Annotated in this window: 411 protein-coding genes, 18 tRNA genes, 3 rRNA genes, 1 other RNA gene, 6 pseudogenes and 1 other annotated feature (1 of these 440 only partly in view); of the genes and pseudogenes, 62 read left to right on the forward strand and 377 right to left on the reverse strand. The window is 30.7% G+C overall.

The genetic code is table 11. The annotated features are described in order from the left end of the window. Positions 1 to 23: 23 nt before the first annotated feature. From BIV18_RS00880 to BIV18_RS00910, 7 genes are all read left to right on the forward strand, one after another. On the forward strand, positions 24 to 320 hold the full coding sequence (locus BIV18_RS00880) for a LysM peptidoglycan-binding domain-containing protein (protein WP_075658799.1): 297 nt from the start codon (positions 24 to 26) through the stop codon (positions 318 to 320). A gap of 127 nt (positions 321 to 447) precedes the next feature. Beyond that, positions 448 to 1980: a ribonuclease Y gene (gene rny / locus BIV18_RS00885; protein ID WP_075658801.1), complete on the forward strand. Its 1533-nt coding sequence runs from the start codon at positions 448 to 450 to the stop codon at positions 1978 to 1980. 49 nt (positions 1981 to 2029) lie between these two features. After that, positions 2030 to 2992: a tyrosine recombinase XerC gene (locus BIV18_RS00890; protein WP_075658803.1), complete on the forward strand. Its 963-nt coding sequence runs from the start codon at positions 2030 to 2032 to the stop codon at positions 2990 to 2992. Positions 2993 to 3015: 23 nt separating this feature from the next. Then, positions 3016 to 3657: a copper amine oxidase N-terminal domain-containing protein gene (locus BIV18_RS00895; protein ID WP_075658805.1), complete on the forward strand. Its 642-nt coding sequence runs from the start codon at positions 3016 to 3018 to the stop codon at positions 3655 to 3657. Between the two features lie 123 nt (positions 3658 to 3780). After that, positions 3781 to 4980 (forward strand): M20 metallopeptidase family protein, encoded by a 1200-nt coding sequence (locus BIV18_RS00900; protein WP_075658807.1) that lies wholly within the window; start codon positions 3781 to 3783, stop codon positions 4978 to 4980. A 555-nt stretch (positions 4981 to 5535) separates the two neighbouring features. After that, a complete protein-coding gene (locus tag BIV18_RS00905; RefSeq protein ID WP_075658809.1) occupies positions 5536 to 7257 on the forward strand; it encodes an Rqc2 family fibronectin-binding protein in 1722 nt (573 codons plus the stop codon). A gap of 343 nt (positions 7258 to 7600) precedes the next feature. Then, a complete protein-coding gene (locus tag BIV18_RS00910; protein ID WP_083635510.1) occupies positions 7601 to 8761 on the forward strand; it encodes an ISL3 family transposase in 1161 nt (386 codons plus the stop codon). Between the two features lie 185 nt (positions 8762 to 8946). Here the strand turns inward: BIV18_RS00910 and BIV18_RS00915 are convergent, their stop codons facing one another. The 15 genes from BIV18_RS00915 to der all read right to left on the reverse strand — a co-directional run bounded on the left by BIV18_RS00915 (position 8947) and on the right by der (position 26051). Further along, positions 8947 to 10233 (reverse strand): methionine gamma-lyase family protein, encoded by a 1287-nt coding sequence (locus BIV18_RS00915; RefSeq protein WP_075658813.1) that lies wholly within the window; start codon positions 10231 to 10233, stop codon positions 8947 to 8949. 8 nt (positions 10234 to 10241) lie between these two features. After that, a complete protein-coding gene (miaA, locus tag BIV18_RS00920; RefSeq protein WP_075658815.1) occupies positions 10242 to 11150 on the reverse strand; it encodes a tRNA (adenosine(37)-N6)-dimethylallyltransferase MiaA in 909 nt (302 codons plus the stop codon). Then, positions 11151 to 13040, reverse strand: coding sequence for a DNA mismatch repair endonuclease MutL (gene mutL, locus BIV18_RS00925; protein WP_083635511.1), 1890 nt, complete (start codon positions 13038 to 13040; stop codon positions 11151 to 11153). Then, entirely contained in the window at positions 13040 to 15658 is a 2619-nt protein-coding gene (gene mutS / locus BIV18_RS00930) for a DNA mismatch repair protein MutS (RefSeq protein ID WP_472924268.1), read from the reverse strand. Before mutS ends, mutL begins: the two co-directional genes overlap by 1 nt. Next, a complete protein-coding gene (gene miaB, locus BIV18_RS00935; RefSeq protein ID WP_075658820.1) occupies positions 15639 to 17036 on the reverse strand; it encodes a tRNA (N6-isopentenyl adenosine(37)-C2)-methylthiotransferase MiaB in 1398 nt (465 codons plus the stop codon). The genes mutS and miaB overlap by 20 nt, the downstream gene beginning before the upstream one ends. Before the next feature lie 80 nt (positions 17037 to 17116). Next, complete coding sequence (locus BIV18_RS00940; RefSeq protein ID WP_075658822.1) at positions 17117 to 18493, reverse strand: NAD(P)/FAD-dependent oxidoreductase; 1377 nt, start codon at positions 18491 to 18493, stop codon at positions 17117 to 17119. Between the two features lies 1 nt (position 18494). Further along, on the reverse strand, positions 18495 to 19397 hold the full coding sequence (locus BIV18_RS00945; protein ID WP_075658824.1) for an RluA family pseudouridine synthase: 903 nt from the start codon (positions 19395 to 19397) through the stop codon (positions 18495 to 18497). Between the two features lie 3 nt (positions 19398 to 19400). After that, positions 19401 to 19856 carry a signal peptidase II gene (gene lspA, locus BIV18_RS00950; RefSeq protein ID WP_075658826.1) on the reverse strand — a complete coding sequence of 152 codons (456 nt, stop codon included), beginning with the start codon at positions 19854 to 19856 and terminating at the stop codon, positions 19401 to 19403. Positions 19857 to 19865: 9 nt separating this feature from the next. Further along, complete coding sequence (locus tag BIV18_RS00955) at positions 19866 to 20648, reverse strand: YlmH family RNA-binding protein (protein ID WP_075658828.1); 783 nt, start codon at positions 20646 to 20648, stop codon at positions 19866 to 19868. After that, entirely contained in the window at positions 20642 to 21091 is a 450-nt protein-coding gene (locus BIV18_RS00960) for a cell division protein SepF (protein ID WP_075658830.1), read from the reverse strand. Before BIV18_RS00960 ends, BIV18_RS00955 begins: the two co-directional genes overlap by 7 nt. A 9-nt stretch (positions 21092 to 21100) precedes the next feature. After that, entirely contained in the window at positions 21101 to 21811 is a 711-nt protein-coding gene (locus tag BIV18_RS00965) for a YggS family pyridoxal phosphate-dependent enzyme (RefSeq protein WP_075658832.1), read from the reverse strand. A gap of 9 nt (positions 21812 to 21820) precedes the next feature. Continuing rightward, on the reverse strand, positions 21821 to 23068 hold the full coding sequence (locus BIV18_RS00970; RefSeq protein ID WP_075658834.1) for a biotin/lipoyl attachment domain-containing protein: 1248 nt from the start codon (positions 23066 to 23068) through the stop codon (positions 21821 to 21823). Between the two features lie 51 nt (positions 23069 to 23119). Continuing rightward, on the reverse strand, positions 23120 to 24127 hold the full coding sequence (locus BIV18_RS00975) for an NAD(P)H-dependent glycerol-3-phosphate dehydrogenase (protein WP_075658836.1): 1008 nt from the start codon (positions 24125 to 24127) through the stop codon (positions 23120 to 23122). Beyond that, entirely contained in the window at positions 24124 to 24714 is a 591-nt protein-coding gene (gene plsY, locus BIV18_RS00980; protein WP_075658838.1) for a glycerol-3-phosphate 1-O-acyltransferase PlsY, read from the reverse strand. Before plsY ends, BIV18_RS00975 begins: the two co-directional genes overlap by 4 nt. Further along, entirely contained in the window at positions 24711 to 26051 is a 1341-nt protein-coding gene (gene der / locus BIV18_RS00985) for a ribosome biogenesis GTPase Der (protein ID WP_075658840.1), read from the reverse strand. Before der ends, plsY begins: the two co-directional genes overlap by 4 nt. Positions 26052 to 26357: 306 nt before the next feature. On the opposite strand from der, the gene BIV18_RS00990 reads away from it, so the two are divergent. Continuing rightward, entirely contained in the window at positions 26358 to 27224 is an 867-nt protein-coding gene (locus BIV18_RS00990; protein ID WP_075658842.1) for an NAD(P)/FAD-dependent oxidoreductase, read from the forward strand. A gap of 188 nt (positions 27225 to 27412) precedes the next feature. Here the strand turns inward: BIV18_RS00990 and BIV18_RS00995 are convergent, their stop codons facing one another. The 23 genes from BIV18_RS00995 to crcB all read right to left on the reverse strand — a co-directional run bounded on the left by BIV18_RS00995 (position 27413) and on the right by crcB (position 52527). Continuing rightward, positions 27413 to 28660: a hypothetical protein gene (locus tag BIV18_RS00995; protein WP_083635512.1), complete on the reverse strand. Its 1248-nt coding sequence runs from the start codon at positions 28658 to 28660 to the stop codon at positions 27413 to 27415. A 14-nt stretch (positions 28661 to 28674) separates the two neighbouring features. Beyond that, on the reverse strand, positions 28675 to 28950 hold the full coding sequence (locus tag BIV18_RS01000) for a GNAT family N-acetyltransferase (protein WP_075658846.1): 276 nt from the start codon (positions 28948 to 28950) through the stop codon (positions 28675 to 28677). 95 nt (positions 28951 to 29045) lie between these two features. After that, positions 29046 to 29894 (reverse strand): pirin family protein, encoded by an 849-nt coding sequence (locus BIV18_RS01005; RefSeq protein WP_075658848.1) that lies wholly within the window; start codon positions 29892 to 29894, stop codon positions 29046 to 29048. Further along, the gene (locus BIV18_RS01010) at positions 29875 to 30306 is read right to left on the reverse strand and encodes a MarR family winged helix-turn-helix transcriptional regulator (protein WP_075658850.1); all 432 of its coding nucleotides are present in this window, start codon (positions 30304 to 30306) and stop codon (positions 29875 to 29877) included. Before BIV18_RS01010 ends, BIV18_RS01005 begins: the two co-directional genes overlap by 20 nt. A gap of 96 nt (positions 30307 to 30402) precedes the next feature. After that, entirely contained in the window at positions 30403 to 31002 is a 600-nt protein-coding gene (locus BIV18_RS01015) for a hydrolase (RefSeq protein ID WP_075658852.1), read from the reverse strand. Between the two features lie 122 nt (positions 31003 to 31124). Then, a complete protein-coding gene (locus BIV18_RS11190) occupies positions 31125 to 31496 on the reverse strand; it encodes an NADPH-dependent FMN reductase (RefSeq protein WP_328585302.1) in 372 nt (123 codons plus the stop codon). Then, positions 31493 to 31672, reverse strand: a complete 180-nt coding sequence (locus tag BIV18_RS11195) for an NADPH-dependent FMN reductase (protein ID WP_268875138.1) — start codon at positions 31670 to 31672, stop codon at positions 31493 to 31495. The genes BIV18_RS11190 and BIV18_RS11195 overlap by 4 nt, the downstream gene beginning before the upstream one ends. A gap of 122 nt (positions 31673 to 31794) precedes the next feature. Then, positions 31795 to 32412 (reverse strand): glutathione S-transferase family protein, encoded by a 618-nt coding sequence (locus BIV18_RS01025; protein WP_075658854.1) that lies wholly within the window; start codon positions 32410 to 32412, stop codon positions 31795 to 31797. A 169-nt stretch (positions 32413 to 32581) separates the two neighbouring features. Next, positions 32582 to 35014 (reverse strand): ABC transporter permease, encoded by a 2433-nt coding sequence (locus BIV18_RS01030; protein WP_075658856.1) that lies wholly within the window; start codon positions 35012 to 35014, stop codon positions 32582 to 32584. After that, positions 35007 to 35687, reverse strand: a complete 681-nt coding sequence (locus BIV18_RS01035; protein ID WP_075658858.1) for an ABC transporter ATP-binding protein — start codon at positions 35685 to 35687, stop codon at positions 35007 to 35009. The genes BIV18_RS01030 and BIV18_RS01035 overlap by 8 nt, the downstream gene beginning before the upstream one ends. A gap of 50 nt (positions 35688 to 35737) precedes the next feature. After that, on the reverse strand, positions 35738 to 36598 hold the full coding sequence (locus BIV18_RS01040; protein ID WP_075658860.1) for a sensor histidine kinase: 861 nt from the start codon (positions 36596 to 36598) through the stop codon (positions 35738 to 35740). A gap of 197 nt (positions 36599 to 36795) precedes the next feature. Next, a complete protein-coding gene (locus BIV18_RS01045) occupies positions 36796 to 37446 on the reverse strand; it encodes a response regulator transcription factor (RefSeq protein ID WP_075658862.1) in 651 nt (216 codons plus the stop codon). Positions 37447 to 37807: 361 nt separating this feature from the next. After that, on the reverse strand, positions 37808 to 41341 hold the full coding sequence (nifJ, locus tag BIV18_RS01050) for a pyruvate:ferredoxin (flavodoxin) oxidoreductase (protein ID WP_075658864.1): 3534 nt from the start codon (positions 41339 to 41341) through the stop codon (positions 37808 to 37810). A 221-nt stretch (positions 41342 to 41562) separates the two neighbouring features. Next, complete coding sequence (gene hprK, locus BIV18_RS01055; protein ID WP_075658866.1) at positions 41563 to 42474, reverse strand: HPr(Ser) kinase/phosphatase; 912 nt, start codon at positions 42472 to 42474, stop codon at positions 41563 to 41565. After that, the gene (uvrC, locus tag BIV18_RS01060; RefSeq protein ID WP_075658868.1) at positions 42464 to 44326 is read right to left on the reverse strand and encodes an excinuclease ABC subunit UvrC; all 1863 of its coding nucleotides are present in this window, start codon (positions 44324 to 44326) and stop codon (positions 42464 to 42466) included. Before uvrC ends, hprK begins: the two co-directional genes overlap by 11 nt. Then, a complete protein-coding gene (locus BIV18_RS01065; RefSeq protein WP_075658870.1) occupies positions 44327 to 46084 on the reverse strand; it encodes an aminopeptidase P family protein in 1758 nt (585 codons plus the stop codon). Positions 46085 to 46188: 104 nt separating this feature from the next. After that, positions 46189 to 46581 carry a hypothetical protein gene (locus tag BIV18_RS01070; protein ID WP_075658872.1) on the reverse strand — a complete coding sequence of 131 codons (393 nt, stop codon included), beginning with the start codon at positions 46579 to 46581 and terminating at the stop codon, positions 46189 to 46191. Between the two features lie 43 nt (positions 46582 to 46624). Beyond that, the gene (locus tag BIV18_RS01075) at positions 46625 to 47251 is read right to left on the reverse strand and encodes a hypothetical protein (protein WP_075658874.1); all 627 of its coding nucleotides are present in this window, start codon (positions 47249 to 47251) and stop codon (positions 46625 to 46627) included. A gap of 116 nt (positions 47252 to 47367) precedes the next feature. Continuing rightward, entirely contained in the window at positions 47368 to 48741 is a 1374-nt protein-coding gene (locus BIV18_RS01080; protein WP_075658876.1) for a M56 family metallopeptidase, read from the reverse strand. Further along, entirely contained in the window at positions 48738 to 49121 is a 384-nt protein-coding gene (locus tag BIV18_RS01085) for a BlaI/MecI/CopY family transcriptional regulator (protein ID WP_075658878.1), read from the reverse strand. Before BIV18_RS01085 ends, BIV18_RS01080 begins: the two co-directional genes overlap by 4 nt. Before the next feature lie 189 nt (positions 49122 to 49310). Continuing rightward, the gene (locus tag BIV18_RS01090; protein ID WP_075658880.1) at positions 49311 to 51380 is read right to left on the reverse strand and encodes a sensor histidine kinase; all 2070 of its coding nucleotides are present in this window, start codon (positions 51378 to 51380) and stop codon (positions 49311 to 49313) included. Then, the gene (locus BIV18_RS01095; protein WP_075658882.1) at positions 51380 to 52078 is read right to left on the reverse strand and encodes a response regulator transcription factor; all 699 of its coding nucleotides are present in this window, start codon (positions 52076 to 52078) and stop codon (positions 51380 to 51382) included. The genes BIV18_RS01090 and BIV18_RS01095 overlap by 1 nt, the downstream gene beginning before the upstream one ends. An 86-nt stretch (positions 52079 to 52164) precedes the next feature. Further along, positions 52165 to 52527 carry a fluoride efflux transporter CrcB gene (gene crcB, locus BIV18_RS01100; RefSeq protein WP_075658884.1) on the reverse strand — a complete coding sequence of 121 codons (363 nt, stop codon included), beginning with the start codon at positions 52525 to 52527 and terminating at the stop codon, positions 52165 to 52167. Between the two features lie 86 nt (positions 52528 to 52613). Here crcB and BIV18_RS01105 point away from each other — a divergent pair, with 86 nt between their 5' ends. Further along, positions 52614 to 53933 (forward strand): uracil-xanthine permease family protein, encoded by a 1320-nt coding sequence (locus BIV18_RS01105; protein WP_235860750.1) that lies wholly within the window; start codon positions 52614 to 52616, stop codon positions 53931 to 53933. A gap of 100 nt (positions 53934 to 54033) precedes the next feature. Continuing rightward, positions 54034 to 55191: an alanine racemase gene (gene alr, locus BIV18_RS01110; protein ID WP_075658886.1), complete on the forward strand. Its 1158-nt coding sequence runs from the start codon at positions 54034 to 54036 to the stop codon at positions 55189 to 55191. A gap of 155 nt (positions 55192 to 55346) precedes the next feature. Here the strand turns inward: alr and BIV18_RS01115 are convergent. From BIV18_RS01115 to BIV18_RS01135, 5 genes and pseudogenes are all read right to left on the reverse strand, one after another. Next, positions 55347 to 57843: pseudogene (locus BIV18_RS01115) on the reverse strand (FtsX-like permease family protein). Continuing rightward, positions 57830 to 58519, reverse strand: coding sequence for an ABC transporter ATP-binding protein (locus tag BIV18_RS01120; protein ID WP_075658888.1), 690 nt, complete (start codon positions 58517 to 58519; stop codon positions 57830 to 57832). Before BIV18_RS01120 ends, BIV18_RS01115 begins: the two are co-directional and overlap by 14 nt. 100 nt (positions 58520 to 58619) lie before the next feature. Further along, complete coding sequence (locus BIV18_RS01125) at positions 58620 to 59597, reverse strand: sensor histidine kinase (RefSeq protein ID WP_075658890.1); 978 nt, start codon at positions 59595 to 59597, stop codon at positions 58620 to 58622. Then, a complete protein-coding gene (locus tag BIV18_RS01130; RefSeq protein WP_075658892.1) occupies positions 59584 to 60249 on the reverse strand; it encodes a response regulator transcription factor in 666 nt (221 codons plus the stop codon). Before BIV18_RS01130 ends, BIV18_RS01125 begins: the two co-directional genes overlap by 14 nt. Next, the gene (locus tag BIV18_RS01135) at positions 60230 to 60445 is read right to left on the reverse strand and encodes a helix-turn-helix domain-containing protein (protein WP_075658894.1); all 216 of its coding nucleotides are present in this window, start codon (positions 60443 to 60445) and stop codon (positions 60230 to 60232) included. The genes BIV18_RS01130 and BIV18_RS01135 overlap by 20 nt, the downstream gene beginning before the upstream one ends. Before the next feature lie 273 nt (positions 60446 to 60718). Here BIV18_RS01135 and BIV18_RS11200 point away from each other — a divergent pair. Both BIV18_RS11200 and BIV18_RS01140 read left to right on the forward strand, forming a co-directional pair. Next, positions 60719 to 60811: pseudogene (locus tag BIV18_RS11200) on the forward strand (recombinase family protein); the annotation flags it as partial. Positions 60812 to 60865: 54 nt separating this feature from the next. Further along, positions 60866 to 61435, forward strand: coding sequence for a DUF4368 domain-containing protein (locus BIV18_RS01140; protein ID WP_235860753.1), 570 nt, complete (start codon positions 60866 to 60868; stop codon positions 61433 to 61435). A 171-nt stretch (positions 61436 to 61606) separates the two neighbouring features. On the opposite strand, the gene spoVG is transcribed toward BIV18_RS01140, so the two are convergent. Then, a complete protein-coding gene (gene spoVG / locus BIV18_RS01145; RefSeq protein ID WP_075658896.1) occupies positions 61607 to 61945 on the reverse strand; it encodes a septation regulator SpoVG in 339 nt (112 codons plus the stop codon). Positions 61946 to 62105: 160 nt separating this feature from the next. Between spoVG and murC the strand changes: the two genes are divergently transcribed. Next, entirely contained in the window at positions 62106 to 63491 is a 1386-nt protein-coding gene (gene murC / locus BIV18_RS01150) for a UDP-N-acetylmuramate--L-alanine ligase (RefSeq protein WP_075658898.1), read from the forward strand. 267 nt (positions 63492 to 63758) lie between these two features. Here murC and BIV18_RS01155 read toward each other — a convergent pair whose 3' ends face one another. From BIV18_RS01155 to BIV18_RS01215, 13 genes are all read right to left on the reverse strand, one after another. Beyond that, positions 63759 to 66029, reverse strand: a complete 2271-nt coding sequence (locus BIV18_RS01155) for a stalk domain-containing protein (RefSeq protein WP_075658900.1) — start codon at positions 66027 to 66029, stop codon at positions 63759 to 63761. 205 nt (positions 66030 to 66234) lie between these two features. Next, entirely contained in the window at positions 66235 to 66777 is a 543-nt protein-coding gene (locus BIV18_RS01160; protein ID WP_075658902.1) for a rubrerythrin family protein, read from the reverse strand. 108 nt (positions 66778 to 66885) lie between these two features. Continuing rightward, positions 66886 to 67953, reverse strand: coding sequence for a peptide chain release factor 1 (gene prfA, locus BIV18_RS01165; RefSeq protein WP_075658904.1), 1068 nt, complete (start codon positions 67951 to 67953; stop codon positions 66886 to 66888). 8 nt (positions 67954 to 67961) lie between these two features. Further along, a complete protein-coding gene (prmC, locus tag BIV18_RS01170) occupies positions 67962 to 68798 on the reverse strand; it encodes a peptide chain release factor N(5)-glutamine methyltransferase (protein WP_075658906.1) in 837 nt (278 codons plus the stop codon). 42 nt (positions 68799 to 68840) lie between these two features. Continuing rightward, the gene (rpmE, locus tag BIV18_RS01175; protein WP_075658908.1) at positions 68841 to 69044 is read right to left on the reverse strand and encodes a 50S ribosomal protein L31; all 204 of its coding nucleotides are present in this window, start codon (positions 69042 to 69044) and stop codon (positions 68841 to 68843) included. 143 nt (positions 69045 to 69187) lie between these two features. Next, the gene (gene rho, locus BIV18_RS01180; protein ID WP_075658910.1) at positions 69188 to 70618 is read right to left on the reverse strand and encodes a transcription termination factor Rho; all 1431 of its coding nucleotides are present in this window, start codon (positions 70616 to 70618) and stop codon (positions 69188 to 69190) included. A gap of 5 nt (positions 70619 to 70623) precedes the next feature. After that, positions 70624 to 71589 carry a class II fructose-bisphosphatase gene (gene glpX, locus BIV18_RS01185; protein WP_075658912.1) on the reverse strand — a complete coding sequence of 322 codons (966 nt, stop codon included), beginning with the start codon at positions 71587 to 71589 and terminating at the stop codon, positions 70624 to 70626. Position 71590: 1 nt separating this feature from the next. Further along, a complete protein-coding gene (gene fsa / locus BIV18_RS01190) occupies positions 71591 to 72244 on the reverse strand; it encodes a fructose-6-phosphate aldolase (RefSeq protein WP_075658914.1) in 654 nt (217 codons plus the stop codon). A gap of 4 nt (positions 72245 to 72248) precedes the next feature. After that, entirely contained in the window at positions 72249 to 72725 is a 477-nt protein-coding gene (gene ispF / locus BIV18_RS01195; protein ID WP_075658915.1) for a 2-C-methyl-D-erythritol 2,4-cyclodiphosphate synthase, read from the reverse strand. After that, positions 72722 to 73423 carry a 2-C-methyl-D-erythritol 4-phosphate cytidylyltransferase gene (gene ispD, locus BIV18_RS01200; RefSeq protein WP_075658916.1) on the reverse strand — a complete coding sequence of 234 codons (702 nt, stop codon included), beginning with the start codon at positions 73421 to 73423 and terminating at the stop codon, positions 72722 to 72724. The genes ispF and ispD overlap by 4 nt, the downstream gene beginning before the upstream one ends. Before the next feature lie 4 nt (positions 73424 to 73427). After that, positions 73428 to 74870, reverse strand: coding sequence for a peptidoglycan D,D-transpeptidase FtsI family protein (locus BIV18_RS01205; protein WP_075658917.1), 1443 nt, complete (start codon positions 74868 to 74870; stop codon positions 73428 to 73430). Then, complete coding sequence (locus BIV18_RS01210; protein WP_075658918.1) at positions 74863 to 76128, reverse strand: FtsW/RodA/SpoVE family cell cycle protein; 1266 nt, start codon at positions 76126 to 76128, stop codon at positions 74863 to 74865. Before BIV18_RS01210 ends, BIV18_RS01205 begins: the two co-directional genes overlap by 8 nt. 4 nt (positions 76129 to 76132) lie before the next feature. Beyond that, positions 76133 to 76573, reverse strand: coding sequence for an FHA domain-containing protein (locus tag BIV18_RS01215; protein ID WP_075658919.1), 441 nt, complete (start codon positions 76571 to 76573; stop codon positions 76133 to 76135). 124 nt (positions 76574 to 76697) lie between these two features. Here BIV18_RS01215 and BIV18_RS01220 point away from each other — a divergent pair, with 124 nt between their 5' ends. Together BIV18_RS01220 and BIV18_RS01225 are read left to right on the forward strand one after the other, a co-directional pair. Further along, positions 76698 to 77315, forward strand: a complete 618-nt coding sequence (locus BIV18_RS01220) for a regulatory protein RecX (protein ID WP_075658920.1) — start codon at positions 76698 to 76700, stop codon at positions 77313 to 77315. Further along, positions 77308 to 77610 carry a GIY-YIG nuclease family protein gene (locus BIV18_RS01225; protein ID WP_075658921.1) on the forward strand — a complete coding sequence of 101 codons (303 nt, stop codon included), beginning with the start codon at positions 77308 to 77310 and terminating at the stop codon, positions 77608 to 77610. Before BIV18_RS01220 ends, BIV18_RS01225 begins: the two co-directional genes overlap by 8 nt. Positions 77611 to 77823: 213 nt before the next feature. Here the strand turns inward: BIV18_RS01225 and BIV18_RS01230 are convergent, their stop codons facing one another. From BIV18_RS01230 to BIV18_RS01395, 34 genes are all read right to left on the reverse strand, one after another. Next, on the reverse strand, positions 77824 to 78966 hold the full coding sequence (locus tag BIV18_RS01230; RefSeq protein ID WP_075658922.1) for a C40 family peptidase: 1143 nt from the start codon (positions 78964 to 78966) through the stop codon (positions 77824 to 77826). Between the two features lie 200 nt (positions 78967 to 79166). After that, an RNA gene (rnpB, locus tag BIV18_RS01235) (RNase P RNA component class A) lies at positions 79167 to 79491 on the reverse strand. Positions 79492 to 79516: 25 nt separating this feature from the next. Further along, on the reverse strand, positions 79517 to 80293 hold the full coding sequence (locus tag BIV18_RS01240; protein WP_075658923.1) for a Nif3-like dinuclear metal center hexameric protein: 777 nt from the start codon (positions 80291 to 80293) through the stop codon (positions 79517 to 79519). Beyond that, on the reverse strand, positions 80277 to 80966 hold the full coding sequence (locus tag BIV18_RS01245; protein WP_075658924.1) for a tRNA (adenine(22)-N(1))-methyltransferase: 690 nt from the start codon (positions 80964 to 80966) through the stop codon (positions 80277 to 80279). Before BIV18_RS01245 ends, BIV18_RS01240 begins: the two co-directional genes overlap by 17 nt. Next, on the reverse strand, positions 80963 to 82060 hold the full coding sequence (gene rpoD / locus BIV18_RS01250) for an RNA polymerase sigma factor RpoD (RefSeq protein ID WP_075658925.1): 1098 nt from the start codon (positions 82058 to 82060) through the stop codon (positions 80963 to 80965). Before rpoD ends, BIV18_RS01245 begins: the two co-directional genes overlap by 4 nt. Beyond that, positions 82053 to 83843, reverse strand: coding sequence for a DNA primase (gene dnaG, locus BIV18_RS01255; RefSeq protein WP_075658926.1), 1791 nt, complete (start codon positions 83841 to 83843; stop codon positions 82053 to 82055). The genes rpoD and dnaG overlap by 8 nt, the downstream gene beginning before the upstream one ends. Then, complete coding sequence (locus BIV18_RS01260; protein WP_075658927.1) at positions 83844 to 84857, reverse strand: deoxyguanosinetriphosphate triphosphohydrolase; 1014 nt, start codon at positions 84855 to 84857, stop codon at positions 83844 to 83846. A gap of 3 nt (positions 84858 to 84860) precedes the next feature. Beyond that, a complete protein-coding gene (locus BIV18_RS01265; protein ID WP_075658928.1) occupies positions 84861 to 85682 on the reverse strand; it encodes a pyruvate, water dikinase regulatory protein in 822 nt (273 codons plus the stop codon). An 8-nt stretch (positions 85683 to 85690) separates the two neighbouring features. After that, positions 85691 to 86320, reverse strand: coding sequence for a transcriptional regulator CcpN (locus tag BIV18_RS01270; protein ID WP_075658929.1), 630 nt, complete (start codon positions 86318 to 86320; stop codon positions 85691 to 85693). Between the two features lie 12 nt (positions 86321 to 86332). Then, positions 86333 to 88402 carry a glycine--tRNA ligase subunit beta gene (gene glyS, locus BIV18_RS01275; RefSeq protein ID WP_075658930.1) on the reverse strand — a complete coding sequence of 690 codons (2070 nt, stop codon included), beginning with the start codon at positions 88400 to 88402 and terminating at the stop codon, positions 86333 to 86335. Next, positions 88395 to 89279, reverse strand: a complete 885-nt coding sequence (locus BIV18_RS01280) for a glycine--tRNA ligase subunit alpha (protein WP_075658931.1) — start codon at positions 89277 to 89279, stop codon at positions 88395 to 88397. Before BIV18_RS01280 ends, glyS begins: the two co-directional genes overlap by 8 nt. A 10-nt stretch (positions 89280 to 89289) precedes the next feature. Next, complete coding sequence (recO, locus tag BIV18_RS01285) at positions 89290 to 90003, reverse strand: DNA repair protein RecO (protein WP_075658932.1); 714 nt, start codon at positions 90001 to 90003, stop codon at positions 89290 to 89292. Further along, positions 89987 to 90892: a GTPase Era gene (gene era, locus BIV18_RS01290; protein ID WP_075658933.1), complete on the reverse strand. Its 906-nt coding sequence runs from the start codon at positions 90890 to 90892 to the stop codon at positions 89987 to 89989. The genes recO and era overlap by 17 nt, the downstream gene beginning before the upstream one ends. Further along, a complete protein-coding gene (gene cdd / locus BIV18_RS01295) occupies positions 90879 to 91292 on the reverse strand; it encodes a cytidine deaminase (RefSeq protein ID WP_075658934.1) in 414 nt (137 codons plus the stop codon). Before cdd ends, era begins: the two co-directional genes overlap by 14 nt. Beyond that, positions 91293 to 92000, reverse strand: a complete 708-nt coding sequence (locus tag BIV18_RS01300; RefSeq protein ID WP_075658935.1) for a diacylglycerol kinase — start codon at positions 91998 to 92000, stop codon at positions 91293 to 91295. It lies immediately after the preceding gene. A 4-nt stretch (positions 92001 to 92004) separates the two neighbouring features. Beyond that, positions 92005 to 92451: an rRNA maturation RNase YbeY gene (gene ybeY / locus BIV18_RS01305; protein ID WP_075658936.1), complete on the reverse strand. Its 447-nt coding sequence runs from the start codon at positions 92449 to 92451 to the stop codon at positions 92005 to 92007. Continuing rightward, a complete protein-coding gene (locus BIV18_RS01310; protein WP_075658937.1) occupies positions 92451 to 93464 on the reverse strand; it encodes a PhoH family protein in 1014 nt (337 codons plus the stop codon). Before BIV18_RS01310 ends, ybeY begins: the two co-directional genes overlap by 1 nt. A gap of 81 nt (positions 93465 to 93545) precedes the next feature. Next, positions 93546 to 94076: a hypothetical protein gene (locus BIV18_RS01315; RefSeq protein WP_144015189.1), complete on the reverse strand. Its 531-nt coding sequence runs from the start codon at positions 94074 to 94076 to the stop codon at positions 93546 to 93548. A gap of 89 nt (positions 94077 to 94165) precedes the next feature. After that, complete coding sequence (floA, locus tag BIV18_RS01320; RefSeq protein WP_075658939.1) at positions 94166 to 95158, reverse strand: flotillin-like protein FloA; 993 nt, start codon at positions 95156 to 95158, stop codon at positions 94166 to 94168. Positions 95159 to 95166: 8 nt separating this feature from the next. Beyond that, entirely contained in the window at positions 95167 to 95889 is a 723-nt protein-coding gene (locus BIV18_RS01325; RefSeq protein ID WP_075658940.1) for an NfeD family protein, read from the reverse strand. A gap of 213 nt (positions 95890 to 96102) precedes the next feature. After that, positions 96103 to 96189, reverse strand: a tRNA-Leu gene (locus tag BIV18_RS01330). Positions 96190 to 96224: 35 nt separating this feature from the next. Next, positions 96225 to 96301 (reverse strand) — tRNA-His (locus BIV18_RS01335). Positions 96302 to 96351: 50 nt separating this feature from the next. Then, positions 96352 to 96936 (reverse strand): RdgB/HAM1 family non-canonical purine NTP pyrophosphatase, encoded by a 585-nt coding sequence (rdgB, locus tag BIV18_RS01340; RefSeq protein WP_075658941.1) that lies wholly within the window; start codon positions 96934 to 96936, stop codon positions 96352 to 96354. Then, a complete protein-coding gene (gene rph, locus BIV18_RS01345; RefSeq protein ID WP_075658942.1) occupies positions 96933 to 97649 on the reverse strand; it encodes a ribonuclease PH in 717 nt (238 codons plus the stop codon). The genes rdgB and rph overlap by 4 nt, the downstream gene beginning before the upstream one ends. An 11-nt stretch (positions 97650 to 97660) precedes the next feature. After that, entirely contained in the window at positions 97661 to 99001 is a 1341-nt protein-coding gene (locus BIV18_RS01350) for an N-acetylmuramoyl-L-alanine amidase (protein WP_075658943.1), read from the reverse strand. A 68-nt stretch (positions 99002 to 99069) separates the two neighbouring features. Continuing rightward, positions 99070 to 100056: an AIR synthase family protein gene (locus tag BIV18_RS01355; RefSeq protein WP_075658944.1), complete on the reverse strand. Its 987-nt coding sequence runs from the start codon at positions 100054 to 100056 to the stop codon at positions 99070 to 99072. A 26-nt stretch (positions 100057 to 100082) separates the two neighbouring features. After that, positions 100083 to 101366, reverse strand: a complete 1284-nt coding sequence (locus BIV18_RS01360; RefSeq protein ID WP_075658945.1) for a hypothetical protein — start codon at positions 101364 to 101366, stop codon at positions 100083 to 100085. Positions 101367 to 101369: 3 nt separating this feature from the next. Continuing rightward, complete coding sequence (locus BIV18_RS01365) at positions 101370 to 102101, reverse strand: prepilin peptidase (RefSeq protein WP_075658946.1); 732 nt, start codon at positions 102099 to 102101, stop codon at positions 101370 to 101372. Further along, on the reverse strand, positions 102091 to 102471 hold the full coding sequence (locus BIV18_RS01370) for a prepilin-type N-terminal cleavage/methylation domain-containing protein (protein ID WP_075658947.1): 381 nt from the start codon (positions 102469 to 102471) through the stop codon (positions 102091 to 102093). Before BIV18_RS01370 ends, BIV18_RS01365 begins: the two co-directional genes overlap by 11 nt. 9 nt (positions 102472 to 102480) lie before the next feature. Next, positions 102481 to 103650 (reverse strand): type II secretion system F family protein, encoded by a 1170-nt coding sequence (locus tag BIV18_RS01375; protein ID WP_075658948.1) that lies wholly within the window; start codon positions 103648 to 103650, stop codon positions 102481 to 102483. Next, complete coding sequence (locus BIV18_RS01380; protein ID WP_075660355.1) at positions 103647 to 105089, reverse strand: GspE/PulE family protein; 1443 nt, start codon at positions 105087 to 105089, stop codon at positions 103647 to 103649. Before BIV18_RS01380 ends, BIV18_RS01375 begins: the two co-directional genes overlap by 4 nt. Beyond that, positions 105082 to 107163: a type I DNA topoisomerase gene (gene topA / locus BIV18_RS01385; protein WP_075658949.1), complete on the reverse strand. Its 2082-nt coding sequence runs from the start codon at positions 107161 to 107163 to the stop codon at positions 105082 to 105084. The genes BIV18_RS01380 and topA overlap by 8 nt, the downstream gene beginning before the upstream one ends. Positions 107164 to 107188: 25 nt before the next feature. Continuing rightward, on the reverse strand, positions 107189 to 108268 hold the full coding sequence (dprA, locus tag BIV18_RS01390; protein ID WP_075658950.1) for a DNA-processing protein DprA: 1080 nt from the start codon (positions 108266 to 108268) through the stop codon (positions 107189 to 107191). After that, a complete protein-coding gene (locus tag BIV18_RS01395) occupies positions 108269 to 109789 on the reverse strand; it encodes a YifB family Mg chelatase-like AAA ATPase (RefSeq protein WP_075658951.1) in 1521 nt (506 codons plus the stop codon). A 186-nt stretch (positions 109790 to 109975) separates the two neighbouring features. Here BIV18_RS01395 and lepB (BIV18_RS01400) point away from each other — a divergent pair, with 186 nt between their 5' ends. Then, positions 109976 to 110494 carry a signal peptidase I gene (lepB, locus tag BIV18_RS01400; RefSeq protein ID WP_075658952.1) on the forward strand — a complete coding sequence of 173 codons (519 nt, stop codon included), beginning with the start codon at positions 109976 to 109978 and terminating at the stop codon, positions 110492 to 110494. A gap of 207 nt (positions 110495 to 110701) precedes the next feature. On the opposite strand, the gene BIV18_RS01405 is transcribed toward lepB (BIV18_RS01400), so the two are convergent. Continuing rightward, positions 110702 to 111949 carry an aminopeptidase gene (locus BIV18_RS01405; protein ID WP_075658953.1) on the reverse strand — a complete coding sequence of 416 codons (1248 nt, stop codon included), beginning with the start codon at positions 111947 to 111949 and terminating at the stop codon, positions 110702 to 110704. A 116-nt stretch (positions 111950 to 112065) separates the two neighbouring features. Continuing rightward, complete coding sequence (locus BIV18_RS01410) at positions 112066 to 113409, reverse strand: oxaloacetate decarboxylase subunit alpha (RefSeq protein ID WP_075658954.1); 1344 nt, start codon at positions 113407 to 113409, stop codon at positions 112066 to 112068. A 224-nt stretch (positions 113410 to 113633) separates the two neighbouring features. Between BIV18_RS01410 and rpsD the strand changes: the two genes are divergently transcribed. Next, positions 113634 to 114230 carry a 30S ribosomal protein S4 gene (gene rpsD, locus BIV18_RS01415; RefSeq protein WP_075658955.1) on the forward strand — a complete coding sequence of 199 codons (597 nt, stop codon included), beginning with the start codon at positions 113634 to 113636 and terminating at the stop codon, positions 114228 to 114230. Between the two features lie 134 nt (positions 114231 to 114364). On the opposite strand, the gene BIV18_RS01420 is transcribed toward rpsD, so the two are convergent. Further along, positions 114365 to 115669, reverse strand: a complete 1305-nt coding sequence (locus BIV18_RS01420; protein ID WP_075658956.1) for a sodium-dependent transporter — start codon at positions 115667 to 115669, stop codon at positions 114365 to 114367. A 165-nt stretch (positions 115670 to 115834) separates the two neighbouring features. Between BIV18_RS01420 and BIV18_RS01425 the strand changes: the two genes are divergently transcribed. Next, positions 115835 to 116092, forward strand: coding sequence for a putative signal transducing protein (locus BIV18_RS01425; RefSeq protein ID WP_075658957.1), 258 nt, complete (start codon positions 115835 to 115837; stop codon positions 116090 to 116092). 238 nt (positions 116093 to 116330) lie between these two features. On the opposite strand, the gene BIV18_RS01430 is transcribed toward BIV18_RS01425, so the two are convergent. The 23 genes and pseudogenes from BIV18_RS01430 to BIV18_RS01540 all read right to left on the reverse strand — a co-directional run bounded on the left by BIV18_RS01430 (position 116331) and on the right by BIV18_RS01540 (position 139464). Continuing rightward, positions 116331 to 118073, reverse strand: a complete 1743-nt coding sequence (locus tag BIV18_RS01430; RefSeq protein ID WP_075658958.1) for an ABC transporter ATP-binding protein — start codon at positions 118071 to 118073, stop codon at positions 116331 to 116333. Beyond that, positions 118066 to 119784, reverse strand: a complete 1719-nt coding sequence (locus tag BIV18_RS01435; RefSeq protein ID WP_075658959.1) for an ABC transporter ATP-binding protein — start codon at positions 119782 to 119784, stop codon at positions 118066 to 118068. Before BIV18_RS01435 ends, BIV18_RS01430 begins: the two co-directional genes overlap by 8 nt. Further along, complete coding sequence (locus BIV18_RS01440; RefSeq protein WP_144015191.1) at positions 119785 to 120387, reverse strand: TetR/AcrR family transcriptional regulator; 603 nt, start codon at positions 120385 to 120387, stop codon at positions 119785 to 119787. It abuts the gene before it with no gap. An 819-nt stretch (positions 120388 to 121206) separates the two neighbouring features. Further along, positions 121207 to 122469, reverse strand: a complete 1263-nt coding sequence (locus BIV18_RS01445) for a sodium/glutamate symporter (RefSeq protein WP_075658960.1) — start codon at positions 122467 to 122469, stop codon at positions 121207 to 121209. Positions 122470 to 122682: 213 nt separating this feature from the next. Further along, complete coding sequence (locus tag BIV18_RS01450) at positions 122683 to 123042, reverse strand: hypothetical protein (RefSeq protein ID WP_075658961.1); 360 nt, start codon at positions 123040 to 123042, stop codon at positions 122683 to 122685. A 74-nt stretch (positions 123043 to 123116) separates the two neighbouring features. Continuing rightward, complete coding sequence (locus tag BIV18_RS01455) at positions 123117 to 123983, reverse strand: S-layer homology domain-containing protein (RefSeq protein ID WP_075658962.1); 867 nt, start codon at positions 123981 to 123983, stop codon at positions 123117 to 123119. Between the two features lie 102 nt (positions 123984 to 124085). Next, positions 124086 to 124637: a hemerythrin domain-containing protein gene (locus BIV18_RS01460; RefSeq protein ID WP_075658963.1), complete on the reverse strand. Its 552-nt coding sequence runs from the start codon at positions 124635 to 124637 to the stop codon at positions 124086 to 124088. Positions 124638 to 124641: 4 nt separating this feature from the next. Then, entirely contained in the window at positions 124642 to 125223 is a 582-nt protein-coding gene (locus tag BIV18_RS01465) for a hypothetical protein (RefSeq protein WP_075658964.1), read from the reverse strand. 211 nt (positions 125224 to 125434) lie between these two features. Continuing rightward, positions 125435 to 125875: an ATP synthase subunit B family protein gene (locus tag BIV18_RS01470; RefSeq protein ID WP_075658965.1), complete on the reverse strand. Its 441-nt coding sequence runs from the start codon at positions 125873 to 125875 to the stop codon at positions 125435 to 125437. Then, positions 125872 to 126357, reverse strand: coding sequence for a pantetheine-phosphate adenylyltransferase (gene coaD / locus BIV18_RS01475; RefSeq protein ID WP_075658966.1), 486 nt, complete (start codon positions 126355 to 126357; stop codon positions 125872 to 125874). The genes BIV18_RS01470 and coaD overlap by 4 nt, the downstream gene beginning before the upstream one ends. Further along, positions 126335 to 126901, reverse strand: a complete 567-nt coding sequence (rsmD, locus tag BIV18_RS01480) for a 16S rRNA (guanine(966)-N(2))-methyltransferase RsmD (protein WP_075658967.1) — start codon at positions 126899 to 126901, stop codon at positions 126335 to 126337. Before rsmD ends, coaD begins: the two co-directional genes overlap by 23 nt. A gap of 53 nt (positions 126902 to 126954) precedes the next feature. Continuing rightward, positions 126955 to 128988: an ATP-dependent DNA helicase RecG gene (gene recG, locus BIV18_RS01485; protein ID WP_075658968.1), complete on the reverse strand. Its 2034-nt coding sequence runs from the start codon at positions 128986 to 128988 to the stop codon at positions 126955 to 126957. Positions 128989 to 129045: 57 nt separating this feature from the next. Continuing rightward, positions 129046 to 130710 carry a fatty acid kinase ATP-binding subunit FakA gene (locus BIV18_RS01490; protein WP_075658969.1) on the reverse strand — a complete coding sequence of 555 codons (1665 nt, stop codon included), beginning with the start codon at positions 130708 to 130710 and terminating at the stop codon, positions 129046 to 129048. 13 nt (positions 130711 to 130723) lie between these two features. Then, entirely contained in the window at positions 130724 to 131077 is a 354-nt protein-coding gene (locus tag BIV18_RS01495; RefSeq protein ID WP_075658970.1) for an Asp23/Gls24 family envelope stress response protein, read from the reverse strand. A 167-nt stretch (positions 131078 to 131244) separates the two neighbouring features. Next, a complete protein-coding gene (locus tag BIV18_RS01500) occupies positions 131245 to 133077 on the reverse strand; it encodes an ATP-binding protein (RefSeq protein ID WP_075658971.1) in 1833 nt (610 codons plus the stop codon). A gap of 8 nt (positions 133078 to 133085) precedes the next feature. Next, complete coding sequence (locus BIV18_RS01505) at positions 133086 to 134030, reverse strand: DNA double-strand break repair nuclease NurA (RefSeq protein ID WP_075658972.1); 945 nt, start codon at positions 134028 to 134030, stop codon at positions 133086 to 133088. Continuing rightward, a complete protein-coding gene (gene rsmI, locus BIV18_RS01510; protein WP_075658973.1) occupies positions 134027 to 134821 on the reverse strand; it encodes a 16S rRNA (cytidine(1402)-2'-O)-methyltransferase in 795 nt (264 codons plus the stop codon). Before rsmI ends, BIV18_RS01505 begins: the two co-directional genes overlap by 4 nt. Further along, a complete protein-coding gene (locus BIV18_RS01515) occupies positions 134818 to 135507 on the reverse strand; it encodes a tRNA1(Val) (adenine(37)-N6)-methyltransferase (RefSeq protein WP_075658974.1) in 690 nt (229 codons plus the stop codon). The genes rsmI and BIV18_RS01515 overlap by 4 nt, the downstream gene beginning before the upstream one ends. After that, positions 135504 to 136679, reverse strand: coding sequence for a CapA family protein (locus BIV18_RS01520; RefSeq protein ID WP_075658975.1), 1176 nt, complete (start codon positions 136677 to 136679; stop codon positions 135504 to 135506). The genes BIV18_RS01515 and BIV18_RS01520 overlap by 4 nt, the downstream gene beginning before the upstream one ends. Beyond that, a complete protein-coding gene (locus BIV18_RS01525; RefSeq protein WP_075658976.1) occupies positions 136676 to 137287 on the reverse strand; it encodes an epoxyqueuosine reductase QueH in 612 nt (203 codons plus the stop codon). The genes BIV18_RS01520 and BIV18_RS01525 overlap by 4 nt, the downstream gene beginning before the upstream one ends. 38 nt (positions 137288 to 137325) lie before the next feature. Continuing rightward, positions 137326 to 138083 (reverse strand): annotated as a pseudogene (gene lgt, locus BIV18_RS01530) (prolipoprotein diacylglyceryl transferase). After that, complete coding sequence (gene deoC / locus BIV18_RS01535; protein ID WP_075658977.1) at positions 138080 to 138739, reverse strand: deoxyribose-phosphate aldolase; 660 nt, start codon at positions 138737 to 138739, stop codon at positions 138080 to 138082. Before deoC ends, lgt begins: the two are co-directional and overlap by 4 nt. Then, positions 138739 to 139464, reverse strand: coding sequence for a YebC/PmpR family DNA-binding transcriptional regulator (locus tag BIV18_RS01540; protein WP_075658978.1), 726 nt, complete (start codon positions 139462 to 139464; stop codon positions 138739 to 138741). Before BIV18_RS01540 ends, deoC begins: the two co-directional genes overlap by 1 nt. Before the next feature lie 170 nt (positions 139465 to 139634). Continuing rightward, positions 139635 to 139876 (forward strand) — a binding site (T-box leader). Between the two features lie 85 nt (positions 139877 to 139961). On the opposite strand from BIV18_RS01540, the gene BIV18_RS01545 reads away from it, so the two are divergent. Next, on the forward strand, positions 139962 to 141242 hold the full coding sequence (locus BIV18_RS01545) for an O-acetylhomoserine aminocarboxypropyltransferase/cysteine synthase family protein (RefSeq protein ID WP_075658979.1): 1281 nt from the start codon (positions 139962 to 139964) through the stop codon (positions 141240 to 141242). Positions 141243 to 141448: 206 nt separating this feature from the next. Here the strand turns inward: BIV18_RS01545 and BIV18_RS01550 are convergent, their stop codons facing one another. The 16 genes from BIV18_RS01550 to BIV18_RS01625 all read right to left on the reverse strand — a co-directional run bounded on the left by BIV18_RS01550 (position 141449) and on the right by BIV18_RS01625 (position 156727). Then, on the reverse strand, positions 141449 to 142207 hold the full coding sequence (locus BIV18_RS01550) for a TVP38/TMEM64 family protein (RefSeq protein ID WP_235860755.1): 759 nt from the start codon (positions 142205 to 142207) through the stop codon (positions 141449 to 141451). Between the two features lie 4 nt (positions 142208 to 142211). Continuing rightward, the gene (locus tag BIV18_RS01555) at positions 142212 to 143063 is read right to left on the reverse strand and encodes a patatin-like phospholipase family protein (RefSeq protein ID WP_075658980.1); all 852 of its coding nucleotides are present in this window, start codon (positions 143061 to 143063) and stop codon (positions 142212 to 142214) included. Between the two features lie 184 nt (positions 143064 to 143247). Continuing rightward, complete coding sequence (locus BIV18_RS01560; protein ID WP_075658981.1) at positions 143248 to 143586, reverse strand: histidine triad nucleotide-binding protein; 339 nt, start codon at positions 143584 to 143586, stop codon at positions 143248 to 143250. 2 nt (positions 143587 to 143588) lie between these two features. Then, positions 143589 to 143972, reverse strand: coding sequence for a DUF1284 domain-containing protein (locus BIV18_RS01565; protein ID WP_075658982.1), 384 nt, complete (start codon positions 143970 to 143972; stop codon positions 143589 to 143591). Next, on the reverse strand, positions 143973 to 145271 hold the full coding sequence (gene mtaB, locus BIV18_RS01570; protein WP_075658983.1) for a tRNA (N(6)-L-threonylcarbamoyladenosine(37)-C(2))-methylthiotransferase MtaB: 1299 nt from the start codon (positions 145269 to 145271) through the stop codon (positions 143973 to 143975). After that, positions 145271 to 145960: an RsmE family RNA methyltransferase gene (locus BIV18_RS01575; RefSeq protein ID WP_075658984.1), complete on the reverse strand. Its 690-nt coding sequence runs from the start codon at positions 145958 to 145960 to the stop codon at positions 145271 to 145273. Before BIV18_RS01575 ends, mtaB begins: the two co-directional genes overlap by 1 nt. Then, positions 145953 to 146855 (reverse strand): 50S ribosomal protein L11 methyltransferase, encoded by a 903-nt coding sequence (gene prmA / locus BIV18_RS01580; RefSeq protein WP_075658985.1) that lies wholly within the window; start codon positions 146853 to 146855, stop codon positions 145953 to 145955. The genes BIV18_RS01575 and prmA overlap by 8 nt, the downstream gene beginning before the upstream one ends. Before the next feature lie 74 nt (positions 146856 to 146929). After that, on the reverse strand, positions 146930 to 148060 hold the full coding sequence (gene dnaJ / locus BIV18_RS01585) for a molecular chaperone DnaJ (protein ID WP_075658986.1): 1131 nt from the start codon (positions 148058 to 148060) through the stop codon (positions 146930 to 146932). Positions 148061 to 148222: 162 nt separating this feature from the next. After that, on the reverse strand, positions 148223 to 150049 hold the full coding sequence (gene dnaK, locus BIV18_RS01590; protein WP_075658987.1) for a molecular chaperone DnaK: 1827 nt from the start codon (positions 150047 to 150049) through the stop codon (positions 148223 to 148225). 26 nt (positions 150050 to 150075) lie between these two features. Then, positions 150076 to 150621 carry a nucleotide exchange factor GrpE gene (grpE, locus tag BIV18_RS01595; protein WP_075658988.1) on the reverse strand — a complete coding sequence of 182 codons (546 nt, stop codon included), beginning with the start codon at positions 150619 to 150621 and terminating at the stop codon, positions 150076 to 150078. Between the two features lie 37 nt (positions 150622 to 150658). Beyond that, positions 150659 to 151681, reverse strand: coding sequence for a heat-inducible transcriptional repressor HrcA (gene hrcA / locus BIV18_RS01600; RefSeq protein WP_075658989.1), 1023 nt, complete (start codon positions 151679 to 151681; stop codon positions 150659 to 150661). Between the two features lie 583 nt (positions 151682 to 152264). Continuing rightward, positions 152265 to 152930 carry a helix-turn-helix transcriptional regulator gene (locus BIV18_RS01605; protein ID WP_075658990.1) on the reverse strand — a complete coding sequence of 222 codons (666 nt, stop codon included), beginning with the start codon at positions 152928 to 152930 and terminating at the stop codon, positions 152265 to 152267. Positions 152931 to 152953: 23 nt separating this feature from the next. Then, entirely contained in the window at positions 152954 to 154357 is a 1404-nt protein-coding gene (locus tag BIV18_RS01610; RefSeq protein ID WP_075658991.1) for a Na+/H+ antiporter NhaC family protein, read from the reverse strand. Positions 154358 to 154388: 31 nt separating this feature from the next. After that, the gene (locus tag BIV18_RS01615; RefSeq protein WP_075658992.1) at positions 154389 to 155216 is read right to left on the reverse strand and encodes a carbon-nitrogen hydrolase family protein; all 828 of its coding nucleotides are present in this window, start codon (positions 155214 to 155216) and stop codon (positions 154389 to 154391) included. 21 nt (positions 155217 to 155237) lie between these two features. Continuing rightward, positions 155238 to 156344, reverse strand: a complete 1107-nt coding sequence (locus BIV18_RS01620) for an alanine racemase (RefSeq protein WP_075658993.1) — start codon at positions 156342 to 156344, stop codon at positions 155238 to 155240. 5 nt (positions 156345 to 156349) lie between these two features. Continuing rightward, positions 156350 to 156727 (reverse strand): RidA family protein, encoded by a 378-nt coding sequence (locus BIV18_RS01625; RefSeq protein ID WP_075658994.1) that lies wholly within the window; start codon positions 156725 to 156727, stop codon positions 156350 to 156352. A gap of 238 nt (positions 156728 to 156965) precedes the next feature. On the opposite strand from BIV18_RS01625, the gene lepB (BIV18_RS01630) reads away from it, so the two are divergent. From lepB (BIV18_RS01630) to rpmB, 9 genes are all read left to right on the forward strand, one after another. Continuing rightward, positions 156966 to 157490: a signal peptidase I gene (gene lepB / locus BIV18_RS01630; protein WP_075658995.1), complete on the forward strand. Its 525-nt coding sequence runs from the start codon at positions 156966 to 156968 to the stop codon at positions 157488 to 157490. A gap of 30 nt (positions 157491 to 157520) precedes the next feature. Continuing rightward, positions 157521 to 159332, forward strand: coding sequence for a translation elongation factor 4 (gene lepA, locus BIV18_RS01635; RefSeq protein WP_075658996.1), 1812 nt, complete (start codon positions 157521 to 157523; stop codon positions 159330 to 159332). Further along, positions 159319 to 160458: a radical SAM family heme chaperone HemW gene (gene hemW / locus BIV18_RS01640; RefSeq protein WP_075658997.1), complete on the forward strand. Its 1140-nt coding sequence runs from the start codon at positions 159319 to 159321 to the stop codon at positions 160456 to 160458. Before lepA ends, hemW begins: the two co-directional genes overlap by 14 nt. A 371-nt stretch (positions 160459 to 160829) precedes the next feature. After that, entirely contained in the window at positions 160830 to 161492 is a 663-nt protein-coding gene (locus BIV18_RS01645) for an ABC transporter ATP-binding protein (protein WP_075658998.1), read from the forward strand. Next, the gene (locus BIV18_RS01650) at positions 161489 to 162202 is read left to right on the forward strand and encodes a beta-carotene 15,15'-monooxygenase (protein ID WP_075658999.1); all 714 of its coding nucleotides are present in this window, start codon (positions 161489 to 161491) and stop codon (positions 162200 to 162202) included. The genes BIV18_RS01645 and BIV18_RS01650 overlap by 4 nt, the downstream gene beginning before the upstream one ends. Then, positions 162199 to 162837 carry a hypothetical protein gene (locus BIV18_RS01655; RefSeq protein ID WP_075659000.1) on the forward strand — a complete coding sequence of 213 codons (639 nt, stop codon included), beginning with the start codon at positions 162199 to 162201 and terminating at the stop codon, positions 162835 to 162837. Before BIV18_RS01650 ends, BIV18_RS01655 begins: the two co-directional genes overlap by 4 nt. 561 nt (positions 162838 to 163398) lie before the next feature. Next, entirely contained in the window at positions 163399 to 164001 is a 603-nt protein-coding gene (locus tag BIV18_RS10865; RefSeq protein WP_235860756.1) for a sensor histidine kinase, read from the forward strand. After that, the gene (locus tag BIV18_RS01665; RefSeq protein WP_075659001.1) at positions 163979 to 164572 is read left to right on the forward strand and encodes a response regulator transcription factor; all 594 of its coding nucleotides are present in this window, start codon (positions 163979 to 163981) and stop codon (positions 164570 to 164572) included. Before BIV18_RS10865 ends, BIV18_RS01665 begins: the two co-directional genes overlap by 23 nt. Before the next feature lie 370 nt (positions 164573 to 164942). Next, entirely contained in the window at positions 164943 to 165134 is a 192-nt protein-coding gene (rpmB, locus tag BIV18_RS01670) for a 50S ribosomal protein L28 (RefSeq protein WP_075659002.1), read from the forward strand. Between the two features lie 543 nt (positions 165135 to 165677). Here rpmB and BIV18_RS01675 read toward each other — a convergent pair. Both BIV18_RS01675 and BIV18_RS01680 read right to left on the reverse strand, forming a co-directional pair. Beyond that, the gene (locus BIV18_RS01675) at positions 165678 to 167120 is read right to left on the reverse strand and encodes a carbon starvation CstA family protein (protein WP_075659003.1); all 1443 of its coding nucleotides are present in this window, start codon (positions 167118 to 167120) and stop codon (positions 165678 to 165680) included. Between the two features lie 398 nt (positions 167121 to 167518). After that, complete coding sequence (locus tag BIV18_RS01680; RefSeq protein ID WP_075659004.1) at positions 167519 to 168796, reverse strand: bifunctional folylpolyglutamate synthase/dihydrofolate synthase; 1278 nt, start codon at positions 168794 to 168796, stop codon at positions 167519 to 167521. A gap of 115 nt (positions 168797 to 168911) precedes the next feature. Here BIV18_RS01680 and brnQ point away from each other — a divergent pair, with 115 nt between their 5' ends. Next, positions 168912 to 170219 carry a branched-chain amino acid transport system II carrier protein gene (gene brnQ / locus BIV18_RS01685; protein ID WP_075659005.1) on the forward strand — a complete coding sequence of 436 codons (1308 nt, stop codon included), beginning with the start codon at positions 168912 to 168914 and terminating at the stop codon, positions 170217 to 170219. Between the two features lie 52 nt (positions 170220 to 170271). Here the strand turns inward: brnQ and radA are convergent, their stop codons facing one another. The 6 genes from radA to fusA (BIV18_RS01715) form a co-directional block, all read right to left on the reverse strand. Then, entirely contained in the window at positions 170272 to 171639 is a 1368-nt protein-coding gene (gene radA / locus BIV18_RS01690; RefSeq protein WP_075659006.1) for a DNA repair protein RadA, read from the reverse strand. After that, the gene (locus tag BIV18_RS01695; RefSeq protein WP_075659007.1) at positions 171608 to 174073 is read right to left on the reverse strand and encodes an ATP-dependent Clp protease ATP-binding subunit; all 2466 of its coding nucleotides are present in this window, start codon (positions 174071 to 174073) and stop codon (positions 171608 to 171610) included. Before BIV18_RS01695 ends, radA begins: the two co-directional genes overlap by 32 nt. Further along, positions 174070 to 175050: an ATP--guanido phosphotransferase gene (locus tag BIV18_RS01700; protein ID WP_083635513.1), complete on the reverse strand. Its 981-nt coding sequence runs from the start codon at positions 175048 to 175050 to the stop codon at positions 174070 to 174072. Before BIV18_RS01700 ends, BIV18_RS01695 begins: the two co-directional genes overlap by 4 nt. Continuing rightward, positions 175043 to 175552 carry a UvrB/UvrC motif-containing protein gene (locus tag BIV18_RS01705; RefSeq protein WP_075659009.1) on the reverse strand — a complete coding sequence of 170 codons (510 nt, stop codon included), beginning with the start codon at positions 175550 to 175552 and terminating at the stop codon, positions 175043 to 175045. The genes BIV18_RS01700 and BIV18_RS01705 overlap by 8 nt, the downstream gene beginning before the upstream one ends. A 10-nt stretch (positions 175553 to 175562) precedes the next feature. After that, positions 175563 to 176015, reverse strand: coding sequence for a CtsR family transcriptional regulator (locus tag BIV18_RS01710; RefSeq protein ID WP_075659010.1), 453 nt, complete (start codon positions 176013 to 176015; stop codon positions 175563 to 175565). Positions 176016 to 176304: 289 nt separating this feature from the next. Continuing rightward, positions 176305 to 178365: an elongation factor G gene (gene fusA / locus BIV18_RS01715; RefSeq protein WP_075659011.1), complete on the reverse strand. Its 2061-nt coding sequence runs from the start codon at positions 178363 to 178365 to the stop codon at positions 176305 to 176307. A gap of 142 nt (positions 178366 to 178507) precedes the next feature. Between fusA (BIV18_RS01715) and BIV18_RS01720 the strand changes: the two genes are divergently transcribed. Then, positions 178508 to 179155 (forward strand): helix-hairpin-helix domain-containing protein, encoded by a 648-nt coding sequence (locus BIV18_RS01720; RefSeq protein WP_144015192.1) that lies wholly within the window; start codon positions 178508 to 178510, stop codon positions 179153 to 179155. 292 nt (positions 179156 to 179447) lie between these two features. Beyond that, positions 179448 to 179699, forward strand: coding sequence for a transcriptional regulator (locus BIV18_RS01725; protein WP_235860757.1), 252 nt, complete (start codon positions 179448 to 179450; stop codon positions 179697 to 179699). Here BIV18_RS01725 and BIV18_RS01730 read toward each other — a convergent pair. The 4 genes from BIV18_RS01730 to BIV18_RS01745 are packed head-to-tail and all read right to left on the reverse strand — an operon-like array spanning position 179622 to position 185188. Beyond that, the gene (locus tag BIV18_RS01730; protein WP_075659013.1) at positions 179622 to 180200 is read right to left on the reverse strand and encodes a restriction endonuclease subunit S; all 579 of its coding nucleotides are present in this window, start codon (positions 180198 to 180200) and stop codon (positions 179622 to 179624) included. The genes BIV18_RS01725 and BIV18_RS01730 overlap by 78 nt on opposite strands. A 21-nt stretch (positions 180201 to 180221) precedes the next feature. Beyond that, complete coding sequence (gene xerA, locus BIV18_RS01735) at positions 180222 to 181205, reverse strand: site-specific tyrosine recombinase/integron integrase (RefSeq protein WP_075659014.1); 984 nt, start codon at positions 181203 to 181205, stop codon at positions 180222 to 180224. Between the two features lie 51 nt (positions 181206 to 181256). Beyond that, complete coding sequence (locus tag BIV18_RS01740; protein ID WP_075659015.1) at positions 181257 to 184982, reverse strand: N-6 DNA methylase; 3726 nt, start codon at positions 184980 to 184982, stop codon at positions 181257 to 181259. Positions 184983 to 184984: 2 nt separating this feature from the next. Next, positions 184985 to 185188 carry a helix-turn-helix domain-containing protein gene (locus BIV18_RS01745; RefSeq protein ID WP_075659016.1) on the reverse strand — a complete coding sequence of 68 codons (204 nt, stop codon included), beginning with the start codon at positions 185186 to 185188 and terminating at the stop codon, positions 184985 to 184987. 203 nt (positions 185189 to 185391) lie between these two features. Between BIV18_RS01745 and BIV18_RS11205 the strand changes: the two are divergent. The 3 genes and pseudogenes from BIV18_RS11205 to BIV18_RS10880 all read left to right on the forward strand — a co-directional run. Next, positions 185392 to 185529 (forward strand): annotated as a pseudogene (locus tag BIV18_RS11205) (recombinase family protein); the annotation flags it as partial. Positions 185530 to 185583: 54 nt separating this feature from the next. Then, on the forward strand, positions 185584 to 185850 hold the full coding sequence (locus BIV18_RS10875; RefSeq protein WP_235860758.1) for a recombinase zinc ribbon domain-containing protein: 267 nt from the start codon (positions 185584 to 185586) through the stop codon (positions 185848 to 185850). 75 nt (positions 185851 to 185925) lie between these two features. Then, positions 185926 to 186201 (forward strand): DUF4368 domain-containing protein, encoded by a 276-nt coding sequence (locus tag BIV18_RS10880; protein ID WP_235860759.1) that lies wholly within the window; start codon positions 185926 to 185928, stop codon positions 186199 to 186201. A gap of 124 nt (positions 186202 to 186325) precedes the next feature. On the opposite strand, the gene BIV18_RS01755 is transcribed toward BIV18_RS10880, so the two are convergent. The 10 genes from BIV18_RS01755 to BIV18_RS01800 form a co-directional block, all read right to left on the reverse strand. Beyond that, a complete protein-coding gene (locus BIV18_RS01755) occupies positions 186326 to 186664 on the reverse strand; it encodes a cytochrome C biosynthesis protein (protein ID WP_075659017.1) in 339 nt (112 codons plus the stop codon). A gap of 8 nt (positions 186665 to 186672) precedes the next feature. Then, on the reverse strand, positions 186673 to 188097 hold the full coding sequence (locus BIV18_RS01760) for a hypothetical protein (RefSeq protein ID WP_083635514.1): 1425 nt from the start codon (positions 188095 to 188097) through the stop codon (positions 186673 to 186675). Further along, positions 188090 to 189511: a sensor histidine kinase gene (locus BIV18_RS01765; RefSeq protein WP_075659018.1), complete on the reverse strand. Its 1422-nt coding sequence runs from the start codon at positions 189509 to 189511 to the stop codon at positions 188090 to 188092. Before BIV18_RS01765 ends, BIV18_RS01760 begins: the two co-directional genes overlap by 8 nt. Before the next feature lie 13 nt (positions 189512 to 189524). Further along, positions 189525 to 190208 carry a response regulator transcription factor gene (locus tag BIV18_RS01770; protein WP_075659019.1) on the reverse strand — a complete coding sequence of 228 codons (684 nt, stop codon included), beginning with the start codon at positions 190206 to 190208 and terminating at the stop codon, positions 189525 to 189527. A gap of 79 nt (positions 190209 to 190287) precedes the next feature. Next, positions 190288 to 191733 (reverse strand): IMP dehydrogenase, encoded by a 1446-nt coding sequence (guaB, locus tag BIV18_RS01775; RefSeq protein ID WP_075659020.1) that lies wholly within the window; start codon positions 191731 to 191733, stop codon positions 190288 to 190290. Between the two features lie 20 nt (positions 191734 to 191753). Further along, entirely contained in the window at positions 191754 to 192695 is a 942-nt protein-coding gene (locus BIV18_RS01780) for a CdaR family protein (RefSeq protein WP_075659021.1), read from the reverse strand. Further along, positions 192676 to 193506, reverse strand: a complete 831-nt coding sequence (gene cdaA, locus BIV18_RS01785; RefSeq protein WP_075659022.1) for a diadenylate cyclase CdaA — start codon at positions 193504 to 193506, stop codon at positions 192676 to 192678. Before cdaA ends, BIV18_RS01780 begins: the two co-directional genes overlap by 20 nt. Beyond that, positions 193506 to 194111 carry a DUF5317 domain-containing protein gene (locus tag BIV18_RS01790; RefSeq protein WP_235860760.1) on the reverse strand — a complete coding sequence of 202 codons (606 nt, stop codon included), beginning with the start codon at positions 194109 to 194111 and terminating at the stop codon, positions 193506 to 193508. Before BIV18_RS01790 ends, cdaA begins: the two co-directional genes overlap by 1 nt. A gap of 260 nt (positions 194112 to 194371) precedes the next feature. Continuing rightward, positions 194372 to 195613 (reverse strand): FprA family A-type flavoprotein, encoded by a 1242-nt coding sequence (locus tag BIV18_RS01795; protein WP_075659024.1) that lies wholly within the window; start codon positions 195611 to 195613, stop codon positions 194372 to 194374. Positions 195614 to 195624: 11 nt separating this feature from the next. Next, the gene (locus BIV18_RS01800) at positions 195625 to 197562 is read right to left on the reverse strand and encodes an acyl-CoA dehydrogenase family protein (protein ID WP_075659025.1); all 1938 of its coding nucleotides are present in this window, start codon (positions 197560 to 197562) and stop codon (positions 195625 to 195627) included. Positions 197563 to 197870: 308 nt separating this feature from the next. Between BIV18_RS01800 and BIV18_RS01805 the strand changes: the two genes are divergently transcribed. Together BIV18_RS01805 and BIV18_RS01810 are read left to right on the forward strand one after the other, a co-directional pair. After that, the gene (locus BIV18_RS01805; protein WP_075659026.1) at positions 197871 to 198452 is read left to right on the forward strand and encodes a nitroreductase family protein; all 582 of its coding nucleotides are present in this window, start codon (positions 197871 to 197873) and stop codon (positions 198450 to 198452) included. Further along, entirely contained in the window at positions 198452 to 199471 is a 1020-nt protein-coding gene (locus tag BIV18_RS01810) for a PTS sugar transporter subunit IIC (protein WP_075659027.1), read from the forward strand. Before BIV18_RS01805 ends, BIV18_RS01810 begins: the two co-directional genes overlap by 1 nt. Positions 199472 to 199538: 67 nt before the next feature. Here the strand turns inward: BIV18_RS01810 and BIV18_RS01815 are convergent, their stop codons facing one another. The 25 genes from BIV18_RS01815 to BIV18_RS01935 all read right to left on the reverse strand — a co-directional run bounded on the left by BIV18_RS01815 (position 199539) and on the right by BIV18_RS01935 (position 230679). Then, complete coding sequence (locus BIV18_RS01815) at positions 199539 to 199805, reverse strand: GNAT family N-acetyltransferase (protein ID WP_075659028.1); 267 nt, start codon at positions 199803 to 199805, stop codon at positions 199539 to 199541. 58 nt (positions 199806 to 199863) lie between these two features. Next, a complete protein-coding gene (locus tag BIV18_RS01820) occupies positions 199864 to 202293 on the reverse strand; it encodes a methyl-accepting chemotaxis protein (protein ID WP_075659029.1) in 2430 nt (809 codons plus the stop codon). Between the two features lie 11 nt (positions 202294 to 202304). Further along, a complete protein-coding gene (locus BIV18_RS01825; protein WP_075659030.1) occupies positions 202305 to 204359 on the reverse strand; it encodes an efflux RND transporter permease subunit in 2055 nt (684 codons plus the stop codon). Then, entirely contained in the window at positions 204356 to 204997 is a 642-nt protein-coding gene (locus tag BIV18_RS01830; RefSeq protein WP_083635515.1) for a TetR/AcrR family transcriptional regulator, read from the reverse strand. The genes BIV18_RS01825 and BIV18_RS01830 overlap by 4 nt, the downstream gene beginning before the upstream one ends. A 330-nt stretch (positions 204998 to 205327) precedes the next feature. After that, positions 205328 to 206479: an ABC transporter permease subunit gene (locus tag BIV18_RS01835; RefSeq protein ID WP_075659032.1), complete on the reverse strand. Its 1152-nt coding sequence runs from the start codon at positions 206477 to 206479 to the stop codon at positions 205328 to 205330. Then, positions 206472 to 207548 (reverse strand): ABC transporter permease subunit, encoded by a 1077-nt coding sequence (locus BIV18_RS01840; protein ID WP_075659033.1) that lies wholly within the window; start codon positions 207546 to 207548, stop codon positions 206472 to 206474. The genes BIV18_RS01835 and BIV18_RS01840 overlap by 8 nt, the downstream gene beginning before the upstream one ends. Beyond that, entirely contained in the window at positions 207541 to 209136 is a 1596-nt protein-coding gene (locus tag BIV18_RS01845) for a sugar ABC transporter ATP-binding protein (RefSeq protein WP_075659034.1), read from the reverse strand. The genes BIV18_RS01840 and BIV18_RS01845 overlap by 8 nt, the downstream gene beginning before the upstream one ends. A gap of 77 nt (positions 209137 to 209213) precedes the next feature. Then, positions 209214 to 210560 (reverse strand): DUF3798 domain-containing protein, encoded by a 1347-nt coding sequence (locus BIV18_RS01850; protein WP_075659035.1) that lies wholly within the window; start codon positions 210558 to 210560, stop codon positions 209214 to 209216. A gap of 673 nt (positions 210561 to 211233) precedes the next feature. After that, positions 211234 to 212502, reverse strand: coding sequence for a TRAP transporter large permease (locus tag BIV18_RS01855; protein ID WP_075659036.1), 1269 nt, complete (start codon positions 212500 to 212502; stop codon positions 211234 to 211236). Then, entirely contained in the window at positions 212499 to 212969 is a 471-nt protein-coding gene (locus BIV18_RS01860; RefSeq protein ID WP_075659037.1) for a TRAP transporter small permease, read from the reverse strand. The genes BIV18_RS01855 and BIV18_RS01860 overlap by 4 nt, the downstream gene beginning before the upstream one ends. Before the next feature lie 14 nt (positions 212970 to 212983). Next, positions 212984 to 214012, reverse strand: coding sequence for a TRAP transporter substrate-binding protein (locus BIV18_RS01865; protein ID WP_083635516.1), 1029 nt, complete (start codon positions 214010 to 214012; stop codon positions 212984 to 212986). 28 nt (positions 214013 to 214040) lie between these two features. Further along, the gene (locus tag BIV18_RS01870; protein WP_075659038.1) at positions 214041 to 214721 is read right to left on the reverse strand and encodes a DUF2848 family protein; all 681 of its coding nucleotides are present in this window, start codon (positions 214719 to 214721) and stop codon (positions 214041 to 214043) included. A gap of 13 nt (positions 214722 to 214734) precedes the next feature. Then, positions 214735 to 215496, reverse strand: coding sequence for a carbon-nitrogen family hydrolase (locus BIV18_RS01875; protein ID WP_075659039.1), 762 nt, complete (start codon positions 215494 to 215496; stop codon positions 214735 to 214737). Positions 215497 to 215648: 152 nt separating this feature from the next. Next, the gene (locus BIV18_RS01880; RefSeq protein WP_144015193.1) at positions 215649 to 216290 is read right to left on the reverse strand and encodes a GntR family transcriptional regulator; all 642 of its coding nucleotides are present in this window, start codon (positions 216288 to 216290) and stop codon (positions 215649 to 215651) included. A gap of 652 nt (positions 216291 to 216942) precedes the next feature. After that, positions 216943 to 217617, reverse strand: a complete 675-nt coding sequence (locus BIV18_RS01885; RefSeq protein ID WP_235860761.1) for a YoaK family protein — start codon at positions 217615 to 217617, stop codon at positions 216943 to 216945. 101 nt (positions 217618 to 217718) lie between these two features. Then, positions 217719 to 218963, reverse strand: coding sequence for a phosphoribosylamine--glycine ligase (gene purD, locus BIV18_RS01890; protein WP_075659042.1), 1245 nt, complete (start codon positions 218961 to 218963; stop codon positions 217719 to 217721). An 8-nt stretch (positions 218964 to 218971) separates the two neighbouring features. Next, positions 218972 to 220483 (reverse strand): bifunctional phosphoribosylaminoimidazolecarboxamide formyltransferase/IMP cyclohydrolase, encoded by a 1512-nt coding sequence (gene purH, locus BIV18_RS01895; RefSeq protein WP_075659043.1) that lies wholly within the window; start codon positions 220481 to 220483, stop codon positions 218972 to 218974. Between the two features lies 1 nt (position 220484). Then, complete coding sequence (purN, locus tag BIV18_RS01900; RefSeq protein WP_235860762.1) at positions 220485 to 221087, reverse strand: phosphoribosylglycinamide formyltransferase; 603 nt, start codon at positions 221085 to 221087, stop codon at positions 220485 to 220487. After that, on the reverse strand, positions 221071 to 222102 hold the full coding sequence (gene purM, locus BIV18_RS01905) for a phosphoribosylformylglycinamidine cyclo-ligase (protein WP_075659045.1): 1032 nt from the start codon (positions 222100 to 222102) through the stop codon (positions 221071 to 221073). The genes purN and purM overlap by 17 nt, the downstream gene beginning before the upstream one ends. 11 nt (positions 222103 to 222113) lie before the next feature. Next, positions 222114 to 222590, reverse strand: a complete 477-nt coding sequence (purE, locus tag BIV18_RS01910) for a 5-(carboxyamino)imidazole ribonucleotide mutase (RefSeq protein WP_075659046.1) — start codon at positions 222588 to 222590, stop codon at positions 222114 to 222116. A gap of 8 nt (positions 222591 to 222598) precedes the next feature. Further along, a complete protein-coding gene (locus tag BIV18_RS01915) occupies positions 222599 to 223279 on the reverse strand; it encodes a phosphoribosylaminoimidazolesuccinocarboxamide synthase (RefSeq protein ID WP_075659047.1) in 681 nt (226 codons plus the stop codon). Positions 223280 to 223779: 500 nt separating this feature from the next. Further along, the gene (gene ppk1 / locus BIV18_RS01920) at positions 223780 to 225924 is read right to left on the reverse strand and encodes a polyphosphate kinase 1 (protein ID WP_178385765.1); all 2145 of its coding nucleotides are present in this window, start codon (positions 225922 to 225924) and stop codon (positions 223780 to 223782) included. Continuing rightward, complete coding sequence (locus BIV18_RS01925; protein ID WP_075659049.1) at positions 225902 to 226819, reverse strand: Ppx/GppA phosphatase family protein; 918 nt, start codon at positions 226817 to 226819, stop codon at positions 225902 to 225904. Before BIV18_RS01925 ends, ppk1 begins: the two co-directional genes overlap by 23 nt. Positions 226820 to 226996: 177 nt before the next feature. Then, positions 226997 to 227776, reverse strand: coding sequence for an inositol monophosphatase family protein (locus BIV18_RS01930; protein WP_075659050.1), 780 nt, complete (start codon positions 227774 to 227776; stop codon positions 226997 to 226999). 11 nt (positions 227777 to 227787) lie between these two features. Continuing rightward, positions 227788 to 230679 carry an insulinase family protein gene (locus BIV18_RS01935; RefSeq protein ID WP_075659051.1) on the reverse strand — a complete coding sequence of 964 codons (2892 nt, stop codon included), beginning with the start codon at positions 230677 to 230679 and terminating at the stop codon, positions 227788 to 227790. 106 nt (positions 230680 to 230785) lie between these two features. Here BIV18_RS01935 and BIV18_RS01940 point away from each other — a divergent pair, with 106 nt between their 5' ends. Further along, entirely contained in the window at positions 230786 to 232303 is a 1518-nt protein-coding gene (locus BIV18_RS01940; protein ID WP_075659052.1) for an oleate hydratase, read from the forward strand. 65 nt (positions 232304 to 232368) lie between these two features. Here BIV18_RS01940 and tsaD read toward each other — a convergent pair whose 3' ends face one another. From tsaD to BIV18_RS01975, 7 genes are all read right to left on the reverse strand, one after another. Continuing rightward, positions 232369 to 233367 (reverse strand): tRNA (adenosine(37)-N6)-threonylcarbamoyltransferase complex transferase subunit TsaD, encoded by a 999-nt coding sequence (tsaD, locus tag BIV18_RS01945; protein WP_075659053.1) that lies wholly within the window; start codon positions 233365 to 233367, stop codon positions 232369 to 232371. A 4-nt stretch (positions 233368 to 233371) separates the two neighbouring features. Further along, positions 233372 to 233806, reverse strand: a complete 435-nt coding sequence (gene rimI, locus BIV18_RS01950; protein WP_075659054.1) for a ribosomal protein S18-alanine N-acetyltransferase — start codon at positions 233804 to 233806, stop codon at positions 233372 to 233374. Continuing rightward, positions 233778 to 234452: a tRNA (adenosine(37)-N6)-threonylcarbamoyltransferase complex dimerization subunit type 1 TsaB gene (gene tsaB, locus BIV18_RS01955; RefSeq protein WP_075659055.1), complete on the reverse strand. Its 675-nt coding sequence runs from the start codon at positions 234450 to 234452 to the stop codon at positions 233778 to 233780. Before tsaB ends, rimI begins: the two co-directional genes overlap by 29 nt. Beyond that, complete coding sequence (gene tsaE, locus BIV18_RS01960; protein ID WP_075659056.1) at positions 234433 to 234891, reverse strand: tRNA (adenosine(37)-N6)-threonylcarbamoyltransferase complex ATPase subunit type 1 TsaE; 459 nt, start codon at positions 234889 to 234891, stop codon at positions 234433 to 234435. The genes tsaB and tsaE overlap by 20 nt, the downstream gene beginning before the upstream one ends. Beyond that, complete coding sequence (locus BIV18_RS01965) at positions 234875 to 235408, reverse strand: nitroreductase family protein (RefSeq protein WP_075659057.1); 534 nt, start codon at positions 235406 to 235408, stop codon at positions 234875 to 234877. The genes tsaE and BIV18_RS01965 overlap by 17 nt, the downstream gene beginning before the upstream one ends. Positions 235409 to 235501: 93 nt before the next feature. Continuing rightward, positions 235502 to 237697 carry a DUF3160 domain-containing protein gene (locus BIV18_RS01970; protein WP_075659058.1) on the reverse strand — a complete coding sequence of 732 codons (2196 nt, stop codon included), beginning with the start codon at positions 237695 to 237697 and terminating at the stop codon, positions 235502 to 235504. After that, on the reverse strand, positions 237688 to 238287 hold the full coding sequence (locus BIV18_RS01975; RefSeq protein WP_075659059.1) for a hypothetical protein: 600 nt from the start codon (positions 238285 to 238287) through the stop codon (positions 237688 to 237690). Before BIV18_RS01975 ends, BIV18_RS01970 begins: the two co-directional genes overlap by 10 nt. Before the next feature lie 95 nt (positions 238288 to 238382). Between BIV18_RS01975 and BIV18_RS01980 the strand changes: the two genes are divergently transcribed. Next, positions 238383 to 238955 (forward strand): xanthine phosphoribosyltransferase, encoded by a 573-nt coding sequence (locus BIV18_RS01980; protein WP_075659060.1) that lies wholly within the window; start codon positions 238383 to 238385, stop codon positions 238953 to 238955. A gap of 102 nt (positions 238956 to 239057) precedes the next feature. Here the strand turns inward: BIV18_RS01980 and BIV18_RS01985 are convergent, their stop codons facing one another. From BIV18_RS01985 to BIV18_RS10890, 6 genes and pseudogenes are all read right to left on the reverse strand, one after another. Then, complete coding sequence (locus tag BIV18_RS01985; protein WP_075659061.1) at positions 239058 to 240182, reverse strand: toxic anion resistance protein; 1125 nt, start codon at positions 240180 to 240182, stop codon at positions 239058 to 239060. A gap of 1 nt (position 240183) precedes the next feature. Further along, positions 240184 to 241308 (reverse strand): 5-bromo-4-chloroindolyl phosphate hydrolysis family protein, encoded by a 1125-nt coding sequence (locus BIV18_RS01990; RefSeq protein WP_075659062.1) that lies wholly within the window; start codon positions 241306 to 241308, stop codon positions 240184 to 240186. An 8-nt stretch (positions 241309 to 241316) separates the two neighbouring features. Further along, positions 241317 to 242150, reverse strand: a complete 834-nt coding sequence (locus BIV18_RS01995) for a DegV family protein (protein ID WP_075659063.1) — start codon at positions 242148 to 242150, stop codon at positions 241317 to 241319. 9 nt (positions 242151 to 242159) lie between these two features. Further along, entirely contained in the window at positions 242160 to 243503 is a 1344-nt protein-coding gene (gene glmM, locus BIV18_RS02000; RefSeq protein WP_075659064.1) for a phosphoglucosamine mutase, read from the reverse strand. Between the two features lie 4 nt (positions 243504 to 243507). Next, positions 243508 to 244482, reverse strand: a complete 975-nt coding sequence (locus BIV18_RS10885; protein WP_416351109.1) for a CCA tRNA nucleotidyltransferase — start codon at positions 244480 to 244482, stop codon at positions 243508 to 243510. After that, positions 244468 to 244829 (reverse strand): annotated as a pseudogene (locus BIV18_RS10890) (CCA tRNA nucleotidyltransferase); the annotation flags it as partial. The pseudogene BIV18_RS10890 and the gene BIV18_RS10885, both read right to left, overlap by 15 nt. A gap of 99 nt (positions 244830 to 244928) precedes the next feature. Here BIV18_RS10890 and BIV18_RS02010 point away from each other — a divergent pair. Next, positions 244929 to 245426 (forward strand): hypothetical protein, encoded by a 498-nt coding sequence (locus BIV18_RS02010; RefSeq protein WP_075659065.1) that lies wholly within the window; start codon positions 244929 to 244931, stop codon positions 245424 to 245426. A gap of 7 nt (positions 245427 to 245433) precedes the next feature. Continuing rightward, positions 245434 to 246378 carry a copper amine oxidase N-terminal domain-containing protein gene (locus BIV18_RS02015; protein ID WP_075659066.1) on the forward strand — a complete coding sequence of 315 codons (945 nt, stop codon included), beginning with the start codon at positions 245434 to 245436 and terminating at the stop codon, positions 246376 to 246378. A 259-nt stretch (positions 246379 to 246637) separates the two neighbouring features. Here BIV18_RS02015 and BIV18_RS02020 read toward each other — a convergent pair whose 3' ends face one another. From BIV18_RS02020 to BIV18_RS02030, 3 genes are all read right to left on the reverse strand, one after another. Next, entirely contained in the window at positions 246638 to 250915 is a 4278-nt protein-coding gene (locus BIV18_RS02020; protein WP_075659067.1) for a 2-hydroxyacyl-CoA dehydratase, read from the reverse strand. A 283-nt stretch (positions 250916 to 251198) separates the two neighbouring features. Continuing rightward, positions 251199 to 251369: a 4Fe-4S ferredoxin gene (locus BIV18_RS02025; protein WP_075659068.1), complete on the reverse strand. Its 171-nt coding sequence runs from the start codon at positions 251367 to 251369 to the stop codon at positions 251199 to 251201. A 270-nt stretch (positions 251370 to 251639) separates the two neighbouring features. Beyond that, the gene (locus tag BIV18_RS02030) at positions 251640 to 253604 is read right to left on the reverse strand and encodes a heavy metal translocating P-type ATPase (protein ID WP_235860763.1); all 1965 of its coding nucleotides are present in this window, start codon (positions 253602 to 253604) and stop codon (positions 251640 to 251642) included. Positions 253605 to 253918: 314 nt separating this feature from the next. Between BIV18_RS02030 and BIV18_RS02035 the strand changes: the two genes are divergently transcribed. From BIV18_RS02035 to BIV18_RS02045, 3 genes are all read left to right on the forward strand, one after another. Then, positions 253919 to 254010, forward strand: a tRNA-Ser gene (locus tag BIV18_RS02035). Between the two features lie 7 nt (positions 254011 to 254017). Further along, a tRNA-Ile gene (locus BIV18_RS02040) sits at positions 254018 to 254094 on the forward strand. Between the two features lie 7 nt (positions 254095 to 254101). Further along, positions 254102 to 254177 (forward strand) — tRNA-Phe (locus BIV18_RS02045). Positions 254178 to 254334: 157 nt separating this feature from the next. On the opposite strand, the gene BIV18_RS02050 is transcribed toward BIV18_RS02045, so the two are convergent. After that, positions 254335 to 254859: a cysteine hydrolase family protein gene (locus tag BIV18_RS02050; protein WP_075659069.1), complete on the reverse strand. Its 525-nt coding sequence runs from the start codon at positions 254857 to 254859 to the stop codon at positions 254335 to 254337. A gap of 77 nt (positions 254860 to 254936) precedes the next feature. Between BIV18_RS02050 and sfsA the strand changes: the two genes are divergently transcribed. Continuing rightward, positions 254937 to 255653 (forward strand): DNA/RNA nuclease SfsA, encoded by a 717-nt coding sequence (sfsA, locus tag BIV18_RS02055; RefSeq protein ID WP_075659070.1) that lies wholly within the window; start codon positions 254937 to 254939, stop codon positions 255651 to 255653. Further along, positions 255626 to 256129, forward strand: coding sequence for a GNAT family N-acetyltransferase (locus BIV18_RS02060; protein WP_075659071.1), 504 nt, complete (start codon positions 255626 to 255628; stop codon positions 256127 to 256129). The genes sfsA and BIV18_RS02060 overlap by 28 nt, the downstream gene beginning before the upstream one ends. A 14-nt stretch (positions 256130 to 256143) precedes the next feature. On the opposite strand, the gene mgtE is transcribed toward BIV18_RS02060, so the two are convergent. Both mgtE and BIV18_RS02070 read right to left on the reverse strand, forming a co-directional pair. After that, positions 256144 to 257481: a magnesium transporter gene (mgtE, locus tag BIV18_RS02065; RefSeq protein WP_075659072.1), complete on the reverse strand. Its 1338-nt coding sequence runs from the start codon at positions 257479 to 257481 to the stop codon at positions 256144 to 256146. Next, on the reverse strand, positions 257468 to 259324 hold the full coding sequence (locus BIV18_RS02070; protein ID WP_075659073.1) for an ATP-dependent helicase: 1857 nt from the start codon (positions 259322 to 259324) through the stop codon (positions 257468 to 257470). The genes mgtE and BIV18_RS02070 overlap by 14 nt, the downstream gene beginning before the upstream one ends. 110 nt (positions 259325 to 259434) lie before the next feature. Here BIV18_RS02070 and BIV18_RS02075 point away from each other — a divergent pair, with 110 nt between their 5' ends. Beyond that, positions 259435 to 260229 carry a nitroreductase family protein gene (locus tag BIV18_RS02075; protein WP_075659074.1) on the forward strand — a complete coding sequence of 265 codons (795 nt, stop codon included), beginning with the start codon at positions 259435 to 259437 and terminating at the stop codon, positions 260227 to 260229. A 121-nt stretch (positions 260230 to 260350) separates the two neighbouring features. Here BIV18_RS02075 and BIV18_RS02080 read toward each other — a convergent pair whose 3' ends face one another. Then, on the reverse strand, positions 260351 to 260896 hold the full coding sequence (locus BIV18_RS02080; RefSeq protein WP_075659075.1) for a substrate-binding domain-containing protein: 546 nt from the start codon (positions 260894 to 260896) through the stop codon (positions 260351 to 260353). Between the two features lie 170 nt (positions 260897 to 261066). Between BIV18_RS02080 and BIV18_RS11210 the strand changes: the two genes are divergently transcribed. Beyond that, positions 261067 to 261198, forward strand: a complete 132-nt coding sequence (locus tag BIV18_RS11210) for a hypothetical protein (RefSeq protein WP_268875139.1) — start codon at positions 261067 to 261069, stop codon at positions 261196 to 261198. Positions 261199 to 261473: 275 nt separating this feature from the next. Here the strand turns inward: BIV18_RS11210 and BIV18_RS02085 are convergent, their stop codons facing one another. The 16 genes from BIV18_RS02085 to BIV18_RS02160 form a co-directional block, all read right to left on the reverse strand. After that, on the reverse strand, positions 261474 to 262391 hold the full coding sequence (locus BIV18_RS02085; protein WP_075659076.1) for an RnfABCDGE type electron transport complex subunit B: 918 nt from the start codon (positions 262389 to 262391) through the stop codon (positions 261474 to 261476). Positions 262392 to 262400: 9 nt separating this feature from the next. Then, on the reverse strand, positions 262401 to 262979 hold the full coding sequence (gene rsxA, locus BIV18_RS02090) for an electron transport complex subunit RsxA (RefSeq protein ID WP_075659077.1): 579 nt from the start codon (positions 262977 to 262979) through the stop codon (positions 262401 to 262403). After that, positions 262979 to 263575, reverse strand: coding sequence for an electron transport complex subunit RsxE (rsxE, locus tag BIV18_RS02095; protein ID WP_075659078.1), 597 nt, complete (start codon positions 263573 to 263575; stop codon positions 262979 to 262981). The genes rsxA and rsxE overlap by 1 nt, the downstream gene beginning before the upstream one ends. 10 nt (positions 263576 to 263585) lie before the next feature. Beyond that, the gene (locus BIV18_RS02100; protein WP_075659079.1) at positions 263586 to 264170 is read right to left on the reverse strand and encodes an RnfABCDGE type electron transport complex subunit G; all 585 of its coding nucleotides are present in this window, start codon (positions 264168 to 264170) and stop codon (positions 263586 to 263588) included. Then, on the reverse strand, positions 264171 to 265175 hold the full coding sequence (locus tag BIV18_RS02105) for an RnfABCDGE type electron transport complex subunit D (protein ID WP_075659080.1): 1005 nt from the start codon (positions 265173 to 265175) through the stop codon (positions 264171 to 264173). Between the two features lie 11 nt (positions 265176 to 265186). Next, positions 265187 to 266521, reverse strand: a complete 1335-nt coding sequence (gene rsxC, locus BIV18_RS02110) for an electron transport complex subunit RsxC (protein WP_075659081.1) — start codon at positions 266519 to 266521, stop codon at positions 265187 to 265189. A 289-nt stretch (positions 266522 to 266810) separates the two neighbouring features. Continuing rightward, positions 266811 to 267764 carry an ABC transporter permease gene (locus BIV18_RS02115; RefSeq protein WP_075659082.1) on the reverse strand — a complete coding sequence of 318 codons (954 nt, stop codon included), beginning with the start codon at positions 267762 to 267764 and terminating at the stop codon, positions 266811 to 266813. Further along, on the reverse strand, positions 267757 to 268884 hold the full coding sequence (locus BIV18_RS02120) for an ABC transporter permease (protein ID WP_075659083.1): 1128 nt from the start codon (positions 268882 to 268884) through the stop codon (positions 267757 to 267759). The genes BIV18_RS02115 and BIV18_RS02120 overlap by 8 nt, the downstream gene beginning before the upstream one ends. Next, a complete protein-coding gene (locus BIV18_RS02125; RefSeq protein WP_075659084.1) occupies positions 268871 to 270403 on the reverse strand; it encodes an ABC transporter ATP-binding protein in 1533 nt (510 codons plus the stop codon). The genes BIV18_RS02120 and BIV18_RS02125 overlap by 14 nt, the downstream gene beginning before the upstream one ends. Positions 270404 to 270521: 118 nt before the next feature. Then, entirely contained in the window at positions 270522 to 271619 is a 1098-nt protein-coding gene (locus tag BIV18_RS02130) for a BMP family lipoprotein (RefSeq protein WP_075659085.1), read from the reverse strand. 137 nt (positions 271620 to 271756) lie between these two features. Further along, complete coding sequence (locus tag BIV18_RS02135; RefSeq protein WP_075659086.1) at positions 271757 to 272782, reverse strand: hypothetical protein; 1026 nt, start codon at positions 272780 to 272782, stop codon at positions 271757 to 271759. Between the two features lie 81 nt (positions 272783 to 272863). Next, on the reverse strand, positions 272864 to 273910 hold the full coding sequence (locus BIV18_RS02140) for an ABC transporter substrate-binding protein (RefSeq protein ID WP_075659087.1): 1047 nt from the start codon (positions 273908 to 273910) through the stop codon (positions 272864 to 272866). Continuing rightward, a complete protein-coding gene (locus tag BIV18_RS02145; protein WP_075659088.1) occupies positions 273907 to 274692 on the reverse strand; it encodes an ABC transporter permease in 786 nt (261 codons plus the stop codon). The genes BIV18_RS02140 and BIV18_RS02145 overlap by 4 nt, the downstream gene beginning before the upstream one ends. Then, positions 274689 to 275522 carry an ABC transporter permease gene (locus BIV18_RS02150; protein ID WP_075659089.1) on the reverse strand — a complete coding sequence of 278 codons (834 nt, stop codon included), beginning with the start codon at positions 275520 to 275522 and terminating at the stop codon, positions 274689 to 274691. Before BIV18_RS02150 ends, BIV18_RS02145 begins: the two co-directional genes overlap by 4 nt. Further along, complete coding sequence (locus tag BIV18_RS02155) at positions 275519 to 276553, reverse strand: ABC transporter ATP-binding protein (RefSeq protein ID WP_075659090.1); 1035 nt, start codon at positions 276551 to 276553, stop codon at positions 275519 to 275521. The genes BIV18_RS02150 and BIV18_RS02155 overlap by 4 nt, the downstream gene beginning before the upstream one ends. 10 nt (positions 276554 to 276563) lie before the next feature. Then, positions 276564 to 277103, reverse strand: a complete 540-nt coding sequence (locus tag BIV18_RS02160) for a type II toxin-antitoxin system RelB family anti-toxin (RefSeq protein ID WP_075659091.1) — start codon at positions 277101 to 277103, stop codon at positions 276564 to 276566. Between the two features lie 226 nt (positions 277104 to 277329). Here BIV18_RS02160 and BIV18_RS02165 point away from each other — a divergent pair, with 226 nt between their 5' ends. Further along, a complete protein-coding gene (locus BIV18_RS02165) occupies positions 277330 to 278040 on the forward strand; it encodes a heparan-alpha-glucosaminide N-acetyltransferase (protein ID WP_169970363.1) in 711 nt (236 codons plus the stop codon). 6 nt (positions 278041 to 278046) lie between these two features. On the opposite strand, the gene BIV18_RS11215 is transcribed toward BIV18_RS02165, so the two are convergent. The 4 genes from BIV18_RS11215 to BIV18_RS02185 are packed head-to-tail and all read right to left on the reverse strand — an operon-like array spanning position 278047 to position 281798. Continuing rightward, a complete protein-coding gene (locus BIV18_RS11215; protein ID WP_075659092.1) occupies positions 278047 to 278892 on the reverse strand; it encodes a TPM domain-containing protein in 846 nt (281 codons plus the stop codon). A 9-nt stretch (positions 278893 to 278901) separates the two neighbouring features. Beyond that, a complete protein-coding gene (locus tag BIV18_RS02175) occupies positions 278902 to 279474 on the reverse strand; it encodes a LemA family protein (protein ID WP_075659093.1) in 573 nt (190 codons plus the stop codon). Beyond that, the gene (gene thiI / locus BIV18_RS02180; RefSeq protein WP_075659094.1) at positions 279464 to 280645 is read right to left on the reverse strand and encodes a tRNA uracil 4-sulfurtransferase ThiI; all 1182 of its coding nucleotides are present in this window, start codon (positions 280643 to 280645) and stop codon (positions 279464 to 279466) included. Before thiI ends, BIV18_RS02175 begins: the two co-directional genes overlap by 11 nt. A gap of 4 nt (positions 280646 to 280649) precedes the next feature. Continuing rightward, entirely contained in the window at positions 280650 to 281798 is a 1149-nt protein-coding gene (locus BIV18_RS02185) for a cysteine desulfurase family protein (protein WP_075659095.1), read from the reverse strand. Between the two features lie 145 nt (positions 281799 to 281943). On the opposite strand from BIV18_RS02185, the gene BIV18_RS02190 reads away from it, so the two are divergent. After that, positions 281944 to 282951, forward strand: coding sequence for a ribonuclease H-like domain-containing protein (locus BIV18_RS02190; protein ID WP_075659096.1), 1008 nt, complete (start codon positions 281944 to 281946; stop codon positions 282949 to 282951). Positions 282952 to 283147: 196 nt separating this feature from the next. Here the strand turns inward: BIV18_RS02190 and BIV18_RS02195 are convergent, their stop codons facing one another. The 7 genes from BIV18_RS02195 to BIV18_RS02225 form a co-directional block, all read right to left on the reverse strand. Continuing rightward, positions 283148 to 289330: an Ig-like domain-containing protein gene (locus tag BIV18_RS02195; RefSeq protein ID WP_075659097.1), complete on the reverse strand. Its 6183-nt coding sequence runs from the start codon at positions 289328 to 289330 to the stop codon at positions 283148 to 283150. Positions 289331 to 289384: 54 nt separating this feature from the next. Further along, the gene (locus BIV18_RS02200; protein ID WP_075659098.1) at positions 289385 to 294436 is read right to left on the reverse strand and encodes a hypothetical protein; all 5052 of its coding nucleotides are present in this window, start codon (positions 294434 to 294436) and stop codon (positions 289385 to 289387) included. Between the two features lie 524 nt (positions 294437 to 294960). Beyond that, positions 294961 to 296058: a polysaccharide pyruvyl transferase CsaB gene (gene csaB / locus BIV18_RS02205; RefSeq protein WP_075660362.1), complete on the reverse strand. Its 1098-nt coding sequence runs from the start codon at positions 296056 to 296058 to the stop codon at positions 294961 to 294963. 13 nt (positions 296059 to 296071) lie between these two features. After that, complete coding sequence (locus BIV18_RS02210) at positions 296072 to 297451, reverse strand: O-antigen ligase family protein (RefSeq protein ID WP_235860764.1); 1380 nt, start codon at positions 297449 to 297451, stop codon at positions 296072 to 296074. Next, positions 297445 to 297993: a hypothetical protein gene (locus BIV18_RS02215; RefSeq protein WP_075659100.1), complete on the reverse strand. Its 549-nt coding sequence runs from the start codon at positions 297991 to 297993 to the stop codon at positions 297445 to 297447. The genes BIV18_RS02210 and BIV18_RS02215 overlap by 7 nt, the downstream gene beginning before the upstream one ends. Further along, on the reverse strand, positions 297994 to 298482 hold the full coding sequence (locus BIV18_RS02220) for a DUF4330 domain-containing protein (RefSeq protein ID WP_075659101.1): 489 nt from the start codon (positions 298480 to 298482) through the stop codon (positions 297994 to 297996). Then, positions 298469 to 299605: a glycosyltransferase family 4 protein gene (locus BIV18_RS02225; protein WP_075659102.1), complete on the reverse strand. Its 1137-nt coding sequence runs from the start codon at positions 299603 to 299605 to the stop codon at positions 298469 to 298471. The genes BIV18_RS02220 and BIV18_RS02225 overlap by 14 nt, the downstream gene beginning before the upstream one ends. Before the next feature lie 340 nt (positions 299606 to 299945). Between BIV18_RS02225 and carB the strand changes: the two genes are divergently transcribed. Beyond that, the gene (gene carB / locus BIV18_RS02230) at positions 299946 to 303149 is read left to right on the forward strand and encodes a carbamoyl-phosphate synthase large subunit (RefSeq protein ID WP_075659103.1); all 3204 of its coding nucleotides are present in this window, start codon (positions 299946 to 299948) and stop codon (positions 303147 to 303149) included. 115 nt (positions 303150 to 303264) lie between these two features. On the opposite strand, the gene BIV18_RS02235 is transcribed toward carB, so the two are convergent. Both BIV18_RS02235 and BIV18_RS10900 read right to left on the reverse strand, forming a co-directional pair. After that, complete coding sequence (locus tag BIV18_RS02235) at positions 303265 to 303645, reverse strand: DUF3783 domain-containing protein (protein ID WP_235860765.1); 381 nt, start codon at positions 303643 to 303645, stop codon at positions 303265 to 303267. A 2-nt stretch (positions 303646 to 303647) separates the two neighbouring features. Next, positions 303648 to 303785: a hypothetical protein gene (locus BIV18_RS10900; RefSeq protein ID WP_235860766.1), complete on the reverse strand. Its 138-nt coding sequence runs from the start codon at positions 303783 to 303785 to the stop codon at positions 303648 to 303650. A 70-nt stretch (positions 303786 to 303855) separates the two neighbouring features. On the opposite strand from BIV18_RS10900, the gene BIV18_RS02240 reads away from it, so the two are divergent. From BIV18_RS02240 to BIV18_RS02250, 3 genes are all read left to right on the forward strand, one after another. Continuing rightward, positions 303856 to 304233, forward strand: coding sequence for a hotdog family protein (locus BIV18_RS02240; protein WP_075659104.1), 378 nt, complete (start codon positions 303856 to 303858; stop codon positions 304231 to 304233). A gap of 122 nt (positions 304234 to 304355) precedes the next feature. Then, complete coding sequence (locus tag BIV18_RS02245; protein WP_235860767.1) at positions 304356 to 304811, forward strand: LytTR family DNA-binding domain-containing protein; 456 nt, start codon at positions 304356 to 304358, stop codon at positions 304809 to 304811. Positions 304812 to 304820: 9 nt separating this feature from the next. Further along, entirely contained in the window at positions 304821 to 305264 is a 444-nt protein-coding gene (locus BIV18_RS02250; RefSeq protein WP_075659105.1) for a DUF3021 domain-containing protein, read from the forward strand. A gap of 71 nt (positions 305265 to 305335) precedes the next feature. Here BIV18_RS02250 and gloA read toward each other — a convergent pair whose 3' ends face one another. The 15 genes from gloA to BIV18_RS02325 form a co-directional block, all read right to left on the reverse strand. After that, on the reverse strand, positions 305336 to 305710 hold the full coding sequence (gene gloA, locus BIV18_RS02255) for a lactoylglutathione lyase (RefSeq protein WP_075659106.1): 375 nt from the start codon (positions 305708 to 305710) through the stop codon (positions 305336 to 305338). Between the two features lie 100 nt (positions 305711 to 305810). Beyond that, a complete protein-coding gene (locus BIV18_RS02260; RefSeq protein WP_075659107.1) occupies positions 305811 to 306293 on the reverse strand; it encodes a hypothetical protein in 483 nt (160 codons plus the stop codon). A gap of 42 nt (positions 306294 to 306335) precedes the next feature. Further along, entirely contained in the window at positions 306336 to 306827 is a 492-nt protein-coding gene (locus tag BIV18_RS02265) for a hypothetical protein (RefSeq protein WP_075659108.1), read from the reverse strand. Between the two features lie 42 nt (positions 306828 to 306869). Then, on the reverse strand, positions 306870 to 307361 hold the full coding sequence (locus BIV18_RS02270; RefSeq protein ID WP_075659109.1) for a hypothetical protein: 492 nt from the start codon (positions 307359 to 307361) through the stop codon (positions 306870 to 306872). A 116-nt stretch (positions 307362 to 307477) separates the two neighbouring features. Next, complete coding sequence (locus BIV18_RS02275) at positions 307478 to 308161, reverse strand: V-type ATP synthase subunit D (RefSeq protein ID WP_075659110.1); 684 nt, start codon at positions 308159 to 308161, stop codon at positions 307478 to 307480. Continuing rightward, positions 308161 to 309585 carry a V-type ATP synthase subunit B gene (locus tag BIV18_RS02280; protein WP_075659111.1) on the reverse strand — a complete coding sequence of 475 codons (1425 nt, stop codon included), beginning with the start codon at positions 309583 to 309585 and terminating at the stop codon, positions 308161 to 308163. Before BIV18_RS02280 ends, BIV18_RS02275 begins: the two co-directional genes overlap by 1 nt. Then, complete coding sequence (locus BIV18_RS02285) at positions 309578 to 311347, reverse strand: V-type ATP synthase subunit A (RefSeq protein ID WP_075659112.1); 1770 nt, start codon at positions 311345 to 311347, stop codon at positions 309578 to 309580. Before BIV18_RS02285 ends, BIV18_RS02280 begins: the two co-directional genes overlap by 8 nt. A 26-nt stretch (positions 311348 to 311373) precedes the next feature. Beyond that, positions 311374 to 311688, reverse strand: coding sequence for a V-type ATP synthase subunit F (locus BIV18_RS02290; protein ID WP_075659113.1), 315 nt, complete (start codon positions 311686 to 311688; stop codon positions 311374 to 311376). Beyond that, the gene (locus BIV18_RS02295; protein WP_075659114.1) at positions 311681 to 312673 is read right to left on the reverse strand and encodes a V-type ATP synthase subunit C; all 993 of its coding nucleotides are present in this window, start codon (positions 312671 to 312673) and stop codon (positions 311681 to 311683) included. The genes BIV18_RS02290 and BIV18_RS02295 overlap by 8 nt, the downstream gene beginning before the upstream one ends. A gap of 17 nt (positions 312674 to 312690) precedes the next feature. Then, positions 312691 to 313239 (reverse strand): V-type ATP synthase subunit E, encoded by a 549-nt coding sequence (locus tag BIV18_RS02300; protein ID WP_075659115.1) that lies wholly within the window; start codon positions 313237 to 313239, stop codon positions 312691 to 312693. Between the two features lie 8 nt (positions 313240 to 313247). Next, positions 313248 to 313718, reverse strand: a complete 471-nt coding sequence (locus BIV18_RS02305; protein ID WP_075659116.1) for a V-type ATP synthase subunit K — start codon at positions 313716 to 313718, stop codon at positions 313248 to 313250. A gap of 10 nt (positions 313719 to 313728) precedes the next feature. Next, entirely contained in the window at positions 313729 to 315675 is a 1947-nt protein-coding gene (locus BIV18_RS02310) for a V-type ATP synthase subunit I (RefSeq protein ID WP_075659117.1), read from the reverse strand. Beyond that, positions 315662 to 315985, reverse strand: a complete 324-nt coding sequence (locus tag BIV18_RS02315) for a hypothetical protein (RefSeq protein ID WP_075659118.1) — start codon at positions 315983 to 315985, stop codon at positions 315662 to 315664. Before BIV18_RS02315 ends, BIV18_RS02310 begins: the two co-directional genes overlap by 14 nt. 263 nt (positions 315986 to 316248) lie before the next feature. Then, positions 316249 to 316794 carry an ECF transporter S component gene (locus BIV18_RS02320; protein WP_075659119.1) on the reverse strand — a complete coding sequence of 182 codons (546 nt, stop codon included), beginning with the start codon at positions 316792 to 316794 and terminating at the stop codon, positions 316249 to 316251. Next, positions 316791 to 317738, reverse strand: coding sequence for a nucleoside hydrolase (locus BIV18_RS02325; RefSeq protein ID WP_075659120.1), 948 nt, complete (start codon positions 317736 to 317738; stop codon positions 316791 to 316793). Before BIV18_RS02325 ends, BIV18_RS02320 begins: the two co-directional genes overlap by 4 nt. A gap of 157 nt (positions 317739 to 317895) precedes the next feature. Between BIV18_RS02325 and BIV18_RS02330 the strand changes: the two genes are divergently transcribed. Then, the gene (locus BIV18_RS02330; RefSeq protein WP_075659121.1) at positions 317896 to 318483 is read left to right on the forward strand and encodes a TlpA family protein disulfide reductase; all 588 of its coding nucleotides are present in this window, start codon (positions 317896 to 317898) and stop codon (positions 318481 to 318483) included. Positions 318484 to 318569: 86 nt separating this feature from the next. On the opposite strand, the gene BIV18_RS02335 is transcribed toward BIV18_RS02330, so the two are convergent. Further along, complete coding sequence (locus BIV18_RS02335) at positions 318570 to 319037, reverse strand: YbaK/EbsC family protein (RefSeq protein ID WP_075659122.1); 468 nt, start codon at positions 319035 to 319037, stop codon at positions 318570 to 318572. Between the two features lie 326 nt (positions 319038 to 319363). Here BIV18_RS02335 and BIV18_RS02340 point away from each other — a divergent pair, with 326 nt between their 5' ends. Next, on the forward strand, positions 319364 to 319903 hold the full coding sequence (locus tag BIV18_RS02340) for a glutathione peroxidase (RefSeq protein WP_075659123.1): 540 nt from the start codon (positions 319364 to 319366) through the stop codon (positions 319901 to 319903). Between the two features lie 145 nt (positions 319904 to 320048). Here the strand turns inward: BIV18_RS02340 and tuf are convergent, their stop codons facing one another. The 11 genes from tuf to murJ form a co-directional block, all read right to left on the reverse strand. Next, a complete protein-coding gene (gene tuf, locus BIV18_RS02345; RefSeq protein WP_075659124.1) occupies positions 320049 to 321242 on the reverse strand; it encodes an elongation factor Tu in 1194 nt (397 codons plus the stop codon). A gap of 18 nt (positions 321243 to 321260) precedes the next feature. After that, positions 321261 to 323336: an elongation factor G gene (gene fusA / locus BIV18_RS02350; protein WP_075659125.1), complete on the reverse strand. Its 2076-nt coding sequence runs from the start codon at positions 323334 to 323336 to the stop codon at positions 321261 to 321263. A 15-nt stretch (positions 323337 to 323351) separates the two neighbouring features. Beyond that, positions 323352 to 323822 (reverse strand): 30S ribosomal protein S7, encoded by a 471-nt coding sequence (gene rpsG, locus BIV18_RS02355; protein ID WP_075659126.1) that lies wholly within the window; start codon positions 323820 to 323822, stop codon positions 323352 to 323354. Between the two features lie 91 nt (positions 323823 to 323913). After that, positions 323914 to 324327: a 30S ribosomal protein S12 gene (rpsL, locus tag BIV18_RS02360; protein WP_019124174.1), complete on the reverse strand. Its 414-nt coding sequence runs from the start codon at positions 324325 to 324327 to the stop codon at positions 323914 to 323916. A 194-nt stretch (positions 324328 to 324521) separates the two neighbouring features. Further along, complete coding sequence (locus BIV18_RS02365) at positions 324522 to 325127, reverse strand: hypothetical protein (RefSeq protein ID WP_075659127.1); 606 nt, start codon at positions 325125 to 325127, stop codon at positions 324522 to 324524. Further along, positions 325115 to 325759, reverse strand: a complete 645-nt coding sequence (locus tag BIV18_RS02370; protein WP_075659128.1) for a hypothetical protein — start codon at positions 325757 to 325759, stop codon at positions 325115 to 325117. Before BIV18_RS02370 ends, BIV18_RS02365 begins: the two co-directional genes overlap by 13 nt. Before the next feature lie 93 nt (positions 325760 to 325852). Continuing rightward, positions 325853 to 326875, reverse strand: a complete 1023-nt coding sequence (locus BIV18_RS02375; RefSeq protein ID WP_083635517.1) for a P1 family peptidase — start codon at positions 326873 to 326875, stop codon at positions 325853 to 325855. Between the two features lie 131 nt (positions 326876 to 327006). Next, positions 327007 to 330606 carry a DNA-directed RNA polymerase subunit beta' gene (gene rpoC, locus BIV18_RS02380; protein WP_075659130.1) on the reverse strand — a complete coding sequence of 1200 codons (3600 nt, stop codon included), beginning with the start codon at positions 330604 to 330606 and terminating at the stop codon, positions 327007 to 327009. A 37-nt stretch (positions 330607 to 330643) separates the two neighbouring features. Further along, a complete protein-coding gene (gene rpoB, locus BIV18_RS02385; RefSeq protein ID WP_075659131.1) occupies positions 330644 to 334381 on the reverse strand; it encodes a DNA-directed RNA polymerase subunit beta in 3738 nt (1245 codons plus the stop codon). A 154-nt stretch (positions 334382 to 334535) separates the two neighbouring features. After that, complete coding sequence (locus BIV18_RS02390) at positions 334536 to 334859, reverse strand: DsrE family protein (protein ID WP_075659132.1); 324 nt, start codon at positions 334857 to 334859, stop codon at positions 334536 to 334538. Between the two features lie 69 nt (positions 334860 to 334928). Then, positions 334929 to 336428 carry a murein biosynthesis integral membrane protein MurJ gene (murJ, locus tag BIV18_RS02395; protein ID WP_075659133.1) on the reverse strand — a complete coding sequence of 500 codons (1500 nt, stop codon included), beginning with the start codon at positions 336426 to 336428 and terminating at the stop codon, positions 334929 to 334931. 372 nt (positions 336429 to 336800) lie between these two features. Between murJ and BIV18_RS02400 the strand changes: the two genes are divergently transcribed. After that, positions 336801 to 337343, forward strand: a complete 543-nt coding sequence (locus BIV18_RS02400) for a hypothetical protein (RefSeq protein ID WP_075659134.1) — start codon at positions 336801 to 336803, stop codon at positions 337341 to 337343. 389 nt (positions 337344 to 337732) lie between these two features. Beyond that, on the forward strand, positions 337733 to 339043 hold the full coding sequence (locus tag BIV18_RS02410) for an ISL3 family transposase (protein WP_075659136.1): 1311 nt from the start codon (positions 337733 to 337735) through the stop codon (positions 339041 to 339043). Positions 339044 to 339110: 67 nt separating this feature from the next. Here the strand turns inward: BIV18_RS02410 and BIV18_RS02415 are convergent. The 6 genes from BIV18_RS02415 to BIV18_RS02435 all read right to left on the reverse strand — a co-directional run bounded on the left by BIV18_RS02415 (position 339111) and on the right by BIV18_RS02435 (position 343494). Then, positions 339111 to 339197: transfer RNA gene (locus BIV18_RS02415), tRNA-Leu, on the reverse strand. 39 nt (positions 339198 to 339236) lie between these two features. Next, a tRNA-Arg gene (locus BIV18_RS02420) sits at positions 339237 to 339313 on the reverse strand. Between the two features lie 512 nt (positions 339314 to 339825). After that, positions 339826 to 340095 (reverse strand): 30S ribosomal protein S20, encoded by a 270-nt coding sequence (gene rpsT, locus BIV18_RS02425; protein ID WP_075659137.1) that lies wholly within the window; start codon positions 340093 to 340095, stop codon positions 339826 to 339828. Positions 340096 to 340236: 141 nt separating this feature from the next. Beyond that, entirely contained in the window at positions 340237 to 340962 is a 726-nt protein-coding gene (gene holA / locus BIV18_RS10905) for a DNA polymerase III subunit delta (protein ID WP_416351106.1), read from the reverse strand. Next, positions 340938 to 341249 (reverse strand): DNA polymerase III subunit delta, encoded by a 312-nt coding sequence (locus tag BIV18_RS10910; RefSeq protein WP_235860769.1) that lies wholly within the window; start codon positions 341247 to 341249, stop codon positions 340938 to 340940. The genes holA and BIV18_RS10910 overlap by 25 nt, the downstream gene beginning before the upstream one ends. Next, complete coding sequence (locus BIV18_RS02435) at positions 341212 to 343494, reverse strand: DNA internalization-related competence protein ComEC/Rec2 (protein ID WP_075659138.1); 2283 nt, start codon at positions 343492 to 343494, stop codon at positions 341212 to 341214. Before BIV18_RS02435 ends, BIV18_RS10910 begins: the two co-directional genes overlap by 38 nt. 75 nt (positions 343495 to 343569) lie before the next feature. On the opposite strand from BIV18_RS02435, the gene BIV18_RS02440 reads away from it, so the two are divergent. After that, positions 343570 to 345117, forward strand: coding sequence for an alanyl-tRNS synthetase (locus tag BIV18_RS02440; protein WP_075659139.1), 1548 nt, complete (start codon positions 343570 to 343572; stop codon positions 345115 to 345117). Between the two features lie 51 nt (positions 345118 to 345168). Here the strand turns inward: BIV18_RS02440 and BIV18_RS02445 are convergent, their stop codons facing one another. From BIV18_RS02445 to BIV18_RS02480, 8 genes are all read right to left on the reverse strand, one after another. Then, entirely contained in the window at positions 345169 to 345723 is a 555-nt protein-coding gene (locus BIV18_RS02445) for a DUF6648 family protein (RefSeq protein ID WP_075659140.1), read from the reverse strand. A gap of 103 nt (positions 345724 to 345826) precedes the next feature. Then, positions 345827 to 346252: a hypothetical protein gene (locus tag BIV18_RS02450; RefSeq protein ID WP_075659141.1), complete on the reverse strand. Its 426-nt coding sequence runs from the start codon at positions 346250 to 346252 to the stop codon at positions 345827 to 345829. Beyond that, the gene (gene mnmL / locus BIV18_RS02455; RefSeq protein ID WP_075659142.1) at positions 346249 to 347157 is read right to left on the reverse strand and encodes a tRNA modification radical SAM protein MnmL/YtqA; all 909 of its coding nucleotides are present in this window, start codon (positions 347155 to 347157) and stop codon (positions 346249 to 346251) included. Before mnmL ends, BIV18_RS02450 begins: the two co-directional genes overlap by 4 nt. A gap of 8 nt (positions 347158 to 347165) precedes the next feature. After that, on the reverse strand, positions 347166 to 347492 hold the full coding sequence (locus BIV18_RS02460) for a DUF1292 domain-containing protein (protein WP_075659143.1): 327 nt from the start codon (positions 347490 to 347492) through the stop codon (positions 347166 to 347168). Between the two features lie 13 nt (positions 347493 to 347505). Further along, complete coding sequence (locus BIV18_RS02465; RefSeq protein WP_075659144.1) at positions 347506 to 348960, reverse strand: aminoacyl-histidine dipeptidase; 1455 nt, start codon at positions 348958 to 348960, stop codon at positions 347506 to 347508. Positions 348961 to 349008: 48 nt separating this feature from the next. Further along, positions 349009 to 350340: a GTP pyrophosphokinase gene (locus tag BIV18_RS02470; protein WP_075659145.1), complete on the reverse strand. Its 1332-nt coding sequence runs from the start codon at positions 350338 to 350340 to the stop codon at positions 349009 to 349011. Positions 350341 to 350347: 7 nt separating this feature from the next. Beyond that, positions 350348 to 351097: a peptidylprolyl isomerase gene (locus tag BIV18_RS02475; RefSeq protein ID WP_075659146.1), complete on the reverse strand. Its 750-nt coding sequence runs from the start codon at positions 351095 to 351097 to the stop codon at positions 350348 to 350350. A 69-nt stretch (positions 351098 to 351166) separates the two neighbouring features. Then, on the reverse strand, positions 351167 to 351892 hold the full coding sequence (locus BIV18_RS02480; RefSeq protein ID WP_075659147.1) for an acyl-[acyl-carrier-protein] thioesterase: 726 nt from the start codon (positions 351890 to 351892) through the stop codon (positions 351167 to 351169). A 291-nt stretch (positions 351893 to 352183) separates the two neighbouring features. Between BIV18_RS02480 and glmS the strand changes: the two genes are divergently transcribed. The 4 genes from glmS to BIV18_RS02500 all read left to right on the forward strand — a co-directional run bounded on the left by glmS (position 352184) and on the right by BIV18_RS02500 (position 356608). Next, a complete protein-coding gene (gene glmS, locus BIV18_RS02485) occupies positions 352184 to 354010 on the forward strand; it encodes a glutamine--fructose-6-phosphate transaminase (isomerizing) (protein ID WP_075659148.1) in 1827 nt (608 codons plus the stop codon). Positions 354011 to 354091: 81 nt separating this feature from the next. Further along, entirely contained in the window at positions 354092 to 355345 is a 1254-nt protein-coding gene (locus tag BIV18_RS02490; protein ID WP_075659149.1) for a hemolysin family protein, read from the forward strand. 34 nt (positions 355346 to 355379) lie between these two features. After that, positions 355380 to 356159 carry a threonine/serine exporter family protein gene (locus BIV18_RS02495; protein ID WP_075659150.1) on the forward strand — a complete coding sequence of 260 codons (780 nt, stop codon included), beginning with the start codon at positions 355380 to 355382 and terminating at the stop codon, positions 356157 to 356159. After that, complete coding sequence (locus BIV18_RS02500; protein WP_075659151.1) at positions 356156 to 356608, forward strand: threonine/serine exporter family protein; 453 nt, start codon at positions 356156 to 356158, stop codon at positions 356606 to 356608. Before BIV18_RS02495 ends, BIV18_RS02500 begins: the two co-directional genes overlap by 4 nt. Positions 356609 to 356626: 18 nt before the next feature. Here the strand turns inward: BIV18_RS02500 and BIV18_RS02505 are convergent, their stop codons facing one another. From BIV18_RS02505 to BIV18_RS03035, 107 genes and pseudogenes are all read right to left on the reverse strand, one after another. After that, positions 356627 to 357778, reverse strand: a complete 1152-nt coding sequence (locus BIV18_RS02505) for a TraB/GumN family protein (RefSeq protein ID WP_075659152.1) — start codon at positions 357776 to 357778, stop codon at positions 356627 to 356629. Positions 357779 to 357798: 20 nt separating this feature from the next. Beyond that, positions 357799 to 358773, reverse strand: a complete 975-nt coding sequence (locus BIV18_RS02510) for a hypothetical protein (protein ID WP_075659153.1) — start codon at positions 358771 to 358773, stop codon at positions 357799 to 357801. After that, positions 358760 to 359473, reverse strand: coding sequence for a hypothetical protein (locus tag BIV18_RS02515; protein WP_235860770.1), 714 nt, complete (start codon positions 359471 to 359473; stop codon positions 358760 to 358762). The genes BIV18_RS02510 and BIV18_RS02515 overlap by 14 nt, the downstream gene beginning before the upstream one ends. A 117-nt stretch (positions 359474 to 359590) precedes the next feature. Next, positions 359591 to 360013 (reverse strand): SoxR reducing system RseC family protein, encoded by a 423-nt coding sequence (locus tag BIV18_RS02520; RefSeq protein ID WP_075659154.1) that lies wholly within the window; start codon positions 360011 to 360013, stop codon positions 359591 to 359593. Between the two features lie 12 nt (positions 360014 to 360025). Further along, a complete protein-coding gene (gene aspS / locus BIV18_RS02525; protein ID WP_075659155.1) occupies positions 360026 to 361804 on the reverse strand; it encodes an aspartate--tRNA ligase in 1779 nt (592 codons plus the stop codon). Between the two features lie 144 nt (positions 361805 to 361948). Then, positions 361949 to 363484, reverse strand: a complete 1536-nt coding sequence (locus BIV18_RS02530) for a Mur ligase family protein (protein ID WP_075659156.1) — start codon at positions 363482 to 363484, stop codon at positions 361949 to 361951. A gap of 2 nt (positions 363485 to 363486) precedes the next feature. Further along, positions 363487 to 364815, reverse strand: coding sequence for a coproporphyrinogen dehydrogenase HemZ (hemZ, locus tag BIV18_RS02535; protein ID WP_075659157.1), 1329 nt, complete (start codon positions 364813 to 364815; stop codon positions 363487 to 363489). Then, the gene (locus BIV18_RS02540; RefSeq protein WP_075659158.1) at positions 364812 to 365438 is read right to left on the reverse strand and encodes an MBL fold metallo-hydrolase; all 627 of its coding nucleotides are present in this window, start codon (positions 365436 to 365438) and stop codon (positions 364812 to 364814) included. The genes hemZ and BIV18_RS02540 overlap by 4 nt, the downstream gene beginning before the upstream one ends. Positions 365439 to 365445: 7 nt before the next feature. Further along, a complete protein-coding gene (dtd, locus tag BIV18_RS02545; RefSeq protein ID WP_075659159.1) occupies positions 365446 to 365895 on the reverse strand; it encodes a D-aminoacyl-tRNA deacylase in 450 nt (149 codons plus the stop codon). Between the two features lie 4 nt (positions 365896 to 365899). Further along, positions 365900 to 368044, reverse strand: a complete 2145-nt coding sequence (locus tag BIV18_RS02550) for a RelA/SpoT family protein (RefSeq protein ID WP_075659160.1) — start codon at positions 368042 to 368044, stop codon at positions 365900 to 365902. After that, positions 368034 to 369818 carry a single-stranded-DNA-specific exonuclease RecJ gene (gene recJ, locus BIV18_RS02555; protein ID WP_075659161.1) on the reverse strand — a complete coding sequence of 595 codons (1785 nt, stop codon included), beginning with the start codon at positions 369816 to 369818 and terminating at the stop codon, positions 368034 to 368036. Before recJ ends, BIV18_RS02550 begins: the two co-directional genes overlap by 11 nt. 203 nt (positions 369819 to 370021) lie before the next feature. Next, positions 370022 to 371374, reverse strand: a complete 1353-nt coding sequence (gene scfB / locus BIV18_RS02560) for a thioether cross-link-forming SCIFF peptide maturase (RefSeq protein ID WP_075659162.1) — start codon at positions 371372 to 371374, stop codon at positions 370022 to 370024. A gap of 51 nt (positions 371375 to 371425) precedes the next feature. After that, on the reverse strand, positions 371426 to 371572 hold the full coding sequence (scfA, locus tag BIV18_RS02565; protein ID WP_010242317.1) for a six-cysteine ranthipeptide SCIFF: 147 nt from the start codon (positions 371570 to 371572) through the stop codon (positions 371426 to 371428). Positions 371573 to 371580: 8 nt separating this feature from the next. Then, positions 371581 to 371880 carry a preprotein translocase subunit YajC gene (yajC, locus tag BIV18_RS02570; RefSeq protein WP_075659163.1) on the reverse strand — a complete coding sequence of 100 codons (300 nt, stop codon included), beginning with the start codon at positions 371878 to 371880 and terminating at the stop codon, positions 371581 to 371583. A 69-nt stretch (positions 371881 to 371949) separates the two neighbouring features. Further along, positions 371950 to 373062 carry a tRNA guanosine(34) transglycosylase Tgt gene (gene tgt, locus BIV18_RS02575; protein ID WP_075659164.1) on the reverse strand — a complete coding sequence of 371 codons (1113 nt, stop codon included), beginning with the start codon at positions 373060 to 373062 and terminating at the stop codon, positions 371950 to 371952. Positions 373063 to 373067: 5 nt separating this feature from the next. Beyond that, a complete protein-coding gene (gene queA / locus BIV18_RS02580; RefSeq protein WP_075659165.1) occupies positions 373068 to 374087 on the reverse strand; it encodes a tRNA preQ1(34) S-adenosylmethionine ribosyltransferase-isomerase QueA in 1020 nt (339 codons plus the stop codon). 16 nt (positions 374088 to 374103) lie between these two features. Next, on the reverse strand, positions 374104 to 375222 hold the full coding sequence (locus BIV18_RS02585; protein WP_075659166.1) for a SpoIID/LytB domain-containing protein: 1119 nt from the start codon (positions 375220 to 375222) through the stop codon (positions 374104 to 374106). 1 nt (position 375223) lies between these two features. Then, positions 375224 to 376225, reverse strand: coding sequence for a Holliday junction branch migration DNA helicase RuvB (gene ruvB / locus BIV18_RS02590; RefSeq protein ID WP_075659167.1), 1002 nt, complete (start codon positions 376223 to 376225; stop codon positions 375224 to 375226). A 4-nt stretch (positions 376226 to 376229) separates the two neighbouring features. Continuing rightward, positions 376230 to 376814, reverse strand: a complete 585-nt coding sequence (gene ruvA / locus BIV18_RS02595; protein WP_075659168.1) for a Holliday junction branch migration protein RuvA — start codon at positions 376812 to 376814, stop codon at positions 376230 to 376232. Beyond that, complete coding sequence (gene ruvC / locus BIV18_RS02600; protein ID WP_075659169.1) at positions 376814 to 377308, reverse strand: crossover junction endodeoxyribonuclease RuvC; 495 nt, start codon at positions 377306 to 377308, stop codon at positions 376814 to 376816. Before ruvC ends, ruvA begins: the two co-directional genes overlap by 1 nt. Before the next feature lie 38 nt (positions 377309 to 377346). Next, complete coding sequence (locus tag BIV18_RS02605; RefSeq protein ID WP_075659170.1) at positions 377347 to 378105, reverse strand: hypothetical protein; 759 nt, start codon at positions 378103 to 378105, stop codon at positions 377347 to 377349. Between the two features lie 81 nt (positions 378106 to 378186). Continuing rightward, positions 378187 to 379182: an aspartate--ammonia ligase gene (gene asnA, locus BIV18_RS02610; RefSeq protein WP_075659171.1), complete on the reverse strand. Its 996-nt coding sequence runs from the start codon at positions 379180 to 379182 to the stop codon at positions 378187 to 378189. Between the two features lie 59 nt (positions 379183 to 379241). After that, positions 379242 to 379892, reverse strand: a complete 651-nt coding sequence (locus BIV18_RS02615) for a zinc dependent phospholipase C family protein (protein ID WP_075659172.1) — start codon at positions 379890 to 379892, stop codon at positions 379242 to 379244. 67 nt (positions 379893 to 379959) lie between these two features. Next, the gene (locus BIV18_RS02620; protein WP_075659173.1) at positions 379960 to 381594 is read right to left on the reverse strand and encodes a glycosyl hydrolase family 18 protein; all 1635 of its coding nucleotides are present in this window, start codon (positions 381592 to 381594) and stop codon (positions 379960 to 379962) included. A 68-nt stretch (positions 381595 to 381662) separates the two neighbouring features. Next, entirely contained in the window at positions 381663 to 382010 is a 348-nt protein-coding gene (gene rplS / locus BIV18_RS02625) for a 50S ribosomal protein L19 (RefSeq protein WP_075659174.1), read from the reverse strand. Continuing rightward, on the reverse strand, positions 381997 to 382740 hold the full coding sequence (gene trmD / locus BIV18_RS02630) for a tRNA (guanosine(37)-N1)-methyltransferase TrmD (RefSeq protein ID WP_075659175.1): 744 nt from the start codon (positions 382738 to 382740) through the stop codon (positions 381997 to 381999). The genes rplS and trmD overlap by 14 nt, the downstream gene beginning before the upstream one ends. Further along, on the reverse strand, positions 382737 to 383240 hold the full coding sequence (gene rimM, locus BIV18_RS02635) for a ribosome maturation factor RimM (RefSeq protein WP_075659176.1): 504 nt from the start codon (positions 383238 to 383240) through the stop codon (positions 382737 to 382739). Before rimM ends, trmD begins: the two co-directional genes overlap by 4 nt. Next, a complete protein-coding gene (locus BIV18_RS02640; protein WP_075659177.1) occupies positions 383227 to 383460 on the reverse strand; it encodes a KH domain-containing protein in 234 nt (77 codons plus the stop codon). The genes rimM and BIV18_RS02640 overlap by 14 nt, the downstream gene beginning before the upstream one ends. Positions 383461 to 383481: 21 nt before the next feature. After that, positions 383482 to 383781: a 30S ribosomal protein S16 gene (gene rpsP, locus BIV18_RS02645; RefSeq protein WP_075659178.1), complete on the reverse strand. Its 300-nt coding sequence runs from the start codon at positions 383779 to 383781 to the stop codon at positions 383482 to 383484. 49 nt (positions 383782 to 383830) lie between these two features. Next, complete coding sequence (gene ffh / locus BIV18_RS02650; protein WP_075659179.1) at positions 383831 to 385168, reverse strand: signal recognition particle protein; 1338 nt, start codon at positions 385166 to 385168, stop codon at positions 383831 to 383833. Between the two features lie 115 nt (positions 385169 to 385283). Then, positions 385284 to 385535, reverse strand: a complete 252-nt coding sequence (ylxM, locus tag BIV18_RS02655) for a YlxM family DNA-binding protein (protein WP_235860771.1) — start codon at positions 385533 to 385535, stop codon at positions 385284 to 385286. Between the two features lie 183 nt (positions 385536 to 385718). Continuing rightward, the gene (ftsY, locus tag BIV18_RS02660) at positions 385719 to 387077 is read right to left on the reverse strand and encodes a signal recognition particle-docking protein FtsY (protein ID WP_075659180.1); all 1359 of its coding nucleotides are present in this window, start codon (positions 387075 to 387077) and stop codon (positions 385719 to 385721) included. A 9-nt stretch (positions 387078 to 387086) separates the two neighbouring features. Then, complete coding sequence (gene smc, locus BIV18_RS02665) at positions 387087 to 390608, reverse strand: chromosome segregation protein SMC (RefSeq protein WP_075659181.1); 3522 nt, start codon at positions 390606 to 390608, stop codon at positions 387087 to 387089. A gap of 4 nt (positions 390609 to 390612) precedes the next feature. Next, complete coding sequence (locus BIV18_RS02670) at positions 390613 to 391662, reverse strand: elongator complex protein 3 (RefSeq protein ID WP_075659182.1); 1050 nt, start codon at positions 391660 to 391662, stop codon at positions 390613 to 390615. Further along, positions 391655 to 392353, reverse strand: a complete 699-nt coding sequence (gene rnc, locus BIV18_RS02675) for a ribonuclease III (RefSeq protein ID WP_075659183.1) — start codon at positions 392351 to 392353, stop codon at positions 391655 to 391657. The genes BIV18_RS02670 and rnc overlap by 8 nt, the downstream gene beginning before the upstream one ends. Before the next feature lie 4 nt (positions 392354 to 392357). Beyond that, positions 392358 to 392585, reverse strand: coding sequence for an acyl carrier protein (gene acpP / locus BIV18_RS02680; protein WP_075659184.1), 228 nt, complete (start codon positions 392583 to 392585; stop codon positions 392358 to 392360). Then, on the reverse strand, positions 392582 to 393568 hold the full coding sequence (plsX, locus tag BIV18_RS02685; protein ID WP_075659185.1) for a phosphate acyltransferase PlsX: 987 nt from the start codon (positions 393566 to 393568) through the stop codon (positions 392582 to 392584). Before plsX ends, acpP begins: the two co-directional genes overlap by 4 nt. A gap of 430 nt (positions 393569 to 393998) precedes the next feature. Then, positions 393999 to 394442, reverse strand: a complete 444-nt coding sequence (locus BIV18_RS02690) for a GatB/YqeY domain-containing protein (RefSeq protein WP_075659186.1) — start codon at positions 394440 to 394442, stop codon at positions 393999 to 394001. A 13-nt stretch (positions 394443 to 394455) separates the two neighbouring features. Further along, positions 394456 to 394635 (reverse strand): 30S ribosomal protein S21, encoded by a 180-nt coding sequence (gene rpsU / locus BIV18_RS02695; RefSeq protein WP_005957648.1) that lies wholly within the window; start codon positions 394633 to 394635, stop codon positions 394456 to 394458. Positions 394636 to 394779: 144 nt separating this feature from the next. After that, positions 394780 to 395694, reverse strand: coding sequence for a bifunctional riboflavin kinase/FAD synthetase (locus BIV18_RS02700; protein ID WP_075659187.1), 915 nt, complete (start codon positions 395692 to 395694; stop codon positions 394780 to 394782). Further along, the gene (gene truB, locus BIV18_RS02705; protein ID WP_075659188.1) at positions 395691 to 396581 is read right to left on the reverse strand and encodes a tRNA pseudouridine(55) synthase TruB; all 891 of its coding nucleotides are present in this window, start codon (positions 396579 to 396581) and stop codon (positions 395691 to 395693) included. The genes BIV18_RS02700 and truB overlap by 4 nt, the downstream gene beginning before the upstream one ends. Then, entirely contained in the window at positions 396578 to 397552 is a 975-nt protein-coding gene (locus BIV18_RS02710; RefSeq protein ID WP_075660364.1) for a DHH family phosphoesterase, read from the reverse strand. The genes truB and BIV18_RS02710 overlap by 4 nt, the downstream gene beginning before the upstream one ends. Next, positions 397545 to 397898, reverse strand: coding sequence for a 30S ribosome-binding factor RbfA (gene rbfA, locus BIV18_RS02715; RefSeq protein ID WP_075659189.1), 354 nt, complete (start codon positions 397896 to 397898; stop codon positions 397545 to 397547). Before rbfA ends, BIV18_RS02710 begins: the two co-directional genes overlap by 8 nt. Then, positions 397898 to 400204 (reverse strand): translation initiation factor IF-2, encoded by a 2307-nt coding sequence (gene infB, locus BIV18_RS02720; RefSeq protein ID WP_075659190.1) that lies wholly within the window; start codon positions 400202 to 400204, stop codon positions 397898 to 397900. Before infB ends, rbfA begins: the two co-directional genes overlap by 1 nt. A 24-nt stretch (positions 400205 to 400228) precedes the next feature. After that, entirely contained in the window at positions 400229 to 400492 is a 264-nt protein-coding gene (rnpM, locus tag BIV18_RS02725; protein WP_075659191.1) for an RNase P modulator RnpM, read from the reverse strand. A gap of 26 nt (positions 400493 to 400518) precedes the next feature. Then, positions 400519 to 401796: a transcription termination factor NusA gene (nusA, locus tag BIV18_RS02730; RefSeq protein WP_075659192.1), complete on the reverse strand. Its 1278-nt coding sequence runs from the start codon at positions 401794 to 401796 to the stop codon at positions 400519 to 400521. Positions 401797 to 401807: 11 nt separating this feature from the next. Beyond that, positions 401808 to 402269: a ribosome maturation factor RimP gene (locus BIV18_RS02735; RefSeq protein WP_075659193.1), complete on the reverse strand. Its 462-nt coding sequence runs from the start codon at positions 402267 to 402269 to the stop codon at positions 401808 to 401810. Between the two features lie 102 nt (positions 402270 to 402371). Further along, on the reverse strand, positions 402372 to 406613 hold the full coding sequence (locus BIV18_RS02740; RefSeq protein ID WP_144015194.1) for a PolC-type DNA polymerase III: 4242 nt from the start codon (positions 406611 to 406613) through the stop codon (positions 402372 to 402374). Positions 406614 to 406617: 4 nt separating this feature from the next. Next, complete coding sequence (gene ispG, locus BIV18_RS02745; RefSeq protein WP_083635518.1) at positions 406618 to 407673, reverse strand: flavodoxin-dependent (E)-4-hydroxy-3-methylbut-2-enyl-diphosphate synthase; 1056 nt, start codon at positions 407671 to 407673, stop codon at positions 406618 to 406620. Then, positions 407670 to 408680: an RIP metalloprotease RseP gene (gene rseP / locus BIV18_RS02750; protein ID WP_075659194.1), complete on the reverse strand. Its 1011-nt coding sequence runs from the start codon at positions 408678 to 408680 to the stop codon at positions 407670 to 407672. The genes ispG and rseP overlap by 4 nt, the downstream gene beginning before the upstream one ends. A gap of 9 nt (positions 408681 to 408689) precedes the next feature. After that, positions 408690 to 409472, reverse strand: coding sequence for a phosphatidate cytidylyltransferase (locus BIV18_RS02755; RefSeq protein WP_075659195.1), 783 nt, complete (start codon positions 409470 to 409472; stop codon positions 408690 to 408692). Between the two features lie 2 nt (positions 409473 to 409474). Continuing rightward, positions 409475 to 410200: an undecaprenyl pyrophosphate synthase gene (locus tag BIV18_RS02760; protein ID WP_075659196.1), complete on the reverse strand. Its 726-nt coding sequence runs from the start codon at positions 410198 to 410200 to the stop codon at positions 409475 to 409477. 44 nt (positions 410201 to 410244) lie between these two features. After that, positions 410245 to 410802: a ribosome recycling factor gene (gene frr / locus BIV18_RS02765; protein WP_075659197.1), complete on the reverse strand. Its 558-nt coding sequence runs from the start codon at positions 410800 to 410802 to the stop codon at positions 410245 to 410247. 9 nt (positions 410803 to 410811) lie between these two features. Continuing rightward, a complete protein-coding gene (gene pyrH / locus BIV18_RS02770; RefSeq protein ID WP_075659198.1) occupies positions 410812 to 411516 on the reverse strand; it encodes a UMP kinase in 705 nt (234 codons plus the stop codon). Positions 411517 to 411532: 16 nt separating this feature from the next. Beyond that, the gene (gene tsf / locus BIV18_RS02775) at positions 411533 to 412177 is read right to left on the reverse strand and encodes a translation elongation factor Ts (protein ID WP_075659199.1); all 645 of its coding nucleotides are present in this window, start codon (positions 412175 to 412177) and stop codon (positions 411533 to 411535) included. A gap of 71 nt (positions 412178 to 412248) precedes the next feature. After that, positions 412249 to 413061, reverse strand: coding sequence for a 30S ribosomal protein S2 (gene rpsB / locus BIV18_RS02780; RefSeq protein WP_075659200.1), 813 nt, complete (start codon positions 413059 to 413061; stop codon positions 412249 to 412251). A 391-nt stretch (positions 413062 to 413452) separates the two neighbouring features. After that, entirely contained in the window at positions 413453 to 414640 is a 1188-nt protein-coding gene (locus BIV18_RS02785) for a MalY/PatB family protein (protein ID WP_075659201.1), read from the reverse strand. 63 nt (positions 414641 to 414703) lie between these two features. Continuing rightward, positions 414704 to 416098 (reverse strand): AbgT family transporter, encoded by a 1395-nt coding sequence (locus BIV18_RS02790; protein ID WP_075659202.1) that lies wholly within the window; start codon positions 416096 to 416098, stop codon positions 414704 to 414706. An 18-nt stretch (positions 416099 to 416116) separates the two neighbouring features. After that, on the reverse strand, positions 416117 to 417319 hold the full coding sequence (locus tag BIV18_RS02795; protein WP_075659203.1) for an amidohydrolase: 1203 nt from the start codon (positions 417317 to 417319) through the stop codon (positions 416117 to 416119). Positions 417320 to 417617: 298 nt separating this feature from the next. Beyond that, on the reverse strand, positions 417618 to 418778 hold the full coding sequence (locus BIV18_RS02800; RefSeq protein ID WP_083635506.1) for an ISL3 family transposase: 1161 nt from the start codon (positions 418776 to 418778) through the stop codon (positions 417618 to 417620). Positions 418779 to 418972: 194 nt separating this feature from the next. Beyond that, positions 418973 to 419515, reverse strand: a complete 543-nt coding sequence (locus BIV18_RS02805) for a MarR family winged helix-turn-helix transcriptional regulator (protein ID WP_075659204.1) — start codon at positions 419513 to 419515, stop codon at positions 418973 to 418975. A gap of 366 nt (positions 419516 to 419881) precedes the next feature. Next, positions 419882 to 419956 (reverse strand) — tRNA-Gly (locus tag BIV18_RS02810). 19 nt (positions 419957 to 419975) lie between these two features. Beyond that, a tRNA-Tyr gene (locus BIV18_RS02815) sits at positions 419976 to 420061 on the reverse strand. Positions 420062 to 420083: 22 nt separating this feature from the next. Further along, positions 420084 to 420159, reverse strand: a tRNA-Thr gene (locus tag BIV18_RS02820). Between the two features lie 33 nt (positions 420160 to 420192). Further along, positions 420193 to 420269 (reverse strand) — tRNA-Asp (locus BIV18_RS02825). A 4-nt stretch (positions 420270 to 420273) separates the two neighbouring features. After that, positions 420274 to 420349, reverse strand: a tRNA-Val gene (locus BIV18_RS02830). A gap of 3 nt (positions 420350 to 420352) precedes the next feature. Continuing rightward, a tRNA-Glu gene (locus BIV18_RS02835) sits at positions 420353 to 420427 on the reverse strand. A gap of 10 nt (positions 420428 to 420437) precedes the next feature. After that, positions 420438 to 420514 (reverse strand) — tRNA-Met (locus BIV18_RS02840). A 31-nt stretch (positions 420515 to 420545) separates the two neighbouring features. After that, a tRNA-Leu gene (locus BIV18_RS02845) sits at positions 420546 to 420634 on the reverse strand. Between the two features lie 13 nt (positions 420635 to 420647). Beyond that, a tRNA-Asn gene (locus BIV18_RS02850) sits at positions 420648 to 420722 on the reverse strand. Between the two features lie 20 nt (positions 420723 to 420742). Continuing rightward, positions 420743 to 420859 (reverse strand): 5S ribosomal RNA (gene rrf, locus BIV18_RS02855). Positions 420860 to 420886: 27 nt separating this feature from the next. Next, a 23S ribosomal RNA gene (locus BIV18_RS02860) occupies positions 420887 to 423738 on the reverse strand. A 118-nt stretch (positions 423739 to 423856) separates the two neighbouring features. Next, positions 423857 to 423932: transfer RNA gene (locus tag BIV18_RS02865), tRNA-Ala, on the reverse strand. Positions 423933 to 423971: 39 nt separating this feature from the next. Beyond that, positions 423972 to 425496 (reverse strand): 16S ribosomal RNA (locus BIV18_RS02870). Together the 16S, 23S and 5S rRNA genes with 10 tRNA genes alongside form the textbook arrangement of a ribosomal RNA operon. A 261-nt stretch (positions 425497 to 425757) precedes the next feature. Further along, positions 425758 to 426876 carry a tetratricopeptide repeat protein gene (locus BIV18_RS02875; protein WP_075659205.1) on the reverse strand — a complete coding sequence of 373 codons (1119 nt, stop codon included), beginning with the start codon at positions 426874 to 426876 and terminating at the stop codon, positions 425758 to 425760. Next, complete coding sequence (locus BIV18_RS02880) at positions 426876 to 427649, reverse strand: hypothetical protein (protein WP_075659206.1); 774 nt, start codon at positions 427647 to 427649, stop codon at positions 426876 to 426878. The genes BIV18_RS02875 and BIV18_RS02880 overlap by 1 nt, the downstream gene beginning before the upstream one ends. A 4-nt stretch (positions 427650 to 427653) precedes the next feature. Further along, positions 427654 to 429363, reverse strand: coding sequence for an arginine--tRNA ligase (argS, locus tag BIV18_RS02885; protein ID WP_075659207.1), 1710 nt, complete (start codon positions 429361 to 429363; stop codon positions 427654 to 427656). A 9-nt stretch (positions 429364 to 429372) separates the two neighbouring features. Next, complete coding sequence (locus BIV18_RS02890) at positions 429373 to 431745, reverse strand: endonuclease MutS2 (protein WP_075659208.1); 2373 nt, start codon at positions 431743 to 431745, stop codon at positions 429373 to 429375. Continuing rightward, on the reverse strand, positions 431738 to 434074 hold the full coding sequence (locus BIV18_RS02895) for a U32 family peptidase (RefSeq protein ID WP_075659209.1): 2337 nt from the start codon (positions 434072 to 434074) through the stop codon (positions 431738 to 431740). The genes BIV18_RS02890 and BIV18_RS02895 overlap by 8 nt, the downstream gene beginning before the upstream one ends. After that, the gene (locus BIV18_RS02900) at positions 434061 to 434612 is read right to left on the reverse strand and encodes a cell division protein ZapA (RefSeq protein ID WP_075659210.1); all 552 of its coding nucleotides are present in this window, start codon (positions 434610 to 434612) and stop codon (positions 434061 to 434063) included. The genes BIV18_RS02895 and BIV18_RS02900 overlap by 14 nt, the downstream gene beginning before the upstream one ends. Positions 434613 to 434622: 10 nt before the next feature. Then, entirely contained in the window at positions 434623 to 436998 is a 2376-nt protein-coding gene (pheT, locus tag BIV18_RS02905) for a phenylalanine--tRNA ligase subunit beta (protein ID WP_075659211.1), read from the reverse strand. 10 nt (positions 436999 to 437008) lie between these two features. Then, positions 437009 to 438031: a phenylalanine--tRNA ligase subunit alpha gene (gene pheS / locus BIV18_RS02910; protein ID WP_075659212.1), complete on the reverse strand. Its 1023-nt coding sequence runs from the start codon at positions 438029 to 438031 to the stop codon at positions 437009 to 437011. 351 nt (positions 438032 to 438382) lie between these two features. Then, positions 438383 to 438458 (reverse strand) — tRNA-Trp (locus tag BIV18_RS02915). A gap of 100 nt (positions 438459 to 438558) precedes the next feature. Then, positions 438559 to 439155: a dephospho-CoA kinase gene (gene coaE, locus BIV18_RS02920; protein WP_075659213.1), complete on the reverse strand. Its 597-nt coding sequence runs from the start codon at positions 439153 to 439155 to the stop codon at positions 438559 to 438561. Then, positions 439142 to 441798 (reverse strand): annotated as a pseudogene (gene polA, locus BIV18_RS02925) (DNA polymerase I). Before polA ends, coaE begins: the two are co-directional and overlap by 14 nt. Before the next feature lie 131 nt (positions 441799 to 441929). Next, entirely contained in the window at positions 441930 to 442784 is an 855-nt protein-coding gene (locus BIV18_RS02930) for a fumarylacetoacetate hydrolase family protein (protein ID WP_075659214.1), read from the reverse strand. A 9-nt stretch (positions 442785 to 442793) separates the two neighbouring features. After that, positions 442794 to 443582: an IclR family transcriptional regulator gene (locus BIV18_RS02935; RefSeq protein ID WP_075659215.1), complete on the reverse strand. Its 789-nt coding sequence runs from the start codon at positions 443580 to 443582 to the stop codon at positions 442794 to 442796. Between the two features lie 32 nt (positions 443583 to 443614). After that, a complete protein-coding gene (locus tag BIV18_RS02940; RefSeq protein ID WP_075659216.1) occupies positions 443615 to 444514 on the reverse strand; it encodes a dihydrodipicolinate synthase family protein in 900 nt (299 codons plus the stop codon). 18 nt (positions 444515 to 444532) lie between these two features. Next, the gene (locus tag BIV18_RS02945; protein WP_075659217.1) at positions 444533 to 445705 is read right to left on the reverse strand and encodes a UxaA family hydrolase; all 1173 of its coding nucleotides are present in this window, start codon (positions 445703 to 445705) and stop codon (positions 444533 to 444535) included. Positions 445706 to 445722: 17 nt separating this feature from the next. Next, complete coding sequence (locus tag BIV18_RS02950) at positions 445723 to 446016, reverse strand: UxaA family hydrolase (protein WP_075659218.1); 294 nt, start codon at positions 446014 to 446016, stop codon at positions 445723 to 445725. A gap of 12 nt (positions 446017 to 446028) precedes the next feature. Beyond that, complete coding sequence (locus BIV18_RS02955) at positions 446029 to 447015, reverse strand: 2-keto-3-deoxygluconate permease (RefSeq protein ID WP_075659219.1); 987 nt, start codon at positions 447013 to 447015, stop codon at positions 446029 to 446031. A 56-nt stretch (positions 447016 to 447071) separates the two neighbouring features. After that, positions 447072 to 447863 carry an amidohydrolase family protein gene (locus tag BIV18_RS02960; RefSeq protein ID WP_075659220.1) on the reverse strand — a complete coding sequence of 264 codons (792 nt, stop codon included), beginning with the start codon at positions 447861 to 447863 and terminating at the stop codon, positions 447072 to 447074. Positions 447864 to 447865: 2 nt separating this feature from the next. Beyond that, complete coding sequence (locus tag BIV18_RS02965; RefSeq protein WP_075659221.1) at positions 447866 to 449113, reverse strand: sugar MFS transporter; 1248 nt, start codon at positions 449111 to 449113, stop codon at positions 447866 to 447868. Positions 449114 to 449138: 25 nt separating this feature from the next. Then, complete coding sequence (locus tag BIV18_RS02970; protein WP_075659222.1) at positions 449139 to 449930, reverse strand: SDR family oxidoreductase; 792 nt, start codon at positions 449928 to 449930, stop codon at positions 449139 to 449141. 38 nt (positions 449931 to 449968) lie between these two features. Further along, positions 449969 to 451120 (reverse strand): lactaldehyde reductase, encoded by a 1152-nt coding sequence (gene fucO, locus BIV18_RS02975; protein ID WP_075659223.1) that lies wholly within the window; start codon positions 451118 to 451120, stop codon positions 449969 to 449971. A 240-nt stretch (positions 451121 to 451360) separates the two neighbouring features. Continuing rightward, entirely contained in the window at positions 451361 to 453013 is a 1653-nt protein-coding gene (locus tag BIV18_RS02980) for a DEAD/DEAH box helicase (protein ID WP_075659224.1), read from the reverse strand. Positions 453014 to 453160: 147 nt separating this feature from the next. Beyond that, the gene (locus BIV18_RS02985) at positions 453161 to 453451 is read right to left on the reverse strand and encodes a rhodanese-like domain-containing protein (RefSeq protein WP_075659225.1); all 291 of its coding nucleotides are present in this window, start codon (positions 453449 to 453451) and stop codon (positions 453161 to 453163) included. A gap of 139 nt (positions 453452 to 453590) precedes the next feature. Then, entirely contained in the window at positions 453591 to 454538 is a 948-nt protein-coding gene (locus tag BIV18_RS02990) for a sulfate/molybdate ABC transporter ATP-binding protein (protein WP_075659226.1), read from the reverse strand. 1 nt (position 454539) lies between these two features. Continuing rightward, positions 454540 to 455193 carry a molybdate ABC transporter permease subunit gene (gene modB / locus BIV18_RS02995; protein WP_075659227.1) on the reverse strand — a complete coding sequence of 218 codons (654 nt, stop codon included), beginning with the start codon at positions 455191 to 455193 and terminating at the stop codon, positions 454540 to 454542. Beyond that, positions 455190 to 455984, reverse strand: coding sequence for a molybdate ABC transporter substrate-binding protein (gene modA, locus BIV18_RS03000; RefSeq protein WP_075659228.1), 795 nt, complete (start codon positions 455982 to 455984; stop codon positions 455190 to 455192). Before modA ends, modB begins: the two co-directional genes overlap by 4 nt. 1 nt (position 455985) lies before the next feature. Further along, entirely contained in the window at positions 455986 to 456918 is a 933-nt protein-coding gene (locus BIV18_RS10915) for an MOSC domain-containing protein (RefSeq protein ID WP_075659229.1), read from the reverse strand. A 1-nt stretch (position 456919) separates the two neighbouring features. After that, complete coding sequence (moaA, locus tag BIV18_RS03010) at positions 456920 to 457891, reverse strand: GTP 3',8-cyclase MoaA (RefSeq protein ID WP_075659230.1); 972 nt, start codon at positions 457889 to 457891, stop codon at positions 456920 to 456922. After that, entirely contained in the window at positions 457892 to 458368 is a 477-nt protein-coding gene (gene moaC, locus BIV18_RS03015; protein WP_075659231.1) for a cyclic pyranopterin monophosphate synthase MoaC, read from the reverse strand. It lies immediately after the preceding gene. Position 458369: 1 nt separating this feature from the next. Continuing rightward, positions 458370 to 459395, reverse strand: a complete 1026-nt coding sequence (locus tag BIV18_RS03020; RefSeq protein ID WP_075659232.1) for a molybdopterin-binding protein — start codon at positions 459393 to 459395, stop codon at positions 458370 to 458372. Positions 459396 to 459455: 60 nt separating this feature from the next. Further along, the gene (locus BIV18_RS03025; RefSeq protein ID WP_075659233.1) at positions 459456 to 460064 is read right to left on the reverse strand and encodes a nucleotidyltransferase family protein; all 609 of its coding nucleotides are present in this window, start codon (positions 460062 to 460064) and stop codon (positions 459456 to 459458) included. Next, the gene (locus BIV18_RS03030) at positions 460061 to 461023 is read right to left on the reverse strand and encodes an XdhC family protein (protein ID WP_075659234.1); all 963 of its coding nucleotides are present in this window, start codon (positions 461021 to 461023) and stop codon (positions 460061 to 460063) included. The genes BIV18_RS03025 and BIV18_RS03030 overlap by 4 nt, the downstream gene beginning before the upstream one ends. Positions 461024 to 461049: 26 nt before the next feature. Beyond that, positions 461050 to 461373: the 3' portion of a GntR family transcriptional regulator gene (locus tag BIV18_RS03035; protein ID WP_075659235.1), read on the reverse strand. The gene runs 321 nt beyond the window's last position; only the last 324 of its 645 coding nucleotides appear in the window; its start codon lies beyond the right edge, outside the window; its stop codon occupies positions 461050 to 461052.

Genomic DNA, 461373 nt, shown 5'->3' on the forward strand with positions numbered 1-461373 from the left:
AACAAAACATTTGAGGTGATTTTATGAAAAGAATTATTATTAACAAACCAAAGGTTTTTTTATTTTTATTATTAATATTTATTTTTAATTCAGGTCTAATTATAAAAAATTTTGAAGATAAAAATTTTAAAACGAAAGAGGAAATTGTTATACAAGTTTACACTGTAAAAAAGGGTGATACTTTATGGACAATTTCTGATAATTATGAATGTAAAAACAAAATGAAATTCATTATGGAGATTGAAAAGCTTAACAATATCTCATCTTATGATATTAAACCAGGTTACAAATTAGCCATTCCAATCTATAAAAATAAATAGATAACATGCATACACATACTTTTCTGTTTGACTTATGCTTTTAAAAGATATACAATAATTTTAAGGCTTATGCCTTGAAAATGATTTTAAATTTGAAACATGAAAACTAAATAGGGGGTGTGTATGAATGGGTTTTAATGCTTTAACTATTATTATCGGTATTATTGGTATAGCCTTTGGTTATGCCATTAGAAAATATATTTCTGAAGGAAAACTTAAAAATGCTGAAGAATTAGCTAATAAAATGATTTATGATGCTGAAAATCAAGCACAGACACAAAAAAAAGTTTTGCTTGTTGAAGCTAAGGAAGAAATTCAAAAATTGAGATCTGAGCAAGAAAAGGAAACTAAGACTAGAAGAGCTGAAATAAAAGAAATGGAAGAACGTGTTTTATCTAAGGAAAAGCTTTTAGATAAAAAATCCACTCAAGTTGAGCGTAAGGATGAAAAGCTTAACAGGAAACTAGAGGGTCTTAGAGAAAAAGAAGAACAAGTTGATGAAATTATTAAGCAAAGAGAAGCAGAACTTCAAAGGGTTGCTGGTCTTACTAAAGATGAAGGCAAAGAAATTTTACTCAATGAATTAAAAAAAGAAATTACTAATGAGTCAGCACTTATTATCAAAGAAAATGAGAATAGAATAAAAGAAGAATCCGGAAAATATGCTAGAAATGTAATAGCACAAGCTATTCAAAGATGTGCTGCTGATCAAGTTGCTGAATCTACTGTGGCTGTTGTAAACCTTCCAAATGATGAAATGAAGGGAAGAATTATAGGTCGTGAAGGTAGAAATATTAGAGCTATTGAATCAATAACTGGAGTAGATTTAATTATTGACGATACTCCAGAAGCTGTTGTATTGTCTTGCTTTGATCCTATAAGAAGAGAGATAGCAAGAGTAGCTTTAGAAAAACTTGTAAATGATGGCAGAATTCATCCAACTAAAATCGAAGAAACTGTCGAAAAAGCCAAAAATGAAGTTGAAACAATTATAAAAGAATCAGGCGAACAAGCGGCTTATGATGCTGGAGTTCACGGGCTTCATCCAGAAATTATTAAATATTTAGGTAGACTTAAATATAGAACTAGTTATGGACAAAATAACCTTAAACATTCAGTTGAAGTTGCTGAAATTGCTGGAATTTTAGCTGGCGAAATTGGTGCTGATGTTAAACTAGCTAAAAGAGGTGGACTTCTACACGATATAGGTAAATCCGTAGATAGAAATCTAGATGCTCCACATGTTGATATTGGAGTTGAAATTGCAAGAAAATATCACGAATCCGAATATGTTATTAATGCAATTCAGTCTCATCATGGTGATGTTGAGCCAAACTGTGTTGAATCAGTATTAGTTCAAGCTGCCGATGCTATTTCTGCAGCAAGACCTGGTGCAAGACGTGAAACAGTTGAATCTTATATTCAAAGGCTTGAAAAACTAGAAGAAATTGCAAATGAATTTGAAGGTATTGAAAAGTCTTATGCTGTTCAAGCTGGTCGTGAAATTCGAATAATAGTAAAACCTGAAAAAATCTCAGAAGCAGAAATTACTATTACTGCTAGAGATATAGTAAAGAGAATAGAGTCTGAACTAGATTTTCCTGGACAAATTAAAGTTAATGTTATTAGAGAAACTAGGGCAGTTGAATACGCTAAATAATTAGGAACCTGACTTATGTCAGGTTTTTATTTTTATAGGGGGTGAGAGATTGATAAACTCTAACTTAATTGATGATTTCTTAGATTATATGAAATCTACAAAGGGATCTTCAGAAAACACTGTTAAAGAGTATTATTATGACTTAAGAGTCTTTGTAAGATTTATTAAAAAAAGGAAGAATTTAGTTGATGATTCTATAAACTTTAACGATATAGCTATTGAAGACATTACTCCAGAGGTCTTGGAAAGTGTTACTAAACAAGATATATATGCATATAATGCTTTTTTAGAAAGAGAAAGGAAAATTTCCAATAGGTCTAAATTTAGAAAAATTTCATCTATTAGAAGTTTTTATAATTATCTTTCTAAAAAGATCGAAATTATTAATAAAAATCCACTAATTGATATTGATATGCCTAAATTTGAAAAAACTCTTCCAGTATATTTATCCTTAGATCAAAGTTTAAATCTTTTAAAAACTATTGAAAAATCTAATATAAAGCCAATTTATAAAAAAAGAGACTACGCAATAGTCACATTGTTTTTAAATTGTGGCATGAGACTTTCTGAGCTTGCTGGGATTAATATTTCTCACTTGAAAGATGATAACACATTAAAAGTAATAGGAAAGGGAAACAAAGAGAGGACAATTTATCTCAATGAGGCTTGTGTTTATGCCATTAATGAATATTTAAAGATTCGACCACAAATAAAAGATGATGCACTATTTTTATCAATGAGACAACAAAGAATGAGCAATAGATCAATTCAACACATGATCGAAAAGCATATGAAAAATTCTGGTTTAGACACAAATAAATACTCAGTTCACAAGCTTAGACATACTGCAGCTACATTATTATATGAATATGGAAATGCCGATATAAAGTCTCTACAAGAGATATTAGGACACGAATCTGTAAGCACTACAGAAATTTACACACATGTAAATAAAAAAGCACTAAAAAAAATGGTTGATTCTAATCCACTTTCAAAAGTTAAGGAAAAATAAATTTATAATAATAAGGAGAAAATATGAAAAAATTAAAAAAATTTGCATTTGCAGGAATTATGATTATGGCACTAAGTACATCTGTTTTCGCAGTTGGAAAATTACCAAAGGAAGCTTTAGATAAAAATATTAACATTTACATTAATAATAATATTCAAACAATTCCAGAAGACATGGGGAAGGCATATCTCGATAAAAATACCAATAGAGTTATGGTGCCAATTAGATATATTTCTGAAAACATGGGTGCACAAATTAATTATTATCAAAAAAAAGAAACAAAAACTAGTGGCATTTTAATTGGTGCCGTAGATGTATTAGTTGAAATTGACATCAATTCAACAAAGGCAAAAGTTAATAAAGAAGGGATAGATAATACAGTTGATTTAGATTCTCCAGCAATATTATACGATGGAAGGACTTACGTTCCAATTAGATTTATATCAGAAACACTAGGGCTTAGTGTAGATTGGAAAGATGATTCTGTTTATATTTCTGGTAAATTTAAAACTAAAGGAAAAAGATATAATTACGAAGAAGATAATAAAGAATCTAAAGTAAATGAAAGCAACACAAATGCTACAAATAGAGATGAATCTTCAAAAGAATTGAAAACACCAATTGATACAGTACAAGATAAAAAATCATCATATTCTATTTTTTAAAACTAATAAATTGTAAATAATATTGCAACACTTAAATTAAAATAAGTTAGTGCAATATTAAAATTGAGTTCTATATTCATCACAAGAAGTTGCAAAGGCATATTCTAATAATAAGGAGTATTTATGAAATTTATAAATGATAAATTAGAAAATTTAATTATAAAGTGGAGAAGATATATTCATGAGAATCCTGAATTATCTAATCAAGAAGCAAATACTGCAAAATATATTAAAGAAGAACTTAATTCTTGTACTAATATTAATTTTAAAGAATTAACTAAAAATAGTGTTATTGGTTATTTAAAAGGGAAAAATGATGGACCTACAATAGCACTTAGAGCAGATATAGATGCACTTCCAATAGAAGAAGATACAGGACTGACATTTTCTTCAAAAAATAAAGGAATTATGCACGCTTGTGGACATGATGCACACGCTGCAATGTTAATGGGTGCTGCTACTATCCTTAACGAAATGAAAGATTCAATAAATGGGAACATTAAATTTATTTTTCAACCAGCAGAAGAAGAGCAACCAGGTGGAGCAATACCATTAATTGAAAAAGGTGTATTAGAAAATGTCGATATGATATTTGGACAACATATAATGGTAATTGGAGATTTAGAACCAGGAACAATTGCTATTAATAAAGGAGCATTTATGGCATCTGGAGATATTGTTGAAATAACTATAAAAGGTAAGGGAGGACATTCTTCCGCTCCAGAACAATCTATAAATCCCATTATTATAGGTCAGAAAGTTATTAGCTCAATTAATGAAATCAATAATTATATACTCAGTCCTCATGACGTATCATCAATTGCTATATGTAAATTTACATCAGGAAATGCTCCTAATATTATTCCTGAATATGCAACCTTATCTGGATCCATTAGAACTTTTGATAATAAAAATAGAGATCTTATAGAAAATAAAATAAGAGATATCCTCGATGGTGTGTGTAAAATATATGGTGCAAAATATGAGTTAAACTATATTAGAGGATATGATCCTGTTATAAATGATGATTTAGCATCAGATATTGTTATAAATACAGCTATAGAACTTTTTGGCGAGGAAAAAATATTATTTACAAAGCCACTAATGGCAAGTGAAGATTTTTCCAGTTATTTAAATGTTAAACCAGGTGCTTTTTTTATTTTAGGCGCAGGAACAATAAAAGACGGATATAGCTCATTAAATCATAGTCCTGGTTTTAGAATTGATGAAAGAGCTTTAAAATTTGGCACTGAAATGTTGGTTAATATCGCTCTAAATGCTTTAATAAAAATTAAATCTTATTTAAAGAATTCAATAATATAACTTGATTAAATATAAGCTTTGAATTTAATTACAAGGTTGGGGAAAATAGGTATGTTCAAAATAATCATAGAAAAGTCAATCTAAAGAACGCAAAAATAGTCGCAAAATAATAATTTTGTGACTATTTTTTATGATTTTACATCTTTTTCAGTTAAAACTATTAAAATTTACATTTTTTACAAATTTCTTAATTAAGTTTTATTAATTATAAATTAGCATCAAAATAAATACTGTTGTTAAGTTATCTTATCTAATTATGTTAAAGTCCATATTTTTAAGTAAAATTCATAGTACAATGTTTTAGTTTCTTTGTTTGCTTAATTTTTTAATATTTTTTAATGAGTTAAATTCTTATTCTTTTTTGTAACTATAAACTCTAATAATATACAAATTGATTATGTATACTTTTCTTCTAATTATTAAAATTTTATTTAAAATATTTCTTAATAAATTTTATCAATAATTTTAACATACATTCGTTCTAAACAAATATTCTAGACATCCTCCTTCCGTATAACTTTATAAAATATGTTATAATAAATTTTAGGTGATAAAATGTCTTTAGACGGTACAGTAGTTAAAAATTTAGTTTATGAAATAAATAATCGAATTATAGATGGCAGGATAGATAAAATTTACCAAAATAACAATGATCTTTTAATTAATATTAGGGCTAAGGGTAAAAAAGAAAGGCTTTTTATATCTATTTCTGGAAGTCCTAGAGTATATTTTAGTGAAGAAATTTTTGATAGTCCACAAAATCCGCCAGCCTTTTGTATGCTTCTTAGAAAACATTTAGAAAACAATCAAATTCTTGAAGTTTCACAATATAAAATGGATAGAATCATAAAGATACTTGTTAAGTCTCGTGACGAGTTTGGTGAATTTTCTAAAAAAGCACTTATAATTGAACTTATGGGAAAGCATTCAAATGTTATATTAATTGATGATGAGCTTAAAAAAATTATTGATTCTTTAAAGAGAATTAATTTTAATTTATCTAGTGTTCGCGAAGTCCTACCAGGGCTTACTTATAATCCAGAGGATATTTCAAAGGGATTTAATCCTTGCGAAGTAAATTCTATAAGTGAATTAATAAATAATTCAAATAAAAATTTAAATTTAAAAACTTTTTTCTTGAAAACTTTCACTGGTATTAGTCCACAAATGTGTAGTGAAATTGAATATAGATCTAGTGTTGATTTTAGAAGAATTGTATCTTCATTATCTGAAAGTGAAATTAAAAATTTAGAAGAAGTATTTTTAGAAATCTTTAAAGAAGTAAAAGAATATAAATTTTCGCCAATAAAGATTTATAGGGATGGAATATTTAAGGATTTTTATTCCATAGATTTAAAGGAACTTAGTGAAAATGAAAAATCTAAAGTAGAAAGCATCTCTTCTCTCCTTGAAGAATTTTATAATTCTAAATTTTTAAGAGATACTCTAGATTTAAAGAATAAGGAACTAAAAAAGTCTATAAAGAAAAATATAGAGAAATTGAAAAAAAAGATTTCTAATCAATCAAATGAATTAAATATCGCATTAGATAGAGATAAATTCAAAGTTTATGCCGATTTAATATCTTCAAATTTTTATAAAATAGAAAAAGGTGCAATATCGCTAAAAGTTGAAAATTTTTATAACGAAATGAAAGAAATTGAAATTCCATTGGATCCAAAGCTAGATGGACCATCAAATGCATCAAAATATTATAAAAAATACTCTAAATTAAAAAATGCAGCTAAGTTTCTTGCGGAACAAATTGAAATTGGAAAATCTGAAATTAGTTATTTAGAATCAATTTTACTAAATATTGATTTTGCAGAAACGCCAGATGAAATAGAGGAACTTTATGAAGAATTAGAAAAAGAAGGATATATAAAAAAGAAGAAAAATAATAAAAAGAAAAAAGATAATAAAGAAAATTATATTTATATAAAAACAGAAGATGGTTTTGAAATTTTTATAGGAAAAAATAATAAGCAAAATGATTATTTAACTCATAAAAAAGCAAAAAAAAATGATCTATGGTTTCACGTAAAGGATGCCCCAGGTTCTCATGTAATATTAAAAAATGACAACAGAAATTTTACTAATAATTCCTTAATTACTGCCGCTAAATTAGCTGCAAAGTATAGTTCACTTTCAAAATCAAAAAATATTTCTGTTGATTACACTTTTAAGATCAATGTAAAGAGACATCCTGCAAAAAAACCAGGTCTTGTAACTTATACAAACTATAAAACTATAAATGTAAACATAGAAAAAGAATAAAATTAATAAAACTTTGCTCTTACTTTCAAAGTAAGGGACAATAGATGTTGCAAAAGTCCTAAAATTAAAAAAAGGTTAGAAAACTAAAATTCCTCCTGATATTATTTTATCAGGAGGAATTTTAATACCTAGAATGGGAACTAAATTGTGAATATGGAAAATTATAATCTTTAAAAGATGTTTTCACTCTCATAATTTAATGGCTCTATAATATCTGTTGGGGAGTAAATCTCTAACAGATATTTTTATGTAAAAAAAATTGCACTTATACGCATTTAGTCCTAAACTTAAAATAACAACAAACTTTGTTAGGAGGTGCATATAAGTGCAAAATAATAATAACATGAATTTGTTGGGTTTTAAAGATGTAATTTTTGATAGTTTTTGTGAGGATAAGGAATTTGTTCACATTTATGCTTCTGTTACAAAGATGGATACTTGTCCTCACTGTGGTTCTACAAAGATTTGGGTTCATGATCATAGGATTCAAAAGATTAAGGATACTCATATTCATGGTAAGAAATGTCTTATTCATTTAAAGAAGACTAGGTATGATTGTAAGTCTTGTGGTTGTCGTTTTGAAAGAGAACTTGATTTTATTGCTAAGGGTCACACTATGACTTATAGGCTTGTTTTTGCTATTGTTGCTGAATTTAATGAACTTCATTCTAGCTCTTCTATTGCTAGTAGGTATAATGTTTCTTCTAATACTGTTTTGAGAATTTTACATTGTTTATATGTTTCAAGAGCAAAACTTTCAAGTGTATTGTGTATAGATGAGTTTAAAGGTGATAGTGGAAATATTAAGTATCAAACTTCTCTTCTTAATGGTGATAAGCACTCTGTCATTGATATTTTGCCTACTAGGGATAAGAACTTTTTGTTTAAATACTTTAAAAAAGTTCCTAACAAGGAGAGACAAGAAGTTAAGTTTTTTGTAAGTGATATGTCCAATACCTTTAAGTCTGTTAAGAATAGGTTCTTTAAAACTTCTATCCATATTGTTGATAGGTATCACTTCATAAGACAAGTTTCATGGGCTTTAGAGAATGTTAGAAAGAGGATTCAAAAAGATATTTCTTCTAAGCTTAGAAAGTATTTTAAGAGAAGTAGGAGTCTACTTACAAAACCTGCTTCTAATTTAACAACTGAACAAGCTAAAGAAGTTTCTTTAATGCTTGATTTAAACAACGATTTGAAGTTAGCATATAGGTTAAAGGAACTGTTTTACCAATATGTTCTAAGTCAACCCAATAAAGTTAGAGCATCTAAATCTTTAAGGGAATGGATAAGAAGAGCTGAAGAATCTGATTTAAAAGAATTTAAATCTTGTATCACTGCTTTTAATAACTGGTTTGATGAGATATGTAATTCTTTTGATTATACTTGGTCTAATGGTCCACTTGAAGGAACTCATACTAAGATAAAGACTTTAAAAAGAAATTGTTTTGGTATGAAAAATTTCAATTTGTTTAGAAAGAGAATCATGTTTTCATGTAAGTAGTTGTTGGGAAAACAGGAAAATTTTGCAAAACCCCTAGGGGTTTTGTTTGCTATACCTATTTTTAGTAATTTTTTAGTTATTTTAGTTTTGATATTCTAATAGCGCCTAAGTATTGATTTTTTAATGGAAAGAGAGACTCGAATTAACGAGTCTCCCCAATATTTGACATAGAGCCAATTTAATTCTCATAATTTAATTAGACTTTCTTTATCAAGTGCATTTAACAAATGTATTAATGCAAATTTTATGTGATAATAAGATAGCCCTCCTTGGAAATATACATAGTATGGTTCTCTCATAGGACCATCTGCTGAAAGTTCAATAGATGATCCTTCTATAAAGTCACCTGCTGCCATTATTACCTTATCATTATATCCTGGCATATCCCAAGGAATTGGAGTAAATTCTGAGTCAACTGGTGAAGAAAATTGAATATATTTACAGAATGTTTCTAAAATTTCTGGCTTCTGTAATTCAATTGCTGTTACAATATCACTTCTTGGCTCATCACTTGATGGAATTGTTTTAAAGCCCAATTCTTCAAAACATTTTGAAAAAAGTGTAGCTCCCCTTATTGCATCTTCGACAATTTTTGGCGACATAAAAAGTCCTTGAAGTATTTGTCTAGTCATTCCAAAGGTAAGCCCACAATCCTTTCCTATTCCTGGGGCGGTCAAAATATTTGCTGCTCTATTTATAAGTTCTGATTTGCCTGCTAAATAACCGCCAGTATAAGAAATTCCTCCACCAGGATTTTTTATAAGAGATCCCGCCATAATATCTATTCCTAGTTCACTTGGTTCAATTAATTCTGTAAACTCTCCATAGCAATTGTCTACAAAAATTTTTATATCTTTGTTTATTCTCTTAACTTCATCAATGGCTTCTTTAAGTTCTAGTATTGTAAAAGCTCTTCTATTTGAATATCCCGTTGATCTTTGCATTATTACAAGAGTTGTATTATCTTTTATATAGTTTTTTATGCCTTTAATGTCAATCTTATTATTCACTAATGGAACTTCAGAATATTCATATCCAATTTTTATTAATGAATCGGGACTATCTCCTCTTATGCCTATCACTTTTTGCAATGTATCATAGGGAGTAGATGTAACTGACAAAAAATGATCTCCTGGCTTTAAAGCTGATTTTATTGCAAGAGTAATTGCGTGAGTTCCAGAAACTATATTAGGTCTTACAAGGCTATCTTCTGTCTTGAAAATTCTTGCGTATATGCTCTCTACTTTATCCCTTCCAATGTCTCCATAGCCATAACCAGTTGTCCAGTTAAAGTCAGTTGATTTTAAACCTTCTTTTTGCATAGCTTTTAAAATTTTAACTTGATTATACTGTGCAATGTCGCTAAATTTTTGAAATTTATCTTTTAATTTGGCTTCATTGTTATTTACAAATTCAATTATTTTCAAGTCAATGTTATACTCTTCTTCAAATAATTTATCGTATACTGTCATCTTTTCTCCTAAATTAATTTGCTGTCTATATAATTTTCTATGTCAAATAAAATATTGTCTGACTCTCTGTCAAACCATTTTATTCTTTCATCTCTCCTAAACCATGTAAGCTGTCTCTTTGCATAATGCCTTGAATTTTTTTTAATTAAATCAACCATTTCGTCAAATTGAATTTCTCCATCTAAATATGAAATGACTTCTTTATAACCAATTGCTTTAAGTGATTGAGAATCCTTGTCTAAACCAGCATCTAAAAGGTTTTTTACTTCATTTACAAGTCCTAAATCAATCATTTTATCTACACGATTATTGATTTTTTTGTATAATTCATCTCGATCCATGTTTAAACCAATATAAATTAAATTGTAGTCCTTATTTTCTTCTCGAAAATTATTTCCTTTTTTATTTCCACTTTTTAAAATTTCTAAGGCTCTAATAATTCTCTGACCATTGTTTTTGTGTATTTTTTTAGCCATTTCACTGTCTTTTTTTAAAAGTTTCTCGTATAAAAATTCGCTTCCCTCTCCTTCTAAAATATTGTTAAGCTCCTTTCTATACTCATAATCAGGTTCAGTCTCGGTAAAATTTAAATTGTAGACTATTGAATTGATATAAAGTCCCGTTCCTCCAACTAAAAAGGGAACTCTTCCTTTGTTATTTATATTAGTAATAATTTTTTTTGCCTCATTTTTAAAATCGGCAACGGAAAAATTATCTGAAGGTTCAATAATATCGATCATGTGATGAGGAATAGAAGTTTCATTTAAGTCAATTTTTGCCGTTCCTATATTTAATTTTTTATAAATTTGCATGGAATCACAAGAAACTATCTCTCCACAATATTTTTTAGCAAGTTTAAGAGAAAGGTCAGTCTTTCCTATTCCTGTTGGTCCAGTAATTATAATTAAATTTTCCATTTACTCCCTCAAAAATAATTTTGAAATAGTGTGCTTTGATACCTCCACAATTGTTGGTCTGCCATGAGGACATGTGTAAGGATTTTCACAATTCTTTAAATCTCTAATTAAGGATTCTATTTCCATTTCAGAAAGATCATCTCCAGACTTAACAGAAGCTTTGCAAGCCTTTTTCATAATTTCATATAAATCTGCCTCATAATTTGATGAAATTTCTTTATCAAGAGAATCAATAATATCTCTTATAAAATTTACATAAGTTGGAAGGCCAAAAATCATTGGGACTTCCCTTAAAACAACAGAATTATCTCCAAAGTTTTCAATTTTAAATCCTAGTTTAGTAAACAAGTCTAAATAATTTAAAATTTTGTCATACTCAATTTGATTTAGTTGTATTATTTCAGGCTTTAATAATATTTGTGAAGTAATTTCACTATTTAAATACATATGCAAAAATTTTTCGTAATTAACTCTTTCATGTGCTGCATGTTGATCCACAACAAAAATTATGCCATCTCTTTGGTTTTCTAAAAGTATATAAGTTTTGAAGAGAATTCCTGCAATATTAGTATTTAAAAGTTTCTCGTCAATTTGACTTTTTTTATTATCAAATAAAAAGTTTTTTTCTTCATGAATTTCTTGATTTAAAGTTTTTTCTTCAAGCTTCTCAACTTCATTATTCTCGACTTCATCTTCTTTATATAAGACTGCATCTTCATTAAAGGCATTATATAAATTGTCTTCATAATTTTTATATTGCGATTCATTTTTTAAATCCCATATACTTTTTAAATTTGTATGAGATTCATTGCTTTGAGAATCATCTCTTGGTTTATCATCATCTAGGAAAATATCAAAAACATTTATATTTTCCTCTTTATCTTTGATTTCGATTTCTCTTATACTTCGATTTGGATAAATTACTTCTTCAACGATTTCGGTTAAAATAGCATTTAAAATATTTTCATTAGAAATTTTTATTTCATTTTTCTTTGGATGAATATTAACATCAATTAACTTTGGATCAATGTCAATATAAAGAACAAAGACAGGATATCTATTTAATGGTATTAAAGAGTGATATTTTTTTTCTACAGCTCTAGAAATATTAATATTTTTAATAAATCTTCCATTTACAAATATATATTGGCTGTCTCTATTTGATCTAAAAGTTTTATTGTCAGAGAAAAAACCTTTAATTTTATAATTTTCTGACTCAAAGGATCCTTCATTTAATGAAGATGCAATTTCTGAACCTAATATACTAAAGATTCTGTTAATTGGATCCTTGTCGCTTCCAGTATTTAAAATTGTTTTTCCATCTTTAATTAATGTAAATTTAATATTATTGTTGCTAAGGGCAATTTTTTGCACAGTATCAATTATATTATTTATCTCCGTTAAATCTTTTCTCAAAAATTTTTTTCTAACAGGAGTGTTATAAAAAACATCGGTAATTACAAAAGTAGTTCCCTTTGGCATACCAATTTTATTTTTCTTTATAATTTTTCCATTTTCTATTACAAGGGAATTTCCAGCAAGGTCCTCTTCCCTTTTTGTCATAAGTTTTATCTTTGAAATATTTGAAATGCTTGCAAGAGCTTCACCACGAAAACCAAGAGTTCTAATTTTTTCAAGATCTTCAATTTTTTCAAGTTTTGAAGTTGAATGACGTAAAAATGCAATATTAAGATCTTCTTCAGAAAAGCCAGATCCGTTATCTGAAACCTTAATAAAATCTGTACTTTCTCCCCTAATTTCTATGAGAATATTGTCTGCGCCTGCATCAATAGAGTTTTCTACTAATTCCTTTACAATTGAAGCGGGATTTTCAATTATTTCTCCTGCAGCTATTTTAGAAATAGTTGCTTCATCTAAAAGTCTAATCATTATAACTCCTTGGATTTATTTATAATTTCATTTAATAAATTAAAAGCTTCCATTGGACTTATTTCAAGAATATTAATTTCCTTCAATTTGTTAATAAAATTTAATATTTCTGGATTATTGTCTTCTTTTTTTATATATTCTTTGTTTAAGTCAACATTAATATCTTCATTTTCCTTTTCAATTACATTCAAAACCTCTTTGGCTCTACTTATTATTGTTTCATCAATGCCCGCAAGCTTTGCAACATCAATTCCATAGGAGTTGTTTGTAAATCCCTTGATTATTTTTCTTAGAAATATTATTTCATCATCTTGTCTATCAACTGCAATAGTTAAATTTTCCACAGAATCATATTTATCTTCAAGATGAACTAGCTCGTGATAATGGGTTGCAAAAAGAGTTTTAGCTTTTATATTTTCTGCAATGTATTCGATTATCGCATTTGCAATGGCAAGTCCGTCAAAAGTACTTGTTCCCCTTCCAACTTCATCTAAGATCAATAATGATTTAGGAGTTGCATTGTCGATTATGTCTGCAACTTCTTGCATCTCAACCATAAATGTAGATTGTCCCTTAGAAAGATTGTCACTAGCACCAATTCTTGTAAAAATTCTATCTACTAAAGATATATTTGCACTATCGCAAGGCACAAAACACCCTATATGAGCCATGATTGTTATAAGAGCAACTTGTCTCATGTAAGTTGATTTTCCAGCCATATTTGGTCCAGTAATTATGTGAATCATGTGCTTTTTGGTGTCGATATAAGTGTTATTTGGAACAAAAAAGTCATCATTCATATAGGATTCTACAATAGGATGTCTTCCATTTATTATTTCTATAAATCCATCTTCATTAAACTTTGGTCTTACATAATTATTTAAATTAGAAACTTTTGCAAGGGATAAAAGCGCGTCTAAATTTGAAAGATTGTCTGCCAAAATTTGTATTTTATAAATTTCGCCCGCAATATAATCCTTTAATTCATTGTAAACTTCAGACTGAAGACTTAGGGCTCTTTCCTTTGAACCAAGAAGCTTGCCCTCCATGTTTTTTAATTCTAAGGAGAAAAATCTCTCTGATCCAACTAAAGTTTGTTTTCTTATATAGTCATCAGGAACTTGATCTAAAAAAGATTTTGTGATTTCAATAAAATATCCGAGAATTTTATTGTGCTTAATCTTTAATTTTTTTATTCCAGTTCTTTCTCTTTCTTTATTTTCAAAATCAAGTAACCAATTTTTACCTTCAATTGCAAACTTAAAAAGTTCGTCTAAATCCTCAGAATAACCTTCTCTAATTATTCTATTATCCTCAATGACAACAGGAGGGTTTTCGATTAAAATATCTTGGATTTTTTCATAAATATAAGTTAAGTCTATAAATTTTTTGCCCAAATATTTTAAATATTCATTGTCATAGTTTTCTAAAATTTCTTTTATCTTTTCCGAATTTATAATTGTATTTTTAAGAGAGGCAATTTCACGAGGATTTATGCTTCCATTGGAAATTTTTACAACAAGTCTTTCAATATCATATACTTCCTTTAATAGTTTTTCTAATTTATCTTGAAGAAGTAAATCCTTAGTAAAAGCTTCTATTAAGTTTTGCCTCTCAAATATTTTATCTATATCTACAAGAGGACTCTCAACCCATTTTTTTAATTTACGTGAACCCATGGATGTGCTACATTTATCCAAAACATCTAATAGAGAACCTTTTTTTGTAAAGGTATTAAGACCCCTTACTACTTCAAGAGTTCTTTTTGAACTTTCATCTAAAATTAAATAATCAAAATTATTGTAATATTTTATATTATTTATGTGCTTTAAATTTATTTTTTGAGTAACTACTAAATACTGTAAGATTTTCTTTAATGATGTATAATCAGAAATATTATTTTCATAAATAAAATTTTTTAAACTATTTTTAAAATTTACACTAAAATATTCTCCAAGCTCTTTAAACAAATCTATATCCCTTAAATTTTCTGAAATATAAGGATTAATAAAAATATTATCTCTTTTAATTTTATCTTTAAACTTAGAAGTAATCTCTTCATTTAAAAGTATTTCATTGGGACTAATTCTGTCAATTTCATCTTGTAAGAAATTATAAAGCTCTGATTTTGACAAAAAAGTTTTTTCAGTAAAATAAATTTCTCCAGTAGAATAATCTGAATATGTTAAGTTCAAAGAATATCCGTGAATAAAAATTGAAAGCAAATAATTATTTAAATCGCTATTTAAATATTCTGTATCAGTAAATGTCCCTGGAGTAATAATTTGAGTAACTTCTCTTTTTACTATACCCTTTGCAAGTTTGGGATCCTCTACTTGATCACAAATTGCAACCTTGTAGCCCTTATTTATTAATTTTGAAATATAACCTGATGCCACATGATAGGGAACTCCGCACATAGGCGCCTTATCTTCTAGACCCGCATCTCTTTTTGTGAGAGTTATTTCCAACTCTCTAGAAGCAAGGAGTGCATCATCAAAAAACATTTCATAAAAATCACCGAGCCTAAAAAATAAAATTGCATCAGGATTTTTATCTTTGACAGCAAGATATTGCTGCATCATAGGCGTTAATTTTTCACGATTCAATTTTTTCACCCACTAAAGAAAAACTGTTTGCATCCTTTACTCTAACTTTTAAAATTTTACCAATATCCTCTTTATTTCCCTTAAAATTAATAAGCTTAAATTCGTCAGTTCTTCCGCTTACATATGTGTCGTCCTTCTTTGAAAAATCTTCAACCAAAACATCTACATCTCTTCCAATAAATGCCTTATTTTTCTTCTCTTGTATTGGGTATAAGACTTCCAAAAGTCTCTCAAATCTCTCATGCTTAACTTTATCAGGAACTTGCTCCATTTTAGCTGCAGGAGTATTTTCTCTTATAGAATATATAAAAGTAAAGGATGTATCATACTCAACTTTTTTAACTAAATCCAAAGTGTCTAGAAAGTCCTCTTCACTTTCTCCAGGAAAGCCTACCATTATATCTGTTGAAAGGGCAATATTTGGATTAACATTTTTTATTTTGTCAATTTTTCTTAGATAATCTTCCTTTGTGTATTTTCTATTCATCATTTTTAAAACTCTTGAAGAACCAGCTTGAACTGGAAGATGCAAAAAGTTACAAAGCTTATTTAAATTTTTGAAAGAATAAATTAACTCATCAGAAATATCCTTTGGATGAGATGTCATAAATCTTATTCTCTCAATTCCCTTTATGTCATTAATTTCTTCAATTAGATTTGCAAAGGAAAATCTATCGTCAAAATTTTTGCCGTAAGAATTTACATTTTGCCCAAGAAGAGTCACTTCCTTAGTTCCGCTTTTTGCTAATTCTTCAATTTCTCTAATTATTTCAAGGGGTTTTCTACTAGTTTCTCTTCCCCTTGTATAAGGAACTATGCAATAGGAACAAAAATTGTTACAACCATACATAATGTTCACATAGGATTTGAAATTATAAAGTCTATTTGCACCAAGAGAGTTATCAATGTTAAGTGGATTTTCCTCAATATCAATTGAAAGTTTTTTGCCTCCATAGGATAAACTTAAAAGTTCAGGAAGTTTCCAAATATTATTTGTTCCAAAAATAATATCAACATTTGGGAACTTTTCCATTACATAATTTCTAGATTCTTCTCTTTGCATCATACATCCGCACACTGCAACTTTAATATCTTTTTTCTTTGACTTTAAATTTTTTAAATTGCCAAGTTGACCATATACTTTATCTTCTGCAGAATGTCTAACAGAGCAAGTGTTTAAAATTACAAGGTCTGCATCTTCAACCTCATTTACAAAAATATAACCCATTTTTTCAAGAAGCCAAGTTATTTTTTCAGAGTCATGTTCATTCATTTGACAGCCATGAGTTATAACAAGTGCTTTTTTTGTGTCAATATTTTCTTTTATATTTCTAATATATTCATTAATATTGTTATTTATATCATTAATTAATTCTTTATTTTCCATTTACATCCTCATTTCATGTCTTTATATTATAACTGAAAAACAGTCTAATTATCAAGAAAAGAGTATGCAAACACATACTCTTAGCCTAAAATACTATTTAAATATCTAGCAACGTATACGCCACAGGCAGATGCTTGTGAAAGCGAATGAGTTGCACCTCCACCATCTCCTACTACAAAGAGACCTTCTACTGAAGTTTCAAAGTTTGAGTTAGTTTCAACTCTTGAGTTATAAAACTTGACTTCAACTCCATATAAAAGAGTGTCGTCATTGGCAGTTCCTGGTGCAATCTTATCAAGAGCATATATCATTTCAATAATAGAGTCCAATTGTCTTTTTGGAATTACAAGGGACAAATCTCCTGGTGTTGCTTTTAAAGTTGGTTCAGTAAAGCATTTAAGCATTCTTCTCGCATCAGATCTTCTTCCCTTAACAAGATCTCCAAATCTTTGTAAAAGAACTCCACCGCCTAGCATATTGCTAAGTTTTGCTATGGATTCCCCATATTCATTGGAATCTTTAAAGGGTTCTGTGAATGTATTGCTAACTAAAAGTGCAAAATTTGTATTATCAGATTGCAGTTTTGGATCCGCATAGGAATGTCCATTTACAGTTATAATTCCATTGGTGTTTTCTGCAACTACTTGTCCATAGGGATTCATGCAAAAAGTCCTCACAAGATCATTGTAACCTTTAGTTTGATAAACTATTTTTGATTCATAGACAGCGTCCGTTATATGTTTAAATACTTCGGCAGGAAGTTCAACTCTAACTCCAATATCCACTTGATTTGAAAATAAATTAATATTAAACTTTTTGCAAATTTGTGAAATCCATTTTGAACCGCTTCTTCCTGAAGCCAAAACTAATTTATTGCAATAAAATATTTCACCCTTATCAGTTGTAAGTTTAAATTCATCATTTTTTTCAACATCAACAATAGTTGTGTTAAAAATCATGTCAATAGTATCCTTTGTCCATTCAAAAATTTTTTCTAAAATTTTTACATTTCTATCAGTTCCAAAATGTCTGACCTTGGCATCAAGTAAATGAAGATCGTGTTTTAGCGCAAGAGTTTTTAAATTTGAAGCAGTTGTTTCATAAAGTTTTGAATTTCCACCGTCAAATTTACAAAGAACAGCATCTACATACTCCATTAATTCAATTGACTCGTCTTTTCCGATATAATCATGCATTTGCCCGCCAAAATTTGTAGTTATATTATATTTTCCATCAGATAAGGTTCCTGCGCCGCCATATCCATTCATAATATTACAAGGTTTACAGCCAATGCAATTTTCAACTTTACCAGTTTTTATTGGACATTGTCTTTTATAAATTGTATTTCCCTTATCAATTACTAAAACTTTTAAACTTGAATTTAATTTTTTAAATTCATAGGAAGCAAATACACCACTGGCACCTGCTCCAACAATTATCACATCGTACTTATTCAAATTATTTCTCCTCGCTAAAAATGCTCATGAAATCAGTGAATCTTTCTGGAAATTCATCTATAATTTCAACAACCTTACCTGTTATTGGGTGAATAAATTTAAGTTTATAAGCATGCAAAAGCTGCTTATTTATTTTATATTTATTTTTTACACCATAGGTTTCATCACCAACAACTGGATGATTTACATATGATAAATGCACTCTAATTTGATGGGTTCTTCCAGTGTGGAGCAGAACATCAAGTAAAGTAAATTTATCAAAATTTTTTAAAACATGAAAGCTTGTAGAAGAAGGTTTGGAGTTTTCTTCTATTACTTTCATTTTTATTCTATTATTAGGATCTCGTCCAATGGGAGCATCAACTTTAAAATCTTCATCGATAATTCCGTGGACTATTGCTAAATAATGTTTTTCAATTTTGTGATTTTTAAACATCTCTATGAGCTTGTAATAGGCTTCATCTTTTTTTGCAATAATCATAAGACCAGATGTATCTTTATCAAGCCTATGTACAATTCCCGGTCTTTCTTTATCTATTGGATTGGATAAATCTTTAAATCTATATAATAGACCATTTACGAGAGTCCCACTAGTATTTCCAGCTCCAGGATGCACGACTAATCCTTGTGGCTTTGATATTATAGCGAGATAATCATCCTCATATAAAATTTTAAAATTAATTTTTTCTGGAAGGAGTTGCCTTTCATTTTCATAAGATACTGTAATTATATCGCCTTTTTTTAAACTATATCCAGCTTTTACAATTTTTCCATTTAATAGGATATTACCTGATTCAATGTGCTTTTTTATCTGTGATCTATTTATTTCAAGTTTTTTATTTAAATATTTATCAAGCCTAGAGTCAACAAACTCTGAATTTATTACAAAAGTATTTTTATACATAGATCAACCTTTATTGTCATGGAGAATTATTCCAATAGAAATTAAAATCGTTCCAATAACAATAAACATGTCGGCAAAATTAAAAATTGCAAAATCATGTCCAAAAAACTTCATGCTAATAAAATCAACTACATAATGAAGCCTAATTCTATCAATAAAATTTCCAATAGTTCCACCAATAAGAAGACTGAAACTTAATAAATAAATAAAAGGTATCTTATTGTAATTTTTAACTAAAAATATTATTAAAACTAATAAAACTACAATAGTAATTATTGCAAATAAAAACCTAAATCCCTGTAAAATTCCAAAGGCTGCTCCTCTATTTTCTATATAGTATAATTTCAAAAAATCATCTATTAAAACAATTGGATTTTCATTTGCAATATAAGTAACTACCAAATATTTTGTGAATTGATCTATAATTATTAAAATAATGCTAAAAATAGCAACAAACATAGTATCTCCTTATTTGTTTAATCTTACTATAACGACAAAATTTCCTTTCTTAGTGTTTCCTTCTACATCATAAATTCTAAATCTCCCGTACTTTCTTAAGGAAACTAGATCTCCCAAATCTAGCTCAAAATGAGATCTAGTCTCAACGGAAAAATTAACTTTTACAAATTCATTGTTTATCATGTTTTTTACCCTTGATCTTGATAAATTAAAAACCTTTGAAATTAAATTGTCGAGCCTAAAGGATGAAACAATGATTTTTTTATAATAAAATTCTTTTTTAGGAAGATCAAGGATTTTTTCTTGACGACTAAGAATAACATTATATTTGGAAATTTTTGTGAGATTCATTTCTATAAAGTTTGCAATTTCTCTTTTAACAAAAAAATAAGTGAATTTTTCGCCAATTAAAATATCACCTATTTTTCGTCTGTCTATGCTTAAACCCAAAATTGATCCAAGCACATTGCCATGTTTAATTTTTTCATTAGATTCAAATTTGAATAAGACAATATCATCTGCATCATTCTCATATTTAAAACTTGGATAAATATATATGATATTAGCTTCACTGTCTTCATATCCTCCAAAAACTTTATAGGAAATCTCATTTTTAAACCTATTTAAAATGGAAATAGATAAATTAATCTCATGAGGATTTAAAAAGTCAGTAGATGTAGTTATATAATTATTCATTACATACTCTATCTTATCAATAACTTTTCTTATAGCAGTTCTTTCCTCAGGTCTACTTATATGATTAATTAAATCTATTCTATTTAATTTTACCAAGGAAACATTCCATTGTTTTTAAGTTGTTCTTTTAATCCATCGATTTCAACATTATTTGGTGCTAATATAAAAATATCTTTGTTCACTTTTTGCATCTTGCCATCAACTGCATAAAGAGCTCCACTTACGAAATCAAAAATTTGTCTTTTAACATCAACATCAAGTTGTTCAAAATTTAGAACAACAGCTTTGAAATCTCTTAAATCATCAACAATAAGTGGTGATTCATCATAAGAAAGTGGCTCGTGGACTGTAATTACCATACCATTTGATGATACTCTAGGTTTAGATTTAGTGTGAGTAATACTCTTTGTTGTATAAGTAGGTTCAACCACTTCATTTTCTTTAACATCATTTTCAAACTCATCGTCAAAATCTTCGTATTCATATTCATCTGCAAAACCGAAAATTTTCTTTAATTTGTCCATTGTTTTTTCTGCCATAATATCCTCCTAATTATAATTTCTATTTCCAAATAATTTAGAACCAACCCTAATCATATTGGCTCCTTCCTCTATCGCCAATTTAAAATCATGGCTCATGCCCATTGATAAATATTTCATTTCAACACCTACATAGTTCTTTGACGAAATATTTTCAAACATAATATTCATTTTCTCAAATAATTTCCTTAGCAAAGTTTCGTCAGGACTATTAGGTGCAATTGCCATAAGCCCTTTTATATTTATATTTTTATAATCTAAAAGTTCATAAATAAAATCTTCTGTGTCCTCATACTTTATACCAGATTTAGTTGCCTCATTGCCAATATTTATTTGCACAAGACAATCGACCTTAATATTATCCCTTGCTGCTCTTTTATCAATTTCTTTAGCTAATTTTATTCTGTCAAGGGACTGAATTAATTCTACTTTGTCATAAATATATTTTACTTTATTAGTCTGTAAATTGCCAATTAAATGAAAATTTATTTTATTATTTTTTAATTTATTTTCAATTTCTTTATCTTCGATTTTTGAAACAAGCTCTTGAACTTTATTTTCGCCAAAATCTGTAACACCAAGTTTATTAAATTCCTTTATCATTTCAACAGGATGTGTCTTTGAAACAGCAATAAGCTTGACATCTCTACAAAAATTTGAATGATCTTTTGCAAGCTCAATGTCTTCATAAAGTTTTTTTAAATTTTCTTCTAAATTCAAAATACCACCTCAATTTAATATTCTCGACTCATCCACAGTTTTTGGATTTAATACAATGGCATCATTTACAGTTACAGTTTTATAACTTTTATCGCCAATGCTAATCACAGACTGTTTATTCCCCTTATTAATAAATACATTATCGCTATTTTCATTAACTATATCAACGGGAACAAACTTGACAAGACCTTTTATCTCTTGAACATACACTCCCGTCAAATTATCTCTATTGATTAAAGTAGATTTGGGAATTTCAAACCCTTTGGTCTTATTTACAATAATTTTACCATCGTGAATTCTATTTGAATACATATTTTCAAAATATCTATCTAGACTTACAATTATAACTGCATGATCTTTATCTTTGTTTATTTTTTCTACATTACCATACAGATTTTCAATATCAGGAATTTGAATTTTTACAGAATCACCAATATTGTAGTTTGTAATTTGTGATACATTATTTATTGTACAAGCGACTTTCCAATTGATATTGTTTATAATCTTAAAAAGAGGATCTCCATTTTTTACCTTAGTTTCCATTTCTAGGCTTTTAAAATTATAATTTTTATTTAGATATTTATAAGTAAATTTATCTAGATTGTCAGTTTTGAAATAATCTTCATTTCCATCTATTTTATAAGAAACAATGCCACTAAATTCAGTAACATATGAAAAATTATATTTAGAAATTTTGTCTTCTAAATCCTTCTCTTTAAGCATAAGGGTATCTTCAGATAATGAAAGATACTCTTTTAACTCTGCTTCGTTAATATTTTCTATAGAAACTTCATCAGAGGAATTAATATCAAAGTAAACTCCTGAATAATTTTTATTTTTTATTTGTTCTTGAAGATTTTTTGTAAAGCTATGGTTATTTTCTTTTTCTATTGGTTCAATTCCTTTTTTAATTTTTAATGCAGCTTTAACTTTATTTAAGTCGTCTTTTAAAGATGAAACATCTTCCATTAAATTTAAGTTTGCAACTTCATAACCAGCTGGAACTTTTTGTCCTTCACTAGCGTGAAAAACAGCAATACCATCACCTATGGAAAAATATGTTTTCTCCTCAAATAAATTATAAATTTTTGTATCAATGTCTTTTTCAAAAGTGGTCAATGTCGGGAAAATTGTTTTATAATTATTTATGCGATTGCCTCTTATTAATTTCGTAAAAAATATCATTATAATAATAAAAAATAAAAAAGCAATTAGCCTTCTCTTAAAAAATTTATTTTTTTTTAAAAAATTCTTCAAATAACCACCTATTCACCAAATAATTATATCACAAACTCCTGCAATATGTTATTATTCGAAAAAGATTTGCTCTATTTCGTCCTTATTTTTTCTAGTCATTAAATCAAACACAGCTTTATTTGGATCATAATTTTCATACAGTACTTGATAAAGTGCATTTGTTATTGGCATTTCAATGCTTTTTAACTTAGAAAGTTTATAAGCAGCCTTTACAGTTTTTACACCTTCCACTACTTGACCAACTTCTTTGCAAGCTTCATTCATAGATTTCCCCTTGCCAATTAAAATTCCAGCTCTCCTATTTCTTGAGTGCATACTTGTACATGTAACTATTAAATCTCCAATTCCCGACAATCCATTAAAGGTATGCGGATTTGCACCCATTGCAATACCAAGCTTGCTCATTTCATAAATTCCACGAGTCATAAGAGCTGCTTTAGAGTTATCACCATAGCCAAGTCCATCATTCATTCCTGCTGCTAGTGCAATAATATTTTTGAGAGCTCCTCCCATTTCAACTCCAATTAAATCAGGATTTGTGTATATTCTAAAAATTGAAGTAGAAAATTCATGTTGAATAATTTTCGCTGCCTTTAAATCTGTAGATGAAGCTACAACTGTTGTAGGAATGTCCTTTCCAACTTCTTCGGCATGCGATGGACCAGAGAGTGCCACAAAAGAATTATCTTTTAAAACTTCAGCTGAAATTTCTGAAATTCTCTCCAATGTTTCAAGTTCAATACCCTTAGATAAATTCACAACAATTGTCTTTTTTGAAATTTTTCCCTTAATGCTTTCTAAAATTTCTCTAGCACTAGATGTTGGCACTGCAAGTACAAAAATATCAATATCGTCAAGAACAGTATACAAATTGCTAGTTAAGTTTATATCATTGTTAAATTTAGCTCCTGGAAGATATTTAATATTTTCTTTATTTTTCCTTATATCTTCAGTTACAGATTTATTTCTAATATAAAAATTAACATTATGTCCTTTATTTGACAAAAGCCTTGCAATAGCAGTCCCCCAGCTTCCACCACCGCATAGTGTAATATTCATTTTCTACCTCCTATTTTATTTTCATTTCCAGCTATAATTCTCTTAATATTTTCCTTATGTCTTATTATTCCAATTAAAGCAATTATGATAACTAAAATTATATTTGAAATACTTAGTTGGGACATAAAAGTGTAGACAATAATAATAGAAATAAAAAATAGAATTGAACCAACTGAAACTATTTTTGTAAGAATAGTTCCTAGAACCCATACAATATAACATATTAAAGTGAGTGGGAAATTAAAAAGTGCAAGTGCACCAAGCGTTGTTGCAACGCCTTTTCCACCTCTAAAATTCATGTAGAAGGGAAAATCATGTCCTATAACAGCTCCAAGTATTCCCAGAGGAACAAAATTTGTTCCAAAAATCTTTCCTATAATATAAGTTACAGCTACTCCCTTAAAAAAATCAATTGCAAAAGTTAAGACTCCAGCCTTTTTGCCAAGAACTCTCATTGCATTAGTTGTGCCAGCATTTCCAGATCCGTAATTTCTAATATCTTTATCTAAGAATAATTTTCCGATTATATAGGAACCGGAAATTGTTCCTATAAAATAAGATATAATTAAAACTAAAAGATAATTCATCTTTTAGGTCCTTTGTCAGCTCTTGAGCTAATTCTATTTTTTAATTCCAAAATAATTGGAGTTCCAACAAAGGAATAAGTTTCTCTAATTTGATTTTCAATATATCTAAGATATGAGAAATGAAACAACTCTTTATCATTTACAGAAAGTAAAAATTTAGGTGGTCTAACACTTACTTGAGAACCGTAATATAGCTTTCCTCTCTTTCCTTTATCAGATGGAGGTTGGTTCATCAAAACAGCTTTGTTTAAAATATCGTTTAAGACGCCTGTTTGGATTCTATGATTGTAATTGTTGTTTACGACTTCTATTAAATCTAAGAAATCATTGACTCTTTGCCCAGTTTTTGCAGATATAAATATTATTGGAGCATAAGTAACAAAGGGAAGATTATTTCTAATATCTTTTTCAAAATTTTTCATGGTTTTTGTTTCTTTTTCAAGAGCATCCCATTTATTAACTGCAATAATAATTGCTTTATTATTGTCATGAGCATAACCTACAATTTTAGAATCCTGCTCTGTTACACCTTCAAGTGCATCGATCATAAGTACGCATACATTAGATCTTTCAATTGCCGTAAGGGTTCTTATAACAGAATATCTTTCAACCCCCGGAATTATTTTTTTCTTTTTTCTAAGACCAGCAGTATCTACAAAAATATATTCATTGTCTTTATATTTAATTAAAGAGTCAATGGAGTCTCTAGTAGTTCCAGGGATATCCGTAACAATTGATCTATTTTCTCCAGTCAAATAATTTAGAAGCGAAGATTTTCCGACATTTGGCTTTCCAATTAAAGTTACCCTGATATTATCATCATCTTCCATATCATTAATTGGTTTAAAATCACTTATTACTACATCAAGTAAATCACCCACACCTGTACCTTGTTCTGCACTTATGGCAATGGGTTCACCTAAACCTAATTCATAGAAGTCAAAAATATTTTCCTTTGTGATTTTTGAATCATATTTATTTACTGCTAAAACTACTTTAGTTTTATTTTTCCTTAAAAAATTTGAAATTTCTCTATCTGTAGGATTTAATCCCTCAGCGCCATCTACTAAAAATATTACAACATCAGATGTTTCTAATGCCATATCGATTTGTGCCTTTATATTAGACATAAAAATATCTTCATCTTTTAAATCAAGTCCACCAGTATCAACAAGTAAAAACTTATAATTAAGCCATGATGCAGGTTGATAAATCCTATCTCTAGTAACACCAGGAGTATCCTCAGTTATTGAAATTTTTCTTCCTACTATTTTATTAAATAAAGTAGATTTGCCGACATTTGGTCTGCCAATTATTGAAACTATGGGCATTTCCATATAATCACTCCTATCTTTATGATTATAACAAATTAAATTATTAGATTCAATTTACTATTTACAATTGAGAATAAAAATATTGAAATCTGATAATCTTATCTTCCATTATGGTAAAGGGAGTCAATGTAGGACATGATTTTAGGAATTTATTTGATTGATTAAGTATTACAGCTTCTTTTTCTAAAAGAAACCCTTGTCCTTCCTTAAAGAAATATATAAATTTATACTTTATACTATTTGTAATTAAGTTCTAAAAGATTTATAATTTTATTAAACCTAGTGATTTGATGGGATATAGGAGGTAATATGAAAGATATAATTATTATAGGAGCTGGTCCTAGTGGTGTAAGTGCTGCCCTTTATGCAAAAGCAAGAGGAAAGGACATCTTAATTTTAGAAAAAGAGCAAATTGGTGGAATAATTGGTCATGTGTCTAAAGTAAGTCATTACGCATCTGTTGATAAAAATGAAACAGGCGAAAGCTTTAGAAAAAAATTGGAAGCTCAACTTAAATATTCTAATATAGAAGTGGTTTATGAAAAGGCTATATCTATAAAAAAGGAAACTGATAAATTCATTATTGTCACTGACAAAGATACTTATGAAGCTAAAAAAGTTATTTATGCAGCAGGCTCTAAACTTAAAGAACTTGAGGTAGATGAAATTAAATCTTATCACTGGCCTTTTGGGAAAGAAGATTTGCTAAAAGATAAGCTAGTAATTATTAATGGAGGTTCCGATGGAGCAGCTAAGGAGGGTCTATATATTTCAAAATTTGCAAGAGAAGTTCATATAGTCCAAGATAAAGATAAGTTACTTTGCATCGACGAATTTAAAAAGAAAATTGAAGATAGTTCAAATATTATAGTTCATACTAGTGAAAAGATTGTAAGTAAAGTTTCAAATTCTGAAATAAAATTATCCTCAGGAAAAACAATTAAAGATAAAGATGAAATCTTAGTCTTTGTTCAAATTGGTCAAAGTGGAAACTCAGATATTTTAAAAAACTTAGAAAACTTTGATTTAGAAAATAGTTTTGTAAAGACTGATATAGAAAGTACTATTGATGGCCTTTTCTTTGCCGGAGATATCAGAGTAAAGTCTGTAAGACAAGTATCTACAGCTGTATGTGATGGAACAATAGCAGGCATTAAGGCAAGTCAAAGCTTGTAATAAAAAATTTATTTATGCTTTAAATTCAAAGATTAGAAACTTTTTAATAAAAATTAATTATATTTCAAAGAAAAAATCGACTTACTTATATAAGTTTGCCGATTTTTTGATCTTAAAAAATATCAGCCCAACCTATTAGGAGGAGCTGACACAAAACTTTTTACATTATATAATTTACATTTTATTTACTATATATTTCTTTCTTTTGAACCCTTTCCTTTTGCAATAATTTCTCCCTTTATTTCAAATTCTTTAACTTCGCCACCATCAATATTAAAACTTATAACTCCATCGCCCCTTGTTTCAATATTTTCTCCGACAAATAATTTTTCTATTATTGCACCTTCAAGCACGCTTATTCCGTCTGCTTTTAAAGTTTTTATAACGCCTTTTACAAGTGTTTCTCCTTCTCCACCAAAGGTTTCAACTGATTTAGTAATAGTGATTTCCCCTACTGGTTTTGAAAATTGCATACCAATGGATCCGTCTCCAACAGTTTTTATTGAATAAAATGTGGCATTATTTATAGTACCGTCGTATTGGTTGAATCCTCTGGCGCCTTTACCATAAGTTTCAATTGCTTTGTTTGCAAGGAACTTTTTAACTGTTCCAAAATTTACAAATCCGATACCACTTGAGCCATAGCTAATTACTTTTTCATTTGTTGTCCAATCATCCACAACTCCCCATACATCAAGAACCATATCGTTGTTTCCATATGTTTTAACAACTCCATTTGAAACAATTTTATTTGCATGAGCACCATAGACAATAAATATAGCACCTGTAATTAAATTAGGTTGACCCGTTGGAATCATTCCATTTGAATATATCTCTTTTGTTTCAAGTTCCTTTACTGTAACTTTTCCACCTTCGTCATTAAAGCCTGATATAAAAACTCCACTTCCAAAGACAGGTGAAAGTTCTCTTCCTATTTTTAATCCCTTAATATTTGCTGTTATTTCGCTATCTTTAGATGGATTAAAGTTATAAATTGTAAATGCTCCTTGGTATACAATTACGCCATATTTCATAGGTCTTTCTACAAATCCTCTTGCATCAGCAGCAACAATATCAAGGTTTTCAACATTTAAGTTTAAAAACTTATTGTTCCCTCTTGTAAGAATTTGAACTACACCTGTAACTGTAAGATCTTTTAGGGATATATCTTTTAAATCTTCTAATTCTGAATTTATAAAGATGGCTCTTTCCTTATGTGATGTTTGAATTGCAAGATTCTTAATCTCATTATCGCCTTCAAGTCCAATTCCTTCACCATTCATAAAACTTATAAGAACATCTTTATTTTTACCAACAAGTTTCTTTCCTTTTTTCAATGTGATTGAATTTGGAATTGTAAATGAATTATAAATTTCAATTAAATCTTCCTTTGAATTTAAAGCCCTTTGTAGTTCTACATAGTTTTTTACCTTCATAATCTACCTCCTGATTAAAAAAGAACGTCATTATATTCAAGTTTTTTTTCAAATTCTTTTTTTGCATATGGACATAGCGGAATAATTTTTACATTTTCTTTTCTTGCATTTTCAACTATCTTTTCTACAAGTTTTGAAGCATATCCTTTGCCTCTTAAACTTTCATCCACATATGTGTGATCTATAATCCATTTCGCATCTGAAGGTGAAAATGTAGACTCTCCAACAAGGTTGTCTTTCTCATCGTAAAGTGCCGCTCTATTTCTATTTTTTTCAAATTCTACTCTCATTATTTCTCCTTTATACTAATAAAAAACATCCTAATCTTAAAAATTTTAAACTCTTTTTAAATTATAAAAGTGAGCTTAAAACTCACTTCTATAATTTAATCGGCATTAAATTCAATTTTTTCCTTTATAAATGTTCCATTTCTAAGATCTTCATAAGCTTGTCTGATTTCTTTTGAAGTGTTCATTACAATAGGACCCGCCCATGCAACTTCTTCATTAAGTTTGTCAGAACTCATGAACAATACTTGTGCCTTATTGTCTCCATTTTTAATTGTTAACTTGTCGCCTTCTGATAGTTTTGCAGCTGTTTTTTCTTCTATATGTTCATCTCCAACATAAACATCTCCAATAAGTGTGAAAATCATGACTGATTTATTGTGATCTGTTTCAATTGTAAATTCTTTGTTTGGCTCCAAGTGAATATCATAATAATCAAGTGGCAAGTGTTCTCCCTCAAAACCACGATGTTCTTTGTAAGTTCCAGCAAGCAAGCGAATCATGCCACTATCAATATCAATTTCTTCAATCTCATCTCTATGAATCTTATTATAAGTTGGCTTACTCATTTTTTCCTTTTTTGGTAGATTTAGCCAAAGTTGAACACCAAGAAGTCTATCGGATGCTGGAACCATTTCCTCATGTTCAATCCCAGATCCTGAATTCATCCATTGAACCTCTCCATCGCCAATTCCATCTTCATTGCCAAGAGTGTCTTTGTGAACCATTTTTCCCTTGTAAAGATAGCTAACTGTTTCAATTCCTCTATGTGGATGCATTGGAAAACCTGCAGTATATTCCTCTGGATTTGTACTGTCAAAGGAGTCAAGCATTAAGATTGGATCGAAATCCTCCACAGTTTCATGCCCCAAAACTCTTACCAGGCTTACTCCTGCACCGTCTTTCGTTCTAAAACCTTGTACTTTTTTAATTACTTTTCTTTCCATATATACCTCCAATTTTCTTTAAAATTATGAGCAAATTTTCTTTTTCTTCTTCTGTTAACATTAAAAAAGACTCTTCTAACATTTCTGTATTTCTAACAACAACCCTTTCAATGACATCTCTTCCCTTGTCCTTTAGGTGTAAAATGCAAACTCTCTTGTCGCTTTCACAAGGAATTTTTTCGATATAATCAAGTTTTACCAAATTGTTTACAATAACAGAAATAGTTCCAACACTGCTTAAAATCTTTCTCATTACATTTCCAATGCTCATATCTCCCTTACTATAAAGAACTTCCAAAACTTCAAACTGTCCAAAGGTCAAACCTTCCTCCTGAGCAAGTTTCATGGTTTTCTTATCGATCTTATCAATGCATCTATGAAGTGCTACTATTAATTTTAACGAAATATCCATATACTCCCTCAATAATCTAACTGGATATATTGCCATCAAAAATAATTTAAAACAAATATCCTTTTCTTACAAAGTGAGCTTTATTAAATTAGCCTCTTATTTACTAAACAAAATTTTTGCAAATTCTTCTTTTGTTTCTTCCCTATTCCAATCTCTTTGAAGTTCACAAGCAAGTTGTGCGAAACTAATAAGTTTTGCTCCAGCTTGTTCCATACGTCTAAGTGCAGCTTTGTGTGCAACTTCACTTGTTCCTCCAACGGCATCTACTACAACATAGACCTCATACCCTTCCTTTAAAGCATCAAGTGCTGGAAAGCTAAGGCATGCCTCTGTCCAAAGTGCTGTCATAATAAGCTTCTTTCTTCCAGTTTTCTTTACAGCATCATAAAACTCCTCATCTTCCCAAGAATTTATTGTAGTTCTATCAACTGGTTCAATATCTGGGAAAACTTCTCCAATTTCTTTTATTTGAGGTTCATTTTCACCATTTTTTACATTAACTGTGCTTAAAACTGTTGGAAGTTTAAAAAGTTTCGCAAGCTTTGCAGTCTTTGTAATATTTTTTACAAGTTCTTCTTGATCCATACTTTTTATAGAACTAACTTGAATAGGTTGATAGTCTATTGCTATAAAAGCTGCGTTTTCTGGTGTTAGTAAATGATCGACTTTTTGATCTCTAATTTTTTTTGAATTCATAATATCCTCCTTGAATTTCACTAATTTAAATATTTATCATTTAAAGCATAAATTGCTTTTTTAATAACTTTTGCTAAAGCTTTTTAATTAATTTAAATAAATTGATACTTTTATTAATATAATTATTTTCTATTTATTAATTTTGCGTGCTCAACAAAACTAAGAACAGCCTTCTCTAAAAACTCTCTAGTTCCTTCTACCATTTTTTTGTCTTCATCAAAAAGATCTTGAACCTTTGATAGATAAACTTCTGGTTGTTGCATAGGAATCAAATCCACATAAATAAAGGATTGACGAAGTGCGTGATTTGCTGCCATCGCTCCAAATCCACCAATGGATGCACTAAAAACTGCTGCCGGCTTTTTCTTAAATCCACTGCCTTCTGGATCTCTTGATACTACATCGATTACATTTTTTATTGCAGGTGTGTAACTTCTGTTGTATTCTGGTGTGAAGAAAATAAAACCATCATATTTTTTTACCTCTTCTCTTATTTTTTAAAATTTTCATTTGGCTCGTCTTCGTCCAAATCTTGATTATATAGTGGAACATTTGAAATATCAATAATATTTGCTTCCACATCCTCTGGAAATAATTCCTTTGCTGTTAATGCTACCAACTTATTCCACGATTCTTTTCTTAAAGAACCTACAATTAATCCAATTTTCATAAAACCATCCTTAAATACATCTAATTAGATGTTTATTTTTTGTAAAAATTTTTAGCATGAATTTAAGTTTAATTTTTTAAAAGATCATGCTAAAACCTAGTAAAAAGTCTTTTAAAGACCTATTAAATTTCTTTTGTAGAAAGTTCTATAATATTTTGAACTTCCTCGTCATTTTCCATAGTTTCCATAAACTTCTTTAAATTTGGATATTCAGTCCAAGACTTTGGTGTCTTTGAAAGCCAACGGCTTAAAATATAAGCATAGGCATCAAGAACTGTTCTTTTATTCTTGTAAATATGAGTTTTTCCCTCAAGCATATTGTCCAAAATTATTGCAACGCTATCAATTTTTTTATATGCAGCTTCAACAACCTTCTCTAAATCTTTCTCATCTCTACTTGTTGTGTAATTTTTAGGGCCAAACATTGGCCAAAAAGCTGGATGATAGTCTGCAGACAAAAATGCTGAAATCTGATTAAATAAAAATTCGTCTTCAAGACCTTCGTCTGGTCCTAAATCTTTTTCTTTGTACTTATCTGCAATATATGATAATATTGCACCTGCTTGGGTTTTTATATTTCCATCTCCCATATCAAGAGCAGGAACCGCTCCAGAGGGATTGATCTTCTTGTATTCATAAGATCCCAACTTAACTCTTTCTGTCTCAAAATCTGCTCCTAACCAATGAAGAGCAATCCAAATGGATACAGCACATGTACCCGGTGCATAATAAAGCTTCATAAAATCCTCCTTTAAAATAAATCTAAATATAACTTCAAAAGTTTTTTAAATTCATTCTATAATTTTATACCCAAATATTAAAACAATAAACTCGTCAACATTAATATAACATCATAAGTTTAGATTCACAGGTTCATCTTTTTCTAATAGCTACCAATACTTTTCAAAATTAAATTGTTCTAATTAAATCAATGGTTGGTCTTTCTAGTATTCTCTTTAAGGAGAAATGATAGATAATTAGATTAATACCATAGACGACTAATGAAAATCCTAAGAAACTTTTATAGTCATAATATTTTATTAAAGTACTCATCCTTAAACTAGGGGCTACTAATGATATTATAAGCATTACAGCTAAACTCACCATAATAGAAATTATAAAGGATTTTACCTGTTCTCCAATAAATTCTTTTTGATAGATGTTCTTTAACTCATCTACGTCCATACCGCAAGAGTAAAGACTTCCGATTTCTTTTTTTCTGCTCATTAGACTTAAATTAATTGAAGAGTAGCCGTTGGTAATATTTAGTACAAAAATTATAAATCCAATACTTACCACTATTTTAATTAGAGCTTGTAAGCTTTTAAACTCTTTTTCTTCTAGCTCATCACCAGCAATAATATTAAATCTATCTTCAGGTGAAATTTGTTCCCTGATCATGGCTTCTACATATTCTTTTACATCTTTGGTATCCGAATCTTTTACCTTCATATTTAATGTATAAGCATAGTTTGTATATTTTTCATCTCCGGACTCTTCCATAAGTTTAAAATAAGTGTCAAAATCTGTATAAACTTTTACATCGAAGGGTCTTGTTTTCGACTTAAATTTCCCCAAATCTGTTATAGTCTTTGAAATTTTAATCGTCTTCTTATAATCATTTAAGTTAATATCTAAAGTCTGTGGGTTTTCGAAATAGGGAATCCTCTTTGCCTTGGCTATTGGAATAGAAGAATCTTCTTGAATTGTATTGTAGAGGACAAATTCACCCTTCTTTCCTCCAAGTTCTTTAAAGTCACTTTCTTCCAAGGCGATAATAAATCCATCCATACCCTCTGCCTTATATTTTTCTATATTCTTTTTCGCTTCCTCATCTAAACCAGCTGCCTTTGCTTCTTTTGAAAATTCATTTGTGTTTTCCACTTGAACATACTTATCTTTTGAAATATAAGACTTCTCGTTAGGAATTTTATCTACAATTTCTTTTAATATTTTTGGTACTTGATTCTTTTCACTAAAATAATAAACAGAGAAATTATAGCCATCATCGTAAAACAAAAAATCTCTGTAGTAACTTGAGATACCTATGATGATTATAAACACTGAAATAATTATTATTCCTATGGCAGAAATATATCTCTGTGATTTTATTGAAGCTAAGTTGTTGAGTTTTAATTCCTTCCAAAAATCTTTGGCTCTTTTCTTCTTTGATTTTGAAAAATCTATATTCCCTCTTATGCCGTCTATAATATTTATTTTAGAAATCTTTTTAGCAGGAGATTTAATAGCTAGTGCTACAATCACAAAGGAAACTACAAGTATTGCCAAACTTAATAAGGGATTAAATTTCATCACTTCAAAGGCACTTACTCCTTCACCTTTTGTTATGTTTTTATACAAACAATACATAAAGAAAAATCCTGCAGTATGTCCCAAAATTATTGGAATTGCAGTTATAACAAGTCCTTCCTTTAGAAGTAAGAGATAAATTTGTCCATTGGTAGATCCAATAGATTTATAGATGGAAAGCTCTCTAATCTTCCTTAGCCCCCAAACCCAAAATATGTTTTTTATAAAAAACACAAATATTGCTATGCATCCAATAACTGATAGAACAAGAACTGCCTTGCTCATTATGTTTTGTAAGGGTTCATTTTCTACTCCATAATAGTTCATAAGACTTTCAGAAAATTCTAAAGTAACATTTTTGTCCAAAGTCTGGTTGATTTCTGCTTGAATTTTATCTCTATTTTTGTAAGCTTCTTCAAATGAATGAAATTTTACAAAGGTTCTGAAGGTGACCATTTTATCTTGTAGCCCTAGAGCAAAACTTAGTTTACTGTACTTGTTGTAGACATCTCCGTAAACACCAACTAAAGTAAAGCTTTTAGAGCCTTGACTCTCAAATTTTTCCCTGTCAGTATTTGCACTTGTGGGACCTATCTCTTCACCATCCAGAAACCTTTTGCCCAAATCAAGTTCTAGCTTGTCGCCTATTTTAAGTTTATTTTTCTCTACGAGGCTTTCAGATAAAACAATTTCGTCTTCCTTTGTAGCAAATCTGCCTTCAATTAATCTTGAATACTCCCTCATCTTATTGATTGCTTGGTCTTGGTAGTTGATAACGACTAAATCGTCTGCAAGTTTTCCGTTGTCAGGATTAAGAGACATTTTTCCGACCAAATCTATATCTTCAATGGACTTTAGTTTTTCAATATCTTCATTTGAGAGTTCTTCTTTAATCTCCCCATGATAAAAACTTGAAGCCATGTAATAACCATAGTTAGCCCTCATATTTGTATATCCATAGTAAAAAATTACAGTAAAAAACAAACTTACAATAAATAAGGAAATAAAAATAGGGAAATTCTTCTTATTCATTTCTTTCATCTCCTACAATTTTTCCATCTACTATTGTAATAATACGGTTTGCTTGTAAGGCTATTTCTTCGTCATGGGTGATTAGAATAATCGTCTGTTTTAAGGTTTTGTTAAAATATTTGAAGATTTCTATAATTTCCTTAGAATTTTTTCTGTCTAAATTACCTGTTGGTTCATCCGCTAATATTATAGATGGATTGTAGATAAGACTTCTAGCTATGGCAACTCTTTGTTGTTGTCCTCCAGACAGTTCATTTGGGAAAGAATTGAGTTTCTTTTCTATGCCAAGTTTTGTTATGATGTCTAAAAAATCTTTCTCATTTACCTTTCTTTTATCAAGCTTTAAGGGAAGCTCTATATTATGTCCTACTGTTAAATTTGGTATTAGATTGTAAAACTGATAGATAAGTCCTACTTTTCTTCTCCTGAAATAAGCCAGTTCCTTTGAAGAATACTTTGAAATGTCGTTACCATCAATATAGACCTTGCCATCGTCTGGACTATCTACTCCACCTATGATATGTAGGAGGGTTGATTTACCAGACCCACTAGGGCCTACAATTGCAACAAATTCCCCTCTTTCAATCTGAAGGTCAATACCATCTAAGGCTACGACCTTATTATTTTCATCTCCATATTCTTTTCTTAAATTTTCAACTTTTAATATTTCCATACTTGCCTCCTATTCAAACTTGGAGCAAGCATATAAAAGTAAAGTGATTTTTAGGTGACATTGTAAAATTTAATTTCAAAACTTGCACCATCTTCAGTATTTCTTACAGAAATTTCTCCATTATTTTTTTCAGCAATTGATTTTGCCATGGCAAGACCTATGCCAAATCCATCAGAATCTGGTGTTTTATAAAAACGTTTAAATATTTTCCTCATGTTTTCTTTTTCAACTCCTCCACCATTGTCTGAAATTACTAAACTTGTGTAAAGCGGGTTTTTTGATGAGCTTATAAAAATTTTATTACAAGCCATTCTATTATTAGCATTTTTTAAGATATTTATAAGAGCTTCTGCTAACCAATAAAAATCACCACAAATTATATTTTCCTTTAATATATCTTGGGTTTCTAATATAATATCTTCCCTTAAAGTAAAATTATCCAAAGCATAGTCAACTAATTCTTGCAAGTTAAATTCCTCGCTTTTCATCATATCCTTATTTGCATCTAAACTCGAAAGTTTTAATAAAATATCAGCAAGAGAGTTTAATCTTAAAATTTGTCTTTTTAAAATCTCTATACTTTCCTTTTCTGGATATTCTAATTCTAGATTTTCAATAGAAAATAACATTCCAGTTATGGGGGTTTTTATTTGGTGGGCAATATCTTCTAGGTATTCTATTTGCTTTTCACTATTTTCAGTACTTATCTCTTTTGCCTCTACGATTTCTATAAATAGTTTGTAAATCTTATCCTCTAAAATTGAAAAATCGTCTTGCTTCATGGGAATTTTATAGTTCTGGTCTTTCATCTTATCGATTAAGTATATGATCTCATTTATTCTCTTTTTCTTTTTATTTTCTAAAATATAATAGAGAAATAAAAGACTAATTGTCCAAAATAAATATATCATCTTAATATCTCCTATATCTAATTTCTCTAAATATTGCTACAGATTATAATAAATTTTTTCTTAAATGTTAATCCAATATCTTCTTGTTATAACATTTCTTTTGATAAACTGTTTTTCACTTTATTTTCCAAAATTTCACCATTATTTTCTATTTTAATATATACTGTAAATACAACCAGCTATCAAAATTATAAATTTCAATCCATCCTATATCCTATTCCCCTAACTGTTGTTATTACTTCTCTATCTAGCTTTTCCCTTACTCTTTTAATAGTTGATGTTAGAGTATTGTCATTGACAAATCTATCCCTGTCTTCCCAAAACATTTCTAAAAGCTGCCCTCTAGTATAGACTCTATGGGGATTTTTAATAAATAGTAAAAGAATCTCATATTCAAGGGCTGTTAATTCTACTAGTTCTTCTTTAAAATAGACCTCTGATTTAATTAAATCTATTTTTATGTCTTTATATGTGATAAATTCATCTTCAGCTAAAGCAATAGTTCTAAGCACAGCATCAATTCTTGCTCTAAGCATAGCTAAAGAAAAGGGCTTGACTAAATAATCATCTGCCCCTTGATCTAGTGAGGCAATAATAAAATCTTCATCATTTTTTACTGTAGTAACTATTACTCTAATATCCTTTTTCTTTAGTTTTTTTATTAAATGATGACCATCTTTATCTGGAAGATTGATATCCAAAAGAGCTACATCTATGTCAACATTCATATTATAGATTGCTTCATAATATGAAGATGCAATATCCACTTCATAACCCTCATTAATTAAATATTTTTTCATTTGTAAAGCAATTTCTGCATTATCTTCAATAATTAAAATACTTTTCATTGATTACTCCCCTTATTTTATGAATAGAATTTTCTATTTATAAAATATAAATTGTCGATTAATAATTTATTTTACAATCTATAATTTTACTTATAGTATATCATTATAACTCATATTAAAAAACAGAAATTCTCATTAGAAAAAGGTTAAAATCAATCCTTTTTAGTAATTTATAAAGATTAAATTGTAAGATATAGTATAATATTATAGAAAAGTTAATTTCAGATAATTCAAAGAAATCTTTTAAAAATATATAATAAAAAATTAAGTTTAAAAAATTTATTTATAATTTGTGTATTTATTGATTTTTACAATAAAAAGAGGCTCAATAACATCGAGCCTCTTAAAATTGACATATAGTTTATTTTTCTTCAGAACGCACTACATAGCTTGCATATCTTTCTTTAGCATTCTCTTCTGCTACTTCATAAAGCTTTTCAGCTCTTTCAGGGAACAATTTCTTAAGTGAAGTGTATCTAACTTCTCCATCTAGGAAGTCTCTGAAAGGTTTTGTAGGTTCTTTAGAATCTAAGATAAATGGATTCTTTCCTTGAGATTTAAGTTCAGGGTTAAATCTGTATAGATGCCAATAACCAGTTTCTACAGCTTTCTTTTCTTCTTCTATTGAGAATCCCATTCCAACTCTAATTCCGTGATTTATACATGGTGCGTAAGCAATTATTAGTGATGGTCCATCATAAGCTTCAGCTTCTTTAATTGCCTTGAAAGCTTGGTTCTTATCTGCACCGAGAGCGATTTGTGCAACATATACATAACCATAAGTTGTAGCCATTAGTCCAAGATCCTTCTTCTTAGTTAACTTTCCAGCTGCGGCAAATTGAGCAATTGCTGCTGTTGGAGTCGCCTTAGATGCTTGTCCACCCGTGTTTGAATATACCTCAGTATCAAGAACCAATACATTGATATTTTCACCTGATGCGAGAACATGGTCTAGTCCACCGTATCCTATGTCATATGCCCAACCATCTCCACCAATGATCCATTGACTCTTTTTAATTAAGAATCTTTCAAGACTTTGTAATGTTTCAATGATATCATCAGCCTTTTCATTTCCAAATTTTTTATCAAGAATCTTTAATACATTTGCACTTGCGGCTTTAGAAGTCTTATAATCATCCTTGCCTTCAATCCATGCATTAAATGCATCATTTGCATCTTTATCTACATTAAGTTCAATAAATTCTTTCATTAGATTTTCAATTCTATTTCTAGTTTGTTCTTGAGATACTGCCATACCATATCCGTATTCAGCATTATCTTCAAATAATGAGTTAGCCCAAGATGGTCCATTTCCACAATCGTCTGTGCAATATGGCATTGATGGTGCAGAACCGCCCCAGATTGATGAACATCCTGTTGCATTTGCAATACTCATTCTATCTCCAAATAATTGAGTAACAAGTTTTACATATGGAGTTTCTCCACAACCTGCACAAGCTCCAGAGAATTCAAGATATGGAGTTTGGAATTGAGAATTTTTAAAGTTATTTGGTTCAATATTCTCTTCTTTTGATTTAATATGTTCAGAAGCATATTCCCAGTTAGCTGCTTGTACATCTATTTCATTTTCAAAAGGTGACATTACAAGTGCTTTTTCTTTAGCAGGACAAACTTGAGCACAATTTCCACAACCAGTACAATCTAGAGGTGAAATTTGCATTCTATATTCGTAATTTTCAAGTCCCTTTCCTATTGCTTTTTTAGTTTCAAAGCCTTCAGGTGCATTTGCCATTTCTTCTTTATCAGCTAAAAATGGTCTTATAACTGCATGAGGACATACTAGTGAACATTGATTACATTGAATACAGTTTTCAATCTTCCAGTGAGGAACATTTACAGCAATTCCTCTCTTTTCATAACGGCTCGTTCCAGATGGAAATGTTCCATCAGGCATATCAACAAAAGTAGAAACTGGAAGGTCGTTACCTTCTTGTCTATTCATTGGAATGAGAATATTGTTGATAAAGTCAGGTGCTCCATCAATTTTAAAGTCCTTAGTAGTATCAGCATCTTTCCAAGAATCTTTTACCTTGATTTTCTTTAATGCATCTATTCCACGATCTACTGCGGCATAATTCATATTAACAATATCGTCGCCCTTAGCACCGTAATCTTTTACAATTGCTTCTTTAAGAAGTTTAACGGCTTCGTCAAGTGGAAGTACTTGGGATAGTTTAAAGAATGCGGATTGCATTACCATATTAGTTCTTCCGCCAAGTCCAACTTCTGCAGCAATTTTAGTAGCATTAATTGTATAAAACTCAATTTCATTGTCTGCTATATATTTTTTCATATAACCTGGAAGATGTTCATCAAGTTCTTCTTCATTCCAAATAGTATTTAGTAAAAATTTACCGCCCTTTTTAAGTCCTCTCAATAAGTCATAAGAATATACATAGGATTGTTTTGAACAAGAAATAAAATCAGTCTTAGTTAATAAATAAGTTGAAGTGATTTTATTTTTACCAAATCTCAAGTGAGACATTGTAACTCCACCAGATTTTTTGGAGTCATAGTCAAAGTAACCTTGAGCATACATGTCAGTGTTATCTCCAATAATTTTTATTGCTGATTTATTTGCACCAACAGTACCATCAGATCCAAATCCCCAGAATTTACATCTAATAGTTCCCTCTGGTTCAGTTGTAATTTCTTCTTTTATTGGTAGTGATTTGTTTGTCACATCATCAATTATACCAATTGTAAAGTCATTCTTAGGTTTATCTTCTTTAAGGTTGTCAAAAACTGAAAGAATATCTGTTGGATTAGTGTCTTTTGATCCAAGACCATAAATACCACCAACTATAAGTGGCTTTTTGTCTGATTCATAGAAGGCATCTCTAATATCCAAGTATAGAGGTTGTCCAGCTGCTCCTTTTTCTTTAGTTCTATCAAGAACTGCAATTCTTTCAACAGTTTCAGGAATTGCTTTCATTAAGTGTTCAATTGAAAAAGGTCTATATAGGTGAACTTTAACAAGTCCTGTCTTTTCTCCTCTTGCATTTAGATAATCTACAACTTCTTCAATTGTTTCTGTAACTGAACCCATTGCTACGATAATGTTAGTCGCATCTTTAGCTCCATAATAGTTAAATAAGCTGTATTCTCTTCCTGTTAATTTAGAAATTTCTTTCATATAATCTTCAGTAATGCCAACTATTTTTGTGTAGTATTCATTTGAAGCTTCAATTTCTTGGAAATAAATATCAGGATTTTGAGCAGTACCCCTTATTTGAGGTCCCTTTGGGTTTAAAGCTCTTTCTTTAAATTCTTTAATTGCTTCTTTATCAACAAGTTTTTCTAAATCTTCATAATTAAGTACTTCAATTTTTTGAACTTCGTGAGATGTTCTAAATCCATCAAAGAAGTGAACAAAAGGAACTCTACCTTTAATTGCAGACAAGTGAGCAACACCAGCTAAATCCATTGCTTCTTGAACTGATCCAGATGCAAGAAGTGCAAATCCTGATGCTCTAGCTGCCATAACGTCTTGATGATCGCCAAAGATTGATAGTGCATGAGAGGCTAGTGCTCTTGCTGCTACGTGGAAAACTCCTGGAAGTAATTCTCCTGCAATCTTATACATATTAGGTAGCATAAGTAATAAACCTTGAGATGCTGTGTAAGTAGAAGTGAGTGATCCAGCTTGTAGGGCACCATGAACAGCCCCTGCCGCTCCTCCTTCTGATTGTAACTCCTTAACCAATACTTCTTGTCCGAAAATATTTTTTCTTCCTTGAGAAGCCCAAGCATCAATGTGCTCTGCCATTGGAGATGATGGAGTTATTGGGTAAATACAAGCAACGTCCGAAAACGCATAGGCTACATGAGCAGCTGCTTCATTACCATCCATTGTTTTAAATGTTTTAGCCATATTATCCTCCCGTGATTAATAATATAAATATAAACTAACTATACTCTTTATATTATAGAACTTAATTTAATAAATTTCAATAATATTGTTAATAAATGGGCGTGAATAATTGAAAATAGCGGACTGCGAAAGGTGTTTCACATTGTGGAAATATATATTTTTTTAATTTATTTATTTATTATTAATAAAAATAAATAAAAGAGCTAATATCTCTCTTAAATCTAATCTAATTTTTTTAACATTCTCTCATTAAGAGCTAATGCTGGATTGTACCCTAATTCCTTTTGTTTATAGTTTTTTGTAGCAACTTCTATGATAAGTGCAGTATGTCTTCCGGGTTTTACTGGTATATCAAACTTAACTACATCAATTCCTAAAATATTTTGGTAATTATTGTCAAGTCCAAGCCTTTCATATTCCTTTGACTCATCCCAATCCTCCAAATTTACTACAACTTCTATTGCCTTTTCCTCCATTACAAAACCAATTCCAAACATTTTTTGAATATCTATAATGCCAACTCCTCTTATTTCCATAAAATATTTTGTAATGTCTGGAGATTTTCCTATTAATTTTTTGTCTATATTTTTTATAATTACTGAGTCATCAGAAATTAGCCTTGCACCATTTGAAATTAAATCAAGAGCAGTTTCACTTTTTCCTATTCCACTTCTTCCCGTAATAAGTACACCTATACCTGAGATGTCGAGCAAAACTCCATGCATTCTCATAGTAGGTGCCAAGGCTTCATCAACTAGAGAAATAATTTTGCTAAAAATTTTTGAAGTAGTATCTGGACTTCTAACTATAGTTACATTATGTTTTTTAGCCAAAATTTTTGCTTGTGGGAAAATAAAGTTATTTCTTGAAAATACGACTACTGGAATATTGTACTTAAATAATCTTTCAAGTGTGGAATACTTTTCTTCGTCATTTAAGGAATTTATATAATGCCACTCTTGAGTTCCAATAAGCTGAATCCTATCTTTGACAAATTTTGCATAATAACCACATAATTGTAATCCTGGTCTGTTTATATCGCTATTTCTAATTTCAATCTCTTTATAATCAGTAGACTCATGAATAATTTCTAATTCTAATTCATCTACTATATATTTTAATTTAACTCCCATTTTTTGTTCTCCTAAAATGTTCATAAAGTGAATTGGCACTTTTTTCATTCATTGATTCAACTTCTAAAAGTTCTTCCACGCTTGCATTTTTTATCTTGTCAATGGATTTAAAATGTTTTAACAAATTTTCTTTTCGCTTAGGCCCAATCATTTTTATATCGTCAAGCTCTGACTTAAACATTGCTTTTGACCTTAAGTTTCTATGATAATTTATAGCAAATCTATGAGCTTCTTCTTGGATTTTGTAAATTATTTTATAAGCCCTAGAATTTAAATCAACATTATATTCTTTGTTATTGTAAATAATTCCACGGGTTCTATGAAAATCATCCTTTACAAGTCCGCAAATTTCCAAATTTAAATTCAACTTATCTAAAATTTCCTTTGCAGCATTTACTTGACCTTTGCCTCCGTCCATCATTATTAAATCTGGAAAATTTGAAAAAGATGTATTTTTATCATTTTTCTTTTCTTCAACACCTCTTGTAAATCTTCTCTCTATTACTTCTTTTAAGCTTGAATAATCGTCAGGTCCAATTACACTTTTAATTCTAAACTTTCTATAATCACTTTTTTTAGAATCTCCATCTTCAAATACAACCATTGAGCCTACAGATTCAACACCAGAAATATTCGAAATATCATAGGCTTCAATACGCCTTGGAATATCACTTAGTCCAATTAGGTTTCTTATTTCTTCAAGTGCTAACTTATTCGATTCTGCACGTTTTTTATATTTGTCCCCATACTTTTCAATCATATCAAGAGCATTTCTCTTAACCATTTTAATTAATTCTTTTTTATCTCCCTTTATAGGAGTGGTTATTGTAACTTTGTTGCCCCTTTTTTCTGAAAGCCAATCTTCTAAAACTTTTATATCACTAGGTTTCTCTTCAATAATAATTTCCTTTGGAATGTAACTTGCTCCAATATAAAATTGTTTTAAAAAGGAAGAAAAAATTTCATCATAGCTGTCATTGTAATAATCTCTTATCATATAATGCTCTCTACCAATAATTTTCCCCTTCCTAAAAAAGAAAATTTGAATTAACACTTCATCTATTCCCTTTGCAAGGGCAATAATATCTTTATCGTCACGAGTTTTCGGATCGCTTATAAGTTGTCTTTCCTTTAAATATTCTAAATTTTTAATTCTATCGCGAATGTCCGCAGCATTTTCGTAATCCAAGTTTTTTGAATAATCCATCATCTTTTCGTGAAGCTTGTCTAATAATTTATTATCTGAACTAGATAAAAAACTCAAAACTTCATCAACCATTATATTGTAATCCTCATTCTTCACATTGCCTATACAAGGCCCAAGGCATTTTCCAATATAATAGTTAAGACAAGGTCTGTAATTTTTTTCTTCAACATTTTCAAGATTTAAGTTGCAGGTTCTAAGAGGATAAATCCTTTCAAAGGTTTCTATAGATCCATTTACAGCAAAAACATCTGGATAAGGCCCAAAATATTTCGCTCCATCCCTTAATATTCTTCGAGTTTTTATAACCCTGGGAAATCTCTCATTGACCATTACCTTAATATATGGATATTGTTTATCATCACGTAAAAGAATATTGTATTTTGGGAGATTATCCTTAATTAAATTTGATTCAAGTACAAGGGATTCCACTTCATTTTCTACAATGATATACTCAAAATCGTAAATTTTTGAGACCATGCTGGCAACTTTTTTAGAGCTTTTCCCATAGGAACCAAAGTATTGCCTAACTCTTTTTCTAAGAGATTTAGCTTTTCCAACATAAATTATCTCATCTAATTCATTTTTCATTATATAAACTCCTGGTTTATCAGGAAGTTTGTCAAGCCTTTCTCTTAAATCTATCAATTATCTAATTACCTCTTTCGTTGATTCTCTTAAATAATCTAAAATCTCTCCCTCAAAAAAGGGACTTAATTTTGTAAAAACTTCTCTATGATAAGAGTTCAAAACTTCTAATTGTCTATCTGTAAGTAAGTTTGTGTCAATTGCTTTTAACTCAAAGGGACAAAAAGAAATTGTCTTAAATTTATTAAATATTGAATCTTCTGTTTTACAGTCGAAGACAACTCTCATAATATTTTCAATTCTTATGCCGTATTTGTTTTCTTTATAAACTCCAGGCTCATTTGACACAATCATATTTTCTTTCATCCTTACTGCGGGATCTCTTGGCGAAATCCTATGCGGTCCCTCGTGAACTGAAAGCACAAAACCAATTCCGTGACCTGTTCCGCACTTATAATCTAATCTTTCTTGCCACAATGCATATCTTGCAATTCCATCTAAAGCTAAATCATATGTTCCCTTTAAGAAAACTGCATCCATTAAGTTTATGTGACTTTTTAAAGTTAAAGTATAATCACGAACTTCTTCATCTGTAAGTTCTCCCATGGCAATAGTTCTCGTTATGTCTGTTGTCCCCGAATAATATTGTCCGCCTGAATCCACAAGATAAAAACCCTTAGGTTCAATTATAGATTCTTTGTCCCTAGTTGCGTGATAGTGCATCATTGCAGCATTTGCTCCATAGGCAGAGATTGTATCGAAAGAATTTGAAATATATAGCGGATCTTCAGCACGAAGGTTGTCAAGCATCACTCCTGCTTCATATTCACCAATTTTATTTTTTGCATTTTTTTTCAACCAATAAATATACTTAAATAATGCAACCCCATCTCTAACATAAGTATCTTCAAGGTTTTCTATTTCAATTTCATTTTTTATTGCCTTTAAGTTTTCAGAAATATTATTGCCGAAAATTATTTCATTTTTTTCGCAAATTTTCTTATAGATCCTTTCATTAATTGAGTTTGGGTCGAGGTAAATTTTTTTATTTTCATAATTCTTTAAATAATAATAAAATTCAGAATAATCTCTTAGTTCAACTACATCAGAAATTTCTTTTTCAATACTTTTTGTCTTTTCTCTGTCAGCAAATAAAATTACCTTATCATTTTCTATAATCATAAAGGAAATTAAAACTGGCGTGTCCTTTATGTCCATTCCACGAATATTTAGAGTCCAAGCAATGTCGACAAGTGAAGAAACAATTGTCATGTCAACTTTTTTATCCTCTAAAATCTTTCTAATTTCAGAAATTTTTTCATCAGAAGTTTTTCCTGCATATTTAACATCAAGTAAAAAAGCATCATCCTTTGGAAGAGGATACCTATCTTTCCAAAGGTCAGAAATCAAATCTATGTCAATGATTTTTACATTTTTGTATTTTAATTTTTCTGACAAAGAAAAAAAGTTTTGGTGAGAAAAGTATTCAGCATTTAAGCCAAGAGTCATGCCTTCTTTTATATTCTCACTTATCCAATCAGTGTAGTTTAAAACTCCAACTTGCCCTTCTTTTTGAAGCTCAAATCCAAAATCTTTTATTTCTTTTGCGGCTTGGATAAAATATCTGCCATCAGTCCAAAGATATGCCTCATCTCCTGTTATGACAGCAGTACCTTGTGAACCAGTAAAGCCCGTTACAAACTCCCTTTCCTTGTAATAATCTGGAAGATATTCAGAACCATGAGGGTCTTTAGTTGGAATAATATAAAAATCTATATTTTTTTCTTTCATTATATTTCTAATTTCATTTAAAATCACAAAATCACTTCCTAAGTTATATATTATCACAAGAGGAAAATAGGGCAAAGAAAAAAGTCCGGTGAAATAAATTCAACCGAACTTTCTTGTCTTTCTATACTTTCTTATTTAAAATCCTTTGGCTCGCCGTAAAAGGTAATTGCATTTGACTCCTTCTCAAATTTAATTACCTTATCCTCTGAAATGGCAAAATAAAAGGTCTTTCCATTTAAAAAAATATATTTGTTAAAGTTGTTGTCTTCTAGTTTGTATATCCTCTTGTCTTCATCCTCTTTAAAATTACCTTTCTTTATAAGACTCCCATTGCAAAAGATATAATAGACCTTTTTCTCAGTATCAAAGGACATTGAATAAAAATCTTTATTAAAACACACATAAGTTCCTTTCAAGAGGGGAACCATTGGATTTTGTAGTTTTTGCTGTAAAATAATTGTAGAACACAAGAGAATAATATTAAGAACAATTGAAATTTTAAAAAGTAAATTTTTTTTATCCAAAACGCACCTCCCTTAAAGTATTAAATATGTTTATATGGTTTTATTATACAGGCATTACATAAAAGTGTTCGTTAAATAAAGTATGTGGGAAAAAAGTTGTATAAACTTTCCACTCATCATTTGAATTTCTTAATCTATAATATACTACATGCCCCTCAACTTCAAATGTTTTATCAGCATAAGCTAAAAAATATTGATAAGAATTCGGAACTCTTATACTATATCCAGAAACGTTTGTACCCGTATATGAACCCATCTCAACATTAATCATTACAGTAGGAACTTTAGGTAATCCCACTGAAACAGATAGTTTTATTGGTGTTCCTTTATCAGTATTGATATTTATATATCCATCAATTCTTGTGCCCCCTCTTGGCTGTCCATTCAATAAAACATTATTAGCATATACCCTTTCTCTAGACGAATATTCTGTTTTATATTCATAAGAATAATTGTCAAAAGTTGTAATAGAATTTAATAATCTTACTTTTTCTTCAGTTTCTTTTCTCGCATCGTTAAAAAATTTTTCTATACTTTCTCTTGGTTGTTCATAATATATACCATTTTCTTCATTGTTTATTTCATTATTTTCATTCTCTTGTGCTGATACAAAAGTTACCAAATTAAATAATATACAAGCTACAATTAATATACTAAATGATTTTTTCATAATGATCCTCCTAATTTTATTAATATTTGCTATGTTTTATTTGTAATTCTTGTTTATTATGAAAAAATCTCCATTCTTATACCTCTTTGGATTCAAATATCTCATAGATTTACCTCCTACCTAACATAACTACTTATATTTATTTTATAAGTTAAAGGATTTACAGACTGATTAATTATAATAACTTTATAACTACTTCCACTATTAGCTTTGATTTTTAAATTTACTCCTTGATTGTATCTTGATTCATATATTATATTTCCATTTTCTTGTATGATAACTGTATAATCTACACCGCCTCTACAATACATTTCACTTGTTCTTATAGTAAATCCATTATGGTTTTTTCCAAAAAGTGAACTCATGTTAAATGTATATGTCTCATGATCTAATCCTTCTAATGTTCTTTTTTCATCTATATTAGCTGATCTCAAACCATTAGTTGGGATTTCATATAAATCTAGTTTTTTATACTCTTCATCTCTTATTTCTTCAACTCTATTGTCCACATTTACATAAACTTCTTTTATTCCCTCTGTATCAGATATAACTTGATTTTCGTCTACCTCAATGGCATTGGTAAACACTGGTATGTACAAGAATAATAAAAATATTAAAGTAAATGTACCTGACATTGTTTTTTTCCAATTTTTCATGTTCAACATCCTTTCCTTAGTTGGGCTTAAATTTAAGACAAATTTATCATTTTCCCTTTGTCTTTCTACCGATTTAAGCATTGACTGGCAATAATTTTTCCTATTTTCTAAAGTATCTCCTCTTTTTTCTATAACTATTTTGTCGCAGTTTATCTCTATATCTTCTTCAAAGTATTTTAAGCTAATTATTAAAAAGGGATTGTACCAATAAAGACATATTATTAAATTTTTTAAGTGACTTAATAAAATATGATATCTTTCTATATGTACTAGCTCGTGAGTTAAAACATGTTCTAATAAATCCCAGTCTTTCAAAATGCTTTTTTGCAATATTATTTTTGGTTTTACTATGCCATAGGTTATGGGTGTGTCTATTTCATCATTTATATAAATTTTAATTTCTCTTTTAATATTAAATTTTTTTAGAGATTTATTTAAATGAGTCCTATCTTTTAATTCAATAGAATTACTTATAACTTTTTTAAATTTTATAAATTGATATAGTGTATAAATAATAACTAAACTTGACCCTACTACCCTATTAAGTCTTGATAAGGATGGGAATTTATATGTCATATTTATTACTACTTGATTTATAAAAATTGATGGTAGGAAAATTGTTTTTAAAAATTTGGAAGTTCCATAAGTTTTTACGCTAAATAATATATCTTTTGGAAATATTAAATATATTAAAAGAAGAGTCCATAATATAATATTTGCGCCTTTTATGCTTTTTAAATTTAATCTCTTTCTAAAAAGTAAAATTAAAATTATTATTAAAATAGACTTTAAACTTTTATATAGAAATTCTGAACTCGCTATACTTATTGTCATTTTTCTTCTTTTTCAAAGTCATTAATTATATTTTTCATCTCTTGAACTTCTTCTTCACTTATTTTATTGTCCTTTAAAAAAGTTCTACAAAAATTTATAAAGGAACCTTGAAATAATTTGTCTATGGCTTCTTCTCTTTGTTTCTGCAAAGCTTCTTCTCTTGTGACTATGGGTTTTATTGTGTACTTAGGATACCTTCTTGTAATTGCACCCTTTTCTAATAACCTTCCAAAAAATGTGTAGCAAGATGTTTTACCCAAATCATATTTTTCCTTTAATACTTTGGATAATTCTAGGGCTTGGATTTCTCCATTTTCATCTAAACACTCCCCTTCCCACAAAACTTCCATTACCATTATTTCTCCATTTGATAGTTCCATTTTTCTCACCTCTTGTTCATTATTGTTAGTATTTATATTTTCATCTCGAGTATACATCGCCACTTTATTTTTGTCAAGTTTTAATAATAGAAAAAAGTCCGGCGAAATAATTTTCCACCGAACTTTCTTCTGCACTTATATTTAAAATCCTTTTAAGCATATTTATTAATATCTTTTAAAATTTTTATTTTAAAATTCTATGGTAACCTTAAATAAATCTCCATCAATGTCTATATCAAAGTTTGCACCATGAGCTCTAACAAAGGATGATGCTATTGATAGTCCAAGACCTGAGCCTGATGTCGTCCTTGATTTTTCACCACGAGTAAATCTTTCCATAAGTTCATCCGAAGAAATATTAAGTGGATACTTAGAAATATTTTTTATAGTGAGTTTAATACCATCTTTGTTAAAGAGATCTACATATACTCTTGAGTTTTCTAAAGCGTATTTAGAAATATTTGAGAATAAGTTATCTAGAACCCTTGAAAATTTTTGTCCGTCAATGTTAAGCATTACCTTATCTTCAGGAAGATTTGAAATTATTTCTAAATTCTTTTCTGCAATTTTGTCTTCCCACTCTCCTATTGACTGTTGAACAAGAGAATTAAAGTCAAGTTCTTGTCTATCTAGTTCAATATTGTTTGATGTCGCTTTTGATACTTCAAATAAGTCTTCGATTAAGACTTTTAACTTGTTGGACTTATCATTGATTATTTTTGAATACTCCTTCACTTGTTCTTCAGAATTATCATCCTTAGATAATAGGTCTGAATAATTAATTATAGATGTCAGTGGAGTCTTTAAGTCGTGGCTGACATTTGTTATTAGTTCTGTCTTTAACCTTTCAGATTTTACTGCATCTTCAATGGCAAGGTCTAGGTTCTCTCCAATATTGTTAAAATTATCAACTATGCCATCATAAAGACCACCATTTTTCTCGATGTTCTTCTTATAATTTCCCTTAACAATTTCACTAGACTCTCTAGAAATTCTTGCAACTTCATTTATGTTTTTTAGAATTATTATATATATGAAAATCCCAAATAATATCATTGGAAATATTATACATTCAGGAGCGGAATGAAATATTGAAGCGAGAAATAGGAATAATATAAATAGAGCAAAACAAATTCCAAAATAAACTAGGGTAAATTTAATTTTTGCATCTTTAATATTTATATTTTCTTCATCTATATTTGAAAATTCTGAAATTGCACCAGTAAAAATTCTATAAATTAGTGAATTTTTAACAAGATAATTTTCTGTATTCTTGTTAAATATGTTCTTTAATAAAATTACCAAATAATTTACTGTAAGTGAAACAATTACAAGACCAAGAAAGTACAATAAATAGAAAATATATAAATTACTGTAGATTTGATTCATACTTGAAATTCCTGCACTAGAAACTACAAAAATTACAAATAGAATAATCACAAGTTCTATTGGAAGTTTGAAAACTTTTCGCAAGCTTTCACTGTCGTCAATTTTTTCAATATTCATAAATAGTCCAAGTATTGCTGATAAGACAGCTGCAATTAAGACGCTAAGTCCAATTTGGACTTGAACTTGGTCCATAAATAAATCTCTTTCGATATCTTTAAAAACTTCATCGTCTAATGATGTGTAATAAGCAAACTTTAGATTTTTAATATTATTTTTGCTGTTCAAATCTCTAAAACTGTTATTAATTTTAGATTTAAAAGACTTTTCTATAAAATTGTAGTCACTATCCATAAGTCTTTGACTCTTTTGCACCTTATCTATGATGACTCTATTATTTTGAACTGAACCTGTAATTAAGAAGTCATTATCTCTCAATTCAATCTCTAGGGGATCAAATTCGTTTTTTTCATATTCATTAGTTAGGTAAAAGGTTTTGTACTCAGATTTTAATTCTGGTTGGTCTAGCATCCAATCTTCAAGATAGTCCTTTGGATCAAGTCCCTTGGCCTTTAGGTCATCCTTCTTCTTTTGAGCTTCAATTAATCCTGGATCTGTAACAACATTTCCATTTTGGTCAAAATATTTTAGTTTATAGGACTTAATAGCAAAGTTAAATCTATAATTGGAGCTATAATCTTCATCATTAAGAGATAAATCTATGATGCTAGTTATTCTATTATCTGTCATAATTTTTCTATAAGAAGAGTCTGGACCCTTGTTTAATAAAAATCTACCTGTTAAAAGTGAAATAAGTGATATACCTAAAATTATTAAAGCATAATAGGATAATTTGTAAGAATTTTTTTTCATTATTTTCGCCTCAAATCTTCAAACTTATATCCAAGACCCCACTGGACTTTTAAGTACATTGGCTTCTTTGGATTTACTTCGATTTTTTCTCTAATTCTTCTAATGTGAACTGTCACAGTCTTTGCCTCCATGGCTGGTTCATTCCACACGCTTTCGTAAATTTCTTCAATGGAAAAAACTCTATTTGGATTTCTCATGAGAAGCTCCAAAATTTTAAACTCAATAGAAGTAAGACTAACTGGCTTATCTTCAACATAGGCAATTTTCTGAGATAAATCTAATTTAATGCTACCTATTTCAATAAAGTTTCTGTCATTTTTTAAATCATAGGCATAAAATCTTCTCAAGTTGCTCTTAACACGAGCAATAAGCTCCATTGGATTGAAGGGCTTTTGAATATAATCATCAGCGCCAATATTTAGTCCGAAAATTTTGTCAGTGTCTTCTGATTTAGCAGATAAAATAATTATTGGAACAACAGAAATTTCCCTAAGTTTAATAATAACTTCTTCGCCAGATAAATTAGGCATCATGAGATCCATTATTATCAAATCAATTTTTTCATTTTTAAAAATTTTTATGGCTTCAAGACCATCATAGGCATAAAAAATATTAAAATTTTCATTTTTAAGATAAATTCCAATGGATCTTGCAATTTCCTTATCGTCCTCAGCAATTAAAATATTGTATCTATCCATTACATCCCTCCTTGTTTAATTATAATAGCAAATAATAATTACAAAAAACTGAACAAAATCTTACAAATTTCTTAAATTACACTTTATTAAACTCTTTCTAAAATTAAAAACCTTGCAAAATCTATTGCAATAAGAGAAAAAACTATGCTAAGGACAGCGTAAAAAATTGAATTCAAAAAATTTCCATTATTTTCCAAATTAAATATTTCAAAGGCAAATGTAGAAAAAGTTGTAAATCCTCCACAAAATCCAACTTTCATAAATATTACAAGTCTTGAATCTAATTTGTTTTTTTCTGCGTAAAAGGCAATTAATGCAATCAAAAAAGATCCTATTACATTTATTATAAAAGTTGAAATTGGAAAATTTCCTCCACTTTTTATATTATTAGATAAAAAATATCTTAATAAAGACCCAAGCGCTCCACCTAATGCTACAAATAAATACATATTTACCCCCTCTAATATTATTGTATGTCAAATACTTATATGCTAAAATCATTTTTGTTATAATTATATTAAAAAAGGAGTTTATTGTGAAGGAATACATTGGAATGAAACTAGAATATGAAGTTGATGATAAACCAGGGTTTTTAAAATCTTCACTACTTGGATTTCAAAACATTTTGACTGCTTTTAGTGGAATTATCGCTGTACCACTGAGTATCGCAGCAATAGCTGGCACTAATGTGTCAGAAACTTCTATACTTATTTCTGCAGCATTACTTGCATCTGGTATTTGTTCTTTTATACAAACTAGGGGAATTTTTAAAGGTAATGCAAAAGTCGGCATAGGTCTGCCAACAATTATGGGAACTGACTTTGGATTTGTGCCACCTGCCAATGCTGTCATTAACACTATGGGCGGTGGACTTGCAGGTTACTTTGGTGCAACAATTTTAGGTGCACTTTTAGAATTAATACTTAGCTTTTTTATCAAACCTCTTTTGAGATTTTTCCCAGAGGTCGTTACTGGAACTGTTATTACACTAATAGGAATAACTATGATGCCTGTAGCTTTTGATTGGGTTGGCGGAGGATACGGTGCAGAAAATTATGGAGATCCGCTCTTTATTGGAATTGCCGTCTTCACTTTTCTCCTCATAATTTTTATAAATCATTACGGAAGAGGTTTTGCAACAACTGCATCAGTATTTATTGCAATGATAATTTCTTATATTATTTGTATTCCAATGGGGATTGTTGATTTTTCACAAGTTGCAGCCGCACCTTGGATAAAAATTCCAGAGTTATTCCCCTTTGGAGTTAAATTTGATTTAAGATTTGTCGTTCCCTTTATCGCAGGTTATCTTGTAACTATTATAGAAACTGTTGGAGTTATGAAAACTCTTGGCACCGTTTGTGAAGTTGAACTTTCTGATGCCGATATCTCTAGTGGAGTTAGAGCTGATGCTATTGGTTCAATGTTATCACCTGTATTTGGTTCAGGAGCAGCCCAAACTTTTAGTCAAAATGTTGGGTTAATACCACTTACAAAATGTGCATCAAAAAAAGTTGCTCTTTTCTCATCTTTTATATTGATAATAATGAGCTTTTGTCCTAAATTTGCTACTTTAGTTTCAATTATGCCTTCACCTATTCTTGGAGGTGCAGGTATTCTAATGTTTGGTACAATTTTAGGTTCAGGTATGCAAGCACTTAGCAAGGCAAAATTTTCCACAAAAAATATTATGATTATAGCTGGAGGGATTGGCGTTGGCATTGGTATTACAATGAGACCTGACATTGTTTCAAAACTTCCAAGTTTAATCTCAGCACTTTTTTCATCTGGTATATCTGGCGGAACTATTGTAGCTGTAATATTGAATATTTTACTAGTTGAAAAAGAATATTAAAGGAACTGCTCTCGTGGCAGTTTTTTTGTACAAATATTTTATAAAACCTTTTACTATGCTATAATATTAAAAGAAATTCTCGTTTTGAAAGGATAATAAAATGAAGGACTTTTTAACAAGACCAGCTTGGATTGAAATAAATTTAGATAATTTTGAAAATAATATTAAGGAAATTAAAAATCTCGTGGGCGATAGTACAGAAGTTATGAGTGTTGTAAAAAGCGATGCTTACAGACTTGGTGCTCTTCCTCTTTCCTATATATCTACGGAACTTGGAGTAAATTTTTATGCAGTGGCAACTCTAGGTGAAGCTTTGACTTTTAGGAAAGAATTTCCCAATTCGGATATATTGATCCTTGGCTACACTCCACCACATCTATATGAAGATGCAATTAAAAATAATATTACGCTTAATCTTTATTCCCTTGATGATGCTAATAATCTTGATGCTATTGCAAAACGAATGCATAAAGTTGCAAAAATTCACATTGCCGTAGACAGTGGAATGTCTAGAATTGGATTCATTCCTAATAAAGATTCTTTAGATAAAATCATAAATATTTTCCAACTTAAAAATATTTATGTGGAAGGTATTTTTTCTCACTTTGCAGCTTGTGAATCAGATCCAGAATTTACGAAAAGGCAGTTTACCTACTTTACAAACTTTATAAAAGAAATTGAAAGTAAGGGCTATAATTTCAAATATAGACATATTGCGAATTCTTCTTCTGTTTTATATCATAGAGAGTATGATCTAGACATGGTAAGACCAGGAATAATTCAATATGGTTATACTGACAGTGAAAAACTTCCAGAAGAATTTAATCTAAAAGAAATCCTTTCAATAAAAGCAGAAATATCTTCTATAAGAAAGGTAAAATGCGGTGAAACTGTTGGCTATGAAAGATTTTATAAATGCACTAAAGACACAAAAGTCGTAACTCTACCCATTGGGTATGCAGATGCCTTTCCACGAATTTTATCCGAAAAAATTGAAGTATTAATAAATGGAAAAAGGTGTAAACAAATTGGTTTAATCTGTATGGATCAAATGATGATAGATGCAACAGGTGTTGATTGCAAAATTGGTGATGAAGTTGTTTTAATCGGCAAACAGGATGATGAAGAAATTAGAATAAGAGATATATGTAAATTTTCTGGTGATTGCGAAACATCTTTTATAACTCATCTTAATAGGAGATTGCCAAAGTATTATTACAGACATGGTGAACTTGTTCATGTTTCTAAAATGGATTAAAAATTATAAGCACAAAGATCCTTGATCTTTCTAATTTCCTTATGAAAAAAGAGAGTCTTAAAGCTCATTGAATTAGAGATTTAGAAAAACTGATTTAAAGAGTCTTTAGGTGGCAATAGAAAAGGCTATGAGTTTGAATGCTCACAGCCTTTTTCTTATATACTCTTGAAAGTATTATCTGAGTTTTCGTTTATTGTTTTAAGACCACTTTTTATTGCTACTAAAACCCCTGCAATCATAAATACAAATACTATTATTAGAGGGATATAATTCATATTTGCTATAAGACCTTTTATCGCAAATTCTAATTCATAGTTACTCCTATAGGCTCTCAATGCAATTCCCATAATGAAAATAAAGATATAGGCTAAGAAAATATTTTTAAACAATCTCTTTCCTTCTCCAAGGACCATCTTTTTCATTTGCTTTTGTGTCATACCTGCTGTTGATAGAAGTTTAAAATCATTGGCTCTTGCTCTAAGGTTGCCTTTAAAACTATTATAGGCATTGGAAAGAGCAATTGTTATAAGAATGATTTGGATAGCTAGATTTAAAAGTCTTTCATTCCTTATTTGTTCTTTATCCATAGCTGCTCTAATAATTTCTGTAGAAGTGCCATGGTCAGATTTTGGAACATAATTTGAAATCACTTTTTCTGCATCTTCAAATACTTTTTCTTTATTATTATCAGCTTTAATTTTTACAAAGTAATAATAGACTGGGTCGCCTTCATCTATTCCATATTCATTAATAAATTTTTTCATAGTACTTTCACTTGTAAAGATAGATATTTGATTGTCATTATAAGCTTCTAGATTATAAGGCATTTCATCAATACTTGAATCTATTTTTATAGGCATGGACTTACCATCTGCATTATATTTTAAAGTAATATCTCCAAATCCCTTATCAGAAATTTTTATATACTCACTAAAAGCATACGGAGTTTTATTATCTTTTCTTATCTTATTAAGTAATAAATAAGATGCATGAGAGATGTTATTTTCTTTTAAAAGCTTTTCAAAATCTTCATCTGTTAAAGCATATATACTAGCATATAGTCTATCATTTTCTATTTTGCCACTAGCTAAAGAATCTTTTAAGTCTTTAAAAATTAAATCTTTATTATCGTCAACATAAAATTTTGTGTCATTTCTTTGATATAGGTGAAGCTCTTTTATTCTGTCAACTTTTTCTAAATCAGCTAATAAGTTTTTATCTAAATTCTTATCAGTGTAAATACTTGAATTAAAATTGTAAGGACTTTTATAAGAGTTATATTTTTTATTCAAAGTTCTATATGATTGACTAACTAAGACAGCAGTTAACACAAAGGCAGACAGAACCATGGAAATTACAATAATTCGATAGGTTGAACGATAAGACATGTAATAATCTTTTGCTAAAGTCTTTTCTATAGGTCCATTTATTTTTGACTTACCCAATTTAATGTTTTTTTCTGTAATCCCATTTAAACCTTCTATAATTTTTATTTTTGTACTTTTCCTAGCAGGGATTATCGCAGATAAATAAACTGTTAAGATTGACAATAATATAATCATTATTATAGAAATAGGGTTTGGATAGACGAAATAAAAACCTGGGGATTTTAAACTTTCTCCCAATATCTCAGACATATTTTTATAGGATATTGAATTATTAAGCCACATTAAGTATAAGAGAAGATTTGCAAATGCCAAAGATAGAATTGTTCCCAAGGCTATTGGTAAGGTTGAAAGTTTAAAAGCTTTCTTTCGAATCATTTTTTTGACCTGCTTATCTGTCATACCTGTGCTTTTTAATAGAGCAATTTCCTTTAAATCCCTATTGTTCCATACATTAAAAAGAACCATAAATGATAAAAGCAAAAAGTAGGCAAAGAAAGAAGCCTGCTCCATATTTTTCTATAGCTAAGTTTACAACACTCTTTGGTGGGATGATTCCTTTTGGATAGACCATCTTATATTCTAAGATATCTTTATTATAAAAAACTCTCCCAATATCTAAGGCATGGTTCTCGTCAATATTCATTTCAGACAAAACTTCCCTAGTTTTTGTATAAGTATCCCTTATATTTTTATACCAAATTTGGGCTTCTATTTCATCATTTTTTTCAAATAAACCTTTCTTGTTATCACTTTCAGTCAAACCTATAAGCATAGACTCTTCAAATGATTTAGAATAATCATCATAAACTCCAACTACTTTATAAGTTTTATCACGAACAGTTATTTCAGAGCCCAAATCATACTCTTTACTTTTTATTAAAAATTTCTCTGGAACTAAAATCTCGTTTGAATTATTAGGTTTTCTTCCCTCTTTAATATCAAAACCTATAAGACCAGTAGAAGCTCCAAATTCATAGATAGTTGCATTTAAATCTGTCTCTATGATTTTATTAAAAGAAATTTTTTCTATATCCTCATCATTTATTAATTTATCATAAAGTTTCTCGTCAATTTCACTAATTGACACATGGTAGTTTCCAACATTTTTCTTAACATAATTATACTGTTCGGTTCTCATTGCATTAAAGATAAAAATTACAGTTCCTAGTAGAATAACTGCTAAAAGTATGGAAATTTTAATAGCAAAACTGTCTTTTTTATTATTTTTTACAGCTCCATCAGCTAGGTCATTAATAATTTTCATAAGTTCCATCTCCTAAGAAATTTAACCTACCATCTACCATTCTATAAACCTTGTTACAAGAATTTGCTACTTTTTCATCATGAGTTATTATCATAATTGTAGAATTTAATCTCTTATTTACAAGTCTGAAAAGTCCTATGATTTCTTCTGAGTTTTTCCTATCAAGATTTCCTGTAGGTTCATCTGCTAAGATTATGGCAGGTCTTGTAATCAAACTTCTGGCAATGGCAACTCTTTGTTGCTCACCACCGGATAATTGTTTTGGATACCTATCAAGCTTTCCTTCTATTCCTAGTATCGATAAAATTTCCTTTAAATATTCTTCATCTACTTTTTTATTGTCTAATAAAAGAGGAAGTAGGATGTTTTTTCTCACATTAATATTTGGAATGAGGTTAAAAAATTGGTAGACAACGCCAATATTTCTTCTGCGAAATACTGTCATTTCGTCTTTGTTAAACTTGGTAATATTTTTATCTTGAATAAATATATCACCACTTGTTGGTGTATCTACTCCTGCAAGTAAATGAAGTAGTGTAGATTTGCCAGAACCACTGTCTCCAATAATGGCAACTAGGTCTCCTTTTTCTAGTTCAAAGTTTACATTTGAAAGGGCATTTACTTCTACTCCGCCCTTATATGTTTTTGTTAAATCAACTGTTTTTACTATATTCATATTGTATCCTCCTTAACTTGTCTATATAATACTAGGCTTAAGTGACTGGAGAGTGACTAGAAAAAAGACTATGTCTTATTTTTAGACACAGTCTTAGAATTTAATTATAAAATCTCAGTTCAAAGGCATTTGATTTTTTTCCTTTGTGATATAAAAGTTCTCCATTTTGCCTTTCCATAACAGATTTTGCCATAGGAAGCCCAATCCCATAACCTTTTGAATTTGGATCCAGCTTATAAAAACGTTTAAAAACTTTTTCTAACATTTCACGATCCAAACCTTTAGAAAAATCTTCCACAAATATACTCTTATATAAGTTCGTTTCTTTTAAGTGAATTTCTATATGCCTATCTTCTGTTGCTTCTAGACCATTTTTCATCACATTAAATGCTGCTTCATAGGTCCATTTCTTATCACATATAAGATTAAAATCATCTCCATCAAGGAGAATTTCAACATTATCATTAATAAAATAATCTTTTAGGTTTTGTATGATATCTTCAATTAATTCTCGAGCAGATATCCTGTCTCTTGTCATTTCTATTGTACCTGAATCAAGGGCTGCAAGTTTTAATAAAATATCAGATAGATTGTAAAGTCTAAGAAGATTGTCCCTAAGTCTAGATATATACTCTTTTGCCGATTTATCTTCTTCGTCTTCTAATAAGTCAAGTAATAATAGAGATCCGGTTAGAGGAGTTTTTATTTGGTGGGCAATATCTTTCGTATATTCCCTTAAAGTTTCCTTGTTTTTTTCAGCATTTTCAGCTATTCTCTTGTTTTCTATAATAATTTTAATAATCTCATCTCTTAATTTTCCAAATTCATCATCTATAATTTCATAATTATCCGAGTCTATATCCAATGAATGGAGGAGAATAAATATATTATTAATCTTATCTTCTAGCTCTTTTTCTTTTTTATTTTCAATATTTCTAAGAATTAGAAATAAAATTACATTTATTAGTAGAAAATCTATGAGTGTTAGAATATCAAATCTTGGATTGAGATAAATTACAAACAAAGACATCAATAAATTTAGGAATATAGTAAATAAAATTCTTTTATTTTTTCTCATTATCCCACCTATAGCCTATTCCCCTAACTGTTTTTATATGCTTTCCATACTCTCCAAGTTTATTTCGAAGTCTTTTTATAGTTACTGTTAAAGTATTGTCGTTTACTTCATAAAAATCATAACCCCATACATAATCTAAAATTCGCTTCCTTAGTAGATTTACATCTTGATTTTCTAAGAGCATTTCCAATATAGCAAACTCTTTTAAGTTAAGGTCTAGATCTATTCCATCTATTGAAGCTTGTTTTGAAATGAAATCTAAAGATAAATTTTCAAAAGTCAGTTCATCAACCTTTTTTATTTTTCTGCTAAATACATTGTCTATTCTTGCCTTTAGAACAGGAAGAGAGAAAGGTTTTGTAATATAATCATCTGCTCCTTGAGAAAGACCTTTGATAACATACTCATCTTCGTCTTTTACAGTAAGCATTATTACAGGAAGGTCATAAAATTCTCTCAGCCACTTTAAAAAATTAAAGCCTGACCCATCTGGGAGATTAGCATCAAGTAGAATTAAATCAAAATCATTAAAATTAAGATTTTCTGTCTGAGAAAGATTGTTATAAATAATAGTTTCAATATTATGCTTGTTTAAGTAAGTTTTAACAGCAAAGGCAATTGTGCTGTCGTCTTCAATCATTAGTATTTTCAATTATATACTCCAATACTTCCGATATATCACATTTAAAATATCTACATATCCTACCAAGTATTTCCATACTCACATTCTCATCTCGTCCCATTTTAGCTATGGTATGAGGGGTTGTGTTTATAGCTTTTTGTAAGTCTAGTTTATTCATTTTTTCATCTATCAATTTTTTCCATAATTTATCATAGGAAAATCCCATAATCCACCTCAAATTAATCTTCTACTTTATACAGTTTTTCTATAATATTATACCACATTTTACAGCTTAATCTTTACATATTTCTTAAGACGGATTTATTTCCGTCTTTTTTTTCTAATCATAACCATCATTTTTGTCTTAGGGCTAGTGAAGGGAGAAATATATTTTTTAATATCCGGAAAATTCATCCTAATTCCTACTTATACAAATAGATGAAGAAATAATTACTCAAATCCTTTAAAAATGTCCTGAGACTATTATAAGACTAAGAAAAGTGTAGACAATCCGAGGTCTGAATGGGCTATCTTTGATAATGTTCATGAGCCTATTATTGATGAAGAAACCTTTGATATTGTAAAAAGGATAAGAAAAACAAGACGAGTTCGTAACAGTTTAGAAGAAATGCCTGCATTATCTGGTATGCTCTACTGTGCAGACTGTGGAGCAAAATTGTATCAAGTAAGAGGTAAAGGCTGGTCTCATGATAAAGAATATTTCGTTTGTGCATCCTATAGAAAGCAAAAAGGCAAATGTACTTCACACCAAATTAAGAACATTCAAGTTGAAGAAATTCTTATCAGAGAAATTAGGAAAGTTACAACCTTTGCAAAAGATCATGAAGATAAGTTTGTTGATTTAGTTTTGAAAAAGAAAACCAACGAGTTAAATCAGGTATTAAGAATCCAGAAAAAGGAATTAGAAGATTCTAAAGATAGAATTGAAAAACTTGACTCTATCGTTCAAAACCTCTATGAAGATAACTTGGAAGGTAAAATATCTGATCAACGATTTGAGAAAATGGCTAAAGCTTATGATGAAGAAGAGCTTTCACTTCAAAAAAGAATAACTGAACTTGAAGAAACCATTACAAAATCGCAAGAAGAAGAACTTAATGTGGAATCATTCCTAAAACTTGTGAGGAAATACACAGATATAAAGGAACTCGATCCAGAAATAATAAGAACATTTGTAGATAATATTTATGTATAACAATCGGAAAAAGTTCCAGGCACAAATTTAAAGAAACAAACCATTTGGATTTATTGGAACTTCATAGGGAAAATTGACATATAAAAATCGGCACAAAGGTTAATACCTTCATGCCGATTAAATTTTAAGGAAATAAATCCCTAATTAAGAGCCCCTTATGACTCTCTTATATTATTCTTCTTCAATTTTTTCTTCTTCAATTTTTTCTTCTTCAATTTTTTCTTCTTGTTTCTCTACTTCTTCTGAATCTAATTTTTCTTTTACAGCATAATATTCTTTAAAAACAACATCTTCTAATTCTTTTCTTGCTTCCGCATTAATTGGATGAGCAATGTCTCTGTACTCTCCGTTGGAAAGTCTTCTGCTTGGCATTGCTAAAAATAAAGATTCATTTCCTTCTATTATTTTTATATCATGAAGCACAAATTCATTATCAAAGGTTACAGATACTATTGCTTTAAGCTTTCCTTCTGTTGGCAATTTGCGAAGTCTTACATCAGTTATGTTCATACAAGTATCCCTCTCTTTCTTTACCATATTATAGCACAATTAAGATATATAATAAACGTTTTAATTAAAAATTTTACTGTAATTTATTTTAGATTAATATTTATTATTTTTTCTTTGTAAAATTTTTGTGATATAATTAAAAAGAATTGGAGGAAGTAATTTGTTTGAAATTAATATAGATGACAGTAAGTATAAAAATATATTTTTCATAGGAATTGGTGGCATCAGCATGTCTGCTCTTGCTGAACTTATGCTTTATAAAGGTTATAATGTATATGGAAGTGACAGAAGTCCCTCTATAAATACAGAAAAATTAGAAAAAAATGGTGCCACAATATATTATGAGCATAAAAAAGAACATATTGATAATATGGATCTTGTAGTTTTTACTGATGCAATTTCCTTTGACAACGAAGAATATATGGCAGCCGTAAAAGAAAAAATTGACCTAGTTGATAGAGCCACATTTTTAGGTGCTATTATGAAAAATTATAAATATTCCATTGCAGTTTCAGGAACTCATGGCAAGACCACTACAACTTCTATGATAACTGAAATTATAAAAGATCTAGAAATTAGTCCAACGATCATGCTTGGTGGACAATTAAAGGACATCGACGGGAATATTAAAATTGGCGATGAAAAATTATTTTTGACAGAAGCTTGCGAATATAAGGCAAATATTTTAAAGTATTTCCCTACTACAGAAATTATTTTAAATATTGACGAAGACCACTTAGACTACTTTGACAACATTGACCATATTATTAAAACTTTTAAGGGATATGTAGATAATCTTCATAAAGATAATTATGTAATTTTAAATATTGATGACGAAAATGTTAATTCCCTCTTCCCAATTGACAACTGCAAAGTCTTTACTTTTGGAATAAAAAATAATCATGCGAATCTAAGAGCAAAAAATATTGACTTTAACGAAGATGGCTTCCCTGTTTATGATTTATATTTAGATAATAAAAAAATAAATCATGTTGAGCTTTCAGTCCTTGGAATACACAATGTATTAAACTCTCTTGCCGCAATTGCTGCGACTTATGTAAATAATATTCCCCTTGAAAATGCAATTGTAGGACTTAAAAATTATAAAGGTGTAGAAAGAAGGCTTGAAGAAAAAGGTTATTACAATGGAGCTAAAATTATGGACGATTATGCTCACCACCCAACGGAAATAAAATCATCAATTCACGCAATTAAAAATGCTTGTAAGGGAAAGCTTTATACAATTTTTCAACCTCATACTTATACAAGAACAAAGCTTTTATTAGATGCCTTTGCCAATTCTTTTGACGAATCAGATGTAATTATAATTACAGATATTTATGCGGCACGTGAAAAAGATTATGGCGACATTCACTCAAAAACTTTAAGAGATGCGATTTCTGAACACAGAGACAATACCTTCTACATCTCTGGCTTTGATGACATAGTAAAGTTCATTAAAGAAAATATTAAAAAGGACGATGTTGTTGTAACTATGGGTGCGGGCGATGTATATAAAATTGGTGAAATGATTTTAAAAAAATAAATTTAACAATGTATTGGAACTCCTTAGAGTTCCTTTTTTATTGACAAATCATCAAATCAAATTCAATGTATTTGATGGATATAATAAAAATCGCAAAATATTCTTAACACTCAGATTCTCCTTTTATCTCTCTGAAAATCTTTTTATTTTAATTCAATTATTTCTTTGTAAAATATTTTATCAACTATCTTTTAATTATTTATAAAAAAGATCCTATAGAAATAGATTTTAAAATCTACATCTATAAGATCTGTTTTATAAATTCATCTAGTTAAATAAATTTACAGTATTTTTAGAATTGTTCTCTGATTCATTGTTAAGCTTATCATTTTTTGTATTAGTAGAATTATTTTTATTTGTATTTTTATTTTTTGCATTTAAATTATTTTTTGAATTATTTTCTTTATTTTGTGAATTGTTAACTGCATTATTTGAATTATCATCTTTTATAGTTTCATCGTTTAGAGAATTTTTATCTTCAAAATAAGATATTTCAATTTCACGAGTTTCATTTATATAATTTACAACCATATCCAAGTTTTCTGCAATAAATCTAATTGGCACATAAGTCCTATCACCCTTAATTATTGCAGCTTGATCAATATTTTCGTCCTTTCCATTAACTTTTATAGTCTTTGAATCAATTTTAAGCTCAAAATTTTTTCCCTTACTGTCAACAGTTACAATTCTATTATCATTATCCCAATTTACTTCTCCACCAATGGCTTCAACAATAAATCTAAGTGGGACTAAAGTTCTATCATTCTTTATAAATGGTTTAGCATCCATTTTTTTTGCTTCACCATTAATACTATAATTTACATCATTGACTTTCATCTTTATTAATTTTGTATTTTCATCATATAGTGAAAGTGTAGAAGTTTTGTCGCCAAGTTTTGCAATTATCTTAGGATTTCTGCCATAATCTAAAATATTAATATTAAAATTATTTGGATCGACGCTTGCCTCCATATTCTCAAAAGAATAATTTATAACTCTTGGGGAGATTTTTACTTTTCTACCTTTATATTCTCCACTTGCGTCAAGACTTAAATTCATTCCTCTTTTTATAAATTTATTTTTTGCATCAATGTTAAATTTTGTGTAAGCAGACTTATCAGCTACATTGATTTCTTTATTTATGTTTTCACCCTTATTTGTTGTAATAATTAAGTTAAACTTTCCTGGATTCATAGAAAGATATGACAATCCATTTAAAATATTTGTTCCATTAGAATTGTCAGCAATTGTATAAGTTCTATCTTTAATGTCAATAGGATTTAAAAATTCATCCCATGCTGATTTTAATTTTAAATTAAGCGTTTCGCCAACAATCGTATCTAAATCACTTTCAAACTTTATATCAGAAATAATATTTGTATTTGTAGTTGTGTTGAAAACTCCAAGTCCATTTACCACTTTTCTCTCACCAGCATTCTTTTCTGGATTTGTAACTCTAGTTCTCTTTAAATCTCCTAAATTTCTAACAACCATTGCTGTTGAACCGCCACCATCTAAATTCATCGCCTTAAAAGCTCCAAGATCTAGCATAAATTGCGACAAATCATTTAAAGACATACCTGAAGATCTATTAGTCTTTCCCTCTGCTGATACAATGTATACAGTTTTTCCATCCTGGCTTATTCCTAGGGCTGTTCTCGCTCTAACACCGCCAATTGAAGTTACATCCTTAGTATATTTTTTAATCGCACCATTTTCCACAAGAAGTGCATGACCACCAATCATCATCTTCCAATTTCTATTTGGTTCAATATTAGTTTTAATTTCTAATTTGTCTCCAACTTTAATATTTTCACGAACAAATCTTTCTGACTCTCCACTTATTTGTAAAATTTTCTTTCCATCAGGAATTTTCATATCGATGTTTTTTCTGTACACAATTTGTTCCACAATATTATCCTTTGAAAGAAGAACCTCACCAGCAGTGCTATCTCCCCTTGATTTAGAAGACCAAAAAGAATTATACATTTGAATTTTTGATTCGTGAGAATATTCCTTAGATGGTTGATACCAATAATATGTCTTGTTTAATCCGTCAATTGGATAAGACTTGCCATTAGGAGCTGTTACACTTCCTATAAATTTTGTACTATCAATAAAAGCAGTATTATTTTCATCAATACCAAAAGACCATATATCAGTTAAAACTGCTGGAGATGATTTCATATCACCATCGATTATAGATGCACCTAGTGGTACACCTTGAAGTTGCATTGTAAAGAAATCTCCATTTACAAGAGCAACAGCATTAGTTCTATCGGCCATTTGTGAGACAGTTGCCTTATTTGTATAAGTACCACCTCCTGCAACAGTATTAATTTTTATGTGAGGATTATTTAAATCAACTTTAACAACATTTACCAAGGTATCCTTTTTATCTCCAGTAACTTCATATTTATATCTAACAACTCCTGGAGCAATTGGCTCATTAAATAATAATTTGTTTTCTGCAAAAACATTAATAGTAATAGTCATTAAAAATATAGCCATTATTAAACTAAATCTTTTTTTATTCATTTTATCAACCTCTCTTACATAAAAAGTATAAAGGAATATAATAATTTTCTCAAAGAATTTTTGCATTTGTAACAAAAACTTAATTATAAAACTAATTTCAGAAAACTTTGTAAAAAATTTGCAAAAGTCCCAAAACAAAAAGGCGAGGGTTTAAACTTTCCTCGCCTTTTTCTAAATAATGACTTTTACAATAGTCTTTTTTTAATTAATATGCAACAAATTTGCTTCCTGCACATCCACAAATTGGGCATTTTTCTTCTTCTTCAAAAGCTATATATCCACATACAGGACATAGATAAATATTTTCAACATCTAGGTCTTTGCCTAAGTCTACAGCTTCTTTTGCAGTTAAATATCTTTCAGCGTGAACTTTTTCAGCAGCTGTAGCAAATTTCATAGCTTTAACAGCTTCTTTTTCTCCTTGCATTTCTGCAACTGCGATAAATGCTGGATACATTTGAGTTGATTCAAATATTTCTCCATTTCTTGCAGCTTCAAGATTTTCAGAAGTACTGTTAATTCCAAAACCAGCTGTTGATGTTACAGCAAAGTCTCCTGATACATCTTTAAGAGCTTTGAAATGAAGTGTTGCGTGAATTTTTTCTGCATCAGAAGTTGCATCAAAAAGTCTCTTTACATTTTTAAATCCATCTTTTTCAGCTACATCGCCCCAGATATTATATCTAGTACGAGCTTGAGATTCTCCGCCGAATGCTGATCTTAAATTGTCACTTGTCATTTGATTCATAATATTACCCCCATAAAATTTAATAATAAATTACACTTATTATTATAGACTAATATTTATGAAAAATCAAATAAATGTACTAAATAAATCTAATATTTGTATTAATTTTTAATCTAAGTTTTCAATTTTTTGTGTTTGATCATATGCTATCAAAGCGTCTATTATTTCATCTAAATCTCCATCATTTATAGCATCAATTTTGTGAGATGTGAAATTAATTCTGTGATCAGTTACTCTTCCTTGAGGATAATTATAAGTTCTAATTCTTTCAGATCTATCCCCTGTTCCAATTTGTGAAGATCTTTCCATTGATTCTTTCTCATTTTGCTCTTGAAGTTTTAAATCGTATAATTTAGATCTAAGTAATTTAATTGCTTTTTCCTTATTTCTAAGTTGCGATTTTTCATCTTGACAAGATATAACTATTCCTGTTGGAATGTGAGTAAGTCTTACTGCAGAGTCAGTTGTATTTACACATTGCCCGCCATTTCCAGATGCACGGAATACGTCAAATTTAATTTCTGTAGGATCAATTTCAATATCCACATCTTCAGCTTCAGGCAAAACTGCTACAGTTGCTGTAGAAGTGTGAATTCTTCCGCCACTTTCTGTTTCGGGTACTCTTTGAACTCTATGAACTCCTGATTCGTATTTTAGTCTAGAGTAAGCTCCATTGCCTATAATCATAAATACAATTTCTTTGAATCCACCAATTCCAATTTCATTTGAAGAAATTGTTTCAACTTTAAATCCAGATCTTTCTGCATATCTAACATATTGTCTATATAAAACTCCTGCAAAAAGAGCTGCTTCATCTCCACCGGCTCCTGCACGAATTTCTACCATTACATTTTTACTATCATTTTTATCTTTTGGAATTAATAAAATCTTTAAATCATTTTCTAAGGATGCAATTTTTTTTGTATCTTCATTTATTTCTTCTCTAACTAAGTTTTTAAATTCATCATCTAATTTTTCTTTAATTAATTCCTTATTTTCATTTAAAGTTTTTAATGTATTTTTATATTCTCTATATTTTTCAACAATAGGTTCAATTTCAGCGTGTTCAATTGCCTTTTGTTGGTATAATTTAGAATCATTGATAATTTCTACATTGCTTAAATCTTTTTCAAGTTCTATTAATCTATCTTCAAAAACAGAAAGTTTTTCGTACATATTTGCTCCTATACTTTTAATTGTCCAACTACTACTCTATCTAAATTGTTTAAATCCTTAAAAATTTCAACTTTAAAATTTTTTCTCATTAAGGAAGAAATGTCTTCTGCCTCATCATGACCTATCTCAAATACTAAAAATCCATTTTTGTTTAAATAGTTTTGTGATTGCTTTATAATTTTTCTATAAAAATAAAGTCCATCGCTTCCGCCATCTAAGGCAAGTCTTGGTTCGTGATTTCTTACTTCTATTTGTAAATTTTCTATTTCACTAGATTTTATATAAGGTGGATTTGAATAAATTAAATCAAATTTTTCGTTAATTTTCTCAAACAGATTGCTTTTTAAAATTTTAATATTTGATTTTAAATTCTTTTTATTTATATTTGAATTTTTAATTGCAAAGGGACTTATGTCAACTGATGTAATATCAATTTTTTCTTCACTTTCTAAGTCAACTGTAATACTAACAATACCAGTTCCACATCCAATTTCAAGCATATTTTTTATATTGTTTTTTTTATTTAATTTTAATATTACTTCAACAGAAATTTCTGTATCCTGTCTAGGTATTAAAACATTTTCTAAAACTGTAAAAGTTCTACCATAAAAATCTTCTTTGCCAAAAATATATTGTAGGGGTATTCCGCATTGCCTTTTTATTAAAATATTAAAATATTTTTCTTCTACTGACTTTTCTAGTTCTTCTTCATCATGTGCAATTAAATAATATAAGTCTTTATTCAAAAGTTCTGTTAAAATTCTTCGTGTTTCAAAAGTGGGATCTGTATATTCTAAATTTTTTAAAAATTCTCTTCCCTCAATAAGGGCATCTTTTATTTTCATAAATTTAAGTAATAAAAAAGGTTAGCTAGGCTAACCTTCTTGTCATTTATTTCTCTTATATCTGCTATTGAATTTTTCAATTCTTCCGCCATGGTCAGAGAATTTTTGCTTTCCTGTAAAGAAAGGATGACAAGCTGAACAAATTTCAACTTTTAAATCTTCTTTAACAGATCCTGTTTTAAAAGTGTTGCCACATGCACAAGTTACTGTCGCTTCTTTATAATCTGGATGAATTCCTTTTTTCATTGTTTAGCCCCCTTAAACTATTTATAACTCAATTTTTATATTATAACATACTTTTTATTATTGTACAAATTATATTTATTTCCTCAATTATTATACAATAAACTAGGCTATAAATCAACATTTGTGAAGAAATAAAGCAAAATTTATTTGTTTAAAAATTCTGAATTATTCTTTGTTTTTGAAAGTTTATCCAAAAACTTTTCAGTTACATCCTCAATATTATCTTCGTTTAAATTTTTTCTAAACTCATAATTAAACGCTAGCTCTTCTTTATCTAATAAAAGCTCTTCTTTTCTTGTTCCTGATTTTAAAATATCAATAGCAGGAAAAATCCTCTTTTCTGAAAGAGTTCGGTTTAAATGAAGTTCCATGTTGCCAGTTCCCTTAAATTCTTCAAAGATTACATCATCCATTCTTGATCCAGTATCCACAAGAGCAGTAGCAAGTATGGTTAAGCTTCCACCTTCTTCAATGTTTCTCGCAGCACCAAAAAATCTCTTTGGCTTGTGGAGTGATAGTGGGTCAAGTCCTCCAGAAAGAGTTTTACCACTTGTGGGTGTGATTAAATTATAAGCACGAGATAATCTTGTTAAAGAATCTAAAAGTATTACAACATCTTCTTTGTTTTCAACTAATCTTTTAGCTCTATCAATTACCATTTCAGCAACACGAGCGTGATTTTTTGGATTTTCATCAAAAGTTGAATATACTACTTCTCCTTTAACAAATCTTTTCATATCCGTAACTTCTTCTGGTCTCTCGTCAACTAATAGTACTATCAAATGTAATTCTGGATAATTTATATTAATTGATTTAGATATTTTTTTCAAAAGAGTTGTCTTTCCTGATTTTGGTTGAGAAACTATAAGTCCCCTTTGACCAAGACCCACTGGTGAAAGCAAATCTATTACTCTCATTGCAATATCTTCATCTTTTGTCTCTAAATTTATTTTCTTTGTTGGGTAAACTGGAGTTAAATTGTCAAAATAAGGTCTATTTAACATTTTTGAAGGGTGCATTCCATTTACTAATTTAATATATAGCAGAGCATTAAAATTTTCTCCATCCTTTGGCGGGGATTTTATTCCTAGAATTTCGTCTCCATTTCTAAGTCTAAACTTTCTTATTTGTGATGGAGATACATAGATATCTTCTTCACTTGGAAGATAATTAACTCTTCTTAAAAATCCATATCCATCTTGGTGAAGTTCCAAAATTCCTTTAACATAATCTTTATCTTCTAAATTTTTTAAAGTTTTTTGTGCACTTTCTGAAAGGTCTAAATTTTCAATTTTTTTATTTTCCCTTATTAAATTTATTTCTTTAATTAGATCTTCTTTTTTTAAATTATAGGATTTTTCAATTCCATAATCTTTGGCAATATTTCTAAGTTCAGAAACTTTTAGTTTTTCTAAGGACTCATCTTTTAAATTTTTAATTTGGATCTCGCCATTAATAATATAATTTTTTAAATCTTCAATATTATATTTTTCTACATCTTTTAGTCCCAATGATTTAGAAATCTTTCTCAAATCATCTATGGATTTATTTTTTAATTCATTGTCGTTATTCATAATAATTATTTTGCGTAATCAGGTTTTAAATCAAGAGAGTGAATTGATTTTATAAATCTTTGTGTTCCACTAGGAAGTCTTAAAACTAAAGTGTCAGTTTTTGCTTTATTGTCTCCGTAATATTTTACTCCTTCAAGAATTTCTCCAGAAGTAATGCCAGTCACTGAGAAAATAACTTCATTCCCTTTTACCAAATCTTCAATTGTATAAATCTTTTTTAAATCTGAATCTAAATCTTTACATCTTTGCTCTTGTTTTTCATCTGTTGGATGAAGTCTGCCTTGGAAATCTCCACCTAAACATTTTAATGCTGCTGCTGCAATTACACCTTCGGGTGCACCGCCACGTCCAATTACAAGGTCTATTCCAGAATCTTCATAACAAGTTTCAATAGCCGTTACAACATCTCCGTCAGAAACTTTTTTTACCCTTGCTCCAATAGAAATAATTTCATTGATTAAATTTTCATGTCTAGGTCTATCTAAAACAGCGACAACAATATCATTAATGTTTTTGTTAAGAGCCTTTGCTACTCTTTTAATATTTTCAGTTGGTGTATCGTCTAGTTTAATAAGTCCTTTAGCTTTTGGTCCACATGCAATTTTATCCATATATATGTCAGGTGCATTTAAAAGGCAACCCTTAGGAGCTACTGCAAGTACAGCTATAGAATTATCAGTACCATTGGCAATAGAATTTGTTCCGTCAATAGGATCAACTGCAATATCTACTTCTTCTTCGCCCTTTTTTGTGCCAATTTTTTCTCCAATGTATAGCATAGGAGCTTCATCAATTTCTCCTTCTCCAATAACTACAGTTCCATCAATATCAACTGTATCAAACATTCTTCGCATTGCATCTACTGCTGCACCATCTGCTGCATTTTTGTTGCCTCTTCCAAGCCATTTACCTGCTGAAAGTGCTGCGGCTTCAGTTACTCTTGCTAAGTTTAATGCTAAATTTCTGTCCATCTTATTTCTCCTTTGTCTTTACATTTTTAAAATCTTCTAAAAATCTTTTTAGACCACTATCTGTTAATTCATGCTTAATCATTTCCTTAAATATTTTATAAGGAATAGTTGCTATATCAGCACCAGTTTTCGCAACATCTTCAACATGATTTATATGTCTTATACTTGCTGCAATGATTTGAGTGTTATATCCATATTGTTTAAATATAAAGGCAATATCCTCAACAAGGTTGATTCCTGACTTGCCAATATCATCAAGTCTTCCCATGAAAGGACTCACATAGGTAGCACCTGCATTTGCTGCTAATAAGGCTTGAGAAACTGAAAATACTAGAGTAACATTTGTCCTTATTCCTTCCTTGCTAAGTATACTTACAGCCTTTAATCCCTCTTCAATCATTGGAATTTTTATTACAATATTATTAGAAATTTTCGCAAGTTCTCTTGCTTCTTTAAGCATTCCGCTTAAATCTGTAGAAATAACTTCGGCGGAAATGTCTCCATGAACTATTTCAGATATTTCTTTGATTACATCTTCGAAAACCCCGCCATTTTTTGAGATAAGTGTTGGATTAGTTGTAACTCCTGAAAGTACACCCCAAGAATTAATTTCTCTAATCTCTTCAATGTTCGCAGTATCAATAAAAAACTTCACTTAATTAATCATCCCTTTCAAGTAAACATACTGATTCTGAGGAAATTCCCTCTCCCCTTCCAATAAAACCAAGTTTTTCAGTTGTAGTTGCCTTTATAGAAATATTTTCTATATCTGTGTTTAAAATATCAGCAATTATTTCTCTCATTTTGTCAATATATGGTGCTAGTTTTGGCTTTTCGCAAGCGACAGTAGCATCAATATTTCCAATTTTATAATTTTTAGATTTCATAATTTCAAAAACTCTTTTTAAAAGAACTTTCGAATCAATGCCTTTGTATTCACTATCACTATCAGGAAAATGATAGCCAATGTCTCGAAGAGCAAGGGCACCTAAAATTGAATCCATAATTGCATGAATAAGTACATCTGCATCAGAATGACCTAAAAGTCCTTTTTCATAGGGAATTTCAATTCCGCCAATAAATAATTTTCTATCTTCTACTAGTTTGTGAACATCATAACCAATTCCTATTCTCATGTATTCACCTTCTTTACTAGAATATTTGCAATAGATAGATCCTCTCTTGTAGTAATTTTTATATTGTCATATGAATTATAAATTAATTTCACTTTAATTCCCGTCTTCTCAACTAAAGAGCAATCATCTGTACCATAGTAGCCTTCAGAGTAAGCTTGATCATAAGCTCTCATAAGAATTTCTTTTTTAAAAACTTGAGGCGTCTGTACTTGCCAAAGTCTATCTCTATTTGGTGTGTAATCCACAAGTTTTCCATCAGTCGAAACTTTTATAGTGTCTTTAACTGGATTTGCCAGGACAGCTGCACCAGTATCCATTACTCTTTCAATTGCTTCGTCAATTTTATCTACTGATACAAATGGCCTTGCTCCATCGTGGGTAAGTACAATATCAGTTTCTTCTGGCATTTTTAAAAGACCATTATAAATTGAATCCTGCCTCTCTTTGCCACCGTAGACAATCTTATAATTTATATTAATTTTATATTTTTCAATGATGTCGTATACATATCTCATATCACTTTTTTTTACTATTAAAATTAAAAAGTCAATATACTTTGATTTTTCAATTTTCTTAATTGTATGAGCAAGTATTGGTTTGTCATCAATAGAAAGAAACTGTTTATTTATTCCCATATTCATTCTCTTGCCCATTCCCGCCGCAGCAACAAAGGCCGTTACAAAGTTATTATTAAACATGACATCACTCTTCTTCAAGTTGTAAATTATTTACAGCGTATTTTAAAAGTTCACCTGCAATAGGAGCAGCTGCCTCTGACCCATAATCCTTTACATTTGGAATTACAACTGCAATTGCAACCTTTGGATCATCTGCAGGGGCAAATCCAACAAACCAAGCATTATTAGTGCCTTCTCTTAAATCAAGTTGAGCAGTACCAGTCTTCCCAGCAACTTTTAAACCATGAACATAAGCTTCTGTCCCAGTACCATTGTTGACAACATTGACCATGTATTTAGTAATTTGATTTGCATTTTCTTTAGAAGTTACCTCGCTTAAAATAGTTGGAGAATTTCTTACTACATTCTTGCCATCTGACGAATCAATTCTTTTTACAATATGAGGTTGCATCATCACACCATCATTAGCAATTGTTGATGCTACCATACACATTTCAAGCGGTGTAACTAAAACTGTATCGTGTCCAATGCCTGCAGCTCCAAGTGCAGTTCTATCAAATCCACTCCTCTTGTAATCCCATGTTGAAGTTTCTAGTGGTAGTTCAAAATCAACTTTTTTATTTATCATGTATTTCTCAGAAACTTGTGCCATTTCATCTATTCCCATATCCACAGATTTTCTTACAAAATAAGTATTTAATGAATTAGTAAATGCTTTTTTTAGGTCAACTCTTCCATAAGTTTTATTGCCTGCATTTTTAAATTCACGGCCGTTATCAATTTTTTCCACCCCTTCATCTGTGTATTTCTGTGAAATTCCAGATTCTAGTATGGCAGTAGTTGTAATTATTTTATAAATAGAACCAGGCGCAAATTTTCCCTTTGTTGAGCTATTAAAAAGTGCTCCATTATTTTCCTCATTAATTTTTTGCATATCCTTCGCTATATTTTGTGAATTAAAGTCTGGAAGTGAAACCATGGAAAGAATTTCGCCAGTTTTGGGATTCATCATAACTACCGAACCCTTTTCAGTTTTTCCCGATAAAACTGATCTAGTTTTTTCTTGGAGAGCAGTATCAGTTGTTAAGGTCACATCATCTCCACTATAAAGATCATAATCTTTATTTATTATTGATTTAAAGGTTTTTAAAATCTTTGAACCTTCTTTGCCAACAAGATAATTGTTTAATTCTTTTTCAAGTCCATATTTGTCTACTATTTTGTCAGAATAGCCAATTATATGAGAATAAATAACTGGTTGGTTGTAAATTCTATGATAATTATGTTTTTCTCCATTTGAATAAGCAAGAACTTCGTGATTTCTGTCGTAAAAAGTTCCCCTCTTAACAGAATTTTCTCTCAGCTCACTTCTTCTATTTGCTGGATGATTAATGATATCTTCTGCTTTAAAAAGTGTGAAATAAGTAAGATAAATTATTGGAGCAACTAATAGCATCATTAAAAAAACAAGTAAAACTAAAATTCTCTTATTATCTTTACTATTCATTGTCAATTCCCCTATCATATTTATAAGATAAATCTTCGCTAGTAACTTGAAGTATTCCCAGTGCAACAAAACTTGAAATCATAGAACTTCCTCCATAAGAAATGAAGGGAAGTGTAAGTCCCGTCATTGGTATTAATTTTATAACGCCACCAATATTAAGAAAAGCTTGTACTGTAAATAAAATTGCAACAGCAAGAGCAAGAATTCTGTAAAATAAATATTCTTGATTTAGTGCAATTTTAATAGCTCGATAAACTAAAAGCATATAGAGCATAATAATTCCAATGCCTACAAGTATACCCATCTCTTCGCAAATTGATGAAAATATTACATCGGAGTAAGAAAGAGTAATTTGTTTTGGATAACCAAGCCCAATTCCTTGACCAAAAAATCCACCTTCACTTATTCCAAAAAGTGATTGCACAATTTGTCTAGCACTATTTACCACTTTATCAGCTGTCCATGGATTTAGCCAAATATCAACTCTATTTCTAACATGTGAAAATAAAAAATATCCAGCCACAGAACCAAATAACATTAGCCCAATATTTACTACAATAGCTTTTCTGTCTTCATCATAAATGTATTGAAGAAGAGTATATATGATAATAAATATGGCCGCTGTTCCAAGGTCTCTTTGAATAAATAAAAACCCAACAAAAATATATATTACCGCCATTAAGTAATATGAAGTATATTTGTAATTTAATTTTTTAAGCCTAGTTTGGAAAGTTGTATAAAAAGAAGCTATTAAAAATATTACTAAAATTTTAGTAAATTCTGAAAGCTGAATCGTTATTCCCTCTGAAATTTCTATCCAGTTTTTTGCACCATATTTATCTGGAGCAAGAATAATCGTAAGAAGAAAAAATAAAATTGAAAGCCCTAAGTAAAGACCTGTCATGTACTCAAGTCTTCTCATAGCCCTAATTATAAAATAAGTTAAATAAAAAACTAATATACCTGCTAATACCCAAATAAGTTGTCTTAATCCAAGTTTTGGAGATAATCTATATATAGTTATAATCCCTAGACTCAAAAGCATTGAAACTATTAAAAAAATATAATTATCGCCTGAAGATACTTTTCCTAAAACTAAATTTGAAATGTATACAATTAAAATCAAGCCTAAAAATAAAATAACTATGTATTTATCAACATTGTTATTGTTAAAAGAAAACAACAATAAAATACTTAGAATTTCAAAAATCAAAAGGAGATTTCTAGGCTTTCGCTGTTTTAAAATATTATCTAACACAATTTCACCTTTTATCTACAAAAATAAATTGAATAAAACCAACACCAATTTTGTCATTATTTTGAAGCTCAATTAGCTCATTAGGTTCAATTTTCACACCATTTAAAAAAGTTCCATTTGCAGAGCCAAGGTCCTCAATATAATATACCTGATTTTTATCAAGAATTTTTAAATGATTTTTGCTTACAAATTTATCTTTTATAACCACATCGTTCCTTGAACTTCTGCCAAGAGTTATATCACCATCTATTACATAATACTCCTGCATTTTAAAGTTCAGTGAATCTAGTCTATTTACCACTTTCAGATAAGCGTCATCAAGAGACTCTCCTCCACTTGTCATGCTTTTTACATCAAGATACATAAGTCTTAAAATACTAAAAATAAAAAGATATATTAAGATTATAAAAACATATCTCAGCACTTGTGAGATTAATTCAAACATATTACACCTCTTTGTCTTAAACTCTCTATAATTATATACTCTTTACTTTTATTTTTCCACAGTTTGTTAAATTAGATGAATTTTGAATTTTCTTTTTTTATGTTAAAATTAACTTGGTGATAAAATGATTATATCAAATATAAGTTTTGAAAAGAAAAAATTTCATATTCTTTTTGATAATGGCGAAGAAATAGAAATTTCAGAAGAAACTCTCATTGAATTTGGTCTCTACAAAGGTCAAGAAGTAGAAGATGAATTTATAGAAAAATTAAAATTTGAAGATGAAAAATCAAAGGCACTTCTTATATCCTATAAATTTTTACAAAGAAATAAAACTGAAAAACAACTAATAGACCATTTATATAAAAACAAAGTAAATAAAAATATAATCGATATAATTATTCCTATTTTAAACGAGAAAAAATATCTAAATGACGAAGATTATGCAAAGAGATACTTATACGATGCCATGAATATAAAAAAATATGGCAGAATAAAAACTATTTACATGCTAAGGTCCAAGGGAATTGACAATAGGATTATCGAAAAAATTATGAAAGACTATGATTATGAATTGGAATACTTAAATGCAGAAAAACTCATAAGCAAAAAATTAGATGTTAATGAAAAAGATCTAAAAAAAATAAATTCTGCAAAAAAATATTTGCAAAGTCGTGGATTTGAATTTGAAATTGTAAATTTTACAGTAGATGAATATCTCAATGGAGAATCCTATGTCTAATTATGTGTACATTTTAAAGTGTGGCGACGGAAGTCTATATACTGGCTACACTACCGACTTAAAAAAAAGATTAAAAGCACATAATGATGGAATTGCGTCAAAATACACCGCATCACATCTTCCAGTTAAAATGGTTTTTAGCGAAGAATGCATCGATAAATCCGATGCTTTAAAAAAAGAATATTTCATAAAAACTCTTACTCGTGAAAATAAAATTAAATTAATTCAAAATAAATTATCTCTTCAAAACTTATACGATAAATATTTGTTAAAAAATAATGAGAAAAGAAAGTGATGTTGCAGAATAGATACTTATATCCTTTTAATCACTTTTTTATTAAATATTTGATTTTACCAATATGTTTTTGATTAAAAAATAAGAAACAAAGATAAGTAAAACTTCAAGATGTCAACTTGATAATATAAATCACAGTCAAAATGAGGGATCTAAAAGAGGCTCGATATATCGAGCCTCTTCAAAAATTTAACATAAATCCAATAAAATTATTTATAGCACACGTGTTGCGTTTACATATCTTTCTTGATAATATTCTTCAGTTAATGAAGAAGTCATAACTTTGCCTTGTCCTGATGAAGCGTGGATAAATTTTCCATCACCAACATAAATCCCAACATGGCTAACTCCACTACCTGTAGTATTGAAGAATACTAAATCTCCCTCTTGCAAATCATCTTTTGAAACTTGTTTCCCAAAAGTTGATTGTGAAACTGAAGATCTTGGAATTGATATTCCTAATTCATCATTATAAATAGAATAAACTAAACCTGAACAATCATATCCTTCTTTTCCAGTATCTCCATATACATATGTTGAACCAAGTTTATTTTCTGCAGATAAAATCACTTTTCCTACAATTGAAGCATTAGGTGCAGAAGATTTTTTGAATTCTTTAATTTCTTTATTTTCTTTTAAATCTTTATTCTTTATAACTTCTTGAATTTCCTTTTCATCAGCAGATAAAAGTGAATTTTCATCTACCTTAGCCTCTTCAGTCTTTTCTTGTTTTAATCCTGATACAATATTTAAATTTTTTGCTTCAACATTGTAATAATTTCCATTTTCTTGAATTACAAAAAATCCATTATTATAATCAACTACATTTACAACTTGATTCTTATTTAAGTTTATTTTTTTACCATTGTCACTTCTTGCAACTGAGTTGTTTTTTACTTGAACTTCAGTAACATTGTTTCTCTTGTCGGAAATCTTTTTAAGTGCCGATCTATCAACATTTCCTACAGTTCCGTCATTACATTTAATCTTTGCTTTATTGTCGTCTATTGAAATTCCAATTGCATATTCATCTATAAATAAGTTCCTAATGATTTTACCATTATCATCTAAAATCGGACTTGCTTTAACGACTTTGTATGTAGGAACATTAACTTCTGTAAGTAAAATTTTTTCTTGAGGAATAGTAACTTTTGCCTTACCCTTTTGAATATAATATTCATTTCCCTTGTTTTCAAGTATTTCTACTTTTTCTCCAATAGAAAATTCAATTTCACTTCCACTATACGTTTTTTGTACATGTTCGTTAATAAATACTCCTGTATCTTTCATGCCAACTACTGAAACTGCGCATAGTGCAAATAGACCAAGTGGCAATTTATTCTTTAAGGAAACCAATACTAACAACTCCTATACTCTTTATTTTATATTTTCTAAAAATATTTATTGCGTACTATTTTTTATTACTCATTAAGTATAGCAAAGTTGTTACAAAAAAACAACAAAAAGTTACAAAAAAGTTAAAATTAATTTAACTATTTTGTAACTTTTGCCATTTCCAGTGTTTTTTTACATAAGATATATAATAAATAAGATATATAATAAGCAAATCTATAAGCCGCGTTCTGTTTTGTCAACTATCTATCTTGAATTATAGTTGCCTATAATCTCTAGCAACCTACCTACCGGCAGATGCGAGCAACATCTGTTATTCCTATTTGGTTTTGCTCCGAATGGGGTTTACATAGCATCATTATCACTAATGATCTGGTGAGCTCTTACCTCGCCTTTCCAACCTTACCCAAAGGGCGGTATATTTCTGTTGCACTAGCCTTAGGGTCGCCCCCACTGGCCGTTAGCCAGCATCCTTGCTCTGTGGAGCGCGGACTTTCCTCACATATGTGCAGTTGACCAATTTACTTACTCAAATATCTTAACATTAAAAAGGTCAAATATCAAGCTCGAAGCTACTTTTCTCCTCAATATAAAAGTTTAAACCTTTAAAATTTTCCATGAGTCTACTTTTTATTTTTTCGAGAACTATATTTTCTGAATAAAAATGTCCCACATCAATTAAGATAATGTCGTTTTCGTAAGCTTTTTGTCCGTCATGATGCTTTACATCTCCAGTTATAAAGGCATCTGCACCAGATTTTTTTGCATCATAAATAAAATCCGCACCGCTTCCTCCTAAAATTGCAACTTTTTTTATTAATTTATCTTCTCTTCCATAAAATTTGATTTTTTTAACTTGGAGTTTTTTAATTAAAAATTTATTTAATTCTAACAAAGAATATGTCTTTTCAAATTCTCCAACTAATCCCATGGCTTTTTCGTCTTCATAAGCAAGGATATTTTTATTTTTTAAATTTAATTTTTCAAATAGAGTATCATTAACCCCATCCTTTGCAATATCCATAGAAGTGTGATAAGAAAACACTGAAATATTATTCTTTATTAGAGAAATTATATTATTACCCATGTAAGTTCCCTGAATTATATTTTTTTCTCCTGAAAAAAACATTGGGTGATGTGTGATAATTAACTTCGACTCCAATTCAATTGCTTTCTTAATTAATTTATCAGTAAGATCTAATCCTAGAATGACAGAATCTGTGAACTCTTTAAATTCAATTTGACTTCCAGAATTATCCCAGCTAAGTTGATCTTTATCTTTTGCCCAGTTTTCCATATAATTTTTAATTTCACTAACTTGATATTTCATCTATTGCCTCCTCTGTCATTTTTAATAACTCTTTAAGTTCAGCACTTCTCTTTGTTGACCTATCCTTTTCATTTTTAATGCTATTTATTATATTTTGAAGTTCTTTTTTTCTTTCTTTTAAAAATTCTAAATATACTTTTTCTTTTCTTTCTATTAAAATCCTTGAAAAACAATAATCCATTTCATTAAAGTTTATTTTTTCACCAGTAAATTTTGCAACAATAATTTCAAAGTACCTTTCATATTCATAAATTATTTCTTCCTCAATTATTAAAAATCCCATATTATTTAATTCTCTACGCAATATATTTGTTTTTTGCATCGGTTGTAAAATTAATTTTTTTGCATCTTTAGAAATATCTAGTGATTTTAAAATAATTTCTGCAATTTGGATTCCGCCAAGACCAGCAATAATTATGTCATCTCTTTTTTCATTTACAATTCCATTTGCAAGTATATTCCTAATATATTTTTCATTGCCTAGTTCTTTTGTTAGATCAATTGATTTTTTCAAAGAATTTTTTGAAATATCTGTAGCAATAATATCCCTTGATATATTTTTTTCACACAAAAAATTGGGCACATATCCATGATCTGTGCCCACATCAATTACCGAAGCTCCAAAATCTACAAGTTCTGCAATTTTTTTTAGCCTATTCGACAATTTTATCATTCTAAATAATCCTTCAATTTCTTCGATCTACTTGGGTGGCGAAGTTTCCTTAATGCCTTGGCTTCAATTTGTCTAATTCTTTCACGTGTTACATCAAATTCTTTTCCAACTTCTTCAAGAGTTCTTGCCCTTCCATCGTCGAGTCCAAATCTAAGAGTTAAGACCTTCTTTTCTCTGTCAGTTAGAGTCTCGAGAACTGTATTGAGTTGTTCCTTTAACAATGTAAATGTAGCAGCATCTTGTGGAGATAAAATTTCATCATCTGGTATAAAATCTCCAAGATGCGAATCTTCTTCCTCACCAATTGGCGTTTCAAGAGAAACTGGCTCTTGCGCAATCTTTTGAATTTCACGAACTCTATCTACATCTAAATTCATTTCTGCAGCAATTTCTTCTGGAAGTGGATCACGTCCTAAATCTTGTACAAGTTGTCTTTGAACTCTTACAAGTTTATTAATTGTTTCAACCATGTGTACAGGAATTCTAATAGTCCTAGCTTGATCTGCAATTGCCCTTGTGATTGCTTGTCTTATCCACCAAGTTGCATAAGTTGAAAATTTAAACCCCTTAGTGTAATCAAATTTATCAACGGCTTTCATGAGTCCAAGGTTTCCTTCTTGAATTAAATCTAAAAAACTCATACCTCTTCCAACATATCTCTTTGCAATTGAAACAACAAGCCTCAAATTTGCTTCTGCAAGTTCTTTTTTAGCAAGTTCATCTCCAGCTTCCATTCTCTTTGCTATTTCAACTTCTTCATCTGCAGTAAGTAGAGAGATCTTCCCAATTTCTTTAAGATACATCCTCACAGGATCATCAACAGTTACTCCTTTAGGTACTGATAGATCTTCTTTAGTAACATCTACGTCATCTACATCGTCTTCATCTTCTTTTAAATCTTTTTTATCAATTAAGTTAATGCCTTCTTTTTCAAAGGTTTTATATAATTCATCTATGTCGTCAGAATCAATTTGAAACTTTTCGAAGGCATCTCCTATTTTATCATAGCTTAAATTACCATCTTTTTTACCATCTTTTAAAAGCTGTTCTGTTACCGATTCTATTGAATCTTTATTTTTTAAATTCTCACTCATAATTGCCCTCCTCTTTCAACTCGTTTAACTTTAAGTTAATATCTTTAAGATCTTTTAAAGCTTGGAGCAAGAGATTTTTGTCTTCTTCCACTTGAAATTTTTCAATGTTTCCTAATATTTTATCTTTTTCCCTTTTTAGATAATTCCTCTCTAAAGTTTTAATTAAATCATCTACAATTCTGTTATTTACATGAATTTCTTTTATGATTTCTAAAATATTTTCTTTAAAATTAGAATCTATTAACATATTCTTTTCCAATAAATTTAGAAAATCAGAAACTTCCATTTCATTTTCAAACATTCTAGGAATTTCTTCAAAAACAGCCCTAGTCATTGCATTGCTAAAATAAAAAACCTCAATTTTATTTTTTATATAAGTATAAATATCCTTGTCAAGTAAAGAATATGATAATAATTCCTCTTGTGCCTTAGTTTTTGTACTCTTCACAACATTTGTATTTTTCTTTACCTTGAACTTTTCTTTTTTTGAACTTTTTATTTTATTTCTATTTAGAAAATTTATATAATTTTCAATTGCATTATAAGAAATATTATATTTTTTTGAAAAATCTTTTACAAAAATATCTCTCTCTATTGGATTTTTAATACTAGATAGAATTTTTGCAGATTCAATAGTAAAATTGCTGAGTCCTTCGCTTTCATTTAAATTGAAATTTTCTTTTAGCTTTTTTATTTTGAACTCTATATATGAAATTGCACTCTTTATTTTATTTTCAAAGCCTTCCATTCCATATTTTTTAATAAAATCGTCTGGATCTAGTCCATCCTCTAATTCAATAATTTTTGGTTTTACAGATTTAGATAAAAATATATCAATTGCCCTTGAAGTTGCATTAATTCCCGCATTGTCACTATCATAACAGATGTATATATCTTTTGCCATATTTTTAATAATACCCGCTTGGTCTTCTGTCAGTGAAGTACCAAGGCTTGCTACACTATAATTTATACCACTATTGTATAAAGAAATAACATCCATATAGCCTTCAACTAATATTATTCTTTCTCGAGTAGATTCTCTCGAAATAATATTCATATTAAAAAGATTTCTGCCCTTGTGAAATATTGACGTTTCACTTGAATTTAAATATTTTGGTTTAGCATCTCCAAAACCTCTAGCACCAAAACCAATGACTTTATCGTGTTTATTTATAATTGGAAACATAACTCTATCGCGAAATCTATCGATATAATTACCTCTTTTACTTTTGGTAATTAAGTTCAATTCTAAAAGTTCCTCTTCTTTGTATCCTAATTTAGTTAAGTAATCGTATAAATCCGTCCACGAGTCTTTTGAATAGCCAATGCCATATCTAATAATAGTTTTATCACTTAACATTCTATTTTTTAAATAAAGTTGCGCCTTTTGTGATGCTTTAAAATTATTTAAAAAGTGCATAGCTGCTTCCCTATTTATTTCATAAAGCCTATTTTTCTTGTCGAGAGCTTCTTTGTTTTCATCTTTATATTCAGAAAGTCTTATATTATATTTATCAGCTAAAAATTCTACAGCTTCAGGAAAATTTAAATTTTCCTTTTTCATAATAAAGGTAATTACATCGCCCCCAACACCACAACCAAAACATTTGAAAATAGATTTAGAAGGAGAAACTGAAAAGGAGGGCGTCTTCTCAGAGTGAAAAGGACAGAGTCCCATATAGTTTGAACCTGACCTTTTTAAATCAACATATTCTCCAATTAAATCAACTATATCTGCTCTATCCCGTATCTCATTAAGAACATCGTCATTTATTACATACAATTAAATGCTCCATCCCTTCGGTATAAAAATATTTTTTATCTGTTTCATAGCATAGGTATCTGTCATCCCAGCAATATAATCAGAAACAATATCTTCGTTGTTGTGAACTTTATCATTATAAAGACTTAAATGGTTTTTAGGAATTCTACTCAAGTCTTCCATGTAATAATTATAAAGTTCTGTGAGAAGTCTTTTAATCTTAACTTCTTCACTTTTTACAACAGAATCCATATAAACCGTCTTAAACATATACTGTCTAAGCTCCATAGTTGCTTCATAAACTTCTTTTTCCATCTCTACAATTGGTTTACCATAGGATTTATTTACTATTCCAGTTATCATTGTATTTATTCTTTCTGAAGAAGTATTTCCAAGAATTTTTGTAAGCTCCTTTGGAAGTGAATCTGATGAAATAATCCCCGCTCTAATGGCATCGTCAATATCATGATTAATGTAGGCAATTCTGTCAGCAAATTTTATAATTTTACCTTCAAGAGTTTTTGCCATTCCCTTACCCGAGTGATTTAAAATTCCATCGCGCACTTCTTCTGTTAAATTTAGTCCAACTCTCTTGTCAGAACGCTCTAAAAAATCTACAACTTTTAAAGATTGTTCCCCATGGATAAATCCAGAGCTTTTTAATTCATTTAAAACAGCTTCACCAGAATGCCCAAAGGGAGTGTGTCCCAAATCATGCCCTAGAGAGATTGCCTCAACCAAATCCTCATTTAGCCTTAATGATCTAGCTATAGTTCTTCCTATTTGACTGACCTCAAGAGTATGAGTGAGCCTTGTTCTAAAATGGTCGCCTTCTGGAGAAATAAATACTTGAGTCTTGTGTTTTAATCTCCTAAAACTTTTTGAATGAATAATTCTATCCCTATCTCTTTGAAATTCAGTCCTAAGACTACATTTTTCTTCTCTTTCATTTCTTCCTAAAGTTGAATCTGCAAATGTCGCAAAATCAAAAAGCATAATGTGTTCAAGTTTTTCTCTCTCAACTCTTAGATTCATAATTCACATCCTAGAATTCATATGATTAATTATAATTTCAGCAGTTTCTTCTATTGCTTTATCAGAAACATCTATTACAAAACATCCAAGTTCTTCCATAACCTGTTTAGAATAATTTAGTTCTTCTTTAATTCTATCGTAATTGGCGTACTTTGCACCTGAAGTAAGACCAAGAGATTTAAGCCTTTGTTCTCTAACAGAAATTATTTTTTCAGGATTTGCAATAAGTCCAATTACTCTATCCACATCTTTTTCATAAACTTCCTTTGGCACAGGCACCTCAGGAACTAATGGAATATTTGCAACTTTATACAATTTATTTGCTAGATACATTGAAAGTGGAGTCTTTGAAGTCCTTGAAATTCCAACTAAACATATATCAGCCTTTTTTGCACCTCGAGGATCCTTTCCATCGTCATATTTAACTGCAAATTCAACACATTCTACCTTCTTGAAATAATTTTCATCAAGTCTCCTTATTAGTCCAGGTTCTCTAAGGGGTTCATATCCCAAAATATCCTCAATTTGTTTCATTGGTTCACCCATTACGTCAACTGTGTGAAGATTTAATTCGTGAGTTTTCCTTTCTATAAATTCTCTAGTTTCTTTTACAACATTTGTATAAACAATTAAACTATTGCGAATTTTGGAAGCTTTTTCAAGAACTGGCTTTATTTGATCAATGCTATTGTGGTATGGATATCTAATTATTTCGTAATTTTCCGACTCAAATTGTCTTGCCGAACTTTTAGCAATTAATTCACCAGTTTCTCCAATTGAATCGGAGATTACAAAAATAGTAAGTTGATTGTCTTCTTTGTTCATACTTCCTCCTAGATTATCTCGCCGTCACATACATCTACAAAAAGCCTAGTTACATTTGTCTTTGTAAATCTACCGACAACTTCAAGATTATTATTACTTTTAACTTCAACAACGGGAAGAGAATCTATTCCCTTTTCCACAATTAAACTTGCTGCTTCATATACACTGTCATTTTCATTTACATAAAAAACATTTGGCATTCTTGTCATAATGACACTTATAGGAGTCTTTTTTATGTCGGCATCTCCTATCATAAACCTAATTAAATCTTTTCTTGAAACAATACCAGTAAGGTAGCCCCCTTCAGTGATAAACATAGATGATAAATCTTCCATAAAAAGATCTACTACTACATCGTAAATTGAAGTCTTTTGATCACAAGAAAAGGGCAATGACATATAATCCTTTAATTTTAATTTTTTTAAATCATCGTAAAGTTGTGAAAGAATAGATTTACCTGTATAAAAATATCCAAATTTTGGTCTAGCCCCCAATATATTTATCATAGTGAGAACTGAAAGATCTGATCTAATAGTCGCTCTTGACAAACCTAGCTTTTCTGCAATTTCATCGCCTGTAATAGGACCTTTATTTCTTACAATTTCAATAATCTCACTCTGCCTATCGCTGAATTTCATTAATACACCGACCTATTCTACAACATTTTCTATTTTCAATATTTTTTGAATGTTTTCCTCAATACTATTAATTAACGCAAGTCTATTCTGTCTAATTTCTTCGTCTTCAGACATTACCATTACATTTTCAAAGAAAGTATCAATTGCTGGGACTAAGTCATTTAGTGCATCCATTGCTTCTTTATAATTTTCAGAAGAAAGTGCATCTTTAAATTTGCTATTAGTTTCTACAAATTTGTTATAAAGTTTTTTTTCTGCTTCTTCATTTAGAAGTTCTTCCTTTACTTCTACAAAGTCCACATTTTTAGTCAAATTATTAATTCTATTGTAAGCATCGACAAAATTTGTCCTATCTTCATTAAACCATTCATTTAATTCTTTAGCTTTTTCAAATATATTATAAATTTCACTCTCAGGAATTAATACTGCATCTATAATATCATATCTTATTCCTTCTTCTTGAAGCATTGTCTTAATTCTTCCAAAGAAAAACTCTCTTACATTTGTTATTACTTCTTCATGATTAAATGTAAGTCCTAAATCATTAATATATTCATATAAACTTGTTTCTATTACTTCATTTAAATTAAATTTCCAGCCAGTCTTTCTAATTATGTTTATAATTCCAATTGCTGATCTTCTCAATGCAAAAGGATCTGTTGAACCTGTAGGGATTTCTCCAATTGCAAAAAGTCCAACTATTGTATCTATTTTATCTGCAAGTGAGAAAATTGAACCTACGCTTGATTCAGGAAGTGTATCTCCTGCAAATTTAGGAAGATATTGTTCCCTAATTGCTGTTGCAACAATTTCTTTTTCACCAGAATTTAGCGCATAAATCTCTCCCATTACTCCTTGAAGTTCTGTAAATTCAATTACCATCTTTGTAGTTAAATCAGCTTTTGAAAGATGAGCAACTCTATCAAGTGCTTCAATAGCTTCATCAGCAAAGGAAAGAGACTTTGCGATTTTCTTTGCAACTACGCCATCTCTTTTTTCTTTTTCAAACATAGAACCTAATTTGTCGTTAAATAAAACTCCTTTAAGATTATCTACGTAGTCTTCAAGAGGTTTTGAAATGTCATCTTCGTAAAAGAATTTTGCATCTTCAAGTCTTGCGCCAAGAACTTTTTCGTTCCCAGCAATTACAATCTCTTCATAGTCTTTAGTACCATTTCTAACTGTAATAAAATATGGTAAAAGTTTGTCATCTTGTGAATAAATTGGAATAAATCTCAAGTGATCAATCATTGTAGTTGTTACAACTTCCTTTGGAAGAGTTAAGTATTTTTCCTTAATACTTCCCTTTATTGGAGTTGGATACTCTACAATATATGTTAACTCCTCTAACAAATCTTCATTTTCATGAATTTCTCCACCAAGGGATTTAGCAATTTTTATTGATTCATATTTTATTATTTCACGCCTCTTGTTTTGATCTAAAATTACATAATTGTCTTCAAGTAATTTTTCATAATTTTCAACTTTATCGATAACTATTTCTGATGAACCTAAAAATCTATGACCCTTAGTCTTATTCCCTACGGAAATTCCTTCAAAATCAAAAGGAACAACCTTCTCCCCTAAAAGTGAAACAATCCATCTGATTGGCCTTGCAAATCTAATATTTTTGCCACCCCAACGCATATTTTTTGGAAAATTAATGTCCCTGATTAATGATGGCATAATCTCAACCAAAATTTCTGATGCTTTTCTTCCAATTGAAGAAATGTTTGCAAAAACATAATCTGTTCCCTTAAATTCTTTGATTACTAAATCACTTTCACTAATATTTTGTGACTTCATAAAACCTAAAAGAGGTTTTGTAGGTTTTTTATCATCATCGTAGGCAATTTTAACTGAAGGACCTTTTACTTCCTTTTGTATATCTTTTTGCTTTTCATCTAAATCTTCAATAACAAGACTAAGTCTTCTTGGCGTTGCGTAAACTTTCACACCTTTAAAGCCAATTTCATTTTCAGCTAATAATTTTTCTGATTTTTCCTTTAATTGCTCAATTGCCATATTGACAAATCTTGAAGGCAACTCTTCCACTCCGATTTCAAGTAAATAATTATTCATTTATTTCACCTCTATTGATAAGGGGATAGTTCATTTCTTCTCTGTGTTTTAGATGTGTCTTTGCAACAACTCTTGCAAGATTTCTAACTCTTTGAATATAACTTGTTCTTTCAGATACAGAAAGGGCTCCTCTTGCATCTAATAAGTTAAAGGCGTGAGAACATTTAAGAGTGTAGTCATAAGCATCAATTACTATTCCTTCTTCAATTACTCTATTTGCTTCAGTTTCATACATATCAAATAATTTCCTAAGCATATCTACATCAGCAAGTTCAAAGGCATATTTAGAATGTTCATATTCATTATTTTTAAATACTTCTCCATAAGTTATATTTTCGTTATACTGAATATCGTAAACTGATTCAACGTTTTGAAGATACATTGCAATTCTTTCAAGTCCATAAGTAAGCTCTGCACTTTCAAGGTCAAGATTAACTCCTCCAACTTGTTGGAAATAAGTAAATTGTGTAACTTCCATACCATCAAGCCAAACTTCCCAACCAAGACCCCAAGCACCAAGTGTAGGAGATTCCCAATTGTCTTCAACAAATCTTATGTCGTGTTTTTTAGGATCAATTCCAATTGCGAAAAGTGATTCAAGGTAAAGTTGTTGAACATCTTCTGGTGATGGTTTCAAAATAACTTGCAATTGGTGATGTTGATATAATCTATTTGGGTTTTCGCCATATCTACCATCAGCAGGTCTTCTCGAAGGCTCAACATATACTACCTTCCATTCTTCAGGGCCAAGAGATCTCAAAAAAGTGTTAGGATTCATAGTTCCCGCACCTTTTTCAGTATCGTAAGGTTGCATTATAATTGCTCCCTTTTCCTTCCAATAATTTTCCAATGTCATAATTAAATCTTGGAAATACATTTTTTCCTCCTTAATTAAACAGCCTATCTGACTTAAAACTGCTTATATCTAAATTGTATTTTATATATTTTATAATAATATTGTGCAAATATTTTTTTCTATTTACATCAATTTCTTCCATGTCTTTTTCATTTTCTATCTCTTCAAATTTTTTATAAAGTAATTTATTTAAGTAAACTAAATCCCTTCTTGATAAAGAAAAGGAATAGGGATCTTGAAAATCTATAATTCCCTCTCTTATAGAAAAATAGGATTTTTCTTTTATATCAAGTTTAGGTCTATAACCTATAAAAGATAGATATTTTAATTCAAAGGCGATAGCAAGCGAAATCGGATCCCTTGTAAAGTTAAAAAAGTATAGAGATTTTCTCATTAGGTCAAAAACTTTTTTGTTAGCCTCACCATGGATAGAGGATTTTTCTAAAATCTCAAGAAGAATTGATGCATAAATTAAATTATAATAATTATCTCTAATTTTAAAATTAGACTCTACAATTTTTGCATCGCCAATATAAAAAAAGCTTTGTCCCTTTTTCAAAAGATATTCATTTACACCAAAAACTTGTGAAACTCCTAAATTTTTTGACTTTGGAGTCATCGCTCCCTTTACCATAATGGAAATTATCCCATAATTTCTAGTAAAAACTCTAATAATTTTTGAGCTCTCGCCAAATTCCATTTCATTTAAGACAATTCCCAAGGTGTAATTATTTGTCGTAGCCAAATCTCTTTACCAAATTTTCTCTTTCTCTCCAATTTTTTTCAACTTTTACCCAAATTTGTAGATTAACCTTCGCATCTAAAAGTTTTTCAATATCTTCTCTTGCTTCAGTTCCAATTGTCTTCAACATCGAACCACCTTTTCCAATTAAAATCCCCTTGTGAGAATCTCTTTCCACAAAAATATTTGCTTCGATGTCATAAATATTTTTGCCTTCTCTTTTTTTAAATTTTTCAATTGAAATGGCAAGACCATGAGGAACTTCTTCATTTAAATATTTAAGTCCCTTTTCTCTAATTATTTCTGATACAATAAACCTTTCGTTTTTATCAGTAATCATATCATCTGGATAGTACATTGGTCCGGGCTTTAAATATTTCTTTAAAGTCTCTAAATAAATGTCAATTCCGTCATTTTTTATTGCAGAAATAGGAATAATTTCATTAAAAATTTCTTCCTTTGCATACATTGAAATAATTTCTAAAAGTTCATCCTTTTTTATTGTGTCAACTTTGTTTATTAATAAAACTATTGGAATTTTACCCTCATACTCTTTCAAAATGTCAATAATTGATCTTTCAGCTTTTCCAATTCTCTTTGAAGTATCCACAATATAAGTTATTACATCAGCATCTTCTATGCTTTCCTTTGATTCAGTAAGCATAAATTCACCAAGTTTATTTTTTGGTCTTTGTATTCCCGGCGTATCTAAAAATATTATTTGCGAATTGCAATCTGTGTGAATAAAAGTAATGTTTTGTCTGGTAGTCTGTGGTTTTGAAGATATAGCTGAAATCTTTTCACCAATTATCGCATTTAATAAAGTCGATTTTCCAACATTAGGTCTGCCAACTACAGATACATATCCTGATTTAAAATTATTTTCTGTCATTTTCATCTCCCATAAGGTCCTCTGGACCAAAAGAATGAGGTAGGATTTCCTCAATTCCATAAACTTTGTAATCTTCCGTGGAATTTGCAATTATTATTTCAGGATTTTTTGAAAATTCACGAATAACTTGCCTACATACTCCACAAGGAAAAGTGTAATCGCTATCTCCGACTACGGCAATTTTTTTTATTTCTCTTTTACCATCAGAAACCGCCTTAAAAATCGCCGTTCTCTCTGCACAATTTGTTGGAGAATAGGAAGAAATTTCAATATTCCCTCCAGAATAAACTGATCCATCTTCCATTTCAACCGCACATCCCACATTAAAATGTGAGTAAGGCGTATATGTCATATTGTCTCTTGCCTTTATAGCAAGCTCTATTAATTTATTATATTCCATTTAACCAACTACCTTAAATACAAATATTGCAACACATATTCCAAGTATTGCACCAACAACTACTTCTGAAACTTTATGGATTTTACCTTCAACACGACTTTCAGCAACTAAAAAGGCAAGCCCAAAGGAACAGAGGGTTACGAGGGAATTTTCTGCAATCATAGTTATAATTGTAGCGGCACAAAAAGAAATTGCAGAATGTCCACTTAGTCCTCCACCTTGAAAGTATGTACCTCCACTCTTTTTAGCCATTAAAAGTTTTGCACCAACTGTTGCAATAATAATTATAAGTAAGGACACAAAAGCCAAGTGGTTTGGCATGTTTTTTATTTTAAACAAAATCAAATCTCCGAAGGATGCAAATTTGTCGTAAAAAACTAAATAAGCTACTACAATTGCATTAATGGCTGTTATTAAAACTGCACCAGCAGATACATCCTTTACATATTTTGCTATTGGATTATATTCTTGAACAACTAGATCAATTGTCCTTTCAATAGCAGTATTTATCATCTCTGCAAATACTACAAGAGTAATGGCAAATAGCATTAATAAAAATTCTGTAGATGAAATATCAAAAAAAAGAGATAAAATAATTATTCCAAGTGCTGCAAGATAGTGAAACTTCATGTTTCTTTCTGTTTTTAATACAGAAATGATTCCTTGCACCGCATAATTAAATGAAGATATAAAACGTCCTTTTTTCATAAAATCACCTGTAAATTGAAAGCTCCATCATTGCAAGCTTTTCTCTTTCTCTCATTTCTTTTTTGTCTTCATCTTCCATATGATCATATCCTAAAAGATGAAGTATGCTATGAACTGTTAGATAAGATAACTCTCTTTCATTGGAATTACCCAGTTTTTCTGCTTGCTCCATAACTCGTTTTGTATTTATTATAACATCTCCTAAAATTCTATTGTCTAGAATAAATTCATCATCCATAGGAAAAGATAGTACATCTGTACTTTTGTCGACGCCTCTGTAATCACGATTTAATTTTCTTATCTCTTCATCTCCAACGAAAGAAACTGAAACTTCTACATTTTCGTCAAGTTTTTCAATTTTAAGAACTGCAGCAATGGACTTTTTTATTAGATTTTTTATTTCTTCTGTTATTTCTATATCTTCTTGTCTATTATCGTAATAAACTTGCATTATTTTCCCCAACTTTTGGACTTTTTATCTTCAATAAGCTTTTCTGCCTTCTCATTATTCTTTTCATATTTTTCATAGGCATCGATAATCCTTTGAACTAGGGGATGTCTAACAATATCATTTTTATTAAGATAAGTAATTCCTATTCCCTTGACCCCTGCGAGAATTTTAAGAACAGTTTTAAGCCCTGATTGCTTGCCATGAGGTAAATCTATTTGAGTAACGTCACCAGTAATAATTGCTTTTGAACCATACCCAAGACGAGTTAAAAACATCTTCATTTGCTCATTTGTTGTATTTTGAGCTTCATCAAGAATTACGAATGCAGAATCCAAAGTCCGACCTCTCATGTAAGCAAGAGGTGCGACTTCAATAAGTCCCTTTTCAAATAAATTGTTGTATGTGTCGTGACCAAGTATTTCAAAGAGAGCATCATAAAGTGGTCTTAAATATGGATCAACCTTATTTTGCAAATCTCCCGGCAAAAATCCCAAATTTTCTCCAGCCTCGACAGCTGGTCTAGTTAGGATTATTCTATTTACTTCCTTAGACTTAAAGGCACGAACTGCCGCTGCCATTGCAAGATAAGTTTTGCCAGTGCCTGCAGGTCCAATTCCAAATACAATGTCGCTATTGTTAATATTGTCAATATATCTCTTTTGACCAAGAGTTTTTGCCCTTATAGGTTTACCCATAGAGGTATAAACTACTGTGTCTTTTAAAAGTTCATATACTGGTCTCTTTTCATTATTTTTAACTAAAGAAATAGAATATCTAACATCGGAAAGACTTAGATTATTTTGCTTCTTTGCAGTTTCAATTAAATTGTTTAATAAAACTAAAGAATCTTCAACTCTTTCTTCCTCACCATATATTAAAACTTTATCCTTTTTGGATTTAATAGATACATCTAATTCTTTCTCAATTAGACCAATATTTTCATCTAATTTTCCAAAAACAATTGTCAATAAATTTATATCATTAATATCAATGGAGCTTTCCACTTTTGCCAAATATATACCCCCTTAAACGTGATTATTATAATACCACAAAAAGGCTCACTTTTCCATAGATTATGAAAAGCAAGCCCTTATTTATCTAAGACTTAAAGGTTCGTCGAAAATTTCCTTATAAACAATCATTTTCGGCAAATCTTCTACACTAAAATCTAAAAAATTAAGGTCAATATTTTCCCCATTTTCATCTTCATAAAAAACTTGATCTGATTCACATTCTTTAATAAACTCACTATCTATTATTTTTCCGCTGTCCTTTTCTAAATTATAAGTTTTTGACAAATTATAAGTGTTTTCAAGATTGTAAGTTTCCGACAAATTTTCTTCTTTATAATTTTTATTATCTCGATTTTTTAACTTTCTATTTTCTAGAAGTTTTTCCTTTAGTTCCCTTTGAGAAAGTTTTGGATCTTTATCTATTAAAATATTCTTCTTTCTTTTTTTAGATTCTTCTTTAGAACTCTTTTTGTTCTTTTCTTTTTTTCTCTCTTCATTGATTATTCTTTTTATTTCCTTAGCTAAAGTGTCTACATCTGATTTTTTATCTCCATGAAATTTTCTATTTTCTTCATAAATATCTTCAGTAAATTTCTTTTTACTGCGCTTCATTATAATTAATAATATTTTAAAAAAAATAACAAAAATTATGGCTGGTATTAAAGAAATTATTGTGATGAGAATACTAAAACCATGGCTCATTATTTATTTTCCTTTTTTTGATTTTTGTCAGAAATTTTCGAAATAGAATTTCTCATATCAGTGTCAGAATTTATGTTTCTTATTTTGTAATAATCAAAGACTCCTAAATTTCCACTCTTTAAAGCTTCAGCCATTGCAATAGGCACTTGTGATTCAGCTTCCACAACTTTTGCTCTCATTGCTTCAACTTCAGCCTTCATTTCTTGTTCACGAGCAAGAGCCATAGCACGTCTTTCACTTGCCTTAGCTTCAGAAATTCTCTTGTCTGCTTCTGCTTGATCAGTTTGAAGTCTTGCTCCAATATTTCTTGCAACGTCTACATCGGCAATATCAATAGATAAAATTTCATAAGCAGTTCCTGAATCAAGTCCCTTGTCAAGTACAACTCTAGAAATTGAATCTGGATTTTCCAAAACTGCTTTGTAACTTTGAGATGAACCTACAGTTGTTACAATTCCTTCACCAACTCTTGCAATAATAGTTTGCTCACCAGCACCGCCAACAAGTCTCTCAATATTTGCTCTAACAGTTACCTTTGCTTTAACAATTACCTCAATGCCATCTTGAGCAACTGCGGAAATGTTTGGTGTTTCAATAACCTTTGGGTTAACTGAAACTTGCACTGCTTCAAGTACATCCCTACCAGCTAAATCAATAGCTGCAGCCCTCTCAAATTGTAGAGGAATATTTGCCCTTTGTGCTGCAATAAGTGCATCTACAAGAGTATTTACATTGCCACCAGCAAGATAATGTGCTTCAAGATTAGAAATTTCAAGATTTAAACCAGCTTTAGTTGCCTTAATAGCAGGAACAACTATCCTTGAAGGCTTAACCCTTCTAAGTTTCATACCAATAAGTTCTGAAATTTTAATTTTAACACCTGAGAAAAAAGCCGTTACCCATAGTCCAATAGGAACAAAGGACAAAAATATTGATATAAGTATAAAAATTAATACGATAACTATAATGCTTCCAAAGGGATAAATATTCATAAATCCTCCTAAATATTTTTTTCGACGAAAACTCTTGCGCCGCTAATTCTAACTACTATAACTGATTCATCTTTTCCAATGAATCCAACATCTGAAATAACTTCGATTTTTTTATCATCAAAAGTCGCATAGCCTGTTGGTCTTAGAGCTGTTTTAGTTATTAAAACATCTCCTACTCTTACTTCTTCGCTCTCAACAGATACATATCCTCTTTCACTTGAACTTTCTGTAAAAAGTCTAAGTCTATTTATAACTTCAGAGTCTATTCCCTTTTTCAAAAGAATAAATCCTAAAACTACTGCAATTACAAGGGCAATCGCAAGAGAAAAAATAGCGAAGTAAATATCTTTCATAGCTAAAACAATAGCAACTGATATTGAAAGTATTCCGCTGATTCCTGCTATGCCAAAACCTGGTATCATTATCTCAAAACCAAGCAATAAAAGTCCCAAGACAAATAACAAAATTTCAAACCAATTAGTGTTTCCCATTGCAATATTCCCCCAAAAGAACATTACAAAAGAAAGAATAGAAATAATTCCACCAATTCCAAAACCAGGAGTCAAAATTTCAAAAACAGCACTCACAATAGCAATGATAAGTAAAATTGTAAAAATATAATCATTAGAAAAGAAGCTTTTTATAAAATTGCTTTCACCTATTGCGTATACAAAGTTTGTAAAGAGCATTAAAAATGGAAGAGCATAAAAACATTTTTTTAATTTTTTCAAGTTGACCTCCCTTTCTAGAAATTATTTACCCATAATATTTTATTAATAATCTGAAAAATTTTTATTTCAGGCTAAGATTAAAATAATTTATGTTTTAAAATATTGAATTTTTTCTATGAAGTTTATTTAATTTAAAAGTTTTTTTATTTTTTATTAAAGTTTTAAAAAAAAATCGTGCATCATTTCGCATAATAACGGTATGATACACGATGTTGGTGCTAAAGGTGGGAATCGAACCCACACGATCTTGCGACCGCCAGATTTTGAGTCTGGTGCGTCTGCCAATTCCGCCACTCTAGCAAAAAAAGAAGTGTCTAAGACACTCCTATATATTGTGGGGTGGATAGTGGGAATCGAACCCACGATCTTCAGGACCACAATCTGACGCCTTAACCAGCTAGGCCATACCCACCACGAACAATATATATATTAACAAATTATATATTTTTTGTCAATTGTTTTTTACAATATTGAAAGTTTATCTCGAAGATTCTTTAATGCTCTTGCTCGGTGACTAATTTCATTTTTCTCTTCATGGCTCATCTCTGCAAAGGTCTTGTCAAATCCGTCTGGTACAAAGATGCTGTCATAGCCAAATCCATTGTCGCCTTTTTCTTCAAGTGAAATTTTACCAGAACAAACTCCTTCAATAGGAATAATGTTTTTATCTTCATCGATTAAAACTATTTGTGTTTTAAAATATGCACTTCTGTCTTCTTTGTTTTTTAGATTATTTAATAATTTCTCTCTATTCTTTTTGTCATCATGCTCTGATGCATATCTTGCAGAATGAACTCCTGGTTCTCCATTGAGTGAATTTACAAATAAACCCGTGTCATCTGCTAAAACTGCGTAATTAACTCTATCTGCAATTGCACTTGCTTTTTTTAATGCGTTGTCATATAAAGTGTCGCCATCTTCTATTACTTCAAAATCCAAGCCTTCTATATCTGATTTCCCATAAATTTTTACGTCTAAATCTTGTAAAATTTCCCTTATTTCTCTTAACTTATTAATATTATCAGTGGATAAAACTAATTCTCTCATATATACTTCTCCACAATTTCAAAATATTTAAAAATATCTTCAATTCCTCTTTTAGCACCCTTTAAAAATTCATTTAGCTCTCCAACTGAAAAAGTATCCCCTTCGCCAGTCCCTTGAATTTCTATTAGTTCAAATTTATCGTTCATGACAACATTTAAGTCAACATCAGCATTTGAATCTTCCCTGAAATCTAAGTCTACTAAATTTATTCCGCCAACTTTTCCTACACTAATTGCAGCAACTTTAGAAATTATTGGGTCTTCTTTGAATTTTCCATTTTCCAAAGCTTTTTTCACTGCAATTTTAAGTGCAATATAAGATCCCGTTATGGATGCGGTTCTTGTTCCACCGTCAGCCGAAATGACATCGCAGTCGATCCATATCGTCCTTTCCCCAATTTTATCTAAATCTATACATGATCTAAGTGTTCTCCCAATTAATCTTGAAATTTCACTGCTTCTTCCGTCAAGTTTTCCCCTTGAGATGTCCCTTACTTTTCTTGTTGGAGTTGAGCCAGGAAGCATTGAGTATTCGCTTGAAAGCCATCCTTTATTCTTTCCTCTTAAAAATGCAGGGACTTTATTTTCAATCATCGCTGTACAAATAACTTTTGTTTCTCCCCATTCAATTAATACAGAACCATCTGGATGTCCCAAATAATTTGGCGTTATTCTAATTTGTCTTATTTCGTCGTTTTGTCTATCTTCTCTCATAATTCCCTTTCTTACTTAATAACATAGCTATTCATATAGTCTTCTATTCCATTATAGAGTCCCCTAGCTAATTTATCAATGTAATCAGGGTCTTTTATTGTTTCTAAATCTCTTTCATTTGATAAGAATCCTAGCTCAGCTAGTGCAGAAACATTTTTTGTTTTATTTAATACAATTATAGCTGGTCTGTTTTTAATTCCACGATCAACAGCACCAGTTTCCCTTATAAGTGCTTTTTGTAAACAGTTTGCAAAATGTTTTTGAACAGTATCCTTTATTGAAATATTATTTTCTGAGGCGTATAATACTTCAATTCCTTGTGCACTTGAATTATCGGAGCTGTTAAAGTGAATTGAAAGGAATAAATCTGCATTTTTATCATTTGATACAGATGCTCTGTCTAAAAGTTTGACATATTCATCTCTTGTTCTTGTAATGGTTGCATTTATTTCTTGATTTGAGTTTAGTTTTTCCATTAAACTTTCAGCAACTAGCAAATTTAAATCTTTTTCATAAGTATATCCATCAAGTGCAATTGCACCTGAATCTTTACCTCCATGGCCAGGGTCAATAATAATATTTAGCTTGCCATTTATTTCAATTTTGTCTTTAATTACTTTATTCTTTTTATCTTTTAAATCTAGATCTGCTTCTTCAAATATTTTGTTTTCATTTCCATTGTTTATTTGGCTTTTTATGTTATCAGTTTCTTTTTTTTCTGCATTTGATTGAAAATAGTTGCTATCAAAAATTGATACTGACTTAATGTTAGATTTTTTATTGTCAGTGGAATTTTGATTATCATTTTTACTATTTGATTTTCTTTCAGCGTTTTCCTTATTAGTTTCTTCTACAATAGATTTTGACGACTCTGTGCTAATTTCTGCTCTCACTTTTTCATTGTTCCAGTTTACTTCGTATCCAAAGGTTTCTGAAATAAATCTAAGAGGTACCATTGTCTTAGTTTCTCTTCGTGGGCTTTTATATAGTGCAAGTTGTGGAGCTTGTGCTTTATCTAATGAAATCTTCTTTCCATTAACTGTTACATTTGGATTATTGATTTGCATATTAATTACATCGCCGTTTAAAGTAATTTTTATGCTTTCGTCCTTTGAATTCCATTTTACATTAGCACCAAGTTTCTCTGTGATTTCACGAATTGGCACGAAAGTTCTTCCATCTTTTATGTATGGAGAAAATTCAGTTTTTAGCGTCTCTTTATTAACTAAAACGCCTGCTTCTTTAACTTTAAAAACACTACTTCCAATACTCACAGAAAAAATATTTGCTGCAAATACTGGTGTAATAAGTATTGCTATAAATAATATTGATAATTTGATAATTTTTTTCATATAATTCACCTAGTTAAAGTTTATATATCATTAACTAATTTGTCAATATTGTAACCAAATTGTAATAGTTAATCAATAATTTTGTAAAGCTCATCAGAGCTTGGTTCTGATAAAGCTAGTGTTTTGTCATTAAATACTACTACTGTCTTATTTTCTTTAATTACTTCGCCAATCTTTGTAACTTTTATTCCTTCATTTTTTGCTGCTTTTTTAAACTCTGTAAATTTATCTTTTTCAAAAATCATTAGCATACTTCCACTTGAAATAAGTCTCATGGGATCAATTGCATAAAATTCTGAAACTTTTTTTGTTACATCAAGTACGGGAATATTATCATAATAAGTAGCTAAACCATAATCTATTGCTACACCTGTTTCCCAAAGTGCACCATACAATCCGCCCTCAGTAATGTCGTGCATATGCTTAACTCCATATTTTGATGCAAGTCTTGATTCCTTTAAAACTGAAATTTCATCTGATAGTGATATGGCAAGTTTTAATTCTTCTTCATTTAAAACTTCTTTTATATTAGACTTATCATGAGCAATGATACTTGTTCCCTCTATACCAATATATTTTGAAACTGCAATCACATCTCCTGGTTTAATGCTTTTTATATCTGGCCTAATCTTTTTATTAACTCTTCCTAAGACTGTAGTGGAAATTAAAATTTTATTTACTGCATCCGTTATTTCTGTGTGACCGCCTACTATATCCACATTTAATTTGTTTGCCGTACTATTTGCATCGTCGATAATTTCCTTTAAATCATCTATTGTTGCACTTGGTGGAATTAAAACTGTCATTAAAACTCCCACAGGATCTGCACATTGACAGCTTACATCATTTACAGATACATTTATTGCTAAAGAACCAATATTTTTTGAAGCACCCGTTATAGGATCCGTCGATGCGACAATTAAATCTCCACCAAAGTCTAAAACTGCATTGTCTAATCCAGTTCCACCCTTTATAATTACTTCTTCTCTATTTGAACTCAAGTTATTGAAAATATATTTTTCCAATAATTCTGCTTTTAATTTTCCTATTTTCAAAATAACACCCCTATTGAATTTTACAATTATTTAATTTGCATTTCAAATTTGTAAAACCCATTCTCCATATAAATATTTTTGCTGAGAATATTTATATCTCTAAAAACTTTGTTAAAATACTCCTCATTTTTTACTATTCCCTTCACTATAATCCTACCATTGTCAAAGGAATAATTTGTTATTATTAAATTTTTATCCTCAAGTTTTTGAATTTCAGAAATTTTATTTATAAAAATTTTATTTCTCTCTTGGAATTTATCACTAGACATATTAGTTTCTACAACTTCTTCCTTTTTTACATCTTTTGTATTTGCCAATTTAATCTCATTTTCTTTTTTTAGATTTAAAAAATATACTAAATTAAAGATAATTATTGAAACCATAGAAATAGCAAGAATTAAATTTATAAAATTTTTATTTTTTAACCTATTATTTTCTCTCTTCTCCTTTCTTATAGCAATTTTATCATGTATGTCTTCTTCTAAGAGATTATATTCTAAACTGCTAAATGTTTTTAAAGTTTCTTTTATAATTGTTGAATCACAAATATTCCCAAATAATTCTACTTTTTCACCCTTTGCAAATTTTTCTATTTTACTAATATAATTGGTAAAATAATTTTTATATTTAAACAGAAAGTCTTCATCAATTTTAGATTCTTCTGGGTCATAGCGAAGATTGATTATATTAGAGGCATTTTGCTCCTCTAACTTATTTTCTTCAATTAGTTTTTCAAAATTTTTATCGTAGATTTTTTCATAAAAATTTACTAAATTATTTTTTACAGAAATTAGTTTTACATAAGTTGGAGAAATCTCAATATATTTTCCATCTTTATTTATAGACTGCGGTTCTGGAATTATTTCATAGTTTGAAATCTCTAATTTCTCCAAAACTTCTTTTAATTTTAAAATCAAATTTGCTGGTACTAAATCAATTGATAAATTTAAGATCTCATTTTCTTTTATAGAATCGTAAAAAACTTCATATTTTGATAGATCAAAATCCCCGTAATCTTCTAGTTCTAATTTAAGAAAATCTTTTATCTCGCTTTCATCAATTTCTGGAATTTTATAATTAATGTGAATAAAAGATGAAGAGTCAAATATTAAGATTAGTTTATCCTTCCTGTTAAAATTAATTTTTTCCATAATTTTACTTAATTTGTAATAAAAATGGTGATAATCTAATATTTCACCATCTCTATAAATTCTATAAGGAAGGGCAATTTTTAACTCTTCTTTTATATCTTTATTAATTTTTATAAATCCGTCGTTTATTATAAATTTAGTAATCTTTTTTTGAAACATAATTCACCTGCATAATATGAAAATAATAATAGATATACTAATAAAAGGTCCAAAAGCAATTGAATCTTTAAAACTTTTTTTCTTTAATAAAATTAAAATTATAGAAAATATTGCTGCTATTAAAAAGGAATCCTTAAATAAATTAAAGGCTTCTAATAAATTATTAGCAAAAAATCCCATTATAAAGGAATAATAAACATCTCCAAGTCCCATCATCTCCGTAAATTTATATAGCATGAAAAAGAATAAACCTATTCCTAGAGAAAATTTTAGAGAATTTAAAATATTTTCTTCTGCAAGTAATTTTAAAAGCAAAATAAAGACTAAAATTATAAAAAGGTCTATATTATAAATATATCCTGTCTTTAAGTCTATTATTCCAATAAAAATTGCCACTGTAATTATAACAATAAATAAAATAGTATAAAGTGAATTTCCATATTTAAAAAAATTTAAAACAGAAAGAATTGAAATTAAAATTTCTGTTAAAAATTTGTCTATGCCAATTTTTTCTCCACAACTTTTGCATTTTCCTTTAAGATAAATATAAGAAAATACAGGAATTATTTCATAAAATGCTAATTTTCTATTACAATTGTCACAGTGGCTCCTTGCAAATATGAAATCTTCCTTTTTTTCTCTTCTATTGACAAATACATGATAAAAAGATGCAAAGGATCCTCCAAGCATAAAAACCAAAAAAATTAGAGTAATTTTATAAAAATTATTTTCCATTTTCTTCTACTAAAGAATTGTTTGACACTTTTACAAGACCTGGTTCAACATCCACATCTCCATCCTCTGTTACACTTATTGTAAATGTAGTTGCTTTGCCTAAATGTTTTGCAGGTTTGGGAATCTTTCCACTTTCAATATAGGGTTTTAAATTTTCTATACTTATACTTTTTTCATCAGGATGATCAATTAAATATAAAATTCCTGCACTCTTTAAAACTTTTACATTAGAATTATGCGCTGCTGCTTCTGCTGCAAGATTTGTCTTGCTATACTTCATAGCTGCAATTGAAATTAATATTGCGATAATTGCTATTACAATTACTAATTCAATAAGTGTAAAACCCTGATTTTTCTTTTTTAATTTCATAAAATCCTCCTAAAATTGATTTACCATATCGAAAACCGGCAGTGCAATTGATATCACTATGAATCCAATTATTAATGCCATAATTATTATTAAAATTGGACCGAGAACTCCTAAAAACTTCTTGTTATAATTGTTTAGTTCTTCGTCATAAAATCCAGACATAATCTTAAAAACTTCTCTTAAGTTTGAAGATTCTTCTCCCACATGAATCATGGAAATTAAAATCTTTGGAAATACATTTATTTTTGCAGCGCTATTATAAAAAGATTCTCCAGATTTTATATCTCTTAAAATTTCTAAAAATTTGCTTTTTAGGACGACATTTTTTTCCATATTTGAATGAATTTCAAGACTTCTATCAATTGTGAGCCCTGCACCAAGAAGTAGCTCCATGTTAAATGTAAATTCTAAACTCTTTGTCATTCTATAATACTTTAGTTTCAAAAAAATTTTGTGAAAGGTTCTTTGATTTTTTCTATGATATATTAATGTAATCGCTATCAAAAATAATATAATTAAAATTATATAAATATAATTTTTATATAAAAAGTTTGAAAAACTTATTAAGACTCTAGTAGGAAGTGGCAGCAAATTGTCATTTGCACTAAAAATTTCCATAAAATTTGGTATTACATTTATAATCAAGAAGTTTATTACAAAACATGAAGTAATCAAAAGAATAATTGGATAAGCCAAGGCTTCTGTAATTTTTGAGTTTGTTTCTCTCTTTTTTATGTAATAATTTGACAAACTATTAAAAATTTTACCAAGACTTGACGTGTTTTCTCCAACATAGACCATGTTTGTAACAAGACTTGGAAAAGAATGTGTTTCTTCCATGGATTCAGATAGAGAAATCCCACTTCTGAGATTATCCCTTATGCTGCTTAATATTTTACTCTTATCTTCAGAAAATTCCCCGATTAAAATTTCAAAGGCATTTTCAATATTAATTCCTGAATTTATTAATAGGGCCAGTTGTCTAAATAAAATATAAAGATCTTCGTTTTTTAACTTTCTTTTAAAATTAAAGGAATTACTTGATTCAATGTTTTCTTCAATTTTTATTGGCCTAAGTCCTTCTCTTTTTAACTTTTCCTTAGCATCTTTAATACTTATTGCATCAATGTTTCCCTTGATCTTTTCACTGCCTCTAAAGGCCTTGTATTTATAAATCATAGTTCACCAACAGTATGTATGTGTTTAAAATACTCCTCAAAAGTTGTTTCGCCTTTTTTAATCAATTTTAAAATCTCACTTGATAAAGTATTCATACCCCTTTCAATTGCAAAATTTTTAATATTTTTTATACTTTCACGCCTACTTATCATGTCGCGAATTTCACTGTCTATAATCATAATTTCAAATACCGCCGTTCTTCCACTGTAACCTCCATTACATTTATCACAGCCCTTCGCTTTAAATACATATTCATTATCTATAATTGAATTTGTGTTTTTTATCTTTTCCCTACAATTAGGACATAATTTTCTTATAAGTTTTTGTGAAATTACGCCAATTAAACCAGCTGAAATTAAATAGGGTTCAATTCCCATATCAATAAGCCTTCCTATTGATGCTGGAGAGCTTTCAGTGTGAAGAGTAGATAAAACTAGGTGTCCAGTAATTGAGGATGAAATTGCAATATGAGCTGTATCTTCATTTCTAATTTCACCAATCATTATTTTATCAGGATCCATTCTTAATATAGCCTTCAATCCCTTTTCAAAGGAAAGCCCTGTATTTTGATTTACTTCAATTTGGTTTATGCCATCAATTTTATATTCGATGGGATCTTCAATTGTCATAATATTTATGTCTTCATCTTGGATTTTTCGCAAAAGTGTATAAAGTGTTGATGTCTTGCCCGAAGATGTTGGTCCGCAAATTAAAATCAGTCCAGAAGGCTGACTAATTAAGTTCATCACTTTTTCATAATTTTCACCGACAAGACCTATTCCCTCTGGTGTATAAGAAATTCTTTGAATGTCTAAAATTCTTAGAACTATTTTTTCACCAGTTCCTGTAGGCGTTGTGGCAACTCTAATATCTATTTTTTCATCATCAAAATTAAAGCTAAATCGACCATCTTGAGGAAGTCTCTTTTCTGAAATATCTAATTCTGAAAGGATTTTTATCCTTGTTACAAGATGAGGATAAATCTTTTTTGGTAGCTCAATTAATGTGTTTAATGCACCGTCAATTCTTATTCTAACAATTATATTTTCAAATCTAGACTCAATATGAATATCGCTGGCATTTCTTTCTATGCTTTCCCTTAAAATGTAGTTTAAAAGTCTAACTGCAGGAGAATCTTCTTTTTCGTCGATATTACTTACTGACAAATCTTCATAGTTTGAATTGATATCTTCTATTATAAAATCTCTCTTCTCATCTTTATATATTTTGTCTAATTCATTTAAAATCTTTTCTTTAGAACTTTCTTCTAAAATTACTTTTCTCTGTAATTTTTCTTGAAGATTGTATTTTAAAATTTCGTCAATATGTAAAGAGAAGAAGACAACTATGTCTCCTTCTTCTCTTGCAGGAACTACGAAATTCTTTCGGCAATAATTTTCGCTGAATATACTTTTAATATCAAAAGAAAAATTACTCACTTTCATCTCTCCTATAATCACAAGTATTATTGCTACACTTGATTATCTTTTTATCTCTAGATTCCATCTCTGTCAAAATACTATTGCATTTTGGGCATCTTTCGTTTATAGGTTTATTCCAAGATACAAATTCGCACTTAGGATATTGGTCACATCCGTAAAAAATTCTTCCCTTTTTACTTCTTTTAACTACAATTTCTCCCTTGCCACATTCTGGACATTTAACTCCAATTTTTTCTACAAGTGACTTAGTATTTCTGCATTCTGGAAAACCTGGGCAAGCCAAAAATTTTCCATATCTCCCCATCTTTATAACCATATTTCGTCCGCATTTTTCGCAAATCTCATCAGATACTTCATCTTCTATTTCAACTTTTTCTATATTTTCATAAGCTTTGTCTAAATCCTTTTTCAAGTCATCATAAAAGGATCTAACTAACTCTTTCCATTGTTTTTTCCCCGCAGCAATTTCGTCTAATTCAAATTCCATTTCAGCAGTAAATTTTTTATCTACTAAATTTTTGAAATTTTCAACTAAAATTTCATTTACTGTTTGTCCCAATTCTGTTGGTACAAATTTTTTCTCTTCAAGAACTACATAGTACCTACTTTGGAGAGTTGAAATAGTAGGTGAATAAGTTGAAGGTCTCCCTATTCCCAATGCTTCAAGTTCTTTTATTAATGATGCCTCATTGTATCTCGGAGGTGGGCTTGTAAAATGCTGTTCTTTGTTTATCTCTTTTAATTTTAAGATTTGTCCCTCTTCAAGTGATGGAAGTTCTGCGTTCTTTTCATTTGAATAGTTATAAACTCTTAAAAAACCATCAAAAGATAAAATTGAACCTGCAACTCTAAACAATTGAGATTTTGAAAGAATATCTACGGAAACAGTATCATAAATCGCATTTGACATTAGTGATGCTACAAACCTACTCCATATTAATGAATATAATTTAAATTCATCCTTTGATAGAGAATCCTTAATTGAATATGGTGTTTTTGTTACATCTGTAGGTCTAATACACTCGTGGGCATCTTGAACATTTTCATTTTTCTTTTTACTTGGTGCATGCTTTTTCCCTAAATATTCTTTTCCATAATTTTTTTCTATAAAATTAAGGCAAGCATTTTGTGCTTCAACAGAAATTCTCGTAGAGTCTGTTCTCATATAAGTTATAAGACCTACTGAACCTTCCTTTGGAAGTTTTATTCCTTCATAAAGTCTTTGAGCTACCATCATAGTTTTTTTCGTTGAGAAATTTATTCTCCTTGAGCTGTCTTGTTGCATAGTTGAAGTTGTGAAAGGATTTGGAGCCTTTCTTACTCTCTTTCCTTTTTTTACAGAATCAACAATAAAATTTTCCTCATCAATATTTTTAAGTACTCTATTTGCATCATCTTCTGACTTTAATTCGACTTTTTTAGCTTTTCCACTTTCTTTTATTCCATAATAATCCGCTAAAAGTTTTCTTCTTCCAACTCTCAAATCTGCTTGAATAGTCCAATACTCTTCAGGAATAAAATTATTTATCTCCTCTTCTCTGTCACATATTAGCTTTAAAACTGCAGATTGAACTCTGCCAGCAGAAAGACCAGCCTTTACTTTTTTCCACAATAATGGAGATATTTGATAACCTGCAAGCCTATCTAATTCACGTCTTGCCTGCTGAGCATCCACAAGATTCATGTCAATTGCTCTTGGATTCTTAATTTCTCTTTTTACTGTATCCTTAGTTATTTCGTTAAAGGTAACTCTATTCTTATCATCTGGATCCATTTCCAAAATATGTGAAAGGTGCCAAGAAATTGCTTCTCCCTCTCTATCGGGGTCGGTTGCAAGAATTATTTTATCAGCCTTTTTAGCTTCAGATTTAATTTCCTTAATAAGAGGCCCCTTGCCATATATGTTCATATACTGTGGTTCAAAATTTTTTTCTATATCAATACCTAGTTTTGATTTTGGTAAATCTCTAACATGACCAACTGATGCAATTACTTTGTAATTTGAGCCAAGCATCTTTTTTATTGTCTTCGCCTTAGTTGGCGACTCTACAATTACTAGATTTTTTGCCAAAATACCATCTCCCTCTTCCTAAAATCTATTTTAAAATTTGAAACTCATTCATAGAAATTTTTTCTATAATTCCTCTGAGTTCTAATTTTGTCAATATCTTGTTTATATAAAATACCTCATTCCTTAAATTATTGCAAATATCGTTAGTGTTATTTATTCCCCTTTGAATTAAATTATACACAGCTAGTTCTTCTGCATCCATTTCAATATTTTCTTCATAAACCTTGTTTTTATTTAGATTTGGATAATAATCTAAAATATCCTCTATCTCAACTAAAGGAATTGCACCGTCTCGAATTAACTTATTTGTTCCAACAGAATAAATTGAAGTAATATTTCCCGGAACTGCAAAAACTTCTTTTCCTTGTTCTGCAGCAAGTCTCGCAGTTATTAAGCTTCCGCTTTTATCCTTTGCCTCTACCACTACAACAGTTTTTGAAAGACCAGATATAATTCTATTTCTAATTGGAAATGTAAATTTATTCGCACTTGTTCCCAAGGCAAACTCGCTAATTATTGCACCTTTTTTTGAAATTTCTTCATATAGTTCCTTATTTGACTTTGGATAAATTACATCAATTCCCGTACCTAGAACTGCAATTGTATTTAAATTGTTTTTTAAAGCTCTTTTATGTGAAAGCGAATCAATCCCATAAGCCATCCCACTTACAATTGTAAAATCATAATTACTCATACTATCAATTATTTTATTTACAACCATATTTCCATAAGAAGAATGACTCCTTGCACCAACAAAGGCAATTGGATTATAAATCTTTAAATTTCCCTTTATATATAAAACTGAAGGTGGGTTCATTATATATCTAAGAGACTTAGGAAATTCATCATCTAAAATTGTGGTAATTTTAACTCCAATTAAGTCGATTTTCTCCTTAACTTCATCGACAACTAAATTAAAATCTTTGGCCTTTTCCTTTAATCTGTCGAAACTTCTCTTTGACAAAACCTTTTCCTTAAAATAATCAATGGTATCAAAATCTTCAATTGGAATATTCCTGTCTATTAAATAATTTAAAATCTTTAAAGAATTTTCACTTGAGAAATTTATCTCATTTAAAAAAATTAGTAGATCTCTTCTATTCATCTAATTACCCCAAAACTTTTTGTCCATAGTTCGATATTGTATGCTCTCCAAAACATGATCCTCTTTAATGTTTTCACATCCATCCATGTCAGAAATAGTCCTTGAAATTTTTAAAATTTTATTATAAGTCCTTGCACTCATGCCATACTTTTTAAAAGCAAGTTCCATAATCTTTTCTGAAGTGCTATCTAATGCACAGTATTTTTTTAATTTATCCTCAGGAATTTCTGAATTATATTTGAAAGATTCCTCTCTAAATCTATCTTTTTGAATTTCTCTAACATGTTTTACCCTTTCTCTTACAACTTCAGAGCTTTCGCCAGATCTTTCAGAAGAAATTTCTTTATATTCAACTTCAGGAACCTCTAAATGAATATCAATTCTATCAAGCAAAGGATGAGAAATTTTTGAAAGATATCTTTGAATTTCATAAGGCGAACAATTACACTCATGAGTTTTAGAATTGTGATAACCACATGGACAAGGATTTAATGCCACAACTAGTTGAAAATCTGCTGGATATCTAACGCTGGCATTTGCACGAGATATTATTATATCCTTAGATTCCATTGGTTGACGCAAAACTTCTAAAACCGATTTTGAAAATTCTGGCAACTCATCTAAAAACAATACTCCCTTATTTGCAAGGGAAATTTCTCCCGGCTTTGGAATTTTACCTCCGCCAATTAATGAAACTGCGGATGCTGTGTGATGTGGCGCTCTAAAAGGTGGCTTAGTTATAAGTGCATTGTCGTCTAAAAGCCCTGAGATTGAATAAATTTTTGTTACTTCTATTGCTTCTTCAAAATCAAGTTCTGGCAAAATAGTTGGAAATCTCTTTGCTGCCATTGTTTTTCCCGATCCAGGTGAACCTAAAATTAAAATATTGGATTTTGCACAAGCAGAAATTTCAAGCGCTCTCTTTAGACTTTCCTGTCCCTTTATGTCAGAAAAATCCACTGTATAAGAAACCTTCTCCCTAGTAAAATTTCCGACACATCTTTCAATTTTAATTTCTCCCCTTAAAAAAGAAATTACTTCTTCTAAAGTTTTTACTGGATAGATTTCAACATCGCTAACTATTACACATTCTTTTCTATTTTCATAAGGCACGATAAATTTTCTGTAGCCCTTTTCTCGCATGGAAATTACCATGGGAAGTGCTCCCTGAATTTTATTTACCTTGCCATCCAGTGCAAGTTCACCCATATATATGTAAGGACTATAGTCGAGTTCTAAACTTTCATCGCAACTTAAAAGGCTTACCGCAATTGCAAGGTCAAGTTGTGTCCCGTCTTTTCTCAAATTAGCAGGAGCTAAATTTATTGTAATTCTCTTTTTTGGAAAGTCGTAACCAGAATTTTTTATTGCCGATTTTACTCTCTCTGTGGATTCTTTTACTGCAGTCTCAGCAAGTCCTACTAGTATAATTTTTGGCATCCCATTTGAAAGATCAACTTCAACATCAACTGGATAGCCATTGAGTCCAGTTAATGTACAAGTTTTTGTGCAAGAATACATATTTCCTCCTATTTTATCTATTAATTAATTATATTCTACCATGTTTATGAAAATATTTTCATAATATTTTCATTTTTATTAATTATTTACCTTTTATTATTGGTTAAAGATTATGTGTTTTAAATTGACTTCTAATTAATTATTTATTATTATTATTATTAAATAAAGGGGTTATATTTAGATAAAATGAAAAAGTATTATCACGATTTTAAAGTAATATTATTTGCCTTTTTATTGGCACTATTTCTCAGATTCTTTGTATTTAATGTAGTAATAGTAAATCAAACATCTATGTATCCAACTCTTCATCCAAAAGATGTAATATTATCTAGTTCTTTTTATAAATTTAAAAAAGAATACAAAAGAGGTGATATTATAGTTTTTAAATCTAAAGATGAAAATAAGCTACTTGTCAAAAGAATTATTGGGCTTCCAAAGGATAAAATAGAAATAATTGATGGCTCTGTTTATGTAAATGGAAATCGATTAAATGAATATTATTTAGTAGACGGTTCATATACATACTCAGATAAAGAAATTTTTTCACTTAGTGAAGACGAATTATTTGTCATCGGGGATAATAGAACTTTAAATGGATCCTATGATTCGAGAAATTTTGGGCCTATAAAGACAGATACTGTAGTTTCTAAGCCTTTTTTTAGAATTTTTCCACTTAATTCTAAAAAATTTATTAATGGAGATTAATATGATGTAGTCAAAAATTTTATCACTTACTAATATCTGTTTTGTAATTATTAACATTTTACACAAAGTTATTTAATATAATTTTTATTTATTGTTTACTTCAATTTTATAATTTATTAATCAAAAAAGATAATGCTAATTCAAATATTCAATAAAAAAGTGATGAGCAGAATAGAATATCTATTGTGCAGCATCACTTTTTTATTATTATATTACAAAATTCCCATCCTTAAAAATTTGTACTTTTTCTCCATTTTCTTTTACGCCAACTATTTCTGTCGTTTCGTCGCCAACCATAAAATCCACATGAGTTAATGAATCATTCATGCCTCTTTCTTTTAATTCTTCAATTGTAAGTTTTTCTCCATTTTCTATACAACTTGGATATGATTTGCCAAGGGCAAAATGGCAAGATGCATTTTCATCATAAAGTGTGTTGTAAAACAAAACTTTTCTCATGGAAATTGGTGTATTATGTGAAACTAGAGCAACTTCTCCAAGTCTTTTTGAACCTTGGTCTGTTTCAATTATATTTTTTAAATATTCTCTTCCACTTTTAGCATCGTAATCAATTACTTCTCCGTCTTTAAAAACTAAATAAAAGTCTTCAATTAAATTTCCATTGTAATTAAGTGGCATTGTTGAATAAACTTTTCCATTTACTCCATCAAGTCTTGGTGCAGAAAAAACTTCTTCGCTTGGCATATTTGCAATAAATTCTTCGCCATCGCTATTTACATCTCCAGCTCCTGCGAAAATATATCCCTTAGGAAGACAAACTTCAAGGTCAGTTCCCTTTTCTGATTTGTAAATAAGTTTTTCAAATTTATTTTCATTTAAAAATGCACTATATTTATTTAAATTATTTACATGTTCTTCAAGAGCTTTTTCTGGATCTTCTTCAAAAAGTCTTACAGAATTAAAAATCTCATACCATAATTTTTTTACAGCTTCATCCTCACTTAAGTCAGGAAAAACTTTTGTAGCCCATGATGGAATACTTGCTCCAACAACTATCCATGACACATAATTTGCCATCATCTTAGCTGAAAAGTCCTTTAATGCCTTTGAATTTGCAAGATTTGCTTTGAATAGTTTTTCGGAGTCAATTCCCTTAAATACATCGGGGTCAGATCCAGTTATAGAAAGATATTTTGCCTTTTTCTCCATGTAATAATTTTCTTTATCTACTTTGTGCTTTGGTATATCCGTTAAAACTTCCACGCTTTCATTTTCGTATTTTAACTTAGAAATTATTGGATCTCTATAATCCATTACAACTTCAATTGCTCCAAGTTCGTAGGCCTTTTTTGTACAAGTAATAGCAAAATCTCTAGCTTCTATTGGACATCTCACTACAAGTCTATCGCCCTTTTTGATTTTTAGTCCAATCTTTAGAATTAATTCTGCATAGATTTCTATATAGTCATTGACAACAAAATTTTTATAATTCATATTATCTTCCTTTCAATTATATATAATGTTTATTATCTAGAAAAATAATACAACAAAATATTTTTATTTGCAAAAAAATACTATTGGACTTGCCAATAGTATTAATAGTATTTAAATTATTTGCTATATTTTTTTGCCAAGAAGTCCTTTGCAACTTGTGGAAATAATGCATAAGTTAAAACATCTTCTTCGCATTTTGCAAGATCTCCTACTTCAGTTTTGTATTTATCAAGAGCTGGCTCTAAGTGATTTGCAGGTCTATCTGTAATTACTTCAGCATCGCCTATTATAGATTTTCTAAAAGTTTCGTCCACTTCAACTGGAGTTTTTCCATAAAGTCCCTTTAAATAATCCTTGATTTCATTTGGAACCATCTTGTATCTCTTTCCAGTCATAACATTAAAAGATGCCTGAGTTCCTACCATTTGACTCATTGGAGTAACTAGTGGCGGATAACCCATGTCTCTTCTAACATTTGGCACTTCTGCAAGAACCTTGTCAAATAAATGCTCTTGCTTTGCAGCTGAAAGTTGAGAGTTTAAATTTGAAAGCATACCACCAGGCACTTGATAGATAAGTCCCTTTGGATCAACTGTAAGCATTTTTACTCTCAAAGTTCCATTGTTCAAATACTTGTTTTTAACTTCTTGAAAATAAGGTGCAAGCTCATTTAAAACATCTAAGTTTAGATCGACCTTATATCCTGCTTCCTTTAAAATTATTGCAAGAGTTTCTGTTGGAGGCTGACTTGTTCCACCAGAGAATGGTGAAATGGCAGTGTCTAAAATATCTGCACCTTCTTCAACACCCTTAAGATAGGTCATAGAACCGCATCCAGTAGTTTCGTGAGTGTGGAGTTCTATTGGAATATCAATTACTTTTCTAAGTGACTTAACTAAATCTCTTGATATTGGCGGAGTCAATATTCCCGCCATATCTTTGATTGCTATTGAATCTGCACCCATTTCTTGAACATTTTTAGCAAGATTTGTAAAATATTCTATTGTGTGAATTTTTGATGTAGTATAACAAATCGCAACCTGTGCTTCTGCACCAGCTTTTTTAGCAGCTTTAAGTGAAGTTTCAATATTTCTAAGGTCATTTAATGCGTCAAAAATTCTTATTATATCTACTCCATTTTTAACAGAAAGTTCAACGAATTTTTCTACAACATCATCGGGGTAATTTTTATACCCCAAAAGATTTTGACCTCTTAGAAGCATTTGAGTCTTTGTGTTTTTTAAATGAGATTTTATGTTTCTAATTCTTTCCCATGGATCTTCATCTAAATATCTAATACATGAGTCAAAAGTCGCTCCTCCCCAACATTCTAAAGCCTTGTATCCAACTTTGTCAAGCTTATCAAGTGCAGGTTCCATATCCTTATAAGTCATTCTCGTTGCCATTAGTGATTGATGGGCATCTCGAAGGACAGTGTCAACAAATTCAATTTTTTTCATAAATCCTCCTAACAATTAATCGAAAGATATCTCTTATTTATATTTTTAGTATAACATAATTTATTTAAAATTTTCATTAAATAAATGCTTTCTTAACAAATAATCTTTGTTAGCTTATAAAATTTTCTAATTTCAATTTTTTTCTTTACAAAAACCTCTATTTCTAGTATAATGCTATCGGCTTATAAATTATCGCGGCGAAAATTTATAGGAGTTTGATTAAAATGGCAAAAATGATGGATCCAAAGTTCAAGCAATCAAGAAGACTTGGACTAAATGTATGTGGTCACCCAAAAGCAATGAAAAGAGCTACAAAGGGTACTGCAAGAAGTGATAAAAAACTTACTGAATATGGTAAGCAACTTTTAGAAAAACAAAGACTTAGAGCATACTACGGGGTGCTTGAAAGACAATTTGTTAATCTATTCAAAGAAGCTCAAAGAACTCAAGGCCAAACTGGTCCTAACTTAGTAACATTCCTTGAAAGAAGACTTGATAATTTATGTTACAGAATGGGCTTTGCATCTTCAATTAGACAAGCAAGACAAATGGTTACTCATGGTCACTTAACTGTAAATGGAAAGAAAGTAAATATTCCTTCCTACAGATGTGAAGCATCTGATGTAATTGCATTATCTGCTAAGGGAAGAAAAGTTGATTTATTTAAAGAAAACTACAACACTAACATAGTTGTAAATTATCCTTACATTTCTAAAGATGAAGACTTTAAAGCAACTTTAGTTTCTCTACCTAATAGAGAAGATATTCCAATAGAAATTGAAGACCAATTAATCGTTGAATTTTATTCAAAGAATATGTAATTACAACGGAAAAGGACCCAGCGCGGTCTTTTTTTATTGTAAACTTTCCTTATTAAAAAGCTTAAATATATAAATAAAAAACTGGGCGTGCTGCTCAGTTTTTTTATAAAAATCATGACAAGGCCATGCAAGTTTTATTTTATAAATTGACTAAAGAATATAATGACAATAACAATTGGTGAAATATATTTTATACTTACATTCATCCACATTCTGACAAAGGGACTTTTTATATTTGCCGCTTCAATTAAATTTTCCATTTTCCATGCTCTTGCAGAGAAAAGTGCGATTAAAAGACAGCCAATTACTAAAATATAATTACTTTCCACATTGTCTATGAATGCAAAGGCTGGATCATAGAAAATAGATAATGCTGCAATTCCAATTATAATAACACTTGCAAGGATTAATGCTTTAATTCTATCTAATTTAAATCTCTCCATAAATTGTCCAACAATTGCTTCTAATACGCCAACAGATGAAGTGAAAGCTGCAATGTAAAATCCGAAGTAAAATAAAATTGAAAGTACTCTTCCAAAGGGCACTACATTAAAGGCAAGTGGAAGGGTTAAAAATGTAAGTCCAACTCCTTCTCCCGGTGTAAGTCCAGTTGCAAATACAATTGGAAGAATCATAAGTCCAGATAAAATTCCTGCAAATACAAGTGCAAGACATATTACTGATGAATCCTTAAAAATATTTTCGTCCTTTTCTTTAATATAAGAACCAAAAACCATGGAACCCAACATTGCAAGACCAAGTGCAAAAAACGCCTGACCTAGACATACAATAACTGAATTCATTGAGAATTTAGAAAAATCTGGTTTAAATAAAAACTTAACGCCATCAATTGCACCAGGAAGTCTTAATCCAAAGATTATTATTACAACCATAATTACAAATAAAATTGGAATTAAAATTTTTGAAACTCTTTCAATTCCCTTTTGAACTCCCAAAATAATTACTGCGTCATTTAATAGGAAGTTAATTAAGAAAAACAAAAATACTATTGGTTTATTTGCATTAAAAGTATCAAAATAATTTTGTATACCTTCGCTTGTAAGTCCAACGAAATCTCCACTTATAGCTCCAGCAATATATTTTATAATCCATGCATAAATAACTGAAGTATATCCCACTATAATTAATGCTGCAAGTGTGTGAAGATATCCTGACAAGTACCATTTAGTATTTGGTTTAAGAGTCTTATAGGCATCTATAGCTGCGTTTCCCGTCGCATAACCTATTGTAACCTCACAAGTCATAAGAGGAATTCCTATTACTAAAATAATTAGAATATATAAAAATATAAAAATTGCTCCACCATTTTCGCCAACTACATAGGGAAATCTCCAAAGAGTTCCTATTCCTAAGGCAAGGCCAATGGCAACCATAATAAATCCAAGGATCGATGAAAATCCTTCATTTTGCTTTGACATACGCTCCTCCTTTTTTGTACACTAGAATAGTATCACAAAATTAATATTTTTTAAATAGATAAAAGCGTTAAAGTATTGTTCCCTTATTTTCTAATAAATTTAATAAATTGTTTTAATAAAATTTAATTTTTTATAATTAAGGGTATAATCTTTTTAGGTGATATTATGAAAAAAGACATTGAATATGTAAAACTCGTTACTTCTACCAATAAACTTTTATTTGATGAAATTTGTGCTTTCTTAGAAGACAATTCAATTCCCTATTTCGTAAAAGACGAGGGCGATTATATGAGGCTAATTTCTGGATTTTCGCTTTATGAAAAGGGAATATATGTTTCAGAGAATGATTTTGATACTGCAAACGAACTCTTGATTTACTTTATGAATGATAATGACGACAATGACGATTTGATCTTTGACTAATTTATTTATTAATTACAAAACAATAAAAACTTATATGAAAATGTATGATTTTGTGAAATAATTTGTGTACAATACATCTTTTTCCTTTGCTAAATCTCTAATTGTTTTTCCATTCATATGTTTTTCCTTAGACATCTCCTCCTTTTCATTCCAGTTTATTTTTTGAAAATAAAAAGGAGGACTATTGCACTTTGCATGATTAGTCCTCTAAAATGAAAGAAACTCTTTCTAATATTAATTAGACTTTATTTCCAAGCTTCCATGATTCAGCCTTAGATTTTGCATTAATTAAATTTGAATAGAGTCCATTGTTTTTAATGAGTTCATCGTGATTTCCTCTTTCAACAATTTCTCCATCTTTTAAAACTAAAATTTGATCTGCATTTCTTATGGTCTTTAGTCTATGGGCAATCATGATAATCGTTTTATTTTTTGTCAAGGACTCTATGGCTTCTTTTAGTTTATCTTCATTTTCTGGGTCTATATTTGCAGTTGCTTCATCAAAAATAATTATGTCTGCGTCCTTTAGCATAGCTCTTGCTATAGAGATCCTTTGCTTTTCTCCTCCTGAAAGGCTTGCTCCTCCCTCTCCGATTAAAGTGTTATATCCTTCCGGAAGACCAACTATAAATTCATGACATCTTGCCTTTTTCGCAGCTTCAACAACTTCCTCATGACTTGCATCTTGTTTGCCAAATTTTATATTATTTTCTATGGTGTCTTCAAAGAGATAAACATCTTGGAAAACCATAGAGATATTATCCATTAAATTTTCAATAGTATAGTCTTTAATGTTTTTGCCACCGATTAAAATTTTGCCAGAGTTTACATCCCAAAATCTAGCTATTAAATTACAGAAAGTTGTCTTTCCTGATCCACTTGGGCCAACTATTGCCGTCATTGTATTTTTTTCTATATTGCAATTTATGTTTTTTAGAATAGGTCTATCGTTATAGGAAAAAGATACATTATTAAAAACTATGTCATGATTTTTTATAGTTTCAATAATTTCACCTTCTGCCATATCTTCTATAGCTTTTGTATATTCGTAGGAATCAACAGCATTTTCTACCAGCCTTAACATGGCAAGCGCAGAGCCAGATGCAATAAGTCCATCAAATATAACAAAACTTGCAACAAATATCATAATTGTATTAACTAATTGACTTTGTCCATTATAGTATGTCTTTACAGATACAAATAACATAGTGCAAATTGTGATTGCTATTATGATTTTAGCTAATAAAGTATAAGGTACTACTGTTTTCTCTAAAGCAAAAGATGACTTGCTTGCATCATCAAAGCTTTTCTCAAGTTTCTTATTATTACTTCCTCCAAGATTATAGGCTTTTATAATCTGCATTCCCTGCAATGTTGATAGGACATCTTTTGTTAATGATACTTGGATTTTATGAATTTTATCTGCATTTTCTCTCGACTTTTTTTGCATAAGAGATATAATTAACAAAAATACAACGGAGCCAATTATCGCTACAAGACCAACCTTATAGGAAAAGAAAAATAAGGACAATATAAAAACAATAGCATTTAACATACCACCAAAAACCATAATAAATAAACTAGGAACCCAAGTTTCAACATTGTCTAAATTTGTAGTTGCAATTGTTGTTAAATTTCCCAAACTTAAATTTGAAAAAAATCCCATAGGAACCCTTTTTATTTTTTCTCCAAGTTCAATCCTCTTATCAGCAGCCATAAAATATCCAGCATGCGTTTGTTTTAGCATGGATGAATTTTTTGAAATAATAAGTCCTAGAACACTGATTATTAAAAATAAGCTTGATACTCCTATAGTTTTTAAACTTATATCTTTGTTCACTACTCCTAAAATTGCATGGTAAATTGCAGCAAATTGAAAGGCATTAAATATAGCCCCTAAAAAGTTATCAAGAATTGATTTTTTTATATATACTTGCTCGCCTATAGAAAAATTCCATATCTTTTTAAAAACACTAATCATTTTTTTCTCCTTTCAAAGCAGTTTCCCATAGATTGTGATAGTCTTCTGATGATTGCAAGAGCTCATCATGGCTGCCCTGGTCTGCAAGGTATCCATTTTTAATTACAAATATCTTATCTACATTAGTTATCGTATTTAAACGATGTGCTATTATAATTAAAGTCTTTCCTCTTACTAATTCTGATATAGCATCTTGAATTAAAGCCTCATTTTCAGGATCAATATAAGAAGTTGCTTCATCTAAAATTATGATTGGTGCATTCTTTATCATTGCACGAGCAATAGATATTCTTTGTCTTTCTCCTCCAGATAAGAGGCTGCCAGCTTCACCAACTCTTGTTTCATATCCCTCTGATAAATTCATTATAAAATCATGGCAGGCTGATTTTTTACATACCTCAATTATTTCCTTATCACTTGCACTTCTATTTCCTATCCTAATATTTTCCATGATTGACATATCAAAAAGAAAGTTATCTTGTGATACATAGGAAATTATATTAGATAGTTTTTCAAGAGACATACTTTTAATATCTACATTCCCTATACTTATAGAACCATTATCTACATCCCAAAATCCTGCTATTAGTTTTGCAATAGTTGACTTCCCAGAACCAGATTCGCCAACTAAGGCATTTGAACTGCCTTCTTTTATATTAATATTTAAGTTATTTATCACCTGTATATCTTTCTCATAAGAAAAATCTACATTTTTTAGCTCTATATTGTAATTTTTTATTTCAGAATTATCATCTTTATGATACAATTCTCTCGAATTAAGTATGTTTTTAATTTCTCCAAAAATTGTTGATATCCTTCCAATATCATCTTCAAATGTCATCACTCGCATTATATTTTGTATAGTGCCAAAAGAAAGTATTATCAATGTTAAAAACACTCCACCATCTAAGCTTCCTTTCATACAAAAATATAGTCCAAATGGTATGATAGTCAAAATGCCAACTGGTGCTATGGACATACTTATCGCATAATCCCTTGTGTTTTCTCCCATCCAATTGTAATAATAATTTGCCTTTTTATATACATTCTCACTGTATTTTTTATAGGATTTTTCTCCTTGATTGAATGTTTTAATAACCTCAATCCCATTGATATACTCAACTATAGAATTATTCATATCTTGACCAATTTTAACTGCTTGTGGAAATTTTACTTTCATCCTTTTCATAGGTCCACTCATAAAAATTCCACCAATAAATAATGGAATTAAAGATATTAGACTTAGTCTATAATCTAAAACCAACATATAAATAAACAATATTAAAGGTCCAACTAAATTTGCTGTCATCTCAGGTATAATATGAGCTAAAGTTGTTTCAGTATTATCAACTTGATTTACTATTATGTCCTTTAATTTGCCAGTAGACTCATTTAATATATCTCCTAGAGGCATTTTAAATAATTTTTCCATAAGATTTTTTCTTATATCTCTTATTATTTGATAAGCTATTTTGTGGGAAATCGCTGTTGATAAAGACATAAATATTTCTTTTACTAAAAGGCAAGAAAAGATTAAAAATATCTTTTGCATATAATAATTATAATCTTGATTCCCATCAATCAAAGATACAATCACCTTACTTAGGATAATATATACAAAAAGATTTGATATTACCCCAAGTATTGCAAACAACACAGATATAAAATATTGTATTTTATTCTCCTTTATATACTTATTTATTAAATCCATTTATTTAGCTCCTTCCTTTGAATTCAACACCTTTGCGAAATAGGTATCTATCATTTCCATGATATATTTCTTATTCTCTATAAAATTAGCACGAGCTCCCAAAACCTCACAAGCCATCAAGCCGGAATTTATAATATTAATCATAAACTCAAAGGTTTCATCAGATGGTATATCAATAGACAAGCTAGAAAACAATTCTTTAAATACTTGAATGGACTCTTTTTTTAGCTTCATATATAAGTTTTTCAAATCTTCATTTTCCTTCAACTCGCATAAAAACATAACATAAATTTTTGCATAATCGCTCTCTGCAAGCATCTTATCCACGATAATTCTAGAAAAAAAATTTGGACTTAGCCTTAAATTTTCATCATTGATTGATTTTTGAATAATATTTCTTCTATATAAATTTCCATCCATCATGAGATCATATAAAATTTCATAAGTTGAGCCATAATGATGATAAAGACCTCCTCTTGAAAGTCCTGTTTCTTCCATAATGTCATTCATAACAGTATTTCTAAATCCCTTATTTAAAAACACTTTTATAGCTGCTTGTCGAATTTGTTTTTTTCTTTCGTCAGCAATCATTTTTTTAGCCATAAACATCCTCCTATACCGACACCGGTGTCGTTATTATAATATCATTATTGATATTTATTTTCAATACATATTTGATTATAAAATTATTTATACATGAGGAAATTTTATAGATAAAAACTATATTAAAAGAAATCCTAATATTTTCATGATAGAATTACATGCAAAGCTTAGGCTTAATAAAGAATATAAAAGACATCTCGGTTCATTATTTAGAGTTTTTAGAAAATTTGGATATTTTAAAGATATGGTTAAAAAGAAAAAATCTTGCATTATAAACCTTATGATGCTCCAAAAAATATTGGTGTAAAAGGGCAATGATTATTTGGATATTATACAAATAGATAAGGATTTTAATTTACTCATTTTTAGGAAACAAAAAAATACATCTCTTTGATATTTTATGTAATAAAATAGGCATGAAAATCATTTAATAAGACCTAGAAGGCAAAACATAATATTAAAGTCGAAAGAAGTCATAGAAATAATAATGAGAGATTTTATAAATATTTATATTTTTGATTTAAAATCAAGCGAAAGGTATTATATAAATCAAATAGATTACCAATGCAAACTCTAAATTTTTTAACTTTTAGGTAAAACAAAATCTATTATTGGCTAGCTCCCAATAATAGATTAGTATATAGGATATTTATTTTTATATTTTGATATTTTGATATTAATATCACATCATTCACAAATGTACAAAGATTTTTTATGAAAAGTAGTCTTCCTTGTGGCATCACTATACATTCTTACATATGTAGTAAAACTCCCTCCAATTTTCTATTAAAGAAATTCAAAGGGAGTTTTATTTTGTAATTAAGAACCGCTTATTATCTTACCAAAGAAGGATAAGAAAATTGGGTTGTAAATATCGTCAATTATTACTGCAAAGGAAGGATATAGTACCCAAGCAATATTATTGTATCCATAAGTATCCATTACTGCTTTTGTATTTGCTACTGCATTTGGACCAGAGCCACAACCCCATCCGCAGTTTCCTGCTGCCATAACTGCCGCTCCATAATTTCTACCAAACAAATTGTAAGAAATTAAAATTGCAAACAATGCCATAAGAACTGCTTGAGCTGCTAAAACTATTCCCATTTGTCCTAAATGGCTTAATAATTTAGTAATATCTATTGTCATAAGAACTAGCGCAAGATAAAGTTCAAGGAACATATGCTCGATAGCGCTAACTTCAGATACATAGGTGTCTCTTTTAAGCTTTTCAATAATATTTCTTGCAATAGCTCCAGCAAATAAACAACCTATAAACTTAGGCATCTCAATTTTTGGAATGCTGTCAAGCAAGAAATAAATTGGCATACCTAGAGCAGATATTAGTAAAACCATGGCAAAAGCCACAATCATTCTACTGTCAACTAAAGGTGCTACTTTATCGCTAAGTTCTGATTCTGGTTTATCATTTGGATCCGCTTTTAAATTATATTTGCTAATTAAAAATGCTGCTACAGGTCCACCAATTAATGAACCCATAATATTTCCCATTGTTCCAGCGGCAACCCCAATTTCTGTTACTCCATCAGGTGCTCCCCATTCAGCAAAAATTGGTCCAAAGGCAGATGCAGTTCCAACTCCACCTGACATAGCTGCAGATGAACATTGAAGTGCAAACAATGGATGCATGCCTATTGCCTTGCCAACTAGTACTCCAATAATGTCTTGCAAAGTTATCAATAAGCAAGCTGCAAAAGCAATATTAAAAATCAATTTTCTTCCTGCTTTTTTAAATAAAGATGCAGAAAATCCGTATCCAACTGTTAAAAAGAATATATTTTGTGCAAGATCCTTTGTAATTTTTGCATCAAAACTAAAGGAAATAATTCCTGATAATTTAATAATTGCAACAATAATAGAAAATATAAGTCCTGATACAACTGGTGCAGGAATTGCATATTTCTTTAAAGCAGATGAATGACTTACACACCATCTACCAGCAAAAATTACTAAAGCAGCAATACCTAATGTACAAAGGTATTCAAATTCAAAACTTGCAACTTCGCCATTTTTACCGGGAGTATAAGTTCCAAAATAACTAAGAACGTGTTCTAATGTCATACTAAAACCTCCAATAAAATTTTTATCATAATAAGCTTATAAAATTATAAAAATTATTATGATAAACTATGATATCACAATATTTTTCCTTTTTCTATCAATCTTTTTATAATATTTCTTCAAAAAATTAAAGAAAACCTTTTTATATATTATTGAAAGTTTATATAAAAATAAGAGATTCATAAATGAATCTCTCTTCTCTTCTTAACTTAATTAACATTCTTGAAGTTCTACGACTTTCATTTTAGAATTTTTCCAACTTGCGTTTTCGCCAAGGTCTTCCACTATTTTTATAAGTAATTCATCATCTTCCAATTCTTCTGAAAAGGGTTTTACTCTAGCTTCAGAATCATGAGGAATCCAATCTATCTCATAGCCAAGATCCTTATTTGTGATTACTCTGCTATTAAGATGTTTTAACTCTTCCTCGTCCTCTATCCTTATATATTTCCCATTTTTTCTAGTGTAGAAAAAAATATCTTGTCCATATTTTTCTCTATAATAAATCATGTAAGCCTCACAAGAAAATTGAAAACTTCCAAGTGGGCTAATGTCAAAAATTACTTTTTTCATTACCTCACCTTGGAAGTATTATATCACAATTATAAAATTTTATATACAATTTAAAGATTTTTGTAAATTTTTTATCAAATATGACGCACTATTGAAGAAATAACTTCTTCCCTCGTAATTTCTCTTTTTGGATCAAAATTATTCTTTTCATCTAAATTTAAATATCCACCATTTATAGCATTGTTAACATAATCTCTTGCGTAATTAGAAATCTTTTTGGCATCCTTAATTTTTAAATCTTTGCTCTTTTCTAGTTTAAATAAATTTGAAATTACAATGGCATAGTCTTCCCTTGTAATATGATCCCTTGGAGCAAATTTTTCTCTATTCTTTCCCTTCATTATGCCAAGGTCGTATGCCATATTCACGTATCTATTGTCAGTGTCTTTAAACTGTTTTACTGAACCTTGAGCGCTTCTTTTGTACTTAATTTCATAAGCCTTGACAGCAATTTCGGCAAATTCTTCACGTGTAATTTTTTCTCTTGTATTTTTTGCAACTTCTTTAGAGAAAAGTTTTAATTCTTCTGCTTTTAATAAATCATTGTAAGCCCAGTTGCTGTAATTTCTAAAAATTGGAGCCTTTCCAAGATGTAATTCATCTGTAAAATTTGACTTGCCATCATTTTTGGCAAACCTAAGTCTAAAAGTGTATCCTGTTGATGGTCCAACTAATGAATCCAATTCTCTTTGAGCAAGAGAAATATATTTTTTGTTGTTTTTTACAAATACATTTTTTGTAATCTTAGATTTTACGTCATTGCCTTCGCTTTTTACTTCAATTTCAATTATGTCCTTGTCTTTTGCATTTTTTATTTCAAAATTATATACTTCACTTTCTTTAACTGCACTGACATTAAGGGGCATTGCAACTTCCTTTGATGCAAAAACACTTATTGGCATTGCAATTAAAATTATAATCAATATAAATATTTTTTTCATTTTTCACCTCAAGTTCTTATAATAACAAATATTAAGGTGAAAATCTTTGAAAATTAAACTTTGTAATCAATTTGTAATCTTTTTGGTATCAAGCTAAAGTGATTAAATTCCTAATATTTTAATTAAATTTATTTTCTCACTGTTATCCTTTTTTTCTTCTTGGATTTTTATTTTCATTTCCTCTGAAACTTTTTTCTTCACATCTTCAGGAAGATTTTTGTCTGCAAAGGGATAGACTGTGTTATTTTCCTTAGTAGCATGGCTCCTCAAAAGTTCAACATAAGCCATGGCATTTGTAAGTATATGAAGTTTTGTAAGATCTGACTTAGATTTTTCAAATAAATTTAAATTATTTTCAAGTTCCATTACATATCCTCTTGCCATTTGATGCTCTACAAGCATTCCGCCACGCACAACTTTTTCTGCAACTGGTCCAAGATTTTCTAACATTGCCTTAAATAAAATATCTTCTTCTTTTTTGTGATGCCTTCCATCTGCGTATTTTCTTATATAAATTATTGCATTTTTAAAAAATTCCTTGTCCACGTTTCCGTTTAATATTTCAAGGCATTTTTCTTCCATTCTATCACAAAAAATTAAAATTTCTTTATGCTCATCTTCTAGATAATTAATTGTTTCTTTTAAAGTATTCATTTAATCACTTCCTAAGTATATAATTTTCATCTATCTTTTCAAATTTTATATTGGAGGATTTTAAACTCCCCTCAATAAAATTGTCGCGAAGTATCCAATAATTTTTTGGATCAACATAATTCTTCCAAATACTTTCATGAACATCTTTTTCTACAGTAAATACAAGTTCATCTTTATCATTTTTTAAAATTGCAAGTGCATGATCACAAGGCATTCCATCCAAAAATTTCGAAGTTATAAAATTAAAAGCCTCAAGAGGGGTTTTCCCTCCATTATAATTTTTGCCAATTTCAAAAAATTTATTTTTTATTTTTTCTAAATCAAAATTTTTTAATAAAATTGAAACTGCCTTTGCAAGTCTATTTTCACTTCTCACAACCCTTTTGTCAAGCCAAGCGTGAATATTACTTGTGTCGATTATATCTTCAAGTTCTCCTCTTTCAATTGGAAATTCTCTATCTAAATCTTTTTTTAACTTAGCACTTTCATCCTTATCCAAAAATTTTAATAAACTTTCTAAAATATCTTCTTGGAAAATGATTTTTTCGTACATAATGTAGTGAATGCGTCCTAAAAATAAACTCATCTTATCCCTCATTTCTCATGAAATAATATCATTATAATCAAAAAAATAATGTGATAAAAGTCACAAGTAAAAATATTATTGCATTAATAATAAATTACTAAAAAATTTTTGCTAAAATATATTATAAATCCACTATGTGAAATTTTAAATCAAGAGAAAAAAAGAAGCAATACATCAGTATAGCTTCTCATTTTTCTTTAAAAATATTAAATTATCCTCTTAATTCTTGTCTATTTTCATTAAGCATTTTAATTATTTCTGATAAATTAACTTGTGTATTTTCAAGAAGTTCATCTGCATAATCTCTCGCACCTTCTCTAATTTGAGTAGATTCTTCTTTTGCAGATTTTAAAATTTCTGATGCTCTCTCATTAGCTTGTCTTACAAGTTCATTTTCGTCAATAATCTTTTCTGAGTGAGCTCTTGCTGCTGCAATTATTTTTTCCGCTTCGTCATGTGCTCCATTAATTATTTCGTCTTTGTCCTTTGCAATTTTTTGTGCTTCAGAAATTTCTCCTGGAATTTGCATTTTTACTTCGTTTACAATTTCCAAAAATTCATCTCTATCAACCATTACCTTATTAGTAAGCGGTATTTGTGATGATGTTTCTACAAGATCTTCCAGTTCTTCAACTAAATCAATTAAATTCATATCTTCCTCCTAAGTAATTTTTTCTTCATAGCTTCTCCTACAACAGGAGGCACGAATAAATCTGTATCTCCGTCAAAGGTTGAAACCTCTTTAGCAAGCGTTGAGCTCACAAATAAATTTTCATTTGATGCCAATAAAAAAACAGTTTCGACGCCGTCTTTGTAATGCATATTTGCCATAGCAAGTGTATATTCATTAAAATAATCAGAAGCTGATCTAAGTCCTCTTACTATCACTTTACAATTTTTTTTCTTTGCATAGTCAACTAGAAGTCCATCAAAAGAATCTATCTCCACTCCCTCTACACCCTTTAGTACTTTGTGAAGAAGCTCTTTTCTCTCTTCAACTGTGAATAATTCTTTTTTTGAAGTGTTGTCAAGAACTGCGACAATTACCTCTCCAAAAATATCCTTTGCTCTCTTTATAATATCTAAATGTCCATTAGTTACTGGGTCAAAGCTACCCGCATATATTGCCTTCATCTATATCCCATCCGCATATGGAAATTGATGTATTTCCATATTCTTTATTTTTCATTTCCACAAAACCCTCTCCAATTAAAAGTGGAATATCAGAATTATATTCCACAATTAATTGTCCTTCTGGTTTTAATAATCTCTTTTCTCTAATTAGTTTAAAGGCTTTTTTGTATAAATCACGCCTATCAAAGGGTGGATCCATATAAATATAATCAAACCTTATATCTAAACTTCTAAGGGCTTTATTCAAGTGATCTTCAATTATAACCGCATAATCTAAAAATTTTGCCTTATCTAAATTATATTTTACACAATCTATTGCTTCCTTTGATTTATCAACGAAATAAGCTTTTTTTGCCCCTCTCGAAATAAATTCAATTCCATTTGCACCACTACCACAGAATAAATCTAGGATAATATCGTCAAAAAAATTTTGTCCCAAGATATTGAAAACTGATTCCTTTACTCTGTCTTCTGTTGGTCTCGTATCAAAGCCCTCTGGTGCCTTTAATTTAAGTCCTCGTCTATTTCCTGAAATTATTCTCATAAAGCCTCCAAATTAGTTTTATTTTACCATAAGTCAAGAGAGAATAAAAGATATTAGTTCAAATCTGAGTAAAAATCAGCTATTTCTCTATTTAAATAAAAATATTTTTTGCTCTCTAAATTTGGATCTTCTTCCAAAATATTTTTCACATCCTCTGTTGCATATTTTAAAATTATTTCATCTCTAAAGGGATCTGCAAGTCTTAAATTTGGCATACCTGATTGTCTAGTTCCTAATATATCTCCAAAACCACGAAGTTCTAAATCTTTATTCGCAATATAAAATCCATCATTTGAGTCCGTCATAATTTTCATTCTCTCCCAAGAAACTTCACTCTTAGAAAGGTTGTAAAGTATACAATAGGATTGATATTCCCCTCTTCCTACTCTCCCGCGAAGTTGGTGTAGAGTTGAAAGTCCAAAACGCTCTGCATTATAAATCATAATTACACTTGCATTTGGCACATTTACTCCAACTTCAACAACAGTTGTAGATACAAGTAAATTTATTTTGTTCTCTGCAAATTGAGTCATAATTTTATTCTTTTCATCTGCTTTCATCTTTCCATGGAGAAGTCCAAGGCTATATCCAGAAAAAAAACTCTTTAACTCGTCATAAACTTTTTCGACTGCCTGCAAATTTTCGTAATCTTCATTTTCTTCGATTAAAGAACAAATTACATAAGCTTGTCTATTTTTCGAAAGCTCAGATTTAATAAAATTAAGAGCTTTATCTAGCATATTTTCATTTATTGCAATAGTCTTAATCGGTTTTCTGCCCAATGGCATAGTCTTTATGATAGAAATATCTAAATCTGCGTAGAGAACTAAACTTAAGCTTCTCGGTATTGGCGTCGCTGACATTACAATTGTTGCTGCCTTCTTATTTTTATTTTGAAGCATATTTCTTTGCAATACACCAAAACGATGTTGTTCGTCAATTACATTTACTCCCAATTTTCTGAAAATTACATTTTCTTCTATGAGAGCGTGAGTTCCTATTAATATATCAATGGAACCCATTTCCAAATTGTCTAGGATGTCTCTTTTTGCACTTTTTGTAGTTGAACCTATTAACAGTGCTATCTTTACTCCAAGAGGTTCTAAAAGCTCTACAAAAGATTTAAAATGTTGCTTTGCCAAAATTTCTGTTGGCGCCATAATAGAGGATTGATAGCCATTTAAGTACGCAAGATACATTATTATAATTGCAATAATTGTTTTACCGCTTCCAACATCACCCTGGATAAGTCTATTTATTGATTTCCCCTTTTTCATGTCAGAAAAAATTTCATCGACTACATTTTGTTGTCCCTTAGTTAATTTAAAGGGAAGATCCTTTATAAAATTAAAAACTTTATCTTTAATTTCAAATTTTATAGCATCTCTTCTTTCATTTTGAAATTTATTTTTTAAAATAGAAAGTTCAAATAAAAATAATTCTTCATAAATTAATCTCTCACGAGCTTGAATGTAATTTTTTCTGCTACTAGGATAGTGAATGCTTTTTATGGCGTGATTTTTATTTATTAGAGAGTACTTTCTCAAAATTTCCTCTGGCAAGTTTTCTTCAAATAAATTTAAGTTTATTATTTGGCTTATTGCATTTTCGAAGGCAAAATTGTTTAGCCCTTCAGTTAAATTATAAATTGGGGAAATCTTACCAAGTTTTTTTAAATTATGTATATCTTCAATTTCAGGACTACTTATGCTAATCCTTCCCCTAAAAAATTCAGCCTTTCCATATACTAAATATTCACTTCCAATTTTTATTTTAGAATTTAAGTAAAAGGCATTAAAAAAAGATAGCTCCGCCTCTCCACTTCCATCTTCCGCTAGAAAACTAGTCAGAGTAAGACCCTTTCTTATTCTTCTATTTTGAAGTTTTGATATAATTCTCACCTTAAAAGTGTTCTTTTCGCCTATTATTGCATTTGAAATCCTTACAATTTTTGAACTATCCTCATATCTTCTTGGATAATATAATAAAAGATCCTCTAGTGAATAAATCCCAAGCTTGTGGAAAAGTTTCTCCTTCTTTGGTCCAATTCCCTTTAAATTTTTTATAGAATCACTTAACTTAACCATAATTCTCCTACTACAAAAGCCCAAAGAAAAACTTCGGGCTTAAATCTAAATTAATTCTTATTCTAATGAAATGATGTAATAATAAATAGGCTGATCTCCCTTTATAACATCTATATCAATATCTGGATATTTTTCTTCGATAGCTTCACGAACTTTTTCAGCATCTTCTTCACTTACATCTTCTCCGTAAAAAACAGTTAATAGAGAAATTTCTTCGTTCATGAGTTTATCTACAGTATCAATTGCAACATCAAATACAGTTTTTCCACTTGAGATGATTTCCTTTGATGCAATCCCAATAATATCATTTTTGTGAATTTCTTTTCCACCAATAGTTGTATCTCTCACTGCATAAGTTACAGAGGCATCTATTACATTTTCTATTGCTTTCATCATACTTTCTTTATTTTCTTCTTTATCTGCATCTTCGTTAAAAGCAAGTATTGCTGCAATGCCTTGTGGTACAGATTTTGATGGAATTACAATAATTTCTCTTTCAGAAATGTCCCTAGCTTGCTCTGCTGATAAAATAATATTGCTATTATTTGGAATTAAATAGACGACCTTTCCGCCAACTTTATCCACGCCCTTCAAAAGATCTTCTGTTGATGGATTCATAGTCTGTCCACCAGCTACAACATAATCAACTCCAAGAGATTTAAAGGTTTCAGTCATGCCACTGCCCATGGATACAGTTATAAAAGAATAATCCTTTTCTTCAATAATTTCTCCCTCTTCTTCTTTCTTTTTAGCTTCAGCAACTTCACTGTCATCAAAAAGAACTTCTCTATGTTGATATCTCATATTATCAATTTTAATATCTTGAAGAAGACCAAGTTCGCAAGCATGTTGTAAAACAACACCTGGATCATTTGTGTGGACATGAACTTTAATAATATGGGTTCCGCCGCCCCCAACAACTAATAAACAGTCTCCTAGAGGAGCAATTTTCTCTCTAAAAGAATCTATATCTTCGTAATCAGTATTTATAATAAATTCTGTACAATATCCATATTTAAGAGATTTGTCGGCTTCAGTAAATTGAATTTCCTTTTGTGCTTTTTTCTTTAAAGTCTCATCTTCGCTCTGATCAGCAATATCCTCGCCCTTTAAAACTTTAAGTGCACCTTCAAGCAACACAACTAAACCCTTACCGCCTGCGTCAACTACTCCAGCTTCCTTTAAAACTTTAAGTAAATTTGGAGTATTGTCGAGGGATTTATTTGCTTCAACAATTACATCTTCCAAAAACTTTATTGGATCTTCAGCTTTTTTATGATGCCTAATGGCAAAATCAGCAGTTTCTCTGCCCACTGTTAAAATCGTACCTTCAATTGGCTTCATAACAGCTTTATAAGTTGTTTCACTTGCCCTTTTAAAAGCATGTGCTATATCAGAAATTCCCGCTTCATTAATTCCATCTAATCCTTCAGAAAAACCTCTTAAAAGTTGAGAGAGGATTACTCCGCTATTGCCTCTTGCTCCCATAAGTGCACCACGTGCCGCAGCAGCAGAAACATCTCCTACTGAAAAATCTCCCTCCAAACTATCAATTTGTTTTAAGGCAGATTTTGATGTAAGGCTCATATTTGTGCCTGTATCTCCATCAGGAACAGGGAACACATTAAGAGCATTGACCTCTTCCTTTCTGGATATTAGATAATTTACAGCACCTTTAAAAATTTTTTTTAATAAAGGGCCATTAATTTTTTTTATTTCCAAAACCTTACCTCCACTATTTAAGTCTAATTCCTTCTACCAAGACTTCGATATTATCAACTTCAAGTCCTGTCAAGTTCTCAATATTAAACTTAACTCTTTCTATAATATTCTCACCGACAGTAGAAATTTTTACTCCATATTCTAAAATAACATGAAGTTCAATACTAATTTCATTTTCTTCAGTGTTTACAACAATTCCCTTTGATAGATTTTCAAATCTCAATAGTTCAAAAATTCCATCTGCGGCATTTTTTGATGCCATTCCAACAATTCCATAGCTTTCCATTGCTGATATCCCAGCTATGTTTGCAATTACGCTATCTTCTATTACAATATTTCCAAGTTTTCTATTTATAATTGCCGGCATGAGGGCACCTCCTTATCTTTTTTATTATAACAGAGAATTTATAAAAGATTAACAGAATTTATAAAATTCCCTTGTAAAAATTCTTAACTGTCAAGACATATGTTACACTTTTTATTTTCATAAATACATTGTATCAAAAAAACGAGAATTTTTAATCTCCTCGCCTTTTATTTAATCAAATACATTTCCGTCAAAAAATTGTCTTCTTTTTTTATAAAATCTCTTTTATACAATTCATCTAATCTATTTTTAAATTCATCATAGGATAAATTCTCTCCAGATTTTTTATTATAATTAACTAAAGCTATATTTAAACTTATTGCGTCAATTGGTAGTAAATCCTTTATGTCATTAAAAAATTTTTCGAAAGTTTCATTTTCATAACTTTCTAACTCATCAAAAGGATTTTCCGTGTGAGGTGAAACTGTATTTGCAGCTCTAATCCTAACAAAAGATGTACGTCCTTTTTTTGCAGAGGAAATAAACACATCTCCTGAACTTAAATAAGGAAGTCTTTTTGTCTCGTCAATGGAAAGATCTGTTTCCTCTTTAATTGTGTCAATATCAGAAGCTCTTACAGTCCTAAAAATCAGCTTTGTATTTAGTTGTGCAGTGATTGTTTCATCTAATAGTGTCGGCCTTTGAGTTGCAAGAATTAAAAAGACTCCGTACTTTCTCCCCTCTTGAGAAATTTCACGCAAAATACTTTTTGATGGTGTGTCAAAGCCCTTTGGAGCAAAATTATGTGCCTCATCAGTAATAATTACAAAGGGTGGAAAATAATCTGCTTTTACATTGTTTCTGTAAAGTTCATCCCTATATTCCTTTCTTAAATAATATAATTTAGCCAAAAGATAAGTTGAAAATACATTTATAATTCTTGTCGATCCTTGAAGTACAACTAATTTTCTCCTCTTTAATAAATCTAAAAGCTCGTCAATATTGTGGGAGAAAATCCCTTCGTTTTGAAGATTTATAAGCCTCCACAAAACCCCACGAACGCTCATTGAATTGCAAGTTTTGTCATATCTTTCGTATATATCCAATACTTCTTCAAATCTATTCTTTCTAGTTATGTCTGGTTCTGCTGCAATTTCCGATAATATTTTATCTTTTGACCCGATCTCTTGTCCTTCCAAAAGCATATCCAATTTATTTTTAAAGGATTCAAAGCTAGATCCCTTTGTTAGCATTATGTCGATTACATTTTTCATGGAATCTGTAAGCGGTGATGCGGCGTTTAAAAGATTCTTTAGGTCTCGTTTTTGTAACTCTTGAAATTTTATTCCCGTTTGCAATCCTATTTCAAGGCATTTAAATTTGTCACTATAATTCTTATTAGAAATTTCAGAATTATTTGAAAAATCCATTTCGTAATGAGGATCCATTACAATTGCAGGTACTCCTATTTCCATTAATTCTTCTAATATAACTCTAAGCCCAAAAGACTTACCACTTCCAGATCCTCCAAATACTCCTATGTGAGGATATTGGTGCATGGATTTATAATCAAATAAATAAGGAAGTTCTCTTTGTTTTAAATATTCCTTGTTTTCAAAGGTACTAAAAAGATTTTTATAAACATCATCCATACCCTTTGCAATGTTGTCGGTATTTTTAATTGAGCCGAGAATTAAAGAATTATTTGGCATTGTATCTATTAATAAATTTTTAATTTCATAAAATTCTGGTGTTCTCAAATCACTTCCAGTAAGCGGTGGATAAAGTAATTCTTCAAAAAATCTTAGTTTTGCTACATAAACTGTTTCTTCCCCAACATCGTAACCCATGGAATCAAGAGATGATAATACATCATTGTCTACAAAATCCCCTCCAATATCAAGAGGAATAAATCTGTTAAAAGTTTTTGAATCAACAACTTCTCCAATAATATCGCCTTGAACTGGATCTTCAACTATTAAAAATTCATTGTTTCGAAAGTTTTTTTCCTTTGAACCAATATATACTTCCCTTGTAGTAGTAACTCCAAGTACTTTCATTTTTCCTCCTATAAAGATCTCTTATCTCGTTCAGAAATAAAAAATCGTTCATAAACATCTCTGTCTAAATATTCTTCCAAAAGCATTTCTAATATTTCATCAGTAATTTTTACATCTTTATCTACAATATCAAGCCAAAGTGGTACTCCTCTCGATGACATTGGAGTTAAAGTATAAATTAAATTGCAAATTTCCATTAAATAATCTTCTTGCGTATCTAAAATATCAACTCCAATTGCTCCAGGAAATCTTGAAGTTCTCATAAATGCAGAGGAAAACCCTTCTCCCATTCCATCTTTAATAAATTTTTTATTTATTTCATTTTTTATTAAAATTGCTTCGCCAATATTAAGTCTATTGAATAAAATTTCTCTATCATAAATGCTTTCGTCAAGTTCAAGACTTCTTGCAATAACATTGGTCTTTATATCTTTGATCACACCAAAGAGAATTATGTTTTTTCTTTCACAACATTCACGAAGCTCCTTAAATAATTCCAAACAATTGATTTTATACCTAATAAATCCTCCGTCCATCATTAAATAATCAAAATCATATTTATCTATATATTCAATAGCAGTTTCTATTTCAATAGTCGCCAAAAGTTTTTGTGAAAGGTTTTTATCGTCGTAATTTGAGTTTAAAGTCGGGGTATAGACATTAGTTTTATAAACTTCATTGCCATCAGTTGACTTCGCAAGTCCTTGAAAAATTTCGATAAAATGCGGAAAAGCACCGCCAGCTCTATTGTTTGAACCGTCAACTCCCACAGTTTTTTTGTATTTGGAAATTTCGCTTTTTTTAAATTTTTCCATTTTGATAATTTTTCCCACGTCTTTATTTATTTTCTCTCTAAATTCACTATGATTTATTCTAAATACAAAGTCGTACTTATCTCTCAAATTTAAATTTACATTTTTTATTTGACCTTCAAGTTCCTTTAAATTTATCATAAATTTAAGCTCTCCTTGTAAACATCGTTTTTTGGAATATTATATTTTTTTGAAATTTCTTTCACAGCTTGAGATTTTTTTACACCCCTATTTAACTCTTCTTCCAAAAGTTCTTTTATATTATAATTTTCTTCTTTATTATTGCCTTCTATACAAATTACAAACTCCCCTTTTTCAGTAATATCTTCATCAATAACTTTTGATGTTGTAGATCTAATAGTTTCTTCAAATACTTTTGTTATTTCACGTGAAATAGAAATTTTTCTCTCGCCAAAAACTTCATAGACATCTTGTAAAAAATCCTTAATTCTATGCGGTGCTTCATAAAAAATAATAGTGAATTTTAAATCCTTTAAAGATTCCAATTCTTTTTTCCTTGCAGAAGATTTACTTGAAGCAAAACCATAAAATGTAAAATGATCTGTATCAAGCCCTGACAAAACTAAGGCTGTAAGTGCAGCATTGGCACCTGGCAAAACTCTAAAATCAATTTTCTCTTCAATTAATTTTTTAACAAGTATTGCACCAGGATCGCTTATTCCAGGCATACCCGCATCTGTTACAAGGGCGATATCCCTATCGGCAATGTTTTCAATTATTTTTTCAGACATTTCAGATTCATTGAATTTATGATAAGTTCTCAACTCTGCTTTTATGTCGTAATGATTTAAAAGTTTTACTGTAACTCTCTTGTCTTCGGCAAAAATTATATCAACAGATTTTAAAATCTCAATTGTCCTAATTGTAATATCACCTAAATTTCCAATTGGTGTTGGACAAAAATAAATCACAATAATACCTCATTTCTATAAACTCTTTTCATCTCATCGGAATAATCTGATCCATCTCTTATATAAAAATCCCTAAAATCATTTCCAAAATTTGCTTGTTTTTTCGCAATAATTATTGTTGTTTTTGCATTTTTATTTTTATTTCCGTGGATATTTATTATGTTTTTAACTCTAAGTCCTACACTATTTATATTATATATCACTTCTGCAAGTCTGTAAGTTGGATAAATCATATAGAGAGTTCCAGAGTTTTTTAGAAGATAATTTACTATGTAAAGACTTCCATCTAAATCAAAAAAATGCTTTGCATCAATAGTTTCAAGTTTTATATTTTTAAAATTATAATATGGTGGATTAAAAATTACTGCATCAAAAAAATTTGTACTATAAAAATCCCTTAAATTAAAAATATCTTCTCTTAATAAATTTATTTTCTTCCCTAATCTGTTATAAGAAATAGAATTTTTAAATAATTCCAAAACATTTTTGTTTTTGTCAATAGCATGAATTTCGTGAAATCTATCGCATACCCTAAGAGACAAAATTCCAGTGCCACATCCAAGATCTATGGCTTTTTCCCCACTTTTCACAAAAGAAGATAAAATCAAGGCGTCAGTAGTGTATTTGAATTCCTCTTCATCTTGAAAAATTACATAATTTGTACCTGAAACTTCATCCTTTTTCATATTTCACCCTTTAAAATCTTTATCGCCTCATTGTATTTTTTTTCGGCTTTGTTTTTAAATTCAGAGTTAGTAACATCACTTATTTTTTCATTAGATACAATATCTTCTAACTTTACCAACTCGTAATTTAATTTACATTTTTCTCTATATCTATTGACAAAAGTTGGATAAACACCATAGGACTTTAATTTTGTTTCTCCGCTCCTATTGTCCTTTTCAATTATAAGTTTTATTAATGCTCCTGTGTCAACACCAGATTTTTTTAAATATTCCTCTCTTTGATTTGAAAGAGCATTTCCCATTGAATAAATCGTAAAATATTTTTTATTATTTTTTTCCTCTACTTCATATTTTTGTAAAACATGCGGATGAGAGCCTAGAATAATATCTACACCATATTCTTGAAGCATGTTTTTTAAATTAACTTGTCTCTCATTAGGAATTAATTGGTATTCATTTCCCCAGTGAGCATAAACTATTACAATATCAGACTTATTTTTTAAATTTTCAATATCTGCCTTCACATCTTGTGCAAAAGTATTAACATAATATTCCCTGCCTCGTATTAAGGAGTCCATTCCATTTAATGTGTCTGTAAAAGAAATTAGTCCTATTTTTATTCCATTTTTTTCGATAATTATTCCCTTTTCACCATCTTCTACAAGTGTTCCAAAAAAATTCATTCCGCTCTCTTTTATGTGAGAGATAGTTTCCAAAATCCCTTCAATTCCAGTATCTAGTGCGTGATTATTTGCAGTTGATATTGCATCGAAACCCGCATTTTTTAAGGAATAAATAGTTTCCTTGGGATAGTTAAAAAGAGGAAATCCCGATAATTTTCTATTTGAATTTACTGAGCCTTCAAAATTTGCAATTGCAATATCTGCCTCATTTATGTCTGTTGAAATCTTAGCAAAAATTGGTGTAAAGTCGTAAGAATTAGTAGTTTTGTAGCTCCTTACAATGGGTTGATGAAAAATCATATCGCCCATTGCAAAAATTTTTACTTCAGACTTATCCTCTTTTTTTATTTGTTCTTCACTTGCATTTTTTAATTTACTAATTTTATTTTCATTGCTTGCAAAGTTAAAATTGTTGTTGTGAGAAATATAAAGTACAAGTCCCAAAGCAAACACAATGACTATAAAGAAAATGTTTTTTAAATTTTTCAATCTTCACCTCTACTAAATTCGCAACCACAGTAATCCTGCCTGTACATATTAAATTTATCAGTTAGTTCAACTGATCTTTTAAAACCATTTTTCTTTTTAAAATCTGAATATAAATATTTTACTTGATATTCTTCAGCAATAAATTTTCCAAGTCGATTTAGAATTTGTGAATCTTTATGGGGAGAAATAGAAAGAGTTGTTGTGAAGTAGTCATAATTGTTTTTTGCTGCGTATTTTGCTGTCTTCTCAAGCCTTTGTTTATAACATTTAAAACATCTTGCTCCGCCCTCTTTGTAATTTTCAAATCCCTTTATATAATTTAAAAATTCATTGTGATTATATTTTATAACTTTAACGTCAATTTTCTCATTGAGTCCTAAATCCTCGACAAGTTTAATTTGTTCATTAGATCTTCTGTAAAATTCATCTTCACTGTCAATATTTGGATTATAATAAAAAACATCTATGTCGAAGTAATCGCAAATCCTCTCTAAAACTGCAGAAGAACAAGGACCACAACAAGAGTGTAAAAGGAGTCTAGGCTCTTTCCCTATCTCAATTTTTTCTATTATTTTTTCCATTTCCAAATTGTAATTAATTTTCTTCAAAATATCACCTAAAAAATTAGACTAGTTGCCTAGTCCAATTAGTTTACATTCTTTTGTCTACTCTTAGCTATAATTCTAATAGATATACCAAAAATTATTATAGCAATGCTTACAAGTTGAGAAACTCTAAAGATACCTATATAAAGTGAATCAGTCCTCATACCTTCTATGAAAAACCTTGCAATTCCATAAACTATCATGTAAAAAGAAATAGGTTCTCCTTCAAATTTTTGCCTTTTAGAAAGATAAAAATATAAAAACAAAAATATTGAAAAATTAACAATTGATTCGTAAAAAAATGTTGGATGAACCCATTGACCATCAACTAAAATTGCCCAAGGTACATCTGTAACACCACCATGAGCTTCGCCATTGATGTAATTTCCCCATCTTCCAATGGACTGTGCAAGTGCAAGACCTGGTGCAACGCAATCAAGTAAGGTTAAAGTTTTTACTTTTTTATGCTTACAAAAAAATATATAGCAAGTCCTCCTGCAATTATTCCACCGTAAATTGCAAGTCCTCCATTTCTTATTGCAAAAATTTCATCTAAATGCTTGCTATAATATTCCCACTCAAAAATCACATAATAAAGTCTTGCACCTAAAACTCCAATTAATACAGCAAAAATAGACACATCAGTTGAAATATCCTTATAAAGGCCAAACTTATAATCTTTCTTCTCAGCCATTTTTTCTGTTATAAAAATTGCCAAAAAAACACCAATTGCTATTAAAATTCCATACCATTTTACTTCAAGTCCAAAAATTGTAAAGGCGACGGGATTTATTTTCATAATAATTTGCTCTCCTTATAAATTGCAACTCCCGCAGAAACTCCAAGCCTGTCTGCTCCATTATTTATCATTTCTATTGCCTTTTTATAATCTCTAATTCCACCACTTGCTTTAACTTTTACCCTATCGGATACAGAATCCCTCATTAATTTAACATCTTCTGCACTTGCACCAGAAGTCGAAAATCCTGTTGAAGTCTTTACAAAATCTGCACCAGCTCTATCTGATATTTCACAAGCTTTTTTAATTTCATCCTTTGTAAGAAGACAATTTTCTAAAATTACCTTTAAAATTTTACCATTATCATGACAAACTTTTGCAATTTCTCTTATTTCATCTTCAACCTCGTTAAATTTTTTGGATTTAACATAGCCAACATTAATAACCATGTCAATTTCGTCTGCACCATTTTCAATTGCATTTTCTGTTTCAAATATTTTAGTTTCCAAAGTATTTGCTCCCAAAGGAAAGCCAATTACAGTACAAACTTTTACAGAACTATTTTTTAACATTTCTGCACATTTTTTCACCCAAGTTGGATTTACACATACTGAAAAGAAATTGTATTCTTTAGCTTCTCTTACAATTTCTTCGATTTGTGCTTCCGTTGCCTCTGGTTTTAACAATGTGTGGTCAATAATTCTATTAATTTCCATCAATCTCTCTCCCAAGATGTATATACATCAGTTACATCATCATTATCTTCCAATGCATCGATTAATTTATCCATATTTTTAATATCTTCTTCATCAGTTAGTTCAGTAGTAGTTTGTGGAATATAAGTTATTTCTGATTCAATAAAAGAATGTCCTGCATCTTCTAATGCCTTTCTAACATCAATATAATCTTCAGGTGCAGTAATAATTTCAAAAGCTTCGCCTCTGTCGATTACATCTTCAGCTCCCGCATCAATTGCAGTAAGAGTAAACTCGTCCTCATCAAGTCCTTCTTTGAGGACTCCAAGAGAACCCTTTTTATCAAACATGAAGGATACACAACCAGGTTGACCAAGATTTCCACTATATTTATCAAATAAATGTCTAACATCTGGCGCAGTTCTATTTCTATTGTCTGTTAAGCAATTTACCATTACAGCAACTCCGCCTGGACCATAACCTTCGTATACAATTTCTTCAAAGTTAGCGTCGTTATCTCCACCTCCAGCTTTAGCAATTGCTCTATCTATATTATCATTAGGCATATTTTCTGCCTTAGCTTTATCGATAGCCACCTTAAGGGATGGATTATAATCTGGATCAAGCCCGCCTTCCTTTGCAGCAACAGTTATTTGTCTTGCAAGTTTAGTAAAAATTTTACCTTTTTTTGCATCTTCCTTACCCTTTTTATTTTTAATATTATTCCATTTAGAATGTCCTGACATTTAATCACCTTTCTATATAAATCGCTATTTTTAGCTTTTTTATTATTATATTACAAAGTTTCTAATATCGTCAATAGTTAGGCTTTTCTTTTACAAAAGTCAAAACTTACTTTAATGTAAAATTTTAAAATTTTACTTGACAAAATATTTTTTTCTATTTACAATTCAATGTATAGACTTTGAAGAGGAGAGTACATTGTAAAAGTTTTTACAGAGAGGTTTCACATGGTGAAAGAAATCAAAATGGATACTTTGGAACATGGCCTTGGAGTCATCGCACCGAGACAATTGTTTAGACTGCGACAGGTACGCCTGTTATAGCGTTCGGAGTATGTTGGTACTCTATGAGGTTATTTTAGCGATAAAATAATAAAAAAAGGTGGTAACACGAAGCATAGCTTTCGTCCTTTAAGGATGGAAGCTTTTTTTATTGTTATAAAGTTTTAAAATAAAATTTTCAATCCCTTTGAGCTACCGACAAAAATTAGGAGGATAAAATGACAAAGAAAAATTTAGGAACATTATGTGTTCAAGCAGGTTATGAGCCAAAAAATGGCGAACCAAGAGTTGTACCAATTATTCAATCAACTACTTTTAAATACGATTCATCAGAACAAATGGGCAATCTTTTTGATTTAAAGGAAGCAGGCTACTTTTACACAAGACTTGCAAACCCAACTAATGATGCTGTTGCAAATAAAATTACAGCACTCGAAGGAGGTGTTGCTGGAATTTTAACTTCATCAGGTCAAGCTGCAAACTTTTATGCACTTTTAAACATTTTAAAGGCAGGCGATCACATAATTGCCTCATCAGCAATCTATGGCGGAACATATAATTTAATTGCTCACACGATGAAAGATCTTGGTATTGAATCAACTTTTGTTGATCCAGCAATTTCACTTGAAGATTTAAACAAAGAATTTAAGGAAAACACAAAGGCCGTATTTGGCGAAACTCTTTCCAATCCATCACTAAAAGTTTTAGATATAGAAACTTTCGCAAAAGCTGCACATGAACATGGTGTTCCACTAATAGTTGACAACACTTTCCCTACACCAATTTTCTTAAGACCAATTGAATGGGGTGCAGATATTGTCACTCACTCCACTACAAAGTATATGAATGGATTCGCAAATTCCGTTGGCGGTGCAGTTATCGATTCTGGAAACTTTGATTGGTCAAAGTACAAGGACAAATTCCCTGGACTTACTGAGCCTGATGAAACTTATCACGGAGTAATTTATACCGAAGCCTTTGGCAAAGGTGCTTATATTACAAAAATGACTACAACTTTAATGAGAGATCTAGGAAGCATTCCTTCTCCTCAAAATTCTTTTTATTTGGAAATTGGTCTTGAAACATTGCATCTTAGAATGCCAAGACATTATGAAAATGCTCTTGCCGTTGCAAGATTTTTAGAAAATAGCGAAAAAATCTCTTGGGTAAGTTTTTCTGCATTAGAAAAGGACTCACAACACGAACTTGCAAAAAAATATCTTCCAGATGGATCCTGTGGCGTAATCGCCTTTGGAGTTAAAGGTGGCAGAGAAGCTGCGACAAAATTCATGGATAGCTTAAAACTTGCAGCAGTTGTAACTCATGTTGCCGATTCAAGAACTTGCGTCCTACATCCTGCAAGTACAACTCACAGACAAATGAACGAAGAAGAACTTGTACAAGCTGGTATTAGTTCTGACTTGGTAAGAATGAGTGTTGGCATTGAAGATGTAAAGGACATAATCGATGATGTTAAACAAGCACTAGAAAAAATTTAATTTCATAAATTCCAATTTTAATTTCAAAAAATCTAGGTGAATAGTATTGTATAGATCATCTGATTGGAACATTTAACAATATTTCATTTTGGTTATATCGCCACAGAGAGGACTCCTTTCGATACTCTTTTAAGTTTAATTATATAGTATCAAAGGTACCTCTCTATTTTTATTTCTGTAATATATGTCTTATCATATTACAATTTTTATTTTTTAAAATTTTTATCTTTATTTAGTAAATAAGTTATTCCTAAAACTGTTAATGATATCAAAATTTTTATAACTAACATGACTATAAATTGCCATGATAGTGGATTTAATATCACATCTCCAAGCAATGTGTTTGTTATCACTCCTATGGAAGATCCAAGAAGTGAAGATACTATATATTTTAAATAGTTTGTCTTGCATGCACCAAAGTAAAAGCTCAATATATCGCAGGGAAACCACCCAATTAATCGTATTATAAAACTTGCCAAAAATTCATTTTTTTTCTGTATCTCAATTACTTTTTCTATTTTTGGATATTTCTTTTTAATATAATCTATCTCTTCTGTTCCAGACCACCTTCCAAGGACAAAGGGTATTGTAAGTGTAACTGCAAGTCCCAAATAGCTTATTAAAACTGCCTTTATTGGTTTAAACAATATTCCGCTTGCAACATATAGTGATGGAAGAGGAATAATTATAGTTAAACTTTTTACTGCAAAAAGGCTTATTAAAGAAATAATTGCTCTTTTTGGATTGCCTAAAGATTTTTCTGTAATACTCTCTATACTTACATTTCCACTTCGTGTTAGAAGTAGAACTATTAAAATAGATGCAAAAGAAATTAATGCAACTACTTGAATTTTTCTAAATCTTCTTTTAATGTTTTCATCTTTTTCGTTAAAATTTTTATTATTTTTTAGATTATTGTCTTTAATAGAATGTATTTTTGATTTGATTTTGCCCATTTTAGTCATCAACTCAATTTCTATTAATATTTTCTAAAGTAAGAATGTTTTTTGCATCTCTTCTTCCCATTTCGTAGAGGTTTTCTAATTGCACATGATCTTGTGTCAAAGTTTTTAAATTACCAATATATTTTGGAGCGACAATTATAACTTTATTTTCCTCCTCAAGTTCAATTGCTTCTCTCAAACTTTCGTTATATACATGCGACCTTCTTGCAAATGTTTTTGCAACTACTGGATAATTTTTTCTTAAAATTCTGACAAATTTTTTATCTTTTCTTGCTTCTCTAAAATAATCTCTTGGTCTTGTAAGAACTATAATTACTTTGTCACAACCCGCATCAAAGGCTCTTTTAAAGGGAATGGGATCGCTTAATCCTCCATCAAAATAGGGAATGCCCTTTATTTTATAAGGCTCACAAAGAACTGGCACACAACAAGATGCCTTTATCGGATCATAATTATCTATTGTAAGATCACTTTTGCTAAAATATTTTGCTTTTCCAGTGCTAGCATCTGTTGCAACTATCTCGAAGTCCATTGGATTCTCCTTTAGTGTTTTGTAATCTAAAGGATATTCCCCATTAGAACCACTGAGATCTGAATAAATATAATCTAAATCAATATATGATCCAGTCCTTAGATAATTTTTGAAGCTCATGTATTCTTTTCGAAAGGCATAATTGTTGTAAAATACAAAGTTCCTCCTAGGTTGCTTTGCAAGAAAGGAAGCACCATTAGCAGCACCTGCTGACACACCAATAAAATAATCGCCGCCAATGTTTTCTTCCATTAGATAATCGAAAACTCCTGCACCATAAATTCCACGAGTCCCACCGCCTACATCTACAAATCCTAACTTCATAATTCATCTTCTTTCTTTATTAACTTAAAAATTTATTAGTTTTATATATAGTATATAAGATATTTGTTAAATTTAATATGGTCAAAGACATAAAAGTGCTTAAACTTTTTAAAATGAATTAAATATTTGAAAAAATGCTATAAGTAAAACTCATAGCATTAATCCTTCTTAAGTTTATCATTAATTAGCCTGGTGGCCACTTTAAACTTCTTCCACCTAGTACATGAAAGTGAAGATGATCTACACTCTGACCCCCATCTTCTTTACAATTATTTACAATTCTGTAGCCCTTGGTAAGTCCCTCTTCAGCACAAATTTTTTTTGCAATTAAAAATACATGACCTACTAATTCCTTATGCCTTTCTTCAAGTTCATCTGCCGATGCAATATGTTCCTTTGGCACAATTAAAAAATGGGTTGGAGCTTGCGGGTCTATGTCTCTAAAAGCATACACAAGATCATCTTCATAAATTTTGTCTGAAGGGATCTCTCCACTTATTATTTTGCAAAATAAACAGTCCATTATTACCTCCTCATAGTTTCAACTTCTTTGCAAAGCTCATTCCACTGACAATCTTTACAAATTTCTTCTCGCCTATCTCTATCAAATATTATATCACAGGTCAAATTTCTAATGTCACTCCAAAAATATTTTTCATCTGAACTTAAATTTAAAACTTTTAAAACTTTCTCGTCATAGGCCTTTACTTTTTCATCATTCTTGCAGTGATCTCCAAGATTTTCTGGACAGTGTTTACAAATATCGTCTAGATCTTTTATTAATTTTACCTCTGAATTTTCCCTCAATTTTTCTATAACTTCACCCATGTTTTTTGAAAAGTCTTCGCTATAACCTTCGTTTACAAAATTTTCTGTGCAAAGTAAATGATGTGCTCTTATTTTTAACATTTAATCACCAACAATTTCACAGTTTGCAATCTCACCAGTATCTAAAATTTTTACATTTTTTATTTTATTTTTTAAATTTGCATCACTTTTTGTCTTAACTCTAATGTAATTTGTCGTGTAGCCATAATACTCTCCATCATGTTCTTCTTCAAATAAAACCGATTGAGATTTTTTCATGTTTTCCTTTTCAAAAATTTCTTGATACTTTTCTCCAAGGGCAATTAATTTTTCTGACCTTTCTTTTTTCACATTGCCATCAATTTGGTTTTGCATTAAAGCTGCCTTTGTGTTCTTTCTCTTAGAATATTTGAAAACGTGAATCCTCGAAAAACCAACTTCCTCCACTATTTTCATTGAGTCCTCAAAATCTTTTTCGCTCTCTCCAGGAAATCCCACAATTATATCAGTAGTAAGACCTGCATTTGGCATATATTCTCTAATAATACTTACTTTCTCAATATAATCTTCTCTAGTATATCTTCTGTTCATTGCCTTTAGGATATTATTTGATCCACTTTGCAAGGACAAATGAAAGTGATCACAAAGTTTTCCAGTCTTTACTGCTCTTTTCATAAAATCCTGTGAAATAATTATTGGCTCAACAGATGAAAGTCTAATCCTCTCAAATCCATCAACTTCTGCAATACTTTCTATTAAATCTATTAACCTAATATCGCCCATATCCATCCCAAAAGATCCAATGTGAATTCCCGTCAAGACAATTTCTTTAAAGCCACGATTAGCAAGTGTCTTTGCTTCTCTCACAGAATCTTCAATTGTCCTAGATCTAATTGGACCTCTTGCAAAGGGAATTATACAATAAGTACAAAATCTATTGCATCCATCTTGTACCTTCATGTAAGCACGAGTTCTGTTGTTGCTGTCAAAGTTTGTAGTATTTGCAAATTCACGAATGTTTTTTAAATCCCTTACAATATTTATTTTTTTATGAGATTCCCTTGACTCTTCTATTAAATCAACAATTTTATCTCTTTCAGTAGTTCCAATCACGACATCTACACCATCAATATTTTTAACTTCCTCGGGACTCACTTGTGAATAACAGCCCACAACTGCAATTACAGAGTCTGGATTTTTCTTTTTTGATTTTCTAATAAATTGTCTAGATTTTCTATCTGATAAATTTGTAACCGTGCAAGTATTTACAATGTAAACATCGCTAAATTCATCATTATCAACTTGTTTATATCCCCTCTTTTCAAAAATTTCGCTCATGGCTTCTGATTCATATTGATTTACTTTGCAGCCAAGAGTTAAAATTGAAAAAGTTTTTTCCATTACTCACACTCCTTCGCATGTATTATATAAAAAGATGCAGCGATTGCAGCTGTTTCTGCTCTTAAAATTCGCTTTCCGAGACCAACTTTTTTTGCATCCTTTAAAACTTTAAGTTCTCTATCCGATATTCCGCCCTCAGGTCCAATTACAAGCCCTATATTGTCGCCTAAATTTGATATAATTTCTCCAAGCTGATTTTTATTTTCATCTTCATAGCAAAGGACTATGTCTCCCTTAAATTTTAAAATATCATCAGTCTTTATTATATCGTGAACTATTGGAATAATATCTCTCTTAGATTGTTTTGCCGCAGACTCCACAATTTTTTGAAATCTTTCTTTTTTCTTGTCCGCCTTTTTTGAAAGGTCAGAAATTGTCCTATCCATTAAAACCGGGTAAAAATCGCTCACTCCTATTTCTGTTGCGTGGCGCAACACATCTTCTGATTTATTATTTTTTAAAACACCAAAAAATAAAGAAAGTCTTACTTTTGATTCGTTTGAATTTTCTATTTTGCCAATTTTTTTTATTTTTTTATCAAAATATGCAAAGGAAAAAATTCCATCTTCAAAAACAACTTGAAACTCTTCACCATCATTTATTCTAATTACATTTTTTAGATGATGGAGAGTTTCTTCCTTTAATTTTGTGTTTCCTTCAAATTTTCTATCTTCAAAAAATCTATACATTTAATTTTCCCACAATGGCAACCCAGTCATTTTTTTCAACTTCATCTACTATTTCAAATCCATTGTCTTCTAGAGCGTCGATCACCCTTTGTCTTCTTTCTTTAATAATTCCTGAAGTTATAAAAATTCCACCATCATCCATGTGATTTTTCAAATTTTTAATTTCATCAACAATTATTTCTGCAATTATGTTTGAAACAATTAAATCTGCCCTTCCCTTTACGATGTCAAGAAGATTGCCCTTTTTGATTTTCATTTTGTCTGCTACATCATTTAATTTTGCGTTTTCATAAGATGCTTTAATGCACTTCTCGTCAATATCTATGGCAAGAGCTTCTTTTGCTCCAAGTTTTAGTGCAGCAATTGCAAGTATTCCAGACCCACATCCAATGTCAAAAATTTCATCGTCTTCACGCACATATTTTTCTAAAAGCTCAAGACACATATAAGTTGACTCGTGAGTTCCTGTACCAAATGCCATTCCTGGATTTATTTTTATAATTTTTCTTTCACTTTCATACTCTTCCCATTCAGGTACTACTGCTAAACTTTCTCCGATTTCAAGAGGTTTGTAATATTTTTTCCAGTTATTAGCCCAATCCTCGTCATCTTTTTCTTCTATTGTCAAGCTTCCTAAATTTTTATCTTCAATTTCTGTTTTTATTTTTTTAGCATCTTCTAAATTTTCTGGATAAACTTTTATTTCAAAAATTTTTTTATCTGAATTTAAAAGAGGATAATCTATAAAATCCCAATCTTTTTCATCTTGGTCAAGTTCCTCAAATAAATCGCTGGAAACTTCTTCACAGTTATAAATTCCATAGTCAAAAAGAATACCTTCTATTAAATCTTTTTTATCCTTTGAAGTATCTATTGTCATTTCAATGTATTTCAATCTAATCACCTGAACTCATTATATATTACCTTAAATTTTTATACAATTTAAAAAATGCGAATCAATGATCCGCATTAGTCAAATAAATCCTTTAACTTGTCTAAAAATGACTTTTTGTTTTCTTCAACTTCTGGCTCAGTTTCTCTTAATTCTTCCAAAAGTTTTCTCTGTTCATCAGATACTTTCTTTGGAATAATAATATTAACTTTGAAGAAAAGATCTCCCCTTTGATTTTCCCTATTTACATAGGGAACGCCTTCTCCCTTTAATCTAAAGACAGTGCCGCCAGTTGTACCCTTAGGTATTTCATAATCAACTATCTTTTTAAGTGTTGGAACTTTTATCTTTGCTCCAAGGACAGCATCTGGATAAGAAATTGGAATGTCAAGATAAATATCGTTGCCATCTCTTTTAAAAACTGCATCAGATCTTACTCTAATGTAGACAAAAACATCTCCATTTTCGCCGCCATTTTCACCAATGGAACCTTGACCTCTTAGCGAAATAATATTACCATTGTCTACACCCTTAGGAATATTTACTTTTAATTTCTTGCTCTTTAATACTGAACCTTTGCCTCCACATTCTTTACATGGTTTCTCTATTACTTCGCCAGTTCCATTGCACTTGTCACAAGATGAAGTCCTAACAAATCTGCCAAAAGGTGTGTTTTGTTCTGAAGTTACTTGACCAGTTCCATTACACTTGTCACATTTGTGTTTTTCTGTTCCTGGCTCCATTTTGCTTCCCTTACAATGCTCACACTCTTCCTTTACCTTTACAGTGATTTCTTTTTCAACGCCAAAAATTGCTTCAAAGAAATCCAAAGTTACATCCACTCTAGTATCTGGGCCCTTCTTTGGCATGTTCCTTCTATTTTCATATTCATATCTATTAGACCTAGAACCGCCAAAAATATCAAAAATATCGTCAAAAATATCAGAAAATCCTCCAAAACCACTAGTCCCAGAGCTTCCAACATTGCCTTTTAAACCCTCTTCTCCATAGACATCGTAAATCTGCCTTTTTTCGTCATCAGAAAGAACCTCATAGGCATAAGAAATTTCTTTGAATTTTGCCTCTGCAATTTCGTCTCCTGGATTTAGATCTGGATGATATTTTTTTGCGAGTTTTTTATAAGATTTCTTTAATTCCTCTTTGGTTGCATTTTTTTTAACTTCAAGAATTTCATAAAAATTTCTCATCTTCCACCTCATTAGTTTTCCATTCTAATATAAAGTCTTGAAAAAATAAAGTTTATTTTAAAATTTGCTAAAAATCTATAAATTAATTATCAAAAATAAAATAAATTAATTTTTAAACATAAAAAAAGTTGCAGCCTAAACTGCAACAATTCTATTTAATTATTATTCTTCGTCATCATCTACAACTTCATAGTCTGCATCAACTACATCATCATCATTTTTTGCTTCAGATGATCCAGCTTGTCCTTGTGCACCTTGTTGTTTATAAATTTCTTCAGAGATTGCATAGAAAGCTTGAGTTAACTCTTCAGTCTTAGACTTAATAGCTTCAAGGTCTTCGCCATCCTTTACATCTTTAAGGCTCTTGATTGCATCTTCAATCTTAGTCTTATCAGCATCAGAAATTTTACCTTCAACATCTTTTAATGTGTTTTCAGATTGATAAATAATTGAATCGGCGTTATTTTTTGCCTCAATTAATTCCTTCTTCTTAGCATCTTCTTGCGCATACATTTCAGCTTCCTTAACCTTCTTTTCGATTTCTTCTTCATTTAGGTTAGTAGAAGATGTAATTGTGATGTGTTGTTCCTTACCTGTACCAAGGTCTTTAGCGCTTACATTTACAATTCCATTTGCGTCGATGTCAAATGTAACTTCGATTTGTGGCACTCCCCTTCTTGCTGGTGCAATACCATCAAGTGTAAATCTACCAAGAGTTACATTGTCCTTAGCCATTTGTCTTTCACCTTGAAGTACGTGAATTTCTACAGAAGTTTGATTATCTGCTGCAGTTGTAAATACTTGTGACTTCTTAGTTGGAATAGTTGTATTTCTTTCAATAAGTCTTGTAGTAATATTACCCATAGTTTCAATTCCAAGAGATAGTGGTGTTACATCAAGTAATAATAAGTCTTTTACATCACCTGATAGAACTCCACCTTGAATTGCTGCACCAAGAGCAACACATTCATCTGGGTTAATATCTTTTTGTGGTTGTTTTCCAGTCAACTTTTTAATACATTCTTGCACTGCTGGAATTCTTGTTGAACCTCCAACTAGAAGAACTTTATCTATATCCTTTGCAGAAAGTCCTGCATCTGATAATGCATCTTTAACAGGTCCTTCCGTCATTTTTACAAGATCAGCTGTAAGTTCATCAAATTTAGCACGAGTTAAATCCATATTTAAGTGAAGTGGACCAGCTTGTGATGCTGTAATAAATGGAAGATTAATATTAGTTGACAATGTTGAAGAAAGCTCCTTCTTAGCTTTTTCAGCAGCTTCTTTAAGTCTTTGAAGACTCATCTTATCAGCCTTTAAATCAATTCCATTTTCTTTTTTAAATTCTTCAGCAATATAATCGATAACTCTGTTGTCAAAGTCATCGCCACCTAATTTATTATTACCACGAGTTGCATGTACTTCAAATACTCCATCAGAAAGTTCAAGGATTGAAACATCGAAAGTACCACCGCCAAGGTCATAAACCATTACAGTTTGTGCCTCTGTATCCTTATCTTCTCCATAAGCAAGAGCAGCCGCAGTTGGTTCATTTACAATTCTTTTCACATCAAGACCTGCGATTTTTCCTGCATCTTTAGTTGCTTGTCTTTGAGCATCTGTAAAGTAAGCTGGAACTGTAATAACCGCTTCAGTAATTTTTTCTCCAAGATAAGACTCTGCATCAGATTTTAATTTTTGTAAAATCATAGCTGAAATATCTTGTGGTGTATAAGTTTTTGAATCTATCTTTATATTAAAGTCAGAACCCATGTGTCTCTTAATAGAAGAGATAGTTCTGTCAGGGTTTGTAATAGCTTGTCTCTTAGCAGTTTCTCCTACTAATCTTTCACCATCTTTAGTAAAAGCTACAACAGAAGGTGTAGTTCTATTACCTTCAATGTTTGGAATTATTACAGCGTCTCCACCTTCCATTACTGCTACTGCAGAGTTAGTTGTTCCTAAATCAATACCAATTATTTTTCCCATAATAAATTTCCTCCTAAATAAATCACTTATTGTGAAACTTTGACCATTGCAGGTCTTAGCGTTTTGTCATTAATTAAATAACCTTTTTGTAAAACTTCAATTACATAGCCACTGTCGTATTCATCAGAATCTTCAGTGAGCACTGCGTGGTGATACATTGGGTCGAATTCTTCACCCAGAGCCTTCATTTCAACAATACCTTCCTTTTTAAGTACTTCAGTAAGTTGATCCTTTATCATCATTATCCCGTCATAAGTTGAATCCCTATCACCAATAGAATTCATTGCTCTTTCAAAATTGTCAATGACAGGAAGTAAGTCGTTTACAACCTTTTTAACTCCAAGTTCAATATATTCAGCCTTTTGAGCTTCAGTTCTTCTCTTGTAATTTGCGAAATCAGCTTGAAGTCTCATAAACTTATCAGTTAGTGCTTGATACTTTTCATCGTCACTTTCGTAGTCGATAATTTTTTCAGAATCCTCTTCTGTCTTCGTATCATCACTAATATTTTCATTATTTATATTATTATTTTCATTAACAGCTTCTTCTTTAATATCTTCTTCTTTTTTTATATCTTCTTTTTTATATCATCATTTGTCATGTACTCCCTCACATTTCTTTTAATCCTCTAGTAAGTGCATCACTAAAAATTTTAACGACCTTGACCAATCTCATATAATCAATCCTAACTGGTCCAATAATTCCAATACTTCCATAGATACCATAATCTTTAGTAAAGGGTGCTCTAATAATAGTATTTTCTTTCATTAAACTTGCACTATTTTCTGAACCAATTATTACTTCCACATCTCCTGTGAAATTATCATCTTTTAAGATTTGAAATAAACTATCTCTATCCTCAACTAAACTCATAAAATCTTTAGCCTTGTCAAGATCCCTATATTCGTCAAAATTCAAAATATTAGTGAGACCATCATAATAAATTTCAATGGATGAGACCTTTTTATTAAATTCACTTGCGATTTTTACAACATTGGAAATAAAATTCCCATATCTAATCATATTATCGGAAAGAGAAATTTTAAGTGATTCAATTTTGTCAAAGTCAATTCCCGACATTTTTTCATTTAAAACTTTCTCAATATAATAAAAATCTTCATCAGAAATATTTTCTATTTCTAAAAAATATCTTTCTATTACTCCCTTATCGCCTATTAAGACCAAGAGTGCCGTATTTCTATCGATTTTTACAAGAGTAAGTCTTTTTATTTTAGTATCAGCCTTTTGTGGTGTAATTAAATATGCCGTGCAATTACTGATGTTGGCGAGCAAATTAACTGAATTTTTATAAAAGTCTTCTAAATTTCTAGAAGTATATAAAATTCTGTCTTTGATTTTTTTAGAAGCATCTATATCATGAAATTCGCTAAAACTTTTAAAAATTTCATCAACATAAAATCTATAAGCCTTATCAGAAGGAATTCTTCCCGCTGATTGATGCGGCTTATTTAAAAAACCAAGATCTTCAAGATCTGCCATTTCATTTCTTATAGTCGCAGAACTAACTCCAAGATGATATTCTTTAGATAGAGTTCGTGACCCGACGGGAGTTGGCATATCGATATATGCTTCAATTATGGCATTTAAAATATTTATTTTTCTAGCATCCATAATTTCCTCCTTTATTAGCACTCATTGGTGTTGAGTGCTAATCTATTTATATAGTACCCTCTTCTCTCCTATTTGTCAAGGAATTTTCAAAAATTTTTTATTATTTTTTCTTAACTGTAAAGACATATGTTACAGAAATAAAACCATATTTCCTAATGACTATGCCTTATAAAAAAGCTTGTATTTAGCTATGGTAGATGCACCAAGTAAGTGAACCACTCGAATGAGGGAATGAGATAAGATATTGTCGCAATTAACAATATTTTTTGAAAGCAGAATCTAATTTTTTGTCTCAACAATAATAAAAATGTCTCAACAATAATAAAAAATTTGAATTTTCTTATCAAAAGTAAAGGATTCACCCTAGTCTTGCGACCAGCTCTTGATAAAAAATCTCCAAATTTTTTAAAAAGCAATTAGGCAAAAATGTGAAATTTAAGATATTTAAAAAAAATATCAGCTCACATCCTATCAGGAAGAGCTGATACACAAAACTTTTTATAGAACCACAAACTCAGGAGTACTCCTGAGTTTATCTACAATCTGAGACGAGTTTTTTATTTTGGACTTTTACAACATCCCCTTATATATTATCATAATCAAGTCTATCTTTTTTCAATTCATCCATATAGGAATAAACAGTAACTTTAGATATTCCTAATTGTAAAGCTACTTTATCAATTGTGCCTTTTGAATTGAATACTCCCTTTGCATCTAAGAATTGAATAATCTCTTTTTTTCTAGCTTTAGATAGATTTGTGGAGTTTTCTGGAATTATTTTACTTATTATCTCATCAATTACATCTTCTATTGATTCTATTTGAGAAATATCGAACTTATTTGTATTTTGTTGATTGTTATTCCCTGTGAAATAATCCAGCATTTCTTGTATTTGATTGAACATATCTATTTTTATATTTATACAAATCGCTCCAATAATTTTTTTATTTGTATCTCTCAAAAATACTGTCGATGATTTTATTTTAGATCCATTCCTTGCGGTAAAATAGTAGTTTATTAAAGTATCTTTATTGAACTTTTCTTTTAACAATATCTTATTCATCAAATAGTCAAATGTATCTCCTATTTTTCTGTCAGTTACATTTGGATTAACTAAATAAACAACTGAATTTTCAGGCTGAGACAAATCATGTAGGACCACCTCACATTGATTTCCAAAAGTCTTGCCTATCGTTTCACATACAGCTATATATGGCTTTAAAACATCCTTGATTTTATAATCGTGCAATTTAAAATTCCCTCTCTCTCAAGTTAAAATCCTGCTGAATCAACTTCACCTGTTTCGTAATTTATTCTAGATTTCGGTGCATCATAATTCCAATCCCATGGATCCTGTTCAATTGATTTATCAGCATATGGAATATATATTGATATTATGGTCGTTATTCCTAAAAATATAACATACCACATGTGTGGAACAATTTCAATCGGAGCTACAGTAGACTCTGCTAATGCACTTATTAACAAAATTTGATTTCCATATGGCAGTAAACCTTGGACAACACATGCAAAAACTCCAGTAATTGTTGCTGCTCTTCTAGGATCAACTTTATAGTCCTTAGATAATTGTCTAGAAACATCACTTGTAACAATAAGTGCAGCTGTATTATTTGCAACTGCTGCATCAGCTAAACCAACAATAGCTGCCATTCCTAACTCAGCTGATTTCTTATTTTTAATAAATCTTTCAATAAAACTCATTATAAGTTTTAATCCACCTTGTTCTCTCATCATTCTTGAAAGTCCGCCAATAAGAATTGCCAGCATTACAATAGTGAGCATGTCAGCAAATCCATTAAATATAGCTTCTCCCCATGTAAGAAAGTTTAAGCTTCCATTTATAAATCCAATAGCTCCTCCAACTAAAATTCCAAAAGTTAGAACTACAAAGAAACTTAATCCTGCTAAAGCTCCCATTAAAACAACTATATATGGTATAATATTAAATAAGCTATATGTGCCTGCTTCTATCTCGACAATAGTTGAAGGCTTACCTATTATATAATAGACTATAGCTGTCAGTATAGCTGAAATTACTGCCATTACCGCATTAATTTTAACTCTTTCCACTGGTTTAATTTTATGAGTTCTGGCAGTTACAATACTGACATCTGAAATAACACTTAAGTTATCTCCAAAAAAAGCACCTGACACTACCGCTGCTAAAATTATAGGTACATTAAGTCCTGCTTGTTTTCCTATCGAGAAAGCGATTACCCCTAATGCAGCAGTAGTCCCAGATGATGATCCAATAGCAAAAGACATAAATGCTGCTATTAAAAATATCCCTGGTGTTATTAAACGTGGTGGTATATAAGTTAAGCCAAAGTTAACAACTGAATCGACTCCACCCATTGCATTTGCGACAAATGAGAAAGCTCCCGCTAAGAAGCAAGTCATAACCATTATAATTATATCCTCATCTGCACATCCCTTTACAAAGGAATCTAACTTTTCATTTATACTCCCTTTATATACTGCTATAGCAAATATAATGGCAATAAACAAAGCTACGGATGCATTTATTTGATTGAAAGGTCTATCATATCCTAATGTACCTAAAATTATACCTCCTCCTAGTATTATTCCAACAAATACTAGGAAAGGAAGTAGAGAAATAAACGCAGTTTTTTTGTTAAAATTTTTGTCTGTCATAATTTTCTCCTAACTATAATAAATTTTGATTTTACTTTTTATTTAATTCATATAAATCTAATCTTCTTTGATTTAACATAGGTAATTCATCTCTTACTTGAATTACATAATTTAAATCAACTTCTTCTATAAAATAACCAACTTTTTCATCTAACTGCTTTATTACTTTTCCCCAAGGATCAACTATCATTGAATGTCCCCAAGATGTATATCCTGTACGAGAATCCCTTGCGGGAGCTGCACCTATTGTATAGACTTGATTATCTAATGCCCTTGTTCTAAAAAGTATATCCCAGTGTGCTGGTCCTGTTGTCATATTAAAAGCTGCAGGTACAATAATAACTTTTGCACCTTCATTTACCATAAGCCTTGAAAGCTCAGGAAATCTAAAGTCATAGCATATACAAAGACCAATTTTTCCAAACTCAGTATCAAATACAGTTACTTCATCACCTGCAGTTAATGTATCAGATTCCCTAAAAGTTTGCCCTCCTTCAACATCAATGTCAAAAAGATGCATCTTTCTATGTCTTGCTATTTGATTCCCTTCTCTATCAAAAACAAAGCTAGTATTAAAAATTCTTCCTTCTTCATCTTTTTCAGGTATGCTTCCTCCTACGACGTAGATATCATTATCTTTTGCAGCTTCAGATAAAGCTTGCCAAGACTCTCCTTTTCCAATTTCACCATAAATTGGAAAATTTGATGTTATATAAGGAGTGTTAAACATTTCTCCTAAAACAACAATATCTGCACCCTCTTCTGCCACTTTTTTTATATACCCTTTTGCAGATTTTAAATTTTCTTTCTTGTCTGTATTCGTAAGCATTTGTATTGCGGCAATCTTAAACTTTGTCATCAATAAATCCTCCTAATTAAATTATGATAATTTACCTCTTGCTAATATTGGGACTTCCTTAATAACTTCCCCTTTTGAAACAAAATATGCTTTTTCATGTAGGTTAACTACTGGACAAATGTGAACTGGAATAATTTCAACTTTATCTGCAACTTTTACAGAATCTCTCATATTTTTATCATAAATAATTGCATGCTCGTCATATACATCAAAGATATTCACTCCTGGAAATTGTTTTATTTGCCCCATACCTTCAACCGCTGTTATACCTTTAGTTCTTGTCTGCATTGTAATACCTTTTGCCCCAACATCAAGGATTACTCTTTCATCAGTTGGTCTACTAATAACTGAAGCTAAAATAGTTGCGGCGGTATCACAATTTTTACAAGCATTTTTCATAGATGCATCCATGAAAATATAAGTTCCTGGTCTGATTTCAGTAATTCCATCTAAAATAGGAAAATCATTTAGCATAGATGGTGTGGAACCAACACTTACTGTTTCTAAAGGCATATCCATTTCTTCGGCAATTTTTGCGAACTTTAAAGTTCTTTCTTGTGAAGTTAAGTGAATTCTTTTACATTCTTCAAGGCTCTCAGCATTGTATGAATTACCATCATGCGAAAATATTCCCTTTAGTCTAATGTGAGGGCAATTATTTTTTAAGTGACTTAATAAATCTCTATAGTCATCTTCCTCAATAATTCCTGATCTATTTTCTCCAACTTCTATTTCAATTAAAACTACAGCTTTATTATTAGAATCTTTAAAAACATCTTCAATAATATTTGCTGCTTCTATGCTGTCTAATCCAAAAGAAATATCAATACTTTCTATTAATTTCTTTATTCTTTCTAATTTATTTGGACTTACAACTTCATTTGCAATAAAAATGTCTTTCAAACCATTTTCAGCCATTACTTCTGCTTCTCCAAGCTTAGCAACAGCAATTCCCTTAGCTCCAGCTTCTTCTTGTAATTTTGCAATATGTGGAGATTTGTGTGTTTTTGTATGAGGTCTTAAATTCACATTTTTTGAATTAGCATAGTCTTGAACAGTTTTTATATTGTTCATCATAATATCGTAATCTACGATAAGTGCAGGTGTGTCTATTTCCATATAGTTCATAATTATTACTCCTTTACTTGTGCAATTGCTTCAATTTCTACCAAACAATCATCATATAGATTATTAGAAGGTACTACCACTCTTGATGGCTTATGATTCTCAAAGAATTCTGCATATACTTCGTTTAAGTCTCCCCATAATTTTACATCTGGTATATAAACTCTACAGAATAGTACATCATTTTTTGTACATCCAGCGTTTTTTAAAACCAATTCTAAGTTTAATAAAGCTTGTTTTGTTTGAGCTTTTATGCCTTCAGGCTTTTTTCCTGTTTTAGGATTATGAGATAATTGACCCGAAATATAAAGAGTTCCATTGTGTATCATTCCTGGAGTATAATGTCCTCCATCTCTTACAGAATATTCTGTTTCTATTTTTTTCATATTTTGCACCTCTTTGTTATTTGTTAAGAATACGATATCATATATTTTTTTATATTTCAATAAAAATTTATATTTTAATGATTTTAATATTATCTTATCAAATTTTAGAATTTGTGTAGATATTGCATTATAGGTATTAAATTTTTTAATATTATAAAATTCAATTTATTTTAATAAATCAAAAATTTTCCAATCTTCTATATATTTATGTTAAAATTAGTAATTGGAGATGATTCAATTGAAAAAAAATGAAACTTTGTCTTTTATTCTTACAATTGTTGCTGCAGTTTTAATTGCACTATTTGTGAGGAATTTTATTTTTAATATAGCTGTTGTTAATGGAGAGTCCATGCACCCAACATTAAATGAAAAAGATAAGTTAATTTGTCTTTCTTATAAAAGGTTCACTGATATACCTAGAGGCGAAATTGTTGTAATTGACGCACCAAACGACAATAGGAATTACATTAAAAGGCTTATTGGAAAGCCTGGCGACACAATTGAGTTTAAAGAAGGAAAAGTTTATTTAAATGGAAGTCTATTAAAAGAAAACTACACTTCAACTGATGTCACAGAATCTGACCAAAAAAGTTTTATACTAAAAGATAATGAATATTTTGTAATGGGAGATAACAGGCTGCCGGGCATGAGTGTTGACTCGAGATACTTTGGACCAATCGAAAAGAAAAGAATAAAATCAGCGGCAGTCTACAGAATTTTACCTCTTAAAAGTAGAGGGAAAATTGAAACTTTGATAAAATAAAAATATCCCCTAAAATACGGAGGTAAAAATTTGAGAAATCAAAATAATATTAGAAATTTTTCAATAATAGCACATATTGATCACGGCAAGTCCACTCTTGCCGACAGACTCATTGAGTCAACTGGAATGCTCACCAAAAGAGAAATGGACGATCAAGTCCTCGACTCCATGGATCTTGAACGCGAGAGAGGAATTACAATTAAATTAAAAGCTATTAGACTTATATATAAAGATGATAGAGATGGCAAAGAGTATATTTTAAACTTAATTGACACTCCAGGGCATGTTGACTTCAACTACGAAGTTTCTCGCTCCCTTGCTGCTTGCGAAGGTGCCATTGTAGTTGTAGATGCTTCACAGGGCGTTGAAGCTCAAACTCTTGCAAATGTCTATCTTGCTATTGATCAAGACCTTGAACTTGTTCCAGTGATAAATAAAATTGATCTTCCAAGTGCAAGACCCGATGAGATAAAACAAGAAATCGAAGATATTATTGGCATCGACACTGAAGGCATTCCACTTATTTCTGCAAAAGAAGGTATTGGAATTGACGATGTACTTCACGCAATTGTAGATAAAATTCCTGCACCAAGTGGCGACTACAATGCCCCTCTTAAAGCTCTAATTTTTGATTCAATTTATGACTCTTATCGAGGAGTAATTTGCCACGTTAGAATCATTGACGGCTCAGTAAAACCAGGTGATGAAATACTTATGATGGCTACAGGTAAAACTTTTGAAGTAGTTGAAGTTGGAGTAACTTCCAATGGTCACATTCCTCTTGACTCTTTAAATGCAGGCGAAGTTGGTTTTATAACTGCTTCAATTAAAAATGTCAAAGACGCTAGAGTTGGCGACACTATCACTTTAAAAAATAATAAAACAAGTGATCCCATGCCTGGATATAAAAAAGTTGTACCAATGGTATTCTGTGGTGTGTATCCTGGCGAAGGCGAAGAATACAACAATGTTCGCGACGCCTTAGAAAAACTACAAGTAAATGATGCAGCCCTAGACTTTGAAGCAGAAACTTCTGTTGCTCTTGGGTTTGGGTTTAGATGTGGCTTCTTAGGACTTCTTCACATGGAAATTATCCAAGAAAGACTAGAAAGAGAATTTAATTTAAATATTGTTACTACTGCTCCATCTGTTATTTACAATGTAATGAAAAAAAATGGCGAGATGATTTCTATTCAAAATCCATCAAACTTGCCTGATCCAACAGAAATTGATTACATGGAAGAACCAATTGTAAAAGCAGAAATTATGACTCCAACAGATTATGTTGGTCAAGTTATGGAACTATGCCAAAATAGGCGTGGTGTCTTTAAAGATATGCAATACTTAGAAGAAACTAGAGCACTTATAACTTATAACATGCCTCTAAATGAGGTAATTTATGATTTTTTTGATGCACTTAAATCAAAGACTCGTGGCTATGCATCCTATGATTATGAATTAATTGGCTATGAAAAATCTAATCTCGTTAAGCTTGATATTTTAATTAATGAAGAGCTTGTAGATGCTTTCTCATTAATTGTTCACGAATCAAATTCTTACCTTCGTGCAAGAAAAATTTGTGAAAAATTAAAGGATGTAATACCAAGACACCAATTTGCAGTACCAATTCAAGCTGCAATAGGAAATAAAATTATTGCAAGAGAAACTATTCGTGCCCTTAGAAAGGACGTCCTTGCTAAATGTTACGGTGGCGATATCTCTAGAAAGAGAAAACTCCTTGAAAAACAAAAGGAAGGAAAGAAGAGAATGCGTACTGTAGGTAATGTTGACATTCCACAAGATGCTTTCTTGTCTGTATTAAAATACGATGAAGAAAAATAAAATTTCAATTTATATTCATATACCCTTTTGTGAGAGTAGATGTTACTATTGTGACTTCTGCTCTTCTCTTTTAAATAAAGAAAATGAAGAAAAATATTTTTATTATTTAGAAAGAGAAATAAAATTACAGGAAAATATTTTAAAAGAAAGAACTATTGACACTATTTTTATTGGTGGCGGTACTCCTTCTTCTGTGGACGAGAAATTTATTGTGAGAATTTTAAGCGTTTTAAAAAATTATGATTTTAGTGAAAACGCAGAAATTACAATAGAGTCCAATCCCAATTCTCTCACAAGAAGAAAAGCAGAGATCTTTTTTAATTCTGGCATTAATAGAATTTCCATTGGAGCACAATCCTTTAACGATGAAATATTAAAAAAAATTGGAAGAATTCATAACTCTGCTGATATTTATAAAGCTATTGAAAATGCAAGAATTGCAGGATTTACAAATATAAATTTAGATTTAATGCTTGCACTTCCATCACAAAAGTTTTCTGATATATTAAAATCAGTTGATGAAGTAAAAAAATTAAATCTTCCTCACATTTCTTATTACTCATTGATTTTAGAAGAAGGTACAATTCTTTATAAAGCACACAAAAAAAATCCTCTAGACTTCCCTAATGAACTTGAGGATAGAAAAATGTATCACTATGTAGTCAAAGAATTTGAAAAAACTGGTCTCCATCAATATGAAATTTCAAATTTTGCGAAAAAGGGATTTAAGTGTAGGCACAATTTAATTTATTGGAAGCTAATGGATTATATTTCCTTTGGGCTAGAGGCTTCTTCAAATATAAAAAATTTAAGATACAGAAACTTTTCTGATTTTAAAAATTATTATAATTCAATTGATAAAAATGATTTGCCCATAGAGTTTTCTGAAAAATTATCTGAAATCGATAGAATTAATGAATTTATAATGTTGGGGCTTAGACTTAATTCAGGGATAGATATAGATGAATTTAAGGAAAAATTCCAAAAAGATTTTTTTAAAATTTATGAAAGTGAAATCGAAAAAAATATTGTTCTTGGATTAATAAATATTAGTGAAAATAAAATCTATCTCACTGAAAGGGGAAGAGATTTATCAAATCAAGTAGAACTAGATTTTTTTAAGTAAAAATAAAGCTAAATGCACAAAACTGCGACTTGTAAAAAACAATTGAAAGTATGAACTAAAACTTGTAAAAAAACATAGCAAAGGTGTGGAAAAATTATGGCGGTCTTAGGACTGCTTTTTTTTATTAAGTTTGCAGTATTTACTCACGTAATAAAATTTATAATAGCATAAAATAAAACATATTGAGGCGAGAATATGAAATCAAAAATTATATCCCCGAGAAATTATTGTAAACTATGTGCTATTTGTACGATATATTAACTTTTAATAGGTTTAAATACAAATTTTAATTGGCTTTAAATTATAGTTTTAACTTGAAATCTATCTTTAGTTTAATAATAAATTTAATTATGAATCAGGAGGTTTTTAATATGAATGTAATCGAAGTAAAAAATATGAGTAAAAATTTTAAAAACAAAAAGCTATTCAACAATTTTTCTTTAGAAATTGAAGAAAATACAGTGCATGCCCTTGTTGGACCAAATGGATCTGGTAAGACAACTCTATTTAGAATACTTACAGATCTTTATGATGAAGATTGTGGAGAAGTTAAGATTAAAGGTAGTATGTCAATGTTACTTGAAAATGACTATTTGTATGAAGACAAGACAGGACTTGAAAACATTAAATTATACGGTTTATATTTTGGATATAAGCCTAAAAATTATAAAAAATATTCTGATTTATTGGAAATTACAAAGGATTTGAATAGGAATGTTTCTACATATTCTAAAGGTATGAAGAGGAAATTGTCTTTACTAATTATTGTAATGATGAATAGAGAGATAATATTTTTAGATGAGGTTACTAGTGGAGTAGATCCAATATCAAGAGTTGAGATTAGAAAACTCATAAAATTACTAAAGGATGAAGGTAAGACCATCGTAATTACTAGTCATGACCTGTCAGAAATTGAAAAAGTAGCAGATAAGGTATCTATGATAAAATCAGGAGAGCTACTTTTTACAAAAGATATTTCTGAAATAAAAGGAGAAAGTTTGGAAGATTTATTTATAGAGGAAGGTACAAAATGAATGATAAGATGAATATCAATAGAGCCTGTAGGTACTATTTAAGTAAAGACAAGGATTTTATTTTAAATTTATTATTATTTACTTTGATTTCCCTTGGCTTTATTTTTTTACTATATAAGGGGATCTTTGATTCTAGAGGAAATGATTATATTATATTAATGCTATATGTATTAATGCTTGGAATTTCACTAATTATGTCTAATTCTATGGTTGTCAATTTAACAGTCAAGGATAAATTAAATAAACGTATAGAATTTATCCTAGCATCAGGAGTAAATATAAAAGATGTGATTAAAGCCTATGGGATAGAAATGTGGAGACTATCTTCCATTGTTCCCTTTATGTTGTTTTTTCTAACTTATGTCCTAGTAGACTTTCAAATCGAATTTAAGTGGATTGTGGGTATATTTGTGACAATGATAGGAATGACTTATTTTGAAATACTATTTTTTAATCTTATAAGTTTATCCCAAAAAAACTTTAAGTTTTTCAAAAATATAGTTTTCTTTGGAACAACAATTTTAATTTACATGATAGGCACATTTTCAGAGAAGATTCTCTCATTAATAGAAAGATATAATCTAAACCTTATCTATATAATATTAGGGATAAATCTAGGATTGGGATTAATCTTTGCAATCTCCTCCATGAAAGATTTAAGCAAGATAAACAATGAATCTGTAATTAATAAAGAAGGTTCATGGTCATGAAATTAGTTATTGATGATCTAAAAAAATTACTAGGCAAAAATGCTTTCTTAATGTCATTTATGGCATTTTTATGCACCTTTATGGCTCTGTTTTTTGTTGATGAAGGAAGCCAAGAAATAAATAAGGTCATAGATATAATTAAAATTGATGGAATTTTAATACTTTTTGTAATATTTGGAATAGAACTCGCTAAAAATACCTTGGCAGCAGATAAGATTAGCAAAAAGCTTGAATTTTTACTTGCAAATGGATTTCCTATGAAAAAAATTCTAGGCAAGTATTTTATCAGCATATATATAAGCTCATTTATTATACTTCTCCCAAGTTTAGTATTAAATTTACTAAAAGTTAAATTATCTTATCTAGTCATGCTAAACTTAATCTTATCAAGCCTATTATATACATTGGTCGTAGTATTAACTATACTTGATACCATTAATATGAACAAAATAAATTCTCTTCATATTAGGCTTGTAGGGCTATTTATAGGAATTATGGTTATATCCTCACTAGTATATAATTTTACAAATAAGCTGTCTTTATATTTATTAAGTAAGTTTTTTGTCTTAGTATCAATAAATCTATTTTTGGGTATAAAAACTAATAAAGAAAGGATTGTAGTTAGCTACTATTGAGATATGTATAAGAAATTAGAAAAAATTGTAATCAGCCATTTAATGATAATTTTATTTTGGGGCCTTCTTTTTAAAAACAAAATGTTAGTAGAGGAGGACTCAATTTTAAATGCAATTTCGCTTATTTTATTTTTTACATTATACGGACTTATATACACATAAATTTCAAATAAAAAAATACCAGAACCTTTTTCTATTTTGGTAATTTTCACATCACTATTACCCTTAAGCTTGATTTTAATAAGTGCCTTGCCTTATAAGGTCGCCCTTATTCTTATAAGTCTTATATCAACAAGCATATTTATTAAAAGCTACATAATTTTAGATAATGTAAAATATATAAATATCTTGCCTATATCTAGAAAATCCACCCAAATATTTACTATTGGACTTGTATTTTTTATTTTTGTCTTGATTTACTTATTTGATATAGATACGGTAATGATAAATATATTCACTCAGATAATCTTTCTTATTACAGAATTTTTCTTTATCTTATTTTTAAAGGAAAAAGAATTAGCTTTTGAGAGAACCTTTAAACTCTATTACCTATCAGACTATATGGCTAGTGAAAGAGATGAATTTGCAAGAATTATACATGACGATATTTTACAAGATATATTTGCAAGTAAAAATTACCTTTCTTCCAAAAATCCTGATATAGAATATTCAAAAAAGATTTTGACTAGTCTTGAAAAGAAAGCAAGAAATATCATGAAATTCTATCAATCTTCTTTATTTGAAAAAGCTAATCTGGAAACATCATTATCTGCAATATTTGATAATGTATCTTCTTTATATCCAAATAAAAATATTAAAATTACTAAACTTATCGATAGTGATTTAACAGAAGATAAAAAATTAATTAGGTTGATTTCAATAATATCAAAGGAACTTATAAATAATGTTTATAAGCATTCAGATGCAAAATATTTAAATTATAAACTTTATAAAAAAGGAAATTTTGTAATAATAAAAATGGATAGTGATGGTAATAGTCCCGCTGATTTTAATAAAATCAAGGACTCTAAAAGAGGAGTCTTGCTACTTAAACTTTTGATAGATTCAAATGCGGGAAATATTTCTTATGGATTAAATAAGGATATACTTTCAACAAAAGTTTGCTTGGAGGTGGAAAGAGATGAAAATTATTTTGTTGGATGATCATAAAATATTTGGGGAGTCTCTTAAGATGCTTTTAGAAGAGCAAGATGATATTTTATGTGATTATGTATCAAAAGCTCAAGATTTTCTAAAAATGATACAAAAAAATGCCTATGATATTTTTTTAATCGACATAAATTTAAAAGATGATAAGACTGGTCTTGATTTAATTAAAAATTTGGTTGATTATAATCCCAAACAAAAGATAATAGTTTTAACATCTTATGATTTAGATAATTATAAGGATATGGCTTTTAAGTTAGGAGTAAAAGATTTTATAAATAAATCTGTTGAAACCCACGAACTTTTAGAAAGAATAAAAAATGTAAATAATGGCAACTATAAAAAAATGAACAAATCAATAATTAATCCATTAACAAATCGTGAAATTGAAGTGTTGAAAGAGTTAATAAAAGGTGGAAGTAAAAAAGATATTGCCATGAAGCTATTTATAAGTGAGAGAACTCTCTATAATCATATAGCTAACATTTATCACAAGTTGCAAGCTAAAAATATTGTCGAAGCTTATAATAAAGCAATGGAAATTGGATACATCAATCCAGTTATGTGAAAATCATATATTTTTAAAATTGTTTAGAATTTAAAATTTTCATCTCCATTTTGTTAAGTTTGTAGTATTGCTCAAATATTCTTTTTCTAAATATTTATCTCTTACTTTCATCTAATTTACATCTAACATATACTACTGCCAATTATTATTAACATAGAGAGCTTCTTCTATACTTTTTGTTAAATTACATTGTATTAAAGCACTATCTATTTTTTATTTATATAATATATATTATCTCGTTACAATTTGAAAAATCCTTTGTAAAAAATAATAATTTAGTGTAAAATAAAAACATATTGAAAAAAATATTTGCACTTAGCAGCAATTTTTGATAGAATATTTGTTGCTTAATAACTAAAGGAGGTGCGTTATGGCTAAAAGATGTGAAATTTGTGGAAAAGAAAAAAAATTTGGTAATAGAATTTCTTTCTCTCACTCTCGTTCTAACAGAAGCTGGTCTCCTAACATTAGAAGAGTTAAAGCTGTAGTTAATGGATCAACAAAAAGAATCAACGTGTGCACTAGATGTTTAAGATCTGGTAAAGTCGAAAGAGCTATATAATTAAGGGTCTTAAAAAGATCCTTTTTTTATGTATAAGTTACATATTGCAATGCAAGAGTTCTTTATTTCAAATTTTATAATATCCTTTACCTTTAAACTAAACCAAAAAAACCTAATAGTGGTGGAGTTTTTTGACTCTATGTCAAATATTGAGAGGCTCAAATAATGAGTCTCTCTTTTTTTATCAATATATGTTAATCCTCAATTCTTTGGACCCTTAGTCTTGAAATCAAATCTTTTTAGAGCCACTATTTAACAAGTAGACATCTTGCTAACAGTAGCATGAATGTGAACAAATTCCTTATCCTCACAAAAATTATCAAAAATTACATCTTTAAAACCCAACAAATTCATGTTATTATTATTTTGCACTTATATGCACCTCCTAACAAAGTTTGTTGTTATTTTAAGTTTAGGACTAAATGCGTATAAGTGCAATTTTTTTACATAAAAATATCTGTTAGAGATTTACTCCCCAACAGATATTATAGAGCCGAATTATAAAGCTAAAAAAAGAACGCGTATAAACGCGCTCTATAAATCCTATGCTCTTGCTAAAACTTTTTGCTTGTCACCTTCTTTATAGACAACAAAAGCGTAAAGGATGGCAACTGTAACACCTATTATATTTGCCATCATATAAGGCAAGTTAAATCCAATCTTAGCACCCATAATATAGGCTGTAATGACGTAGACGTAAAACATACCAGGAATCAAGGATACTAGGAATGCTTTACCATGACGTTGTAAGTAAATGGAAATCATGGCGAAGGCAAATACGGCGATCGTTTGGTTAGCCCATGCGAAGTATTGCCACAAAACATTAAATCCATTTGGACTCAATTTTGCAAAGATTAAGATAACTAGTACGCATATAAACATACCTATGGAAAGACTTAATCTGCTCTTCATGGTTTTTTGCGGAATGTTTAAGTGATCTGCTATCATAAGTCGTGCAGAACGAAGTGCCGTATCTCCAGAAGTGATTGGAAGAACGATAATGCCAATAATGGCAATTAAACCTCCCACTGTACCAAGCATATCATTTGCAACAAGACCTATAACCGCAGGTTTTCCAATGAGACCAGCGTCTATACCCTTGTTGTAAATACCCATTGCAGCTGCCGCCCATATCATAGCGATAAAACCTTCTAGGATCATCATGTCGTAAAATACGAAACGACCTTCACCTTCACTCTTTACAGAACGACCTATTAAAGTCGCTTGTGTAGAGTGGAATCCTGACACGATTCCGCAAGCAACAGTTACAAAGAACACTGGTAAAATCGGTGTTCCATTTGGATGTGTGTTTAGATTGCTCAAATCCAAATTATCTAGTTGATAGCCTTTAAAAAATAAACCGAAGAAAATACCAACGGCGGAAAGTAATAAGATGCCGCCAAAAATAGGATATACTCTACCGATTATCTTATCGATTGGGAAGAGTGTTGCCGCAATATAGTAAGCAAAAATACAAGCATAAACGATCCAAACAACGGGGTTTGTGGACACTGCTTCTTGTTTTAATACATTAGTTACTATTAAATCTCCGGGAGTATAAATAAACACTGCACCTACAAGAACCATGAGAATTATTACGAAAATATTGTAGATAGAGTATACCTTACCCCCAAGATTGCGCTTAATGAGTCCCGGCATTTGTTCACCACCTGAGCGAATTGAAATCATGCCACTCATATAGTCGTGTAAAGCTCCACCAAAAACACATCCAATTGGAATCATAAGAAAAGCCAAAGGTCCAAAGAGAATCCCTTGAATTGGACCTAGGATCGGTCCAGTTCCTGCAATGTTTAATAATTCAATAAGTGCGTTCTTTTTTTTGCCCATGGGAACATAGTCGACACCATCTTGATTTTTAATCGCTGGCGTCTCCCTATCATCCGGTTGAAATACTTTCTCGGCAAATCGTCCATAGGCAAAGCCACCGATAATTAAAATAGCTAAGCCAATGAGAAATGTTGTCATATTCTTACCTCCTCGTATAAAATTTAAAATTGAGTTAAAAAACACCTCAACTTAATTCTCTTAATTATATTATTTTTTTTAAAAATACAACCTAATCTTTCATGTTTTTTAGGATTTTCTCAACTATCAAGACATATTTTACATTTTTGTACTTTGACACAATTTCTTCAAAAACTTCAATTTTAGTTTAAAAAAATATTCTAGGGACAAGAACTTAAGAATTATAAAGAGCTAATAAAATGAAATAGGCAGATATTAAAGAATGTAATTAGGCTGGACTTAAAAAATAAGCGAAATATCATCATAATGTACAGGTTATTCCGCTTAAAATATTATTAAATTATTCTAGATTTAGAGGTTCAGTTCATTCTCCATGGATTTTATATATCTTTTTTATTTTAATTTAATTTTTCTAAAATTATTTTTCTAATGTCCTTAATTAAATATAAAGATCCGCACCACAAAATCATATCGCCTTCTTCTGCAAGTTCTAAAGTTTTTTCTACGGCTTTTTCTCTATTTTTTACTGCATAAATTTCTTTTTTTGAAATTTTTTTAAATTCATTTACAAGAACATCAACTTCTGTAAACCTATCGTTGTCAATTTCTGTTAGAATAATTTTATCTGAAATATTTTCGATTTTTCTGAGAATTTTATCGTGATCCTTATCCTTTAAAAGACTAAAACCCAAAATTAATTTATTATACTTAAACTTTCTTATACTTTCTTCAATTCTTTCAATTGAATCTAAATTGTGAGATCCGTCAATTACTATAAGTGGATTTTTAGAAAGGCATTCTATCCTGCCAATATTCTTTGCATTTTTTAGTCCCAACTTTATTTTTTCTTCATTTAAGTTGTACTCAGTTTTTAAGAAATCTAAAACCATTAGGGCAAGTGATGCATTTAAAGCTTGATGCTCTCCAATTAGATCTATTTCGACATCTTTATAATTTCTAAAGTTAAATTTATTTCCAAACTCATTGGACTTTAAAATTTCAACTTCATTCTCCTTAAATTCGTCAAAGGTAGAGTTTTTATCGCTGCTAATTTTTCTAAGAACTTCTCCTGCCTCTTTCTCTTGAGGATAACTAAAGACATGAGAATTTTCTTTTATAATTCCACCCTTTTCCCTTGCAATTTTACCTAATGTATTGCCCAAAATATTTGCATGGTCAAGAGAAATGTGGCAAAAAACTGGAATTGATTTTTCCATTACATTAGTTGCATCAACTCTTCCACCCATTCCAACTTCCATTACAGCAAAATCCACTTTTTCCCTTGCAAAAAAAATGTAAGCAAGGGAGGTCAAAATTTCAAATCCACTTACAAAAATTTTTTTCTCATCAAGTTCTTCTACTTTTCTTCTAATTTCTGAAGCTAGTTTTGCAAAACATTCTTCAGATATTTCCTCATTATCGATTTTAATTTCTTCACGAATATTTGTTATGTAAGGCGAAGTAAATTTTCCCACAGAAAAATTATTTTCTTTTAAAGAATTTGCAATAAAACTTGCAACTGATCCCTTTCCATTTGTGCCAGTAATGTGTATTATTTTCAATTTATCTTGCGGCTTATTAAATACCTCTAAAAGTGCTTTTATATTGTCCGTCGTGAACTCACCAAGAGGAATATTCCTATTTTCAATCCAATCAACTGATTCAATGTAATTCATGTCCATCTCCTTTATAAAAATAGTACCAAAGTTTTTATTAGTATTCAATGTTTTAGTGTATCAAATTCTATTTAATTGTGATAAAATGGAAAAAGCTATTAATTGGAGGTAAAAAATGAATGACGAAATTCGATGGAAAGATTTGTTTGTAATTGGCTTTGCACTTTTTGCAATGTTTTTCGGAGCAGGAAATTTAATTTTCCCACCCTATTTAGGGCTTATATCGGGCCCACAATGGTGGATTGGCTTTCTGGGGTTTACTATTACAGATGCAGGATTAGGTCTAATTGCAATTATCGCTCTTTCTAAATACGATGGGAATTTAAATGTTCTCGCTTCAAGAGTTAATAAAACTTTTGCAATTATTATTTCAACAGCAATTATTTTATGTATTGGACCTTTCTTAGCAACTCCTAGAACGGCTGCTACTACTTATGAAATAGCTATATTGCCAATTTTTGGTGAATCTGTAAATAGATATTTATTCTCTGTATTTTTCTTTATTGTTGCTTGTCTTTTAAGCATAAAACCAAGCAAGGTTGTAGATATAATAGGTAAATTTTTAACTCCTTCTTTAATAATTTGTATGTTAGTTCTAATTATAAATGGAATTTTTAATCCAATTGGAGAAATTGCAAATACTGCCATGATAGACACTGTTCTTAAAAAGGGAATTACTGATGGTTATCAAACTATGGATGCTATTGCAGGATGTATGTTTGCACTAGTTGTCATAAATGCTGTTAAGACTAGAAAATATTCTTCGCAAGCACTAGAAATCAAGGCAACTATTTATTCAGGAATTATTGCAGCTATCTGTCTCGCTTTTATCTATGGTGGTTTAGTATACCTTGGTGCACAAACGTCAAGCCTTGGCGTATACGACATAAATACAGATAATACTCAACTTCTCGTAGATATTACAAATAGGGTTCTTGGTGGAGTTGGAGTATATATCTTGGCTATTATAACAGCTCTTGCTTGTCTTACAACTGCCATTGGTTTGATTTCAGCTGCAGGTAACTTCTTTAACGACCTAGGTAAAGGTAAAGTTTCTTACGAAATTATAGTTATTATTTGTTCTATTGTTTCCTGTGCAATTTCAGTGCTTGGTGTAAGCCAAATAATTAAAATTTCTGCGCCAATTCTTGAAATACTTTATCCTTGCGCAATGACTATTGTCTTAATCGGATTATTTAATGACAAAATTAAAGACGACTTAGTTTTCAAAATTCCATCAATAGTTTCACTTGTATTTGGTCTTTTATATGTACTACAGGGGAAAGAATTTCTTGGCGGACTTAATGAACTAATAACAAAGCTTCCTCTTGCTACATTTGGTCTTGGTTGGGTTATTCCAATGTTAATTGGACTAGTAATTGCAATTTTAATTTCAAACTTTAGAAAGCCAAAAGAGGCTTAATATAAAAAAACTCTTCTTACCTATCCCAGTAAAAAGAGTTTTTTTGTCTAATTTATATGCTAAATATTTTTTGTAAAACTTCTAAAATATTTGTCATCTTAATAACTTGAAGTTTTTTATAATTTTCTACCTTCACATTGGAATATTTTGAAACATAGGCTTTTTTAAAGCCCATTCGCTCCGCTTCTTTAAGTCTCACATCTAAGCTTGGAACATTTTTTAGTTCTCCAGTAAGACCAACGTCTGCGATGAAAACTGAATTTGCTTCCACAGGTTTATTAAGGGTAGAAGAAACTATGGAGACCATCACAGATAAATTTGATGCCTGTTCCTTAACTTTAATTCCTCCAGCTGACTTTACGACAATATTTTTATCCAAAAATTTTATTCCCGCTCTTTCTTCTAAAATTGAAACTAAAGTATTTAAATGTTCTCTTCTAATAGATTCTGAAATTCTTGATGGATATGGGAGAAATGTCTTTGATGCCAAGGCTTCTGTCTCCAAAATTATTGGTCTCGTGCCCTCTCTTATAACAGAAAGAGATGAACCTGCAACTTGTTCATTTTCTGATCTTCTTGTCATAAAATATTCTGAAGGATTGTCGATAGAAATCATTCCCTTTTCTGTCATTGAAAAAAATCCAATTTCACCAGTGGAACCATATCTATTTTTTGTTGCCATTAAAGATCTCAAGTCCTCCGATGAATCACCTTCAATTAATAAAACTGTGTCTACTAAATGCTCGAGACTTCTAACTCCTGCAAGTTCATCTTGCTTAGTCATTTGACCAACTAAAAAAATCATTCGAGGCTTCTTAATGTCCTTTGCAATTTCTGTCATCTTGTAGGCACACTCCATTGTCTGTGTTGGAGTGCCTGGTCTTTGAGGAAATTCATCTAGAGTAAAAGTTTGAATTGAGTCAATAATTATAAACTGAGGATCAATTTTTTCCACTTGAGCCAAAACTGAATTGAGAGAATTTACTGAGTAAACCCAAATATTATCAGAAAGCTTGTCTAAAATTCTTTCAGCTCTCATTTTTATTTGTGTTTCAGATTCTTCTCCCGATGCGTAAAGAACTCTCATACCCTTATTCGCAATGTCATTTGCAACTTGCATAAGTAGAGTTGACTTTCCAGATCCAGGCTTTGCCGTTAAAATGCTCACAGAATCTCTTACGATTCCACCACCCATTACCCTGTTAAATTCTTCAATACTAGTCTTTACTCTTTCATCTGAAGAAACCTCTATTGATTTAAGTTTAAGTGCATCTTTATTATTTTTAGAAGGAGCCTTTTTGCCAGGCTCCTCTTTTTTTTCTTCTAAAGTATTCCAAGAGTCACAGTTTGGACATCTCCCAAAAAATCCTTGAGAAATATATCCACAATTACTGCACTGATACACTATTTTCTTTTTCATTTTCCTTCTGTTTAGTCCTCTTAACTTTTTCTATTTGAATTTTTTTGTACTTAACATCTACTAAAATTTCATCGCCGTCTTTTATCTTTCCATCTAAAAATTCATCGGCAATTTTATCTTCAATTAATTTTGTAATAGTCCTTTGAAGTGGTCTTGCACCAAATACTTTGTCATAACCTTCGTCAACTAAGAAATTAATTAGTTTATTTGTGTAATTTGCTTTAATTCCCATTTCAGAAAGTCTATCGCTTAATTTATCAAGCATGTTTTTTACAATATCTTTAATTTCAGTTTTTTCAAGAGTTTTAAATATTACTACATCGTCAACTCTATTTAAAAATTCAGGTCTAAATTTTTGCTTTAAGGATTCGTTTATAATTTTCTTCATATTTTCATATTCGTTTTTCTTTTCAGAACTTTCTGAAGTTGAAAAACCGAGAACTGAATTTTTTGCAAGGAGGTTTGCACCTGCATTAGAAGTCATAATTATAACTGTATCTTTAAAGTTTACAGTCCTTCCCTTTGAATCAGTAACTCTACCTTCGTCTAAAATTTGTAGCAAAATATTGAAAATATCTGGATGTGCCTTTTCGATTTCATCTAAAAGAATTACTGAATATGGATGTGTCCTTACTGCTTCAGTAAGTTCGCCACCCTCTTCGTATCCAACATATCCCGGAGGAGAACCTACAAGTCTTGATACAGTAAATTTTTCCATGTACTCAGACATATCAAACCTAATCATGTTTTCTTCTTTTCCAAATAAATTTTTTGCAAGGCTCTTTGCAAGGAAAGTCTTTCCAACACCAGTTGGCCCAACAAATATAAAAGTTCCAATTGGCTTATTTGGATCTTTAAGGCCAATCCTTGACCTCTTAATTGCTTTTGCAAGAGTCTTGACAGCATCGTCTTGACCCTTTACATCTTCTTTTAGCTTAACATCAAGGTCTCTTAATTTTTCAGTTTCTTCTTCAGTCATATCCGTAACAGGAACTTTTGACCATTCAGAAACTATTTCGGCAACAAGCTCTGGAGTTACTTTTTTCTTCGAATCTTTTTCTTCAAATTTTTTTATTTCTTCTTTATATCTTTCTTCAACATTTTTTTGTTCGTCACGAAGATTTGCAGCAAGTTCATAATCTTGATTTTTTACTGCTTCAGATTTTTTATTTTCAATATCTTCAAGTTCCTTTTTGAATTTTTCTTCGAATTCAGGAACTTTATAGGACTCAATTTTAAGTTTTGAGCTTGCCTCGTCTATTAAGTCAATTGCCTTATCAGGCAAAAATCTATCATTTAAATATCTATCTGAATATTTTACAGCAGCTTCAATAGTTTCCTCTGGAATTACTACATGATGATGCTTTTCATAAATATTTTTTAATCCACTTAAAATTTTTATAGAATCTTCAACACTTGGTTCTTCAACCATTATTGGCATAAGCCTTCTCTCAAAAGCCGTGTCCTTTTCAATTTTCTTTCTGTACTCAGAAATTGTTGTAGCTCCAATAACTTGAAGAGCTGACTTAGTAAGCATTGGCTTTAAAATATTGGATGCATCGAGAGAACCTTCTGCTGACCCTGCACCAATTATTACATGCATTTCATCGATAAATAAAATGATATTTTTGTTTTTTGCAGCTTCATTAGTTACATTTTTTAGTCTTTCTTCAAAATCCCCTCTGTATTTTGATCCTGCAATAAGTTGAGAAATATCAAGAGTTAAAATGACTTTATTCTTCATAATCTCTGGTACATTTCCTGCAACAATTTCTGCGGCAAGTCCCTCTGCAATTGCGGTTTTACCTACACCCGGCTCTCCAATTAGTACGGGATTGTTTTTTGTCCTTCTAGACAAAACTTGGATAACTCTTTTTATTTCCCTTTCTCTTCCAATTACTGGATCGATTTTCCCCTCTTCAGCCTTTTTATTTAAATTTGTAGTATACTTTTCCAAAGCTTCTGAAGAAATTTCTCCGTCTTCATAATTTTCATATTCTTCCATATTGTTTAAAATGTCATTTTCAAGACTCATTATATCAATGCCAAGTCTTTTTAAAACTAATATGGCAACACCTTGACCTTCACGCAAAATTCCAAGAAGAAGATGTTCAGTTGAAACTGTAGCTTCTCCCATTTCCCTTGAAACTTCAAATGCAAGTTCAAAAATTCTCTTAGTCCTTGGAGTATATGCAATACTAGATACAACGGGACCTTGACCGCTACTCACTATATCAAGTGTGGCTTCCTTTGCCTTCTTATAATCGATGCCAAGTTTTGACAAAATGTGTGCACCTGTGTCCGTTCCTTCTCTAATTATTCCAAGAAGAATGTGTTCTGAACCTATATATGGATGTTTTTGTTCCCTTGCCTCTTGTTGTGCAAAAAGAATAGCTTTTTGTGATTTTTCACTAAATTTTCCAAACATACTCATTTGAAAACCTCCTTCATGAGAGCTCTCGCCTTATTAGCTCTTAAAATGTCTCTCGACTTAAGATCTAATATTGCACCCCTCTCAATTTGCAAATGTCCATTTCTAAGTTTAATAATCTCTTCATAAAAATCAAATTCTCGATTTGGTTTTAAAATTGAAAGTTCAATTCCAAGATTAATTGTACTCATGGACTGCATCATCTCTTCTTCCGATAAAACTCTTGCATTTGCAAGCACTCCAAAGGACCTATTTACCATATCCTCTAGAGTAATAATATTGTCTAAATAAAGTTTTTTTCTATTTTCCCTCTCAACATCGGCAATTTCTCGCACGATGATTTTTAATTTATCAATATAGGACTTTTCGTCTTCTCCAAAAGTTGACTCAAAAGACAAAGTGTAAATACTTCCCAATGCCTTATTTGAACTATCTCTATAAGAACCCAAAGTGTAGCCAAGTCTTGAAAGTCCCCTAGCTACTTCATTTATTCCAAAATAATTTAAAGCTGGAAGGTATAAAATTGCAATTGGCTTTAAGCCTGTCCCAGCATTTAAAACTCTTGAACTTAAATATCCAAAATTTGGATCAAAAGCAAAATTGATTTTATCCTCTAATTTTTCTTCAAGATCGTAAATTTCTTTGAATAAATCGCTTAAAGTCTTTACTCGAGAAAAAATTGAAAGTTCAATATGCTCTCCCGCATTAATCAAAATATCTGGAGCATCCTTTTTCTCATAAAATCCAATATTACTTTTTTCTAAAAAATTTTTCCCAATTCTTCCATTTTCTACATACTCAAGTTTTTTTAGAGAAGAAATTTTTTCCATATCAACTTTAGTGTACCCTAAATCAGTTAAAATAGGATAAACAAATTCCAAGTTTTTCCTTAATTCTTCCTCTGTCATTGCGTTTACAAATTTTTTACCGTCAATATTTCTATATAATTTTAATTTATAACCTAAAATAATTTTAGACACTGACATCTTCCTTCAACTTCTTTATCTCATCCCTTATTTCTGCTGCCTTTTCATATTCTTCCAAATTTATGGCAAGATCTAATTTCTCCTTCAAATCCTCAAGTTTCCTATTGTAGACAAGATAATTATCCGCATTTTTTGGAATTTTGCCTCTGTATTTTAAATTAATATTTAGTGCATTTAAATATTTTCTAATTTCTACTCCAAAAGAATCATAACATTTAGGACATCCAAGAGTTCCTGTGCTCTTTAGTTCACGAAAGCTCCTTCCACAATATTCACAACTTATATCCTCTTCATCACTATATGAATTTGTGGTGAATTGAAAAATATTTCTAAGTGCATTTTCAAGTTGAGGAATTATATTTTGATAACTTTTGAAATCTTTTCTAAATTTTTCCTCTGCACAAACTTCGCATAGGTGGACTTCTTCTATTTCATTGTCGTTGATCCTAGTATAGGATATGACAGATTCCCTTTCCTTACAAATATCGCATAACATATTCTTCCCCCTAACTAAAAATAACTAATAGCATATTTTTTAAAATATCTGCTCGCAGTTCATTTTTATTTTCACACTCACTAAGTGCTCTATCTGATAGAGCAACTTTTATTAGCTCCATCTCTCTTTTACTTATTTTTTTAATTCTCAATAGCTCCTTTAATAGTTCATCTGAATTGTTTTTTGTGATTGAATCACCAATAAAATTTAAAAAAGTATCCAAAGTATCTTCATCATCTTCAAATTTTACTTTTACTATTCTAATGTAACCTCCACCGCCTCGTCTGGACTCAACATAGTATCCCTTGACGGGCGTGAACCTTGTTGTTAAAACATAATTTATTTGCGAAGGAGCACAATTAAAATAATCTGAAATTTTTGATCTTTGTATCTCAATAACTCCACCAGATTCAAAAATAAGTTCATTTAAAAAATCTTCAATGGAGTTAGAAAGCTTTGCCATAATACCATTCCTTTGACCATCTTTGTCCTTTGATTTAAAAAATTTTTGACTATCTTTTACTATTTCTAGTTTAATACAAAATATAATTTTTGTAAAGCTTTTAATTTAATATTATTTTAAATATATTATTTAAGTAAAATTATAAAAACTGCGTGCCTTTATAGTATGTTTTAAAACTATCTTTTACCTTATTTAAGGTTTAAGTTTTTTTGCCTATAATTGCAATATTTTTTTACATAAAAATATCTGATGGAGATTTTACTCTCCAACAGATATTATACCCTTAAATTTACTTTTCTTTATTTCTTTCTTCTATTATTTTTTCTGCAATATTTTGTGGAACTTCTTCATATCTTACAAATTCCATGCTAAAAGTTCCTCTACCTTGAGTAAGAGACCTTAAATCAATTAGATAAGAGAACAATTCAGCTTGTGGTGCTTCTGCAATTAAAACTTGAGTACCGTCATTTTGTTGGTCCATACCAAGAATTCTGCCACGCCTCTTGTTCATATCGCCCATTACATCGCCAAGATAATCTTCTGGGATTGTAACTTCAACTTTCATAATTGGTTCAAGAAGAACTGGACTTGCTTCTTGCATTCCCTTCTTAAAAGCAAGATTTGCTGCAAGCTTGAAGCTCATTTCGTTGGAGTCAACATCGTGGTAAGATCCATCGTATAAAACGGCCTTAAAATTAGTTACAGGGTATCCTGCAAGAACTCCCCTTTCCTTAGATTCAATAATTCCCTTTTCAACTGCAGGGAAATAATTCTTAGGAACCGCTCCTCCAAATACTTCTTCGTCAAACTCAAATTCTTTGTCAGATGGTTCAAATCTAATCCAAACATCGCCATATTGTCCAGCGCCACCTGATTGTTTTTTGTGTTTACCTTGAACGCTTGAAGTCTTTCTAATTGTTTCTCTATAAGGAACAATAAAAGGAACAATATTTACTTCAACTCCATAAGTGTTCTTTAATTTATCAAGAATTACATCTAATTGAACTTTACCTTGACCACCAATAGTCATTTGTTTAGTTTCAGGGTTTCTTTCAATTACAAATGTTGGATCTTCGTCTTTAATTTTTCTCAATGATTGAGAAAGCTTTTCTTCGTCGCCCTTAGTCTTTGGTTCAATTGCATAGTATAAAACTGGAGTAGAATATTTTAATTTTTTATATTCTACTTTATGATCTTTATCGCAAAGAGTGTCCCCTGTAACGGTTTTAGCAAGTTTTGTAGTTGCACCAATGTCTCCTGCATAAATTTCATCTATTTCAATTTGTTCTTTACCTCTCATTATGTAAAGTCCGCCAAGTTTTTCATTTTCTTCTGCGTTTACATTATAAAGAGCTGTATTTTTATTTACAATTCCAGAAATAACTTTGAAGATAGAAATTTTTCCAAGGAATGGGTCTGAAATTGTCTTAAATACTACTGCAGCAAAAGGTTCCTTTGCAGAAACTTTTCTTTCTTCGCCTTCTTTAAATCTAAAGCCTTGATGTGCACGTTCATCATCTGGAGCTGGCATGTAGTTTACAATTGTATTGAGAAGAATATCAATACCAATGCCCTTTTCGCCACTTCCTACAAGTAGTGGAACTGCATCCCCTTCAAGAAGTGCTGTGGTAACTCCTCTCAAAAGATCCTCTCTAGTGAATTTTTCTCCAGAAAAATATTTTTCCATCAAAACTTCATCAGATCCAGCAACAACTTCAGCAATTTCTTCATACATTCTTTCAGTTGCTTTAACTTGATCGTGGTTTAGTTCAGTTTCTTGCGGTGCAGAATTTACATATTTATATCCCTTTTGGAAAATAACATCTGTAACGCCAACAAAATTTTCACCTTCGCCAATTGGCACAGAGAAAGGAATAACTTTTTTACCAAAGGAAGCTTCAAGTTCATCCATTAGTTTTCTAAAGTTTACATTTTCTCCGTCAATTTTATTTATAAAAATAATTCTTGGAAGTCCAATTTTTTCTGTGTATTTCCATGTTCTTTCAGTTCCAACTTCAACGCCCTTTGTTGCATCAATCACCATTATTGCAGCTTCACTTGCTCTTAAAGCACTATGAGCTTCTCCAACAAAGTCGAGGTATCCTGGAGTATCTATTACATTTACTTTATAATTTCTCCACTCAATAGGAATAATTGATGTTCCAATAGAAGTTCCTCTCTCCTTTTCTTCCTTTGAAAAGTCGGAAACTGTATTTTTGTTAGAAACATTGCCAAGTTTTTGTGTAGCTCCACTTTGGAATAACATAGCCTCTGTTAGGTTTGTCTTTCCGGAGCCAGAATGTCCTACGAGAGCAAGATTCCTTATCTTATCTGTTGTATATACTTTCATACTTTCCTCCTATTATGTAAATTTTTTGAAATCGTTTCTATATATAGATTATAACATAGATTATTACTTTTGAAAACTGTGTAAAATTATCAATTTAGGGTATTAAAATTTTAAGATAAATTAAAATAAATGAGTGATGAAAATGGATTTTAAATTTTTTAAAAAAGATAATATCCCCTACATAATTATTATTTCTCTTTGTTTAATAATTGGATATCAATATTATGATTCACATAAATTTGATGATGCTACAAAATTTTTGAACACAAAAACTTCAAGCCTTCCTTCAAAAGAAATTTCTAAAAAAGAATTAGCTGAAGAAGATGAAATTCAGACATCAAACGAAACTAAAGAGATAATGGTTCACATTTCTGGTGCAGTTAAAAGTCCAGGAATTTTAAAATTAGATTCGTCAAAAAGGGTTGTAGACGCAGTTTATATGGCAGGTGGAGCAACAGATGAAGCGGACTTAGATAGAATTAATCTAGCAGCAAAACTCCACGACGAAGAAAAAATTTATATACCAAAAATTAATGAAGTAAATACTAATAAAGATACCACGCAATTAGTTTCAAGTAATTCCAGTGAAAGTTCTAATGTAAAAATAAATATTAACACTGCAGATGCAACTGAACTTCAAAAAATCCCTGGCGTTGGTCCAAAAACTGCTGAGAAAATTATAAATTATCGCTCACAAAATTCTTTTTCATCAATTGAAGACATTAAAAATGTCGATGGTATTGGCGATAAAAAATTCGAATCAATGAAAGATTTTCTCTCAACTTATTGAAACTTAAGGGAATATTATTAAATGATAATCTCATTATAAAATTTCACTAACGATTGATAATATTAAAAAAGCTCAAGAAAAAAGAAGCACAAAGGCTCATTGAATTAGGGATTTTAGAAAAACTGAATTAGAGAGTCTTTAGGTGGCAAGATAAAAGGTTAAGAGCAGAGATGTTCTTAGCCTTTTTAATTTGATTAATTGTATAATAGCTTCAATTCTCTTGACTTATCTTTCATAGTACGAGAATATGTGTATAGTAAAAAAAGAAAGGTTAAGCATGAGACGAGAAATTTTGGAAAGATTAGAAACAGAAGTTAATGCTTGTAAAAGATACGCAGAAAACTCAGTTAAAAAAGTAAAAAAAGGAAAAGTTGGATCAGCCATTAACTTTTTAGATATAGCAGTAACAGCAAAAAAATGTGCTGATAGACTTCATGATGAATTTTGGGAAGTATCAGACGGCAAACTAACAGAGGAAGAATTCAATATTTTTTGCGAAGCCGAAACATTGAACCAGGATATAACAAAGTTTATATTGAGTTAAGACAGGGAAAAAATAAGCAATCATGCATTTAACACTTTCAAATTTCAATTTGTCGATTTCTTCTACATAAGATGCAAATTCGTCTTGTAATTCTATTGGAACATTAGGTATTTTAATCTGTTTAATATCCTTTTCATAAATATGTGGTTGTGCATTACCTTTTTGAAGTTCATACAATTCATCTTGATTAGAAAGCATGGCATAATACAAGAATATTGTGTTGAGTTTTGATTCATCTATACTTTTAACCGTATTGCAGTCCGTTGCAAAAATTGGGCTACTCCAGTAATTTATAAATCCAGCATTTGCTCCAGATGAACTAACTGATATTATATTTCCTTCTCTATTAAACTTATTATGATAACAACTTGGAGCTTTTCCTCCCGCAACGACTGGTATTTCTCCATATATAGTTTCTTGTCTTGTGAGATTTTGACCTTTTTGAATTAGTATATTGTCATTTTCTCCAATTTCAAAGAATTCATTTATACTTTCAAACATCTCGACAAATTTTGATTTGAATTAGCCTATATATTTTCTATGAGACTGTTTTACATTATTTTGGTTTACCATTGCATAATGCAAAGTGGTGTCTATTTTTGTGTGTCCTAAAAGTGTTTGGACTTGCTCTATAGGCATCCCCTTATCAATCGCCTTTGTTGCTAGTGTTCTTCTAAATTTATGAGGGTGGACTTTTTCAATATTAAGCCTTTTTCCTATATTTTTAAGTCTAATTTCAACTCCTGATATTTTTATCCTATTGTGAGGTTTATTTAAAGACACAAAAAGAGCTTCATTTTCATCAGTTCTATTTTCAAGATAGTCTAAAATATGAATTTTACTTCTTGCATCGAAATAAACTATTCTCTCTTTATTTCCTTTACCTAAAACAATACATTCTCTTTTATCAAAATCTATATCCGAAATATCTATTTTTACTAACTCACCTACACGTACTCCAGTTGATGCAAGGAAATCTATGATAGCTAAATCCCTTAAATTGTCACAAGAATCTCTTAATAGCTCTAATTCTTCATCTGTATAAACTGCCTTTATTGTAGTTCCTGTTCTTATTTTATGGATACGCCTTGCCGGGCTTTTTATAATATGATTCTCTTCTTCAAGCCAGGAAAAGAAACTTGATATTATACGCCTTATATTATCAAGGGTTGTTTTACTTACCTTATTGGTATCTGCATATGAAGCAATATAAGAACGTAAATCACTAGTTTCTATTCGCCTTACAGGTTTATTTAAAATCTCAAGCATTTTATTTATAGTGCTTTTATAGTATGAGAGAGTTCTTTCAGAACAGCCTTCTACTTTTTTAGCTGACAAAAATTCAATTAAGTAATCTATTTCATCGTTTATTTTAGACTCGTCTTTTTCCACAATATCCTTATTCCAAAATGTATAATTTAAAGTTTCTTCAAGTTTTTCTAATTGCTCATTATTTAAATAGCCCACCATTTCTTGCATAATTTCTGTAATAACTAAATTTTTCATAAATTCCTCCTTAAAAAATCAAAATACAGAGAACAAGTTGGTGGGCTTATTTTATCTAAAGTATTTATCTATTAAGTTTTCTTTTTCTATCTCTGCTTTTTTCTTTCTTTCATTCGCTTCAAATTTCAATTTATCGATTTCTTCTACATAAGATGCAAATTCGTCTTGTAGGTCTTTTGATGGAGATGGAATTTGTAATTCATTTATTTCGTTTACTGAAATAGAATCAAAAGTAACTCCATCATGACCATTAATTTTTTCTTTATTAATTAGAAGCCAGTAAAATAAATATTTTTGCTTTTCAATACTGGAACATCTAATAGCACATAATCCCCTACCTATACATATTTCACTAAAAGGATTAATATTAACATCTCCAACTGGAGCTCTAACACTCATTAGAACATCATTTCTAATAGATTTTTTAATACTAACTGAAGTCCATATAGATGGATCCTTTAAATATATTTTACCAAAATCTTTTTTGCCTTGATAAAATGGTAACCCATTTTCTTTTTCATTATAGTATCTAGATTCTGGTGAAGTTCCAGGTATGATTTCTTCAGCATATTTTTCTAATGGTATTGCAGTATTTAAATTATAAAACATCTCGACAAATTTTGATTTGATGTCTTCATCATATTTTTCAATTGTAGATTTTTGTTCTTCTATTACTAAATCTACTTTTTTAATTTCTTCGATGATTTTTTCTTGTTCTTCAATAGGTGGAACTTGGATAATTAACTGTCTAACTTTTTGTATTGATGCTCTATAATTTCTTGAAAATCTTTCATATTCTCCCTCAACTTGTAAGGCATAGACTAAATAATCAAGTAAAATTTTATCCGTTTTTAATCTCAAAACTCCACAATGATCTGTGGGATAAAATTCTTTATTTGCTGAAATAGAATTGACCATCCAGTCGCCATCAATACCCCATAAAATTGATGGTCTTGAAAAATCAGTAATATTCTTCTTGTTAATCCTACCAAATTCTTCAAAAACATTGGCACTGTAAACAGGTATTTTCCCATCATCTTCAAGTTCGTCATTTAAAATTCTATCTCCTATTGATAAATCAAATAAATTTTTATCAGATAGGTAATAGGTTGTTAAATTTGGATCATCTTTTAAAATCTTAACTTTTCTAGTTTTTATTCCCTTATTAAACTCTACACTCCTAAAGTCTAGCATATCTTTAGTATTTAGATAATAGTAGTATTCCTCTAAGTCATCAATAGAGTATTCTTCTCCATAGAATGACTTTCTAATCAAAGAGGCAAGGTTGTTTTCGTCTCGCCTATCTTCACTTTTATACAGTTTCCCACCAGAATTTGTTATCTGTATTCCTTCTTGTCCCTTTCTATTAGACCATTTATAGCCTAAAAATTCTTCTTGTCCTTTGTTGTCGTTTGGTGCATTTATTATAAGAGTCCTTTCCTTATAAGTTAAGGCAAAATATTTGATTTTTTCTCTTTCAATTTCAAAAGTATAATCATAGAACATTTTATTTAAGATGATATCTTGTTCATCTTTTTTTAATTTTGTGAAAGTCTTTTGTTTTTTCTTAAGTTTAACAGAGCTTAAGCCTAAAAAGCTTGAAGTATAATTTTTAAAGTATTTATTTTTATATTCGTCATAGTTTAAGCTTTTATCAATGAATTTTTTATAATCTTCTATTTCCACGCCTATTGTTTTTAGATACTCTTTAAATATGATTTCATCTTCCCAATCTTTAAGAGCTTTTCCTGCTATAATAGAGTTCACACTATCTTTTATTAAATCTACTTTTTTAGGCGGTTCATCAAACTTTTCTAAAAATAAAATTACTGTATTTGTTCCAGTTGCCCCAAAAGTTCTGCTAGATAAGGCTACTACGGCTCTAATTTTAAAGTTTTCTAGAATTGATTCACGTGCTGCAATAAAGCTTTCGTTTTCTTTATTTAGTATAGAGGAAGGAAGAATGACAGCAGCAACAGCCTTAGGCTTTAGAAGTTGTGAAATTCTTTCTACAAAAAGAGTTTCAATTTCAGATCCTGTATTTGAAACTTTATCCAAAACTTTAAAATCATTATTTTTAAGATTTAAATGTGGTTTGAAAGCAGAAACAGAATAAGGTGGATTTGCTACTAGAATATCAAAACTTTCAGGAATAATCTCTTTTTCCTTATAGTTTTCCAGTCCGTCACCAAAGACAATATTTCCTTCTCCAGCTCCATGCATGAATAGAGATATTTTTGAAACTCTAGCCAGTCTATAATCTTTTTCTATGCCATATATATTATCTCTAGCCCACGAGAAATCAATATTCATGTCTGGATCAAGAAAAATAAAAATATCATTGATAGCTTCAAAGCCTTCCGTCAAAAAATGTCCAGCACCACAGGCATAATCAATTATTTTTGGAAAGTTTACTTTTTCATTTTGTCTTATTATTCTTTCTAAAGGAAGACTATCCCAAATAAAATGAGTAATAGGTACTGGTGTGAAAAATTGCCCTTCATTTTGCTTAAAGCCCTTATTTAAAAGCTGTTCAAAAAGGTCTCCTAACATTTGTAGATTTTTTGATCCAATAATCCTATAGTTTTCAAATAGTTTTACAACTTCTACTAGAATTTTACCATTTTGAAGGAATAATTCTTCATTATGGACATCTTTAAAGGCAAAGTCGTTGTTTGTATAGAACTTTAAGATACGCAGAGTATTATCAAGCTCCTTAATTAATTCAGTTCTATTATTGCCTGTATATTGCTCTATGGTTCTTTTTGCATAGTCTTCAGGTATGTAAAAAATATCTTCTTTCATAAATTTTTGCATACCTTCTTTGTGTAGACGTTGGAGTCTATCTTGTAAACTTTCATAAGTATCTGTTCCAACTTTGTATTGAAAATCGACAATATCTGTATCAGTTTTTTGTATTTCATCAACTAGCTTACATATAAAAAGTGCTACTAGCCTATTGAAGGCATTTTCTTTATCAGATACATTATTATGTCTTAATATCTCTTCAAACCTATTTACAACCTTATCTTTGCCTGAAAAATCAATAAGATCTTGTTTTCTTAATGGCTTAACTCCAACTTGATAAGCTATAGAATCATCTCTAAATATAATGTCGCCCAATAATCTTTTTTCATAAGTTTCTTTCCAAACAGTATATAAGTCAGGAACTGTATAGGCATTTTTATAAAGGAGAATTGATGAATCCTTTTTCGCTAGTTCTATTAAGTTTTTATCATCGCTGCAGTTAATTGCACATGTTTTATAGTTAACTTCATTTCTGTCAAATGTGGATGCATATAGAACAAGCCACTTACAGTATTTTTCTTGTTGCCAATAAGAAAATAATTGTGCTCCATCGTTTAGAGTATCTTTTAGGGCTTTATCATATTCTTTGCCGTAAGTTTTACATTCAATTATAAAAAGGGTTTTTCCGCTACTTTCTTTTACTAAAATATCTGCTCTACCACTTTTTTGATCATGTCCTAAAGCCCATGTCTTTTCAATTTCTATATGCTCTGGTCGATAGCCTTTATCCATTAATCTTGTCACGCATTCTAAAACAACAAAATTTTCAGGGTCAGAAAAATTACATGTAGTTCTCTTATATACCATTAGGTCTTTGTCTTCTGGATAGTTTATTTTTTCATTATCAAAATCAACAGAAATGGAGCAATCAAATTCTGGGTATTGTTTTGTTAAATACTTTTCTTGATTTTTATGTTCTTCAAATCCGATTAATTTTAGAACGTCTTTTAAATTTGATTTTGTTATCACTCCTAATCCTCCTTGATTTCTATAATATCCTCAATTTTGCAATTCAAAGCTCTACATATTTTCTCTATTGTTTCAAGAGAAACGTAATTATCATTTTTTAATCTGGTTGATATATTAGCACTATACCCAGCTTTCTTTTGTAAATCTGAAACACTCATATTTTTGTCTATCAATAAATGGAATAATTTTCGATATGTTATAGCCATGTGTACTCCTTATAACAATATGTAATTCACGAATAGATGAAATATTCAATGAAAATATTATACCACATTTTACAGCTTAATCTTTACATATTTCTTAAGACGGATTTATTTCCGTCTTTTTTTATTCATAGAATTAAAATTCCTAAAAAACTAATCAAAACCACCATTTTTGTCTTAGGGCTAGTGAAGGGAGAAATATTTTAATAGCCGGAAATTTCGTCCTAATTCCTACTTATACAGGTAGAGAAAATGTAGACAATCCAAGGTCTGAACGGGCAATATTTGATAATGCCCATGAGCCTATTATTGATGAAGAAACTTTTGATATTGTAAAAAAGATAAGAAAAACAAGACGAGTTCGTAACAATTTAGAAGAAATGCCTGCCCTATCTGGTATGCTCTACTGTGCAGACTGTGGAGCAAAATTGTATCAAGTAAGAGGTAAAGGCTGGTCTCATGATAAAGAATATTTCGTTTGTGCATCCTATAGAAAGCAAAAAGGCAAATGTACTTCACACCAAATTAAAAATATTCAAGTTGAAGAAATTCTTCTTAGAGAAATTAGAAAAGTTACAGCCTTTGCAAAAGACCATGAGCAAGAATTTGTAGATTTAGTTTTGAAGAAGAAAACCAGCGAGTTAAATCAGGTATTAAGAAGTTAGAAAAAGGAACTAGATGATTCTAAAGATAAAATTGCAAAACTTGACTATATTGTCCAAAACCTCTATGAAGATAACTTGGAAGGTAAAATATCTGCCCAAAGATTTGAAAAAATGGCTAAAGCTTATGATGAAGAAAAAGTTTCACTTCAAAAAAGAATAGCTGAACTTGAAAAAACTATTACAAAATCGCAGAAAGAAGAACTTAATGTGGAATCATTCCTAAAACTTGTAAGGAAGTATACGGATATAAAGGAACTTGATTCAGAAATAATTAGAACTTTTGTAGATAAGATTAATGTAAAACAATCAGTAAAAATTCCAGGTACAAATTTAAAGAAACAAACCATTTAGATTTATTAGAACTTCATAGGGAAAATTGACATATAAAAATCGGCACAAAGGTTAATACCTTCATGCCGATTAAATTTTAAGGAAATAAATCCCTAATTAAGAGTCTCTAATGTGCCTCTTCATCTTAAGCTTTTTTTCTGGTGTTTTTTCTATACCTATTTTTATTTGAACTTGCAATTCCTATTATTAAAGCAAAAATTAGTGAAACCAAACCAGAAGATACGCCTATTACAAAAATAATTAAGTTATCAAGACTTCCTGGATCGAAAAGTTTATTTATCACCATAAAAAGTGAAATAATTCCAATAAAAACTAGGGCAAGTCCTGGCAAATATTTTATAAATTTTAAATCTCTTGCAGCAAAGTTTACTATAAAGGTAAGGACAACTCCAATTAAAATTGCACCAAGAGTTAGGAGCAAGTAAGTTGAATTTTCCATTACCATTTCCATTATTTTGTTCATTTTACACCTCATTTATTTGATGACAGTTCTTGTTGCCAAATATTTGAATAGCGACCTATTGCCCACTCCGTCATAATTGTGGACGCTTCATCTCCAATTTCCCTTTCAAAAATTGGACTAGGAAGTATTTTACTATCCTCTATATTATAAATTCTCATAAAATTTTTTTCCAATGTTATTAAAAATTTATTGTCAGGAGATACAAATCCATCTTTTATGCTGGATTTGAAATTTTTTATTTGAGACATTGGAATATTTATCTCGTTATATTTATTTACTTCATAGGGAAGAACTAAATTTAAATCAAAATCAGAAAATTTACCATCTGAAAATTTCATTCTACCCTTTAATTTCCAAAAACCATTGTCTCTATAAATCCCTATATTATAGGGATCTTTTTTTAGTGCCTCGATATTTTTGTCTTTCGTATCTAAATCTTTTTCTGACAAAAAGTCTTTATAGCTTAGAGGCTTTTTATCCTCTAACTTATCTAATTTGTAAATTCGTAGATAATTATTGTTTGAATTTCTGTCCAAACTTTCCACATTGACATAATTATTTGTAATAAAGTTTATTGTCTTTAGATTATTATTCTCTTTTAGCTCCTCTGTATCAGTTTTAAGAATGTCATCTTCTTTTCTAAGCTTTGAATTTTTATAGTCCCTTACAATTAATTTATCTGTGGTCTCATCGCCCTTTGACTCTCTTTGAACGCTAATTTCAGAAAAGCTATCATTGCGAGGAAGAATAATATTATTCATCTCATATACATTCTCAAGCTTTAAGTCAGAAAATTTAATATAGAAAGTTTTATAGTTCCATGTTGGAATATTAGAATCAGCTTTTGATTTAAAACCAATTAAAAATCCTTTATCGCCCTTGTAATCAAATAAACTTCCCCTAGCAAGCACTTCATCTTTTTTAGCCAGAATTAATTTATTGAGATCCTCATTTTTTATCTTGTCATCGACAAGTTTTATCTCTAAAATCACTCCATTATAAAATAGCAAAGCTGTGTTTTCACTAGTTTTTATTACTTCATAATAAATATTTCTACTTGCCTTTGAGTCAAAAACATAGGTCGTATAAACATCTGAGTCTTCTATGCCAAGAGTTTTATAGTCTAAATTAAATTTTTTGTATAGATATTCAGAAAGTTTTACATATTTTGTCTTGTACTCAACATCTTTTATATAGTCGTTAGAAAGTACAACTTGATCATTGCTAAAGTAAATATTTTCTCCAATTATATCTTTAAATAAAAAATTATCTTGATTAATTTTTTTATTGTAAATAAATTTTGTAATAGTCCACTTGCCATATATAGGGGCTTGCCCCATAGTAGGCGTTTCAATATTTGTGCTTTGTGTATTTAAAAAGGAACAAGCTGTTAAAAAAAATAAGGAAATTATAATAAATAATTTTTTAATCAATTTTATCACCTACTTCCTTAGGAATTTCTATTGGAAGTGTAACTTTTACAGTTGTGCCAATATTTTCTTCAGAAAAAATTTCCAAGTTTCCATTGTGAAGTTTTGTAATCTCATCACTTATTGAAAGTCCAATACCGCTATGACTCTTTGAATGCTTTCCCTTGTAAAATTTTTCTTTTACATGAGAAATTTCTTCTTTTGTCATTCCCATACCATTATCAGAAATCATCATGTGGACATATCCATCTTCTTTAGACATTTGAAACTTTACCCACCCCTTATCTGATGTAAATTTTATTGCATTGTCTAACAAATTTATCAAAAGTTGCTTTATTCTATTTTCATCGGCATATATTAACACAGCTTCTTCTGGAAATTCTGTTATAAATTCAATATTATTTAATTTCGCACGAGGTTTCATCTGTTTTGAAACATCCACACAAGTTTGTGAAATGTCAAATAAGTCTTTATCTAAAGTAATTCTTCCTGAAATATATCTAGAAAAATCCAAAAGCTCTTCGACCATTTTTGCAAGTCTATCAGCTTCATTTTCAATAATATTTAAACCATCTTCTACAAGATCCTTTTCATCTTCATTTGCATCTTTAAGTACAACTGCCCATCCCTTTATAGATGTAAGAGGCGTCCTAAGCTCGTGAGAAATCGAAGAAATAAAGTCATTTTTAATTCTATCCTTATTTAGAATTTCATCGCTCATTGCATTGAGAGTTTTTGCTAGTTCTCCTATTTCATCGTCTTCATAAACTTTTGCCTTCTCTTCATAGTTTCCACTTAACATTGTCTTTGCAACTTCTGTAAGCTCAAGTATTGGCTTTACAATTGATTTTGAAATCAAAAGAGATACCATGGCTGTAACCAATGCAACAAAGAGCATGAAGATAAGTAGAGATATTCCAGTTTTCAGTATAGCCTTATTAGCTTCTTCTATAGATGAAATAAATCTAAGATAGCCGATTTTTTCACCTTCATTATTTTTTATTGCACCAGTAACAGACATAATGGCTTCGCCAGTTTGAGCGTCTTCACCACGCCATGTTTTTATTTCACCATTTTCTGCAGCAAACATATCTGATGGCTCAATTGGTATAGATGAAAGTTTCCCAATGGAATCTAACAATAAATCTCCATTATTGTCTAAAATTTGTACCTCTGCATTTGTATTTGAAAGAAATATGTCACTATCTTCATAAATTAAATCTTCAATTGTTTTGTCGGAATAATCTCTTTTGTAAATTTCGAGAGATACTTCCATCCTAGAAATTAATTCTTTGGAAATATTGTTGTAAAAATAAAAGCTAAAAGCAAAGAGCAAAAATATGTCTATAATTGAAATTGTAATTAAAATAACTATTAGAAAACTTTTTACTAATCTTTTTCCAATTTTGTTTTTCAATTACAGACACCTCTTATTTCCATCTATATCCTGTTCCCCAAACTGTTTCAATATATTTTGGCTTTGCAGGATTTGTTTCGATTTTTGATCTAAGCCTTCTTATGTTTACATCTACAATTTTTGAATCCCCTAAAAAGTCTTCGCCCCACACAAGTCTTAGAATTTCATCTCTTGTCATAGCCTTACCAGGATTTGTCATAAATATTTTTATAATTTGATATTCCGTGGGAGTTAGTTCCAACTCAACATCGTCCTTATAAAATTTTCTTGAATAAGAATCAATTTTAAAAGGTGGATCAATTGTCAAATTGCTTTCCTTCTCTTCTTCTGGCTCAAGTCTTCTCTCAATGGATTTAATTCTTAAAGTTAGTTCTGTTGGATTGAAAGGTTTAGTAAGATAATCATCTGTCCCATATTGAAGACCCATTATCTTATCGTAGTCTTCTGCCTTTGCAGTAAGCATTATTATGCCAAGTGAAGGAAACTCACTCCTAAGAGTTCTACATACTTCAAATCCATCAATTCCTGGAAGCATAATGTCAAGTACTACAATGTCAGGTCTTTCACGTCTTGCGATTTCAATTCCATCTTCGCCGCTACCTGCCTCAAAAATTATGTATCCTTCTCTTTCTAAATTTATTTTCACAAATTTTCTTATTGATTCTTCATCTTCAACAAGTAATACCTTAGTTTTCAAAATATCACCTCTCAATGATAATTATAAATAAAATCCACTCCAATTTCAATTGAAGTGGATTATTAATAAATTTTTAATATTAATAATAGTTAGGAGCTTCTCTTGTAATTGTAATATTGTGTGGATGAGATTCTGTAAGAGAAGCCTGAGTAATCTTGACGTATTTAGCAGTTGCCCTTAAAGTTTCAAGATCCTTTGCTCCAAGATAACCCATGGCAGATTTTACACCGCCAACAAGTTGAAATACAATGTCGCTAACAAGCCCCTTGTAAGGAACTCTACCTTCAACTCCTTCAGGAACATATTTAGTAGTTCCACTTTGAAAATATCTATCAGATGAACCTGCACTCATTGCTCCTAGAGATCCCATTCCTCTGTAAGCTTTAAATCTTCTACCTTCAACAAAGATCTCTTCTCCAGGAGATTCATCAGTACCTGCGAAAAGTGAACCCATCATTACAACATTACCTCCAGCTGCAAGGGCCTTGGCAACATCACCTGAAAATTTAATGCCACCATCGGCAATAATTGGAACTCCGTATTTTTTAGCAGCTCTATAAGCTTCCATAATAGCTGTAATCTGTGGAACTCCAATTCCCGTTACAATCCTTGTTGTACAAATTGAACCAGGGCCAATACCAATTTTTACACAGTCTGCACCTGCTTTAATTAAATCTTCTGTTCCTTCATAAGTTGCAACATTACCTGCGATAAGTTGAATATCAGGGAAAGCATCTTTAATTTTTTTAATAGTATTTAAAACATTTTTAGATTGACCATGAGCTGTGTCAATTACAAAAACATCTGCCTTTGCCTTTACAAGTGCTTCGATTCTATCGAGAACATCCTTAGTTGCTCCAACGGCAGCACCAGCAAGAAGTCTTCCAGTTTTATCTCTAGCAGAATTTGGATATTGTTCGTGCTTTTCAATATCTTTAATAGTAATAAGCCCCTTTAAGAGATTATCTTTATCTACAAGGGGAAGTTTTTCAATTTTATATTTTTTCAAAACTTTTAGAGCTTCATCTAGGGAAATATCAGGAGCACCGGTTATTAAATTTTCAGAAGTCATTACTTCGCTAATTCTCTTAGATAAATCAGTTTCAAATCTAATATCTCTATTAGTAATAATTCCTTCCAAAACTCCCTTTTCTGTTACAACTGGAACACCACTAATTCTATACCTTTCCATAAGTTTAGACGCATCTTTTATTGAATGATCCTTAGTTAGTGAAAAAGGATCCGTGATTACTCCATGTTCAGATCTCTTAACCTTATCTACTTCAAGGGCTTGGTCCTCTATAGACATATTCTTATGAATAATACCTATTCCACCTTCTCTTGCCATGGCAATTGACATTCTGTGTTCAGTAACAGTATCCATGCCCGCAGACATAAGTGGTATGTTTAACTTAATTCTTTCTGTCAAATTGGTTGATAAATCGACTTCGTTTGGCAAAATTTCTGATTTTGCTGGCACAAGTAAAATATCGTCAAATGTTAATCCTTCTCCAAAATATTCCATATTCCCTCCTACTTACTTAATTACTCTACTTCCTTAGGTTTTTGTTTCAATCTAAAATTAATATTTTCATCAACTAATGTAACTTTATCTGGCAAATTCAACTTAACCTGATCATCGCCCCTTTTAACATCATTAAAATTAATTGGACGTGTTTCAATGAATTTTATAGAATCAATTACATCAGAATTTCCTCTAATTGTAACAGAAGCTGGCTCAATTGAAAAGTCATTTGTCACAATGTTTTCTGTAGTATTTTCATTATAAACCAATTTAATTGGAACAGTCTTGCTCTTTAAAATAGGAACATCTATTTTTACAGTAGCAGGCGTAACAGTTACCTCTTTAATGATTTTACCAGAATCATCATAAGCGAAGATTTCTGCGTCTACAGTTGACGTTTCAGTCATGTCAGTAACATCAATATGTGCTTCTACCTTATCAATTTTGTTAATATAAGTGCTTGCACCTTTTACCTCAACATTGACTGTCTTGTCAATTTCTCCAACAGATAATCCCCTTTGAGGTTTATTTTTTATAACTATATTTGCTTTAACTTTTTCATCCAAAACTTTATCTATTTTAAAAGGAATTCTCCTTGGCGATGTATTTACAACAGAAATTCCAAGGTCAATATAAGAAACATTTACAGGGACAGAATGTTCTCCTTCAGATAGTTTTGCTAAATCCACCTTTGCCACAATTCCATCTCTTGTAACATTTCTCATATAAGAATTATAGCCCTGTAATTTAACATCAACAGTTGACTCCTTAGGTGATATAATTGTCAAGTTTTTTTCTTTTAAATTAGACAATCCCTCATAAGTAACTTCAATGTTTTTAAAATTTGTCGAAGTAATAAAATTTGCCTCACTTTTTACATAAGACCACAAGATAATCGCAAAAATAAGAGATGTAATTTTTATCATTAAACTTCTGTCATTTTTAAAATTTATCTTTTTCATTTTTATCACCACGCTTTAAGAAAATCGACCTTACTCTATAATCTGGGCTGTAAATCTCAAGGAGCTTTGCTTCAAGAGTTTCAATATCTAAATATCTGGAGATAACACCATTTTCTGCAGTTGAAATAGTTCCATTTTCTTCAGATACCATAATACTTAGACAGTCTGATTTTTCAGAAATTCCAATGCCCGCCCTGTGTCTTGTGCCAAGTTCCTTGGAAATTTTTTGATTGTCAGAAAGTGGTAAAAAACAAGCTGCTGCCTTAACCTTTGACCCCTTAATGATAACTGCACCATCGTGAAGAGGCGTATTTGGAATAAAAATATTTATAAGAAGACCGCTGCTCACTAGTCCATTGATTTCTGTACCAGTTTCAATAACTTCATTAAGTCCAACTTCTTTTTCAATAATTATAAGAGCCCCAATTTTTTGTCTCGCAAGAGAAGCAACTGCAGAAATAATTTCTTCAACAGTTTCAGGTACTGTATCCTTATTCTGATTAAAATTATTTTTAATACTAGAAGTCAGCCCTAAATATTGAAGACCCCTTCTAATTTCTGGTTGGAAAAGCACAATTATAGCGACGATACCATCGTTAATAAACCTAGTGAAAATCCAGTTGACAGTATACAATTGGAAAAACTGTGAAATTTTTATAAATAATAAAATCAAAAGTATTCCTTTGAAAACTTGCTCTGCTCTAGTATTTCTAATTAATTTTAAAATATAATAGATTAATATTGTTACAATTAAAATGTCCACAACATCTCTTAAATTTATTACATTGATTATATTATTTAATCTTTCCATCACACACCTCGCTTTCTCGAAATTAAAATTATTGCAAAAAATAATCCAATAGAAATAAAAATATCTCCAATACTTATTACCTTTGAATTGCCAACAATTCTATGTAAAGGTATAATATCCGACAAAAAATAAAATTTTGGATTTTCAAAAATTCCGTGACTAAGGCTTCCCCCCATGTATATGATTTTTATTATCCTCTCATTATTTGTTTTCATTAAGGCATCTATGCTGACAGGCATTTTACCGTTAAAAATCACTGGAATAGCATTTAAAATTGTGCCTGCTCCACTTAAAAGTAATCCATAGTTTTTATAATTTAAAAGAAGTGAAATTCCAATTAATAAAATAGATAGGATGTGAAAAATTTTAAAATTATCCACAAAAAAATCTGTAACTTTCCCAAAATATTTTGAAGTTACAAAATTTATAAAAATCATTAAAAAAATTCCAATAGATGCAAGAGAAATCCCTTTGAATTTAAAATTTATTAAATTACTTATATCCTTATCCTTAAGAAAAAATAAAACAATTGCTGCAAGAATTATTGCCTCTAAAATCATTCCATCACCATAGTTTATAATATCACAAATACTTTGTATTGACATAAAATCCATAAATTTTCTTTTAAAATATTATAACACAAAAGAATTTTCAATTTTATTTTTAAGTCTTAAAAATCTTTTTAATAATTTTATTAAACAGATTGATTTGATTTTATAAAATCTTAATATTACTTAAAAATATGTATTTTTTGATTATAATTTTACTACCAGTCCACTTGAGTCACCCAAATTTGACATAGAGCCAAAAAAATTCGGCTATATCAAATGATATAACCGAATTAAACATCCACACCGCTTTGGCATTATTGGTTAGCGGATTTTTCTTTAATTTCTCTAATTTTTGCCATAGACTCGATAATGGAATCTGCAAGTGCTTCCATGTCGTTTTCGTTAGCCTTGTTAAGTGCAGAGTTAAGTGTAACTCTTTCTGGAAGAACATCAAACATCTTAAGATTTTCATCAATATATTCTTCAATCTTGTCGCCAACTGTACAAGCCCAAGTACCATTTTCAATGATAGCAACAGTTCTATTTTGAACATTAAGAGCTTCAAGATCCATTAAGAAGTTCTTCATTACAGGATAAATACCTAAGTTGTAAGTTACGGATGCAATTACAATGTGAGAATACTTAAATGTGTCTGCAATTAGATAGGACATATGAGTGTTACTTACATCGTGAACTACTACATTAGTCATTCCCTTATCACAAAGTCTTGATGCAAGAGCTTGTGCAGCACGTTCAGTATTTCCATACATTGATGCGTAAACTATCATTACGCCTTCTTCTTCTGGTTCATATCTTGACCACTTATCATATTTGTCGATGAACCAACCGAGATTTTCTCTCCAAACTGGTCCGTGAAGTGGACAAATTATTTTAATGTCAACAGTAGACGCTTTTTTAAGAACATCTTGTACAAAGGGACCATACTTTCCTACAATATTAGTTAAATATCTTCTTGCACTATCAAGCCAATCTCTTTCGAAATTAACTTCGTCAGCAAATAATTTTCCATCAAGTGTTCCGAAAGTACCAAAGGCATCGGCTGCGAATAATACTCCGTCAGTTGTATCAAAACTTACAAGAACTTCTGGCCAGTGAACCATTGGTGCTTCTAAGAATACAAAATTATGCTTACCAAAGGAAATAGTATCTCCTTCAGCAACTATCATTGATTGTTCTTCGTTTACATGGAATCCATATTGACGCATGAATTCAAAACCTTGTTCACTAGCAATTACCTTTACATCTGGGTATCTTAAAACTATTTCATCAATAGCAGCAGCATGGTCTGGTTCTAAGTGGTGGATTACAAGATAATCAAGATCTTCTCCATCAAGAACTTCAGATATATTTTCAAGATAATCTTTTACAATTGACCAGTCAACTGTATCAAATAATACATTTTTTTCATCTTTTAACAAATATGAATTATAAGTTACTCCTTCAGGAATAGGAAAAATATTTTCAAATAATTCTAGTCTATGATCATTGCCACCAACATAGTAAAGATCATCTGTAACTTTTCTAACAGTATACATTATATCCTCCTTTATTTTCTATCAGCAGGGAAATCAGCTTCAATAAAGTTTTGCTTTTCTTCTTGGCATTCTGGACAAGTCCAATCTTCTGGTAATTTGTCGAAATCTGTGCCAGGATCAATTTCGCCTTCTGGATCTCCATAGTTTGGATCGTATTCATATCCACAACCTGGACATACCATAACTTTATAATTTGGAGCTAGTTTTCTAGGTTTAGATCTTCTAACTTTCTTCATTGGAGGTGCTGGTTCTTTTTCGCCAGTTCCAAGAGCTTCTGCAAGAAGTGGCATAATTTCAAACATATCTCCAACTATACCATAGTCGCAGTTCTTAAATATTGGAGCACCTGCATTTTTGTTTATCGCAACAATTGTTGATGCGTTTTTAATTCCCTTTAAGTGTTGGCTTGCTCCAGAAATACCACATGCAATATATAGGTTTCCGTTGAATTTTTGTCCAGACATACCTACATATCTTTCTAATGGTAGAAGTTTTAATGTTTCAGCAACTGGTCTTGAAGAACCTAGTGCAGCGCCTGCGGCATGTGCAAGTTCTCTAGCCATATCCATGTTTTCTTCTCCGCCAATTCCTTTACCTACTGAAACAACTCTTTCAGCATCGTAAACAGGAGTGTCAATGTCAATTCCTACAGAAAAGTCATATCCATCTTTCTTTAAATTTTTAACTAAAATATCAACAGCTTCTTTAGCTGTGTCAGCTTTAATTATTTCTCTCTTTCTTTCTCCAGTTATTGGTCCAGACTTCTTGTCTATTGCAGCAGCTCTACCCTTTTTCTTTGGAGCTTTTCCAATAAGATGATTTGCAACTACAACTCTTTGGATTTCAGAAGTACCTTCGTAGATAGTAGTGATCTTAGCATCTCTGAAGAATCTTTCTACATCCATTCCCTTTAGATATCCATTACCACCGTGGATTTGAAGAGCTTCATTTACAACCCACATTGCAACTTCAGATGCAACAGTTTTTGCCATTGCAGCTTCCATTGAATAGTTTTCATGATTTTGTTTCATTTCAGCAGCTGAATAAACCATAAGTCTTGCAGCTCTAATTTTAGTAGCCATATCAGCAATCTTAAAAGCAACTACTTGTTGTTGAGCAATTGGTCTACCAAATTGAATTCTTTCTTTTGCATAAGAAAGAGCAGCTTCAAAAGCACCTTGTGCAATACCTAAAGCTTGTGATGCGATTCCAATTCTACCACCATCAAGAGTTTGCATTGCAATTCTAAATCCTTGACCTTCTTTTCCAAGTAAGTTTTCCTTTGGAACTTTAACATTGTTAAATTGAAGTTCAGCAGTAGTTGAAGATCTAATACCTAATTTGTCATAATGATCTCCAAAAGTAAATCCATCCCAACCCTTTTCTACTATAAATGCAGAAATTCCATGAGTACCAATTCCTGGTGTAGTAACTGCATATACAACATATGTGTCTGCAGCAGGAGCATTAGTAATAAATATTTTATTACCATTTAAAATATAATAGTCGCCATCAAGGACTGCTGTAGTTTCAGTACCTCCAGCATCAGAACCTGCATTAGGTTCAGTAAGACCAAAAGCACCAAGTTTTTTACCTTGAGCAAGTGGTTTTAAATATTTTTCCTTTTGTTCCTTTGTACCAAAAGCTTGGATAGGATAAGAACCTAATGATGTATGAGCTGATAATACAACACCAACACCTGCATCTACTCTTGATAATTCTTCAACAGCTATGGCATAAGAAATAACATCCTTGCCTGCTCCACCCTCTTCTTCAGAATAAGGTAGACCCATCCAACCGTTTTCGCCAATTTTTTTGATAATTTCTTCTGGAAATTCATTATTTTGATCTAGTCCAAAAGACAATGGCTTAATTTCTGCTTCTGCAAATTCTCTAATAGCCTTGCGAAGAGCTTCATGCTCAGCAGTAGTCTTATACATATTTGACATATTTTCCTCCTTTTTAAATTAAAGAATAGTTAAAATATTTTTCATAGAATTGTGAAAAACAAAAGATACACCAAAGCGGTATACAATAATTATAGTATACATCAACTTATATAAAGTGTCAAAACATTTTCATTAAATTTGAGTTAAATTTTTAAAAATTTCTCATCAAATTATTATGTTTTCTGACTAAAGAATGTATACCCCTTTTTAATAAATAAAACATAAATTTTAATATTTTATTGTAAAATTATTTTTTTGTAATAAAATATTAAGTTAATAAGAATAAAATTTATAGCTTGGAGGAGAAAATGAATTTAGAAAAATTATTAGAGTGGAGACGAAGTTATAGAAAATTTGACGAAACCAAACTTATTTCAAAAGAAGACATTGGAGATATTTTAAACTCTATTAAGTTTGCTTCCTGTGTAAACAATAGACAATATCTTAGATTTATTTCAGTAGAAGACAAAAGTAAAGTTTTGGAAGTTTTTGAAAATACAAAGTGGGCAGCTTCCCTTCCTAATAATTTGGGAAGACCAAAGGTTGGCGAAAGACCTGTTTATTTTATTGCAATTTTAAGTGACAATGACAAAAAACTTAAGTTTAATGGAATAGACGAGGGACTTGTCATTTCAAATTTAACTATAACTGCTGCAGAAAAGGGCATTGGTTCTTGCATAATAGGTAGTATTAATGACAAAAAAATGCGTGAAATTTTAAATTATGAGGATAATTATTCCTGTGAAGTTGTAATAGCTTTTGGATATCCAAAGGTTAATTCTATTATAAAAGAAATTGATACAACAGAAGATCAATCCTATTACTTGGATAATAATGGAAATTATATTGTTCCTAAGTATAAGATAAGTGAAATAGTTAGGAGAATATAATGTCAAAGGAAAGTTTTAGGGACATAATAAAAAATAAGGCAAAATTATATTTTATTGACGCTCTTGGAGCCATGGCATTTGGACTTTTTGCTACTCTTCTTGTAGGTACAATTTTAAATACCATTGGTAAGAGTTTTAATATAACATTTTTAACAGATGTACTTTGGCCTTTGGCACAAAAAGCTACAGGACCTGCCATAGCTGTTGCTATTTCTACTTCCATGTCTGCACCAGTTCTTGTCGTATATGCGGCGACAGTAGTGGGAATCGCAGGAAATGAACTTGGCGGACCAATGGGTGTTTATATAGCAACGATTTTTGCAGTTGAATTTGGAAAACTTGTGAGTAGAAAAACTAAAATTGATATAATAGTCACTCCTGCTGTTACAGTTCTAATTGGAGTTTTTATAGCAAATTTCGTGGGACCATACATAAGTGCTTTTATGAATTTTCTTGGTGCAATTATTATTAACGCCACTGACAAAGCTCCTTTCTTTATGGGAATAATTGTATCTGTAATCGTAGGAATAGTTCTTACTCTTCCTATTTCATCTGCCGCACTATGCATGATGCTTTCTCTTTCGTCCCTTGCTGGTGGAGCTGCAACTATTGGATGTTGCTGCCAAATGGTCGGCTTTGCAGTTATTTCTTACCGTGACAATAAAATGGAGGGATTAGTAGCACAGGGTCTAGGTACTTCAATGCTTCAAATGCCAAATATTGTGAGAAAGCCAATAATCATTATACCTCCAATTATTTCATCTGCTATCCTTGGACCTATTTCCACTATGGTTTTTAAACTTGAAAATACACCACTTGGTTCAGGTATGGGTACAAGTGGACTTGTTGGACAAATTTCTACTTTTACAGCAATGCCCAATGTTCCCTTTATAAAACTTCTTGGGATAGTTTTATTAATGCACATAATTTTGCCAGCAGTTCTTACTTTTGCAATTTATGAAATTTTTTATCGCAAGGGGTTAATTCAAGACGGTGATATGAAATTATATTTTAAATAATTTAACTATTTAAGTTTTTTAAATTAAAAATTTGCATAAAAAAGATGGGATTAAATACCCATCCTTTTTATGCCCTTATATCGTCAAATTCACTTGGTTCTAATTTTTTGTGAACATAGGAACAAGTTCCCTTGACTTTTTTATTATTACTTCTTGCATCCTCCACAAGCTTTTTAAAAAGTTCTCCTGCAAGGCCTTGTCCACCGTACTCAGGTTTTACAATAGTGTGTGTTGCATCTATTACATCGCCCTTTTCTTCAAAAGTCAAAATTCCCTTATAATTATTTTCGTCTTCACCTATATAGTAACAATTTTTTCCTTTTTTAATTTCCATAATAACCTCCTCAAATTTATCTTACTTTTTTAATACCCAAATTCTTGGAAATTTCACATTATTTTATTTTTTCAATTATTCTGTACTTAGTATCAAATCCTTCTGTAGTCCCAGTAAAGGATGAATCTTTTTTTGAAAGTTCTGACATTGTATCTACAATCTCTTTAAACTCTGGTAGCTCTTCTGTCTTTTTATCTAACTCATCGATTCCCCTTTGTTTAAATTCCGCTAACTTTTCTGCGAAAATTTTCATATTATCATCGATTAAGTCTCCTCCATCTTTTAATTCAATGGCACCAGAGTTTAGATCAATAATTCCATTGTCTAATTTTTTAATTCCGTCTCTCATTGGAGCTATTCCTTCAGTCTTTAATCTTGGAAAATCATCAAATAGTTTTGACTTATCACGGAATTCTAGAAGTCCATTTGTAAGCTCTGTTGCACCAGAATTTAACTTTGGTGAATTTGAATTAAGTTCTGTTATTGCATCTGTAAATAAATTTACTGCTTCTTCGCTTTGTTCTGTTCCTTCTCTTAATTGTGATGATCCGTCCTTTAACTTTGAAGCTGCATCGTCAAGTTTTACAAGAGAATCTGAAAGCTTCATTAGTTCTGATGTGTCCATTTTTGATGCTGCCTCTGACATGGCTTTTTCAAGCTGTGAATTTATTTCGCTTGCTCCATTAGATAGTTTTTCTGTTCCTGCCTGTAATTCCTTAAGGCCTGAAGGTAATTTTTCTATTCCTGTATTTATTTTTTCTGAAGCTGCCGCCAACTGATTCATGCCGCTCTTTAATTCCTTTAAGCTTGAAAGATTATTAGACATTTCACTAAGTCCACTTAAAGCTTGAAGTTTTGCTGCAACATTATTAGTAGATACTCCAATACTTTGTGCATTTTGTCCAATATTTTGTGCAGACCCAGCAAGTTGTGAAATAGCTTGTTGAGCTATAGCTTTTGATTCTGGATCTTGAATTTGGTTCAACAGACCAATAACCTGCTTTATATCATTAACTGATGCCCCAATGGACTTTGCACTTTGCCCAATACTTTGAAGATCTCCCTCTACATTAATATTTTCAATTCCAGATAGATCTGGCACAGAAATTTCTTGAACCTTTGAATTTAACATTTGTAAATTTCTATTAAATTCGCTTTCACCTGTTACAAGTTCACCTGCACTCTCTACAGCTTTATTAGCTCCAGCATTTAATTCAGTTGCACCAGCAGAAAGTTTTCCAATTCCATTTTTAAGTTCAATTAATTTTGACATGACCTCTTCTTTTAACTCATCAATTTTACTTAACTTGCTTGAGCCTTCTCTAAGCTGCGATGTAGCATCTTTCAACTTTCCAAGTCCATTATCTAGTTCTACAGAGCCATCATGTAGTTTTTTCGCTCCATCTTTCATTTCTCCAGTTTTTTCATTCATTTTGCCAACTGCAGATGTATAGTCACTAATTCCTGAAGTTAATTTACTTCCACCCTCATACATTTCTTGTGCAGCACCAGGCACTGGTTTTACTTTTTCAATAACTTCGTCTAACTTGTCTTCAAACTCGCCCGATTTTTCGTAAAGTTCATTGGATCCATCTTTAAGCTTAACTGTTCCATCTCCTAATTCTGTAATTCCACTATTTAATTTATGTTGTGCGTCAGATAGCTTTGTAGAAGCATCCACCAATTTTTTTGAATTGTCTTCAAGTTCTCTAACTCCGTTGCGAAGATTGTCTATCGTTTCTAGATCAGCTTTATTTTGGAAAAGTTCGTTGGAAATTACAACATAAGCTTCCACTGGATCGTAGTTCTTTACATCCATTTCTATCTCTGCTTCACTTTTAAATTCTTCCATTTGTCTATCTTCTAAGATAGTTTCAAAGTTTTCTTTTAGACCTGGAGTCAAAACTGAAGTTACGAGTTCATTTTTTCCATCCTTTGCAATCTTTGCATCCTTTGACTCGATGTTTGATACAACTTCTTGTGGAAATGACATTGCCGCAATTACAGTATAAGGTGCATAAACTTTAGTATTTTTCCCGTCAATTTTTTTAATTACATATTTATTATTTTCTGTGGAAATTACTACTTTAAGATGACCTGACTTACCTTTAAGCTCATTGTTTTCGATTTTTTCGCCATCAAGATAATAGTCAATTTTTACATCAATAGGAATATTTTCTTCGCTCTCACCTTGATAATAAATATCTTTAACATTTTCATCCCAATTTATATAACCATTTTTATTTTCTATTTTCTCATCTGTCTTTAAATTTTTAATATTCTTTAAATTAGATTTGTCTTTGCCTTTTATGTCTTCCTTTGAATTTAACCATACTGAAACAGTTTTATCTTTAATGTTATCATCTTCTTTTAACACATAAACAGTTTCACTTTTATTAATAATAGTTGATGCCGCAAAAGTTGTATTCGTCAAAATCATTGATGACAAAATAACTGTAATTACACCTTTTTCAATTTTTTTATTCATTTTTCTTCTCCTTAATTTAAACCCTTAGTAGTTTTCTTAATTAATGGAAAACTAACCGAAATAATAGCTGGAAGCAATAATATAATTACACACATACTAATAATTGCACCCCTAGCCAAAAAAGTACAAATAGTCGATACAATTTCCATTTTTGAATAAATTCCTACACCAATAGTGGCTGCCATAAAGGACAAAGCCGATGTAACAATGGACTTTGAAGTCTCTTTTACAGAAATTTTAAGCGATGAATCCACATCTTTTGACTTTTTATATTCTGCCAAAAATCTATCTGTCATGAGTATTGAGTAATCAATAGTTGACCCAAGCTGTATTACACCTATTATTATTGAAGTTATAAAAGGTATTGTATGATTTAGATAAAAAGGAATGCCCATATTTATTTGAATTGCAAGTTCTATTGCACCAATTAAAACTATTGGAATTCCTACTGATTTAAATACAATTGCAATAATTAAAAATACTACTGCAGTAGAAATAATATTTACAATTTTAAAATCCCGATCTGAAATAACTGTTAAATCATCAGTTAAAACTGCTTCTCCTGTCAAGTATCCTTCTCTGTCGTACTTATTTATAACACTTCTCATCTCACTTACTTGTTTTTTTACTTCAGGCGATGCTGTTTGAAATTTAGAATTTGCCATTATCATTTGGTACCCATTCTTTGAAAAGTTTTCTTGAATTTTTTCAGGCAAAAATTCACTAGGAAGAGTAACTCCAGTAATAGAATTTATACTTAAAACAGAATTGATACCATCCACGCCCTTTAAATCGCTTATTAAGCCTTCCAAGTCCGAATTTGAAAGATCGTCTTTTACAACTATAAAATGTGTACTTGCCATATCATAATCTTTTTTCATTTTATTTAAAGCAACAATTGAATCCAAATCCTGTGGCAAAGATCTATCTAAATTGTAATAAAGCTTTGTGTTTACTGATCCATAAATTGCTGGAATAAACAGCAAAATAAAAATTAAAAAAAGTGCTTTTTTTCTTTTTATTGTAAACTCAGACAATTTATTAAACTCAGGGAGCATAACTTTATGATTATATTTATTTACAAATTTTTCAACTACAAGCAACATTGCAGGTAGCACTGTAACTGTTGATATAAGGCCAATTAAAACTCCTTTACTCATTACAAGCCCAATGTCTTTTCCAAGTCCAAGTCTCATAAAAATTAAAACTATAAAACCTGCAAAAGTTGTAAGAGATGATGCAAATAGTGAAGAAATAGTTTCTTGAACTGCTATATCCATGGCATCTCTTTTGTCTTTTGTCTTTTTTTTCTCTTCTACATACCTATGATACAAAAATATAGAGTAGTCCATGGTTACCGCAAGTTGCAAAACTGCGGCAATGGCTTTAGTAATGTAGGATATTTCTCCTAAAAAAATATTTGTCCCAAAATTGTACACAACGGCATAACCAATAGTTAGCATAAATACAAAGGGCACGATCGTAGATTCATTTGTAAGAGATAAAATTATAAGACCAAGTACAACAGCAAGTGCAACATAGATTGGTGTTTCCTTGTCAATTAAATCTTTAGTATCTTTTACCAAAGATGAAATACCACTTAAATATTTTTTATTTGATTCAATCTTCCTAATTTCATCAATTGCAGACATTGTCTTTAATGAAGATGATGAATCGCTAAACTTAACTATCATAAGAGTTGAACCTTTTGCATAAAAAATATCCTTTATCTCGTCAGGCAAAAATTCACTAGGAATCATATCGCCAACAGTCGATGATTTTGAAATTACATCTTCTACACCATCTATTTCTAGAATTTTTTCTCGCAAAACTTCAGCTTCATGATCCGTTCCCTCAAGGATTAACATTCCTGTAGCGGCATTTTTAAAATCCTTATCCAAAATATCTTGCCCTTGAGTGGATTTTAAATCCTTGGGAAGATAAGACAAAATATCATAATTGACCCTTGTAAGTTTGTAGCCTAAAAATGACGGAATAAGGAGAAGTGTCATAATAAGTAGGACAAACTTTGGCTTATGTGATATAAATTTTGTGAATTTTTTCATCCAATCACTCTATCTACAACTTTATATAAAACTGGCTTCATTTCATCTATTCCTAGAACAGAATCATTTTTTAGTGCTGATTCGCAAGTAGAAAGCACAATTTTTATTATTAACGACATAATAAATAATCTTTCTTCATAAGAAACTATTGTAGGAAATAAATTTGAATATTTATTTAAAATAAAGTGAAGAGTAGTTTCTGCCTCTTTAAATCTATTATCATTTTCAACTTTTGCATATAGTGCCCAATTTAAATTACTTGAAATAAGTTTTAATTCTAGGGGATTATTTATCAAATGATCAATGATATAATCGAAAAAAGAAATTAACCTCTTTTTTAAATCCTTTTCTTTGCACTTAGACTCGACACTATAAGTCAATTCCATCATAATGTCTAATACTATCTTTTCTTCAAGATCTTTTTTATCTCTAAAATATAAATAAAAAGTTCCAAGCCCAAGATCTGTTCTACTCATAATATCTCTTATAGAAGTTGCCTCTATTCCCTTTTCTTCAAAGGACACAAGAGCTGCTCTAATAATTTTATTTTCTTTTTCTATTTTTCTTTCTTCAGGTGTCAAATTTAACCTCCTATTTTCTGAACAAAGTTCATCTTCATGAAAAATATAATAACTCATTTGTGAACAAAGTTCAACTATTTTTTATATTATTAAAATAAAATAGTGAAACTAGTGTAAAATTATTTAGGAAATTCAATTGTAATGAAGTTAGGAGAGTTTTTCAGAAAATTATCGATCATGTAAAATTTTACATGCTAAAAGATTTACTAAATGTAAATTTTAAAAATATGTCTGTGATTAATTGAAGAGAAAAATTATTGATTTTAAAAATAATATTAATTATAAATTTTGTAATCTATTAATTTAAAAATATTTTTTAAATTTGAAATAAAAAAATTGCCCCAATACCAATAAGGAGCAATTTTATAAATTTTACTTACATGAGAATTAATTTGCTAAAGTTTTATTATTCTTATTTTCCTTAATTCTGTCTTCCCTAATCCTTAACCTATTAGCTTCAAGTTCTCTCTTCCTTTCGAAGGCGTGAAGAATAAGTGCAAGAGTAACAACACCGTAAGAGATGAAAGTTCTAAAATATTCACCCATCATGGCATCTCCCGTTAAAACTCTTCCTGCTTGTGGAAGAACGATAAACATTAAGTGAAATAGTGCCGTTCCTAAAATAACATTAGGTATTGATGCTTTTGATACAGATGCACCCCCTACAAGAATTGATGCTGCTGCATAAAGTGCTGCTTGGTCTTGACCTGCATAAGTTGCAAGAGTTCCAATATTTTGAAGGTAAATAATTTGTCCATAGCAAGCAAGTACAGTGGACATAACTATTGATGCAATTCTAATTTTGTCAGAATTCATACCTGCATTTGAAGAAACAAACTGATCTTGTCCTACTGCCTTCATGTCGTGACCAAGTTTAGTATTTCTAAACCAAACTATAAATAAACAAAGTAAAGCAATGATTACAATTGTAACTACTGGTACATCAAATAGTATTTGATGTTTTGCAGTAATAGGAATATTTATTCTAAATTTTAAAATATTATCAAAGCCTTGTGCTGATGCTAGTGTAATAGAGTTTTTAATACCATAACCAGCTGAAAGCACCATAGATTTTGTTCTCATAGGAATTAAAGTGCCACAGAAATACAATAGGAAAAGCATATACCAACCTAGTATAAAGAATGCAAGCATCATTGATGTTATCATTTCTCTTCCTCTTGCCCTATTTAAAACTCTACCAGAAAATTGTCCAAGCAAAACTGCAATAGGTGTGCCAATAACAGCCGCTATTATAAGTCCTGTAGCTCCAGTGAAGCCCCAGTCCTGTGCGAAAATAATTCCAATTTGTCCAGCCATTGCTCCTAGTGGAATACCAAAGTTAATACCCATACCTGCAATAATAGGTATTATAAGTGATAATACAAGAAATGTATTTCTTACCATTCTCTTTGAAAGTTCATTTGTAATATAAGATAGAGGTGGTTTAGCAATAATAAGACCCGCCACAACTATTATTATGAACAAAATAGGAACCATAAATCTGTATAAAAACTCTTTTATATTAAATTTCTTATTCATCTTTACTCCTCCTTGTTAGTGCGTAAATTATCATTCCATTTGTTATTATCATTCTTAGTATTTCTGAAATGTCTATATTTAATGCACCATTTATTACAGTAGGAGTAAGAGTGATTACACCTTGAAATAAAAATGTACCAATTATTACATTTGGAATTGATGCTTTGTTAATACTTGCACCACCTATCAATAGTGCAGCTACTGTTTGAAAAGTAAAAGCAAGTGGTGCTTGATAAAGTTGTATAAATCCATAGGATTGTTGATAAATAACAATCCCTACTGCTGCAATTACTGTTGAAAGAATTACAGATACAAGTCTTATTCTGTTAATATTAAGTCCAGCAGCCTTTGCGTATTCTGAGTTTGAACCTACAGCTGTCATAGCTGTACCAGTTTTTGTCTTAAAAAATGCCCATACAATAAATGCCATAAATGCAAATAACAAAAACATTCCAACTGGTATTCTAACCCCAAATAAGTTTATACTTAGAAAATTATTTAGAACACCTTCAGTTACTTTTGTACCATCTTCCAAAATCTTTGATTTCATCCAATAATCAGCAACCGGAATTTGTTGAGATAATCCCCTTCCTCCGTAACTTAGAACAGAAACTGGATTCTTATAAGGAAGAATTAAATAAGCAATACACATAAAAGCTGTAAAAGAATACCCAACATATGTTGCTATAAGCATTTCATCTCCCTTAATTCTATTTAAAAGTAATCCGTAGAAAAATCCAAATACAACTGCAATTAATGCAGCAATAATCATTGCAATAAAAATACCCGAAAAACTTTTAAAACCAAATTCAATAGAAGTTACGCCTCCAAGTATTCCTGCTACAATTCCAATTGGAATACCAAAGTTAAGTCCACAACCAGATTGCACCATTGGTACAAGTGATAAAACTAAAACTGAGAACATACCAAATCTTGACAGAACATTTTCTATTGAGTCCACAAGGGAAACACCAGCCATTGGAGCTACAATAAAAAGTATTAATAAGAAAACTCCAATAATAAGTCGTGGAATTCCAATTTTCTGAATTAAACTTTTCTTTTTAGTCATTTACTGCCTCCACTTCTCCACTCATTAGAAGTCCAAATTTTGACGGATCAGATTTTGCTGGAAGTACACCTGCGATTTTTCCTTCGCAAATTACAGCAATTCTATCACAAATACTTCTAAGTTCTTCAAGTTCTGATGAAACCATTACAATAGTTGTGTTGTCCTTTTCATTGCTTTCTGTAAGAGCATCGAGAACAAGTTCCTTTGCACCAATGTCAATACCTCTAGTAGGTTCAGATACAAATAATAGATCTGGTTCCATAGCAAAAGCCTTCGCGAGACAAATTTTTTGTTGATTTCCACCAGATAAATTTCCTGCCTTTTGATCCGCACCAGTAGTTTTTATATTAAGAGATTCAATGTACTCATTTGAAAGTTCTCTCATCTTAGCTTCATCTCTAAACTTAAATCCAAGAACTTTTTTTATGAATTTTTCTTGTACTTGCATAGCATTAAAAGCTATATTCCAAAAAATTGGCTCTTCTAACAAAAGACCTACGCCTCTTCTATCTTCAGAAACAAAGGCAATTCTATTTTTCAAAATATCTAAAGTATTTCCTAGTTTTAATTCCTTACCATTATAAATTATCTTACCGCCCACTGGATAAGTCCCTAAAATTCCATTTGGAATACCTAGCTTACCTTGACCAGCAAGACCAGCAATACCTAAAATTTCTCCCCTAATAACAGAAAGACTTACATCGTAGACTGCTTCTCCAGGCATATCAACCCATAAATGCTCAATTTCAAGAATGTGGTCATTTTCATCTAAATGTTTTTCCACTTTTTCTACATCTATTTTTTTACTGTCCTCATCTCTACCAACCATCCATTTAGCAATTTGCTCAATAGATAAATTTTCATTCTTTCTATCTTCTATTATTTCACCATCTCTAAGGACAACTACTTTATCACACACATTTATGATTTCACGAAGTCTATGAGTGATAAAAATTATAGATATGCCAAGATCTGCAAGAGTTCTAAGGGACTTTATAAGATTGTTCGCCTCAGTTTCAGTGAGTACAGCAGTTGGCTCGTCCATAATTATTAATTTTACATCTTTCCTAGTCATTTCTCTTGCAATTTCAATAAATTGCTTATGACCTACAGGCATTTCAGAAACAAGCGCATTTGTATCAATACTTACTTCCAAAGTGTCAAGAGACTTGCCTGCTATTTTAATATTTTCCTTAGCATCTATACTCTCTAGTTTTTTACCAAAAATTTTAGAAATTACAGAGGAATTTGTCTTCTCCATATCGAGAGTAATATTTTCCGCAACTGTAAATCCAGGGATTAAACTAAATTCTTGATGTACCATGCCTATGCCCGCATTTAAAGCGTCAATTGGGTTTTTAAAGTCAATTAATTTTCCGTCAAAATAAATTTCACCGTTGTAACCGCCCGTGTCTCTAATAATTTCCATTCCAAAAATTATATTCATAAGAGTTGACTTGCCAGCACCATTTTCTCCAACAAGTCCCAAAATCTCTCCCTTTTCGAGAGTAAAGTTTACATCCTTTAAGACGGCGTTTTCGCCAAAACTCTTGCTGACATTCTTGACTTCAAGTAAACTACTTGTCAACAAAATCCCTCCATCTTCTTAATAATAAAATTAAAATCAACGGAAATCCGTTGACTTTAATTTCTTTTATAAAATAATTATTTAGCTTGTCCTTCAGCTTGTTCTTGAGAAGCTTTAATAGCATCTAAATCAACATTAAGATTCAAATACTTTTCAGGAACTTTAATTTTATCCATTCCTAGATAACCTCTACCATATACATAAGTGTCTTGAGATAATAAGAAGTGATTTTCCTTAGTTTCTCCAGAAGCTCTATCTATATAGTTTTCAGCCATCCACTTTGCACCCTCAGTGTATTTTTGGATAGAATTAACAATTTGTTCCTTGTTGAGAAGTTCGCCTTGTCCCTTTAAAACATCTATTACATGATCAAGAGAACCAAGAGTCAATGAATAACCTAATGAATAAGCCCAAGTACCCATTCTCTTGTCGCCACCTTTTTCAATAACAGCTTTTTCAACAGCAGCGTTGATTGCTTGCCAATCACCTGCCATATCTTTAATATCGACAGAGAAAGCTTTTGGATAACCCATGATTGGAGATGGTAAATCTTGTTCTACAAAGATTGCTCCACCAGCTGCAACCCCTCTAAGAAGTGGCTCAGTATGTGCATCATTTGTACAGAAGAAAGCAGTATCCTTACCATATTTATCAATCCAAGGTTGGATATTTTCAGCTATATATTGTTGTGCCCCTGGAATACCAATATCAGTTGTAGGGTCAGGTGCATTTAATGAAATAAATTCAAGTCCTAAATCCTTGCATGCCTCTTCCATAATTGCCCTTCTAAGAGCTAAAAGCTCAATAGACATATGTCTAGGGAAAGTGATGTGAGCAAATTTTTTAGCTCCCATTTCTTTAGCAGCAGCTATAATTCTATAACCTCTAGATACATTATCAGCATCCATTACAAGGTCTGCTGCTTTTTCTACCATTACTGTATCTTCTTGAGCAACTAAGTTTACAAGAATAATATCAGGTCTTTTTTCTCTAATTTGATTAAATGCTGCAACAGTTCCTGGAACTGATTGATTTACAATTACAGCTTTCATTAGAGGATCATCCGCCATTGCTACAATTTTGGAAATTGTAGTTTCTTGTTCAGCTTCGAATCTATCTGGATAAGTATCGTGTTTAATCATTCCGCCATTATCAGCAGAACCATAAAGTTCAATTGCCTTTTGAGCAGCACGGAACTCATCTTCACCTTGTGATACTGTGCCCGTTATAATTCCAATGTGAAATTCTTCACCTTCTTTAACAGTTTCAAATTTTGCCTTTTGACCAGCTTCAGCTTCTGCAGTAGTAGTTTCTCCACCTTCTGCTTTTTTAGCTCCATTGTCTACTTTTTGACAACCAGTGAAAGCTAAAACTGATAACATTAGTATCATAATACCCATAAACCTTTTAAATTTTACATTCATTTTTTACACCTCTTCTAATTTATTTAATATTGGTTTATAAATTAAAAAAATTTTATCACATTAAATAGCAAAGGTCAATAAAATTCTCATTATATATACACACAAAGGAATTTTTTAATACAAAAATTTTACCTAATATTTACTCAAAGTAAAATTTTAATTTAAAATATTGCTTAAACTTAATCTTATTCAAATTTCAAATCATAAGGGATTTTATTAGAACCTTTAAAATCTACAATTATATAAATAACAAATATTAATAAATTAAATAATAAAGAATAAAAAAATAATCCTTTTTTTATATTTCCCTTTACATCAATAAATTGAAATAAGATAAAACCTTAAGAAAACTATTAACAAACCTTAACATACCATCAATTTTCGATATACAATAATAAATCAAAAAATAAGTACTCTTTTATCATAGAATTTAAAAACTTAATGTAACATTTTCTAATGTTAAATTTACTATCTATGACTTATTCAGGAATAAATTTACTATCTATGACTTATTCATGAATAAATTTATGATTTTTTAATTTTTTAAACTTATATTGTTTTATAATTCTAAAAACTTCTAAATATTATTAAAAATAAAAACTCCCAACTATTAAAACTCATTATCTTTATTTAGATAATATTAAATTTTAATAATTAGAAGTTGTATTTTTAATTATTTAACAAATTTGTTTGGTAGTATTGTAACTGTGGAAGGTATATATGTTATTATTAGTAAAACTAATATTAAAACTATTAACATAGGTATCAAATCTTTCATTTGTTCTTTTAATGATACTTTAGTAATAGAACCAGCAACAAATAAACATACTCCTAATGGAGGTGTACACATTCCAATAGTTAAATTGACAGCCATAATGAGACCAAAGTGAATAAGGTCTATACCAAACATCTGAATTATAGGCAAAAATAATGGTGTAAATATTACAACAGCACTAGTCGTATCTATAAATGTTCCTGCTATTAATAATATAATATTTATTATTAATAGTAACATAAATTTAGATCCAACATTATCAGCTAAAAAAGCTCCTACTGTTTGTGGTATATTATTAACAGTTATTACCCAAGTAAATAATGAAGCTGCTCCTACTACTAATAAAACTTGTCCAGTAGATTTTGCAGCATCTAATAATATTGCTGGTAAATCACTAAGTTTTAACTCTTTATAGACAAATAATCCAATTATTAAAGCATAAAAAGTCGCTACTGTTGCAGATTCGGTAGGAGAAAAAAATCCACTCATTATTCCACCTATTATAATAATTGGCATTATTAATGCTAGTATAGCATCTTTTCCTGCCACTAATATTTCTGAAATTGATGCTTTTTTTTCCCTACCTATATAATTTCTTTTTTTCCCTACAAAATAAGAGTAAATCATCAAAGCTATGCCCATAAGAATTCCAGGTATAAATCCACCTATAAATAATTTTGCTACACTAACATTTGCCATAACTCCATAAATCAAAAGTGGAATTGATGGTGGTATTATTGGCCCTATTGAACCACCAGTTGCAAGTAAAGGAGCACAGAACTCTTTATCATAACCTTTTTCAATCATAATTGGTGCCATTATTCCACCTATAGCAGCCGTCGCAGCTATAGCCGATCCCGTTATTGCAGCAAAAAACATACAAGCTAAAATACTTACCATTGCCAGTCCACTCGGATGATGTCCAATGAGAAGATCCGCAAAATTTACTAATCTATCGCTCATTCCACCCTTAAGCATTAACCCACCAGATAATATAAACAAAGGAATTGCGGTTAATGCAATACTATCAACTCCTGTAAATAGCCTTTGAGCTACAACAAGTAAAGGATACCCATCTGCAACTATCTGTCCTAAAGAAACTATTCCTAATGCAAAAGCTATTGGAATTCCTAAAAGAAATGCTGCAAATAATAATACAATTATCATTCAGTATCACCATCCTTTATTTTTTTTATCTGATGCATTATGATTTCAAGATCATATACTATCAAGAACAATGCACTTATTGGTATAGACGCATAATAATAAATCATTGGTATGGCTGTATAAGGGGCTTTTTGAGTTACTCCTGTTTTAGAAAATTCGATTCCATAAATTAGCAAAAATACAAAAAATCCTAATAATATAATATTTATAATAATTTGTAATACTTTACTTGTTTTAACTGGAATTGCAGAAAAAATTATATCAATATTTAAGTGATCGTTTGTTTTTAAACAATAAGCTGCTCCTAAAAAAACTAAATACACAAAGCTCAATCTTATTATATCTTGACCCCATGCAACCGGCATTTTAAAGAAAAATCTCATTATAACTTGTAAAAAAGTAACAATAGCAAGCACTGCCGAACTTAATATCATTATAAATTTAATAATTTTTTCAAGATACTTCATAGAACCTCCTAATGTTATTTTACATAATCCCTAACTTCATCTACAAATTCAGGACTAACTAATTTTTCAACATCTGGTTTTTTGTATATGTCTTTAGTTGCTTCCACAAAAGAATCTTTATCAACCTCAGTTATTATCATTCCATTGTCTTTTAAATCTTTTAAATATTCTGCTTCATGTTCTGCCACAACTTTTCTTTGTTCTTTTGCCGCTTTATTTGCTGCACTTTGAACAATTTCTTGTTGTTCAGGTGTAAGTTTGTCAAAAAAGTCTTTATTCATAACCATGCTTACAGCTGCATAAGTGTGTCCATCTAAAGATAAATATTTTTGAACTTCATAAAATTTTTGAGTTGCAATTGTAGCTATTGGGTTTTCTTGTCCATCAACCATACCTTGTTGAAGTGCTGTATATAGTTCATTAAAAGAAACTGGAACGGCTGATGCTTTTAAACTATCAAGTAATTCAAACCAGATAGGCGCTTCTTGTACTCTAAATGAAAGTCCCTTCATATCTTCTACTGTTTTTATTTCTTTCTTTGAATTAGAGAAATGCCTAAATCCTAATTCACCAAAAGCTAAATGTTTAAAACCTGCCTCTTCAAATTTTGGATTTAGCTTTTCAGAAATAATACCATCTAAAGCCTTATAAGCTTTTTCTTGATTTTCAAATAAGTAAGGAATTGATAAAATTTGAATTTCAGGAACCCACGCTGGCAATGTTCCATCTGAAGTTACAATTGTCATTTGTATAGTTCCTAGTTTGGTGCCTTCTGCCATCTCCCTTTCTCCACCCAATTGAGCATTAGGATAAACATTTACTTCAAAATCATCTGATGACTCTTCTAAGTACTGTTTAAATAATTCAGCTGCTATCGTTGATTGGTGTTTTTCGTTACCCACACATCCAAGCTTAATCTTTATTTTCCCAGATGACGAATCTTTTGCAGTATCATCTTCTTTTTTAGACCCACATCCTGTGAATGTAAATGTAATTAATAAAAATACTAAAATAACTGAAATTATTTTTTTTAATTTTTTCATAAATTCCTCCTAGTTTACTTGACAAAAATTATCTCTCTTCTTCTGGTATTACATTAATCTCATAATTTAAGTTAATAGTTTTACCTAATACATCATCTACCATTTTTGAATTAAATTTATTTCCATATTTAAATCCATCAACTAATGGAACAGTTCCTGAATAAATTATTGAGTTTTCAATATTTCCAACTCTTTCTTTTAATTCCGTTATTATTTTTTCAACTGGTAAAATTGAAGCCAACGTATCATTTTGATATTCTATTTCTTTTCCATTAATAACTTGAGAAGAGACCAATTTTATAGAATCCCAGTGATCTTTTATATCATCATAATCCCATATTTCTTTTGCTATTGGTTTTAAACATACTTGTTTAGATTTAAAAATACTTACACTTTCTAATCCTCTATCAGTATGATCTGAGCCAACAGTTATATATATTCTCCCATTTTTTATTAAAATAATATATTCTACTTCTCCCGAAGTTTGTTCACCGACGAACTTAAGTTCAGTGTCTTGAGTAACTATTTCCTTAGATACTTCAAAAATTGTAGGAATCCTTTTTGGAGGCTTAACACCTAATTCTCTTTCCAACTCATCAATATGTTCTTGAGTTTTTTCCATGTTTCTTCCTGCATATCCGATTACATAAACTTTGTCAAAATTAAAGTCTATAGTTTTATCATTTAAAATAAATTTTAAGTTTTTCAACTAAATCACCCTATTAATATAACTCTGGACGCCTATCCCTAAAAACATTTATACTTTCTCTAATTTCCTTTATAATATCAAAATCTAATTCTCCAGATTTAATTTCATTTGATTCATATGGTTTAATAATGTATTCTCCCCAAGGATCAATTATCGCACTATGTCCGCCAAAATCTCCTACACTGTTTACGCAAACAATAAACATTTGATTTTCAATAGCTCTTGCCCTATTTAAGACATCCCAATGCATAATTCTTTTTGTCGGCCAAGCAGCTGAATTAAACAGCACTTGAATATTCTCTAGAGCGTATTTCCTTATCCATTCTAAAAACCTAATATCATAACAAATTACCATTCCACACTTTACACCGTCTAACTCAAAAGTTACTAATTTGTCCCCCTTTTCAAATAATTTATCTTCTCCTGATGGTGAAAACAAATGAACTTTATTATATTTAGCTATTTCTTTTCCATTTCTGTCGAAAATATAAGAAGTATTATATAATTTATTATTTGCTTTATTAGAAACTGAACCGCCAACAATATTTACATTAAGTTCTTTCGATAATTTTGATAAAATCTTTCTTGCTTCTATACCTTCATTGTCACTTATTTCCATGACATTTGCTGGAATAAATGAAGTATTCCACATTTCTGGTAAAACTATAACATCTGGATTAGAAAACATTGCTTCTCTAATTTTATTCTCAACACTTTTAAAATTTTCATATACTTTGCCCATTTTAAGCTCACATTGAACTAAACTGACCTTCATAAACGCCTCCTCATTTGTATTTGGTATACCGTATACTAAGATTACCAATAAAGAAAACATTTGTCAACAGTATTTTATCCGATTAATTAAATATTTTTAAAATAAAAAACTCAGCATCAAAACTTAATACTGAGTTCTAAATCTTTTTTATTTTATTTTTTATTGCTTTTCCTTTGAAATCTTCTAATTATTGACTTTTCTGTTTGATCCATATGATACCTCATCGCAAAAATAGCTTCTTCTCTTTTTTTGTTTTTTAAAGAATCTATTATTTTATTATGTTCTTCAACAGTTTCATTTGTTCTTCCAGGATTATCAATAGAAACTAATCCAAAATATCTTATTATATCATTTAAAGTCTTCATCATATCTTTTAATATCTCGTTATTACTTTTATTATAAATATATTCATGAAATCTTCTGTCTGCATAAATAAATTCATTATGAGTTTTTGCATATTTTGTATCTCTTGTTATTAGTTTCAATTCTTCAATATCTGCATTATTTATATTGTTAAAGGATTCGTCAATAGCTAACAATTCCAATGATGCTCTAACTTTTTGCGCTTCCATAATAGTTTTTAAATCAAAATTTCTAACAACATTTGGTTTATATGGCTCATTTATTATCCATCCCTCATAAGAAAGTTTCATTAATGCCTCTCTTACAGGCGTTCTACTTATTCCAAATTCTTCTGACAAGGTTCTCTCATTTAAGGATTTACCAGGTTCAAATTCACCACTTATTATCTTCTCTTTTATTTCTTCATAAGCCGCCATTTTATGGCTTTTCACATTCAGCAATTTTATCAACTCCTAATTTGTTTAATTAAAATAAATAGCTTTAATTATGTAATATGATATACTAATAAATAAAACATATCAATATAAAAATCAAATTTACAAGATATTTTATATTGCAATTCAAATAATTAAAGCTAACGCGCATATTTTATATATTCTAGTAATAATATATAAAATGAAAGTCTTTGTTTTAAAAGAGCGTATAATTTCCTTTATTCTAGAATTCTAGAATTTATACTTATAAATTTATAAAAAGTTAAGTTAAGAAAATAAAAGAAACAATAGAAAATTTAATATTAGAAATTCAATTAAAAATAGAACTAAAGAAATTAAAAAATTTGCTTGTTACAAAGACTTTTAAAAATAGGATATAATTTATAATTACTACTTGGTTTTATAGAAAAGTATTAATGAAAACTTAAATGGATTACTAAAATACTATTAATCTAAAAAAGATCTAGCAAAAATATCAGCGGAAAAACTTATTAAAAATTTAATGAAGCTTAATGGTATATTTAGCAATGTCTAATCACAAAATTTCACTTATATTATATTTTGCTAATTTAGTTTATTATAAATCTTGCAATTCTATTGTGGTTAATCTTCTTATATTAATTTCAAACACTTTAAATATACATAATTACTAACCTCTATCTTCAAAAAATAAAATTATAAAAGAAATAGTTAGGCATATTGCTGCAACAATTATTGACTTTAAGCCAAAGTAATCAGATACAATATTTCCCAAAGCTGCACCTATTCCAAAGATAAAAATCACCATGTAATATTTTTTAGAATTTTCTAAATATTTTCTGTCCTTTGTTATGTGATACTTAGACAGATTTTCCGTTGCACTCCTAAGATTTCCTATACACATAGTTGTTGCAAAATTAAGCCCATAAATTTTTTTAAAAGCATAAACTTGCATTGCACAGGAAAAAGATAGAAGGGCATTTGCAAGATTATTTAAATTTTCAGGAACAATTGAAACAATAATCATAATAATTATTTCAATTACAACTATGTACTGGCGCCAGTGGAGCCTTTTCTTTTCAATTGCATCTTCAAATATTACTGCAACATATATTCCAAAGGTAAAGGCACTAATTGGTATTAAATAAGAAATTGATTCTTTAAAATTTAATTCAACAATATTTTTAAATAGAAGTACAATATTGCCTGTTTGTGCATTTGCAAAGACTTTTCCCCTCATTAAATAGGAATAGGCGTCTTGAAAACCACCTGCTAATGTTATAAAAACTAAAACTAAAAAGGTTTCGTGCAAGTTTTCATAGGTCTTTATTTTCAATTTAATCACCTCTTATAGTTTAATACAAAATTAAATTTCTGCAAATAAAAAGAGATGAGATTTTTAACTCACCTCTTCTTAAGATTTAATACTATTTTTTAAATAGATATTTATTTTATTCCAATATCTTTTCTAAAATAAATACCATCAAAGTTTATTCTATGGGCATTTGCATAGGCTTTTTCACGAGCTTCTTTTAAATCTTTTCCAAGAGCTGTAACAGATAGTACTCTTCCTCCATTTGTGTAAAGTGAATCAGTCTTTTTAGTCCCATTGTGGAAAACCATTATATCTTCGTCCACCTTATCAAGTCCACAAATTTCTTTGTCTTTTTCATAGGAACCAGGATAGCCTCCTGAACACAATATGACTGTTAAACAAGTTTCTTCTTTCCATTTGATGTCTTCCTTTTTTAATTTTCCATCAATTGTTTTATTTAGAATTTCAAATAGATCTGAGTCAAGTCTTGGCATTAAAACTTCTGTCTCAGGATCTCCAAATCGAACATTAAATTCCAAAACCTTTGGTCTATCATCTTCAATCATAAAGCCTATAAATAAAATTCCAGAGTAATTTAATTTTTCTGACTCAAGACCATCTTCAATTTTTCTGTAAATTTTTTCAAGATTTTTTTCTAGTTCTGGACTTACCGAAACTGGAGAATAAGTACCAACTCCTCCAGTGTTTGGTCCTTTGTTGTTATCATAAATTTGCTTGTGATCCTTTGCTCTTTCTAGTGGGAATAATTTATTATTTGAAACTAAACAAAGTACAGATGCTTCTTCTCCTGTTAAAAACTCTTCTATTACAACTGTACTTCCTTCATCTCCAAAAATTTTATCTTTGAAGATCTTTTTAAGGGCATCCTCTGCTTCAGATTCTTCATGACAAATCATTACGCCCTTTCCTAGACAAAGCCCATCAGCTTTTACAACTAATGGGTAATTAAATTCAATAAGCCCATTAATTGCGTCTTCATAATTTTTAAAGCTTTTATATTTTGCTGTTGGAATAGAATATTTTTCCAAAAACTTCTTTGTAAATTCTTTGGATTTTTCAAATCTTGCACATTCTTTATTTGGTCCGAAAATTTTAAGACCCTTTTCATTAAAGGCATCTACAATCCCCATGCAAAGTGGATCTTCTGGTCCAACTACGGTTAAATCAATTTTTTTATTTTCTGCAAATTCTAGAAGTTCATTAATATCCTTGGGGTCAATGTCAATGTTTTTTGCAAAATTTTCTGTGCCTCCATTTCCCCTTGCCATGTAAATTTCATCAACGCTTTTACTTTTTTTTAATTTCCATGCAAGTGCGTGTTCTCTGCCACCATTTCCAATTACAAGTACTTTCATTCGTCCTCCTAGTGTCTGAAATGCCTTATATTTGTAAAGACAAGACAAATACCATTTTCATTTGCATAATCAATTACTTCTTGATCCTTTACAGATCCACCTGGTTGTACTATTACATCAATGCCAGCCTTATCTAAAAGTTCAATTGTATCTCTAAAGAAAAATCCGTCAGAAGCAAGAACAGCTCCCTTTGCTTTTTCTCCCGCTCTGTCAATTGCCTCTTCAACTGCCCAAGACCTCTTCGTTTCACCTTGACCTAGTGCAAGAGTGCCGCCATCCTTTGCAATTACAACTGAATTTGAGAAAGTTGCTTTGCAACAAGTGAAGGCAAATTTCAACTCTTCTAATTCTTTTTCATTTGGCTTTCTATCTGATACAAAGGAAAGTTTTTCTTCATCCCAAACTATATCGTCAGAATCTTGAATTATAATACCATTTAAAACTTGTTTAAATCTCTTTCCACCTTCATATAGTCTTTCAAACTCTGGCACTTCAATAAGTCTAATATTTTTCTTTTCAGTTAGAATTTCAAAGGCTTCTTTAGAAAAACTAGGTGCAACAACAATCTCAAGGAATATTTTTGATAAATGATTGGCAGTTTTTTCGTCTACCTCTCTATTAAGTGCGATTATTCCCCCGAAAATTGATTCATCGTCACATTCATAAGCCTTTATAAAAGCTTCTTCAAGAGTTTCGCCTGTACCAATTCCACATGGATCAGTGTGTTTAATAGCAACAGCTGCTGGTTTTTCAAAATTTACAACTGCATTAATTGCAGAATACATATCGTTTAGGTTATTGTAAGAAATTTGTTTTCCATGAAGAACATTATAAGAAATTCTATCTGGAGTATAGCTGTTTTCGTAGAAAGCAGCCTTTTGATGAGGGTTTTCTCCATATCTTAACTCTTCAGAAAGTTCATAACTCTTGTTTAAATACTTTGGAAATTCTTCAGGTAGTCTCTTCAAGAAATAATTAGAAATAATGGTATCATAATGTGCAGTGTAGCTAAAGGCTTTTTTGGCAAGATACTCTTTAAATTCTAAATTATCTCCATCTAAATTATTAAGTACTTCTTCATAATCACTTGGATCAGTTACAATAAAAACATCTCTATAATTTTTTGCCGCAGCTCTAATCATAGATGGACCACCAATATCGATGTTTTCAATCATAGTATCATGATTAGCTTTTTCAAGTAACTTCTCTTCAAAGGGATATAAATTATTTACAACCATATCGATTGTTTCAATTCCTTCATTTTTTAAAGTTTCCATGTGTTCATTTATGTCACGTCTAGCTAGAATGCCACCGTGTATTTTTGGATTTAAAGTTTTTACTCTACCGTCTAAAATTTCTGGAAAACCTGTTACGCTATCCACAGATATTACATCAATTCCTACTTCCTTTAATTTTTTAAAAGTTCCACCTGTAGAAATGATTTCCCAATTTCTATCTGCAAGTTTTCTCGCAAATTCAACAATTCCCTCTTTGTTAAAAACTGAAATAAGTGCCCTCATACTAACCTCCGATTACAACTTTTCCATTAACGACTTTTAATTTATCTTCGCAAAAATACTTTACTGACTTTGGCAAAATTTCATGTTCAATCTTTAAAACTTTTGCTTGAAGTTCTTCTGGTGTTTCATCTCCTACTTCAGTAATTTTTTGCATGATAATTGGGCCATCATCTGCACATTCATTTACAAAATGAGTAGTTGCACCAGTGTATTTAACACCTTTTTTTATGACAGCCTCATGAACTTTTAACCCATAATAACCCCTGCCACAAAAGGCAGGAATTAGTGATGGGTGGATGTTTATTATTTTATTTTCATAAATTTTTGTGATTTTTTCTGGCAAGATTTTTAAATACCCTGCAAGAACAATTAAATCTATTTTATTTTCAGATAAAGTGCTTATAAGTTTTTCGTCATCTTTGATGACAACGCCCTTAATGCCAGCATTTTTTGCCCTAACAAGACCATAAGCATTTTCTTTATTAGAAATGACAATTTTAACCTTTCCGTTGATATAATCATTTTTTGTATTGTCAATAATGGCTTGAAGATTTGTGCCACCACCTGAAATTAAAACTGCAATATTTTTAGAAACTAAGTTCAATTCTATCTTCTCCAGAAATAATTTTTCCAAGTTCATAAAGTTTTAAGTCGCTGTTTTTAAAAAAATCAACAACTCTTTCTCTATCATCTTCTGAAACAACAATAGTAAGTCCAACTCCCATATTGAAAGTAGAGTACATATCTTTGTCATTAATATCTGCCCACTTTTTTAGAAGTTTAAAAATTTCTGGTGTTTCAATAACAGATGCATCCACTTTGGCACAAAGCCCATCTGGTATCATTCTTGGTATGTTTTCATAAAAACCGCCGCCAGTAATATGGCTCATTCCCTTAATATTAACAGTTTTTAATAGCTCTAAAACTTCTTTTACATAAATTCTAGTTGGTTTTAAAAGTTCTTCCCCAAGAGTACATTCAAGTTCATCGAATTTTTCATTTAAGTCAAAATTGCAGTGGTCAAAAATAATTTTTCTCACTAAAGAATAACCATTTGAGTGAACTCCATTAGATGCAAGTCCAAATACAATATCTCCTTCTTTAATGCTGGAACCGTCGATAATTTTATCTCTATCGACAACTCCTACACAAAATCCAGCAAGGTCATATTGATCTTCTTGATAAACTCCTGGCATTTCTGCAGTTTCTCCACCAATAAGAGATGCTTGAGCTTTTATGCAACCTTCAGCAACTCCCTTTACAATTTCTTCCATTTTTTCAGGTATTAATTTTCCTGTAGCAATGTAATCCAAGAAGAAAAGAGGCTTTGCACCTTGACACAATATATCATTTACACACATGGCAACACAGTCGATGCCAATAGTATCATGTTTATTTAGCATATGTGCCAAAATTACCTTTGTACCAACTCCATCAGTTCCACTTACTAAAACAGGATGTTTAATTTCACTTAAATCTAAATTGAAAAGACCTGAAAAACCACCAATAGATGATAAAACATCCTTTGATTGAGTTTTTGCAACAATACTTTTAATTAATTCAACTTCTCTTTGACCGGCATCAACATCTACGCCTGCGTCTTTGTAATTAATTGCCATCTCCGCTCCTTTTATCCTTCATAAACATAATCGGTGTTTGCAATTTTTTTTGACATATCTGCTCTAAATTTCTTTAATTTTTCCTTTAAATTATCATCAGAAATAGCTAAAATTTCTGCTGCTAAAATTGCAGCATTTTCTCCACCATTTATTGCAACAGTTGCAACAGGCACGCCACTTGGCATTTGAACAGTGGAAAGAAGTGCGTCAAGTCCATCAAGAGTTGAACTCTTAACTGGAACTCCAATAACAGGTCTTGTAGTAAGAGCTGCTATAACACCGCCAAGGTGAGCAGCCTTTCCCGCAATTGATATGAAAACTTGACTTTCATCTTCAGCATTTTTTACATAATTTTGCAATTGATTCAAGGCTCTGTGAGCAGAAATTACTTTGGCGTCATACTCAATTCCAAATTCCATTAATTTTGCAACTATTTTATCTGCAATTTCTCTGTCAGAAATTGAACCCATTATAATTGATACTCTCATTTTATCCCTTAAATATTTAAATATTTTGAAACATCAAGTGGTTTTACATATTCACCGTCTTTATAAGCTCTCATGTTTCCACCACTAACTTCGTCGATTAATACAATTTCATTTGAACCTTCAAGTTTACCATATTCAAATTTAATATCGTAAAGATCAAGTCCACATTCAGCTAAAATATCTTTAACAACATTAGCAATCTTTTTATTCATTTCTACAATTTTATCATATTCTTCAGCTGTTAAAATACCTAAAATAGCAAGCCCATCTTTTGTAATTAGAGGATCATCTCTTCCATCATCCTTTAAAGTAAATTCAGTATATTCAGGAAGGTCAGCCCCTTCTTCAATATAAAGACCATATCTTTTGTAGAAAGAACCTACAGCTTTAAATCTTGTAATAACTTCAAGGCCTTTGCCAAAAACTTTTGCTCTTTTTACTTCCATTAAATTATTATCAACATCTGCAGAAATGTAGTGAGTGTCGATTCCAGCTTCGTTGATTTTTTCAAAGAAGTATTTTGTAACTTTTAAACACTCTTTTCCTGCACCTTCAATACTACCAGCTACTTGGTTTCCACCAGTATCAAAAACTCCGTCAGTTCCTGTCATATCATCCTTAAATTGTAGATAACATCTTCCATTTTCTTCTAAAACATTCTTAGTTTTTCCTTGGTAAATAGTCTTCATAATTCCTCCAGTAAAATAAAATAAAGCCCAAAGAGGCAGATTTCGTAAAACCTACCCCTCTGGGCTTTTTTCCCTAAGGTGTGATACTTTTAAAAAGCATCCGTACCGCTCGGTCCTTGGCAAAGCCCGGATCCCTAGGTACACTTTCACTCAAAATATGAGCTCTCATACAATTAGATTTTAACAATTTAAAATTTAATTGTCAATAGTTTTTCTAAACTTGTCAAAGACATCGCACCCATGGATATAACAAATAGGATTGTCTTAATAATAGTGAAAAATTGTATATTAGATAAAAACTTTTTGTAAATATATAGTAAAAATATTTTAATAAACTATATGCTGTCACTAATTTATCTTAACTATTTTCTATAAAATATATTCAATTACTCTAATTAGGAAATTCTCTTCTTTTCTATTATAAGTGTCTTATTAATATTGCATTTATGTGTAAAAATAATACTCCTAGAAAATCTAGGAGTAAGACTAAATTTAATTTTTTATTTTTTAAAGAAACTAAAAAGTTTTCCCAAGAAGGATTCTTTTTTAACACTTTCTTTTTCTTGGATTTTTTCCTTTCTTGCCACGACTTCATCTATTTTACTTCTTGCAGAAAAATTCTTTTCTTCTCCTTCCTTTACAAAATATCTTTGAGAAGAAAATTTTTCGCCACAATCTTCTATTTTTTCATATTCTCCACTGCTATTCATAAGCCTTGCACCGACATTATCCTTCATTTGAACTTCCAAATATTTTAAAATTCTTTCCTTTATTTCAGAATCTAAAATCGGCGTAGCTATTTCAACTCTATTTTCAGTATTCCTTGTCATTAAATCTGCAGATGAAATATACATCACTGAATCTTCTTTGCCGAAAACATATACTCTTGGATGTTCCAAAAATCTTCCTACAATAGATCGAATTCTAATGTTTTCACTTTGGTTTTTTATTCCAGGTAGTAAACAAGAAATTCCTCTAATTATTAAATCAACTTTAACTCCCCTTTGTGAGGCTTCAATAAATTTTTCAATAAAATCCTTATCAGTTAGAGAATTAAATTTACATAGAATATATCCCTCTTCACCCTTTGCAATTTCTCTTTCCACATGGTGCATTAACCCAGTCTTTAGTGTAGTTGGAGATTGCAACAAATGCATATATTTGCCATCTAAATTTCCAATAGACATATTTTTGAAAAAGTCTGTTGCATCAAGTCCTATTTCTGAATTGGCAGTCATAAGTGAAAAGTCCGTATATTGTTTTGCAGTTGATTCGTTATAATTTCCTGTTCCAATTTGAGTAATATAATTTAAGTTCTCTGTTTTTGGATTTCTAAAAGTTATTAAGCAAATTTTAGAGTGCATTTTGTATTTATTAAATCCATAGATAATGTTGCAACCTTCTTCATAGAGAATATTTGCATAATTTATATTTGATTCTTCGTCAAACCTAGCCTTTAATTCTACGAAAACTGTAACTTCTTTTCCATTTTGTGCAGCTTCAGTCAAGTATCTTACTACCTTTGAATTTTTTGCAAGTCTGTAAATTGTAATTTTTATAGATTTACAATCTGGATCATTTGCTGCTTCCTTTAAAAGATTTAGAAAAGTATCCATGCTTTCGTAAGGATAGGATAAAATTCTATCCTTATATCTTACATCGTCTATAATGCTTTTGCTAAAGTCTGCTGGATTATATTGAATTAAATCTTTATATAAAAGTTTGCTTTTAATTGCCTTTGGAATATCCTTAATTAAATCAAATACATATTTCATATTAAGAGGTGATTCTATTGGAAAATATGCTGCCTCTGTCAATTCAATTTTTTCAAGTAAAAAATTAAGAGATTGTTTAGAAAGTTTACCTTTAGACTCGAGCCTTACAACATTTAATCTCTTTCTCTTTTTAAGTATGCTCTTCATGTATTCCCTATAATCGTCAAACTCTTCCCAAGTGTCTCTGTCGTCAACAAAATCTGTATTTCTAGTAACTTTAATAATATTTTTTGATAATATTTTATATTCTTTAAAAATTTGATTGATTTGATTTAAAATAATTTCTTCTATTAAAATGTATTCAAAATTTTCTCCAGGAAGAATTAAATATTTGGGATAAGTATTTCTAATGGGAACTATTCCAAATACTTTTTCCTTGCCCTTTTCAAGACTGGCAAAGGCATATAATTTTGTATTTTCTAAAAAGGGAAAGGGATGATTAATATCGACAATTTGAGGAGAAACCAATTGGTCAATTCTCTTAATATAAAAATCTTCCACAAAAGTTTTTTGTTCTAAATTTAAATCGCTGTATTTTAGCTCTCTTATATTTGATTTTTCTAAATTTTCACTAACCTTTTTAAAGATTTCGTCCCGTTCTCTATACATCGCTGGCAAAGTTTTTAAAATTGCATTAATTTGTTCGCCTGCACTCATGCCCGTTTTATTATCCTTGACTTCTTTTTTGAGTGCAGAAAGATCGTGAAGAGAGCCAACTCTTACCATAAAAAATTCATCTAAATTTGAAGCAAAAATACTTACAAACTTTAATTTTTCAAGATCTGGTACACTATCTTCAGTTGCTTCCAATAGCACTCTTTCGTTAAATCTAAGCCATGACAGCTCTCTATTTTGAAAATAAGATTTCATTATTACCTTCCAATACTTTATAAATTAAATACCCTTCTCTGAGACCATTGTCAGAAACTTCTATCTCATTGATTTCTAGTTTTTCCATTACAGTTTTTAAAATAATTATTCCGGGAATTAGTGTGTGAATTCTCGCAGGGTTGATCCTAATAATTGACCTAATGGTATCAGTTTCTCCATCTTTAATGAGATCTACAAGTTTGTAAATATCTTTAATAGTGAAATGATCTTCATCCTTAGACCATAAATCTGCAATAACTTTTCCCGCTGTTCTTATGGTTCCTCCAATTCCAATTAATCTAACTGCCTTAGTTGAAAAATGTGAAGAATTAATCTCACGAATAACGGATTTTTCAATGGCACGAATTTCACTTTTCTTTGGCAAAACTCTTGATACATTTTCTCTAAATAGAAGAAGAGATCCCGTACTTAAGTTGATAAATTCCTTGGGCCCATTTTTTTCAAAATAAACAATTTCTGTACTGGCACCTCCAATATCTATTGTAATTCCTCTATCTGCTTCAATTTCACTTCTTATGCCAACATTGCCAAGAAAGGCTTCGTCAACTTGTTTTAAAACATCTATATGGATATCTAGATCTCTTTTAACTTTTTCAAGCACCTCTTCGGTGTTATCTAAATTTCTAAGAGATGCTGTTGCAAAGGGTGAAAAAGTGTCGACATTTAGTTCCTTTACAATATTTTTTATACTGTAAAGAGTCTTTGTAAGCTTTTTTATTCCCTTTCCAGAAAGCTCTCCATCGTGAACATAAGTAATAAGCCCAGCTGTATATTTTTTATTTAATACTTTTTTAAAATTTTTAACATTTCCTTCTACATCAAAGATAATTAGTCTAATTGTGTTTGATCCTATGTCTACTATTGCGTGCCTCATAAATCTCCTCTTTTTAATTTTAAACTTTATTTGTAAATTTCTCGTAAAATATTTTTTTATACTATGTAATATTCTCTAATTTAATTATAACCACTTTTCTACAAATTAAAAAGTTAAAGAAAAAACACGGCATCACACCGTGTTCATAATAAATAAAAGCTTTATAGTGTATTTTAATCAATACACAAATCTTCTTAATTCCTCTACAATATTTTTATTTCCGCAAATTATGCCGCCAAACCTTTCACAACCGACTTCTTCGCCGTGCATATTTATGACTAAGCCACCGGCTTCTCTTACTATTAAAGTTCCTGCGGCATAATCCCAAAGATTTAATCCGTCATCTATAAAGGCATCATACCTTCCACAGGATGTATAACACATTTCAAGTGCAGCAGCTCCTATATGTCTAATGCCCTTTGTATTGTTGTAAATAAATCTTATCATCTCAAAAGTTTCATCGGCACGGTCAACTCTTCCTCCGCCAGTTCCAGAGCCAATTAACGCTTCAGAAAAATTTTTACAATCAGAAGTTTTTATTTTACTTCCATTTAATTTCGCACCTTCACCCTTTATTGCAGAAAAAAACTCATCTCTAAAAGGATCGTAAATTGCTCCAATTACAATTTGTGAATTTTCTAAAAGTGCAAGACTTATTACAGAATGATCAAAACCGTGAACTAAATTAGTTGTTCCATCAACAGGGTCTAAAACCCAAGTATATTCTTTTATTTCAGATTTTGATTTGTCCCTTTCCTCTGCCAAGAGGTTTGAATTTTTTATTAATTTTAAAAGATTTTTCTCCAAAAATTCTTGTACTTTAAAATCAACTTCAGTCACATAATCATTTCTACCCTTCATCTTAAAATTATTCTTGGGGTCAAGTTCAAAGAAATTTTTTGAAGCATCCTTCATTAACTTTTCAATTTTTATTAATATTTCATGATAATTTATCATAAAACCTCCAACTATTTAATGGACTTAATTTCCTTAAATAGATCTGCACTATCTCTAATTATACTTTCACTGCCAAAAACTGCTATATAATTTTTTTTCATAGCGTCATCAAATACTTTTCCATAGGAATTTAATTTTTCAATATTTGTTTCCAAAGCTTCCCTTTTAGATTTTTCCAAATCTTCTATTGTAAGTCTAGTTATAAACCTTGATAAATTTATATCTCCAATTTGTTCTGGTGAAAGAAGTGGGTCGAAGGCGTTCATTGAACCAATTATAAAATCTTTTAAATCTTCATCGGACATTTTTAAGTTTTCAATAAAATTTCCAATTTCATTGTAAACCTTCACTGTATTACTTAAGTTTGGATCTCTGTAAGAATAAGTTGCCATTTCACAATTTCTGCCAATGGTAATCCCTGCACCATAGGCTCCACCCTTTGCCCTAATTTCGTTGTGAAGATAGGATGAATTTAAAATATTTGCAAGAACTGTAAGATCACCTGAATATTTTAATCCAAGCTTTTCAAGGTCGTAACCCTTTGATGCGTAAATAACATTTGAAGTTGTGTAAAGTCCCTCATTTTTATTTTCACATTTAAAGTCATAGTCGCTAATTTTTATATTTTCTACTTTTAATTTGTCTATATAAACTTTTAAATCATCTTTAATTTTATTTAAGTCAGAAATATTTCCTACAGTTGAAATTATTAAATTATCTCTTGCAAATAATTTTTTATAAACTTCTTCTGAATCTTTTTCAAATTTTTCCCATCTATCTTCAAAATTTTCCGCTAAATCTCTCATGAAATTATAATAATCTAATCCACCAATATGAGATTGAATCTCTGCTACTTTTGAGTAATAGGATTTTAAAATTGAAATTATAAATTGATGTCCATTTTGCAACATCGTTGATTCAATTCTTGATTTCAAAATATTTAAAAGTTCTTTAATTCTCTTTTTTGAATTAAGCACGGAATTATAAATAATCTCATCTACAATTTCTAGTCCTCTTTTTACATTTTCTGCTGTGGATTTCATCTTAACATTCATTCTAAGATAATATTTTTCCTTGTCTTTTGAATCAACATAAACTGTTGGATTAAAGGTTATGCCGCCAGTTGCCTTATAAATTTCATTGTTTAATTCTTCGTAAGAATAATTTTTAGTATCGATAAGTCCAATTATTGAAAGAAGAATAGACATTGTTTCAATTTCTTCCCTTTTTATAAAGGAAATATCATGTGAAATTGTAGTGTAAACTATCCCATTTGTCTCTTGATTTGATTTTAGATAAATTACATCTCCAATTTTATCTTCTTCAGGCTTATAATCTGTAACTTTCTCATCAATATCAGAAAGTTCAAGAGATGGAATAGTTTTTTTAGCTTCAAGTGAGTCCTCTTCGCTTTGATATTTTTCAAGTTCAATGCTCTTTTTTATAATTTCTTCTATTTCTTCATTAGACATTTTTTCCTTTATTGTTTGAAGATCTTCCCTTAATTCTTTTTCCTCTCTGTCATTTTTATTTAATTCAGGTCTTGCAACTAAATTTACAGAATAAACATTGTCTAATAATTTTTCTTTTATATAATTTTCTACAAAATTATCACTTAATTTTTCTTTTACTTCATTTAATACATCATTATAATATAGAGCATCAAGTGGAGATTGATCGTATAACCAAGAATTAAGAGCTCTAATATAGTATATTATAGCCTTTTGCGTGCCACCACCTTCTCTAAAAATAAATTCAAATTTATTTAAGGTTGCTTCCAAAAGATCTCTATCGATTCCCTTTTCCACTAAATTTTCTAACGTATTTTTTAAAATTTTTAAAAATTCATCTTTTCTATCTGCATCTGTATTTTTCAAGACTATTGATAAATCAAGAGGAAAGGAAGATGAAGTTTCAGAGTAGACATCTTCAGCAAGCCCTGCTTCAAAAATCGCCTTTTTAATTGGTGCAGCTTGGGCATCTATTAAAAGTTCCGCTAAAAAATCACGCATAAATACATCTAATTTTGAATCTGCATAGCCAATAGTCCAACCCTTTGAAAGATAATCAATTTTCTCCTTCATTTCCTCCTTAGACGCAGAAAATGTTATTTCTACATCCTTAGTTTTTTTCAATTCATCATTTAAAATAATTTTTGAATTGATCTCTTCTTTATCAAAATCAGCTAAATAATTTTTATCAATAAAATTTAGAGCTTCTTCCATATCTTGATTTCCGTAGAGATAAATGTAAGAATTTGATGGGTGATAATATTTTTTATGATAGTTTTTAAATTCTTCATAGCTCAGTGTAGGGATAAGTTTTGGGTCTCCGCCTGAATCTACACCATAGCTTGAGTTTTCGTGAAGAGCAAAAACCATGGCGTCAGATACAATGTTTTCTGAAGAAGAATAAACTCCCTTCATCTCGTTGTATACAACTCCATTGTATTTTAGTTCATCATCCTTGCTTTTTAAATCGTAATGCCAACCTTCTTGAAGAAATATTTTTTCTTCCTCGTATATACTTGGATAAAAAACCGCATCTAAATAGACATCCATTAAATTATAAAAATCTTTTTTGTTTCTACTTGATACAGGATAAATTGTTTTGTCTGGAAAAGTCATGGCATTTAAAAAAGTTTGTAGCGATGACTTGATTAAATCCATAAAGGGTTCTTTAGTTTTAAATTTTCTTGATCCAGAAAGTACGCAATGCTCAACTATATGACATACTCCATTTCCCCTTTCAGGTGGCGTCCTAAACCCAATTCCAAAGGCTTTGTTATCGTCATTATTTTCAAGAGTAAGTACTTTTGCTCCCGTTTTTATATGAGAATAGACTTTGCAATTTGATGCAACTTCGTCTATATATTTTTCTTCAATTAATTTATAATTTTTCAAATTAATCCCTCCTTTGTTATTATACTTGTAATAAAAGAATTTAACAAATTAGAATTAATAAATTAATGATTGTAAAAATTGGGTAAACTTAAACTGAGGTGAGATCATGTCAAAAAAAGATGACATTAAAAAACTAGCTATTGCAGCTGCAACAATTTCTGCTGCTATTTTTGCTGCAAAAAAAGTCTCTGATGATGAAGTGAAAATTCTCATGCCAAATCGTGACGAAAACTCAAAAGCTTACTTACTTGGCGATGGTTTTGGCAATTTAGCCCTTGCCTATGGTCTTATTAATCATGCAAATTTAAATCCACTTAATATAAATATTTACACAAAACACTTTAATGAATTTATAAAAATAAATGAGGGCGAAAACAATTATGAAACCTTTGACAATAGGTTTTCAAAATTTAATTTCAAAAATACTTTAGAAATGCTAGAAAATATTTTAGATGAAGATGAAGTAAATAATGTTTTAGAAAAAATGGCAAAAAAGGAAAAACCAATTATTTTAGATTTATCTTTAAATCAATTTTCTAATGTAAATAATGTAGACGAAAATAGCAAAAAAAAATTATATAAACTGCTCCTATCGCCCATTGACTTTGACGATAAAAGTTCCATTGAAAAGTACTTTTTGTTCTCTGACTTTTTAGATTCAAATTTGTTTTATTATTTAGCAAGCATCTACAACTTAAAGGAAACTTCTCCAGTCTCTGAATTAAAGGAAGCTCTAATTGATTACATTGGTTCAGCAAATTATTTTGACCTAGATTCAGATAAAATTCACAAAATTATTAAGGATTATTTAAAAAAACTTGGCGTTAATTTTTATGATGATTATAAATTTATAGACTTTAGTTCAACTGATAATTATGTAAACAAGCTTACTTTTGAAAAAAATGAACAAGTAGATGAGGTTTATACTGATTTAAAAGACATTATTTCCATTGAATCGCCAACATATCTGTCAAATTTAGCTCTTGGAAACACTACCAATATTCCTGAGAGGATTTTAAATACTTACTTTTCAAAGGATAATTATTCTTATCAAAATATTTATAAAGAAATCGAGGGCAAGATTACTGACTCATCAATTCTCTATGTAAACTTAGAATTTTCTGATGATTCCTTTATAAATAAATTAAGAAAAAATTTACAAGATAGCAACTTCTTTATTTTCAAAGTAAAGTCTGGCCTTTCTACAAAAATAATTGAAAATAGAGTAATTTTAAAAATTTTAAATCCCAATAAAAATTCTATTTTTGTTGGAAATGTCTTTAATGCATTAAATGGCGAGGACTTTTTCTTTGAGCTTATTAAGTTGTTTAATTTGGAAGAAAAATATGCAGATCTTAGATTTAATCTTAAAAATGTAAGTATTTCAGTTTTTGAAAACTACAAAAAAATTCCTGGTGAAAGTTATAATAGAAATGTAAATAAAATTTGTAATTTGTTTTTCATTTCTTCAAAAAATTCTGACTTTGGAGAACTTTATTCAATAGAAAAATTAGTGCAACAGGGCATAAAAAATGCCCACGACATAATGGGCATTGACCACTTAGAAGTTTTTGAAAAGGACCTTTCTAAGATTGAAATTTTAAAATTTATTAATAACCTATAAAAGTGCAGAAATGCACTTTTATATTGCAAACTTTTATAATGCCACTTGCAAATGCTCAATCAAAATTATTTTAACCCTAAATTAGGATTTGCAAAATTGTTTTCATCAACTTTGCCTGCAATGTACTCGTAATATGCAGCTGAGGCAATCATTGCTGCGTTATCTGTGCAAAGTTTTAAATCTGGATAAAATATTTTTATATTTTCAGATTTGCCCCTTTCTTCAAAAGCTTCTCTAATTCTTGAATTTGCAGAAACTCCTCCGCAAAGAACAATTTTATCCCTTTTAGTTTCTCTAGCAAGTCTAAAGGACTTTTCAATTAAAACATCAACTATTGCCTCTTGAAAGGACTTACAAACATCTTCTACAACTATTTCTTCTCCTCGGAGTTTTGCACTATTTAAATAATTTAAAACAGCAGTTTTAAGCCCGCTAAAAGAGAAATTATAATTGTCTTCCTTTATCATTACCCTTGGAAATTCAATTGTTTCCTTTCCCTTTTTTGCAAGAGAATCAATAACTGGACCCCCTGGATAAGCTAACCCTAAAGACCTTGCAACCTTATCAAAGGCTTCTCCCACTGCATCGTCCACAGTTCTGCCATGAAGTGTGAAATCCACATAATCCTTTACTTCGATTAAATAAGTGTGTCCACCAGAGATTATTAATCCAACAAAGGGTGGCTCCAATTCTTTAAAGGAAATATAATTTGCACACACGTGGCCAACTATATGATTCACACCGACAAAGGGCTTACCTGTAGAAAGTGCAAGAGCTTTTCCCGCACTAAGTCCAACTAAAAGTGCACCAATAAGTCCTGGTCCCTTTGTTGCTGCTATAATATCTATGTCTGATAATTTTACTCCTGCTTCCTCAAGACCTTCCTTTAAAACTGTGTTAATAGCTTCAACATGTTGTCTTGATGCAATTTCAGGCACAACTCCGCCAAATTTTTTGTGAGTATCAATTTGGGATGCAATTACATTAGAGTAAACTTTGCGGCCATCTTCCACGACGGCCACTGAAGTTTCATCACATGAGGATTCTACTGCCAAAATTTTCATCTCATCACTCCCTCCACATTATATAAGCATCTCTGTCAATGCCATAATAGTCATTTCTTTTTCCTAAGATTTTAAAATTATATTTTCTGTATAAATTAAATGCAATTTTATTTTTTTCTTCAACTTCTAAAGTAATCTTTAGTTTCTTTTCATCTGCCATCTTTGTCAAAAAATCAAAGAGGTCGAGAGAAATTTTTTGCCCACGAAATTCACTTTTTACAGCTACATTTGCAATGTGTATCTCGTCAAATACTATCATATAACTAATATAACCTGCGATTTTTCTATCTACTTCAGTAATTATGATATCCTGCAAATCATCTTTTACAATTGCATTTTCTATGGAATTTTTTGACCATGGAAACTCAAAGTTTTCTACTTCGATTTCATAAATTGCATCTACATCCTTTTTATTTGCTATTCTCGTGATTTTTTTCATATTGTGCTTCTGCCTGAGAAATTTTTAAATAATTGGGCACTAAATTAAATGCGTCCATTGGACCATTTTTTTCGTAATCAAGTAAACCAAGCTTTGCAATATTTGCTCCCCTCATGTTTTTGTTTTTTGAAAGCTTTCCTCTCTTTATTTTTTCAATAAATTTATTGCCGTCAAGACCTGTAACTGTGATTTTATCGTATTTATTTAATTCATCTTTAAATTTTTCAAAGGAAAGAATTTCATCTTCAAATAACACTTCTAGTTCTTCTTCATTTCTTATTATTGACCCATAGACATTTCCTCGTCTCGCATCCACAATTGTTGCAACGATTCCATAATCAGACATTCCATTTGCAACAAGAGAAGAAACGCCAATTACATCTTTATCTAGGGCAAAGGCCATGACCTTGGCAATAGTTATTCCTATGCGAAGTCCTGTAAAGGATCCAGGGCCAATTCCCACCGCAATTAAATCAATATCATCTAGGGTAAATTCAAATTTTCTAAAAATTTCTTCAATCATATCTGTAACAGATTCTGAATGAGCAATTCTACCTGTTAAATTGTAATCGCAAAGTACTTCATTATCTTCAATTAGTCCAATGGCCGTTGTCTTTGTGGAAGTATCAATTCCCAAAACTTTCATATAGTTTCTCCTTCAGCTTTTTAAACCTACTGCCAATAAAGTTAATTTCAAGCTCTCTTTTATCTTCCCTTGATGAAATATTTATCTCAATGTATTCTTCTGGAAGGACATCTTTAATTTTCTCAGCCCATTCAACAATTGTAACTCCATCAGAATAAAAATATTCATCAAATCCAAGATAATCCACATCTACTTTATCATCAAGTCTATAAGTGTCTATGTGATATAGATTAATCCTTCCATAGTATTCATTTACTATTGTAAAAGTAGGGCTAGTTACATAATCCTCTATGCCAAGTCCAAGAGCAACACTTTTTGTAAGAGTAGTCTTTCCCGCTCCTAAATTACCATTTAAGCAAAGTATGTCTCCTGGATTCAAATTTTCTCCCAAAAATTTTCCAAATTTTTCCGTTTCTTCTAAATTATTTAACTTTATCATTTAGATCCTCAAATACAACTTCCTCATATTCAAAGGGAACTTTTTCTGACTTTTCTTCTGCTGGATGACCAATTCCAATTACACACTCAACATCAAACTTATCCTCTAAGTCAAAAAATTCATGCAAAAATTTTTGTGCAGTAACTCCACTTTCGTGCTTTGCATCCACAACATTTGCCCAAGTTGCTCCTAAATCTAAATCCGCTGCAGCAAGCAAAATAAAAGTTGCAGCAATAGATGCATCCTGATGATTTGTGTTTGGTGCAATTTCTCTATCTGTTAAAACAGCAATGGCAACATTAGCACCCCTTAAAAAGGCTGCACCATTTTTTTTATAATGAGAAAGCTCTTCAAGTCTTTTCTTATCTCTAATAATTATATATCTAACTGGATTTCTATGTTTTGCCGTCGGAGCGTGAAGTGCAATATTTAAAATTTCTCTTAAATCTTCTTCAGAAACCTCTTCGTCAGTAAACTTTCTTATACTTCTTCTCTTTTCAACTAATTCTAAAAACATTTTATCACCTCAAAATATTATAACATATGTTAAATTCTAATTTTAATTTTTAAATTAAAATATTACTAATGACCCTACCACAATAGTAATTAATCACGGAATTTCTTTTTCTTCTGTAACAAGATCATTGTACCAATTAGGAAAATCTGTTTCATCATTATAAACCATCTCTTGCCACTTTTCATCCTTTAGTCGATCTTTATTTATAAATTCGTAATATGAAAAAATCGCACCTCTACCCATGTAAAGTTTTCCTTCGTGAGGATAAATAACATAAATTTCCATTGGCTTTCCAGTTCCTATGTGAAAAACTTCGCCCTCAACAAGTCCAACATTATTATCTACAATTCTCATTAAATCAACTACAACTGGCATTCTTCTGTCTGTAGCATTTTCTATTTCATACCAAGAAGAAATTTGGTTTTCATCAGATGATTTTACAAAATCCACCATGATGCTTTCCATTTCTCCACCAATGTATAATAAATATTGATTTTCATCTTCTGTAAAGGGTTCCTCTTGAAGTTCCTTTATAGAAAGATCTCTTAATTTTACTACCATAGTTTGAAATCTCTTGATTTTATCTTCGAGATTTTCACTTAACATTTCTCGACTTTTTAAATTTGTTTTAGTAAACTCAAGTAGCCAATTTAATTTTTCATAAAGCTCCACATTAGGTTCAACATAGGATTTTGGAATTTCTTCATCTTCTCCGCCACCCATTTCAGCAATAACAGCCTTGCCATAAAGGACTGTGTCGTGTTTTAATTCTGCAAAAGAACCAAGAGCAGATACTAAATTCTTTCTCTCCCAAGCTTCATTTCTCATAAACCTTGGATAACCCTCGCCAAATTTTTGGTCGTAAGCATCAAGCATCCACAGCCAACCACGATACATATTTTTTTGCCATTGTTTATCTTCCATTTTATTCACAGTTAAAATATTTCCTTCAGTTCTCTCTTTATATTTATCCCAATGTGAATTGTAAGAATCCTTATTTAAAATATCTCTTGCCCTTTCATTTCCAAAGGCAGCCATTAAATCTAAGCCAGAATAAATTGGTCTATCAGATGGCTTATCTTCACTTGCAATATCCACCACATTTTGCATAAGTACACTATCAATGACTGCTCTTTGTGGCATATATCTAAAGGACTTTCCAAGAAATCCTGCAATCTTTGGATCTGGATATGCCTTTAAAACTTCATAAGCACTCATTAAATTTTTCTCTTCATCCAATTTATTGATGTCAAAATCTTTTCCATAAACTCCGTAAAGTGTCCTTGCGTATTCTCTTATTGAAAGATCATCTGCACTTTCAACTAAAAAATCTATTGGTTCAACTAAATCTTCCCAAATTTTTAAAATTTTAGGATTTCTATATATTGAGTGAGTTAGAAGTAGACCTTGTAAAATGCTATCTTTATCCATTTCCCCATCGCTTTCAATAAAAAATCCAACTTGACCAAAATACATTGTTCCCATAAAATATTTTTTTAGTTTTTCATCACGAGTATAATGCCCCCTTGCTATAAGTTGTGAAAAATCTACATCTCTATCACTTATTGCAGATGTTGCAATTTCCTCTAAAATTACATTTTTAATTTCCTCATCCATTAAATCTTTTGCCTCTTCTGGCAAATTTTCAGGTTCAAATCCCAAAAGTTTAAGTCCAGTTGCCACAAAAGCAATATTTTTAATTTGCAAGTCTTTTAATTCTTTATTCTCAATCCCATCATAAATTTTAATATTTTCCACGAGCAAATTTTTATTTAATTCAATTGATTTTGGATATAACTCTTCCCTTTCTAAACTTCTTAAAAATCCGTCATAAAAAATATGAAAGATATGAGTTACTGAATCAGTTGTTACAAAGCTTGGCCAATAATTATACTCATTATCTTCGTAAATCTGATGAATTTGATCAAATTCGTAATTCCAAGAGTCTTCGCTGTACTCATTGCTCTCTTGATTTTTTGGTTTAGTAATTGTAAACCCATTTTTTAAAAGCATTTCTTTTTGTTTAGTTGTAAAATTCCCAAAGTTTGAAATATTTTCAACATTGCTAAAATCATTAGCAATGTTATAATCAGCAACTTTTGGTGTGAATTTAGATAATTTGTAATCAATATATATAGTTTTGCTTTCCATTTCATCTAAAAATTTAGTATCCTGCAATTCAATTTTCGAAGTTTCTTTTTCCAGCACCTTATCCTTGTTGTTTTTGCAAGCTGTTAAAAACAAAATTGCAATAACTGAAGCTATCAATAATTTTTTCTTTACTTCCACTTAATCTCATCTCCTTCTAAAAATAATTCTCTTTTATTTCCCCTGACTTCAACTTTTTTCTCCTTATCTAAAAAAATTGGCTCATCTTTTAAAATAATGCTACTATAATTTCTTTCAAAGGAAAAATTTGTCCAATCATATACTCCAAATAGATATTCATCCTTTATATTTTTTTCTATGGAAATAATTTCATCTCGACCATCTCCGTCAATATCACAAAGATTAAAATCTGTAATGGGATTATGTAATCTTGAGATTCTAAGCTTCGGTATTAGTTTCTTATTTTTAAAATCAATATTGTATAAAAAGCATCGCTTGGCTAGACTTTTGTCAAAGGGCGTCTTTTTATAAACTCCAAGAGCAAGTTCAACCTCACCTCCATCAACATTACAAAAATCAACTTTCCAAGGCTTTAAATTATGAACATCAATGATAAATTTTTCTCCATCTTTTTTTATTTTTAAATCCTTTGCGAAACAACCCCTTGTGCAAATAATTTCCGCACTAATATTTTTATAGTTTGCACTGTCTAAAGTATTTTCCTTTGTGCAAGATACTAAAAAAATTAATAAAAATAATATGTACTTCATGCCTTTATTATATCATAGCGAGTAATTATTTAATAAATATTGGCAACTCTTGATTACTTCTTATTAATGTCTTAAAATAATTTTTGAGGTGTAAAATGAAATTATTAGAAGAAAGAATTATGAAAGACGGACGCATTTTAAATGGAAATATTGTTAAGGTAGATTCTTTTTTAAATCACCAACTTGATATAAAATTTTTGGATAAACTTGCTGAGGAGATTGCAACTTATTTTAAAGATAAAAGCATTAATAAAATACTTACAATTGAAGCAAGTGGCATTGCTCTTGCCACTGTTGCATCAAAACATCTTGATGATGCCATGGTTGTTTTTTGTAAAAAGCAAAAAACATTAAATATTGGAGACGATGTCTATGAATCAAAAGTAGAATCTTTTACTACAAAGAAAAATTATAACATTACAGTTTCAAAAAAATTTTTGTCATCTGAAGACAATTTACTTATCATAGACGACTTCTTAGCAGAAGGAAATGCACTTAAGGGTTTAATCGATGTTTCAAAACAAGCTGGCGCAAATATCGCTGGAATTTCTGTCGCAATTGAAAAGGGCTTTCAAGATGGAGGAAAAATTATTAGAGAAATGGGGTACGATTTACTTTCCCTTGCTATTATTGATTCCATTGAAGACGGAAAAATTAGCTTTAGATAATTCAATTATACTGCACAAAAAACCGAGAATTTATGCTGAACTCATTAAGTTGGACTAAAAACTTAATAAAGCGTCACAGTTTTGTTCTCGGTTTTATAATTATTATTTATTTGCAATTTCTATTAAAGATGACTTTAAATTTTCTTCTATTTTTCTAAGTTCAATAGATGCTTCTTCACGTTTTTTATGTCCTTCGATTTGAATTTGACGAACTTCATTAAGTGCAGAAATTAGTTGTTCATTAGTGTGTTTAATTGTTTCGATGTCAACTATTCCTCTCTCAGAAAGTTTTGCAGTTTCAACAGTAGTTTGTTTTAATGTCTCTGCATTTTTCCTTAAAAGTTTATTTGTCAAATCAGTAACTTCCTTTGTGCTTTTTGCAGCTTCCTTTGAATGATTTGCACCAAGTGCAATTACCATTTGTGATTTCCAAAGTGGAATAGTATTTACAATTGTCGATTGAATTTTTTCAACCATAACTGTGTTTGAAGATTGAACCATTCTTATTTGGGGAGCCATTTGAATTGAAACCATTCTTGTAAGGTCAAGGTCGTGGAGCTTCTTTTCAAATCGACTAATCATATTTACATAATCATTGGCTCTCTGTGCATCCACTGGCAAGTTTGTTTCCTGCGCCTTATCTTGAAGTTTTGGAAGTTCAACTCTCGTTGCTTCTTCTAACTTTTTTCTACCAGCAAGTATGTACATGCTAAGTTCCTTGTAATAATTTTCATTTAATTCATACATTTGGTCAAGCATGGCAATATCTTTCATCAGAGTTACCTGATGTTCTTCCAAGTTTTTTATAATACTATTAACATTTTTTTCTGCTGAATCGTATTTAGTCTTTAGTGATGTTACGCTGTTTAATTGTTTTTTGAAAAATCCAACTAATTTATTGTCTTCTTCATCTACATCAAAACTTTTTAATTCATTTACAACTCCAGATAGCAAATCGCCAACTTCGCCAAGATCTTTAGTTTTAACAGCTTCCAATGTCTTTTCAGAAAAGTTGGAAATTTTTCTTTGTGCACCAACTCCATATTGCAGAATTATATTTGAATTTGTAATATCAATTGTCTTTGCAAAATCTTCAACTTGTTTTTCTTCTTCAGGACTTAATATCAACTCATTTTTTTCGTCAATTGTCTTAATTTCTTTGATTTCATTTTCTTTATTTAAATCTTCAAAATCATCTGTTAGGGATAATTTTATTTCCTTATCCATTTTACTTTCCTCCTAAATTAAAGTCCTTTTCGTCTAAAAGTCCTTCTTGTCTAAGCATTGATTTTAAAACACTCATATCGCTTGATAAATCCATAACTTTTTCTTGGTAAATATTGTCTAAAATTTTCATAAAAGCATCATTTACTAAATCCATAGTCTCTTCCGTATCCTTTAAAGAAGAATTAACTATATCTGTGGGCTTCTCACTCATTTTCAAATAAGAGTCTACTAATTTTACTGTTGTCGGTAGATAATAATTTATTGTCTTGTCTAAATCCCCTACAGTGCTTGGATTTTCCTTAAGTAGTTCAAAAATTTTACTGACAATTTGCAAAAATTCGCTAACTTTACTCTTCATTGGCTCCTTCAACCTTGAAGTCATTTCTGTAATAGCTGTAACATCTTTTCTTGCCCTCATCAAATAGTCCTCAACAAGAGTGTTGCTCTCATTTTTTTCTATTTCTTCCCTTCTTTCTTTAGGGTTGCGAAGCATTTCCTCTTTATAAAGCTTATAGGTTTTTGCATCCAATATAAAAAGTTCTCCATTTTCTACAATTCGTGCTTGCCTATAATAATCTTTATCGATCATGTTTAAAAGATCATTTATAGTAAAATCAATTGTCTTTGCAGTAATTGCGGCAAGATCAGCTGTTGGTATAACAGTGTTATTTCCAATTTCACGATTATATTTTCTAAATCTAATTATTTGGTCCTTGCTCTTTTTAACTCTATAATTTACATAAAAAGAAACTACAAGGGCAGGAATAACCCAAAAAATTAAAAGCGGCAAATCTTCTCTTATAAATGAAAAATTATCAAATATGTCTATAAGCAATCCAAAAAAAGCAAAAAGATGACCTACTATTGAAATTTTTGCAACAGATCCCCACATCTTCACTCTTTTAACAGTCTTGGGATTTTGATTTATTATTCTGTCGTCATTTTGAATACTATAAGGCAAATTTCTCTTATTTTTATTAATAAATTTGCTGATAGAAGACCTCGTTACATCAATGGCGGTGTCAATTCCCTCTCCTATTAATTCGCCAATTTCTTTGAAATTTTCTTCTCTAAAAGCAGCATTAACTTTTTCTTCAAAATTTTCTTCTCTATTGCCTTTTCTCATAATTCACCTCAAAAAGCTATGACAATCCCTCCAATATCTGCATAACCTGAAGAAAGACCATTTGTATGTCTAATGTGTACTTTAACTCCATCGTATATTTCCTCAATTTTTTTCTTTATTTTTTCTGCACGCTCCTTGTTTTTAACATAAGAAATTGTTACAAGATTTGGCTTGTTTACTTTACATTCTGTTCCTATTGCCCTTACCATCTTGTCTAAAGATTTCTTTATTCCACGGTTTATTTCAAACAATTCAATTTCTCCATCATTAGAAATCATAATTGGTCTAATATTTAAAACATTTGCAATAAGTCCTGCACTCTTTTTTATTCTTCCATTTTTAATCAAATTCTTCATGCTTTCAAGGACAAACATTGTAACTTCACTATTGATTTCCTTATTAATGGCAGGAATAACTTCCTCAAAACTTTTATCTTTAAGTAAATCTAAAAGTTTTAAAACAATTCTAGTATGACCTGCGGAAGCTGATTTTGTATCAATTACATGAATTTTTATTTCCTTAAATTTATCTTTTGCTTCCTGTTCTGCAATTTTTGCAGAGTTATAGGAACCTGATAATTTTGAAGAAACTGTAAGAATATAAATATCCTTATCCTTGTTTTCTTCGATAATTTTCAAATAATCATAGGGCGATGGACAGGCTGTCTTTATTGGATTTTCTGTTTTTTCCATTTTTTCTAAATATTCTTTGATATTTAAATTATCATCATCTTCATATTCCACACCATCAATAGCAATTTTGAAGGGAACATATTCAATTCCCAAACCCTTTATTTCTTCTTTTGTTAAATCACAACTTGTGTCTGAAATTATTTTGTACATGTTTTTCTCCTAATTTAATTTATCTTCAATAATTTTTACTAATTTTTCAGCATCACGTGAAAGTTTTTCTTTATCTTCACCTTCAATCATTACACGGACAAGAGCTTCTGTGCCTGATGGCCTTATGACAACTCTTCCCCTTCCATGATAGTCTTCTTCCACAGCCTTAATCGCCTGAGTTATTTCATTAAATTCTTCATATTTGTTTTTTAAATCATCACGAACCTTTGCATTTTTGAGGACTTGAGGATAGTTTTTCATAAGCCCATTTAGTTCTGATAATTTTTTTCCTGTTTTCTTCATAATTTCTAGAAGGTGAATTCCCGTTGCAAGTCCATCTCCAGTTGTATTATAATCTAAAAATATCACATGTCCAGATTGTTCAGCACCAATTACATAATCATCTTTTAACATTTTTTCAAGAATATATCTGTCTCCAACCTTTGTTTCTATAAAGTCAACGCCAATATTCTCAAGATATTTTTTAAGACCCATATTTGACATTATAGTGCCAACTACTGCATTGTTTTTAAGATTATTATTTTCTTTTAAATATGTTGCAGCAATTGCCAAAATATGATCTCCATCTACGACATTGCCAAGTTCGTCAACTGCAATAATTCTATCAGCATCTCCATCAAAACTCATTCCAATATCTGACTTTTCTTTTTTTACAAGTTCTTCAATAAGCTTTGGATTTGTTGAACCACAATTATCATTTATATTCATGCCATTTGGCGCATTATTAATAATTTTTACTTTTGCACCATAGGCTTTCAAAACAATTTCTGCAATATATGATTGGGCACCATTTCCTGCATCTACTGCAACTTCCAATCCGTCAAATCTTTCATTAGTTAAACCCTTTAAATATTCTACATATTTTTGTGTGAATTCAGAAGACCTATTTACTGTACCCACTTCAGCCCCTGTTACATCTTTATAAATTTTTGTAGTAGAAAGAACTTTTTCTTCAATTTCATCTTCTATACTATCGTCAAGTTTAAGACCTTCGCTTGAAAAAAATTTTATTCCATTGTATTCAAAGGGATTGTGTGATGCCGAAATAGAAACTCCGCATAGGTATTCTCCAGTTCTAGTAAGATATGCAACGCCCGGAGTTGGAATAACACCTGCTACATCTACATCCAATCCAATGCTCATAAATCCTGCAATAAGTGCAGATTCAACTAAATCTCCAGAAAGTCTTGTATCTCTTCCGACTAAAACTCTTCCCCTTTTATTTTTTGTAAGTACAAAAGCTGCTGCCCTTCCAATATCGTAACATAATTTTGGAGTTAACTTTTGATTGGCGATGCCACGAACTCCATCTGTTCCAAATAATCTTGTCATTTTATCACCTGTAATTTTTATTTATATATTCAATTAAGTATTCTCTATTATTTTTCTCTGGGTCATCAAGAACTAAATTTTCAAGTTTTTTTAAAATTTCTCCAATTATTTTACCTTCTCCAAAACCCAAAGATTTTATATCATTCCCATTTATTTCTAAAAACTTTTCAGTTTTCATTTCTTTTTCGTCTAGTAATTCTTTTACCCTATTTTTTCTATTTATAATAAAGCTTGCATCTCGATCTACTCTCGTGCATTTACAATCGGCAATTAGAAGGTCATAAAGATCCATTACATTTTCCCTTCCCACTCTTTTAATTTGTCTTCTAAGTGCCTTATCAGTCATTTCGCTATGAACTTTCATATGATCTAAAATTAAAATTTTAACTTTATCAATAACTTTATTAGAAACTCTATATCTTTTTAAAATTTCAGAAACTAAATCTGCTCCCAAAATTTCATGTCCATAAAAATGTCCCCTTCCATCTTCGCCAATTGATAATGTGTCCACCTTTGAAATATCGTGAAAAAGTGCGGCGAGTCTAAGAGAAAGGTCAGGTTTTACTTCATCCATGACACAAATTAAATGGTCAAAAAGAGTTTTTTCGTGATAAGGACTAAATTGTGAAAATCCAATTGTTCTTTTTAACTCTGGAAATATTACATCAAGCACACCAGTTTCTTCCATAAGGAGAAGATAGTATGAAGGTCTTTCTGAGGTAATCATTTTTGAAAACTCATCGAAAATTCTCTCGGGAGAAATCTTTTTTAGAAGTTTGCTTTCAAAGGAAATTGCATCAAAAAGCTCATCCTCGATATAAAAATTAAACCTTCCCGCAAACCTTATTGCCCTCATAATTCTTATTGCATCTTCTCGGATCCTTTTTGTTGGACTGCCAACTGCTCTTATGGTTTTTTCATCTAAATCATCTTTCCCACCAAAGGGATCGTAGAGATTTCCACTAGAATCCATTGCCATGGCATTGATTGTAAAATCACGCCTTTTTAAGTCTTCCTTTAAGTTTTTGAAAATATTACCCTTTCTGGCTTTCTAAAATTCAAATATTTGCCATCAATTCTAAAAGTTGTAACCTCGTAAATAGTTTTATCTATTATAATGCCAACTGTGCCAAACTCTTCACCAACTAAAATAGTTTTAAAATCCTTAAAGATTTTTTTAATTTCATCTGGCTTTGCAGACGTAGTTATATCATAATCCTGAGGCGCTATTCCTAGTAGTTTATCCCTCACACAGCCACCTACAATATATGCATCAAAACCTTCTTCATTTAGTTTATTTAAAATAAATAGCACATCTTTTGGCATTCTATCACCCTTTTTATTATATCATATTGTGCATAATTTAAAATTATATAATTCTCATTTACTTGATTTATGGTATAATGAATAAAATTGGAGGTATGTATGAAAAAGTTAACTATTGTTTTAATGTCTTTATTTTTAATGCTTAGCTTAGTTGGCTGTGGCAAAAAAAAATCTAATGTCGACAAAACAGAAGATACAAAAATTTCTTCAATTGCAAAGGAAAAAGAAGCAAGTGAAGAAGATTTAACTACTTCAAACTTCGACAAAGAGGCTCTTGACCAACTAATTAAAAATTCTGATTACATATCAAGGATTAGAATTTCAACATCAACTGCAGAAGGTATGAACACATCTTTCTTAAAAGATTATAAGGGCGATCTTTCACAAATAGAAGTTACTATTCCAAAAACTCTTTCACCTAATATGGAATATATCGTTTTTTATAAAGACGATGAAAAAGGAGAAGTTTCTCCTACTGAAAGAGATGGAGCCTTTATAGAAATCCAAGGAGACAAAGATAGTAATTTAATTTATATTGAAAAAATTTTTAATTCAAATTCTTATTCCAGCACAGGAAAAGTAAGTAAAGAAAGTTGAGGTAATTATGAAAAAAAATAGATCTATTTTAATTTCATTAATTTTATTAATTTTTTTGACTGCAAATGTATTCGCAGCTAAAACTCCATTAATTGAATACAATGGAAAAATTATTAAATCAGATGTTGCTCCCTTTATACAAAAGGATAGGACTATGGTTCCTATAAGATTTATTTCTGAAACTTTAGGTTATAAAGTTGATTGGAACAATGAAAAAAAACTTGTGAATATCAAAGGAAATGATACTTCAATAGAATTAAAGATCAATTCAAAAAAAGTAAAAGTTAATGGGAAAGAAATTGAATTAGATGCACCTGCTCTTATTAAAAATGAACGTACTTTTGTTCCCCTAAGATTTGTAGCAGAAAATTTAAAAGCAGAAGTAAAATGGGATAGTGAAAACTTCAAAGTTATAATCAATGACTCTTCAAAATCTTCAACGTTAAACTTGTCATCTGACGAAGAAATATATGTAAAAGAAATTCAAAGCTTGCAAGGTGATTTAAATAAATCAATTGCAAATTTAAAATCTAGTTTCTTTGAAAATGCTTCAAAACTTTCTGATGCGGATTTAAATGCTGCCTATGACAAAGCTGACTCTGAAATTAGAAATACCGTTGATAAAATCAAAACTTTAAATGTTCCAGAAAAATTTAAGTCTTCCTATGAATACACTTTAAAGGCAAGTGAAAAAGCTCTTGAAATTTTGCCAGGACTTAAAGAATCTATTATTTCAAAAAATGAAGAAGCCGCAAAAAAATTTATAAGTGATTTAACGGATTTTCAAGTTAAGATGCAAGAGGCAAGGGACTCCTTTGAATCTGCCCTTAAAGGCGTAGATTACAAAGCACAAAAGGACATCAAGGTTTATAACGATGAAAAGGAAAAACAAGATAGCACAGACAATTTGTTGCAAGATCAAACTTTAAAAAATATTTTTAAGAAAATTTAATAATTTGCTTTTTAATCTTAATTCACATAATTATACCAATGCCAGAGTTAGCTTATACTAGCTCTGGTTTTTCTTTTATATTTTCAACTTGTCCTTTTCTTTAAATATCCTTTAACTAATTTTTACTTAAGTTCTACACTATATTTTGCCACAAAAAACTGACATCATAAGCTAATTTAAGTCTAACTTATGATGTCAGTCCATCGCTTAGGGATTACCCTCATTTTTAATTTGCTAATTTCATAAAAACTAAATATAATTAATTCTTTAATATTGCTGCCTTTTTTAGATATCCTCTATTATATTTATCTTCGCCTTGTTCCATATTTCTCTTTGCTTGTGAAAGCATAAGCTTAATTCTATTAAATTGATTAACTTCAGAAGCCGATGCATCATAATCTATTGGAATTATATTAGCTTTTTCATAAGAGTTTCTAATTGCCTTTATAACTCCCTTTCCCGTTATGTGATTTGGAAGACATCCAAAGGGTTGTACACAGACAATATTTTCAACTCCCGATTCAATTAATTCAACCATTTCGCCAGTTAAAAGCCAACCTTCTCCATATTGATTGCCAAGGTCAACATATCTTTCTGCATATTCAATAATTTCTTCAATTTTTTCTGGAACTATAAATCTCGTCTTTTCAAGGGCAAGCCTAATATATTTTCTGTAAGATTCAATATAAGAAATTCCCATTTCGCAAATAAATGCCGCTAGTCTTGACTTAGAAAGTTTGTCAGCCTTTGCTCTCGCATTTTTAAAGGAATACATCATAAAGTCTGTCAAATCTGGTATAACAACTTCTGCTCCTTCCCTTTCAAGAAGATCTGCTACATGATTATTGGCAGCTGGATCGTACTTAACTAAAATCTCTCCAACAATTCCAACCTTTGGTTTCTTCTCATTGGTAATTTCAAGTCTGTTAAATTCTCCAACCATCTTATTTACATTAGAGATAAAAGTTTTTTTGCTATAATTTAAGTCTTCTGAAGTTGTGATGTCAATCCATCTGTCACGCAAAATATTAGCTGAACCCTTTATAACTTCGTAAGGTCTTGTTGCTTGTGTAAGCCTCATAATTAAATCAGCATAAAGCATTCCTTGAATTAACTTTTTGCCAATTCTTACCATTGTTTTTTTATCAAATTCAAATCCAGAGTGCTTTTCAATTTGTTGGAAGGAAAGACCAATTACTGGCACATGACCATAGCCTGCATCCTTTAATGCCTTTCTAATAAAGCCCACATAATTTGATGCTCTGCAAGCTCCACCAGTTTGACTCATTAATAGTGCCAAGCGATTTGTATCATACTTCCCAGATTTTACTGCATCTATAAATTGTCCCACTACAAAAATTGATGGATAGCAAGCATCGTTATTTACATATTTTAATCCTTCGTTTACAACTTTATGTCCAGATTCTTCTAGAACTTCAATATTTATTCCTTCATGTCTTAAAATAGGCTCAAATATACTAAAATGAAGTGGCGCCATTTGCGGCATTAAGATCGTATAATCTTTTTTCATTTCCTTTGTAAACATTACTGGATTATCGTCAAGAAATCCTTCGAGTTCCGCATCGATTTTTTGGAATTCCCTCTTTTCTACCGCTTCAATTAGCGATCTTATTCTAATTTTCACTGCACCCAAGTTAGAAACCTCATCTATTTTTAGCACCGTATAAATTTTATTGTAGGACTCTAAAATATGTTGAACTTGGTCAGTTGTAACTGCATCGATTCCACAGCCAAAGGAGTTGAGTTGAACTAATTCTAGATTTTCATGTTCACCAACAAATTTTGCCGCTCTATAAAGTCTTGAATGATAGTTCCATTGATCTAGAACTCTAAGTCTTGAGTCGATTTCAACATTTCGAGCTATTCCATCTTCAGAAATTACTGCAAGTCCAAGGCTTGTAATAAGTTCTGGTATGCCGTGATTTATTTCTGGGTCAATGTGATAAGGTCTACCTGATAGAACTATTGCCCTTTGACCTTTCTTGTTTATTTCTTCTAAAATTCTATTGCCTTCATTTAAGACATCTAATCTATATCTATCTTGTTCTTCATAGGCTGCACGCACAGCTTTTTTAACCTCTGCTTTTGGAATAAAATCAAAAACATTGGCGAGCCTTTTTTCTAATTTTTTTCTATCGTCAAAAGAAATAAAAGGATTCATAAATTTAACTTTTCCCTCAATAATTTCATCCATATTATTTTTTATGACTTCAGAATACCCTGCCACAACCGGACAATTTAACGTGTTGTCAGCATTTTCAAATTGCTTTTCTTCGTAAAATACTGATGGATAAAATATAAATTTAATCCCCTTTTCTATTAAGTCTTCAATATGACCATGAGAAATCTTTGCCGGATAGCAAGCTGTTTCACTTGTAATAGTTTCAATGCCCTTTTCATAAATTTCCCTTGAAGATTTACTTGAAAGAACAACTGAATACCCTAATTCTGTAAAAAATGTATGCCAGAAAGGATAGTTTTCATAGATATTTAAAACTCTTGGTATTCCAACGACTCCACGTTTAGCTTCCTTTTCAGAAAGTGCTTTATAATCAAAAACCCTTTCGTATTTATAGCGATACATATTTGGCAACTCGTCTTCTTTATTTCTAATGTGACCTGCTCCCTTTTCACATCTATTTCCCGTAATATATCTCTTGCCATTTTGAAATATATTTACTGAAAGGGCACAGTTATTTGTGCATTGCCTACAATTCGTAGAAATTGATTTGTATTCAAATTTTTCTAATTCTTCTTGTGAAATTAACTTTGACTTGCCACTAGATTTTTCTTTTGATATAAGTGCCATTCCAAGAGCACCCATTAGTCCAGCAATATTAGGTCTTGTAACATCTACTCCCGTTAAATTTTCAAAGGCTCTTAGCACTGCATCAGATAAAAAAGTTCCACCTTGTACAACTATATGCTCCCCTAATTCCTTTGGATCTCTAATCTTTATTACCTTTTGAATTGCGTTTCTAATTACAGAATAGGCAAGTCCCGCAGAAATATCAGGCACTGAAGCACCTTCTTTTTGTGCCTGCTTAACATTTGAATTCATAAAAACTGTGCAACGTGAACCTAAATCTACTGGCTCTCTTGACTTAATAGCTTCCTTTGCAAACTCTTCTGCACTCATATTTACTGAATGTGCAAAAGTTTCAAGAAAAGATCCGCAACCTGAGGAACAAGCTTCGTTTAGTAAAATTGATTCTATTACACCATTTCTAATCTTCATGGACTTCATATCTTGTCCACCAATATCTAAAATAAAATCAACTTCTGGATCAAAATATTTGGCAGCAGTAAAGTGAGCTATCGTTTCAACTTCTCCAAAATCTAAATTTAGCGCAGCCTTTAAAAATTCCTCGCCATAACCAGTTGTACCACAACCAGCAAAATATGCCTTGTCATTTTTTTCTTTATAAATCTCTCTCAAATTTTCAATTGCAATATCTAGAGGATTTCCCTTATTAGAACCATAAAAACTATAAAGCAATTCATTATTATCAGATATAGCCACAAGTTTCGAAGTAGTTGAACCTGAATCAATACCTAAATAAATTGGGCCTTCATAACTTTTTAAATCAATTTTTTTAAGAGATTTTGTCTTATGTTTTTTGCGAAAAGCAATGACTTCTTCTTCACTTTTGAAAAGCGGTGGCATTACATCACTTTCCTTAATATTTATGTTTCCATTATCATTTACTCTATTAAAAAGTTCAACAAAAGAAATGGGCTTGGAATCAAAACTTGAAATAGCTGCTCCAAGTGCAACAAAAATTTGTGAATTTTCAGGAGAAATTATCTCATCTTCAGTTAAATCAAGGGTTTCAACAAATCTCTCTTTAAGCATAGGTAAAAAGTGAAGTGGCCCACCTAAAAAAGCAACATTTCCCCTAATTGGTCTGCCGCAAGCTAGGTTTGATATAGTTTGGTTTACTACAGACTGAAAAACTGAAATTGCAATATCAGATTTACTAGCACCTTGGTTAATTAAGGCTTGTACATCCGTTTTTGCAAAAACTCCACAACGAGATGCAATAGGATATAATTTTTTATAATCTTTAGCAAGCTCATTAAGACCTGAAGCGTCAGTTTGAAGAAGTGATGCCATTTGATCGATAAAAGCACCTGTTCCTCCAGCACATATGCTATTCATTCTCTGCTCCACAGATCCTCTTAAATACGTTATTTTAGAGTCTTCTCCTCCAAGTTCAATTGCAACATCAGTTTTTGGAATAAAACAAGAAATTGCTTCTCTACCTGCAACTACTTCTTGTATAAAATCAATGTCCAAAAATTTGTGAACAGAAAGTCCACCACTTCCAGTAACATTTACAGTAACTGTCTCATATTTAAAATCTTTGTAAACTTCATTTATTACATCTTTCACAGTTTTTCTGACGTCTGAAAAATGTCTTCTATATGTTTTATATAAAATATTTAGTTTTTCATCTAATATTACAAGTTTTACCGTTGTAGAACCCACATCTAATCCCATGTGAATTAGCATTCCTACTTCTCCTTTCACAAAAACCAATTAAGTATAATTTTTTAATTTGCAATTATTACTATAATGATTTAATAAAAAATAATTATCGCACTTTGCAAAGCGAATTTCAATATAAATTTACAAAAAAAGTTTGATTTTTATTATAAATTTATTAAACATTTCTTAACATTTGCTCCCTTATATTATAACCTAATTTTAATTTTATTGTGAATTATTTATATTTTAATTATTTAAAATTTTGCAAAAAAAAAAGATAGGCATGAACCTATCTTCTTTTAAACAATTAGTCTTCAGGATTTGGAGCACCAACTGGGCAAACAGCTGCACAGCTACCACAGTCGATGCATTGAGCTTCATCAATTGTATAAATATCTCCCTCAGCAATACATCCAACTGGACATTCTGGTTGACATGCACCACAAGCGATGCAAGAATCGTTAATTACATATGCCATTTTATTTACCTCCATAAAATTATACCAAAATTCATGAATTTATACATTCATAATGTTCTGACATAATATTAACATAACAATTTTAACTTTTCAATCATTATTGTTGTTTTTTTATGATATAGCTTTAATTATTTTGTTAAAATTTATAAAATATCTCTAATTTATCAGATTTTTTGTCCTTTGTTTTAATGAAAAAATTTTTTTTAATATTTTTTTAATCAACTAACTATTCATTAAAACTAATAATTCATAGCATTTTACTATGTTTTATTATCCCTTAAAAACTCTTAGAGCATTTATAATACAAATAAGCGCAACTCCAACATCTGCAAAAACTGCAAGAGGCATGGACACATATCCCATTGCACCAAAAGCCAAAACTACAACCTTTAAAAATAATGCTATAAAAATATTTTGGTAGGCGATGCTTTTTACTTTCTTTGCAATGTCAATTGCTCTTACAACAGATGATATATCATTTTTTAATAAAACTATATCTGAAGTTTCAATTGCAATATCAGATCCACTTCCCATACTAATTCCAAGATAAGCACTTGCAAGAGAAGGTGCATCATTAGTTCCATCGCCGACAAAGGCAATTTTTGTATTTTTTTCTATCTCCTCTATCTCCCTAACCTTATCTTCAGGAAGAAGTGAACCTTTGTAATAATCTATGCCAACTTCCTTTGCAATTTTCATTACAACACTTTCTTTGTCGCCAGAAAACATATAAGTCTTCACGCCTCTATTATGGAGTTTATCTATGCTTTCCTTAACGCCATCTTTTATCTCATCCTTTAGCTTAATAATTCCCAAAATTTCATTCTTATCTGCTACATATACATCTACATAATTTGAGTCAGATTTATTGTCAATTTTTAAATTATAATCTTCCATTAGTTTTTTATTTCCAACGAGATAAATTTTACCCTTTAATTCAAACTCAATTCCCTTTCCACCAATATTATTTAGATGTTCAGGAATTTGTGTGCTTTCAAAACTTTTTACAATTGCCCTTCCAATTGGATGAGTAGAATACCTTTCACCAATTGATGCAATTTCTAGAATCTCATTCTTTGATACTTTTAATTCTTCAACTTCAGCAACTGTAAATTCACCCTTAGTCACAGTCCCAGTTTTATCAAAGGCAACTCCTTCGATATCCGTCAAAGCTTCAATGGAATTTCCACCCTTAACAAAAATTGATTTTCTTGATAGTGAACCAATTCCAGCAAAAATAGTGAGGGGAACAGAAATTGCAAGGGCACAAGGACAAGAAATTACTAAAAATATTGCAGACCTGTAAATAGATTCTTTAAAGGAAAGATCACTTGCAAAATTTAAAACTAAAAAAAGCAAAACTGCAAGCCCAATAACTATTGGAGTGTAAATTTTTGCAAATCTTGTAATAAATTTTTCAACTTTTGCCTTATTTGTGCTTGCATTTTTAACCATGTCAATAATTTTTGCAATAGTTCCCTCTTTGTATTCCTTTATAACTTCCACTTCTAAAGAAGAATCTAAATTTACAAAACCAGAAGTAATTTCATCGCCAACTCCCAGGGAAATTGGTGCAAATTCTCCAGAAATATTTGAAGTGTCGAGATTTGAAGCTCCCTTGATTATTTTTCCATCTAGTGGCACTTTTTCTCCCGGCATAATTACAATAACTTCTCCAACAGAAACTTCAGTTGGATCGACTTTTACAATCTCTTTAGCCTTTTTCAAATTTGCAAACTCTGGCTTTAATTTTAAAGCTTCTTTAATAGAGTTTTTAGAACTATCAACGGCCTTATCTTGGATAATTTCTCCAACAGTATAAAATAACATTACAGCAACAGCTTCTGCATATTCACCGGAAATTATGGCCGCAATAGACGCAATAGTCATTAGAAATTTTTCATCCATAAAATTTCCCGTTGCAATTTTAGAAACCGAAGCCTTAACAACATCATATCCTATTATCACATACAAAACTATGTAGGCTATGAAGCTAATTTTTTCATTAAATTTTAAATAGTGTAAGGTTATTAGTCCTACAAAGACTAAAATACACTTGTATATAGGATACTTTTCTTTTTCTTCTTCCCTATCCTCATTTAAATCTTCAGTAACGGTTACACCCTCTTCTATAGAGTCAACTACATCTTGAATTTTAATTTTTAAATTAGAAGGATCTCCTTCCGAATCAAAAACAAGTTCATCATTTAAAAAATCATAATTAAGATTTCTCATATCCGGCATTTTTTAAGTTTATCTTCAATCTTCCCTGCACAATTTGCACAAGTAAGACCCCTTAAATGAAATATATATTTGCTCATAATTCTACCTCCGTATAATTATAATTTGATATTTGTTCATGCTTTCATTATAAATTAATTAAAATTTATGTCAATACTTTAATTGTATTTTTTTGTAAATATATGAGATAATATTCAGGCAAGAGAAGCCAATAAAACTTTTTAAATTTCTTGTAAAAAATAGTTGACAAAAATCAATTAGTCCGTTAGAATAGATAAAGTAAGTTGCTAAAGAGTGAGCTTCGATATGGAGAAATACTCAAGTGGCTGAAGAGGCTCCCCTGCTAAGGGAGTAGGTCCCGATTAGGGTCGCGAGGGTTCAAATCCCTCTTTCTCCGCCAATGGTGAGGGCCTTTAGCTCAGTTGGTTAGAGCGCCCGGCTCATAACCGGTAGGTCCCGGGTTCAAGTCCCTGAAGGCCCACCATTAACTTGCCCAGATAGCTCAGTCGGTAGAGCAGAGGACTGAAAATCCTCGTGTCGCTGGTTCGATTCCGGCTTTGGGCACCACAAAAAGTACCAATTTTGTTGGTACTTTTTTTTTACATTTTTTAATTTTATTCAAAATCCCTTTATCTTTTTTCAGCCAAAAATTGTAGTCTTCCTCATAATAGCACTATTTCCCTAATATTATACAAAAATATGTAAAAATATTATTAAGCTGTTTTTAAACTATTTTAATGTGACAAGACTCCAATACATCTATTGCCGATTTTTTCTTCTCTTCTGTAAGTCCTTCAGTTAAATCTTTATAGAGGTAAATATTTTTTTCTGGCAAAAATCCTTTGACAAGTAATATATTTGAAACTACACAAATGTCTGCGACAAGTCCCAAAAAATAAATATTGTCTATTTTCTCTTCATTATCTAAACTTTTTAGATACTCTCCAAGTTCAACTGATGCAAAAGTATTCTTTTCAAACTTCTTTGCTTTTTCAAAACCCTTTGTTTTCTTTAGCTTTTCTGCAATTTCATGACCCCAAGTACCCTTTATGCAGTGTTCTATTGGCAGATTTCTTCCTTCATTAGTATTGAGATAATTTTCATAATGTGTGTCCAATGTATAAATTACTTTCCCCTTAAATTCATTTACCTTATCCACAGCCCTATCTAAAAGTTTTTCTGTATCTTTTCCCTTTAAAGATCCCTTTATAAAATCATTTTGCATATCTATTACTACTAATACGTCCATTTTCTCACTCCTTTTTAATATAATACAATAAGTTTTACATAATTTAAAGTTCACTGTATAATATTTTGGGGTGAATTATGAAATATAACAGTGTTTTAAAAGCAGAGTTTTTATATAGAAAAAATAGATTTATAGCAATTTGTAAAAAGGGTTTTAAGATCTTAACCGTTTATGTTCCCAATACTGGTAGATGTAAGGAGCTTTTAACAGAAGGCGCAACAGTTTTTTTAACTTATAATGACAGTCCCAATAGAAAAACTTCTTACACGCTTGTAGCTGTAATGAAGAATGATAAAATTATAAATATGGACTCACAAGCTCCCAATGAAATTGTCCACGAGGCGTTTAAAAAAAATAAAATTGATCTCGGTTTTAAATACGACATAATAAGGAGAGAATACACTCACGAAGATTCTCGCTTTGATTTTTATTTGGAAGGCGAAGATAAAAAAGCTCTCTTAGAAGTTAAGGGTGTAACTTTAGAAAATAATGGAATTACCGCCTTTCCCGATGCTCCTACAAAAAGGGGTTTAAAACATATAAAGGGACTTATTAGTTCTAGCGAAAAATATTTAACTTATATTTTATTTGTTATTCAAATGCAAGATGTAAAGTTTTTTACGCCAAATTATATTACAGATGAAGATTTTTCAAGGGGATTGTTAGAAGCAAGGGATGCTGGAGTAAAAATTCTCGCTTATGATTCAATTGTAACGAGAAATTCAATAGAAATTTCAGAAAAGATACCTGTTATTTTGGAGGAAACATGGAATTTAGACTTGCAAAGGAATTAGATAGAAAAGAAATTGAAAAAATTTACCATGAGGGATCAGAAAAATTAAAATCCCTTGGCATAGATCAGTGGCAAGGGATAGAGAAACCAAATCTTAATAAATTTCCTAATCTGGACAAAAATAAAATTGTTTACGTTTTAGAAGATTATGGAAAAATTGTTTCCACAGTTATAATTTACGATTACGACATAGATTACGAAAAAAATTTAAAAGCTACTTGGAAAAGTCCAAAGCCCTATGTGGCACTTCACAGAATTGCTACTCTTGCAGAGGCAAGAAAAAGGGGCTATGGCAAAAAAATTATTGAGTTTTCAGAAGATTTTGCAAAAGAAAATAATTTTAAATCAGTGCGAATTGATACACATAGAAAAAATAAATCTATGCAAAATCTTTTAACTTCTCTTGGATATAATTATGTTGGTTTAGTTTATCTTGAGGGCAAAAATGAAAGATTTGCCTATGAAAAAATTTTGTGAGATGTAGCTTTTTATTATATTAAAAACGGCAAAAATATTGTTGCGAGACCTAAGAAAATAAAAAATCCACAGGTGTCTGTAAAGGTTGTAAGAAAAATAGATGATGCAATTGCTGGGTCAATTTTTATTTTGTCTAATATTAATGGAATTAAAAATCCCATGGAGCAGGCAATTATCATATTTAAAATCATAGCGAAAAATAAAATAAATCCTAAATAGATATTGTGATGCCAAAATACAAATACGGCTGCTGCCAAAATTCCTATAATAGCTCCTTCAAATAGTCCCAAAAATATTTCTTTAAAAATTAATTTATAATCTTCCTTTAGGGACAATTCTCCCCTCGCAAGAGATGTAATTATAATTGATAAAGTTTGAGAACCAGCATTTCCACCCATGCCAGTTACTATTGGCATGGCAGCAGATAATACTACAACTTGTGAAATCGTCGACTCAAATCCCTTTACAACAGATGATGCCAAAAACGCAGTTACCAAGTTTACAATTAGCCACGGAATTCTCGACTTAAAGGACTCAAAAAGAGTAGAATCATATTCTTCATCTGCGTTAACACCGTGCATCTGTAACATATCTTCGTTATGTTCTTGATCAATGATAGCTATAATATCTTCAGAAGTTATAACTCCAAGTATTGCCATATTGCTATTTACTACTGGCAAGATGTCAAGCTCGTACTTGCTAAATAAATTTGCTGCCACTTCTTGGTCATCTGTGCCATATACATAGAAGTCTACTTCTTCCAATAAATCACTTAATAAAGTATCTGAATGGGAGACTAAAAGATCTCTCATAGTAACAATTCCCTTTAGCCTGTGATAATTATCTGTAACAAAAATTTTATCAATGATTTCTGTTTTTGGAGAAATTGAAATAATTTTCTTTACAGCCTCTACCGCAGTTAAATTTTCACGCAGTGCAATAAAATTTGTGGTCATAATGCCACCTGCAGATTCTTCATCAAAGGATAAAATCATCTTTAATGTAACTTTATCTGCACTCTTTATTGACGAAAAAATTGCCTTCCTCCTAACAGTTGAAAGTACGCCCAAAAGATCGGCAACTATTGAAGTCTCCATATGTGTAAAAATATCTATTAACTCATCATCTGTAAAAAATGCCATAATCCTTGCACTAAAATCTTCTTCTGATGCTTCAAGAAGATGTGCCATGTTCTCGTGATTAATTAAATGCACAAAAGTTTCTAGTTCATCATCTTCTAATTCATCTGCCTCTAAGGCAATATCAACAGGGTGATACTCGTCAAAAAGACGGTTTATGAGTATTTCATCTTTTATATAAATTATTTTTCTTATCTCTTCAAGTAAATTCATTTTTTTCACCTGCCAAAGTTTCTAAATCTTTAAGAAAGGAAGAAATTTCATTTTTCCTTCCATTTGTATAATGTGAATACATTAAATAGAGTTCTGTCTTTGCCCTAGTCATAGCGACATAAAAAAGTCTTCTTTCCTCACAAAAAAGCTCTTCATCTTCTCCTATTGTGTCAATGCTCGTAGTAGATGGCAATGTACCCTCGTATAAGTCTACAACAAAAACTCTTGAAAATTCAAGACCCTTGGCAGAATGAATTGTAGAAAAGGTTAATTTTGCATTTTCCTTTCTGGGTTTCAAAAGATCATATTCCAACTCCTTTAATCTACCAATAAAAAGGTCAAGTGATTTCGTGTTTTTAGCAATTAACTTTAAATAGTAAAGGTACTCGTTTAAATTTGCCTCTGTTTCCCTAAATCTTTTTGCATTCTCTTTTAAATAATTGCCATAACCCATTTCTCTATCAATATAATTGATCGCCTCGTAAACATCACTTCTCGCAATTTTTCTAAATCCAACTAATAATTTATTTATATTTTTGTGATAGAAACTTGGCAGTCCTGGATAATCCTTTAAAATATTAAAAATATTTTTGCCTCTATTCCTCTTTAAATATTCAATATGTTTTTTGGAAATATAACCATCCAATTTAAAATAAAATTTCTCGTAGAGGTCAATGTCTGATAAGTCCCTAGAAAAGTTTAAAATATCTAAAATATCCCGAGTAATAAAATGTGAGAAGAACTTTGTCTTTTTGTCCTTTATATTAAAATCATGATTTTTCCTCTCAAAATACTCTACAAGACCAATACTAGAGAGATTATTTCTGTATAAAACCGCAATATCTCCTCCAGCCCTTTGAAGTTCCCTTTCAATAAATTCATATTGATCCTTTGGCTCCTTCACCTTAATAATATTTACAGGCTTGGCAAAGGGATTTGAAGTAAATACAGTCTTATCAAATCTTTTTTCATTTTGTGCAATAAAAATATTCGCAATATTTACAATGTTTTTTGTTGAGCGAAAATTTTCCTCCATATAAAAAGTCGCAATATCATCATATTCTTTTTGAAGATTAAAAAGCTCCTCAGAACTTGCGCCTCTAAAGCCATAAATGGATTGATCATCGTCTGCAACTACAAATAAATTATTGTCGGGCTTTGCCAGCAATTTCAAAACTTGAAATTGACTCCTGCTTGTGTCCTGACCTTCGTCAAGTTGAATAAATTTAAATCTATCTCTATATTTCTTTCTAATTGACGCATCACTTTTTAAAATTTCATAGGAAAGATTTATCATGTCGTCAAAATCTATTAAATTCTTATCTTTTTTATATTTTTCATAATTTTCATAAAACTTTACAAAATTATCTGTATCGCATCTCTTTGATTTTGCAAAAGAATTTGGACTAAGCATCATGTTTTTGCAATAGCCAACTTCAGAAATTGCAGTTTCAATTCGCTCTTCAGTGGGATAAACTTTATTAACATCTCTATAAATATCTCTTAAAATTTCATACTTCTTTTTCAAATTAGAATCAATTAAACTTAGAGACTTGCCAGATTTTCTTGAATAATCTCGAACAATAGAATAACAAAAAGCGTGAATAGTAGAAAAGAAAACATTCTTTTCGCCAAACATTGCATTATAACGCATCTTTATATCAATAGCTTGTGCCTTAGAAAAAGTGATTGTTAGAATGCTTTTTGGATCTACATCCCTATCTATTAAACTTTTAATTCTATGTAAAATCATAGTTGTCTTCCCTGCTCCCGGAACAGCCAGAACTATTGCCGGTCCCTTAAAATGTTCCACCGCTATTAATTGACTAGATGTTAATTTCACATTATCCCTCCTATTCTAGTGTAAACTATTTCTTAATTATTTTAAATCTATTTTTTTAACTATGTCATTGTGATATAATTTAAATATAAACAGGTTTAGGGGGTATTACTATGTTAATGACAAATTTCTTGCAAAAGAGAAAATCTGTCAGAAATTTTAAAAATGACACAGTTCCAAGAGATGCCTTGGAAAATATAAAATTACTTATGAATGAAATAAAGACTGAAGAAAGTGGCATAAGTTTTTCTCTTTATGAAAATGGAAAAATTGTGGCAGAAGGACTAAAGGGCAAGGCAGGCTATGCAGGGGTCATGATAGAAGCTCCACATTATATCGCACTAGATATTGATAATAAAAAGCCACTTAACTTATTAATAGGTGGTTACTGTCTAGAAAAATTAAACACAAAAATTGTCGACTTAGACATTGATACTTGCTGGATAACAGTGGATAATGTTGACGTCAATACAAAAAAATCTATCTTTGGAGAAAAGGGAACAGGAATAGATTACTTAATAGCATTTGGCTATGGGGAAAAGAAAAAATTATTTGACCCAGAAGTAACAAGTTCAAGACTTAGCGTAGAAGAAATTGTCTTTGCCGAAAAAATTGGACAACCAATTTCCATTGAAACACTAGAAAACTATGGAGTATTTGATGTGTTTTCATCAGTAAGATATGCACCAAGCCACAAAAATTTTCAACCATGGAGATTTGTATTAAAGGGCACAAAAGTAGAAGCCTACATGGTAAAATCTGACGAAGACAATAGATCCCTAATCGACATGGGCGTAATTTTATTCTACATGGAAGAAATGCTAAAGACAATTGGCATAAACAAAAAATGGACAATTGACTTAAAGGACGCAGGTAATTATTATTATATTGGCTCCTTTACTTTATAAATTAAAATTAAATTTATTTCAAAGATTAAGGGCTTTCCGCCTTTTTTCTTTACATAAAAAATCTCCACTATATTATGGAGATTTTTTTATGCAATATAAATTTTACAACTTGTTTATAATCTTAAATATTTTCTTTCATGGAATCTATTTTTTCTTTAGTACTATTTTCTTCTAATCCCAATCCCTTTGCAAAATACATAAGACCATTTTTTGTATCTTCCAATGTTTCAAAAGAAGCCGAAGCATAATCTATGTCATCGACCTTTTGTCCTAAAGGTTTATCATAACTTACACTCTTATCTGTAACTAAAAAATCTGGACTTAAATTATTTACAAGTTTAAAATCAGGATTCTTTTCATCACCTATTGCACTGGCATAAGGATAAAGGGACTCTGCACCATTAGGAACTCCAACTACATTTTCATAATCCAAAACTTTTAAAGCCTTTGCAGATTTTACTGACATGGCAACAATTCTCGGATTTTCTTTTTCTACAAAAAGTTCACTTTCCATCTTTGCGTCTTTTTCTTTGTTCACATTTTCTTCGATTGCTTCTTTTGTATTAGAACTATTTTCTACAGATGCTTTCTCTTGAGCTTTGCAAGAAATTAATGTCATCATTAACAATAATAGAAAAGCTCTCTTGATATAAAACTTTTTTTTCATAAAAATTACCTCACAAACTTGATTTTTCCCTATTAATATGATATCACATGCCTATAAAAATATAATATCATATTAATAAAAAAAAGAAAGCTTGTTTCAAAATTTATAGCTTGTATTTTTTAATACCTTATAAAAATCTTAATCAAGTTATAAACTAGATTAACTGAGAAGTGATTATTTTGAAAATTAGAAAAATTTCGATTTTAGGAATTTTAGCTTTGTCATTAATTTTACCTGTATATGCTGAAAGTACTGGTGCAAAAATTCTTAACAATTTATTGACAAGTGATGTAATACTTTAAAGGGTTATGATGATGAAAGTATTTATGTAAAAATTTTTTATTATGCAACTGAAGACAATTTCCCAGAAAGAATATGGCATCAAGAAGTAAGAAATGGAAAGGTATATTCTGGTTATTTAAAATTTACTCATGACTTCGATTGTTCCGGATATTACTGTATAGGCAAATACAGCGATACTTATATTATGCAGATCCAGCAGTTTAATAATTTTATATCTTCTAAAACAAAAACTGTCGTGAAAATCACGGCAGTTTTTTGTTACAAAATATTAAGTTTAAGCATTAACTTTATTTTTTTCTGCTTCTGCTTTTTTTAGCTTTGCTTCTTCAAGTTTTGCTTGTCTTTCCTTTTCCTTCTTTTCTTTTTCCCTTTGTTTCATCTTTTCCACTCTTTCAGGATATTCGCAATAAATTGCTCCTGTTGGACATTTTGAAACACAAATTCCACAGTTAATACACTTGTCATAATCAATTGTTGCCAAGTTGTTTTCTACGTGAATTGCATCCTTTGGACAATTCTTTTCACAGATTCCACATCCAATACAACCAATTGAACAATTAGTTCTCACAACTTTTCCAGGATCAAGTGATTTACATTCAACAACTGTCTTTGATTTATAAGGTCTAAGTGCAATAATTTTTTTAGGGCAAATGTCAATACATTTCATGCAGGCAACACATTTTTCCTTGTCAACTACTGCAACTCCATTTACCATGTGAATTGCATCAAATTCACAGACACTTACACAAGTGCCTCCACCACAACAGCCAAAGTTACATGCCTTTGCACCTTGTTGATAGTCTGAAATTAATCTACAATCAACTAAATCATTGTAATCATATTTATTTTTTGCCTTATTGCAATCTCCTTGACAAAGGACACATGCAATATTTCTTTCTACATTTCCTGCATTAACGCCCATTACTTGACTGACTTTTTCAGCTGTATCTGCTCCACCGATTACACAACCATTTACTGGTGCCTTTCCCTTTGCTATAGCTTCTGCAAGTCCGTCACAACCTGGAAAACCACAAGCTCCACAGTTTGCTCCTGGTAAGCAATCTCTGACTTCGGCGACCCTTGGATCTACCTCTACATAAAAAACCTTTGATGCTATTGAAAGAATTACTCCAAAAAAGGCTCCTGCAATTCCCAAAAACAACACTGGGGTAAGTACTGTACTAATTTCCATAATTACCTCCTATACCAATCCGCCGAAACCTGAAAATGCAATTGCCATTAAGCCTGCACTTATAAGTGCAATTGGAACTCCTTGAAGTGCCTTAGGTACATTGGCAAGCATTAACTTTTCTCTTAATGCTGCTATAAGTACAAGAGCAAGTGTAAAACCTACTGAAGCTCCAAATCCGCTAAATATTGTTTCTATTAAATTATATCCATTTTGAACATTTAAAACTGTTACACCAAGAACGACACAGTTTGTAGTAATAAGTGGAAGATACACACCCATTGCTTGATAAAGTGAAGGAGATGATTTCTTAATAAACATTTCTACAAATTGTACCAGTGATGCAATTACAAGAATAAATGCAATTGTTTGTAAATACTCAAGCCCAAATTTATCTAATACAAAAATTTGAATTAACCATGTTATTGCAGATGCAAGGACAACTACAAAAGTAACGGCAATTCCCATTCCAAGAGCAGTTTCTGTCTTTGAAGATACTCCTAAGAAGGGACAAATTCCCAAGAATTGAGCAAAAACATAATTATTTACAAGTATTGTTGAAATTAAAATCGTAAAAATACTTTCTAACATTAGTCTGCCCTCCTATTAAGTAATAATCTAAATCCTGCTATTAAAAATCCAAGTAGAATAAAAGCACCTGCTGGCGCACCCATGATTCCAATTCCAGGGTAGGATTCTGGCAAAATATTTACATCAAATAATGTACCATATCCAAAGAATTCACGAACAAGACCCATTGCAATTACTGCAATAGTATATCCTACTCCTGTTCCAATTCCGTCGACAATTGATGGAATTAGAGCATTTTTATAAGCAAAACCCTCAGCTTCACCAAGAATACAGCAGTTAACTACGATTAGTGGTAAGAAAATACCAAGTGCTGAATATATTGTTTGTGAATAAGCTTGAAGTATCATTTGTACTAATGTTACGAAAGTAGCAATTACTACTATAAAACAAGGAATTCTAATTTTATCAGGTATTATATTTCTTAGTGTAGATACTACCCCATTACTCATTATAAGTACAAAGGTAACTGCGACACCCATTGCTACTGAATTTGTTAAATTATTTGTAATAGCCAGTGTTGAACAAAGCCCTATAAGTTGTATGAATACGGGATTGTTTTTAAAAGCACCGTCTAAAAAAACTTTAGATAATTTCATTTAATCCTCCTCATTCATTCTTTAGAACTTCGTCATATACTTGAATAGCATCGTTAGAACCTGCTAGAGCAGCTTTAGATGATATTGTTGCTGATGAAAGCCACATAACCTCATCATCGGCCTTTGGATCCTTAGAAAGTTTTAAAGGCCCTGCTGCAGATTTTCCTTCGTAAGATGGATAATATTCATCTGTTGTGATTCTAGAACCAAAGCCACTAGTTTCACCATTTGAGATATTTCTAAATCCTGCGATTTTATCTCCATCAAGCAAGAAACCTAGAGCATTTGTCATAGCTCCGCCATAACCATTTGACTTTACATTCACACCATATCCAATAACTTTGTCTCCTTTTTTAGCAACAAAGATTTTTTCAATGTTTGGATATTTTTCTTTTATTGAATCTAGTTTAGCTTTGTCAAATTCTTCAAAGCCGTCTGCGTTATCGCCAAAAATAACTTTATAAGATGCAAGTGTATTTTTTAGTTCAGTTTCTGCTATTACTGGAGCAGTAAAACTATTTACAACTGCCAATAATCCAGCAGATATGGCGCAGAAAACTAAAAGTATAATTCCAAATTTTACTGGTTCTTTCATTTACTTCGCCTCCCCATAGGCACTTGTTATTGTTAATTTATCAATTAAAGGTGTTGCAAGGTTCATTAGACATATTGCATAAGACACACCTTCTGGAAGAGATGCCTTTACCCTTATAACTGCAGTTAAAATTCCACATCCAAGAGCAAATATAATTCTTCCCTTTCTATTAATTGGATTTGTAGTGTAATCAGTTGCCATAAAAATAGCACCAAGTAACAAACCACCTGCAAGTAATTCATAAGGAATTACATTCACTGGAATTCCAAGAATTCCAAGACATACTGCAGTAGTTGCAACATATATTACTGGAATTTCCCAAGAAATTACTTTTCTAACTACTAAATATACAAAACCTATTAAAAGTGCAATTGCTGAAGTTTCTCCAATTACACCACCAATATTTCCAATAAACATATCGCTAATAGCTGGAAGTTTTGATAAATCTCCACTTGCGATTACTTGTAATGGAGTTGCATAGGAAACTCCATCCATAGTTGCAGCTGAAGTTATAATACCTTGTTTTAATAATTCTGGTGAAATATAATCTGTTATTTGTTTTGGCCATGAAGCCATGAGTACAAGCCTTGCAGCAAGTGCTGGGTTCATAAAGTTAAAACCAATACCGCCAAAACATTCTTTAACAATTAAAATTGAAAAAACTGATCCGAAAGCTGCCATCCACAATGGGAAAGATTGAGGCATATTAAGTGCGATTAAAATTCCAGTTACAACAGCAGATAAGTCCTTAATTTGTACAGTCTTTTTAAGTGCACTTTGAGTAATATACTCAGTTGCCACACAAGCTACTACACAAGTTAGAATAAGAAGTATTGATCTCATGCCAAAAAAATAAACTGCGGCAATCATTGCAGGAACTAGTGCAATAATTACATCTAGCATAATTTTTTGAACAGTATCATTTGATCTAATGTGTGGAGCAAGTGAAACGAAGCGAGCCTCATTTACTGTAATCGGATCTTTAGTTATTTTATTATTTTCCAAATTGATCCCTCCTATTTCTTTTGATTAGCTCTGATTTCTCTTTTAGCTAATTTAACAGATGCACTTAGATGTCTCTTTGCTGGGCAAACGAAGGAACATATTCCGCATTCCATACATTGATCAGCATGCAAATTAATACATAAATCAACATCTCCCTTTAAAATTGCATGATTAATATCTGTTGGATTAATATTTGCTGGGCAGTGATCTACGCATCTTGAACATCTAATACATGGGGATTCAATTCTTTCTTTTACTTCTTTTTCAGTAAAAACTAAAATACCTGAAGTAGTCTTTGTAATAGGCGCATCAAGACTAAACACAGACTTGCCAGTCATAGGACCACCGCAAATAATTTCTTTAAAATTTTCCTCAACGCCTCCGCAGAAATTTAAAATATCTCCCACAGGAGTCCCTATTTTCACTAAAATATTCTTTGGTTCTTTAATACCAGAACCGCTGACAGTTATTACCCTTTCGTAAGAAGGTCTTCCTTCTATCATTGCTTCATAAAATGCAAGAGTAGTACCAACATTTGTAAGAAAAACTCCAACATCATTAGTTACACCATTTTGTGGAACAATTCTTCCAACAACGGCTTCAGAAAGTCTCTTTGAATCACCTTGTGGATATTTAGTTTGACATCCAACAACTTTCAAGTGACTCCAATTAGGATTTTTGGCAATAGCTTCTTCCATTTTTGCAATGGCATCTGGTTTATTTTCTTCAATTGCCATGTAAGAAACTTTTTGATTATAAAAATATGAGAAGATGTTTAATCCCTCTAATATTTCTTCTGCTTTTTCTAGCATAATTCTATGGTCACAAGTGAGGAAAGGCTCACATTCTGCTCCATTTATTATACATTCATCTAGCACTGGATCTTCACTCTTTAACTTAGCATGTAGTGGAAAACCAGCACCACCCATACCGACTATCCCCTTATCTTTTATGAAGGGAATTAAATCGTCAATTGGATGATCCTTATAATCTTTAAAAGATTTAAGATCATCTATCATTTCATCCTTGCCATCGTTTTCTATAACGACGCAATCACAATACCTTCCATCAGCTGTGTACATCTTTTTAATTTCCTTAACTGTACCTGATACAGATGAGTGTATATCAGCTGATATATAAGCATCAGAACTGCCCACCTTTTGACCAACTTTAACAGAATCTCCCTTTGAAACAACTGGTGAGCAAGGTGCTCCAATATGTTGTGACATAGGTATGTAAGCAATTTTAGGACTTGGCATCCTCTCAATTGCATTCTTTTCTGTCAAAGTTTTGTGTTCGTCCATGTGAACTCCACCTACGGAAAAAGTGAGATTTCTTGAACTCATAAAACTTCACCCCTTATTCGGCCTAAGCCTAATTTTTACCTTTTGTTATAATTATAACACTAAATTTATTTAAAGTATATGATTCTACTTAAAAATTTGAAAGTAGAAAATCTTTTACAAGCCTAAAAAGAAGTCATTCTTTAATTTAATTTTTTATATTTATCTGATTTTTTTAGAATTATTTTTCCCATTCATTAAATTATTTATGCAAGATTTCTATAAATCTATTAATTACCTCATAAAAAATCTCACGACTTTTATCGTGAGAAAATAAACTAAAGCTTAATTTTTAATTATTTCTATCATAAGGAATGCCATCTGCCGATGGAGCTCTTGAACCCTTAACAAATACAATTAATACAATAAGGGTAATTGCATAAGGAATCATTGAAAGTATATTTGTGTCAATTTTTATTCCAATGGATCCAAGGAAAACTGAAAGACCTTGTGCAAAACCAAATAGAAGACAAGCTAGCATTGCACCCTGTGGTCTCCATCCACCAAAAATAACTGCAGCAAGAGCTATAAAACCTTGTCCAGAAATAAGCGTCTCCCTATAATTTGAAACAACTGCAAGCGACATTGATGCTCCACCAAGCCCTGCCAAAAATCCCGATGCTAGAACGCAAATATATTTTATTTTATAAGCATCTACACCAAGAGTTTCTGCAGCCCTTGGATATTCACCTACCGCTCTAATTCTAAGTCCAAGTCTTGTCTTGTAAAGCAAAAAATAAACTATAAATACTACTATAAAGGCAATATACACTGATACATATTGTGAAAAAACAATATCTAAAAATCTAGCAATACTACCACTCTTATTTTTAAATACATGTCCAAATAAAACTGGAAGTTTATTTTCGTAAGGAATAGATTTTGACATTGCAGCTCCATCGAAAAAAAGTCTACAAAGGAAAAGTGAAAGTCCCGGTCCAATTAGATTTATTGCAATACCACTTACAACATGGTCTGCTGCAAAATTTATAGTAGCAATTGCGTGAAGAAGTGCCACTATCATACCGCCAAGTCCTCCACATAAAAAAGCAATCCAAGGATTTCCTACATAATATCCAACAATAGATCCAACTACTGCACCAACGGACATCATTCCTTCAAGTCCAATGTTAACAACTCCAGCATTTTCTGATAAAACTCCTCCAATAGCTGTATAAATAAGAGGGGCTGAATATAAAAGTGTAATTGACAAAATACTTGCTATGTTTAAAAGCGAACTATTCATTTGCTCCTCCTTTATTTACATTACTTGCTTCTTGCTTTGACCATTTTTGGAAAAAGAATTTAATCATATCTAAAAGTTTTGGCATTGCTATAAATAAAATCATAATTCCAACAATTATCTTTACAACTTCTGAATAAGTGCCAATAGTAGTAAGTTTTCCTCCCCCATAAGTTAATCCTGCATATAGAAGTGCCGCTGGAATTGTTCCAAGAGGATTGTTTCCTGCAATAAGTGCCACAGCCATTCCATCAAAGCCATAGCCTTCTTGTGCCGCCATAATCCCAATATCTCCTGAAACTCCAAGAACAGTTATTGCTCCTGCAAGCCCTGCCAAAAATCCTGCAATTCCCATAGACTTTACAATGGATTTATTAATATCAATTCCACCATATTCCGCTGCCTTTTGATTAAAGCCAACTGCTCGAAGTTCATAACCTAAAGTAGTCTTTTTAAGCACATACCAAATTACTATGGCAGCCACAATTGCAATTATTATTCCAAAATTTACTGGTGGATTTAAAATATCTTTTAAAAATTTATTTTGTGCCAAAAAAGCCTTTCCGCTTTCACTTATCTTCCAATCTCCGAGAAATTTTATACTCGCAGATTTCCTTATTGGATAGGAATTATCTGACTCAATATTTCTTAAAATTGGAAAGCTCAAAAGATAATTACTTAAATAAAAGCCAATCCAATTCATCATAATTGAGGAGATAACTTCATTTACCTCAAACTTCGCCTTTAAAACGCCAACAATTGCACCCCAAAGATAACCACAAAGTGCACCGACAATTAGTGCAACTATCCCGTGAATAATGGGCGGCAAATCCAATAAAAGTCCCACTACTAAAGCACCAATTGATCCAACAATATATTGCCCCTCAGCTCCTATGTTAAAAAGACCTGTATTAAAAGCAAAGGCAACAGAAAGACCAGTAAGGATTAGTGGCACAGCCTTTACAATTGTCCATGAAATGTATTTTGGCTTGCCAAAGGCACCAAGGAAAATAACCTTGTAAGCTTCAATTGGATTTGTTCCACTGATTAAAAGAATAATAGAACCAATTAAAATTCCAAGTACAATGGCAAGCACTGTATATAAAAATCTATTTCTCTTCATTTTTACCTCCTGCCATGTATAATCCTATTTCACTCTCATTAGTTTTTTTTGCATCAAAAGTTTTTAAAATTTTACCATTATATATTACAGAAATTCTATCTGATAATGCCATAATTTCGTCAAGTTCAAAGGAAATTAGAAGCACTGCCTTGCCCTTGTTCCTTTGATTAATTAAAAACTTTCTAATATATTCAATGGCACCAACATCAAGCCCTCTAGTAGGCTGTGCTGAGATTAATAAATCTGGGTCGTCAGAAATCTCTCTTGCTAAAATTACCTTTTGTTGATTTCCGCCAGAAAGTTCTCCTGCAAGTCTTTCAATATTTCTCGGTCTAATGTCGTAATCATCTTCAAGCTTTGTTGCATATTCCTCAATATTTTTAAAATTTAAAATTCCATTTTTGGAGTATTTGTCTTTATAATAATTTTTTAAAATAATATTTTCGGAAACGCTAAAATCTAAAACTAAACCACGAAGTTGTCTATCTTCAGGAATTGAATTAATGCCCCTTTCAATAATTTCCCTTGGACTTTTATTTATAATTTCATCGCCCTTAAAAAGAATTGAACCACTCTCAGCTACTTTAAGCCCTGTAAGAGCCTCAATTAGTTCAGATTGACCATTGCCATCTACGCCAGCGATTCCATGGATTTCTCCTGCTTTCACATCTAAATTGAGACCATCTAATTTTTTTACATTTCTAAAATCTCTTGCACACAAATTTTTAATTTCTAAAATGGTTTCTCCAGCTCTTACATCCCCTTTATTTATGTCGAGATGAACAGATCTGCCAACCATCATGTCCGCAAGTTCAGACTCGCTTATATCAGAAACATTTACAGTTTTAATTTTTTTACCCCGCCTAATTATGGTACACCTATGTGCCATTTGTTTAATTTCCTTTAACTTGTGGGTTATAATTATAATTGACTTGCCTTCTTTAGAAAGATTTTTAATAATATCAATAAGTTCAGTTATTTCTTGAGGCGTCAAAACAGCTGTGGGCTCGTCAAAAATCAAAATATCAGCACCCCTATAAAGTACCTTTAAAATTTCAACTTTTTGTTGAGTTCCAACAGAAATATCCTGAATCTTTGCATCAGGATCAATTTTAAAACCGTACTTTTCAGAAAGGGCAATCACATCTTCCCTAGCTTTTTTTATATCCACCTTAATGCCCTTCATAGGCTCCATTCCAAGTACAATGTTTTCAACAACAGTAAAGGGTTCGATTAACATAAAATGTTGGTGAACCATGCCTAGTCCTGCTTTTATTGCGTCATTGGAATCCTTAAATTCTTTTTTCTCATTGTTAATATAAATTTCACCAGAAGTAGGAGAGCTCATGCCGTAAAGCATATTCATAAGAGTAGTTTTACCAGCACCATTTTCTCCAAGAAGAGAATGAATTTCACCTCTTCTAATATCAAGATCAATACCGTCGTTTGCAACAAAATTTCCAAACTTTTTTGTGATATTCTCCATGCGAACGACTAAATCTTTATTATCAATTTCCAAGACAAACGCTCCTTTTTTGTGTTTATTAAATTATACCAAAGATTTATAAATTTTAAAAATAAATTGTAATAAAAAAGCCACCTCATTTACGAGATGACTTTGAAATCATAGTAAAAATTTATTTGTATTGGTTGTAAGTTTCTTCGTTGTAAGGAACTTTAATTTCGCCAGAAATAATCTTTTGAGTGATTTCATCAACTTTCTTTAAGATTTCTGGTTTAACATTTTTATCAGAAGTTGGTGCAATACCTACTGCTCCGTCATTAGCAAGACCTAGTTCAATAGTTTTTCCACCTTCAAACTTGCCTTCTTGCATATCTTTTACAACTTGATAAACAGCAACATCGCCATTTTTCATTGCAGAAGTTAATACATTTTCAGGGGCTCTGTCGCTTTGGTCTCTATCGACACCAATTGCCCATTTGCCAGCTTCTTTGGCAGCTTCAATAACACCTTCGCCTGCTCCACCAGCTGCGTGGAATACTACATCTGCTCCATTTTGGAACATTGTAGCAGTAATTGATTTACCCTTTTGTGCATCAGTAAAATTACCAACATATTGGCTAAGAATTTCAATATTAGTTCCCTTTTCCTTAGCTGCATAATCAACACCTGCTCTGTAACCATATTCAAATCCCCAAATTATATTGCCTTCTTGTCCACCAACAAATCCAACTTTATTAGTTTCAGAAGTCATACCAGCAATATAACCAACTAAAAAAGATGGTTCTTGTGCTCTAAACATAATTCCAAGTAAATTCTTTGGAGCTTCAACTTTTTTCCCATCTGGTCCAGCTGTTACGTCTACGTCAACTATTGCATAATTAATTTCAGGATACATTGCAGCAGCTTCAGATATTGCATCGCCCATCTTAAAACCAGCGCCAACAATTAAATTCTTTTCTTGGTCAACAAAGGTTTCTAAATTTGGAGTATAATCCTTTGTATCCTTAGATTCAATGTATTCAGCTTTGATTCCAATTTCTTTTTGAGCTTTTTGAAGTCCTTCCCATACACCTTGATTAAAGGATTGGTCATTAACTCCACCCTCATCAGTTACGAATCCAACATTTACATCAGTAGCCTTAGCTTCTTCTGTAGTTTCTTTGTTAGTAGCGTTTGCATCTTTTTCTGCATTTTTTTTATTACCGCCACCACATGCAACAAGTGTCATTGCTAACAATAACACTGCAACTAAACTTAGTTTTTTCTTCATATAAAATCCTCCTATTGTTATTTAATTAAATTATATATTATAAAGATAAGTATTTCAATTTTAATATAAAGTATAACAATAAAAAAGTTTTCATAAAAAAAGCCCAACTTAGTTGAGCTTTAATCCTAAAAAATTATTTAACCTATAAATACTCTTGGAATCATAAATAATACTGAAACTACAAAATACATTAATAAAAATGCTATTGATTGTTTAATTTCTTTTATTCCAAAAGTTACATCATCATCTGCTGATAAAAATCTCGCAACAATTGATGCAATAAAACCTAAAATCGGATATACAATTAGTACTCCAAGGTTACTTGTTCCCTTGTCCATAAATCTAAAGAAAGTAGGAATCATAATAAATAATGCCCCTAGATACATTGGGAAGCTTCCCTTGTCTATCCAAATTAGTACAATTACACAAAGTGTAAGTACTAAAAACACCACTGTTGAAATTGTGTTGATCAATGAAATTTTATTAATCAAACTTTGGTTAATTAATTCTAATTTATTTATATAGTAACCGGAATTTGTATAGGCTTCCTTTACGCTATCAGTTGATTTTGTTGTTTCAGTCCAATTTTCTACCTTAGCATTAGTTACAAATATTGATGCGTCTTCAACTTTTTGTCCACCGGAAAAATATAAGGGGTTTGGACTATAATAAACTTCAAACTCATATTCTCCAACTTTTTCTGACAAATTAAGTTTTACTTCACTCACTGCCTTAAACTCTTTATTTTCAGTTTTGTTGTAAAAATCTTTAACTTTTAATTTTAATTTTTCTTCAAAAAGTGATTTATTAATTTTATCAAAATCACCCTTTAAATTTACCCTTGACTTGCTAAATTTTACTCCTTCGCCAAAGAAAATTTGTCTAACAGGTGTTCCCATTATTCTGGCAGTTGTGTCTTCACCTTTATAATCAAATTTTATATCGTATTTTATAAGTTTTTCACCGCCATCTTGGACAACAGATCTAGCAACTTGAAGATTTTCAACTCCATCGGAATTGTTAAATAAAATTCCGTCAAATTCTCTTTCCACATTTGAGTTTGGCCACATAAGAGACTTGCTAAAAAAAGCGGTTAAAGAAACTAACATAAGTGCTAATAAGAAAATTGCAAGTATTACAAGCTTTTTTATTCTCTTGTTCATTTTAAACCTCCATTATGAAAACATTTCGCTTATATTATAATAACACATGAAGAGCTTAAAATAAACAAATTTATTAGCATATTAAAGATTAGAAGCATTTATTTCTGTCCAAATTCTATCGTAAACTTTTATAAAATCGCCAAGATCTCTAAAGGCTTCAAGTGGCGGAAGTTTATCGACGTCTGGATATGCGACCTTTGAGCTTTTAATTTCATCAGGAAGAAGATCCTTTACACCCTTAACTGGTGAAGTGTATCCAACACAGTATTCTGCATTTTTAGCTTGCACTTCAGGTTTAAGCATGTAATTAATAAATTTTTCTGCTCCAGAAACATTCTTTGCATTCTTTGGTATAACCATGGAATCATACCAAATATTAGATCCTTCCTTTGGCACTACATAATCTAAATCTTTATTTTGTTGCATCATTAGAAGGGCATCACCAGAATACATAACAGAAAGATTTGCATCTCCTTGCACTACTACATCACGTCCATCATCATCGAGATAGGCATAAACTAGAGGTTTTTGTGCAATAAGAGATTCCTTTGCTTCCTGCAATTCCTTTTCACTTGTAGAATTTAGTGAATAACCAAGTCTTTTTAGTGCAATGCCAATAGTATCTCTTTGTGAATTATACATAATTATTTGGTCTTTATATTTTTCATTCCACAAAATGTTCCAAGAATCAACTGGGTCTGTAACTTCCTTTTTATTGTAGACAATTCCCACAGTTCCCCAGAAATATGGCACTGAGTATTTATTTTCCGGGTCAAAGGTTGGATTTTTTAAATTATCTTCAACTCCATCAAAATTTGGAATGTTTTTAAAATTAATCTCTTGAATTAATCCTTCCTTAGAAAGCCTTTCAATCATATAATCACTTGGCACTACTACATCGTACTTGTCTTGTGATTGAGTCATCTTTATATAAAGATCTTCATTAGAAGCATAAGTGTCATAATTTACTTTTATTCCTGTTTCCTTTTGGAAGTCCTTTAAAATTTGTGGATCTATATATTCACCCCAGTTATATACATAAATTTCTTCCTTTGCACTTTTATCTTTGCCACAAGCCGTTAAAGTTAAAAGCATTAATAGTGATAGTGCTAAAATTATTTTTTTCATAGATTCACCTCAAAATTTTTATTTTTTTCACTTCTCTTGTTTATTATTACAAGTAAAATTAATAACGATACTAACATAAGCGTTGAAACTGCATTTATTGAAGGATTTATTCCCTTTCTAGCCATTGAGTAAATTGTAATTGATAAATTTGAAACTCCTTGACCTGTATTGAAGAAGGAAATCACAAAGTCATCAATTGAAAGTGTAAAGGACATCAAGGCTCCTGTAAGTATTGCAGGCTTTATTTGTGGAATCACCACATGCATAATTGCATATGTAGGTGTCGCTCCTAAATCTAATGCTGCTTCAACTGTATTCTTATTTAACTGATTTAATTTTGGAAGAATTGACAAAATTACATAGGGGATGCAAAAAGTAATGTGTGAAATAATCATTGTCGTGTAGCCCATTCTTATATTAAATAGTCCAAATAACCCCATGAGTGCAACTGCCGTTACAATGTCTGGGTTTATCACTGGAAGATAATTTATATTTAATATCGCATCCTTTTTAAAGCCACGAAGTTCATTTATTGCAATAGCAGCAACTGTTCCCACAACTGTAGAAATAACTGTTGCAACTACTGCAACAAAAATTGTAGTCCAAAGAGATGATAAAATTGCCGGGTCGTTAAAAAGTTTTTTATACCACTTTAGAGTAAAGCCTGCCCAAGATCCCCTTAACTTTGAATTGTTAAAACTAAAGACTACTAAAATAACTATTGGTGCGTACAAAAATATAAAGGTCAAAAACAAATAAATTCTATCTACTATTTTTTTCACATCAATCCTCCTTGCATTTCTCCAGTTTTAATTTTTTTATTAAACAATTTTGGCACAAGTAAAATCAAAAGCATGATAATTATTAGCACCATGGAAATGGCAGAACCAAAGCCCCAATCTCCCGTGAAAGTAAATTGTTTTTCGATTAAATTTCCTATTAAATAGAAGTTGTTTCCACCAAGTAAGTTTGGCACTACAAAAGTAGAAATTGCAGGGATAAATACCATAGTTATGCCCGTATAAATGCCAGGGAGTGAGAGTGGAAAAATAACTTTTGCAAAAACTTTAAAATCATTTGCTCCAAGATCCTTTGCAGCTTCAATTAATTTTGGATCCATTTTTAGAAGCACTGTATAAATTGGAAGAACCATAAAGGGCAAAAAATTGTAAACCATACCTATCATAATCGCCTTAGAATTGTACATTAAGTCCCAAGGTCCAAGTCCAAAAAGTCCAATAAATTTATTTATAAGACCATTATTTCCAAGGAGAGTTAGCCAAGCATAAGTCCTTAGTAAAAAATTCATCCACATTGGAATTATAAAAACTAAAATCAAATTATTTCTCACTTTTTCACTCATTTTTGAAATAATATAGGCAACTGGATATCCAATAACTAGACAAAAAAGAGTTGAAACAGCAGCAAGAATTATTGAAGTAATTAAAATTTTTACATATAAAGGCTCAAAAAACCTTGCAAAGTTATCTAGAGTAAAGGAAAAATCAGATAAATTTGTATTGGAACTTAATGCATGAGCCAGTATCAAAAATAGTGGCAACACAATAAAAACTAATCCCCAAAATAAATATACTATTGAAAATTTTTTCATATCAGCCTCATTACATGTATTAAATCAGGTTTTATAACAATGCCTGTCCTCTCTCCCACTTCTCTTTTTTCCGTTGATTGCACAAGCATGCTATAACCATCTACATCCACAGTCATTTCGTAGTGAACACCTTTAAAGACTAAACTAGTAACAGTCCCTTCAATTTGATAGTTTTCATCTACTAAAAGCACATCTTCAGGTCTCACAACTACTTCAACATCTTCCCCATTATTAAATCCCTTGTCCACGCAGACAAAATCATAATCTAAAAATCTTACCTTAAAGTCCTCTAACATTTTTGCTTTAATAATATTTGATTCACCAATAAAATCTGCAACAAAGGCATTTTTTGGCTCATTATAAATATTTAGCGGAGTATCCATTTGTTGAATTTCACCATTATTTAAAACTACAACAGTATCGCTCATGGAAAGAGCCTCTTCTTGATCGTGAGTAACATAAATAAAGGTTATGCCCACACTTTTTTGAATTCTCTTTAACTCAATCTGCATGGCTTGTCTAAGTTTTAAATCAAGTGCACCTAGAGGTTCATCTAGCAAAAGAACCTCAGGTTCATTTACAAGTGCCCTTGCAATAGCAATTCTCTGTTGTTGACCACCAGAAAGAGATTCAATTTCCCTATTTTCAAATCCCTCTAAATTTACGAGTTTTAAAACTTCCCTTACCTTTTCTTTTATAAGATTTTTGTCCATTTTTTTAATATTAAGACCAAAGGCAATGTTTTTGTAGACATTCATATGTGGAAAAAGAGCGTACTTTTGAAAAACTGTATTTATCTTTCTCTCATAGGGCTCTTTATTTGTAATATCATTGCCATTAAAAAGAATTTCTCCTTTATCTGGTGCTTCAAAACCTCCAATTAATCTTAAAATAGTTGTCTTTCCACAGCCGCTTGGACCTAAAATTGTGAGAAATTCATCCTTTTTAACCTTAATATTAAAATCCTTTAAAATCACATTGTCGTCAAAACTTTTTGTAACATTTTTTAATTCAATTACATAATTTTCCATAATTCACCGCCTAAAAATTTGGTGGAGAGGAAATCCACAAAATTTCACTTACGCATTTTCCTTCATTTTTTAAATAATGAGAGCTATTTGCTTTAAAATAAAAACTTTCGCCCTTCTTAACCTTATATTCTTCATTTCCATAAACAAGAACAACGCTACCCTTTATCACATAGCCAAATTCTTCGCCCTCATAGGGCTGTATCTCTTTAGAACTTCCACCGGGACTTATCCTTATTCGCATGGGTTCCATTTCATTTTTTTGTGCATTTGGAACAATCCAATCAAGAGTATATCCAAGCTCATCATTTACACTTTCAAAAAAATCTTCATCTTTAAAAGTAATTTTTTCATTTTCCTTTCTTTTAAAGAATTTATCTGGCTCAGTTCCAAGAGCTTCCAAAATATCCAAAAGAGAATCCACTGACGGCGATGTCAAATTTCTTTCAATTTGTGAGATAAAACCCTTAGTAAGTTCCGATCTATCTGCAAGTTCTTCCTGAGTAAGACCCTTTTCAATTCTCATATCTCTTATTTTATTTCCAATATCCATTACATCACCTAAAATATTAAACAAATTACTTAATTTACTAAACTCATTAGAGTATAATTGTTAAAGATATTAATGTCAATAGAAAAACAAATTTAATAAAGTAAATTTTTTGTCAAATATAATTTACTACACTAAATAATATTGATATTGTTTAAAGTTCAAAAAATTACTTTTAATCCTAATTAAAATCTTTTATCTTGTGTTATAATTTTTTTGAGGTGTTACATTGAATACTATTAAAAACAGATACAATTCCATAGATTTTTTACGTGGCTTTACTATTATAAATATGATAATTTTTCACGCCTTATTTGACCTCGAAAATTTCTACGGTTTTAACTTTAATCACGACTTTTACTATTACCAACAGTATATTTGCATTTCTTTTATTTTGATTTCTGGTTACTCTACTAATTTTTCAAATAATTTTAAGAAAAAGTTTTTTATTTTAACTGGACTTTCTCTTTTAATAACCTTAGGCTCCTATATTTATTCCAGAGAAGATGCGATATATTTTGGCATAATTCACTTTTTTGCAGCAGCAACATTAATTCACATTATTTTGAAAAATTACATAAAAAAAATAAATCCAAAATTTGGACTTATTATCAACACAGTTTTATTTGTAGCTTTAAAGAATATTTACTATGGAAGTATTTTCTTTAATAAATTTCAACTTCCAAAATCCTTTTACGATCTGAATTTATTTTTTCTCGGTCTTCCCAGCAAAAATTTTTCATCAGGAGATTATTTTCCAATAATTCCATGGATATTTTTATTCTACATGGGCTATTTTCTCTTTGATTTTATTAAAGTTACAAAAAAAGAAGCCTCCCACAATTTTATAAATGTCATGGGAAGGCATTCTCTTTTAATATATTTTCTTCATCAAATTATCTTAATTGGAGTTTTCTCAATTATATTTAGCATTAAATAGATTAGTCTAAATACTTCCACTGGCGCCTCCGCCGCCAGATGAACCTCCACCGCCGAAGCCACCAAAGCCTCCGCCTGATCCTCCGAAGCCTCCTCCGAAACCGCCACTTCCTCCGAAGCCTCCTCCGAAATCGTCGTCAAAGCCTCTCGGTCCCCAGAAGATTATAGGTCCTCTTCGTCTTCTTCCTCGAGAGCCAGGTCCACCAGATCCACGACCTGAACCTCCAAAAATTATTGAAATTATAAATAAAATAATTATAATTTTAATAATTGACTCAAAAACACTGCCTTCTTCATTATATTCATTAGAATAATCAATTTCTTCTTGAGGCTCTCTAGCCACTATGTCCACATCGTATTCCCTTTCATATAATTTAACAATTTGAGCATAGCCTTCTAGGATTGCCTTCTCAAAGGGTCTGTCGCCTTCATTTTCAGAAACAACTTTTCCCATAACCCTAATAATCCTCGAAGCATAGGCATCGGGAATAAAACCCTCAGAGCCATATCCCGTCTCTATTCTCACATATCTATGTGTATCGTCTAATAATGCCACAAGCAATAGAACTCCATTATCCTCGTCTTTATCTCCAATTTTTATATCATTAAAAATTTTCGTGCCATACTCTTCAATAGAATAATTTTCTAAATCCTTTACTACAATTACGGCAATTTCTCCACCAGTTTTCTTTTTTAAATCATAAGTTGTCTTATTTAAATAATCTATTGTATCTTGGCTAAGAGTATTTGTCTCGTCATAGACATTATAGGACATATTGTTTTTGTCAAAGGCTGCATAAACATTGAATATCAAGGTGAATACAAATAAAATTGTAGCTGCCAATTTTTTCATCTTAATCACCTAAAACTTAACTTCTGGTACTTTATTATCCTTTTCTGAAACCTCAAAATAATCTCTTGCACTAAATCCTAAAATTTTTGCAATAATATTTGTTGGAAATCTTCTAACTTTTTGGTTGTAAATTTTAACTGTTTCGTTATATCTCATTCTTTCAGTGGCAATCCTATTTTCAGTGCCTTCAAGTTGTGCTTGTAGATCTAAGAAATTTTGATTTGTCTTTAGCTCTGGATAGTTTTCTACCACTACATTTAACCTTCCAATAGCTTCTGTCAAATTATCATTTGCTTCAGCAAGTTCCTTAGGTGTGCTTGCCTCAGAAATACCAGCACGAGCCTTTGTTATTTCTGTAAAAGTTTCCTTTTCGTGGCTTGCATAACCCTTAACAGTTTCTACAACATTTGGAATTAAATCTGCACGCCTTTTTACTTGGTTTTGAACTTGTGCCCATGCACCATTTACATCCTCATCTAGTTTAACTAGATTATTCCACTGTCCGCCAAAGAAAATTGCAAATACAACGACAATAGCTATTATTGCAATAATCCCCACAGCACCTCTGTTTTTATTCTTCATTGCTTCCTCCTATTTTTTCTATTTTCATTTTATTTAAAGCTTCATCTACGAGCTTGTCGCAGTCAAGTTTTTCCTCAGATTTTACTATTCCCTCCACAGTTGGCGTCAAAAGTGGATGCTTTGGCAAAAACACCGTACAACAATCTTCAAAGGGAAGGATTGATGTCTCGTAAGTATCTATGTCCTTGGCTATGTCTATAATATTTACCTTATCCATGCCAATAAGTGGTCTAAAGACAAGTTTTTCTGTAATATCATTAGTAACCTTTAGACCATCAATAGTTTGTGATGCAACTTGTCCAAGGTTTTCTCCAGTGATAATGCAATCATATCTCCCTTCTTTTGCAATTTTATCTGCAATTCTCATCATAAATCTACGGGAGATAATAGTCATCTCATCCTCAGGACAATTTATATTAATTTCCTTCTGAATATCCAAAATATTTACAGAATAAAAAGTTAATTCTCCAGAAAAAGTAGAAATATCCTCTGCAAGTTTTTTTACCTTTTCCTCTGCCCTTTCAGAAGTGAAAGGATAGGAATGGAAGTGCAAACAGTCCACGAGGACACCTCTTTTCGCCATTAAAAATCCAGCAACTGGAGAGTCAATCCCACCAGAAAGGAGGAGAAGTCCCCTGCCATTTGTGCCAGATGGAAGTCCACCATAAGCCTTAAATTTGTCTATATAAATATAAGTATCCTTTTTTAAATCGCAGTAAACATAAAAATCCGGCTGGTGAACATCTACTTTTATATCAAAATTTTTAAGGACAATGCCGCCTATTTTGGCACTTATTTCCATGGAATTAAGCGGGAAGGATTTGTCGCCTCTATTTGTCTTTACCTTAAAAGTTTTGTAATTTGGGTTTTTTTTCAAAGCTTCATCCACAATTGTTATTACGCCTTCTTCAATTTTATCCCAATTAGTTTCCACAACATAACAAGGCGCAATATAGACAATGCCAAAGACGTGTTTAAGACGATTTATCATCTTGTCCTCATTATCAGCCACAAGTTCCACATAGACCTTTCCCATATTTTGATAAATTTTGCCATGGTCAATATTTCTAAGATTTCTCTTAATAGTTGAAATAAGTTTATTTACAAATTTATATCTATTTTTTCCCTTTAATACAAGCTCACCAAGGGAGAGCGCCATAACTTTTTTCATTTTATCACCCCCTAATAATATTTCTAATTTCACCTACATACTTAACAAGTTTTTCCACAAAAATATCTATTTCTCCTTTTGTAGTATCCTTTGAAGTACAAACTCTTATTGTCCCTTCTGCATACTTATCTGATAGACCAATTGCCTTTAAAGTATTGGACTTGTGTGTACCATTAGAATTACAAGCAGATGCCGTTGAAATGTAAATCTCATCGCCTTCTAAGTAGTGGAGGAGAACCTCTGCCCTAATATCTAAAATTGAAAGAGAAATTATAAAATCCGTAGCATTTTCTGGCGTATTTATCTTATAATCCTCTAAATTCTCCCCTAATTTCTCAAGAAAATAATCCTTTATCTCTTTCGCATGGCTAAGCCTCTTTTCTAAATCTCTTTTAGTGAGTTCACAAGCCTTGCCAAAACCAAGTATGCCAGGCACATTTTCCGTACCCGATCTAAGACCTCTTTCTTGACCACCGCCAATTACAAGACTTTCTATGTTTAAATCCCTTCTTTTGTAAAGAGCGCCCATGCCCTTTGGCCCATAGATTTTATGTGAAGAAAAAGAAAAAGTATCGCAGCCCAAGTCCTTTACATCAACGGGAATTTTTCCAACAGCTTGAACTCCATCAACATGGCACAAAATATTTTTGTTTTTTGACTTTGCAATATCAAAAAGTTTTCTAATATTATTTACAGTACCAAGCTCGTTGTGAACATAGATGAGAGAAACTAAAATGGTATCCTCACTTACCGCTTCTTTAAACTTTTCTACATCGACTGCACCAGTATTGTCCACATCTAAATAACAAACATCGTAGCCAAGTTCTTTGTAGTGCTTAAATTGATCGTCAATAGATGCATGTTCAATGGCAGAAGTTATAATCCTCTTGCCCCTTCTCCTATTTTTTAGAATAGCACCATGTATAGCAATATTATTGCTTTCCGTTCCTCCCGATGTAAAATAAATTTCATCAGCATTAGCACCAATAAGTGCAGCGACATTTTTTCTAGCAACCTCAATTTCCCTTTCAACCCTATGACCAAAGCTGTGAAGAGACGAAGGATTTGCAAAATCATGGACAAGTGCCTTCATCATCATATCAATAACTTCCGCATCGGGCTTTGTAGTTGCACAATTATCTAAATAAATCATAAATCTTCCTTCTATCATAATAAAAACTTTCCCATATATTATACTATAATATGATTGTCGATTCTATTTATAATTGGAATTAGAATTACGGTGAAAAATTATAAAATTGCAAAAAATTTAATGATATACTTATATTGGTGATAGCGTGAAAAAATTAGAAAGAAAAACTAAAAGAACTTCAAAAAATTACATAAAAATAGAAACTTCTGGACTTTCACGAGAAATTGATTCCCTTATCGCAGTGAGTATAATAGAAAAAAATTCAGAAATAGTAAAAACTTTTTGCATAGAAAATTTCAAAGAAGAGAAAAAATTGTTGGAAGAAGTATTACCCTTGATTTCAGGAAGAGAACTTGTATCCTACTCTGGCAAATCCTTTGACATACCCTTTATAAAATCAAAAACAAAATTTTATTTTAATAAAGACATAGATTTAAATTTCATCGACCTACAAGAAATCACAAAAAAATATAACTTTATATTTAATCTATCCTCCCATTCAAATAAAGCACTTATAGAAAAGTTTATCGAAAAAGAAGCATTAAAGGACAAAAAAAATTACGAAGGCATAAAAATAAAAACACTTTTCAAAAAATATGTAGAAGGCGAAAAAGAATCCTTAGAAAAAATTTTAGAATATAATTTTATTAGCTTAGAAAATTTAATTTCTTTGGACTTAAAAATCAGTGAAAATTTATGTAAAGAATTATCCCTCAATATTTTAAATTTTATGTTTTTTATAGAAGATTTAAAACTAAAAAACAATACCATAGAAATTTTGGGACTGACAAATTATAATAAAAATTACTTTAATACAAAGGAACAATACACCCTCGAAATAAATAATAGAGATATAATAAAAAATTCCAGAGGATTTTTAAATTTTTGTAAATTAGAAAACAAAGAGGAACTTGCAAAAGATTTTCCAACTCAAAACAAAAAATTTAGCCTAAAGATAAATACAGAAGACGCACTTTATGACGCCAAAAATCTTTGCTACTACATTCAAAAAAAAGACCTTCCCTTTGAAATCTTAAATCGAGAAAAAATAAAAAGCCCCTCACAAATTATCATCCTCTATTACAAAGACCACAAATTTAAAAACGAAAAAGAAGTCATGAAAAAAATAATAGAAAAAGAATTAAAATATTAAAAAAATTTAGACCATCTAAAAATATTGAAGATGGTCTAAAACTATAAATTCCCTTTAAAATTTTATCAATAAATTCTTTATAATTAAATTGTATATTGCAAACCCTTATAAAGAACTTACTCGTAAAAATCCCTTCCAAATTTTAAAAATATGTAAAAGAAAAGACCGATTGCTCGGTCTTTCTTCTTTGCACAATTTATCTTCTAATATAAATTGTAGCTGTTCTAGCTTCTCCATCCCATTCAATGTCTTGGTCTACTCCATCAAGAGTATTTCCATTAGTTAAACCAAATACATTTGCTACATTAGTAACTGGTACTAGAATTCTGTCATTGATGTTAAGAGGTTTAGCATCCATCTTAATAGTCTTTCCATTTGAAAGAACAATTTCGTCGCTGTCAATTTGAATTACAGCAGTTAAACCGTCCTTAGTAAATGTTGCTGTCCTAGTCTTAGCATCCCAATTAACATCTGCTCCAATAGCTTCTGCTACATATCTTAATGGAAGCATAGTTCTGTCATTTCTAATGACAGGAGTAACGTCCATCTTGTGATCAGTAGACTTGTAGTTTCTAACTTCTTGGTAATCATATTCATCAATGTGGAATATATACCAAAGTTTGTCGATAACTGTTGAACCTTGACCAGTCTTTCCAGGTACTACTGTATAAACTGGATAAGTTGGAGTCTTGTGATCTCTACCACGAATTATCGGTTCATCAACTTCACCTGGAGTATATCTTTCTTTAACAACTGTAGTTGCTGATGTTGGTGTCTTTCCTTCTTCAGTTTGAGTTGCTCTAATAACATCACCTGCTTTAGGTTCTTTGCCATCAGGTACAATTACTGACCAAGTTCCATCATCATTAACCTTAGTTTCACCAATAATATTTCCATTATCATCAGTTACAACAATATCCGCTCCTGGTTCACCTTTACCAGTGATAACTTTATCGCCTTCAATTACATCATTAATTGCTGGTGTAGCTGAATTATTGTCATCAACTTTTGCTTCTACTTTTACTGGATCTGATGGATCTTTTCCATCTTCTGTTTGATTTACATATACATCAGTTGGTTTCTTATCATCAGGTAATTTGTCAACTGGGATTTCCCATTTTCCGCCATCATCTACTGTTGTAGCGATTGGTTGTCCGTCTTTTCCTTCTATTGGTTGTCCCTTGTCATCTACTACTGTTATTGTAGATCCCTTTGTTCCTTCTCCTGTAATATTTTCATCATCTTTTCCTACTGGATTTACTGTTGGAACAGCTGATTGTTCTTTGGATGGAACTTTTACTGGATCTGATGGATCTTTTCCATCTTCTGTTTGATTTACATATACATCAGTTGGTTTCTTATCATCAGGTAATTTGTCAACTGGGATTTCCCATTTTCCGCCATCATCTACTGTTGTAGTGATTGGTTGTCCGTCTTTTCCTTCTATTGGTTGTCCCTTGTCATCTACTACTGTTATTGTAGATCCCTTTGTTCCTTCTCCTGTAATATTTTCATCATCTTTTCCTACTGGATTTACTGTTGGAACAGCTGATTGTTCTTTGGATGGAACTTTTACTGGATCTGATGGATCTTTTCCATCTTCTGTTTGATTTACATATACATCAGTTGGTTTCTTATCATCAGGTAATTTGTCAACTGGGATTTCCCATTTTCCGCCATCATCTACTGTTGTAGTGATTGGTTGTCCGTCTTTTCCTTCTATTGGTTGTCCCTTGTCATCTACTACTGTTATTGTAGATCCCTTTGTTCCTTCTCCTGTAATATTTTCATCATCTTTTCCTACTGGATTTACTGTTGGAACAGCTGATTGTTCTTTGGATGGAACTTTTACTGGATCTGATGGATCTTTTCCATCTTCTGTTTGATTTACATATACATCAGTTGGTTTCTTATCATCAGGTAATTTGTCAACTGGGATTTCCCATTTTCCGCCATCATCTACTGTTGTAGTGATTGGTTGTCCGTCTTTTCCCTTTATTGGTTGTCCCTTGTCATCTACTACTGTTATTGTAGATCCCTTTGTTCCTTCTCCTGTAATATTTTCATCATCTTTTCCTACTGGATTTACTGTTGGAACAGTTGACTTTTCATTTTTAGTAAATGTTGCAGTAAATGTTTCATTACTAATTACAACTTTTAATGCTGGATCCCAACTTGCAGGTGCTGTCCATCCAGGGTTCGCAGAGTAAGAAATAGTAGTATAATCCGCAAGATTTGTACCCGGTTTTACTCTTGCTAGTACTGTTTCTCCTGATTTATCCTTAACATTAACCTTTCCAGCCCCTTCAGGAAGTGCCTTAAATGTTACAGTTATATAATCAGATGGTATTGGCTTATCATCTGAACCCTTTGTCGGAATAGGATCAGTTGGTAAATATGGGATTATAACATCCTCTGTTTCTTCTATTGTTTGTTTTGTTGCACTTGCTTTGAATTCTTGGTCTTCATTTACTACTGTTTCTTTTGCAGGTGTCCATGTTACTGTTTTGTATCCGTCTTGGGCTTCTGCATTAGGGAACTTCTCTGCTGGTACTGCTGTACCTTTCTTTACAATTATTGGTGATACTTGTCCCCAGTCTTTTATTGATGCTTCATCTCTTGTAAATGTTACTGTTGCTGCATCACTTGGTACTGGTTTGTCTGTTGGTTTTGTATCTCCGCTTTCATATACATATAACATTTGATTTTCTACTTCTAGTGTTGATTGGTCTTCAAATGTTACTAGTAATGTTCCTTCGAATTCGCCTTTTGCATCTGAAGTTCTTGCTGGGTCTGTTTTGTCTGTTACTGTTGCTGCTGCTAGTAGTGCTGCTATTTGATCTTTCTTAGCTTCTTCTTTTGCTGCTACTCCATTTGCCCATGTGATTGCATCGCCTTTCCATACTGCTATGTCTACTGGCTTCAATCCTCCTAGTGCTGTTACTTCTTCTGCTTTTGTATTCTTTGTTGCACTTGCTTTGAATTCTTGGTCTTCATTTACTACTGTTTCTTTTGCAGGTGTCCATGTTACTGTTTTGTATCCGTCTTGGGCTTCTGCATTAGGGAACTTCTCTGCTGGTACTGCTGTACCTTTCTTTACAATTATTGGTGATACTTGTCCCCAGTCTTTTATTGATGCTTCATCTCTTGTAAATGTTACTGTTGCTGCATCACTTGGTACTGGTTTGTCTGTTGGTTTTGTATCTCCGCTTTCATATACATATAACATTTGATTTTCTACTTCTAGTGTTGATTGGTCTTCAAATGTTACTAGTAATGTTCCTTCGAATTCGCCTTTTGCATCTGAAGTTCTTGCTGGGTCTGTTTTGTCTGTTACTGTTGCTGCTGCTAGTAGTGCTGCTATTTGATCTTTCTTAGCTTCTTCTTTTGCTGCTACTCCATTTGCCCATGTGATTGCATCGCCTTTCCATACTGCTATGTCTACTGGCTTCAATCCTCCTAGTGCTGTTACTTCTTCTGCTTTTGTATTCTTTGTTGCACTTGCTTTGAATTCTTGGTCTTCATTTACTACTGTTTCTTTTGCAGGTGTCCATGTTACTGTTTTGTATCCGTCTTGGGCTTCTGCATTAGGGAACTTCTCTGCTGGTACTGCTGTACCTTTCTTTACAATTATTGGTGATACTTGTCCCCAGTCTTTTATTGATGCTTCATCTCTTGTAAATGTTACTGTTGCTGCATCACTTGGTACTGGTTTGTCTGTTGGTTTTGTATCTCCGCTTTCATATACATATAACATTTGATTTTCTACTTCTAGTGTTGATTGGTCTTCAAATGTTACTAGTAATGTTCCTTCGAATTCGCCTTTTGCATCTGAAGTTCTTGCTGGGTCTGTTTTGTCTGTTACTGTTGCTGCTGCTAGTAGTGCTGCTATTTGATCTTTCTTAGCTTCTTCTTTTGCTGCTACTCCATTTGCCCATGTGATTGCATCGCCTTTCCATACTGCTATGTCTACTGGCTTCAATCCTCCTAGTGCTGTTACTTCTTCTGCTTTTGTATTCTTTGTTGCACTTGCTTTGAATTCTTGGTCTTCATTTACTACTGTTTCTTTTGCAGGTGTCCATGTTACTGTTTTGTATCCGTCTTGGGCTTCTGCATTAGGGAACTTCTCTGCTGGTACTGCTGTACCTTTCTTTACAATTATTGGTGATACTTGTCCCCAGTCTTTTATTGATGCTTCATCTCTTGTAAATGTTACTGTTGCTGCATCACTTGGTACTGGTTTGTCTGTTGGTTTTGTATCTCCGCTTTCATATACATATAACATTTGATTTTCTACTTCTAGTGTTGATTGGTCTTCAAATGTTACTAGTAATGTTCCTTCGAATTCGCCTTTTGCATCTGAAGTTCTTGCTGGGTCTGTTTTGTCTGTTACTGTTGCTGCTGCTAGTAGTGCTGCTATTTGATCTTTCTTAGCTTCTTCTTTTGCTGCTACTCCATTTGCCCATGTGATTGCATCGCCTTTCCATACTGCTATGTCTACTGGCTTCAATCCTCCTAGTGCTGTTACTTCTTCTGCTTTTGTATTCTTTGTTGCACTTGCTTTGAATTCTTGGTCTTCATTTACTACTGTTTCTTTTGCAGGTGTCCATGTTACTGTTTTGTATCCGTCTTGGGCTTCTGCATTAGGGAACTTCTCTGCTGGTACTGCTGTACCTTTCTTTACAATTATTGGTGATACTTGTCCCCAGTCTTTTATTGATGCTTCATCTCTTGTAAATGTTACTGTTGCTGCATCACTTGGTACTGGTTTGTCTGTTGGTTTTGTATCTCCGCTTTCATATACATATAACATTTGATTTTCTACTTCTAGTGTTGATTGGTCTTCAAATGTTACTAGTAATGTTCCTTCGAATTCGCCTTTTGCATCTGAAGTTCTTGCTGGGTCTGTTTTGTCTGTTACTGTTGCTGCTGCTAGTAGTGCTGCTATTTGATCTTTCTTAGCTTCTTCTTTTGCTGCTACTCCATTTGCCCATGTGATTGCATCGCCTTTCCATACTGCTATGTCTACTGGCTTCAATCCTCCTAGTGCTGTTACTTCTTCTGCTATGGAGTATTTATAGTTTGCATTATATGTTGCTTCGCTTACTGCTCCCGATGTCGGAACTTTTGGTGTCCATGGGTTTTGTAAATCTTGAGTATATTCTTTTTGATCTTTTGTACCTTGTACTGTTAATGCTTTTATAGCGTTTGTTAATGATTCATTGTCATATTGAAGGCCTTTTTTAACATCTATATATAATTTATCTTTGCCTTGGTAAGGACTTTCATTTGTGAAAGTACCTTCTACACCATCGGCTTTATTTTCATTAGCATCAAAAGTAAGTCTTACATATCCTTCAGGTGTAGGTACAGGTGTTCCGCTGTCAGCTTGTGTTGGATCTACTGGAGGTACTAAAACATCAGCTTGATATGCAAGTTTTATTGTTCCTTGTTCTTTTGCATTAGGTGCGGAAATGTCAAGTTTATAATCCTTACCATCTATTGTTACCTTTTCTCCAGTTGTCTTTCCATCAACTTTAAATGTTAGACCATTTGCTAGTTTATTTGCCTCAACTTCATCAAAATCTTCAGATTCCCTAAAGTTTAATGTTTCACTTTTATTTGTAAGTTTAATATCTTGAATGTCTGGAAGTTCATCTATTGTAACATTAGGCATAGTATCTGAGTCTTGTGGCATACCTTCATTTAATGGATTTCCATAGGGATCTACATACTTTACTTCTGCAATTGTATTAGGTAGTTGCATAACTCTAAAGCTAAATTTAATACCTGCTCCATCTTGCGTACTTGTAGGTCTTGATGCTACTGCCATGATTTTAACATTGTTATTAAAATCAACTACTATTGATGCACTACCTGTCATTGAACCGTCTTTAGGCCATCCTACATTATAAGTAGTAGTTCCATCTTCAGTTAATGTTGCAAAATTTTCTTTTACATGTGTCTTTCCATCATTTGTATTCCATCTTGCAGTAATTTTAAAAGATTTGTCAGGGAATACTGACCAGTCAAAAGCTTGATTGTCTAAGCCCACTGTTGTTAGCTCAATTGTCGTGTCATCAGATTCACTTTGAGGTGCTCTCATAGGTTGTGGCATTGACCTAAAAGCAGTTGATCCAGAAGATTGTGCTTCATTAGTGCTTCTCTTACTTCGCCTAGAATTTGCTTTTTCCTTTGTATTTATAATATTTGAATCAAATTCAAATACTTCTTGATTACCTTCAACTCTTCCTTTTAATTGTCCGTCAGTTTTTCCTTCAAGTGCACTGCTACCTAAAGCATATGCAGTATCCGCAAAAATTGAAAACATCATTAGAAAGACTAACAAAAATGAAAGTAATCTTTTGCTGTTTTTCATATATTTACCTCCTGTAGGGAGGAGAAAATCCTCCCCATGTAATTAATATTTGTCTTACTCAATATCTAATAGTAAAGGGTTTGTAGTATATAGTTTTCCGTCTTTTTCAACTGAACCAAATACTTTTACAATGTCTCCACTTTGAAGTTTGTAATTGTTGTCAAATGTTAATTTAACAGAATCGCTTGTATTTGCAATAGTTGCTCTTCCTGTAGCTTTTTCTTGTCCGTCGCTTCCTGTTACTGTCAATACTACATTAATATCTTCCATATTTCCAAATACTCTTACGAATTTTCTTCCTGCTCTTGCACCTAGTATCTCAACTTGACATACATAAGTTGGCGTATAAGCTACTTCTTTAACAGATTTATTGCCAAATTGGTCTTCTGCAATTATCCACATAGTTGGAGGAGTATTGCCATTTTCAACAGCAGTTCTTACAACTTCATTGATATAGTCAGCGACTATATTTTGTTCTACTTTAATTTCAAACTCATGAGTTTCATTGCCTTCTGTTCCTTGATCACCTGCAGTTCCAATTTCAACAGTAATCTTTCTATCAAGTGTAATTTCATCAAGAGTTCCAGTTAAGTCAATAAATCTTCTGAATTCTTCATCTTTAGCTGTAAAGTTTGTTTCAGGTCCTTTTGTGTCAAGTTTAACATATTTTTTGTTTTCTTGACCTTCTTCAGGAGTGTATGGCACGTTTCCAACTAATGTCGAATCTGCCGGAATTTGTCCCGGTTGGATAGTAGTTATACGGATTATATCTCCATTATTTACGCCATCAAGAGTAATAACTTTTTCTGTGCCAATTTCATTATCTTCAGCTTGAACGTATTCTCCAACTTTAACCCAGCTATTACCATTAAATACTTCAGCTATATACTGTGTTCCCTTAGTAGGCTTATTTAAAGTAGGATTTGGAACATAGAATTTAATTTGAGGTTTACCATCTGGAGCATTTTCAATTTGTCTCATGGTATCTACAGGTGTTGAAGTTTTTTGTTCTTCAATTACTATTCTACCTGTAGGTCCTTCAATTTCTTGTCCTGATTTTTCTACTATATAAGAAGCTACAATTTCTTTTCCTTCTTGTCCGCTTAAATCTACATCTCCTACTACTAATTTTCCGTCTTGAACTGATGCTGTTATACCATCTTTTGTATAAGTTCCATCAGGTTGTTTTTCTAGAACTACTTCACCTGTACCTGGAATATTGAGTTTTATCTTCTTTATATCTGCGTTTTGTTCAGATTCAGACCATTTTAATTCGAATTTAACGTCTGTATCTTTTACAGGGTTAAATACTGGTTTTGGAATATCTACAGGGGTTGAAGTGTTGTAGATAGTATATCCTGTTACTTCTTTTAATCCTTCAACTTCTTTAGTGATAGACTTCCTTGAAGTTGCTGAAGTATAGGCATCTACACCGATGTTGTAAGATTGATCCTTTGCAAGTTTATCTCCATAAGGATTTCCAGCATCGTGGTGAATATTTAATGGTGCATTTGCATCACGTAAAGCTGTACCATCAGCTTGGTCTACTCTTACATAGGTTTTGATCCCTAAAGCTCCCCAGTTGTCCTTTGTAAAATTGTTGTATGCATCTTCATCTGTTACTATAGCTGAAACATAAGATCTTCTCTTACCTACTTCATCAAAGCCAGGTACTTTCCATTTTAATTCGTTAGGTCCGTTTACAGTCCATTGCTTTACTTGTCCCTTTAGAGGATAGTAGTTTGCATCAGCATGAACTGTTGGAGTTCCATAGTCAGTAACTGCTGTTCTGTAAAGAAGCCCTACTTTTACATCGTGTTTTTTAGCTTGGTCTACATTGTCAACATATTCTCCAACTACTACTGGGTCCTTTGTTATATCCTGTTTTGGATCAATATTCTTAAATGAATGAACAACTTCAACATCAAAGAATGGTCTATAATTTGCATATAGATGAATGTCATTACCCTCTTCAATCATTGCTTTAAGATTTGCAAAGTTTTGATCGCTTCCTTCGAAGGAAACTGAGAAACCATTAGGTATTGATCTTTCACTCTTAAATTTACTTTGTTTAATAATAGAATATGCTTCTGTTCTCTTTAAAATGCTTACTGTTTTACCATTATCTTTTGCGATTCCTTGTTCCATTTCACCTATTCTTTCATTGTTGTTCCCAGCACGAAGAACTGATGTCGCAGGATCATTTGTAAATCTTTCCGCAGTCCATCCTATGAAAGAATAATTAGGCATATTAAAAGTCTTCATAGAATCTTCAAAGTCGCCTTCTAATTTTCCATTTGTATTTGCATATGGTACTTTTGGAATTTGTTTAGCTACATATTCGCCCTTTTTACTCATTAAAGTTGGAGAAGTTGTAGCATCAATAAGCTTATTTGTAGCATCAATATCTGCTACTGTAATTGGAATTCTAACAATTGTTTCATTTTTAGGGTCAGCTGTGTTGTTTGAGTGTAGAATAATATTTATTCCCTCTCCATATACTGCATATACTGTTCTTTCCTTATCTATTGGAGATTTTTCGTCAAAGATATAGTTTTCACCAGCATCTACATTATTCCACTCATTAAGATCTCTAATTGTCTTATCTAGCTCTCTAAATTGTTCAGCTGCTGTCTTTCCACCAGGTATATCAGTAAGTTTTTTAGTTGTCCAACCTAGAATTCTCTTTCCTTGTGGAACATTAATATCTTCCTTAGTTGGCATTTGTCTTAATTTTAAATCATCGCCTTCAAGTTTTTCTCCTCGGTGATCATCAAATTTTACATTATCTCCCGTAAATCCACTTGGAACATAATCCGGATTTTCTTCTCCAGTAGAAGGATCATATTTATAATTTATATTTAATGGTGCAATCTTTTCAATTGTGTCAAAACCGCCAACTTTAGATTCTTGTCCATTTAAATCAAATGTAACCTTTGCTTGAACTTGTTCAATTACATCTTCTCCTTCAATAGATCCTGATAATATATATCTATTGTTGATAGAAATTGGCATATCTTTTTCAAGCTTCTCAGGCAATTTGAATTCTTCATATTGTTTTAACTGTTCCGCTCCTGCAATATTTGGGTTTGATGTCATAAATTTATAACCAGTATATTTTACATTTTCACCATTTTCAACAAATATAACTTCCTCTCCGACATTTGAAGCCGATATTGTTTGTTTTAGCAATTTATTTTCATTGTCAAGAACTGTAGGAATCCTAAATGCCATTTCTGCACGGTCATAGTATGAATATCCAATAATTTCTTTTGAATCTGTGAAAACTTCTTCTACACGTGGTCTAATTATTGTTTGAACAAGTGCCCCGCCCGTTAATGTAGGTGACCAATCTAGTACTCTTGGTTTGTGTTCAAGAACTGGGTTTGTAAACTCTATACTGCGATTATTAATAACCATTGTCAATGTTTGTGATGATAACGGTTTATTGAGTTCTCCATTATATCCTCCACGCAAGCTGATTGTTTCTCCCTTTGGAATTTTTATATCTACTGGTACTGTCCAAATAAATTCCTTGAAGGCATTAGAGCCTGTCGCTGATCCTTGTACCTCAATATTTTCTCTAAAATTAATTGAATATTGATCTTTTCCAATTGTAATTTCTTTGTAAGGATCATAGTATGTTAATGCTATCTTATATCCTTGGTTGTCGTTAAATTTAAGGTTAACCTTATCGCCTGCCTTTAAAATAATATCTTCATCAGCTTGAGTAGTCCAGCAAGTCGTTCCATAACTATCTTGGTTTACAATTGCAGAATAAAATGCATAAGATTTTAAACCATGCTCTTTAATGATCTTATTTAAAACATCTGTTTTTACATAATATCTAACACGAGTAGATAAACCGGAATTAGGTGATAGAGTACTATTTAAAACTGTATCTGAAAAATTCTGAGAAATAATCTTAGTATTTATTCCGAATTCGTAATCCCAATCTGATTTCCATTCTTTAGCACCAATTTGAAGAAAAGCTAAATCACCTTTTACAGTAAAATCATTTTTTGATAAGAATATATTACGACCCTGATCAGTACCATTATTGTTTCCATAAGGTTTATCAGTATTATCAAGGATAGTAACTTCTGCAACCGTACCGTTAGCTCTTGTATCATCTAAGATATTTAAAAATGATGCTTCTACAGATTGTCTAAATCCAAGAGGATTTTCTTGATCTCTAGCACCACCATAAGATGAACCAGTCGGTGCTTTTGACTGCTTGTATATAACATCAATAATGCCCGCATCCAAGTCATAAGTTACATATGATGTTGCAGCATCAAAGGGAGTAGTATTATTAACAAAAAAGTCGTTTAATTCTTTTTTGTAATCTGTACCTGCTACCGGAATAACAGTAGTAAAGGTATATGCGTTATAAGAAGCTATTGGGTTTTTATCTGATGCTCTTGCAAACACTCGTTCAAACTTATCATCCATAAGTCTTGCTTGTATAAGGATTTGAGTTTTAAAATCTTTTATAGATGTTCCTTCATTTAATACAAAATCCATAGGAATTTCTGTTTTATATGCCACGGCATTATTGCCGGCATTATCTAAGTTTTGATAATATATTCCTTCAGCACCAAATACAGATTCTGAATTTGCCAATTGACTAAAGGATTGTATTTCTTGGTTACTTCTGTAATAGTCGTGTCTAGCTCCAGTGTTAAGTCCTTTATACATACCTGTTTTTAGCGTAGTTCCTAAATTTGTCTTGGAATACTTCCAATCAACAGCATCAATAAACTCCTTTGGGAATTTTAAAACTAAATTCTTCCAAACAGCACTTGTTGAAGTTTGTTTTAAATTGTATGTCAGCCTTATAACCTCTCTTCCGTCTGAGTTGGTATAGGTTCCTACATAACTAATTGACGGAGTTCTCTTAGGCTCATATTCAGATACTCGTACTAATTTGTTGTTTTTAGATAAAGGCCATGATTCTTTTGAAGTGGCTGTTTTATTAACAGTCTCGATATTCCAATCAGCCTTTTTTACTTCTGCAAAGATGTTCATTGGCATTATTCCTATTAGCATTAGTAATGCTAGGAATAGGGATAAATATCTTTTTGTCATTTGTTTTTTATCCATTTTTTTCTCCTTTCTATTTTTTTGGATTTAAAACTTAATTTTCTCTTATCGCCTCCCATTGTCCAGAACACTATCAACTATGTTAGTTTCAATTATATTTTTTGCATAGTTTCGGACTGCATTATTATGTATAATATTATATAAAATTAAAATGCATCATTCAAGTGTAAATTTTTTAATTTTTCTTAATATTTCAACATTTTCTCCTAGTTCACCCCCCCCCCCCCCGGAAATTTTGCACTTTTTATGTACAATCCTTTCACACATGTTTGTTTGATATTCTATGAATTATTATATATAGTTGACTTAAATGCTAATCTTTTCATATTGTGATTTTTTGTTCTATGAGTTTTTTTGAATACTTGTGTTTTTGTAGAGTTTTTCTCATTTTTACTTTTCTCTAGTGTCAGGTTTAATTTTGATTTTTCCCTTTATTTTATTTGCTTTACTTTAAATAAAATTTATAGAAAACTTATTTTTTCCAATAAAAAAGACGACTATTGCCGTCTTTTTAATCTTATATTTTATTTTTCATCTATTATATCTAGTGCTATCTCTATATTTTTCTTTGACTCTCTACGCATTTTTTCAGTGTTTTCTATTATTTTTTCTCGCCTTTCTTCTAAGTTGTCCAAGGCACGCAGTGTTTTTTTGAATAATTCTTCTGATGTGAAGTTTTCTACGTCTACATATTCGCCAATTCCAAGTTCCTTTACCATGGCTTCGACTTTTGGGTCATAGATTATTCCCACCATGGGAAGATTTACGCTTGCTGCGTAAATTAAGGAGTGAAGCCTCATTGCTTCGAGGAGTTTTAGTCTTTTAAATATTCCCATGAGTTCTCCTGCTGAATAGGTGTTTTCTATTAGCATGACTTTGTTTTTATTTACACATTTTTCTGCAACTTCTCGAGAATAGACATTGTCCCTTGGTGTGTGGAAGGGAACTAGTAATATATCGTAGCCACTTTCTATTAAGATATCTATGGTTTTTGCAAATTTTTCTTTTATTGATTCGTCTTTTTTGTGATCTCTTATGCAAAATCCTATTGTGTTATCTGTTATTTTTATGTCTTCAGCTTTTAGTATTTCGTCAACTCTTTCTTCATCTGCTGCTTTTAGGGTGAAGACTGGATCTGCTGTAACTTCTACATTTTTATTTGTTACTCCTAGTTCTTTTACAAATTCATAGGATAATTTATCTCGCAATGTGATGTAGTCTACTTTGTTTAATACTTTTTTTGTCAGTATTCTATTTAATTTCTTGTCTATTGGTCCAATTCCATTGGCATATACGTAAACTTTTTTTCTAAAAATTTTTGCTATTATTATCACCGATAGATAATAGATAATGCTCCTCGTCGATGTTATATCCTGAAGTAGTGATCCTCCTCCCGACAATAAAAGGTCTGCATCTTTTATTGCTGAGAATAGTTCGGGTAATGAAAATCGATTTACTGCATCTATGCCGTAAACTTTTTTTGTCTTCTCAGGATTTTTTGAGAGTGCTGTCATTTTTATTTCTTTATTTAATTTTTTAAAATCTTCAACCATGGCTTTTAATATTGCATCGTCGCCAGAGTTGTCAAATCCAAAGTATCCTGATACTAGAATTTTTTTCATACCGCTCATTTTATCACTCTGTTATAGCTTCTCTTTCTGTTTTGTTTTCTTCTATTGTTTCTGTACTTTTTTCTGTAAATTCTTTTTCTCTTTCTATTTTTTCTATTTTTATTGCTGTAAATATTATGCCAAGGACAATCCAGAAGGTAAATATTATTCTTGGAATGTATAAAAAGTGTTCTACTAGTCCATGACCCATTATGCCTATTATGCTGGCGAAGAGTCCTGCTCCAAGGTATTTAAAGTACTTGTCTTCTGATTTTACTAGGTTTGTATAATCGTATTTTAATGTTGCTAATAATAGTAACATGAAAAAGATAAATCCAACTATTCCTATTTCTGCTGCTATTTCAAGATAGGTGTTGTGTGCGTGGTATATGGGCATGGTCCTGATATACTTTTCAAAGGTTTCTTTAAAGGGCATATACCCAAAGCCAACGCCTGCCACTAAATTATCTCTTATTACTTCCTTTGTAATTTGCCAAATTTTTATTCTATATAGATTTGATGTGTCCACTGTTGAGCCTATGGAAGTAATTCTATCCACGACTTTTTGCGGTAGCACTGCAAGTCCACCTAAAATTATTGGCACTCCTAATAATAAAAGTCTTCTATCTACTAATAAGACAAAGGCAAGTGCTGCCAGTGCAATTCCTACCCAGCCACCTCTCGATAATGTCATTACAATGCATATGAGAAGTATACCCGTTGATGCTGCAAAAAGAAATTTTTTCTTCATGCTCTTTGTGTGCCAAGTTATTCCCACTGCAATTGGTGTAATTAGTACTAGGTATTCTGCCAAAATATTTGGGTTGAAAAATACTGAGTAAACTCTTACTGCAATGTCTGTGTTATTTTCTGTATCTAACCACTCTGGTCTCATCTCTACACCTGTGAAATATTGCATTACTCCAAGTAATGCGACTACAAGTGCCGACAAAAGCAGTGTGGATATAAAGGCATTGAGTTCGCCCTTTGTCTTTATGGAATTTGTCATTGCAAATAAAAAGGAAATTCCTGCTGCATTTAGTGCCAGATCTCGAATTGAGCCCGATGGGTCAATTGATGTAATAGTTGAAAAAACTATTATGAAGGCAAATATTGCAATGGGTACAGTTCTTGCTCCTACTGTGAATTTTTCTTTATAAAGTGCTGCTCTAAGTAGCACAAAAAATCCCATGGATAATAGCATTATTAGTCCCAAGGCATCTGGTACAAAGGGGTATAAAAATGCTGATGCAAAGAGTCCAATTTTTATGTCGTATATTACAAGTAAAAGGCCGCTTATGCCTATAAAGGCTGCCAAGAAAAATTTCGTTCCTAGAAAATAATATATTATTGTCAAGAAAAGTGCTGATAATAATATAAAATTAATTTTTTTTGATTTTACCACCAGTTTTCACCGCCTTCATCTAATTTGAAAAAGCTAGTGAAAAATTCTATGAACTTTGATCCTCTAATTATTTCCATGTATTTTCCCTTTAGTAGTGAAAGGAGTAAACCAAAAACTATAAATGCTAGTGGGAATATTAGTTTTGCCTTAATTATCAATGAAATAATTAATGTAAAGATCCCTGTATAAAACATAATGTTTGAGATAATACCCACAATTTGGTCAAAATCATCAAGGGATGTCATTAGAGAACCAAGAAAAAAGGAGTTTTTTTTCATTGGTACAAAAATATTTCCCAGTAGGTTCATAAATTTTTCTATTAAGTTAAATAATCCTCTATATATTTTGTAAATAAAGGTATGTTCAAATAAAACTTTATCGCCTGCAAGGACACTTCTAGTCTTTGAATTTGCAAAAGTTTTTGCTATTGGTTTTGTTATAAAATCCTGTGTCCTTTTTGTTAGTGAATTTTCATAATATTCACTAAAGGATTTGTGAATTTTATTTAGAAACCTTATAGTTAATGAATTAATAATAATCACCTAGTTCTTTAATTCTATGCCAAGAATTGTCATAAATGTTGTAATATTTTTATTTTTTATTCTCATTTCTGCACCTATTCTTATTTGTTCAGTGCCAACTTGATAAAAATCTTCTGTTTCCTTTACATCTGCATCAATTGTCATAATAACTCTATATTTTCCGGGAACTTCTGAATTGTAAAATTTGCCTTGATATTCGGTCTTGTCTTTATAGGGTTCAACTTCTGCTGCAACAATTTTGCCAAGGTATGTTCCCTTGTCGTAATCGAAGATTTTATCTCCTACTTTGATATTATTTGCTGTAACATCTCTTACATCCTTTACTTCAGCTGTTATAACGCCCTTTTTTGTGCTTGCTTCTCCTACTGCTGCTTTTGTTCCAAATCTTTTTACTCCCACTGCAACAAGTGCAAGGATTAAAATTATTACTAATAGATCCACTATATTAATTAGTCCAAAAAGTCTGCCTTTTTTGTCAATTATCTTCATGTTTTTCTCCTTTTAATATTTCATCGTAAATTTCTTTTTGTCTCTCGCCCATTGATTTGTGAGAATATTTTTCTATTACTTCTCTTTTTATATTTTCGCCAAGTATTTTTAGTTTTTCTCTATTGTTGTAAAGTTCTAAAATATATTTTGCAAGGGACTTAAAGTTTCCAATTGGGAATAGATACCCCGTATAATCTTCTTTTATTATTTCAGGAATGCCGCCAGTTTTTGTGGAAATTGTAGGCACATTTAACATCGCCGCTTCTAAAATTACATAGGGAAAGGACTCTGAAATGCTAGTTAGCACATTTACATCTATGGCATTGAAGAAAGAATATTTATCTCTTACAAAGCCAAGGAAGTAAATATTTTTGTCGATTTTAAAGGATTTTGCCATATCTTGCAATTTTCTCTTTTCATCGCCTTCTCCTGCTACGAGAAAAATTATGTCTGGATTTACTTCTAGGGTTTCTTTGCAAGCTTTTATAAAAGTTTCGTGATCCTTAACTTTGTCTAATCTTGCTGCTATACCTACTAAAAACTCTCCGTTGTAATTTACCTTATGTCTTTCCAAAAAAGCAGTTTTTGGGATGTAGTCGATTTTCTCATCTATGTCAATTCCATTGTAGAGAACGTGAATTTTATTTTTGTCAAAACCTCTGTCTTCTAGCATCTTTTTAAAATTATCACTTACACAAAGGTAGTGATCAAATTTTTTAAGTGCTCTTTTGTTTAATGTTGTGTAGATTATGTTTTTGTAAAATGAGTCCTTGAAGTCAAGCATATAATCTGAATGGATTGTCGTAATCATGGGGACATGTATTTTCTTTTTTAAAAACATACAAATAAAATTAGCTCTCGCACCGTGTGCGTGGACTAAGTCGTATTTGCCATTATTTATTTCGTCACTTAATTTAGAAACGACGGAAAGGTCAGATCTTTTTTCCTGTGGATATACTTCTATGTCTATGCCACGTTTTTTTGCTTCGTCATAAAAGGTGTCTTTGATGAAGCAAATTATTTTTGTTTCAACTTTTCCATTTAGGCCCTTCATTAGTGTAAAGATATGTGTCTTTGCACCGCCTGTGTCGCCGCCACTAATTAAATGGAGAACTTTTGTCATAACTCTCCTCCTTATCTTTCTTATTATACAATAAATTCTAAATAATTTTAACAGTTTTATATTACAAGATAATTTGAATGTCTTTTGCTTTTTATCTTCGTGTATTTATGCCTAATTTTATTTTATTTTTATAGTCTTTGAAATTTTTATAAAAAAAAGTCTTGCTTTTTTATTTTAAAAGTGATTTAATAAGAAAGATAAAAAAATAAAAAATCAGTCCAAGGACTGAGTAAAATCATGTCCTTGTGCATGATTTTTTTTTGAGCAAATTTAATTACCTTAAATTTTTTTTGCCCATTTTTAAGAATGTTTGATCTTTTATTTGGAAAAGGAGAAAAAAATGCCAAGAGATAATTCGATTAAAAAGACGCTAGTAATAGGATCTGGCCCCATTGTAATAGGGCAAGCTGCTGAGTTTGACTACTCAGGTACTCAAGCTTGTGAAACTTTGAAAAAAAATGGTGTTGAAACTATTCTTGTAAACTCAAACCCTGCTACTATTATGACTGACAAGGGTATTGCCGATAAAATTTACATTGAGCCAATAACTATTTCTTTTATAGAAAAAATTATTGAAAGGGAAAGACCGGACTCTCTTATTGCTGGTATGGGTGGACAAACTGGTCTTAACATGACACTAGAACTCGACAAGCGTGGAATTTTAGATAAGTATGGAATAAAAATTATAGGAACTGACATCGAAGCTATTAAAAAGGGCGAAGACAGAGATATTTTTAGAAAAACTATGGAAGAAATTGGCGAACCAATTATCCAATCTGAAATTACAAATACACTTGAAGAAGGAAAAATCCTAGCAAAGAAAATCGGCTATCCTTTAGTAATTAGACCTGCCTTCACCTTAGGTGGAACTGGCGGTGGTTTTGCCTATAATGAAGAGGAACTTGAGGAAGTTTTATCTCACGGCTTGAGCCTTAGCCCAGTAAAGGAATGTCTTCTTGAAAAGTCCATTCGTGGTTGGATGGAAATTGAGTTTGAAGTTATTAGAGATTCTGCTGGCGAAAAAGTTATTGTATGCGACATGGAAAATGTGGATCCCGTTGGCGTTCACACAGGCGACTCTATTGTAGTTGCTCCTTGCCAAAGTCTTGATAGGGATGTACTTCAAAAACTAAAAAATGCTGCGCTAAATATTGTTGAAAATGTAAATGTAATCGGTGCTTGTAATGTTCAGCTTGCACTTAACCCAGAAACTTTGGACTACGCAGTTATTGAAATCAACCCTAGAGTTTCTCGTTCCTCTGCCCTTGCGTCAAAGGCAACTGGATATCCAATTGCAAGAATTGCGACAAAGCTTGCCCTTGGATTAAACTTAAATGAAATCGAAAATGAAACTACTGGCGAAACTATTGAAAATTATGAACCTAATTGTGATTATGTAGTTGTTAAAATTCCTAAATGGCCCTTCGACAAATTTAAGTTTGCAAATAGAAAGCTTGGTACAAAGATGATGGCAACGGGTGAAGTTATGTCAATTGGTTCTTCCTTTGAAGAAGCTCTATTAAAGGGAATTAGGTCTCTTGAAATTTCAAAATTCTCACTTGAGTCTAAGTTCTCTGAAGAAAGAACTACTGAAGAACTTAAAAAGAGAATTAAGTTCCCCGATGACGAAAGACTTTTTGATGTTGCAGAAATTATTAGACGTGGACTTTCCCTTGAGCTTATCCACGATATAACTGGCATCGACCTTTACTTCTTGGAAAAAATCGAAAATATAGTTCGTGAAGAAGAAAATCTAAAAAATTTAAGCATGGATACAATTAAACCTGAGGAACTTTTAAAACTTAAAAAGTTAGGTTTTTCTGACAAAACTATTGCTAAGGCTCTAGGAGTAGAAATGGAAGATGTCATTGAACTTCGTGAGAAAAATAAAATCCTTCCTAATTATAGAAGAGTTGATACTTCTCCTTTTAGAAAAAATGGCGCCTACTATTATTCAACTTATGAAAAGACAGATGAAAATATTGTTTCTGAAAATAAAAAAATAATCGTAATTGGTTCTGGCCCAATTAGAATTGGTCAGGGAATTGAATTCGACTATTGTAGCGTTCACGCAATCAAGGCTCTTATAAAAATGGGCATCGAAACAATTACTATTAACAATAATCCAGAAACTGTTTCCACTGACTTTGATACATCTGATAAACTTTACTTTGAACCACTTACTGAGGAAGAGGTTAAAAGCATTATTGAGATAGAAAAACCACTTGGAGTAATCCTCGCCTTTGGTGGTCAAACTGCAATTAAGCTTGCAAAATACCTTCACTCACAAAAAATCAACATCTTGGGAACAGACTTTTGTGACATCGACAGGGCTGAAGACAGAGAAAAGTTTGATGAAATGCTTGAAGATTTGAAAATTAATAGACCTAAGGGACGTGGTGTCTTCACTGTTAAAGAAGGACTTGACGCAGCTAGTGAACTTGGCTATCCTCTACTCGTTAGACCATCCTATGTGCTTGGCGGTCAAGGAATGCAAATAACTTATGACGAGGAAAGTTTAAAAACTTATTTGCAAAGTGCCTTTGAAAGAGATTCAGAAAACCCAGTTTTAATTGATAAATATTTAGTTGGTCGTGAAATCGAAGTTGATGCAATTTCAGATGGCAAGGACGTCCTAATCCCAGGAATAATGGAACACCTTGAAAGGGCAGGAGTCCACTCTGGCGACTCAATTACAATTTATCCAAGTATTAACATCTCAAATGAAATTAAAGAAAAAATCTTGGATTACACAAAGAAAATTGCAAAGGCTCTTCATGTAAAGGGAATGATAAACATTCAATTTATTGAATACAAAAATGATTTATATATAATTGAAGTAAACCCTCGTGCATCAAGAACTGTTCCCTACATTTCAAAGGTTTCTGGCGTGCCAATAATTGATCTAGCTACAAAGACTATGCTGGGAGAAAAACTTTCTGATCTTGGCTATGGAGTGGACATTTATAAGGAGCCAAAACTAATGGCAGTTAAAGTTCCAGTGTTCTCTATGTCAAAACTCAATAGAGTAGAAATTTCTCTTGGCCCTGAAATGAAATCCACTGGCGAAGTCCTTGGAATTGGTAAAGACATTGATGAAGCACTTTTCAAGGGATTTTTGGCATCAGGTTCAGCAATTGAAGATAAGGCTTCAACAGTTCTTGCAACAGTAAATGACAACGACAAGGCGGAATTTATTGAAATTGCAAAATCAATGAGGGATTTAGGTTACAATTTCATCGCAACTAAGGGTACTTGTGAACTTCTTAAAAAAGAGGGCATTGACGCAAGAGAAATCGGAAAAATTAATGATCCAAGACCAAATATCCTAGATGTAATAAGAAAGGGCGAAATCGACATTGTAGTTAACACTCCAACAAGGGGTGGCGACTCAACAAGAGATGGCTTCAAAATTAGAAGAATGACAACAGAATACGGTATCGACATAGTTACAAGCCTCGACACATTAGCAGCAAGAGTAGCTGTTAAAAATAAAAAGTTCCACGAAGAAAACATGGATATCTACGAAATATCAGAATTTTAATTAGCCTTTACTTTATCTTTAAGTATAATTTAAGATTTTGATTTTGAATTTATTAAAATTTCTTATAAAGAAGAAAGCCTCAGCATAATAGTGCCGAGGTTTTTAAATTTCCTAACTATTTAATATTTAATTTTTCTTTTAGCTCCTCTATGGCACTATCTAGTTTTTCTTCGTCTAATTCTCTATTTTTATTCTCAATTGCCCTTTCCACTAGATCTCTCAGTTCGTCGTCCTCTTCTTTTTCTAATTTGTCTAGGGACATCTTTACAAGTTTGCCAAGTTCTTTAAACTTCATGACTACTCTGTGTTCATCTGCAATGTGTTCCATTAAAAATTCAAAAGTCCAATCTGAATTTGTTTCTGTGAGGACGCACTTATTGTCAACCATTACGCCTTCATTCTTTAGTGCAATTAAAAAGTAGCGCAAAATATTTCTATCGAAGTTAGAAAACACCATTAATTTATTTTCGTCTTCTAGGCTTTCATTTTTTCTCAAATCTAAATTAAAGAGTTCGCCAACTTTTTTTCTAATTCTTTTTCTGATATTTTATTTATTTCAATTTCATATTCTCTTGCAACTTTTTCTGTGATTTCCGTCTTTTCTTTTTCTAGTCCATATAATAAAATTTTTTTCACTTTAACACCTCTATTTTAATTTACCCAAATTTTTTTTATTTATTGGGTATATTATTTTTGAGGTGATTTTATGAGGTTAAATAAGGGCGATGAAGTTATTTACGAAAGAACTTTTACTGAAAAGGATTTAAGAGATTACGCTGAAAATGCAAACTTTTGGGGCAAGCACCACGAAAGCCCAAACGATAAGGGAGAATATCTTTTGCAGGGACTTTTAACTGCAAGTCTAACTAATAAAATTGGCGGCGACTACGATATTTTGATGTATAGAATGGAATTTGATTTTTTGAAAAAAGCTTATACGGGAAGAAAAATTAAATGTGTTAATATAGTCGATAGTGTGGAAAATAAGCGTGGCAAAAATTTTATCGATATAACTTCAGATGTGTATGACGAAAATGGCGACCACCTTCTCCATGGATTTTTAAAGGGAATATTATTAGATTAATGATTTACTGCATGTTCTTTCATGCAGTTTTTTATCGCCTTCTAGCCTTAATTTTCGACCAGTTAATTGAAATTTCTTTACTTTTCTTTTAATTTTTATATATTAAATATAAGGAGATAAAAATGAAAGGGGCAAAAATGGACTTTGAAATTATAATTGATGAAAATTTTCACGAGCCAAAAACCGTAATTTATACTAATGAAATTACTGAAGATGTGCTCAGAGTTAAAAATTTTGTTTTGGAAAATTCTGATAATTTATTAATTGGCTTTTTTGGTTCTAAAATAAAAATTTTAAAGCCTTCAAAGATATATAGAATTTATACAGAAGATTCTAAAATATTTGCTGAATCTATTGACGAAAAATATTTGATTAAGAAAAGAATCTATCAACTGGAGGATGAGTTAAAATCAAAAAAATTTGTTAGAATTTCAAATTCTGAACTTATAAACTTAAACTTAGTTGAAAGTTTTGATCTTTCCTATTCTGGAACTATTTCAGTTAGGATGAGAAATAACTCTACAACCTTTGTTTCTAGAAGATATGTGAAAAAAATTAAAAATATTCTTGGTGTTTGAGGTGAGATTATGAAAAAATTTATTACAAAAGGTCTGCTTGGTATTTTAATTTGCGAATTTATACTCCTTATTTTATCTTTAGCTTTTTCTTATTTATTTTTAAAGGGCGATTTTTCTCTTGCTAATCCTGCACTGTTAAAAAATTCAAATTCAGTGTTTAACGCAAGTTTTACTTCTGTTTATCTTTCTGCCCTTCTCGGTATAGTTTTTGGACTTGCATCTGTTGTTTGGGAGGAAGAAAAGTTTTCTATTCTCAAAAGAACAATAATCCATTTTCTATTGACAAGTTCTTCTATATCTTTTGTCGGATATAAGTTGTTTTGGTTTGGAAGGTCTAGTGCATCTTTTGCCTTTTTCTTTATAATATATATATTAATTTATCTAGTTATTTGGGCAATACAATATTTTATTTATAAAAAAGAAGTTGAAAAATTAAACGCAAAAATAAAATAATATAAACAATGAGTATAATAAAAAAGCACTCTATGCTTTTCAATAGCGTGCTTTTCTACTTTTATAAAATTTTATTTTTCTCCAATTACTTCAATTTTATATCCATCTGGATCTTTTATGAAGAAATAATGATCTGACTTGTCTGAAAGTGCTTTTAGTTCTGTTACATCGTAGCCCTTATTTTTTAGTTCTTCTCTAAAACTTTTTATATCTTTGTGCGAAATGGCAATATGACCGTAGCCATCTCCAATTGTATAATCTCTTCCGTCATAATTATATGTTAGTTCTAATTCATAGGGTGAGTCTTCAAGTTTTAAATATAGTAATGTAAATTCATCTTCTGGAAAGTCTTTTCTTCTTGATTCAACAAAACCTAAGGCTTCTTTGTAAAACTTTTCAGATCTTTCTAAGTCCTTTACTCTAATCATAGTGTGTAAAAATTTCATAACATTCCTCCAATTTATTTATACCAATATTTGCCACTAATACACAATTTCCATAAAAATATCCATTGAAAATTTTACTAATCAATAGATATCCTTATCTTTACATATAATGATAGCGACTTAAAATATTAGTTAAATAGTCTAAATATTTTAGGCTATCTTCTTTTTTGTCTTTTTCTGTTATTCCTCCATATAAAAAAACTTCTTCAAAAATAATATGTTGATCTACGCTAAAAAGCTGCGTCTTTTTTTCAAACAATAGATAATAATAATCTAACTTGTTTGAATCTTCGTTGCCTAAAAAGTATATTTCTGTCTTTTTATTTTTTGGTATTTTATATATTACAAGTTCTAATATTTCATCGCAAAATTTTTCAATTTCACAATCATTTATCCAATTCATTAAAATAAATTTAAATCTTACTCTATTGTCCCTTATATATTCTGAAAAGCCAATTTTATATGCATCATATCTATCTTCTATCCAATTTAAAATTTCATCAGATGATTTTTTTCTAGGAAGATCTAAGGTTTTATATAGCCCTTTCATATAATCATACACATTAGTTTTTTTACACTTCATATTCCATTCCCATTTTGATAAAGTTTATATGTTTTTCAACAATTAAATTTTTTCTATATAGTTGTAAAAAAAATCAATATTAGTTAAATAGTCTAAATATTTTAGGCTATCTTCTTTTTTGTCTTTTTCTGTTATTCCTCCATATAAAAAAACTTCTTCAAAAATAATATGTTGATCTACGCTAAAAAGCTGCGTCTTTTTTTCAAACAATAGATAATAATAATCTAACTTGTTTGAATCTTCGTTGCCTAAAAAGTATATTTCTGTCTTTTTATTTTTTGGTATTTTATATATCACAAGTTCTAATATTTCATCGCAAAATTTTTCAATTTCACAATCATTTATCCAATTCATTAAGATAAATTTAAATCTTACTCTATTGTCCCTTATATATTCTGAAAAGTTAATTTTATATGCATCATATCTATCTTCTATCCAATTTAAAATTTCATCAGATGATTTTTTTCTAGGAAGATCTAAGGTTTTATATAGCCCTTTCATATAATCATACACATTAGTTTTTTTACACTTCATATTCCATTCCCATTTTGATAAAGTTTATATGTTTTTCAACAATTAAATTTTTTCTATATAGTTGTAAAAAAAATCAATATTAGTTAAATAGTCTAAATATTTTAGGCTATCTTCTTTTTTGTCTTTTTCTGTTATTCCTCCATATAAAAAAACTTCTTCAAAAATAATATGTTGATCTACGCTAAAAAGCTGCGTCTTCTTTTCAAACAATAGATAATAATAATCTAACTTGTTAGAATCTTCGTTTCCTAAAAAGTATATTTCTGTCTTTTTATTTTTTGGTATTTTATATATTACAAGTTCTAATATTTCATCGCAAAATTTTTCAATTTCACAATCATTTATCCAATTCATTAAGATAAATTTAAATCTTACTCTATTGTCCCTTATATATTCTGAAAAGTTAATTTTATATGCATCATATCTATCTTCTATCCAATTTAAAATTTCATCAGATGATTTTTTTCTAGGCAATTTTAAATTTTTATACTTTTCTTTTATAATTGTAGCTTGATTCATCTCTTTATAGTCCATCCACTATTTCACTACTTGCGACAAATTAATTTAATAATTTTTGACTACAATATCCTATAAAATAGAGATTAGCATCAATAGTGCAAAGGTATTATTTATAATATAATAATTTTTTATTATATTAATTCTGCATTTACTTTTTCTATTTTTTCTTCTTTAAGTTCGTCCTTTGAGATAATATCTTTAACTTTCATTAGCCTTGTGATATTTGCTCTTTCGCTTTCGTCGAGCTTTGAGCGAATATATTTTATTGTTTCTTGCAAGTCTGGAATTGTCTTGTACTCAAGGGCGTTTACTCTTCTTCTAGTCTTTTCAATTTCATTGGCAAGAAGTTGTGCTGCTTTTTCCTTTTGTGTAAGTTTCAAAAGTTCTTCCATTACCTCTGTAAGTTCATCAATAGCGGAGTCAAGATCCGATGTTGTTTGTGCATAGCCATAGGGATAGCGTGATGCGTCTTCAGATGTTTTTTTTGTTATAAATTTCATCTCTGGCACATCCACAGACATTACATTTTTCTTTTTGATTTCAACAAGTGTTTTCATTGTGGGAAGGGAAATTGCTTCTTCAAGCATTTCTGGACTCATGGCAGCTGATGCCATTAAAAATGCTTTAAAGGAATTTTGCAATTTTTCTTCCACTTCTAGTCTTAGCTTTTTATTTTCCTTTATGAGAGTTATAAATTGTCTCATAAGTTCGTCTTGTTTGTCCTTTAAAAGCTTATGACCTCTAGTCGATGTTTCTAATTTGCCCTTTAAAAGGGACAAATTCATTCTAGTGGGATTTATTTTAAGTCTTGTCATTATAATCCCTCATTTTCTAAATTTTTATGATCTTGAGGTCCTTTATTATTTTTCTCCTTATCGCCTAAATATTTTTCGATTAATTTGTCGTCAATTCTCTTTAATTCAGTCTTAGGTATTAGAGAAAGAAGTTCCCAACCTAAATTTAATGTTTCTTCTATTGATCTATTAGTTTCAAAGCCCTGTGATACATATTGTTTTTCAAATAAGTCTGCAAATCTTGCAAAAGCTTTGTCAGTTTCTGATAGTGCTGTTTCTCCAAGGATTGCAGAAAGTTCCTTTGCTTCTTTACCTGCGGTGTAAGCTGCATAAATTTGGTTCATTGTATCGGCATGGTCTTCACGAGTTTTTCCTTCGCCAATTCCCTTATCTTTAAGTCTTGAAAGGGATGGAATTGCATTAATTGGTGGTTCTAATCCTTGTTTATATAAATCTGTCGATAAAATTATTTGTCCTTCAGTAATATAGCCCGTTAAGTCTGGGATAGGGTGAGTGATATCTCCTTCTGGCATTGTCAAAATAGGAATTTGTGTAATGGAGCCTTCTCTTCCTTTAATTCTTCCTGCTCTTTCATAAATGCCTGCAAGGTCTGTATATAGATAACCTGGATAACCACGTCTGCCTGGAACTTCCTTTCTCGCTGCAGATACTTCTCTTAGTGCTTCTGCATAGTTTGTCATATCTGTCAAAATTACAAGAACGTGCTTTCCAAGTTCAAATGCTAGATATTCTGCTGCAGTAAGTGCCATCTTTGGAGTTGCAAGTCTTTCAATTGCTGGGTCATTGGCAAGGTTCATGAATAAAACTGCTCTATCTATGGCACCAGTCTTTGTGAAGTCATCTATAAAGTATTGTGCTTCTTCAAAGGTAATACCCATTGCTGCAAAGACTACGGCGAAGTCTCCACCAGAAAGTACAGTTGCTTGTCTTGCGATTTGTGCTGCTAGTTCGTTGTGTGGAAGTCCTGCTTCGGAGAATATTGGAAGCTTTTGCCCTCTAACAAGAGTGTTAAGTCCATCTATTACAGATACACCTGTTTGGATAAATTCAGAGGGATAGTCTCTTGAAACTGGATTTATTGCAGTTCCGTTGATATCAATTTTTTCTTTAGGAATAATCTTTGGGCCACCGTCAATTGGTTCGCCAAGTCCATCAAAGACTCTGCCAATCATATCTGGTGAGACGCCAAGTTCAAGTGGTTTTCCCAAAAATCTTACACTTGTATCCATTAAATTTATTCCACTAGAACCTTCAAAAATTTGAACCATGGCCTTGTCGCCTTCGATTTCTATAACACGTCCACGTCTTTTTTCGCCGGTTTGAAGTTCGATGTCCACAAGTTCTTCGTAGGTTGCGCCTTCTACTCCTTCAACAGTCATAAGAGGTCCAACGACTTCTGTTACTGATTTATATTCTTTAAGCATCTTCATCACCGACCTGTTCTAATTCTTTAAGTTCACTGTCAATTTTATCTTTTATTGCGTCAATTTTTTCTAATTCATCATTAGGTATATACTTCATTCTCGCAATATTTTCTTTTACATCAAGTTTTTCTATTTCACTAAAGTAAGCACCCTTTTCCAATGTTTCTTGACATTTGTCGTAGAAGTAAAGGATTGTATCAAGCATCTTGAATTGCTTTTCAAGAGGGCAGAAAGTATCTACATCGTGAAAGGCATTTTGTTGTAAAAAGTCTTCACGAATTGACTTTGTAGTGTCAAGCTTAACTTGGTCTTCATCTGATAATGTATCACGACCTACAAGTCTTACAACTTCAAGTAATGAAGTTTCTTCTTGTAAAAGTGCCATGGCTCTTTTTCTCAACAAAGAAAATCTCTTATTTACATTTTCGTCTAAATACCTATCAATTTTAGTTTGATAAAGTGAATAGGAATCAATCCAATTTATAGCTGGGAAATGTCTTTGGTAAGATAAATCATAATCAAGCTTCCAAAATATTTTTACAATTCTAAGGGTGTTTTGAGTAACTGGTTCAGAAATATCTCCTCCCGGAGGGGAAACTGCACCTATTACAGAAAGTGCTCCTTCTCTTTCTTCGCTGCCATTTACAATAACACGACCAGCTCTTTCATAAAACTCTGCAATTCTTGAGCCAAGGTATGCTGGATATCCTTCGTCGCCAGGCATTTCTTCAAGACGACCAGACATTTCACGAAGGGCTTCTGCCCAACGAGAAGTTGAGTCAGCCATCATTGCAACGGAATAACCCATATCTCTAAAATATTCTGAAATTGTGATCCCTGTGTAAATTGATGCTTCACGAGCTGCTACTGGCATATTTGAAGTGTTGGCAATAAGCACTGTCCTCTTCATAATTGATTCGCCAGTTGTAGGGTCCATTAGCTCTGGAAATTCCATAAGTACATCTGTCATTTCATTTCCACGTTCGCCGCAACCTACATAGACAACTATTTGTGCATCTGCCCATTTTGCAAGTTGATGTTGTACAACTGTTTTGCCTGAACCAAAGGGTCCTGGAATGGCAGCAGTACCTCCCTTTGTAATTGGGAAAAATGTATCTATTACTCTTTGTCCAGTAACTAGGGGTTCTTTTGGATCGATTTTTTTCTTATAAGGTCTTCCCTTTCTTACTGGCCATTTTTGTATCATCGTAAGATTTTTGTCGCCTATTTCTGTTTCTATTGTTGCAATAGTTTCTTCTACTGTAAAAGAGCCTTCTTTAATATCTTTTATCTTGCCCTTTATCCCATTGGGTACCATGATTTTATGCGTTACAACTGCTGTTTCTTCAACTGTACCGAGAATATCTCCTGCTTCAACTTCATCTCCAACATTTGCAACTTTTTTAAATTCCCATTTTTTTTCTCTATTTAAAGGATTTACTACAACTCCTCTTTTTAAAAAATCTCCGGCTTCATTTCTAAGTCCAACAAGAGGTCTTTGAATTCCGTCAAACATTTGCTCAATCATTCCAGGACCAAGCTCAACGGAAAGTGGCGCTCCTGTTGTATATACTTCATCTCCAGGGCCAATGCCTGTTGTTTCTTCGTAAACTTGAATGGAAGCCTTGTCGCCTCTCATTTCAATTACTTCGCCAATAAGTTTGTCTTTAGAAACTTCTACTACGTCATAGACATTGGCATCTTCCATGCCACTTGCCACAACTAGTGGTCCGGATACTTTAATTATCTTTCCTGATTTCAATAAAGCTCCTCCTCATAAAAAGGTGATTAATCACCTAATATATTTGCTCCTACTGCCTTTTCAACATTTTTATTTAAATTATTCATGCCAATACCAAGAGTTCCCTTGTTAGAAGGAATTACTATAATGGCAGGCAATAATTTGTCATTATATCTATCAATGGTATTAGGTATTTTTTCTGCAAGTTCTTCTGTTATATAAATTACACCATAATCTTTTTTAGCAAGGGCGTCAACCTTGGCTCTTGCATCTTTTTCTTCGTAACTCACGAATACATCTATTCCAATAGCTTTAAAGGATAGAACTGAATCCTTATCGCCAATAACCGCTATTTTATACATAACTATCACGCAACTTTTCTCTAATAAATTCACTATCTAGTCCATTTAATTTAGAAACTAAAATAATTCTAAGATTTTTAATTTCCATTTCTTTAGCCAAAGCATTGGCAAATATAATTTCTGGACCATAAGTGATGTACTTTACATCTTTTATCAAATCTATAAAGTAATTGTCCATCTCTTTTTCAAAGTTTGAAAGATTTCCTTTCTCCTTAAAAGAATCTAAGGCCTCTTTAATATACTTGTAAATATCAAGTTTTTTAAAGGCATCTGTATCTGAGCTTATATCTCTATTTAATAAATCCATATAAGTTTCTTCTCTGACATTTCCGCCTATTATGATTACATTTCTCAAGAATTCAGAATCTTTTTTTTGCTTTTTAGCCCTAAGAAGTGTTCTAATATTTGTAAAATCAATTAAATTTTTTGCATATTTTATAAATAGATCAACTTCAGACTCTTTTGCAAGTTCAAGTAATTCCTTGAAATAAGCGTTGTCGAGATATATATCAATTAGCTGTGGATCTTTTTTTTCTTCGTAAATCTCCTCAACTTTTGCTATAAGCTCAAAATATTTATTCTTTTTGCTTCCTTTAATTAGAGCATCTCTATATTCTTTTAAGTCAAAATCTCCAATGTTCATATAAAGATCTTTTAAGTCCTTTTTCCCAATATCTTCTTTTATTAGCACTTTTAAATTGTGATAAAAATACTTCAATGTTACAAGAAGAATGGGAATTTTGGAAGGAGAAATATCGTAAAGTTCGTCATAAAACCTTGTTAGCTCTTCTTTTAAAATATATTCATATTCTGTGGGAGAAGAGATTTTATTTATATACTTGTTATAAACTGTATCAGATAGAGATCTAAGTGCGTCTTCCAAGGAATCCCCTTCAGAAATCCTTATAAAGTTTTCACTTTTTAAAAGCTCCTTTTCCAAGACTCTAAGTCTTGTGGAACTTTGGATAAATTTACTTCTATCCATTTAACCACCTTTTCCTCTTAACTGAAAAGTTTTTCAGCTAAAAATTTTTCTAACTCTTCTCTTTCAGATTTTACAATAGCTCTAAAGTCGCCATTGTAAATTAAGTTTCCATTGTGTAGGACAAATCCTCTATCAACATCCTCATCAGATACTTTAAAACCAAGATTTGCATTTTTAACTGCTTCTCTATATTTACTTGGTACATCTAAAATAGAGTTTTTATCCTCTACACCTTCAACATTGTTTTTTACAAATTTCACAAAATCTTCTTCTGATAAATTTTCAAGTTCTACAATTGCTTTTTCAAGAACTCTATCGATGACCTTGTGCTTTTCCGCTAAAATATCATCTCTCGCCTTTAGTTCGGCACTTGATTTTACTCTTTTTAAAATGTCTTCTCTTTCTCTTTTTGAGATTTCATTAATTTTATCAGCTAAAAATTTTGCATCATCTTTTCTATTTTCTACAATGGTGTTTTTTTTATCTTCAGCCTCTACTATAATTTCATCTGCCTTTGTTTTTGCATCCTCAATAATTTTATTTAAAATATTTTCAAGTCCTGCCATAGTATCACCTAGGCTCTAAATAGGATAAAGAATGAAATTGCAAAGGCAAGAATTGCATAAAGTTCAACCATTACTGCAAAGATAATACCCTTTGCTTGTTGTTCTTCGTTTTTTGCCAAAATATTAATACCAGCAACAGAAACTTTACCTTGTGCAACTGCTGATACAAGTCCAGCAAGCCCAATTACGGCACCACTTGCCATATACATGAATCCAGTATTTACTGGGGTTTCAGTTGAAAGTCTAAATAAAATAAGTAGTCCAATTACAAATCCGTAAAGACCTTGTGTTCCTGGAAGTAGTTGAAGTACAAGAGATTTACCAAATTTTTCTGGTTCGTCAATTACTACTCCTGCAGCAGCTTCTCCTGCCATACCTACTCCCTTAGCAGATCCTGCACCTGAAAGTGCAACTGCAAAGAAAATTCCAATTGATCCTAAAATCAATCCACCATATTCTCCCATTAATCCATTTAACATTTTAATCCTCCTAGTCTATATTAAAGTAATCTGAATTTTCTATCATTTTTTTGAAAGGTATGCCTCCACCTTCATAAAATTTATTAAACATTTCTACATAAGTAAGCCTTGCTGTGTGAACATAAGCTGACAAATAAGAAAGAAAGGCATTAAACAATTGGAATACCACAAAAATTACTATTGCAAATATTTTTCCAATTATATTTGAACCAAAAAGCATTCCAGCAATCATATTTATAGCAAGTCCCAAGAAAGAACCAGATAAAACTAATGCCATAAGTCTTAGGTAAGATACAAAATCTCCAAGATAAGATGAGATTCCATATAAGGAATACACTCCCCAACCAATCTTTCCTGCCGTAGTTTTTTCTTCACGTCCTCCAGTTGCAACTATGCCAATCATTCCAAGCACCATTATTACTAATAATACCCTTCCAAAGGGTTCAACTTGTGGAAGAACTTTACTTAAAATAAATCCAATTGCACCTAGTACTGCCATGTACCAAAATCCAACATCATATAATGCATCCTTTGGTTTGCCGTCACGAATATCCATATAAGCCTTGATTCCAAGAGCAAAGAATATGTGAATACCACCTAGTATTAATGAAAGAATTATCAAAAGTGTTGAATCTTCTGCTGTATCTATTAGGCTTGGAAGCTCGATTATTCCTCCGAAGAAGGAACCAAATACAAGTCCAAATATCATTGTAGATATGGAAAGGTAATTGAAAAATTTTATAAAGTTTCTCTTTTTTTCCGTCAATTTAAAAGTTTTAAGTGCAAAAAGTGTAGCTAAAAATACTAAAAGTCCATATCCAAAATCGCCAACCATTATACCTGCAAATATAAAATAAAAGGGTGCAAAGAAAGGTGTTGGATCAATTTCATTGTACTTTGGCATTGAATACATTTCCGTCATAAGTTCAAAGGGTCTTACAAAGGAATTGTTTTTTAGTAAAATCGGAACCTTGCTTGAATTTCTATTTGCATCTTCAGCATTTAGATAATAATCATCGCCACATACTTTTTTTACTTCATCTTCAAATTTATCTAATTTTTCACTTGGAACGTAACCTTCAATTAAGTTAAGCTGCGTTGTTTTTAAAAATTTTCTCTCCGACATTATCTTAATTTTTTCATTTCGATAATATTCATAGGAAAATTTAAAATCTTCTAAATATTTTAAATAAGTCTTTAATTCTTCTTCTATGTTTTTATTATTTTCAAAAAGAAGCTCTTTTTCTCTTTCGTAGGCCTCTATCTTGTCCCTAACTTTGCCATCTGCTTTGACATTTATAGGTGTAAAACCAAATTTTGAAAATAGAGTTTTTGCCTCATTTTCCACAGATTTTTCAACTATTATGAGATAATAATAAAAGTTTTTATCCTTTGAGACCCTTTCAATATACACAAGATTATTTTTGATAAATTCACTCTCAAATTCAGCCGCATAGCTTGTCGATATAGTACCTGTGTAAATGTTTACAGAATTCGTGGAATTAAGATCTTTCAAAGAAGATAAAAGATTTTCCCAGGGTTTAAGTTCACCTATTTTGGATTCAATGTTTTGAATTTTGCTATTGTTTTTGTCTTTCTCATCTACAAGAGCTTTTATTTCAGAATCTATTTTTTCAAAGGGAAAAGCAATTGCTCTAGACGTAAGCTCTTCCAAGGTAATGTCTTCCACTCCCTCTTTCATTGCTTTAATAGGACTTTCCTTTTCTTTAAACTTTAGCAATAGATCAATATCATCCTTTGACCTTTTAATTTTATCGTCAATTTCTATTAAATCTTCTGAAGATCTAGGTCTTGAGAAATCATCCTCCGAAAAATCAGCATTAAAATCCGACTCTTCAATGTGAACATAATTAAACTTTTGAAATTTATTAATTAATTTCTCTCTATCTCCATCAAAGATAAAGAGTTTGAATTTTTTCATGTTAACTATTGCCATTATTCACAATCCTCTCTACCACTGACTTTACAATCTCAGCTTCTTGGTCTTTAGAAATTTTTGAAATGTCAATAATCTTCTTTTTTGCTTCTTCTCTTATTGGCAATACAGCTTCTTCTCCTTCTTCTCTTGCCCTTTCAAGAAATTCCTCTTTACTTGTCTTTGCTCTTTGAACAATGGCATCGTAGGACTCCTCTGCAATAGATTTTGCATTTTCAATAATTTCCTTAGCCTTAACTTCTGCATCGTCAATAATTTTTTTTGCCTCAGCTTCAGTGTCTTTAACTTTTTTTACTGCATCATCTGACACTAAATCACCTCCAGTGTAAAATCTTTCTTAAATTAATTATATCACTTGTTAAATTATTATTTAACAACAATAATAATAAATTTAATTTCAGTTGTATTATTTAATACCCTAATTAACATATCTTTATTTAAAAAATATTGAAAAATTAAAATTTCATTTTATTTAAATAGACAATAAATCGTAAAAATTTAGAGCCCTTTGTATTTAAAAGCTTATATTAAAAAACCACTACAAGAGTGGCTTAAAATTTATTATTAAATTTATTATCTATTTAAAATATTTTGAAAAGCATTCATATTGTAAATTTTTGAAACTAATAAAACAGAAATTAACTTGTCTACATAATCCGTTATAATTTGTACTACAAAGACAATTATAAAATCTGAAATATCCATGATGGCACGAAGAGCTTGAACGATGTAACTTGAACCAGCTGTTGTAACTGTTCCAAAAAGATAGGTTGCTATAAGTGCAGATGAAATCGCAACTGGAATTGACATAGCTGGTGTGAGATAAAATTTTGATATAATTTCATCTCTTTTCAAAAACTTAAAATAACCTGCTGTAAAGCCTACTATAACTTGTGTCGGCATAAAATAAATTGCAATTGGATCTCCCATGCTATTTGCAAATGCGGAAATTATTCCAGTTACAATTCCAAAAGCTGGTCCAAAGGAAAAACCAGCCATTATTGTCCCAATAGAGTCAATATATACTGGAAGTTTTAATACAACAGCAATCCATGCACTCACAGAGTTTATTGCAACACAAAGTGCAATAAAAGTGATTTTTTTTGAACTAATTTTCATATTAAATCACCTAAAATATTTTTGTCGACTTCAGCCTTTGTAATCGTCTCTATAAACTCTGTCCACACTTCTAATAAATTTAAATCTTCATATAAAATTATATTTTTTTCTCTCTTCATGAAGTTCATTTCGTCAACCATGATCATACCCCTTGCAGGACCATCTGTGATGCACTCTGCACTATAAATGCTCTTCTTAAATAATTCTGGCTTTCTTTCAGCTAAAATTGTAAGTGGATCGTTTATCACCGATCCAATAATTTTTTCATATTCCCAGTGAAAATCCATGTAAAAGTTTGTTATTTTTTCTATAAAATTTCCCATTTCAGGATTTAATCTCTTAATGTAGGACAAAATACTTGGCGTCAATACAAATTTTCTTGTAACATCAAGTGGCATTATTTCAACTTTGTTTGGTGCATTTTTTATAACATAGTCAGCTGATTCTGGATCTACATAAAAATTAAATTCAGCAACTGGACTCATGTTACCATAACTCTTAAAATTTCCACCCATTATAATAATTCTAGTGTCTTTAAATGCATATCTGTTATACTTTATTGCCTTGGCAATGTTAGTGAGTGGTCCCAGTGCAAAAATTGTAACATCTCCCTTTCTAGCCTCTTCCACTAAAAAGTCAATTGCATCTCCATCTATCTCCTTCTCATCATATTTTAGATAAGTTTCGCCAAGACCATCCTCGCCATGAGTATCCTCTGCGTTAATAAATTTTTTAATGAGAGGAGATTTGCTTCCCATATAAATTTTAAAATCTTGATTTAAAAATTTTGAAAGTCTAAGTACATTTTTCCTTCCCTTTTCAACGTGCACATTACCTGAAACTAAAGAAATCCCAAGAATATCATATTCAATTACATTATTTGATAAAATAATTGCAATAGAATCATCAATTCCGGGATCTGCATCGATAATAATTTTTTTCATTTTAACCTCCATTTCTTTGGAGAACAATTAGTTTTTTATACTTGGAGTTCCCGAACAAGTGAAGCTTATTATACATTATTTTTTTTAAATAGACAAGTTTTCTTGTATCAAGTATAATGTAATAGCCAAGTTAAAATTTTAAATAGGAGTGTTTATTATGAAAAAACTTTTTAAAATACTAATTTTATTCACAATAACCTTTACGCTTTTTGCTTGTAGCAAAAAAAATAATGTATCAAATACAAATAAAATTGAAAAAACAGAAGAAACTACAGCAAGTGCAATTAAACTAACAGAAATGCCAATTGATAATCTTGATTTTCAAACTATGGAAATAATGGATGGCAAAATCATAAAATCAGAAGAGTTCTATAAAGATAAACCTATCACACTTGTAAATGTATGGGGAACTTTTTGTGGCCCTTGCAAAGAAGAAATGCCTGATCTAGCAAAGTTATACGAAACATATAAAGACAAGGTGAATTTTCTTGGCGTAGTTGCGGACACAAATGCCAACATGGATACAAATGTTGAAGAAGCTCAAAAAATCATAAAGGAATCAGGCGTTAATTACATAAATATAATGCCTAATCCAACTATGGAAGATAATTTAGCAAATATTACTGCAATTCCAACAACATTTTTTGTAAATAGCGAGGGAAAAATCCTTGGCGGATTTGTTGGTAAAGCTGATAAAGATGGTCTAGCAGCAACTATTGAAAAAGTTATAGAGGAAAATAAATAATAAAACAAAAGATGAGTTATAACGGACTCATCTTTTTTGTGGGATTTTTATCTCTTGTATTAATTTTATAATTATAGGCTAAAGCTTTACATATTTTTACAGACATCTATCCATTCTTTATAGTTTGAGTATTTTTCAAGTTCTTCTATTGAAAATTCAATGGCACTATTACTGCTGCCACAAGCAGGAAAAACTGTCTCAAATCTTTTTAGTGATATGTCCAAATAAACTGTTACATTTTCATTAATGCCAAAGGGACAAACTCCTCCAACTTCATGACCAATTATTTCTTCTACATTATTTTTATCTATCATCTTTGCCTTTGTTCCAAAAAATATTTTAAACTTTTTATTGTCAATTTTAACATCTCCTGCTGCTACTATTAATATTGGTTTATCCTTTACTAAAAATGAAAGGCTCTTTGCAATTCTCGCTGGCTCACAATTAAGTGCCTTTGCTGCAAGTTCCACAGTTGCACTTGATGTTTTAAATTCAATGATTTTTTCTTCAATGCCATATTTTTTAAAATAATTTTTTACCTTTTCTATACTCATTTTCCCGCCACCCTTTTAATTTTTATTATTATATCATAAATAAATTTTTATAAAAGATAAGTTGTATAAATGAAAAATTTAAAAAATTTATTATTTTAACATTTTTGATATTTGACGAGTTAAACTAAACACAAAACTATTTTAAAATTATTCTTTATATAAATGCAAAAAGTGAATTGAGTTTGATAAATATTTATTGTTATTTTTACACAAAAAACTCCATCTTATTTTAAATTTTTGAGTTTAATTTTTATTATAAAAAACTCATCTTTTTTGTTAATTTTTTTATTTTGTGGGTAAACTATTGGTGATTAGGAGGCTAAAAAATGATTTATGATTATAAAGTAGAAAAACAAGATGGCAGTTTTTTGGAATTAAGAGATTTAAAGGGTAAGGTTATATTAATTGTTAACACTGCTACAAAATGTGGATTCACTCCACAATATGAAGACCTTGAAAATTTATATGAAAAGTATCACGATAAGGGTCTAGAAATAATTGACATACCTTGCAATCAATTTAAAGAACAAGCACCTGAAAGTGACTCAGAAATTACACATTTTTGTCAAATCAATTATAACATTAAATTTCCACAAATGAAAAAAGCTGATGTCAATGGTGAAAATGAAATTGAACTCTATAAATTTTTAAAATCTCAAAAGGGTTTTGAAGGTTTTGGGAAGGGCCCTAAAGCAATTGCAATGTCAACTCTATTAAAAACTATTGACAAAGATTATAAAAATAACCCCGACATAAAGTGGAATTTTACTAAATTTTTAGTTAATAGAGATGGTGAAGTTGTGGCAAGGTTTGAACCAACTGAAAAGATGACAAAAATAGATGAAAAAATTGCTGAGCTAATTTAATTTCAATATAATTTTATTATGTACTTGAAGCTTCTGTATAAATCTTACAGAAGCTCCTCTTATATGCACTAAAAACAACAAAAATAAGAGCAGTTGCCTGCTCCTATTTTATAAGTTTTATTTTTTAAATTTCTAATCCCATTGATTAGTCAAGAATCTTTGATACTACTCCTGATGCTACTGTTCTTCCACCTTCACGAATGGCAAATCTTAGTCCTTCGTCCATTGCTATTGGTGTGATTAGTGTTACTGTAAATGTGGAGTTGTCTCCTGGCATTACCATTTCTGTTCCTTCTTTTAGTTGGATATCTCCTGTTACGTCTGTTGTTCTGAAGTAAAATTGTGGTCTGTATCCGTTAAAAAATGGTGTGTGTCTTCCGCCTTCTTCTTTTGTTAGTACGTATACTTCGGCTTCAAATTTTGTGTGGGGATGTATTGTTCCTGGTGCTGCTAGTACTTGTCCTCTTTGGATTTCTTCTCTTTGTACTCCTCTTAGTAGTGCTCCTATATTGTCTCCTGCTTGAGCTTGGTCTAGTTGTTTTCTAAACATTTCTACACCTGTTACTACTACTTGTCTTTTTTCTTCTGTTAAGCCTACTACTTCTACTGTGTCCCCTACTTTTACTACGCCTTGTTCTACTCTTCCTGTTGCTACTGTTCCTCTTCCTGTGATTGAGAAGATGTCTTCTATTGGCATTAGGAATGGGTGTTCTGTGTCTCTTGCTGGTGTTGGAATGTATTCGTCTACTGCTTCCATTAGTTTTACGATTTTGTCTCCCCATTCTCCGTCTGGATCGTCTAATGCTTTTAGTGCTGATCCTACTATGATTGGTGTGTTGTCTCCGTCAAAATCGTATTCTGATAGCAAGTCCCTTACTTCCATTTCTACTAATTCTATTAGTTCTGGATCGTCTACTTGGTCTTCTTTGTTTAGGAATACTACTATCTTTGGTACTCCTACTTGACGTGCTAGTAGAATGTGTTCTCTTGTTTGTGGCATTGGACCGTCAGCTGCTGATACTACTAGGATAGCTCCGTCCATTTGTGCTGCTCCTGTGATCATGTTCTTTACATAGTCAGCGTGTCCTGGACAGTCTACGTGTGCGTAGTGTCTGTTTGGTGTTTCGTATTCTACGTGAGATGTGGATATTGTGATTCCTCTTTCTCTTTCTTCTGGCGCTTTATCAATGTGAGCGTAATCTACGAATTCTCCACTGCCATATCTCTTGTTCATTACAAGTGTGATTGCTGCTGTTAGTGTTGTTTTACCGTGGTCAACGTGACCAATTGTTCCAATGTTTACATGTGGTTTGTTTCTTTCAAATTTTGCTTTAGCCATTATTAATCCTCCTAAATATTAGTTTTTCTTTTTATCTCCAACTACTTCTTCAGCAATTGATGCTGGTACTTCTTCGTAGTGATCAAATTGCATTGAGTAGTTTGCTCTTCCTTGTGTGTTTGAACGAAGGCTAGTTGCGTAACCAAACATTTCTGCTAGTGGTACATAAGCTGTAACGATTTGAGCTCCAGCTACAAGCTCCATACCTTCCATTCTTCCACGTCTTGAGTTAATATCTCCGATTACATCTCCCATGTATTCTTCAGGAGTTGTAACTTCAACCTTCATCATAGGTTCAAGAAGTACTGGATCTGCTTTTGCAAGTGCATCTCTAACTGCCATAGAACCAGCAATCTTAAATGCCATTTCAGAAGAGTCAACTTCGTGATAAGAACCATCATAAAGAGTTACCTTAACATCAAGTACTTCGTATCCGCCGACAATACCTGATTTTAATGCTTCTTCAATACCTTGTTGAGTAGGTCCAATAAATTCTTTAGGAATTGCACCACCAACTACGGCATTTTCAAATACAAAACCTTCGCCTGGTTTATTAGGTTCAATTCTGATTTTAGCGTGACCATATTGTCCACGACCACCTGATTGACGAGCATATTTAGCTTCGCCTTCAGCAGCCTTCTTAATACCTTCTCTATAAGAAACTTGAGGGTTACCAATGTTAGCCTCAACTTTAAATTCTCTTAAAAGTCTATCAACAATTATGTCAAGATGAAGTTCACCCATTCCTGCGATAATTGTTTGACCAGTTTCTTCATCAGTATATGTTTTAAAAGTTGGATCTTCTTCAGCAAGTTTTGCTAATGCAAGAGCCATCTTATCTTGAGAAGCTTTAGTCTTTGGTTCAATTGCAACAGAGATAACTGGTTCTGGGAATTCCATGTTTTCAAGAATTACTAAACTCTTTTCATCACAAAGAGTATCACCAGTAGTAGTATCTTTAAGACCTACAGCTGCAGCAATTTCTCCTGCGTGGACTTCTTCAATTTCTTGTCTTTTGTTTGCGTGCATTTGAAGAATTCTTCCGATTCTTTCTCTCTTGCCCTTAGTTGAATTCATTACATATGAACCAGCTTGTAATACTCCAGAGTAAACTCTAAAGTAGGCAAGTTTACCAACATAGGGGTCGGTAACAATTTTAAATGCAAGTGCTGAAAAAGGTTCATCATCTGATGAATGTCTGTCTACTTCATTTCCATCCATGTCAGTACCTATTATTGCAGGAACATCAATTGGAGATGGAAGATAGTCGATGATTGCATCAAGAAGAAGTTGAACTCCTTTATTCTTGTAAGAAGATCCACAAGATACTGGAGTAATTTCAACAGCAAGTGTACCCTTTCTTATAGCTTTTTTAAGAAGCTCTTTGTCGATTTCTTCGCCTTCAAGATAAGCCATCATTAAGTCTTCATCAAATTCTGAAGCTTTTTCAATTAATTTTTCTCTATATTCATTTGCAAGGTCTAGGTATTCTTCTGGAACATCAGTAATTTCGATTTCTTTTCCTAGCTCATCCTTGTAAATTTCCGCTTTCATTTCAACAAGATCAATCATTCCAATAAATGTATCTTCAGCTCCTATTGGAACTTGAATTGGAATTGGATTGCCATGTAATTTTTTATCAATAGTGTCAACTGATCTAAAGAAATCAGCTCCTGTAACATCCATCTTGTTGATATGAGCAATTCTTGGAACATGATATTTATCTGCTTGTCTCCAAACAGTTTCAGATTGAGGTTCTACACCACTTTTCGCATCGAAAAGTGCAACTGCACCATCAAGTACTCTTAGAGATCTTTCAACTTCAACTGTAAAGTCCACGTGTCCTGGAGTATCAATAATGTTAAGTCTGTATCCCTTCCAGTGAGCAGTAGTAGCCGCAGAAGTAATTGTAATACCTCTTTCTTGTTCTTGTTCCATCCAGTCCATTTGTGCTGCACCTTCGTGAGTTTCACCTATTTTGTGAATCTTTCCAGCGTAAAAAAGAATACGTTCAGTAGTAGTAGTCTTTCCAGCATCAATATGGGCCATAATACCAATATTTCTATATTTTTCTAATGGTATTTCGCGAGCCATAAATTCCTCCCCTTATTACCATCTATAGTGAGCAAAGGCCTTGTTAGCTTCTGCTGTTCTATGCATTTCATCTTTTCTCTTAACGCTTCCGCCTAATCCATTAGATGCATCAAGTATTTCTTTTGCAAGTCTTTCATCCATAGTCTTTTCGCCTCTGGCTCTTGCATATTTAACTAACCATCTAAGTCCTAAAGTTTGACGTCTTTCCGGTCTAACTTCCATTGGAACTTGGTAAGTAGCACCGCCTATTCTTCTTCCCTTTACTTCAAGCACAGGCATTACATTATTAAGTGCCTTATAAAATATTTCAAGTGCGTCTTCTCCAGTTTGTTCTGCTATCTTTTCAAGTGCTGCATAGACAATTCTTTGAGCAGTACCTTTTTTCCCATCAAGCATAACATTATTTATAAGTTTAGTGATAACCACATCACTATAAATTGGATCAGCCATAACTTCACGTTTTTGGATATGTCCTTTTCTTGGCATAACTTCCCTCCTTAACTATTTTCAGTCGATTCATTGGTACTCAGGTTGAGCCCGTAAGCCAAAAATCTATAAATTCTCATAAAAAATTCAATCAATTTTTAGGTTTTTTAGTACCATATTTAGATCTAGATTGCTTTCTGTCTGTAACTCCAGCTGTATCAAGAGTACCTCTAACAATATGGTATCTAACACCTGGTAAATCCTTAACTCTTCCACCACGGATTAAAACAACACTGTGTTCTTGTAAGTTGTGTCCGATTCCTGGAATATAAGCCATAACTTCGTATCCATTTGTCAAACGAACTCTGGCAACTTTTCTAAGAGCTGAATTCGGTTTCTTAGGTGTTACTGTTCTTACTGCAACACATACTCCTCTTTTTTGTGGAGAATTAACTTCAGTTTCAACTTTTTTAAGTGTGTCATAATTTACATCAAGAGCTGGTGACTTAGATTTACTGTGAATTTTCTTTCTACCATTTCTTACTAATTGGTTAATTGTAGGCATTAATTGCACCTCCTATTTTAATAATAGCATTAGACATTTCAAAGACTACCTAGTATCAGGTAGCCTTTTCATCTCAAATACTCATCAATTTTACCATTACAAAACAATTAAGTCAATAAAAAATATGAGAAATTCGCCAAATTCTCATATTTTTTAAATTATTTTAAGTTTTAACTCCTTATAATTTTTTTATCCTAAATTCTGTCTAAATAAAAATCAAATCTATTAATGTTTATGAAGTTATAGATAGTAAAGAAAATAAAAATTAATAAAAATAAAATTTGAAAACTAATAAAAGTTTTTCTGTAATTATCTTTTTCTACAAAAATTTTAGAAAGTAATTTTTTTGATAAATAATAGCTAAGCCACAAGATAACTAATATACAGCATGACAAAACAATTGAAAACTCAATTTTTTTAAAGGAATTGATTTTATGACCATCTTCAAGTGTCATAAAAAATATTAGTTGATAAATTATAAGAATAGCTTGTGCAATAATTGTTGTTATTTTATAAAGTCTTGGGTCGTCTTTGTACTTATTTTTCAAAATATCTTCTGTGTAAGTTCTGTAAACAAAATATGCTACAAGACCAAAAACTGCTAAATATATATATGGCTTATTTTGACTAAAAACAATGCCAATCCAAAAAGACATCATAGTAAAAGCATATATGTAGTTTTCCACTATAACGCTACTTTCAGTTTCTATTCCTCTTTTTTCTTTATATCTATAAGTTAATGGAATTATTGAAGATATAAGTATGGCTGGTATAAAAAATAATAAAATTAATGATTCCATAATTCCTCTCCTGGTATTTCTTGATGATTTTCTCTTTCTACATAAAAATCAAAACGGCTGGCATTTTTTATGTTGTAGGCACTTCCTAAAGCAAATATTAAAATCAAGATAATCTCTGAAATAATAAAAGCCCTTTTCCAAATATCTCTTTTAAATAAAATACTTTTTAAAATTCTCATGTCTAAAATTATTTTAATGTAGGTTAGAAAAAAGATTGAAATTATTAAAATTTTTTGAAAGGCACTTTTATTGTATCCAAAAATAGTATCCCCATCTTTTAATTCTAAAAAGCTAAGGCTTGCTATTAATATAAAAGATATGGAAATAAATAAAATCCTCCACTTAGGCTCATTTTTATTTTCCAATAACTTCTTTCCCCTTAAGCTATCTGTGTAAAGTTTATAAATAGCCCAAATTACAAAATATACGAACATGCTGATAATAATTATGAGACCAATATTTTGATAAATATCAGAGTAATATTCTAAGATTAAAAAATTTGTTATTAAGAAGGAGTATATTATGTCATTCTCAGAATCTTTTTCTTCTTTCTTATTTTCTCTTATGTAAATAAAAGTGACTAAGGCTGACGCAAAAATTGCCACTAATACATATATTGTTAAATCACTCATTAATTCACCTCAAAAATCTTTTATTAATAAATAAAAACTTTTCTTTCTTAATTTATTTTAGCACCACCATAAAATTTTAAAGAAGTTAAAAAATTAAAAATCAATGCCCAGATTTTTTAAGTTATCTTCAAGAGAAAATATTCTTTTACCATCTTTACTTATTTCTGACTTTGAATAAATTAAAGAATTAATAATAGATTCTTCCACTGATTCTGCACAAGCTTTAAATACTTCATCTAATAAATCTTCTCTTAAAATTCTTATATCTTCAAAAGTATTATCTTTAATTTTATTGGCAGTGGAAAAAGCTATGGCAATATCGCCAGAACCATGACCCAAGAAAGATCCAACATTTCCTAGACCAATTGCAGATCTCTTGGCTACTCTTTTTAACTGCCTTGCACTTAGAGGTATATCTGTTGCAATTATTATAATAATTGAACCCTTGTCTTTTCCCTCTTTTTTTTCCTTAGATTTTAAATACATTTGGCAACCAATTTCTCTATTTCCTATCTTTAAATCTTTTATCTTTCCAAAATTTGAAAGAACAAGACTACCAAGTGTATAATTTTTGCCCTTAATTTCAATAATTCTTGAAGATGAACCAATACCACTTTTTAAATTAAAGGAAATCATACCAGTTCCAGCTCCAACTGATCCTTCTTCAAAATCTTCAGAAATATTTTCAATTGCTTCAAGTACATTTTTTTCTTTTACATGAAGCCCTCTCATGTCGTTTATTACTCCGTCATTGCATTCAGTAACAATAATATTTGGAGCACCGCTTTTATTTCCCACATCTTTGTATTTATCAATCATCCACTTCATAGATGAATTTAAAACTTCTCCAATGCTCATAGTGTTTGTCATAAAAATTGGAGACTCAAGTGTGCCAAGTTCATCAAGTTGAATTAAACCCAGGCTTTTTCCATAGCCATTAATTATGTAAGATGCTCCAATTAGTTTTTCTTTAAAAATATCGCCACCATGGGGCATGATGCAAGTAACTCCAGTTTTTATTTTGCCATCATTAATTGTAGAGTGCCCAACTCTAATGCCCTCAACATCTGTTATTTTATTTAAAGGCCCCTTTTTCCTATCAGTAAAAATTTTCAAATTATCACTCCTTATAAGTGAATTATATCAAATAAATTATTTTTCATCTTACATAATAAATTATTTTTACATAAAAAGAGAGACTCAAGTTAACGAGTCTCCCCAATATTTGACATAGAGCCTTTTATTCTTTATTCTTCTTCTGAAATAGTAACTTCTTCTTTTAATTCATTTTTGATTTCATCTTTAGAAATAACTTCAGAATTTTCTAATATATTATAATCTTCCTTTAATCTCTCATCTATGCCAATTTGTACTTTGGAATTTATTCGGGCACCAGTACCTGCTGGGATAAGCTGTCCAATTATTATATTTTCTTTTAGTCCTTCAAGTTTATCTTCCTTGCCCTTTATTGCTGCATCTGTAAGAACTCTAGTTGTTTCTTGGAAGGATGCTGCTGATAAGAAGGAATCTGTTGCAAGGGATGCCTTTGTAATTCCAAGAAGGTTTACATGACCAATTGCCGGTTCTTTACCTTCTTCTTTTGCTTTTTTGTTTGCTTCTTTGTAATCAACTACATTTACAAGTGATCCTGGAAGTAAATCTGTATCTCCTGCATCTTCTATCTTACACTTTGATAGCATTTGTCTAACGATTATTTCAATATGCTTGTCGTTTATGTCTACCCCTTGAAGTCTGTAAACTCTTTGAACTTCTTTTACAATATATTCTTGTACACCCTTTTCACCTTTTACACGTAGTAAATCTTGTGGATATACTGAACCTTGTGTAAGTTCGTCACCTGCTTCAACTTCGTCGCCTTGTTTAACTTTTAATCTTGATCCATAGACGATGTTATAAGAATCAACTGTTCCATCTTCTGCTGTTATAAGAACTTCTCTCTTTTTATTTGATTCTTTAATATCGACAACTCCGCCACGTTCTGCAATAATTGCAAGTCCCTTTGGCTTTCTTGATTCAAAAAGTTCTTCAACTCTCGGAAGACCTTGAGTGATATCAGCTGCTGCAGCTACTCCACCAGTGTGGAAAGTTCTCATTGTAAGTTGTGTTCCCGGTTCACCAATTGATTGAGCTGCAATTACGCCAACTGCTTCTCCAATTCCTATATGTGATCCTGTTGCAAGGTTTTTGCCGTAGCAATGAGCGCACACTCCGTTTTTAGACTTACATCCAAGGACTGATCTAACTTTTACCTCTTCTATTCCAAGTGATTCAATTAAAAGTGCGTCGTCATCTGAGATAACTTCATTTGCCTTTACAATGATTTCTCCAGTTTCTGGGTTTAATATATCTTCAAAGGAATATCTTCCTTCAATTCTATCGGCAAGTGATTCTATTAATTCTTTGCCATCTTTAAAGGCTCTTGCCACCAAGTATTCATCAGTACCACAGTCTTCTTCAGACACTATTACTTGTTGTGATACGTCTACGAGTCTTCTTGTCAAGTATCCAGAGTCGGCCGTTCTAAGTGCTGTATCGGCAAGACCCTTTCTAGAACCGTGAGCTGACATATAGAATTCAAGTACTGAAAGACCTTCTCTAAAGTTTGAAGTAATTGGAACTTCTATAGTTCTACCTGAAGGTGATGCCATAAGTCCACGCATGCCTGCAAGTTGTCTAATTTGGTTCTTAGAACCTCTGGCTCCTGAGTCCGCCATGATGTAAATATTATTTAAGGCATCGAATCCTTCCATTACATCCTCTGTTAAGTCATCAGTTGCTTTGTTCCAAATTTCAATTACTTTTTCATATCTTTCTTCATCTGATATAAGACCTCTTCTAAAGGCTTTTTCATATTTGGCAACTTCTTTTTCTGCATTAGCTAAAATTTCTGGCTTAGTATCTGGAATTTGTACATCACCCATTGAAATTGAAATTGCTCCAATAGTTGAGTAGTGATATCCTGTAGCTTTAATATTGTCAAGAAGTTTTGCAGTTTTTATATTGCCATGTTTTTTATAAGTTTTTTCGATTATTTTACCAAGAAGTTTTTTGTCTACAACTTGATCAATTTCAAGAGAATATTTGTCTTCATCTCTATTTACAAAACCTAAATCTTGCGGAATAAATTCATTTACAATAAATCTACCCACAGTTGATGACACAATTTTACCTCTCTTGTCCTTTTCATCAGCAAATCTTCTCACAGATACATGGGATTGTAGGTGTAAAAAGCCTGATTCATAAGCGTGAAACATTTCGTCAAAGTTTCTGTAAATTGAGCCATCTCCCTTTAATTTATCCTTTCTATCTAGTGTTAGATAGTAAGAGCCTAGTACCATATCTTGAGTAGGAGTAGTAATTGGCTTACCATCCTTTAACGCCAAAATATTATTTGTCGAAAGCATTAATAGTCTTGCTTCAGCTTGTGCTTCTGTAGATAGTGGCAAATGGACTGCCATTTGATCTCCGTCAAAGTCTGCGTTATATGCTGTACAAGAAAGTGGGTGAAGTTTAATCGCCTTGCCTTCTACTAAAACTGGTTCAAAGGCTTGAATACCAAGTCTGTGAAGTGTCGGTGCACGGTTAAGAAGAACTGGATGATCCTTGATAACATCTTCAAGTACATCCCAAACTTCGTCTTTTCCTCTTTCAACCATTCTCTTTGCAGACTTAATGTTGTAAGTTAATTCTCTCTTTACAAGTTCTCTCATTACAAAAGGTTTGAAAAGTTCAAGAGCCATGTTCTTTGGAAGTCCACATTGGTAGAATTTAAGATCTGGCCCAACTACGATTACAGAACGGCCTGAGTAGTCAACTCTCTTTCCAAGTAAATTTTGACGAAAACGCCCTTGTTTACCCTTTAACATTTCTGAAAGTGATTTAAGTGGTCTGTTTCCAGGACCAGTTACAGGTCTTCCTCTTCTACCATTGTCAATAAGAGCATCAACAGATTCTTGTAACATTCTCTTTTCATTTCTTACGATTATGTCGGGAGCGTTGATGTCCATTAACTTTTTAAGTCTGTTATTTCTATTTACAATTCTTCTATATAAATCATTTAAGTCGCTTGTTGCAAATCTACCACCGTCAAGTTGCACCATTGGCCTTAAATCTGGTGGGATTACTGGGATTGCATCTAGTATCATCCATTCAGGTTTATTGTCTGATTGGATGAAAGCGTCAATTACTTCAAGTCTTCTTGTAATTCTAATTTTCTTTTGCCCCGTTGCATCTTGAAGTTCTTGTGTAAGTTCGTCATTTTCCCTTTGTAGGTCAACTTTTACTAGAAGATCTCTTATGGCTTCTGCTCCCATTTTTGCAGTAAATTTGTCGCCATATTCTTTTTTAAATTCTCTATATTCAATTTCTGAAAGAAGTTGTTTTTCATATAAAGTTGTTTCGCCTGGTTCAACTTCTGTCACTACATAAGATGCAAAGTAAAGAACTTTTTCAAGAGCTCTAGGGCTCATGTCTAAAACAAGACCCATTCTTGAAGGTATGCCCTTAAAATACCAAATATGTGATACTGGAGCAGCAAGTTCAATATGACCCATTCTTTCACGACGAACCTTGGATTTTGTAACTTCAACGCCACATTTTTCGCAGACTACTCCCTTGTATCTTACTCTCTTATATTTTCCACAGGAACATTCCCAATCCTTAGTAGGTCCAAATATTTTTTCACAAAATAAACCTTCCTTTTCAGGTTTTAATGTCCTGTAATTTATAGTTTCCGGTTTTTTTACTTCGCCATAAGACCATGATCTAATCTTTTGTGGTGAAGCAAGTCCAATTTTTATTGAATGGAATAATTCATGTTCGCTCAAGGAGCACTTCTCCTTTCCTATTAATTAAAATAACTAATTAATCTTCAGATTCATCGGATTCATCAAAATAGTCTTCTTCATCATCTTCTTCATAAAAGTGACTATTTTCAAAAGACTCAACTTCATCGTTTGAAATTGTTCTGATGCCAATATTTGCAGTTCCTGTGTGTTCAATAAGTTCCTTTATATCATCGTCTGATCTAGTGTTTTTATCGTCAATATTATCTATTTTTGTCAATTCATCTTCATCAACTTCAAGATCAACTTCATTTCCATTTTCATCAAGTACTTGAATATCAAGAGCAAGTGCTTGTAATTCCTTTATTAAAACTTTAAAGGATTCAGGAACTCCTGGTTGTGGAATGTTTTCGCCCTTTACAATCGCTTCGTAAGTCTTAACACGACCCACAATGTCGTCAGACTTAACGGTTAACATTTCTTGTAGAGTATAGCTTGCACCATATGCTTCTAGAGCCCAAACTTCCATTTCTCCAAATCTTTGTCCACCAAATTGTGCTTTTCCTCCAAGTGGTTGTTGTGTAACTAGTGAATAAGGACCAGTTGAACGAGCGTGGATTTTTTCATCGACTAAATGGTGAAGCTTTAACATATACATGTAGCCAACGGTTACAGGGTGGTCAAATTCTTCTCCAGTTCTACCGTCTCTTAGTTGAATTTTACCATCTCTAGAATATCCCGCTTCTTCCAATGTATCAAAAATGTCATTTTCATTTGCGCCGTCAAATACTGGAGTAGCAACATGCCATCCTAGTTTTTTGGCTGCAAGTCCCAAGTGAACTTCAAGAACTTGTCCTAAATTCATACGAGAAGGGACTCCTAGTGGGTTAAGAACTATTTGGATAGGTGTACCATCTGGCATATAAGGCATATCTTCCTTAGGCATAACCCTTGAAATAACCCCTTTGTTGCCATGGCGACCACACATTTTATCTCCAACTTGAATCTTCCTCTTTGTTGCGACAAAAACTCTTACCATTTCATTTACCCCTGGCTGAAGTTCGTCACCTTCTGATCTATTAAAGGTCTTTACATCGACAACAATACCTTGTTCTCCATGAGGAAGTCTTAATGAAGTATCTCTTACTTCTCTTGCTTTTTCACCAAAGATTGAACGAAGAAGTCTTTCTTCTGCAGAAAGTTCAGTTTCTCCCTTAGGAGTTACCTTTCCAACAAGGATATCTCCCGGTTTAACTTCTGCACCAATTCTTATTATTCCTCTTGCATCAAGATCCTTTAACATATCTTCCCCAACATTTGGAATATCTCTTGTTATTTCTTCAGGTCCAAGTTTAGTATCCCTTGCTTCAGATTCATATTCTTCAATATGAAGTGAAGTTAGCACATCGTCAATTACAAGTTCTTGACTTACAAGCATAGCATCTTCGTAATTATATCCTTCCCAGTTCATAAATGCTATAAGGATATTTTTGCCAAGAGCCATTTCGCCTTGATCTGTGCTTGGCCCATCTGCAATAATTTCGCCAGCTTCTACAATATCACCTACATTAACTATTGGTCTTTGGTTAATTGTAGTTCCTTGGTTTCCGCCCATAAATTTGTGTAATTTATAATTGTCAATGCCCTTGTCAGCTTCTCTTTCGATTTCAATGTGGTCGGCATCAACTTTTTTAACAATTCCCTTGTTTTTAGATACTACTACAACCCCTGAATCCTTTGCAGCCCTGTATTCAATTCCAGTTCCGACAATAGGTGCTTCAGTCTTTAATAGAGGTACTGCTTGACGCTGCATATTTGCACCCATTAGAGCTCTGTTTGCGTCGTCGTTTTCTAAGAAAGGGATCATAGAAGTTCCAACCGCAACTATTTGTTGAGGTGAAACGTCCATATAGTTTACATCTTTAATGTCAAATATATCGGCATTACCGCCATGACCTCTGGCTGCAATTCTATCTTCAACGAATTTATTGTTTTCATCAAGTCTTTCGTCAGCTTGTGCAATGATTTGTTCGTACTCAACATCGGCTGTTAGATAATCAATTTGATCAGTTACAACTCCATCTACAACTTTACGATATGGTGTTTCAATAAAACCATATTCGTTAATTCTTGCGTAAGTTGTAAGTGATGTAATAAGTCCAATATTTGGACCTTCTGGTGTTTCAATAGGACACATTCTTCCATAGTGTGAGTTATGGACGTCACGCACTTCAAATCCCGCTCTATCTCTGCTCAACCCACCAGGTCCAAGTGCAGATAACCTTCTTTTGTGAGTTAATTCTGATAGAGGATTGTTTTGGTCCATAAATTGTGAAAGTTGTGAAGAACCGAAAAATTCTTTTATAGCAGCTGTTACAGGTCTAATATTTATAAGTGATTGTGGCGTAGTTGCGTCAACATCTTGAACTGTCATCCTTTCACGGATAACTCTTTCCATTCTTGAAATACCAATTCTAAATTGATTTTGAAGAAGTTCTCCAACAGATCTTATTCTTCTGTTTCCAAGGTGATCAATGTCGTCAACTGAACCAACATTATTCATAAGTCCAAATTCATAATTAATTCCAGCAATAATATCATCAATTAAAATATGTTTTGGAGATAATTCTTTATGTGCTTTTTCAAGTTCTTCCTTGAATTTTTCTGTGTCTTCAGAATATTCTTCATAAAGTTCATCAAAAAGTGGTCTATAAACTTTTTCTTTAAAACCAAGCTCTTTCATGTCAAAATCAAGCTCATAAGCATCGACAAAAGTAAAATTATTTCCTATTACAATTGTCTTATCTGTTGCGTGTTCAAAATTTTCATCAGTCTTTATAAAAACTTGATTTACTCCAGCTGCTTCAATTTTTTCAGCCTTTGATCTAGTTAATAGTTCCCCTTGTTCTGCCAAGATTTCGCCTGTCATAGGATCTATTATATCTTCTGCAGTAATATTGCTTTCTATCCTTGCACTAATTCCTAATTTTTTATTAAATTTATATCTTCCAACTCTTGCAAGATCATATCGCCTGTCATCAAAAAACATGTTTTCAAAAAGTGATTGTGCTGAATCAATAGTAGGTGGTTCACCTGGTCTTAACTTTTTATAAATTTCAAGTAAAGCTTCATTCTTATTAGTAGTAATATCTTTTTCAAGTGTTTTTAAAAGTGTTTCACTTTCACCAAGAACGTCAATTATTTCTTGGTTAGATTCAACTCCCAATGCTCTTAATAGAACTGTTATTGGAAGTTTTCTAGTTCTATCAATTCTTACATTTATTACACCTTGAGCGTCAGTTTCAAATTCAAGCCAAGCTCCTCTATTTGGAATAAGTGTTGCTGAATAGATTTTTTTACCAGTCTTATCTCTTTCTTCCTTATAATATGCTCCTGGGCTTCTTACAAGTTGTGAAACAACTACACGTTCAGCTCCATTAATTACAAAGGTACCTGTTGGTGTCATAAGAGGAAGATCTCCCATGAAGACTTCTTGTTCCTTTACTTCTCCAGTTTCACTGTTGATAAGTCTTACCTTTGCCTTTAGTGGCGCAGAATAATTAGTGTCTCTTTGTTTTGATTCGTCAATATCATATTTTATATCGTCAGATAAATGGTAATCGACAAATTCCAAAATTAAATTGCCAGAGTAATCCTCGATAGGAGATACGTCATCAAAAACTTCCTTTAACCCTTCTTCAATTAACCATTTATATGAAGAAGTCTGCACGTCAAGGAGATTTGGAAGTGACATAACTTCATCTACACGAGAAAAACTCATTCTCTCACGTTTCCCATATTTAACAGGATGTACCATTAATTTTCTCACCCTAGCCTTTCAAATGAGTGTATCAAATTAGAGTACAAATCACCACTCTAATTGTTATTATGCAAATAGATATTTTATCATTTTTTATGACAACTTGCAAGTTTTAAAACAAAAAAATCCTGCCAATTTTGGCAGAATCTTTTTAAAGTCTAATGTAAGCGTAACCTTCGTTTTGAAGTTTTACTATTTTTGTTATAACTAATTCCTCTATATTAATTCCTACAGGAATTAATTCCTTTGAAAGGTTATTTTCTTCCAAAGCTTTTTTTCCTATTGTGATATTTACTTTAGGATTTCCAATTACTCCTTCGAAATCAACACCAGAGTATCTATTGAAAAGAGATGCAGCTTTTGACATTGCAATTATTTCAATTTTTATATCATCAAAATTATCTAGTAAATCTCTAACATTTGAAATTACAGCAGACCATTTATCCACTTCTACTACATGAAAAATTACCTTCATATCTATCACTCCTTATTGCTAATATTTTACACTATTAAATAGAAAAATAAAAGACAAATTGCTGTATTGCTATTTTTTTAATATTAATTTAACAATTTCTTTTATTTCATCAACTTTAAATAAGATTAATAAAATTAAATAAATTGCTCCAGCAATTGCTATGGAAATAATAAGGGATAGATTAACTCCAAAATTTTTAGTCAAAATATTGTAAAAAATTTTGGAACCAAATGCCATCGTAGCTGATGCAATAGATATTTTAATTACATTTATAAAAAGCTTTTTATTAAATACATTCCCAATTAATTTGATTGACGGAATATAAAGTGCAATTGCTCCAACTATAAAAGAAATGGAAGTTGCAAGGGCAATTCCCTTTATTCCCATTGTTTTTGAAAGTAAAAATGCTAGAAAAATATTAATTGCCACTATTAATATCGAATTTATCACTGGAGTTTTGTTGTCGCCAAGAGAATAAAAAACTCTCGATATAATTTCTCTCACGCCAATTCCAATTACTCCAAAGGCAAAAAAAGATAAAACCGTGGCAGTAATCCTAGCGTCATCAACAGAAAATTCTCCACCGACAAATAAAAGATTTACTATTGGAAAGGAATAAATATATAAACCAAAGGCTGCTGGCACAACTAAAAGCAACATATTAGAAAGGCCCTCCGAAAGAGCAAACTTTAAATTTTTAAAATCTCTTTTTGAGCCAAAATTTGCAAACTTTGGATAAGTCGCAGTGATAATTGATGTTACAACAATTCCCGTTACAAAACTTTGGAGTTTGTAAGCATAATTTAAAATTGAAATTCCTCCAGAATAAGCTCCCGATGCAATGGAACGAGAAATCATAAAATTAATTTCAATTGCTGAAGTAGAAATTAAAATTGGAAGTATGGAAAGGAACATCGCCTTCATGTCCTTGTTAAAATCAATTTTTAAGTTATGTTTATATCCCAGATTTTTAATTGGCAAAATAAAAATTGCATATTGGAAAACAAAGGCAAGTAAAATTCCTATGGCAAGATAATTTATTCCAATTTTGTAAGAGATTCCCATGGAAGCAATTAAAATAATATTCATGAGAATTGAATGCAGAACTGAAACTATAAATTTTTCATAAATTTGCAAGTAAGCCTTGTAGATTGAACTCACAGCAGTAACTGCAATAGAAAGCATGGCAACTCTTGAAACAAAAATTGCCCTTTCAAGTTTTTCTCCCTCAAAACCTTCAGCCATTAATTTTACAAGTGGTCTTGCAAAAATAATTGAAAATATAGTCACTATAATAAAGACAATTAAAATAATATTTGAAAGATTGGCAGTAAAAGCATCAGCACTTTTTTTGTCTTCTCTCGTCTTTATTTTATCGTACATTGGTATGTATCCATTTGCAACAGCACCACTAATTACATTTGTAAAAGTCATGGGAAGTTGGAATGCAATTAGAAAAATATCTGCCACCATGCCAACGCCAAAAAAGTATGCCAGTGCCTTTTCTCTCAAAAGCCCAAAGATCTTTGATACAATTGTAATTATCATTAATATATATGAAGTCTTCATCTTTTCTCCTTATAAAATAAAAAAACTCGGGTTAAACCCCAAGTAATTATATATTTATTTAAGAAATATTACAAGCAACTAACTTAGTATTAAGTTATAACATAATATTATTTAAATAGATATAAAAGTTAATAGATAAATAGGCACGCCAATTATAAAAAATATTTATAAAATATATTTCATTTATATAAAAAGGATAAAATTCTTACCCTAAAATTTAAAGTTTATAAGTTTTTCTCCTAACAACTTTACATAATCATAAAGATATAAATATTTATGAATTATTATTTGACGAAACGTTTGCAAATCATTATAATTAATTTAAAGGATATTGTAACAATTATATTTTTAATCTAGTATTGGAGGTAAATAATGAAAAAGTTCTTTGTTATTTTATTGTTATTTTGTTTTATACCATCTTTTTGTTTTGCAAAGACAGATACTCAGTCCTCTCAAGTAAATGAATCATTAAATGGTACAATTAACATTACAGATTCAGATGTTTCGATATATAAATTAAATGCTAATGGAATATGTGTCCCTGCTGGATATGACGATGAATTAAATGGATCTTACTTATTCAAAAAAACGATACATTCAAATAACTATAATTATAAAATTAATTTAATTGTTAGATGTTACCTAGACCACGGACGAATGGATAGTATTTCAAATATCGCTATTGATGGCAACGGTAAAATTTATTCTGGTAATATGTATGCAGAAATTGTGAATTCTAGCAGTATGGTATATGATCTATATGGCGATATATATAACCAAGGTAGCACTACTCATTTTATAAGTATTGGTGCAAATGGAAAAATAATTAATGGTTCCTATACTGCATCCTACACTTCACGTTTTTATGACCACATTTCTGTAAGTGGATCAATTTGGATGAGTGATAGAATATAATATGAAAAAAAAATTTTTATTAATATTAGTATTTATTAACCCTTTTGTATTAACGTATATACTTCTTATTCTTTTAAATCTTTTAGAAAAAATTCCTATGCACACTTTCTTGAACTTAAGATATTTTGATTCAGTAGAATATATGAGAAATTACTTATATATTTCAACTATATTGGGAACATATCTTTTATATAAGGAAGAATTGAATAAAAATAAATAAGTTTAAAATATTAACAATATCCTTTAATTTAAAAGCTTAAAGGTTCTATAATAAATAGTGTTGGTGAGAAATCATCAGCACTATTTTTGTATGGAAATGTATAAAAAATAGACATAGAAATCACATTCCTATAAAATATAGTTGCTACCAAATACCAAGGAGTGATTCTATGTCTATTAATAATTATATAAAAGATTTGTTGAACATTAAAGATAAAAATATAGTAATTGATACTGAAAATATTATTGTCAAAAAAGTTAAGTACATAGACACTAAATTTATTTATGGAAAATTAACTTACACCCCAGAGGTTTGCCCATGTTGCGGTCATGTTAATGAATCTTTTAATATTATAAAATATGGTACTAAGATTTGTAAGATTAAACTTCCTGATGTTTCTAATATACCGACTATTCTTTTTCTAAAAAAGCAAAGATTTTTATGTAAAGAGTGCGGTTCTACCTTTAGTGCTAAAACCAATATAGTTAATGAGTATTCTAATATATCTAATGATGTAAAAAGAAAGATTGCTGTAGATCTTACTGAAATTTCATCCTTTAAGTCTATTGCTGAATCTAATGGTGTCAGCCCTAACACCGTTGTTAGAGTTTTTAAAGAATGGAGTAAATCCTTTAAACAGGATTTTTCTTATCTTCCACCGATACTATCTATAGATGAATTTAAGTCTACTAAAAATGTATCAGGCGCTATGAGCTTTATTTGTACCAATTCTATTACTGGTGAGATTATTGATATACTTCCTGATAGGAGACTATTTAAATTAGACACTTATTTTCTAAGATTCCCAAGAAGAGTTAGAGATCAAGTTAAGATTGTTGTTTGTGATATTTACTCTCCCTATATGGAACTTGTTAAAAAGGTTTTTAAAAACGCTTGTATTGTTCTTGATAAGTTCCATATTGTTCAAAATTTTACTCGTGCTTTTAATATGGCAAGAGTTCAACTAATGAAGAAGTTTAAAACAGACTCTCATGAGTATAGGTGTTTAAAAAGGTACTGGAAGTTATTATTGCTTCCTAAGGCTAAGTTAATATCAACACATTTTAAGAGTTTTCCTTGTTTTAAAGGATTTATCTCTCAAAAAGAAATAGTTGAACATATTTTAGATTTTGACTATTCTTTCAGGAAGATTTATGACTTAATCCAAAATATTTTATTTGCTATTAGAGAGAAAAATTTTGACACTTTAAAAACTATTTTGCAGGAATTTAAACCTGATGAGTATGGGGAAATATATAGCAAAATTAAGGCAGCGATAAGTACAGCTATCAAACATTTAGAAAAGATTAAGAATACTTTAAATACTAATTACAACAATGGAAAGGTTGAAGGTATTAACAACAAGATCAAAGTTATTAAGAGAATCTCATATGGCTATCGTTCTTTTGATAATTTTAGATTAAGAATTTTTTTATGTTTTTACCATAAAAAAATATATGGTTTAAGCCATAAGACATAAACCATATATCATTAATTTTTATTCACCAACACTATTTGACAAAGAACCTAAATTGTTAAGTAGACTTTGGTGCAGAAAGAGGGATTTGAACCCTCACGCGATTTCTCGCACATGCCCCTCAAACATGCCTGTCTGCCTATTCCAGCACTCCTGCAAAACAAAAAAGCTTGTAATTTAAATTACAAGTTTTTGATGGCGTATCCTAGAGGATTCGAACCCCCGACCTTCTGGTCCGTAGCCAGACGCTCTATCCAGCTGAGCTAAGGATACATATTTGCAAAATTGGCAGTTATTTAATCCCTTTTTAGTTTTATGAATATTTATCCTAGTAGACAATAGTCTGCCTAAACTTAGCTACATTGGATATTATATGGCTTTTATTCATCCTTGTCAATAGCCTGCTTTATTTTTAGTCTATTTTTGTCTTGATAGTCAAGAGATAAAAATAAAAAAGCTTATGAAAAACTTGCTAAATTATAGGATTAAGCAAAGGTCAAATCCTTTCCCCTCATAATTTTTAACTTACCAATTAAGAAATCTATTAAAAATAAAAATCTTATGATAATATGAATTTCAAATTATTTGGTTCTGTAAGAATAATGATATAATATTTCTTTTAGATATTGTACTACATGATATTCTATACAAGTTTTGACAATGAAGCTAAATAATTAGCATCATAAATAATAAAAAGGTGATGAATTGAATAGGACTGTCTATTCTGTAACATCACCTTTGTTCTCTAAAACAAAAAGAGAGAAACTTTCCCGGGAAAATTTCTCTTAGCCAGCGATTTTACTGTTAAGTTCCTTAGCTAGTCGACTTAGCTTTCTGGAAGCTTGTTTTTTATGAATTACATTTTTGTTAGCAGCTTTTTTTAATTTTTTGTCTGCAACTATTAAAAGTTCTTTCGCATCATCAAGTCTATTTTCCTCAAGTGCAACTCTAAAATTTTTAACTGCATTTTTCATTTCAGTTCTTATAGGTTTGTTGCGTTCAGAATTCCTTTTAGCTACATCTATTCTCTTAATAGCTGATTTAATATTTGCCATTATTTCACCTCCATATTTAACGCTTTTGCTATTTTACCACGAATTTACATTCATTGCAAGGTTCTTTTTGCATACTTTTGAGTAAGTCTCTTAACTATCAAGACATATGTTACACTTTTTTACTTTGATATTATTTCAAAATTATAAATTATTGCAATATTTTATAATAATTGTCTCTAAAATTACAATTTCATCTACAGAAGAAGTTTTGAAGAGTTCATCTGCTTTAATTAATTCATCATAAAATTCTAATAAAAATTTTTTTGAAAAATTTCTCTCGTTGATTAATATTTTTTTTTCAAATTCAAATTTTTTTACATCCATTTTATTCATAATATCATTTCTGCTCAAATCTTTTTCAGATAAAATTTTATAGGACAATAGGTTTTTAACCTGTCTAATGATCATGTGGAAAATTAGAGGTAGTGGTTCTCCTAATTTGTTGAGATTGTGAAATTCTTCAATTGCAATTTCTGTATTTCTACTAAGCATTGCATCTAAAAATTTAAAAATATTTGTGTCTATATTATCTGAAATTATACTTCTTATATCACTTTCCTTTATAACTTTATCTTTTGCTACTGCTGCAATTTTATCCATTTCAGAATTTAAATCGAGAAGTCTCACATCTTCATTTTTTGAATTATATCCGCTTTCTTGGATAAAAATAGCAACTTCACTATTATTGATTGTTTTTCCCTTTCTTATAAAATATCCCTTTATAAAATTTCTGAGATCAGCTGGACCAAGTTTGTCAAATTCCATATCTCTATTTTTCTTGTGAAAGTATTTATAAAATTTTGTAGTCTTTTTAATGCTTTGAGTGTCCCAGAAAATTAAAATTATAAAATCAGATAATTGGTCCAAGAAATCATAAAAGAGTTCTTTAATTCATGTTCGCTTAGAAAATCGCAGACATCTCTAACGAGGACAATTTTTTTGTCATTCATAACAGGATAAGTCTCGCAGGCAGAAATAATGTCTTCTGGTTTTACATCAACTCCATTAAATTTAGTATAATTAAAGGCTTCTGTACCCTTTACATATTTATTAATTAGGTAACTAAGGGCATTTTCTATTAAATACTTTTCTTTTCCAAAAAATAAATAGGCTCCACTATGTGTTTCGTCTCTGTAAATTTGTTTGTAATTCATAATTTTCCCTCGCTACAATGTATAATAAAGTTGTATTTAAAATTATTAGCAAAATATAAAATTTTAAATCTACTTCTTCCTTTTTTGTGTCAATTTTAAGCTTGTCGCTCTGCATTTTTAAATCCACTTCGCCGTCTTTTGCCGTGATATAATATATAATATCATGTTTTTCTAAATTCTGTATTACTTCTTGATGTGGATGACCATAGGAATTGTCGACTCCTGCTGAAATTATAGCAATTTTTGGCTTAGTATTGTCCAAAAATTCACTTGAAGTTGAAGTTTTTGAACCATGATGGGCAACCTTTAAAATATCAATTTTACTATTTATTTCTTTTTCAACTTTTTCTGAAATATCGCCAGTAAAAAGTGTTTTAAAACCTCTGTGATCTATTAATAATACCATGGAATTGTCGTTTTCATCTTCGCTATTTAAAAAATCGCTTATTACTTCAATTTTTGTATCCTTAGAAATTTTTATAATATCGCCTTTTTTTAGCATTATGACTTTAGAAAATTTTTTTGCATCTTCTAAAATTTTTGGATCTTTTGGCAAATGATTTATATATACATTTTTTACATTATATTTTTTTACGAGTTTATTCAAGTTTCCAGCGTGATCGTCGTCAAAGTGAGATAGAAATATTCCGTCGATTTTTGAAATTCCTCTTACCTTTAAAGTTGGAAATAAAAATTTTTCCGCAATTTTATTTTCATATCTCGCTCCACCAGTGTCTATTAAATAATTTTTATCTCGAAAACTAATTAATGTAGAGTCCCCTTGGCCTATGTAAAGATGACATTCTTTGTAGGTATGGTAATCTTCAAGTATTCCTAAAGATGTTACTACAAAGAATACTACTATGTAAATTTCAATTACTTTAATATTTGGCACAATAATTTCTTTTAACTTGTGTCGATATAAAATCAATATAAGTAAAATGTAGTAGGCAAAAATATACTCAAATTTAAAAGCTCTTATTGTTGTGAAAAAACTTCCCCTTGAAATAAATAGACTCTCCAAACCATAAGTTGCATTCATTAAAATATTTAAAATATTGCCAAGTAATCTTGGTAAAATTCCCACACCTAGAATAAATCCAAGAGAAATTATAGCTGAATAAATTGGCACAATCACTAAATTTACTATAAATACTAAAATAGAAAAACCATCAAAATAATAATTTATTATTGGGAAAATCGAAATTAATGTAGATGCTGTTCCCAATATGGATTTTTTAATAATTCCACTGCCAGCCACTTTGCTGTTTAATGCTGGGTAGACAAAAACTAGTCCAAAAATCGCACCATAGGACATAATCATTGAAATTGAATAAATTGCCATGGGATTAATAAATAGAATTATGGATAGACTTAGAAAATAAATTTTTTTCACGTCTAAATCTTTTTTTAAATAGATATTTCCCTTGTATAGAAGAAAAAACAAAAAGGCACGCAGAGCAGAAATGGGAAAACCAATAGTAATTATGTAAAAAAGCAATGCCATTGTAACTACAAAATCTGTTATTTTTCTATTTTTTGTAATTTTCTTTGTTATACTTTCCAAAAAAATAGCTAAAACGCCAATGTGAAGACCAGACACAGCTAAGATGTGACTGATGCCAAGGTTATTAAATCTATCTCTATCCCCTTCTTCAATTAAAGATTTATCTGCAAGGACAATCGAAGACATTAAATTTGAATTTCTCTCATCTAAATTCTCTGAATAAAATTTTTTCGCCCTATCAATACAAAAATTTGAAAGTCTATAAAAAACACTTGGCTCAGAAATCTTTTTACAGCTTTTTATATTTCCAATAGCGTAAATTCCTTGAGACTTGTTGTTTTTTTCAAAATCAAAAGTCCCATAATTCATTGCAGGAAGTGGCGAACTAAATTTTCCAAAAATTTTATAATTTGCTCCACCTTCTAATTTCTCGTAGACTAGAATTTTTGTGTTAAGCTTTTTACCACTTATGGAACTTGTTTTAAGTATAGATCTATCTTCTTTTGAAGAAATAACTTTTCCTATGACTTCTCCAGAAAAATCTTCTATTTTATAATCTCTAAAATTAAAATTTATGTAAACCGCAAAAATTATTATAGGAAATAAAAATAATTTTTTATCTCCTTTTTTCATCACAAGTACAAGGGCTAAAGTCCAGAAAAGAATTGCCGTTAACAAACTCATTTTTGTAAAAATTGAAAGTAAAATTCCCAAAAAAATTGCTCCAAATAAATACATATACACCCCCTCTTATTATATATCTTTTTAAAGCGTGAAGTCACGAAATATGATAATATATTGTAGGAGGTAATTATGAATTCAAAATACAAAAATCCTTACAAAAAAAATTATAAATTAAAAATAATTGATAAAATAAATCGAAAGGGAATTACTTATGGAAAGCTTGAAGAGGCACCCTTCTTCACTGGAAGCGAAAATCTTTTAGCTGATGAAATTAAAATAAACGGGGAAGATCCTCAATTTTTATCTTGTAATAAAAATTATTTTAAAATAGATGAAAATAAAAAGGAAGTTGAAATTGAAATAAACTGGAAGACTAGGCTTCTTTTGATGCAAGAAAATCTTGGCAATGCACTAATAAGATATTTCCTTACAAGCAATACAAATTCAGAAATTTTAAATTATAAAGTTGGAAAAAACTCTTCTTACATAGATGTGAAATCAAAGGATTTTAAATTTATGACCCTTAAAAATATTGAGTCCCTTGCGAATTATGCAGTCTTCTCTAATTTAGCAATTGAAAATTTTGATAATTATTTATCAATTGAAAGGCTTGCAAAAATTTCTTATGAGGGTCCTGCACTGAAAAGAACTGGCGAAATTGGAATGATCCTTATTTCTTCAGTTGACAAAATAAATTCTGCTATTAGACTTACAATTGTATCTGGAGAAAATGCCTACAAACTTGCGAGAAGTTCCATCAACACTCTTGAAAATATGAAGATGTACCTTAATAGCGACAGCATAGAAAATGTGTTTTCCGATGTGAAAAAATTAAAGTCAAAAAGTGCTAACAATATAGAAAAAAAATCAAAGCAAGAAAAAATCATCAACTCTCAAAAGGATAATGAATTGAAAAAAAATGATGAGTTTATAAAAGTTGATAAATTAGAAAAAATTTGTGAACCTGAAAAAGTCCTAAAAGACGTAAAAAATTCTCATATTGAAATTTCATCTGAACTAGAGAAAGACATTATCACTGATAAAACTTTTGAGAGTAAGGAAAAAAATAATAAATCTGTAAAAATTCCTCAACAAAATAGAGTTATTGAAGCTGCAAAAAAAGAAAAATACGATTCAAAATTTTTCCACGAAAAATATAAGCTAGAATCTTTTAAAAATTTAAACAAAGAAGTTAAAAGTAAAGACTATTCTTCAAAAAATGAAATTAAAGAAACTCAAAAAAATAAAAATGTTGAAAAACTAAATAATGAGCTTGTGCAAAATTCCTCTAATGACAATAAGGAAAAATCTCCTATCTTCTACCAAGCAGTGGAATCTTTTAAACGCTTTGCTACAGATGTATCTGGCATAAATTACATCTACAAAGTTCTAAAGGATGTAAATTTAAAAGAGCTTCGTGAAATTTCAAATTACATTCTTAAAGAAGACAATTTCATACAAATTTATGGACTAAAAAATGGTGATAGGTCAAAAATAATAATACTTCGCTCACAAAATCTAAATTTTGACCTAAAGAAAATTTATAAAAAATTAGAAGGCTATTTTGAATTTATAGGAACTGGCAATATGTACACTCTTGATTTGCAATGCAAGGAAAGCGACATGACAAGAATTATGGAAAGCTTTTTAATTGAAATTAAAAAATATGCAAAATAAATTAAAGTTAAAAATCAAAAAGGGCTGAGGGGATATTCCCACAGTCCTTTTTTAATAATATTTTTCATTTATATAGTGATCTATAATGGATGTCTTCATTTGACTATCAAAAATATTTTCTTCTTTTAAAATCCTTAAAAGCCAAGGAGCCTTTGAGTGAAAGATTGCCTCTTTCTTGTCTTCTAAAACTATTTCGTAAAGTTCATTTCTAAGTGCCTTTGATTGACACTTAATATAATAAGCCTTAGTGTTTCTAAAGTCTTGTATTCTTAAAATATTTAAGACAGATTTATCCTTTAGTTGATAATATTTATTTGTTAAATTTAAGTAATAATTATAGTACTTTGAATGTTTTTTTGTATTCCTAACATCTTTGGAAAGAGCTCTATAATACTTCGCCATTACATTATAGTATTGGTAATTGTACATTCCCTTTTCATAGGAATCTACTTTAATGTAAGGTCTTGCATTTTTTATTGCAAAATAATCGAAATTTTTTTGCAAAAATTCTCTCTTAGATATGTCGCCATTTGTGTATTGCATTATGAGAAAGGATCTGTGTTCAAAAAAATCTTCAAAAAGTCCCTTTTTTTTATTAAATTTCACGAAGCACCATTAAATTACACTTAGAACTATTGGAATTACCATGGCAATAACAAGTAAAAGCGCAATAATTCTTACCATTGTTTTTCTATCCACTTATAACACCTTATTTACCAGTTACTTCTAGACAGTGATCTTTTAGAGATTCAGGCATATCTTCTTTTAGATAGTCAACATTGATGTAGATTTCTTTATTTTCTGCATCAGGAATTTTAGAAACTCTATTGTATAAGTGTTCTAAATCTTCAATATTAAGTGTCAACACTTTGTAGATTCCATCAACATAAATCTTGTGTAAATCATAATCCATTGCAAAAAGTCCACAAATGAAACCATAAAAACTGTCAATTGAGTTTAATCTGTATTCAGTTGCATTGATAAGTCTTACATTGTAATCTAAACTGAAGATGTGATCGTCGTCAACTTCTACGAAAGCAATATTTCCATCGCCCTTTTTCATATCATCATTTGCGTTGTCAATTAACCATCTTGTCTTTCCAGAGCCTTTGCTCCCTAAAATATACTTTATCATAGTATTTCTCCTTTCACTAGATCACCTTGATTGTATCCATTTTCATGCATAACATCTATAATATCGTCTCTAATTTTCCACCATGATGTATTCCAATTGCAAAAAAGAGAATTCTCGTAAGGTGCTCTTCCTATTATTCTTTCCACTATTATATCATCTTTAAGATTTCTTAAAAAGAGTATAACTTTTTTCTTGTACTCATCTAAAGAAATAGGTTTTATTTGTCCTTGTTGATACATCTTTCCAAGTACAGTATCCTTTAAGATATAAAGGGCGTGAATCTTAACTTCGTCAATGCCAAGAACATTTAATATTTTTGCACATTCAATAATATCTAAATCGTCATCCCAAGGAATTCCAATAATTATATGAGTGCAAACATTTAAATTTCTCCCTTTTAATTTTATTGCGGCATCTATAAATTCAGAAAGACCATGTCCTCTATTTAATTTTTTCAGACTGTGATAATTTGGCGTCTGAAGACCAATTTCAACGGTTACAAAATAATTTTCCCCTAATTCTTCCAAATAATCTAAATGCCCTTTGGGAAGATAATCGGGCCTTGTGGATATGCTTACACCAACTACATCTTCTATGAGAGCTTCTTCTATTACTCTTTTAAATTCTTCAAAGGGCATATAGGTGTTTGTAAAATTTTGAAAGTAGGCAATAAATTTATTTGCCTTGTATTTATTTTTTATGTGATCTTTATTTTTTAAAATTTGCTCTCTAACAGTTCCAAAATTATTTTCAAAACTGCCCCCTTCTTCACCACAAAAAATGCAACCACCAACGCCACAAGTTCCATCTCTATTGGGACAAGTTAAATCAAGTTTTACTGGAAGTTTGTAGACTTTTTCGCCAAACTTTTCCCTTAAAAAATCAGAATATTTTCTGTAAACCATTTAGGAAATTATTCTTCTTCCTCATCATCAAAAATTTCTTCAAAAGCTTTTGAAACTTTTTCAAATTCTTCTTCAGATTCAATTAAGTCAAGTTCAACTTCTTCTTCATCAATTTCCTTGTACTTATAGAGGAATACATCTTCGCCCTCTTCTTTATCTTCAGGAAGAAGGGCAATGTATTCATTATCTTCGCATTCAAATATTCCAAGAACTATGCACACCATTTCACTGTCATCATCTAGTGTAAGTGTGATAGTTTGGTAACCTTCTTCGTGATTACAACCACAATCGCAGTTTTCATCGTGTTCATGTAAGTTTTTTTCTTCGTTATTCATATTTCCTCCAAATTTATTTTAATTCTTCTAGTATTCTTATTAAGAAATCAAATACTCTTTCAGTTGAAGAAATAGAAAGTTGTTCGCCAGGTGCGTGAACTCCCTTCATATTTGGCCCAATTGAAAGCATATCGATGTCGCCAATTGTTTCAACAAACATTCCACACTCAAGCCCTGCGTGAATTGCTTCTAGTTTAAATTCTTTGCCACTTACTTCTTTGTAAGCTTTTTTTGCAACTTCACGTAGTGGAGAATTTTCTTTGTACTCCCATGCAGGATATTTTGTCATAATTTCTATTTCTGCACCAAAACTATTAGCTGCAATTTTATTTACAAGTCCAATATATTCTTTAGAGGATTGTACAGAAGATCTAATATTAGAAATAATATTTATAGATTCTTCTTTGTCTTCGATTACTCCAACATTCACAGAAGTTTCTACTAATCCATGAATATTTTTACTCATAGCAATTACACCATTGGTAAGTATGTTTAATAGACCTATAATTTTATTCTTTAATTCATCAGTAAAGGCTTTTTCTAAATTAACTTTTGTTCTTTCAAAATTTAGCCTTACATCGGGATCAACTTTTCCAAGTTCTGTAACGAATTGAGAATTAAGTTCAACGATTATATCTTGAATTTTTTTGATGTCTTCTTCTTTTACTGCAACTATTGCCTTTGCATATCTTGGAATTGCATTGGGTTTTGCTCCGCCTTCGATTTCAATTAAGTCTCCACTAACTTGTTCAAAAATTCTATAAAGACTTCTTCCCAAAATTTTTACTGCATTGCCTAAACCAACTTGAATTTCTTGTCCAGAGTGTCCACCTTTTAATCCATTTACAATTACTTCATATAGAGTTTTTTCTTTGTCTAATTTCTTAAATTCTTTTTTAAATTTTATAAGGTCCCTTTCTGCACCAGCACATGAAATACATCCCACACCTTCAGTTTCAGAGTCGAGGTTTAAAAGTCTTTTTGATGTAACCATTCCCCTTTCAAGATTGGCTGCACCAGTCATTCCACTTTCTTCATTAACTGTAAAAAGCGCTTCAATCTTTGGATGTTTATACTCCTTTGATTCTAAAAGAGCAAGTATCATGGCAATAGCAATTCCATTGTCTGCCCCAAGAGTTGTATCGTGAGCAACAATAAAATCGCCCTCTATTTCATACTTTATTGCATCCTTAGAAAAATCAATTATGCATTCAGGAGTTTTTTCACAAACCATGTCCATATGACCTTGCAAAATTATGCTGTCAACATCTTCATAGCCCTTTGTCGCTTCTTTTATAATGACAACATTTCCTATTTTATCAGTTTTGTATTCAAGATTATGTTCTTTTGCAAATCCAATTAAATACTCTCTAATTTTTTCTTCTTCAAAGGAACATCTTGGGATTTTTGTCAATTTATCAAAATAATAAAAAATTCTATTCTCCAACAAGGTGTTTATATCTTTCATTTTAACCTCCTAATTACATTATACATAAGTGTAAAGGATATTTATAGCTTAAAAAGTGTAATTATCTTTAAATATTTTAATCATTTTTTCTGAGCTTGTGGCATCACTTTTATTAATTTCACAAAGAACAGAGTTAAACTTATTTAAAGATGTATCTAAAAGAAATTCAATAGTAGTTTTTTCTCTAAATTTATCAATTACTGAAGATAAAAATACACTTTCCACTTGATCCTGTTCCTCTTTTAAAAGATCTTTGTTTTCGAAAAGATTGGATAGACATATCATGTATTCGTATCTCACAAAAATAATAAATTCTGTAAAAACTTCACCATAGGATTCTTGAGAAATTAATCTTATTATTTTAAATAGAATATTCCAATCCAAATCGTTATTTATAACTTCTCCGAGAATTTCTGTAATTTCTTTGGAAAAACTGTCGTAATACTTTGGATTCTTTTCAAAAACTATGTATTCCTCAACATTCATTTCATTCCCTGAGACAGAATTAATTTTATTAATTAAATCAATAAAATTTTCTCCATAACTTAAATCTTTATTTTTTGAAGATTTCATAAATAGAAAATCAACTACTACATCAGTGATAATTTTTATATTTATAAAAAGTCCAAGCTCCTCATGTATTTTCCTAGTGAAAACATCATGAAGAATTTTTGAAAGAAGTTTCTTCAACTGAAGTTCTGCAGAAATTGTTTCCGAAGCATCTTGTTTTTTCACATGATCGTATAAAATCATTAGTTGTTTGTCGATCATCTTCAAATTATCGTTAATTGAATTCATTATTTCTCTAAAAAAGCCTTCTGTAATAATGTAATTGTAATTTTTATAAAGAAGTTTGTGATCTATTTCTCCCCAAAAAACATTTACGAAGGATTTTATTTGAAGTTCAAAACAATATATAAAAGATCCAGTGTCATATTCTCCATCTAATTTATACATTGTAAAACCATTTGCAAGAGCTTGAGGCTGTGGGTCGTCTAATTTTAATCTGATTTTTTTATTAATACTTGACTTGTAATAGCCTCTGTCAGACTTTATAGTAAAGTCTTCAATAATTTTTTTATACAGTGCTTCTTCATCTTTAATAAAACGACATTCAACTCTAATGCCAACTAAATCTTGGATTTGTTTAAAACCACGAACAGGATCAGGAAACCTCATGAAGAAATTTCTTCTAATTAATTTTTCACGAAGAGATTCCTGAGTTTTTATTCTCGTGGTAATATTTGTAAGTCTGTCGTCATCTGAAAATATGTAGGAAAAATACTTTTTAAGCTCTTTATTAACTCCTGCAAGTTCAATTTTGTGATAATCAAAAAGATCTAATACATCGTCGATGTAATTAAAAAGCTCGAGTTTCATATTTCACCTAGATATCCATTTTCACTTCATATTTATCTTTAAGTTCAGCTATTTTTTTGCTATAAATTTCTTGTTCCTTTTGCCTTCTAATTTGTGTAGCAATTTTATCCTTAACTTCATCAAAAGCTAAATCTCTTCCTTTATTTTTATCGTTGATTTTAATAATGTGATAACCAAATTGTGTTTTAACAGGTTTTGTAACTGTTCCAACTTCATTTGCAAATACTGCATCTTCAAATTCCTTTACCATTTGTCCCCTAGTGAAAGTTCCTAGTTCACCGCCCTTTTCCTTTGATGGGCAAGTAGAAAAGTCCTTTGCAAGGCTTGCAAAATCTTCGCCACTTTTTATTTTTTCATAAATTTCTCTTGCCTTGTCTTCTTCTTCCACTAAAATATGAGAAGCATTTGCACTTTCCCCTTCTTTAAAAGCATCTTTATTATCTTCGTAGAATTTTTTAACTTCGTCCTCTGTTACAGTTACCTTTTCAAGAAGTTTTCCAAGAGCATAGGTCTTTAACATACTTTCCTTAGTTTTTTCTAAAACTTGTATAAATTCGTCATTTTTATCCATTCCCTTTTCTATTGCATCTTGGTACAAAAGAGCTTGATATACAAGTTCATTTACAACTTCTTTATTTATCTCTTCCCCACCAAAATATTGTTTAAGTTGTGGATTTAGGGAATCTATAAATAAATTGTAGTCCACTCCTGTAATCTTCTTGCCATTTACCTCTGCTAAAAGTTTATCTTTATCCATTATTACCTCCGTAATTATATCAATTTATTGATTTCTCATAATTCATGTTACCATTTGAAAAAGCTTTTTTCAACTAATATAGTGACAACAAGCCCTCGCATAAAGCTCGCTTTTTTCCTTGTTTTTAAAGAAAAAATAGAGCTTATCATCTTCTAAATAAACATAAATACAAACATGGTCACCATATTTTAATTCCTTAACATAATTTATATTTACATCGGTAAATTTAATATTATAAAAACTTTCAGGCAATGCTTCATAAAGTAGCATTGCATAGACGCTATTGTTCATATGATTATTTATATCTATATCAGATTTTAATATTTTATAATCAAAAATATTTATAGTCTCTATGTCCTTAGGCTCATTGACTCTTTCAATTTTATCGAAATTCTTCACATCATTTATGCTATAAATTTTAGAAATTTCTTTTGGAATTTTTATTGGCTTTCGTTTTTTTAAATCAATTAATATAAAATTAGAAGATGCAGAGACGATTCTTTCACCTTCTACATACATTTCAAATTCACGAAAAGCATTGATACCCTTAAAACCACTTGCCCAAGTTTTTACTTTTATCCTTTGATAAGCTTTTGGATATTTTAAAATTTTTATAAACCACTTATAAATCATCCAAGTGTAACCTTTGTTTATTAAATTGTCGCTGTCTTCGCCTAAACTAATCGACTGACAATTAGATGTCTCCATAAAATAATTAATTATATAATTAAGTGAAAGTTCTCCCTTTTTACACAAAAAATCTTCCACGACAAATTCTCTCTCGTAAATATTCATCACTACCTCCAAACTTATTTTAACACATTACTTTTTTTATTTTTTAAAATAAAATTTACAAAAATCGTCATTTATCTTTAAAAGTTTACTTTAAATAGCCCTTGTGTTAAAATCAACTGAAGAGATAAAAATAATTTAAGCGCCTGAGCCCAAGTGGCTGACGAGGGGTAGAGTTATCGAATATCGGCGGATGCTCTAAAGGTTTCACAGCCTAAACATTTTACAAAAAATAAAAGCAATTTTATAACAAAATAGATGTAGTGAGTCTCTAATAAATTTGGAGGTAGAAATATGTGCGGAATAGTTGGATACATTGGAAAAAATAACGCAACAAAATTAGTGCTGGAAGGTCTTAAAAAATTAGAATACAGAGGTTATGACTCTGCGGGACTTTCTTTTATAAGAGATAATAAATTAATGACCTTTAAGAAAAAGGGTCGCATAAAAGTCTTGGAAGAATCCTTTGATCAAGATGAGTTTTCATCAAATATATCAATTGGTCATACAAGATGGGCAACTCATGGAGAGCCAAATGAAATAAATGCTCACCCTCACCTATCAAGTGACGGCAAAATTACCGTAGTTCACAATGGTATTATTGAAAATTACTTAGAACTTAGAAAGGATTTAATAAAAAAGGGTTATAAATTTCTTTCACAAACTGATACAGAAGTAATTCCAAATGTAATTGCCGATAATTATAAGGGCGATATTTTAGATGCCGTTTTTAAAGCAACTGAGATTTTAAAGGGTGCTTATAGCATTGGCATACTTGATGAAAAAGAACCTAATAGACTTATTGCTGTTAGAAATTCATCTCCACTTCTTTTTGCAATTTGCAAAGACGGGTATTTTATCGCAAGTGATATTACATCAGTAATTGAACATACAAATAAAATTATTTATCTTGAAGATGGCGATATAATAGATATCCGAGAAAATTCTTATACAATTTACGACAAAAACCATAAGAAAGTTGAAAGAGAAATAACTGAAGTAAATATTTCAGCAGCTGACGCATCTAAGGAAGGATACGACCATTTTCTAATCAAAGAAATTTACGAGCAACCTCGCGTCTTACGTGAAGTTATTTCTATCAAACACAATAATTATGTAATAAATCTCCCATTGGAAGGAAGTCTTTCACTTGAAGAATTAAAAAATATAAACAAGATTTATATAACTGCTTGTGGAACTGCCTTTCATGCAGGAGAAGCAGGAAAATATGCAATAGAAAATCTTGCAAAAATTCCAGTAATTTCTGAAATTGCTTCTGAGTTTAGATATAAGAATATGTTTGTAGATGACAAGTCCCTTGTTGTTTTTGTATCACAATCAGGAGAAACTGCAGATACTTTAGCTGCATTGAGAAAAGCAAAGGCTATTGGTGCAAAAACTCTTGCCATTACAAATGTAGTTGGATCATCTATTTCAAGAGAAGCTGACAAGGTCGTTTACTGCTACGCTGGTCCAGAAATTTCTGTTGCTTCAACTAAAGCTTACACTACACAAGTTATTTCACTTTACTTTTTAGCAATGGACATTGCACTAAAACTAAAGGAAATCACTCAATATCAGGTTAAAGATATAATTCAAAACATGGAAAAAATTCCATCTCAAATCGAAGAAATCTTAAAACACAAAGATGAATTTAAAAAAATTGCAAATTCTATTAAAGATGCAAAATCAATTTTCTACACTGGAAGATCTCTAGACTATATAACGGCAAAGGAAGGTGCACTAAAACTAAAGGAAATCTCTTATATTCACACTGAAGCCTTCCCTTCAGGCGAATTAAAACACGGTTCCATTGCCCTTATTGAAGAAGGCACACCAGTTATATCAGTAGCAACTCAAAGTTCTATTTTAGAAAAAACAATTTCAAATAACCAGGAACTCCTAGCAAGAGGTGCCACAGTTATTTCAATTGCAGAAGAAAAAAATAAGTTTATCAAGGACTCTTCTGATGTAATTATTGAAATTCCAGACACAATAGATTTATTAACACCTCTTCTTGCAGTAATACCTGAACAACTAATTGCATATTACGCTTCAGTCTTACTGGGAAATGATGTAGACAAGCCAAGAAACTTGGCAAAATCTGTAACAGTAGAATAATTATAAGAGCTGCCTTTGTGCAGCTTTTTTTAGTTTTCATAAGGACTTTTCGGGTATATAATATAAACGGAGTTGAAATTTATGAATGAATACATATACCTTTTCATATCCATTGTTGCACTTTACTTTTCCTATTTGTTTACACTTATAGAAAATGCCTATCTTGCCCTTGGACCCGTGAAAATATCAAAACTAGAAGACTTAGAAGTTAAAAATCTTACAATTATAAAAAAACTTGTTAAAAAAGAAAATATTTATTCTTCAACGCTTATTTTAGATTATTTTTCCAATTCACTTACTGTGATTTTTATGTCCCTATTTTTCTTTTTTAAATGGCATCATATTGGCATGATTTTTGGAATGATAATCTCCACAATAATTGTAATAATCTTTGGCGAAAGCTTGCCTAGAAATCTTGGCAAAAATAATTATGAGAAAATTGTACCGAAGTACGCAAAATTTTTAAAATACTTAATAGTTTTTATGCGTCCCCTTTCAATGCTAATTACATTTTTATCTCAAAATATTATAAAAATAATTATTAAGGACAAAAGTTATAAGGAACCAATAATTACAGAAGATGATTTAAAAGATGCAATGGATCTTAGCATAGAAGAAGGAATTATAAACAAAAATGAGTCCATGATGATTCAAAATGTAATTGGATTTAAAGATACCTTTGCTAAAGATATTATGACTCCAAGAACTGATATTGTGGCAATTGATATTGAAGATGATTATGACGAAATCATCGAAAAAGTTTCTGAATATTCTTACTCCAGAATGCCAGTTTATCAAGATAATTTAGATAATATTATTGGCATATTAAATGTTAAAGAAATCTTCCACATGGATAGGTCCAAAACTCTTACTGAAAACAAATCTTTTTTTAAAAAGCCTTTTTTCACCTACGAGTATAAACCTACGGGAACACTTTTTAATGAAATGAGACAGCACAAATTATCTGTTGCTATAGTCACTGACGAATATGGCGGGACTGAAGGCATGATTACCTTTGAAGACATAATTGAAAAAATTGTGGGACAAATTTCTGACGAATATGACACAGAAGAAGATGAAGATATAATAAATATTGCTCCCGGAAAATATTTAATCGACGCATCAGTTAATATAGACGAAATAAATCAAAAATTTGGAACAGAACTTGAATGCCAAGAATTTGATTCTCTCGGCGGATTTATCATAGAAAATATCGACAGGTTTCCAAAGCTAAATGAAGTCTTAAATATTTCCGATTTAAAATTCACAATAGCAAAGAAAACAAAAAATAGAATTGAAAAAATAATATTAGAGTTTCCACAAAAGGATTTATAAAAAAACTCCATAGTATAATTTATGTGGTGATATAATGGCAAAAGTATTAAATAATATAAAAGATGCAAAGGATTTAATGAACCTTTCATTGTTTACAGGTGCACTATTGATTCAAAATGGAGCGGAAAGTTATAGAGCTGAGGATACTATTGAAAGAATTTGCAAGTCTGTTTCAAATATTTCTAATGTGTCCGCCTATGCCCTTCCCTCTGCAATTTTTATTTCAATGGAATTTGAAGGCGAAACTCTTAGTAATTTTAGAAAAATTACTATTTCTGATACAAATTTATATAAAATAGATGCTGTAAATTCTTTTTCAAGAGAATTTGTCTCAAAAGATATCTCAATTAAAGAGGCTTATGATATTCTTTTTCAAATTGATGGAACAGAAGAAAATCCATTAAAGATTTATATTTCAGGTGGAATTGCATCCTCTTTCTTCTCTGTTTTATTTGGAGGAGGTATAAAAGATTTTTTTGCAAGTTTTATTATTGGAATTTTTATTTCAGTGATTCTTGAAAAATTAAGCTATTTTAAACTTTCATTTTTTATAAATAATATTATCTGTGCCTTTATTACATCAGTTCTTGCTATTGTATTTGTATATTTTGGCTTTGGTTCAAATATTGATAATATTATTATCGGCGTTATAATGCTTCTTGTCCCTGGTGTTGCTATAACGAATTCAGTTCGAGACATTATGAGTGGAGAGTTTATTACAGGTGCCATAACTATGATAAAAGCTTTTTTTATTGCACTTGCAATTGCCTTTGGAGTAGGTGTTGGATTAAAGATCATGAGGTTTATAATATGAGGATACTTATTCAGTTTTTTTTATCAATGCTTGCAACTTATGGTTTTACAATTTATTTTAAACTTCCCAAAAAAGTTAGACTTGTAACATCGGCTCTTAGCGGTTTCATATGGATTATCTATGAGTTATTATTTGATTTAAGTGAAAATTATATAGTTTCCTTTTTAATTTCATCATTTTTAATTGGTATATTTTCCGAAACTTTTGCAATACATTTTAAAAAGCCTGCCACAGTTTTTACTTTACCCTGTCTTATACCTCTTGTACCTGGTGCTGGAATGTATTATATTATGTATTATTTCATTGAATCCAATTATATATTGATGCGTGAACAGGTTATTAAAACAACTTTAACTACATCTGCACTTGCTCTTGGCATAGTTTTATCTCAAGGTTTAGTTAGAATAATAAGAGAAGTAATAAAAAGTATGAAAGATAAAAAAAGGTAATGCTTTTCCATTACCTTTTTAAAATAAACTTTGAATAATTTTACTTCCTGCTATTATAGTTCCAATTGATGACCCAAGATTGGCTAGTATTACAACTAATAATGCCTTTAAAAATTTGTTATGAAGCCAACTTTTTATATTAAAAATATCATCAGCAATATTATTTACATCTTCCACTGTTGGCTTTTTAAGGCTCGCTTCCACAAGACCAGCAAACCATCCACATGCCAGCATTGGATTTATCGATGTAAAGGGAGCCGCCACAAAAGCTGTAATTACACTAAGTGGATGAGGAAGACAGAGAGCTGTGAAAATAGCAGCAAGTATTGAATTAAATAAAAACCATGATTTAATCTGCTCAATACCGGTGTCCATATTTTGTTTAAATCCAAATGCAATTAAAAGAACTATTAAAATTGGAATTAACCAAGGAACAATTTTCCCCATAAAAGATTTTGGTGGAACTTTATTAAGTTCATCTACATCTTGTTTTTTAAAAACTTCTTCTTCAACTCCAGGCGTATGTGCAGCACCTAGTATTGCAATTACTTTTTTGCCAGGAGCATTTTTAATATTATATGCCAAATACTTGTCTCTTTCGTGTAAAAGAGTCGCCGCAATTTGAGGATAATCTTTCCCCATGTCTTCAATTGCAAGTTCTAAATTATCCCTTTCTATTAACCTTTGTAAATCCTCTTCAGATACATCTTCATCTTCATCCATTGCCATTAAAGAAAAAAATAATTTTATTTTTTCAAAAAATCCCATCTTTCTCCAAATACGCATAAAAGTAGTTTGAATACTTCTATCTGCTAGAACTAAATTTATTCCAAACTCTTCTGAAGCTTTTATCCCTTCAATCATTTCTTGACCAGGTTTAGTTTTTAACTTTTTTGCAATATTTTTTTGATATGATGAAAGAATTAAATTAGCAATTAATAGTGTAACCTTCTTTTGTTTAATTATGTCTATAATATTTGTATTTTTCCAAGCATCGGGGTTTTTTAAATTTTCATACCTTTGTTCATCTAGTTCAATACATATTGAATCTGGATTTTCTTTTCTAATAGTTTCTTTAACTAGTTCAGCACTTTCTTGAGATACATGAGCTGTAGGTATTAAAATTATCTCCTTGCCATTGTAATCTATTCTAATTAATTTATCCTTCATTTTTCTCCTAAATTTAAGAGTTATTCTCTTTCTTCTGTCAAAGTATAAGTCTCGCCATTTACTCTATTATAATAAGTGGTGATAAGTTTTTTATCTTCAGTTTTTTCACTCATAATAGTTTTATCAAAAACTTTTAAAGTGCTAATGCCCTTTTCTGTAACAATTTTAAAATTTTCTAGATAATTTACAGATGAATTTAAAATATCTATGCAAAAAGCATTTAGTGTTTTAAAATTATTTTCTTGTTCATATTTTTCCTTATCGATGGCGTTTATACCTGCATTCTTTTCCGAACTCAATATTTTTATATTTTCATTTTCGCCAAAAACATTTTCATATATAGAAAAAAAATCTTCTTCCTCTTTTAATATATTTTCTTTTTCTTCATTTAACTGTGAAAATTTTGAGGTTTCATTTAATAAAATAGATTTTAGCATATAATTATCTCCATTTTTTAAATAATCAATAATCCCTAAATTTTCATAAGCTTTAAGATTGTGTTTTGCTATATTTTTATTTAAATCATAATTATAATATGAGTTTAAAATAAACTGAATCATAATTAGATTGGATTTTATATCCTCTTCCGTTATATTATCTTTAATAAAATTTCCCTTTAAGGGCTTATAATCATATAGTTTTCCATTATCTATATTATAAAACTCATTAAAATTATTTTTACGAAAAGAAATCAAGGAATCTATTATTCCTTTGTTCATATTATCAATCTCTAAAGTTTTATCTTTTATAATGTCAAATTTATCTATTTCATTATTTATAACTTTAAGTTTTGATTTTCTATTATTGTTTTCTTGACTTAAAGTCTTGAACTTTTCTTCAGCTTTAGTTTTTTTCTCCAACAACAAAGAGTTTGCCCTTGATAGATTAAAGTATGAAGATTCAGTAGCTTTTAAATTAGAAAATCCAAGAAAGGAAAGGATTGTAGAAAAAATGATGAAAATAACTGATAATACAATATTTTTATTTTTGTTCATTTTTATCACTCTTTTCTAAAGCTTTTAATATTCCAAGATTTTTATAGTAATTAGAAACTCTTTCTTGAATAAAATCGTTTAAATAAACTAGATTTTCAGAATTTAATTTTCCAGTCTTATAACCCTTTCTCTCAATTTCTTTGTAAATATTTAATAAATTGTTTACATCTGAATAAATCTCGCTGAGAGAAGATGTTTCATCATTTATGTAGTAATAAATACTTGAGCTATATATTGAAGCATAAAAAATCAAGACATTGAGTTCTTTAGAATTTTTATTTAATCCTAAAATAGTTTTTACAAAACCATTAGAATTTTCCACCAAGGATTTTATATTAATCTCATTATAAATATTCTCGTGTTTGTCTAAATTTGATTTGCTGGAAAGTTCTAAAAAATCACTTACAGATTTATCGTAACCTTCTTTTTTATAAATATCTGAATCAAAATAACCTCCATAGGCAATAAGTCTCTCTTTTATTTCAGAAATTATTTTTTTATTTTTATCTAAATAATCTTTTTTTAATCTATTAATTTCTTCAGATTTATTTGATTCAAATTGATAGCCATATTTTTCATAAAATTCCTGTGACTTTAAATTAAATTCAATTTCTAGGGCATCTATATTTTCAGTGATGCCCTTAGATTTATTTTCAATAGAATTTATTTGCTCTTCAATTTTTTTATTCTCAGAAATCAATTCTGTAGAATATTTTTTGTTAGCAAAGGAGTATATAAAAAAATCAGAGATAAAATAAAAACTATAACTGAAAAAATATAAAATATTTTATACCTGTTTTTACTAAACATTTCTCACCTACATTTTTTCGAGAAAAATATCACCCTTATTTGTTTTTTGAAATTTGTGATCTATTCCTTTTATAATTAAATAGGAAATAAAAAGAGAAATTATTCCCATAATAAGTGACATTAGTTCAATGTTTTTCATAAACATTTTACTCATTAAATAATAAGAAAGTGTAATTGTAAACATAAATAAAATTAAAGGAATTCCATATACTATAAACTTATATGAAAGTATGGATCTATCCCTAGTTTTAATTTTCACAACATCACCAACATCAGCAGATAATGTATTTGGAAATTCAAAAAGTTCCTTCTCTGATTCAGCACATTTTGCACTACAAGACTCACAACTTTCTCCGCAAGCACTTTCTCTAGTAAATTCAACAAAAATTTTATTGTTCTTTTTTGCCTTAACAATTCCAAAACTTTCCATTATATCACCTTTTTATTTTTCTTCTAATACCTTAATATGAACTTCTTCAAGTTGCTTTTCTGTAAGAGATGTTGGCGCACCAGTTAATAAACAAGTAGCTGCTTGAGTCTTTGGAAAAGCTATTACATCTCTTATGCTATTAGCTTTTGTAAATAGCATTACAAGCCTATCTAAACCGTAAGCAAGCCCTCCATGTGGCGGTGCTCCATATTTAAAAGCTTCTAATAAGAATCCAAATTTTTCCTCTGCTTCTTCTTCAGAAAGTCCTAAAGCTTCAAACATTATCTTTTGAATTTCTGGATCATTTATTCTAATGCTTCCTCCTCCCATTTCATCACCGTTGATTACAATATCATAGGCCTTAGCTCTTGCGTTTTCTTTGTCTTTAGTTAATTTATCAAGATCTTCATCCATTGGGCTAGTAAATGGATGGTGCATAGCAACATATCTTTGTTCTTCCTCATCATATTCAAAAAGAGGGAACTCCGTTATCCATGTAAGTTTAAAATCATCTTCATCTATAATATCCATATCCCTTGCAATTTTATTGCGAAGATTTCCAAGTCCGCTATACACTACTGAATTTTTATCTGCTAAAATTAAAATTAAATCGCCTTTTTTTGCATCAAAAGCCTTAATAATTTCATTCATTTTTTCTTCTGATAAGAATTTTGCAACTGGAGATTCGATTTCATCCTCAACTCTAATCCACGATAAGCCCATTGCCTTATAATCTTTGACAAAGGATTCTAATTTTTTAACTTGCTTCTTTGAGTAAAAGTCACTTCCTCCATCAACTTTAATGCCTCTTACGCTTTTTCCCTTTTCAGTGTTTCCTTCAAATACTTTAAATCCGCAGTCTTTAACTATATGAGAAATGTCGTGAAGTTCCATTCCAAATCTTAAGTCTGGCTTATCGACGCCAAATCTGTCCATAGCTTCAGAATATTTCATTCTCTTTATTGGAAGTTCAATATCTTTATCTAAAATTTCTTTAAATAATCTTTGTAAAAATTTTTCGTTAATTTCCATTACATCTTCTTCAGTTACGAAGCTAAGCTCCATATCAATTTGAGTAAATTCAGGTTGTCTATTTGCTCTTAAATCTTCATCTCTAAAGCATTTTGTTATTTGAATATATCTATCAAAGCCTGCAACCATTAAAAGTTGTTTCATAAGTTGTGGAGATTGAGGTAGTGCGTAAAATTTACCTGGATTGACTCTACTAGGCACCAAGTAGTCCCTTGCTCCTTCAGGCGTAGGTTTAGTTAACATTGGAGTTTCAACTTCAATAAATCCATTCTCATAAAAAAAGTCACGAGTTATCTTATAAATTTTAGAACGAATCATGAGATTTTTCTGCATACTTGGTTTCCTTAAGTCCAAAGTTCTGTATTTTAATCTCATATTTTCAGAAACATTGTCATTGTCTTTAACATAGATCGGTGGAACTTCAGACTCACTTAAAATTTTAAGTTCACTTGCAAGAACTTCAACTTTTCCAGTTTCAAGTTCTTCATTTATTGAAGATCTCATTCTAACTTTACCCTTGACAGCAATTACAAACTCACCACGAAGATGAGATGCCTTTTCTAAAAGTTCATCACCAGATGTGTCGTCAAATACTATTTGTGCAATTCCACTTCTATCTCTAAGGTCTACAAAAATAATTGAGCCAAGAGATCTTTGCTTTGCAACCCAACCCATTAATGTGACTTCATTTGAAATCATTTCTTCTGAAATCTCATTGCAGTAATTACTCCTTTTGAGACTTCCCATTTTTTCAGCCATATTTCCTCCTAAAAATTAAACTCCAAGCCTCAAATGGTTTGGAGCTTAGTCGTTAACACTATAAAACGATTTGCGATTTATTTAATTAAATGTTTCTCATAATCTCTAATTTAATTATAAAACAAGGTCTTTTAAAATTCAACTTTAACAGATTCTGTTGTCTATTCTATTGGAAAATCCTTTAATATCTTTAACCTTATTATCATTTAAAAGTTTTTCTTTTGCAAACTTTGCACCTTTATCCATTCCTTGACAACCTGCAAGTAAAAGTACATCTCCATTTTTTGATAGATCTATTGAATTATTTATAGCTTCTTCTAGAGTATCATAAATTTTGCACTCAATATTATTTTCTTTTAAGATTGATTTAAAAATATTTAATTCATCTTCTGTAACTTTGTCCTTTTGCTTGACAGTATCTTTAGATAAAGTTGCAGATAGATTTTTTGGTCTTAATATTTTAATCCACTTAACTAATCTTTCTGTGATTTCTCTATTGACTTCTACACCTCTATTTCCCCTTATTGCATATAATATGTTTAAATTATTATATTTCATCATTTTAAGAGTTTCCATAGTGGCGTCAATATTTTTTTCATTTGCAAAGTGATCGTCTAAAATTTTAAAATCTTCGTCGAAGATTAACTCGAATCTCCTTTCCACGCCTTTAAAATTTTTAAGGGCATCTTTAATTACATTTTTCTCAATTTTTAGACATAATGCCACAATAATAGCGACTACAGAATTCATTACTGAAGAATATCCAACAGAACCAAGTTCAACATAAATGCTAGATTTTCTTATTGTAAAATCTTTTAATTCTACATCCCTGTTAATATTAAAAATATATTTTCCCTTGCCTGTAGATAAATCTAAATTAGAAATTCCAAAATCCGCATTTTCATTTTCCAAAGAAAAAGATAATACTCTTGCCTTAGTTTTATCTTTTAAAGAGTAAATCATTTCATCATCTGCATTTAAAATTGCAATAGCGTCACTTTTTGCATATCTAATAAGTCTTGATTTATAGTGGAAATATTTTTCAAAACTTCCATGTTGATCTATGTGTTCTCTGCCAAGATTATTAAAAGTAACTATATCAAAATCAATATTTTTATCCCTAAAAAGTTCTTGTGCTGATGATGAAACTTCCATTGTAACATCTGTGATGTTTTTATCTAGCATATCTCTTATATAAGATTGAAGAATTAGAGATTCTGGAGTAGTAAGAACTGAGGGGATCTTTACATCAGCATATCTTGTTAAAACTGTTCCTATAATTGCAGTATTTCTTTTATCTTCTTTTAAAATAGAATCTACCATAAAGGCTGTAGTCGTCTTGCCATTTGTTGCTGTAATTCCAATTACTCTAACTTCCTTTGATGGATCTTTATAAAAATTTGTCGCCATGTCCGCCAAGGCAATTCTAGAATTTTGAACTTTTATTTGATTTATGTCAACATCAACAAAGTTTTCTACTACAGCAATTTCTGCACCTAATTTTTTTGCCTTTTTAATATATTTGTGCCCATCAGTTATATATCCCTTTATGGCAACAAAAATAGCATCTTCTACTACATCATCCGTATGAAATGCTATCTTTTTTATTTCTTTATTTTCATCTATTTTAAAATTTGCATCAACAATGTTTATATTTTTAAAAATTTCGCTTAATTTCAAAATTATCTCCTCGTTAAATATTCTTCAAGATTTTTAGAATTTAACTTTCTATTAAATTTTCCCCTTGAATCTAAAATTTTTGTGCTGGCTCCAAGTCCAAATCCAATTATATTTTCGAGTTCCTCCATCATTACAATATTGTAGATTGAAGAATAACCTTTTTTTGCATATCCAACATTTTCTGAACTTATAACTGATTTTTTCTGCCTATATATATAATAAGGCTCATAACTTGAGTTTAACATAAGAGTTTTAGATTCCCTCAAGAGATCGCTGTAATCTTCTTTATTAATATAATTATTTTCAAAAAGTTTTGATCCATTTTTTAGTGCCAAAGTATGAATTGTAATGTTTTCTGGAGAAAATTCTATTGCTTTCTTTATAGAATTTAAAATGCTTTCTTTACTTTCGCCAGGTAATCCCATTATTAAATCCATGTTTATAACATCAAAACCAATTTCCCTAGCCTTATCAAACCAATACTTAATATTTTCATTTGAAGTTCTATTCAATTTATTTATTACATTTTCGTTAAAAGTTTGTGGATTTAAAGAAATTCGATTAACTCCATTGTTCTTTAACATTTCTAAAATTTCAACATTAAGGCTGTCAATTCTTCCACACTCAACTGTAAATTCCTTTGTGTTTTTAAATTTTTTTAAAATAACATCGATAATTTTCTCTAAATTATTAAGTCCAATTGATGTGGGAGTTCCTCCACCAATATAAAGGGAATTAGGCTCACTTAAAAAATCTAATTTGTAGTTTTTTATATCTTCAATTAAGTTTTTTGTGTATAAATTCATCTTTTCCTTGTTCTCCACAGTTGTGTCAAAGGAACAATAAAGACATCTACTTGGACAAAAAGGTATGTGAACATAAACATTGTAATTTTTTGTACTTGAATTATTTCTAACTTTTTCCTGATTCTTATACACTCTATATAAAAAATCTATGTCTTCTCTATTTATTCTATATTTATCAAATAAAATTTTTTTTGAATTCTCATAGGAATTACTTTCAAATACTTTTGAAATAAGCTTTAAGGGTCTTACACCAGTTAAAGTTCCAAAGCTGCTATCAAAATCTTTATAATTTGAAAATAAATCAAATAAAAATCTCTTTATAATAAAGTGTGGACTTTCTCCTTTTATTATTAATTCTTCACTTTCTTTAATTCTATTTCCAAGAACCTCAATATAAATAACTTTTTCTTCGACTTTTATTTTTAAATCAATATCTAATTTTTTATAATCCTTTGGAAGTTTCATCCTAAAAAATTCAAAAATCGACTTTTTTAGTCCTTCACTCTCATTTTCAATTGTAATCATAATCTTTTCAAATAAGGATTTGACATTTTTTCATAGACCATTTGTGATTCCGCACCGTGCCCTGATAATATATAAATTTCATCATCAAGTTCCTTGAGTCTTTTTAAAGATTCAATCATAAGTGAAGGATCAGATTCAGGAAAGTCTGTCCTTCCAATGGAACCATTAAACAATGTATCTCCTGCAAATAGATAATTTTTAAAAAGATAGCAAACAGAACCAATTGTATGTCCTGGAGTTGCAATAACTTTTATTTTATCATTAGAAAAAGGAATTTCATCTCCATCTTCTACAAATACATCTACATTTGAAGCCTCAATTTGAAGTCCAAAGGCTGATTCTCTCACTTCCTTTGGGTTCTCCAAAAAGTTTTTATCGTTTTTGTTTAGATATACTGGTGCATTAAATTTTTTAACCAATTGAGCTACTGCTCCCACGTGGTCAAAGTGACCATGTGTAAGCAGTATATATTTTATATTTAAGTCATTTTTTTCAATTGCTTCAATTATATTTTCGCTTGAACCACCAGGGTCAACTACAAAAGCATTTTTATTTTCGTCAAAAAGAATAAAACAATTTTCCTGTAATTCTCCAACAACTAATTTAATAATTTTATATTCCATAATTCACCTAAAATTCCTTATTAGAATCCAATAAAATTGTAACAGGACCATCATTAATAAGTTCCACATCCATATTTGCACCATATTCTCCATGAGAAACTTTTATATTTAATTTTTCTAGCTCCTCAATAAACTTATTGTACAAAAGAATTCCATCATTAAATTTTGCAGAACGAACATAACTAGGCCTATTCCCTTTTCTTGCATCTCCATATAAAGTAAATTGACTGACTACAAGAATTTCTAATCCATAGTCTAGTAATGATTTGTTCATTACACCATCTTCGTCATCAAAAATTCTAAGCTTTATAACTTTTTTTATAATATAGTCCAGATCTCTTTCATCGTCATTAACTTCTACTCCAAGGAGCACCATTAGTCCCTTATCTATTTTTGAAATAACTTCTCCCTTTACAGATACGCTGGAACTTTTTACTCTTTGAACTACTGCTCGCATTTTATCACGCCTTTACTCTATATACCTCGAGAACATTATTTATTCTCTTTAATTTTTCCATCAATCTTTCAAGCTCTTCACTATCAGTAATTTCAACTGTTATGCTAATTACTGCATCTCCATTTTTTATAACTTTAGCATTTAAATAAGAAATGCTTAGTTTTGAATCATTTACTCTGTTTGCAATATCTCCAATTACATTTGGTTTGTCAAAGGCTCTTATCTCAATAGATGCACTGTAACTTGTGGCATTGCTATTTTGCCATTTAACTTCAACAAGTCTTGAAGGATCAATATTATTTTGCATATTTTTGCAATCTTTTCTATGGACAGATATTCCCCTTCCAATAGTAATATATCCTACTATATCATCTCCAGGAACTGGCGTGCAGCATTTTGCAATTCTTACATTTACACCATCAACGCCTTTAACTTCAATTCCTTGACTATTGTATCTTTTTCTTAATTGAACAATTTTTTCAACATCTTTTTCATCTTTCTTATAAAATTTATTATAGATATCAATAAGTTTAGCAGTTACTTGTGCCGTTGTAATAGTTCCAAATCCCACTGCAGCATACATTTCATCAAGACTTAGCATGTTTAATTTATCCCTAACTTGTTCTAGCCAATCATCACGCAAAATCTTATGAACCTCATAGCCCTGTTTCTTTACTTCCCTTTCAATGGCCTCTCTTCCTCTTTCAATATTCTTTTCTTTATCCTTAGCTTTAAAATATTGAGAAATTTTTTTACGTGCTTGTGGACTTTTTACAATTTTAAGCCAATCAAGAGAAGGACTAGTATTAGGATTTGTAATAACTTCAACTATATTGCCACTTTGAAGAGTATAATTTAATGGCACAATTCTTCCATTTACCTTTGCACCAACACATGTATTGCCTACTTGGGAATGAATTCTATAAGCAAAGTCAATTGGAGTAGACCCTTCTGGTAAATTTATTACATCTCCTCTTGGAGTAAATACAAAAACTTCATCGGCAAAAAAGTCGATCTTTAAAGTGTCCATAAAATCTCCAGGATCATTTAAATCTTTTTGCCACTCTAAAAGTTGTCTTAGCCAAGTTAAGTTTTCGTCAAAAGCAGTTTCTTTTGAAACGCCAGCTTTATATTTCCAATGAGCCGCAATACCATATTCAGCAGTCTGATGCATTTCATAAGTTCTAATTTGAACTTCAAAGGTTTCTCCATTATTGTCGATAACAGTTGTATGAAGAGATTGATATTGATTAGGCTTAGGCATTGCAATATAATCTTTAAATCTTCCCGGGATAGGTTTAAAAAGTGTGTGGACTACTCCTAGTGCACCATAACAATCTTTCACCGAGTTTGTTAAGATTCTCACTGCCGATAAATCGTAGATTTCGTCAAAAACCTTTCCTTTTTTCTTCATTTTTTTATAAATAGAATAAAAGTTCTTAGGTCTTCCCTTAATTTCACATTTAATTCCAACTTTTTCCAAGTTTTCTTTTAAAATGGAAATAATATGATTTATGAGATCTTCTCTTTCATTTCTTCTTTTATTTACCATTTCAACAAGTTCGTAATAACCTTGCTCATCTAAATATCTCAAGGACAGATCTTCAAGTTCCCACTTAATTCTACTCATACCGAGTCTATCGGCAATGGGTGCATAAATCTCAACAGTTTCCTTTGCCTTCTCAATCTTTTTAGCATCAGTCATATATTCTAAAGTTCTCATATTATGAAGTCTATCTGCGAGCTTTACTATTATTACTCTAATATCCTGTGCCATAGCAAGGACCATTTTTCTAATATTTTCAGCTTGTTTTTCTTCCTTATTTTTATAATTTAATTTTTTTAACTTTGTAACTCCATCAACTAAATCTGCAACTTCTTGACCAAACTCATTTTTAACGTCTTCTAGAGTCACATCAGTATCTTCTACTACATCATGGAGAAGTCCTGCTACAATAGTTGGGGTATCCATATTCATATCAGCAAGTATCAAACTTACATTAAGTGGATGAATAATATAATCTTCTCCAGAATTTCTCTTTTGTCCCTTATGATGTTCTTCAGCCATTTTGTAAGCATTAATTATCATATCAAAATCGGCATTTTCATTATAAGATTTTACTTTTTGAATTAATTCATCAATTAACATTATTTTCACCTGTAATTCTATAGTTGTTTATTTTTAATTGAATTGATGTATTTCCATTAAATATATTCAACTCTAAATTAAAAACTATATCTATAAAAATATTTGACGGTCTACCTTGAAGTAGCGCCATCACTTCTTCCCTTCCATAAAATTTTGCAAGATTATTTAAAAATATTTCATAATCCTCAAATAAAGTCGCCGTATAATTTATATTGTTTTGAAAAAGCCTCATCTTTAAAAAGTTTTTATTTTTCCCTAGGATATTAAGATTGTTAATTTTTAAATTTTTAGAACCAAATTTTGGAGCAGAGTTCCCATTGCCAAAGGGTGCGAGCCTTTCAATTTCTTTTACTAAATTCATGCTAATATATTTTAATTCCAAATTTCCGTCTATATAAACTTTTCTAATTAAGTCTTCTTTAGTTAAGCTTTCTTTCTCATCTACATCTTTAATAAATTCATCTAGGCTTTTTAGAGGCATTGACAAACCACAAGCCATTTTATGCCCACCAAAAGTAGTTAAAAATTCTTTAGATTTTGAAAATTCTTGGAACATATTGTATTCTTCAATACTTCTTCCTGAACCCTTTATTAAGTCTTTGGAATTACTTAGTACAACTGTTGGCCTATAATATTTTTCTTTTATTTTTCCTGCAACAATCCCAAGAATAGACTCATTAAGTCCCTCTTCATATAATATAAGAACCTTATGTTTATCTAAAAGATTTTCTCTAATTATTTTTTCATCTATTACATCAAAGGCTTCAGTGGTAAGCTTCTGTCTTTCATAATTAAGTTCACGTAGTTTTTTTGCTTTTTCAAGAGCCAAATCATAATTATTTTCAAGTAGTAATTCTAGTGCGTCCTTTGCAGAATCTAGTCGTCCGCTAGAATTTATAGTTGGTCCAATAATAAATCCCAGATGATATACATCTATATCATTTTTCTTTATATTAGAAACCTCAATTAGTGCATTAAGACCCCTATGTTTAGTATCCCTTAAATATTTCAAGCCCTCTGAGACAATTATTCTATTTTCATTTTTAAGCGGCATTACATCGCAAACTGTTGCTATTGCAGCGAAAGGCAAAAAACTCTCGTAAAATTCATCTTTATCTACACCTTTAATTAAAAATAGATATTCAATTAATTTAAAAGCAACTACTGCCCCACAAATTTCAGCAAAGGGATAATTACAAGAATTTTGTTTTGGATCAATAACTGCATTAGCATCTGGAATTAATTCTATCTCTTTATCCTTTTCAAATTTTTTTGGAACTTCGTGATGATCAGTTATTATAATATCAATTCCCTTAGATTTTGCATAAAGAACGGCATCTCTTGCAGCAATTCCGTTGTCACAAGTAATTATAAGCTTCACTCCATCATTATAAGCCCTATCAATTAAATTATTATTAATTCCATAACCGTCCTCAACTCTATGTGGAATGTCATAGGACACATCAGCACCAATTTTATTAAGCCCTGAATACAAAATATAAGTGGAAGTAACGCCATCTACATCGTAATCACCAATAATTCTAACTTTATTTTTCTTAGCAATGTGACTCAAAATTAAATTAGAAGCCTTAACCATATCCTTTAAAAGGATAGGTGAATTTAAATTTGAAAGCATGGGATCTAAAAAACTTTTTATTTCTTCTTCAGTATTAATTTCTCTATTAATTAAAATTTTATATATAACATTATTAATGCCCAGTTTTTTATAATCTATTCCTGGATCTTTTTTATTTTTAATAAACCATCTTTCCATTTAATCACCACTTTATATGAAGTTTATTATATCAAAAATTATCATTAAGGTAAAACTATTTGAATCATCTAGATTAGATTATGCTCATTACTATAAATTTAAAACTATAAATTTAAATGTAATAACTTGATTTATAAATTCAAAACTCAAAACTATCTTAATTTTTACAAAATAAAAGAACCCCTAAGGGTTCACAAATAAAATTATTCTTCATTTGCTATAACTGAAATTGCACATTCAATCCTTTTCTTTTCCATTGTACACCCAACTTTATAAGGCTTACTTATATCATTATTACTATAATAAGCATTAGCATGACATCCACCTGAACAATAATATCTAGCCCAACATGATGGACAGTCTTCATTAGTATAAACATTTGAATTTTTAAAAGTACTTCTAAGATCAGTATTTAAAATTCCATCATCGACATTTCCTAATAAAAATTCTTCTTCTCCAACAAATTGATGACATGGATAAATTTCTCCTTGAGGGGTAATTGCAACATATTCAGAGCCTGCACCACATCCAACAGTTCTCTTAACTATACAAGGACCTTGTGATAAATCAATTATAAAGTGAAAGAAAGAAAAATCCTTATCCTCTTTTCTAATGTTGATGTAATCCCTGCTCATTTTTTCGTATTCACTTAAAATCTTATCTAAATGTTCTTCTCTGATAGCATAGCTTTCTTTTTCGTCAGTAACTACTGGCTCAATAGAAGTTTTTTTAAATCCATGAGAATAAAAATCCTTTAAATCTTCGGAGAAATCTAAATTTTCATTTGTAAAGGTTCCTCTGATAAAGTAATCCTTATCTCCTCTTTTATCAATAAGCTCTTTAAATTTTGGAACTATTACATCATAGGAACTCTTGCCATTTATAGTTGGACGCATTTTGTCGTTTACCTCTTTTCTTCCGTCAATAGAAAGAACGACATTATCCATATTCTCATTAATGAAATCTTCAATTTCTTTATTTAAAAGCATTCCATTAGTTGTAATAGTAAATCTAAAATGTTTGCCATGTTTTTTTTCTTCTTCTCTTCCATAACCCACAAGTTTTTTTACTAGGTCGAAATTCATAAGTGGCTCACCCCCGAAGAAGTCCACTTCAAGATTCCTTCTATTGCCAGAATTTTTTATCAAGAAGTCCAAAGCCTTCTTTCCAGTTTCAAAGGACATTAAACTTCTGTCGCCCTTGAAATCTCCCTGAGAAGCAAAGCAATATTTACATCTTAAATTACAATCATGAGCCACATGAAGGCATAAAGCCTTTACAACATTTTGTGGATTATATTTTGGAAGTTTAAAATGTTCGTCTTCAGAAAATAAAAGTCCTTCCTTTACTAAATAATCTATTTCTTCATAAGCTTCCAAGGTATCTTGTTTATTATAGATTTTTGAAAATTTTTCTATGACTTCATCTTTTGACATTTTTTCATAATCATCAATCATTTCATAAACAATTTTTTCAACAACATGAACTGAACCACTTGCAATATCAAGCACTATATATCTATCGTTTAAATAAAATTTGTGAATTCTTTCTACCATCTTTACTCCTTTACCATTCTTTAACAAAATAAAAGCAAGGTTTCCCTTGCCTTAGTTTTCAGAATTTTCACATTTTTGATTTCCAACTGTGCAACTAGTTTTGCAAGCTGATTGGCAAGATGTTTGACATTCGCCACATCCACCTTTTTCATAAGTTTTTTTAAGATTTTTATTTGTAAGTGTCTTTATGTGCTTCATAATTTCTCCTATTCTTCTTCAACATCTTTAAGTTCTGAATTCTTTTTATAAGTACCGTTAATTCCCCACTTCATTATTTCAATTTTTGAATTGTCTGATGAAGTTTCAATAACTAAATAATCTTCCTTAATAAGAATAATTTTTCCAATTATTCCACCGATTGTTATTACTTTGTCGCCTACCTTTAAATTTTCACGCATTTCGTTTATTTCATTTGCTTTTTTCTTTTGTGGTCTTATTAAGAAAAAATAAAAAATAACAAACATCAATATTAAAGGAATAAAATTTAAAATTGCGTTTTGTTTCATTATTAACCCCTTTCTTATAATATAATTAATAATTACATTATACATTTAATTACATGACTTAACAAGAAATTATTTATACCCATACTTCTTGTAGAAATCATCTTTATATTCTAAAAAATAATCTCCCCTTATTGACTCTCTAATATTTTTCATCATGTCTAATAAAAAATATAGATTGTGAATAGTTGCAAGCCTCATTCCAAGTATTTCATCTACATTAAATAAATGTCTAATATAAGCCTTAGAGAAATTTCTACAAGTGTAACAATCACATTCTTTATCAAGTGCGGAAAAATCTTCTTTGTAAAGAGCATTTTTTATTGCAATTTTACCATTGTGAGTAAGAACAGTCCCATTTCTAGCAATTCTAGTTGGAAGGACACAGTCCGCCATATCAACTCCTCTTTCAACTGCTTCAAATAAATAATCAGGACTACCTACTCCCATTAAATACCTTGGCTTGCTTTCTGGCATAAAATCAGTTGTGAAATCTAAAATATCGTTCATAAGATCAATTGGCTCTCCAACAGATAAACCTCCAATAGAATACCCCTTAAAGTCCATATCAACCATTTCTCTCGCAGAAATTTCTCGTAGATCTTTATACATTCCACCTTGGATTATTCCAAAAAGAGTTTGGTTATCTGTGTTTTTATGATGTTCTTTGCACCTTTCTGCCCACCTAAGAGTCCTTCTCATAGAATTGTCTATGTACTCATGACTTGCCGGATAGGGTGCACATTCATCAAATGCCATTATTATATCTGAGCCTAGAATATTTTGAATATCTATGGATTTTTCTGGAGATATAAACATCTTACTTCCATCAATATGACTTCTAAAGTGAACTCCTTCTTCAGTTATTTTTCTATTGTCTGAGAGAGAAAAAACTTGAAATCCACCAGAATCTGTAAGAATTGGTTTGTCCCAATTCATAAATTTATGAAGTCCTCCTGCTTTTTCTATTATTTCAGTACCAGGTCTTAAAAATAAATGATAAGTATTTGAAAGAATTATCTGCGAACCAATTTCTTTTAACTCATCAGGAGTCATTGTCTTTACAGTTGCTCTCGTGCCTACTGGCATAAAGATTGGTGTTTCAATTTCACCGTGATTAGTTGTAATTTTGCCAAGTCTTGCCTTTGAATCCTTGGCAGTTTTTAATAACTCAAATTTAAACATATTACCTACCTTATAAACATTGCATCGCCAAAGCTAAAAAATCTATATCTTTCCTTCACCGCTTCTTTGTACGCTTTTAAAATAATTTCTCTAGTTGAAAGTGAAGACACTAACATTAAAAGAGTAGATTCTGGCAAGTGAAAATTTGTTATAAGAGCATCTATGCACTTAAATTTATAGGGTGGATAAATAAATATATTTGTAAATCCACTTTTTTCGCAAACTTTTCCACTTTCATCGGCAATAGATTCCACAGTTCTTACACTTGTAGTGCCAACAGCAATTACTCTGTTCCCTCTTTTTTTTGCCGCATTTATTTTATCTGCAACTTCCTTATTCATAATATAAAATTCAGAATGCATTTCATGTTCATCAATATTTTCAACTTTTACAGGTCTAAATGTTCCTAGACCGACATGAAGTGTAATGTAGCAAATTTCTACTTTTTTGTCCTTAACTTTTTGAAGAAGTTCCTTTGTAAAATGAAGACCCGCAGTTGGTGCTGCAGCTGAACCTTCTTCTCTCGCATATACAGTTTGGTATCTATTTTTGTCTTTAAGTTTTTCTGTAATATAGGGTGGAAGTGGCATTTCGCCAAGTTCATCTAAAATTTCTTCAAAAACTCCATCATATTGAAACTTTAAAAACCTAGATCCATCATGAGAAATGTCAACTACTTCTGCGGACAATTTATCACTAAAAATTATTTTAGTTCCTATTTGTGCTTTTTTACCAGGTTTAGATAAACATTCCCATATGTCTCCCTTTCTATTTAAAAGAAGAAATTCAATTTTTTCCTCTTTATTTTCTCTATGTCCATAAATTCGTGCAGGCATTACCTTGGTGTCATTTAATACAAGCACATCGCCTTCATTAAGATAATCAACTATGTCATAAAAATGTTTGTGTTCCATTTTTCCCGTTTTTTTGTCTAAGACAAGAAGCCTTGAGTGATCTCTTTTTTCAACAGGATGTTGTGCTATTAATTCCTTTGGTAAGTCGTAATAAAAATCTTTTGTTTTCATTTTTGCCTTTCTATTATTATTTTATCTTTTCAATATTTGTACCAGGAAAATAAAATTCAATAATATCCTTATAATTGCTGCCTTTTTTTGCCATTTCTACAGCACCATATTGGCTCATGCCAACTCCATGACCATATCCCTTTCCCTTTATAATTACTTTGCCATTGTCGCAATTAATATCAAATAATGTAGATTTAATTATTGTATTTCCTATTTTATTTCGAAAATTCTTTGCCTTTAATGTAACATCTCCTTTAGATGTATTAAAAGTAATATTTTTAACTCTATTAGAGTTTGTTAAATCAAAATTAACTCCCAAAATATCAGTTAAATCTAATTTCTTTAAGTCGCTATCCTTTATAGTATACTCCCATGGATAAGTAGAATAGGGATCTTCCTTGGATATTAAGTATGGTACAAAATTTCCGCCCCAAGCTTCTGATGATGAAACTGTATATCCCCCTGATGATGCACAAAAAATTGTTTCAGCAATTTTGCCATCATATTTAATTACTTCTCCTAATGTACTTTCTACAGCTTTATCAGTTGATTTTTCTTCAACATCTTTTCCATAATAAACTTGGGAATTTGTCGTGTCATCTAGATTATATCCCTTTTTAATATATTTGTTGAAATTATTTATTGCAAAGGATCTCGAGCAAAGAGCCTGTGCCTTTAATGATTCCATTGGAAATTCTGGGCTCATTTCTTTAGGAAGTACTCCTCTTAAATAATCGTCAATTTTTACATTGTTCACAATGTCTAATTTTCCGTTATTAACTCTAAATGAAATTGCACCTCTATAATTTCTTTTTATTTTATCCACATATATTGGAGAATCTGAACCTATTAAAAAAGCTCCATCTTGCGGAAAATTTGCCAATTTAAAATTATTTCCTTTTAAATTAATATTTTCTCCATCAAACATTATGTCAATTTCTTTATTATTAGTCTTATTTATAACTTGGTCATCTGAAGTAATAATAAATAAATTACTTTTAGATTTTAATTTTAAATTTTCCTTTTCATTTACAGATTTTCCAATTTTAATATCAATTTTGTCGTAATCATCCTTAGCAAAAAGGTTAATTGGTAATAACATAAATATTATTGCTAATAATAAGATTTTTTTCATTTTAATCACCCTTATATTCTATTCCAAAATGGTCATAAGCTCTTTTTGTAGCAACTCTACCTCTAGGAGTTCTAATAATAAAACCTATTTGCATTAAATATGGTTCATATACATCTTCTACTGTTCCCTTATCTTCTCCAATAGCAGCTGATATAGCATCTATTCCAACAGGACGCCCATAAAATTTCTCAATCATTGTAAGAATTATTCTTCTGTCAATATTATCTAATCCATACTTATCAATTTCTAAAAGATTTAAACCCTTCATAGCTACTTTTGTAGTTATTACGCCTTCCTCTCTTACTTCGGCATAATCTCTTACCCTTTTTAGAAGTCTATTAGCTATTCTAGGAGTTCCACGAGATCTTTTGGCTATTTCTATAGCTCCCTCTTCTTCAATTGGAATATTTAAAATTTTTGCAGATCTCATAATAATTTCTACTAAAGACTTTGTGTCATATAAATCTAACTTTAACATTACTCCAAATCTATCTCTAAGTGGAGAGGTTAGCATTCCTGCTCTTGTAGTTGCTCCTATGAGTGTAAAGGGTGCAAGATCAAGTCTAATAGATCTTGCTGAAGGCCCTTTTCCTATAATAATATCGAGAGCGTGATCTTCCATTGCTGGATAAAGAATTTCCTCAACAGATTTATTTAATCTATGAATTTCATCTATAAATAACACATCATCATTATTTAAATTTGTAAGAATGCTAGCTAAGTCCCCTTGTTTTTCTATTGCAGGCCCTGATGTAACTTTTAAATTAACTCCCATTTCATTTGCTATAATACCAGCTAGAGTTGTTTTCCCAAGTCCAGGTGGTCCACTCAGTAAAGTGTGATCAAGAGGCTCTGACCTATTTTTTGCAGCTTCTATAAAAATTTTTAAATTATCTACAATTTTTTCCTGACCTATGTATTCACTTAACCACTTAGGTCTAAGGCTAATTTCTTTTGTATCTCCATCTATAAAATCTGGCTCGACTAATCTATTTCTATCCATAATATCAACCCATTAATTTCAGTGCTTCTCTTATTCTATCAGATATATCTAAAGATACATCTATCTTTTCAAGAACTTTTCTTGCATCATATATATTATAACCTAATGATATAAGTGCCTCAACTGCCGGATCATCATTTTCATCAAATGTACTAACAACTTCTGTTTCTAAATTTAGATTTAAATTTAATTTTTCAACTTTATCCTTTAATTCTAAAATTATTCTCTGTGCTGTTTTTTTCCCAACACCAGGAAGTTTCACAAGAGATTTGTCATCCTTTGATATAATATATTTTGCTATATTTGACACATCATCTCCATCTAAAATCCCCATGGCAAGTTTTGGTCCAATTCCAGATACTGTTGTCAAAAGATCAAAGGCATCTCTTGTTTCGCTATCCTTAAATCCATATAAAATTGCAGCATCTTCTCTTAAGATAAGTCTAATATTTATAAAGACTTCTTCATTTTTATAAAATGTATGGAGCTCTCTTGAAATCATATTGATTATATAACCAATTCCATTAACTTCAAGAACTAAATATCCCCTATCTGTTGAGTGTACTTTGCCCTTTAAAAATTCTATCATTATATCATCCTAAAACTTTCTTTAAACTTAATTGAACTTCCATGAGTTATTGCAACTGCAAGTGCATCTGCTACATCATCAGGCTTTGGAACTTTACTTAAATTTAAAATGGTCTTAACCATTTCTTGTACCTGTGCTTTTGTAGCTCGACCATAACCTACAAGAGCTTGTTTAACTTGCAAAGGCGTGTATTCATATAAACCTGCACCACTTTTTTTTGCCGACAAAACTTCAACACCACGAGCTTGAGCAACAGTAATTGCCGTCTTAACATTTTTGTTAAAAAACAATTCTTCAAAAGCAATATCAATAGGCTTATACTTTTCTATTAATTCATTCATTTCTTCGTAAATTAAATTTAATCTATCTGCAAGTGGAACCTTGGGCATTGTAGTAATGGCACCGTAATCTAAAACTTTATAAGAATTTCCCCTTAAATCCAAAAAACCATATCCAACTATTGCTATTCCAGGGTCAATACCCATTATTACCAAATTATCACCACTTTAAAAAGGATAGTGTAGAACTATCCTTACTTGTATCTCTTTAAAACTCTATCGTTAACTCCATCCCAAAAACCATTTTTAAAAATCCTAAATCCATCTATGTAAAGAAACTTGGAAACTTTATTATTTAGAGCAATAATTTCAGATTCAGTCAGATATGAATCCACCTCTCTAATTTTAACATCGTCGTTTTCACTCCTAAAAAAAAGTTGTAAATCAAGATGATCGTTTATACTATTAATTTTTTCATTAAGCAACTTTTTCTTAACATCTGAAAGTGTATTTTTTATAAAAATCCTAATTTGCTTATCTTTTCTAATTTCTTTAAAAATTAACTTTTTAAAAGACAAAACTTCCTCATTTCGAAATTCATATTGAAAAAGTTTTTTTCTATTATAAAGTTCATCAATAGTTAGATACTTTAATGTAATTATTTCAAGCATATTAATATGTTTTTTTGAATTAAACCCAAACCTATAAGCTTCTAAATATAAATAAAGCTCTAATCTATTAATATCATCATGTATTAGACTAGAAAGGTTCTGTGCAATAAGCTCAATGCCTTCCTTTTGCCTATAAATTTTAATTATATCTTTTCTCAAATTTTCAAGAGTAACATATCTCGGGTATATGTTTTCGATTGACTCATAAATATTGTATAAGTTAAGTAAAATATTTATGCTATCCAAATCGCCATTGTATAAGAAGTTTGCAATTAGGTATTTTTTTATATCCTTAAAGGCAATTTTAAAAGGCTTCTGATTTAATTTTTGTGCCAAGTCCATAAAAAAATCCTCCGGTTTCGTATAAAAATATTATACTATATATTCCGAAGGATTTGTATCCAATTTGTAAATTTTTTAAAATTATAATAATTTTATTTTATTTTCTCTACAATAATTTAAATTATTTTCGTCCCAAACTCCAACTTGTACTTCTCCAATATGGCTTTTTTCAAGAAAAAACATACAAATTCGTGATTGACCAATACCTCCACCAATTGTGTATGGAAGATTTGCCTTTAAAATGTCTTGATGATATTTTAATTTTAATCTATCAGTTGTATTTGTAAGTTCGCATTGACTTTTTAGAGAGTTTTCATCTACACGAATTCCCATACTAGAAACTTCAAGAGAATTATCTAAAACTTCATCCCAGAATAAAATATCTCCATTAAGCTTCCAATCATCGTAATCCGGACTTCTAAGATCATGAGGTTTTCCAGAATTTAAGTTTTCTCCAATTCCCATGATGAAAACTGCTCCCTTGTCTTTACAAATTAATTTTTCTCTTTCTTTAGGACTTTTACCAGGATATAAATCTTCTAATTCTTGTGATGTTATAAAAAATATTTCATCAGGCAACTTTTTAGAAAGTATATAGGGGTAAGTTTGATTAATGTATTCTTCAGTTCTCTTAAAAACCGAAAAAATTTCTTTAACAGTTAAATAAAGATACTCTTTATTTCTATCACTTTTATCAATAATTTTTTCCCAATCCCATTGATCCACATATGAAGAATGAATTTCATCAAGTTCTTCTTCTGCTCTTATGGCATTCATATCTGCATAAATACCTTCATACTTGTTAAACTTGTATTCTTTTAAAGCATTTCTCTTCCATTTTGCAAGAGATTGAACAATCTCTACATTTATTCCATAATGTTTCAAGTAAAAATCTACCGCTTTTTCCCCATTTAAATTGTCGTTAAGTCCTGTTTCAGGTCGGACAAAAAGTGGTGCAGAAACTCTTTGTAAGTTCAAAGTATTTGCTAAATCTCTTTGAAAATAATCTTTCACTGATTTAATTGCTATTTGTGTTTCTCTAAGGTCTAATTTTGTGGCACTAGAATTATTTCTCATCTTTTTCCTCCATAATTATAAAAATTCTTTCACTCCAAAGAGCGAAAGAATCTTATTTCTTAAATAAATTGTATATCAAATTCCCCACTATATTCAAATATTGATTTAATTACAAGAATAGAAATATTTGTTGATAAATTTAAAGCAAAGTTTAAATCATTATCGAAATTGTGGTTTGAATTCTTATACTCATCAATTACATTAACTAAATATTTTTTAATTTTTTTATCAAGACTTAAATCTAAATTTTCAAAAATTTTTATGTTTTCCAAAGAAATTACTTCTCTATAATTTTCTTCTAAATATTTATTTTCTCTAGCATATAGAGCTAAATCTTGTTCATACTTAATATGTTTCCTTAGATTTTCAACAAAAGTCATTCTATAAGCATGGGGATAACATACAAAATCACAAAGATAATGCATAATTATGCCAAGCTTTTTACTAATATAGTTAATAAATAATTTACTTTCATTTCCCTCAGAATAGGAATATCTAGAAAAATAAATAAGTCTACTTATTTCTCTTGCTATATAATCCCCTGATTCATCAAAATAATGTCTTTTTGTCTTATAGTAAGGTAAAACATCGGGAGCAATTGAACCCCAAAGCATTTTCTCTAAATTTAAATTGATATCATATTTATCTTTTATTCTATCGTGGACTATTTTTGCCACAATCTTATGTGTATCTGGTAAAATTTTAAACACATCCTAATAAAATTATATTTTAATACTATTCAATTTTATACTTAAAAAACTAAATTGTCAATTTTAGTTATTTTGTTTTCTCTAATTCTTTTGAAATTACATCCCAAATATTTTGAGTTTCAAATCCACGTCTCCAACTTCCAACTCCAGCTAGATTGTATTTATTTACAAGAGAAACTTTTTTCTCAATAGAATTTGCATCTTCAATCCAAATTTTATAAGTTGAGTCCCTTTCTTGATATTCAACATAATTTTGTTGCGACTCTTTGTCCCAAATTGGTTTTAAACCCTTAGATGCAATGATATTTGAAACTTCAGACATAGAAATTGCCTTTGATGTAACTTTTCCCTTTGATTCTTTCCATAATCTTGTATAAAGTGGAACACCTAAAATCATTTTTTTATTAGGAATGCTTCTAAATAGCACATTTATACTTCCCTCAACCCATTTGTATTGGGCAACAGATCCTGCTTCTTCTGATGAACCCCAGTGTTGGTCATAAGCCATAACTACTATATAATCAGAAATTTCCGCTAAAGCTTTTCTGTCGTAAGGCTCTTTGGTAACATCTGAAGAAATTTGTGGAGTTACATCAATTGTCAAGATAAAATCTTCTCCAGCACTTTCTCTAAACTCACTTACAAAAGCAGTTATATTATCTCTATCTTCATTCCTCGTATGTTCAAAATCAATGTTTATTCCCTTCATATTATATTTTCTACAAAGTTCTAAAGTCTTATCAATGATTTTCTTGCGGGTTTCCTTATTAGACAAAGCTTCATGAGTAATATCTGGATCAAAAGAATTGTCCAAGTAAGCCCAAACTTCTATACCTAAATCATTATATTTTTTTATATAATTTAAATTTCCCCTATCTATCATGTCGCCATTGCCATTTTTTATAGAAAACCATGTAGGAATAATTACATCAAGTCCATTAATTCCAACTATTTGATTAACTTTTTCATCAGAATGTTCTGCATAAGTATAGTCCCATGTTAAATTAATCGGACTCTTAGATGTGTTTTTTGTTGCAGATGCTAGTGTAAATTTTTCAAAATTTTCATCAACATCATCTTTTAAAACATAGCCTGCATATCCCTCAGGCATTCTAACTTTATAGTATTTACTTTTTTCACTATATACATATAATTTTTCCCCTTCAGGAAGTTTTTTGATAATTGGACTCCTTCGAGAACTATCTTCCCTTAAAAAAGTATCTTTTGTAGTTTTAGTTAACTCATATTCTTTATCTCTATAATCTAAAAGCAAAAGTCTAATGTCCTTATTATATCTAAGATTTACATTATAATCGTAGATAAATGCTTCAATTGGAAGCATAATCTTTCCATTTTTTTCAATAACTGGTGCTCTTAAATCTATTGTGCCGCTATTAAATTTTGCTTTATATTCATCTAACTTTAAAATTTTATTCGCATGTTCATTTTCTATTTTTACTTCTCCAGTTGATTTATCATAAAAAATATTTTCATCTAAATATTCTTTTATGTAGTCAAGAGATAAGTAAATCATTCCATCTTCTATACAAAAATCTTCTTTGTCAATGTCTTTGTCTTCAGTTATAAAGTTAAATTTATCGTATTTAGTTGAAATTTTAGTAGTTCCTCTATTTTCAACAAATAAAAATGTGCCTGCCGCCAAAATAATAATTAAAAAAATTCCAAAAAAAATCTTTTTCATATATATCACCTCTCTAATTTATTTGTTCAAAATAAAAGATACTAAAAATAGGACTTAAAGTCCCACTCTTAGTAATTAGTCTTTTCTTTAACTTTTGCAGCCTTGCCTTGTCTATCTCTAAGATAGTAAAGTTTAGCACGTCTAACTCTACCTTTTCTTGTAACAACAAGATCAGCAATTCTTGGTGAGTTAAGTAGGAAAGTTCTTTCAACTCCAACGCCATAAGAAATTCTTCTTACTGTAAAAGTTTTTCTAGAGCTTTTTCCTTGAATTTTTATTACAGTTCCATCAAAAACTTGGATTCTTTTTCTTTCGCCTTCAATAATTTTATAGTGAACACTTACAGTGTCCCCAACATTAAATTTAGGTAAATTTTCATTTAATTGTTCATCTTCAATAGCTTTAATATAATCCATTGTCTTTACCTCCTTCCAGTAAATCTTTCAATATATCTTTTTCTTCATCATTTAAAATTTTATTTTCTAATAAATCTGGTCTTTTCTGCAAAGTGTTTTTTATAGACTCTCTAAGTCTATATTTTCTAATCTTTTCATGATCTCCACTTAAAAGAATATCAGGAACTTCAAATCCTCTAAATTCTTTTGGTCTAGTGTATTGTGGATACTCTAAAAGACCATTGTAATGAGACTCCTCTTTAAAAGACTCATCGCTTGCAAGAACACCATCGAGAAGCCTTGATACACCGTCTATAATTACCATAGATGCCAACTCTCCACCAGTTAAAACATAATCGCCAATGGAAATTTCTTCATCTACGTAATTTTCAACGACTCTATTATCAATACCTTCGTAATGGCCACTTAAAAGTATTATGTGTTCTTCGCTTCTAAGTTCCTTTAGTTTATCTTGATTCAAAACCTCTCCCTGTGGAGACATATAATAAACCTTAGAGTTGTTTTTCTTTACAGATTCTATTGCCTCTACTATTGGCTTAATTTGCATTAACATGCCTGGTCCACCGCCATAGGGATAATCGTCTACTTGCAGATATTTGTTTATGGCAAAATCTCTAATATCCACAGTTTCAAGATCTAATTTGCCTTCGCCGATAGCCCTTCCAACAATAGAAAAATCTCTAATCTTATTTATGAATTCGGGAAATAATGTTAAAACACTTATTTTCACAAAATCATTCCTTCTATTAATTTAATAGTTATTGTAGAATCTATTTTTTTTATAAATTCCTTAACTGCAGGTATTTGATAAATACTTTTATCTTCACTTTCAATTATAAAAATATCATTAGCAGGATATTCCAATACCTCTTTTAATATTCCTATATAATTTTTTTCAGTATCATAAACTTTTTTTCCAATTATATCAGAAATATAGTATTGGTTTTCATCTAAAGCTAGTCTATCTTCATCTTTAATGTAAATATAGCTGCCCTTTAAAATAAGAACATCATTAATATTTTCATATCCATCAAAAGTAAGGTACACAAATTTATTCACTCTAACTTTTTTAATAGAAAATTCTATTAATTCATCGCCTACAAATACGCTTTTTAGTTCAGAAAATCTTTTGTTGTCAAAAGTATAAGGCTCAACTTTAATTTCACCCTTAATACCATGAGTATTTATTATCTTGCCAATGCACGTAATTGAATCTTTAATATTCTTCAATTTCTAAATTAACCTTTACATCTTCTTTGAGTGAAACAGCCTTCAAAATTGCTCTTATTGCCTTAGCAATTCTACCTTGTCTGCCAATAACTTTTCCCATATCATTTGATGCAACTTTAAGTCTAATATCAATTGAATTATCATTCCTAGTCATTGTTACATCAACTGAAGAAGGATCGTCAACTAAAGATTTAGCAATATATTCAATTAATTCAACCATTTTGGTCCTCCAAACATACTGTTATTCAGTAGCTTCTGATTCACTTGCTTCTGCTGTATTATTTGAGTTTGCACCAGCATTATATACTGAGTTTTCTCTGAAAAGTCTGTCAACTGTATCAGTAGGTTTTGCACCATTTTTGATCCAATTATTTGCTTTTTCTGAGTCTACAACAACTTTTTTAGGAGTCGTAAGTGGGTTATAATAACCAATCTCCTCGATGAATTTTCCATCTCTAGGACTTCTAGAGTCTGCTACAACTATTCTATAAAAGGGTTTTTTCTTTGTACCCATTCTTCTAAGTCTAATTTTTACTGCCAAATTATTCACCTCCACAATAAAATTTATATATTAAAATATATAAGCTACCTTAAAAGGAAAAAGGTAATTTAAATTTTCTTTTTCCCATACTTTTGGACATGTTTCCAAATTGTTTCATCATCTTTCTCATGTCCTTAAACTGTTTTATAAGTTTATTCACATCTGCTGGACTAGTTCCAGAACCCTTTGCAATTCTTTTTCTTCTAGAAGAATCTATAATTTCAGGCTTTTGTCTTTCTTTTTTTGTCATAGAAAGAATCATTGCCTCAACTTTAGCAAATTCATTATCGGGTAAGTTAATACCCTTTAAAGCTTTGCTATTCATACCTGGTATCATTCCTATAATATCTTCAAGTGGTCCCATGTTCTTCATTTGCTGCATCTGGTCTAAAAAATCTTCAAAAGTAAATGTTGACTTTCTAAGCTTCTCTTCAAGTTCTTTTGCTTTTTTATCATCCACAGCTAATTGTGCTTTTTCAATTAAGGAGAGCACATCTCCCATTCCAAGTATTCTTGAAGCCATCCTATCTGGGTGGAAGACTTCAATATTATCCATCTTTTCACCACTGGCAATAAATTTTATAGGGACATCAGTAACTGATCTAATTGATAGAGCAGCCCCACCTCTAGCATCCCCATCAAGTTTAGTGAGTACTACACCTGTCAATTTTAACATATCATCAAATTTATCGGCAACATTTACTGCATCTTGACCAGTCATTGCATCAAGTACAAGAAGTACTTCTGAAGGTTCAAGTGCTTCGTGAATATCTTGAAGCTCCTTCATTAACTTTTCATCAATGTGAAGTCTGCCAGCTGTATCTATGATAACTACATCATTTCCATTTTTCTTAGCATGCTCAAGAGCAGCCTTAGAAATATCTACTGGAGAAATTTTATCTCCCATTGTAAAAACTGGAGTATCAACTGATTTACCAACAACTTGAAGTTGTTTTATAGCTGCTGGTCTATAAATATCGCAAGCAACTAAAAGAGGTCTCTTTCCATCTTTTTTTAATTTATTTGCAAGCTTACCACTTGTAGTAGTTTTACCTGCTCCTTGAAGTCCACACATCATTATCACTGTAGGTTTTTTTGAAAAGTCAATTTTAACTTCGCTAGTACCCATTAATCTTGTGAGTTCTTCATTTACAATTTTAATAACTTGTTGGCCTGGAGTAAGAGATTCTAAAACTTCTTTTCCCAAAGCTCTCTCTTTAACTGTTTTTACAAAGTCTTTAACAACTTTAAAATTTACATCAGCCTCAAGAAGTGCAAGTTTTACTTCACGCATAGCTGCGTCAATATCTTTTTCGGATAATCTACCCTTTCCTGTTAATTTTTGCAAAGTACTTTGCAATTTATCGGATAAACTTTCAAATACCAAAAAACCACCTCCTAGTCAAAAAGTATTTTTCTAAGCTCTTTAAATTTCAAATTATTATTTTCATTTAAAGATTCTTTTTCTATACTTTCTAATATATTTTCAATTTTTCTTCTTTTTATTTCTTTATTATCTTCTTCTTTTTTGCGTTTTTTATTAATTCGAGCTTTTTTTCAAAGCCTTCTAAATTGTTTTCTGCCCTTTTTAAATTGTCAAACACCGCTTGTTTTGAGATATTAAGTTCTGACGATATTTCATTTATTGTACAATCATAGACATAATACATAAGCGCTGCTTTTCTTTGTTTTTCAGTAAGAAGATTTCCATAAAAATCAAGTAAGCTGTTCATCCTAAAAAATTTTTCATTCATTTTATCACCATTTCTAGCTAGGTCAACCTTTTTACTTGACCTCTATTATTTTAGCTAATACCTTTAAATATGTCAACAACTTTTTTATTTTTTAAGTAATTTTATTTTATAAACATCATATAAAATACATGACAAAATTTTGCATAAAAAAAGTAGGAAAGATCCTACTTTAATAAAATTACTCTATCCAAAAATTGTCTCTAAAAATGTGTCAATATTAAAATCTTGAAGGTCGTCTATACCTTCTCCAACTCCAATAAGTTTAATTGGAATTCCAAGTTCTGATTGAAGTGCAATGACAACTCCACCCTTTGCCGTTCCATCAAGTTTAGTTAGCGCAATTGCAGAAACATCAGTAACTTCTTTAAAAGTTTTTGCTTGATTAATAGCATTTTGACCCGTCGTTGCATCAAGCACCAATAAATTTTCACGATTTGCTTCAGGATATTTATTAGTTATAATTCTATTGATTTTTTCAAGTTCTTTCATAAGGTTTGACTTATTGTGAAGTCTTCCCGCAGTATCCACAATCAATACATCTGTTTTTCTAGCTTTTGCTGCTTCAATTGCATCAAAAACAACTGCCGCTGGATCAGAACCTTCATCGTGACTAATTACGTCAACATTTGCCCTATTTCCCCATTCTTTTAGTTGATCAATGGCTGCCGCTCTAAAAGTATCTGCTGCACATACTAAAACAGATTTATTTTCTCCTTTAAATCTTTGTGAAAGCTTTCCAATTGTAGTAGTTTTTCCCACTCCATTTACTCCAACAACCAAAATTATAACTGGTGATTCAGATTTTATTTTTGTATTTAATTCAGGATTCATTAATTTCTTTGCTTCTTCCATTAAAATAGGTTTGACTTCCTTAGGATCCTTTATCTTTTCTCTTATAATAGTTTCACGTAAATTGTCAATTAACTTCATCGTAGTTTCCATTCCAACATCTGCTGAAATTAAAATATCTTCAAGGTCTTCTAACATTTCATCGTCTATTTTTACATAAGCTCCAATTACTGTGTTAATTTTTATTCCAACTTCTTTTCTAGTTTTATCTAGACCTTCTTTTAATCTTTGAAAAAGTGAAACCTTTTTAGGTTCTTCTATAGTTTCTTCATTAATTTCAAATTTTTCATCTTCAATTTTTTCGAGTTTTTCTTCGGATTCTACGCCCTCAATCTCTTCTCCATTGATATCCAAATTATCTTTTGGATCTTCAATAGTATCTTCTCTAGCTTCTTCTTTTTTTACTTCTAAAGATTCATTATTTTCTCCTATAAAATTTTCTTCATAAGATTTTTCTACTTCAAAAACTTCCTTAGATAAATCTTCACTAATTTTCTCGTCACTAGATAATTCTTCATCAATATCTTTTACTTCTTTATCTAAATCAGAATTTTTTTCTAGATCTTCAGAGATAACTCTATTTACTTCATCATCCAAACTTACCTTTTCAGAAACTTTTTCTACAGTTTCTTGAATTTCTTCTTTAGCCTCAGTTTCTTTTTTCTTAAATTTATCCTTTAACCATTCAAACATAATTTGCTCCTAATCCTTTAATTTTACAGAGTATAATTTACTAATTCCCTTTTCTTCCATTGTAACACCATACATAGTATTTGCAATCTCCATTGTGAGTTTTCTGTGAGTTATAATTATAAACTGAATTCCCTCCAAAGTTAAAAGATAATCAGCATATCTTTTAATATTTGCATCGTCTAGAGCCGCATCTATTTCGTCAAGAATGCAAAAAGATGCAGGCCTGTATTTTAACAAGGCAAATAAAAGTGCCACAGCAGTGAGAGATTTTTCTCCACCTGAAAGAAGTGAAAGGGCTTGAAGTCTTTTCCCTGGAGGTGATGCTTTGATTTCTATTCCAGAATTTAGTAAATCACCTTCAATATTTATTTCAGCACGACCTCCATTAAATAAAATTTTAAAAATTTCAGCAAAATTTGTAGAGATTTCACTCATGGCTTCGCTAAATATTTTTTTCATTTCATAATCTAATTTACTTAAAATAGATTTTATTTCTTCCTTTGACTTGATGAGGTCATCCCTTTGCGAAGTGTAAAAATCAAGCCTTTCTTTAATAATTTTATGTTCATCAATAGATGAAATATTTACCTCTCCATAATCTCTAACCTTTTTTTTAAGTTTTTTAATTAGACTATCCTTTATATTGGGAAGACTTTCGTCGACGTACTCATTATAGTCGTCAATATTATATTCTTCATTTAACCTTAAAGTTTCATTTAATATTTTATTTTTATTTATATCAATTTTTAAAGTGATTTTTTCTAACTCAGAGTTTATAATTAGTAGCTTTTCCTTTAACTCACTTAATTTATCCTTTTTGCTTAAATAAACTTTGTTTTTTTCTTCTAAAAGTTCCTTGTAATTATTTATAGAGGTCTTTAAATTTTCAATTGATTCACTTAAATTTGACAGTTTAATTTTATTTTCTTCATTTAAATTAGCTTTTCGGTCAATATTTCTATTTGTATCCTCTAGGGAATTTTTATTATCCTTTAATTTTTCTTCAATATTAAAGATTTCAGACTTAATTCTTTCCCTTTCCCTCTTATTATAAAGTAATTTCTCATGATTTTCTCTTTCTAAAAGTTGAATATCAATTTTTTCATTTTTTAAAATTTCAATTTCTTTTGACAAATTAGAAAGTTTTGCATCACTGTCTACCTCAAGCAATAAATCATCTAAAATTTTATTTTTATTTTCAATCTCTGAAATATTTTTGTTCAAATTTGAAAAATCAATTTTAATGTTTTCTTCTAAATCTTCTCTTTCTTTTTCATACTTATTTAAATAATTTGTGTTTAAATCTTTATCGTTTTTATTTTTATATATATTTTTTTCAATACCAGATATTTTTAAATTATAAGATTTTTGTTTCTCTAAAAATTCATCGGCTAAATTGCTTAACTCAAAAATTTCTCTTTCAATTTTATCTTTATCTTTTTTAAAATTTTTAATTTCAGAATTTATTTCCTTTGCTTTAGACTGCAATTCAGTAATTTCATTTTTACGCAAAATAAAACTACTATTATAAGTATTTAAACTACCTCCAGTTATTGCTCCAGAAGGATTGAAAACTTCGCCCTTTAATGTTACTACTTTTAATTTATATTTTTTTGAAATAGCACTAGCATTTTTAAAATTATCTGCAATAATAACTCTGCCAAGTAAGTTATAAAATATTTCGCTAAATAAGTCATCAAACTTTATTAAATCACATGCAATGCCAATTATCCCATCCTCAGGTGTGTTTATCTTCACCTTGCTGCCCTTTACTCTATCAAGAGGCAAGAAAGTCGCCCTTCCCATTTTGTTTTTTTCAAGTATTTTTAGCATCTCCGATGTTTCTTTAGTTGAAGACACAATAATATTTTGCGACATTGACCCAAGTGCTACAGAGATGGCTTTTTCATATTTTTTCTCCACAGAAAATTTTTCCGCAACAGGTCCATATAGTGTGTCTCTAAAAATATTATTTCTTGAAGAAAAGTTCATAAAGGATTTAATAGTTCTATTGTACCCTTCATAATTTGATTCCATGTTTTCTAATATTTTTAATCTAGCCATTACTTCATTTAAATTATTATTTTTTAAAATCAAATTATCTTCAAGAACTTTGTTTTTTTCTTTAAGTTCTTTTATTCTATCTTCAGTTTTTTGAAACTCTAAACTATCTTTTTCTATGACACTCTTTAATCTATTAACTTCTTTTGACTCTTTTTCAATAAGTTTTTCAAATTCAGATTCGTTTAGCTTAAGACTCTCAATATTTTTTTCTAAATTTGCTTTTCTATTGTTTTTCTCTTCAATAATATCCTTTAAAGTTTCATTTTTAAATTTTATATTTTCAATTTCGTTTTTTATTTTATTTTTATTTTCAAAGTTTAAATTTCCAATTTTTTCTAAATTTTTAAACTCTTCTTCTAGTTTTGCAATAATATTATTTTTTTCATCTAATTTTTTTGTAATTTCCTCTTTAGAATTCTTTAAAATTTCTTCGTCCCTTGCTAAACTTTCTAAATTCTCATTAAATAAAATAATATTTTTATTTAGAGACTCCTTTTCTAAATCAATTCTCTGGGAATCCTTCTTTAGTGAATTTATTTTTTCACTTTGCAAATTTATATCTAAATATAGTCTATCGTATTCTTCTTTTTGCTGATTTAATAATTCATTAGAATTATTATTTTTGTTTGAAATCTCGAAAATTTCATTTTTTAAAGGTTCCAATTCATTGGATAATTTATCCCTTTCTAAAGAAATTTCCTCAGAATCATTTATTAAATTTGCAGAATTTTTTTCTAGTTCTTTTTTTTCTTCTTCTACCTTTTTTATCTCTTTACAAGAATAATTTATGTCATTTATCTTTAAAGTTTCGTAATCTTCTAAGTACGCTTTAGCTTTTTCTGCTTGAACTCTTAAGCTTTCCTCTTGAAGTACAATTTCTGACAAAATGTCTTCAATTCTAACTAAATTTTCCTCAGTTTTTAAAAGTTTGTTAGTAGATTGAACTTTTTTGTACTTATATTTAGAAATTCCAGCAGCTTCTTCAAAAATATTTCTTCTATCTTCAGGCTTTGAACTCAAGACAGACTCTATTTTTCCTTGTCCTATTACAGAATAACCATCTTTTCCAATGCCAGTATCCATAAAAAGTTCTTTAATATCCTTAAGTCTACACTTTTTATTATTTATTAAAAACTCGCTCTCAAGAGATCTATACATTCTTCTTGTAATAGAAACTTCATTAAAGGGCAAGCTTAAAGATTTGTCGCTATTATCAAAAACAACTGTAACCTCGCAAAGCCCAAGGGGTTTTTTTACATCAGTTCCAGAAAAAATTACATCTTCCATTTTGTTCCCACGAAGATTTTTAACTGATGTTTCACCAAGCACCCATGTAATGGCATCAGTTATATTGCTTTTTCCACTCCCATTAGGTCCCACTATTGCCGTAGTAGTCTTATCTAATTCAATTTTTGTTCTATTTGCAAAGGACTTGAATCCTTGTATAGTAACTGATTTTAAAAACATCTACTCACCTATAATAATCTCTTACATCAATAAATTCTAAAAATTTTCCATGAACTTCAACTTTAAAATAACCGAGATTTTTTTCTTGAAGCTTTATTTTTGAAATTCCAAGTTCTTCGATCATCTCATTTTTATTTTTTGATTTTTGCCCACTAATATTTGAAATATTTCTTCCACTTGCACATATTAAAACTTCATCATCTATATTTTCTGATTCTTTAAAATAATTTAATAATGCACATTTAAAATAAAAAGACTCAACCAACTGCCTATATGCAGGATGAAATGCTCCTGCTACTACATCTCCATCATAATTAATATTATCCGTTGGCTGAAGTCCCACCCTTATTACATTAATATTGTTTTTATAATAAATATCAAGAATGTCTGCAACATATTTAATGGAAGATTTTAAATCAAGAGCTTTATACTTGCCCTCTTCTAAATTTTTATAAAGTGCTGTTTCTTTAATTACAAGAGTTGGATAAACTCTTACACAATAGGGATCTAATTTTACAAATTCCTTTGCTGTAAAAATAGATTTTTCTATATTATCACCGGGAAGACCCACCATTTGTTGAAGACCAAGCAAAAATTCATACTCCTTGATTAATTTTGAAGATATATAAACACATTCTGCATCATGCCCTCTATTAGAAAGTTTTAAAACTTTTGGATCAAGACTTTGCACTCCAAGCTCAATAATATCCACACCATATTTCTTTAAATTTTTAAGTACTTCCTCATCGATTGCATCTGGTCTTGTAGAAAGTCTAATATATTTTACAAGACCTCTTTTCTTATATTTATATGCAATTTCTAAAAATTCTGATTGCTTTTCAATTGGTATCGCAGTAAAGCTTCCTCCGTAAAATGCAATTTCAACATTATCTTTTCTTTTAAAATAAGAAAGATATTCCAAAATAGTATTTTCAACATCACTATTTGAAATATCTGTAGACATTCCCGTAATTTTTCTTTGGTTGCAAAAAACACAATCATTGGGGCATCCATAATGTGGAATAAAAATTGGTATAATATTTCTCTTAGACAAATTTACCACTCCTATTAAGTGCATCTCTTGCAGCCTCTTGTTGTGACTCTTTCTTGGTTTTTCCTTTGCCCTTTCCAACTAAAGCTTCATCTAAATACAATTCCGTAAAAAAAGTTTTGTTATTATCAGGTCCTTCTTCTCGAACTAGTTTATATTCCGCTTTTTTACTTGACTTTTGAGCCTCTTCTTGAAGTTTAGTTTTAAAATCTATATTAAATGACTTGTAGCTATCTCTTTCTAAAAAATCTTGAAATAAATACAAAATAATCTTTTTAGCATTTTCAAAATTTGAATCTAAATAAATTGCTCCAATTAAAGCTTCAAGAGCGTCAGCGGAAGTAGACTCCCTATTTCTTCCACCACTTTTTATTTCTCCCTTTCCAAATTTTATAGCATCACCAAGATTTAACTTCTTAGAAATAAAAAACAAAGCTTTTTCATTTACAGATTCAGCCCTCATTTTTGTAAGAGAGCCTTCCCTGTCCTCTGGAAAATTTTTGTAAAAATATTCTCCTATAACTAATCCTAAAACTGCATCTCCAAGATATTCAAGCCTTTCATTGCATTCATAGAATTCCATATTATTTTCATTGACAAAAGAACTGTGAGTCAAAGCCCTTTCTAAAAGTTCTCTATTTTTAAAATTATAATTTAATTTTTTTTCAAGATATTTTAGATGGTCCTTGGACATAAAATCACTGATCCAAATCTTCTACATAGTCGATTACATCGCCAATAGTTTTTAAGTTTTCTAAATCTTCTTCAGAAACTTCTATCTCAAATTCTTCTTCAATTGTCATTACTAATTCAACAAGTTCAATGGAATCAGCATTAAGATCATCTTGAAAATTCATGTCTTCATTAAGTTCATTTACATCAATGTTAAATTGTTCAGCAATAATTTCTAGAATTCTTTCTTTCATTTTCTTTCCACCTTATCCTTTATTTTATTAACTACATTAGATTCTACTATATTTATAGCATATTTTGCAGCATTTTTTATTGCCCTGCTATCAGAATTTCCATGAGCTTTAATAATGTTTCCATCAATTCCTAAAAGGATTGTGCCACCAACTTCTTTAGCATCTAAATTTTTAAATTTATCCTTTAAAAATTTTGTAAAAGCACTTTTACTTTCATCATCTAGTTCAGATTTCTCAATATTATAAAAAACATTTTTAATAGCAAAATCAATTACTCCTTCAATTGATTTTAATAAAATATTTCCGTCAAAACCATCACATACAACAAGATCCACTTCATTGTTCATAATACTTCTTGCTTCAATATTTCCCACAAAATTTATATCGCTATCTTTTAGCTTTGTATAGGTTTCTTTATAAAGAGAATTCCCCTTACCTTCTTCAACACCTATATTTAAAAGACCAACTTTTGGAGGATCTATTTTATAATACTCCCTTAAAAAAGTTTCTCCTAGCATTGCGAATTCTAGTAAAAGATCAGGATTTGTATCCATATTTGCTCCTGAATCAATTATCATTGTATTTGATTTTATTCCAGGAATAATTGTTGGAAGAACAGCTCTTTTTATTCCCTTGATCCTTCCAACTATAAAAAGCCCTCCAGCAAGAAGTGCTCCCGTACTGCCAGCTGATATTAATGCATCAGCTCTCTTTTCTTTTAATAAATTCATTGCAACTACAATAGAAGAATCCTTCTTGCGTCTAAGTGCAAAGGCAGGGTCTTCGTTATTTTCAATATTTTCTTCTGCACCAACTATTTCAACCTTGTCTTTATTGTAATCTAGTTCTTGGAGATTTTCTTTAATAAAATCTTCTCTACCAACTAAAATAATATCTATATCACATTCATTAGAAACTTCAATAGCTCCCCTTATAATTTCGTATTTATTATCTCCGCCATTTACATCAAAAATTAATCTCATTTAGACCTCCAAGTAATAATTTTAATATATATCAAAAGCTTAAAAAAATCAACGCTAAACACATAACACAATACTAACTTATAAAAGTTTAACACATATACAATAAAATTTACACAAAAAACTATATAATATCTGTCGAGTCTTAACTATCAAGACATATAAACTTGAAAATTAATAACAACATAAAAATCAAAAAACTATGAAAACAATCTTGAATTAATCAGCTTATTCGCCATGCTAAAATTTAATATCTCCTTTAACAAAAGGATCTGAAGTTTACTTAAAATTATGCACTATGCTTTTCATACTACCATTAATTCTAAGTAAGCTTATTTATGTACATATTTGATTTTGCAGTAAAAAAGACTCAATATTATTGAGCCACAAAATTTGACATAAAATCTAAAAAAACTCAGGGAATCCCTGAGTCTTAATTTAATAATTCTTTAGCAATAGCATTAACTTGTTTTCCGTCTGCTTTACCCTTAATTAAAGGCATTACATTTTTCATTAATTTGCCAATATCCTTCATTGATGTTAATTCATTTTCGTCAATTACTTTTTTTATAATTTCTTTTAATTCTTCATCTGATAATTGCTCAGGTAAATATTCAAGTAGTATTTCGATTTCATCATTAGTTTGCTTAACTAAATCTTCTCTATTACCCTTCTTAAACTCTTCAATTGACGACTTCTTTTCTTTTAGCTGTTTTGAAATGATATTTTCAATATCAGAATCATCAAGCTCAACTCGTTCATCTACTTCTTTTTGTTTAATAGCTGCACGAACCATGGTGATAACATCTTTTCGAAGTTTATTTTTACTTTTCATAGCTTCTTTTAAATCAGCCATGAGTCTCTCTTTTAGAGACATAAGAACACCCTCTTTAATATCTATGTTTTTTCCTGCGTGCCTCTTCGGATTTTTTCTTCCTTCTAACACTTGGTTTTTCGTAATGTTCTCTCTTTCTTACTTCTTTGAGAACTCCACTTGTGGCACATTGTCTTTTGAATCTTTTTAGAGCATTGTCTAAAGATTCGTTTTCACCAACCCTGATTTCGGACATTTTTTAACCTCCTCTCGTAGAAAAGAGTAGCCTTTCGGCCAATGTAGGTTTATTATACTCTATAAATCCCAAAATTTCAATAATATTTTTGCTCTTTAAAACTCTTATCTCTTCTCTTTTTTATTTCTGTAACATATATCTTTTCTAATTAGATCTATTTCTTGTAACTAAAACATCTTTTTCAATTTGATCAAATAACTCTTCTACGCTATTAAATTTTAGTTCAGGTCTTACAAAATCTAAAAGTTCAAGTTCTACGGTATAACCATAAATATCTCTAGTAAAATCAAGTATGTGAGATTCAATTTTTACACCATCATTTTCAACAGTTGGATTTGTCCCAATATTAGTAGATGCTTTAAACCTTTTGCCCTTAATAATAATATCAGAGTCATATACTCCAAACTTTGGTATTACAAAATTATCTATTAGTTTCAGGTTTGCAGTTGGATAACCCATTTTTTTGCCTAATCCCTTAGCATGAATAATCTTTCCAATGAGTTTATAAGGTCTTGATAATAAAAAATTTGCTTCTTTTATTTTTCCGCCTTCAATTAGTTTGCGAATTAAAGATGATGAAATTTTTTCGCCATTATAAGAAATTTGATCTATTACTTCAATAGATTCAAATAAATTTTTATTTTCATTTAAAAGTTCTACATCTCCAGATTTTTTATATCCATAAGTATAGTCATAGCCAACAACCACGCCTTTAATTTTTAAATTTTTTGCTAAAAAATAATCTAAAAATTTAATTGGGCTATAAGACATAAATTCCCTTGTAAAATTAATAAGATAAATTAAATCTATACCTAAATTTTCTAGAATTTTAAGCTTAGTATTATTATTTGTAATAATCTCTTTTTTCCCTAATTTTACAAGGTTATCTGTGTGTTCGTTAAAAAGTAAAATACTGGATTTAATATTTAATTTTTTAGCATTTTCTATTGCCTTATTTATTAGTGCAATATGTCCTTTGTGAACTCCATCAAAATTTCCAAGTGCTATAACTGATTCTTCATCTGCAATATAATTTAAGTCAATTTCAATTATTTTCATAAGTCACCTATTAATTTCTTCTTCATCTTGAGAAAAATATCCCCATCTTTTTTTCTAATTTCTCCAATTCCTAAAAACCTACCCTCTGAATAAATTCTGTAATCTTCATTAATTAGATTTTCATCTAGTTTATAAAATTGTCCCATTAAAAATTTTTCACAAAAATAACTTGGAAGATCAAATCTTTTTAAATTGTTAAGAGCTAAATCCATAGATAGTATTTTTTCTTTTATTTCATCAACACTTGATTTTTCAAAATCAGGAACTGTCATAGAATCTTCAATTTTAAAATTTCCAGTTCTTGTCCGCCTAAGTTCAGTTAAAGTTCCAAAGGTGCCGAGAGATTTTCCAATGTCCTTTGCAAGAGACCTTATATATGTGCCCTTAGAAACTTCAACTAAAACAGTAATTTCATCGCTTCCGTTAAAATTTATAAGTTCATTTTTATAAATTTCTATATCTCTTTTTTTGATTTCAACATCTTTTCCTTCTCTTGCATATTCATAAAGTTTTTTTCCCTTAACTTTTAGGGCAGAATAAATTGGAGGTCTTTGAGAAATTTTACCAGTGAATTTAACTAAAGTTTCATTAATTTCATCTTCAGTAAAATTAACTTCCTCTTCCTCCAAAATATTTCCCGTTATGTCGTAGGTATCGGTCAAAATTCCAAGCTTAATTTTTGCCTCATAAACTTTGTCACTAGACAAAATATAATCACTAATCTTTGTAGCTTTGCCAAGGGAAATAACTAGAACTCCTGTTGCCAATGGATCAAGAGTTCCAGTGTGTCCTACTTTTTTTATGCCTAACTTTTTTCTAACTTTATAAACTAAATCGTGAGAAGTAATTCCCTTTTCTTTGTCAAAAATTAAAAGTCCATCCATCATAATTGTTCTTCAGCTACTTTTACTACATCTTCTTTTGCTTTATTTAAGTCTGTATGATTAATTGTACCGCCAGAAGCTCTAACATGACCTCCGCCATTAAATTTTGATGCAACTTTTGTGCAATCAATATAAGACTTTGATCGTAGTGATAATCTAATACAGTCATCTTTTTCTTTCAATAAAACAGCAAGTTCAACAGTGTCAATATCTCTTACAAATTCAACTATGCCGTCTGCATCCGCCTTCTCAGCCTTAGACTTTTCCATATCATCCTTTGTAACAAAGACAACTGCTATTTTGTCATTGTCAAAGTATTCAATAGAATTCATCGCTCGGATCAATAAATCCGTTTTTTGCCTAGATCTACTTTGATAAACATTTACTGTTACTTCATTTATGTCAATATCATATTTAAATAAATTCGATGCAATTAAAAATGTGTTTGAATTTACAGAACTATATTTAAAGGAGCCAGTATCTGTAGAAAGTCCAGTGAAAAGTGAGGTTGCAATTTCTTTGTTTAGCTTTAAATCAAGAGATTCAAAAATTCTTGCAAGAACTTCACAAGTTGCAGGAGATTTATCGTCGACAATATTTAAATCAGCAAATTTTGTATTGCTAAAATGATGGTCAATATTAACAGTTTTTTTTGAGGCTTTAAAAATTTTTTTAATATTCTCGCCCATTCTATTTTCGTCAGAGGAGTCTAATGCAATGAATAAATCAAAAACATTGTTTATATTGTCAGGACTCTTTGTATAGGATAAATTTGGCAAAAATTTAAAGGAATTAGGAATTGTATCATCTAAAACATAAACAGCATTTTTGCCAAGTTTTTTTAACATTCCAACCATAGCTGTTACTGATCCTAAATTATCTCCATCTGGATTTAGATGAGATGCAACTGCAATATTTTCACTTTCATAAATTAATTTTTTTAATTCAGAAGAAAGTTCTTTTAAATTAATCATTTCCACGATTTACCTCATCAATTAATTTATCAAGCTCAAGAGCTCTTTCTATGGAATCATCTTTTATAAAAATAAGCTCAGGCATTGCTCTCAGTTTAACCTTTTTTGCCAATTCTTTTTTTATAAATCCCTTTGCAGAATTTAATCCTTCTACTGCTTCATCTCTATCAGAATCATTTCCAAGTACAGAAACATAAACTTTGGCAAAAGATAAATCATTAGTTACATCCACATGAGAAATGCTTGTAATTGAAGGAATTCTAGGATCTTTTAATTCGTTTTGGACAATGTTTGAAATTATTCTCTTTACTTCTTCAGATATTCTATTAATTCTCTTATTGTTCATTATGATCTCTTAACTTCCTTTATTATATAGGATTCAAGAAGGTCTCCTTCTTTAATATCGTTGAACCCATCAATTACAAGACCACCCTCAAATCCAGTAGCAAGTTCCTTTACATCGTCTTTAAATCTCTTTAGAGAAGAGATATCACCTTCATGAATAACTACGTCATCTCTAAGAACTTTTACCTTGGAGTTCCTTAAAATTTTACCATTTAAAACATATATACCTGCAACCATTTGATTGTTAGGAAGTTTAAATGTTTGTCTAATTTCACATCTTCCAAGAATTTCTTCTACAATATCTGGATCAAGCATACCCTTTGCTGCTTGTTCAATGTCGTTTATGATTTCATATATTACTCTGTAAGTTCTAATTTCAACGTCTTCACTCTTAGCAAGTTCTATAGCGTTTATGTTTGGTCTTACATTAAATCCAATTACAATTGCATTTGATGCCGAAGCAAGTGTTACGTCAGATTCGTTAATTCCACCAACTCCAGAGTGAATAATTGAGATTTTAACTTCTTCTGTAGATAGTTTTAGAAGTGATTGATTCAATGCTTCGACAGAACCCTTTACATCAGCTTTTACAACTATATTTAATTCCTTTACATCTTCTTCAGAAATTTTTTCGAATAAATTATCCAAACTAATTTTTGTAGTTTGACTAAGTCTTTTTTCTCTAGTAATTTCAGCGTTTTTATCGGCAATAGCCTTTGCAGTTTTATCATCTTTTACTGCAAAAATTGTATCACCTGCATTGGGAACATCGTTAAGTCCAAGAATTACTACTGGCATAGAAGGACCAGCTTTTTTAACTTTCTTGCCCTTATCGTCTTCCATTGCTCTAATCCTTCCTGAACATACGCCAGATACAATTGAATCTCCAAATCTTAAAGTACCATTTTTTATAAGAACAGTGGCCATAGGACCCTTATTCTTATCTAGGTTTGCTTCGATAATTGTACCAATAGCACGTCTATTAGGATTTGCCTTTAACTCTCTCATTTCAGCAACTAGAAGAATCATTTCAAGAAGTTCATCAATACCTTCACCAGTTTTTGAAGAAACACCAACAACTATAGTATCTCCTCCCCACTCTTCAGCAACTAAATTTTCATTCATAAGCTCCTGTTTTACTCTTTCAGGATTGGCTTCAGGCTTATCAATTTTTGTAATTGCAACAATAATTGGAACCTCAGCAGATCTTGCGTGAGAAATAGCTTCAATAGTTTGTGGCATTACGCCATCATCTGCAGCGACAACAAGTACAGCAATATCTGTTGTTTGAGCTCCTCTAAGCCTCATAGAAGTGAAGGCTTCGTGTCCAGGTGTGTCTAAAAAAGTAATTTTCTTTCCAGCTAAATTAACTGTGTAAGCTCCAATATGTTGAGTAATTCCACCAGCTTCTGATTGAGTTACATGAGTCTTTTTAATTGAATCAAGTAGAGATGTCTTGCCATGGTCAACATGTCCCATTACTGTAACTACAGGTGGTCTAGTCTTTAAATCTATTTCCTTGTCCTTCTTTAATAGTCCATATTCCTCTTCAATTGAATCATCAAGTTTTTGTTCTTCAATTTCAATTTCTATTCCAAGTTCCTCTGCTAAAAGAACACAAGTATCCTCATCAATACTTTGATTTTGGTTAGCCATAACTCCAAGGCTTATTAATTTTGTAATTACTGTAGATACAGATACTCCAAGTTGATCTGCAAAATCTTTTACTGTAATTGGTGCAATCACTATTATAGGATCATCTCCTTTGCTTTCTTCTTCCACTTTGTGTCTTGATTTAACTTTTTTCTTCGGCTTTTTCTTGGTTAAATCTCTATTATAGGAGTTGTTAATTTCCTTTTTACTTTCTTTATTATTTTTAAACTTTTTCTTTTTATTTTTATTTAAATTTTCATTTTCAAAAGAATCTTCTTCTTTTGTTTTGTGAATTTTATTCTTGTGAACTTCCTTTTTATTTACATCAAAGGAATCTTTATCTAAATAATCATTTCTCTTTTGATTTTTTTCTTCATTATGTCTAGTATGCTTTACTTGTTTTTTCTTATTAGAATCTAAAGTTTTACTTTTATCTTTTGTATTTCTACTATTTTTAGAATTATCATTCTTTGTAGGATATTCATTCTTAGAAGAATTTTTTGTGTATAATTTTCTTATTTTTTCTTCATCATCACTTTCTAAAGTTGACATATGGTTTTTTACAGGTATTTGCATTTCATTTAATTTTAAAATTAATTCTTTACTAGTAATACCAATTTCCTTTGCCAATGCGTGCACTCTAATTTTTGACAAATTGAACACCTCCTCAAAAGAAGCTTAATCCACAGAATTAATTAGTTTTTCATAAACTTCCTCACTAATTTCTGCCTTAAATGCCCTGTTTAGGGCCTTTGACTTTATCGCTTTTTCTAAACAATTTTTGTCATTACATAAATAAGCTCCTCTTCCATTTGCCTTTCCAGTTTTATCTATAAAGATTTCATCTTCTTTATTTTTAACCACTCTAATTAAATCTTTTTTTGGTTTTTGTTCACGACAACCTACACAAGTACGCATAGGTATTTTCCTAATTTTAGTCATTTTTTACTCCATTAAATTAAGAATTTTTAATTATCATTTTCTTTATCTTCTTCTATTTCTTCAACTTGATCAGTATCTTCATACTCTTCTTTAGAAGAATCCAATTCTAAACTTTCATCTTCTTGAATTTCTTTTATTTCATTATTTTTAGAAAAATCTTCTGAATCAATAGTTTCCTCAGAGCTTTTCCTTTCCTCATGAACTTCTTTCTTTGCATTTGCAAATTCATTAAGTAATTCTTCTTCAGTAATTCCTCTATCTTCAAGATAAGCTTCAAATTGTTCATTGGATTTAATATCAATTTTCCATCCAGTTAACTTTGCAGCAAGTCTAACATTTTGTCCTTCCTTACCTATGGCAAGAGATAATTGGTAATCTGGAACTATTGCAAGTGCAGATTTTTCAGCTTCATTTACAAAAACTTTTTCTACTTTTGATGGACTTAAAGAATTTGCAATAAACTTGTCAATTTCTTTTTCATAAATAACTATATCAATTTTTTCGTTATGGATTTCATCTACAATTGCATTAACTCTTTGACCTTTGTATCCAACGCAAGCTCCTAGAGGATCTACTTCGGGATCTCTGGAAAATACTGCTATTTTTGTCCTTGAACCAGCTTCTCTTGATATAGAATAAATTTCCACTATTCCCTCACTAACCTCAGGAACTTCTAATTCAAAAAGTCTTTTAATTAAATCTGGATGTGATCTTGAAAGAATAATTTGCGGACCTTTAGTAGACTTTTCAACTGATAAAATTAACATCTTGTATCTATCGCCATGCTCATACCTTTCATTGCTAATCTGTTCACTATAAGGTAAGACAGCTTCAGTTGTTCCCAAATCTACATATACATTATTGTAGGCTTTCCTTTGAACTACTCCAGTAATAATTTCTTTTTCTCTTTCCACAAATTCTTCAAAAACAATATCCCTTTCAGCGTCTTTTATTCTTTGAATAACAACTTGTTTAGCTGTTTGAGCTGCAATTCTGCCAAAATTTTTTGGATGTATTTCTAAATTATAAACATCTCCAACTTCATAATTTGGATCTATTTTTTTTGCTTCTTCCAAAGATATTTCAAGTTGATCATTTTCAACATTTTCGACAATATCTTTTGATGCGAATAACCTTATTTCTCCAGTTTCTCGATTCATATTAACAACTACATTTTGAGATGTCCCATAATTTTTTCTATAACTAGAAACTAAAGCCGACTCCAATGCTTCAAAGACAATTTCTTTTGAAATTCCTTTTTCCTTTTCAATTTCATTCAAAGCGTCTATAAACTCTTGGTTCATTTAATCCTCCATTAAAATTTAATAGTTTGTTTCATAGATGAAATTGATTTAATTGGTATTACAATATCTTCATCATCAATTTTACAATAAAAATTTTCATCGTCGTATTTGTCTAAAACAAAACTAAATTCTTTTTTCCCATTAATTGGTGCGTAAAGTTTTACATCAACTTCATTGCCAATATTTCTTCTATAGTCATCTTTTGTTTTTAAAGGTCTATCAAGCCCTGGTGAAGAAATTTCAAGATAATAAGGATTTTTTAAAATTTCAAGATTATCCAATTTTTTCTCTAAATTTCTACTCATTTCTGTGCAGTCGTCAAGATCAATTCCTTCTTTTTTATAAATAAAAATTGAGAGAAGATCGTGTTTTGATCCCTTTTGAAATTCTATGTCTACAATTTCATAACCTAGTTCTTCTGCTACCTCTTCAGCTAGTGGGTAAATCTCTTTTTTTAATTCTTTTTTATTCACTTAACACCTCACTACTAAAAAACAAAGAGTGGGTTAACCCACTCTTTACACTAAAATATCTTTCTTATTAAATTATAACACATATTGCTAAAATTACAACTTTCAAAAATTAAATAGTGAAATTTGATTGGTTTCATCTAGATCTATTAGCATTCCATTTTTTTGTAAAATTGTTATTACAGAATTTCCTGCCTTAGTTCTTTTAGAAAAATCTTCTACTGATAGAAAAATAGACTTAGAAGCTTCTTCTTCAATACTATTTGCACAATTCTCTCCAATTCCAGGTATGGCTCTAAGAGGCATCCTTATTTTATCATCCTCGATTGTGAACTTGGAAGCCTTTGATTTATATAAATCTGCTGGCAAAAATTCAAATCCTCTTGCATACATTTCAAGTGCAACTTCAGAAACTCTTATCTCTCCCTTATCCTTTGCTGTTGGATTTTGAATTTCCTTTAAAGTTTTAATTCTATTTTTTAAAAAGTTTGGTCCTTCAATAATATTTTCTCCATTAAAATCATTTAGCTTAATAGTAAAATATGTGGCATAAAAAGCTAAAGGATAATTCAATTTATAGTATGCAATTCTAAAGGATAACATTACATAAGCAACAGCATGGGCTTTTGGAAACATATACTTAATTTTTTTACAAGAATCAATATACCATTCAGGCAAATCTAAGTCTTTCATTATTTTTTCTTGTTCTTCGGTAAGTCCTTTCCCCTTTCGCACCCTTTCCATGGTGTCAAAGGCCATTTTGTTTTCTGCACCAGCATTTATTAAATAAACCATAATATCTTCTCTAGTTGCTATTACATCTTTAAGTTCTGCTCTTCCAGAGTCCACAAGTTCTTGTGCATTTGAAATCCAAACATCAGTACCATGCGATAATCCAGAAATTCTTACAAGGTCTGCAAAACTCTTCGGCTTTGTTTCCACAAGCATAGCTATTACAAAGGATGTGCCAAATTCCGGTATGCCAAGTGTTCCCGTATCGCATGAGAATATTTCTTCATCCATATTAAAAATTTCTGCACTATTAAACATTGATAAAGTCTTTTCATCGTCAAGCTTAATTTTATTTGAATCAATTCCAGTAAAATCCTCAAGCATCTTTATAATAGTTGGACCATCGTGACCAAGTATATCAAGTTTTAAAATCTTTCCATGAATAAAATTGTAATCAAAATGTGTAGTTATTACTCCCGAAGCTGGATCATCTGCAGGATATTGTATTGGCGTGAAGTCAAAAATACTTTTATTCTTTGGAACAATCATAACTCCGCCAGGATGTTGTCCACTTGTTCTCTTGCCATCAGTTATTTCCTTTGCCAATCTATCTATTTCAATTGGAGAAATGTTTTTATTTTCAAAATATTTTTTAACATAACCATAAGCAGTTTTTTCTGCAATCTTCCCAATTGTACCAGCTCTAAATACGTATCCTTTGCCAAATAATTCTTCAGTGTATTTATGAGCCTGTGGTTGATATTCTCCTGCAAAATTCAAATCAATATCTGGCTCCTTGTCTCCATAAAATCCTAAAAATACTTCAAAAGGAATGTTATGCCCATCTTTTTTCATTGGAGTTCCACATTTTGGACAAAGTTTATCTGGCATATCAACTCCACTGCCAAATTCCAAATTTTTTGTGAATTCAGAATGTTTACAATTAGGACAAATATAATGTGGTGGAAGTGGATTTACTTCTGTAATGCCAGCCATTGTAGCTACAAAAGAGGATCCAACAGAACCTCTTGAACCTACTAAAAATCCATCATCGTTAGATTTTTTTACAAGTTTTTGTGCAATAATATAAAGTACGGAATATCCATTTGAAATTATAGATTTTAATTCTTTTTCAAGCCTTTCTTCTACTATTTCTGGAAGAACATCTCCATAAATTTTGTGAGCTCTTTTATAAGTCATTTCTCTTAAACTTTCATCTGAGCCTTCAATAACTGGAGGATATTTCCCATCAGGAATTGGCTTTATTGATTTTATTTCATCTTTTATTTTATTTGTATTAGTTACTACAACTTCATATGCCTTTTGATTTCCCAAATAAGAAAACTCATCAAGCATTTCTTCTGTAGTTTTTAAATAAAGTTTTTGCTCACGACTTGCTCTTGGGTCAGGTCTGCCTGGCTTCCCATTTAAAACAATTCTCCTTAAAATATCTTCTGACTCTTCAAGATAATAAGTGTTTGAATCCGCAATTACAGGAATTCCTAATTTTTCTCCAAGCCAAATGATTTTTTTATTGATTTCCCTTATGTCATTTATGCTGAATTTTCCATCTTGAATTTCAATTATATTGTCATTTGCTGGTTGAATTTCTAAAAAGTCATAGTATTTTGCAATTTCTAACAATTGATGATCAGGACACATTCTATAAACTGCATCAAAAAGTTCTGAGTTTGAAATTCCAGATCCAACTAATATGCCCTCTCTATATTTATTTAATAAAGTTCTAGGAACCTTTGGAGAGAAATTATAAAATTGCATATGAGATGCTGAAATTAGCTTGTATAAATTTTTAAGCCCTACTTCATCCTTTACTAATAAAAGCAATGAGCTTTCAAATAAACGCTTTGAATCTACCTTTACAATCTCTTTATTTAAATTATCAAAATTAAATTCTTTTTCTCTTTTAAATCTTTCAATTAGTTTTATAAACATTGCAGCAGTAGCTTCGGCATCATTTACTGCTCTATGTGCACCAACAAGTGATATACCTAAATTTTTACAAAGAGTTCCTAAATTAAATCTCTTCATATCAGTCATTATTGCCCTTGCAAGTACTAATGTGTCGAGAATCGGATGATTAAATTCTAAATTATTGTTTATATATTCCCTTCTAATAAAAGAGATATCAAATTTAGCATTATGTGCTACAAGAACTGAGTCCTTTGCAAAATCGTAAAATTTAGGAATTATCTCTTCGATAGTAGGCTCATTTTCTACTTTTGAATTGCTAATTCCCGTTAATTCAACAACAACTTGTGGGATTTCCCTTTCTGGATTAATTAATTGTGAAAATCTATCGACTATTACACCATCAACAATTTTTACGGCTCCAATTTCTGTAATTTTATCATTTCTTGATGATAATCCAGTAGTTTCTATATCAAAAACAACATAAGAATTATAATCTTTATTTGAATCATAATTTGTTACTATTTTTTCTTCATCATCTACAAAATTTATATCTGCTCCATATAAAATTTTAAGTCCCGTTGCCTCTCCTGCTTCCATTGCTTCAGGAAATCCTTGAACATCGTTAGTATCAGATATTGCTAAGGCATCATGACCCCACACTTTTGCCCTCTTTGCAAAATCAGTAAAGGAAGTTACTCCTGACATTTGAGACATCTTTGAGTGAATTCTAAGTTCAGTCCTTTTTTCCTTGGAATAATCCATGCGAATTGCTTTATCTCTTTTTTCAATGTATCTAATCATAATAGTTTCACATCTTGAAAAATTATCATAGCTTACATTTCCTGTTATTAAAACATGCTCTCCATTTTTAAAACTTTCTAAAAAATCTCGAGCTTTTTCTGGCTTTAAAAATATTTTTGCAAGAGTTGATGTTGTATAATCAGTTATAGATAAGGAAATTAAAAAGTTGCCATTTTTTATTTCTCTGCTCTCAACATTAAATATATCAACTTCTACGGTTGCTTTTTGAGAATTTAAATTTACATCTATAAGCCTTTGTATATTGCCAATGTCTTTTTTCCCGTAACAATTAACTTTTTTTGTCTTGTTTTCCCTTTCATTATTAACTGTTTTTGCCTTTATTTCCAACTCCTGTTTTGCAGAAATAAATTCTTCCGCTTCATCAATTTGTGAAATAAAAGATTCCAAATGTTCTTCCTCAACTATTTCCTTTACAAAATCAAAATTTATTATGTAAGAGCCAAAAACCTTAAGTTCTTTCTCCAAATAAGCTCCAAAACCATTCTTAGTTAATGTATAATAGGCCTCTTCCGTTGGCACTTTTATTTCTATTTTAGAATTTTCTTTTTTAATATCAATTTCATCAATCCAAATTTTTGAGGAAGGGTTGTATTTCAAAATTTCTGCACAAATTAAATCATCTTCACTTTTATAGAGAGAAGATGATTTAAACTCAATATAAACCTTATATTCTTTTAAATTCCTTGAAAATATTTCTTTTATGTTTTTCTCTAAATTATTTTCTAATTCATCTTTAGATGTTATTATAAAAAATACTTCTCCACTATCTTTATTTCTTTTAATGGATTCAATATAAATATCTTCAGAAATATCTATAGAAGTAATTTCTAATTTTTTAAAAATATCCTTTAATAAAATCAAATCATCACCTAATTTTTTCGATTTCTTGCAATAGCTCACTTAAAAGTTTATCTTCTGGAACCTTTTTAATTATTTTACCCTTACTAAAAATAAGTCCTTCCCCATTTCCACATGCAATTCCAATGTCAGCTTCCCTTGCTTCACCAGGTCCATTTACTGCACAACCCATAATGGCAACTTTTAAATTCTTATCCATTGTATAAAGTTTGTCTTCCACAGTCTTAACCATTTCAATTAAATTAACTTTAGTTCTTGCACAAGTAGGACAAGAAATCAAATCTATTCCTTCTCTACGAAGGTCCAATGCTTTTAAAATATCCTTTGCCGCTATAACTTCTTCTAATGGATCAGATGTTAATGAAACTCTTATTGTATCGCCAATTCCTTCAGATAAAAGAGTCCCAATTCCAATAGCAGATTTAATTATTCCCTTTTTTGGCGTTCCTGCTTCAGTAACTCCAAGATGAAGTGGATATTTTGACATTTGAGAAAATTTTCTATAACTTTCAATGGTTAAATTTACACTTGAAGCCTTTAAAGAGACTGCAATGTCAAAAAAATTATTTTTTTCGAGAATTTCAACTTCTTCCATTGCACTTAAACATATCGAAGATGCATTAACTCCCTTAAATTTATCTAAAAATTCCTGTTTAATAGAACCAGAGTTCACGCCCACTCTTATTGGAATATTGTGAAATTTACAAGATTCCGTTACTTCTTTTATCTTCCATGAGGCACCAATATTTCCAGGATTTAGCCTTATTGCATCACTTTCATTTTCCGCTGCAGCAATTGCAAGTTTATAATCAAATTGAATATCAGATATTATTGGAATTTTAATTTCTTTTTTTATTTTTTTAATAGCAGCTGCATCCTCTAAATCATTTACTGCCATTCTTATAATGTCGCAACCTGCATCTTCTAATCTTTTTATTTGTGAAACAGTTGACTTTACATCCTTAGTATTAGTGTTTGTCATTGATTGAATAGAAATAAAAGAATCTCCTCCAATTGAAACATCGCCAACATAAATCTTTTTTGTTTCTTTTCTGTTTATCATTTATTAAACAACCTTCCAATATCGTTAAATATAGTTACATATATCATTAAGCTAAACAAAAGGCTCATCCCAATTAAAGAAAGTCTTTGTTCAATTTTTTCATCAATTGGCTTTCCTCTAATTGCTTCAATTAATAAAAATAAAAACTTTCCACCATCAAGTGCAGGAATTGGCAATAAGTTAAACACACCTAAATTCACTGAAATTAAAGCTAAAATTTGTAAAAAATTTAAAAATCCTTTAGACGATTCCGACCCTATCATTTGTACAACTCCAACTGGCCCAGAAAGGTATTCCATTTTAAAAGAGCCATCAAATATCATTTTTAAACTTTTTAAAATTACAATGGACATATCTAGAGTTCTTTTTGCACCAATTTCTATTGATTTAAAAAAAGAATGCTTTAACTTAGATGTAATACCTATTAAATACATTTTATTTTCTTGAGAATATTTAGGTTTTAAATCAAAGTTTAATTTTTTACCTTCTCTATCTACTTTTAAATGTATATTTTCCTCTTTTTTATCTCTAATCAGAGAATTAATTTCGTAAATATCTCTAGTTTTAATCTGGTCAATTTCTATAATTTTATCTCCAGGTTTTAAACCAGAAATTTCGGCTGGAGAATTTTTTATTACATTTTCTATTTCATTTGACCCATAGCCAACTATAGAGAAAATAATAGTAAAGGCAAGAAATCCTAGAACAAAATTCATAAAAGCTCCAGCCAAAACAACTGCCATTCTCTTTAAAATAGAAACATTATTAAAAGCTCTTGGATCATGTGAATTTTCTTCTTCGCCTTCCATAGCAACATATCCACCTATTGGAAGTGCTCTAAGGCTATAAAAAGTCTCGCCCCTTTGTTTTTGGATAAGTTTCGGACCCATACCAATGGAAAACTCATTAACTTTTATTCCTGAAAGTTTTGCAACAGTGAAATGTCCAAACTCATGGAGCATTACAACTAATAGGAAAACTACAACAGAACTTATTAAAGTAATCATTTATCCTCCTCAAATAAAATTATATAAAATAAATACGAAGGGACTAATAAAAATTAAACTATCAAATCTATCAAGTATACCTCCATGTCCAGGAAGTACTTGGGCATAGTCCTTTATTCCCGTATATCTTTTAATCTTAGATGCGAACAAATCTCCAAATTGTCCTGATATGGAAGCTAAAAAAATAATTAATACTACAAAAGCATTTATACTGTAAATATCATTATATCTATTTAAAATAACAAAATAAATTGTTGTGATGACAAGTGAAAAAAATGTGCCACCTATTGCACCTTCCACAGATTTATTGGGACTTACTCTTTCTATTAACTTGTGCTTTCCAAAAGTTGAACCAACAAAATAAGCAAAAGTATCTGTTGAAAAAGATATTACAAAGGCAGAAATAATTAAATAAATATCATCAATACTACCTAGTAAATTCAATAAAAATATAGCATAAAAATAAGTAAAAGAAGTATAAGCGTAATTACTTATATCATAATTTTCTAATAGTACTAAAAGGCATGAATTAATAATAAAAAAAAGAACAAGAGAATAAATTAAATTTTTATCAAAAAAGGAACACAAAAAAGTTATAATTGCACCAAAAAATAAAACTGGCAAACATAACTTAATACCTTTATTGTGAAGAGCATTGTAAATTTCTCTTACATTTTCAAGAGTCAAAAGAAAAATTGAAATTTTTATTGCATTTATTCCTAAATAAAAAATTAAAATTAATAAAAGAATACCCAATATTCCAGTGATAACTCTTTTTTGTAAATCTTTCAAAATTATAGTCCTCCGTACCTTCTATTTCGTTTTTGAAAATCATAAATTGCCTTGTAAAATTCATTTTCATGAAAATCAGGCCACAATAAATTTGAAAAATAAAATTCGCTATAAGCTAATTGATAAAGTAAAAAGTTAGAAACTCTAAGTTCTCCACTAGGTCTAATTAAAAAATCAAGATCATCTTGTCCCTTTGTATATAAATAATTCTTAAAGTTTTCTGTATCGATATCATCAATATTAATTTTATTTGCAATGACTTCCTTACATATCATTTTTGCTGCTCTAACTATTTCACTTTGACCACCATAATTTAACCCAATATTTAATATCATTCTATCATTTGATTTTGTTTCCTGCAATGCATATTCAATTAGTTTAACTATTGTATGTGGAAAGACACTATAATCGCCTAGCACTTTAATTCTAACATTGTTTTTTTTAATTTTTTCTAACTGACTTTTTATATAAAAGGCTAATAAATCCATAAGTTTTGAAATTTCTTCATCAGGCCTCTTCCAGTTTTCTGTAGAAAAAGCATATAAAGTCAAAGACTTTATATTTATTTTATAAGCTGCTTCAACTATTTCTATTACTCTTTTAGTTCCCTCTTTGTGCCCAAAAGTTCTTGGCATATTTCTATTTTTTGCCCATCTTCCATTTCCATCCATAATTATCCCAACGTGTTTTGGAATATTGTTTAAGTCCAATTCTTCGTAATAGTTCATAAAACTCCTTAAAAAAAAGCCTTAGAATAATCTAAGGCTAAAATTTAAATTTCCATAAGTTCTTTTTCTTTGTTTTCTGCTACCTTGTCAACTTCTTTAATATATTTATCTGTCAACTTTTGAATATCTTCTTCATATGAAATCTTATCATCTTCAGAAATTTCTTTAGCTTTTTCAGCTTTTTTAATATCCTCCATAGCATCTCTTCTAATATTCCTAATGGAAATTTTTGCTTCTTCAGCATATTTGCCTACTAATTTTGTAAGATCTCTTCTTCTCTCTTCTGTAAGTTGAGGAATAACAAGTCTAATAATTTTTCCATCATTTGAAGGATTTATCCCTAAATCAGATTTTAATATCGCTTTCTCAATTTCAGGAATTAAAGTAGAATCCCAAGGTTGAATTGTAAGAAGTCTTGGCTCTGGAGCAGAAAGACTAGAAACTTGATTAATTGGAGTTTGTTGTCCATAATATTCAACATAAATTTTATCAAGTAAAGTAGTATTCGCACGACCTGCCCTTATAGATTGAAGTGATTCAACTAATGATCCCACAGTTTTTTTCATTCTAGACTCAGAATTATTTTTTAAATCAGATATCATAATATCCTCCTATTTAACACTTGTACCAATTTCTTCACCACACACAACTTTATACATTGCATCTTCTTCATCAATTCCGAAAACCCTTAAAGGAATATTGTTGTCCATGCAAAGTGTAGTCGCAGTGCCATCCATTATTTTTAAATTTTTATTTAAAATCTCCCTATAACTTAAGTGGTCATATTTCTTTGCATCTGCATTTATATTTGGATCAGAATCATAAATTGCATCTGTACCCTTTTTAGCTAAAAGTATAACATCCGCATCAATTTCCGCAGCCCTAAGAGCAGCAGCAGTATCAGTAGAGAAATATGGATTTCCAACTCCAGCTGAGAATATAACAACACGACCTTTTTCTAAATGTCTTATAGCACGCCTTCTAATATAAGGTTCTGCAACTTGCTTCATTTCGATAGCAGTTTGCACACGAGTAATAACGCCTAATTTTTCTAAAGAGTCCTGTAATGCTAAAGCGTTCATAACAGTACCTAACATACCCATATAATCAGATGTAGCACGATCAATATTATTTTCGTCACGTCCTCTCCAAAAGTTTCCGCCACCTACGACAATTCCCGTCTCAACACCTAATTCATAAATTTTCTTTACTTGCCTTGCAATTAAATTGACATAATCAATATCAATTCCAACGGAATTTGAACCTGCTAGTGCCTCACCGCTGAGTTTTAAAACAATTCTCTTATATTTTGGCATTTACTCCTCCAATTTGTTAACCTATTTGTTTAGCTACTTCTTCAGCAAAGTTTTCTTCTCTTTTTTCAAGACCTTCGCCAACTTCAAATCTAACAAATCTTCTGATTTTAATATTTTCACCAATTTTTGCTATTAAATCATTTAAAATATCTTTGATTTTTTTATCTGGATCTTTAATGAAATCTTGATCAAGCAGACAAATTTCTTCATAGAATTTTTCAAGTCTACCTTCTACCATTTTTTCAATAATATGTTCCGGTTTATTTTCTCCTCTCGCTTGTTCCGTAAGAATGTTTCTTTCGTGCTCTACCTCTTCAGCAGGAACTTCCTCACGACTAACATATTTTGGAGCAACTGCAGCAACTTGCATTGCAATATCCCTAACGAAGTTTTTAAACTCTTCATTTTTAGCAACGAAGTCTGTCTCAGAGTTAACTTCAACTAAAACTCCAATTCTTCCACCATGAATATAAGAATCAACAAGACCTTCAGATGCAATTCTTGAAGATTTTTTAGCAACAGATGCTAAACCCTTTTCTCTTAGAAAATCAACTGCCTTGTCCATATCGCCATTTGTTTCTGACAAAGCTTTCTTACAGTCCATCATACCTGCTCCAGTTTTTTCTCTTAATTCTTTAACTAATGCTGCTGTAATAGCCATTTTAATTCACTCCTTATTTATTTTAAAAAAAGAGAGTTTTAAAGGATTACTTTAGAACTCTCGAAATATCTTTAGTCTTCTATAGTTGACTTTTCATCCTCAACAGTTTCTTCGATTTCAATGGACTCTACTTCAATAGACTCTTCAGAAACATCTTGAGTGGATTCATCATAATCATCACTATCGTTATCTTCAATTTGACTTCCTTGTTTTCCCTCGATAACTGCATTTGCAATAGTTTCAGTGATAAGTTTTACTGCTCTAATTGCATCGTCATTTCCCGGAATTGGAATATCTAATTCTTCAGGGTCACAATTTGTATCAACGATACCGATAACAGGAATTCCCAAAATATGTGCTTCTTTAACTGCTATTCTTTCTTTTTTAGGATCAACTACAAATAGTGCTTGAGGCATTCCCTTCATTTCTTTAATTCCACCAAGGAATTTTTCAAGTTTTTCTCTTTCATGTAGTAATTGAGCAACTTCTTTCTTTGGAAGAACATCAAATGTCCCATTTTCTTCCATTTCAAATAATTTGTAAAGTCTTTCAATTCTCTTGCTAATAGTCTTGTAGTTAGTTAAAAGACCGCCTAACCATCTTTCATTAATATAAGGCATACCACATTTAATTGCTTCTTTTTCAATTGCATCTTGAGCTTGCTTTTTTGTACCAACAAAAAGGATCTCTCCACCATTTGCTGCAATCTCTCTTACAAAATCATAAGCTTCTTCAATTTTTTTAACAGTCTTTTGAAGGTCGATTATATAAATACCGTTTCTTTCAGTAAATATAAATCTCTTCATCTTAGGATTCCATCTTCTAGTTTGGTGTCCAAAGTGAACACCTGCTTCTAATAAATTTTTCATTGAAATTACTGACATTTAAGCCACCTCCGTGTTTTTTCCTCCATTTTTATCATCTATCATAGGGACCAAATTGGCAACTCCTTAGATATCAAAAAATGTGTGTATTAGTTACCGGATAAAAGTATAACATAATGCGTTAAAATTATCAATTGTTTATTTTACATTGATCTTTACTCTTTCTTAATTATCAATATATATATTACAACACTTTTTACACTTTGATACCAGAACATAGTCAATATAAATTATGATTTTAGAAAATTTAATGTTTATTTTTTCATGTATAAATTGTATCAAAAAAGACGAGATTTTTTATTATCCTCGCCTTTTTTTAGGACTTTCACAACAGCCCTTTATTTATAGATTATATTTTGTAAAGAGTACTTTATCCTATTTTTATTTAATACTATTTTTTTAATCTATTTAAAGCTTTATCTAATCTTTCCAAAGCCTCTTCAAGCACTTCTTTTGGAACTGCTAGATTAAATCTTTCAAAACCTTCTCCATTTTCTCCAAATATATATCCCTCATCTAGAAATAATTCTGCTTCCTCTATCATGAATTTTTCTAGTTTCTCCTTATCTAATCCTAAAGCTCTAAAATCCACCCACTGTAAATATGTTCCTTCTATTAAAGGTGCCTTTATATTTTTAAATCTTTTTTCAAAAAAATCATTTAACAACCTTTGATTTCCATCAATGACATCAATACATTCATCAAGCCATTGTTCACATTTATCATATACAATTTGACAAGCTTTATATCCCACAGCTGTTGTAGGAATAGCAGATATACTTTCAAGTGCCTTTATAAATTTATCTCTAAGCTCTTTGTTTTTAATAATTATATTACTCATTCCCATGCCAGCAATATTAAAAGATTTTGAAGGTGCTGTAAAAGTTATTGTTCTTTCTGCAATTTCTTCATCTATTGTTTGAAAAACAGTATGTTCATAACCTGGCATTATCAAATCAAAGTGTATCTCATCAGATAACAATAACACATCATTTTTCTTAATAATATATGCAAGTTTTTCAAGCTCCTCTCTTTTCCATACTCTACCAACAGGGTTATGAGGGGAGCAAAATAATAAAACTTTATTTTTACTATTTTTTGATAACTCATCAAAAAGCTCATAGTTTATTGTATAATATCCATCTTTTTCAACTAAGGGACAATCCACAATCTCTCTATTTTGCAATTTAATAGCATTATAAAAGGGATAATATACCGGACTCATGATTATAACTCCGTCTCCCTCTTTTGTAAATTCACGAATTGCATTGAAAAATGCTGGTACTACTCCTGATGTATTTACTATCCAATCTTTTTCTATTTTAAAATTATGACGTTTTTGCATCCAATTTGCAACAGATTGCTTAAATTCATCAGTAGGTCCAGTATATCCCAATACTGTATTTTCTATATGCTCTTTTAACCCTGAAATTAATTCTTCAGGATGTTTAAATTCCATATCGGCAACTGATAAAGGTACAACACCATCACTTACATCTCTTTTTTTCTCATACATATCTTTCCATTTTAAGGAACCTTGTCCTTTTCTATTTACTCTAGTTTTAAAATCGTATTTCATAATTCCTCCTATTTTTATTTTACTCTAAATATTTGATTATTAATTTTACATATATTTTACCTTCTATATTCCTGTCCATCCAATTGTATTTAATATAAATATTACTATAAATGACATAAAAACAAATAATAGCATAGGTTTAATAACCCATTTTATCCATCTATCATATGGTACTTTCGCTATAGTTAAAGCACCCATAGTCCATCCTAGTGCTGGCGATATCATATTTGTAAAACTATCTCCCATTAAAAAAGCTTGACATGCAATTTGAGGGTGTATACCCAGTGCATTTGTAAGAGGCTCTATTATTGGTATTAAAGCTGCTGCCTTAGCTGTTACACTCGGCACAAATGGATTTATCAATGTTATAACTGCCGTTATTCCAATAGCCGATATTGACCTGTTTAAATTCATAAGAGGTCTTGTTATAGAATATATTATAGTATCCAATATATTTCCCTGTACCATAACCGTTTGCATTGTTGTAGCAAGACCTATAATAAATACAACAAACGCCATATTTGCAAGCCCTCTTACAAAGGAATTTGCAACTTCTTCTGCATCCATACCTCCAACTAAACCTATAAAAATAGCTCCTATTAAAAAGAATCCTACAATAAATTCCATTGGTTTTTCTTTAAATATTAAAAAGTATGCTACTAATATTACATATTGAAGGATCATTAAAATTAAAACTATTACAGATCTTTTTGGCATATCCATATTACTTTTATCTACATCATCTACAATTAACTCATTTTTCCAATCTTCATTATTCATTAATGAATTATTTGAATCTTTTTGAACTCTTTTAATATACCTAAATGTATATAAAAGTCCAACTATTCCAAATATGTTTAACAATAACATCCTCACTCCAAAACCAGAAAGAGGTGGAAGATTTAACATCGTTTGGGGAATAATAACTCTTAAAGTAGGGCCTAATCCAAATCCAATCATTGATGGGAAAAATGAAACTCCTAATGCTGATAGAGGATCTATTTTTAACCTTTTAGCGAATAAAACACCTATTGGCACAACAGCAATCAGTGCATCTGTACTTGCAAATGCTGCAATATATAATATTAAAAAATATAATATAGGTACTAATACTTTTGTACTAGATTTTTTTAATTTTATTGTCGCATATTCCAAAACTTCATCTATAGCGCCTGTATCCATAACTACATTCATATTTGCTGCACTAACCATAACTACCCAAACAGTAGTCCCAGCTGCTACAAGTCCTCCAAGTAACATAAAAAACAAATCAACTAAGCTAACTGGAGTTTGACTTGATAGATAATTAAATACGTTTGCGTCAACTTTACCACTAGCATCTCTTCCAAAATTTCCTGCTGGTATAACATATGTAAGTAAAGACATCATCACTAACAAACCAAGCATTATATAAAGAAGATGAGGCATTTTAAAACTTCTTTTCTTTTTTTTATCCATATTAATTCTCCATTAAAATTAATTCTCTATTAAAAATTTATTTACAAATCCAATTGTTGCACAACATCCATATATCATAGATTCTTCATCTATATCAAAATATTCATTATGATGTTCCGCCCCTGAACCAAGTTTATCATTTTTTGTTCCGACAAAAGCAAATAAACTTGGTGCTATTTGACCATATTTAGAAAATGACTCTGAAGCAAACCAAGTTTTATTTTCTACTAATGCTTTTGAATATAAGTTATTGATAGCCTCTTTGGCAATTAACGATAATTTTTCATCATTTACAACAGGCCCAACAGTAATGGAGTTTTTTTCGCTAAACACTACTTTACATTTATGAGCTCTAGCTGTTAATTCCGCAACTTTTTTTATGATTTCTAGTGCTTTAATACCTTCTTCCATATCAAAAAATCTAAAAGTTCCTGTTACTTCTACACTATCTGGAATTACATTAGGTGCTAAATTAGAACCTCCATTTATTGATCCAATACCTAATGTTACAGTTTTAGTAACATCAATCTGATTTGACCATGCACTAGTAAGTCCATTTAGAATATTAGAAGCAGCAAATATAGGATTTATTGATAAATCAGGTCTTGAACCATGTCCACCTTTTCCTATTACATCAAACCATACTCTGCCAGCTCCAGCCATTACTGGTCCCGGATCTACAGAAATTTCTCCAACATTCATAAAAGATGTAAGATGTGTACCATAAATACCATCAATGTCAATGTTTTTTAATGCATCTATCATTGCATTTATTCCTGTTCCTTGTTCCTCTCCTTCTTCAAATATAAAAATTATCTTTCCCTTAAGTTCAGATTTATGTTTCACAAAAAATTTCGCACAAGTAAGTAAAATAGTCATATGACCATCATGTCCACAGGCATGCATTACCCCATCATTTTTTGAGATTGCTAATTTTTTATTAGCTAAATTCCTTTCATTTTCTTTAATTGGAAGAGCGTCTATGTCTGCTCTAATACCTATTGTCTTTCCTGGTTTTTTTGTATCTAAAGTTGCATAAAATCCAGTTTTTTCTACTTCTATAATTTCAAGTCCTAATTTTTTTATTTCTTCTTTTAAAAATTTTGAAGTTTCAAACTCTTCTCCTGAAAGTTCAGGATTTTCATGAAGATATCTTCTAGTTTTAAATATATAATCTTTCATACTGTCTATTTCATTTAAAATAATATCTCTACTTAGCATATACCCTCCTAATTTAAAATTGTTTTAATTGTTAAGCTGCTTAACTATATAAGGTATTATATATTAATTAATTTACTAATTCAAGTATATTTTTATAAAAAATTACAATTAAGTAATTAAAATAGGCTCTATGTCAAATATTGGGGAGACTCGTTAATTCGAGTCTCTCTTTCCATTAAAAAATCAATACTTAGGCGCTATTAGAATATCAAAACTAAAATAACTAAAAAATTACTAAAAATAGGTATAGCAAACAAAACCCCTAGGGGTTTTGCAAAATTTTCCCGTTTTCATATCATTACTTACAAGCAAACATGATTCTCTTTCTAAACAAATTGAAATTTTTCATACCAAAACAATTTCTTTTTAAAGTCTTTATCTTAGTATGAGTACCTTCAAGTGGACCATTAGACCAAGGATAATCAAAAGAATTACATATCTCATCAAACCAGTTATTAAAAGCAGTGATACAAGATTTAAATTCTTTTAAATCAGATTCTTCAGCTCTTCTTATCCATTCCCTTAAAGATTTAGATGCTCTAACTCTATTGGGTTGACTTAGAACATATTGGTAAAACAGTTCCTTTAACCTATATGCTAACTTCAAATCGTTGTTTAAATCAAGCATTAAAGAAACTTCTTTAGCTTGTTCAGTTGTTAAATTAGAAGCAGGTTTTGTAAGTAGACTCCTACTTCTCTTAAAATACTTTCTAAGCTTAGAAGAAATATCTTTTTGAATCCTCTTTCTAACATTCTCTAAAGCCCATGAAACTTGTCTTATGAAGTGATACCTATCAACAATATGGATAGAAGTTTTAAAGAACCTATTCTTAACAGACTTAAAGGTATTGGACATATCACTTACAAAAAACTTAACTTCTTGTCTCTCCTTGTTAGGAACTTTTTTAAAGTATTTAAACAAAAAGTTCTTATCCCTAGTAGGCAAAATATCAATGACAGAGTGCTTATCACCATTAAGAAGAGAAGTTTGATACTTAATATTTCCACTATCACCTTTAAACTCATCTATACACAATACACTTGAAAGTTTTGCTCTTGAAACATATAAACAATGTAAAATTCTCAAAACAGTATTAGAAGAAACATTATACCTACTAGCAATAGAAGAGCTAGAATGAAGTTCATTAAATTCAGCAACAATAGCAAAAACAAGCCTATAAGTCATAGTGTGACCCTTAGCAATAAAATCAAGTTCTCTTTCAAAACGACAACCACAAGACTTACAATCATACCTAGTCTTCTTTAAATGAATAAGACATTTCTTACCATGAATATGAGTATCCTTAATCTTTTGAATCCTATGATCATGAACCCAAATCTTTGTAGAACCACAGTGAGGACAAGTATCCATCTTTGTAACAGAAGCATAAATGTGAACAAATTCCTTATCCTCACAAAAACTATCAAAAATTACATCTTTAAAACCCAACAAATTCATGTTATTATTATTTTGCACTTATATGCACCTCCTAACAAAGTTTGTTGTTATTTTAAGTTTAGGACTAAATGCGTATAAGTGCAATTTTTTTTACATAAAAATATCTGTTAGAGATTTACTCCCCAACAGATATTATAGAGCCTTAAAATATAGTAAATAAAAAAGAGCGAATATTTACACAAACGCTCTTTATCTTATTCCTCTTCAATTATTTTATTTTTTAAAATTTCAGTATAAACTTTACAAATTCTATCAAATGCATCTAGCTCTTCAATTGAAAAACTCTCCATTAATTTTTTCTTAGTTTTTACAATATCGATATTATCGTATTTTTTATGACTAAAAACAAGTTTTTTTCCTATTTCTGTGACATATAAATGAAATATTTTTCCATTTATTTTAGAATTTTCTCTATATACAAGTTCTTGTTTCATGAGTTTCCTAACTGTTTGAGATATAGCTGAAGTTGTTCTATTCCACTTAAAAGCTAATTCTGTTACAGTTATACCTGGTTTATCAGAAATTTCTGTCAAAATATGAACTTCAATCATCGTTAACTTTGGTCCAAAACCATAGTCTCTTCTAGTATTATAATAATTAGAATAGGCAAGTACAAAATCATACATTGGATCCATTACTTTCGATAATTCCTTATACCTTCTATTAGTGGTTATACAATCTTCATTTTCATCAACCCATGTATCTAAAATCTCGTTATAATAAATATCCTTACTCATATTAACCTCCAAAAATAATATATCATAGTGAAATTTTTAAGGCAAGATTTAACTATTAATACATTAAACTATTTATAGTATTAAAATATCTGGGCGTTACAAAACTTATGAGATAAATAATGATCCTGCAAACATTAGCACTAATCAAAATATTGTGCAACAAACTACGCCTTCTTCAAATTCCAATTATTTTTATGCACTAAAAAGACCACTTAAATTCTTGTAAAACTTATGCGTTTTACAGTAGTTCAAATGGTCTACTAAAAATTTATATTTAATTATATAATCTCATATCATAAATAATTACACCATTATAAACTCGTAGCTAGATGTTATGTCCAACTGAGCTAAGGATAATATAAAAAATGGAGCGGATGACGAGATTCGAACTCGCGACCCTCGCCTTGGCAAGGCGATGCTCTACCACTGAGCCACATCCGCATAGGATTTTTAGTTTTATTGGTGGAGGAGAGTGGATTTGAACCACTGAAAGCTAAGCTAACGGATTTACAGTCCGTCCCCTTTGGCCAACTCGGGAACTCCTCCATGAAATCCCCTACAAGTCTTTTGGAGCTGGTGGGAGGACTTGAACCCCTAACCTACTGATTACAAGTCAGTTGCTCTACCAATTGAGCTACACCAGCATCTCTTGCTTACATAATATATTTATACTATATTGGCGACCTGGATCGGGCTCGAACCGACGACCTCCAGCGTGACAGGCTGGCATTCTAACCAACTGAACTACCAGGCCATTTTGGTGGACACAATAGGGCTCGAACCTATGACCCCCTGCTTGTAAGGCAGATGCTCTCCCAACTGAGCTATGCGTCCATCTGGTGACCCTGCCGAGAATCGAACTCGGGATACCACCGTGAAAGGGTGGTGTCTTAACCGCTTGACCACAGGGCCTTATTTAATTTGGTAGCGGGAGAAGGATTTGAACCTCCGGCCTTCGGGTTATGAGCCCGACGAGCTACCAGACTGCTCCATCCCGCGTCATTTTTTACCCGGCTACTATTCTTCTTTTTGGTGCCGAGAATCGGAATCGAACCGATACGGTGTTTTACCACCGCAGGATTTTAAGTCCTGTGCGTCTGCCAGTTCCGCCACCCCGGCTTATCTTTTTTACTGGCTCTCAGGGTGGGACTCGAACCCACAGCCTACCGGTTAACAGCCGGTTGCTCCACCATTGAGCTACCTAAGACTATTGGGACTTTTGTCCCTTTCTGGCGATAACTTACTCTCCCAGGTCGTTGCCAACCAAGTACCATCAGCGGACTAATGCTTAACTTCTGTGTTCGGCATGGTTACAGGTGTGTCCATTGTCCTATTCTCACCAGATTCCTTAAAACTAATCGCCTTTCCTTTTTGGTCAAGTCTTCGACCTATTAGTACTCGCTAGCTTAATGTATTGCTACACTTACACCTTGAGCCTATCTACCTCGTTTTCTTCAAGGGGTCTTATCTTTCGAGGGAAATCTCATCTCGAGGGGGGCTTCGTGCTTAGATGCCTTCAGCTCTTATCCCTTCCAAACTTAGCTTCCCAGCTATGCACTTGGCAGTACAACTGGTTCACCAGCGGTTTGTCCATCCCGGTCCTCTCGTACTAAGGACAGCTCCTCTCAAATTTCCTACGCCCACGACGGATAGGGACCGAACTGTCTCGCGACGTTCTGAACCCAGCTCGCGTGCCTCTTTAATGGGCGAACAGCCCAACCCTTGGGACCTACTTCAGCCCCAGGATGAGACGAGCCGACATCGAGGTGCCAAACCTCCCCGTCGATGTGGACTCTTGGGGGAGATAAGCCTGTTATCCCCGGGGTAGCTTTTATCCGTTGAGCGATGGCCCTTCCACTCGGTACCACCGGATCACTAAGTCCTGCTTTCGCATCTGCTCGACTTGTTGGTCTCGCAGTTAAGCTCCCTTCTGCCTTTATACTCTTCGCACGATTTCCATCCGTGCTGAGGGAACCTTTGAACGCCTCCGTTACTCTTTCGGAGGCGACCGCCCCAGTCAAACTGTCCAACTGAGAGTGTCCCTTCCCCAGATTCATGGGGTTAGGTTAGAATTCTAGCATTAAAAGAGTGGTATCCCAACGGCGGCTCCTAAGATACTGGCGTACCTTATTCTTTGCCTCCCACCTATTCTGTACATTTAATCCCAAAATTCAATCTCAGCCTACAGTAAAGCTCCACGGGGTCTTTCCGTCCTGTCGTGGGTAAGCGGCATCTTTACCGCTACTACAATTTCACCGGATCCTTTGTTGAGACAGTGCCCAAATCGTTACACCTTTCGTGCGGGTCGGAACTTACCCGACAAGGAATTTCGCTACCTTAGGACCGTTATAGTTACGGCCGCCGTTTACTGGGGCTTCAGTTCTAAGCTTCGCTTGCGCTTACTCTTTCCCTTAACCTTCCAGCACCGGGCAGGTGTCAGCTCCTATACTTCGTTTTTCAACTTAGCAGAAACTTGTGTTTTTGGTAAACAGTCGCTTGGGCCTTTTCACTGCGACCCCCTTTTACAGGGGTTCCCCTTCTCCCGAAGTTACGGGGTCATTTTGCCGAGTTCCTTAACAAAGGTTTTTCCGCTCGTCTTAGGATTCTCTCCTCACCTACCTGTGTCGGTTTGCGGTACGGGCGATACTTCTCTTGTAGTGGCTTTTCTTGGCAGTGTGGAGTCTTAAGCTTCTCTACTTGTTTTCGATCCGCATCACGCTTCATCTTTTTCGAAAAGCGGTTTTGCCTACTTTTCAGACTTTGCGCTTGCACGCCTCACCAACTGGGCGCTCTTATTATCCTCCTGCGTCCCCACTTCCTTTTTAACGATTGTATCGGTACAGGATTTTCCACCTGTTGTCCATCGACTACGCTTTTCAGCCTCGCCTTAGGTCCCGACTTACCCTGAGTGGACGAGCCTTGCTCAGGAATCCTTAGGTTTTCGACGGGTGAGATTCTCACTCACCTCTCGCTACTCATGCCAGCATTCTCTCTTGTATGTTGTCCACAATGGCTTTCGCCTTTTGCTTCTTCCTTCATACATTGCTCCTCTACCAACGTTTGACGTTCCATAGCTTCGGTATATAGTTTAGCCCCGGTTATCTTCGGCGCAGAGTCACTTGACTAGTGAGCTATTACGCACTCTTTAAATGAGTGGCTGCTTCTAAGCCAACATCCTAGTTGTCTCAGTAACTCCACATCCTTTCCCACTTAACTATTATTTTGGGACCTTAGCTGATGGTCTGGGCTCTTTCCCTTTCGACTATGAAGCTCATCCCACATAGTCTGACTCCCTAGTTTGTGATATGGTATTCGGAGTTTGATAGGTCTTGGTAACATATGCATGCCCCTTGACCATTCAGTGCTCTACCCCCTTTTCACTTATCTAGAGGCTAGCCCTAAAGCTATTTCGAGGAGAACCAGCTATCTCCGTGTTCGTTTGGCTTTTCACCCCTATCCACAGGTCATCCGATAGCTTTTAAACGCTACCCGGTTCGAGCCTCCATTGAATTTTACTTCAACTTCACTCTGCCCATGGATAGATCACACGGTTTCGGGTCTACGACTACTAACTTTTGCCCTCTTTAGACTCGCTTTCGCTTCGGCTCCACATCTGTAATGTTTAACCTTGCTAATAATCGTAACTCGCTGGCCCGTTCTACAAAAAGTACGCGATCGTAGTTCTTGTCTACTTTCGCTGCTTGTAAACACTAGGTTTCAGATTCTTTTTCACTCCCCTCTCGGGGTTCTTTTCACCTTTCCCTCACGGTACTTGTTCGCTATCGGTCACCAAGTAGTATTTAGCCTTAGGGGGTGGTCCCCCCATATTCCCACGGAATTCCTCGTGTTCTGTGGTACTCTTTTGTGCTAGATATCTTCGCTTTCGTCTACGGGACTTTTACCCTCTTTGGTTCTTCTTCCCAGATGATTCGACTGGCTATTTTTTCTTTCTGCACTTTGGGCTCTTCCCTGTTCGCTCGCCGCTACTTTGGGAATCGAGTTTTCTTTCTTTTCCTCAGGTTACTTAGATGTTTCAGTTCACCTGGTTCGCTTCCTATACTTATTTATTGGGTATGGGATACCTCTTACGAGGTGGGTTTCCCCATTCGGATATCTACGGTTCTTCGGATATTTGCTCCTACCCGTAGCTTTTCGCAGCTTGTCACGTCCTTCTTCGCCTCTTGGTGCCTAGGCATTCTCCTAGTGCTCTTCTTAACTTGACCTTTGTTTTAAACATTTCTGTTTTTCCAGTTCATTGTTTTTTTTGAAATTTTGATTAGTTTTAAGTTGTTATGCTTCTCTTCTCTTTGCGAGAAGTTTTAACTAACTTTTTTGTTAGTCTGGTGGAGATAAGGAGATTCGAACTCCTGACCTCCTGCTTGCAAGGCAGGCGCTCTCCCAACTGAGCTATACCCCCATATATAATTAAAATAGTGTGAAGATTTTCTTTCCTTAGAAAGGAGGTGATCCAGCCGCACCTTCCGATACGGCTACCTTGTTACGACTTCACCCCAGTCACTTATCCTACCTTCGACTGCTGCTCCCTTGCGGTTTGCTCACAGGCTTCGGGTATTACAAGCTCCCATGGTGTGACGGGCGGTGTGTACAAGACCCGGGAACGCATTCACCGCAGCATTCTGATCTGCGATTACTAGCAACTCCATCTTCATGTACTCGAGTTGCAGAGTACAATCCGAACTGAGAGAGGCTTTTTGAGGTTTGCTTAATATCTCTATTTCGCTTCCCTTTGTACCTCCCATTGTAGCACGTGTGTAGCCCAGGACATATAGGGCATGATGATTTGACGTCATCCCCACCTTCCTCCGATTTGTCATCGGCAGTCTCTTTAGAGTCCCCATCCTAAATGCTGGCAACTAAAGATAAGGGTTGCGCTCGTTGCGGGACTTAACCCAACATCTCACGACACGAGCTGACGACAACCATGCACCACCTGTATTGAGGCTTCCGAAGAAGACGGTATATCTCTATACTTGTCCTCAGTATGTCAAGCCCTGGTAAGGTTCTTCGCGTTGCTTCGAATTAAACCACATGCTCCGCTGCTTGTGCGGGTCCCCGTCAATTCCTTTGAGTTTCATGCTTGCGCACGTACTCCCCAGGCGGAGTGCTTATTGTGTTAACTGCGGCACCGACTTCTGCCGACACCTAGCACTCATCGTTTACAGCGTGGACTACCAGGGTATCTAATCCTGTTTGCTACCCACGCTTTCGTTCCTCAGCGTCAGAATGAGCCCAGTAAGTCGCCTTCGCCACCGGTATTCTTTTTAATATCTACGCATTTCACCGCTACACTAAAAATTCCACTTACCTCTACTCTTCTCAAGATATGCAGTTTCAAATGCTTACAGTAGTTAAGCTACTGCCTTTTACACCTGACTTGCATTTCCGCCTGCGAACCCTTTACGCCCAGTGATTCCGGACAACGCTAGCCCCCTACGTATTACCGCGGCTGCTGGCACGTAGTTAGCCGGGGCTTTTTCTTATGGTACCGTCATTATCTTCCCATATAAAAGAACTTTACGACTCGAAAGCCTTCTTCGTTCACGCGGCGTCGCTGCATCAGAGTTCCCTCCATTGTGCAATATTCCCCACTGCTGCCTCCCGTAGGAGTTTGGACCGTTTCTCAGTTCCAATGTGGCCGTTCACCCTCTCAGGCCGGCTACCCATCGTCGCCTTGGTAAGCCTTTACCTTACCAACTAGCTAATGGGACGCGAGTCCATCTTAGACCACCGGAGTTTTGATCATTGTTGCATGTGCTTCTATGATTTTATTTGGTATTAATCCCAGTTTCCCGAGGCTATCCCAATGTCTAAGGTAGGTTACTCACGTGTTACTCACCCGTCCGCCGCTAATCCATTTTTGCTTCTTCCCGAAGGAAGTTGCTAAAATTTCATCGCTCGACTTGCATGTGTTAAGCGCGCCGCCAGCGTTCGTCCTGAGCCAGGATCAAACTCTCAATTAAAATTTGTATGACTCATTTGTTTTTTCAACTAAACGAATTTCTGGTTTGCTTTGTGATTCTTTTACGAATCTTGATTCTTTATGAATCTTTTATCTTCACACTATTTAATTATCATGTTTCTTGCTACTCTTTTGAAGTAGCTTATTTATTATAACTTCTTAAAAAATCTTTGTCAAGCAAATTTTACAATTTTTTTAATTATTTTACTTGGTTTTTAAGAAGGCTGCCTCATAAGACAACTTGTATAGTATACAATGGTTTTTATTTAGTGTCAATACTTTCTTTTAAGTTTTTTATGAATTTTTCTAATTCTTTGTTAGGATTTAATTTGTTGGCTTTTTCTAAATATTCTATTCCTTTTCCACTTTCTTTTTTGTTCAAATATATTATTCCCAAATTATAATTTAGTGGATAACTGTTTTCTTTTTCTAAAAGTCCCATTTTTAAAATTTCTATTGCTTCATCAAATTTATTTTCCGTTGCATAAAGTGTTGATAGTAAGTTTATATTTTCTTCTAATACTTTTTTATCAACTGATAGTCTTGCATACTCTTCTGCTCTTTCTAGGTCACCTAAGTTATAAAATGTTATTGCAAATACATAATAAAAGCTTTCATCTTTATTAAAATTTTGAGAAATGTCTTTTAATAAGTTTAGTGCTTTGTTGTATTCGCCATAGGACAAGTAGGTTTTTGCTGAGTCAAAATTTACATAGTCTCTTATTATTTCTATTTCTTTTCTGACTTCGTCTTTTAATTCTTCGTTATCTGATAAATTTATAAATTTTTCAAAGTACATATTTGCCTTTATATATTTTTGTAATGCTAGATTGATATATGCAAGCCTATAATAGGCAAGGCTGTACTTTTCATCTAAATTTAAAACTTCATTATACTTTTTTATAATTATATTTATTAGTTTTTCACTTTTTTCAGGTTCTTCTTTGTTTTTATTATAAAGTGATTCTAAAATATTTGCTTTTTTAAAAATTATGTCTACATCTTTGCCAATTAATTCTTCACATCCTCTTAAAAAGATGTAAGAATCCAAAGGGCTTTTTTCTTGATTTATAAATGCTTTGTGCATTGCATAATTTTTTAGATTTATATTTAATTTTTTTAGTATTTCTTTATATTTTTTATTATACTTAAATTCAGGATCTATTCCAAAGAGATAAATCATCGCTTCTACAATTTTTTCTAAATTTATCTTTTCTTCTAATTCTTTACCCTTTATTCCTTCTATAATATAATCTAGTTTTATGGGTAAAGAGAAACCAACGGGAAGTTTTAATTCTCCCAGTTGGTATTCTTTTTTTAGTTCTATAAAAACTATATTTTTTAATTTTTCCTTTATTTCTTTTCTAAAAAGATTTTCCATTAAAGTTCTCCCATGTAAGCTCTTTTTCTCCTAGTTGAGCCCTTTAAAATTCTATATAAATTACCTCTAAATACTGCATAAACTGCTGTTATTATGCTTGCAAGTAGAATTTTTAAATTGTAAGGATCCAAAGGATTTAAATAATTAAGTCCATTTATAAGATTTTCTCCAAGAGGAATATCTACTATACTATTTGATGTAATCATTAAGAAAAAATCAAATCCAAACATGTTAAGAATTACTAAATATATTAAATATGGAAGTGTCCAAAGAATTAAATTTTCTTTAATAAATTCAAAGGAATTAATGTAGGCGCTTGTGTAATAATCTCCACTTATATAGATGGACTCTGCTATTGGATTTAACGCAATAGTTATCGCAGCAGATACTATTAAATAAATGCCTTGATTTCTTCCAAAAGCTGGAAGTAAAAAGGATATTATCATCAATATAAAATATATTGAGTAAATTGATGCAAAGTATGCCATAAAGGTGTTTTTAAAATTCCTAAAACTTATTCTGTTATAATAAATTAAATCACTCAATATTGAAAAGTAACTCGATAAAATTAAGGATGTCAATAGTGGAATTACAAAGCCCACTAGTCCACCTATAGTTTGTGCAAGTAAATTCCCAATTAAAAATAATCCTATTGCATAAATAATTCCATAGATAAATGGAAGTATTAAAATTATTGGCGAAGCTTTTATTTTTACAAAGGTGTCTTTAATTGCCTTTGTGTAAACTAATTTTAAATCTTCAAAAAAATTCATTTAATCACATCTTTTCTGGTGCTTTTATTCCAAGAAGATATAGTCCTGTTGCTATTACATTTTTAACTGTGTAACAAAGTAAAAGTCTTGTGTCCTTTAATTTTTCATCATCGACTAGAATTTGTGTTTGATTATAAAATTTGTTGAAGTTCTTTGCAAGTTCAACTGTGTATCTTGTTATAAAATATGGCTCGCATTTTTCACAAGCATCTTCTACTATATTAGTGAAATTGTAAAGACTTCTAATTATATTTATTTCGCTTTCTTCTGTTAGAAGAGTTGCGTCTATTTCATTATTTATGTCGAAGTTGCCCTTCTTTAATAATGAACAAATCCTAGCGTGAACATATTGTACATAGGGACCAGTTTCGCCTTCAAAGGATAAGGTTTTATCCCAATTAAATGTGTAATCCTTAATTCTTCCATTGAATAATTCTTGAAATTTAATTGCACCTATTCCAACTGTTTGTGCAAGTTCTTCTTTATTTTCTATCTTTTGATTTTGTTCTTTTTCTCTATCATTTAAAATTTCACGAACTTTATCCGTAGCTTTGTTTAAAACATCTTCAAGATAAACTACCTTTCCTCTTCTCGTGGAGAGTGTTCCGTCCTCAAGTGAAACCATTCCAAAAGGAACGTGAATTATCTCGTCATACCAATCGAAACCTGCTTTTTTTAGTGCAGCTTTAAGCTGTTTAAAGTGAAGACTTTGTTGACTTCCAACTACATAGATATTTTTGTAAGGTTTGTAATTTTCGTGTCTATATTTTGCCGCTGCTAAATCTCTTGTAAAATAAATTGTCGTTCCATCACTTTTTACAACTATTGCTGGCGGAAGATTATATTCATCTAAGTTAATAACTTCAGCACCTTCTGATTCTTCAAGCACATTTCTTTCGCGCAATTCTTCTATTAATGCAGGCATTTTGTCTGAATAGAAGGATTCTCCATTGTAAGAATCAAACTGAATGTCGAGCATATCATAAACCCTATTAAATTCTTTGAGGGAAACCTCTTTAAACCATTTCCAGATTTCTACAGCTTCTTCATTTCCATTCTCAAGTTCTTTAAACCAATATCTACATTCGTCTTTGACTTCTTGGTCTTCTTCACAAACTGCATTTACTTTTACATATAATTTTAAGAGTTCGTTAATTGGATCCTTTTCAATTGCTTCCTTGCTCCCCCATGTTTTATATGCATAGATTAACATTCCAAATTGAGTTCCATAATCGCCTAAGTGATTTATGGCAATAGTATTAAAGCCTAAAAATTTGTAAATTCTCTTTAGCGAATCGCCTATTACAGTAGATCTAATATGTCCGATGTGAAAAGGCTTGGCAATATTTGTAGAAGAATATTCCACAACTACGTTTTTATTTTCTCCGTAATTTTCTTTGCCAAAATCTTCTCTTTTTTCAACACTTTCTTTTAAAATTTCTTCAGTTAAAATGCTTTTGTTGATGTAAAAGTTTAAGTAAGCATTTTTGTTTTCAACCTTTTCAAAATACTTTGAATTAATTTCTCCTGCAAGTTCTTCTGCAATCAAAGCAGGGTTTTTTCTGTAAATTTTTGCCAAACTAAAAACTGGGAAAGCAAAGTCGCCAAGTTCATAATTTGGTGGCACTTCTATCATTTTGTCGATTTCCTTTGGCTCTAAACTTTCGATTTTTTCATCAAGTATTTTTATTATTTCTTCTCTAAAATTTATCATCGCAACTCCTTATTTTAATGTTACCACAGTGACTCCGTCGCCACCTTCATTGTACTCTGCATCTTTAAAAGATTTAACAGTCTTTATATTTCTAAAATGTTCTCGCAATTTTTGTCGAAGGACGCCTGTACCCTTTCCATGAATTATTCTAACTGATTTTAATCCAGAAAGATAGGCGTCATCTAAATATTTATCCACAATATCTCTTGCATCTTCAAAATTTCTGCCCCTAATGTCTATTTCACTATTAATATTTGTGGCTTTATTTTTAAGTATTTTTCTAGTGTTGTGCTTAGTTGTATCTTCTTGCACATCTATTCTAGTTAAACTTTCCTTAGGCATTTTCATTTTCATAATTCCAGACTGAACTAATACATTGCCTTTGTTATCAGGAAGTTCAACTACTGTGGCTATATTTCCGAGAGATGTCCTAACTTTATCGCCAACTTTTATTTCTCTAATAGGGTTGGCTGCTTTTTTTATTTCAATTTCAGAGTTATTTCTAGAATTTTTTAAACTTTCACGCAAAAGATCTTGTGCCTCTTGAATTCTCTTTGAATTTTCAGAGCTAATATTGTCTCTAACTTCATTTATTTCAGATAAAATTATATCTACGTTTTCTTTTGCATTTAGAAGCAGTCTTTTTGCTTCTTCACGAGATCTTTCTAGGATCTTTTCCCTTTGATCCTCTAGGTTTTTAATCTTAGATTCTAATCTTTTGTTTTCCTTTTCTAATTTAGTCCTTTCTCTCTCAAGCTCTTCCTTATATTCTCTAATTTTAGTTCTGTCTTTGTCAATTGACTCTAGGACGCTTTCAAATTCAACATTCTCTGAACTTAAAAGTTTTTTCGACTTATCTATAATTTCATCTGGAAGTCCAAGTCTTCGTGAAATTTCAAAGGCATTGGACTTGCCAGGAATACCAATTAAAAGTCTATAGGTTGGAGAAAGACTATCAACATCAAACTCCATACTTGCATTGGCAACTCCCTTTGTTGTAAGTGCATAAATTTTCAACTGATTATAGTGAGTTGTAGAAATGCATCTAATGTTTTTCTCTAACATAAACTCCATTATTGCCCTAGCAAGTGCCGCACCTTCTGTTGGATCAGTTCCTGCGCCCAATTCGTCAAATAGGACAAGGGAATTTTTCGTAACATTTTTTAAAATATAAACGATATTTACCATGTGAGATGAAAAAGTTGATAGTGACTGTTCTATTGACTGTTCATCTCCAATATCTGCAAAAACTTTTTCAAAAATTGCAATTTCAGAGGATTCTTCTGCTGGAATTAAAAGCCCATACTGCGTCATAAGCGAGAGAAGTCCAACTGTCTTTAAGCTGACAGTCTTACCTCCAGTGTTAGGTCCTGTAATAATTAGAGAGGAAAAGTCAATTCCAAGGTTTATGTCAATGGGAACTGCAACTTTCCTGTCTAAGAAAGGATGATAGGCACTTACTAAATTAATTCTTCCTTGGTTATTTAGCTTTGGCATATTTGCCCGATAATTTATGGCAAGTTTTGCCTTTGCAAAAATAAAATCTAACTCAATTAGTTTACTCTGATTAGATTTAATCTCTTCGGCAGATTTTGCAACTAATTCCGATAATTCTCTAAGTATTTTTTCGATTTCTATATTTTCTTTTACATAGAGTTCTTTAAGTTCATTATTTGCATCAACAACTGCCATTGGCTCAATGTATGCAGTTTGACCACTGCCAGATATGTCGTGAACTAGACCTTTTACTCTAGATTTATTTTCTATTTTTACTGGTACAACATATCTTCCATCACGAAGAGTAACAAGTGCATCTTGCAAAAAATCTGCGTGAGAACTTAAAATTCCATTTAATTTATTTTTTATAGAATCCTTTTTTGCTACAATACCTCTTCTAATTCTAAGCAATTCACGAGAAGCGTCGTCGGCAATTTCTTCTTCAGAAATAATTTTTGAATTTATTTCATCTTCGAGGCTTTTTTCTGTGTACAAATCTTCGATTAATTTGTCGATGTAATTTAAGCTTATTTCTTCTCCGCTATTTGAATCCTTCTTAAGATAAGTCTTCAATCCCCTTGACACTCTTAAAAAGTCCGAAACCTTTAAAAGTGCCTCAGCAGAAAGAGCCCCACCAATTTCAACACGCTTTATAATCTCTTTTATGTTTACAATTCCAAAAAGCTGCGGTTCTCCCTTTGCCAAAGTTAATTTAAGAGCCTCGTTAGTTTCATTTAGCCTCTCCTTTACTTCGTGAAAATCCGTAGAAATTTCCACACCTTCGATATATTCATTTGTAATACTTGCACTAGCAAGTTTTTTAAGTTCATCTAAAACTTTGTTAAACTCCAAAGTTTTAGATGCTCTATTAAAAGAATTATCCACTGACAATCCCCCTATTTATGTGTCCTTTAGTTACTTGTCGGTACTTGTCTTCTATTTTCTCTTTTATCCTTTTAAAGTTTTCTTCTTCATAATTTTTATAAAGTTCAACTACTTCGTCTGTGAACTCATCTGCCAAGAGGAGCAGGCTTATATTGTTTTCAACAAGTTTTTTTACATAAGCGTCTAATAAAATTGGATAAGAGTTAAAAATTTCTGTAAAAGTATTCTGTCTCAACACTTCAAAGTCCACTAATTTCTCGTCTCTTAATAAATAATTTTTGAATTTACAACTTGGACAATTTCTCTCGTCAACGCAATTTTTTATAATTGAGAAGGGACAGTGCTTCATAGTCATAACTGGCACTCGTCCGTAGGAAATCACATTTATCTCCGCATCAGAAAGGGCAATAATTTTTTGAATTTGTCCACTATTTAATTCTGGAGATAGTGTAATTGAATTAAAGCCCAAGTTATCAAAAAAGTCTAACGATAGTTTATTAAATACATTTAGTCCAATATCTCCATTTATTTTTATGTCGTCGTCCTTAAAAATATAGTACTCGGAGAGATTATTTATCCAAATTCCCTTTACATTATCGATTTTTAAAAGATATTCTCTTAAGTTTTCAAGCTCATTGTAAGAATAAAATTTATCGAGATATATTGAAACTTCTTTATTGTATTTTTCGCTAAACTTTTTGAGATCTTTTGCTCTAATTATTATTTCGTCAATATTTTCTAAATTAGACTTTTCTAAATTCTTAAACTTATTGAAGAAAATTTTAATTTTACTTTTTTTATCTTTGTTTTCTATTTTTTTATTTTCTAAGTTATATTGTATTTCAACTCTATTTATGGAATCTTTTAAAATTTTGCTTTCTAAGATTCCAATTACTTCTCTTCTAAGTTCGTTAATGGCAGAAATTGAAAGAAAAGCATTTTCGTCTAAGTCCATAGAAATGTTTTTCACTTTGAAAATGCTGTCGCCAGTCTTTGAAATATTTTCTATTACTCTTTCTCTATTAAGCCCAGATTTTTTTGCAATTTCAACAATTTTATCTAGCTCGTAAAATGCCCTGTGATCTCCTGATCTAACCTTAATAGTCGGCTTTTCTCCAATTTTTATCTTTAAATTCACATCTAAATCTCTTTTGTAATTAGAATTCTCAATTTTTTCATCGACTTTTCCATATAATCTTTTCGAGTAAGTTCTATTTATTTTGGAATTTAAAATTGGAGTTTTAGATAAACTTATTTCGTGAGGAATTTTGGCAGTATAAAGTTTTACCGATCTCATTCCAAATCTTCCCTTATTGGACAAAAATTCAATTCCATCTCCTTGGTAAATATCCACATCAAAAATAACTTTTGCCAAATTTTTTGTTACCTCAATTACTTTCCCAACTTCCACACCCCTGTTGTCAGGTCTGTCTGATGAAATAAAATTATTTCCAAAGTCGCCATTAAAAAGTCCCTTGGTAAATCCTCTATTAAAAACTTGTTCTGTGTCTTTTCTGTCCTCCAAAGTTAATTTGTTCTCCAAAGATTTTTTGTATGACGAAACAACAGTGTAAACATACTCTGAATTTTTCATTCGCCCTTCGATTTTTAGTGAATATCCACCAGATTTTATAATTTTTGCAACATCATCTAGTGTATTTAGATCCTTTGGCGAAATATAATAAAGTCTTTTGCCAATTATGTTTCCATTAAAATCTAAAATTTCATAGGACTTTCTACAAGCTTGAGCGCATTCGCCACGATTTCCAGATTTGCCACCAATCATAGATGACATTAAACATTCGCCTGAATAAGAAACGCAAAGTGCTCCATGAATAAAAGTTTCTACTTCTATATCTAACTCTTTTATTTTTTCAAGCTCAAAAATTGGAGTTTCACGAGCAAGTACAACTCTTGAAAATCCCATATTTTTTAAAAGTTTTGCACCATAAAAATTATTTACAGCCATTTGTGTTGATGCATGAACTTCAAAATCCGGAAAATTTTTACGTATTTCACTTGCAATACCAATATCTTGTAAGATTAACGCATCTACACCGATATCGTATAACATCTTCACACTTTCCATAGCTCTTTTTACTTCAAAATCCGCAATTAAAATGTTAAAAGTAACATAAATTTTTACATTTCTAAGATGAGCGTAGTTTATTGCTTCAATTAATTCTTCTTTGTTAAAATTTTTTGCCTTTGCCCTTGCAGAAAATTCATCATAACCCAAATAAACAGCATTAGCACCTGCCGATACAGCTGCCTTTAGACAAGCCATATCACCAGCAGGTGCTAGTAATTCATATTTATTTTTCTTCATAAAGATTTTCCAGTTCTCTTGTTAAATCAATTATTCTTCTCGATGCACTATTGTTTTTTTCTTCTAATGATGAAATGTTTCCTTCAAGTTTATTTATTTCTTCTTTTAAATCTAGAATTTCTTTATTTTTTTCAAGAAGATCTCTATTTACCTTTCTATTTCTGTCCTCTACATCAAGAGATTTTTGTTGAAGCTCTCTAAAACTTTTATTAACCTTTTTATTTTCTTCTTCAAAAATTGAAAGTTGTTTTTTTAAATCTTTAATTTCTTCCATTTTTTCGATGATTTCTCTCTTATCATCATCCATGCTCGCCAAATCCATTTTGTCAGATTTCATTTTTTCCAAATCATCTAAAATATTTAAGGCACAGAGCACAAGAGTCTGCACTTGATTTAATTTATAATTACTTTTCGCAGTTTCTTTGATTTTTTCATCAAGATCTGCTGCAAGGTCCTTAACATACTTTTCGTTGTCACTTCCCATGACAATAAATTTCATGCCGTCAATTGTAACTTCGATTCTTTTTGCATCGGACATAATAGCCTCCTTAGGATCTTAATTTAGCCTTAATTTCACTTTCAATTTCAGCAACTATTTTTTCACAAATTTCTGTAACTTCGCTGTCTTCTAAAGTTCTATCTGCTGCTCTAAATACAAGTGAAAAAGCCACAGACTTCTTTCCAGCTTCTATATTTTTGCCTTCATAAATATCAAATACCTTAAAGGATACCAAGAGATCTTTACCATGTTTTCTGGAAATTTTTTCAAGTTCAACTGAATCAACATCTCTATCCATTACAAAAGCAAAATCTCTCTTCATAGTTGGATACTTTGGAAGTTCTTTATAAATGTAATTGTCAATTGTGTTTTCAACAATTTTATCAAAATCAAGTTCAGCAACATAGGCTTTTTTCTTCAAACCATAATTTTCAAGAACTTTTGGATGAACCTCTCCAAATACTCCAAGACTTTCTCCCTTTAAAATAAATTCAGCACTTCTTCCTGGATGTAGGAAACTCACTTTTTTTCTTTTAACTTCAAGTTCATTTATCCCAAGATACCATAAAATCTTTTCAATGGATTCCTTTAAGTAATAAAAATCTCCTAAATCATAAAATCCCATTGTAAGTTTTAACTTTTCAGCTGGAAGTTCATCATCTGTTGGAAAAAATGTATTTCCAATTTCAAATCCACCGACATTTTCATTTCCTCTGGCATAATTTTTAGCAAGAGCCTCTATCATTGAAGGTACTATAGTAGTCCTCATGATTGAATAATCTTCTCCAAGTGGGTTTAAAATTTTTATAATATTCTTTTCATCTTCATCGTAATTTGATTTTTTATAGGAAGATGGGCTAACAAAGGAATAAGTCATAAATTCGGAATATCCAAGACCAATTAAAAGGTTTTTAAGTCTATCTTCCACATTTCTAAATTTAGGCTTTCTTCCAACAGTTAATGTTCCTCTTAATTTTTGAGGTTTAACATTGTGGTAACCGTAAATTCTTGCGATTTCTTCTATTAAATCTTCTTCAATTTCAAGGTCAAGTCTTACGCTCGGTATTTTTGCAATTAAATAATCATCTTTAACATCAGTTTCAATTTCAAGTCTGTTTAAAATATTTGAAATTTCATCCATGCTAAAATCTACGCCAATTAAATCATTAACCTTTTCTTTTCTGAGTTTTATTTCCCTTTCTTCTTTTGAAAAAGAGCCAACATCTTTACTTCCTCCAACAACTTCAGCAATCCCTAACATTTCTGCAAGTTCACAAACTCTGCCAACAGCCGTTTTTGCAAGATTTACATCAATTCCCTTTTCAAATCTTGAGGAAGCCTCACTTCTTAAATTAAGTCTTCTTGAAGTCTTTCTAATGTTTTCTTTATTAAAATTTGCACCTTCTAAAAGCACATTTACAGTTTTTTCTGTAATTTCAGAATCTAGACCACCCATTACTCCAGCAAGACCAATAATTTCACTGCCATCAGTAATTAAAATATCGTCGCTAGTAAGTTTTCTAGTTTCGCCATCAAGGGTTACAGTTTCTTCGCCATCTTTTGCCATTCTAACTACAATTTTTTTGTTTTTTAATGTATCTAAGTCAAAGGCATGAAGAGGTTGACCGTATTCTAACATTACAAAGTTTGTTAAATCGACAATATTTGAAATTGGTCTAACTCCTGCTTGCATAAGATATGCCTGCATCCAAAGTGGGGATGGTCCAATCTTTATATTTTTAAGAATTTTTGAATAATACCTCTTACAATTTTCAGTTTCAATAATTATATCGTCAAAGTTTTCAGAAAAATCTCCAACTTCGTTCTTTATATTTACATCATTATGTTTAGTTTTTAGATCAAAGGATGCCGCAGTTTCCACAGCCATTCCCATTATACTTAAACAATCTGGTCTATTTGGTGTGATCTCAAGCTCAAGAATTTCATTATCCATAAAAAGAGTTTCCAAAGCAGATTTTCCAATTTCAGTGCCTTCAGGAAAAATAAAAATCCCATTTCTTGCTTCCTTAGGTATAACTGAATTTTCAAAACCAAGTTCTTCTAGAGAACAAAGCATTCCATTGGATTCAACCCCTCTGAGTTTTCCCCTTTTTATCTTAACTCCACCAGCAACACTTGAGCCGTGAAGTGCAACGGGAACTATTGCCCCTTCAAAAACATTTGGTGCACCAGTTACAATTTGTAAAACTTCATCGCCAACATTTACAGTGCAAATAACAAGTTTATCTGCATCTGGGTGTTTTTCAATTTTTTCAATTTGTCCAACTACAATTTTATCTAAACCTTGTGACGGGATGATAATTGATTCAACATGAGATCCAGAATTGGAAAGTCCATCTGCAAGTTTTTTTACATCAAAATCGAAATCAACATAATCTTTAAGCCATTTAATCGGTAATAACATTTCTATCTCCTTAAAATTGTTCCAAGAACTTCTTGTTGTTTTCAAACATCATTCTAATATCTGTAATTTTATATCTTACCATTGCAATTCTATCAATTCCCATACCAAAGGCAAAACCAGAATATTTTTCAGGGTCAATCCCACAATTTTTAAGAACATTTGGGTGAACCATGCCACATCCTAAAAGTTCCATGCTCCATCCAGTATAATTGCAAGACTTGCAACCCTTGCCTCCACAGTTTGGACAAGTTGTATCCACTTCAAGGCTTGGCTCAGTAAATGGGAAATAATGTGGTCTAAATCTAGTACTCATATCTTCGCCAAAGAAAGATTTTACAAAATAGTTTAAAGTATCAATTAAATTTGCAACAGAAATTTTTTCATCAACAACAAGACCTTCAAGTTGATGGAACATTGGTGAATGAGTAGCATCAACTTCATCAGATCTAAAAACTCTACCAGAACATATCATGCGAATTGGAGCACCATGTTCCTTCATTGCCCTTATTTGAACAGGAGATGTTTGCGATCTAAGAATTGTATTTTCGTCAAAATAAAAAGTATCAGACATATCTCTTGAAGGGTGATCTTTAGGAGCATTTAAAAGATCAAAGTTGTTTTTCACAGTTTCGATTTCAGGACCATCGTAAACAGTAAAGCCCATATGAGTAAATAAATCTTCAAGATCCTCAAGAGTTTTCTTCAAAGGATGTCTATGTCCCAAGAAAATATCATCAGTTTTTAAAGTAACATCAATTCTCTCATCGTGAAGTTTCTTTTCCAAAATCTTATCATTAATTTCAGCCTTTTTTTTCTCAATTGACCTTTCAATATCTTCACGTACTTCATTGGCAAGAGCTCCCATAATAGGTCTTTCTTCCTTTGAAAGGTCCTTCATCCCCTTTAAGATTTGAGTAAGTTCGCCCTTCTTTCCTAAATATTTAACTTTAAGTTCATCTATTTCTTTAATTGTATTAGCTTTAGTTAAAAGTTTCATGGATTCATCTTTGATTTCAAGTAATTTTTCTTTCATGTTGACCTCCAATTCATAATATATAATTATATCATAGTTATAATTTTTTTTTAAGAAGAATGCTTTAGACTCTTCTAATCAAAAAAATCTTTAAAAAGCTACAATCATCTGCGTAACAACTGCATTTTAATAAAAATAATACACAATAATACCATTTACAAATATAATCACAATTAATATGTACTTAAATTAAAAAATAAATTCTATTTAAAGCCCTTTCACAGGTGCTATAAAAAGTGGGATTTTATCAAAAAACAAGGTTATTATGGTCAAATAGGGATGAAATAAAAAAGCCATTCTCGAAAGAATGGCTAGTTTGAACCGTTACGGTAATGTACAGCTAAATATTAATGGCAGGGGTAGCAGGACTCGAACCCACGGCACTTGGTTTTGGAGACCAATGTTCTACCAACTGAACTATACCCCTAGAACAAGTTATATCTTAACAAAGAATTTATTAAATGTAAAGTCATTTTTGTGATTTGTAAATTTTTCATTAAATTAAAAACTTTGAAGATGTGCTAAATTTAACACATCTTCTTTAATTTACTATCTACTTGTGCAAAAGTTTCATCTAATGTTGTTCTATTGTCGATTATTACATCTGCTTTTTCTTTTTTTTCTTCAACTGAAAGCTGTGAATTTATTTTCTCTTTTGCATATTCTCTTGAAATGTCGTCCCTTTTCATTAGTCTTTTTATTTGTGTAGCTCTGTCAACATAGACAAGCCAAATTTCATCGAAATTCAGTCCATATTTTTTGTTCAAATCTTCGTTTTCAAAAAACAGGGGTATGTCGACAAATACAAGTTCATCTGAGTCTTCAATTTGTCTTTTTATCTCTTTATAAATTTCTGGATGCATGATTTGATTTAACTTTTCCCTTGCTTTTCCATTTTTAAAAACTACTTCTGCAAGTTTTTTTCTGTCAAGGTTTCCATCTTTATATAAATCTTCTCCAAACTCCTCTTTAATCTTATTTTTTACAAATTCAAAATTTGCCACATCTCTTGCAATTAAATCTGCGTCAACAACTTTTATTCCTTTATTCTTTAAAAATCTAGAAACTTGAGACTTTCCCGTTGCAATAGAACCTGTGAGTCCAATTACTTTATTTTGATTCATAAAGATTTTCACCTGTATTCATATCCACAGAAAGTTTTACATTCAAGTCCACAGAATTTTCCATTAAATCCTTCATTATTTTTTTAACTTCTTCAACTTCGCCCTCTGCTGCATCAACTACAAGCTCGTCGTGAATTTGAATTATCAATTTTGATTTTAAGTTTCTCTTCTTTAATTCATTATAAACTTTTACCATGGCAATTTTTATTATGTCAGCAGCTGAACCTTGTATTGGCGTGTTAAGTGCAATTCTTTCTCCAAAACTTCTTATATTAAAATTCTTTGCCTTAAGCTCAGGAATGTATCTCCTTCTGTTAAAAATCGTCTCTACATAACCCTTTTTCTTTCCTTCTTCAATTTCTTCTGACATATAATTTTTTATTCCAACAAAATGTCCAAGATAATTGTCAATGTATTCCTTTGCTGCTTTTCTTGGTATATTTAAGTTTTGTGAAAGGCCATAATCAGAAATTCCATAGACTATTCCAAAGTTTACTGCTTTTGCCTCAGACCTTTGAAGTGCATTTACATCGTCATAATCCACATGAAATACTTCTGATGCCGTTTTTTTGTGAATGTCTAATCCCTCTTTGAAGGCATCAAGCATTTCTTTATCCTTAGAAAGTGCCGCAAGAACACGAAGCTCAATTTGTGAGTAGTCAGCATCTACAAGCATACAACCCTTTGATGCCAAAAATGCCTTTCGAATTAATCTTCCCTCTTCAGTTTTTATTGGTATATTTTGTAAATTTGGATCCGTAGATGAAATTCTTCCTGTTGCAGTTACTGTTTGCATAAATCTTGAGTGAATCCGATTAGTTTTCTTGTTTATAACAGCTTTTAAACCATCGATATAAGTTGACTTTAATTTAGAGAATTTCCTGTAATCTAAAATATAGTCGATAATTTCTCCCTCGCCACGAAGCTTTTCAAGAACATCTGCAGAAGTTGAATAGCCTGTTTTTGTCTTTTTTATCACTGGGAAGTCCATTTTTTCAAATAAAATAACGCCAAGTTGCTTAGGAGAATTAATGTTAAACTCTTCTTCTGCTTCACAATATACTTTTTCTTCTAAATCCTTTAGTTTTAATGAAATTTTCTCGTCAATTTCATCTAAAACTGCCTCATCAGTGTTTATGCCAACATACTCCATAGAGGCAAGAACTTCAACTAAAGGTAGCTCCATATCTTCATATAGGGAAGTCATGTTTTCCTCGCCGATTTTGTCCCTTTGCACTCTTTCCAATTTGTAAATTGAATTTAACACAAAGGCAAAATATTTAAATAGATCTTCTTTTTTCACTTCAGAGTAAGTTTTTTTCTTGACTCCCTTGCCCAAAAAATCATCTTGATCAATATATCCCTTTTTAAAATAATCCATAGAAATTTTATTTATATCATAATCACTTTTTGTAGAATTTAAAATATATTCGGCGATTTTAACATCATGACAATAATTTTTTATATCAATGCCAAGACTCATTAAGATTATAATATCCTCTTTAAGTTCATATCCAAGTTTTTCTATGTCTTCATCTTCCATGATTTCTTTTAATTTATTTTTATCAATATTATCCCATAAAATAAAATTCACAACTTCATCAGGAACTTTTATTGCAAGATAAATTGGATTTACATCTTCATAAATTTTTCCATCAGTAATAAATTTAAAGGCAAAGGACTTGTTGATGTGAATTTTTTTATAGCTTCATCTAGGTTTTTTATTTCCTCAAATTTAAAATTATCTTCCGAGATTTCTTTCACTTCTTCCTTTTGATATTCCTTGGGAAGTCTTGCAAGCATTGAATTGAACTCAAATTCACGATACATTTGTGAAAGCTTTTCATAATCATAGTCGACTTTTTTTAAATCTTCTAAATTTTCTTCAATTGGCACATTTTTTACAATTGTACCCAACTTTTTGCTCATAAAGGCAGACATTTTACCATCAATTAATTTTTCTTTAAGCTTTTTTGCTGTTACATTTTCAATATTATCGTAAAGATTTTCGATGTTGTGAAACTCGCGAATTAATTTTAGTCCCGTTTTTTCTCCAATACCATAAATTCCTGGAATATTGTCGGACTGATCGCCCATTAAAGCTTTTAGATCTATGAATTCAATTGGCTCAATACCATAATCCTTCTCAATGCTTTCCACAGTTATTATGTCCATTTCAGTAATTCCCTTGCGAGTTAATAGGACTTTTGTATTTTCATTCACTAGTTGGAAATAGTCCTTGTCGCCAGTGAGTAAATAGGTTTCAAAATTTTCTTCTGACGCAAGTTTAGAAAGAGTCCCTGCAATATCATCCGCCTCGTAAACAGGTGATTCCAAAATTTTAATATTCATGTAATTTAAAATATCGCGAACTAAAGGCCATTGTTGTTCAAGTTCGTTTGGAGTTTTTTGCCTTGTGCCCTTGTAATCTTTATATATTTCGGATCTAAAAGTTTTGCCCTTCATGTCGAAGCAAACAGCAACATGAGTCGGTTTTATCTTTTCAATTGCATTTTCAACCATCATTACAAAGCCATAGATTGCGTTAGTATAAAGACCCCTCTTAGTTTTTAAAAGTGGCAGAGCATAAAATGCCCTAAAAAAAAGCGAACTTCCATCTATAATTAAAAATTTGTTATCCATAAAAACCTCCTTACTACATTATAACAGAGATTTAAATAAATAAAATTTGCAAATAAAACTCCTATATATGATTTGGATACAAATAAAAAATACCAAAGTTTATAAAACCCTGGCATATAATAATTAATATATTATCTAATTGTATTTTTTAAGACCCCTATCTTTTCTATCTCAAGTTCTAGCATATCTCCACTTTGAAGAAATATTGGAGGATTTAAAGCCATGCCAACTCCCGATGGAGTTCCCGTAGCTATTATTGTTCCCTTTTTAAGTGTCATGGCTTTGGACAAGTCTTCTATAATTTCATCAACACTTAGAATCATATTCTTGGTATTGTTATCTTGCCTTATTTCACTATTTATAGAAAGTTTTAAGTCAAGATTATTATAGTCGAAGCTTTTATCCTTTAAAAGAATGCATGGTCCCATTACAGATGATCCATCAAAACTTTTTCCATAGTACCACTGCTTATATTTAGTTTGTAAATCTCTTGCTGATAAATCATTAAAAATTGAAAAACCAAATATATAGTTACTTGCCTCTTCTTTTTTTATGTTTTTCCCATCTTTTCCAATAATTACAGCAAGCTCAATCTCATAATCTAGTTTTTCTGTTATTTCACTATTTATTGGAATAAAATCTTCATTTCCTAAGATTTTATTAACTCTTTTTGAAAAATATATAGTATCTACATCTTTGGAAAAGTCTTTTTTTGATACTTTTTCTACTTCATCTTGATGGTCTATATAATTCATTCCTATACATATTATATCTTGTTTTGGATATTCAATAGGACTTAAAATCTTATATTCATTTTTAATTTCCTTCTGATTTTTAAAACATAGGTTTTTGAGGTCTGTTTCACTATCTATTAATTCATTTATGTCTTTAAAATCATATCCAAAGTCTTTAAGAAGGTATAATTTATAGTCTATTTCAACAGCTATTTCTTTGTAGCCTTTTATTTCTATAAAAAACAATTTCATAATCTACCTCTATTGCTCACTGTTAGTAAAATCTAATTTCAAATTTTGAATCTTTATAATATCCTCTATAATTTCTTTTTGTTCTAATAAAACTTTAGAAATAAAATCTTCTGTATCTTCAGTTTTTCTAAAAATTGGATAGGTAGCAGACATTGCCCCCTTAATTTTCCCATCTTCTCTAATAGGCACAGCTACACATGAAGTGTTATGGGTAAATTCTTGGTTTTCTACCGCATATCCCCTTTCTCTTACCTTATGTATTTCATCAAGTAGCCTATCAATATCTGTTATTGAGTTTTCTGTATATTTTACAAATTCATAATCTTTAAATTTTTCTATTATTTCTGCATCACTAAATCCAGATAAAAGTGCCTTTCCAAGTGCCGTATATATAGCTGGAATTTTCTTGCCCACAGAACTTACTATCTCAATATTATCTGGTGAGTTTACCTTTTCTAAATATAAAACCATATTATCAACAAGAACCCCAAATTGAACTATTTCTCCAATCTTATCAACAACTATCTCCATTTGTTTTTTAATCATCGAAAGACTATCTAGTCTTCCTGAATAAGATAAGCCTAATTGAAAAAGCTTAAAGGATGCCATGTAGCATCCCTTATCATTTTTTTCAATAAAATTAGTCATCTCTAATGTTTTTAATATTGGACTTAATGTGCTTTTTGGAATTTTTAATTTTGTCGATATCTCTAAAAATGAAAGACCATTTTCATAATTATTTATTAAATCAAGAATTTTTACTACTCTAAGAGTAGGATTGTGCAATTTATATTCCATGATTCCTCCAATCATGAAATATTATATCATAATTACTTGATTTCTTCGTACTCTTTAATTACTTTTTCTAAGATAGACTTACCACTTTCAAATACTTCATCTGAAAGTTGATTATATGGAAATATTGACTTAGGAGAAATATCTACGCCCCTAACCGCCATTAGTCTTTTGAATAAGTGTGAGAAATTACTATCTAAATCATATAAAGGCATTAATTTATGAATTAAATTAGACAATTTATACACTCTATCAAAGTTCTCTTCCTTTGTTGATTTAACAAGGTCTGACCATATTTCTGGTACTAAATTTGAAAGAGCACCTATACATCCTGAACCACCTGTCGAAAGGTTATATAAGAATTGGTCATCAAATCCTGAGTAAACTTTTGTCCTATGACCTTCCGTAGCCCTTAGTAGCTTATTAGTATGAATTGGATCTGCAACTGAATCTTTAAGACCCACTATATTTGAATTCTCCTCTATAAGTTTTGCATAGACCTCTCCACTTACAGAGTAGCCACTTCTAGCTGGAAAATTATAAATATATACATTTCCCTTAACTTTTTTGGCTAATTCATTATAATAAATGAAGATTTTTTCATCATCCATGGCGAAGTAATATGGTCCCATAACCATAACACCTTTATAGCCTATTTTTATAGCCTCATTGCTAAGTTTTACAGTATCTTCAAAGGAAGCACAATTACTTCCAAAATATAGATCAACCCTACCCTTTGTATACTCGTAGTAATCTTTAGCAAATTGCAATTTATCTTCATAATCTAAAACTGTAAACTCTCCAGTACTTCCAAGTACTAGAATCCCATCTACACCACCTTCAATAAGAAAATCTATGACTTTCTTATTTTCTTCAAAATCTGGTTTTTCATTTTCATCAAATATTGTAACAACTGGTACTATTATTTCACACATAAAATCCTCCTAATGTTTTTAAACAAAATTTGCCCCTCTTTGAATAGCTATTTCCGTATAACCTAGAGCTTCAGCTTTTGTTAATTTTCCATTACAGAAATCAATTAACTCGTCAAAACATTCATCTGCAAGCTCTTCCATGGTTTTTTCTCCATAAATCGTTGGACTAGCATCCCAATCTAAGTTATCTGACATAGTTTTTGCAGTCTCTCTATTTCCTGTAATTTTAATAACTGGTGCTATAGGATTTCCTGTTGGAGTTCCTCTTCCTGTAGAAAATACTACTATTTGACAACCGCCAGCAATCATTCCTGCTACTGATGACGGATCATTCCCAGGTGTATCCATAATAACTAATCCTTCTTTAGTTTTAAGTTGTTTTGAATAATCATATACTGCATTTACAGTAGTTGTACCACCCTTATGAATGCAACCTAATGATTTTTCTTCAAGTGTTGTAAGTCCACCCTCTTTATTTCCCGGCGATGGATTACCTTCTCTAACTTCTTCCCCTGTATTCATTTGGATATGATCTTCGAATCTATGAACTATATCATAAATTCTTTTCTTTACCTCTTCATTTTTAGCTCTTCTTGCTAAAATATGCTCCGCTCCAATAAATTCAGTTGTTTCGCTAAGTACTGTTGTACCTCCGTTTTCAACCATTTTATCTGAAAGATTTCCTATTAATACGTTTGAAGCTAATCCACTTGTTGGATCTGATCCACCACATTCTGTTCCCATTATAAGTTCAGAAACTGGAAACTCTTCTCTTCTTTCCATACTAGCTTCTGCTACAAATTCTTTAGCGTATCTTGTCGCTTTTTCAATTGCTTTTAAAGTTCCACCTTCTTCTTGAATTATAACAGATCTAAGTGGTTTGTTTGTTCTTTTTTCAATTTCTGCCTTAACTAAGTTAAGTTGAGCATTTTCACAGCCTAAAGAAACTAAAACTGTAGCATATATATTAGGATTAGCTGCAAATCCAGAAATTGTATCTAATGTATATTCAAAGTCTTTTCCTAATTGTGAACAGCCTAATTGCATATTAAATGTAACTGCCTCTTTAACTTGTCCCGCAATAATTCTAGTTGTATCTGATGCACATACTGAGCATGGCAAAATTAATATATGGTTTCTTATTCCAACTCTACCATCGCTTCTTTTATATCCCCAAAATGTCCTAGTCATTTGATTAATCCTCCTATTTATTCTATAGCTTCTAAATCTTCACGTCTGCCTTCAATATTATGGTCATGAACATGTTCCCCTATTTTTATATCATTTAGTGCAAATCCAATATGCTCTCCATACTTAATGACAGGTTCTCCTTTTTTAATATCAGTCAAAGCTAATTTATGATAAATTTTTATATCATCAATAGCTTTTATACTTTTAATATTTCCATTTAAGTCTTTAAATTCTACTATGTCGCCTTTTTTTATTGGTTCTATTGCTACTATAACATTATCTTTTTCACTTATAATTACTGCATTTATCATATTATTCTCCTATCATTTTGCTTTCCAATCTTTCTTACTAAAATCTTGTCCTGGTAATGGATATTTTGGACAACCATATTTCTTAGCCCACCAAGCTGTTATAATTGGTATTAATATAGCTGTCATAACTGTTGAAGCAGCTACCTGAGTTGTAGCAGCTGTTACATATGGAGTCCATGAAGGGTCAATAGATGCTACTACCGCTGGAACTGCTATAGCATTGCCAGCTGTCGATGAAACTGCCCAACCAGCATATCCTGGTCTCTTATTAAATATCCTGTCACAAAGTACTACGAAAGGACCACTTATGCATACCGTGATTATTCCTAGTAATATTCCAGGTGCTCCACCTGCAACTATTCCCTTTACATCTATTCCTGCACCTAGCGTTATCCCTACGAAAGGAAGTAGCAATCCTATTCCTGGTTCTAAAAACTCACTCATTTTCTTATCTATATTTCCTATAAGCATACCAAATAAAATAGGAACTATTACCGCAATTAAAGATACTATGGGAATTTGAGCAAGTCCACTAGCTCCTAGTGTAATAAGTGTTAAAAAAGGACCATCGTTTATAGCCAATAAGCTCATAGCTGTTTGGTCTACCTCATCTCCATATTCTACGTTTAAAGCCAAGTACATTGAACCATTGGAGTTAGTTATAGCACTTATAACTGCAAGTGTTGTTAGACCGAGTATTCCTTCCATTCCAAATAATTTTCCAATTATTATGCCAAGAACAGCTCCTATGGCATATTTTGAAACAAGTAAAACCCCTCCTCTTTTAACTACTTCTGCAAGTTCTTTTACTCTTAGTTGAGCTCCCATACATACAAGCTGAACTCCAAGTACAGCTGCTGTTCCTGCACTAGTAAATACTGCCGTAGTAAATGAACCTATTTGTAACATTTCTGGAAAGAATGTATTTATGAGAGCCGATAGAAACATTGGTACTATCATCATTCCAGCTGGAACTTTTTTCAAAAATTTTAAAATCATATATCCTCCTAACTATTTAAACAATTTAAGTGTGGCCATAAACCTATTTAATTATTTTATAGACTATAGCATTTTTTTGCGTTGTTATAGAAGAAGTCTTCATCATTACCAAATGCTTCTATCAGTAAATCTATATGCTCTTTTAAATTAGAGTAAATATTAATAACTGGCCAGTTTGATGCATATATTAACCTATCTTTTGCAAATGTATCTTTTGTAAAACTTAACAAATCTCTTACAAATTCTTTATCTTCTGTTTTATATCCTGATACTTTTACATAAAGATTTGGAAATTTTGCCAAAGCTTTCATATTATTTTTGTACTCTTCTGTCAATTCTTCAACATTTCCCAAATGATTTAAAACAACTTTGGCATCTGGAGTTTTTTCCATCATTTTTACCAAATCTGAAAGCTCATCTACTCTATTACAAGAGTCAAATGTCATATTGTTTTTAGTAAGTTCTTTGATACCTTCTATAAAAGAATCTTCAAGACACATTCCTTTTGGAGCATCTTCTGTATGAAGTGGTTCTCTTATTCCTGTTGCGAGAAGAGGTACTCTCATAGTTGGTGCTACTTTTGCTCTTGCTACTATGGCAAGTATTTTGTCATTATTTGCTTTTTCTTTATAAAGTATTTCATCTTCTAAGATAGGGTCATCTGAGTCAACTTCTACATAAACCCCTCCTACAAAATCTACATTATCAATCTTTTTATATTCATTAATATAATCATCTATAGAATAGCTCTTTTTTAACTCTTCTACATCTTTCAGCCAAGGTAAGTTTTGCTTATCTAGGTTCCAAATGTGAAAGTGTGTATCTATAAGTTTAATTTTATCTGTCATTATTAACTCCTTTTTGAACCAACAAATCCATACCAAGCACAGTATATAAATCCTATTATAGTTGTTGCCATAGCTATTTGAAGATTAAATCTTTCTCCTATTGCAGATATAACAACTGGTATAAGAGCAGCTCCTACTATACTCATCGTTAGAATTGATGCTCCTGTCTTGGCATCATTTCCTTTTATTCCAACCAAAGCCAATGAATAAATTGTTGGAAAACCAATGGATATAAATAGGTATGCTACTATGAAGGCTATTACTGAGAATTTACCTAGTCCTATACTTACTATAATCATTAAGGCTGCTGTTATAGCCATATATACACCTAAGATTTTATTGGGTTCTATCTTATTCATTAATGGTGTAGTTATAAATCTTCCCATAGTGAATAATAATGAAACTATTGAAAGATATTTAGTAGCAGTTCCTGCACTCATTCCTTCCCAAAATTCCATTGCATATGCTGAAAATAAAGACATGCCTACTACTTGTAATCCTATAAATACAAAGGCTGCAATTACGCCTAGTTTAAAGTGTTTGATTTTAAAAAGTCTCTTTAGAGCAGCAGATGTCGATTCACTATTCGCTATTTCTTCGTCATTATCTGGGCTTGGAAGTTTTATAAAGAAGAATAATAAGAACACTATAGCAAGCGCTATGGCAATTCCAATATATATAATTCTTGTTCCAGATAAAAATTCAACTTTTGCTTGTTCAAACCCTGGTTGATTAGAAGCTACTGTTTCTCCTATCAATGATCCAAGTATAAATGGCCCAACTATATTTCCTACACCATTAAATGATTGAGCTAAGTTTAATCTGAAGGATTCTTTCTCTGGATCTCCAAGCTTTGTTATATATGGGTTACAATTTGTCTCAAGTGTTGCAGCTCCTGATGCTGTTACGAACATTGCAAATAAGAATGTTCCATAACTCATTTTGTAAGTTGCCGGAATTGTCAAAACAGCACCTATTACAAATAGTAATAGTCCCATCATCATTCCTGCTTTGTAGCCATGCTTTCTAGCTACTACTGATGCAGGTATAGCTAGAAAAAAGTAAGCTCCATAGTAAGCCATCTGTAATAAGCTTGCCTTTGTTGATGATATTTCCATGTAATTTGCCATTGGAGTATTTAAAGCATTAACTAGATTCATTGTAAGTCCCCAAGCAAAAAATAAAAATGTCACCAAGTATATGGCAATTTTGGCTTTAGATTGTTTATTTTTATTTATTCTATCAGTCATTTTAAGTTTCCTTTTCAGTTCGCCATTAGCTTAACGCTCTGTCTAAATGTACATATCCTCCATCAACATAAACCCATTGTCCTGTTGTATGTGAAGCTCTTTCTGATAATAAGAAGCAAGCTGTATCAGCTATTTCTTCTGGCTCTGTCATTCTATTTTCAAAAGGTATCTTATCTGTTATTAATTTTAATCTTGCTTTTTGCTGTTCTTCATCTCCAAATGTTTTGATCCATTCTTTGTAAAGTGGCGTCCAAGATTCTGATACAACTATAGCATTAATTCTTACGCTATCTTTTGCCAAAGCCGCTGCCCATTCTCTTGTTAATCCTAATATAGCTCCTTTTGCTGCTGCATAAGCTGAAGTTTTACCTTGTCCTGTAACAGCTGTTTTTGATGAAATATTTACTATAGATCCCTTTACAGCCTTTATATAAGGAATAGCTTGATGGACTAATTCATAATAATGAGTTAAATTTGAATGGATTGATTTTTCAAATTCTTGCCAACTTGTTTCTTCAAGAGATAAGTTGTCATTTTTACCAGCGTTGTTTACAACACCATCGATTTTCCCATATTTTTCAACTACATCTTTAACTATTCCTTCTATTTCTTCAGTATTATTTAAGTCTATAAAGTAAAGAGAATAATTGTCAGTGATTTTTTCCATTTCAGCCTTGAAGTCTTCAACTACATTATTTTTTCTGTTTAATACAACTGGAATTGCACCTTCTCTTGCTAATTGTAAAGCTATAGCTCTACCGATTCCTTTTAAACCACCTGTTACTATATATACTTTATCTTTTAAATTTAAATCCATTTTTATCTCCTTTATTTATCTTTTATTTTACTTGTTTTCTATATAAGTTTTTTATAAAGTTCAATTATTTCTTCTTTTGTAGGATCTTTTGGGTTTCCTGGCCTACATGCATCATCCATAGCTGATTGAGCTAAAAATTCTATATCTTCTTCTTTAACTATATCTTTTAAATCTTCTGGAATTTTCACGCTTATAGATAAGTCTTTTACAGCTTTTACTGCAGCTTTTCTATATTTATCCTCGCTCATTTCGTCTACACCTTTAACTCCCATCGCCCTTGCTATTTCTCTATATTTTTCTCCAGTTGCTCCTGCGTTATATTCCATAACTGTTGGAAGAAGTATTGCATTGGCAACTCCATGTGGAGTGTCATATAATGCACCAAGTGGATGAGCCATTGAGTGAACTAATCCAAGTCCTACATTTGAAAATCCCATTCCTGCCACATATTGAGCTAGTGCTAATTTTTCTCTAGCTTCCTTATCATTTTCACAAGCTTTAGGTAAATATTTTGCAATTAATTCTATAGCTTTAATATGGAACATATCTGAAAGATCATTAGCATCTTTTGTTATATATCCTTCTATTGCATGTGTTAAAGCGTCCATTCCTGTGGATGCCGTTAGACCATATGGCATAGATTCCATCATTTCAGGATCTACTATTGCTGCTACTGGAATTGAATGTGGGTCTACACATACCATTTTCTTTTGGTTTTCTTCATCTGTTATAACATAATTTATTGTAACTTCTGCCGCTGTTCCTGCTGTAGTAGGAATTGCAATAATTGGTGTTGAAGGATTCTTGGTTGGAGCGACTCCTTCTAAGCTTCTTACATCTTCAAATTCAGGATTTGTATTTATAATAGCTGCACCTGCTGCACAATCCATTACTGAACCACCACCTATGGCAACTATTCCATCAGCTTCAAAGTCTTTTAAAACTTTTAGCCCATCAAGTACGTTTTTAATTGATGGATTTGGTTTAATATCTGTAAAATATGTATATTCTAAGCCTTCAACTTGATCTAAATATTTGACTACTTTATCAGATATCTTATTTTCTTTTAAGAATCCATCTACAAAAATAACTATCTTCTTTAGTCTTTTATCCTCTACTACATCTTTTACTCCAGCTAAAGCACCATAACCATGATAACTTACTGGATTCAAAACAAATCTACTTGGCATTTTTGACCTCCTTATAATTAGTCACTTTTAAATTCTAAAACTATCTTGCTTTTTTAGTTCGTATTTACGTATTTAAAATGTATATACGAATTACTTGCTTATAATATATCTTATAGAGTAAACGTTGTCAAGTAATTTTTTTAATTTTCTTTGTTTTTTTAATTAAAAAATAATATTTAGTGTAACAAAAACTCCTCTATGTGATTTTTTCACACGAGGAGTTTTTGTCAATTTTTTAAATTATTTTTCTGAATATTCAGCTTTAAGTGATTTGCCTTTGACTTTTTTACCATCTAAATCTCTTATTGCATCTTTAATCATATTTTTTGGAATCTCTACAAAAGTAAAGTTTTGCATTATATTAATTTTCCCAATTTCACTTGGAGCTACATTTGTATGCTTACCTAAAAGCCTAATAATTTCTCTAGAATCAATGCCATCTCTCTTGCCTTTATTTATAAAAATTTTTGGTCCCTTGATTTTTTTTATTTTCCCATTATTTTTATCTCTACTTTTTCTATTAGAATTTTCTGATTTATTGGACTTACTCATTTCAAATTTTTTGCCAAAGTCAACTTTGTCAAGTTCAGTGATTCTTTTGCTTTTTGAGGACTCATTCACCATCTTTAAAAGTGATGCACTTATATCGTAAAGACTGTAACCTTCAGATAAAAGTTTATTTAAAACTTCAGTATAATCAACATTATCTTTAGCTTTTAAAATATTACTATTAACTTTATTAAATAAGTTTTCCATATTTTCTCTTTCGACATCGTACTTAGTAGGCAACTCCATCTTTTCCATTTTGATATTTGCATACTTTTCGATTTCTCTAAACTTGGAGTAATCTTTGTTAGTAATAAAAGTAAAAGAAAGTCCCTTTTTTCCAGCTCTTGCTGTACGTCCAATTCTATGGACATAATACTCCGCTTGTTGTGGAAGGTCATAGTTAAAAACTATGTCAATATCAGAAATGTCAAGACCACGTGCAGCGACATCTGTTGCTATGAGAATGTCAATTGAGTTATTCCTAAACTTCTTCATGACATTATCTCTTGAAGATTGACGCATATCGCCGTGAAGAGAATCAACTTTATATCCTTTTTGTGCAATTTCACCCTCAAGACTTTCAACCATTCTCTTTGTGTTACAAAAAATAATTGATTTTTTTGGTTTGTTAATTAAAATCAATCTATTTAAAATTTCAGTTTTCATGTTTCGGCTTAATTCTAAATAGTATTGCTTAATTTTTTCCGCAGTCAATTCTTTCTTTTCAATAATAACTTTTTTAGGGTTTTTTTGATATAGTTTTGAAAACTCCTTAATATTATTATCAAAAGTTGCTGAGAAAAATAAAGTTTGTCTATCCATATTTGTCTTTTCAATAATAGTCTTCATATCATCTCTAAAGCCCATATCGAACATTTCATCTGCTTCATCAAGTGTTAAGAATTTCAAATCATCTAGTTTAATAGTTTTCCTTTTCATGTGATCCATAATTCTTCCAGGAGTACCAACGACAATACTCGCACCCCTCTTTAGCTCTCTAAGTTGTTTGCCCATATCAGCACCACCATAAATAGCTACGACTTTTATAAATTTTTTATTTCTTGAAAGTTTTTGCAATTCATTAGACACTTGTCTTGCTAATTCCCTAGTAGGAACTAGGACAAGAGCTTGCAAACTTTCATAATTATTATCTTCAATTTTTTCAATCATTGGAATGCCAAAGGAAGCAGTTTTACCTGTTCCAGTTTGTGCTTGTGCAAGAAGGTCATGACCTTCTAATATTTCTGGAATAGTACTTTCCTGTACTTCCGATGGATTTTCAAAACCCATTTCCTCAATTGACTGTAAAACTTCACTAGATAATTTTAATTCGTTAAATCTCAATATATTCTCCTATTTCTTTTTTTTGAACAAAAAAAGACCGAGATTCACTCGGCCTTCAAGTTCTTTCTTTAAGTATTATAACACATAAATAATAAAAAATCTTGAAATAATCAAATTAAATAAAATAAATTTTCTATTCTTATGAATTTATTTTATTAATTCTTTTTTATATTCTAAAATCCCTCCAGCTAAATTAACGGCGTCGTATCCAAGTTCACGAAGATAGCTCGCAACTTCGTAAGAACGCCTGCCGCTTCTGCATAAAATATAAATCTCTTTATCCTTTGGGATTTTATTTAAATTATTTGGCACCATATTCATTGGAATGTGTATAGCGCCCTTGATAGTCCCTGTTTCCTTTAATTCTATATCTTCTCTAACATCAATGATGTAAGCGTCTTTGATGTTATCAATGTCATTTACATTTATTTCTTTCATTTTATTATAAAAACCACCTATAATTATTCTAGTTTATGTAGTTTTAGTATATTATTTATAAATTGTTTTTTCAAGACTATTAGAGAAACTATAGAATTGATAATATTAGTTTTTAAAATTTTTATTAAAAATAAAAAATTTACAAGGAAATATTAACAAAACTAGTTACTTCAATATTTATTTTAAATCCTATTTTTAAATCTAAATTTGATTTTATTCTAAAGGTTTTTTTTGTATCTTTATTTTTAACATTATAAAAATATCCTTCTAAATCCTCTTCCTTAGATTCGATGATAAAATTGCTACCCTCTTTTAACTTTATATTTTTTGACTTAATGGCAATATTTGGACCTGGTTTCTTTTTAAATTCAAAATCTTTCTTTTCCTCTTGACTTAAAAAAATATCAAAGCCCACAAGTTTAGCTGAATATTTATTTTTAGGATTAAAAAATACTTCTTCTTTACTTCCTAAATCCTCTATATGTCCATTTTTTATTACTAAAACATCTTCGCTAAATCTATAAACTTCTTCTTTGTTATGTGAAACCAAAATAGTAGGTATATCATAATTAGTAATTAAATCCTTGATAAATTTCTCCATTTCATCTCGCAAAACAGAATCTAAGGCTGAAAATGATTCATCTAAAAGAATAACTTCTGGATTTATAGATAACATTCTTGCCATAGCAAGTCTTTGTTTTTGACCTCCAGACAAATTTTTTGGAAATAAATCTTTTTTTTCATACAATCCAACTTTTTTTAATAATTCCTTTGTCTTTTTCTTATCTTTACAAACAAAATAAATATTTTTTTCTGCCGTCATATTTGGAAATAAGGCATAAGATTGAAACATATAGCCTACTTTTCTATTTTCTGTTTTCATAGAAAAGGATTTTGAAGAGTCGTAATACTCATTGTTGAATTTTATATAACCTTCATCTGGATCTATAAGACCTGCAATGCACTTTAAAATCATAGTTTTACCAGAGCCAGATTCGCCTAAAATCCCTAAAATTTTATTTTGACTCTTTACATTAACATCTAAATTAAAATTTCCAATTTGCTTTTTTATTTTTATTTCTATCATACTAATTTTCTCTAAAAAGTTTTTGCGACAATATGTTTGCAAGTATCATTGAACTAAAGGATATAACTATTATAGTTATTGACCATTTAAAAGCTAATAATCTATTGCCTGCCTGCACTGCAGAATAAATAGCTGTAGACATTGTTTGTGTCTTTCCAGGAATGTTTCCCGCTATCATTATTGTCGCACCAAATTCACCAAGTGCTCTGGCAAAAGTAAGTATTAAGCCAGAAAATACACCTGGTACTGAAAGTGGCAGTAAAATTTTCCAAAAAATTTTCATTTTTGAGATTCCAAGGGTTTTAGCAGCAAATAATATATCTTCACTTACTTGTTCAAAAGCTCCTAAACTCGTCCTATACATTATTGGAAGACTGACAACAATGGCAGATATAACTGCAGCTGTTGGAGTAAAAATGATGCTGATTCCTAAACTTTTTAAAAACTTTCCTATTATAGAATTTTTCCCAAATATTATTAATAAAAAAAATCCAACAACAGTTGGAGGGAGAACCATTGATAGAGTTAGAAAACCATCTACTAAGGACCTCCCCTTCTTCATATTCATAACTAAATAAGCTAAACCAATTCCCAAGAAAAAATTTATAATACTAGCTAAAAGAGCTGTTAAAAGTGAAACTAATAAGGGACTCATGCTTCAACTTTTCCAAATCCATACTTTTCAAAAATCTTCATTACTTCTTCAGATTTTAAATATTGGATAAATTTTTCAGCAAGTTCTTTATTTTTAGATTCTTTTAATGGTGCCACAGGATAAATAACTTGTTTGTGTGAATCCTTTGGCGCTGATTCAATTATTTCTACATTTGCATCCTTTAGCATAGCATCTGTCTTGTAAACAAATCCTGCATCTGCTTCACCGCTGGAAACCCAATTTAAGACTTGTCTAACATCACTTGCATAAGATGTTTTAGAGTTGACTTTGTCTGCTATTTTATAAAAGTTTAATATTTCTTGTGAATATTGACCTACTGGAACACTTTGTGGATCTCCAAGGGCAACTAATTTTACCTTATCTGTGGCTAAATCATCAATTGATTTTACTTTGCTCTTATTTTCTTTGGGAGTGATTAAAACTACATCATTTAACAATAAATTTACTTTTTCATTTTCATCAATAAAGCCTCCCTTAATTAGTGCGTCCATTTGTTTTGAAGAAGCAGACATAAATATATCTGCGTTTGCTCCTTCTTCTATTTGAGTTTGTAATGCTCCTGAACCACCGTAATTAAGTTTAAAATCTACTTTATTATCCTTATTAAAGTTTTCAGTGATTTCCTTTAATGCGTCTTGTAATGAAGCCGCTGCTGATATATATAGTTCGCCACTTTCCGCCTTTTTGTCTGAATTTTTTTCATCTTTTCCGCAGGCAACTAATCCTAATGTCATTGTAGCAATTAATACAATAAAAAATATTTTTTTCATTTTATTTTCCTCCACAATCTTTTGCTTTTTCATTTAATATATCTAAACCATGAATTAGCGGTCCTTCAAAAGCTTTAATATTTTCTCTAACAGCTTTTAATGAACCTGGCAAATTTATAATAAGCGAGCTTTTTCTAATTCCAGAAACTGCTCTTGACAACATTGCCTTATCTGTAAATTTACTGCTATATAGCCTCATGCTTTCAGCAATCCCAGGTACATTTTTTTCTAAAACATCTAATGTCGCTTCTGGAGTATTGTCTCTTGGTGAGAAACCTGTTCCACCAGTAGTTAGGACTAAATTTAGTTTTAATTTATCTGTAAAATTTTTTATAGTTTCAGAAATAATTTCTCTATCATCTGGGATTATTGTTCTAGCTGAAATTTTAAATCCCCTTTCAGAAAAAATTCTTTCGATTTCGTCTCCTGATTCGTCAAGTCTTTCTCCTCTTGAACCCTTATCTGAAACTGTAATAATTCCTAATTTATAGGGCGTATAAAATTCAACAGAAATATCATCGCCTCTTTTAAGAACCCCTCCATGCAAAACTCTTGCAAAAACGCCTTCTCTTGGCATAATACAATCTCCAAGGCTATTTCTTATGCTACATCCCTTATGACATTCTTTTCCAATCTGTGTAACTTGTAGTCTGACATCTCCTGAGACTAGTACAGTTCCAACTTTTATTTTATCAAAATCTAATCCCTTAATTAAAATATTTTCACCAAATGCTCCTTCAGGAATTTTTAATCCCTCTTTTATTTTTTCAAATTCTTCAACGGAATCCTTTGACAAAAGTGAGACTTGCCTGTGCCAATTTCCAGCATGTGCATCATTTAAAAGTCCAAATCCCTTTACAACTTCTACAGACTCTTTTGCGTGTTTTTGTGTGCCCTTTTTTTCACTTATACATAAAGCACAAATTTTTGGCATTTTATCCTCCTATTTGATTCATATTTTTTTTATCACGTTGAATTAAACTTTCATTCATATGATGCATAAGAGGTTTATTATAAATAATATCTTTAATTTTTTCTCTTAGCTCATTTTCACTTAAAGAATAAATATAGGGTCTAATATTCTCGCCCAAATCATAATAAAGGCAAAGTTTTAAAAATCCAGTTGCCGATAATCTAATTCTATTGCATTCACTACAAAATTTATTATCAATAGCATCTATAAAACCTATATTGGATCTATAATTTTGAAAAGAATAGTATTCAGCTGGTCCATTTCCCTTTTTTCCGTCAAAGTGGCTGGATTTTCCTAAAATACTTTCAATTATTTGTAGCAATTCTTTTTTGCTATACCCTAATTCTGAATTTGCAATTCCTATTGGCATGACTTTTATAAACCTAATATCTATTGGATTGTCTTTACCTAAATTAATTAAATTTTCTATATCTTCTCTATCTAAAGGTCTCATAGGAACTGTATTAATTTTTATTTTCTCGAAATCATGTTCTAAAAGTAATTTAATTCCTCCAAGAACTTTATCAAGTAAATTTCTTCCAGTGATTTTTTCGTATTTAATTGGATTTAAACTGTCTAAACTAACATTAATTCTATCAATTCCCGAGTCAATAAGATCTTTTCCATAATCTTCAAGTAAAACACCATTAGTTGTTATTGTAACTTCTCCAATGCCCTCTAGTTTTTTTAGCTCTTTTATCAAATTACAAACATCTCGTCTTACTAAAGGCTCTCCTCCTGTCAATTTAAAATTTTTAATCCCTAGAGAGATAAATATTTTTGCCAAGATTAAAATTTCCTCATAACTTAAGATATCTTCATGGTTAAGTAGTTTTACGCCTTCTTCAGGCATACAATATTTACACCTCAAATTGCATCTATCTGTTAAAGATATCCTAATATAATCAATTTTCCTTCCAAAGCTATCTCTCATTTATAAACTCCTATAAAAATCGCCTGACTTTCCTCCCGATTTATGAATTAGTTTAATGTTAGAAATTTCCATATTTTTATCTATGGCCTTACACATATCGTAAATTGTAAGAAGTGAAACTGAGCAAGCCGTCAACGCTTCCATCTCTACTCCAGTCTTGCCTACAGTTCTTACAGAAACTTCCGATTCAACATAGGATTCTTCTCTATTGATAACAAAATCTATGTCCGAGCCAGTTAACATAAGCGTGTGGCACATGGGAATTAAATCCGCTGTCCTTTTACTAGCCATTATGCCAGCAACTCTTGCCACAGCTAAAACATTGCCCTTGCTAACAGTTCCTTCTTCAATTTTTTTAATAACTTCTTTAGATGTGTAAATTCTACCCTTAGCAACTGCAATTCTTTTAGTTACATCTTTTTCAGAAATCTCGACCATTCTTGCTCTGCCGTCTTTATCAAAATGACTTAAATCCATTTTAAACTCCCTTTCCAAAAGAACATTCTGGATATGTGCAAGTTCTACATTGTAGACAAAGTCCACCATGTCCCAGCCTTGCAATTTCTTCAGCTTTAACTAAATCTTTTGCAGCTATCCTTGGAAGAATAATATCAAAAATAGTTGACCTTTCATACATTACGCAACCTGGTAAACCCATAATAGGTTTTCCCTCATCTGAATATCCTAAGCAAAACATTGCACCTGGAAGCACTGGTGCCCCATAAGTAACTAGATTTTTACTTACATTTGTAATGGCTTTTGGCGTTTTATCATCGGGGTCAACGCTCATTCCGCCAGTCAAGATTATAATATCTACATCTTTATCAAGCATCTTTTTTATTTCTCTTTCAATATCTTCACTATCGTCTGAAACTAAAACATGCTCTGTAACTTCTAAATTGTATTTTTTTACCTTTTCTTTTACCACTGGACTAAAAGTGTCCTTTATTAACCCTGAAAAAATTTCTGAACCAGTGGTTATTAGTCCAATTTTTTGATGTATAAAAGGTAAAATATTAAAAATCGCTTCTCTTCCGATTTCTGCCTTTTTAAACTCCATTTTTTCTTTTTCAATTACTAAAGGTATAATTCGAGTTCCAAAAATTTTATCATCTTTTCTAACGGGCATATTATTGTGCCTGCTTGCTACCATCATTTGAGGATCTATATTAATTTTTAATAGTCTTTCAATATCAACCTTTAATAATCCATCTAGTTCTGAAAACACATCAAATTTACCCTCACTAGGACCTTTAGCATACATATTTTTGCCCATGCACATATCTCTTAAATATTCCGCTGCTTGATCTTCGTGGATCATGCCCTCTTCTAATTCAAAAATATATATGTTTTTTTTCCCAATTTTTTTTAAGATTGGAATATCTTCTTCTTTAATAATATGTCCCTTTTTAAACCTTGGTCCCTTAAATTTATCTTTTATAATTTCTGTTATATCGTGACCAAGTACCATTCCAACTGATTTTTCTACTGGAACTTCTTTCATCCCTATAAACCTTCTCCTATATTATGTTTAAATACACTTTTATATTGTACTTATTTCCCTTTAATTTTTCCCATCAAAGTAATTTAAAATACTATTATAATCTTCTAAACTATCAATATCCTTACCTTCAATTTCACTTTCTATTTCAACAGAAATAGAGTTTTTTTCTGTGATAAATATAGATCCGCCCTCTTCACCTTTTAATTCCAAAAGTTTTTCCTTTAATGAAATTGGCATTATAACAGGAGAACCTTTTTTGCCTGCGAATCTAGGTAAAATAATTTTATCAGGATTTTTTTCAAATTCGCTTAATAATTTAACTACTGATTTTTCTTTTAAAAAGGGCTGATCTGCCATAAAAAACATATAGCCCTTTGAGTTAATTTTTGAATTTTTAATTCCAAGCTTTATGGACTCGCTCTTCCCTAAATTTGCATTTAGATTTTTTTCATAATTAATTCCCCTTTTAACTGCGTATTCTATAATCTCAGAATCATTAGTTACAACAACTTTATCCTTAAAGGGAATTGACTCAATTAAATCTAAAACATAGGAGTAAATTTTTTTCTCTGAAATTTCAGCCTTTAACTTATTGCCCTTAAATCGATTTGAATGTCCGCTAGCTAAAATAATAGCATTAACTTCGTAACTTTTTATTTTATCATTCATACATTTGTCCTATAACTTTCTATAATTTCACCGGCGATACTTATTGCAATTTCCTCTGGAGTTAGAGCTGATATTTTTATTCCCACTGGCAAGTGAACTTTCTTTTCATATTCACCTTCTAAGTCTCCGCCTAAAAAATGTTCTCTATATTTTTTAGCTTTTATTTTATTTCCCACAACGCCAATATAATAAGGTTCCTTCTTTAATACACTTTCCAAAACTTTAATATCGTATTTATGCCCTCTAGTCATAATAAGTACATAATCACTTTTTTCAATATCAATAGAATCAAGTTTATCAAAATCTATTACTATCCTTTTAGTTTTTTCAAACTCTTTTTGGCTTATAAAGTCTTCTCTATCGTCAACTACATTTATATTTAAACCTAAAAAATCAAGCACCTTAACAGTAGCCCTCGATATATGGCCTCCTCCAAAGATAAAAATCCTCATGGGTCTTTTTATTTTTATCTTAAATAAATTTCTCCTTGGATTTTCTTCTCCTGTAAAGGGAAAAATTTTTCCGTCAATTTCAATTGCAATTCCAAAATTAGAATCTTCCTTTGAAATATCATACACAAGATAAACATTATGATCTTCTACTTCTGATAAGAGTTTCTCAAAATATTCCTCATTTTTGTAATTTTCTATGTCTATATATTGAAAATGAACTCTAGTCTGTCCACCACATACCATTCCCTTTTCAGCAGCAACTTCTTTAGAAACTTCATAAAATTGTTGATCACATTTTTTTGTAGAAATTAAATTTTTTGCATGATTTATAGCTTGAAATTCCTGTTCTCCGCCACCAATAGTGCCAGAATAATATCCCTTTTCAGTTATTATCATAGTTGCTCCAACTTCTCTTGGAGCAGAGCCATGTTTGAAAATTATAGATGCCATTACAAAAGGCTCTTTTTTTCTACATAAGTATATAGCATCTTTTACAATATCTATCAAATTATCATCCCTTCAAAAATTTTTTATTACTCACTATAATTCATGTCAGCTAATCCTTTGTTAAAATGACTTTTTAATAGTTTTTTTACTTCTGACATATTATCTTTTTTAGTATACTCTAGCATGAGCTTATGCTCTTCAAAATGCTTATCTTTGTATATTCCCTTATTATATGAAGACGCCAGTATTAATAAATCAGATAAGTCGTCAAACTCCTTTATTAAATATTTATTATTTGTAGCAACAACAAATTGTCTATCAAAGTTTATTGATGTCTTTATATATTTGTAGTCAAATTTATTATTGTAATCATGTTGTTTTTTGTTCTCTTCATATGCTTTTTCAAGTAA

It is taken from the genome of Peptoniphilus grossensis, assembly GCF_001940285.1.
Lineage (GTDB): Bacteria > Bacillota > Clostridia > Tissierellales > Peptoniphilaceae > Peptoniphilus_A > Peptoniphilus_A faecalis.

What these genes read in the sequence shown, in the direction of transcription:
- scfB (WP_075659162.1), bottom strand. Translation starts at nt 371,374, where the DNA reads ATGGTAGAAAGAATTCACAAATTTTATTTAAACGATAGATATATAGTG.
- rnc (WP_075659183.1), bottom strand. Translation starts at nt 392,353, where the DNA reads ATGTCCAAGGACCATCTAAAATATCTTGAAAAAAAATTAAATTATAAT.
- BIV18_RS01120 (WP_075658888.1), bottom strand. Translation starts at nt 58,519, where the DNA reads ATGAATATAGTAAAAACAGTTGATTTAACAAAAACATATAAGGGCGGA.
- nifJ (WP_075658864.1), bottom strand. Translation starts at nt 41,341, where the DNA reads ATGGCTAAAACATTTAAAACAATGGATGGTAATGAAGCAGCTGCTCAT.
- rpsU (WP_005957648.1), bottom strand. Translation starts at nt 394,635, where the DNA reads ATGTCCGAAATCAGGGTTGGTGAAAACGAATCTTTAGACAATGCTCTA.
- rdgB (WP_075658941.1), bottom strand. Translation starts at nt 96,936, where the DNA reads ATGAGAGAATTAGTTTTATCCACTGATAATATTAATAAGTTAAGAGAA.
- BIV18_RS01665 (WP_075659001.1), top strand. Translation starts at nt 163,979, where the DNA reads ATGAAAATTATTTTGTTGGATGATCATAAAATATTTGGGGAGTCTCTT.
- BIV18_RS01370 (WP_075658947.1), bottom strand. Translation starts at nt 102,471, where the DNA reads ATGAAATTAAAAAAGAAAAATCAGGGTTTTACACTTATTGAATTAGTA.
- BIV18_RS02960 (WP_075659220.1), bottom strand. Translation starts at nt 447,863, where the DNA reads ATGACAGATAAAATTAAACTTATAGATACACACTTTCACATTTGGAAC.
- BIV18_RS01860 (WP_075659037.1), bottom strand. Translation starts at nt 212,969, where the DNA reads ATGAAGTATCTTGAAAAAATTATTAAATTTATAATGATATTAAGTTCG.
- ybeY (WP_075658936.1), bottom strand. Translation starts at nt 92,451, where the DNA reads ATGCAAGTTTATTACGATAATAGACAAGAAGATATAGAAATAACAGAA.
- BIV18_RS02435 (WP_075659138.1), bottom strand. Translation starts at nt 343,494, where the DNA reads ATGTATTTATTTGGAGCAATTTTTTTGGGAATTTTACTTTCAATTTTT.
- BIV18_RS01425 (WP_075658957.1), top strand. Translation starts at nt 115,835, where the DNA reads ATGAAAAAAGACATTGAATATGTAAAACTCGTTACTTCTACCAATAAA.
- BIV18_RS01565 (WP_075658982.1), bottom strand. Translation starts at nt 143,972, where the DNA reads ATGTTAAAAATAAGAGCACATCATTTACTTTGCACAGAAAATTTTGTA.
- BIV18_RS01075 (WP_075658874.1), bottom strand. Translation starts at nt 47,251, where the DNA reads ATGAAAAAATCATTTAGTATATTAATTGTAGCTTGTATATTATTTAAT.
- rpmE (WP_075658908.1), bottom strand. Translation starts at nt 69,044, where the DNA reads ATGAAAAAAGGAATTCATCCAGATTATAAAGAAGCGACAGTAACTTGT.
- BIV18_RS01710 (WP_075659010.1), bottom strand. Translation starts at nt 176,015, where the DNA reads ATGGCAAAGCTTTCTAACTCCATTGAAGATTTTTTAAATGAACTTATT.
- BIV18_RS02305 (WP_075659116.1), bottom strand. Translation starts at nt 313,718, where the DNA reads ATGTTAAATGGATTAATGGGAGAATATGGTGGATTGATTTTAGGATCA.
- rny (WP_075658801.1), top strand. Translation starts at nt 448, where the DNA reads ATGGGTTTTAATGCTTTAACTATTATTATCGGTATTATTGGTATAGCC.
- thiI (WP_075659094.1), bottom strand. Translation starts at nt 280,645, where the DNA reads ATGAAAAAAGTTATGGCGCTCTCCCTTGGTGAGCTTGTATTAAAGGGA.
- asnA (WP_075659171.1), bottom strand. Translation starts at nt 379,182, where the DNA reads ATGAGAAATAATTCTAGTGCCACAAAATTAGACCTTAGAGAAACACAA.
- BIV18_RS02260 (WP_075659107.1), bottom strand. Translation starts at nt 306,293, where the DNA reads ATGAAGTGTAAAAAAACTAATGTGTATGATTATATGAAAGGGCTATAT.
- BIV18_RS02895 (WP_075659209.1), bottom strand. Translation starts at nt 434,074, where the DNA reads ATGAAGAAAAATAAATATGAATTACTAGCACCTGCTGGTGATATGGCT.
- ruvB (WP_075659167.1), bottom strand. Translation starts at nt 376,225, where the DNA reads ATGGATAGAAATAGATTAGTCGAGCCAGATTTTATAGATGGAGATACA.
- BIV18_RS10885 (WP_416351109.1), bottom strand. Translation starts at nt 244,482, where the DNA reads ATGGCAATGGATTCTAGTGGAAATCTCTACGATCCCTTTGGTGGGAAA.
- BIV18_RS01875 (WP_075659039.1), bottom strand. Translation starts at nt 215,496, where the DNA reads ATGAAGGTCAGTTTAGTTCAATGTGAGCTTAAAATGGGCAAAGTATAT.
- BIV18_RS02275 (WP_075659110.1), bottom strand. Translation starts at nt 308,161, where the DNA reads ATGACAAGACTTAAAATAAATCCCACTAGAATGAATTTGTCCCTTTTA.
- BIV18_RS00895 (WP_075658805.1), top strand. Translation starts at nt 3,016, where the DNA reads ATGAAAAAATTAAAAAAATTTGCATTTGCAGGAATTATGATTATGGCA.
- BIV18_RS01805 (WP_075659026.1), top strand. Translation starts at nt 197,871, where the DNA reads ATGAATTTAGAAAAATTATTAGAGTGGAGACGAAGTTATAGAAAATTT.
- BIV18_RS00995 (WP_083635512.1), bottom strand. Translation starts at nt 28,660, where the DNA reads ATGAAGGTAAAAAACTATGTAGAACTACAAAGGGCTTTAAATTCAAAG.
- BIV18_RS02015 (WP_075659066.1), top strand. Translation starts at nt 245,434, where the DNA reads ATGAAAAAAAATAGATCTATTTTAATTTCATTAATTTTATTAATTTTT.
- recG (WP_075658968.1), bottom strand. Translation starts at nt 128,988, where the DNA reads ATGGTTAAGTTAAGTGATTCTATAAAAAATTTAAAGGGAATTGGACCA.
- BIV18_RS01085 (WP_075658878.1), bottom strand. Translation starts at nt 49,121, where the DNA reads ATGGAACTATCAAATGGAGAAATAATGGTAATGGAAGTTTTGTGGGAA.
- ylxM (WP_235860771.1), bottom strand. Translation starts at nt 385,535, where the DNA reads ATGAATGAAAAATTTTTTAGGATGAACAGCTTACTTGATTTTTATGGA.
- BIV18_RS02900 (WP_075659210.1), bottom strand. Translation starts at nt 434,612, where the DNA reads ATGTCCGATGCAAAAAGAATCGAAGTTACAATTGACGGCATGAAATTT.
- BIV18_RS00945 (WP_075658824.1), bottom strand. Translation starts at nt 19,397, where the DNA reads ATGTATAAAAATACTTTTGTAATAAATTCAGAGTTTGTTGACTCTAGG.
- moaA (WP_075659230.1), bottom strand. Translation starts at nt 457,891, where the DNA reads ATGAGAGATAGCTTTGGAAGGAAAATTGATTATATTAGGATATCTTTA.
- deoC (WP_075658977.1), bottom strand. Translation starts at nt 138,739, where the DNA reads ATGGAAATTAATAGAATTATTGACCACACATTGTTAAAACCAGAGGCA.
- BIV18_RS02025 (WP_075659068.1), bottom strand. Translation starts at nt 251,369, where the DNA reads ATGGCATATGTAATTAACGATTCTTGCATCGCTTGTGGTGCATGTCAA.
- BIV18_RS02500 (WP_075659151.1), top strand. Translation starts at nt 356,156, where the DNA reads ATGAGGATACTTATTCAGTTTTTTTTATCAATGCTTGCAACTTATGGT.
- prfA (WP_075658904.1), bottom strand. Translation starts at nt 67,953, where the DNA reads ATGTACGAAAAACTTTCTGTTTTTGAAGATAGATTAATAGAACTTGAA.
- BIV18_RS02400 (WP_075659134.1), top strand. Translation starts at nt 336,801, where the DNA reads ATGAAAAAGTTCTTTGTTATTTTATTGTTATTTTGTTTTATACCATCT.
- BIV18_RS02290 (WP_075659113.1), bottom strand. Translation starts at nt 311,688, where the DNA reads ATGTATAAAATAGCGGTTATTGGCGATAAGGATTCAGTTCTATCCTTT.
- BIV18_RS02470 (WP_075659145.1), bottom strand. Translation starts at nt 350,340, where the DNA reads ATGAAACTCGAGCTTTTTAATTACATCGACGATGTATTAGATCTTTTT.
- BIV18_RS01035 (WP_075658858.1), bottom strand. Translation starts at nt 35,687, where the DNA reads ATGGAAATATTAAAAGTTGAAAATTTAAGAAAAGAATATGGAGATGAA.
- BIV18_RS00960 (WP_075658830.1), bottom strand. Translation starts at nt 21,091, where the DNA reads ATGGCAGAAAAAACAATGGACAAATTAAAGAAAATTTTCGGTTTTGCA.
- BIV18_RS01005 (WP_075658848.1), bottom strand. Translation starts at nt 29,894, where the DNA reads ATGGAAAGAAAAGTAATTAAAAAAGTACAAGGTTTTAGAACGAAAGAC.
- tsf (WP_075659199.1), bottom strand. Translation starts at nt 412,177, where the DNA reads ATGGCTATTACAGCAGCATTAGTTAAAGAATTAAGAGAAAAAACTGGA.
- BIV18_RS02390 (WP_075659132.1), bottom strand. Translation starts at nt 334,859, where the DNA reads ATGAAGGTAATTTTTCATGTAGTAGAAGTGGATAAATGGTCTGCTGTA.
- BIV18_RS02785 (WP_075659201.1), bottom strand. Translation starts at nt 414,640, where the DNA reads ATGAAATACGATTTTAAAACTAGAGTAAATAGAAAAGGACAAGGTTCC.
- BIV18_RS01080 (WP_075658876.1), bottom strand. Translation starts at nt 48,741, where the DNA reads ATGACAATAAGTATAGCGAGTTCAGAATTTCTATATAAAAGTTTAAAG.
- BIV18_RS01555 (WP_075658980.1), bottom strand. Translation starts at nt 143,063, where the DNA reads ATGAAGTTAGGATTTGTAGATGTAGGCGGTGGGACTCGTGGAATTTAT.
- rpsT (WP_075659137.1), bottom strand. Translation starts at nt 340,095, where the DNA reads ATGGCAAATATTAAATCAGCTATTAAGAGAATAGATGTAGCTAAAAGG.
- BIV18_RS01090 (WP_075658880.1), bottom strand. Translation starts at nt 51,380, where the DNA reads ATGAAAAAAAATTCTTACAAATTATCCTATTATGCTTTAATAATTTTA.
- plsY (WP_075658838.1), bottom strand. Translation starts at nt 24,714, where the DNA reads ATGAATTATCTTTTAGTTTTAATTATATCTTATTTTATAGGAACAATT.
- rsxE (WP_075659078.1), bottom strand. Translation starts at nt 263,575, where the DNA reads ATGAAATTATCTAAAGTTTTTTTAGACGGTGCTTTTAAAAACAATCCC.
- ispD (WP_075658916.1), bottom strand. Translation starts at nt 73,423, where the DNA reads ATGTTTAATAATAACTTTGTAACGGCCTTTGTTGCTGCGGCGGGAATG.
- truB (WP_075659188.1), bottom strand. Translation starts at nt 396,581, where the DNA reads ATGATGGATGGACTTTTAATTTTTGACAAAGAAAAGGGAATTACTTCT.
- BIV18_RS01620 (WP_075658993.1), bottom strand. Translation starts at nt 156,344, where the DNA reads ATGAACTATATGGAAATAGACACACCTGCACTTATCGTAGATTACGAT.
- mnmL (WP_075659142.1), bottom strand. Translation starts at nt 347,157, where the DNA reads ATGGTTTACAGAAAATATTCTGATTTTTTAAGGGAAAAGTTTGGCGAA.
- tuf (WP_075659124.1), bottom strand. Translation starts at nt 321,242, where the DNA reads ATGGCTAAAGCAAAATTTGAAAGAAACAAACCACATGTAAACATTGGA.
- BIV18_RS02030 (WP_235860763.1), bottom strand. Translation starts at nt 253,604, where the DNA reads ATGAGAAATCTTAATTATGATTTTTTAAATGATGAACTTGTTTTTGAT.
- BIV18_RS02135 (WP_075659086.1), bottom strand. Translation starts at nt 272,782, where the DNA reads ATGAACAAGAGAATAAAAAAGCTTGTAATACTTGCAATTTTCTTATTA.
- BIV18_RS02495 (WP_075659150.1), top strand. Translation starts at nt 355,380, where the DNA reads ATGGCAAAAGTATTAAATAATATAAAAGATGCAAAGGATTTAATGAAC.
- crcB (WP_075658884.1), bottom strand. Translation starts at nt 52,527, where the DNA reads ATGTATTTATTTGTAGCATTAGGTGGAGCGCTTGGGTCTTTATTAAGA.
- BIV18_RS01755 (WP_075659017.1), bottom strand. Translation starts at nt 186,664, where the DNA reads ATGAACAAAATAATGGAAATGGTAATGGAAAATTCAACTTACTTGCTC.
- BIV18_RS01040 (WP_075658860.1), bottom strand. Translation starts at nt 36,598, where the DNA reads ATGATATATTTATTTTGGACAATTAGTCTTTTATTTCTCTATTATATT.
- BIV18_RS02060 (WP_075659071.1), top strand. Translation starts at nt 255,626, where the DNA reads ATGGAATTTAGACTTGCAAAGGAATTAGATAGAAAAGAAATTGAAAAA.
- BIV18_RS02270 (WP_075659109.1), bottom strand. Translation starts at nt 307,361, where the DNA reads ATGGACTATAAAGAGATGAATCAAGCTACAATTATAAAAGAAAAGTAT.
- BIV18_RS02450 (WP_075659141.1), bottom strand. Translation starts at nt 346,252, where the DNA reads ATGATAAAGTATATTTTAGGGAGCAAAGGCTCTGGAAAGACAAGATGG.
- BIV18_RS01645 (WP_075658998.1), top strand. Translation starts at nt 160,830, where the DNA reads ATGAATGTAATCGAAGTAAAAAATATGAGTAAAAATTTTAAAAACAAA.
- BIV18_RS01420 (WP_075658956.1), bottom strand. Translation starts at nt 115,669, where the DNA reads ATGTCAAAGCAAAATGAAGGATTTTCATCGATCCTTGGATTTATTATG.
- BIV18_RS02510 (WP_075659153.1), bottom strand. Translation starts at nt 358,773, where the DNA reads ATGAACAAAAATAAAAATATTGTATTATCAGTTATTTTCATCATTTTT.
- BIV18_RS02050 (WP_075659069.1), bottom strand. Translation starts at nt 254,859, where the DNA reads ATGGACGTATTAGTAGTAATAGATATGCAAAATGATTTTATAAAGGGA.
- BIV18_RS02700 (WP_075659187.1), bottom strand. Translation starts at nt 395,694, where the DNA reads ATGAAAATAATTGAAATTGACTTAAATTATATTGCAGATGAAGAATCA.
- BIV18_RS01545 (WP_075658979.1), top strand. Translation starts at nt 139,962, where the DNA reads ATGACAAAGAAAAATTTAGGAACATTATGTGTTCAAGCAGGTTATGAG.
- BIV18_RS01650 (WP_075658999.1), top strand. Translation starts at nt 161,489, where the DNA reads ATGAATGATAAGATGAATATCAATAGAGCCTGTAGGTACTATTTAAGT.
- BIV18_RS01745 (WP_075659016.1), bottom strand. Translation starts at nt 185,188, where the DNA reads ATGGCTATAACATATCGAAAATTATTCCATTTATTGATAGACAAAAAT.
- glmS (WP_075659148.1), top strand. Translation starts at nt 352,184, where the DNA reads ATGTGCGGAATAGTTGGATACATTGGAAAAAATAACGCAACAAAATTA.
- fusA (WP_075659125.1), bottom strand. Translation starts at nt 323,336, where the DNA reads ATGGCTCGCGAAATACCATTAGAAAAATATAGAAATATTGGTATTATG.
- BIV18_RS01315 (WP_144015189.1), bottom strand. Translation starts at nt 94,076, where the DNA reads ATGAAGCGCAGTAAAAAGAAATTTACTGAAGATATTTATGAAGAAAAT.
- BIV18_RS01500 (WP_075658971.1), bottom strand. Translation starts at nt 133,077, where the DNA reads ATGAAAGTACTTGGAGTTACTACTACAAGGGAAGTATATATTGGTTCA.
- BIV18_RS01965 (WP_075659057.1), bottom strand. Translation starts at nt 235,408, where the DNA reads ATGTTTTTAGAATTAGTTGAAAAGAGAAGAAGTATAAGAAAGTTTACT.
- BIV18_RS01615 (WP_075658992.1), bottom strand. Translation starts at nt 155,216, where the DNA reads ATGACAAAGTTTAAGATTGCCGCAATACAAATGCTTACGAATACAGAC.
- hemZ (WP_075659157.1), bottom strand. Translation starts at nt 364,815, where the DNA reads ATGATTACAATTGAAAATGAGAGTGAAGGACTAAAAAAGTCGATTTTT.
- BIV18_RS02800 (WP_083635506.1), bottom strand. Translation starts at nt 418,778, where the DNA reads ATGAATTTGTTGGGTTTTAAAGATGTAATTTTTGATAGTTTTTGTGAG.
- BIV18_RS02265 (WP_075659108.1), bottom strand. Translation starts at nt 306,827, where the DNA reads ATGAAGTGTAAAAAAACTAATGTGTATGATTATATGAAAGGGCTATAT.
- BIV18_RS01405 (WP_075658953.1), bottom strand. Translation starts at nt 111,949, where the DNA reads ATGAATTATAAAAATTTTGTTGTCAATGACTATATAGAAATCTATGCA.
- BIV18_RS02880 (WP_075659206.1), bottom strand. Translation starts at nt 427,649, where the DNA reads ATGAATTTTTTTGAAGATTTAAAATTAGTTTACACAAAGGCAATTAAA.
- BIV18_RS01795 (WP_075659024.1), bottom strand. Translation starts at nt 195,613, where the DNA reads ATGTATACTGTTAGAAAAGTTACAGATGATCTTTACTATGTTGGTGGC.
- BIV18_RS10910 (WP_235860769.1), bottom strand. Translation starts at nt 341,249, where the DNA reads ATGAATTACAAACAAATTTACAGAGACGAAACACATAGTGGAGCCTAT.
- BIV18_RS01095 (WP_075658882.1), bottom strand. Translation starts at nt 52,078, where the DNA reads ATGGATAGATACAATATTTTAATTGCTGAGGACGATAAGGAAATTGCA.
- BIV18_RS02300 (WP_075659115.1), bottom strand. Translation starts at nt 313,239, where the DNA reads ATGGCAGGACTTGAAAATATTTTAAATAAAATTATTGAGGATGCAAAA.
- BIV18_RS01575 (WP_075658984.1), bottom strand. Translation starts at nt 145,960, where the DNA reads ATGTATAGATTTTTTGAAGATAGAAAATTTGAAGGAAACACAAAATTA.
- purE (WP_075659046.1), bottom strand. Translation starts at nt 222,590, where the DNA reads ATGAGAGTATCAATTATAATGGGTTCAATTTCTGACAGAGAAATTGCA.
- ruvA (WP_075659168.1), bottom strand. Translation starts at nt 376,814, where the DNA reads ATGATAGAATTTTTAAAGGGCAAAGTACACTCAACAGATAGGGGATAT.
- mutL (WP_083635511.1), bottom strand. Translation starts at nt 13,040, where the DNA reads ATGATTAGACTTTTAGATGAAGCAACTATTTCTAAAATAGCTGCAGGA.
- ppk1 (WP_178385765.1), bottom strand. Translation starts at nt 225,924, where the DNA reads ATGAAATCTTATTTTCAAAATAGAGAGCTGTCATGGCTTAGATTTAAC.
- BIV18_RS02250 (WP_075659105.1), top strand. Translation starts at nt 304,821, where the DNA reads ATGAAAAAATTTATTACAAAAGGTCTGCTTGGTATTTTAATTTGCGAA.
- BIV18_RS01850 (WP_075659035.1), bottom strand. Translation starts at nt 210,560, where the DNA reads ATGAATGTAAAATTTAAAAGGTTTATGGGTATTATGATACTAATGTTA.
- modA (WP_075659228.1), bottom strand. Translation starts at nt 455,984, where the DNA reads ATGAAAAAAATATTTTTTATTGTATTAATTGCTACAATGACATTAGGA.
- plsX (WP_075659185.1), bottom strand. Translation starts at nt 393,568, where the DNA reads ATGAGATTAATTTTTGATGTAAATGGCGGAGATAATAAATACGAAATT.
- BIV18_RS00975 (WP_075658836.1), bottom strand. Translation starts at nt 24,127, where the DNA reads ATGAATATTACACTATGCGGTGGTGGAAGCTGGGGGACTGCTATTGCA.
- BIV18_RS02760 (WP_075659196.1), bottom strand. Translation starts at nt 410,200, where the DNA reads ATGAACTATTACGAAGAATTGGACTTAAACAATATTCCAAAACACGTT.
- rpsL (WP_019124174.1), bottom strand. Translation starts at nt 324,327, where the DNA reads ATGCCTACAATTAACCAATTAGTAAGAAATGGTAGAAAGAAAATTCAC.
- BIV18_RS01450 (WP_075658961.1), bottom strand. Translation starts at nt 123,042, where the DNA reads ATGAAAAAAGTAATTTTTGACATTAGCCCACTTGGAAGTTTTCAATTT.
- cdaA (WP_075659022.1), bottom strand. Translation starts at nt 193,506, where the DNA reads ATGGAAAGATTAAATAATATAATCAATGTAATAAATTTAAGAGATGTT.
- BIV18_RS02640 (WP_075659177.1), bottom strand. Translation starts at nt 383,460, where the DNA reads ATGGTTGAATTAATTGAATATATTGCTAAATCTTTAGTTGACGATCCT.
- ispG (WP_083635518.1), bottom strand. Translation starts at nt 407,673, where the DNA reads ATGATAAACAGAAAAGAAACAAAAAAGATTTATGTTGGCGATGTTTCA.
- BIV18_RS01245 (WP_075658924.1), bottom strand. Translation starts at nt 80,966, where the DNA reads ATGATAAAATTGTCGAATAGGCTAAAAAAAATTGCAGAACTTGTAGAT.
- BIV18_RS02480 (WP_075659147.1), bottom strand. Translation starts at nt 351,892, where the DNA reads ATGAATATTTACGAGAGAGAATTTGTCGTGGAAGATTTTTTGTGTAAA.
- BIV18_RS02795 (WP_075659203.1), bottom strand. Translation starts at nt 417,319, where the DNA reads ATGCTAAGTAGAGATATTATTTTAAATGAAATAGACAGTATGAAAGAT.
- rsmD (WP_075658967.1), bottom strand. Translation starts at nt 126,901, where the DNA reads ATGAGAATAATTTCAGGAAATAGACGAGGACTTAAATTAAAGGCACCA.
- BIV18_RS01265 (WP_075658928.1), bottom strand. Translation starts at nt 85,682, where the DNA reads ATGAACAAAGAAGACAATCAACTTACTATTTTTGTAATCTCCGATTCA.
- BIV18_RS01980 (WP_075659060.1), top strand. Translation starts at nt 238,383, where the DNA reads ATGAAATTATTAGAAGAAAGAATTATGAAAGACGGACGCATTTTAAAT.
- rseP (WP_075659194.1), bottom strand. Translation starts at nt 408,680, where the DNA reads ATGATTACTTTAATAAGTTCTGTTGTAGTTTTCCTATTAGTTGTAATG.
- mgtE (WP_075659072.1), bottom strand. Translation starts at nt 257,481, where the DNA reads ATGAATTTACTTGAAGAGATAAGAAAAATAATTTATATAAAAGATGAA.
- rimI (WP_075659054.1), bottom strand. Translation starts at nt 233,806, where the DNA reads ATGAAAAAAATCACGAGAATAGCAAATAAAAAGGATGTAGATGCAATT.
- brnQ (WP_075659005.1), top strand. Translation starts at nt 168,912, where the DNA reads ATGAATGACGAAATTCGATGGAAAGATTTGTTTGTAATTGGCTTTGCA.
- BIV18_RS01675 (WP_075659003.1), bottom strand. Translation starts at nt 167,120, where the DNA reads ATGACAACATTTCTCATTGGCTTAGCTATTTTAATTATCGGTGGCTTT.
- der (WP_075658840.1), bottom strand. Translation starts at nt 26,051, where the DNA reads ATGGAAATGCCCATAGTTTCAATAATTGGCAGACCAAATGTCGGCAAA.
- BIV18_RS01625 (WP_075658994.1), bottom strand. Translation starts at nt 156,727, where the DNA reads ATGAAAAAAATAGAAACAGAATATTCTGTAAGAGATGGAGGACATTAT.
- BIV18_RS01780 (WP_075659021.1), bottom strand. Translation starts at nt 192,695, where the DNA reads ATGAAAAAGATAAATTTTAAAAATGACAGAAGTTTAATGATAAAAATT.
- BIV18_RS02130 (WP_075659085.1), bottom strand. Translation starts at nt 271,619, where the DNA reads ATGAAGAAAAAACTAAGTTTAGTTGCAGTGTTATTGTTAGCAATGACA.
- aspS (WP_075659155.1), bottom strand. Translation starts at nt 361,804, where the DNA reads ATGGCTGAAAAAATGGGAAGTCTCAAAAGGAGTAATTACTGCAATGAG.
- BIV18_RS01550 (WP_235860755.1), bottom strand. Translation starts at nt 142,207, where the DNA reads ATGACTAAAATGGGCAAAATCAAATCAAAAATACATTCTATTAAAGAC.
- BIV18_RS01985 (WP_075659061.1), bottom strand. Translation starts at nt 240,182, where the DNA reads ATGGATAAGGAAATAAAATTATCCCTAACAGATGATTTTGAAGATTTA.
- BIV18_RS01350 (WP_075658943.1), bottom strand. Translation starts at nt 99,001, where the DNA reads ATGAAAAAAATTATCAAATTATCAATATTATTTATAGCAATACTTATT.
- prmC (WP_075658906.1), bottom strand. Translation starts at nt 68,798, where the DNA reads ATGAAAATAAAAGATGCCCTTATTGAGGGAAGAGAATTTTTAAAAAAT.
- BIV18_RS01365 (WP_075658946.1), bottom strand. Translation starts at nt 102,101, where the DNA reads ATGGAAAATAATTTTTATAAAATTACTCTAATTTTTTTGGTTTTTATG.
- BIV18_RS01045 (WP_075658862.1), bottom strand. Translation starts at nt 37,446, where the DNA reads ATGAAAAGTATTTTAATTATTGAAGATAATGCAGAAATTGCTTTACAA.
- rpmB (WP_075659002.1), top strand. Translation starts at nt 164,943, where the DNA reads ATGGCTAAAAGATGTGAAATTTGTGGAAAAGAAAAAAAATTTGGTAAT.
- BIV18_RS01360 (WP_075658945.1), bottom strand. Translation starts at nt 101,366, where the DNA reads ATGTTTCAAAAAAAGATTACTAAATTTATAATAAACGACGGATTTATA.
- BIV18_RS02990 (WP_075659226.1), bottom strand. Translation starts at nt 454,538, where the DNA reads ATGATAGAAATAAAAATAAAAAAGCAAATTGGAAATTTTAATTTAGAT.
- BIV18_RS01790 (WP_235860760.1), bottom strand. Translation starts at nt 194,111, where the DNA reads ATGTCAATACAAAGTATTTGTGATATTATAAACTATGGTGATGGAATG.
- argS (WP_075659207.1), bottom strand. Translation starts at nt 429,363, where the DNA reads ATGATAAATTTTAGAGAAGAAATAATAAAAATACTTGATGAAAAAATC.
- BIV18_RS02805 (WP_075659204.1), bottom strand. Translation starts at nt 419,515, where the DNA reads ATGAGTAAGGATATTTATTATAACGAGATTTTAGATACATGGGTTGAT.
- BIV18_RS00910 (WP_083635510.1), top strand. Translation starts at nt 7,601, where the DNA reads ATGAATTTGTTGGGTTTTAAAGATGTAATTTTTGATAGTTTTTGTGAG.
- BIV18_RS01695 (WP_075659007.1), bottom strand. Translation starts at nt 174,073, where the DNA reads ATGAGTATGTTTGGAAAATTTAGTGAAAAATCACAAAAAGCTATTCTT.
- BIV18_RS02945 (WP_075659217.1), bottom strand. Translation starts at nt 445,705, where the DNA reads ATGACTAGGACATTTTGGGGATATAAAAGAAGCGATGGTAGAGTTGGA.
- BIV18_RS00880 (WP_075658799.1), top strand. Translation starts at nt 24, where the DNA reads ATGAAAAGAATTATTATTAACAAACCAAAGGTTTTTTTATTTTTATTA.
- BIV18_RS02240 (WP_075659104.1), top strand. Translation starts at nt 303,856, where the DNA reads ATGAGGTTAAATAAGGGCGATGAAGTTATTTACGAAAGAACTTTTACT.
- rph (WP_075658942.1), bottom strand. Translation starts at nt 97,649, where the DNA reads ATGAGAGAAGATAGACAAAACGACGAAATAAGACAAATTAGAATAACG.
- BIV18_RS02505 (WP_075659152.1), bottom strand. Translation starts at nt 357,778, where the DNA reads ATGAAGGATAAATTAATTAGAATAGATTACAATGGCAAGGAGATAATT.
- BIV18_RS02540 (WP_075659158.1), bottom strand. Translation starts at nt 365,438, where the DNA reads ATGGAATATAAAATTATTAAATTAGTTGTTGGAGAATTACAGGAAAAT.
- nusA (WP_075659192.1), bottom strand. Translation starts at nt 401,796, where the DNA reads ATGAACCAAGAGTTTATAGACGCTTTGAATGAAATTGAAAAGGAAAAA.
- dtd (WP_075659159.1), bottom strand. Translation starts at nt 365,895, where the DNA reads ATGCGAGCAGTAGTTCAAAGAGTAAAAAGTTCCAGCGTATCTGTAAAG.
- BIV18_RS02225 (WP_075659102.1), bottom strand. Translation starts at nt 299,605, where the DNA reads ATGACAAAAGTTCTCCATTTAATTAGTGGCGGCGACACAGGCGGTGCA.
- purH (WP_075659043.1), bottom strand. Translation starts at nt 220,483, where the DNA reads ATGAGGGCACTTATTTCAGTTTTTAACAAAGAGGGAATTGTTGAATTT.
- BIV18_RS01470 (WP_075658965.1), bottom strand. Translation starts at nt 125,875, where the DNA reads ATGAATTTAATTGATTTAGTTGAAGAACTGGAAGATCTTGTAGAAACA.
- BIV18_RS01610 (WP_075658991.1), bottom strand. Translation starts at nt 154,357, where the DNA reads ATGACAGACAAAAATTTTAACAAAAAAACTGCGTTTATTTCTCTACTT.
- BIV18_RS01030 (WP_075658856.1), bottom strand. Translation starts at nt 35,014, where the DNA reads ATGAATAAGAAGAATTTCCCTATTTTTATTTCCTTATTTATTGTAAGT.
- BIV18_RS02930 (WP_075659214.1), bottom strand. Translation starts at nt 442,784, where the DNA reads ATGAAATTGTTTTTTATAGAAATAAAAGGCTACAAAGAAATAGCTGTT.
- BIV18_RS01270 (WP_075658929.1), bottom strand. Translation starts at nt 86,320, where the DNA reads ATGAAATTCAGCGATAGGCAGAGTGAGATTATTGAAATTGTAAGAAAT.
- BIV18_RS01835 (WP_075659032.1), bottom strand. Translation starts at nt 206,479, where the DNA reads ATGAATAAGAAATTTAATATAAAAGAGTTTTTATACAGATTTATGGTT.
- pheT (WP_075659211.1), bottom strand. Translation starts at nt 436,998, where the DNA reads ATGTTATTACCGATTAAATGGCTTAAAGATTATGTTGATTTCGATTTT.
- BIV18_RS00905 (WP_075658809.1), top strand. Translation starts at nt 5,536, where the DNA reads ATGTCTTTAGACGGTACAGTAGTTAAAAATTTAGTTTATGAAATAAAT.
- scfA (WP_010242317.1), bottom strand. Translation starts at nt 371,572, where the DNA reads ATGAAGCACATAAAGACACTTACAAATAAAAATCTTAAAAAAACTTAT.
- BIV18_RS01395 (WP_075658951.1), bottom strand. Translation starts at nt 109,789, where the DNA reads ATGTATTCTTGCACAAAAACTTGTACATTAACTGGACTCAATGGCTAT.
- rpsD (WP_075658955.1), top strand. Translation starts at nt 113,634, where the DNA reads ATGGCAAAAATGATGGATCCAAAGTTCAAGCAATCAAGAAGACTTGGA.
- BIV18_RS01830 (WP_083635515.1), bottom strand. Translation starts at nt 204,997, where the DNA reads ATGAGTTATTATATTTTTCATGAAGATGAACTTTGTTCAGAAAATAGG.
- rpsB (WP_075659200.1), bottom strand. Translation starts at nt 413,061, where the DNA reads ATGTCAGTAATTTCAATGAAAAATTTATTAGAAGCAGGTGTTCACTTT.
- BIV18_RS01160 (WP_075658902.1), bottom strand. Translation starts at nt 66,777, where the DNA reads ATGAATCAAATGACAAGTGACAATTTAAGATCAGCATTCGGCGGAGAA.
- dnaJ (WP_075658986.1), bottom strand. Translation starts at nt 148,060, where the DNA reads ATGAGAAATTTTTATGAAATTCTTGAAGTTAAAAAAAATGCAACCAAA.
- BIV18_RS02020 (WP_075659067.1), bottom strand. Translation starts at nt 250,915, where the DNA reads ATGCTAATTCACATGGGATTAGATGTGGGTTCTACAACGGTAAAACTT.
- BIV18_RS01435 (WP_075658959.1), bottom strand. Translation starts at nt 119,784, where the DNA reads ATGGATTTAATAAATAAGTATATAAAGGAGAATAAAATACAATATTTT.
- BIV18_RS01505 (WP_075658972.1), bottom strand. Translation starts at nt 134,030, where the DNA reads ATGATAAATTTAAAGGAACTTGAAGGTCAAATAAAAAATGTAAATTTA.
- BIV18_RS01680 (WP_075659004.1), bottom strand. Translation starts at nt 168,796, where the DNA reads ATGAATTACATTGAATCAGTTGATTGGATTGAAAATAGGAATATTCCT.
- BIV18_RS01300 (WP_075658935.1), bottom strand. Translation starts at nt 92,000, where the DNA reads ATGAAAAAAGGACGTTTTATATCTTCATTTAATTATGCGGTGCAAGGA.
- smc (WP_075659181.1), bottom strand. Translation starts at nt 390,608, where the DNA reads ATGTTTTTAAAATCAGTTACTATACAAGGATTCAAGTCCTTTGCAAAT.
- BIV18_RS10865 (WP_235860756.1), top strand. Translation starts at nt 163,399, where the DNA reads ATGGCTAGTGAAAGAGATGAATTTGCAAGAATTATACATGACGATATT.
- spoVG (WP_075658896.1), bottom strand. Translation starts at nt 61,945, where the DNA reads ATGAACATAACTGATGTAAGACTTCGCAAATTGCCAACAGAAGGAAAG.
- tsaD (WP_075659053.1), bottom strand. Translation starts at nt 233,367, where the DNA reads ATGAAAATTTTGGCAGTAGAATCCTCATGTGATGAAACTTCAGTGGCC.
- lepB (WP_075658952.1), top strand. Translation starts at nt 109,976, where the DNA reads ATGAAAAAGTATTATCACGATTTTAAAGTAATATTATTTGCCTTTTTA.
- BIV18_RS02620 (WP_075659173.1), bottom strand. Translation starts at nt 381,594, where the DNA reads ATGAAAAAGATTTTTTTTGGAATTTTTTTAATTATTATTTTGGCGGCA.
- BIV18_RS02150 (WP_075659089.1), bottom strand. Translation starts at nt 275,522, where the DNA reads ATGAAAAAATTTTCAATAGTATATTTATTTTGGGGATTAGTTTTTATT.
- BIV18_RS01800 (WP_075659025.1), bottom strand. Translation starts at nt 197,562, where the DNA reads ATGTCAAATATGTATAAGACTACTGCTGAGCATGAAGCTCTTCGCAAG.
- BIV18_RS01125 (WP_075658890.1), bottom strand. Translation starts at nt 59,597, where the DNA reads ATGAGAAAAAATAAAAGAATTTTATTTACTATATTCCTAAATTTATTG.
- purM (WP_075659045.1), bottom strand. Translation starts at nt 222,102, where the DNA reads ATGGCAATTAATTACAAAGACGCAGGCGTAGATGTTGATGCCGGTCAA.
- BIV18_RS02310 (WP_075659117.1), bottom strand. Translation starts at nt 315,675, where the DNA reads ATGGCAATAGTTAACATGAAAAAATTCAAACTCTTTATCTTTGATGGA.
- BIV18_RS02475 (WP_075659146.1), bottom strand. Translation starts at nt 351,097, where the DNA reads ATGGATAAAGATAAACTTTTAGCAGAGGTAAATGGCAAGAAGATTACA.
- BIV18_RS02245 (WP_235860767.1), top strand. Translation starts at nt 304,356, where the DNA reads ATGAAAGGGGCAAAAATGGACTTTGAAATTATAATTGATGAAAATTTT.
- tsaB (WP_075659055.1), bottom strand. Translation starts at nt 234,452, where the DNA reads ATGAAAGTTTTGGGAATTGATACTTCCACAAAGACAACGGCCATTGGA.
- BIV18_RS01515 (WP_075658974.1), bottom strand. Translation starts at nt 135,507, where the DNA reads ATGAAAAAGGATGAAGTTTCAGGTACAAATTATGTAATTTTTCAAGAT.
- glpX (WP_075658912.1), bottom strand. Translation starts at nt 71,589, where the DNA reads ATGGACAGAAATTTAGCATTAAACTTAGCAAGAGTAACTGAAGCCGCA.
- guaB (WP_075659020.1), bottom strand. Translation starts at nt 191,733, where the DNA reads ATGGAATATTTTGGAGAAGGATTAACATTTGACGATATTTTACTTGTG.
- BIV18_RS02955 (WP_075659219.1), bottom strand. Translation starts at nt 447,015, where the DNA reads ATGATTTTAAAATTTTTGAAAAAAGTTCCAGCTGGAATGATGATAGTA.
- gloA (WP_075659106.1), bottom strand. Translation starts at nt 305,710, where the DNA reads ATGAAATTTTTACACACTATGATTAGAGTAAAGGACTTAGAAAGATCT.
- carB (WP_075659103.1), top strand. Translation starts at nt 299,946, where the DNA reads ATGCCAAGAGATAATTCGATTAAAAAGACGCTAGTAATAGGATCTGGC.
- rpsG (WP_075659126.1), bottom strand. Translation starts at nt 323,822, where the DNA reads ATGCCAAGAAAAGGACATATCCAAAAACGTGAAGTTATGGCTGATCCA.
- BIV18_RS01025 (WP_075658854.1), bottom strand. Translation starts at nt 32,412, where the DNA reads ATGAAGCTTTATTATGCACCGGGTACATGTGCTGTATCCATTTGGATT.
- BIV18_RS02585 (WP_075659166.1), bottom strand. Translation starts at nt 375,222, where the DNA reads ATGAAAAAAATCTTATTATTAGCAATAATATTTATGTTATTACCAATT.
- ftsY (WP_075659180.1), bottom strand. Translation starts at nt 387,077, where the DNA reads ATGTTTGAATGGTTAAAGGATAAATTTAAGAAAAAAGAAACTGAGGCT.
- coaD (WP_075658966.1), bottom strand. Translation starts at nt 126,357, where the DNA reads ATGAAGGCAATATATGCGGGTAGCTTTGACCCAGTAACTAATGGACAT.
- BIV18_RS02710 (WP_075660364.1), bottom strand. Translation starts at nt 397,552, where the DNA reads ATGATTAATTTAAAAGAACTTTCTTCTGAATTAAAAAAATTAATTTAT.
- BIV18_RS02325 (WP_075659120.1), bottom strand. Translation starts at nt 317,738, where the DNA reads ATGAAAAAAATTATTATCGATGCAGATCCCGGAATTGATGATTCTATT.
- yajC (WP_075659163.1), bottom strand. Translation starts at nt 371,880, where the DNA reads ATGAAACAAAACGCAATTTTAAATTTTATTCCTTTAATATTGATGTTT.
- ispF (WP_075658915.1), bottom strand. Translation starts at nt 72,725, where the DNA reads ATGAGAATAGGAATTGGTTATGATGTTCACAAACTAGTAGAAGATAGA.
- hprK (WP_075658866.1), bottom strand. Translation starts at nt 42,474, where the DNA reads ATGGGAGTTAAATTAAAATATATAGTAGATGAATTAGAATTAGAAATT.
- BIV18_RS02370 (WP_075659128.1), bottom strand. Translation starts at nt 325,759, where the DNA reads ATGAGTGATTTAACAATATATGTATTAGTGGCAATTTTTGCGTCAGCC.
- BIV18_RS01930 (WP_075659050.1), bottom strand. Translation starts at nt 227,776, where the DNA reads ATGATAAATTATCATGAAATATTAATAAAAATTGAAAAGTTAATGAAG.
- BIV18_RS02340 (WP_075659123.1), top strand. Translation starts at nt 319,364, where the DNA reads ATGATTTATGATTATAAAGTAGAAAAACAAGATGGCAGTTTTTTGGAA.
- tsaE (WP_075659056.1), bottom strand. Translation starts at nt 234,891, where the DNA reads ATGATAAAGTTAAATAATTTAGAAGAAACGGAAAAATTTGGAAAATTT.
- BIV18_RS01445 (WP_075658960.1), bottom strand. Translation starts at nt 122,469, where the DNA reads ATGACATTAGAACACGTTCTTAGTTATTTTGGAACTTATACTCCCGGT.
- glmM (WP_075659064.1), bottom strand. Translation starts at nt 243,503, where the DNA reads ATGACAAGATTATTTGGAACAGATGGAGTTCGTGGCATCGCCAATCAA.
- BIV18_RS11195 (WP_268875138.1), bottom strand. Translation starts at nt 31,672, where the DNA reads ATGAAAATTGGATTAATTGTAGGTTCTTTAAGAAAAGAATCGTGGAAT.
- BIV18_RS01815 (WP_075659028.1), bottom strand. Translation starts at nt 199,805, where the DNA reads ATGGAAATTAAAAAAGGAAAAAATTGTTACTATATAGGTGAAGACGAA.
- rsxA (WP_075659077.1), bottom strand. Translation starts at nt 262,979, where the DNA reads ATGTTAGAAAGTATTTTTACGATTTTAATTTCAACAATACTTGTAAAT.
- coaE (WP_075659213.1), bottom strand. Translation starts at nt 439,155, where the DNA reads ATGAATCAAAATAAAGTAATTGGACTCACAGGTTCTATTGCAACGGGA.
- BIV18_RS02320 (WP_075659119.1), bottom strand. Translation starts at nt 316,794, where the DNA reads ATGAAAATTAGTTCAAAAAAAATCACTTTTATTGCACTTTGTGTTGCA.
- BIV18_RS01915 (WP_075659047.1), bottom strand. Translation starts at nt 223,279, where the DNA reads ATGAAGACTATTTACCAAGGAAAAACTAAGAATGTTTTAGAAGAAAAT.
- BIV18_RS02875 (WP_075659205.1), bottom strand. Translation starts at nt 426,876, where the DNA reads ATGGAAAATCTTTTTAGAAAAGAAATAAAGGAAAAATTAAAAAATATA.
- BIV18_RS01135 (WP_075658894.1), bottom strand. Translation starts at nt 60,445, where the DNA reads ATGGGATTTTCCTATGATAAATTATGGAAAAAATTGATAGATGAAAAA.
- BIV18_RS00900 (WP_075658807.1), top strand. Translation starts at nt 3,781, where the DNA reads ATGAAATTTATAAATGATAAATTAGAAAATTTAATTATAAAGTGGAGA.
- BIV18_RS01940 (WP_075659052.1), top strand. Translation starts at nt 230,786, where the DNA reads ATGTCAAAAAAAGATGACATTAAAAAACTAGCTATTGCAGCTGCAACA.
- BIV18_RS01140 (WP_235860753.1), top strand. Translation starts at nt 60,866, where the DNA reads ATGCTCTACTGTGCAGACTGTGGAGCAAAATTGTATCAAGTAAGAGGT.
- BIV18_RS02490 (WP_075659149.1), top strand. Translation starts at nt 354,092, where the DNA reads ATGAATGAATACATATACCTTTTCATATCCATTGTTGCACTTTACTTT.
- BIV18_RS01990 (WP_075659062.1), bottom strand. Translation starts at nt 241,308, where the DNA reads ATGAGAAAAGGCAATAGAGAAGAAAATTTTGAAGAAAAAGTTAATGCT.
- BIV18_RS02085 (WP_075659076.1), bottom strand. Translation starts at nt 262,391, where the DNA reads ATGGAAATTAGTACAGTACTTACCCCAGTGTTGTTTTTGGGAATTGCA.
- BIV18_RS10875 (WP_235860758.1), top strand. Translation starts at nt 185,584, where the DNA reads ATGCTCTACTGTGCAGACTGTGGAGCAAAATTGTATCAAGTAAGAGGT.
- BIV18_RS01430 (WP_075658958.1), bottom strand. Translation starts at nt 118,073, where the DNA reads ATGATTAGTGTTTTTAAAAAGATATGGAATTTTTCTATAGGCGAGCAA.
- BIV18_RS00915 (WP_075658813.1), bottom strand. Translation starts at nt 10,233, where the DNA reads ATGACAGTATACGATAAATTATTTGAAGAAGAGTATAACATTGACTTG.
- BIV18_RS02605 (WP_075659170.1), bottom strand. Translation starts at nt 378,105, where the DNA reads ATGGACTTGGCACAAAAATTAAATCAGAAGCCTTTTAAAATTGCCTTT.
- BIV18_RS02935 (WP_075659215.1), bottom strand. Translation starts at nt 443,582, where the DNA reads ATGGAATATAAATTGCACAATCCTACTCTTAGAGTAGTAAAAATTCTT.
- BIV18_RS01825 (WP_075659030.1), bottom strand. Translation starts at nt 204,359, where the DNA reads ATGAAAAAATTCACAAAATTTATATCACATAAGCCAAAGTTTGTCCTA.
- BIV18_RS02335 (WP_075659122.1), bottom strand. Translation starts at nt 319,037, where the DNA reads ATGAGTATAGAAAAGGTAAAAAATTATTTTAAAAAATATGGCATTGAA.
- BIV18_RS02520 (WP_075659154.1), bottom strand. Translation starts at nt 360,013, where the DNA reads ATGGAAAGTTTTGGAATTGTTAAGGCAAAAAAGAACAATAAAATTTTT.
- BIV18_RS02115 (WP_075659082.1), bottom strand. Translation starts at nt 267,764, where the DNA reads ATGAATAGTTCGCTTTTAAACATAGCAAGTATTTTGTCAATTACACTT.
- BIV18_RS02790 (WP_075659202.1), bottom strand. Translation starts at nt 416,098, where the DNA reads ATGGATAAAAAAAAGAAAAGAAGTTTTAAAATGCCTCATCTTCTTTAT.
- BIV18_RS01155 (WP_075658900.1), bottom strand. Translation starts at nt 66,029, where the DNA reads ATGAATAAAAAAAGATTTAGTTTAATAATGGCTATATTTTTAATGACT.
- BIV18_RS01995 (WP_075659063.1), bottom strand. Translation starts at nt 242,150, where the DNA reads ATGTACAAAATAATTTCAGACACAAGTTGTGATTTAACAAAAGAAGAA.
- BIV18_RS02465 (WP_075659144.1), bottom strand. Translation starts at nt 348,960, where the DNA reads ATGAAAGATATAAACACCTTGTTGGAGAATAGAATTTTTTATTATTTT.
- BIV18_RS01460 (WP_075658963.1), bottom strand. Translation starts at nt 124,637, where the DNA reads ATGAATACTTTAAAAGAAACAATTAATTATCTAGAAGATGAGCATAAA.
- frr (WP_075659197.1), bottom strand. Translation starts at nt 410,802, where the DNA reads ATGATATCTGATTTAAAAAATAATTCTGAGTCTAGAATGAAAAAAACT.
- BIV18_RS02155 (WP_075659090.1), bottom strand. Translation starts at nt 276,553, where the DNA reads ATGGAAAATTATGTAATTGAATTAAAAAATGTTACAAAAAGTTTTGAC.
- miaA (WP_075658815.1), bottom strand. Translation starts at nt 11,150, where the DNA reads ATGGAAAATTTAATTATAATTACTGGACCAACAGGAATAGGAAAGACT.
- BIV18_RS01440 (WP_144015191.1), bottom strand. Translation starts at nt 120,387, where the DNA reads ATGGCTAAAAAAATGATTGCTGACGAAAGAAAAAAACAAATTCGACAA.
- sfsA (WP_075659070.1), top strand. Translation starts at nt 254,937, where the DNA reads ATGAAATATAACAGTGTTTTAAAAGCAGAGTTTTTATATAGAAAAAAT.
- BIV18_RS02950 (WP_075659218.1), bottom strand. Translation starts at nt 446,016, where the DNA reads ATGATAAATGCAGTAATTATAAGTGAAAAAGATAATGTTATAGTAGCA.
- BIV18_RS01840 (WP_075659033.1), bottom strand. Translation starts at nt 207,548, where the DNA reads ATGACTAAAAAGAAAAGTTTAATTCAGAAAATTGGAATTCCACGACTT.
- era (WP_075658933.1), bottom strand. Translation starts at nt 90,892, where the DNA reads ATGACAGAAAATAATTTTAAATCAGGATATGTATCTGTAGTTGGCAGA.
- csaB (WP_075660362.1), bottom strand. Translation starts at nt 296,058, where the DNA reads ATGAAAAAAATTCTAGTATCAGGATACTTTGGATTTGACAACTCTGGC.
- BIV18_RS01925 (WP_075659049.1), bottom strand. Translation starts at nt 226,819, where the DNA reads ATGAGGCACGCAATAGTAGACATAGGATCAAACACAATTAGACTAATT.
- rsxC (WP_075659081.1), bottom strand. Translation starts at nt 266,521, where the DNA reads ATGAGTTCAAGAAATCTCACTTTTTCCGTAGGTGGAGTTCACATGGAC.
- BIV18_RS02120 (WP_075659083.1), bottom strand. Translation starts at nt 268,884, where the DNA reads ATGAAGAGAAATAGATTTTTATATACAGTGCTTGCCATTGTACTTGGA.
- cdd (WP_075658934.1), bottom strand. Translation starts at nt 91,292, where the DNA reads ATGGAATATAATAAATTAATAGAGCTTGCTATAAAGGCAAGAGACAAT.
- BIV18_RS01720 (WP_144015192.1), top strand. Translation starts at nt 178,508, where the DNA reads ATGGATTTTAAATTTTTTAAAAAAGATAATATCCCCTACATAATTATT.
- BIV18_RS01730 (WP_075659013.1), bottom strand. Translation starts at nt 180,200, where the DNA reads ATGTTTGAAAGTATAAATGAATTCTTTGAAATTGGAGAAAATGACAAT.
- BIV18_RS01495 (WP_075658970.1), bottom strand. Translation starts at nt 131,077, where the DNA reads ATGCCGGCAATTATAAATAGAAAACTTGGAAATATTGTAATAGAAGAT.
- BIV18_RS01240 (WP_075658923.1), bottom strand. Translation starts at nt 80,293, where the DNA reads ATGAAATATCAAGTTAGTGAAATTAAAAATTATATGGAAAACTGGGCA.
- BIV18_RS01010 (WP_075658850.1), bottom strand. Translation starts at nt 30,306, where the DNA reads ATGGATATTTCGTTAAAATTAATAGTAGCACTTCATAGATGCATTGAT.
- BIV18_RS02200 (WP_075659098.1), bottom strand. Translation starts at nt 294,436, where the DNA reads ATGGATAAAAAACAAATGACAAAAAGATATTTATCCCTATTCCTAGCA.
- BIV18_RS01205 (WP_075658917.1), bottom strand. Translation starts at nt 74,870, where the DNA reads ATGAATAGTAAAGATAATAAGAGAATTTTAGTTTTACTTGTTTTTTTA.
- moaC (WP_075659231.1), bottom strand. Translation starts at nt 458,368, where the DNA reads ATGGATTTAAGTCATTTTGATAAAGACGGCAGAGCAAGAATGGTCGAG.
- rbfA (WP_075659189.1), bottom strand. Translation starts at nt 397,898, where the DNA reads ATGAACAATAAGAGAATTAATAGAATATCTGAAGAAGTAAAGAGAATA.
- BIV18_RS02220 (WP_075659101.1), bottom strand. Translation starts at nt 298,482, where the DNA reads ATGAAGATAATTGACAAAAAAGGCAGACTTTTTGGACTAATTAATATA.
- recJ (WP_075659161.1), bottom strand. Translation starts at nt 369,818, where the DNA reads ATGGAAAGATGGTTTATTAAAAATAAAAAAGATCCAGGAATAGATTAT.
- fucO (WP_075659223.1), bottom strand. Translation starts at nt 451,120, where the DNA reads ATGCCAAGTAGATTTGTTTTGAATCCAGTAAGTTATCATGGTTATGGT.
- mtaB (WP_075658983.1), bottom strand. Translation starts at nt 145,271, where the DNA reads ATGGAAAAAACTTTTTCAATTTTAACTCTTGGCTGCAAAGTAAATCAA.
- alr (WP_075658886.1), top strand. Translation starts at nt 54,034, where the DNA reads ATGAAGGACTTTTTAACAAGACCAGCTTGGATTGAAATAAATTTAGAT.
- BIV18_RS01455 (WP_075658962.1), bottom strand. Translation starts at nt 123,983, where the DNA reads ATGAAAAAAATATTTATATTGATTATAATTTTAATTGCAATGCCAATA.
- BIV18_RS01465 (WP_075658964.1), bottom strand. Translation starts at nt 125,223, where the DNA reads ATGAGTTTATTTTTAGGACGCATTCACTACATTATGTACGAAAAAATC.
- BIV18_RS00990 (WP_075658842.1), top strand. Translation starts at nt 26,358, where the DNA reads ATGAAAGATATAATTATTATAGGAGCTGGTCCTAGTGGTGTAAGTGCT.
- BIV18_RS02140 (WP_075659087.1), bottom strand. Translation starts at nt 273,910, where the DNA reads ATGAAAAAAATAATTTTAGCACTATCACTATTAATGCTTTTAACTTTA.
- BIV18_RS02440 (WP_075659139.1), top strand. Translation starts at nt 343,570, where the DNA reads ATGAATTCAAAATACAAAAATCCTTACAAAAAAAATTATAAATTAAAA.
- BIV18_RS10915 (WP_075659229.1), bottom strand. Translation starts at nt 456,918, where the DNA reads ATGCCAAAAATTTGTGCTTTATGTATAAGTGAAAAAAAGGGCACACAA.
- BIV18_RS01855 (WP_075659036.1), bottom strand. Translation starts at nt 212,502, where the DNA reads ATGATAATTGTATTATTATTTGCAGCATTTCTTTTAGGAATTCCAATA.
- tgt (WP_075659164.1), bottom strand. Translation starts at nt 373,062, where the DNA reads ATGTTTAAATTTGAGTTATTAAAAACTGCCAAGGATTCAAAGGCAAGA.
- BIV18_RS01705 (WP_075659009.1), bottom strand. Translation starts at nt 175,552, where the DNA reads ATGTTATGCGATATTTGTAAGGAAAGGGAATCTGTCATATCCTATACT.
- floA (WP_075658939.1), bottom strand. Translation starts at nt 95,158, where the DNA reads ATGAATATTTATCCCTTTGGAAGCATTATAGTTATCGTATTAATTTTT.
- BIV18_RS01000 (WP_075658846.1), bottom strand. Translation starts at nt 28,950, where the DNA reads ATGAGAGTAGAATTTGAAAAAAATAGAAATAGAGCGGCACTTTACGAT.
- BIV18_RS11215 (WP_075659092.1), bottom strand. Translation starts at nt 278,892, where the DNA reads ATGAAAAAATTGGCAGCTACAATTTTATTTGTATTCACCTTGATATTC.
- rpoB (WP_075659131.1), bottom strand. Translation starts at nt 334,381, where the DNA reads ATGGTACATCCTGTTAAATATGGGAAACGTGAGAGAATGAGTTTTTCT.
- pyrH (WP_075659198.1), bottom strand. Translation starts at nt 411,516, where the DNA reads ATGCCAAAATATAAGAGAATTGTTTTAAAACTCAGCGGTGAGGCACTA.
- BIV18_RS02550 (WP_075659160.1), bottom strand. Translation starts at nt 368,044, where the DNA reads ATGTTAATTGATGAATTAATTCAAAAAGTAAAATCTTATAATGAAAAT.
- rpoD (WP_075658925.1), bottom strand. Translation starts at nt 82,060, where the DNA reads ATGAGTGAGAATTTAAAAAATAAAGATTCAATAGAATCGGTAACAGAA.
- BIV18_RS01655 (WP_075659000.1), top strand. Translation starts at nt 162,199, where the DNA reads ATGAAATTAGTTATTGATGATCTAAAAAAATTACTAGGCAAAAATGCT.
- BIV18_RS02010 (WP_075659065.1), top strand. Translation starts at nt 244,929, where the DNA reads ATGAAAAAGTTAACTATTGTTTTAATGTCTTTATTTTTAATGCTTAGC.
- BIV18_RS01975 (WP_075659059.1), bottom strand. Translation starts at nt 238,287, where the DNA reads ATGAAGTACATATTATTTTTATTAATTTTTTTAGTATCTTGCACAAAG.
- BIV18_RS01540 (WP_075658978.1), bottom strand. Translation starts at nt 139,464, where the DNA reads ATGTCAGGACATTCTAAATGGAATAATATTAAAAATAAAAAGGGTAAG.
- BIV18_RS02970 (WP_075659222.1), bottom strand. Translation starts at nt 449,930, where the DNA reads ATGGATTTAAATTTAAAAGATAAAGTATATATAGTAACAGGTGGTTTA.
- BIV18_RS01375 (WP_075658948.1), bottom strand. Translation starts at nt 103,650, where the DNA reads ATGATTTATAAATACAAGGCCTTTAGAGGCAGTGAAAAGATCAAGGGA.
- BIV18_RS01260 (WP_075658927.1), bottom strand. Translation starts at nt 84,857, where the DNA reads ATGAATCTAAGAGTTGAGAGAGAAAAACTTGAACACATTATGCTTTTT.
- BIV18_RS01220 (WP_075658920.1), top strand. Translation starts at nt 76,698, where the DNA reads ATGATTATATCAAATATAAGTTTTGAAAAGAAAAAATTTCATATTCTT.
- hemW (WP_075658997.1), top strand. Translation starts at nt 159,319, where the DNA reads ATGAAGAAAAATAAAATTTCAATTTATATTCATATACCCTTTTGTGAG.
- murJ (WP_075659133.1), bottom strand. Translation starts at nt 336,428, where the DNA reads ATGAAGACTTCATATATATTAATGATAATTACAATTGTATCAAAGATC.
- BIV18_RS01820 (WP_075659029.1), bottom strand. Translation starts at nt 202,293, where the DNA reads ATGAATAAAAAAATTGAAAAAGGTGTAATTACAGTTATTTTGTCATCA.
- miaB (WP_075658820.1), bottom strand. Translation starts at nt 17,036, where the DNA reads ATGGAAAATAAAGAATTAATTAATGATATAAATAACAATATTAATGAA.
- modB (WP_075659227.1), bottom strand. Translation starts at nt 455,193, where the DNA reads ATGAGTCCCTTATTAGTTTCACTTTTAACAGCTCTTTTAGCTAGTATT.
- pheS (WP_075659212.1), bottom strand. Translation starts at nt 438,031, where the DNA reads ATGAAAGAAAAATTACTTGAAATCAAAGATGAATCCATGAAACTTTTA.
- BIV18_RS03025 (WP_075659233.1), bottom strand. Translation starts at nt 460,064, where the DNA reads ATGAATGATAAAATAAAAAGTTACGAAGTTAATGCTATTATTTTAGCT.
- BIV18_RS02100 (WP_075659079.1), bottom strand. Translation starts at nt 264,170, where the DNA reads ATGAAAGAACCAGTAAAATTTGGAATTATACTTTTAGTTTTCTGCGCC.
- BIV18_RS02160 (WP_075659091.1), bottom strand. Translation starts at nt 277,103, where the DNA reads ATGGATATTGGAAATAAAATAAGAGATATGAGAATTGAAAAGGGTCTT.
- BIV18_RS01215 (WP_075658919.1), bottom strand. Translation starts at nt 76,573, where the DNA reads ATGTTTGAATTAATCTCACAAGTGCTGAGATATGTTTTTATAATCTTA.
- BIV18_RS01280 (WP_075658931.1), bottom strand. Translation starts at nt 89,279, where the DNA reads ATGTATTTCCAAGATTTAATTATGACATTGGAAAATTATTGGAAGGAA.
- BIV18_RS01865 (WP_083635516.1), bottom strand. Translation starts at nt 214,012, where the DNA reads ATGAAAAAATTAAAAAAAATAATTTCAGTTATTTTAGTATTTTTATTA.
- BIV18_RS02410 (WP_075659136.1), top strand. Translation starts at nt 337,733, where the DNA reads ATGTCTATTAATAATTATATAAAAGATTTGTTGAACATTAAAGATAAA.
- BIV18_RS02330 (WP_075659121.1), top strand. Translation starts at nt 317,896, where the DNA reads ATGAAAAAACTTTTTAAAATACTAATTTTATTCACAATAACCTTTACG.
- BIV18_RS02940 (WP_075659216.1), bottom strand. Translation starts at nt 444,514, where the DNA reads ATGTGTGAAATAATAGTACCAGTTGTTACAATATTTGATGAAAATGAA.
- queA (WP_075659165.1), bottom strand. Translation starts at nt 374,087, where the DNA reads ATGAAAACAAAAGATTTTTATTACGACTTACCAAAGGAATTAATAGCA.
- BIV18_RS01225 (WP_075658921.1), top strand. Translation starts at nt 77,308, where the DNA reads ATGTCTAATTATGTGTACATTTTAAAGTGTGGCGACGGAAGTCTATAT.
- BIV18_RS02365 (WP_075659127.1), bottom strand. Translation starts at nt 325,127, where the DNA reads ATGGAATCATTAATTTTATTATTTTTTATACCAGCCATACTTATATCT.
- glyS (WP_075658930.1), bottom strand. Translation starts at nt 88,402, where the DNA reads ATGAATAATTATTTACTTGAAATCGGAGTGGAAGAGTTGCCTTCAAGA.
- BIV18_RS02175 (WP_075659093.1), bottom strand. Translation starts at nt 279,474, where the DNA reads ATGAAGAATAAAAACAGAGGTGCTGTGGGGATTATTGCAATAATAGCT.
- BIV18_RS02965 (WP_075659221.1), bottom strand. Translation starts at nt 449,113, where the DNA reads ATGACTGATAGAATAAATAAAAATAAACAATCTAAAGCCAAAATTGCC.
- purD (WP_075659042.1), bottom strand. Translation starts at nt 218,963, where the DNA reads ATGAAAGTACTTGTAATTGGAAATGGTGGCAGAGAACACGCACTTGCA.
- BIV18_RS02295 (WP_075659114.1), bottom strand. Translation starts at nt 312,673, where the DNA reads ATGGATAGAAGTAAATTTATCCAAAGTTCCACAAGACTTAGAGTCTTG.
- hrcA (WP_075658989.1), bottom strand. Translation starts at nt 151,681, where the DNA reads ATGGATGCTAGAAAAATAAATATTTTAAATGCCATAATTGAAGCATAT.
- dnaK (WP_075658987.1), bottom strand. Translation starts at nt 150,049, where the DNA reads ATGGGAAAAATAATTGGTATTGATTTAGGAACAACTAACTCTGCAGTA.
- BIV18_RS01810 (WP_075659027.1), top strand. Translation starts at nt 198,452, where the DNA reads ATGTCAAAGGAAAGTTTTAGGGACATAATAAAAAATAAGGCAAAATTA.
- dprA (WP_075658950.1), bottom strand. Translation starts at nt 108,268, where the DNA reads ATGAATAGAAGAGATCTACTAATTTTTTTAAATGAGATAAATTTCTCA.
- rho (WP_075658910.1), bottom strand. Translation starts at nt 70,618, where the DNA reads ATGAATAACGACAATGAATTAAAAAATAAATCCATAGATGATTTGAGA.
- lspA (WP_075658826.1), bottom strand. Translation starts at nt 19,856, where the DNA reads ATGTTTGTTGCTATTTTTAGCATTATTTTAATAATTATAGATCAATTC.
- acpP (WP_075659184.1), bottom strand. Translation starts at nt 392,585, where the DNA reads ATGAAAGAAAGAATTCTAGAAATTATTGCTGAACAATTTAACATTGAT.
- fusA (WP_075659011.1), bottom strand. Translation starts at nt 178,365, where the DNA reads ATGAAAGTATATACAACAGATAAGATAAGGAATCTTGCTCTCGTAGGA.
- BIV18_RS03020 (WP_075659232.1), bottom strand. Translation starts at nt 459,395, where the DNA reads ATGAAAGAAGTTCCAGTAGAAAAATCAGTTGGAATGGTACTTGGTCAC.
- BIV18_RS02460 (WP_075659143.1), bottom strand. Translation starts at nt 347,492, where the DNA reads ATGAATAACGAAGAAAAAAACTTACATGAACACGATGAAAACTGCGAT.
- BIV18_RS02185 (WP_075659095.1), bottom strand. Translation starts at nt 281,798, where the DNA reads ATGATTTATTTAGATAATTGTGCAACTACAAAGCCCGATGCGGAAGTT.
- BIV18_RS02075 (WP_075659074.1), top strand. Translation starts at nt 259,435, where the DNA reads ATGTTAATGACAAATTTCTTGCAAAAGAGAAAATCTGTCAGAAATTTT.
- BIV18_RS02080 (WP_075659075.1), bottom strand. Translation starts at nt 260,896, where the DNA reads ATGAAAAAAAAGTTTTATATCAAGAGAGCTTTTCTATTATTGTTAATG.
- BIV18_RS02985 (WP_075659225.1), bottom strand. Translation starts at nt 453,451, where the DNA reads ATGAAAGAAATAAATGTAAATGACATTGATAACATCAAAGACGCTTAC.
- BIV18_RS01015 (WP_075658852.1), bottom strand. Translation starts at nt 31,002, where the DNA reads ATGAATTCAAAAAAAATTAGAGATCAAAAAGTCGATCATTTACTAACA.
- rnpM (WP_075659191.1), bottom strand. Translation starts at nt 400,492, where the DNA reads ATGACTAAAATTAGGAAAATACCTATGCGTACTTGTGTAGGTTGTCGT.
- radA (WP_075659006.1), bottom strand. Translation starts at nt 171,639, where the DNA reads ATGAAAAAGAAAATAGTGTATCAGTGCAGTAATTGTGGATATATTTCT.
- BIV18_RS02690 (WP_075659186.1), bottom strand. Translation starts at nt 394,442, where the DNA reads ATGTCTCTAAAAGAGAGACTCATGGCTGATTTAAAAGAAGCTATGAAA.
- xerA (WP_075659014.1), bottom strand. Translation starts at nt 181,205, where the DNA reads ATGAAAAATTTAGTTATTACAGAAATTATGCAAGAAATGGTGGGCTAT.
- BIV18_RS01410 (WP_075658954.1), bottom strand. Translation starts at nt 113,409, where the DNA reads ATGAAAAAAATTGAATTTGTTGACACTGTCCTTCGAGATGCCCATCAA.
- BIV18_RS01560 (WP_075658981.1), bottom strand. Translation starts at nt 143,586, where the DNA reads ATGGACTGTTTATTTTGCAAAATAATAAGTGGAGAGATCCCTTCAGAC.
- BIV18_RS02195 (WP_075659097.1), bottom strand. Translation starts at nt 289,330, where the DNA reads ATGAAAAACAGCAAAAGATTACTTTCATTTTTGTTAGTCTTTCTAATG.
- BIV18_RS02280 (WP_075659111.1), bottom strand. Translation starts at nt 309,585, where the DNA reads ATGCTTAAAGAATATAAATCAGTAACAGAAGTCGTTGGACCTCTTATG.
- rplS (WP_075659174.1), bottom strand. Translation starts at nt 382,010, where the DNA reads ATGGATTATATTAAAGCTATTGAAGATGAACAATTAAATGAAAATTTA.